This window comes from Sphaerisporangium album (assembly GCF_003323745.1).
GTDB lineage: Bacteria > Actinomycetota > Actinomycetes > Streptosporangiales > Streptosporangiaceae > Sphaerisporangium > Sphaerisporangium album.
In genome coordinates, this window is the sequence record NZ_QOIL01000005.1 from 56,820 (window position 1) to 479,021 (window position 422,202).

The window sequence follows — 422,202 nt, forward strand, 5'->3', positions numbered from 1 at the left end:
GCTTCAACGATCTGCTCGCCATCGGGGCCCTGCGGGCGGCGGCCGACCGCGGCGTGCGCGTCCCGGAGGACCTGGCGATCGTCGGGTTCGACAACACCGAGGAGAGCGCCTACAGCATCCCGTCGCTGACCACGATCGCCCCCGACAAGAAGGCGATCGCCGAGACCGCCGTCTCCCTCATCCACGGCAGAAGCACCGACGCCGCCGAGAACGCCACCCCCTTCGACCTCCAGGACATCCAGACCCCGTTCGCCCTGGAGATCCGGGAGAGCACCATCGGCCGGACGCGGGCCCCCGCCTGAAGGCCCTGCCAGGCATTTGCCGCTCCTGAGCCGTTCATTAACGCCGGGTGAGAATGCCTCCCGCCGAAGCCGGTGGACGTGAACCGCCTGTTCAAAGCAGTTCTTATGCCACTGTGAGGCGGTTCTCATCTGGCAGAGCCAGTTTGGTCGGCATGGGACACATCATCCGTTCGGGAGCCGGATGATCTCGCAGCGGGCCCGGCGGTGGGGGCGCACCGCCGGGCCGGTGTGGTGCGTTACTGGACGGCGAAGCGCTGTGCGGCGCTGCCGTTGCAGTCGTAGATCTGCAGGCGCGTGCCGTTCGCGGTGTTGCCACCGGGAGCGTCGACGCACCGGCCGGACTGCGGGTTCTGGATCGACCCGTTGGACAGTTGCACCCAGTTCTGCGCGCCGCTGTTGTTGCAGTCGTAGAGCTGCAACAGGGTGCCGTTCGCGGTGCCGCCCGACTGCACGTCCAGGCAGCGGCCGAGGGTGCGCAGCGTCTGCCCGCTCCAGGTCCAGAACTGGTCCTTCGCCGAGGACTGGCAGTCCCACAGCTGCACCGGGGTGTTGTTGCCGCCGGTGTCGTCGCCCGCGACGTCGACGCACTTGCCGCCGGGGCCGGCGATGTTGGCTCCGCCGGGGAACGACCAGCGTTGCGCGGGGCCGCCGTTGCAGTCCCAGATCTGCAACCGTGTGCCGTTGCCGGTGGCGCCGCCGGGGGAGTCGAGGCACCGGCCGGAGCCGGCGTTCTTGATGGACCCGTCGGACTGCAGCAGCCACTGCTGGTTACCCGCGCCGAAGCAGTCCCAGATCTGCACCTTCGACCCGTTCGCGGTGGCATTGTCCACGACGTCGAGGCACTTGCCGCCGTTGAACGTGCGCAGGGTGTTCCCGACCATCGTGTAGCGCTGGTCGACGGCGTTGGCCTGGCAGTCCCACAGCTGGACCGGCGCGCCGTTGCCGCCGGTGTCGTCGCCCGCGACGTCCACGCACTTGCCTCCCGGACCCGTGATCGGCTGGCCGCCGACCGGGCCGGGGCCACCGCCGCCGCCCGTGCCGAAGCTGCCGATCGTCATCCCGGCCGACGACGGGTTCGGCTGGTCGATCACGGGAGCGAAACCGCCCACGTCGTCGTACGAGAAGCCGTACGCCAGGCCGTTCAGCGAGTAGTCGTGGATCGTCTTGCTGAAGAGGTTCGACGCGGACTGCCCGTAGAACCTCGCCGGGTCCGTCGTCGGCTGAGTGTCGAACATGACCCGGCCCGCCGTCGACAGCGTCGCCCGGTTCAGCGCCGCGCACACGCGCGCGCCGACCGCGAGGATCGCCGTCTGATTCGGCTGGTTCGGCGGCTGCGTGCCACCGGCGCACGCGAAGACGTCGCTCGTCGTCGGCTTCGTGAGCGTGCCGATGACGTTGCCGGACCCGTCCCTGAACGCCCAGTTCGCGCCGCTGGTCGTGCCGGTGAAGTTGCCCAGCGACGTCTGCACGGTCAACGTGTGCGTCGCGTAGTACGACCACACGGCGTTCACGTAGGAGTCGAGGTACGTCCCGGGGAACGCCCCCTTCGCGATGGCGTGCACGGGCGCGAGCACGCGCAGCGGGAGGCCGTCGGAGGCGCGCGTCGTGGTCAGGCCCGACCACGGTGACCCGAGCGCGCCGAACGCGTTCAGGATGCCGGTGCGGTTACCGGCGATGCCCTGCGTCTGCGTCCTGTTGGAGGTGTCGGTGACGCTGACGGTCAGCGGGATGCTGAACATGTCGACCGTCGTGGAGTTGATGAAGATGCCCGTGCCGCCGCTGCTCGCCCGCGCGAACTCCGTCCAGTCGTACAGGATGTTCGCGTTCGGGTCGCTCGCGACCCAGGGCGCGGGCTCGACGAGGCCGTTCGTCGTCAGCAGGAACTGCAGCTTCGCCCCCATCGACAGGTAGACGCGGCCGCCCGACAGGCTCGGCGGCAACGAGACGGTCTTGCTGGCGCCGTTGCCGGGGCCGGGAATCGAGACGTCCGGCGCCGGCACCGGTCCGTTGGGAGTGGACGGGGGGAAGTTGTACGCGCGCCAGGTGCCGGAGGCGTCCACGTACCCCTGCTGGCCGGCCGAGTTGCGCGCGATGACGTAGATGTACGTCGCGTCGCCGCGACCGGAGTTGTTCGTGACGGTGAAGGGCAACTGCGCGACGGCGGCGCTCGCCGCCTGCTGACCGGAGGCGATGAGGACCGCCTGGGCCAGCAACACGATGGCGACCAGACCTCGTCGCCATCGCCGGGACAACACGTGCATACCTCGACTCCTCTGGGGACCTGCGCGCCCTGCCGGCGTCCTCGGCGTCCTCGCCGTGTGAGGCGACGGGACGACGGCGGGGCATCGGGTGGGGGGGTGTGGGGAGCGGGCACGGCCGGCCGGCTTCACCGGCCGTGCCGTCAAGCGGTCAGCCTCGGCGCCACTTCTGGTTGGCGCCGCCGTGGCACTCCCACTGGATCAGGCGGGCGCCGTTGTTCGCGTTCCAGGCGTCGATGTCGACACACTTGTTGGACTGAGGATTGACCAGGTCGCCCGCGCCCGACAGGACGAACTGCTGGGCGGCGTTGCCGCTGCAGGTCGCGATCTGGATCACGGCGCCGTTGTCCCGCGAGCCCCAGGCCACGTCCATGCACTTGTTGTTCTGCGTGCGGAGCGTGCCACCGGTGAACGTCCACCGCTGTGCGTTGGTGCCGTTACAGGTGTACATCTGCAACGGCACGCCGTCGCTGAAGTTCGAGTTGGGCACGTCGATGCACTTGTTGTTCAGGTTGCTGATCAGCGAACTGGTGTCGCCGCCGCCGGTGGTCGTCAGGCTGAGGCCGTACGCGCCGAGGATCTCGTTGACCGGCTGGTAGAAGGTGGTTCCGCCGCTGGAGCAGTTGCCGGCGGCGCCGGAGGTGACGCCCTGGGCCTGGTCCCCGGAGATGTAGGCGCCGCCCGAGTCGCCGCCTTCGGCGCAGGCCGAGGTCTGGGTCAGCTCGTAGACGAGCTGCCCGGAGTAGTTGACGGTCACGTTCTTGGCCTGGACGACGCCGCAGCGCCAGCCGGTGGTGCGCCCGGAACGGCAGATCGACGCGCCGACGGGAGCTTCCTGCGAGCCCGCCACCGAGACGACGCCGCCGCCGTAGTTGTTGACCCAGGGGCGCGGCGTCCAGTCGCCGTTCGTCCGCACCCAGGCGTAGTCGTTGCCGGGGAACGACGAACCGGCGAAGGTGCCCTGGTTGACGTTGTTGTAGCCCAGGGTGGGGCTCCCGGCGCCGCCGCAGTGGCCTGCGGTGACGAAGCCGCCGTTGTTCACCGAGAACCCGACGGAGCACAGCGTGTTGCCGTTGATGACGTACTGGTCGCCGCCCCGGAGGTCGTACACGGGCCGGGGGGCCTGGCCGATGGAGATCCGCACCGCGCCGGCGTCGAGGTTCCCGGCCTTGACCAGGCGCTCGGCGGCGGCGGTGTCGGCCGCCGACACCACGACACTGTTGGCCGCCGGGTCGACGTACCAGCCGTAGACGTCCGCGCCGGCCGCGCCCGCGGCCCGGTCGAGCGCCGTCTTGGCCGCGACCAGTTGTTTCTCGCTGCGTTGTACCGTCACGGGGAGCGCGCCGGCCGCCCTGACGAGGTCGGCATCGCGGGCGTCCAGCACGCCCGCCCTGAGCTGCTGCTGGGCCGCGTCGTACCAGGCGCCGGCGAACCGGTCGGCCAGGCGCGTGCGGAGCCCCTTCTCGACGACGGCCGCGGCCGCCTCATGGGTCTGGCGGATGCGCGCCTGCGTGGGGGTGAGTCGGAGATCGCGCTGCAGCGCCTGCTGCATGGTGGCCGCCGAGGCGGCCGGGTCCGGAGGGGGAGCGGGGGAGGGGGCCGCCTGGGCTTGGGACGGGAGGAGGAGCGCGACGGCGAACACCGCCGCGCCGGTCAGCACGGTGAGTCTCACGTTGATCCTTCGGGGGGTGGGATTTAACGTGAGAGCGCTCTCTGAAAAGAAACTTTACAGTTCTCCGGCGGCGCGTCAACCCCCCAACTATCCGTAGAGATGCCGTCATGAGCTGCCGGTTCCCCCGTCCGCAGGGGAACCGGCAGGTCGGAGACGCGGCTCCCCTTACCGGACAGAGAAAACCGGAGTCACGCAAATCGATTGCGCCATGACAGCGCTCCTGACTCGAACGCTGTTTCCGGTGTCCTGAGCGGCTGGGCGCCAGGAGACCGCGATCCGGCACTTCGTCAAAGAGTCCTGATGCGGCGGCCCGTGACGCGCACCGGGATCACCCGGACATAGTGGTCACGGTCGCCTCCCGCCCACGGCTCCACGCCGGTGCCGGCGACGGCGGCCACTTCGTCCTCGGGGACATGGTGGGCCGCACCCTGGATCAGCACGCTCCAGCCCTCGTGCCGGGTCTCGTCGATACGGTCCACCTGAAATGCGATCTTGAGGTCCAGCCCTCTGAGGCCCGAACGCAGGTCCTGGTCTATGGCGCCGCCCGCGCGGGTGCGGAACACGACGGTGCCGTCGAGGACCCGGTAGTTCACCGGCAGCACGGTCGGCCCCGGCGCGCCGCAGAACGCCACCCGGCCGACACCCCCGGGGGAGACGAGCCTCAGACATTCTTCCTGGTCGAGCTCCTTGAGCGCGGTGTCGGGCACCTTCTGGGACATGGCTCATCCTTTCCTGTCGTTCTTCGAGTCGTTCGTCAGCGGAGCCGGCGGGTGTACGGGGACGGCGAAGGAGTGGCGGGGGCCAGGCGGACGCGGGCGTCCACGGTGACGGCGCCCTCGGGGGTGACGATCACGGGGTTGAGGTCGAGTTCGGCCACCTCGGGCAGGGCGTCGAGCAGGCGGCCGATGTGGGTGATCTGGGCGGCGAGCGCCGCGGTGTCCGCCTTGGGGCCGCCGCGGTAGCCGTACAGCAGAGGGGAGCAGTGCAGGTCCGCGATCATCTCGGCGGCGGTGTCCGTGCTGATCGGCGGGACGCGGAAGGCGCGGTCGGCCAGCAGGTCCGCCGTGACGCCGCCCATGCCCGCCATGACCAGCGGGCCGAACGCCGGGTAGTTGACGCCTCCCACGATGATCTCGACGCCCTGGGGCACCATGCGCTGCACGATCGCGCCGGTCATCGCGGAACCGATGGCCGCCTTCATCTCGCGGTAGGCCCGCCGCACCGCCTCCGGCGAGGTCAGGCCGGTACGGACTCCGCCGACGTCGCTCTTGTGCACGGGGCCGGTCGCCTTGAGCACGACGGGCGGTCCCAGCACGGCGGCCGCCTCGGCGGCGCCCTCGGGGTCCGTCACGCCGATCGACTCGGCGACGGTCACGCCGTAGCAGCGCAGGAGCCGTTCGGTGGTGGCCGGGTCCAGCCAGCCGCCGTCCGGCCGGGCGGCGAGTTCGGAGCGCACGATGTCCCGGGCGGCGGGCTCGTCGTCCCCGGGGGCGGGCTCGGCGCGGTCCACCGGCGTCCGCAGCCATTCGGCGTACGCCGCGGCGCGGGCCAGGGCCTGCACGGCCTGCTCGGGGAAGGCGTACACGGGGATGCGGCCCTCGATCGTCCCGTCGTGGCCCATCACGCACGCCACCACGGGCTTTCCCGCCGTCCGCGTCGCCTCGGCGATCGCCTTCTCGGTCGCCTCCAGGCCCGATCCGAACGGCGGGGTGTAGACGACCAGCACGGCGTCCACGTCCGGTTCGGCCAGGATGACTTCGATGGCTGTGCCGATCTCCTCGGCGGAGGCGTCGGCGGTCAGGTCCACCGGGTCGCCGAGCGCCGCGGCGGCCGGCACCCGTCCGGCGAGGGCCGGCAGGGTCAGCTCCGGGACGATCAGCCGGTTGCGCTCGCAGGCGTCCGCGGTCATCGCCTCCGGGCCTCCGGAGTTGCCGACGATGGCCACCCTGCGGCCGGCGGGCAGCGGCTGGGTGGCGAGCAGCCTGGCGGTGTCGAGCATGTCGCGCACGGTGTCCAGGCGGATCACCCCGGCCGCGCGGACCAGGGCGTCCACGGCGACGTCGGGGGTGGCGGCGGCCGCGGTGTGCGATCGCACCGCCCGCTCACCCGCCCCGGACCTGCCGCTCTTGACGAGCAGGACCGGCTTGCGGCGGCCGACCCGGGCAGCGATCCTGGCGAACTTGCGCGGGTTTCCGAACGATTCCAGGTAGAGCGCGACCACGCGCGTGGCCTCGTCGTCCTCCCAGTATTCGAGCAGGTCGTTGCCGCTCACGTCGGCCTTGTTGCCCACCGAAACGAACGAGGAGACGGGCAGCCGCTCCAGCAGGGCCGCCCCGACCGCGCCCGACTGCGACAGGACCGCGATGTGCCCCTTGGCCATGGCTCGGGGGAGGAAGCTGGCGTTCATCTGGATCGACGTGTTGACGATCCCCAGGCAGTTGGGGCCGATCAGGCGCATGCCGGCCGACCTGCATATCGCCACGAGCTCCCGCTCGGCGTCGCGTCCCCCGTTCTCGGCGAACCCGGCCGTCAGGACCACGAGCCCTTTCACGCCGGCCGCGGCGCACGCCCGGGCCACGCCGAGGACGGCCGGCGCGGGTACGGCCACCACGGCCAGGTCGACCGGTCCGGGCACCGCGCCCAGGTCCGGGTACGCCTGGATCCCCGCGATGTGGGTCGCTTTCGGATTCACCGGGTAGACAGGGCCGGGGAAGCCTCCGCTGATCAGGTTGCGCAGCACCTTGTGCCCGGTGGCCGACGGGTCGCGGCCCGCGCCCACGACGGCGATGGAGCCGGGCGCCAGCACGCGCGCCAGCGACGCCCGCTCGGCCTCGTGATCGCGGATCGCGACGCTTTGGAGCAACCGGTCACCGGGGGCCAGGCTGACGCGCAGACGCACCAGCGCGCCGTCGTAGTTGAGCTCCAGCGGGAGCCCGAAATCGTGAAGAACCCCGAGCATCGCGTAGTTCTCGGCGAGCACCTCGCCGGCCAGCTTCCGCACGCCGGCCGCGGCGGCCCGGACGGCCAGGTGCTCCAGCAGCAGCGTGCCGAGCCCCACCCCCTGGACGGCGTCGTCGACGAGGACCGCCATCTCCGCGACCGCCGGGTCGGCTGTGGGCGTGTACTCGGCCACGGCGACCGGCCGGTCGTGGACGGTAGCGACCAGCACGAGGCCCTCGTGACCCGGACGGGTGATCCGGTCCACGTGGGCGTGCGCCGTTCCCCGGCCCCCGGTGAAGAAACGGAGGTACGCCGACCGCTCCGACGCGCGGTCGGCGAGCTCGTGCAGGGAGGCGCGGTCGCCCGGCGCGAGCGGGCGCACGTGGGCGATGCCGCCGTCACGCAGCAGGACGTCGCATTCCTCGGACATGGCAGCTCTCCAATTCGACGGCAGGACGACGAGGCGACCACGGGAGGGCCGGGCTCGACCCTGAGGCGGTCATCACGTCTCCTTCGGAAGTCCACCGCCACGGTCTCGTCCGCGGCCTGTGGATGGCAGTGCCGGAGGGCCCGCACGAGCGGGACTTTGGTCCGCCGGCGGCCACGGCGAATCGGCGTCGCCCCGCCCGAGCTGCTGGTGTCGCGCCGTCCGGGCCGCGGAAGGACGAAAGTCCCGGCGACGAAGGGACCTCCGCGCCGCCGGCGTGAGCCGTACAGCACTCGGAGCAGGGCCCGGGAAACGTTGTGCTGGCGCATACCGAACCGTCGCATCGGCAACATCGACAGCATGGAAAGGGGCCGACGAAGGCCACCACCGAAGGACGACGGCACTCCGCTCCCATTTCCCCCGTCATGGACGCCGGCTCCTCGCGGGCGGTCACCGGTCCCGTCGATCACGTCTGGGCCGTGGCGCGGATCGCCCTGGGCTGGATCTTCCTGTGGGCCGGCCTCGACAAGCTCTTCGGCTGGGGCTTCGCCACCCCCGCCGACCGTGCCTGGATCCACGGCGGCAGCCCGACGACCGGCTTCCTCACGGGCACCGGCGACCACGCCCTCGGCGGGTTCTTCTCGGGCCTGGCCGGGCAGCCGTGGGTCGACTGGCTGTTCATGATCGGACTGTTCGGCATCGGCCTCGCGCTGGTCGCGGGCGCCGGGCTGCGGATCGCCGCGGCGACCGGCGGACTGCTGCTGGTCCTGATGTGGGCCGCCGAACTGCCGCTGACCACCAACCCCTTCCTCGACGAGCACCTCGTCTACGCCGTCGTGCTGGCCGGCCTGGCCCTGGTCTCGGCCGGCGACACCTGGGGCATCGGCAGGTGGTGGGGCGACACCCCCATCGTGCGCAGACACCTCATCCTGAAGTAGGCAGACTCCCCGCAGTGCCCATCCGGCACCGGATGGGCGCTGCGCCGGAGAACCTCAGATGGTCAACGAGCTGGGCGATCCGGGCATCGGTAGTGCCGCCGGCGGCGCGGCACAGGGTGCGATGTCGTGGGGTCCGGCGGCGGCGGTGCCGCTGGGCGCGGCCGGTCCGGTGCGCGGGGTCATCTGGGTTTCACGCCCGGACCGAGGATGGAGGGACGGCTCGACAAAAGACGTGCCGGCCCCGGCGGCCGACCACCTGCCAGCCGGCCCGAACCGGTCGGCGGCGTCTGGGAGGAGGGGTTTCGTCGCGTGGGGGCCTCGCGCGGCCACCGAGACGAACCTCGATCATTTATCACGCGGCTGGCCGGGGGGAAGCGTGCGACGAACCGCGCCCCAGACGGGCTGTCTTCGAGGGTGAGGGTACCGCCATGATCTTCGGCGATCTGCCGGGCGATCGGCAGGACCAGGCCGCTGCCGCCGGTGTCCTTGGCGCACGCGTCTTGCAGGCGGGCGTAGCGCTCGAAGATGATCTCCCGCTGCTCGCGCGGCACCCCGCTCCCGTCGTCGTAGACCTCCAGCACCGCCGCGTCACCCCGGTGCTCGACGGTGACCATGACCACGGAGCGGGCGTGGCGTTCGGCATTGTCCATGAGGTTGTGCAGCAGCCGGGTGAGACCGATCCGCTCTCCGTAGACCATCACGCCGCTACTGAACCTCCTGACCGCCCCTATCTTGCTTTGCCGATGGTCGAGCTCGCCGTCCACCAGCACGGCGAGGTTGAGGAGGTCGTGCCGGCCGATGACACCCGCCTCAAGCCGGGAGATCTCCCGCAGGTTGGTCACCAAGTCCTGCAGCCGGGCAGGGTGCAGGCTCTTCCCGAGTACGGGCCACGACCCGAATGAGGTCGTTCTCGTCCGCCACATCCTCGATGACCAGGTCAGACAACCCTGAGAACACCGCGCCCACCAGGTCGTTGATCTTCAGCACGCCTCAGGCTGGCAGGTGATCACTGACCGCTACCACCGATTACGGGACAGAGCCGTTCGCTGGACAGACCCCTGCCGCGTGCCTGGCAGATGTCTGACTTTCGGATCAGGCGAGGGGAAGCTGTTGGAGGCGCCTATGTGCTCCGACCAGCGCTGACACTGAGCAGCCGTCCCCCTCAACTGGTGGCGACGATGCCCCCCAAACCGGCTAGACGTAGGGCCAGATTCCGGGGTGAGTCGATCAGCTTGTGGCGACCCTTGGTGGACTCAAGCGCGGCCACGACGGGACTCGACAAGAACGCGATCAGCTCGTCCACTTCCTGCCGGGACGGGCGGGGAGTGAACTCCTTCCGTAGGGCATAGATGATGTTCTCAACGCTGATGTACCCGTCATCGACGGGGTCCTCGTCCACGGCTTCCTGGAAGGCCAGGTCGATGATCCTACGCATCAGTAGTGAGCGCCGCTCCAGCGCCTGGTACCGCTCGGCCAGGTCGTCGCTGAACGTGTCGATGCGGGAGAAGGCATCCCGCAGTTCGGTAAGGGGCATGGGGTTTCGCGAGTGTTGGTCGAGCAGCGTGGCAAGGTCCTCGATGCGTAGAAGAATGACCTCGTTCTCCGCCGCCCAGTTCTTGAGCCGTGGAGCGAAGTCCGGCCCGACGACGACCACGTGATCCGCCTTGTGTTTGCGCTTGTGGTCACGCAGCGCATCGAATTTGACGTCGGACTCGGCGACTTGGCCGCTCCCTGAGCTCTTCGCGTCAACGATGATCCGGTAGCGATCCTTCGTGGCCAGCTGCGCGATGCCCAGGACGTCCGTGCGGCCGGAGCCGCCGAGGTGCTCGGCCTGGAAGCCGAGGAAGGCAAAGGCTTGAGCGACGGCCTCCTCGAAATCCCGACTGTCCGTGCCGACATTGCCGTACTGCCGCAGCTGAGCAATAACCGCCGCGGGTACCGAGGCAGGGGGCGCGCTCTGCGGTCCTGCGGGATCGATACCCTCCAGCTCTGCTCCGACGGGCAGCTGAAGTGTCAGGTTCTTGGTGAAACTCCGGCCGGCTGCAGTGACACGGAACCGTTGCCAGTCGACCCGCTCGACGAGACCCGCGTCCTGGAGGAAGGAGAGCCGGAGACGGACCTCTCCATTCGACGCCTGGGTGTAGCCGTACACATCCTTTGCCACAGCCACCAGCGTCGAGGTGGTCGCAGACTTACCCAAGTGGCACAGGATCTCACCGAAGAACAGATACCGCGCATGCAGATGCGCAGCGAGCAATCGCTCGTTCCCCTCGTCGACGAGTCGGTGCGCGTCCTCACTCGGTGCAAAGTGGTTGAACGACGTCTGCTCGACGAGTCCGGTGTGTCGCAGGGCGTGCATCATCGAGGTGAAAGACGCCTTGCTGATGCCGAACTCGCTGCTGCACTGCTCGCCGAACTCCTCGAGCCCGGTACCGTCGGCCAACAGGGCCACCAGCCTGCGCAGGGCGGCGGTCGCAGTCAGAGTCGAGTCCCCGTCGCGGTTGTCGGAAGCGTTCCCTCGGGGGATATAGCCGATCAGAGCGCGACGGTTCCTCAGATCGACCTGCTCCAACTGTAGGGAGTCGTCGAAGAACGCTAGCTGCCCCTCTTCGTCACCGTCCGATTCGGCGGCCTCCTCTTCTCCTCGGGCGCTTTCGGGTGGGCAGAGCGGAAGAACCCCCAACAGGGCGTCCCCCCGCTCGGTCCTCACGACCCTCTGGCCCCACAGCTCGACCATTCCCAGGCTTCTGAGCCATCCCGTGCGGTCCCGCACGGGTGACAGGCTTGCCCAGTTCAGCCCGTAGGTCTTCGTTGCCACCTCTAACAAGTCCGCGTGTTTCGTCTGATTTCCGATCGCCAGGAGGAGCTCGCCGATGAACTTCACGTTAGCGTGCAGGTGAGCGGCCAGGAAGGAGTTGTCCTTGTTCTCCAGCCATTGCTGCGCGTAGGCGCTCGGCTGCCACTGGCCTCCGCCCAACCGCTCGGCGAGGCCCGGATTGGAGAGCACCCGCCGGCACAGATCCTCGCAGCGGGCGCTGATGCGCTTCCCCTCCGATGTCTGCCACTCCAGCAATTCCGCGCCGTCGCACGGCAGCTGAACAAGCACCTGTCGGAGTAGGTCCGCCTGGACTTCCGTACCGCCTTGGATGTAGCCAAGTGAGTTGCTGCGATTACGCCACTGCTTGGCGGGTACGGGCTGACGCATCGGCTCCCCTTCACTGCGGTGCTCGTGTTTCTTTCTGAGAGTAGAGGGAGCTGCTGACAATAACGACACAGCGTCGCTCTACTGAGCGACCTGCTTCGATCTTCGCGCCTGGACCTCCACTATGCCTCGGTGGAGGAAGGACAACGATCCCGAGACTTCGCCACGTGGCGCCCTACTCTATTTTGGCTGGACGAAAGACTATTAATTGTCTAACCGAAATTGACATCGTTGCGATCGCGTTACGATATGTCCCGCACATCGCTAAACAAACGCCAAGTGACGTAATGTCCACTTCTCTCACCATCTGTGATGTTGCGAGTCCATACGGTGAGCCTGGACCGCTCTAACGGTACGAGCACGGGAGATTGATTTGGGAACTCGACTAGCGCTTGTTGCGGGAATCAGTGCCTACTCTGGCAGGTGGACTGCGCTTAGCAGCTGCGTCAACGATGCTGACCAGGTGGCCGAAGCGCTTACTTTGCCGGAGTACGAGTATCAAGTGACCCGCCTCACTGATGAAGAAGTGACAAAGGCGGAGATTCTTAGATGGCTGATCGAAGCAAGGACATCGGGCGCCGAACAGATTCTCTTCTATTTCGCGGGGCATGGCGCTGCTACACAGCTAGGCACATACCTTGTCACGTACGACAATAGTGAGTTCGATGAAGGCGTACTTCTATCCGACTTAATAAGGATTGCGGATCCCGATGCTGGCTCTAGAACTCAGGTCTTGTTCCTGCTGGACTGCTGTCACTCTGGTGGCGCTGTCTCGGGGACCTCATCTGCAATTCTTAGAATACGTAGCCTTAATAACGCAGATGTAAGTCAGGTAGTGCAACGCATGGATCCTTCCATTGCCGTTATAGCAGCCTGCGCCGAGGATCAGCGAGCTTGGGAGGTCAGCAACCTGGGACACGGTGTCTTCACATATTACCTCCTCTCAGCACTACTAGGGGATGCTGCAGATCATACAGGCTCAGTTACCGCACACAGCATTTATGACGTGATTTCTCGAGAGATGGACTCGAGAGATGGACATGAACAAGTTCCAATCTTCGGCGGTAGGATCCAGGGACGAATGGTACTGGGCCAGCGCCTGACTCCTTCTCTGTCTCCCCCGCGCCCGGAAGAGGAATATGCTCGCTACGAAAGAGAGGCGCAAAGTTTCCTGGACGGCTACAACAGCTTCAAAGCGCAGTTCAACCTAGAGTCCTGGCGCACCGATGGATATTTCTCCGCTTGTAGAAAACTAGAGGACATCAGTAGATGGTTCGAGAAGAAAGATCAGATCGAAGGAATGTCCACCCGTAATCTCTATAAGAGATCAAGGGAAACGCTAGTCAGATACCAAGCCGAGCTGGGCATGGTCGAAACTGGTACGCGATTGAGGTGGGGAATTCTGGACGAACAAATAGGTGCTGGCGGCTTTGGCAAGGTATGGAAGGTGGCGTCCGGAGGCGGGAATCTTTTAGCATATAAGCTCTACCATGCATACGAATTACATGACAAGGAGAAAGTTAGGCGCTTCAGAAATGGGTATGATGCCATGCGTATGCTGTCTGATCCGCGCATTGTGCAAGTTTATGACTATAGCGATTGCCCTCCTGGCTTCACAATGGACTATATTGATGGCAGCAATCTCCGTGAACTCAGCTTAGCAAACTTCATGGACCCGGTTGATATCTTCGCCATCTTGCATCAATCTGGAGAGGCCATCGAGCATGCCCATCGCCATGAGGTGATACATCGTGACATCAAGCCAGAAAATATCATTTGCAGCCTCGAAGAAGGGGGCGACTATCGCCCATACCTGACCGATTTTGATCTTGCGTGGTTCAGCACGCAGACGCAGAAGGCGACGAAGACTGCCATGGGGGTCGTCTACTACGCAGCGCCAGAGCAGTACATTGCTTTCGATCCAAAGATCGCGCGTAGTAAGAATCCGACTCTGGATGTCTTCTCTTTTGGGCAGCTCATGTACTTTTGTTTGACAGGAAGAGACCCGGATCCGCTCAACATCGAGAGCAACAGTAACTATCTTGGACAAATACTAGCACGTCGGTGCCCCACCAAAACCGCAGCTATGGCTATCGCCCTATACAAGGAGTGCACTCAATTCGACTCCTCCAAGCGCGTTCAGAACTTTTCTCATATAGTGGGAAGCATAGGGGAGATAACTCAAGAACTCACCCACAGCAGCACAGAAACATCTATCAGCAGGGAAGAGTACAGTGCAGAACTTGCATTCCAGATGACACGAAGCCTCCGATCGGGCGAGCCCTCAACAACTTTCGTCAATGCGTCGGGCGGCTGGCAGGTTTCAATGGAATGGAAGGAGCGAGCGCATAAGCGGAGTTCCGTTCCCGTGCTTTCAATGCATATCAAACCAACGCGCCGTATGTCTCTTGAGAACGTCGCCAATGAGCGCATGAGAACTATCCTTAACCGTCGAATCGACAGCGCGATCAGTTCTTATGCGGCGCGCGCCCAACGGCATCCAGGGAGAAGGGGCGACTTTGAATTCTTCCTTGAATGGCGCCTAGACAAAATAACCAGGGCTGACGCGTTGGTGCTGAGCGATATTCTGCGATCGATATTCAGTTCTCTAGACGCCTGACATCTCCAGATGTATGGCGCTCTACAGAAGAGGCGCAAGCGGGTCTGAGGCTTTTGTGTCCTGATTAGTGGAATCTGAAGGACGAAGTTGGCCCAAGACGAGGCCACTTGAGTGAGATGCCGCTGCTGCATCGGCCTGTTGATTCGATGGCAAGGCCCGACGAAGGAGGGCTGCGGCAGCCGATCACCAGCCCTATGTTGCGAGTACCGGAGTGAGCGATCCCTACCTTCTTTCTGGGGCGTCCGAACCGGTCGTAGGGTTCTGACACGCCAAGGGTGTCGGGCGTGGCTGTGAGCGATCTGCCGTCCGTGGCTCGTGACGATTGGCCACCTGGCACCTACGACGACTCGGCCGCTGATTGAGAATTGCGAGCTCATCGCTGTGTAGGGATGCGCCGGCGAGGTCGTCCACGGGACCGCCAACAACGACCGGAGGAGACGACGTTGCAGCGGGTGTGGGCCGGAGTGGACATCGGCAAGAACCACCACCACGCGGTGGTGATCGATGCGGAGGGAAAGCGACTGCTGTCGCGGCGGGTAGCCAACGACGAAGCTGCCCTGAGCGGGCTGTTGACCGAGGTCAGCGCGCTGGCCGATGGTGATCTGGGCCGTTGACATCATGACCGGCGGGGCGGCACTGCTGCTGGCGGTGCTGCTTGGCCATGGCCAGCAGGTGCTGTACATCTCCAGCACCATGGTCAACCGCGCCGCCGACGGCTACAGGGGAGCGGGCAAGACCGACGCTAAAGGCGCCGCGATCATCGCCGACCAGGCCCGGATCCGGCGGGATCTGGTCACGCTGCGTCCCGAGGGCGAACTGATCACCGAGTTGCGGATGCTGGTGGCCCGCCGCCAAGACCTGGTGGCCGATCGCACGCGCGCGGTCAACCGGCTGCGCGACCAGCTCCTGGCCATCTGCCCGGCGCTGGAACGCGCGCTGGATATGACCAACAAGGGACCATTGGTCCTGCTCACCGGCTATCAGACTCCTGCGGCCATTCGCCAGGCGGGCCAGGCAGGCCTGGAGGCGTGGCTGCGCCGCGGTGCGAGCGAGCTGGCCGCGCGAGCGTTCCAGGCGGCATCTGCCCAGACCATCACGGTGCCGGGAGAGCTGGCGGCTGCACTGCTGGTGGCCCAACTTGCCACCGAGCTCATCAGGCTCAATGAGCTGATTGACGACGTGGACACGCTCATTCAGGACCGGTTCCACCGCCATGATCTTGCCGAGTTCATCATCAGCATGCCCGGCATCGGTGTCCTGCTGGGCGCCGAGTTCCTGGCCGCTACCGGCGGCGACATGAGCGCCTTCGCCTCGCCGGACCGCCTGGCCGGCTATGCATGACTCGCCCCCGTTCCCCGCGACTCTGGGCGGATCAGCGGCAATCTGCACCAGCCCCGCCGCTACAACCGCACCCTGAACCGCGTCTTCTACACCTCGGCCCTGGTCAGCATCCGCCATCACCCCGCGTCCCGCGCCTTCTATGAGCGCAAACGCTCCGAAGGCAAGGTCCACACCCGGGCCGTACTAGCCCTGGCCAGACGACGGGTCAACGTGCTGTGGGCACTCATCCGCGACCGGCGATGCTACGAGGCAACCCCACCGCTTCCTCAGGCCGCATAGCTTGATCGCCTTGACAACCTCATTGAGAATCGTCACCGGGGTGTTCGCCCCGAGGTGTGGACACCGGCTGTAAAGCAGCTCACCCCTTCGCCTTCATCCCCCGGAGGGGGCTTCCAGTCATCCATGATTGCGGCGTCTCGATAGGAGGAGCAGGCGGGACCGCGTCGGTGGGTGCGGGCGGGACTGCGCCGGCGGGCCAGGGGCGGGCGTTCAGGGCCTCGAGGGCCTGGCGGGCCATGGCTAGCTTCTCGTAGACGAACAGGACCGGGTGGCCGGCGGCCATCGTGACCGCGATGCGCAGGGCGGCCTGCGGTCCTTCGGCGGTGGCGAGGCCGATGCCGGGCCGGGCCCGGCGCATGGCCGCGGTGATCAGGCCGGTCATCTCACCGGGCCGGCGGCCGCGCTTGTCGGCGTCCTCGTAGACGACGACCCGGCCGAACCACGCGGCGACGGCCTCGGCCGAGCGGGCCACCAGGTCGTCGCGGCGGTCGCCGGGCAGCGTGATCGCGGCCACGGGCTCGCCGCCCCAGACATCGCTGATCATGCGGCCGGTCGCGTCGAGCGCTACGGCGTTGTGGCCGTAGTCCACGATCACCGGGCCGCCGCCGGCCAGGTAGACGTGGCCGCGCCCCGGGTTCGACTCGCCCGGCGTGAACGTGCCCAGCGCGCGCCGGATGTCCTTGGCGCTGACCCCGAGCCCGCGGCAGGCCGCCACCGCGGCCAGCGCGTTCGCGATCACGTGCGGGGCGAGCCCGCCGAACGCGCCGGGCACCTCGACCACGCTGAGCAGCGCCCGCTCCCGGTCCGCATCGAACTCGACCAGCTCGCCGTTGCGAAGCTCGTAGGCCAGGCCGCCCGCCTGCCGGTGCCGCTCGATGACCGGGTTGCCGTTCACCAGGCTGAAATACCTGATCACGGACGCGTGCCTGCGCACCCGCGGCCGGTCGGCGAGCGCGGCGACCACCGGGTCGTCGGCGTTCAGCACCACGGTCCCGCCCTCGCGAACCTCCTCGGCGACCAGCGCCTTTACCTCGACCAGCTCGTCGAGATCTTCCACGCCGTCCGCGCCCAGGTGGTCGGCGGTGATGTTGGTGACCACGGCCACGTCGGCCTGGTCGTAGCCGAGCCCACCGCGGATGATCCCGCCGCGCGCCGTCTCCAGCACCGCGGCGTCGATGCTGGTGTCGTCGAGCACCATGTCCGCGGACCGCGGACCCGAGGCGTCGGCGTCGTAGACCAGCCGGCCGCCGGAGTAGACCCCGTCCGTGGTGGACATCCCCACCCGCATCCCGGCCTTGCTCAGGATGTGGCCGATCATGCGGACCGTCGTGGTCTTCCCGTTGGTCCCGGTGACCGCGACGACCGGGACCCGAGATGGGGCGCCGGGCGGGTACAGGCTGTCGATCACCGCGCCGGCCACGTCCCGCGGCGCCCCCTCGGCCGGGGACAGGTGCATCCGCAGCCCCGGGCACGCGTTGATCTCGATCACGGCCCCGGGCTCAGCCCCGCCGTGACCGGCCCCGCCGCACCGCATCGGTGCCGCGATGTCGGCCAGCCGCACGTCGATGCCGCAGACGTCCAGGCCGACCACGGCCGCGGCCCGGCGGCACACGTCGGCCACGTCCTCGTGCACCAGGTCGGTCACGTCGCGGCTGGTTCCGCCGGTGGACAGGTTCGCGTTCCGGCGCAGGGTCACGAGCCGGCCGCGGGCCGGGACCGACGCCGGGCCCAGGCCCTGGGCCTCCAGGTGCGCGAGCGCGCGCTCGTCCAGTTTGATCTTGGTCAGCTCTCGGGAGTGGCCCTCACCCCGGCGCGGGTCGGCATTCACCACGTCGACGAGCTGGGTGATGTCGGAGGCGCCATCGCCGGTCACCGAGGCCGGCCGCAGCTCGGCTGCGGCCACCACCTGGCCGTCGACCACCAGCACCCGGTAGTCGGTGCCGGGCACGAACTTCTCCACGATCGCGCCCTCGCCGCCGGCCGCCGCCTGGGCGTAGGCCGCGGCCGCGGCCGCGGCGGTGGTCACGCCGACGGTAACGTTGGCACCGTGGCTGCCGTGGAGCGGCTTGATCACGACCGGCCCGCCGAGCCGGCCCAGCGCCCCGGCGGCGTCGGCCGCGCTCCAGGCCACCACCCCATCGGGCACCGGGATGCCCGCGTCGGTCAGCAGCTGTTTGGCCAGCATCTTGTCGGCCGCGATGTCCACACCGATCACGGACGTCTGCTCGGTCAGCGCGGCGCACACCAGCCGGCGACAGCGCCCGTAGCCGAGCCGCAGCATGCTCAGCCGGCCGACCCGGCGGACCGGTATCCCCCGGCGGCGGGCCGCGCCCGCGAGCGCGGCCGTGCTCACGCCGAGGCGCTCCCGCTCCACGACCCGAGCGATCCTGGCCAGTTCGAGCGGCAGGTCGGGGATGCGTTGAAGAAGAATGTGCTCGACCGTGGTGATGGCCAGTTCCAGCAGCTCGGCCGGCACCGAGGACTGCGCGGGCTCGTCCTGCGGGCATTCGGTCATCACGTCGTAGCGGCCGTCGGCGCCGGCCCACATGGTCCGGCCCAGGTACACGTCGCGGCCCACCAGACTGGACAGCTCCAGCGCCACGTGCTCGGTGACGTGGCCGAAGTAGGTGCCCCGGGCCATCGCCTCCAGGAACCCGCCCGGGCGCCCGGCCGCGCAGTGGTGCTCGGCCAGCCCGGGCAGGGCCGCGGTCAGCCGGCCGGCGAAGCCCGGGTACTCGGTGGTCTTCCGGCCGGTCAGCTCCTCGAGCTCGAGCCGCGCGACGGTGACCGGCCGGGTGCTGAATGAGTTGGGTCCGCTCAGGTGACGCAGGTCGTCGAGACGCACGTGACACTCCCCAAGGGTTGGGCGGATGGGCGGGCTGGCGGTGATCAGTACCGGTCGTGCGCGGGCCCGATGGTGGCCTCGCGGGTCGCGATGTCGAAGACGCACCCGGCGGGCAGCAGGTGCAGCCGGACGCCGAACAGGGTGATCGGGTCTTCGTCCCCGGCGGCGTGGATGACCGTGGCGTTCCGCCCGTCAGCCACCGTGGCCACGCCGGTGCCGAGCACCTCGAAGCGGGTGCCGTCGACCAGGATCCCGGTGTTCTCGCCGATGCCGACGCCCAGGTACTCCAGGTCGAGCGCCATGGCGCTGAGCAGCCGGGGGAGCCGGCCGCGCTCGCTGAAGTGCATGTCGATGATGAGCGCCTTCGGGAGCAGGCCGAGCCCGGGGCCGGTGCGGACCGTGGCGGCGGACACGCCGGGGCCTTCGCCGCCGAGGATCATCGTGCGGCCCATGGCGGTGGCGCCGGCGCTGGTCCCGGCGATGACCGCGCCGCCTGCGCGCAGCCGGTCGCGCAGGATCTCGTTGGCCCGCGAGCCGACCAGGGCGCGCAGCCGCGACTGGTCGCCGCCGGAGAAGAACACGCCCGTGGCGTCGTCGAGGAGCTTGGCCGCGTTGTCGCCGTCGGCGTCGGAGCGCCCGCGCAGCCGCAGTTCCCTGGTGTGGTCCACGCCGAGCTTGCGGAACACCCGCTCGTAGTCGGCGTGCACCTCCTCGGGCGCCCCGGTGGCCGTAGTGACCAGCACGATCCGGGCCGCCTCCCCGCCAGACAGCTCCACGAACCGCTCGAGCAGGCCGGAACCGCGGCACTCGGCGCCCCCGATGATAAGCAGGCGGCCCGGATCACCAGGTTTATCCCCTTCGTCCGCGTCCATGCTCCCTCCTCGACCAGTTGTTACCCTTAGGCGTCGAATATCATCCGAGAGCAACCAGTTCGGCCCGTATAGGCCGGTTTGGGAGCGCGGGTGCTCGCGTTACTCGGAGCGCAGGGCGCCGCGGACGTGCCGGCCGTGCCCCGGGCCCGGAGCGCTGCCTGGACAGCTCCTCGGGCAGCTACCGCGCACCCTGCCCGCACCACCACCAACCCCAGCGCGCACGCGTCATTGAAAGAGAAGACGTCATTGAAAGAGAAGACAAAGGTTCTCAAGCGGCTCGGAAAAGAGACCGCTTAGTGGGTTGATGTACCCCGTTGGTGTAAAACCCCGAACCAAATCATGGTTCGGAGTTTTCGCTGGTCAGAACGTGGTCAGGGGCGGGGTCGAACCGCCGACCTTCCGCTTTCAGGCGGAACGATCACCCTGCTCCCGCGGCCCCGATGCCAGCGGTGCTGCTCGGATGTGGACGCGCGCTCACGGTGGCTGATGTTGTCGTCAGCGTTGTCGTCACATCAGCCGAGGTTCTCGAGAATCTCGATGGCTTGCAGTACGTCGGTAACCACGTGGTCGGCCTGGTGGTCGACACCGGACCAGGCGCCTCTGTCGATCCAGATCGTTCGGAGACCGGCGGCGCGTCCGCCGGCTATGTCAGCGGTCAGGTTGTCACCGATCACCCATCCGCCCTCGACGAGAGTGACGCCGCAACGCTTGGCCGCGATCTCGAATAGACCGGCCTCGGGCTTTCGCATGCCCTCGGCCCCCGACAACGCGTAAGCGTCTACAGCTTCGGCCAACCCGGTCTGCTGGATCTTCCCGAGCTGATTGTCCGCCGTACCGTTGGTGACGATCGCGACGCGCCACCCGGATGCGCGCAGCCGAGTTAGGCCCTCCAGTACTTCGGGCCGACAGTGCACGAGGTAGGGCATCTGCCTCCGGTAACGGACCCAGAGCTCCTCAACCGTCTCCGACAGAGCGAAGTGCTCCCGGACCATGCTGAAGAACGCCTCACGGTGAGGGTGGCCAGCCTGGTCGAGCACGATCAGCCAGTCAACCGCCTCGGGACCCAAGCCGTACGCTTCGGCGAACTCCTCGACCCAGACCCGAAACGCCGCGTCGAGGTCTATGAGGGTGTTGTCCAGGTCGAAGAGGGCAAGCCGCTGCACGACCGCATTTTAGCCCGCGTGCGCCCGCCTGCCGACGCCGAATGCCGACGTCAGCGGCAGGTTCCCGCCGGGCGCGGCGGATGATAGCCGCACGATAAGGAAGCGATGGTCTCCCGGCCTAACGTTCCAGGCAAGCCGACGACGGACTGGAACCCGAGGTGAGAATCAGGAGGCGCAGGTGAGGAAGCCGAAGCCGCGTGTCCGCGGCGGCGGTTTCCGGTACTGGCTCGACCCTCGGACACCGTTCTGGCGGGCATGGCGTCCGTGGCCGTCAACCGGCGGGTGGAGGCCACGCTCGCCCTGGCCGAGGTCCTCACCTGCGGCCCGTGCGAGGAGAGCCTGAACGCCGTGGAACGCATCCTGGAACACTCCCATCTCGACGAGATGTCGATGGACACCGTGGAGAACGCCCTGCTCGCTCTCACCTACGCGGGCCGCTTCGACTGCGCGGTCCCATGGTGCGACAAGTTCAGCGCCGAGGCGATGTCCAGGCAGGCCCCCAGCAGTCAGGCAAGGCTCGCGGCGATCCGCGCCGAGATCGCGTTCCGGCAGGGCGACATGCCCGCCGCCGCCCACCACGCCCGCATCGCGCTCGACACCATCCCGATGAGCAGCTGGGGCGTCGCCGTCGGCGGGCCGCTGAGCAGCCTCATCATCGCGCTGACGGCGATGGGCAAGTACGACGCCGTGCGCCAATACCTGGACCGGCCGGTGCCCGAGACCATGTTCCAGACCCGGTACGGCCTGCACTACCTGTACGCCCGCGGGCGCTACAACATGGCCAACGAGTACTTCGCGCCGGCGCTGCGCGACTTCCAGCGCTGCGGCGAGCTGATGGTCACCTGGAACCTCGACACGCCCGGCCTGATCCCGTGGCGCGCCGACGCGGGCGAGGCCTGCCTGCGCATGGGGCACGTCGAGGAGGCCAGAGAGCTCATCGAGGCCCAGCTCGGCCTCTGCGGCGCCGGCGCCCGCAGGGGAAGGGGCATCGCCCTGCGGCTGCAGGCCGCCGTCTCCGAGCCCGCGCGCCGCCCGGCGCTGCTCCGGCAGGCGACCGAGTACCTGCAGATGGCCGGTGACAGGTACGAGCTGGCCAGGGCGCTGTTCGACCTAGTCGAGGCGTACGACGCGCTCGGCGAGTACCGCCGCGCCCGCACGATCGCGGGCCGCGCCCAGGCCGCGGCGCGCGAGTGCCGGGCGGAGCCGATGATCAGCGCGCTGAGCCGGGCCGACGACCCGAGCGTCGTGCCGGCTCCGCTGCCGAGCGAGCTGATCGGCGTGCTGAGCGACGCCGAGCGGCGGGTGGCCGCCCTGGCGGCGGCAGGCTACGCCAACCGGGAGATCGCGGCCCGGCTCTACATCACGCTCAGCACGGTCGAGCAGCACCTCACCCGCACCTACCGGAAGCTGAACCTCAGCCGGCGCGTCGACCTGCCCCTGGTCGTGGAGTTCGAAAACCAGGTCGAGCGCTGAGGCGGCCTGCCGACAGGCAGGGCAGCCACGGAGTCGCGTGCGCTCGCCCGCCGGATCCACGGTCGGAAGCGGGAGATGCGCCATGGAACTGACCGTGGTCCGCAGGGGTCCGGGCGCGACCCGCGGGTGGTGAGCTGCTCACCGCTTGCGGATCGTCGTGTACGCGATCAGCTCCCGTGGCCGTTCGCCGACGACAGCAGGTCGCGCAGGTCGAGCAGGACCGGCGGGTCGAGCGAGCTCATGGGCTTGAGCTGGATGTCCGCGTGCTGCACCCCGCCGTCGGAGCCGACCACGATCGGCCCGGACCGCGCGATGCACAGTGCGTCGTCGCCGCGCGGCGGATGGTGGATGGCGTCCTCGCGGCCGGCGGCCACGGACTGCGCGATCAGGTGCCAGCGGCCCTCGGGAACGTTCTCCAGCAGGTAGGGTCCCGGGCCGCTGATCACGGTGTAGCTGACCGGCCGCCCTTCGAGGATCTGGTCGGGGAACAGGCCGGTGAAGACCGGCTGGTCCTCCAGCGGAGAGGTGACGGTGCCGCTGAGGGTCATCGTCGTGGTGGCCGGCGGCGCGTCCCGCCCGGCCTGGAGTGCCTGCGCCGTGATGCTCATGTGCTGGCGGTACTTGCTGGGCGGCAGGCCCACGCTGTGCGTGAAGCGCGAGCTGAATGTGCCGACGCTGGAGTAGCCCACCTGGTGGCTGATGTTCATGATGCTCAACGACGTCGTGGCGAGCAACCGCTTGGCCTCGCGTAACCGCACCGCCGACAGGAACCGGCCCGGCGACAGCCCCGTGACCCGCTGGAAGACGCGGGAGAAGTGGAACTTGCTGAACATGGCTGTGCGGGCCATGTCGTTGATCGTGAGCTGCTCGCCGAGGTTCTCCTGCATGCTCACGATCACCCGCATGACCGCTCGCTCGATGACGTCGTCCATTTGTCCTCCCGGGTTGAGGAGGGGGTCGGGCAATCCCGGGTAAGATCGCCCCCGTTTGGCGGCCGAATTCTTCTCCTAGATTGTGACGTTTCCTCGATCACCCCTGGTGCGCATTCTGGGCATTCGCGATCGAATGGATTTCGACTGCCTACTGCTACACGCGGCGGAGGTGGTGGAATGCTGCATGGGGACGTCGATTCATTCGAAAGAGATTTCAGGTGGCCATATGGTCGCTGTGGGTAGGTTACTGGCGGTCATCGAGCTGTTTACTGCGCGAGTTTACGTTCGCGCCGTCCGGCCAGACGGTCGTACGCAGGGGAAATAGGGGTACGGCCCCCGCACAATAGGGGTGCCGTTGTGAAGTGGCCGTCGGAATGCGAAGCCGTGCACGTCGCAGGAGCGTCGGCCGCGGCTCTCGAGGCGGGGGCGCGAGAGCCGAACCTGTCGCCGCCGACCGTGATGCCCTGCAACCGCGTTCGCCGGCAAGCGGACACGGTATTACCGGCACTCACCCGATCGCCATCGCCTGATTATGGAATCTCTGTTGCTCCGGGCGAGGAAAGAGGGGTCGCGGGAAGGCGAATATGGATTGGGTGGTGAATAAGGGCACAGGGGTTGGTAGGGGTTGTGACGCGCGATGCTATCTCTATTGCTCCGGGCGAGGAAAGAGGGGTCGCGGGAAGGCGAATATGGGTTGGGTGGTGAATACGGGCACAGGGGCTCGTAGGGGTTGTGACGCGCGTATGCGGAGGCCAATTCTGGGGGGAGCTGGCAAACATTTCGAATGCGGCAATGCCGATGCGCCCGCGGGACGGGCCGGATCGGCGTCCTTGGAGTGTGGACAATGGCTGAAGCGCGAGAGGACGGGGATTTCGCGGGTTTCGTCCGAAGAACCAGACCGGCGCTGCGGCGCACCGCCTTCCAGCTGTCACAGGACTGGTACGAGGCCGACGACCTGGTCCAGCGCACGCTGATCGCGCTCCACAGGCACTAGGGCACCCTCGAAGGGCACGACAGGATCGGCGCCTACGCGCGGCGGGTCATGCGGCGGCTGTTCATCAGCGACCGCAGAACGTTGCGCTGGTCGCGCGAAATCCTCAGCGGAGCGGTGCCCGAGACCGCCTCCACCGCCGACCCGTACTTCCTGGTGAGCGAGCGCATGGCGCTGATAGACGCGCTCGCCGGGCTCGGCCCACGGCAGCGGGCCACCCTCGTCCTCCGCTTCCGGGAGGACCGCAGCGTCGAGGACGTCGGCCCGCGTCATGGGCAACGAGTCCTCCACGGTCCGCAGCCAGACCGCCCGCGCGGCTTCTTGGGGATTGCTGGATGGCGGGCCGAGCGTTGACGCCCCGGCCGACCTGCGACTGTACTGGGCATGGGTCAGCATCCCGATGCTGGCCGGTGGGGAAGCTCGGCCCGTGGTCCGCCCATCACCGGACCCCCTCCGTATCCGCCGGCGCGAGGCGGCCGCGGTGCCGATCATCCCCACGCCGGGCCTGCCCCGGCCGGGGACGAGCGCGGAGGAGACACGATGGGATCCACGCCTGCGGGCTCGCGGCCGGCCACAGCGGTGCCGGGGGTGGTGGCGGAGCTGGCCGACTGCCTCGGGGGCACCGTTCACCTGGCGTACGCGCAGGCTTCCGGACTGGAAGCCGTCGTCGCCGGTTTCTCCCGTTACGAGGCGCAGACCAGGGCTCTCACCCGGGCGACCGCACTCGACCAGTTGCACCGGCTGCCGTACGACTCGCCCGCCCGGCCGGACGCCCCGCGCGGCAGGGAGCTGCGGCTGGCCGACTTCGTGCCCGACCCCCCGGAGGCGGTGGGGCTCTTCGTTCCCGGCACCGGTCTGGTGAGCGGGAACCGCTACCGGCTCCCTGCGGAGGTCGTTTGGCTGGGCGAACGTGAGACCCAGGTGGAGCCCGTCATGACCGGCGTCGTGGACCTCGGGGTCGCCGAGGCCATCGCCGAGATCATCGCCCACGACGTGGTCTCGCGCTGGTGGGCGAGTCCGCGCCGGCAGCCGCTCCTGAGGGTCTCGGCCCAGCTCGACCGCCTGCTCCCCGCCGGTGTGATGGCCGCGGCCTCCGGGCTGGGGTTGCGGGTGTCGGCGTTCGCGCTCACCGGGCCCGACGTCACGATCGCCATGGTGATGGTCGGCGGCGAGGGCGACACGCTGGAGGTCGCGGCCGGCCGGACGGTCAGGAGCGCGGTCGGTGAGGCGTTCCTGCGGGCGATGGCGGCGAAGGCGCAGCCATGGACGGCGCTCGCGCTGACCGACGCCCTGCGCCGCTTCGCGGTCTGGCACCGTGAGGGCGACTACGCCGCGCACCTGGAGCGCCTGGGCGTGGACGCCGAGCCGTGGCTCGTCGGTGAGCCGGGTGACCTGCGGCGGTCGAGCTGGCCGGAGATCGCCGCCCGCCGGTTCGGTCACGAGCCCGTGGCGGTCGAGTCCGGCGGCACCGGCGTGATCGGCAAGGTCGTGTGCCCGGGAGCCGCGTGCTACCGCGCCGCCCCCGCCAGGCTGCCGTGCCCCATTCCCTAGTGGCGGCAACCGCGTTATTGCTCAGTTGGGCCGCGGACGCCACAGCGCACGACACAAGAGGTTCCGCGCCCGCCGAATGCAGATAATTGCCAATATGCGGGCTGAAGTCGGACAAAAGATCGCAGCTTTCGCGGGAAGACATGCCGACTGCCGGGAGGTGGGCCATGGACCTTACAGTCATCGGTATCACTCCCGAACTGGAGGAGATCTACCGCTACTTCCTCCGGCACCGGGGTGAAGGCGTCGGCTCACTGCCCGAAAGCCTGTCCATGGACCCCGACACCGTCGAAGCAGCCGTGGAGACGCTGGGCAAGCTCTCCATGCTCGACCTCACCGACGGGCACCGCGTCGTGGCCATCGAGCCGCGAGTCGCCATCGAGCGGCTCGTGGAGAAGCGCCTCGACGAGCTCAACGCCGAGATCCGCCGGGTCTTCGCCGCACGGGACGCCATCGTCGGCTTCCTCGAGGACATGCAGGAGGGCGAGCGCACCGGTGCGGCGCTGGACATCGAGCGCGTGGAGAACGGCGCGCGGGTCCGCCAGCGCCTGGACGACCTCGCCTTCTTCTCGTACAAGGAGACGCTCTGCCTGCACCCCGGCGGCCCGTTCACCAAAGTGATGATCGAGTCGGCGCTGCCGCTCGACACCCGCTCGCTGCGCCGGGGGCTCGCGATGAAGGAGATCTTCCACCCCTCGGCGCTCGATGACCCGCATATGCTCTCCTACCTCCGCGAGCTGATCAGCCTCGGAGCGGAGATTCGCATCACCGAGCAGCCGATGGACCGCATGCTGATGTACGACCGCAGCGTCGCCGTCGTCCCGATCGATCCCAAGCAGAACTCCAAGGGCGCCCTGCTCGTACGGGAGCCCGGCCTGGTCTCCCAGCTCTACATCTACTTCGATGGCCTGTGGAACTCGGCCGTGGACCTGCGCACCTACATCGAGCCGCCGGGCGAGCAGCCGGTGCTGACGGAGATGGAGCAGCGCGTCCTGGAAGCGATGGCCACGGCGGACAAGGACGAGATCGCCGCCCGCGAACTCGACGTCTCGGTGCGCACCTACCGGCGCTACGTCGCCGACCTCATGGCCCGGCTGGGAGCCGTCAACCGCTTCCAGGCCGCGCTGCGAGCCAAGGAGGAGAACTGGATCTGATCGCTTTCTTCGCTGTCCGCGCACAGCGTGAACCCCGCGACCGGTGGTCGCGGGCTTTTTGGTTTCGGTCCTCGTCTCTGTTGCTCCTTTCCTGGGTGGTGTTCGATTGATTGAGATGCCGGTCGCGGTCACCTCCTTTTCTGTGTTCAATTTCCGCAAATCGGGGAGGCAAGCGGCGTCAGGCGCTCGCGGGCTTCGCCCAGGTGTTGCTGGGGTTCACAACCGGCCAGGTGTTGCCGTCGGCCACCGCGGGCCAGGTGTTGCCGTCAGCGACCGGCGCGGGCCAGGTGTTGCCATAGGCCACAGGGGCAGGCCAGGTGTTGCCGTCGGCCACCGCCCCGTTCCCGGTCAAGTTGCCCACTGCCTGGACGGCGGCGGCGCCCGAGGTGAGCACTGCGGCGACGGCGACAATTGCGACGGACCACTCGGCAACGTTGTTGAAAATCGTCGGGGTAATCGTCTTGTTCGCCATCGCACTGCCTCTTTCTTCAGGAGCGAGTTTTTGCGTTCCCTTCGCACCTCCAACTTTGCTAGGCGGCAAGGGCTCGAACCAGGCTTTTCGCAGGCAGCAAGCTGCACATCGGTTTCCTCTTCCTGCCACGGCCCCCGTGTCCCCCCCGCACAGCAGGAGGTGACAGGAAACGGCCAATGACCATTGACTGGAGGCACTGAAGAGGGATCCGAGGGAGGGAAATCATGAGCATCTCGGAACTCGACATCGCCGCGATGCCGGCCGTGGAAGCCCGTGATGAGGCGGTCCAGTCGCCGCCCCCGTCCATGACCCGACTGCGTGAGGAGCGCGAGCGCCTGCGCGAGGCGGTCGCGCAGGGACGCCCGCAGGCCGTGGCCCGGCAGCGCTCGCTCGGCAAGCGCACCGCGCGCGAGCGGCTGGAGCTGCTGCTCGACGAGGGGTCTTTCCTCGAGCTCGACATGCTCCGCCGGCACCGGGCGCAGGGGCTCGGCATGGAACGGCAGCGTCCCTACACGGACGGGGTGATCGCCGGATCGGGCACGATCGACGGCCGCCGGGTGTTCGTCTACGCGCAGGACTTCACCGTCTTCGGCGGCTCGCTCGGCGAGGCGCACGCGTTGAAGATCCAGAAGGTGATGGATCTGGCGCTGTCCACCGGTTCCCCGTTCATCGGGCTGAACGACAGCGGCGGCGCCAGGATCCAGGAAGGGGTGATGTCGCTCAACGGGTACGGGGGCATCTTCCAGCGCCACGTCGAGGCATCCGGAGTGATCCCCCAGATCAGCGTCGTGCTCGGCCCGTGCGCCGGAGGGGCGGCCTATTCGGCGGCCCTGACCGACTTCACGTTCATGGTGCGGGACACCGCGCAGCTCTACCTGACGGGGCCGGACGTGGTGGAGGCGGTCACCGGCGAGCAGGTCTCCCATGCCCAGCTCGGCGGCGCTCAGGTGCACGGCGCCCGTTCCGGGCTGGCCTCGTTCGTGCACGACGACGAGGAGAGCTGCCTGGCCGACGTCCGCTACCTCGTCTCGATGCTGCCGAGCAACAACATGAGCCGCCCGCCGGCCCTGCCGTCGCGCGGCGCCGTCAACGACCTGCGGCCCAGGCTGGCGGAGATCGTCCCCGTCGAGCCGAACAAGCCCTACGACATGCGCCAGGTGCTGGCCGAGCTCGTGGACGACGGCGACTACCTGGAGGTGCACAGCGCCTGGGCGCCGAACGTGATCTGCGCGTTGGCCAGAATCGACGGCGAGGTCGTCGGCGTCGTCGGCAACCAGCCCATGGTGCTCGCGGGCGTGCTGGACGTGGCCGCCTCGCAAAAGGCCGCACGCTTCGTCAGGATGTGCGATGCCTTCGGCATCCTGTTGCTGACGCTCGTGGACGTGCCCGGCTTCCTGCCCGGCACCGACCAGGAGCACGCCGGGGCCATCAGGCACGGGGCCAAGCTGCTGTACGCCTACTGCGAGGCGACGGTCCCGCGCATCCAGGTCATCGTCAGGAAGGCGTACGGGGGGGCGTACATCGTGATGGACTCCCGCTCCATCGGCGCGGACCTGTCATTGGCGTGGCCCACCAACGAGATCGCCGTGATGGGCGCGGAGGGCGCGGTGAACGTCATCTACCGCAGAGAGCTGGCCGCCGCGAGCGATCCCGACGTGCTCCGCGCGGACCTCGTGGCCCATTACACCAGCGAACTGGTCAACCCCACGTACGCGGCCGAGCGCGGGCTGGTCGACGACGTGATCGACCCCGTGGAGACGCGCTCGGCCGTCGCCCGCGGGCTGGCCATGCTGCGCGACAAGCGCAAGTACGCGACCCCGCGCAAGCACGGGAACGTGCCCTTGTAGAACACCGGCGACGCCACTCGGAGAGCCCTGCGGGCCGCGCCCGCGGGGCTTTCGCAGTGCGCCCGGCATGGGGATCGCTTGGGGGTGGAAGTCCCCTGGAGGAAGAGGTGGTGCTGACTCCGAGCCGGAGGCAAGGGCGTCACCGTGAGGTGGGGTCTGGAGGAAGCCCGAGGCGAAACTCTGCACCGAGGAACACGAACCGCGTAGAAGGCGGGTCGGTCTGGGTGAGACCGCCATGGAAGGCTAAGCCCGTGATCGGTGCGTAGACGCGGCGGGCGTGTGAGAGGAGGGTGAGGTGACCTCACCCTCCTACTCGATCCGGGTGGCGTTGACAGCATGCGGCCGTCGGGGCGGCGTTGACAGCATGCGGCTGTCCACGTGCAGCTTCCTGACTCGCCGAGCTATGGTTCGCCTGCCGCGCGGATCGCACAGTGGGAAGTGCGACAAACGGAGACCATTGCTAGGAGGTGGAACACCAACAGCATGGCCGACGACGCGGAACCCGCGCTTATCGGCACGTTCGCCAAGGGGAGCGCGGGGGAGCCCGCGAGGACGGAGACCCCCGAATCATGCTGATCCAGCTGACGATGCGCAAGGCCCACGGCCTCCCCATGCCCGGCTCGCCGGTCGACGGGATCCGCATCATGGCCCTACTGCCGAGCCGCTGGCACAAGGACCTCACCCAGGCCACCGGAGACATCGTCATCCGGGTGCGCACGGACGAGTCCACGACGACCGCACAGGTACGCGCCGTGGTCACGGAGATCCTCACCAACCCCGAGGTCGACAACTGGGAGCTGGTCACCTGCCGCACGCTGCTCGCGAAAAATCACGAAGAGGACGCCGCTGAAGGAGGAAATCAATGATCCCTTCCCTGCTGGCCCCCGGAGAATGCCGTGTCTGGTGGGCCACACCTGGAGACCGGACCGTGGAGACGCTGTCCGCGGTGCTCAGCGACCCGGAGCTCGAGCGGGCCGCCAGGTTCCGGCGCGACCCCGACCGCCGCCGCTTCCTCACCGGAGCCTGGCTGCTGCGCACTGCAGCCGCCACCCAGCTAGGGGTGCGGCCGGAGGACGTGGTGGTCGATCGGAGCTGCTCGGACTGCAACCGGCATCACGGCAAGCCGTACATCAGGACGTCCGGCCGCCGGCTGCACGTCTCGGTCTCCCACTCGGGGGACCGGGTCGCGGTCGCCATGACGAGCGTGGGAGCGCTGGGCGTGGACGTCGAGGCCGTTCCCTCGACGCCCGTGGATGATCTGGCCAGGTGTGCCCTGACACCGGGTGAGTTGCGGGCCATGGACGCGCTGCCGCCGATGGAGAGACATGAGGCGTTCGCCAAGTTTTGGACGCGCAAGGAGGCGGCGCTCAAGGCCACCGGGCACGGCTTGCGCGTCTCGCCGGACAAGCTGGAGGTCAGCCGCCCGGAGGAGGCTCCCAGGCTGCTCAGCTGGCCGCTGGAGATCCCGCCGGGTAACCTCCGTTTCGTCGACCTGGACCCCGGCGAGGGGTACGTGGCCGTGGTGGCGCTGATCGCCGGCGCCCAGCGCGTCAATGTCGTGGAATCCCAGGTGACCGACTGGCAGCCGACCCCCTTCTTGCCGCAGCCCGCGCGCTCGTGCGTGCCGCAAGCCGTCTGAACATGTGGACCTGAACCTGTGGACACCGTGGAAAAGCCTCGATGAGATGAGAGGGAAGGGAGGTGACCGTCGGTGAAGAGAGGGCTCGTCCTGATCCCGGGCCCCTGGATGGGGGCCTGGGTCTGGGAGCCGGTCGCGCGGTGGCTGCGAGCGCACGGGCACGACGCCCGCGCGGTCACCCTGCGGGGCCTGGCCGCCGGCGAGGACGACGTGTCGGACGTCGGCCTGGAGACGCATGTCAACGACGTGCTGGCGCTGCTGGAAGCGGACGACCTGCGCGACGTCGTGCTCGTCGGGCACAGCTACTCCGGTCTCGTGGCAGGGCAGGTGGCCGACCGGGCGCGCGACCGGGTCGCGCACACGGTGTTCGTCGAGGGGTTCCTGCCGCACCACGGCAGGTCGATGTTGCACGCGTTCCCCGAGCGCCAGCGGACCCAGGAGTTGCGGCTCATCGCCGACAACAAGGGCCGCTGGCCCGCCCCCGACGTGACGGTCGTGGGCGAGGGACAGGGGCTGACCCGCACGCAGGCGCGGTGGCTCGCCCAGCGCCTCGTAGGGCACCCTGGGCGCACCATCGCCGAGCCGGCCACGCTGACCCGGCCGCTCGAGCGGCAGCGGGCCAGCTACGTCGTCTGCACCCTGGACCACTTCGCCGGGCGGCTGGCGGCCGACGTGTCCGCCATGCGGGCCGTGCCGACCTGGGACTTCCACACGCTGGAGACGGGGCACTGGCCGATGGTCTCCGCCCCGGGCCCGCTCGCCGCCCTCCTGGCCCGTATCGCAGGCCAGGACTCCTGAACCGGGGATCAGGACCTTGGGACGAGCTCCCGCCGGCCGGTAGTGCGGCGCAGCGCACCGCCGTACTGCCAGAGGAGGATCCCCAGCCCGATCGCGAGCATGAGAGCCGTGAACACCCACTCGTTCGACCCGCCGGGCCCGTAGACCCGGCCGGCGAGGCCGATGTCCACCGCCCGCGTACCCTCCCCGGCCCGGTACGAGTGCCGGTCGCTGCCGTACATCTCGACGCCGGACCTGCCGATGGAGCCGTCGTCGGACCGGAACTCGCCGACCCAGACGCACGACTCGTGACCGGGATGTTGCAAGCACGTCAGCTCCCGCGCGATGAACACTCCAGGCGCGCCGTCGGCCCGTGCCGCGCGAACGGCCGTGCCGATGTTCGGCACGGCCAGATAGAGCAGGAACGCCGCGATGAGGGTCAGTACGGCGGTGAAGGCGGGAGAACGCCGGGCCATCACTAAGCGGGGGCCGCGGCACAGGCGCACCGCATGGCGGCGCGCTCGCGGGGCCGTGGGTTGCGGTGCAGGAGCATCGCGACCACCATGGGGGCGAAGACGATCGCGTTGTAGAACAGGTGCAACTCGACGCGCGGCACGAGGAGCTGGACGAGGCTGGTCGGCACCGGGCGGCCGAGCAGGTTGTTCCCGGTGATCGCCTGCAGGAGCAGAAGCAGATGCTCCAGGTGGTGCCAGACCTGGATCCCCAGCGAGATGTTCCACCACACGCGGGACCGGCCGGTGAAGCCGCTCCGCAGCATGAGCAGCCCGGCCAGCATGAGCAGCGCGTAGCCGTAGTGCATCCATTCGGAGGTGACCAGCCAGGGGAAGGGCACGCCGAGCACGCCGCGCGCCTCCTTCAGCGGCCAGCCCAGCACGTAGATCTGGACGGCCTGTGCCACGTGCTCTGCCCAGTGGGCCAGGACCACGACGAGATAGGCGGTCAGAGCCGCCTTGTGATACCGGGTGTTCAGCTGATGCAGCGGCCCGGCGGATGCGGCTTGCGTGACCATGAGCGGGACCTCGATTCTCCAAGCGTTCGGCTCGGTTCGCGGTACCGAGCTTCGATCGGGAGACCGGCGCGGTGCACCTCCTGGATTGCGGACTTCTCCACGAGCGCAATCCAGGAGATGCGGGCAGCCGCCGCACACGGTCGAGTATGGGGCCGTGAAAGCACGCTGACCCACTGGTCGCCGGGGCCTCCGCGCTTGCGGGAGCGCGGAGGGCCCACCCAGGGACCGGGTCCGCCGGTGACCACGCCCACACCAAGGTGGGGGTCATCGGGCACGACCTGGGCGTTCTCATCGCTTACCCGTACGCGCGGGACTTCCCCGCCGAGGTGAGCGGGCGCCGACGCCGAGAACAACAAGGCCAACGCCGGCAGGAGGCCGGCCATGCCGGTGGCGGCGATGGGCGGCCAGTACTCCTTCGGCCCCGGCGTCGCGGCCTCGTTCAACCAGGTCGCCGACGACGTGCGGACCGTGGTCGGGCCCGACTCGGGGCACTTCGTCCCCGCCGGGCTGCTTGGTGTACGCGACGGGGATGCCCGTGGCCGCACATCGCTCGCGTAACTCCTCCGCGTTCCTGATGAGATCCGTCACCGGGGCCTCGCCTCTGGGAAAGGCATTCAGGAAGAAATTCTGCATATCGTGCAGCAGGAGCACGGCCCGGTCCGAGTCGAGGATCCATTGCGCCGTGTTCTCGGGGGGTTCGCCGGAGTCCGGCATCGGATATGGCGTTATAGGGGGAATCCGTGTTGTTCTTGCCTCAATCTCAATGTGTGAAAACGAAAGTTCGGATGCCTAATGTGGCGCCGCCGTCCACCGTGAGGTGCTGTAGCGTGATGTGATTCGCCTTGCTGGAAAGCAGGAACGCGACGGCCTCCGCGATATCGGCGGGCCTGGCGACCTTACCGAGCGGGATGCCGGTGCGATACACGCCGGGGCTGCCCTCGATCGACGCCTGGAGCGCCCGCTCGTGGTCGCTCCACAGCGCCGAGAGCATCGGGGTGTCGGTCGAGCCCGGGGTCAGCACGTTGCAGCGGATCCCGTACGCGGCCACCTCGAGCCCCAGCGTCTTGGTGAACACCGTCGCCGCGGCCTTGGGCGCGCCCTTTTCCGCGCGCCCAGCCTTGTGCCCGGTGCGCCGGATTGCCGATTCCAGTGATTTCTTCTTATTGCCAGGAGTGCGGTCGCCGATTGCCCGGAACAAGGCGGGATGTGGCGGCAAGTTGTCCCCGGCCCGCTGCTTCCTGCCAGCTCAAGGCAACGCAGCACGTCAAGAGATGCCGCGCGCGGCGGCCCGACCTGACGATGTCGTGGTGAGGAAGTCCGGTGTTAAGAGAGCGGCGACCTCGTGGCTGCAGGACCAGGCGTGGTTTCTGCAGAAACTGGTCCCGGATTCACCCGCGTACACAATGTTTCGCGCCTACCGAACGACCGGCGAGCTCGACGTGGCCGCGCTGCGGGCCGCGTGGCGGAGTGTCGTGCTCCGCCACGAGATCCTGCGGACCACCCTCGTGGAGGTTGGCGGGCTGCCCGTGCAGGAGATCGCCGCCGACTGCCATCCGAACGCCTTCACGGAGGCCCGCGCCACCGGCTCATCGGCCGAGCAGCTCTGCGCCGACCTCGCGCGTACCCCGCTCGACCTGGAAGAGGGGCCGCTCGCCCGCCTCACCGTGGCGCGGCTGGGCGCCGGCGACCACCTTCTCGTGCTGCGGCTGCACGAGGCCGTTGCAGACGAGTGGACCGTCGCGACCTTGCTGGACGAGCTCTCCGACTCCTACAACGCCCAGGAGGCCGAGGAGGCGCCGGCGCCGAACGGGCTCCACTACACCTCCTACGCCCGCTGGCAGCGCGACCAGGCGCACACCCCCGAGTTCCACCGCCTGCTCGACTATTGGACCAGGACGCTGAGCCCGCCGCCCGCGTCACCGGCGCCACCCGCCGACCGGCCCCGGCCCCAAGGGCCGTCGTTCCACGGTGGGGTCGTCCGGTTCGAGTGGGCGTCCGCGCTGGCACACGCGCTCGCCGGGCTGGCACGCGAGGAGCGGGTCACCCGCTCGGTGGTCATGCTGGCCGCGTTCCTCTGCCTGCTGCGCAGGCACAGCGGGGAGGACCGGGTCGCGGTCGGTACTTCGGTGAACGCGCGGCCCAGTGTCCGGGGCGGCGCTCTCGTCGGCCCGTACCGCAACCACCTGGTGCTCTGCGCCGACCTCTCCGGCGGGATCACCTTCAGACAGGCCGTCCGCCGGGTGGCGCGGGTGGCGAACGAGGCGTACCGGCACCGCGGCCTGCCCTTCGATCGCCTGGTGCAGGCGCTGCGGCTGGACCGGGATCCGCGCCAGATCCCGCTGTGCGACGTGATGTTCGACTACCGCGACGAGGCCGAGCCCGTGCCCCTGCTGGGCGCGGCCGAGGTCCGGCCCGAGCGGCCGCGCTCCGTCGCGGCCAGGACCGACCTCTCCCTCGCGGTGGAGCACGTCGGGTCCACGCTGGCCGGTTCGCTCACCTACCGCCACAGCCTGTACGAGGAGGAGTCGGCCGAGCTCCTCCTCGACCAGCTCCGCACGTTCCTGGCCATCGCCCTGCGCGCACCGGACCTGCCCGCCGACCAGATCCCGCTGGAGGACCACGCGCGCACGCGCAGGAGGGTGCGCGAGGCGGACCAGACGGCGGTGCTGGACCCCCTCCTGCCCTCCGCGCCCGAGTTGGTGCGCGCCTGGGCCGGGCGGGCGCCGGGCGCGGTGGCGCTGGACTGGCAGGGCGGCAGCCTGACCTACCGCGAGCTGGACGGGCGCGCCGCCGCGGTCACCGCCGCCCTGCGCGCGATCGGCCGGGTCGAGGGCGCCTCCGTGGTCGTCCGGATGCCGTCGGGACCGGCCCAGGTCACCGCCACGCTGGGCGTGCTCGGCGCCGGGGCGCGGCTGACCTGCCTCGGCATCGGCGACGTGGGCGAGCGCGGCAAGGCCGTGCTGGCCGAGCTGCGGCCCGCCTGCCTGCTGGTGGAAGGCCCCGCGGACGGGGACGGCCTGGTCAGGTGGTACGAGGAGGAGCTGGCCGGCACGGTCATCGACGTCGCCGCCCTGGACCCGCCGGGCCAGGCGGTCGCCCCCGTCTTCCCGACGACCACCGCGCCCGCCTACATCGCCTACACCTCGGGCTCGACCGGCAAGCCCAAGGGAATCGTCCAGTCGCACGGCAGCCTGGCGCAGTTCGCCACCTGGCTGGCCGCCGAGTTCCGGATGCGGCCGGGCGCCAGAGTGGCCCAGTGGGCCGCGCCCGGCTACGACGCCGCGTTGTGCGAGACGTTCGCCGCGCTGGTCGGCGGCGCGACGCTGTGCCCGGTGCCCGAGCGGATCAGGGCCAACCCCGAGAAGATGGTCCGCTGGCTCGCGGACGAACGGATCACCCTGCTCCAGACCGTCCCGAGCTTCGCGCGCAAGCTCCTCGACGCGGTCAGGGCCGAGGGCGCCACGGAGCGGCTCGCGCTCAACTGCCTGCTGCTCGCGGGGGAGCCGCTGTCCGGCGAGCTGGTCAACGACCTGCGCGCGTACCTGCCCGCCGTGCGGCTGGCGAACCTGTACGGCGCCACGGAGACGATCCTGGCGACCTGGCACGAGGTCTCCGGCCCGGTGCACGGCATGACCCCCATCGGCCGGTCCATCCCCGGCCGGCAGGTCGTGGTGCTGGACGACTGGGACCGGCCCTGCCCACCGGGCGTGACCGGGCACATCGTGGTCAGGAGCCCGTACGTCGCGCTGGGATACACCGGCGACGGCGAGGACACGCGGGTCTTCGAACCGGTGCACCACCTCCAGGCGTGCGGGACCGGCGACGGCCGCTTCTACCGCACGGGCGACCTGGGCCGCATGCGGTGGGACGGCCAGCTGGAGTTCCGCGGCCGCGGCGACTCCCAGATCAAGTTCCACGGCACCCGCGTCGAGCTGGCCGAGGTCGAGGCCGCGCTGAGCCGGCACGAGACGGTCGCCGAGTGCGCGCTCGTCCCGGTGAACGGCCCCGACGGCTGGGTCGCCCGCCTGGTGGCCTACGTCGTGCCGCGGCGCACGCAGGCGGGCGAGGCGGAGGTGCGGGTCGCCGACCTGCGGGCCGCACTGCGCGCCCGGTTCGGGAAGAGCGCCCTGCCGCTGTCGGTCAGGACGGTGAGCTCCTTGCCGCGGAACGTGGGCGGCAAGATCGACCGGCGCGGGCTGTCGGCGCTCGTGACCGACGGGCCGCGCGGCGCCGTCCGCACCCCGATGGAGCTGGAAGTGGCCGCCATCTGGTCAGACGTTCTGGGGACCGAGCCGGACAGCGACGGCGCCCCCTTCTTCGAAGCCGGCGGGCACTCGCTGATGGTGCCCCGTCTGCTCGACCGCGTCCGCGAGAGGTTCGGCGTCGAAGTGCCGCTCTGGGAGTTCTTCGCCAACCCGACTCCTGGCGGCCTGGCCGCCCAGGTCAACGCGCACGCGCTTTCCACCGATGCAGTCAACCAATCTACAGCGGGTGAGTGATGTGACACTGGTTGAGACCTCAACGTCAGTCGACTTCGATGGGGAGAGCCTGGATGTCCCGACAGTACGGCTGATCGCCGAGAACGAGGTCACTTGCGGCGTCGCCCCCTCCGCCCTGGCCAAGGTGGCGGCGAACAGGCGGCAGTTCGAGGACATCATCGCGCGCGGCATCCCCGTCTACGGCGTGACCACGGGCTACGGCGAGATGATCTACATGCTCGTCGACACCTCCAACGAGGTGCAGCTCCAGACCAACCTGGTCCGCAGCCACAGCGCCGGCGTCGGCCCGATCTTCGCCGAGGACGAGGCGCGGGCGGTCCTCGCCGCCCGGCTCAACGCCCTGTCCAAGGGCTACTCGGCGGTGCGGCCGGAACTGCTCGAACGCCTGGCGCTCTACCTCAACCTGGGCATCACGCCCGCCATCCCCGAGATCGGGTCGCTGGGTGCCAGCGGCGACCTGGCGCCGCTGGCGCACGTCGCGTCGACGCTGATCGGCGAAGGGTACGTGTTGCGGGACGGCAAGCGGGTGGAGACCGGGCGGGTGCTGCGCGAGTTCGGCATCGAGCCGCTGCAACTGCGGTTCAAAGAGGGGCTCGCGCTGATCAACGGCACCTCGGCGATGACCGGCCTCGGCTGCCTGCTCGTCACGCGGGCCCTGGACCAGGTGCGGCAGGCCGAGATCGTGACCGCGCTGATCTGCGAGGTGCTGCAGGGCTCGACCAGCCCGTTCGTGGCCGACGGGCACGACATCGCCCGCCCGCACCAGGGGCAGATCGACGTCGCCGCCAACATGCGGGCCCTGCTGAACGGCAGTGGCCTGGCCGTTGAACACAGCGAGCTGCGCCAGGAGCTCAGCGCCGACCCGTTGCGCCAGTCGGCACTGAAGGACAAAGAGCCGCCGCGCCGCCGGCGCAAGGACGAGGACGAATCCGCGCAGCACGGTGTCCACCGGACCGAGGTCTACCTGCAGAAGGCGTACACGCTGCGCGCCATCCCGCAGGTCGTCGGCGCCGTCAGGGACACCGTCTACCACGCCGCGACCACGCTGCACATCGAGCTCAACTCCTCCAACGACAATCCCCTCGTCTTCGAGGGCAAGGAGGTCTTCCACGGCGCGAACTTCCACGGCCAGCCGGTCGCCTTCGTCATGGACTACCTCACCATCGCGCTCACCCAGCTCGGCGTCTTCTCCGAGCGGCGGACCAACCGGCTGCTGAACCGCCATCTCAGCAACGGCCTGCCCGAGTTTCTCGTCGCCGGCGATCCCGGGCTGAACAGCGGGTTCGCCGGAGCGCAATACCCCGCCACCGCCCTGGTCGCGGAGAACAGGACGATCGGGCCCGCCAGCACGCAGAGCGTCCCGTCCAACGGCGACAACCAGGACGTCGTCAGCATGGGCCTGATCGCCGCCCGCAACGCGCGCAGGGTGCTGCAGAACAACACCAAGATCCTCGCGGTGGAGTTCCTCGCCGCGGCCCAGGCCGTGGACCTGTCGGGCCGCAAGGACCAGCTCAGCCCGGCCGGGCTGGCCACGTACGAGAGGGTGCGCTCCCTCGTGCCGGTCGTGGACGAGGACCGTTACATGTCCGACGACATCGAGCTGGTGGCCGCCGCGATCTCCCGCGGGGAGTTCCTGGCCGCCGTCGAGCAGGCTGACGTCACCCTCCGCTGATTCTCCGGCCATACGAGAGCGCCCCCGGGAACACGACCCGGGGGCGCTCTCGTATGAAGGTAAGGCCAGGGCACGCGCCTTCCTGCGGCGGCAAGGCCGGGGTGCATTCCTGCGGCGGCAAGGCCGGGGTGGCCCGCTGCGACAACAGAGAAGGCGCTGGGAGGGCGAGCCTCCCAGCGCCTTCCCGCGGCGGCGGGTCAGAAGTCCTGCAGCCCTGCCCTGGCCTGCCGCAGATGCTCGAACGAGGACAGGTCGGGGACCGTCCAGCCGTCGAGGTCGTACTCGCTCAGGCACTTGTCGACGAACGCCTTGTACCCGTCCACCTGGCCGCTCGCCATCTGCGCGAACAGCAGCTCCACGCGCGTGTTCTCGTGGTTGCCCGCGTAGTTGCGCTCGTACAGCTCGTGCCGCCCGCCGAACTCGGTGCCCACGGCGTCCCACAGCAGCTTCATCACCTTGATCCGCTCGACCGAGTCGATGCCGCCGGAGCCCCGCAGGTACTTGTCCAGGTACGGCCGCACCTCGGGGTTCTTGAAGTCCTCGGCGCTGGAGTTGATGTAGATCAGGCCGCTGGCGATGTCCTGCTCGATGATCTCCTTGACCCGCGGGTAGCCGATCTGCATGAACCAGCGGTAGGCCAGGCCGTATTCGGGGTTGGGCAGCACCGCGCCGTTCGTCCAGGGCACAGGGTTGCGCGCGGCCGCGTCCGACAGCCCCCAGAACAGGTTCCGCCAGGCCAGCACCTCGCCGATGCGGCTCTGCACGCCGCGGAAGTCCTTGGTGCCGGTGATCTCCACCGCCTTGGCCAGCAGGCCGGCGATGAACTCCAGCTTCACGGCCAGGCGTGTGCACCCGTGGAAGGTGAAGCGCTCGGGGAAGCCGGAGCGGCCGGTGAAGAGCTGGACCTTGCCGAGGTGGCCGTAGATGAAGACGTTCTCCCAGGGGATGAGCACCTTGTCCAGGACGAGGATGGTGTCGTTCTCGTCCAGCCGGGAGGACAGCGGGTAGTCGAACGGGCTGCCCATGACGGTCGCCGCGGCCGTGTAGGACGGGCGGCAGATCAGCTTCAGCCCGGGGGCGTGCATCGGCACGGTCGCCACCAGGGCGAACTTCCTGTCCTTGATCGGCAGGCCGTAGTGGGCGATGAAGTTGTAGTGGGTCAGCGCCGAGCCCGTCGCCACCACCTTCGCGCCGCTCACCACCAGGCCCGCGTCGGTCTCCTTCTCCACGTGCACGAAGACGTCGGCGACCTCGTCCGGCGGCAGGTTGCGGTCCACGGGCGGGTGCACGATCGCGTGGTTCCAGAACAGGACCTTCTCCTGCGACTCCCGGTACCAGCGCCGCGCGTTGTCGGCGAACGGCTCGTAGAACTCGGCGTTGGCGCCGAGCGTGCCGAGGAAGGCCGCCTTGTAGTCGGGGCTGCGGCCCATCCAGCCGTAGCTCATCCGCGCCCATGCGGCGATGGCCCGCTGGTTGGCCACCAGGTCCTCGGCGCTGCGGGGCGTGGTGAAGAAGCTGTGTGTGTAGCCGTCGCTGCCGGTGTCGGTGGGCACGACGATCGCGTCCCGCTGGTCCGGGTCGTGCAGCGAGTCGTAGAGCCTGGCGGTCATCCTGATCGGGTTGTGGAACGCCGGGTGCGCGGTCACGTCCTTGACGCGGTCGCCGTACAGGTAGATGGCCCGGTCGTCGCGCAGGCTCTCGATGTACTCCGCGCCGGTCATCGGGCGGGTCTTCGGCCGGGCGTGCTCGACGGGCGGTGCGTCCTGAAGGTCGGTCATCGGATTCCTTCCGCTATTCGAGCCCGAACCGGGCCTTGGCCAGATCGCGCTTGGCGATCTTCGCGAGGTAGGTGGACACCCCGGCGTGCGTGACGAACATCGACATGTCCCGCCACACCCGCTCGATGCGCTCGCCGCCGCGCACGGCGCTCGAACCCGCAGTGGGGAACAGGTACGACTCGACCGCCCGCCAGCACAGCGCGACCGCCTCGCTGCAGATCCCGGCCAGGCCGAGCTCGTGCTCCTTGGTGACGGCTGACGCGCCGCGGGCGCTCGCCTCGCGCCACTGCCGGACCACGTCCATGGTCGCCGCCTCCGCCGTGGCGATCAGGCCGGCGGCCTTGCCGTACGTGAGCTGGAAATCCGGGTCCTCGCTACGTGTCACGATGGGCGGGAAAGGCGTCGTCCGCGTGCGCATGAGGTCCTCGTACGCGTCGAGCGCGCCCTTGGCCATGCCGACGGCGAGCAGCGCGTCCTCCATGACCATGAAGCTGAGCTGCCCGCCCCCGTACTCGGGGCCGTGGAGCGAGCGCCCCGGGGTCCCCCCGGTGACGTCGATCTGGCTCATGTGGCCCTTGATGGTGTAGCGGTCGGGGACGCGGCCGTTCACGATGCGGATGCTGTGCGACCCGCTGCCCTTCAGCCCCAGAGCCTGCCCCCAGTCGTCCAGGCGGGTCCACTGGCTGCGCGGGGCGATGAACAGCATGGGCTCGGGCGGCCCCCCGTCCTCGGGGGAGACCATCGCGTGTCCCATGAAGTGCGAGGCGTACGGCGAGCCGGAGCAGTAGCCCCAGGTGCCGTTGATCAGCCAGTCCCCGTCGGCCGTGCGCTCGGCCGTCCCGCCGGGCACGACGGTCGCGGGGCAGATGAACTCGCCGGAGGCGAAGATCTCCTCCTGCGTGAGCTCATCGAAGATCGTGGCGGCGGCCAGCGCGTGCGCGGCTCCCAGGCAGAACATCCACCCCGCCGACGGGCAGCCCCTGGTGAGGTTGATCGCCACGCGGACGAAAGTGTCGATCCCGAACTCGTAGCCGCCGTATCGGCGGGGCACCAGGATCCGGTAGAAGCCGGCCTCGGAGAAGCGTTCGTGGACGTCCTCGCCGTAGTACGTGCGCTGCTCGGTCTCGCCCTGGCGCTCGACCAGTTCGGGGATCATCGCCTCGGCCCTGGCGACCACGTCTTCGGGGGTGAGGCCAGGCTCCGGCGGGTCGGCGAGACGGCGCTCGAAAATGGTGGTGTCGACACCCATCGCTATGCGAGTCCTCACGGTTTCGTGGACCAATTGGGCATGTCGTCAGCGTCACATCCACGAATTTCCGGCGCATCTTTAGGTGTGCTGTATTTCCCGAGGGGTTCGCGCCGGCAGGAAGCGGAAAACGGCCTGCAGTCCACTGCCTGTCAAAAGCCTGGTCCGCGCCATTGCCGCGCAGAGTCGGGGTGTCAGGAAAACCGAGGGCTGCCACCCTGACAAGGGTGACACCATCCTCGCTTACGCTGACCTCGATCGGCTCGCCTCTGGCACCGATGCACGAGGTAAGACGACTTTCACGACTACGACGGGCTCGGCCGCAAGACCGGGACACGTGAAGGCTCCGTCACCGGGCGCCTGACACCCCCAACCCGGGGCAAAGGCCTGCTCGCCGTCTCCACCGGCACGGCACGAAGGGTGATCACACCAATCAGATTTCCAGCCATGACATGCTCGGGCGGCCCGAGAATCGCGCGGGAAAATGGTCGCGCGCTCGCCGCTCCCAGCCAAATGTACGTCGAATTAAAGGCCCGATGAATGCTTTTTGGCAACACTCGCGGAGTGCGCACGCAAAGAGAAGGGAATTACCAGCCTGATTTGATCGTGTCCGCTATATGCGCGCGATCGGCCTCGGAAAGCCACCAGCCGACGGGGATGTGGACTATGCGGTCGTGCACGGCGTCCAGGCCGGGCAGCGCCGGATCCGCGACGTCCCGCACGGCGCCGTGCGTGTCGTTGCGCCGGACCAGCATGCTCACCATGATCCCCGCGTCGTTCATCTTCCGCATGAACGAGGGCCGGTCCTCGGCCTTGACCGGGTACAGCCAGCAGGACGACTCCCGGTCCGGCTCCCGCGCGGTCAGTTCCAGTCCCGGTACGCCGGCCAGCTCCGCGTCGTAGAACGCGGCGTTTCGGCGGTGCTGTTCCACCCGCTCGTCGACCGTCTCCAGGTTCGCCAGCCCGATGGAGGCGCTGATCTGGTCCATGTAGAAGTTGTAGCCCCACTCGGGCACGTCGTAGTTGCCGTTGACCCGGTCGGCCCGCCGGTCGATGCCGAAGAAGCGGAGCCTGCGGGCGCGCTCGTACGACCGCTCGTCGGGCAGGGTGAGCATGCCCCCGCAGCCGGTGCCGAGGTGCTTGGTCGCGTGGAAGCTGAACACGCAGATGTTCTCGCCGTCACCGCCCACCGGACGGCCGCGAAGGGTGCTCCCCCAGGCGTGCGCGCAGTCCTCGACGACCACCGGCCGGTAGCCGTGCGCGGCCTCGGCCGCGTCGAGGATCTCCCGCAGCCGGTCCAGGTCCACCGGATACCCGGCCCAGTGGACGATGACGATGGCGCGGGTGGCCGGTGAGATCTTCTTCGCGAGATCGTCGAGGTCGAGGTTGAGCGTGGCCGGGTCCACGTCGACCCAGCGCAGGCGCAGCCCGTTGGCCAGCACGGCCCAGTTGGTGGCCTCGAAGGTCAGCGGCGTGCTCAGCACCTCGTCCCGGGCGGCGTCCAGTCCGGCCTCCCGTCCGTCGCCGGTGCCGGACGTGCCCGCCAGCCGCAGCGCGAGATGCAGGCCCGAGGTGCCGTTGTTGACCGTGGCCACGTACGGGTTCCCGAGGCGCGCGCCCAGCGCCGCCTCGAACTCCTCGACCACCGGCCCGTGCCCGATCATGCCGGTGCGCAGCACGTCGGCGATCCGTTCCAGGGTGTCCGGCCCGATCGCGGCCTTGAGCAGCGGGATCATCGGTGGTGCGCTCCGTCCGGTCCGTTCAGTGCCGGACGCCGACGAAGAGCCCACGGCCGTCCCCGATGTCCCCGCTGTCGATGTACTCGACGTCGCAGCCCGCGCGCCGGAACGCGGCCGTGTATTCGGCGGGCTCGAACAGGGTGAAGATCTGGACCTGGTCGAAGTGGCGTACGCCTGCCGCGTCCGCCACGGACCAGTGCGACTCCTGCCGGACGGTGGAGCCCGTGGTCCGCGCCATCCGCCCTACCCGCGCCACCGTACGGTCCGCGCCGCGTACGAAGTCGCCGGCGATGTGGCCGTCGATGAACCTGGCGGGGAAGTACCACGGCTCGACGATCAGCACCCCCCCGGTCGGCAGATGAGCGGCCATGCGGCCCACCGCCGCCTCCAGCTCCGCCGTGTTGGTCATGTAGCCGACCGTGCCGAAGAGGCTGCACACCGCGTCATAGGTCCGGCCGGTGTCGAACCGCCGGATGTCCCCGTCGTGGATCGCCACGCCGGGCACCTTCCCCCTGGCCGCCGCGCGCATCGTCGGGGACAGCTCGACGCCCTCGACCTCGTCGAACATGAGCTTGAACGTCCGCAGGTGCTCTCCCGTCCCGCAGGCCACGTCCAGCAGCGAGGCCGCCCCGGGGCGGCGGGCGCGCACCAGCTCGGTGACGACGGCGGACTCGTGCGCGTAGTTCTTGCCCCGCCCCTTGTAGACGAGGTCGTAGACCTCGCTCACCTCGGCGCTGTAGACGTTGGCCTTCCGGGCGCCCTCGGCGTCCCGGGTGGCCATGACCTCCGACATGTCCGTGGTCATCGGCCCTCCGCAGTGGATTCGATCACCCGGCAAGTCTCACATCCGCCGCGTTCGCCGGGCATCTTCCCGATTGCGCAGCGGCGCCTCCGGCGCCGTGAACTGCGCAATCTTCGAGATGTTCCCTGCGAGGGCCCGCGGCTAGCCTCGGCTCATGTCGAATGGTATCTGTAGGATTTGCGGCGGTACGGTAAAGGAAACCGTCAACCTGGGGCGGCAGCCGTCGGGCAACGGATTTCCGTTGCCTCATGAGATCGAGCATGAGAGGTCTTTCCCGCTCAGCGCGGGGACCTGCGACTCCTGCACGATGTTCCAGCTGCTCGACGATGTTCCCTCAGAGGCGAAATACCGCGACGAATATCCGTATCACGCGTCGGGTTCTGCGGTGCACCGCGCGCATTTCGAGGCGAACGCCCGCCGTTTCCTGGAGACCGAGCTGACCGGACCGGACGCGTTCATCGTCGAGATCGGCAGCAATGACGGCGTCATGCTCGCCACGATCGCGCAGGCCGGCGTCCGGCACCTGGGCGTCGAGCCGTGCCGGGAGGTCGCCGACGTCGCGCGGGGGCGGGGGATCCAGGTGCTCGGCGAGTTCTTCAACGAGAACACCGCGGCCGCCATCCGCGCGGAGCACGGCCCCGCGAACATGGTGTTCGGGGCCAACTGCATCGCCCACATCGTCGATCTCCGGCGGCTGCTCCAGGGCATCGACACGCTCCTGACGCCCGACGGGGTGTTCATCTTCGAGGAGCCCTACCTCGGGTCGGTCATCGCGCAGAACGCCTTCGACATGATCTACGACGAGCACGTCCACATCTTCTCGGTGCGGTCGATCAAGGCCATGGCGGAACTCGCCGGGTTCGAGCTCGTCAACGCCGAGCCCGTGCCGCTGCACGGCGGCACGATGCGCTACACGATCGCGCGGCCGTCCCGGCGCGCCGTGGCTCCCGCGGTGGCGGAGTTCCTGGCCCAGGAACGAGAGCAGCGGCTGGCGGAGCACGGCACGATCGAGAAGTTCGCCGCCGCGGTCCGGAAGATCCGGGAGGACCTCACCGGGCTGCTGGGCGACCTCCGCGCGCAGGGCAAGCGGGTGGTCGGCTACGGCGCGCCCGCCAAGGTCACGACGGTGACGAACTACTGCGGCATCGGGACCGAACTGATCCCGTTCGTGGTCGACTCGACCCCGTCCAAGCAGGGACGGCTGGTCGCGGGCTCGCACATTCCGGTGCTGGAGCCCGGGGCGTTCTCCGCGGACCACCCCGACTACGCGGTGCTGTTCGCGTGGAACCACGCCGAGGAGATCATGGCGAAGGAGCAGGCGTTCCGCGAACGGGGTGGACGCTGGATCCTCTACGTGCCCGACGTGCACATCGTGTGAGACGCCCCGGCCCGCCGCCGGGCCGCCACGCCGTGCCACCGTGCCGCCGCATGCCACCATGCGGCGGCACGGTGCGTTGCGTGGTCAACATCCCGGTGGGCTGGTGGCCGTCGGACGACGAGCGCGCGCACATCGCGCGGACCATCGGATCCGGCTGGTAGAGCCGCCTCCTGCGGAGGACCGCCCCGGCCCTCACCCGCCGCGCGGGATCGGGCCGGAGCCGCGTGTGTACCAGGTCAGGCGGTGACCTTCGAGACCGTCACGGGGACCGCGTTGAAGACGGCGTTGCCCGACACCGGGTCGATGACCGTCTCGTCGGTCAGGGCGTTGGCGTTGACCCCGGCGTGCTGCACCGCCACCGGCTGGTCCCCGCCCGCATGACCCCACCCGTGCGGCAGGCTGACCACGCCCGGCATGATCGACTCGGTGGGCTCGACGGGCACGACGACCTCCCCGGCCGCCGAGCGGACGAGCGCGGTCTCACCCAGCCCGAGCCCGGCCACGTCGTCGGGGTGCACGTGCAGTGTGCACCGGTTGGCGCCGCCGACCAGCACGGGCACGTTGTGCAGCCAGCTGTTGTTGGAGCGCAGCTGACGCCGCCCGATCAGCAGGAGCTGCGAGTCGGGCGCGGCGGGCCGCGCGCGCAGCCGGCGCACTTCCTCGACCATCGCCTCCGGCGCCAGCGCCACCCGCCCTGAGGGCGTGCACACCAGCTCGCCGAGCCGCGGCTCCAGCGGGCCCAGGTCGACGCCGTGCGGCTGGGCGATCAGCTCCTTCAGCGACAGCTCGTACGCGCCGAGCCGCAGGAGGGCGTCGAGCATCAGCTCCGGCCCGCTGTCGCCGGACAGCTCGGCCCGCAGGCCGCTCGCCTCGCCGAGCACCTGCCCGACGATCATCTCGTCGAGCGCCGCCGGGTCGGCCTGCGCGCCCTGGCCCGCGGCGATGAGCGTGAGCCTGGCCAGGATCTCCGCCTCCGACCGCTGGTCGGGGCCGAGCGGGAGGATGGCGGGCGAGAACCTGGCGTAGTTCCGCACGGTCACGGTGGACAGCAGGAAGTCGTAGTGCGGCATCTGCAACATCCGCGGCGGCGGCAGGATCACGTCGGCGTGCCTGGTCGTCTCGTTGAGGTACGGGTCCACGCACACCATGAAGTCCACGCCGGCCAGCGCCCGGTCCAGGCGCGGCCCGTTCGGCGCCGACAGCACGAGGTTGCCCGCCACCGTCACCATGGCCCTGATCTGGCCCTCGCCCGGCGTCTCCAGCTCGTCGGCGAGCGTGGCGACCGGCAGCTCGCCCATCACCTCCGGCAGGTCCCGCACCCGGCTGCGCCAGTTGCCCGTGGTGAACGGCTCGCGCGGCCGGAAGATCTCCGCGATGGCGGGCCGGGTGAACATGACGCCGCCGGGCCGGTCGAAGTTGCCGGTCAGCACGTTCACCACGTCCACGAGCCACTGCGTGAGCGTGCCGAACTCCGAGGTGCAGGTGCCGACCCTGGTGTAGACGGCCGCCGAGGGCGCCGCCGCCAGCTCGCGGGCCAGCGCGGTGATGCGGTCGGCCGGAACGCGGCAGATCTGCGCGGCGGCCTCCGGCGTGTGCGGGGCGACCGCCTCGCGCAGCTCGTCCAGCCCGTCGACCTCGATGTCGATCGAGGTCAGCTCCTCGGACAGCAGCGTGTGCACGATGGCCAACAGCAGGTGGGGGTCGGTGCCCGGGCGGACGAACAGGTGCTCGTCGGCCATGGCGGCGGTCCTGGTGCGCCGCGGGTCGGCCACGACGAGCCTGCCGCCGCGCCGGCGCAGCGCCTTGAGCCTGCCGGGGAAGTCGGGGGCCGCGCACAGCGAGCCGTGCGACTCGGCCGGGTTGGCCCCGATGACCAGCAGGAAGTCGGTGCGGTCGAGGTCGGGCACGGCGATCGCGAAGGGGTCGCCGAGCATCAGCCCGCACGCCACCTGCTTGGGGGCCTGGTCGATGGTGCTGGCGGAGTAGACGTTGCGGGTGCCGAGCGACTGCGTGAGCGGCATCCGGTACATGAACCCGGCCATGGTGTGGAAGGTCGGGTTGCCGAAGTAGACGGCGACCGCGTCCCGTCCGTGCTCGGAGATCACCCGTCCCAGGCCGCGCTCGACCGCCTCGAAGGCCTCCTCCCACGACGACTCGCGCAGCTCGCCGTCCACGCGGACGAGAGGGTGACGCAGGCGGGAGGGGTCCTCGTCGAGCGCGCCGAGGCTGGCGCCCTTGGGGCAGACGTAGCCCCGCGAGAACGGGTCGTCGGGGTCCCCCCTGACCGAGAGGACGTGACCCGTGTCGTCCAGCTGGAGGCGCAGGCCGCAGACGGCGTCGCAAATGGGACAGGTTCTGTGCGCGATGGTCATGGAAACTCCCGATGCTGAGGGATCACACGTCGAAGTCGATACGCACCCGGGCGGTCAGCGGCACCGCCTGGCACGTCAGGATGTTGCCCGCCGCCCGGTCCTCCTCGCTGAGCGCCCAGGTGCGCGCCATGCGCACCTCGCCCTCGACGACGCGGGCGCGGCAGGTGCCGCAGACGCCGGTCTGGCAGGAGTACGGCACGTCGGGGCGGGCGGCCATGACCGCGTCGAGCACCGTGAGCCCCGGTTCCAGGGGCACGTTCGTGACCCGGCCGTCCATGACGACGCTCACCTCGGCGGCCGCCCCGGGGGCCGTGCCCGTGGGGGACGCCGGACGGATCTCGCCGGCGGGCACGCCCGGGTGGAACAGCTCCGTGTGGATCGCGGCGGGGTCCACGTCGTGCCCGGCCAGGGCCGCGAGCGTCTCGTCCACCATGCCGGCGGGCCCGCACACGAACCACTCGTCCACCTCGGCGGGCCGCAGCAGCCGGGCGAAGAGCGCGTCGAGCGTCGCCCGGTCCAGCCGCCCACGGGGCAGGCCGACGCGCGGCTGCTCGCGGGAGAACAGGTGCACCAGGTGCAGCCGGCCGGGGTGGCGGTCCTTCAGGTCGCCGAGCTCGTCGGCGAACATCGTCGAGCCGGCCGCGCGGTTGCCGTACAGGACCGTGAAGCGGCTGCCCGGCTCGGTGTCCAGCGCCGTGGCGACGAGCGACAGCACGGGCGTGATGCCCGAGCCGGCGGCCACGGCGGCGTAGCGGCGGCAGCGGGCGGGGTCGAACCGCGCGCCGAACGTCCCGACGGGCGACAGTAGTTCGAGCTGGTCGCCCGGCGCGAGCTCCCTGGCCGCGTAGGTGGAGAAGGCCCCGCCGGGCACCACCCGCACGCCCAGGCGGAGCCTGCCCCGGCCGGCCAGCTCGCACGGGGTGGAGCAGAGCGAGTACGACCGGCGGACCTGGCGCCCGTCCACCGGCAGCCGCACCGTGACGTGCTGGCCGGCGGTGAAGGAGAAGGCGCCGGTCAGCTCGTCCGGGACCAGGCAGGTCACCTCGACCGCGCTGCCGTCCGCGGCGACCGGCGTGACCGACTCGACGCGGACGCGGTGGAAGCGCGGTCTGGCCATCAGTGCGCCTTCAGATGCTCGAAGGGCTCGCGGCAGCTCGGGCAGAGCCGCAGCGCCATGCAGGCGGCGGCGCCGGAGCTGGCCAGCTCCGTGGTGTCGGGGAACGCGCAGCGGGGGCATCCGGGCTGCAGCAGCGGCAGCGACAGCCGTCCCGGCGGCGCGATGCCCGCGTCGGCGAGCTTGGCGCGCGCGGTCTCGCTCAGCCAGTCGGTCGTCCACGGCGGCGACATGGAGACCACCACCTCCACGTCGGCCGCGCCCGCCGCCCGCGCCGCCGCGGCGATGTCCGCCTTGATCAGCTCCAGAGCGGGGCAGCCCAGGTAGGTGGGGGTGACGACGACGACGGCGTTGCCGTCGTCGTCCACGCTCACCTCGCGCAGCATGCCCAGCTCACCGATGGACAGGACCTGCAGCTCGGGGTCGGGCACCGCCCCCACCGCCGCCTCCACTTCGGCCCTCACCATCGTGCCCCCACGTGCGCGCGGTGGACGTACTGCATCTCGGCCAGCAGCGGGCCGAACCACTCCGTGTGCCGGCCCTCCCGGCCGCCCGTCGCCGCCCAGCCGTCCCGCGGCCTGGCCAGCGTCGCCTCGCCGAGGACGCGGTCGACGACCTCCAGCCACGGCCCGCGCAACGCCGCCGGGTCGAGACCCGCCTCGGGCGCCGCCCACGGCTCGAACAGCTCGTGCGTGTACGGCCACACCTCCTCGACCGCGTCGCGCATCCGCCGGTGCGACAGTGGCGTCCCGTCGCCCAGCCGGACCGTCCAGACGGAGGCGTAGCTCACGTGGAACGCGCTCTCCTTGGCCGCCTTGGCGGCGATGCCGGCCAGCTGGGGCTCGGCCGCGCGCGACAGCCGGGTGTAGAGCAGGTTCTGGTACGCGGACAGGAGCAACGTCTTGGCCACGGTCGTCGCGAAGTCCCCGTTGGGCAGCTCGACGAGCTGGACGTTGCGGAACTCGTGCTCGTCGCGCAGGAACGCCAGCGCGTCCTCGTCCCTGCCGGCCCCTTCGAGCTCGCCGGCGTAGGTCAGGAACGCGCGGGCCTGTCCGAGCTGGTCCAGCGCGATGTTGGCCAGCGCGACCTCCTCCTCCAGCTGCGGCGCCCGCGCGCACCACTCGGCGGTGCGCTGCGCGGCCACGAGCGCGTCGTCGCCGAGGCCGAGCAGGTAGTCGAACAGGGCGGTCACAGGCCCTCAACCCCTTCGGGCGGCGGGAAGAAGGAGGCGTGGCGGTACTGCTTGTCCGCGGCGGGGGCGAAGTAGGCGTCCTTGTGCTCGGGGTCCGAGGAGGTCATCGACCGCGACGGCACCACCCACAGGGACACGCCCTCCTCTCTGCGCGTGTAGAGGTCGCGGGCGCTGTGCAGCGCGAGGGCGGCGTCGGGGGCGCGCAGGCTGCCCGCGTGGGTGTGGCCGACGCCGCGGCGCGGGCGCACGAACACCTCCCACAGCGGCCACTCCTCCTCGACCGCGTCGACCTCCTGAGCGATGGCCTCCTGCGCGTCGATCTCCCGCGCGGCGGCCTGCTTCGCCGCCTCCTTCGCGGCGTGGGCGGCGGCGGCCTCGCGCACCCAGGCGCCCTCCTCGTGCGCGCGCCTGCGGTGTGCCAGCCGCTGCTTGTTGCGCGGCCCGTGCCCGGCCACCACCCGCATCAGCTCGTCGTAGTCGGGCGGGGTGAAGTCGTGGTGCCCCCGCTCGGGGTTCCAGCGCAGCGCCGGATCGGGCAGCCGGACGCCCAGGGCCTCGGCCTGGGGCACGCACAGGTCCACGAACCGCTGCCGCAGCTCGTCGTTGGTCGCCCGCTTGATCCGCCACGCCATGGAGGAGGCGGAGTGGGTCGAGAGCGAGTCCGGCGGCCCGAACATCGCCAGCGCCGGCTGCCACCAGCGCTCCACCGCCTCCTGCAGCGACCGCCGCTGCGCGGGCGTGCCCTGCGACAGCGTGTACAGCAGGTCGAAGCCCTGCCGATGGTGGAAGGATTCCTCCCGGCAGATGCGCACCAGCGCCCTGGCGTACGGCCCGTACGAGGTACGGCAGAGCGAGACCTGGTTGACCACCGCGGCCCCGTCGGTCAGCCACGCCAGCGCGCCGACGTCGGCCCAGGTGAGCGTCGGGTAGTTGATGAACGACAGGTACTTCTGCCGGCCCTCGTGGAGCGCGTCGAGCAGGTCCTCCCTGCGCGCGCCCAGCGTCTCGGCGACCGCGTACAAGTACAGCCCGTGCCCGGCCTCGTCCTGCACCTTGGCGATGAGGACGGCCTTGCGCGCCAGGCTCGGCGCGCGGCTGATCCAGGCGGCCTCGGGCTGCATGCCCATGATCTCCGAGTGCGCGTGCTGCGCGATCTGCCTGATCAGGCTCTCGCGGTAGCCGTCAGGCATCCAGTCCTTGTACTCGATCTTCTGGTCCCCCGCGATCAGGGCATCGAACGCGCTGATGCTCACGACCCACCTCCTCCGCAGATCGTCTTCAGCGTCGTTCGCGGGCCCCGCGCCGCGCATCTTCATGCTTGCGGCAATCTGCGAGATGGTACGCCGGGGCGGGACCCCCGAGCATGGGCGGCATGACGATACGCGCGAGGGACCTGCCGAGGACGTTCAACATCGCCACCCACTTCCTCGACGGCAACGATCCCGGCAGGACCGCGCTGCTCACCTCGGCGGGCCCGGTGACCTACGGCCGGATCCAGGCGCTGGCCGGTCAGGTGGGGCACGTGCTGCGCGGGCTGGGCGTGCGCCGCGGCGACCGGGTGCTGCTGGCGCTCGGCGACGGCGTGGAGTCGGTCGCCACCTGGTACGGCGTGCAGAAGATCGGCGCGGTCACCGCCGAGGTCTACACCTACCTGCAGCCGGAGGAGTACCGCTTCTTCGCCGAGTACGCCCGCCCCGCCGTGGTCGTCGCCGACGCGTTCACCCTCGACCGGCTCCGCGCCGCCGGCATCCGGGACCTGCTGGTGGTCGGCGTGCCCGAGGAGGAGTTGCGCGCGGGCGAGCACCACTTCGCCTCGCTCACCGCCGCCGCGCCCACGGAGCTGGAGGCCGCGCCCACCACGCCCGACGACGTCGCCATATGGCGCTTCACCACGGGCAGCACGGGCAAGCCGAAGGCCTGCGTGCTGGCCGCCCGCAGCGCCGCGCTGAGCATGGAGTGGTTCGCCAGGGGAGTGCTCGACCTCGGGCCCGACGACATCGTGCTGCCCGTGCCCAAGCTCTTCTTCGGCTACGCCAACAACATCACCGCGCTGTTCCCCTTCCGCGTGGGCGCGAAGGGCATCGTCTTCCCCGAGCGCAGCACGCCCGAGCGCATCTTCGAGCTGATCGCCGAGCACCGCCCGACGATCCTGGTCAACGTGCCGACCATGATGGCCGCCATGCTCGCCCACCCCGACGCCGCCCGCCAGGACCTCAGCAGCCTGCGCGTGTGCATCTCGGCCGGCGAGGCGCTCCCGCTCGAACTGCACCGCCGGTGGCTGGCGACGTTCGGGGTCGAGGTGATGGACGGCATCGGCTCGTCCGAGATGTTTCACGGGTACGTGTGCAACCGGCTGGGCCGGGCCAGGATGGGCACGCTCGGCCAGGCCGTCCCCGGCTACGACGTGCGGGTGGTGGACGAGCACGGCGTGCCGCTGCCCGACGGCGAGGTGGGCCTGCTGGAGATCACGGGGGAGACTGCGGCGCTGGAGTACTGGCAGGACCCGGTGAAGACGGCCGCCACCTTCGTGGCCCCGGACACGGTGCGCTCGGCCGACCTGTTCTCCCGTGACGAGGACGGCTACTTCACCTTCAGGGGCAGGGCGGACGACCTGCTCAAGGTGGGCGGGAAATGGATCGCGCCCAGCGAGATCGAGAACTGCCTGATCACTCACCCCGCCGTGGCGGCGTGCGCGGTCGTCGGGTACGAGCACGACGGGCTCACGCTGCTGCGCGCGTACGTGGTGACGAGCGGCGCGGCGACCGCGCAGGAGCTGCGCGACCACGTGCGCTCGCTGCTGTCGCCGCACAAGTGCCCCAAGGACGTGCGCCTGGTGGACGCGCTGCCCGAGACCGCGTCCGGCAAGATCAACCGCCGCGCACTCAGCACGAGCTGACGGCGGGCGCGCGGTGAGGGCCGGCACGCGCTAACGGGTGACGGGCGGCAGGTCCGACAGCTCGACGCCGAAGCGGGAGCGGTAGGTCTCCCGTAGCTCGTCCTCGTCCTCGATCACCACGGTGCTCTTGCCGCCGTTCTCCCTGACGGTCAGCGTCGTCCCGCTGAGGGTGACCCGCCCGCCGTCCCGCGTCGGGATCGTGCAGTACAGGTGCCGCAGATGCGGGGAGTCGGGCGCGTGCTGGTACCACCACCACATGGCCTCGAAGTCGGCCACCAGCCGCGGCCGGTCCTCCAGCCGGTACTGCAGCCGGCCGTCACGCAGCACGTCCGTGTCGCCGTGCGGCGCGCGGGCCAGCTCGAAGGCCCCGTGCGGGTCCTGCTGCGGCAGGCCAGGCACCCAGCGCAGCGGATGGCGCGCGCCCCGGCCGAACCCGACGTCCACGAGCCACGGGTCGGGGGAGTCCGTCGTGTGCACGCGCAGCGCCATGTGGCCGATGATCGGGCCGAGCGCGCCGTCGTCGGCCACCCGGCCCGCCAGCACCTCCGCCCGGAATCCGAGCGCGCGCAGCAGCTCGAAGAACGCGCCGTTCAGCTCGTAGCAGGTGCCACCGCGCCGCCTGGCGATGATCTTGTCGAGAGCGGCCGCGCCGATGCCCATCGGCTCGCGCAGGTGGAAGTCCACGTTCTCGAACGGCACCGTCATGACGTGACGGTCGTGCAGGTCGCGCAGCGCGGCCGAGGTCGGCTCGCCGGGCCGCTCGGCGCCGATGCGCCGCAAATAGGCGGCCACCGTCCGGTCGTCGAGTAAAGGCCCGTGGGTCAGCGTCATAGTGCGGCTCCGCATTCTCACAGAAATGGCGGTACCAGGACCATGCCATTCTGGGGCCGCCCATACATCTTTTCCGTTGCGCAGATCTCTGGCAATTCATGAGATGTGAAAAGCGCGTGCGCCCGGACACCATGAGGAGAGTAAACGTAGCCCCGGGAGGCAGAATTGACCGGCTCGAGCTCCGCGACGGCGACTCGCCCGTTCGCCGTCGTTTCCGCGGGAGTGCGTTGGTGGGCGCAGGTGCAGCCGGACCAGCACGCCGTGGTCAGCGGTGGCGAGGTGCTGACCTATTCCGATCTCTACGGACGTTCCTCCCGGCTGGCGGGTGTGCTGCGGGCGCGCGGTGTGGGCAAGGGTGACCTGGTGGTCCTGGCGCTCGAACGCTCGCCTGACCTGGTCGTGGCGGCGCTGGCCGTGCTGCTGGCGGGCGGCGCGTACGTGGGCGTGGACGTCGAGGACCCTGACGCGCGGCTGTCGGCCGTCATCGCCGACTCCGGCGCCCGCCTGGTGATCGCGCGGGAGGCCGACGCCCCGCGCTTCGCGGCCGGCGGGACGTGGGACGGCGACGCCCTGCCCGCCGAGCGGGCGTGGCGCGGCGACGTGCTGCCCATCGAGCGGGCCTGGGAGAGCGACGCGCCCGCCCTGGGCGAGGGCCCCGAGGTCACGCCGGACGACCTGTGCTACGTCCTGTACACCTCCGGCTCGACGGGCGTGCCGAAGGGCGTGCTCGTGCCGCACGGGGGCATCGCCAACCTGGCCGCCTGGCACCAGGACACCTTCGACGTGCGGCCCGGCGACCGCGTCAGCCAGATCGCCCGGCCCTCCTTCGACGCCTGGGCGCTGGAGGTCTGGCCGTGCCTGACGGCCGGCGCCACGCTGCACCTGATGGAGGGCCGGCTGCCCGGCTCGTCCGACGCGCTGGCCCGCTGGATCTCCACGCAGGGCATCACGGTCTGCTTCCTGACCACCGTGCTCGCCGTCGACCTGCTCGACGAGCCGGTGGGCGGGTCGCTGCGGGTGCTGCTGACCGGTGGGGAGAAGCTGCACAGGAGGCCGCCGTCCGGGCTGTCGTACCGGCTGTACAACCTGTACGGGCCGACCGAGACCAGCGTGGTCGCCACCTACGCCGAGGTGGGGCCCGAGGGCGGGACGCCGCCCATCGGGCACCCGCTGCCCGGCATGCGGGCGTACCTGCTGGACGAGGAGCGCCGCCCGGTGCCGCCCGGCTCCGTCGGCGAGCTGTACATCGGCGGTACCGGCGTGGCCCACGGCTACCTCAACCGGCCCGAGCTGACCGCGCAGCGGTTCATGCCCGACCTGGTCGATCTCGGCGCCCGCATGTACGCCACCGGCGACCGGGCGCGCGAGCTGCCCGAGGGCGGGCTGGCCTTCGCCGGCCGGGTGGACGACCAGGTCAAGGTGCGCGGCTTCCGCGTCGAGCCCGGCGAGGTCGAGTCGGCGCTGCTGCGGCTCGACGGGGTGCGCGAGGCCGTGGTGGTCAAGAGCGAGCAGGCCGACCAGCTCGTCGCGGCCGTGGTGCCCGACGACCCGGCGGACCTGCCCGACCCCGTGGGCCTGCGCCGCGAGCTGGCCCGCGACCTGCCCGACTACATGGTCCCCGCCGTGGTCACGCTGCTCGACGCGCTGCCGCTGACCTCGCACGGCAAGGTCGACAGGAAGGCCCTGGCCAAGCGCCAGGAGCCGGCCGTGCGGGAGGAGGAGAGCGGCGGCTTGCGGACCGACACCGAGCGCATGCTGGCCGAGCTGTGGTGCGAGGTGCTCCAGGTCGGCTCCGTCAGCAGGGAGGACAGCTTCTTCGAGAGCGGCGGCGACTCGCTGCTCGCCATCCGCCTGGCCTCGCGGGCCAGGCAGCGCGGGCTGCAGATGGTCGCCGACGACCTGTTCGAGTACGACGTGCTGCACGAGCTGGCGGCCTTCGTCAGCACCGCGAGCCCGGGAACGTGAGAGTGATGAAGACCTGCCTGGTCGAGCTGACGGTCTATCCCAACACACTGCCGCTGGCCTCGGGCTACCTGCAGGCCTACGCGCAGCAGGACCCCGACGTGGCCCGCGACTTCGACTTCGCCATTCACGCGGTCGAGGTGAACACGCCGCTGGAGACGCTCGTGTCCGACCTGCTCGCGCAGGAGGCCGACGTCTACGGGCTGAGCTGCTACCTGTGGAACATGCGCCGCATGAAGGAGCTGTGCGACGAGCTCGTCAGGCTGAGGCCCGACGCCTACGTCGTCCTCGGCGGGCCGCAGGTCATGCACCACGCCGCGGAGTACGTGCCGCCGTCGGCCCGCAACGTGCTGGTGTGCAACGGCGAGGGGGAGAAGCCGTTCACCGCGTTACTGCGCGAGGTGGCGGGCGAGCGCAACTTCCACGAGGTGCCGGGCGTCAGCTTCTGGGACGACGACGGCGAGCTCGTCACCACCCCGCAGCCCGACCGCATCAAGGACCTGGACGAGATCCCCTCGCCGTTCGCGGCCGGCGTCTTCGACGGGGGCGAGTACACCTTCGCCGTCGTCGAGACCAACCGGGGCTGCCCGTACCGGTGCTCGTACTGCTACTGGGGCGCGGCCACCAACGACAAGGTGCACCGGTGGGAGCTGGACCGCGTCAAGTCCGACCTGTCGTGGATCAGCGAGCACGGCGTGGAGAGCATCTTCGTCGCCGACGCCAACTGGGGCGCGCTGCCGCGCGACGTCGAGCTGACCCGCCACCTGGTGGAGTGCAAGCAGCGCAACGGCTACCCGTCGATGGTGGCGATCCAGGCGGCCAAGAACCGTCCCGACCGCGTCACGGAGATCACCGAGATCCTGGTCGAGGGCGGCATGCTCACGAGCCAGCCCGTCTCCCTGCAGACCACCAGCCCGCAGGCGCTGGAGCTGGTGCAGCGCGCCAACATCAAGGAATCCACGTACGTCGAGCTGCAGGTCAAGCTCCGCGAGAAGAAGATCAGCTCCTATACCGAGCTGATCTGGCCGCTGCCGGGCGAGACCCTGGCCTCCTACCAGGAGGGCATCGGCAAGCTCTGTGCGTCCGGCGCCGACGCCGTCGTCTCCTATCCGCAGCTCCTGCTGCGTAACACGCCCATGTACCGGCAGCAGGAGGAGCTCGGCATCGTCACCGTGCGGGTGGACGACCCCGTCGCCGAGGCCGACGTGGTGGTCGGCACGAAGTGGGTGACCCGCGAGGACTTCCAGGAGGGCGCCTGGTTCTACTACGCGGTCATCAGCATCTACAACGCGCGGGCGGGCTTCTACGTCGCGCGCCTGCTCGACCGCCAAGGCGTGTGCTCCTACACCGACTTCCTGCGGGCGGCCGCCCACTACTTCAAGACCAGGACCGACACCGAGATCTGCCGGTTCTTCGCCGACTCCGTGGCCACGCTCGGCAACTACGACATCAACAACATCGGCAAGGTGCTGCACTACGTCCTGCATTCCCACCGGGGCGAGATGGACGAGTTGCTGGAGGGGTTCCTGCGCGAGCGCGGCTGGCTGGACCTGCCCGGCGTGCGGGCGGCCTTCGAGCTGGACCTGCTGGCCAGGCCGTACGTCTACCGGGAGTCGGTGGTCGCGCCGAGCGTGCCGCTCACGCACATCCGGCTGGTCGAGCAGGACCGCTACACCTTCGTCGCCGAGCTGCCCCCGGAGGCCGCCGCGCTGCTGGAGCTGCCCGACCTGCCCGAGGGCGCGGACCTGGGCGTGGTGCGGCTGCGCGTCGACCACGTCGGCCGGCGCAAGATGCCCTATCCGAAGCACCGCAGCCTCGACTACAACGCGGGCTACTGCCAGGTCATGATGAACCGGATGCGGGACATCGTCCCGTCGTGGACGGTGCTGCCGGCGGTGCACCATGCGGCGTGAGCTGTTCACCGCCGACCACGACGCCTTCCGCGAGCTGGTGCGCACGTTCGTCGCCAAGGAGATCGAGCCGAACTACCGCGAGTGGGAGGAGCGGGGCACGACCGGCAGGGACGTCTGGCGCAAGGCGGGCGAGCTCGGCCTGCTCGGCATGGACGTGCCCGCCGAGTACGGCGGGGGCGGTGACCCCGACTACCTGCACCACGTGATCGTCTCCGAGGAGCTGGGCCGGGCCGGCGTGCACGCGCCCGCGCTGTCCCTGCACAACGAGATCGCCGGGCTGTACCTGCGCACGCTCACCACGCCCGAGCAGCGCGCGCGCTGGCTGCCCGGCTTCTGCAGCGGGGAACTGGTCACCGCCGTGGCCATCACCGAGCCCGACGCCGGCAGTGACGTGGCGCGGCTGCGGTGCCGCGCCGTCCGGCGCGGTGACGGCTACGTGATCAACGGGCAGAAGACGTTCATCACCCACGGGGCCGTGGCCGACCTGCTGCTCGTGGCCGTCCGCACGGGTGAAGGCGCGGGCGGCGGGCTCAGCGTGATCGCCGTCGAGTCCGACCGGCCAGGGCTGTCGCGCGGGCAGTCGCTCGACAAGATCGGCATGCGCGCCATGGACACCGTCGAGCTCTTCTTCGACGACGTCGAGGTTCCCGCCGCCAACCTGCTGGGCCGCGAGGGCAAGGGCGTGGCCTACCTCATGCGCACGCTGCGCAGGGAACGCATGATGATCGCGGTCTCCGCGCTGGCCACCGCCGAACGGGTGCTGGAGTACACGATCGAGCACTGCCGCACCCGCCAGGTGTTCGGCCTGCCCGTCGGCGCGCACCAGCACAACCGCTTCGTCCTGGCCGAGCTGGCCACCGCCGTGGCCGTGGCCCGCTCCTTCACCGACCGGTGCGTGGCCGAGGAGGCGGCGGGCCGGCTGGAGGCGGAGGAGGCGGCGATGGCCAAGTGGTGGAACACCGAGCTGTGCCAGAAGGTCGTGGATCGCTGCCTGCAACTGCACGGCGGCTACGGCGTGGTGCGCGACTTCCCGGTGGCGCGGGCGTACGTGGACACGAGGGCGCAGACCATCTACGGCGGCACCACCGAGATCATGAAAGAGCTGATCGGGCACGTGCTGATATGAGAACACCTCCGTGGTACCTGGCTTTCGAGCCGAGGCCGTCGGCCAGGCTGCACCTCTATGCCCTGCCCTGCGCGGGCGGCGGCCCCTCGGCCTTCCGCCCCTGGACGCGGCACCTGCCGTCGTGGATCGAGCTGCGCGCCGTCACCCTGCCGGGCCGCCCCGGGCGGCACCGCGAGCCCGCGCACACCGACTGCGACACCGCCGCCCGCGCCCTGGCCGCCGAGCTGGCCGCCGAGTTAGAGGGCCAGAGCGTGCCGTACGCGCTGTTCGGCCACAGCATGGGCGCCATGCTCGGCTACCGCATGGTGCGTGAGCTGCAGTCGGCCGGCGGGCGCCTGCCCGAGCTGCTGGCGGTCGCGGCCTGGCCGGTGCGCGGCGCGCTCACGCAACCCGACCCGCGCGACGGGGACGAGCGGTTCATCGCCTCGCTGCGCGCCCTCGGCGGGCTGCCCGACGAGCTGGCCGGCGACCCCGCCCTGCTGGCGCGGACGCTGCCCGTGGCCAGGGCCGACTTCACGCTGTGCGCGTCGTACGCCTACCGGGCCGAGCCGCCGCTGCCCGTGCCCGTCGCCGCCTTCTGCGGCACCCGCGACCCGGTCGCGCCGGAGCGCGGCATGGCCGAGTGGCGCGCGCACACCACCGATTTCCGCGGGCTGCGAGTTTTCGACGGCGACCACTTCTTCGTGCGCGACCGCGCCGCCGAGCTGGTCAGCGCGATAACAGCAATTCTGAAGATGCGCGGCCCCGCCGCGCGGCGCGAAGCTGGGAGGGCTGTTCAACTCCGAGGAGCGTCCCTATGACAGCTGATATCGGCGGCGATTCCCGGCCACCACGTGAAACCAGAGGACAGTATTTTCCTGAGCTGCAGGGAATACGCGCACTCGCGGTGCTGGCCGTCATCACCATCCACTCCGCCTTCGCCTCCGGGCAGATCGGCTACGGCGACCAGCCCGGCAACGGCTGGCTCGCTGTCGTGATCGAGCGGTTCACCCGCGAGTCACTGCCGATCCTCTTCGCCCTGTCCGGTTTCTTGCTCTACCTGCCCTTCGCGCGCAGGACCATCGAGGGCACTCCGCAGGAGTACAACCTGGGCTCCTACGCGTGGCGGCGCGCGCTGCGCATCTTTCCCGCGTACTGGCTGCTGGCCCTGGTGGCGCTGTTCACGCCGCTGTTCCTGATGGGCCAGGAGCAGGTCGGCCACGGCTTCTGGTACATCGTGCGGGTGCTTTCCATGCAGCACGTCTACGAGGCCGGCGGCATCCCGGGCGGCATGGAGTCGACCTGGAGCATGGCGACGGAGATCGCGTTCTACATCCTGCTGCCCGTGTTCGCCTGGCTGTTCCACCGGCTCGCCGCCGGCGCGGCGACGCCGCAGGCCAAGGCGCGCCGCATCATGGTGCCGATCTTCGTCATCGTGCTCATCGGCTACGCCTTCAACGCCTGGAGCCACCACCCCTCGCTCGGCCCGTACCCGGTGCAGGGCAACTGGCCCATCGGCTGGTTCGGCTACCTGGCCATCGGCATGGCCCTGGCCACGCTCTCGGCCGCGGCCCAGAGCGGCGGCTGGCTGGCGCCGTACCGGCTGATCGCCCGGTACCCCGGCCGCACCTGGCTGGTCGCGCTCGGCGTCATCATCCTGTACTGCTTCTCGCCCATGGGCGACCAGGGCACCTCCAACTTCCCGCCCACCGAGATCGTGTTGTTCAACCAACCGATCGACCTGCTGATCGTGTTCCTGCTGCTGGCGCCGCTGACCGTGCCCGACCTGCGCTCGCGCTTCCTCACCGGCGTGCTGACCCTCAGACCGTTGCAGTACATCGGACGGGTGTCGTACGCGATGTTCCTGTGGCACATCCCCTCCATCTACATCTGGAACCTGTGGGGCTCCACGAACTTCCCGCTCGCGCTCCTGCTCGTGCACGGCACCGCGTTCGTCGCGGCCGTGATCAGCTACTACGCGGTCGAGAAGCCGGCACTGCGGCTGCGCAACAAGCTCGGCAAGGGCTCCGTCAAGCCCAGCACGCCGGTGATCGTGGGCTGACCCCCCGACGGACCTCCGCGAGCGCTCCGTCGAAAGTCGATCCGAAGAAAGGTGATGATCGTGGCGAGTCTGACTCGAGTCAGGTCCGACGCCGATCTCGACGACGTGGTCGCCGTCCTGGAGAGGGACGGGGCCGTGATCGTCGAAGACTTCCTGGACACTGAGACGCTCGCGGGGCTGTGGGCGGACCTGGAGCCGACGCTGCAGGCCCAGTCCTACAGCGACAACTGGTACGACGGGCTGCGCACGCGGCGGGTGTCGTCGCTGTTCGCCCGCACCACGAGGCTGACCCCCGTGGTCACGCACCGCCTGTTCCTGGGCGCGGCCCGGGCCATCATGCAAAAGCCCATCCCCATGTGGATCGGCAAGTCGCGCCAGGACATGGTGCCGAGCATCCAGATCAGCGCCACCCAGCTGGTGCAGATCCACAAGGGGCAGGGCAAGCAGCCGCTGCACCGCGACGACGCCCTGCACCTGCGCCCGCACCCGGGCCCCACCAGCAGGGTCATGGTCATGCTGGCGATGAGCGAGTTCACCGCCGACAACGGCGGCACCCTGGTGATCCCCGGGAGCCACCACTGGGACGACGAGCGGGCGCCGGCCACCGAGGAGGCCATCCCCACCGAGATGCCGCCGGGCGGCGGGCTGATCTGGCTCGGCGGCGTCTACCACGGCGGCGGGCGCAACGTCACCGACTCGCCCCGCACCGGCATGACCATCGCCTACGACCTGGGCAACCTCCGCCAGGAGGAGAACCAGTACCTCGCGGTGCCGCGCGAGCGGGTGCTGGAGTACCCCGAGGAGGTGCGCAGGCTCCTCGGCTACGACCGGTGCCCGCCCGGCGTGGGCTGGCTGGAGATGAACGACCCCTACATCTGGTTGGAGTCGGAGGAGGTCAGGCACGCCGCTCTCGGTCACCTGGTTTCCTGACTCCCCAAGTGAGCATTCCTGAATAAGATCGGGACAGCCCGGTCGGACACAATGACGATCCGGCTCACACGAAAGGATGACGCGATGAGCAAGATCGATATTACCCGCGTGCTCGATGCCCCGCGCGACCTGGTCTACGCGGCCTGGACCCAGCCGGAGCACTTCACCCACTGGTGGGGCGCGCCCCTGGACACCATCTCCATGGACGTCCGCCCCGGCGGCGAGTGGAAGGCCACGATCGTGGTCGACGAGCAGACCCAGGTCCCCTTCGCCGGCGTCTACCAGGAAGTCGTCCCGAACGAGCGTCTGGTCTACACGCTGGCCGACCTCAGCGGCAAGGAGCCCACCCCGGAGCAGGCCGCCGCCGGCCCGGAGACCGTGACCGTCACGTTCTCCGACGCCGACAACGGCACCAACATGGTCTTCGTGCAGGAGGGCAACCTCCCCGAGGAGGAGCTCCCCCGCACCGTGGAGGGGTGGGGTTTCTTCTTCGACGCCCTCAGCGAGTACGTCACGAAGATCAAGTAATGTGACGACGGGGGAGATCCCCGGTGACCGCCGGCAACGGACGACGTGGGGTCCGCCGGCCCGGTCCGATCTCCTCCACCTGCGGGATGTCCGGCCGCGCCGAGGGGCGGAGCCGTAACCGGCGACGATGGCGAGGCGCCGGGCGCGACCTGCCTGGAGTGGCCGGACATCGGACGGCCGCCGGTGGCGGGGGAGCACACCGCGCGATCGGGGTGGGGCGTGGCCGATGCCGCGCCCCTGTCGCATGACCGGACTCGTTCGCGCGCGGGAATTCCGCAAACGGCGATAAGCGAATCAACGCCCCGCGATGTTAGCGTCGATTCATGGAGACTTCCTGCCGCATCTGCTCTGGGCCGGTGAAAGGTTCGATAGACCTCGGTGTCCAGCCACGCGGAAATGCCTTCCCCAAGCCTGACCAATTGGCTGGGGAATTCTTTTACCCGCTGATCGTCGGGATGTGTGACTCGTGCGCGATGGTGCAATTGATGGCCGAGATCCCGCAGGAAGTCAGATATCACGACGAGTACCCGTACCGGGCCTCCAACTCCACCGTGCACAGCGAGCACTTCGCCGGCGTCGCGCGCCGGCTGCTGCGCACCGAGCTGACCGGCCACGACCCGTTCATCGTCGAGATCGGCTGCAATGACGGCGTCATGCTCGCCACGGTCGCCGACGCCGGTGTCCGGCACCTGGGCGTCGAGCCGTCCCAGGAGGTGGCCGCCCTGGCCCGGTCGAAAGGCGTGCGGGTGCTGCCGCGCTTCTTCGACGAGGAGACCGCGGGGGAGATCCGCGCCGGGCACGGCCCCGCCGACGTCATCTTCGGCGCCAACGTCATCGCGCACATCTCCCACCTCGACTCCGTGCTCAAGGGCGCCGTGACGCTGCTCGGCCCCAACGGGGTGTTCGTCTTCGAGGAGCCCTACCTCGGCGCCGTCGTCGAGCAGACCGCCTTCGACCTGTTCTACGACGAGCACTCCTTCGTCTTCTCCGTCAGCTCCATCCGCGCCGCCGCCCGTCTCTTCGGGCTCGATCTGGTGGACGCCGAGCCGCTGGCCATCCACGGCGGCTCCATGCGCTACACGCTCGCCAAGCGCGGCGCCCGCCTTCCCACCGCGGCCGTCGGCGAGCTGCTGGCCTCTGAGCGGGCGCGGCGCCTCGACCGGCCCGCCACGCTCGTGGAGCTCAACCGCCGGGCCGAACGCGTCCGCGACGAGCTGACCGCGCTGCTCACCTCGCTGCGGGCGGACGGCAAGCGGGTGGCCGGCTACGGGGCGCCCGCCAAGATCACCACGGTCACCAACTACTGCGGGATCGGGACCGAGCTGATCCCGTACGTGTGCGACTCGACGCCGTCCAAGCAGGACCGGGTGGTCGCCGGATCCCACATCCCGGTGGTGGCGCCGTCGGTGTTCCGAGAGGACCGGCCGGACTACGCGGTGCTGTTCGCGTGGAACCACGCCAAGGAGATCATGGCGAAGGAGAGCGACTTCGCCGGCCGCTGGATCCTCTACATCCCCGAGGTCCACATTCTCTGACCCGTCACGGCCGTCCCATCACGCGAGCGGCCCGCCACGACATCGTGGCGGGCCGCTGCGGCGTCCGGGCTACCTTCGGGTGGCGCCCGGCATGATGTCGTCGCGGAACAGGCCGTCCGGGTCCACGCGGGCGCGCACCGCGTCCACGGCGGCCACCGTGGCCCCGTCCAGGTGTCCCTGGGGCTGGTCGAAGCGCTCCACGAACGTGGGCGCGGTCGTGCCGGCGTCCCAGGGGGTGAGGGCGGACCTGACCACGGGGAGCCGGGCGAGAATGTCCTCCCGCGTGCCCGACAGCCCGGGGACGCCGCCGCCCGAGTAGCCGTAGCGGGCCGTCAGGTGGTTCAGGGCGCCGCCGGTGGGGTCGGGGTCGGCGTAGGCGCCCCCGAGCTGGCGCAGGCCCGCGGCGATCAGCGGGGAGCGCGAGCCCGCGCCGATGACCTCCAGCAGCGCGTCGATGCCCGCCTCCCCGAGCTCGTTCAGCAGCAGGTGGTCGCCGATGACCTCGACGGGGTCGGACGGGTCCATGTGCGTGTCCAGGAGCCCCGCGGGACCGGTCGTCTGCCACGTGTCGAGCACCGGCGGCGCGATGCCGCGCAGTGGGCCCAGGAGCTCGCCGGCCTGCGCCTGGGCGGCCGCCACGTCGTCGTCCGTCCCGGCCAGCACGGCGCCGTCCACGAACAGGACGGGGCCCGCCGACAGCATGGGCGGCACGTCAGGCAGGTCGGGCAGGTTGAGGACGCGCACGCTGGTCGTCGCCTCGCGCGGCGCGGTCAGCGTCCACTCGCGCCAGGCCCGCAACAGCTCGGGCGCGTGGACGGCGGGCCAGCACGCCGCCCCGGTGACCACCTTCGCCACCGGGAACAGGGCGACCTCCACAGCGGTGACGACGCCGAAGCCGCCCCCGCCGCCGCGCAGCGCCCACAGCAGCTCGCCGTCCCCGCCGGCCCCGGTGTCCGCGCCGAAGACCGCGCCCGTGCCCGACGCCCTGCGGAGCTCGCCGTCCGCCGTGACGAGTTCCACCGCGCGCACGCTGTTGGCCGCGAGCCCGGTGCGCCGGCCGTAGAAGCTGAGCCCGCCCCCGAGGAGGTACCCGACCACGCCGACCGTCGGCGAAGAGCCGTGCGCGACCGACAGGCCGTGTTCGGCGGCGGCCTTGACCACCGCGCCCCAGCGGGTCCCCGCGGGCACGCGGGCCACCCGCCGTTCGGGGTCGATCTCGACGGGACCGCTCATCTCCGTCCGCAGCAGCAGCCCGCCGCGCACGGGACGGGCCGCCTCGGCCCAGTGGCCGGTGGTGTGCACCCGGACGGGCAGGCCCGAGCGGCGCGCGAAGCCGACGGCCTCCCGCACCTGCTCGACCGTGCGCACCACGGCGGCGGCGGCCGGCTTCGGCACCGCGCCCAGCGCGAACACCGCGGTCGCCGCCTCGTAGCCGGGCTGCCCCGGCCCGGCGATGAGCAGGGACCGCCCCGGCCCGGCGACGGGCGTGCCGGCCCCTTCCGGCCTGGGCAGGAGCACGCCGGGCTCTCCCGACTCCGTGACGGGCATTCAGCTCACCCGCCGCGCGGTGATGAAGGCGAACGACTCGGGGCCCGAGCTCTCCAGCACCACCATGCCCGCGTCGGCGAGCCAGCGGTCCAGCTCCTCCCGCTCGAACAGCAGCATCCCGGCCGGCCGGCTCGGGAAGTAGTGCGCGGCCTGGAAGTGGCGGCAGACGGGGTCCTCGTCCCACACGAACGTCATCAGCGTGAACGTGCCGCCCGGCCTCAGCACGCGCCCCACCTCGGCGATGGCGGTGGCCGCCTCGTCGGGGAAGGCCTGCAGCGCGTTCCAGCAGACCACGGCGCCCATGCTGGCGTCGGCCAGCGGGATGTCCAGCGCGCTCGCGCGCACCGCGGGCACGTCGGGCACACGGCGGCGCAGCACGTTGAGCATGGGCAGGCCCAGGTCGAGGGCCAGCAGCCGGTCGCTGCCGACGGTCGCGGCGACGACGGAGGTCCAGCGGCCGGCGCCCGCCCCGAGGTCGAGCACGGGGCCGTCCACGGGGCGCACGCTGCGCGCGATGTAGGCGTCCTCGTCGGCGAGCGTGACCGCGCCGCCCCAGTTGCCGCCCGCCACGCGCAGGAATTCGGGACGCAGCAGCGCCTCGTAGTACAGGCCCATGCTGGGCATCTCGGCCAGGCTCTTGAGCAGGTCGGCGGTGGCCTCGTCGGCGTCGTCCCGCACGGCCCTGGTGAGGTCGAGGATGCCGCGGGAGGCCGGGTAGGCGACCGCGCAGGCCGGGCAGCGCACGGCGGCGCCGCTGTTGTCGAGCGGGCCCCGGCAGGACGGGCAGACCAGCGCGGACAGGTGCCGCGCGAACAGGCCGAGGCGCGGGTCGGCGCCCGTCGCGTCCGACTCGGGCGGCGCCTGCGGGCCGGGCACGTCGACCACCGGGCCGCGCCGGATCGACCAGTACGCCTTCAGCCCCATGTAGCCCCACACGGTCCGGCTGTCGTTGCGCCAGTTGACCTCGGCCTGCTCCTGGCTGAGCGCGCCGATCCACGCCTGGTCGAAGGCGCGCTCCTCGTCGGTGAGCCGCCAGATCTCGGGGGCGGGCCAGACCCGGCCGAGGCCGGTCCGCCGCTCGTCCATGAGGGTCAGGCAGCGGTCGAGCCGGGACCGGTCGCCGGAGTCCAGGCCGAGCCGGCCGGCGACGCCGAGCACCCTGTCGCGGTCGTGCGGGAAATGCGCGAGCAGGTAGGCCAGGGCCTGGCCGAGCTCGGGGCCGGCGCCGTCGGCCAGGGCCAGGTAGCGGTCGAGGCCGGCGCGCACGGCCTCGGTCTGCCCCGCTTCGGCGATCAGGCCCAGCAGGATCAGCAGCCGGCCGGCGCGCGCGTCGTCGAGCCCGTCCAGCGCGCGGATGAGCTCGGGGATCGCCGACGGCGCGCGCTCGGTGAGCGTGCCGCCGTCCCACAGCGTCTGGTCCTGCGCGGTGCCGGGCGACCAGAGCGCGCCGACGAGCCGCGCGTAGGCCGCGTCGAGCCCGTCGGGCGATGCGCCCGTGAACTCCTCGAGAAGCATTGCTGGCGCGTACGTGGTGTCAACGCTCATGTTAATTCCCTTCGCGCGAAACGCTTCTCAGCATCACACCGGCCCGGCCGCCCGGTCACCTCCGTGCGTGCGGGAAAAACGCAGCGCAATAGCGGAGATGCGGCGGGAAAAAGACGGATAAACCATGGGTTCATGAAGAACAGGATTCCGATCGAAGTATGGGTCCCCGACCTGACGTTTCCCGGCTGGATGGATCGGTGGTATCAGCAGGCCGCCGATTTCGAGAGACTGCACCCCGAGTACCAGGTGGTGGTGCACGGCAAGGATTTCTGGCAGCTTCCCAGGCAGGTCGCGGAGGCCGCCGCGGAAGGGCACGTCCCGGCTCTGTCGGAGTACTACTTCTACATGACGCAGGTGGCGCGCGACTCGCGTCGGCAGGACGGCCGCCCGCTGTTCACCTCGGTGGAGAAGGCCATCGGCGGGCGCACCGAGGTGCTGGGCGAGCCGGTCGTGCTCGACGACATCATCGCTCCGCTGCGCGACTACTACACCCTCGACGGCGACCTGACGTGCATGCCGACCGTGGGCACCACGAGCCTGCTGTACGGCAACACCGACCTGCTGCGGCGCGCGGGCGTGGAGAGCATGCCGCGCACCTGGCAGGAGGTGGAGGAGGTGTGCGCCAGGGTGGCGGCGCTGCGTGACGGCCCCTCCCACGCCATCACGTGGTCCAACCACGGCACGTTCACCCAGCAGGCGCTGGCCACGCAGGGCGGCCTGCTCGTGAACGAGCACAACGGCCGGCTGGGGCGGGCCACGGTCGCCGACCTGGCCTCGCCGGAGATGATGCGCTGGGTGGAGTGGTGGCGCGGGCTGCACAGGAACGGCCACTACCACTACACCGGCAAGATCCCCGACTGGGCGGGCACGCTGAAGACCTTCGCCGACCAGGACGTGGCGATCCGGATCTCCTCCTCCAACGACGTCAACTACATGTTCAGAGCCGCGGAGGACAACGGCTTCGACGTCGAGGTGGGCATCTTCCCCTACGACGCGAACGTGCCGTACGTCGGCAACGCCATCGCCGGCACCGCGCTCTGGATGGCCGAGGGGCTGGACGAGGCGACGCAGGAGGGCGCGCTGGCGTTCCTCATGTACCTGCACAGCCCGCGCATGGCGGCCGAGCGCCACAAGGCCAACAGCTTCCTGCCGCTCACCCACTCCGCGCACGACCTGCTGGAGGAGGAGGGCTGGTACGCCGCCAACCCGCACCACCGGCTGGCCTACGACCACGTCATGCGCTTCCCGACGGGCCAGAGCGGCGTCCCGGCCTCCGAGGGCGCGCTGTTCGGCGACTTCGCCGGCAACCAGGACGTGATGACCAGGGCGATCGGCGACGTGCTCAATGGCGCCGACCCGGCCGAGCGCATGGCGTTCGCCACCGTGGAGGCGCAGGAGCTCCTCGACGCCTACAACGCCTACGCGCTGTCGTCCGGGTGCCGCGACCCGCGGAACAGCCCGCCGACCAGCCTCAGCGTGGAGGCCTTCAAAGAGATGCGGGCCGGGCGCGACTACTCGGCCGCCGACATGGAGGCCGTGGTCAAGCTCCACCGCTGACACCCGCCGGAGCAGCGCGAAGGGGCCGCGGACCTGATGAAGGTCCGCGGCCCCTTGTCGATGCGGCTGCAGGCGCGGCCTGGTCAGCGGTGCATCGCGGTGAGCTTCTCCAAGGTGGGCACGATGTCGGCGGGGCCCGGCCGGTCCAGCCACTCCTGGTGCACGGCGGCGGCGCCGTCGCGGTAGCGGGGGTCCTCCAGCGCCGTGACGATCGCGGCCCTGATCTCCTCGACCGACTGCTTCTGGTGGTCGAGGCGGAGCCCGGCGTCGCGCGACTCCAGGTAGGCGATCGCGAGCTTGGACAGGATGTTCCGCTCGGCCATCTTGCTGTTCTCTCCGTCGACCACGATGACGCGCTGCGGCTCGTCCGTGTCGCCGACGAGCTGCGGCACCCCGGCGGCGACCGAGGCCCAGAACGTGCCGCTGGAGCCGTGGTTGATGCTGGCCGAGCAGGTCGGCAGCAGCTGCAGCAGCGGGACGTAGTCCACGGTGCGGACGTTGGAGGGGATCGAGGAGATGCCTTCGAGCTGGTCGGCGTTGAGCGTGGCGACCAGCTCGACATCCAGGTCGGCGACCGCCTCGAAGATCTTCGGCGCGCGCCACTCGCCCTTGTGGTACGCCCTGGTGGACAGCCCGACCGAAAGGGCCACGCGCGGGCGGCGCGGCTTGTCGTACAGCCAGGAGGGCTTGACGCCGCCGCCGTTGTACGGGCTCCAGCGCACGGGCACCGCGGCCAGGTCGCGCGACAGGCGCATCTCGCGCGGCATCGGGTCGATGGTGAACTGGCCGACAAGCAGCTCGCTGTCCACTTCGACGCCGTAGTGCTCGGCCAGCGGGCGTACCGCCCTCGCCAGCGGGTCCACGGGCGGCGTGGCCTGCCTGGCGTACAGCTCGACGGCCCAGCCGCTGTAGTCGGGCGCCATCAGGACCCGGCCGTGTGCGGCGCCTGCCACTTTGGCCGCCACGGCGCCGGCGGGGAACCACGGGTCCCACAGCACAAGGTCGGGCCGCCACGTGCGGGCGAACTCGACCAGCGCCTTGTTCTGCGCGCTCGGCACGCGCGGGAGCTGGAACCTGACCCCCATGAGGTAGTACTGGAAGAACACGTCCCAGGTGTCGCGCTCGTCCTGCGTCACCTGCAGGGCCGTGGCCAGGCGCTCCATCTCCTCCGGGTCGGGCGGCAGGTCGTCGCGGACCCACCCGCTGGTGTCGGGCTCGCCGCACGTGACGGCCGTCAGGCCCGCCGCCACGATGTCGTCGGCCGCGCCGGGCGGACAGGCCACGACGACCTCGTGCCCGGCGAGCTGCAGCGCCTGCGCGTACGGCACGGCGGGGTAGAGGTGGCACGTCTGTGGCCACACAGTGAGCATGATTCGCATCTAGCGCTCCCTCGCGAACTCCTCGATGGAGTGGAATTCCCCTAACCAGTATCAGTCTCCGGAATTGGCGATGCATCTCCTGACGTGCCGGTTTCCGGCAATGCAGGAGATGCGGGACGGCGGCGGAACGAGTTGTTCTTTTGTTTATCCATGCCATTTCTCAGAGGGAGAGTCTCATGCGTTTTTCCGCCGACCATTCGAGGATGCTCTGACATGGCGGGCGCACGCGCGGTCGTGACCGGCGGCTCCGGCTTCATCGGCAGGCATCTGGTGCGGGCGCTGCTCGCCCGCGGCGACGAGGTGACGGTCTTCGACCGCGAGCCTGACCCGCTGGTGCGCACGGTCGTCGGCGACATCCGCGACGAGGCGCGGCTGGCCGAGGCCATCGGCCCGGGGGCGGACGTCGTCTACCACCTGGCCGCCGAGGTCGGGGTGGACCGCTACCTGGACCGCCCCCTCGATGTGATCGACGTCAACTTCCAGGGCACCAGGAACGTGCTGGAGCGGGCCGTCGCGGCCGGCGCGCGCGTGGTGGTCGCCAGCACCAGCGAGGTGTTCGGCAAGAACCCCGCCGTGCCGTGGGCGGAGGACGCCGACCGGGTGCTCGGCTCCACCGCCGCCGACCGCTGGACCTACTCCTCGGCCAAGGCGATGTCCGAGCACCTCACGCTGGCGTTCTGCCGGCAACACGGGCTGGACGCGGCGATCGTGCGCTACTTCAACGCCTACGGCCCCGGCCAGCGGCCCGCCTTCGTCATGAGCCGCACCGTGCACCGGGCGCTCAACGGGCAGCCGCTCGCGGTCTACGACGGCGGCCGGCAGACCCGGTGCTTCACGTACGTGGCGGACGCGGTGGCCGGCACGCTGCTGGTCGCCGACAGGGGCGGCGCCGGCGAGGTGTTCAACCTGGGCAGCATGACCGAGAGCACCGTGCGCGAGGCGATCACCACGGTCGCGGCGCTGACCGGGGCCAGGACCGTCGAGGTGGACGCGCGCGCCGCCCTGGGCCCCGCCTACGAGGACGTGCCACGGCGCGTGCCCGACAGCACCAAGGCGCGCAGGCTGCTCGGGTGGGAGGCGACGACCCCGCTGGCAGAGGGCGTCGCACGGACCATTGAGTGGGCCAGGGCGAACCCGTGGTGGCTGGCCGTCCCCGACTCCGGCGTCCCCGTGGCCGCCGCGAGCTGACCGCATCACGCCGACCGCATGACAGAGCCTCCGCACCCGGATGGTGCGGAGGCTCTGTCATGTGTCTAGGAGACCGTCGCGGGAACCGGGGCGTTGAGGCGCACGGGAAGCGCCCGGTGCCCGTTCATGATGAACGTCGGCAGCGGCGCCAGGTCCTGCTTGTCCACCGCCAGGCTGAGGTTGGGGAACCGCTCGAACAGCGACGACAGCCCGATCGCGGCGACCGCCCTGGCGATGGAGACGCCGAGGCAGTAGTGCGGGCCGTACCCGAACGAGAGGTGCTCCTTGTTCGGCCGGGTGATGTCGAAGGTGCCCGCGTCCTCGCCGTGCAGGGCCGGGTCGCGGCCCACCGCGGCGTAGTTGATCAGGATCGGGTCGCCCTGGGGGATGGTGACGCCGTCGAGGTGGATGTCCGTGACGGCGTACCGCAGCGGCAGGTGCGCCAGCGGTGACTCCACCCGCAGGACCTCGTCGATCACGTCGTCCCAGGTGGACTGGCCCGACTTGACCAGCTCGAGCTGCTCGGGGTTGGAGAGCAGAGCGGTGATCGCGTTGTCGAAGAAGTTGATCGTGGTCTCCGAGCCCGCACCGAGGATCGCGAAGATCGTGTCGGTGAGCTCGACCTCCGACAGCCGCGAACCGTCGGTGTCGCGCGCGGTCACCAGGTCGGTGGTGATGTCCTCGCCCGGGTTCTGCCGCTTCTCCGCGATCAGCTCGGCCATGGCGCCGCGCCAGCCGGACAGGATCGCCTGCGCCTGCTCCGGCGTGACCGTGGTGTCCACCATCATGTCGATGACCTTGGCGGTGGCCGCCCGCGCCTCCTCCGACATGCCGATCAGGTCCGCGACCAGCATGGCCGGCAGCGGATAGGCGAACCGCTCCCGCAGGTCGACCACCTCGCCGGGCTCCGTCGCCGCCAGCGCGTCCAGGAGCTGGTTCGTCAGCGCCGTGATGCGCGGTTTGATCGCCTCGGTCCTGCGCGGCGTGAAGGCCTTGCCGACAATCCGGCGCAGCCGGACGTGGTCCTTGCCGTACGCGGTGACCATGTTGTCCATGGCGATCCAGCTGATCATCTCCCAGTCGGGCGGGATCTCGCCGTTGATGAACGCGGGCCAGTGGTTGCGCGCGCTCTTGGTGACGTTGGGCTCGGCGAGCAACTGCCTGACCGCCTCGTGGGTGTTGACCGACCAGGCGAGCACCCCACCGGGGAGCTCCACCTGGACGGCGTGGCCCTGAGCGCGCAGGAAGTCGGTTTCCGCATGGATGTCACGGCCGGTGGTGTCGAGAACGGGGCAGCGTCTTTCCACGGTGGTCTCCCATAGAACTCAGCGATTCGGATGGTGTTAGGTCTTGGCCGACGCGGGCTCCTCGGCGGCGTCCGCGGAAGGCTCCTCGGAAGGCTCCTCCATGGCCTGCTCGGAAGCCGGCGGCACCTTCCTGAGCGTGATCAGTGCGACGGCGGCCAGGCACAGGGCCAGCACCGCGCTGACGCCGGTGGCGGCGTTGACCGCCGAGGTGAAGGCCTCACGTCCGGCGGCGAGCAGCTCGGCGGCCACGGGCGCGGCCACCTGCTGGGCCGCGTTGATCGCGCCCGTGATGCCCTCGCTCGCGGTGTCCGCGAGGGCGGGCGGCACGGACGGGGGCAGCGTGCCGGCGATCTGCACGCTGTAGACGGCGGTGCCGACGCTGCCCAGCGCGGCCACGCCGAGCGCGATGCCCAGCTCGCCGCCCGTCTCGGAGACCGCGGAGGCCGAGCCCGCCCGCTCGGGCGGGACGGAGCCGAAGATCAACGAGTTGCCGAGCGCGCCCATCGGCCCCGCGCCGAGCGAGCCGATGATCATGCCGGTCAGCACGATGCCCACGCCGGAGGTGACGTCGATCTGGCTCAGCACGAAGTAGCCGGCCGCCACGACGACCAGGCCCGCCGCGATGACGTACCCGGGGCGCAGCTTGCGCGCGATCACGGGGGCCAGCAGCACGCCGGCGATGGTGGCCGCGGTCGAGGGCAGCACCCACAGGCCCGTCTGCAGCGGCGACAGGCCGACCACGGTCTGCAGGAACATGCTGACCAGGAAGAAGCTGCCGTTGACGATGCCGCCGAGAACCATGATCGACACCGCGGCCCGGAAGATCGGCAGCTTGAACAGCTTCAGGTCCAGCAGCGGCGAGTCCAGCCTGCGCTGCCGCCGCACGAACGCCACGCCGAAGGCGAGGCCCACCACGATGGCGACGGCGTACCAGGGCTGCCAGCCGTGCTTGGCGAACTCCTTCAGCCCGTAGACGAAGGGCAGGATGGCCGCCAGCGACAGCGCGACGCTGGGCAGGTCGAGCCGGCCGCCCTCGGGGTCGCGGTGCTCGGGCAGCAGCGCGGGCCCGGTCGCGAGCAGCAGCGCCATGACCGGCACGGCCAGCAGGAACACCGAGCCCCACCAGAAGTTCTCCAGCATCACGCCGCCGACCACGGGGCCGAGCGCGACGCCGCCCATGAAGCAGGCCATCCAGACCGAGATGGCGGTGCCCATCTGCGCGGGGTCCTTGAAGATGGTGGCGATCAGCGACATCGTCGACGGCATGATCGTCGCGCCCGCGACGCCGAGCAGGGCGCGGGAGATGATGAGCATCTCGGCGCTGGAGGAGTAGGCGGCCAGCACCGACGCGGCGGTGAAGGCGGCCGCGCCGATGAGCAGCAGCTTGCGCCGCCCGATCAGGTCACCGAGCCGGCCCATGGTGACCAGGAGGCCGCCGATGACGAAGCCGTAGATGTCGGTGATCCAGAGCTGCTGGGTCAGCGAGGCCCCCAGGTCCGAGCTGAGGTGGGGGAGCGCCAGGTAGAGCACGCTCATGTCGATCGAGAGCAGCAGCGTCGGCAGGGCCAGGATGGCCAGCGCCAGCCAGTCGCGGGTGCCGGCCTTCGCCGGTGCGTTCATGTCCATCTAGGTCCCCTCTCTCAGTTGGACAGCGCGCCGGCGGGCGCCTGCTCGGCGGGCCCCGGCTGGACCGGAGGCTTGCGGGATCTGCTCCAGTACTTCATGGCCGGGCGCTCCACCAGCGTGTGGAGCAGCCAGCCCGTCACGACGGTGACGCCGGCGAGCGCGATTATGAGCAGCGTGCCGCCCACGGGCCCGTACTCCGCCTTGCCGAGCACCGCCTCGCGCAGCCAGTACAGGACGATGGCCTGGGTCAGGTAGAAGCCGAAGGAGATCTGTCCCAGCCAGACCATCGGCCTGGTGCCGAAGAAGGTCTTCCTGCCCTCCAGGTTGGCCTTGGCGAAGGTGCCGATGGCCAGCGCGAAGGGGATGGCTGTCACCAGGGAGACGCTGTAGGGCCAGGGGATGTACAGCGTGGCCGCGTACGCGATCACCATCAGCGCCATCACGGGGAGCACCCCGATGCGCGGCCACCTGCCCGCGGCGACGATCCTGGCCAGGATCATGCCGAGCACGAACTCGAACAGCCGCACGGGCGGGAACAGGTAGATGAACCAGAACTGCGGCAGCGACAGCGCCTCGCCCGGGTACTTGGGCGCGTCGGGCAGCAGCGTCAGCGTGACCAGGCATACGAGTGCCATGCCGACGAAGGCCAGCCCCGCCCACAGCCACAGCCGGTTGTCGGCGATCTTCCTGATCGGGATGATGAGCGCGGGGAAGAGCAGGTAGAACAGCATCTCCGCGCTCAGCGACCAGGCCGGCATGTTCGCGCCGCCCCAGATGGCGTTGTCGTTGACGAAGACGTTGAGCAGCAGCAGGTTCGGCAGGCCCCACAGAAGCGTGTACGAGCCGGCGAACAGCAGCATGGCAAGCGCCCACGTCACCACGTGGTTCGGCATGATCTTCACGACGCGGCGCCGGTAGTAGGCGCTGATCCGGTCACCGGGCTTGGCCGCCCACGTGATCACGAAGCCGCTCAGAATGAAGAAGAACGACACTCCGATGGAACCGCCGGGATACAGCAGCCACATCAGCTGCTGGGTGATGCCGTCGTCCGCGTACGGAGTGGCCATATTCTGGTTCCCCTGTGTGAAGGGGAAGATGACGTGACTCAGGAAGACCAGTAACGCGGCGATGATGCGCATTCCCGTTAGTGCGGGCAGATCTCCGCGCACGGCAGGGGGGGTGGAGGTCACGATGGGCTCCTTTCTCTCAGAATGCCCTGCTCCAACTTTTGTGCGGCCATCTGCCCGCCGCAACTCGCCACGTGCGGACTTCGAATGAGCAGGCCGCCGGATCAGAGAGGCACGGAGGTGGTGAGCCCGCCGTCCACCCGGAGCTCCTGGCCGGTGATGTACGACGAGCGCGGCGAGAGCAGGAACGCCGCCGCGTCCGCCACGTCCTCGGCGGTGCCGAGCCGCCCGAGCGCCACCTGCGCCCGGCAGGCCTCCTGCGCGTCGGGGGTGTTGGCGATGCCCTCGAACATCTCGGTGACGATGTAGCCGGGGCTGATGGCGTTGATCCGGATGCCGCTGGGCGCCAGGTCGGCCGCCAGCGTCCGGACCAGGTTGATCACGCCGGCCTTGCTGGCCGCGTACACAGAGGTGAAGGCCAGCCCGCGGTGGGTCAGCCAGGAGCCGTTGACGACGACGGAGCCGCCGCCGGTCATCAGCCGCACCGCCTGCTGGATGGTGAAGTAGACGCCCTTGAGGTTGGTGGCGACGATGTCGTCGAAGGCCTCCTCGGTGACGTCGCCGCTGCGCGAGAAGCCGGCCACGCCCGCGTTGGCGAACACGCCGTCGAGCCTGCCGAAGCCCTCCTCGACGCGCGAGACCAGCGCGCCGACCTCGGCAGGGCGCGACACGTCGGTGGGCACGGCGAGCACGCGGTCGCCCGCGTCGAGCTCGCGCACCGCCTTGTCCAGGCGCTCGGGGCTGCGTCCCGCGAGCACGACCCGCGCGCCCTCGGAAAGGAGCCGCTGTGCGGTGGCCAGCCCCATGCCGCTGCCGCCGCCGGTGATGAGAACCGCTTTGTCGGAAAACTCGTTCATGGGATCAGAATCACATGCCGCCCCGCGCGGAATTTCTGAAGAATTGCGCTGTCGCGCGCGGCCAGCAATTCAGAAGATGTTACGCATCATCGCCGATGTGACCCTGTGGTGAACGCTAAAGCGCGCAGGAGGCGATCCAATGGGTGATGAGTCAAAGACCCGTGCGGTGGTGCTCGGCGGCAGTCTCGCGGGGCTCTTCGCCGCCAGAGTGCTCTCCGACGCCTACGACGAGGTGGTCATCGTCGACCGAGACGAGCTGATCGGTGTGCAAGGCCCGCGGCGCGGATGCCCGCAGAGCCGGCACATCAACGGCCTGCTGGCCCGGGGCCAGCAGGCCATGGAGGAAATGTACCCGGGGATCACCGAGGGCTTGTTCGCCGACGGCGTGCCGACCGGCGACCTGGCCGGTGACGTGCGCTGGTACTTCAACGGCAAGCCGCTCCAGCGCCAGCACGCAGGCCTGGTCTGCGTGGCGGCCAGCCGCCCCAAGCTGGAGCACCACATCAGAGAGAGAACCAGGGTCCTGCCGGGCGTGGTCTTCGCCGAACGCCACGACATCCTCGGCCTGGAGTTCACCCCTGACGGGAGCCGGGTCATCGGCGCCAAGGTGCAGCCGCTCGACGGCGACGGCGGTGCGCAGGTCATCGAAGCCGACCTGGTGGTCGACGCCACGGGACGCGGCTCCCGCACGCCGATCTGGCTGGAGGCCCAGGGCTATCCGCGGGTCGAGGAGGAGCGGACGAAGATCGGCCTGGGGTACGTCACGCAGCACTACAGGCTGACCGCCGACCCCTACCACGGCGACCTGTCGATCAACCCGGTCGCCAACAAGGACCTGCCGCGCGGCGCCATCTTCACCAAGACGGACGGCGACCGCGTCGAGCTGACCACCTACGGCATCCTCGGCGACCATCCGCCCACCGACCAGGAAGGGCTGTACGCGTGGCTGAAGTCGCTCGCCGTCCCTGACATCTACGACGCGGTCCAGGACGCGGAGCCGTTGGACGAGCCTGTCGCCTTCCGCTTCCCGACGACGCTGCGGCGCCGCTACGAGAAGCTGACACGCTTCCCCGACGGCCTGCTGGTGACCGGCGACGCGTTGTGCTGCTTCAACCCGGTCTACGCGCAGGGCATGACCGTGGCCGCGCTCGCCGCCCTGGTCATCCGCCAGCACCTGCACACCGGCGCGCTGCCGGACCCCATCCAGTATTTCGGCGATGTGGCGCGCAACGTCATCGACCAGCCGTGGGAGATGACGCACACGGTCGACATGGGCTTCCCGGGCGTGGAGGGCGAGCGCAGCACCAAGGTCCGCGTGGCCCAGACCTTCCTCGGTCTGGTGCAGCAGGCGGCCACCAAGGACCCCGAGGTGGCCGGGGCCTACATGCGCGGCGCGGGGCTCGTCGACGGGCCGGAGGCGCTCATGCGGCCGCGCATGCTCGCCCGCATCCTGTGGAACGCCCTGCCATGGGTCGGCACGCCCGCGGAGTCGCCGCGGCGCGCGGCCCAGCCCAGGGCCCTGACGAGGAGTGAGAGATAGTGAGCGTCACAGAGTTGCTTCCACTCTCGTGGAACCAGGGGTTCCTGCGCGCCTTCGACCAGGGCGACGAGGCGGGTCCGTTCGGTCCCCGCTACATCATCGTCTGCGGCTGGCGCCTGACCGGGCCCGTCGACCCCGCCGTCCTGCAGGAGGCGCTGGACGAGGTGGTGGCGCGGCACGAGGCGCTGCGCACCGAGGTCGTCCGGAGCGGCGACGGCCACCAGGTCGTCCATCCGCCGTGCCCGGTCCGGCTGACCGTGCACGAGCTGCCGGGCGATGACCGGGACAGGCGCGCGGAGGAGCTGCTCAACGACGCGGAGGCGGAGCCGTTCCCCACCAAGGAACTGCCGCTGATCCGCGCGGTGCTCGGCCGCTTCGACGACGACGACGCGGTCCTGGGCCTGGTCGCCCACCACACCGCCGCCGACGAGTGGTCGATGCAGCTGATCATGCGGGATCTCGCGTACGGGTACGCCGTGCGCACCGGGCACCGGCCCTCGCCCCTGCCGGAGGTGCTTCAGTACCGCGACTACGTGGACTGGGAACGCGCGGGCGCCGGCCAGGACGACGGCGAGCGGTCGCTGGCCTATTGGCGTGACAACCTGCGTGGCGCGCAGTTCGCCGGCACCAGGACCGATCACCTGCGGTCCGCGGGCGTGCCCAAGACCACGGCGTGGCGGCGGTTCACCTTCCCCAATACGGTGACCGTGGCCGTCAAGGACATCGTGAAGGAGACGCGGAGCTCGCCCTTCATGGTGCTGCTGGCCGCGTACGTGGTCTATGTGGGCCGGCGTGAGGGGACCCGCGACGTCGTCGTGCCGAGCTTCTCCTCGGGTCGTGGTCCGGCCCGATTCCACGACACCGTCGGGTCGTTCTTCAACTTCCTGCCCTTCCGCGTCAATCTGGAGGACTGCCGTTCCTTCAAAGACGTGATCGCGTCCACGCGGCAGGCCTGCGTCGGGGCCTACGCGCACGACCTGCCGTTCGCGCAGATCCTGGGCGTGGCGCCGGAGCTGATGAGCTCTGTGACCCGTGACGACCACGCCGTGGTCGCCTTCCAGGTCTTCAAGTCACCGCTCGGCGGCGACCGCGGGAGCGCGGGCGCGTTCGAGTACTCGGTGTTCCGCAGGAGGCAGGTGTCCCAGTGGGACGGCGGCGATGTGCCTGACGGCGCCATGTGGCACCTGGAGATCGACTCCAGCGGGGACATAGTCGGCTCGTTCGCCTTCAACACCAACCTGTACGGCCAGCAGACGGTCGGCGGGATGGTCGGGGACTTCGGCGAGCTGTTGAAGCGGCTGACCGCCGACCTCCACGGCCCGCTGGAGCTCTGAGGCTCACCCCAGGCGGTCCAGCCAGCGAAAAGCCGGGGAAACACCTGCCTGGCCGCCTGGTCGGTGAGCATTCCGTGGCCCTCTCCCGCCAGTTCCACCCACTCGGAGTCCGGGTGCAGGCGCGGGAGATGGGCCCGGACGGCGTCCACGGGGATGCGGGGGTCCCTGTCGCCGTGCGCTACGAAGAGCGGAACCGCCGCGAGCGTGTCATCGGGGGCGAACCTCGCCGTCCTCATAAAGGCCCTGACGGCGGCGTGTTCGGCCTCGTGCAGGTCCGCCGAGCGCAGCACCATCACCGCGTCGTCCACGTCCTCGGCGCCGTACCGCTCGGGCAGCGGCGCGGACACCGCAGGGCCGATGCGCCTGCTGCCGCGCGGGTTGGGCCGCACCACGCGCCGGCGCTGAGCGCGAGCTCCTCGGGGGGAGCGACACGGACGTCGGGGCTTGTTCTATGGCGGCCCGCCCCGTTGACGTCCCGTTCTGCTGTCCCGGCCGCCCGGGGACGACGCCGGTTAGTACGACTTCGTCATCAGCACGACGAACTCATCGGCGCTGTCGTCGACCTCACCCAGGTCCCAGGTGATCTCCATGTGCGTCCACTTCCTCTCGGCCGTTGATCCATCGTCGGCCGAAAGCAGGGGCCGGCACATTTCGACGTTGCCCGGCTGGATCAGTCGCGGAAGTAGGCGGCCAGAGGGGGCGCCAGCGCCTCAGGGGCGATGTCGTGGCCGTGGCCGTCCAGCACGGTGAACTCCGCATTGGGTACCGTCTGCGCCACCGCCTTGCCCGCCGACTGCATCCAGGCGCCGCTGTTGCCGCCGGCCAGGGCCAGGGTCGGCGCCTTGACCTTCTCCAGGTCCTCGACCGGCAGCCGGTTGCCCGGCCCGCACACCGCCGCCTCGTACACCAGCGTGTGCGCCACCGCCTTCATCCCATCCCAGAACGGGGACTCCTGCATCTGCCCGACCATCTCGGCGGGCACCTCGGCCGCCTCGACCATGAACCGCTCGACGACCTCGCCCCGCTTGCCCTCCGCCACCAGCGTGGCCAGCTGCTCGCGGAAGTCCTCGGCGATCGGCGCCCTGCTGTCGTCGACGATGAACGGCGGCTCATACACCGCCAGCTTGGTGATCGGCAGCCCCGCTGCGGCCGCCCGCAGCGCCAGCGCCCCGCCCGACGACCCCCCGAACACCGCCGCCGAGCCCCCGGCCGCCTCGATCACCGCTGCCAGGTCTTCGATCTCGCGCTCCACCTCGTACGACTCGCTGTCGCCGCTGTCGCCGCGCCCCCGCCGGTCGTAGTTGTAGACCGTGAACTCCTCCGACAGCGCGGCTGCCAGCCCTGCCCAGATCGGGTGCGTTCGATCGCTGAATCCGCCCTGGACCAGTACCACCGCCGGACCGGAACCGGTCTTGTCGTAGGCGACGGTGGTGCCGTCTGCCGATGTCACATGCATGTGAGTCTCTCCGCTCTTCTGTTGACTGAAGGCGTGTCGCCTGGGCACAGGTGTCCCTCCAAGATGCCGCAAGATCGGTCACCGGTCTTCTCCGAGAGTGCTTTTCGAGGGGTGCGCGTCATCGCACGGCACAAGACGCCGCGGGCGCCGCGTCGGCCTCCACCTCCCAGACAGGGCCGGAGCGTTCTCGGCGCGTTCGCACCCCTGCTGAGAAGCCAGGATCTGGCCGACATGGTCATCACCGCCGATGCCCTCCATACCCAGCACGACCACGCCCGGCAGATCGTCGCCGCCGGCGGCCACTCGGTCTCACCACATGAGAGCGCTTCGGCCCTGACTTCCCAGAAGCGCCCGGCGTTTTCAGAATCGCCGCGGATATTTTTTCGTGACCTGCGAACGGTGCGCAATTCAGGAGGTGAAGCACGGGAGACGGCCACGCGACCATACGAAGGGCATCGAAAATCCGGAGGCTTTGGTCATGGCTGTGGCTGTCCAGAACGACGAAGTGACGATCGAGGTTCCAACCCATGAGGATTGGGAGGACATTTATGCGATGTTCTCCGGGGGCATCAACATCGACGGCGACCCGCAGAGCCTCGAGGCAGAGCGCCCGCTCTTCGAGCCGAGCCGCTCGCTGATCGTACGCGCCGGCGGCCGCGTCGTCGGCACGCTCGGCGCGAACACCCGCCAGATCGCCGTCCCAGGCGCGGTAGTGCCCGCCGCGCACGGCTGCAGGGGCGCGGTGTCGGCCACCATGCGACGCCAGGGCATCCTCACGCGCCTGATGCGCAGGCATTTCGAGGACGCGCGGGCGCTCGGCGAGCCCATCACGCTCTGCTGGGCCAGCGAGGGCCGCATCTACCACCGCTTCGGCTATGGCCTGTCGGTGCGCAGGCTCGGGCTCAACGTCAACGCCCGCGAGGTCACCGTGCCGAAGGGCGAGGAGCCCGGCAGGATCGTCGAGGGGACGGTCGCCGACCTGCGCGACGCGCTGGTCAAGGTCTACGACCAGGTGTATGCCGACCGCCCCGGCTGGTCAGAGCGCACCGCCGCTCACTGGGACTACCGGCTGGCCGACACGATGGCGATGCGCCAGGGCGCCTCCGCGCTGCGCGTCGCGGTCCACGAGGGCGATGACGGCATCGACGGCTACGCCTTGTGGCGGGTCAGGAGCAACTGGACCGCCAACGGCCCCATCAGCGACGTCGTCGTGATCGAGCAGGTCTCGACCACCCCTGAGGCGTACCGTGCGCTGTGGCGATTCCTGCTGTCCGTCGACCTCACTCGCTCGGCCTCGACCTGGGCGGTCAGCGTCGACGAGCCGCTGTTCTACTGGGTCGGCGAGCCGCGCCAGCTCGACGCGCACCTGTGTGACGCGCTGTGGATCCGCGTCGTGGACGTGCCCAAGGCGCTGGCCGCCAGGAGGTACGCGACGCCGATCGACGTCGTGATCGAGGTCACCGACGACTTCATGCCGGAGAACTCGGGCACCTGGCGGCTGACCGGCTCGCCGGAGGCGGCCACCTGTACGCCCACCTCTGAGCAGCCCGAGCTGTGGTTCGACGTCCGCGCGCTGGGGGCGGCCTACATGGGAGGCACCTCGCTGTCGGCGCTGGTCGAGGTGGGCCTGGTCAAGGAGGTGCGGCACGGGGCGCTCGCCGCGGCCTCGACGGCGTTCAGATGGCACAAGTCGCCCTACGCCTTCGAACTCTTCTGACCACCGGTACCCAGAGCGTGAACCTGCACGCGCTGTACGGCAGGGGTTCATCGCACATTGGGGATCAATTCTGTGGAAGGAAGTTGACGGGATCCCGTTCGATCAGCTGATCGGACGGGATTTCGCGTTTCCGGTTCATGCCCGGCCACCAGCACCTTCCTGCCAGCGGCAGCCATGGGCGGCGGCCCCGGGCAGCCGTAGGCTCGCGCCATGCCTTACAACGAGCTGCTGTCACGCCACGTCAGAACGCCCGACCGTGTCATCCGCTACGGACCCCACCCCGAACAGGTCATCGACGTTCTGAAGGGAGGGGAACGCGGGGTCGTCATCCTCGTGCACGGCGGGTTCTGGCGAGCCGAGTACGACCGCCTCCACACGCGCCCCATGGCCGACGCCTTGGCCGCCGACGGCTACACCGTCTGCTCTCCGGAGTACCGCCGGATCGGACACGAAGGCGGCGGCTATCCCGGCACGTTCGACGACATCACCGCCGCCGTCGCCACGATCCTGGCCGAGGTGCCCGCCCGCGGCCCCGTCGTCATGGCCGGCCACTCGGCCGGTGGGCACCTCGCGCTCTGGCATGGCTGCTCGGGCGGGAAGATCAGCGGCGTCGTGGCCTTGGCTGCCCTGTCGGACGTGGGCCGGACGGCGGCCGACGGCCTCGGCGGGGGAGCGGGTATCGCGCTGGTCGGCGGCCGTACCGACCTGTTACGCCATGTCGACACCATGCGAATTCCGTGGCGGAACGAGGGCAGGCTGGTGCTGGTGCACGGCGCCAAGGACCGCGTCGTACCCGTGGAGATGAGCCGCCACTACGCCGCGCGAAATCCCGCCGCCAGGCTGGTCGAACTGCCTGACGTCGGCCACTTCAAACTCATCGACCCGCTCTCCCACGCCTGGCCCGTGGTCTCGGCCGCCATCGGCGAGCACGACATGCGCCCGGCACGCATCAGTCTTTAGGCACAGCGGGGTTCAAGGCCGCGGTCGGCATCTCGGCAGGCCCTCGCGCCCACCCCCAATCCCGCATTCGGCGATAAATTGGCACGAACCTGTCAGCGAGCCCCATCTTCCTGCCCGCTCCACACCTCCCTTCGCCACGGACCGCCAGGCACCGTGAGAAGCGAAGGAGGTGCCCATGAATTCCCTGAACATCGCGGCGCGGTTCCTCGACAGGAACGACGGCGACAGGACCGCGCTCATCACCCCATCGGGCCGGCTCAGCTACGCGGAGCTGCGGTCGCTGGCCGCCAGGACCGGCAACGCGCTGCGCGCCCTGGGGGTTCGCCGCGGCGACCGCGTGCTGATCTGTCTCAGCGACGGCCCGGAGTTCGTCGCCACGTGGTACGGCGCGCAACTCATCGGCGCGGTCACCGCCGAGATCTACACCTATCTCCAGCCCAAGGACTACCGCTACTTCCTCGACTACGCCGAGCCCCGTGTCGTCGTCACGGACGCCGCCGCGCTCGACGGGCTGCGCGCGGCTGGGGCGCGCGGCCTCCTGGTGGACGGCGTGGCGGAACACGAACTCCTGCCCGGCGAGCGCCACTTCGGCTCGATGGTGGGCGCGCAGGACGACCTGCTGGACCCGGTCCCTGTGGCGCCTGACGACGTGGCCCTGTGGAAGTTCACGACGGGCAGCACAGGCGCGCCACGTGCGTGCGTACTGCCCGCCAGGAGCCCGCACGTGAGCTTCGAGGGGTACGGCAGGGGAGTGCTCGGCCTGCGCCAGGACGACGTGGTGCTGCCGGTGCCGAAGCTGTTCTTCGGCTACGCGCGTGACCTTGCGGCGCTGTTCCCCTTCGGCGTGGGTGCGGCGGGGATCGTCTTTCCCGAGCGGAGCACGGCAGGGCGGATCTTCGAGCTGATCGCCGAGCACCGGCCCACGATCCTGGTCAACGTGCCCACCATGATGAGCGCCATGCTGGCCCACCCGGACGCGGCACGCCAGGACCTCAGCTGCGTGCGCGTGTGCGTCTCGGCGGGCGAGGCTCTTCCGCTCGAGCTGCACCGCAGGTGGCTGGAGACCTTCGGCGTCGAGGTGGCCGACGGGCTGGGCTCCTCCGAGGCGTACCACATCTATCTGTCCAACCGCCCGGGCGGCAGCCGTGCCGGCACCCTCGGCACCGCGGTGCCCGGCTACCGTCTGCGGGTCGTGGACGAGCATGGCGGGCCGGTGCTGGATGGGGAGGTGGGCCGCCTGGAGATCACGGGTGAGACGGTGGCGCTGGAGTATTGGCAGGACCCGGTCAAGTCGGCGGCCACGTTCGTGGCCCCGCAGACCGTGCGCTCGGGCGACCTGGTGAGCAGGGACGCCGACGGTTTCTTTGTCTATCACGGCCGCGTTGACGACCTGCTGAAGGTGGGTGGCGTGTGGGTGGCGCCCGCCGAGATCGAGAACTGCCTGCGCGGCCATCCGGCGGTGGCCGACTGCGCGGTGGTGGGCTACCGCGCGGATGGGCTGGTCCTGCCCCGTGCCTACGTGGTGGCCGGAGCACCACTGACGGCGCAGGAGGTGAAGGACTACGTGCGGGCGCGGCTGGCGCCGCACAAGTATCCGAGGGATGTGATGTTCGTGGACGCGTTGCCGCAGACCGCCTCCGGAAAGGTGGACAGGCGAGTCCTGGAGGCGGCGGTATGAACGGCGCCGCGCTGGCTCAGGAAACACGCCTGACCTACGCCTCCTACCTCGAGCTCGGCCTGTTGCTCGACATCCAGCGGCCGCGCTCGCGCGCGCACGACGAGACGATGTTCATCATCGTGCACCAGGTCTACGAACTGTGGTTCAAGCTGCTGCTACACGAGCTGACCTACCTGCAGGAGCGCCTCGAGGCCGGCGACAGCGACTCCGCGCTGCACACGCTGCGTCGTTGCGTGGCCGTGCTTCAGGTGGCCGTCGACCAGTTGGACGTCATCGACACGCTGACGCCCGCGCAGTTCGCCGGTTTCCGCGACAGCCTGGGCTCCGCGAGCGGCGCGCAGTCCGCGCAGTTCCGCGAGCTGGAGGCAGTGCTGGGAGCGCGTGACCGCATCGTGCTCGAGAACTACGAGGAGGGCTGCGCCGAACGGCTGCGCATCGAGGCCGCCATGAACAGGCCGTCCGTGCTCGACTCGTTCCTCTGCTACGTGTCGCTGCAGGGCTACCCCGTTCCCGCCGAGGTGCTGCGCAGGAATCCCGCCCTGCCCTTCGAGGCCACCCAGCCGGTGCGTGAGGTGCTCGCGCGGGTCAACCACGACGACCTGGTGCCTGCCCAGGTCGCGGAGGGCCTGCTCGACCTGGACCGGCTGCTGCAGGAATGGCGCCACCGGCACATCAAGATAGTGCAGCGCATGATCGGGGCCAGTCGCGGCACCGGCGGCACCTCCGGCGCCGACCACCTGCGCGCCACCTGCGCCACCCCGGCCTTCCCCGTGTTGTGGGAGGTGCGTGGCGCATGACGGGCGACCTGGCCGCGTATCTCGCGCCGCACTACACGATGTTCCGCGTCTCAGAACGCCTGCTGCTCACCGGCCATTCGCACCAGGCCTGGCCAGACGTCGCGCTCGACGGTCAGCTGGAGGCGTTCCATGACGCCGCGCTCGGCGTGGACGCCAAGTGGGGTCGGGCCATGGACAAGGCGGAGGAGGTGCGGGCAGGCTTCCGGCGCGTGCTCGACGACCCCGCCGCCGATCTGGCCCTGGGCTCCAGCACCCACGAGCTGGTGATCCGCTTCCTGTCCTCGCTGCCGCTCGGCGACCGGCCCAGGCTGGTGACCTCCGACGGCGAGTTCCACACGCTCCGCCGCCAGCTCGACCGGCTGGCGGAGGAAGGGCTGGAGGTGGTGCGCGTGCCCGCGGAGCCTGCCGGCTCCCTGTCCGCACGGCTGGCGGAGGCGGTCGACGACAGGACCGCCGCCGTGCTGGTCTCCGCGGTGATGTACGAGACCGCCGCGATCGTGCCGGAGCTCGAAGCGCTGGCGGACGCGTGTGACCGCAGGGGCGCGCAGCTGCTCGTCGACGCCTACCACGCGCTCGGCGTCGTCCCCTTCTCCGCCGCGGCGATCCCCTCCGCGTGGGTCGTCGGCGGCGGGTACAAGTACCTCCAGCTCGGCGAGGGAAACTGCTTCCTGCGGGTCCCGCCGCACGCCGCGCGGTTCCGCCCGGTGATCACCGGCTGGTTCGCCGAGTTCGCCGACCTGGCCGCGGAGACGGGGCCGGACGCGGTGGCCTATCCGCCGGGTGCGCAGGCCTTCTCCGGGGCCACCTACGACCCGACCAGCCACTACCGCGCGGCACGCGTGTTCGGCTTCTTCGCCGAGCACGGCCTGACGCCCGACCTGCTGCGCCTGGTCTCCCAGCGCCAGCTCGCCAGGCTGTGCGCGCGTTTCGACGCCATGGACACCGGCGGACTGATCAGCAGGGACACCGGCACGCCGCTGGCGGGCGTCGCGGGTTTCCTCGCGCTTCGATCACCGCACGCGGCGCGGCTGCGTGATGGGCTGACCGCGCGGGGCGTGCTTGCCGACAGCCGCGGCCACATGCTGCGGCTCGGCCCCGCGCCGTACCTGTCGGACGATCAGCTCGACGCCGCGATGGACGCGCTGGAGGCCGAGCTGGCCGCCATGCGCGCGAACCGGCCCATCCCCCGGATCAGCGGTGCAGCCTGAGCGGGGCCACCTTCTCCAGATCGGCGGCCGCGTAGTCGCGGCCCGCCGAGGCCGCGCTGAGCGACTCCACGGCCAGACTGTGGTCGGGGCTGCCGCCCGGGTCGCGGAAGCCCGTGCCGATCGCGTACGCGTTGTACTCGTCCAGCAGCTTCTGCGCCTCGGCGGCCGCCTCGGTGAAGCGCGCCACCGGATCGGCGCCGCGCGCCGGCACGTCTTCCATGGCGCGCGTCATGACGTCGCTCGGCGAAGGCCCGGAAGGTGTCGGCCCAGTCGGGGATCTTGCCGGTGTACAGGTAGTGGCCGCGGGCGTGCAGCCGCCGCCACCACTCCGCCCAGGCGAGCATCTCGTCCGAGGCCAGGTAGGCGATGCCGGCCCGACCTGCCGTAGCCGTTGTCCACCAGGAGCCCGCCCTGTGCCGCCGGCGCCTGCTGGAAGATCCCGTGGTTGGCCCAGGTGATGGGGTAGGCGGGGGCGTTGCGGCAGCCGGCGGTCTGCTCGCGGACGGAGTCCACTTCGGCCCACGGCTGCGGCGGCTCCGGCACGCCGGCGGCCCGCAGCATGCCCTTGTCGGCCAACAGCAGGCTGGTCGCGCCGCCGGACGGCATCGACGTGAGGTCGCCGTCGCAGGGGTAGTACTCGCGGAAGGCCGGGAGGAGGTCGTCGATCACCACCGGCTCGCCGAGGATCTCCTGACGATCGCCGATCGCCTGCTGGAGCGAGGTGAACACCGGCGTCCCGTCGGGCCCGACGAGGTCGCGGGCGGCCTGGCCTATGGAGAAGTGGTACTCGGCCACCATGGGCGGCTGCCTGCTGGCCGCCGCCCGTGCGACCTGGAGGGGAAGGTCCAGAAGTCCTTGCCCTGGATGTTCACCTCGTAGTCGGGGTGGGCCTGTTCGAAGTCCCTGCCCTGCTCCCGCCACCGGTCCGTCCGGCCGGAGAGGGGCAGGTCCGGCACCCAGACATCGAGAACGATCTTTTTCTCATGTGAGCCCGGACCTCCCCACACCGTGTACTCGCGCTACCGCGCCACGGACGGCGGCTCGGCGGGGTGGCCGCGCGGCAGCGGCAGTGCCGTCGGGCTGTAGGCGCCGGCCTCCACCTCGTCTACCAGCTCGCTTGCGCGCGGAATATCCGTGATGATCTCTACGGATCTATTCTGGATCGCTGTCTCTCAACGCCCGACGCCCAGGTAGGCATAGCCCAGGCGACGCAACTCGGCGATCTTCTCCTTGCTGTAATAGGCCCGCCCGTCCAGCACCAGGCACGAGTCCGCCACCGGCAGCGCGGCGAAGTCGATGGACGCGAACTCCTCGTGCAGGGCCATGACGGCGACGCAGTCGGCGCCGTGGACGGCCTCCTCCAGGGTCTCGGCCGGGGTGATGCCGAACAGTGCCTCGGCCTGGAAGGGATCCACCAGCGGGTCGTGCAGCCGCACCGTGGCCCCGGCCTTCTCCAAGGCTGTGACGACGCCCTCGACCGGGGTGGCGCGCAGGTCGCCGGTGTTGTTCTTGAACGCCGCCCCCAGCACCGCGACCGTGCACCGCGCCGGGTCCTTGCCCTGGCGCGCCAGCGCGTCGATGATCAGCTGGGCGGTGTGCTCGGGCATGCCGAGATTGACCTTGCGGCCGATCGCGGGCGTGAACAGCTCCACGCCGCGCTCGCGGGCCGAGCGCCACACCATCCACGGGTCCTTGACCAGACAAGAGCCACCGACGCCCACGCTGGGCAGCAGGATGTTCACCTTGCCGTTGCCCTTGCTGATCGTGTTGGCGGCCCCGATCACGTCGAGGACGTCCACGTCGAACGCGGCACAGAACTTGGCCAGTTCGTTGGCCAGCGCGATGTTGAGGTCGATCCACCAGTTGTCGGCCAGTTTGATGATCTCCGCGGCCTCGGGAGAGTCCACCTTGATCACCTCCACGCCGAGTGCCTGCCGCCAGAACAGTGCCGCGTCCTGCGTGCTGTCGGCGTCCATGCCGCCGACCACGATGGGCAGCGACCGCAGCTCGCGCAGCGCCGTCCCCTCGGCGAACCGCTCCGGTGTGAAGGCCAGGCCGAAGTCCGCGCCGCAGACGAGTCCGCCGCGCTCCAGCAGCGGACGTACGAAGTCGCGCGTCGTGCCCGGCGGCACGGTGCTCTTGACCAGTACGAGCTGCCCGGCGCGCAGGTGGCGGCTAAGCTCCCCGCAGGCCTGGGCGAGCTGGGTCTCCACCACGGAACCGTCGCTCCTGATCGGGGTGCCGACCGCGAGCAGCACGACGTCGGCTGCCTGGATCTGGGAGTAGTCAGTGGTCAGCCGGAGCCGCCCGTCCACGATGCCGGCCTGGAGCAGGGGCGCCAGCCCGTCCTCCTGATAGCGGCAGTGGCCCTCCGTCAGCTCTTCGATCAGTTGAGCGTTCGTGTCGACCCCCGTCACGTCCCAGCCGCGCTCCGCGATGACGGCCGCGTAACAGGAGCCCACATAGCCTAGGCCGATGACCGCGACTTTTGGGCGCTTATTTTCCTGCAGGCATCGCATAAATGCTCCCCAACGACGTGCGTCCACAACCTGGTCGATTCCCTGGTTGCCAGCACAGCGCAGTTCCCGGCGGGCCGCATCTTTCGCGTTGCGCGGCAGGGCCGCATCTTTCGCCGTGCGCGGCCGGGCCGCAATACAGGAGATGCATCTGAAACGGCGGTGCCCGATCCTGTGGAGTGGTGCATCGACGAAGGGGCCGGAGATGAATGTACACAAGGCGTTGATCCTCGACGAGGTGCGCAAGTACCATGACGACGTCGCGCCCACCGGCGAGTTCGAGCCGGGCGTCACCGAGATCTGGCCGACCGGGGCGGTGCATGACGTCGAGGACCGGCTGGCACTGGTCGAGGCGGCTCTCGAACTACGCGTCGCGGGCGGGACCAGGGCCAGGAAATTCGAGTCGGTCTTCGCCCGCAAGATGAAGCGGCGCAAGGCGCTGCTCACGAACTCGGGCTCGTCGGCCAACCTGCTCGCCCTTTCGGCGCTGACGTCGCACCGCCTCGAGGACGCCCGGCTGCGGCCGGGGGACGAGGTGGTCACGGTGGCGGCGGCCTTCCCGACGACGGTGAACCCGATCCTGCAGAACGGCCTGGTGCCGGTCTTCGTGGACGTGGAGCTCGGCACCTACAACCCCACTGTGGACATGGTCGCTCAGGCGATCGGGCCGAAGACCAAGGCCATCATGATCGCCCACACGGTCGGCAACCCGTTCCCGGTGGCCGAGATGGCCGAGCTGGCGGCCGAGCACGAGCTGTTCCTCATCGAGGACAGCTGCGACGCCGTCGGGTCCACCTATGACGGCGAGCCGGTCGGCACCTTCGGTGACCTCACCACCGTGAGCTTCTACCCTGCCCACCACATGACAATGGGCGAGGGCGGCTGCGTGCTGACCTCGAACCTGCTGCTGGCACGCATCGTCGAGTCGCTGCGCGACTGGGGCCGGGACTGCTGGTGCGAGCCAGGGGAGAGCAACACCTGCCTCAAGCGCTTCAGCTACCAGATGGGCACGCTGCCGCACGGCTACGACCACAAGTACATCTACTCGCACGTCGGCTACAACCTCAAGATCACAGAGCTGCAGGCGGCGCTCGGCCTCAGTCAGCTCGACAAGCTCGACGGCTTCTGCGCCGCCCGGCGGCACAACTGGCGCCGGCTGCGCGAAGGGCTCGACGGCGTGCCCCACCTGCTCCTCCCCGAGGCCACCCCGCGCAGCGACCCGAGCTGGTACGGCTTCGTCGTCACGGTGGATCCGCAGGCGCCGTTCAGCTCCAAGGAACTGGTGGAATTCCTGGAAGACAGGAAGATCGGCACCCGCCGGCTGTTCGGGGGCAACCTGCTTCGGCACCCTGCGTACGCCGACCAGAATCACCGGGTCGTCGGCGAGCTGACCAACACCGACATCATCACCACCCAGACGTTCCACATCGGCGTTTATCCGGGCCTGTCCGACCAGATGATCGACTACGTCGTGGCGTCCTTCAAGGAATTCGTCGGCGCTCGCGGCTGATCCCGTCCCGACAGCCGGGCCGCAAGGCCCGGCGACCGTTGTGAGATTGGAGCGTTCCGGGTCGCCGCGGGAAATTCCCGGCCTTCACGGCAAAAACCGAGAAGGCGTTCTCCCCATGGGCCGGACAATCGAATTATGAAGGCACTGGTATTGTCCGGCGGGTCCGGCACCCGGCTGCGGCCCTTTAGCTATTCGATGCCGAAACAGCTCATCCCCATCGCCAACCGGCCGGTGCTCGAGCACGTGCTGATGAACATCCGCGACCTGGGCGTGACCGAGATCGGCGTCATCGTCGGGTCCTGGGCGGCGGAGATAGCCGCGGTGATCGGGGACGGCTCGTCGCTGGGGGTGCGCGTCACGTACATCCAGCAGGGCGCTCCCTTGGGGCTGGCGCACGCCGTGCGGCTCGCGCGCGGGTTCCTGGGCGAGGATGACTTCGTGATGTACCTCGGCGACATCATGTTGCCCGACGGGGTCGCCGAGATCGCCGCGGACTTCCGCGCCAGGCGGCCGGCCGCGCACGTGGTGGCGCAGCGGGTGCCGGATCCGCGGGCGTTCGGCGTCGTGGAGCTCGGGGTGGACGGGGCCGTTCGGCGGCTGGTCGAGAAGCCCCGGTGGCCGCGCAGCGATCTCGCCATGGTGGGCGTTTACTTCTTCACCGCCGCCGTCCACGAGGCCGTGGCCGCCATCGCGCCGAGCCGGCGCGGCGAGCTGGAGATCACCGACGCCGTCCAGTGGCTGGTCTCCCGCGGGCGGCCGGTCAGGGCCACCGAGTACCGGGGGTTCTGGAAGGACACCGGCAGGCCCGACGACGTGCTCGAATGCAACCGGCGGCTGCTCGGCGAGCTCGGCGGCCGGGTCGAACTCGGCCCCATGACACGCCTCGTGCGGTCGCGGATCGACGGGCCCGTGATCGTCGGTGCGAACACGCTGATCGAGGACTGCATCATCGGGCCCAACGTGTCCATCGGGCGCGACTGCGTGCTGCGCGGGACGCGGCTGAGCGACTCCATCGTGCTGGACGGGGCGTCGATCCTGGAAGTTCCCGGAATGTCTGGCTCGATCGTCGGGCGCTCGGCCGTCATCGAGCCGGCCGGCTCGGAGGCGGCTCGTTACCGGCTGCTGGTCGGTGACAACACGCGAGTGGAGATCGCGCCCGCGGCCCGGTAGCCGGCCTGGCCGGCACGCCACGGCGAACCGGCGTGCCGGCAGGACGACGCCGCGCGCTTCGCTGCGGCGGCGGACAGGCGCCTGAAACGCGACAACCGACCGGCGGCGGCCGGTCGGTTGTCGCGTCGAGGCTTAGGACGTCGGGTGCCGTCTCACGCTCCGATGGGCGTGTTCTGGTAGGCGGTGACGAGCCACTGGCCGTCCTGCTTCGCCAGCACCCACGTGGCGCGAATGGCCCGCTCCGGCGAGACCTCGGTCTCCTCGCCCGTGAGCACCCCGCCCTTGGTGGTCAGCACCGCGGCCTCCGGCCCCAGGAACTTGGCCGAAAGCGGCTCGCCGAACACCCGCGTGCCCTTGTAAGGGCCGGAGTAGGCGGCGTCCATGAACGCGCGGATGCTCTCGCGGCCCGTGACATAGATATCACCGGGCAGGATCATGGTGGCGTCCTCGGTGAATATGCTGGCGAATGCTTCGCCGTCGTTCTTCGCCCAGGCGGCGATCATGCGCCGCGGCACCTCGCGAACGGCCGTCGTGTCGTCGACGGTGGTCGATGTAGCGCTCATTTACCCGTCCTCTACTCTACGAGATCTTCGGTGGCCAGGCGCGGCCGCCTCCAATCGTGACCCTCCGCGACCTTAACTCCGTCCGGACTATGGGTTTTCTCCTGTCGTGCCTAATCGGTCGCCTTATTTCCAGCATTTTCAAAGATGTACGAGGACTCGCGACTTGTGACGATATATCAGCAAGAACCGGTATTCAGGGCGGGTATCCGTTCGCGGGTCGACACGCCTTTGATTGGGATTTCGGGAATGGAGGACACCGGATGACTGACAATCGGGCAAACGAGCTGAGTTTCTCCCTGATCGAGGAGAAGGTCGGAGAGATCTGGCGGAACGTGCTCGATGTGCCGGACGAGATGGCTGATGCCACGTTCTTCGATCTGGAGGGCGAGTCGATCTCCGCGATCCGCATCGTCTCGCGTATCGAGGACGAGCTGGGCGTCGAGATCGAGGTGGGCGACCTCTTCGAGGAGGACCCCAACCTCGGAGCGCTGGTGCTCAGGGTCGCCGCCGCGGCGAAGGTCTCGTCCCTCGCCTGAACGCGTCCGCGCGACGCGAGCCTGTTCGACCGCTGGGATGCCGGACACGCGGCCTCAGCGTCCCGTCCGAGGGACCACGAGAGCGTCCCATACCAGAAACACTAGGAGGAAACAGTGGTGACGACCGAGGTTCCGGCACGGGAGGAACTCGTGCGACGGGTGTCCGCCCTCGCGCCGGCCCTGCAGTCAAAGGCGGCCTGGGCTGAGCAGAACCGGCGCCTCCATGAGGAGTCGATCGAGGCCCTGGCCGACGCAGGCGTCTTCAAGATGAGGGTCCCCGCGCGCTTCGGCGGTTACGAGTGCGACACGCGCACCCTCGTCGCCGTGGGCGCCGAGCTGGGTCAGGCCGACGGCTCCACAGGGTGGACGGCGTCGGTCTACTGGATCCCCACGTGGATGGTGTGCCTGTTCCCCGACGACGTCCAGGCGGAGGTGTTCTCGACGCCGGACGTACGGGTGTGCGGGACGCTCAGTCCCAGCGCGATGGCCGCCCCGGTCAAGGGCGGCGTCGTGGTCAACGGCAAGTGGGGATTCGTCAGCGGCGCCTGGCACAGCCACTGGCAGGAGATCGTGGCCATCCAGGTGGGGCCCGACCAGGAGCCCATGCCGATCATGGCGCTGGTCCCCATGTCCGACCTGCAGATCATCGACGACTGGCACACGACCGGGCTCCAGGGCACCGGCAGCGTCAGCACCGTCGCCCAGGACGTGTTCGTACCGGCCGAGCGGATCATCCCGCTGCCCGCGGTGCTCCAGGAGCAGTACGCCTCTCGCCTGAACGCGGACATCCCGATCTACCGGGCCCCGCTGCTGCCCGTCGCCTCCGCCTCCTCGGTCGGTACCTTCCTGGGCCTGGCCCAGGCGGCCAAGACGGCGTTCCTGGACCGCCTGCCCGGCCGCAAGATCACGTACACCGGGTACGACCAGCAGAGCGAGGCGCCCATCACCCACCTGCAGGTCGCCGCGGCCGTGCTCAAGATCGACCAGGCGCAGTTCCACGCCGAGCGGCTGGCCGGGACCGTGGACGGCAAGAGCGAGCGCGGCGAGCAGTGGACGCTGGAGGAGCGGGCCAGGGTCCGCGCCGACATGGGTGCGGTGTGCGCGCTGACCAAGGAGGCCGTGGACATCCTCGCCACCGCGAGCGGCGGCTCCTCCCTCTACTCCGACGTGCCGATCCAGCGCATCCTGCGCGACGTGCAGAGCGCCAACCTGCACGCGCTCATGCACCCCAACACCAACGCCGAGCTCTACGGCAGGGTCCTCTGCGGCCTTCCGCCCAACACCCTCTACATCTGACGAACACCCTCCACTCCATCCGCCTTCCGCCGGCTGGAGGTGCCCCGCGGCCGTCGGCCGCGGGGCACTGGCGTGTCAGGCCGTCTCCATGCTTCCCGTCGGCACTCTCTCCTGGAGCAGTTGGTGCTCCTTGCCGTCCGTCCCGTAGGCGTCGACGATGAGCTCCCGGCCGAGGTTCCCCCGTATCAGCAGATCGGCCACCACACCCCAGCTCGTGCTCCCATCCGGTTCCCTCAGCGCCGCCGCGACCGCGGTCAGATCGTCCACCACCTCCTCCAGCATGTCCGCGACGGCGCCGGCGTTGTGATCGAGGATGTCGATCCACTGCTCCGGAGGGCTCCCGGCGACCCGGGTCACGTCGTACAACCCCCTGCCGACGAGGGACAGCGCGTCCGGTCCCGCACCCGCGTACGCGAATCTGGCGGCGAGCGCCGCCGACAACACCAGCGGCGCGTGCGACACCGCCGCGGCGGCCCTGTCGTGCGTGTACGGCGAGAGCAGCGCCACCTGCGCCCCGCAGGCCGTCACCAGCTCCATCACGGTCCGCACCGCGTACAGCGCCGTGGCCGGACCCGGGCACAACGCCCACTTCCGGCCGGCGAACAGGTCCGCGACGGCGGCGCCCGGACCCGATATCTCGCGCCCCGCCATCGGGTGCCCGGGAACGTACGTCCTCAGATCGCAGCCGGCGAGCTCGGCGCTCGACAGGATCCGCGCCTTGGTGCTGGCCACGTCCGTGTACACGGCGCCCAGCCCCCGGCCCTGTGCGTCACGCAACACCTCGGCCACGGTGGACGGCGGGGTCGCGATGACCACCACGTCCGCCGGTGGCTCGTCCGCGTCCAGCTCGACACCCGCCTCCATGCGCACGGCCTCCACCAGCGAACGCGGGTCCTGGTCGGCCAGCGTCACGCGGGCTCCGTCGGCCCGTAGCGCGAGTGCCACGGAGGTGCCGATCAAACCGCATCCGATCACGGTGACGTGGCGGATCGCGGGTGCGGACCGGGTGGTCCGGTTGGTCGTGGACGTCAAGATGGCCATGGCCATGGTGATCGGTCCTTCCTCAGTTCCTGGCGCGGTCCTCACAGCCATGGTGCGCCGCACCCGGCCCGAAAAGGGAGAAGAGGCCCGTCCGCTTACTGCCGATCGCCAACACGTTCCTGCCAAGCCGCAAAACGCGACAGCCGCTCCTCCACGAGGGAGAAGCGGCTGCCTGCGCCGGCCGTCCAGAGGAGCTCGGAAGGGCTCATGACCAGGGGGCGACGGGACACCAAGGGATGATCTCCCGCCTGGCGAGCAGTCCGACGTCCCAGTAGAGGAACGTGAAGACCCCCGCGACGATGAGCGCCGCCGAGCACCGCGGCGCCCGAGAAGAAGACCCGCCCCACCAGGACCGCCGACTCGAAGCCAACCGCTAGCGCGAGCGGGATCTACTGGCTTGTCAGGAAGAATGTCAACCGGCTGCGCGTCTACCTGGCCGACGTGCGCCCGGCGATCCGCGACCACCGCCGCGACCCGCGCGACGACCTCATTTCGCACCTGATCTCCCGGGGCTGCACGGCCGCCGAGATTCTCGGCGAGTGCCTCGGCGGCGGCGCCGCGAGCGCTGCGGCGTTGTCTTTCGGCGGCGGCCCGCACCGGTGTCCCGGAGCGGGCATCGCGATCCTGGAGACCGACGTCCTCCCCAGCCGCCTCTTCGCCATCGATGGCGTCCGGACGGCGCCGCCCCGCGTGACCTTCAACAACGACATCGGCGGGTACGAGATCCGCGGGCTGCGGATCAGCCTGGCATGACGGACGCGGCGTCCACAGGCCCACCTGCCCTTACCAGGGCACTGCCCATGAAGAAAAGCGGCCGGCGCCGCTCGGGGCGAAACCGAGCAGTGCCGGCCCTGGCACCGATCACCCGTTCGGTTCCCCCGGTCAGCGTGAGCGGCTGGCCCGCCGTGGCATCGGACGGTGCCGTCAGTGTGAGCGTGGGTGCCGGGAGAGTCATGTGCGGCATCGACCTTCGGCTCATTCCGCAAAGCGAGCGAGACGTTTACATTCTCGCGTGGCAGGTGACACCGAAAGGCCACTTCCCGAACCCGGGAAGTGGCCTTTGAGCTGCGGTGGATCCTATGAACGTGAACTCAGATCAGACGAAGGAAATCTGCTTGCTGCCGAGGAAGACGGTCTGGTTTCCAGCGCTGACGTAGCAGGCCGTCGTGGCACAGTTCACCGCGCCTACTACGGCGCCCTCCGGGGTCACACCTTGGAAGCTCTTGCGGACGATGAACGGCGAGCTGATCGAACCACTGGCATTCGCGGTGACCGTCTTGGCCGTCTCCTGGTTACACGCCAGCTGGTCGTTGACGGTCGCGCACTGGACCACGCTGAACTGCTCGCTCGCTCCCGCGCCGCTGATCGCCACCGTGACGGTGCTACCGTCCGACAGGCCCGTGGACGGCGTCACGGAGAAGCTGGGAGCCGCGGCGGCGAAGGCGGAAGGCTGTGCCGCGAGGGTCAGGCCACCAGCCACGACCGCAGTGGCAATACCGAGCTTGGCGATAAGGCCGGTCTTCTTCTGCATGCTCGCTCCTTTGCTCTGGCGATTGACTCGCTCTGACACTGATGAGTCTGGATCATGCGGATCGGCCGAATCAGAGAAACGGATGACAGCAAACTGACTCATGATTTCCACTTCCTGTCAACCGTCGAGTTGTCTCGCCGGTCCGGAGTAGGAACGCGCGCCCTCAGGCGCCGCGCCGATTCTCGACCTGGCTCAACGCGGGTTCCAGCGACGCGCCTCCGGACGCGCTTGCGGACAGCATGTGGGGGAGGGGGACCGGATCGCGCTGGGTGGCCGTCCGGCCTGGGACGGCGCGAACTCACCGTCGTGTGCCGGCGCCTCGCAGGGCCGGTATCCGTACTCGCATCGCGTGCGGCCACGGTTGGCCCCGGCGACGTACGGGATGAGCGTCACGGGCGTCGCCTCGCGGTCGCGGCCGGCTCGTCGTACCGGCGGTAGGGCGTGGTGGTTTCGCCGGCGACCACCAAGCCCTCGGTGCGCAGCACGGTCACCCCGTCGAGCCGCGTCTCCAGGGATTCGTCGCTTGGCGTCGGCTCCCCGTCGACCGCTCGGCCGGTAAGCACGATGGAAAATTTCTGACGGGCTTCACCGTCGCTGGTGTAGAGGATGACGTGCTTGGGGTCGGTGTACGTTCCGACAAGGCCGGTGATCACAGACCTGACCCCAGTCTCTTCCAGAGTCTCGCGGATCGCCGCCTCGGGCAGAGACTCGCCGAGGTCTATCGCACCACCGGGGACGGCCCAGTTACCCGACTACCGAGAAGACGGCAACGACTTCTACGCCCGCCACGCCCAGCACCTGGCCGTCCGTCATCAAAAGACCCTGGAACGCCATTACCGATCCTCCTCACAATTAAGGATCGGGCGTGCGGCGTGGCTTTAGGGCTGGCTGAAGGCTTTCGCCTGCTTGATGGACGGGCCCACCCTCTGTGTCAAGATGATCACTGCGTCATCCACTCCGGCGGTTCAGTTGAGGTCGCCTTGCGCCACGTCTCCGCGACCTCCGAAGGGTTCTGCTGATAGAGGTTGCGAAAGAGCATTATTGCCGCGCGGAGTAGATCGGGGAGATCCCGCTCTACAGCGGTCTAAAGGCCTTCCCACAACTAATGCAAGGCCCTCCTCAAGTTGTTCTGATTCATTTGGCAACTGGCCATTGACAACGCAGCTGGTGGCCAAGTCCACCGAGTGGACCTCAGGGTTGGCACGAGCAAGCGTGCGCCTGACGTCCTTCGAACGCCGCCTGCCGGTGACCGGGCTCGCGCTCGACGTGCGGCTGGGGTCTGTCTCCCCTTGCGGCAAGCGGCGTAACCCGTTGCCGCGGTGCCCATCACCGTGGCCGCGACCGTCGACGGCCCACGCCGGTGTCGAGATGAACCGTCGATTCGACATACTCGAATGCCCGGTGAGGAATCCGTCGATCAGCGAGGAAGTCCACGAATCGAAACCCTTGACAAGGTGTCTCGCATTTATCAAGGCTGTGATCAGGTACCAAATCGAAGAGGATTCGAGTTATTCGAATGGTGACGACAGGAATGCCAACGACGAGGAAGTCGTCGAGTACGACCAAGGCGTTCGAGCTGCTGGAGACGGTGGCGTCCGCAGGCACAGCGGGTGCGAGCCTGTACGATCTGGCAGCCGCGTCCCATGTGGCGGTCAGCACGGCCCACCGCTACGCCGCATCCCTGCTTGAGCTCGGCCTCTTGGAGAAGGACGGCGGCGGCCGGTACCGGCTCGTCGACATCACGATGACCAAGAAGGACACGATCGGCCACCCCGACCGGCTCAGCCGATTCGCGTACGGGGCCACGCAGATCGAAGCCGAGGTCCCTTACACGGTGTTCAAGGACAGCCCCTCTGTGGACATGTCCGTGGCGCTGCACAACCCGACGAACACGGCGAAGAGCTACGGGTACTGGACCTGCACCACGCTTGCACCGGGCGAGGAGTCGACCTGGGGTTCGCCGACGATGGACATCGTCACGAATGTCGACACCATCCGGTACGACTCGGCCTACCGCTGGATGGCCGACGTCGAGCAGCCGGCTCACCCGCAGACGCCGACCGACCGGTATCTCGTGCTCGACAAGATCAAGAAGATGAGCGAGTGGCGTAGCGACGGCATCGCCTACGGTCAGGATCTGGCCACCACCCCGCAGAACAACTTCTGGGGCGTGGTGAACCACGAGAACCCTGAAGGCGTCGTCCGCGTCGGGGACAACACCATCACGCCCGGCATGAAGTTCTGGGAGTGGGGACAGAACGGCTCCTTCGGCACGAACATATTCCGGCGCGGGTCGTCCGAACGGCCATACATCGAGCTCTGGGCGGGTACGTCCGACAGGTTCTTCTCCTCGGCGGTCCTCCAGCCGCACCAGATGGGCTCGTGGACGGAGTCCTTGGCGCCGGCGCTTGGGCTCGCCGACGTCACCAACGCCACCCGACGGCGCCGCGCACGTCGGGTTCGCCCACGACGACGAAGGTGTGTCGGTCACGGCCAACGTGTTCACAATCCTCATCGGCCAGGACGTGTCGGCCGCCCTGGTCGACGACTCGACCGGAAGCACGCTGACGAGTGCGACTCACGGGTGACGCGTACGTCTCGCACGAACTCTCGGCACCTGTCGAGTCCGGTGCGACCGCGACGCTCGTGCTCACCGATGGTGACGGGAAGGAGTTACTGCGCGCGAGCGCGACCGACGAGTGAACCGAACCAGTGCACATCGGCACCCGTGACGGGGGCCGCGCCTCACGCGCGGCCCCGAGGCCCGGAGCGGCACGAACGGACGCCTTGCTCAACGAAGAAGGAAGCGCAATGAGAGCAACAACTCGCAATCGCGGACGTCGCTCGGCCGTGGCGGCCCTGAGCGTGGTCACCCTGGGGGCATCTCTGGTCCTCGCCGCGACGCCGGTCGCCGCGGGCGGGCCCAGCGCCTCGATCATCTTAGGCGAGGTCAACGAGGAGAACGGTCTCCGCCAGATCGAGCAGGGTGACGGCACGACCGCACCCGTGACGGTTGGCGGGCTGAGCGCACGCGCGACCGTGCAGACCTCGGCACCGGCGGAACACATGTATTTCCAGGTTGACGACGCGATCGCCTTCGATGGCGCGTTCGTCGCGTGCCTGCAGGTCGAGTACTTCGACGAGGGCGGGGCCACATTCCGCGTCCAGTACGACTCGACCAGCAGCGCGTACGGCTCGACGGGTTCGGTGAACCGCACCGGGTCGAACACGTGGAAGACGGCGGGCTTCGAGCTGATGGACGCCCGGTTCGCCAACCGCGAGAACGGCGGCGCCGACTTCCGCGTCGAGGCGGGCACGGCCGGGGTGACCTTGCACAGCGTGAAGTTGACGATCATCCAGAACGACGACGGCGTGACCCCGCCGTGCGCGGCCGCCTCGCCTGAGCCGGAACCCGTCACCCCGGACTGGCAGCTCAAGTATGTCGAGCAGTTCGGGAAGCCGATCCGCACTGAGGCCAGCCCGTGGGTGCTCGACAACTACAGCGAGCCGGTCGACGACTTCAACGACGACAACGGCGACCTCTACCGCCTTCAGCTCGGTCCCGAGTTCGACGCGGCGATGGCGACCATGCGGACCTACCGGCAGGAGACCAAGTTCGGCCGGGACGGCTGGCTCACGGCGTCCCTCTCCGCGCGCGAGAGCGGCGGGCGGGTCGACGACAGCTACACCGACCCTGCCGAACGTCCGTCGATCGTGACGGAGTCGCTGAAGAACGCGGGCTCCGTCGCCAAGATCACCGTGCCCAACCACACAGGTGGCGCGATCATCCGCAACACCGAGCCGCTGCCGAAGTACTACCGCATCGAGTACGACCTCAAGACGCTCGACTTCGGCGGCTTGCGTAACGGCTCGCTGTTCTACGACGGCAAGTACAACGGGTACGCCCTCGGGGAGTGCAAGACGTTCTACCCCTGGGTCGGCGACCCGAACGACATCGAACCGGCCGACCCCTGCGCCACACACTCCGTGCGGGAGGACAGCAACGAGGCGTACAACGCGTTCCACTTCATGTCGATCCTGGACTTCCCGGCGATGCCCCGGAACCTGGCGATGTACCACTGGCACCGCAAGGTGCTAATGGACCAGTTCAGCCCGGCCCCGTCCCGGAACACGAACGGCTACGACGTCTGCAACTCGCGGACCGGTGAGAAGTACCCCTGGGACGAGAGCAACCGCACCACGGTGAACATGCTCTACTTCACGGGTTCGCTCGGCCAGTCGCAGACGTTCGTGACGAGCTGCGACCGTCGGCCGGTTTCCGGCGTGCAGAAGTCGGCCGTGGAGCTGCAGCCCGAGCTGATGCCCAAGCAGGACTACACGTTCGCCATCGAGCGCACCGAGGCGGGTTACACGCTCGAGGTCAGCGGCAACTTCAAGAACGTCGGCAAACAGACCTACCGGTTCACCCGGGGCTTCATCGACGACGACGCCGGCGTGGTCGGGGCGAACGTCCCGATCTTCCACTACAACGTGGACGCCGAGGAGTACGACGGCCAGTTCAACACGTCGCACACCGCGCGGGGCGCATTTGGCTCCAAGACGTGGGACAACCAGTGGCCGGCCGGCTCGGCCTACCCCGACTACTTCGTCATCGGTGAGCCGTACACGAACGTCGGTGAGGGCCAGGCCCGCATCGATAACATCCGGCTGTACGTGCCGAAGAAGTAGGCACGGGAAGGTTACGGTCGAACTGACGCAGCCGCGCCCCTGGGACCTCAGACAGCACCAGGGGCGCGGCCTGCGCTCCGAATTCACGCGATCCTTCATTTCGAGGTCTTCGATTAGTTCGAATCATCGTCAACCAAAGTTGCGTTGACAGTCTGACCAAAGAGCGGCCCCCTTGTTGGTGAAGGTCCGCAACGACAAGACGAAGTGATCGTCCCAGACGCCCACCGACGACACCGTCACCGGTTGGTACTCCCTCGTACACACTATGAGCACCGGAGGTTTGATCTTTTGCAGATCACCGGATACCGGTCGCAGAAGCGCACACGCCTCCTGCGTTCGCGGGTGTGTTCCCCCTCCACGCGGTGAACACTGCAAAACCACAGACCGCGATGGCGGCACCAGAACCGGACCTTGACCGACCACCAGTACCAACGCCCTGGCCTGTGGCGTCGGCACGTCCGACGTAGCAGCAGAGCCACTTGGCGGCGGCTCAGTGCTGAACCGGCATTCGCGGCCGGCAAACCGAATCCGGCTGCCGCAACAGAGCCCGCAACCAGACAGGCCACTCGCACTAAAAAACGTCCCACCTGCATCCCCCCGATCGTGCGATGTCCAACTGCCCCAAGCTTGACGCGCAGCGACCTCCAGGAAAAGCAGCAACACCGCGCGCAATTCTTTGCAGCTCTTAAAGATCGTTTTGGCTTCGCCTCGGGCAGATCCGTGATCGCGCGGCCTCAAAGATCGGTCGTGCACGGTCGCGCGCCGGTTGACCGGAGGGCCGGCCGGACTGACGAGAACTTCGTCGAGCCTCCAGCCGGCGGCGCACCTCGATGTCGGCGTTCATGAAAGGAAGCCCATGGCGACAAGAGGTCTCACAAGCGTCATCCGCAGGCTCACCTCACCATCCCGGCTGGTACGCGCCCTGGCTCTGGCCTGTGCGACCAGTGTCCTGATCGGTGTGGCCGGGTCCGCCAGCGCGAGCGCGGCCACGCCGCCGCCCGTACCACTGGGTGCTGCCGCCAACTTCACGGTTCTCGCCGGGTCGACGGTCACCAATACCGGCCCCACCACGATCAATGGCGATCTCGGGCTGAGTCCGGGTACCTCGGTGACCGGCTTTCCTCCTGGGCATGTCAGCGGAGCCGCACACGTGGCCGACGCTGTCGCGTTGCAGGCCAAGAACGACCTTGCCACCGCATACGATGACGCCGCAGCACGCGCGACCACCGCCACCGTCCCGGTGGAACTCGGCGACACCACCAAGACACCCGGCGTGTACGACTCTCCTGCGGGCACTTTTGGGATCACCGGAACGCTGACCCTCGACGCCCAGGGCGACCCGAACGCCGTATTCATCTTCAAAGCCGCATCCACGCTGATCACGGCGTCGGCGAGCAGTGTGAACCTCGTCAACGGTGCCCAGGCTTGCAACGTGTTCTGGTTGGTCGGGAGCTCCGCGACGCTCGGAACCAATTCCACCCTGCGAGGGAACATCATGGCGCAGGCCTCGATCACCGTCACGACGGGCGTAATCGTGGACGGCCGGGTGCTGGCACGCAGCGCCGCAGTCACACTGGACACCGACACGATCACCCGCCCGAGCTGTGGCGAATCAGCCACCAGCACCACCACTACGCTGACATCTTCGGCAAATCCCATGCCAGTGGGCCAACGCGTCAGTTTCATCGCCACAGTGAAAGCCACCACTGGTACGGCCATCCCAACGGGCCAGGTGGTGTTCACCGACGGCCAGACGGTCATCCTCGGAGCCGTCGCTCTCGACAGCACGGGGCACGCGGTACTGACCACCTCCGCGCTTCCCGCCGGGATCCATCGGATCAAAGCCGTCTATATCGGCACAACCGCGTTCGTCGGCAGCACTTCACCGAGAATCGTGGAGTACGTTCTACCTGGCTGACCACTGTCAGCCTCGATGAATCTGCAGTGATGGAGACCGCGAACGCCACCAACGCTGGGGCCGCCCGCACGCTCAGCCGCCTTACCCATCGGTGAACGTTGGTGGCCACCGCGCTAGACACGCACTAAAGGTGTGTCCCTTGGATCATGGATTTCGGGTGCGGAGCTAGATGAACCGCTCCGACTTTCTTGGAGACCCTGAAGCCAGCATGATCGTGCTGGCGGAAGGGAGAAACACACGCGATGCCAGCCCCCAGGAAGTACCCGCAGGAACTGCGCGAGCGCGCGGTGCGGATGGTCTTTGAGGTCCGCGAGCAGACCGGTAACGCACCGGGCGCCATCGCCCGGGTGGCGCAGCAGCTCGGCGTGCATCGCGAAGCGTTACGCGGCTGGATCCGGCAGGCAGAAGTCGATGAAGGGCAGCGGCCGGGCACCTCGACGACCGACGCGCAGCGGATCGCCGCGCTCGAGCGGGAAGTCCGTGAGCTGCGCCGGGCCAACGAGATCTTGAAGTCGGCGGCTGCTTTTTCGCCCGGGAACTCGACCCCCGGCCGCCCAGATAGTGGCCTTCATCGACGCTCACCGCGAGGAGTTCGGCGTCGAGCCGATCTGCCAGGCGCTCGATTTCGCGCCTGCGACGTACTACGCGGCCAGGAACCGGCCACCCTCGGCCCGCGAGCGGCGAGATGAGCAGCTGTCGGCCGAAATCGTCCAGCTGTGGAATGACAACTTCGAGGTGTACGGGGTGCGCAAGATGTGGAAGGCGCTCAACCGCCAGGGCGTGGCCGTGGCGCGCTGCACGGTTGCCCGGCTGATGCGCCGGCTCGGGTTGTCCGGCGCGGTTCGTGGTGATCACAAGCGCCGCACCACCATCGCCGAGCCGCTATGCCCGCGGCCGGCCGATCTGGTTGAGCGGGACTTCGCCGCATCGGCGCCGAACCGGCTGTGGGTGGCCGATCTGACCTACATCCACACCTGGGCCGATTCGTCTATGCCGCGTTCATCATCGATGTGTTCTCCCGGATGATCGTCGGTTGGCGGCTGACCGATCATCTGTGTACCGACCTGCCGCTGGACGCGCTGGAGATGGCGCTCTGGCGCCGCGGCGGCCAGGCCGACGCGCTGGACGGGCTGGTGCATCACTCCGACCGCGGCTGTCAGTACCTGTCCATTCGCTACACCGACCGGCTCGCCGACGCCGGTGCGGTCAGCTCGGTCGGCTCGCGCGGGGACAGCTATGACAATGCCCTGGCCGAGAGCACCATCGGGCTGTACAAGACCGAACTGATCCACCGCCGCGGCCCGTGGAAGGGCCTGGACGACGTCGAACTAGCCACCATGGAGTGGGTCGACTGGTACAACAACCGCCGCCTCCACAGCGCCTGCCAGGACCTTCCACCCACCGAATACGAAGCCCTCTACCGCGCAGAGATCAACCCAGCTACTCTCACCCCAGCCACGTAACTCGGTCTCCAACAAACCCGGCGCGGTTCATACCGACGATCGGCCGGACCCGTGGCAAGCGCCTGCATGGCATGTTCGCCTGCATGTACTACGCCGCTCTCCGTCCCGAGGAAGCAGCGGGCCTACGGCGCCAGAACTGCCAACTTCCGGAAGAAGGATGGGGCCTGCTCACCGTGGAGAAGGCGCGCCCACAGGCCAACAAGAGATGGACCAACTCGGGCGAGACCCACGATTCCCGGGGCCTGAAACACCGGGCCAAGGACGACACTCGCGAGATCCCCATCCCGCCCGTCCTGGTGGCCATCCTCCGGGCGCACATCCAGCGGTACGGCGTCGCCGATGACGCCCGACTGTTCCGCACCTCCAAAGGCAAGCCTTTCTCCTCCTCGGCCTACGCAGGCGTCTGGCAGCAGGCAAGGCGGCTGGCCTTCACACCGGAACAGATGGCATCGCCCCTGGCGGCCCGGCCGTACGATCTGCGGCATGCCGCAGTCTCGCTGTGGCTCAACGCCGGCGTGCCGGCAACCGAGGTTGCCGAACGAGCGGGCCATAGTGTCGACGTGCTCCTGAAGGTGTACGCCAAGTGCATGGAAGGTCAGCAAGATCGCGCTAACGGAAAAATTGATGAGGCCCTAAGCGAATGATCTAGCTACCCTGGACAGGCCCTGGTTCCTCGCAGGGCCAGTTCCGCCTTAGGGGCGATTGGGATACGCCGGAGGATGTTGTGGAGCTCCCCGAGCTGCCAGACGTGTCGCGTAATGAACTCATGGCAGTGCAGCTTGAGGAGGCTGGTCGCCTGATCGAGCGCGGTACCGCTGCCCATGCTCGCCTCGCGTTCATTCTGCTCGACAACGCTGCCGAACTCTTGATGGCCCGGAAGATCGAGCATGACTTGATGTTTAATCCGTTCTACGAGCGGATCCTTATGCGCTGGGATGAAATCCTTCAACACACGAATGATGCGGACGCGCGGGTAAGACGCGACGAGATTAAGGCGGCCATAATCCCCAAGGCCAAGGTCAAAGAGTTGCACCGCCTCTTTGATTCCAAGGTCGACTTTCTCGTCGAGAAAGATCACATTGCCATAGTCGAGGGGCGGGTGCTCAAGAAGCTCCACCGCTATCGCAATGAGTTGTATCATCGGGACCGCATCCGTGCTGCCACGGTCCGGTCAGTCAGCTTGCTGTACTTCGAGCTAGCCTGTTCGCTCGTTGAACGAGGTGATCACTGGCCTCTTGGAGAAGCAGTCAATAGGACCTCGCCTGAGCTCGATCGTTTCAACCCGTCCGGTAACAAAGCTTGGATGCCCACAGCCAGCATGATCGTCAGCCACCTTCGATCAGGCCTTGGCTTGGACCCGGCGGGGCTGAAGGACGTGCTCCTGATGCACCTCAGTAGCCGGTTGGATGAACTGGAAGCTGACGTAGCCTGGGCGAGCGAGATGCTTCCGGGCTTCTGGCCTGACGCAGTAATCCGTTTGGCCCAGGTCCACGAGGATGGGTTTCCCGACTCTCTTCAGCAACTGATCGATGCCAACTTGAAGTACGGTGCGCCAGACGTGCAGGGGTGGCGGCAAGCTGTCGAGGACATTAGGAGACATGACGATGTACTCGAACTTTTCACAGCGTTCGCTGATCTTGAAGATGAGTTCGAGCCGCTTGAGGTCCACGTAAGCGGGCTCGTTGCTCGTCTCGACGGGGAACTTCAAACGCAGATCGACCTTGCGCGAGGGAAGTAGGACGAACACCCTCGCGGGCTTCCCCTGGAAGCGGCTCTCGCCACATCCTGAACCTCTGTACGTTCTGCGCTGAGCTGGGAAAATAGCATCAAGATCGTATCGCACATGTATCGCGATCACTGACCTACGGCTGCACACCGTGGCTCACGGCTGCTCTTGATCGACTAGTGGCGATCAAGGAAAGCCCTGGTCAGAGGGCAAATGGCTGGTCAGAGGTGTGCCCCCGGCAGGATTCGAACCTGCGGCACCCGCTTTAGGAGAGCGGTGCTCTATCCCCTGAGCTACGGAGGCGGGGTCTGGTGTAAGGGTACCGAAAGCGGAGGGGGTTGTGTGCGAGGACGGGCTTGGCTTTGGGGGGCGTATCCCATGTGTGTGCTGAGCTGGGGTAAAGGGGTGACATGCCGGGGACGTCTCGTCGCTGTGCGTGACTATCGTCGCGCAGCGTGATCGATCAATGGTGTGGGCGGGTGCGGAAGCGGCGTGGGTGTGAGCCGCCTCGTGGGTTTGGGCGAACTCGCGGGTTTGGGCGGAGGCCTGTTCTGGCTGAGCGGAAGCGCCCTGGGGCTGGGCGTTGGGGGCTTGTGGTGGCGATGGTCGCGCCTGTGATTCTGGGGGGCGGGCTTCTTGCCGCTGAACTGACCGGCTATGAGGAGCGGGTGCGGGATGAGGCGCCGGGGGTGGTGAAGGTCCGGGCGGCTCCGGTGCGAGAGGAGCGGCCAGGGGCGCTGGTCCTGGCGGTTCAGCCTGTGGTGCCGCCACTGCGGCATCGCTACTGGGGGGATCATCGCTACCTAGGGTTCATACCGGGTGGAGCCGGAGGGCCGGTCGGCGAAGGACGCCTGAATCTGGGGCTGGTGGCCGCTGGCGCGACGCGCGAGGGGGCGGCGTCGGCGGGGGGCGTGGATGACGCGCGCCGGGCGGATCAGGGAGATCGCGCTGAGCGCGGCGGTCGGGCGAGTCAGGCTTTCGAGGGATTGGTGGACGCGGGGTCTGCGGGGGTCGGGGCCGGCGGGGACGGGCGTGAGGGGCCTGGTGCTGCGGGAGAAGTGTTCAAGGGAGCGGGGACGGTGGGGAGCCTTGGGGCTGTGGTTGGGGCTGGCGCTGAGGTGGGGGCAGGAGTGCCGGTCGGTGAGGCCTTGGGGGTTGTAGGCGAGGGGGCGGTCGTCGGCTGGGCTCCTGGAGGTTTGACCGGTAAGGGCGCGGAATCGCCGGTCCGGGGAGTCCCTGCCGGGGGTGGTTCGTGGGTCTGGGGAGTCTCTGCTGGGGCTGGTTCGTTGCTTTGGTCTCGGTGCGGGGAGCGGGCGGGATCTGTGCGGGACGAGGTTCGGGTCGCCGCCGGGCAACACGGGCCACAGGTCGCCCGGGGGACGGGGTTTGGGATGCGGGGGAAGTCACGTCGGACCGGGCGGGAGGAGTTCGACGACGGCAAGACTGTGCCATCGCTTTTGCCCGGGAGTGATCTCGGGGAGCATCCGTATGCGGGGGGGCACCCAGTGGTGGAGCGTCTGTGCTTCTAGCGGTGCCGCTGGTCTTGGCGGTGCTGTAGGCCGGATCGTCAAGTGGCATGGCCGTGGGTCGTGGGCGTCTGGTGGGATGCGGCTGGCAGTGCGAGGAGGTCCGGGTAGATGTGCGCGTAGGTGGCGCCACTGCCTGACGTTCCCCGCGCGAGCCCGGCGACAGGAGACCCCACCCGGTCCGAGGCGTGCGAACCTGGCCCCGCCGCCCCGCCGCCCCGCCGCCCCGCGCCCCTTCTCCTGCTCGTTGGTGCCGCCACCACGAACGTTCACCGGGTTGTCCACCGTACGGCGGCGCCGGATTCGCCGTCCGCCTTCCCACCGGCGCGGCGCCGTGGAAAGCCGCGCAGTGAGCGCATGGAAAGGCAACGTAGCGGCAACGGAAAAGGGGCACCCGGCGAAGGTAAGTGGTCACCGCACCAGGCGCTCGCTCACTCTGGACCAGGCACTGCGCGTGGCCTGGTGGCCGGATCCGGCTGCAGTGGTCGGGGCACCGCTGGAGGTTCGGGGGCGGTGGGGTTACAGGGGTGGGTGGTGCAGTTCAGGAGACTGGGTCAAGTTGGCGGTGCGGAGCAGGTATAAATGCCATGATCCGCACATAACGGCTCTTGCGACTCGTGCCCGGTGCTCGTCTTGCTGTAGTAACGTGCGTGCCGGGCTTAGGTCACAAGTTCGCAAACGGAGGGGTCTAACGTGCCATCTCCTCGATCGGCGAGCCTGGTCGCGGTCCTCATGGCGGTGGTTTCGGTGCTCACCCTGTCGTCTTCGGGTGAGGCGCAGGCGCGGCCGGTCACGCTGGAGGCCGTGAGTCAGGACTCGGCTCCGGGGAACCTGACGGATCTGCGTCGCGAGGCCGAGAGGTCGTCCCAGGCGCTGGCGGAGGCGACGAAGGCTCTGGAGCAACGTCAGGCGACGCTCGCGAAGGCGGACTCGGAGCTGAAGAAGAAGCTCGACCAGTTCCGTACGGCGACCGCGGAGTTGTCCAAGGTGCGCAAGCCTCTCGCTGATCTTGTGCAGTCGCTGTACCAGACTCCTCAGGGGGGCGACATGGCCCCTTTCCTCTCGGGTGCGAGCGACACCTCCAGTCTGCGGGCCCTCAGCGACATGACGTACCTCGTGTCCGGGCGCGATGAGATCTTGGCCGATGTGGGCCGGCTCTACCAGGAGCAGCAGAGGCTCGCGGCCGAGGCGCAGGATCTTCGGGCGACCAAGTTGCTGGTGGAGGCGCAGCTCAACCTCGAGATCGACACGTTGCGGAAGCGTTCGGCGGCGGTCGTCAAGTCGCTGTCCCAGGCGCTGGTCAAGCTGGGAGTGCGGGTCAACCAGGGCGGACGCTCGGGTGCGGCGTGCGATCCGACGCGGGTCGGTTCGGCCGCGCAGTATCCGAACGGGCTGCTCCCGAAGAGCGTTCTGTGCCCGTTGCAGCAGCCGGGGCGTGAGCTGCGGGCGGACGCGGCGATCGCGTTCGTCGCGATGAACGAGGCGTACAGGAAGCGCTTCGGCAAGCCGATGTGCGTGACCGACAGCTATCGCAGCCTGGCGCAGCAGCAGTCGATCTTCTATCGCCGGCCAGGGTTCGCCGCCGTGCCGGGGCGCAGTAATCACGGGCTTGGGCTGGCCGTGGATCTGTGTGGTGGTGTGGACGTCTTCCGGTCGCTGCAGTTCAACTGGGTTGAGGCGAATGGCAAGCAGTTTGGGTGGATACATCCGGACTGGGCCTATCACAGTCCTTTTGAGCCCTGGCATTGGGAGTACGACCCGGAGCTCGGGTCCCTGCTATAGCACTCTGCCGCGTTGTCCACATGCTGTGGACGAATTTGTGGGTACGCGATTTCTTCTGTGTGTCTGTAGGGCGTCGAGGGTCGATCGACGTCCGAGGTTGGTTGGCATGGCTGTGCACGGAGAGTCATTGATTAGGGGCGTGTCGGCCTCGTAACGTTCTGTAACGTCAGGTTTTGCTGGTCATGGGCGGCCGTGGATGGTGATGGACAGGCGTGAGGCTGTGGCCGCCTGAGCGAGTCGCTGAGCCTGGTCGGGGGTGGTGGCCAGGACGACGAGGGCGCCGGTATCGCCCATCGAGTCCGTGGGGTCGGCGGAACGGGTGGAAACCGGTGGGGCTATGACGGTGACAGACTGCGCCACCGTGGCCGTCGCCGGGCTGACGGCGTCGTCCCACCTCGGGGCGGAGGCGATGACGTCGATGACGTCGCCCGCGCGGAGCAGGCGGGCGGACGAGGCGTCTGTGATGCGTACAGGGGTGGCGAGCAGGCCGGAACCGTAGGCGTCGACCAGGGAAGGGCCCAGCAGGCGAACGTTGGTCAGCGGTTCGCCGCGTCGGGCGGGGGATGTCAGGACTTGGCCGGTGACGCGTGTGCCGGGACGTAGCGCGCCGTCGGGCACGGTGTCCTCGGATAGGCGCACCACGGTCAGGTCGGACGCGGACAGCGGGCCTCCGGCGAGGTCGCGTGCGGCGGCGAGGACCTCCGTGGTCGGCGCGGGACGTACGGAGAGGCCAAGGCAGATGGTCGCCATCGCCGCGAGCGCGGCTGCCAGGATTCGCCGTCGCCGGTTGAGAATCTTGACGACGCGCGGGATCGCGGTTCGCATGGGCGTCTCCGAGGGGGGTGAGGTTGGGGGAGTTCGCCCGCCGCGTGGCGTTCGCGCCGGGCTCGCTCGCCGTATCAGGGCGCCGGCATCACCAACGTCCCTTCCCGCCGATGCGGCGCCGGTTAGGGGAGGCCGGTTAGGGGAGGTCGTGTCGTCGGACTCGTCAGAACTGCAGGGCGGGTGGGGGTTAGGGGAGGGGGAAGGGGAGTTTTATGCCGTCGAGGGTGTGGGGGCAGTGGCAGGGGCGGTCGGTGGGGAGGGCGGCGGCGACTGAGGCGACCAGGGTGCGCATGCGTTCGCTGTTGGCGGCGAAGAAGGCGAAGACCTCCTCCTGGGTGACGCCCTCGCCGACGTCCACCCCGGCGTCGTGGTCGGTCACCAGGGCCAGCGTGGTGTAGCAGAGGGCGAGTTCGCGGGCGAGGGCCGCCTCGGGGTAGCCGGTCATGCCGACGATCGTCCAGCCGTTGCCGGCGAACCAGCGGGACTCGGCTCTGGAGGAGAAGCGGGGCCCTTCGATGACGACGAGGGTGCCGCCGTCGGCGACGTCCCAGCCCTCGGCGCTCGCCGTCGCGTAGGCGAGAGACCTGCCGGTCGGGCAGTAGGGATCGGCGAACGGGACGTGGATCGCGCCGCCCTCGTCGTAATAGGTGTGCGAGCGGCTGGTGGTGCGGTCGACCAGTTGGTCGGGGATCACCAGCGTGCCGGGGCCGTACTCGGCGCGCAGCGAACCCACCGCGCTCGGGGCGAGCACCTGGCGGACGCCGAGCGAGCGCAGGGCCCACAGGTTCGCCCGGTACGGGATGCGATGAGGAGGGAAGCGGTGGTCGCGGCCGTGACGGGGCACGAACGCGACCGTGCGGGAGCCGATGCGCCCTATGGTGATGGGGTCGCTCGGTGGCCCGTACGGCGTGGTGACCTCGACCTCCTCGGCGTCGTCGAGGAGGGAGTAGAAGCCTGAGCCGCCGATGACTCCGATGTCCGCTCTGGTGACCATGGCGATGACATTAGCGCGCCGGCCGGGGGCGATCGGCGTGAAGTCGCCCCCTGTGGATAACTCCGGCTTATGCACAGGGGGAGAGGCCGGGCCTGCCGGTGGCGGAGGCGGGGTCCCTTAGGGGAGAGGGCGCCGTCCGCGCCGGGGTGACGAGGTGATCTGCGGACGCTGGTGGAAGGGTTGTACGGCGTCGGGGTGGCCGTACAAGCCGTACAACCCGCGACGTCGTCAGCTGGACGAGCTGGTGCTGGTGGAGGCGCTGGCCGACGCGGGCTCCTTCTTCGCGGAGCCGGAGTCGCCGGCGGTGCTGGAGCCGCTGTCGGAGCCGGAGCTCGACGAGCCGGTCGAGCTGGTCGACGTGGCGGACGACGAGGTCGAGGCGCCGGAGGAACTGGACGACCGATTGTCCGTCCGGTAGAAGCCGGACCCCTTGAACACGATGCCGACCGCGGAGAACACCTTGCGCAGCTGGCCCTGGCAGCTGGGGCACGTGGTCAGCGGGTCGTCGGTGAACCGCTGGACCGCCTCGAGCCCTTCACCGCAAGCGGTACAGGCGTACTGGTATGTGGGCACGCACTCCTCCTCGTATGGCTCAGTATGCTCACGCAGATTGGCACTCTACCGATGCGACTGCTAATGGTACGCAGCCGATTAGGCTAAACGCCACCCGGCCGGCTTCTAATCCCGGGCGGGAGGTCCCCCCGGAGCGGCCGCGGAGGGGTCTGGCCTGCGCCTTGTCGTGATACGCAGTGACCGGCGGCCGTGGTCGTGCGGCCGGAGTCCGTCATCTCGGCCGTGGAGGGTCTGGGGTGATCGGGGTGATGTGCTGGGGTCCTGTGAGGGGCCCGGCGTCGCCCGGCACGAATCCCCGGCGTCGCCCGGCACGAACCCCCGGTGACGCCCCAGGTACGAACCCCGGTGGCCGCCAAGGGCCTACTCGCCGCTCTCTCCGTACCAACCGGCCAGCTTGCCGCGCCGGCTCACCGCGCGCAGGCGGCGCTCCACCCGCTCCCGGCAGGCCGCCGTCGTGACGACGAGGAGCTGGTCGTCGGAGCGGAGCCGGGTCGAGTCCTGGGGCACGAACGAGTGTCCTTCCCGGACGACCATGGTGACGGCGGCGTCCGACGGCAGCCGCAGCTCGAAGATCTCGACCCCGTGCAGCCCGGACCCTGGCGGGATGGTGACCTGGAGCAGGTCGGCGTTGAGTTCTTCGAGCGGGGCGGCCTCGACGCCGAGGTCCAGGGCCTCGTCGGGGGCGCCGACCCGCAGGACGCGCGCCAGGTACGGCAGCGTGGGCCCCTGCACGAACGTGAAGACGATCACGATGACGAAGACCTCGTTGAACAGGCCTTTGGCGCCGACGATCCCGGCGGCCCACGGGATGGTGGCGAGCACGATGGGCACGGCGCCGCGCAGCCCGGCCCAGGACAGGAACACCTGCTCGCGCCAGGACAGCCGGTCGAGGCGCGCGATCCGTACGAGCAGGGCGGAGACCACTACGGACGCGGGGCGGGCGAGCAGCAGCAGCGCCAGGCCCGCGATGAGCCCGGGGACGATGGTGGCGGGCAGTTCGGAGGGGCTCGCGAGGATGCCGAGCATGACGAACAGCCCGATCTGGGCGAGCCAGGCGGCCCCTTCGGCGAACCCGCGGGTGGCCGGCCGGTGGGGGAGGCGCGTGTTGCCGAGGACCAGTGTGGCGATGTAGACGGCGAGGAAGCCGCTGCCGTGCAGCAGGGCGGCGCCGCTGTAGGCGACGAACGCGAGGGCGAGTACGGCGATCGGGTACAGGCCGGAGGACGGCAGCGCGACGCGGCGCAGGGCGTACGCTCCGAGCGGCCCGACGGCGAGGCCGACCGCGCAGCCGACGGTCAGCTCGAAGGCCGCCTCGAACATCACCTGGCCGAGGCCGGGCAGAGGGGTGTTCAGCCGGCTGAGCAGCATGACGACGATGACGGTGGGCGCGTCGTTGAAGCCGGACTCGGCCTCCAGGATGCCGGAGAGCCGTTGTGGCAGGGGCAGTCGGCGCAGGACGGAGAACACGGCCGCCGCGTCGGTGGAGGCGAGGATCGCCCCGAGCAGCAGCGCCGTGCGCCAGTCCATGTTCAGCAGCCAGTGCGTGGCGGACGCGAGCACGACGATGCTCACCCCCACGCCGATCGTGGCGAGGACGAGCGCGGTCGGCACGGCCCGCCGCACGTGCGGCCAGTACGTGGTGAGACCGCCCTCGGCGAGGATCACGGCGAGCGCGGCGAGGCCGATCTGCTGCGCGAGGTGCGCGTTCTCGAACTGGACGCCGAGCCCCGCCTCGCCGATCAGCAGGCCGAGCCCCAGGTAGATGAGCAGGGTGGGCAGCCCGGTACGGTGCGCGACCCGTACGGAGGCGATGGCGGCGATCACGACGACGGACGCGAGGAGTAGCCAGATATTAAGGTTCACCGGCTCTCCTCCTCATGTTTTTCCGCCCATTGTGGCGTATTGGTGTAGTCCTCTACCACGATGAACTACTTTGAGCTACCGTCACACGCGACACGGATGCTAGATCAACGGAATCATGGGTGGGACGGCAGTGACGGACGACGCTTCCCCGGTCCTGGAGAGCCCCGCGGTTCTCGACGGGCTGAGGAAGGACGCCGCCGGCGAGGGTGACGACGTGCCCGAGGCGCCCCCGAAGAAGCGGCGGCTCTTACGCCGTGTGGTGATCGTGACCGTGCTCGTCCTCGCCATGGTGGTGGCGGCGGCGTTCGCGCTGGTGATGGAGCGTCAGATCACGCTGAACGGCAACATCGAGCGTATCCCTGGAGCGTTCCCCGAGGAGGCCGGACGCCCGGCGAAGGCCGTGGGCGACGCGCAGAACTGGCTGCTCATCGGGTCGGACAAGCGTCCGGGCGAGGCCGGCAACCAGCGGGCCGACACAATCATGATCGTCCATGTCCCGGCCGCCCGGGATCGGCTCACGCTCATCGGCATCCCCCGCGACTCTTATGTCCGGATCCCCGGGCACGGAAACAACAAGATCAACGCCGCGTACGCCTTCGGTGGCCCGAAGCTGCTGATCAAGACCATCGAGGACTTCACCAAGGTCCGCATCGACCATTTCGCCGCGCTGGACTTCCAGGGGTTCGTCCAGATGAGCAAGGTCGTGGGGGGCGTGGACGTGTACGTGTCGCGCAAGGTGTACGACCCGGCGAACAAGGTGACCTGGCCGCAGGGCATGGTGCACCTGGAAGGCGAGAAGGCGCTGCTGTTCGTCCGCCAGCGCTACGGCCTGCCGGGCGGGGACTTCGACCGGATCAAGCGGCAGCAGGCGTTCGTCGGGGCGATGGGTCACAAGATCATAAGCAAGGATCTGCTGACGAACCCGTTCAAGCTGAACGACTTCCTGGAGGCGCTCACCCGCGCGGTCAGCGTGGACTCCGGTGTGACGTTGAGCACACTGCGCGATCTCGCCCTCGAACTGCGCGACATCCGGCCCGACACGGTCGACTCCGCCACGATTCCGACCCTGGGCACGGCCACCGTGAAGGGCGCCAGCATCGTCCGCCTCGACAAGAAGGAGGGCGCGCGTTTCTACGAGGCGGTCCGCAACGACTCGCTGGGTGAATACTTCAAGGACAATGGCGGTCTCGACGACCTCCAAATCGTTTCGTGACGAGAATCACAGCTGTACGCGCACGGCGATTCCCCTGACCACCTGGATCACAACGGCGCGGCGCGGTCACATCCGTCCGACGCCGACGATGCCGGACGGCAGGGCCGCCATCGACACGGCCCGGTCATGCGGCTCGGCGGGAATTCCCTCGATCAACTCGCCCTCGTGCAGCAACGCCACCGTGGGCACATTGGGCCCCACCCGCGCGAGCGCGCGATCGTACGAGCCGCCGCCGCGCCCGAGCCGCACGCCGGTGGACGGGTCGACGGCCAGGGCGGGCACGATGACCAGCGCGGCCGTGCGGATGGTGTCCACGCCCCGCCGCGTGTCCACGGGCTCCATCACGCCGCGCGGGCCGGGGGCCATCGACTCCGGCCCGTCGTAAACGGCCCAATCGAGATCATTGTCCGGGCGCAGGACGGGAAGGATCACCGTCGCGCCGTGCTTCCAGAGCGCGAAAATCAGGCCGTGCGTCGAAGGCTCGGAGCCCATCGACCAATAACAGGCGACCAGCCCGGCCATTTGCACCCAGGGCTGGTCGAGTAGCGTTTCCCTGATCGCGGTCGCCGAGCCGCGCGGATCGGCGAGCCCTGCGCGCGCGGCCACGATCCTCCGGCGCAGCTCCGCTTTGTCCACTCGGCCCTCCATTAAGGTGCATCCATGGCTGACTACGATCCAGTGACGAAAGTCGTCATTCCCGCCGCCGGTCTCGGGACGCGCTTCCTGCCGGCGACCAAGGCGACCCCGAAAGAGATGCTGCCGATCGTCGACAAGCCGGCCATCCAGTATGTCGTCGAAGAGGCGGTCTCGGTCGGGCTGCTCGACCTCCTCATGGTGACAGGCCGGAACAAGCGCTCCATCGAGGACCACTTCGACCGCGCGTACGAGCTGGAGGAGGTGCTGGCGGCCAAGGGCGACTCCGAGCGTCTCTCACAGGTGCTCGAACCGGTCGAGATCGCCACCTTCCACTACGTACGCCAGGGTGAGCCCAAGGGGCTCGGCCACGCCGTGCTGTGCGCCAAGCAGCACGTCGGCAACCACCCGTTCGCCTGCCTGCTGGGCGACGACATGATCGACCACCGCGACCGCCTGCTGAAGCGCATGATCGAGGTGCGCGACACCTACGGTGGCAGCGTCGTGGCGCTCATGGAGGTGCCGAGAGAGCAGGTCTCGCTGTACGGCTGCGCCGAGATCCAGCCCACCGACGAGGACGACGTGGTCCGGGTGACCGGCCTGGTCGAGAAGCCCCCGGCCGACGAGGCCCCGTCGAACTGGGCGGTCATCGGCCGGTACGTCATCGACCCCGCCATCTTCGAGGTGCTGGAGAACACCCCGCCGGGGCGCGGCGGCGAGATCCAGCTCACCGACGCGCTGCTGGAGCTCGCCGGGCGTTCCACCGAGGAGGGCGGCCCCGTCCACGGCGTGCTGTTCCGCGGCCGCCGGTACGACACCGGCAACAAGCTCGACTACCTGCGCACGGTCGTGCAGTTCGCCGCCGAGCGTCCCGACCTGGCCCCGGAGTTCATCCCTTGGCTGCGCGAGTTCCTCGACGAGCATTCCGGGTGAGAATCAGATCATGATGGTGATGAAATCGGTTGACGCGCACCTGGCCGAGATCCTCGCCACCGTACGCCCGATCGACCCCGTCGGCATCGGCCTGGACTCCGCGCTCGGCGCCGTCCTGGCCGAGGACGTACGGTCGCCCGTCGCGTTGCCGCCGTTCGACAACTCCGCCATGGACGGGTACGCCGTGCGGGCCGGGGACGTCGCGGCGGCGACCGAGGCGGACCCCGTCGTGCTGCCGGTCACGGTCGACGTCGCGGCGGGCGACACCGCGCCGCGGGCGGTCGGGCCGGGGCACGTCACGCGCATCATGACCGGCGCGCCGGTGCCCGCGGGCGCCGACGCGGTGGTGCCCGTCGAGTGGACCGACGGCGGCACGGACCGCGTCGCGATCCGCAGGCCCGCGCGGGTGGGCAACGCCATCCGCCGGTCCGGCGAGGACGTCCGCGCGGGCGACGTCGTGCTCGGCGCCGGCACCACGATCGGGCCCGCCCAGCTCGGCATTCTCGCCGGGGTGGGCAGGCACGCCGTGCTCGCCCGTTCCCGTCCCCGGGTGGTGGTGCTCTCCACCGGCGCCGAGCTGGTCGAGCCGGGCTCTCCGCTCGGCCCGGGGCAGATCTGGGAGTCCAACAGCTTCACGCTCGTCGCCGCCGTCCGCCAGGCGGGCGGTGAGGCGACGCGGCGGCGCGCCGTGGGCGACGATCCCGCGGAGTTCCTGGAGACCCTGGAAGGGCTGCTCGGCGCCGCCGACGCCGTGATCACCTCGGGCGGCATCTCCATGGGCGCGTACGAGCCCGTCAAGGAGGCGCTGTCGCCGCTCGAAACCGTCCGGTTCGAGAAGATCGCCATGCAGCCGGGGATGCCGCAGGGGTTCGGAGTGCTCGGCGAGCGGCAGGTCCCGATCTTCACGCTGCCGGGCAACCCCGTCTCGTCGTACGTCTCTTTCGTGCTTTTCGTGAAGCCCGCGCTGGCCAAGATGCGCGGACTGCCCGACGGCCCCCCGGCCACCGTCACCGCGGCGCTCACGGCGGGGGCGCGGTCTCCTGCGGGCAGGCGGTCCTTCCTGCGCGGGGTGCTCGACGCGAAGGGCTCGGTGACGCCCGTGCACCGGCAGGGTTCCCACCAGCTCGCCGCCCTCGCAGGAGCGAACGCGCTGATCGTGGTCCCGGAGGACGTCACCGAGCTGCCCGAGGGCGCGACCGTGGAGGTGATCCCGCTGTGAGCGAGCTGAGCCACATCGACGAGTCCGGCGCCGCGCGCATGGTCGACGTCTCGGCCAAGGACGTCGGCGTCCGCACGGCGCGCGCCACCGGCCGGGTGCTGCTGTCGCCCGAGGCCGTGGCGATCCTGCGGTCGGGGGACGTGCCCAAGGGGGACGCGATCGGCGTCGCGCGCATCGCCGGCATCATGGGGGCCAAGCGGACGCCCGACCTGGTCCCGCTGTGCCATCCGATCGCGCTGCACGGCGTGGAGGTCGAGCTGACCGTCGTCGACTCGGGGGTGGAGATCATCGCCCGGGTGCGGACGGCCGACCGGACGGGTGTCGAGATGGAGGCGCTGACGGCGGTCTCGGTGGCGGGGCTGGCCATGGTCGACATGATCAAGGCGGTGGATCCCGCGGCGGTGATCAGCGACGTCCGGGTCGAGCAGAAGACCGGCGGGAAGACCGGCGTCTGGAACCGGCCGTGAGGGCGCTCGTCGTGACGGCCTCCAACCGGGCCGCTGCGGGCATTTATCCCGATAAATCCGGGCAACTGCTGGCCGAGCTCCTCGCCGAGGCCGGATGCGAGCAGGTGGACGGCCCGCGCGTCGTCCCGGACGGCGAGCCCGTCGAGGCGGCCCTGCGCGACGGCGTCCGCGCCGGATACGACGTGATCGTCACCACCGGAGGCACCGGGCTCACCCCCACGGACCTCACCCCCGAGATGACCCGCCGCGTCATCGACCGCGAGATCCCCGGCATCGCCGAGGCCGTGCGCCAGGTCAACCGCGGCAAGGTGCCCACCTCGATCCTCTCGCGCGGGCTCGCCGGCCAGGCCGGGACGACCCTCGTCGTCAACCTGCCCGGCTCGTCCGGGGGAGTGCGCGACGGCATGGCCGTCCTCGCCCCCGTCCTGCGGCACGTCGTCGACCAGATCAGAGGGGGCGACCATCCCGCTCCTTGAGGGTCAGGAGGCCGCCATGGCGGATTCACGCTCCGGCAGGGGATGATTGACCCGTGGATCGACTTCGCGGCTGGCCGGCCACCCTCAGAGAGGGGCCGGTGGGACTCCGGCCGCTGCGTCTGCGCGATGTGGGCGTCTGGCGGGAGACGCGTCTGCGCAACGCCGACTGGCTCCGGCCCTGGGAACCCAGCAACCCTGAGACGCCGCTGTTCCGCACCGGCCTCGGCCCGTACATCTCCATGGTCGGCACGTTGCGCCGCGAGGCACGGCAGGGGCTCGCGCTGCCCTGGGTGGTCACCTGGCGCGGGGCGTTCGCCGGCCAGCTCACGGTCGGCGCCATCGTCTGGGGCTCCGCGCGCTCGGCCCAGGTCGGGTACTGGGTGAGCGGCGCGCTCGCCGGGCGCGGAATCATCCCCACGGCGCTCGCCATGGCCGTCGACCACTGCTTCTTCACCGTGGGCCTGCACCGCCTGGAGGCCAACATCCGGCCGGAGAACCACGCGAGCCGCCGGGTGGTCGAGAAGCTGGGTTTCCGCGAGGAGGGCATCCGCCGCAAACAGCTCCACATCGACGGCGCCTGGCGCGACCACATCTGCTACGCCCTCACGCTGGAGGACGTCCCGCGCGGGCTGCTGTCCCAGTGGAGGCAGACCTGGGAGAAGACGGCGCACGACGGCCCGGCCTAGGGGCCATGGATACCTTTGGCGTATCCGTGGGGATAAACGGGTTGACGATCTGGCGACACACCGCACCGAATGCTCGTCAACCAGTGACACGCGGTCCTACGGTGCGTGACGTGAACACATTTGCGACGGCGACGGTCCCGTGCTGTGTTCACGCTGCCCGCATACGGGCGATTTCACGCCGTCGTGAAATGGGTGGCTTCGCGCCGTCCCGGGCGCATATCTTCGCGCTGCCGGGGAAGGGCGCCTTCCCAGGGGTCGGTGGCGGCTCGTGTCGCGGGGAGGTGGGCGGGTGAGCAGCGCCTTCCTCTACCTCGGCATCGTGCTGATGTGGCTGTGCGTCCTCGTGCCCATGTGGCTGCGCCGCGACCGGCACTCCATCGACATCTCGGAGCTGTACACCGACGGGTCCGCGGAGGGCGACGCCTCCGGGCACGCCCACGAGTCCGACGGCGACACGCTCACGGACGTCCCGGTGTCCGGCCTCCCGGCCTCCGGGACGGACGCCTCCGACGACGAGATCACCATCGAACTCGACGCCCCGTCGTCACCCAAGCCCACCTCCGCCCGAGGCACGGCGGCCTCGTCGTCCCGGTCCTTCGCCGGGCCGCGACTCGGTCCGACGCCGGGCTCCGTCCCTTCCTCTGACGCGTCTGACGACTCGCCCGCTGAAGAGGTCGCCGAGACCGCTGAGGCCGCTCAGGACGAGCGCCGCCGCCGGGCCCGCATCGTCGCCCGCAGGCGGCGCTGGCTGCTCTGCATCGTCCTGCTCAACCTCGCCTCCGGGGTGACGGCGGCCGTCGGTGTCGCCCCCTGGTGGAGCGCCGCTCCCTCGGCCGTGCTGCTCGTCGCGTACGCCGTCGTGCTGCGCGCCGCCGTCATCGCTGACCGTGAGCAGCGCCTCGCCGCCGCCAAGGCCCGCGCGGAGCACGAGCGAAGGGAGCGCGAGCGCCGCCACGCCGAGGAACTCGCCGCGCAGCAGGCCGAGGCCGAGATCATCCAGTTCCGCAAGCCCGCCGAACCCTTCGACCAGTACGCCGACCGCACCCGCCGCGCCGTCGGAGACTGACACCCCGGCCGCGGCAGGGCCCACGGGTGAAGGCCGGCGGCCATCTGACCGCGGGGCGAGCCCCAGGGAGGTCGGTGTCGAAGTGCCGAACGCCAGTGACCGGCCGGACCCGTAGGTCCGGCCGGTCCTTGAGTGTCGGGCTCACCCCCGGGCTCTGGCGTCCCGGCGGCCCCTACTGGTCTTTCCGGCCGGAGTCCCGCTGAGCGCTGGGCGCTTCACGCTCGTCGCGTACGGCATCGTGGCCCCTGTGGCCATGGTGGTGGTGGACCTTCACCGGTCTCTGACGGAGCCAGTGGTTCGCGTCCCGGGTGAGCGCCTCGAGGGCCTCGTGATAGTTGTGGTACCTGCGCGCCTGCCGCGTGACGTAGATGTCGTCGGCGAAATGGCCGTTGTGGTGGTGGCCGTGATGCCCCCCGTGGTGCCGGTGGCCTCCGCCTCCGCCTCCCCCGTGCGGGGACTCGACAGAGACCTTGACCTGCTCTCGCGGGTACGGTTTGTGGACGAAATGGTGGTAGTGCTTGCGCGGACGTTGGGCGATGTGGCGTATAGGCCGGTGTTTCGGGACTTCCTTTCTGGGCTTCTTCACCTCTTCTTCGCCGCCCCCGCCGCCTCCGCCGTCGGGTGCCGATGGGAACGCGAGGCGGAGGTGGGCGCCGTTGGTCGCGGTGCCGGCGTGAGAGTCGGCCTGCGCGGGAAGCGGCAGCGCCATGAGCGCTCCGGCCGTCACCGCAGCGCCGATGTAAGCGAACAGGGATCGGTCGTTGATCATTCGCGTCAGAGACTGCCTGCCTCTAGGTGGATGAATCACCTAAATACCCCCCGTTGGTAAATGAAGAGAATCGAGCGCCGTATCGCCATAATGGCGGCACATAGGTGAACTACCCCTTATTCAGGCCGCAACACAGATGATTAATCCGGCAAGTGTGTCGACTGCCGTTAATGCGGCAAATAGGATATGACCCCGACGGGTCACTTGTGCGGTATATCGGATGAAGCGCTCTATATCCTCTTAACTGGGATGATCTCCCTGAGGCGGCCAGGCGTACGCACCCCTCGCTAAGCGGTCACATCCACCCAAGAAAGGGCGAATCCCGCCCGATCAAGCCGACCGGACGGGATCTCGTCAACCGGACTCAAGCCCTGGTTGGGGGTGTTCACGAGTGCTGTCGAGCTGAGGGGAGACCGTCCGCGTGGAGACCGGGGCCGTCCCTCACGGTTGCCGGCCACGTCGTCACCCAGATTGCAGTAGTCACGCTCAGGCCGTTCTCACCGTGGTTCTGCGGCGGCCTCACGAAGACGCGTGGCCGTCTTTTCCGGTGACAGACCGGTGTATTTTCCGGCGAAGGCAAGGATGTCCGTGGTCAGGGCGCGTTCCTTGCTGCCGGGGAAGGCGGCGTGGGCGGTGTCGGGTTCTCGGCGCATGAGGATCGGCCGGTCACCGCTGGTGGCGTGTTGCAGGGCCGCGCACACCTTGGTGACGTGGGCCTCTCCGGTCTGCAAATCGCTTACCGCGCCGGTGAGGAGGAATGCGGGATAGGGGACTCCGGGCGTGATGTTGTGGTACGGGGAGTATGCGAGCAGCCATTGGAGTTGTTCGGGGTGGGAGGCGGTGCCGAATTCGTCGGTCCATGTGCATCCCAGGCCGAAGTGCTCGTAGCGCACCATGTCACACAGCGGGCCTTCGGCGATGACCGCGGCGTACAGGTCTGGTCGCTGTGTGGCGGCGGCGGTGACCAGCAGTCCGCCGGCGGATTGGCCGTAGATCGCCAGCTGGTCGCGGGTGGTTCGACCGGTGTCGATGAGCCAGGTCGCGGCGTCGTTGAAGTCGCTGATCGCGCGGTGCTTGTGTGGTCCGCGGCCGGCGTCGTGCCAGCGTTGGCCTTCTTCGCCGCCCCCGCGGACGCAGGCGACCGCGTAGGTGCCGCCGGCGCCGACCCATGCGGCCGCCAGGGGGAAGAACCATGGGCGCATCGGCATGCCGAAGCTACCGTAGCCGTAGAGCAGCGTGGGGCGGGGGCCCTCATGTTCTTCGGCCGGGGTGAACAGGAACAGCGTGATCTCGGTGCCGTCGCCGGCCAGATAGCGAACGCTGCGGCTGCGGAGCCCTGGAGCATGTCCGGCTGTCGTGGCGCCGGCTTCCCGGTCCGTCTGCCCGGTGGTGGCGTCGTAGCGATAGATGGTGGGGGGTGTGGTCGCGTCGCAGTAGCTGAACCATGCGTGACGCCCGTGTGGGATCTCGGTGCGCAAGGATGACACCACGCCCGCGCCGGGAAGGGGCAGATCGCCGAGCGGCCGGCCACTGGCCAGATCGTGCAGCGTCACGGTGGAGGTGCCATGGCGGGAGCGTGCCACCAGCAGGAGGGGGCGCGGTATCGCCGGGTCGTCCAGGACCAGACACTCGTCCAAGGGGGCCTCGGGATCTTCGGCTACCAGTGTGCGCCATGCGGCCGGGTCGCCGTCGTGCCGGTGCGCCGTGCAGATGCGGCCACACGGGGCCTGGTGGTCGGTGACCAGCAGCAGATCGTCGTCCGCGAGGAATCGTGGGAGAACGCGGGAGCGTATGGCGGCTCCGTCAACGACCTTGATGAAACGCGGGGCTTCCGGATCGACGAGCTCGGCCACGTGCACATCGTTCTGTGAGGCGGGCCCGGCCGTCGCAGTGATCGCCAGGTAACGGCCGTCGGCGCTGACCGTGAGCCCGTAATAGTGGTCCGGGGCATCGTCGCCGCCGAACACCACCGCGTCGGTCTGCCAGGGCGAACCGATCCGATGCAACCGCACCCGCCGCTGCAAACGCATGTCGCCGGGGGCCAGGTCCTCATCAGGCACACGGCTGACGTAGTAGAACGCCTCCCCTCCCGGCAGCCAGGCGAGCGAGGTGTTACGGGCGCGCGGCAAGGGACCATCCACCACATCGCCGGTACGCACGTCCAGCACCATGATGTCGCTGCCGGGCTGCTCGGCGACCTCCATCTGGACGGCCACACGTTCGCCCTCGCGCGATGGCCACCAGGCGTACAGCCCGGTATGGCCGGACGGATCGATCGCTACCGGATCGACCAGCACCCGCCTGTTCTGCTCGGCGTCGACGACGAGCAGGCGCCGTTGCTCGTCCCCGCGTAACTGCTCGGCGACGAACATGACCGAACCACGCGCCATCGGAGGCTCCGACACGCCGAAGGATGACACCTGGTCCACCAAGGACGCCCACGATGGCCTTTCACGCCATCCGGCGCGATACGCCCGGAAGAGGCGATCCTGGGCCGCGGCCCACTCGCGCGCGCGCGCATCATCGCCGTCTTCGAGCCACCGGTAGGGATCGGAAACCGGGAAACCGAACAGATTTTCCACCACATCGCTGCGCCAAGCGGCAGGGTAGAACAATCGCGCCACGAACGCCCCCCGAATGCATCGCCCCGCCTGCCGTGGAGAGGCACTGCGGCCTTGACGCGCCGCAGTACCTCGACTCACTCAGCTACGACTGGCCGCGCAGAATGTCGGCCCGCCAGCCGCGTGCGCCCCCAATACGGGCGGCCGGAGTGCTATCGCGATACGGTAGGTATCCGTTCATGTGACCCTCCCGGATCCGTCGTTTCGCCCGGAAATGGGCGACTACGCGGACAGCCATCCCCGCGCCCTCGATCGATAAACACAGGCGTCGCTCTCGGCGCCGAGCGTCAATCCTCCTGAATCCCCTGTACGTGCGGGCCGGAGAACCGGCCGACCGTATCGGCCTTCCTGCCAAAATTTCGTGCAAGAGAATCAGGCATAATGGAATGCCGCGTGGAGATCGATGTCGCGTGAAAGTAATTCGGAGCCTTTCGAGATAGATCCTAGGGCTGACGGAGGTCTCGCATCGTGAGGCCCAGGGCAATCGACCGGTTGGCGAAGTCAGCGCGGGCCCCTCGGCGAGGTCGTTGAAGTCCGGCGGCCGCAGCGCGCCGATCGCGAAGCCCGCGCATGCCACTGGAGCATCTGGCGCATCTTCCGCACTGGTCACAGCCGGGCTGTCGCCGTCAGGGTGACAGCGGTCAGCGCGGCGAGCAGGGCCCAGGCGGGCGCGAAACTGCCGGTCAGGTCCGTGAGCAGGCCGAGCATGGGTGGCGCCAGGATGACCGCCACCTGGTTGACGGCCATGGCCAGGCCGAGGGCGAATCCGGTGTGGTCCGGCGGCGCCGATTCGGCGGCGTAGGCAACCCAGGGGCCGTACCAGCCGATTCCGAAGAAGCCGAGCCAGATGAAGAGCAGGCAGGCCGCGACGGGGGATCGGCTGATGGGGGTCGTCAACAGCGTCATCCCGATGATCACGGCGGCCAGGCATGTCAGGACGCCGGTGTAGCGGCCGGATCTGTGGCGGTCGCTCCATGCCGCTAGGCAGATACGGCCGAGCGCGCCCGCGCACTGGACCGCGACGTAGACCAAGGCCGCCGAGGCGGAGTCCATGGACGTCACCTCGTGCAGGTACAGCACGGTGAGGACGCCCACGCCGCTGTGCACCGACACCATACTCGTACCGGACAAGATGATCTTCTTCATGTACGGTTCGCGAAGCAGTTCCAGCCGCACGCGGGACGTGGTCGGCATTGGGCGTTGGTCCGGTGGGCGGCGGTAGAAGGCCATGAAGGCGACGGCGCCTGACAGTGCGACGAGCGCGCCGGCCACGAGCGTCGACCGCCAGCCGAAGGCCGTTGCCAGTGAGGGAAGTGCGAAGGCGGCGAGGACGCCCCCGAGCGGGAGCCCCGCCTGGCGGATACCCATGGCCAAGCCACGCTGCGAGGCGTCGAACCAGGACGCCACCGATTTACTGCCGCCCGGCTGAATGGTGCTGTACCCTGCACCGACGATCAGCAGGACGACGAGCAAGGAGACGTACCCCGAGGCCGCGCTGCCAGCGGCCAGCGCGACGGCGACCACAAGAGCGCCGATCCCGACGACCCAGCGTTCGTCGTGGCGGTCCAGCAGTCGTCCCGCCACGAGTAGTCCGGCTAGAGGAAGTAGCTGAGCCGCCGACAGCAGCAGGCCCAGTTGGGTCGTGTTCAGCTCCAGGTCTCGTTGCAGGTGGACACTCATCGCGCCGATGCCCTGCACGAAGAACGCGGCCGCGGCCTGAGTGAAAGTCGCGACACCCAGGATGACCCAGCGGTATTGCGATGTCTTCACTGCTTCCAGCACAGCAGGGGATCGGGGTGGTCGGAGAAGCCGAGCTGCCGGTAGAGCGGTTCCGCCTCGTGGGAGGCGGTGAGGTCGACCCGTACGGCGTTGCGGTCGCGGAACCAATCGAGCAGACCGAGCATGATCGCCCGGCCGTGCCCGCGCCGCCGGTACGACGGGTCGGTGACCATGCCGATGACGTGGCCGATCCTCCCGTTGCGGGAGTGGGGGCCGGGGAACCACTGTTCGATCGTGCCGATGCCGCAGGCGGCCAGGCCGGTGTCGCCGTCCACGACCAGGATCTGGCAGTCGGGTTCGGTCAGCTTCTGCTCGAAAACCCGTGCGAGCGCGTCGCGCCAGTCGTCACCGGCGTTCGCGGGGTTGAAGAAGTCGCCTCCGAGGTCCTCGAAGAGCAGTGCCCGGAGGCGAACGAGTTCCGGAATATCCTGCTCTGTTGCTGTTCGCGTCATGACGTACAGGCTGATGTAATGAGCTTGTGCACCTCAACCCTTACGGCGCGGACGTGGTGAACTTCGCCGCGGAACTGGCGAACCGCCCACCGGCGAGCGCCGATGAACTCGCCGACCGCTGCCGCACGGCCGGTCTGGTACTGGAACGCCCCGTCGAACCGTCGGATCTCGACCAGACCCTCGCCGTCATCGACGCCTGGACGAACGTCGTCGACGCCACGGGCGAGCGCGCGAAGGCCGAGTTGGTCAACGAGATGCTGGCCCGGTCCGCCGCCTATCCCCGGCTGACCGACCACGCTCATGGTTGGCACCTGCACTATCGCGACGACCTGCAGCCGCTCGGCGCGGTGCTGTTCGCGCTGATCTCCGTGGGCACGGCGATGCACCTCGTCAGCCGGGGCATGGACCGGCTCGGACGGTGTGCCGCCGCCGGTTGCGGGACGATCTTCGCGGACACCTCACGCACCGCACGGCAGCGTTACTGCTCCCAGCCGTGCGCCAACCGGGATGCGGTACGCCGCCATCGCGCCCGTCAGTCCACGCCCCCCACCTGACTGGCCGGCAGGCGACGGTAGCCGGCGTCGACGGCCGGCAGCTCGTCGTGGGTTCCGGTGGCGATCGTGCGGCCGTCGTGGCGCATGGCCACGGGTCGGCGGATGGCAGACAGGCGGTGGGCGATGACCAGGGTGGTTCGGTCTTCCCTGACCTGCGGGCGGCGAAATGGATCTTGCAGGTCGGTGGCGAAGTGCTCCTGCCGGTGAGGGTGTTGAGCTGCTTATAGGGGTTCGAGGTGCGGTCGGCTGTTGCAGCTACGTCTATTCCGTGTGCCGGCGTGCCTGTCTTAGTTTGCGGTCGATTGCCCAGGCGTCCGCTACTGGGCCCACGTGCCCGAGCTTGTCGGGGTTGATCACCGAGCGGATCGTCTGGATCTGCCCGTCCAGTACATCGAGCGCCATGGTGTGGAGCACCTTGCCGTCCCGGTCGCGGAAGATCGCGCCCGGCTGGCCGTTGACCTCATGCGACTCGAACGTCACGTCGATCCGGGCCATCCGGGGGAAGACGGACGCCAGCAGCCGGGCCACGTTCTCTGCGCCGATGATGGTCTTGGCCAGCTGCGGGGCCTTGCCGCCGCTGTCGCCGACCATCGATGCGTCGGCGGCGAGCAGTTTCTGCAGCCCGGCGACGTTGCCTTCGCGGAGAGCGTCGAAGAACCGCGACGCCAGTTCCTCCCGCTCTTTGCGGACCGCTTCGAAGCGCGGCCGCCCGTCCTCCATATGCCGCCGAGCCCGCACCAGCAGCTGCCGGCACGCCGCCTCCGACCGCCCCACCGCCGCGGCGACCTCGTCGAACCGGAAGCCGAACACCTCTCGCAGCACGAAGACCGCCCGCTCGAGCGGGCTGAGCCGCTCGAGTAACAACAGGGCCGCCATCGACACCGAGTCGGCCAGCTCCGCCGACCGCTCCGGGTCCTCATATGGGTCGGCGAGCAGCGGCTCGGGCAACCACGGCCCGACGTACTCCTCCCGCCGGACGCGGGCCGAGCGCAGCACGTCGATCGAGGTCCGGGTCACCGCAGCCGAGAGGAATGCCTTGGCCGACCTGGGTTGTGTCGGGGAGGCCTCGAAGCGCAGCCAGGTCTCCTGGACCGCGTCCTCGGCCTCGCTCACGCTGCCCAGTATCCGGTAGGCGATCGAGAACAGCAGCGGCCGCAGCTCCTCGAACTCCTCGACCTTGCTCACGCCGAAACCCTCCCCTTGAAGCCCTGCCACCCGGCCTTACTCGCCGGCGCAGGCGTCTTTTGATGATCATCCGGGCGCTGGCAGGCCAGAGCAACGCCCCCGAGCCCGGGGACCCGGAGCCGGACCTCGAGCCAGTTGCTGGTGTCGTTCAGTGGAACTGCCCGGGCTCGTAGTTGCCGGCCGGCTGCCTGGTGATGACGTTCAGCCGGTTCACCGTGTTCATGAAGGAGACCAGGATCACCAGGGCGGCGAGCTGCTCCTCGTCGTAGTGCTTGGCGGCGTACGCCCACACCTCCTCGCTGACCCCGCCGGCCGCATCCGCGACCCGGGTCCCCTGCTCCGCCAGTTCCAGCGCGGCACGCTCGGCCTCGGTGAAGACCGTAGCCTCCCGCCACGCCGCGACCAGGTTCAGCCGCACCGAGGTCTCGCCGGCAGCGGCGGCCTCTTTGGTGTGCATGTCGATGCAGACGGCGCAGCCGTTGATCTGACTCACGCGAAGCGCCACCAGCTCCTGCGTGGCGTTCGGCAGCGGCGAGTCCTTGAGCGCCTTGCCCGCCGACATGAGGTGCTTGAGGGCCTTGCTGGCGGTCGGGTCGGCGAGGTAGTTCAGTCGCGCGTTCACGGTGTGGTCCTCCGTGGTCCTGAGTGGTCGTGAATGGCTACACTCCTGAGACGAGGTAGCCTGCCCGCCTGTGACAGCGACGAATGTGACCTACGTCTCCCGGCCGTCGGCGCAGGTCAGCCGACGAATTCGGCGTCACCCGCCCCACCGTCTGGCGACACCTCGACAAAACCCTGCCCCAGCAGGCACCAAGCCGTGACAGCATGACCGCAAGCCACTGATGGGTTACTCGCCCCCTGGTGTCTGAACTGCGACTCCCAGCCAAGAAGGCACGCGGCAGTGTTCGCGCTGTTCCGGTTCTCCACGACCTGCAAGCCGCTGTGGATCTCCCGGTGCAGGTCGGGACCGGCCAGTTAGTAGCAGGCGAAGATCGTGCGTACAGCTCAAACGCCCTTCAGAACACGATCAAGTGCCGCCCGGCCTGCAGGTCCCCAGTTCGGCTTGCCACCGGGAAGGCCCCGATCTCCGTTCTGCCCCATCAGCATCAGGAAGAGGCTCTTCATAGCGGCCAGCCCGCGGGCGCGCCGGATCGCCGCCTCGTCTGCATGCGCGTACATGTCGAAGAACCGTGAGGCCGTGCCCGCGGGTAGCAGCACCCATGCGGCGGCGAGGTCCCACGCCGGATCGCCGGCGAACATGTCACCGAAGTCGACGATGCCCGAGAGCGTTCCGTCCGAGACGACGACGTTCGCGGGATGGAGGTCGCCGTGCACCCACACCGGCGGGCCCTCCCACGCGTGGGCCGCAACGGCGTCGTCCCAGACGGCCCGGACGTCGGCAGCGATGTCGTCGGGGGCAACGGCCTGGAAGAAGTTCTCGAAACCGTCCGTGCAGTTCCTGGGATGGGCACCGCGGTCCGTAGTGATCGGCGCCTCGGCGGGCGCCTCCACATGGAGCGCCTGGAGGAAGCCCGCCAGCGTGTCGGCCGCGTGGGCGCCGCGGCTGATCGAGCCGTGGTCCAGCGGTTCGCCGGGAACCCACGTCATCACGGTCCAGTGCTTGGGGAAGCGCTCGGACGGTTCGCCGAACCGCACCGGGGTCGGCACCGGGAGCGGCAGGCGCGGGGCCAGCACGGGTAGCCACCGCCGCTCCTTGAGCTGGAGCTCCGGGGTGGGGTCCATGCGCTGCATGCGCACGGCCAACTCGTCCCCGAGGCGCCACATTTGGTTGCCCCAGCCGCCCGCCACCTCGCGGATGGCCAGCCCTGCAAGGTCTGGATGTTGCTCCTGCAGCAGGTCGCGGACCAGGTCTGCGGTGATCTCGATCTCGGCGTCGGTCATGCGAAGTCACAGTACTGAGGCGGCAGGCGGAGCGGCTCTCGCTCTCCGGAACATCTCGCTGTGATTCCTCTGGCATCACCGATTCGGTTTCAGAGAGCTGCAGACCAGAGGCTTTGGTGCGGACCGGCCCCAAAGTCCTCGGGACGAGGCGAGATTCCCTGCCCGGCGCCATGAATCCGCGCCCGGCGCCACATGAACTCGCCGACGCCGAGCACCACTCGAACCCCGTGTCCCCACCCGTGATCACCACAGACCCACCCCGGATGGCGCGGACGGCCACCAAAGTTTGCTAATCTGGTCCAGTCCTTGGGGCTGTAGCGCAGTCCGGTAGCGCACTTCGTTCGCATCGAAGGGGTCAGGGGTTCGAATCCCCTCAGCTCCACCCAGGGCCGTTCATGAAACGGCTGGACTGTAGTTGACGGGATCCCGTCTGATCATCGAGATCAGGCGGGATCTTGTCGTTTCAGGGGTTTCCGAATCGGGTTCGTCCTGGTTTGGAGCCGCGGAGCCGTGTCCGGGAAGGCCCGGGTGATGTCAGGCCGCTGGTGGAGGTCCCGGTTCGCGTCGCTGGGCATGGCGATGCCGGCTCCGGGCTGGGTGTTGCGACAAGGTGATCTGAATTGCGGGTTATGGGACGGGTGGTGGCCTGCTCCGGCCCGTGAGCGGCGTGCTGCCGGTGCGCTCTGCTGGGATCTCGAGGATGTCGGCGGATGTGTCGGGCTCGTCTGGGGGCTGGTGGGTGTGGCGCCAGGCGTCGAGGAAGTGGTCGTTGGCGACGGTGACGAGCAGCGCGACCAGGATGGTCTGGGCGACGCGGCCGTGGGCGAGCCGGTTCTTCGGGTCACTCAGGTCGAGGTCGTGGCCTTTGAGGCGGCCGTTCAGTCCTTCCGTCATGGCTCTGGCAGTGGAGTACGTCCCTCGCCAGGAGGGGCTGAGGTAGGGCAGATCCTGGCGGAACTTGTCGAGGTGGCCGAGGTCGCCGGGGTGCAGGGTGATGGTGTGCTGGTGGCAGATCTTGGGCAGTTCGCCGGTCTTGTGGTCAGGGGTCGGGGGCAGGACGCGGCCCGCGCCTACAACGAGTTCAACTTCCGGATCGTCGACGACCCGGCGAAGCCGTGCCGGTGCTCCGGCCTCGGCCAGGGCCGGCCGTGCTACCACGGCACGGTGTGCGGCGGGGACGTGATCGACGAGAACGGCGCGGTCCGAGGCACCTGTCACCGGGCTGACCGGCGTCGACTCCAACCTGGCATCCGCCCGCGTCCGCGCGGGAGGTAAACCCGCCCGGCGCCGCCGGCACCCTGAACCGGTTCCGCGGTCCGATCTTCTGCGGGAAGGCGCGCAGATCACCGGCTATGCCAACGCCATGGCCGGCCTCGTCGCCGACGGCCAGCTCACCAGGCTTCTGCTCCGCCGCGATCCAAAATCCAGCCGTTGACAGCTGCGGTGAACATGCCGCGTAGCTTGGCAGACGTGATCGACGTTGTAGCGGGAAGGCGGCGGCCCACTCCCCGGCAAGAAGCTCAGCGCGGCGACGGCAGGACGGACAGTTCGCAGGCGTAGGAGTCAGCCGGCGCGCTCAGCGCCCAGACGATCATCGCCGCCAGCGTTTGCGGCCGGATGCACAGCTCGGGATCATATGGGCGCCCGAAGGCGCTCCTGACCTCTCCCAGCCGGTCGGTCGCCGTCGCTGCGGGATAGACCGTGGTGACACGTATCCCATGGGCTGCCTCCTCCTCACGCAGAGAATCGGCCAACTCCCGCAGTGCCGCCTTGCTGCCCACGAACGCCGACCAGCGGGGGACACCGGTCATTCCGGGCGAGGCGTTGACGAAGATCACATGCCCCCTGGACCGCCGCAACGCGGGCAACGTCAGCCGCACCAACTCGGCGGCGGAGGCCACGTTCACCGCCAGCGTCCGCCGCCACGTCTCGGGGACGGCCTCGGCAACGGCTTCGACGGCAGAGATTCCCGCGCAATGCACCAGCGCTTGCACGTCCTGCAGTTCTCCCGCATCCTCCAGCGCTCCCACGGCGGCGGCCAGCGTCCCGGGTTCGGCCAGATCCGCCTCGATCCCGGGTACATCCAGCCGCCCGATATCGCGCCCCACGGCGATCACCCGATGCCCCGCCTCCACGAGCGCGCTGACCAGCGCCGTCCCAATCCCTCCGGTGGCCCCAGTCACCAGCACATTTCCCATGAGGCTCCCTTTCTCCGCGGTGCAGTACCTGATCATCGCCCGCCGGGGAAGCGGCACACAACCTCGTGTACTACCGTCCGGTCCATACCTGGCTCTGAACCTGAACTCGTGCGCGGACACACGCAGACCCGCGCCCCCCGGACTGCCCCTTCTGCTCGCTGATGTCCTGAAGGGGAACAGGCACCTGCCGAGCGAACCGCTCGCGTTGGACGTGGAAGTCCACCCGAAAGCGCTGGGAAACGATCAGCCTGCATGTGGGAAGCGATCTTCAAACGCGCCTATTCCGCCAGGTCATCCGCTTTCGTGAACGCCCCACCCAGGGCCGTTCTTAAGACGGCTGGGCTGATGTTGACGGGATCCCGTCTGATCATCGAGATCAGGCGGGATCTCGTCGTCTCAGGAGTTTCCGAATCGGGTTCGTCCTGGTTTGGGAGCCGCGGAGCGGGTGTCCGAGAAGGCCCGGGTGATGTCAGGGCGCCGGTGGAGGTCCAAGTTCGCGTCGCTGGGCGTGCTGACGTCGGCTCCGGGCTGGGTGTTGCGACAATGTGATCTGAAGTGCGGGTTGTGGGACGGGTGGTGGCCTGCTCCGGCCCATGAGCGGCGTGTATGGACGCGAGCCTGGTCAGACGCGCCGGTCGCCGACCGCGGGGAGCAACTGGAGTTTGTGGTAGCTCTCGCTGCCCGGCACGGCGGTGAAGACCTCGAGCAGCTGTGACTGGTCGGGGTCGACGAGGACCTGGCCATGCAGCTCGAGCACGCCCAGCTCCGGATGCCGGATCCGTTTGGGTCCGCAGTACGGGCCCATGATGGGGTGCTCGCGCCAGATCGCGGCGAACGTCGGGCTGGCCGCCAGCAGCGCCTCGACGATCTCGCCCGCGCGCGAGTCCTTGCCGTCGCGGGCGTACGCGTCGTGCAGGTGCGCCACGATACGGCGGTCGTGTCGGGGGTGGTCCTCCTCGGGATAGATCAGCCGCGCGGCCGGGTCGGTGAACCACCGGTAGTGCCTGCTGCGCGCCAGTCCGGTGTAGGCGGTCTCGTCGCCCATCAACGCGACCGCCAGCCGGGTCTGTTTGAGCGTTTCACCGAGGTGGCTCACCACCTGCGCGGGGGTGTCCTCGAGCCGGTCGAAGATGCGCATCATGCCGGGGTTGATGTGGTCGTCACGGCGGACCCGGCGCGGGGTGGCGTGGCCCGCGAGGCGGAAGACGTGGTCCCGCTCGTCGAGGGACAGGTGGAGTCCGCGGGCGATCGCGGCGAGCATCTGCTCGGACGGGTGGGGGCCGCGCTGCTGCTCGATCCGGCTGTAGTAGTCGGTCGACATGCCGGACAGGGCGGCGACCTCCTCGCGACGCAGTCCGCCGGTGCGCCGTCGCGCACCGCGGGGCAAGCCGACGTCCTCGGGTTGCAGAGCTTCCCTTCGGCTACGCAGGAAGTCGGCGAGTCTGGCACGGTCCATACCGTGAGTGTCCCTCTGATTGCTCTCACGCATTGAACTCGACCCCGGCAAGCCGTTCGGACACGTCCCAGAGCCGGGCCGCGTCAGCCTCGTTGCGTGCCGGCTGGTACGCGGCCAGTTCGGTCGGCGCCCCGGCGAGCTGGCCGAAACCGTCCGGGCCGTAGAGGCTGCCGCCCCGTGCCTGCGGGCTGGTGGCCGCGTACAGGCCGGGCAGCATGCCCGCGACGACGGTCTGCACGAGCACGCCCCAGCTGGAGAGCCAGCTGAAGATCGGCTGCCAGAGGGGCGGCCGCTTGCGACCCATATTGGGGCCGGACGGGAGCAGGTTCGTCAAGGTCGCACCGGGGTGTTCGATGTTGCGGACAATGCCCATCCGCCGGCCTGGCTGCGCCGGTCGAGCTCGAGTCCGAACATCACGTTGGCCAGCTTCGATAGCCCGTACGAGCGTGACCGTGAGTAACTCCGCTCGCCCTGCAGGTTGTCCCAGTCGATCGTGGCGTCCAAGCCCGGACCGATCCCGTCGCTCGCGCCGTTCACGATGGCGAGTTTCCCGGGCAGATCGGGCACCGACACGTCCATTGCGACAGCTCCCCGTTCAGCGAATTCTTCGTCCGAATCCATTGTTGCAACGTCAGCAGCGGCGCAACCATGTCCTGTTCATCCACGGATCAACTGTCCGTGGCTGTCGCCGCCGGTCGCCTCGGTGGAATTGACAGAGCCGCGACGACGACGAGAACCGAGGCAACGGCGCAGATCGCGAACAGTACCCGGTAACCGGTCAGCGACGGGAATGCGATGCCGCCGACGGTTACGGTGATCGCCGCCAGCAGGCTGCCGCCGATCGCGCTGGACAGCGAGCTGCCGAGGAAGCGGGCCAGCGAGTTGACCCCGTTGGTCGAGGCGAGCTCGTTCGGCGGGGTGTTGGCGTTGATCAAGGATGGCAACGAGGAGTAGGAGACGCCACTGCCCGCGCCGATGATCGCCGTGCCCACGATGACCTGCCAGAGCGAATCGGTGAAAAGGATTCGGAACAGCAGTCCGAGAGTGATCACCGCGGCAGCGGCGGCCAGGGTGCGATGCGCTCCCCATCTGGCGATACTCTGCGCCGCCACCGGTGCCAGCAGCAGCATCAGCACACCCATCGGCAGCAGGCACAACCCTGCCACGAGGATCGACGAGCCGAATCCGTATCCGGTCGTCGTGGGCGCCTGTACGTACGACGACGTTCCGACGAAGCTGGAGAACAGCGCGAATCCGATCAGCAGGGACGACAGGTTCGTCAGGACGATCGGACGGCGGGCGAGCCTGTCCAGGTCCAGCAGCGGGTTGTCAGAACGACGCTCGACCATGACCAGCGCGACGACAAGGATCGCAGCCAGCACGAACAACCCGATGGTCCCGACCGAAGCCCAGCCCCAGCTGCTGCCTTTGGACAGCGGCAGCATCAACGCCGTGACACCGGCGCACAACAGCACGGTGCCGGACCAGTCGAGACGGCCCCCGGCGTCGGTCGCCGGTTCGGGCACCAAACCGATGATCGCGACAAAGCTCGCCACGGCGCCGCCTGCGATGATCCAGAACAGGACGTGGTAGTCGGCGCTGTCGGCGATGACCCCGGCCAGCGGCAGGCCGAGTGCGCTGCCGATTCCGAGCATGGCGCTGATCAGTGCGACGGCCGAGCCGGTGCGTTCCCGCGGGAGGACCGCGGTCAGCAGGCTGATCCCCAGCGGGATGGCCGCCGAAGCGACGCCGGACAACGCCCTGCCGACGATCATCAGCGCCAGGTTGCTGGTCAGCGCGTCCAGCAGCGACCCGGCGGCCAGTATGCCGAGACAGCACAGCAGCAGCAGTCGCCGCCCGAACATGTCGGCGAGCCGGCCGATGATCGGCACCGACACGGCGGCGACCAGCAAAGTGGAGGTGAGCAGCCACTGCGCTGCGCCTGCTGTGGTGTGCAGTTCGACGGCCAGCTTGGGCAGCACCGGGACCACCAGGGTCTGGGTCAGCGCGGACATCAGCGCCCCGAGACCGATCGCCGCTACCTGAACCCGCACGCGCGCCGGCGACGCCCTCGACCGGGTGGTCGCGGTGGCGTCGTCCGGACGCCGCCGTTCCGTCGTGGCTTTACGCATGGCCGCTCCCGGCAGGTAGATGGATGCGGTGTCGGCTTCGAGGAGCTGACCGAGAACAGCGTCGCAACTGTTGCCGGGGCGGAGCCATGTCGTACTCGTCCCCGGATGTTTCGGCCCTGGATGCACCCGGACGGCGGTGTCACGGTGAAGTCATGACAACACGTACTCTCACCGCACCCGCCCACTGGATCGGCGGCGAATCCGTCGCCGGGGGCGCCGACACCATCGATGTCGTGAACCCGGCCACCGGCGAGGTCATCGCCGCGGTGCCCGCCGGTACCGCGGCCGAAGTCGACAAGGCGGTCGCCGCAGCGACCGCCGCCCTCCCCGGGTGGGCGGGCACCGACGTAGCCGAGCGCGCCGCGATCGTGCAGCGCATCTCCGACGGTCTGCAGACCCGCACCGGCGAGATCGCGGACACGATCACCGCCGAGATGGGGGCGCCGATCACCCTGTCCCGCAGGGCACAGGCCGGTCTTCCGGTCGCGGTGACCGCCTCCCTCGCCGGACTTGCCGCGGACTTCCCGTGGACCGAGGAGATCGGGAACGCATTGATCGTGCGCGAGCCGATCGGGGTCGTCGGGGCGATCACGCCGTGGAACTTCCCGCTGCAACAGATCGTCACGAAGGTGGTGCCCGCCATGCTGGCCGGCAACACCGTCGTCCTCAAGCCGTCGGAGATCGCGCCACTGAACGCCCGGATCCTCGCCGAGGCCGCCGAGGAAGCGGGGCTGCCGGCGGGGGTGTTCAACATCGTGTACGGCACGGGGCCGGTCGTGGGCGAGGCGATCACGGCGCACCCCGGCATCGACATGGTGTCCTTCACCGGTTCCACCCAGGCGGGCAAGCGGATCTCGGTCGCCGCGTCGGACACGGTCAAACGGGTCGCGCTGGAGCTGGGGGGCAAGTCCGCCAACGTGATCCTCGACGACGCCGACCTCGCCCAAGCCGTCGTGCTCGGCGTGTCCAGCGCCTGGATAAACGGCGGTCAGGTCTGCGGCGCGTGGACCCGAATGCTGGTTCCCGCGGCCAAGCACGACGAGGCGATCGAACTGGCGATCGCGGCAGCCGAGAAGTACACCGTCGGCGACCCCACGGACGAAACCACCCGGATCGGGCCGCTGGCCTCCGAGGCACAGCGCCAGCGTGTCACCGGCTACATCGAACGTGGGATCGCCGACGGCGCAACGGTCGCGATCGGCGGACCCGGTAGGCCTGACGGGCTCGCGACCGGCGCCTACGTGCGGCCGACGATCTTCGCGAACGTCGACCCGAACGCCGTGATCGCGCAAGAGGAGATCTTCGGTCCGGTGCTGTCGGTGATCCCCTACACCGACGAGGACCAAGCCGTCGAGATCGCCAACAGCACCGTGTACGGGCTCAGCGGCGCGGTGTTCGGCGAGGCCGAACACGCGCTCGCCATCGCCAAGCGGCTTCGCACGGGCAAGGTTGACATCAACGGACCCGAGATGAACCTGCTCGCTCCGTTCGGCGGGTACAAGCAGTCGGGCAACGGCCGCGAAATGGGCCGCTTCGGCCTCGAGGAGTTCCTCGAAGTCAAGTCGATCGGACGCTGACACGCGAGAGTTCCCCGCGCCCGGAGTCGGCCCGACCGCGGGCCTGGGCATCTCGGCGATCACCGCCCATGCAGTTCACGCCTGTGGGTGCCGAGGACTCGGCTACCTACGCGACCGCGGCGCTGCTGGCCAACGCAGCGCGCTGGCACGTCCGAACACGCGTGCGCCTCCGGCCGCGACGGCGACCGTCCCGCTGAGTGTTCTGATCGAGTCCGGTTCCTATCCGAGAAGGGTTCAGTGTGTGGATGCGGCTGCCGAGGTGACAGGCAGGATCAGCCGCGTACTGCCGTGATGAAGGGTGTGGACAGACGCCTTCAGACCCGCACCGGTGGCCACCGGCTCCCCAGTGCCGAGGTTGCGGGCGTACTGCGGATGGGAGCCGCCGGAGATCTGCAGCCTGAGACGGTGCCCCGCCAGCAGCCGGTGGGCGCAGGGGTTCAGGCGCACGGTCACGTGGTGGAGCTCGCCGGGGCCGACGGTGGGATCGAGCCGGATCAGGACGTCGGTGAGGTTGCGTGAGCGGCCCTTCGCGTCGAGGTCGCAGAGGCGCACGAAGAGGTCGGCGTGCGGGTTGTCCACGCTCAGGAACGCCTCAAGGACGGGGAAGCCCTCGAACTCGAGACTTGCGGCCAACGCCGGGGTAGTGAACGTCAGCACGTCCGAGCGTGCCTCCAGCTCCCGGTTGTCCTGCACACCGCTGTCGGAGCTTAGGCGCCGTCCGCCCGTCGACGGTGTCGGGTCGCTCGGGTCGTAGCGGAAACTCGAGTGGCCCCCTGCCGGTGCACTCCCCACCAGCGCACCGTCAGCGGTCGGATACCACGCGGTCTCGACGCTCTCCGGCGGCCACACCGGTGCGGCATGCCAGGTGTCGGCGCCGGTGACGAAGGTGCGCACGGGCTGGGGGCGGCGTCGCGCGGCCGGGTGCCCGAGGTGTGAGTCGAGCCAGTCCAGGGCCTCATTGTCGATGACCGCAGAGCCCTTCAAGAGATGAGCGAAATGCGTCCACGGGCCGAGCGTCATAGCGACATCGATCCCACGCGACCGCAGCGCCTCGTACTGGGCGACCGTCTGCCCGATGAACACGTCCTGCCAGCCGCCCACCAGCAGGGTCGGTGTCTGGATCCGCCGCAGGGCTTCCGTGTGGTTGTAGGGCTGCCAGTAAGGGTCGGCCAGGTCAGGGTGGTCGAGCCATTCCTGGACCCACGGCGCTCTGCCCTCCAAGAGGGCCTGGGCCGCCTGCGCCAAGGGCAGGCCCGTGAAGGCCTCCTTGTGGCGTTCGCCCGAGCGCCGGCGACCGAGGAGTTGCCCGATCGGGCCCGGCTGCTGGTCGAAGGGGACGCTGTTGCGTTCGCTCCAGCCCAGGAAGGTTTCCAGTGCGAAGGCGCCATCTTCCCAGATGGCGCTACTGAAGTCGTGCGGGCCCGCGATCATTACGCTGGCACGCAACTCCGGCGGCGGATCGATCAGCAGCGCCCACTGGGTGAACGCCACGTACGACATGCCCATCGTCGCCAGGTTCCCGTTGAACCAGGGCTGCTGTCGCAGCCAGGCGACGGTGTCCTGGGCGTCTTCGGCTTCCTGCGCCATGGGCCGGAAGGTCCCGGTGGACCCGAACGTGCCGCGCACGCTCTGCAGGAGCACGTGGTAGCCGCGCGCGGCGAAGGTGCGGCCCCACAACGCGTCGACCGGCATTCCTCGGCCGTACGGGGTGCGGATCAGAATCGTGGCGGTGTCGGCGTCCGGGTCCGCCGGGGAGTAGAGGTCGCTCAGCAGCACGGAGCCGCCCCTGGTGGGCGTGCGCACAGTGCGTTCGACCACGTAATTGTTGCGCGGAGCAGGCAATTTCCGAAGCCGCCGCAGAATTTGGTCAACTGCGCGGGCGCCGAGCCCGGGGGCTGCCTTCACGATGACTACCTCGATGTGCTGGGAACACTGGCCGTCCGGCGACCAGTCGGCTGTGGAAAAGGGGACGCGGTGATGCGCGGGCTACTGCGCCAGGACAATCCCGGCCCTGTAGTACACCTCGCGGCAGACGGACTTGAGCATCCAGGTCGCGGAGTCGGCTCGGGAGATCCTGTGCCTCATGCCGAGCTTCTCGGTCGGCGGGACCTCCCTCACGCGGCCGGCCCCGGGGCGGTCCGTCAGGGTCGACACGTAGGCGATGGTCCAGTCCAGGTCGCTGTTCTCGAGCAGCATCTCGCTGGCGGTCTTGTCGTCGATGGCCATCTTCATGCCCAGACTGGAGGCAAGCCGCAGGCCCGGCCGCAGCCGGTCTCTGAGAACTACGTACGCTGACATGAGCACGAAGCGCTTGACGCCCGTTGACTCGCTGGCAGCTATCACAGCCTTCACCGCCGGGGTCATCAGTGGTACTTTCAGCGATCCCAGGGCCGAGATGATCGCGTCGGTGCCATGGGAGGCTTGCACGACGACGGCCGGGTCGGTGACGTCGCCGACGAAGACCTCAAGGCCGGGGCGTGGCGGCAGCGAGTCGGCCCGGCGCACGACGGCGTGGACCGAGTGGCCCGCCTCGAGGATCTGCCTGACCACCTCCACGCCCGTCTTGCCGTTCGCACCGAGAACGGTGACGATCATCGCTCTTCCTCCTGCCTGTCCACGCTGCGCCAGGATCGGCCGCGCAGCACTGTCGCCGGACGCGAAAAGCCGTCCACGATTAATCTGACCCAACGGTCATGTTAAAACGTACCACAAACATGACCAAGCAGTCATTTTCAGCTATGCTGAGGTCGTGAGGACAGACGACGCCGCGGCGAGCCCGTCGGCCGGGCGCACCCCCCGTACCGACGCCCTGCGCAATCGGCAACTGCTGCTGACCGTCGCGGCACGGGCATTCGCCGAGCAGGGCACTGGGGTTTCCACCGCCGAGATCGCCCAACGCGCAGGCATCGCCAAAGGCACGGTTTTCCGGCACTTCCCCACAAAAGAAGACCTGATAGCGGCGATCATGGGCGAGATCATCGACGATCTCGTCGCCGCCGCGTCCAGGCTCTCGCAGGCCGCGGACCCGGCGGCCGCCGTGCTCGAGTTCATGACATACGGGATCGAACGGCTGGCCTCAAACCGCGGGCTGTGCGAAGTGGTGGGGCGCCCGTCGCTGCAACAGGCCAGTGTCCGGGCCGGCATCGAGCACCTGTGCGAGGTTGTGGAGGCGCTGGCCGACCGAGCCCGGCTTCAGGGCGCCGTCCGCGAGGACATCACCGGCGTGGACATCGTGCTGCTGCTCGCCGGAGTGCACCAAACGGCCGCACCCGTCGCGCAGGCGCGACCGGAGTTGTGGCGCCGCTACCTGGCGTTGGTGTTCGACGGCATCCGGGCGCGCGATGCCCTGCCGCTGCCGTGCCCGCTGGAGCGCCTCGACTTCACTGGCGCCGGACAGGTGTCCACCGGTGGCAACGACCCCCATTAGCGCGCCTCTTCGCAACAATCCACGCATATGCCGCCTGGTGTTATCCGAGACATATGGAGCGGTTCCCTCGGCCCCATCGGCCAAAGTCCCCCAGTGCCGTCCTGACGGGCCTTTTCGCTGCTCGGGAGCCGCTCGGCGGCGGGTCAGAAGAGGGTGGGCGTGGGGTCGGGGTCGGGGTGTTTGGGGTCGGTGGGGGCCACGACGTGGATCACGCCGTACTCGCCGTCGTAGCCGGGGTCCTTGGTCACCTGGCCCTGGCGTAGGCGGTTGACGGCCTCGGCGAGGCGCGGGGAGCGGGCGGCGATGTCGCCGACCGGGACCTCTTCGAGAATGGCCAGCTCGGGGCCCATCGCGGAGACCAGCCGGTCGACCTCGGCGCGGACCTTCTTGCTCTTCGGGCCCACGCCGAACAGCTCGCCCACGACCTCCGGCAGGGGGACAAGGTTCTGGAAGCCCGCCGCGCCGGCGGGGCGGGAGCCGGGCGGCCGGTCGGCGAGGTCATCGACCCGGCTGAGGACGCCGACCGTGAGTTTCCTGCCGCACGCCGGGCAGACGCCGCCGTGGCGTCGCGTCTCACCCGGGTCCATCCGGATGCCGCACTTACGGTGGCCGTCGTGGTGGTACTTGCCCTCCTCCGGATAGAACTCGACCGTCCCGGCGTGCCCGGCGCCGGTGCGCAGCGCGTCGAGGACGGCGTAGTAGTCGAGCCCGGTCTCGAAGACGGTGGTCTCGCGGCCGACGATGGGCGGTGAGTGCGCGTCGGAGTAGCTGACCAGCCGGTAGCGGTCGAGGGCGGAGACCCGCCAGTTCATGCCCGGGTCGCTGGACAGCCCGGTCTCCAGGGCGAAGATGTGGCCGGTCAGGTCGCCGTAGGCCTCTTCGAGGGTGTCGAAGCCGGACTTGGAGCCGAACACGCCGAACCAGGGCGTCCAGACGTGGGCGGGTACCAGGTAGGCGCCCTCGCCGCTGTCGAGGGTGGCCTCCAGCAGCTCGCGCGAGTCCAGGGCGACGATGGGACGGCCGTCGGAGTTCAGGTCGGCGGTGCGTCCGAGCCGGCGGTTGAACGCCTCGGCGGCCTCGAAGTCCGGCATGTGGACCAGGTGGTGGATCTTGCGGGAACGGTCGCCCTGGGCGTAGATCGTGGAGACCTCCACGGAGAGCATGAACCGGACGGGTGCGCCGCAGACGGAGGCGGGGAGGGTCTCGGAGACGTTCCGGTCCAGGTCCTCGCGTAGCCGGAACAGGCCGGGCTCTGCGGGGACGAGTTTCTCGCGCAGCTCGCCGAACCACGCCGGATGCGTGAAGTCGCCCGTCCCCAATAACGTGACGCCTTTTCGCCGGGCCCACCAGGTCACATGCTCAAGGTCGCTGTCCTTGCTGCAGGCCCGGGAGTACTTGGAATGCATATGCAGGTCGGCATGGAAACGCATCGCGACGTTCTTCCACAGGGGTGAGCGCTGAAACCTCGCGATGAAATCCGTTGAGGTGCGCGGGTGCGTCCTCGGTGTATTTTCGAGTGATTTGTCGGAGAGACGGGAAAAGTCCGGATCACCTGCGGTGGGATGGGATGTCCAGACTGCCAGGTCGTCATCGGGTGCCCGCCGAAGAAGCGGAGCTCTCGGCCCTGACGGCCACGACGGGGCCCCGCATCCCCTCCCCGGATGCAGAGCCCCGCGCCGTCGGACAGGTGGGACCACGACCGGGGTGTGGAAGTCCGACATCATCAGGACGTTCCAAACCCGGGCGCGGATGACGTGGTTGGCGCACTCGATCCTGGAAAATGCGGTTTTTTCCGGAAGAGAGGCCGGAGGGCTCGGTCAGGAGTCGCAGGACTCGCAGTCGCAGCAGCAATCGTCCTCGTCGGAGGCGGTGTTCCCGGCCTGGGGCGCTCCCGTGGAGGCGGATTTCCTGGCGGTGTGCTTCTTGGCCGTTTCGGGCGGCGCCATGATGACGTTCAGGGTGATGTTGCAGACCTTGGCGTGCCGGCACAGCGCGTTCAGGATGCTGGTGGAGCCGCTGATGGTCTCGGCCTGGGTGTGCTGGAAGCCTTTGTTCGTAGTGGGGCTTTTGACGCTGAGAAGACTGTTGTTCCCCGACCCGTTGCCGATTTTGGTTACATGTACTGACTTGCCGCCCTTTTGCTCGGAGCCGTTGTCGGCATCCTTGTCGTCCCCGCCCTTCGCGTCGGAGTCGCGATCGTCGTCCCTGTGGACGGCGCGGTGGACGACGCGGTGGGCGGCCCGATGGGAACGGTCGGTGTCGCGGTCGTGGGACGGGCGGTCGTGGCGGGGGCGGCTGGGGGCCGCGTTCGCCGGTGGGGGCGCGACGGCGCAGAGCAGCAGGCCCAGAGCCGTCAGGGTGAGCCCGGCGAGCGTTGTGCCCTTAATGAAGGTGGTGGACGGAGGGACGGTGGCGAACACTCGGACGGCGAGCGGTTTCCGTTCGTCCGCCCCGCTGGAATGGTGACTTTTCATTCTTCGTCGCCTTTGCCGTATCGGACGCGACCAACCACGACGTCCTTCGATCCGATTCCCGTATCGACAGCGTAGCGTCATGAAGGATGTTGATCACGTTTCCGGTGATCCCGGCGCAGGGTGTTTCGTTATGCCGTCCCCATGGTCGGCGACCACGGCCGGTTGAAAGGCGAAATCATTCACCTCTCCCGGATATGTGTAGCCTGTGCCGTATCTTGCAGATGCGCTGGCGCTTCTTGCATATCGACGCCTGCATGGTGTTCGTGCTGCTCACGCTGGAGTTGACCATCTGCTGCACGCCATGGGTGTTCGTAGGGCTGTTGATGGCGCTGTAGGACCGGTTGTTCCGGCCGTTCCCGCTGTACAGCGTGATGGACCCGTGGTCGTCGCCCCGTGACCGGACGGGGGCCGCCGCCGCGCTCGCCGCGGGCCAGGTGGCCGACGCGACGACCGTGGCGAGCAGTACCTGTACCAGCCACTTCAGCTTCGTGATCGTTCCGGGTCGCGAGGACTCGGTATGGTGACCGTTCATTCCGTTGCGCACCTGCACCTTCATGCGATGGGCGTCAGATTGCATTTTTGCCGACATGTCCGATGTCAGCCTGCATACCCGCAATCGCATACGGACTCCGCCGTAGGAGTCCCCGTTCCGGGGATGATTACCCATTCTTTGTCCATACAGGCATTCGCCGCCCCAGGTGTTTCCCTATATGAGCTCGGCAACTCCACGTGCCGTGCCACAGTGGTCGTCCCGGCGCGGCCGGGGGCGATATCCGCAGGGGTTCAGGCAGGCGTTCGGTCCGTCGGGGGGCTGGTGACGGTGGTCGAGGACGACGGGAAGGCATCGCGGAGGCTCCGCGTCGTGGCGGCGGTCCTGGTCGGCGCCGCCGTACTGCTCATCCTCTCGGCGGTCGGCCACTCCGCCTCGGCGCCGCCGGCCGTCGCGCCGGCGCCTTCGCCCGGGCCGGGGAGCGGTTGTGAGCGGCTGCCGTACCGGGCGGCCGTGCGTCAGGTCGGCGCGGCGATCGTGTTCCCCGAGGTCTCGTACGCGATCGACCGCACGGGCGACCGGCCGCGCATCGACCTGTCCGGAAGCTACCGGGGCGACCTGCCCGAGGAGCGGCGGATCGCCGTCATCACGCGCCCGGACCCGGCGTCGTACGACTCCTCGCCGGGCCACCGCCCCGGAGACGGGCACTACTACTACCAGCGCGAGCTCCGGGTCGACCGGGAGGCCCGGTGCTGGTCGGCGGTGTCGTTCGGGGGCGTCTACAGCGGGTCGGCGGGCCTGGCGTGGCAGGTCTACTTCGCTCTGGTCCCGGCTGATTTCGGCGTCACGTCGGTCTCCGCGCGAAACCACGTGGACGAGGGAGTGTTGGCGTCGCTGGAGATCCTCGCCTCGTTCACGGTGCAGACGTAGCCACGTTTTTCCCGAAAAATAGGTACATGGCGTTGCGGTTTACCGGACAGCGCCCCATGTATATAGCAATGCCCCGAGTCTCCTTATCCGGGCTTATCCGTACCAATCACGATGAAGGGTAGGAATGTAGCGTCGAGTCGCTGCTTCAAGGGGGGCACATGATCAGGACACTCCACAGAATGGGCATCCGCTCCGGCATGATGTACGGCGCCGGGGTGGCATCCGTCGGCGCGTCGTTCATCTCGTGGCTCATGTCCAAGGAGTACGAGGGCGACCTCGCCCGCGCCGACCGCTGGGGACTGTTCGTCGGCGAGTGGGCGCCCACCTTCTTCGCGATCGGTGTCGCCCTCAGGATCGAGGAGACCCGCGAGGAGATGCTCACGGGCGGCCCCGGCATGGAGGACCGCCGTGAGCAGGAGCGCCTGAGCCGCCGCTACGGCGGTCACGTCCCGGCAGGGATCTAGGCCGACCGGCCCGCGGCCGGCCGTGTGCCCGGCAGAGGCACGCGACCGGCCACGACCACGTGTCCGGGCGCCCCGGGCGCACGGTCGCTCCCAGGCGGACGGCCGCGCCGGGACAGGGCTCAGGCCGGGGTGCCCCGGCTCAGGCTGACGTACTGACGAGGGCGCAGGGCCTGGGCCCGGAGGGCGGTGAGGGCGGCGGCGCGGCCGGTCGGCGTCAGCGCCGCGGGAGTCGGGTCGGCCGCCACATGATCGGCGGGGGAGCCGGACGACTCCTGCACGGACGCGACGTGCGCGGGAGACTGCCTGGTCGCGGGGGAGACGCACAGGTCGAACGCCTCCAGGCGGTGGCGCAGCTCGGCCAGGGGCCTGGCCACCTCGGCCGGGGTGGCCGTACGCCAGCCCTCGCCCACCACGACCTCGGTGACCCGCTCGGTGAGCTTGCCACAGGCGAGCTCCCTGCCCTCGCTGAGGAGCATCAGCCCGACCTCGCGCACCGACACCTCCATCTCCCGCTGGCCCGACACGGGGGTCAGCAGGGACGCGGTCGCGGCCTGCCACATGGCGGCGGGGTCGGTGAGGAGCCGGCGGCCCTTGGTGGTGATCACCAGACGCCTGCCGGCGCGGCGCACGGCCTGCATCTCATGCTCGGCGATCCGGCGCAGGGTGCGTAATGCGGTGACGCCGTTCTCGCTACGCGTGCCCGCGATCGGCCAGCCGAACCGCTCGGCGGCCTCGACGACGTACGCGCGGGCGATGTTGTGCCGTTGGGTGAGGGGCACGCCGCCCGGCCGGTCGGCGGCCTCCAGGAGCCAGCGCAGCGCCTGGAGGTGGGGGCCGTCGGGGGCGGGGATCGGCGCGTGCAGGCGTACCTCGAAGGGCTGCGCCAGCTCGCGGCGGGCGGCTCCGCGGCCGAGCACCCACCGGTTGAGGCGCTCGCCGTGCACGCGGTTGAGCCAGTTGTCGCCGCCGAGTTCGGCGCGGGGCTCGGTCAGCCAGCGGCGGGTGAGCGCCTCGGCGTCCACCTTGGCGGCGCTCGCGTTGAGGTCGAGGCGGCCGCAGACGATGGCGAGTTCCAGCGCGGCCGAGCAGGCGAGGTGGGCGCCGAGTTCCTCGGGCCCCATGAGCGAGCTCCAGCGCAGCTCGGGGACGTCGGGAGGGAGCACGCCGGTGGCGTTCAGGGCACGCTGGTACGCGGACGTCCCGGCCTCGTCGCCCTCGCGGGCGTAGGTGCGCAGGACCTGGGCCGTGGTGGGCGAGGCGCACAGGGCGGCGTAGCGGTCCATGCCGCCGAGGCGCAGCAGGCGTCCGAGGGCGCGGGCGATGGCGCCGCGGTCGCCGGTGACCTCCAAGGGCAGCGTGTACCAGAGGAACTCGCACACGTTCAATTGGGTGATCGTTTCCAGGGGCTCCCCGCCGGTCAGCCACTCGACGGCGACCCTGGCGTCGTCGGCGATGTCCGGGTCCGAGCGCTCCAGCTCTGTGAGGAGGGCGGCGACGTCGGGTGCAGGCATGCTTCGCAGTCTGCCGTATATGCCTGGACCCTGACGACGACCACCGCCGCGGACGATTTCCACGTCACCTACCTGTAAGACCGGAACGAGCAGAAGGGCTGGGCTTTCGGGGTTCTGGGGCTCATGGCCATGTCATGTCAGTACACATCCCGGTCAGATCCAACGGTCGAACAGCATGCGCCGGTGCCAATCGTCGTAGGGGATGATCTCGGCGGAGATAACGGGGTACAGCCACCAGAAGTTAATCAGGGCCACGAGCACGAAGGCACCGGAAACCGCGGCTCCCACGAGGCGGCGGCCGGGACGGGCGCCGGCCGGCCCGATGAGCAGTCCCGCCGCCAGGGCGAGGGCCAGGGCCATGAAGGGGAGCATGGGGGCGGTGTAGAACAGGAACATGGTGCGCTTGTCTGCGATGGCGTAGTAGAACCAGGGCAGCCAGCCGACGCCGTAGGCGAGCAGGACCGCTCCGGCGCGCCAGTCACGGGTGGCCACGTACCAGGCGACCAGCGCGATCAGGGCGACCAGCGCGCCGTACCAGATGACCGGGGTGCCCACCCCGAGCACCGCCTGTGCGCACTTGGACGGCCCGCAGCCGTCCGGGCTCTCGTAGAAGAACGCGACCGGGCGCAGCAGGAGGGGCCACTGCCAGGGCTGCGACTGGTACGGGTGCGTGGAGTCGAGGCCGGTGTGGAAGCCGAGCACCATCGACTGGTAGTTCCACCAGGAGTGCAGCGAGTCCCGGACGAAGAACACCGGCCCGCTGCCGGTGGCCTGGGCCCAGTTGCGTCCGTACCCGTACGGGGTGGTGAACCAGCCGGTCCAGCTCGCCATGTACGCCACGATCGGGACCAGCCCCAGACCGGCCAAAGCGGTCGGCAGGTCTCGGCGCAGTGCTCCGGAGAACGGACGGCGCAACCCGATCGCCCGCCGCGCCCCCGCGTCCCACACCAGGCTCATCACCGCGAACGCCACCAGGAAGAACATCCCACTCCACTTGGTGGCACACGCCGCACCCAGGCACACCCCCGCCGCGATCCGCCACGGACGCACCCCCAGCCACGGACCCGTCCCGCTCAGCCGCGACCCCTCGTACCACCCCGCCAGCCGCTCCCGGGCCCGGTCACGATCGACCACCAGGCACCCGAACCCCGCCAGCACCCAGAACATCAGGAACACGTCCAGCAACGCCGTACGCGACAGCACGAAATGCAGCCCGTCCACCGCCAGCAGCAACCCCGCCAGACACCCCAGCAGCGTCGAACGGGTCATCCGCCGCGCGATCCGCGCGACCATCAACACCGACAACGCACCCACCAGCGCCGCCGCGAACCGCCACCCGAACGGGTTCGCCCCGAACAGCCACTCACCCACCCCGATCATCCACTTCCCCAGCGGAGGATGGACGACGTAGGAGGCGCACGGGCCGAGGTCGGTGGGGGCGCAGTTCTGCCAGATGTCGGTCTTGCCGGAGAGCAGGAGCTTGTCGGCGTCCTTGACCGCGACGCGCTCGACGCCGAACCGGATCAGGGACAGCGCGTCCTTGGCGTAGTAGGTCTCGTCGAACACCACGGCCTTGGGGGTGCCGAGGCGGTCGAAGCGGAGGAAGGCCCCGAAGACCGCCACGACCAGCGGGCCCAGCCAGCCCCACAGCGGGTTTCCCCGGAACGGCGGAACGAGCCGGTCGCGTACGGAACCCGGTGGTTCGGGCACGTCACGCGGCTCCGGCTTCTCGAAGTCCTGGTTAGGGAAGTCCGTCAGGGCCATCCGGACATCGTACGGGGCGGCTATTACGTACAACCTAAGAAACACTCCTTGTGTACCCAATTGGGAGGGTCCTGCCTGAAGGTGCAGCCCGCCGATGACCACCGCGTGCATGGGAGAGGATGGACATGTGAACGACACGGGCACGCTGGTCCTCGCGGGAGCTCCCATCGGCCGCGCCGAGGACGCCTCCCCCCGCCTGCGCGACGCGCTGTCGGCCGCCGACATCGTCGCCGCCGAGGACACGCGCCGGCTGCGCAGGCTCGCCTCCGACCTCGGGGTCACGCTCGCCGGGCGGGTGGTGTCCTACTACGACGGCAACGAGGCCGCGCGGGCCGCCGAGCTCTTGGAGGCCCTCCGCGACGGCGACACCGTGCTGGTGATCACGGACGCCGGCATGCCCGGGGTGTCCGATCCCGGCTACCGGCTGACCCACCTCGCCGTGGAGGCGGGCATCCCCGTGACGGCGCTGCCGGGGCCGTCCGCGGTCACCACCGCCCTGGCGATCTCGGGGCTGCCGAGCGACCGGTTCTGCTTCGAGGGCTTCCCTCCGCGCAAGCCCGGCGAACGCGCCCGCCGGCTCACGGCCTTGGCCGCCGAGCAGCGCACGATGGTGTTCTTCGAGGCCCCGCACCGCGTCCGGGCGAGCCTCACCGCGATGGCCGAGGCGTTCGGGCCCGACCGCCAGGCGGCGCTGTGCCGCGAGCTGACCAAGACCTACGAGGAGGTCCGGCGGGGCACCCTCGGCGAGCTGGCCGCGTGGGCGGCCGGCGAGGTGCGGGGCGAGATCACGCTGGTCGTCGCCGGTCACGCGCCGGGCGACGCCGTGCCCGAGATCGGCGAGCTGGTGGAGGAGGTCGCCCGCATGGAGGCGGCCGGGGTGCCGCGCAAGCAGGCCATCGTGGACGTCGCGAGGGCGGCGGGGGTGCCGAAACGGGAGGTGTACGACGCCGTCCACCGGGGGTGAACGCCCGGCGCGGGGGCCGTGCCTGCGATGTCACGCTGCGCGATGAATGATTCCCGGTTCTTGATCCTCTGGATACGGGCAGCCCGCGCCCCATAAAGTGCCCGCGTGGCTGTGCGCGCCTTCCCCCTGAGATTCTTCGGAAAGACACGCTTTTCCGGGAGAGCTCCGGTTCCCTCGGCCGAGCGGCCGGACGCGGCATCCTCCGTCCGCGACCGGCTGGTTCCGCCGTTCCACGGAAGCCCGCTGTGGGGGTGGCTGGGCCCGCTGCTGGTGGCGTTCTTCGGGGCGCTGCTGCGCTTCGACCGCCTCGGCACCCCCAAAGCGATCATGTTCGACGAGACGTACTACGCCAAGGACGCCCTGTCCCTGCTCAGGTACGGCGTCGAACGCACCTTCCTCGGTACGAACGAGAACCCGATCGCCGACCCACGGCTGCTCGCCGGGCGTGAGGACCTCTGGGTCACCTGCACGCCCGAGGACCTCGGCCCCTGTGCCCTCTATGTGGCCCATCCTCCGCTGGGGAAGTGGATGATCGGGGTGGGTGAGTGGCTGTTCGGGGCGAACCCGTTCGGGTGGCGGTTCGCGGCGGCGCTGGTGGGTGCGTTGTCGGTGTTGATGGTGGCGCGGATCGCGCGGCGGATGACCCGTTCGACGCTGCTGGGGTGTCTGGCGGGGTTGCTGCTGGCGGTGGACGGGCTGCATTTCGTGCTGTCGCGTACGGCGTTGCTGGATGTGTTCCTGATGTTCTGGGTGCTGGCGGGGTTCGGGTGCCTGGTGGTGGATCGTGATCGGGCCCGGGAGCGGCTGGCGGGGTGGTACGAGGGGTCGCGGCTGAGCGGGACGGGTCCGTGGCTGGGGGCGCGTCCGTGGCGGATCGCGGCGGGGGTGTGCCTGGGTGCGGCGTGTGCCACCAAGTGGAGTGGGATGTTCTTCCTGGTGGCGTTCGCGGTGATGAGCCTGGTGTGGGACGCGGGGGCGCGGCGGGCGATCGGGTTGCGCCGTCCGTTCTCCGGAGCACTGCGCCGAGACCTGCCGACGGCGTTCGCCGGGTTCGGGCTGGTATCGGCGGTGGTGTACGTGGCGAGCTGGACCGGCTGGTTCACGACCCGGTACGGATGGGGGCGTAACTGGGAGCAGGCGACGAGCAGCGGGTGGGCCTACTGGGTGTTCAGCTCGATCCGCTCGTGGGTCGACTACCAGACCCAGGTGCTCGGCTTCCACACCGGCCTGACCACGCCCCACACCTACCAGTCCTGGCCCTGGCAGTGGCCGCTGCTGATCCGCCCGGTCGCCTTCTACTACCCCGGGAACGTGAAGGGCTGCGGGGCCCCTAGTTGCGCGCAGGCGGTGCTGGGGGTCGGCACCCCGGTCATCTGGTACGGCGGGCTCATCGCGCTCATCGCGCTGATCGCCTGGTACGTGGCCACCCGCGACTGGCGCGCCGGAGCGGTCCTGCTCGTCTACGGCGTCGGCTGGCTGCCCTGGTTCTACTACGCGATATCCGACAAGCGCACCATGTTCCTGTTCTACACCGCCCCCATACTCCCCTTCATGGTCCTGGCGATCGCCCTGGGAGCGGGGCTGCTCATCGGCCCCGCCAACGCCGGGACGAACCGAAGAGCCGTCGGCGCGGCCGTCGTCGGGGCGTTCACGCTGCTGGCGCTGATCAACTTCTGGTGGCTGCACCCCGTCCTCACGGCCGAGACCATCACGCACGACGACTGGTACCGGCGCATGCTCTTCCCGAGCTGGATCTAGGCGCCGGAGCCGGATCAGGCGGGCCCGGACGCGGGCTCAGGCCGGTTCGGACGCGGGTTCGGCCGCCGCGCGCCGCGGCGGCCGTACCCCCTGGTGGAGGGCGATGGCGGCGGACAGGAACGCCAGCGGCAGCGCGGGCAGCAGGTAGCGGTAGTCGAACTCGGCCGTGGCCGCCGGCGCGACCACCAGGGCGGCCGACGCCACCCACGGCAGCAGCTCGGGCCCGCCGAGTTTCCGCCACCGCGCGATCGCCCCGGCCGCGCCCACGAGCAGCGCCAGCCCCAGCACCAGGCCCGGCATGTAGACCACCCGCTGATAGCGCTCCATGATCGTCGCCCACGGCCAGTACGCGTGGGTGCTCGCCCGCCCCTGCTCGTACGCCACCAGGTCGCGGTCGACCGTCCCCAGGTAGCTCTTCCACGTCGGCGGGGACTTCTGCAGAAGGTGCGAATCCTTGGCGCTGACGCCCTTGCTGTCGAACTGGTACTGCGCGTAGGTCAGCGCGTCGGGGAAGACCGGGCGGTCCCACCGGAAGCTGCGCAGCAGGTCGCCCGCGACGGCGGCGAGGTAGTCGCCCGGCTGGGCGAGGATGGCCCGCTTGGCGAACGTGCCGGCCGCGTCGTTGAGCGCCCGGTCGAACTTGTCGCCGCCCCAGCGGTGCAGCACCTCGCCCTCGCCGTTGTACCAGAGGTAGAGCTGCGAGAACTGGCTGCGGGCGATGGCCGGGTTGATGCACAGCGGGATCAGCTCCTGCTCGCGCTGCAGGTCCGGCTTGATCTTCTTGCAGTCGGCGAACTTGGCCGTGCGCATGTAGAGGATCAGCCCGTCGCTCTGGGTCAGCGCGAACTGCCCCTGCGCGGAGGCGAACCAGCCCATGTACGCGATCACCGGCACCGCGCAGGCCGTGACCATCGCCAGGATCGTCCGCCAGCCGGTGCGCTTGATCAGCAGGAACACCACGACGACGGCGAGGATGGGCAGGCCGATGCTGCGCGTCAGCGCGGTCAGCGCCAGCAGCAGCCCCACCGCGACACCCACCCGCCACGACATGCGGCGATGCCACAGGACCAGCGTCACCAGGCCCACGATCAGCAGCGTGAACATGGTGTCGGACATGATCAGCGACTCGAGCTGGATCTGGTAGGCGTCGAACAGCACCGGCACGGCGGCGAGCGTCGCGCCCCAGTCGGGCAGGCCAAATTTGCGTCTGAGAAGCACATAGATCAGCACCGCCGTGGCCAGGCCCATGAGGTGCTGGGTAAAGACCACCAGCGCGAAACTGTGGAAAGGCTTGAGCACCAGCAGCCAGAACCCGTACCCGTCCGGGCGGATCGGATGCGGGCGGGGGTGCAGCGCGACCGAGACGTACTCGTAGGAGTCGTTGAACCACATCGCCGGTCGGTAGCCCAGCATGGCGATGATCCGCAGCGCCGCGCCCAGCGTGAAGGCGATCACGAAAAGGCGGCGCGACCTGAGGAACGCCCACAGGCGCGCGCGCTTGCTCCGCGACGGCGCTTCGGCCTGCGCCGGTTCGGCTACGGTCACCATGGTTTACAGGATGCCAGCCCTTTCGCGGACTTGACCCGAGCACCTGGGGGCAGAGGGCATCATGGTTGAACTACGCACGGATGATCGAGGCGCGGAACGAGGGGTTTCGACGTGGAACTGACCGTGGTCATGCCATGCCTGAACGAGGCGGAGACCGTCGAAACGTGTGTCCGCAAGGCACTGGCATGCATGGCCGAGCACGGCATCGAGGGCGAGGTGGTGATCGCCGACAACGGCAGCACCGACGGCTCTCAGCAGCTCGCCCGTGACGCGGGCGCCCGGGTCGTCCACGTCGACGAGAAGGGGTACGGCAACGCCCTGATGGGCGGCATCCGCGCCGCGCGCGGCCGCTACGTGATCATGGGCGACGCGGACGACTCCTACGACTTCACCGCGCTGATGCCCTTCGTCGAAGAGCTGCGCGCCGGCGCCGACCTGGTGATGGGCAACCGCTTCCGCGGCGGCATCGCGCCCGGCGCCATGCCGCCGTTGCACCGCTACCTCGGCAACCCGGTGCTGTCGTTCATCGGGCGGCTGTTCTTCCCGAGCGCCATCCGCGACTTCCACTGCGGCCTGCGCGGGTTCCGCCGCGACAGCATCCTCACGCTCGGCCTCCAGACCGGGGGCATGGAGTTCGCCAGCGAGATGGTCGTCAAGGCGACGATCCAGGGCCTGGACGTCCGCGAGGTGCCCACCACCCTCAGCCCCGACGGCCGGTCCCGTCCGCCCCACCTGCGCTCCTGGCGGGACGGCTGGCGCCACCTGCGGTTCCTGCTGCTCTACAGCCCCCGCTGGCTGTTCCTGATCCCCGGCATGGTCCTGATGGTCCTCGGTCTGGCCGCGGGCACCGCGCTGACCTTCGGCCCGGTCTACATCGGCAAGCTGGCCTTCGACGTCGACACCCTCGTCGGCGCCTCGGCGATGGTCGTGATCGGCTTCCAGGCCGTGCTGTTCGCCCTGTTCACCAAGGTGTACGCCGCCGAGGAGGGCTTCCTGCCGGAGGACCGCCGCATCCGGCGCCTGGTCGACATCGTCACTTTGGAACGGGGCCTGATCGCCGGCGGCCTGCTGGCCCTCGCGGGCCTCGCGGGCATGGTCGCCTCGCTCGCCCACTGGCAGACGCGCGACTTCGGCGAGCTGATCCCGGCCGAGTCGCTCCGCCTGGTCGTCCCGTCCGCGACCGCCCTCATCATCAGCTTCCAGACCATCTTCGCGGCCCTGTTCATCAGCATCCTCGGCATCCGCAGGACCAAGGAGACCCCGGCCGACGTGGCCGCCTCCGCGGCCGAGGAAGCGGCCGAAGCCGTGCTCCTGGCGCAGCCGGCGGACGCGCGGCGTGAGGGCGCCCTTTAGCCGTACCTGTGACGCGCCCCTGGGCCGCGCGGCGTGAGGGCGCGCCACCTGTGCGGGACGGCGCCATAGGAACCCCTGGGGGCCTTTAGGCTTGGGGCATGTCCCAGCACATCTTGACCGCCGTCGCCTGGCCCTACGCCAACGGCCCCCGGCACATCGGGCACGTCTCCGGGTTCGGCGTGCCGTCCGACGTCTTCAGCCGCTATCAGCGGATGGCGGGCAACAAGGTGCTGATGGTGAGCGGCACCGACGAGCACGGCACGCCCATCCAGGTGCAGGCCGACCGCGAGGGCGTGAGCGCCCGCGAGCTCGCCGACCGCTACAACCGGGTGATCGCCGAGGACCTGACCGCCCTCGGCCTGTCGTACGACCTGTTCACCCGCACCACGACGGCCAACCACTACGCCGTCGCGCAGGAGATCTTCAAGGGCCTGTACGAGAACGGCTACATCTTCCCGAAGACCACGATGGGTGCGGTCTCGCCGTCCACGGGCCGTACCCTGCCGGATCGGTACATCGAGGGCACCTGCCCCATCTGCGGGTACGACGGCGCGCGCGGCGACCAGTGTGACAACTGCGGCAACCAGCTCGACCCGATCGATCTGATCAACCCCAAGAGCCGCATCAACGGCGAGACGCCCAAGTTCATCGAGACCGAGCACTTCATGCTCGACCTCCCGGCGTTCTCCGAGGCGCTCGGCGGCTGGCTGCAGTCCAAGCAGGGCGAGTGGCGGCCGAACGTCCTGAAGTTCTCGCTCAACCTGCTCGGCGACCTGCAGCCGCGCGCGATCAGCCGCGACCTCGACTGGGGCGTGCCGATCCCGCTGGACGGCTGGCGTGACCGCGGGGACAAGCGGCTCTACGTCTGGTTCGACGCGGTCATCGGCTACCTCAGCGCCTCGATCGAGTGGGCCCGCCGGTCGGGCGACCCGGACGCCTGGCGGCAGTGGTGGCAGAACCCCGACGCCCGCGGCTACTACTTCATGGGCAAGGACAACATCGTCTTCCACTCCGAGATCTGGCCCGCGATGCTGCTCGGCTACAACGGCGAGGGCGCCCGCGGCGGCACGCCGGGCTCGCTGGGCAAGCTCGCGCTGCCGTCGGAGGTCGTGTCCAGCGAGTTCCTGACCATGGAGGGCCGCAAGTTCTCCTCCAGCCGCCAGGTCGTGATCTACGTCCGCGACTTCCTGTCCCGCTACGACGCCGACGCCCTGCGGTACTACATCGCGGTCGCCGGCCCCGAGAACCAGGACACCGACTTCACCTGGTCGGAGTTCGTCAACCGCAACAACGGCGAGCTGGTCGCCGCGTGGGGCAACCTGGTGAACCGCTCGATCTCCATGGCGGCCAAGAACTTCGGCCAGGTCCCCGAGGCCGGCGATCTGACGGACGCCGACCGCGTGCTGCTGGAGCGCAGCCGGGCGGCGTTCCCGGCCGTCGGGGCCGAGCTCGGCAGGTCGCGGTTCAAGAACGCGGTCACCGAGGCGTTCGACGTCGTCCGCGACGCCAACCGCTACCTCGCCGAGCAGGAGCCCTGGAAGCTCAAGGACGACCCTGAGCGGGTGAAGTCGATCCTGCACGTCGCGCTCCAGGTGGTCGACGACGCCAAGACGCTGCTCACCCCGTTCCTGCCGGGGTCGTCGAACAAGGTGTTCTCCATGCTCGGCGGCGAGGGCGTCTGGTCGGGGATGCCGCGGATGCAGGAGGTCGAGGAGGACGGCCGGGGCTCGTACCCGGTGATCACCGGCGAGTACGACGGCCAGGCCACGTGGCGGTCCACGCCGATCCGGCCGGGCACGCCGCTGGCCCCGCCGACCCCGCTGTTCGCCAAGCTCGACCCCAAGGTGGTCGACGAGGAACTCGCCCGCCTCGGCGAGTGACCGCCCCGGCTCGCACGACGGAGGCCATGACGTGACGACCTCTCCATCCCTCCCGGCGGCTCCCGAGCCGCTGGGCACGGAGGTTTTCGACAGCCACTGCCACCTGGACATCATGGTGGGCGAGCGCAAGGCGTCCTCGGGCGACCAGGTGGCGCTCGCGGCGCAGGCGGCGGGCACGGGCGTCGGGAAGATCCTCGCCGAGGCGCGGGCGGTGGGCGTCACCAGGCTGGTCACCATCGGGTACGACCTGCGCTCGTCCCGGTGGGGCGCCGAGGTCGCGCGCGAGCACGAGGACGTGTACGCGGGCGTGGCGATCCACCCCAACGAGGCGCACGCGGCCACGCCCGAGACGCTGGCCGAGATCGAGCGCCTCGCGCGCGAGCCGCGGGTGCGGGCCGTGGGCGAGACCGGGCTGGACCACTTCCGCGACTGGGCGTCGCACGAGGACCAGGAGGCCTCGTTCCGCGCGCACATCGAGATCGCGAAACGGACGGGCAGGGCGCTGGTCATCCACGACCGCGACGCCCACGATGAGGTGCTGCGCGTGCTGGCCGACGCGGGCGCGCCGGACGTGGTGGTCTTCCACAGCTACTCCGGGGACGCGGCGATGGCACGACGGTGCGTCGAGGCCGGATATTTCATGTCCTTCTCCGGCCCGGTCACCTACAAGAACGCCGGTTACCTGCGCGAGGCCGCCCGGGTCGCCCCGCCGGAGCTCATGCTCGTCGAGACGGACGCCCCCTACCTGCCGCCCACCCCGCACCGCGGCAGGCCCAACGCCCCCTACCTCATCCCGCTGACGCTGCGCTGCCTGGCCGAGGTCAGGGGCATGGACGCCGACGACCTGGCCCGCGTGATCAACGAGAACGGCGAGCGCGTCTTCGGCGCCTGGTAAGAGCCGCGAGGCCCTCGCGCCGGGCCGTGGAAGGGGTCCCGGGCGGCGGGATCGGTGACTCCAAGCGACGACAATGTCACGGACCGGTTTCGGTGATCCGGTTGAGGGCCTCCGAGTGCGGCGCTAGCGTCGGCAGCCGGTCTACACGAAGGACGCGCTGTGCATCCACCACCGGCCCCGGCGCCGGCCTCCCGGCGTGCGGGGTCACGCCGCGCCCCGCGCCGCCGCTCCCGTCCGCGTGCCCGCCTCATCGCGGCCGCCCGCTCCCCGTGGACGGCGCTGCTCTGCGCCACGGCGGCGGGCGTCTCGGCCGGGCTGCTCACCGGCGACGTGCTCGCCAAGGAGGTCAGGCTCGAGGTCGACGGCGGTGAGACGACGGTCCTCAGCTTCGGCGGCACCGTCCGGGACGTCCTCGGCGGCCTGAAGATCCGGACCGGCCCGCACGACCGCGTGGAGCCCGCTCCCGGGCGTGAGGTCCGCGACGGCACGTCGATCGTCGTCAGGCACGCCCGGCCGCTGGTGCTCACCGTGGACGGCCGCAGGAGCACGCACACGGTCACCGCGCTCAACGTGGGCGAGGCGCTGGAGCAGCTCGACCTCGACGACCGCCCGGCGATGCTCTCGGCGTCGCGCATGCGGCAGATCCCGGTGACCGGCTTCGCGCTGAGCGTCCGCACCCAGCGGCGGGTCACCGTCGTGCGGGGCGGCGTGCGGACAGACGCGGTCACGACCGGGCGCACGGTGCGGGCCGTGCTGGCGCAGGAGAAGATCACCCTGGCACGGGGCGAGCGGGTGCGCCCGCCGCTGGGCGCGTTCCCCGAGGACAGCCAGGTGATCCGCATCATCCCCGCCCCGCCGCCGCCCCCCGTGCACGCCTCGCCGGTCAGCTCGTCGGTGACCTCGCTGAACTGGACCGCGCTGGCGCGCTGCGAGACCTACGCGAACCCGAAGTCGTTCAACCCCCGCGGGCCGTACTACGGCATGTACCAGTTCAGCCTGCCGATGTGGCGGGCCGTCGGCGGCACGCGGACGCCGCTGGACTGGCCGGCGGGCGAGCAGACCTACCGGGCCCAGCTTCTCTACCAGCGGGTGTCCGGCCGGTGGCATGGCCAGTGGCCCGCCTGCGGGGCGCGCCTGTTCAGCCGCTGACCGCCGTCGGAGTCGTACGCCGATGATCGTACGGGCGCGGCGGTTCGGCACCGGGACGGTCCATCGGGGCCTCCTCGGTGACGGTTACGGGGCTCATGCCGCGTCGCTCCCGGCTGGAGATCGCATGAGGCTTCTGTCGCCTTCCGCCGTGCACTTCTTCGGTGCGGGACACTGGATGGATGGGGAGCTCGATTGTGGACCTGCTCGGCCCGGCAGAAATACGTCATTTGGCGGACAAGCTCGATCTGCGTCCGACGAAGCGGCTCGGGCAGAACTTCGTCATCGACGGCGGAACGGTCCGGCGCATCGCCCGGGTCGCCGGGCTGACTGCCGACGACGTCGTGATCGAGGTCGGGCCCGGCCTCGGCTCGCTCACCCTCGCCCTGCTCCCGGAGGCGTCGCGGCTGGTGGCCGTCGAGATCGACCCGGTGCTCGCCGGGCAGCTCCCGCTGACGGTCGCCGAGCGGGCCCCGTCCCTGGCCGGTCGGCTCACGGTCGTCCAGGCGGACGCGATGCGCGTGCGCCCCGAGCAGCTCGGGGCCGAGCCGACGGCGCTGGTCGCGAACCTTCCGTACAACGTGGCGGTCCCGGTCGTGCTGCACCTGCTGGAGGTGCTGCCCTCGCTGCGCCGCGGGCTGGTCATGGTGCAGTCCGAGGTGGCCGACCGCATGGCCGCGGGGCCGGGGTCCAAGGTGTACGGCGTGCCGTCCGTCAAGGCCGCCTGGTACGCGGACGTGCGCCGCGCCGGGCCGGTGGGGCGCACGGTGTTCTGGCCGGTGCCGAACGTCGACTCCGGGCTCGTCGCGCTGAGCCGCCGTGAGCCGCCGCCCACCAGCGCCTCCCGCGAGGAGGTCTTCGCGGTCGTGGACGGGGCGTTCGCCCAGCGGCGCAAGACGCTCAGGGCCGCGCTGGCGTCCTGGGCGGGCACGCCCGCCGCAGCCGAGATTGCCTTGCGCGCGGCGGGCGTCGACCCGTCGCTGCGGGGCGAGCAACTCGCCGTCGAGGATTTCGCGAGGATCGCCGAGAACCGCCCCGGGCGCCCGTGACGAGGGCGGTCGTTTGCGGGGTGGCGACGGAGCGTTACGATCGGGTTCCGTGACTTCCGTGACGGTCCGCGTGCCCGCCAAGGTGAACCTGCAGCTCTCCGTGGGGCCGAGGCGCGACGACGGCTACCACGACCTGGTCAACGTCTTCCACGCCGTGTCCCTCTTCGACGAGGTCACCGCCTGGGACGCCCCACGTCAGGACACCGCCGGGCCAGGGGTCACGGCATCCGGGGAGGCCGGCTCCGTGGACGGCTCCCCGGACGGCTCCGTGAGCGTCGCCGTCGAGGGCGAGTCCGCGGCGCGCGTGCCGCTGGACGGCGGCAACCTCGCGGTGAAGGCCGCCGTGGCGCTCGCCGCGCGGGCGGGGCGGCGGCCGGACGTCCGGCTGCGCATCCGCAAGTCGATCCCCGTCGCGGGGGGCATGGCCGGGGGCAGCGCCGACGCCGCCGCCGCGCTGGTGGCCTGCGACGCGCTGTGGGGCCTCGGGTCGCCCCGCGAGGAGCTCATGGAGATCGCCGCCGAGCTCGGGAGCGACGTGCCCTTCGCCCTGTTCGGAGGGACGGCCGTCGGCACCGGGCGGGGGGAGAAGCTGACCCGCGTGCCGGTCGCCGGCCGCTTCCACTGGGTCTTCGCGCTCGCCGAGGGCGGCCTGTCCACCGCCGAGGTCTACGGCGAGTGCGACCGGCTGCGCGAGGCGACCGGCGAGCAGGTCGGCTGGCCCAGCGCGTCCGACGACCTCATGGCCGCGCTCGCGATCGGGGACGCCAAGGCGCTCGGCGCCGTCCTGTCCAACGACCTGCAGCCCGCCGCGCTGCTGCTGTGCCGCCCCCTGGCCCGCACGCTCGCGGCCGGCCGCGAGCACGGAGCGCTCGGCGCCCTGGTCTCCGGCTCCGGCCCCACCTGCGCCTTCCTCGCCGAGTCGGAGGACCACGCCACCACCCTGGCCACGGCCCTGGAAGCCGCGGGCGTCTGCAGGACGGCCGTCACCGCCTCCGGCCCCGTCCCCGGCGCCGAGATCGTCTAGGAACCCGCCCAAGGACCACCCCGAATCCTGGACGTTCGATCGTCCGGCTTTGTTTTTGGTGTCCTGGCGCCAGATGGTCTATATGCCGCGGCCTCGCCTGATAGCGGTCCAGCCGTAAATCCGTATTCGGTGGGCTCCGGCGATCTGTTCGATGTCCGGCGCGGGCGCCGATTCATCGATGGGGGCTGACCTGCCTTTTCTCGGTGACAGGTATGGATGCGCGGAACAATGTGTTGCTACCTATCTGTTATGTAATGCCGGTACATTGGAGGGGGATGTCTGCATTGTGGTAGCCGATGTGCCGTCGCGACGAATGGCTTTCTCCAAACGGACGGCGTTGCCGAAGTGCGGCCCGGGCGGGGCACGCAGGAGAGACAGATGAGAGCATCCAGGGGGCCGGTGGCGAACAAACCGAAGACGGAACCGCTTGGTGACCCGGGCGGCCGTCGTACAGGCACGTGGCCGTGGTTCATCGCTGGCTGTGCGGCGACGGGCGTCATGGGCATCCTGCTGCTCACCATGGGTACCAAGGGGGCCGAGATCTCTCAGACGCTCTCCCTGATGGTCGGCGTCGTCGGCTGCCTCCTCACCTTTTACTTCAGGCAATCGGAAACGGGGACCATTACGCTCCGGCCGAGGCGGCGATGGATCCTGTCGGCGGTGCCGCTGGTCATCCTGGGCATGGCGGCAGGTTGGTGGTTCTTCATCCACAAGCCCGACATCAACGTCACCGACCTCGTCGCGGTCACCGGCGGTAATGGGATGCACGACAAATCCGAGGCCTGGGTGGCCCTGCCCACCGAGGGGGACATCACCGTGGCGAATTCCGGGCGAGACCGGCTCGCCCTCATTCTGAGGCTGGTGAACCCGGCGAAAGTCGGTAACTGCGTCGGTCCGGCCACGCTGAATGTGGCGCCGATCGTCGACGGCAAGTGGGGGATCCCGGTGACGGTGTCCTCCGGCGAGGAGGCTCGGCTGTCGCTGGCCGGAGTCGAACGCCGGGCGGGCGCACGGGTGATCGTCAACATGACCGACTTGGCGTGCGTGGTCGACCTGACCGTCGCCGAAGCGATCCTCTACAATTAGCAAGGGAGCACGCCGGTGGTCCGAGCCCGCCTGAGAGCCGCACTGACCGCTTTCCTTCTGCTCGCCCCCGCATGTGGGCCCGAGCCGGTCCCGACGCCCACCCCCTTGCCGAAGGTGCTCTACATCGGTGTGACCACCGACCATCCCGGCTGGTCCACCCACGAGGCGGGGACCAACCGGCGCACCGGCTTCGACATCGCCCTGGCGGATTGGCTGCGGAGCCGGTTGGCCAGGGACGTGACGTTCGTGGACCTGAGGCTGGAGGAGCGGATCGAGGCCCTGGAAGACCACAAGGTCCACATGGTGATCTCCACTTTCTCCATCACCGACGAGCGGCGGAAGGTCATCGATTTCGCCGGGCCGTACATGATCACACGCCAGGGGGTGCTGGTCAGGAAGGACGACCACCGCATCAAGAACTACGACGACCTCACGCGAAAGAACAGGAACATCTGCGTCGCGAGTGGCACGACCTCCCAGGAACAGCTTCAGCCGTTCAACGGGAAGGGCCTGGCGCTCACCGTGGAACCGGCACTTCAGGGGTGTTTCGAGAGGCTGGTGAACAAGCAGGTCGATGCGTTCTCCACCGACCAGCTCGTGCTGCACGGCTTCGCCAAGAGCCGGCTCGAGACCCGCGTCCTCGACGATCTGACCTTCGGCGCCCAGGAGCAGTACGGCATCGGCCTTCCCAATCACGACAAGTCCACCTGCGATCTCCTCGCCGGGCATCTGAAGACGTTCCTCTACGAGGGGAAATGGGAGGAGTTCCTGGAGCGCAACCTGCATCCCGCGAACCTGGCCGCGTACAAGCCCCTGGATCTCGACCCTTGTGAGGACGGCACCACCTGACGGGCCTCACGCAGCGCGAACGAAGAGAGCGCCGTGAGCACAGTAGGCTGGGCGGGCGATGAATCTGGTCAACCTCGAATCGGTGTCCCACGCCTACGGCCCGAAGCCGCTGCTCGACAAGGTCTCCCTGGGCGTCGAGGCCGCTGATCGCATCGGCGTCGTGGGGCGTAACGGCGACGGCAAGACGACGCTCATCTCGGTGATCGCCGGCACGCTCAAACCCGATGGCGGCCGGGTGACGCACAACCGCGGCCTCCGCATCGGCGTCCTGTCCCAGCGCGACGATCTCGACCCCGCGCTGGAGGTGCGGCGCGTCGTCCTCGGCGACCGTGCCGAGCACGAATGGGCGGCCGACCAGGCGGTCAGGGAGATCCTGGCCAACCTGCTCGGCGACATCGAGCTCTCGGCCAAGGTGGGGGAGCTGTCCGGTGGCGAGCGGCGGCGCACCGCGCTGGCCCGTCTGCTGATCGACGAGCACGACCTGGTCATCCTCGACGAGCCGACGAACCACCTGGACATCGAGGCCATCGCCTGGCTGGCCGGCCATCTGTCGGCGCGCAGGTCCGCGCTGCTGGTCGTCACGCACGACCGGTGGTTCCTGGACGCGGTCTCCACCCGCACGTGGGAGGTCGTGGACGGCACGGTCCAGCGGTACGAGGGCGGGTACGCCGCGTACGTCCTCGCCAAGGCCGAGCGGGCGCGCATCGCGCGGGCGACCGAGGAGCGCCGGCAGAACCTGATGCGCAAGGAGATCGCGTGGCTGCGCCGGGGCCCGCCCGCGCGCACGTCCAAGCCGAAGTTCCGCGTCGAGGCGGCGCAGGCGCTGATCGCCGACGAGCCGCCCGCGCGCAACACGGTGGAGCTGGTGAAGTTCGCCTCGGCGCGGCTCGGGAGGACCGTCTACGACCTCGAGGACGTCACCCTGCACGCCGGCGGCCCCGGCGAAGGCCCGCTGGTGCTGGACCGCTGCACCTGGCAGTTCGGCCCCGGCGACCGCATCGGGCTGATCGGGGTGAACGGCTCGGGCAAGTCGTCGGTGCTGCGTCTGCTGGCCGACTGGGTGCGTCCGGATTCGGGCAGGATCGTCCGGGGCAAGACGGTGCGCCTGGCGTACCTCTCGCAGGAGATCGCCGAGCTGGACCCGGCGCGGCGCGTGCTGGAGACGGTCGAGGAGATCCGCAAGTTCGTGCAGGTCGGCAAGCGCGAGTGGACGGCCTCGCAGTTGCTGGAGCGCCTCGGGTTCCGGGGCGACGCGCAGTGGAAGGTGGTCGGCGACCTGTCGGGCGGCGAGCGGCGGCGGCTCCAACTGCTGCGCCTGCTGATGGACGACCCGAACGTCCTGCTGCTGGACGAGCCGACCAACGACCTGGACATCGAGACGCTGAACGAGCTGGAGGACCTGCTCGACGGCTGGCCGGGCACGCTGATCCTCGTCAGCCACGACCGCTACTTCCTGGAGCGCGTGACCGACCGTTCGGTGGCGTTGCTGGGCGACGGGCGGCTGTCGCTGCTGCCCGGCGGCGTGGACGAGTACCTCCAGCGCCGGTCCGCGGGCGCGGCCGTGACCGCGCGGGCGGGGTCCGCCCCGCAGGACGCCGGCGGTGAGCCGGTCGCCGAGGCGCCCGCCGGGCTCTCGGCCAAGGAGGAGCGCGAGCTGCGCAAGGAGCTGTCCCGGCTGGAGCGACAGCTCGACAAGTTCGGCGAGCGTGAGGCCGCGCTGCACGCCCAGATGGCCGACGCCGCCGCCGACTACGGCAGGCTGGCGACCCTGGACGCCGAGCTCAAGGACCTCCGGGGCCGCAAGGAGTCGGTCGAGCTCGAATGGCTGGAGGTCGCCGACAAGCTGGGCGAGTGACCGAGCCCGCCAAAAGAGGCCGAGCCCGCCAAAAGAGGCCGGCGCCGCCCAAAGAGGCCGGGGTCGTCAGGAGGCGTTCTCGGCGTCGAACGGGACGAGGATCGTCCGCAGCAGGCCGGCCAGGGCGTGCTGGGCGTCGGGGTCGAGGCCCGCGAGCAGGGCGCGCTCGCGGCGCAGCAGGTCGGCGAAGGCCTCGTCCACCCGCTCGCGGCCCTGTTCGGTGAGCGAGACGAGGACGCCGCGCCTGTCCTCGGGGTCGGGGCGCCGGCGCACCAGGCGGGCGGCGGCCAGGCGGTCGATGCGGTTGGTCATCGTGCCGGACGTGACGAGCGTCGCGCGCAGCAGCGCCCCGGGGCTGAGCTCGTACGGCTCGCCGGCCCGGCGCAGCGTGGTGAGGACGTCGAACTCCCAGGGCTCCAGGCCGTGCTCGGCGAAGGACGCCCGGCGGGCGCGGTCGAGGTGGCGGGCGAGGCGGGAGACGCGGCTGAGCACCTGCAGCGGGGAGACGTCGAGATCTGGACGTTCCTGGCGCCAGGACGCGACAAGCTGATCGACCTCGTCCCGGGCGTTGTCCTCGGAGCCGCCCGCGGCGGGGGGCCGGGACTCCACGACATCCTGCGTGCCTTCGGACATTTCGGCGACCCCGTCGCTGTGGCGCGTCGTCATGGGCCCGAGTCTATCTCTCTTGACATCGAGACATCTCTGCCGATATGAACTATCTTGATGTCAAGAGATATGTGGGACCCCGCCGTGTACAGCCGGTACGCCGACGAGCGTGCCCGCCCGTTCTTCGAGCTCCTCTCCCGGGTCCGCGCCGAGCGTCCGCGCCTGGTGGTCGACCTCGGCTGCGGCTCCGGGGAGCTGACCGCCGAGCTCGGCCGCCGCTGGCCCGAGGCTGACGTCCACGGCGTCGACTCCTCGCCCGCGATGATCGCCAAGGCGCCGCCGGGGCCGTCCTTCAGCGTGGGCGACGTCCGCGACTGGCGTCCGGACCGCCCCGTTGACGTGATCTTCTCCAACGCCCTGCTCCAGTGGGTGCCCGAGCACCGCGAGCTGCTGGCACGCTGGGTGGACGAGCACCTCGCGCCGGGCGGGTGGCTGGCGTTCCAGGTACCGGGCAACTTCGACGCCCCGAGCCACGCGGCCGTCCGGCCGATCTGCGCGTCGTCCGCGTGGAGCGACCGTCTCGGCGACCTCGTCCGCCCCGACTCCGTGGACGGCCCCGAGGGGTACCTCACCCTGCTCGCCGGGCTGGGCCTGGAGGTCGACGCCTGGGAGACGACCTACGTCCACGTCCTTTCCGGCGAGAACGCGGTGCTCACGTGGATCTCCGGGACGGCCCTGCGCCCGATGCTCGACCGGCTCGCGGGCGACGAGCCGGCGCGCGAGGCCTTCCTCGCCGACTGCGCCCGCGTCCTTGACAAGGCCTACCCCTCGCGCCCGTACGGGACGCCCTTCCCTTTCCGCCGCGTCTTCGTCGTCGCCCGCAAGCCCGCGGGGGTGTCGGCATGATCGTGGGGCTGCACCACGTCCAGCTCGCCGCGCCGCCGGGCAGCGAGCCGCGTCTGCGCGCGTTCTACGCGGCGGTGCTGGGGCTGACCGAGGTGCCGAAGCCCGCCCGGCTGGCCGCGCGGGGAGGGGTGTGGTTCCGGGGGCCGGGCGTCGAGCTGCACCTCGGGATCGAGGAGGACTTCCGCCCGGCGCGCCGGGCCCATCCCGGCCTGCTGGTGGATGATCTGCCCGGTTTGGTGGCGAGGCTGGGCGCGGCCGGCATCGAGGCGCGCCCGGACGGGCTGCTGCCCGGCTTCCGGCGGTGCTACGTCGACGATCCAGTGGGCAATCGCATCGAATTTCTCGAACCGGCGGCCCCGTTTGACGAGGGTCGTTAAAGGCTTCGCCGGGAAACTCTTTCGACGGTGGAAGTATAAGTCGAGCACTGATCGCCGATTGTTAACCTAAAGGTGGCATTATGGCCGAGATTCGGCTACCTAGGGGTGGGTTATGGCGATCGAGATCGAGGACAAGTTCGACGTGCCGGCGGACTTCGCGGTGCCCGACTTCGCCGGCGTCCCGGGGTGCGAGGAAGCCGTGGATCTGGTGAGCCACCGGCTCGTCGCCGTCTACTTCGACACGCCGGACCTGCGCCTGGCGGCCCACGGCATCACCCTGCGCCGGCGACGCGGAGGCGAGGACGCGGGCTGGCACCTGAAGCTGCCGAAGGCCAAGGGGGTGCGTCACGAGATCACCCGGCCGCTGACCCGCAGCGCCAAGATCGTGCCTCCGGAACTCGCCGAACTGGTGACGGCCCAGACCCGGGGCGAGAAGCTCGTCCAGGTCGCCGAGCTGGAGACGCTGCGCAAGGTCACCAGCCTGCGCGGCCCCGACGGCACGCGGCTGCTGGAGATCGCCGACGACCACGTCAAGGGCACGGTGCTCGGCGAGGACCGGCACGTCGAGCGCTGGCGCGAGGTCGAGGCCGAGCTGATCGACGGCGACGAGGGCGTGCTGAAGAAGGTCGGCAAGCGCCTGCGCAAGGCCGGCGCCACCCCGGCGGGCACCGAGAGCAAGCTGGCCCGCCTCCTCGGCGACCGCGTCCCCGTCCAGGCCCCCGCCGCCCTGGACCCGGACTCGGCGGGCGGAGTGGTCGTGGCCTACGTGGCCTCGCAGGTGGCGGCGCTGACGGCCCAGGACCCGCAGGTCCGCAGGTCAGAGGAGGACGCCGTCCACCAGATGCGGGTGGCGGGCCGCCGCCTGCGCAGCGCGCTGAAGTCGTTCTCCGACGTGATCACCGAGACGACCGGCATCCAGGACGAGCTGCGGTGGATCTCCAACGTGCTCGGCGAGGTCCGCGACCTGGAGGTGATCCGCGAGCGCTTCGCCGCCCACCTGGACGAGCTGGAGCCCGAGGTCGTGTTCGGCCCCGTCCGCACCCGGCTCGGCGACGACCTCGCCGAGCGCGAGCGCGAAGCGATGGGACGCGTGAACGAGGCGATGAGCGGCGAGCGGTACTTCGCCCTGCTCGACCGGCTGGACGCGCTGGTCGTGAACCCTCCGCTCACCCCCCTCGCCGTCAAGAAGGCCGACGTCACGCTCGCCAAGGTCGCGGACAAGAGCTGGAAGCGCGTGGTCAGGCGGTACGAGACGGCGCAGGCCATCGAGGACGCCGAGCAGCGCGAGATCGCCATGCACGACGTGCGCAAGGCGGCCAAGCGCGCCCGGTACACCGCCGAGGCGCTGCGTCCCCTGCTCGGCGACGAGGCGGACGAACTGGCCAAGCGCGCCAAGTCCGTGCAGACCGTCCTCGGGCTGCACCAGGACGGCGTGGTCGCCCAGAAGATCCTCCTGGAGGAGGCCGAGCGGGCGCGCCAGGCCGGCGAGGACACCTTCACTTACGGCCTGCTCGCCGGGGTGGAGCGCGCCACCGCCCAGCGCTCGTACGAGGAGTTCCCCTCTGTGTGGGCCGAGGTGACCGGCACGTCCTGACGGCGGGGCCGGCGACGTGACCTCCTGACCGCCGGGCCGGGGTCAGGTGCGGTAGCGCTCCGACGCCACGATCCGCCCGTCCACGTGGTGCAGCACCGCGAGCCCGCCCTTGCGCAGGTGCGTGTCGCCCGGGTGCGGGCCCGAGCGTTGTTCGACCAGCCGCTCGATCAGCTCGGGCAGCACCTTGCCGTGGCTGCACACCAGGGCGGGCTCGCCCGCGTCGACCAGCTTCGACGTGAGCGCGAGCGTCGCGGGCGGGTCGTAGTCGGTCTCGGTCAGCAGCCGGTCGGTGCCGATCTTCAGCAGCTCCCTGGCCGCGTACGGCACCAGCGTCTGCACGCACCGCTTGCTCGGCGAGCTGAGCAGCGTGGCGGGACGGTAGCCGTACAGCACCTCGGCCAGGGCGCGGGACTGCTCCTCCCCCTCCTTGTCGATCGGCCGCAGGTCGTCGTCGCCGGTCCACTCCTCGCGCTCGCCCGCGCTGGCGTGCCTGACCAGCACCAGCGGCGTGGTCTCCAGCGGCGCGTCCAGCATGCCGGCCAGCATGCCGGCGTCCACCTCGTACGACATGCGGGCCCGCGCCTCGGCGAGCGGCAGCCACTCCAGCCCGTCCACCTCGTCGGAGGGCAGCTCGGCGACCTGCGCGACGGCGCGCGCCGCCCAGTAGTCGACCCGCTTGGGGCGCCCGTCCTTCATGTAGTGGACGGTCGGCAGGCGGCGGCCGAGCACGATGCCGAGCCCCGTCTCCTCGGCCACCTCGCGCAGCGCCGCCGCGATCATGTGCTCGCCGGGCAGCAGCTTGCCCTTGGGCAGCGACCAGTCGTCGCGCCGCGGCCGGTGGATGACGGCGATCTCGGGATCGTCGCCCGCCCCGCGCCACACCACCGCCCCGGCGGCCCGGATCAGCATGTCGGGGTCAGTCATCGATGCTCCTCCACCGCCTGCTACCTATCAGGTGGGACTGCAGATCAAGGAGAGGCTCGCCGTTCTCGCCCGTGTGATGCCGCACCCAGGTGCCGTCGCCGTCCAGCCACCAGCTGCTCGTGGTGTCGGCCATGGCGAGGTCGAGCATCTCCGACAGGTACGCGCGCTGCCGGGCGCTGCTCACCTTGACCAGCGCCTCCACCCGGCGCTCGAAGTTGCGGCGCATCAGGTCGGCGCTGCCGATCCAGATCTCGGGCCTGCGGCCGCCGCCGAACTCGAAGATGCGCGAGTGCTCCAGGAAGCGCCCGAGGATGCTGCGCACGCGGATGTTCTCCGACAGCCCGGGGACGCCTGGCCGCAGCGTGCACACGCCCCGGACGATCAGGTCCACGGGGACGCCCGCGTTCGACGCCTTGTACAGGGCGTCGATCAGCGGCTCGTCCACCAGCGAGTTGGCCTTGATCCGGATGTGCGCCGGGCGGCCGGCCCGGTGGTGGGCGATCTCCCGGTCGATGCGGGTGAGCAGGCCGTCGCGCAGGGCGTGCGGCGCGACCAGCAGCCGCCGGTAGGCCGAGTGGAGGCTGTAGCCGGTGAGGTGGATGAACAGGTCGGTGAGGTCCTCGCCGAGGAGGGGGTCGGCCGTGAGCAGGCCGAAGTCCTCGTACTGGCGCGCGGTCTTGGGGTTGTAGTTGCCCGTGCCGATGTGGCAGTACTGGCGCAGCTCGCCGGAGGCCTCCTGCCGGACGACCAGCGCGAGCTTGGCGTGCGTCTTCAGCCCGAGCACGCCGTAGACCACGTGGCAGCCCGCCTTCTCCAGCTTGCGGGCCCACTTGATGTTGGCGTGCTCGTCGAACCGCGCCTTGATCTCCACGACGACCACGACCTGCTTGCCGGCCTCGGCCGCGTCGATCAGCGCGTCCACGATGGGGGAGTCGCCGCTGGTGCGGTACAGCGTCTGCTTGATGGCGATGACGTTCGGGTCGGCCGCCGCGTCCTCGATGAAGCGCTGGACGCTGGTGGCGAACGAGTCGTAGGGGTGGTGCAGCAGGATGTCGCGCTCGCGGAGCGTCGCGAACAGGTCGTCCTCGGCGTGCACGGTCTCGGCGGGGACGAACGGAGGGAAGCTCAGCTCGCCGCGCTCCAGATCGGCGATGGCGTGCAGCCCGGACAGGTCGAGCGGGCCGGGAAGCCGGTAGATCTCGAAGTCGGACACGTCGAGCTCGTCGACCAGGAGCTCCAGCACCTCGGGGGTGATCGTGTCCTCGACCTCCAGGCGGACGGGGAGGCCGAAGCGGCGCTTGAGCAGCTCCTTCTCCAGCGCCTTCATGAGGTTCTCGGTGACGTCCTCGTCGACTTCGAGGTCCTCGTTGCGGGTCACCCGGAAGACGTGGTGCTCGACGATCTCCATGCCCTTGAAGAGCTGGCCGAGATGGGCCGAGATCACGTCCTCCATCGGGACGAAGCGGTCCTTGGCGACCGCGACGAAGCGGGGGAGCTGCGAGGGGACCTTGACCCGGGCGAACACGGTGTTGCCCGTGGTCGGGTTGCGCACGGTGACGGCGAGGTTGAGCGACAGGCCGGAGATGTACGGGAAGGGGTGGGCGGGGTCGACCGCGAGGGGGGTGAGCACGGGCCGGATGCGCTCGCGGAAGAGCTTGCGCATCGCGGTGCGCTCGTCTCTGCTGAGGTCGTCCCAGCGCACGATGTCGATGCCCACGCCGGTGAGCTGCGGGCAGATCTGCTTGTGGTAGATCGCCGCGTGGCGCCGCGCGAGGTCGGCCGCGATCTCGGCGATCTTGGCGAGCTCCTCGCGGGGCTTCATCCCGCTCTTCGTGCGCAGCAGCAGGCCCGTGGCCATCCGCCGTTTGAGCCCCGCGACGCGCACCCGAAAGAACTCGTCCAGGTTGCTGGCGAAAATGGCGAGGAAACGGACCCGTTCCAGGAGGGGAACGTCAGGGTCTTCGGCCAGCTCCAGCACTCGCTCGTTGAAGTGGAGCCAGCTCTCCTCTCGGTTGAGGAAACGGTCCTGAGGGAGGGGCAGGTCGTGACCTTCAGGGATGGGCGGCACGATCTCGACGGACATATGTCCAAAATGCCCTATATAATTGAACGACACGTTAACTTTTCAGCAACGACGGTTTTACTTGCCGTCGAATTCGATCACGGCCGCTCGTCCTCGCCGGGCTCGCCCGCCGGGCCGAGCTCGGGGCGCCGGTCGATCGGCACCCGCTCGACCAGCTCTACCCGCTCGACGAGTTCCACACGTTCGCCGTGGTCGGCCGCGACCCGGGGAGTCCGGGTGGTGTCCCGATCGGCCTGCTTGGCCTCCTGGACGCGCTGTTTCTCGCGCTCGCGCAGCAGCTTCTCGTGCTCGCGCTGCTCGCGGGCCCGCAGCCGCTCCTGCTCGCGCCGCTCCCGCGCCCGGACCTTCTCCTGCTCGCGCAGCAGCTTCTCCTGTTCGCGCTGCTCGCGCGCGCGGACCTTCTCCTGCTCCTTGGCCTCGCGGTCGCGCGCCCGCTCCTGCTCCTTGAGATCTTTCTCAAGCGCGCGTTCGAGCTCCTTGAGGTCCTTCTCGCGGGCCTTCTCCAGCCCCTTGAGCTCCTTGCCGGTGGGCGAGGAGGCGCCCTGGAGCTCGAGGGCGGCCTGCGGGACGGACCGGGCGCGCGTGGAGGCGGCGGTCAGCCGGGGCCGCGGCTCCAGCCCGGTGAGACCGTTCCAGGCGAGGTTCACCAGATGCGCGGCGACCTCCTCCCGGTCGGGCCTGCGGGCGTCCAGCCACCACTGGCCGGTGAGCGCCACCATGCCGACGAGCATCTGCGCGTACATCGGGGCGAGCGTCGGCAGGTACCCGCGGTCGGCGAACTCGTCGGCCAGGACGTCCTCGACCTGGCTGGCGATGTCGCTGATGAGGCTCGCGAACGTGCCGGTGCCCGAGGCGGCGTGGGAGTCCCGCACGAGGATGCGGAACCCTTCGCTGGACTCCTCGACGTACTGCAGAAGCGCGAGCGCGGCACGTTCCAGCCGGATCTTCGGGTGGCCGGCGTTCAGCGCCACGGCCGTGAGGCTGAGAAGCCGCTGCATCTCGCGGTCCACGACGACGGCGTAGATGCCCTCTTTGCCGCCGAAGTGCTCGTAGACGACCGGTTTGGACACCTGGGCGCTGGCCGCGATCTCCTCGATGGACGTGCCGTCGAAGCCCTTCTCCGCGAAGAGGGTGCGACTGACCCGGATGAGTTGCTCCCTGCGCTCCTTACCCGTCATACGGACGCGTCCGCGGGGTCTGGAGGACTCGGTCATGGGTCTAATAATGCTGGGCCCTGTGGGTCCGGCAACCGCAATAGTGGTGGTTTGAGGGGTTATACCGGAATCTGAGGGGCGGACCCGAAGACTGCCGGACGTTCGGGCCGCCAGGGGGCGGCCCGACCGAGAGGGCAGGTCAGACACGCCGTTTGGCCGCCAGACGCTCGGGAGTGGGCCACCGGACGTCGGTCGCCCAGCCTGCCTGCTCGAACCAGCGGATCACGCGGGCGCTGGGGTCGATCTGCCCCTTGAGCGCGCCGTGACGGGCGGAGGTCGGGTCGCAGTGGTGCAGGTTGTGCCAGGACTCCCCGAAGGACGGAATCGCGAGCCACCAGACGTTACGGGACTTGTCACGCACCTCGAACGCCTCGTCGCCGAAGACGTGGCAGACCGAGTTGATCGACCAGGTGACGTGGTGGAGCAGGGCGATGCGCACCAGGCTGCCCCAGAAGAAGGCCGTGAGCGCCCCCGTGACGGACCAGGTCACCAGGCCGCCGATGACCCCGGGCAGGATCAGCGAGGCGGCGACGAGCCACGGGAACAGCTTGTGGATGCGGTTGACGTCCTTGTCGCTGATGAGGTCCTTGGCGAAGCGCTCCTGGTTGGTGCGCTCGGAGGAGAACATCCAGCCGATGTGGGCGAACAGCAGCCCCTTGGTCAGGGCCTTCCAGTCGTTGCCGAAGCGCCACGGCGAGTGCGGGTCGCCCTCCTTGTCGGAGTACTTGTGGTGACGGCGGTGGGTGGCCACCCAGTCGATGACGCCCATCTCCAGCGAGAGACTGCCGGCGAGGGCGAGCGCGATCTTGAGGGGCCGGTTGGCCTTGAACGAGCCGTGCGTGAAGTAGCGGTGGAAGCCGACGGTGACGCCCAGCCCGCTGATCATGTAGAACACCGCGGTGATGGCGACGTCCGTCCAGCTCAGGAAGCTTCCCCAGGCCAGCGGGATCGCGGCCAGGAGCGCGAGGAAGGGCACCGAGACGAAGACGACGAGCAGGACGCGCTCGAAGTTCGACTTCGGCTCCGGTTCGAGATCGGGACGCGGCGGAGGGGTCGCGCGGTCTGCGACAACGGTCATGGGCTACCTCACGTGTTCGGAGAAGCGGACGATCTGGAGCTACGTAACCGTAACCTACGGCATCGTAAGTTAGGAATCCCTAAGCCCGGAATGTGGGGAAGATGAAGGTTCCTCCGCCATCCGGTGGCGGATCCACGTCTTGCGCAATCATCCCCAAACCTGGTAAAGGGACCCATCCGTATATATCAATGACCTGGCCCGGGTTCCCGGCGGACGCGCCCCGCGCGAAGACGGCGGATTCCACGAACTTTCACTCCCTCGGTGCCTGCGCCTCCACGCTCTGCTGCCCCGGAGCCGGGCGGCAATGCGTTGGGCGGCAAGGGCGTTGGATGGGTATCCTTGTCACCGCGGTTTGGGAAGGTCGCGAATCGGTCCGGCGTAGGGTAATTGGCAGCCCACCTGCCTTTGGAGCAGGGTTGTCCTGGTTCGAGTCCAGGCGCCGGAACTTTTCCTCTCATCCGTCGCGGGCGTGTCGCGGCAACGTCCTCGGCCGGGCCGGGCACCTCACGGAGGGGCCCGCGCCCCGCCCGGCGGGCGGCGGGTAAGCTCGCGGTGTCAGGTGGGTGGCGATGCGGTGCCCGGGGGGTTACCGCGCGTCGTCCCGCTCTGGCGTGTCTCAGCCGCGACGCCGAGGGAGCCTCAGTCCGTGAGTGTGCCGCGCCCGGCCGCCGTCATCGTCCTCGCCGCGGGCGAGGGCACGCGCATGAAGTCCTCCACCCCCAAAGTCCTGCACGAGCTGTGCGGTCGCGCCCTGGTCGACCACGTGCTCGCCGCCGCACGAGGACTCTCCCCCGAGCGCCTCATCGTCGTGGTCGGCCACGCCCGCGGGCAGGTCCAGGCCCACCTCGCCGCCTCCGGGCCCGACGCCCGCGCCGTCGTCCAGGCCGAGCAGAACGGCACGGGTCACGCCGTGCGCACCGTCCTGGAAGCGGTCGGCACCATCAACGGAACGGTCCTGGTCACCTACGGCGACACGCCGCTGCTGCGCACCGACACCATGGCCGAACTGCTGGTCACCCACGCCACCGACGGCAACGCCGTCACCGTCCTGACCGCCGAGGTCCCCGACCCCACCGGCTACGGCCGCGTCATCCGCGACGCGACCGGCGCCGTGCTGGAGATCGTCGAGGAGCGCGACGCCACCCCCGAGCAGCGGGTCATCCGCGAGATGAACTCCGGTGTCTACGCCTTCGACGGCCTGCTGCTGGCCGACGCCGTCAAACGCGTCTCCACGGCCAACTCCCAGGGCGAGGAATACCTCACCGACGTGCTGTCGATCCTCCGCGAGGACGGACACCGCGTCGGCGCGTACGTCGCGGCCGACCACATCGAGGTCGAGGGCGTCAACGACCGCGTCCAGCTCGCCTTCGCCCGCGGGGTGCTCAACACCCGCGTCCTCCACGCCCACATGCGCGCCGGCGTCACGGTCATCGACCCCGCCTCCACCTGGGTGGACGTGGACGTCGTGATGGAGCCGGACGTCGTCGTCCACCCCGGCACCCAGCTCCACGGCCGCACGGCCATCGCCTCCGGCGCCGAGGTCGGGCCCGCCACCACCCTCACCGACACCACCGTCGGCGCGGGCGCCGTCGTGCGCAACGCCGTCTGCGAGGGCGCTGAGATCGGGCCCGGCGCGTCGGTCGGCCCGTACGCCTACCTGCGGCCCGGCACCGTCCTCGGCCGGGGCGCCAAGGCCGGCACCTACGTGGAGATGAAGAACGCCCGCGTCGGCGAGGGCTCCAAGGTTCCGCACCTCACGTACGTCGGCGACGCGACCATCGGCGAGGGCTCCAACATCGGCGCCTCCAGCGTCTTCGTGAACTACGACGGCGTGCGGAAGCACCACACGACCGTGGGCGACCACGTCCGGGTCGGCAGCGACAACATGCTCGTCGCCCCGGTCACCATCGGCGACGGCGCGTACACCGCGGCCGGCTCCGTCATCACCAACGACGTTCCGCCGGGGGCGATGGCCGTGGGCCGGGCGCGTCAGCGCACCATCGAAGGGTGGGTCGCGCGCAGGCGCGCCGGCACGGCCTCGGCCGAGGCGGCACACCGGGCGCTGGACGGCTCGGCCACACGACCGGCCGACGCCACTCACCCGGCAGGCGATCAAGACGGGCCGGCCGGGGAACAACATCAGGAGAGCACCAAATGAAACAACGCGGCGAGCGAGCCGAGAACTGCGGCGTCGCGTCGCGGACACGTCCGGTGGGCCGCAAGGAGAGGAGGGCAGCGTGAGCGGCAAGAAGACGACCGGTGAGAAGCACTTGATGTTCTTCTCCGGCCGGGCCTACCCGGAGCTGGCGCAGGAGGTCGCGAAGCACCTCGCCATCGACGTCACCCCGACCAAGCTCCACGATTTCGCCAACGGCGAGATCTACGCCCGCTACCTCGAATCCGTGCGGGGCAGCGACGCGTTCGTCATCCAGAGTCACACCGAGCCCATCAACAAGTGGGTCATGGAGCAGCTGATCATGGTGGACGCCCTCAAGCGGGCGTCGGCCAAGCGCATCACCGTGGTCCTGCCCTTCTTCGGCTACTCCCGCCAGGACAAGAAGGGCCGGGGGCGCGAGCCGATCACGGCCCGGCTCATGGCCGACCTGTTCAAGACCGCGGGCGCCGACCGCCTCATGTCGGTCGACCTGCACACCCCGCAGATCCAGGGCTTCTTCGACGGCCCGGTCGACCACCTGTTCGCCATGCCCGTGCTCCACCGCTACCTCAGCGACAAGCTCGACCCCGCGAGCACGACCATCGTCTCGCCCGACACCGGCCGCGTCCGCCTCGCCGAGCGCTGGGCCGACCAGCTCGGCACCGCCGTAGCGTTCATCCACAAGCGGCGCGATCTTGACGTCGCCAACGAGGTGAAGGTCCACGAGGTCGTCGGCCAGGTCAAGGACCGCACCTGTGTGCTGATCGACGACATGATCGACACGGGCGGCTCGATCACCAAGGCGGCCGACGCCCTGTACGAGCAGGGCGCCACCAACGTCATCGTCGCCGCCACCCACGCGATCTTCTCCAGCCCGGCCGTCGACCGGCTGAAGAACTCGCGCATCTCCGAGGTCGTCGTCACCAACACGCTGCCGATCCCCGAGGAAAAGCGCTTCGACAAGCTGACCGTCCTGTCGATCGCCCCGCTGATCGCCCGCGCCATCAGCGAGGTCTTCAACGACGGTTCGGTGACCAGCCTCTTCGAGGGCGACGCCTGATCGGGTTTCCGGCCGAGCCGGAGGAGACCCTGGGCACTGTTCGGGGCCGACTCCCAGGCGCCCCGGACCGCCGTGCCGTGAAGCCTGTTCGGGGCGCCGACTCCAAGGCGCCCCGAACCGCCGAGCGGAGCGAAGCCATAGGCACAGTCGGATAGGCTTTGAGAGTTGTCCGCGCTCGTAACGCCTTCCGCTAGGGCGGGTGAGGGTGAGCGCCTTCCACATTCCAGAACTCCCTAGGAGACACCGTGTCCGAGGTACGTATCGTCGCCGAGCCGCGCACCGAGTTCGGCAAGGGCGCCGCGCGCAAGATCCGCCGCGCCGACAAGGTCCCCGCCGTCCTGTACGGACACGGCATCGAGCCCAAGCACTTCACCCTGCCCGGCCACGAGCTCCTGCTCGCCCTGCGCACGCCCAACGTGCTGATCCGCCTCCAGGGCGAGGGCGTCAACGAGATCGCCCTGCCGAAGGGCGTCCAGCGCGACCCGATCAAGGGATTCCTGGAGCACGTCGACCTGCTGCTCGTGAAGCGCGGCGAGAAGGTCACCGTCGAGATCCCGGTCACCACCACCGGCGACATCGCCCCGGGCGGCCTGTTCGACCAGCAGCTTCTCAGCATCGCCGTCGAGGCCGAGGCCACGCACATCCCCACGGGCATCGAGGTCGACATCGAGGGCCTGGAGGTCGGCGCCGTCGTCACGGCCGGCGACCTGAACCTCCCGCAGGGCACCTCCCTCGTCGCCGAGCCGGAGACCGTCGTGCTCCAGGTCATCAGCCAGCCGACGGCCGCCGCGACCGAGGAGGCCGCCGAGGGCGAGGCCGAGGGCGCGCCCGCCGAGGCCGCCGCGGAGTAATCTCCCGTATCGTCGTCAGGGCAGCCACGCGCCGGTCTCCGGGCCCGCGGGCTGCCCTGTTCGATGTCCGCGGCCATTCGCCGGGCGCAGAGAGTGAACGGAGAGAGATCTCGTGGACCGCTGGTTGATCGTCGGCCTGGGCAATCCCGGCCCCGAGTACGCCGGTAACCGGCACAACGCCGGGTTCATGGTGCTGGACGAGCTCGCCGCGCGCGTCGGCGGCCGCTTCAAGACGCACAAGGCGCACGCCGAGGTCGTCGAGGGGCGTCTCGCGGGGGCGTCCGTCGTGCTGGCCAAGCCGCGGTCGTACATGAACCTCTCGGGCGGGCCGGTGAAGTCGCTGGCCGACTTCTTCAAGGTCCTGCCCGCGAACATCATCGTCGTCCACGACGAGCTGGACATCCCGTACGGCGCGCTGCGCGTCAAGCTCGGCGGCGGCGACAACGGCCACAACGGCCTGCGCTCGATCACCAAGTCCCTCGCCACCAAGGACTACCTGCGCGTCCGCTTCGGCGTGGGCCGCCCGCCCGGCCGCATGGACGCCGCCGACTACGTGCTGCGCGACTTCGCCACCGCCGAGCGCAAGGACCTCCCCTTCCTGGTCGACCGCGCCGCCGACGTCGCCGAGTCGCTGATCACCAGCGGCCTGGAGGCCACGCAGAACGCCTTCCACCCGAGCGACCTGAAGCCGGCCAAGCCCCCACGCTGACCGCGGCGCCGCCTGAGCGGCCCGCGGGCGCCTCCTCCAGCCCGCGCGGAGCGGCGGCAATGCCGTCACAACGCCGCCACAAGGTCGGCGGGATAAACCGGTGCTGCTCCGGTCGCGGCCGGCGCGTGTGATGTCAGCGCATCCTGCCACCCCCCCATGGAGGACCAGTGAAACGCAGCCGATGGGCAGCCGCTCTGCTAGCTCTTCTCGTATCGGTGCTTCTAGGACAGGTAGCGGTCAGCGCGCCGGCCTCGGCCGACGGGTATTCGAACTGCATCCCGATCTGGAGGAACGGAAGGATCGTCGACTGCGTCCCGATTCCGATCCTGGTGGAGACCTGGTGCCCGACGTGCCCGCCCGACTACGCGCTCGACTTCCGTGAGTACACGGTCCTTCCCGAGACGCTGAAGATCCAGTACGTCACGGCGCTGAACAGGGGGCTGAGGTCCCTCGACCAGGCGGCGCTGACCACCAACCCCGCGGCCCGGCAGCAGCTCCGTGCGGAGGCGCTGAACTCGTTCACCTCCGCCGCGCAGACGCTCGGGAGGAACACGACCGTGTCTGTGGCGCAGGTCGGGTACATCGATCGGTACGCCGGTGTCCTCAGGCCGGCTTCCATTCCGTGGCTGAGCGCCGCCGGTGTCGACATCGCCGACGGGCTGACCGCGCTGCAGAAGGCCAACGGCGGCGGCCTGCCGGACCCCTGGCGGGACCTGGCGGTGGCGGAGTTCGACGAGGCGTACGGAGAACTCAAGCACCAGGTCGTCATCGGCCCCTGAGACCCGCGCGGCGGGCCCCGGCGACGTCGATGCCGTTGTGGCGGCGGGCATCGCGACGCCGGGGCCCGCCTCCTGCGCCCGGCGGATCGCTCAGGCGCCGCGCGTCCCCTGATGATGGTCACGCTGGTCGAAGTACCTCCGCAGAGCGAGGACGAACCTCGGATCGGTGTCGCCGGACTGCCGCGCGGACACCCACGACATCGCCGCGCGCAGGTTGTCGTGTTCGCCGGCGAGCCGGTCGAACCGGTCCTGGTCTTCGGGGTCGTCCTCACGCCGATCCCCCGCCCGCACGAGACGGAGGAAGTATTCGGCGTGGGCGTCGCGGGCTTCGGCCTCCTCTCCCGAGACGGTGCGGGCGAGCCGCTCCGCGGCATAGGCCCGTACCGTCTCCAGAAGGCGGTAGCGGGAGCCGGAGCCGTACTGCTCCGTCATGACCACCGACTTGTCCACCAGGGCGCCGAGCACCGTGAGGGTCTCCTCCGGCCACAGCGCCTGGGCGGCGTCGAGGGTGAAGCCTCCTGCGAAGACGGCCAGGCGGCGCAACAGCGCCTGTTCGGAGGCGCTGAGCAGCTCGTAGCTCCAATCCAGTGTCGCGTTTAGACTGCGATGGCTGGGCATGGTGGCCCTGTCGCTGAACACGTGCAGGCGGTCGCCCAGCCGGTCGGCGATCTCCGACATGGTGAGCATGGGTTTCGTCGCGGCGGCGAGTTCGAGGGCGAGGGGCAGGCCGTCCAGCTCGACGCAGACGCGCGCCAGTGCCCGGGCGTCCGCTTCGGCGATCCGCGCCCCTGTCCGCTCCCACACGCGGGCCTGGAACAGTTGCGCGGACGGGAAGGCCATCACCTCCGCCAGGGTGCCGTGCCGGCAGGGGTCGGGAACCGGCAGCGGCGGAACGTGCCGCACGAGCTCGCCGGGAACGGCCAGCCGGATGCGCGTGGTGGCGAGCACGCGGACCCGGGGACACGCGCTCAACAGCCGTCTCACCAGCGAGCGGCACCCGTCCCTCACATGTTCGCAGTTGTCCAGGACCAGCAGCAGTTCGCAGTCGCGAAGACCGGCGATGAGCGTCCGCTCGGGATCCGAGCCCGGCCGCACTCGCAGCCCCAGCGAGGCGACGACCGTGGCGGCGACCATATGCGATTCCTCTATGGGTGACTCTATGGGTGCCTCAATGGGTGAAAGGTCGGCGAAACAGGCGCCGTCCGCGAAGTCGCCGGCCACGTGGGACGCCACGGCGATGCCCAGGCGGGTCTTTCCGCATCCGCCCGCACCGGTCAGTGTGATCAGCCGGTGCGAACGGAGGAGGGCGATGACGGCGTCGAGCTCCGAATCCCGGCCGATCAACTCGGTGAGCGGGACGGGCAGGCCGGACGCCACATGGGGGCGGCGCGGAACGTCCAGCGCGACCTGGGGGCCCACGTCCTTGGCGTTGTCGGCGAGGATCGCGGCGTGCAGGCGGCGCATCGCCGTCCCCGGTTCGACCCCCAGTGCTGCCGCGAGCACGGCGCGCGCCCGCTGGTAGACGGCGAGCGCCTCGCCCGGCCGTCCGGTCAGGTGCAACGCCGCCATCAGCAGCTCCCACAGCCGTTCCCGCAGTGGATGGGCGCCGACCAGACGCTCCAGCTCGCCGATCGCCTCGACCGGGCCGGCCGAACGAAGACCCGCCGCCCAGCGATCCTCGGTCGCCGACAGGCGCAGCTCGCGCAGCCGTGCGGCCTCCCCGTCCGCCCACCCCCACACCTGACAGTCCACGAGTACGTCGGCCCGCCACAGGTCCAGGCCCCTGCTCAGCTCCTCGGCCACGCGCGCGGGCTCCTCACGGGCCGATTCACGTCTCGCCGCGCTGACATGCCACTCGAAACGCCAGGCGTCCACGGACCCCGGGTCGAGGTCGAGCGAATACCCCCGGCCTCTGGTGGCGAGCACTTCCGGTAAGTCGGCGTCGGCCAGTGCCCGTCGCACGCGGGCGACATGGCTGCGAAGGCTGGCCATCGCCGTCACGGGCGGATCCTCCCCCCACAGGCCGTCCACCAGCCGCTCGTAGGTCACGATCTCGCCGACCCGCAACGCCAGCAGCGCGACCAGCGTGCGCTGCCGCACGCCGACCAGGTGGACGCGGCCCGCCGGGCCGAGCACCTCCAGCAGGCCGAGAAGTCGCACCACGGCCCTCGGCGGGCGGGAAGCAGGACTCCTCGCGCGCATGGAGTCCGACGTAGGGTCGGTCATCTGATGATCTCCATCGGTCAGTGACTCGATTTCTTGACACAGTGATATGTCGCGCGATTTGACGAATCCTTACGGCATGCTTGCAAGCGGAACGGCCCGGTCGGGCGACGGTCGCCGGCACCGAAACCGATCAAGGATGAGATCCCGGGCGAACCGAGACCGGCCAGGCCCCCACGCCGACGGTCAGCCGATTTCCAGGAACGAGTCAAGATTGTCCTAGGCTCCCGCTAGCATCCTCACGGAAAGTGTCCGGACGGTAGCGGGGAGGCACGAGTGGGCGTCGCCGAGAGGCCTGAGGTCTCGGTGCGGAGGTCGGCGCGCGGGCCCGCGGCGCCGTTCGAGGGCTTCGCGGGGCCGTACGGGCGGCCGTGGCCGCCTCGGTGGGTCCGGCGCTACCGCCTCCTCGCCGTGGCGATCGACCTCGCGTGCGGGCTACTCGCCGGGGCGGCCGCCGTCAACGTCCGGTTCGGCCAGGTAACCCCCTACGTCACGCCCTACCTTGTGCTCAGCCTCGTGCTGCCGGTCCTGTGGGTGTGCCTGCTCGGCCTGAACCGCGCGTACGAGTCGCGGCTGGTCGGGGTCGGGTCCGAGGAGTTCCGGCGCATCTCGCAGTGCGGCTTCCTCCTCACCGCAGGCGTCGCGATCTCCGCCTACGTCACCAAGACCGACCTGGCCCGCGGGTACGTCGTGCTGGCGCTCCCGCTCATGACATTCCTCACTCTGTGCTGCCGGTACGGGCTTCGCCGCAGGCTCCACGCGAGGCGGGCCCGGGGGCGGTGCATGCGGCGCGTGGTCGCCGTGGGCCATCGCGCCGCGCTCGCCGACCTGATCCGCCGCTTCCGCGCCGAGCCCTACCACGGCATGGACGTCGTGGGCGTGTGCCTGCCGCGCGAGGACGCGCCGGGCGAGGTCGAGGGCGTCCCGGTCCTCGGCGACTTCACGGACGTGCCCCTGGCGGTCTGCCAGGCCGGGGCCGACACCGTCGCCGTCCTGGCGTGTCCGGAGCTCGACGGCACCGCCCTGCGGCGTCTCGCCTGGCGGCTGGAGAAGACCCGCACCGACCTCGTCGTGGCCCCCGCGCTCATGGAGGTCGCCGGGCCGCGCACGACGATCCGGCCGGTGGCCGGGCTGCCGCTGCTGCACGTCGAGCATCCGGAGCTGGCCGGCACCCGCAGGCTCCTCAAGAACCTTTTCGACCGCACGGTCGCGGCCGTCGCCCTCGCCGTCCTCTGCCCGCTGCTGGCCGCGCTCGCGGTCGCCGTGCGGGCCACGAGCCCCGGCCCGGCCCTGTTCCGGCAGACGCGGGTGGGCAGGGACGGCGCCGAGTTCACGATCCTCAAGCTGCGCACGATGGGCACGGACGCCGAGCACCGCAAGATCGACCTCGTCAGCGACCATGAGGGCCTGCTGTTCAAGATCAGGAACGACCCCAGGGTCACCCCGCTCGGCGCCTGGTTACGCCGCCACTCGCTGGACGAGCTGCCGCAGCTCGTAAACGTGCTGGTGGGGCACATGTCGCTGGTCGGGCCCCGGCCGCCGCTGCCCGAGGAGGTCGCCGGGTACGGGGACGACGTGCGGCGGCGGCTGGTCGTCCGCCCCGGCATGACCGGTCTGTGGCAGGTGAACGGCAGGTCCGACCTCTCGTGGGAGGAATCGGTACGGTTGGACCTGCGTTATGTCGAGAACTGGTCTCTCACGTTGGATCTTCAGATCCTGTGGAAGACCTGGTCCGCCGTGGCGCGCGGCTCGGGTGCGTACTAGCCCGGGGCGGGCAAGCGGCCCGGGTGCGCACGCCCCGTGGCCTGGGAACTCGGGGCGGCATGCATCAGGAAGGGCATCGTGACGATACGCGACGACCACGCGCTCGCGAGAGATCTCGCCGCCGAGGCGGGGGAGCGGCTTCTGGCGCTGCGCGCCGGGCAGGGCTTCGGCGACCCGACGGCGCTGCGCCAGGCGGGTGACCGTGAGTCCCACGTCCACCTCATGGAATCGCTGTCGCGGCTGCGGCCGAGCGACTACGTCCTGTCCGAGGAGGGCACCCGCGAGGAGCGGCTGAGCCCGCGCCGCCGGGTCGCCGACCGCGTGTGGATCATCGACCCGCTCGACGGCACGCGGGAGTTCGGCGAGGCCGGGCGCGCCGACTGGGCCGTCCACGTCGCCCTGTGGCAGCGGGGGGCCGCCCAGAGCGCGGGAGCGCAGGGCGAGCTCGTGGCCGGGGCCGTCGCGCTGCCCGCCCAGGGCGTGACGCTCAGCACGGCCGAGCCGTCCGAGCTGCCCAGGTCCCGTCCGGGCAGAATCCGCATCGCCGTCAGCCGCACGCGGCCCCCCGAGTTCGTCAAGAAGCTGGCCTATCTCGTGGGTGCCGATCTCGTACCCATGGGCTCGGCCGGCGCGAAGATCGTCGCGGTGGTCACCGGCGAGGTCGAGGCGTACGTCCACTCGGGCGGCCAGTACGAATGGGATTCGGCCGCCCCGGTGGCGGTCGCCCGCGCCGCGGGAGCCCATACGAGCCGCATCGACGGGAGCCCCTTGGTCTACAACCAAGAGAACCCCTCGCTGCCGGATATTCTGGTCTCCCTACCGGATCTGGCGCCAACGTTGCTCGCCGGCATCCGCGACGCGCACCGTCAGGGCTAGCCCGGAGGAAGAGCAGATGCTTGCAAGGGACTACACGACGTCGCAGCTCGACGTCCTCGAGGCTGAGGCGATCCACATCATGCGTGAGGTCGCGGCCGAGTTCGAGCGCCCGTGTCTGCTCTTCTCCGGCGGCAAGGACTCCATCGTCATGCTGCGGATCGCCGAGAAGGCCTTCTGGCCCGCTCCCATCCCGTTCCCCCTCATGCACGTCGACACCGGGCACAACTTCCCCGAGGTGATCGAGTTCCGTGACCGGCGGGCCGCCGAGCTGGGCGCCCGCCTCGTCGTCGCGTCCGTCCAGGCGTCGATCGACGCGGGGCGGGTCGTCGAGGAGACCGGGCGGCGGGCCAGCCGCAACCGGCTGCAGACCACGACGCTGCTCGACGCGATCGAGGAGCACGAGTTCGACGCCGTCTTCGGCGGGGCGCGCCGCGATGAGGAGAAGGCCCGCGCCAAGGAGCGCGTGTTCTCCTTCCGTGACGACTTCGGGCAGTGGGATCCGAAGAACCAGCGGCCCGAGCTGTGGAACCTGTACAACGCGCGCATCCGCAAGGGCGAGCACATCCGCGTCTTCCCCCTGTCCAACTGGACAGAGCTCGACATCTGGGACTACATCCGGCGCGAGGACATCGAGATCCCGTCGATCTACTTCTCCCACACCCGTACGGTCTTCGAGCGCGACGGCATGCTGCTCGCCGACTCGGAGGTCGTGAACCGCGGCGAGGACGAGCCGACGTTCGAGGCCGTCGTGCGCTACCGGACGGTCGGCGACATGACCTGCACCGGCGCCGTCCAGTCCGCCGCCGGCACGGTCGAGCAGATCATCGCCGAGATCGCCGCCACCCGCATCACCGAGCGCGGTGCGACGCGGGCCGACGACCGCGCCTCCGAGGCCGCCATGGAGGACCGCAAGAAGGAGGGCTACTTCTGATGCCCCCTTCCCCCATCGCCGGTCTCAACGGCGGGTCCCTCCCCTCCCGCCGCGCCTTCGCGTTCTCCCGCGGGGCACGTGCCGCGCGCCCGGCCGCCGGTCCGCTGCGGACCCACGCCCTCGCCGCCTCCCGTCACGACCTTCCTCGCCTCGCCGCTACCGATGGAGATCAGCTCTGATGGACATCCTTCGTTTCGCCACGGCGGGTTCCGTCGACGACGGCAAGTCCACGCTCATCGGGCGTCTGCTCTTCGACTCCAAGGCGATCTTCGAGGACCAGCTGGAGGCCGTCGAGCGCACCAGCCGTGACCGGGGCACCGAGTACACCGACCTGTCGCTGCTGACCGACGGCCTGCGGGCCGAGCGCGAGCAGGGCATCACGATCGACGTGGCCTACCGCTACTTCGCCACGCCGAAGCGGAAGTTCATCATCGCCGACACCCCCGGCCACATCCAGTACACGCGGAACATGGTCACCGGCGCGTCCACGGCCGACCTGGCGATCGTGCTCATCGACGCGCGCAAGGGCGTGGTCGAGCAGTCCCGCCGCCACGCGTTCCTCACCACGCTGCTGCGGGTGCCCCACCTCGTGCTCGCCGTCAACAAGATGGACCTGGTCGACTACTCCCGCGACCGCTTCGAGGAGATCCGCGAGGAGTTCACGGCGTTCGCGGCGAAGCTCAACGTCGGCGACCTGACCTTCATCCCGATCTCGGCGCTGCACGGCGACAACGTGGTGTCCCGGTCCGAGAACATGCCGTGGTACCAGGGCACCTCCCTTCTCCACCACCTGGAGAACCTGCACATCGCCTCCGACCGCAACCTGGTCGACGTGCGGTTCCCCGTCCAGTACGTCATCCGTCCCCAGCGGGCCAACGACCATGACTTCCACGACTACCGCGGGTACGCCGGGCAGGTCGCGGGCGGCGTGCTGAAGCCCGGCGACGAGGTCATGCACCTGCCCTCTGGCCTGACCACCCGCGTGGCCGCCATCGACACCTTCGACGGGCCCCGGGACGAGGCGTTCGCGCCGATGTCGGTCACCCTCCGCCTGGAGGACGACATCGACATCTCGCGCGGCGACATGATCTGCCGTCCCAACAACCGGCCGCAGGTCGCCCAGGACATCCAGGCCATGGTCTGCTGGATGTCCGACGGGCTCAAGCTCGCCCCGCGCTCCAAGCTCGTCATCAAGCACACCACCCGCACGGCCCGCGCGCTGGTGCGCGACCTGCACTACCGCCTGGACGTCAACACCCTGCACCGTGACGAGTCCGCGACGTCCCTCGGCCTCAACGAGATCGGCCGTGTCTCCCTGCGCGTCACCCAGCCGTTGTTCGTCGACGACTACGCCAGAAACCGCCTGACCGGCGGTTTCATCCTGATAGACGAAACCACCAACGGCACCGTAGGCGCCGGCATGATCGTCGACGCCCGCTGACCGCAGCCTTCTCGTCCGGCTTGCCGACATTGCGGCGACCGGCCAGGATGCCCCTCACCGGCGTCCTGGCCCGACCGCCGGTCGTTCGTGACAGAGCCTTCTCAGGGCAGAAGGGTCATCGCCGCAGCGTGACGTGGACGCACGACTGGTCGCATTCAGAAAGAATCTGATCGCTATCAGTGACGGGCCCCGACCTCGCCGAACTTCGCGGCGAGGTCGTTCTCCGGGCTGCGGATCGAGCCGCGGGTGCGCCGCTTTCGGCGGACTGGCGCGCTCCCGCCGCGAGTAACAGGCGGCAGGCGTCGCTGATCAAGGGGTCCTCGATGGCCTCGCGCGACCAGTCCCAGACCATCAGGCTCCAACGCTCGGCCGCGCGCGGGGCGCGTGCGTCGAGGTCGTCCAATTGTGGTGAAGTGATCATTGGGTGAAGAACCGTTCCAGGACGGGGGCGAGGGCCTTCGGGTCGACCACGTGGGTCTGGCCTTCTAAGGTCAGGCGTTCCGCGTGGGGGAGGGCGGCGGCGATGGCGTCCGCGGCCTTGGCGAAGAAGTCGCCACCCCCTTTGAGGAACCACTCCGGGCTGGCTCCGCCGGTCGCCACCAGGACCGGTTGGGTGATCTTCGCCAGGCGCTCGACGGGCGGACTGCCGTCGCCCAGGCAGGCCGCGTCGTACGCCAGCGTGTGCGCGATGGCCTCGCAGCCGGGCCACATGGGGGAGTTCTTCGCCGCCTCGATCGACTCCTCGGGCGAGCCGACCGTGCGCATGAAGAGCTCGAACATCTCGCCGCGACGGTTCCCGGCGAGCAGCGCGTCGAGCTTCGCGACGTACTCCCGCTGACGCCGCGGCGTGTCCTCGCCCAGGTCGTACGGCACCTCGTACACCGCGAGCCGCCCGGCGGACACCCCCGCCGCCGCGGCCTCCAGGACCAGAGCACCTCCTGACGAGACGCCGTAGAGGTGCGCCGAGCCCCCGGCCTCGGCGATGAGCGCCTCGACGTCCTCGAACTCGCGCTCCAGCGCGTACGGAAGGGTGTCCGAACTGTCCCCCCGCCCGCGCCGGTCGTAGTTGTACACGGTGAAGTGCCGCGCCAGCTCCGGCACGAGCGGCGCGTTCTCGGATCGATCGACCGCGCCCCCACCCACCAGGATGACGGCCGGCCCGTCCCCGGCACGGTCGTACACGATCGACGTACCGTCCTTCGAGGTCACCTGAGGCATGTGATCACTCCGTGAGGTGTGTGAGCAGGGTGGAGACACGCGGAGACGGCAGGCTCGGAGCACCCGACGTCTCACCGGATAGCCGCGGCCCTCGCGCATCGTGCCCTCAGCATCGCAGCCTGGTACGACATTTTCCGGGCCCCCGATCCCGCCAGAGGAGCCCCGCACCTCAGAACCGTGGCGAAGACGTACCGTCGAGCACCCTCCCCTTGCGTGCCATGACCTCCGGGATCCTGCTGAACCTGCGGAGACACCGAGCCGCCTCAGTCGAGATGCATGCCAACACGTTCAGCAGATTCTGGAAGTCCTTCACGAGGTGCCGGTGGTGAACAGGTTCGCAGTGAGCCACTCGATTACGGAGCCGACATAGATGATCAAGATCGTTGTGAAGGGCAGCGGGTCTATGGTGCGGGTAGCCGGGAAATTCGTGTCTCAGTGCCGGCCACCACAGCTGCGTGTAGTAGTCGCTCCGGCGAGACAGCAGCGAAACCCAGAAACCGAATGGCAGTTCGGTCATGACGTCATCCGGTGTGAATGTCGCACGACGTCGACCGGCGGTTTCCGCCTTGTCGATGGCACCGCGCGCGTACGTGGCCAGGGTCAGGCGGGGGACGTTCCACCAATCACGTCGGCCATGGTGTGAGGCGAGTCGGCTGTCCATGGCGTTGCGCAGCACGACTTCCAAGTACTGCAACGCTCCGGCGAAGGCACAGCTGATCTCCAGATTCCACGCGTAAAGGCGGAGTGCGGCCTCCCGATCGCCGTTGGCCGCGAGGAGGTAGGGGGCCATCCGGGGGCGGGAGATCAGGTCCACGACCCGCTTGGCCTCGTCGTGATCTATCGGGCACCTCCCGATGTGGCTGGGGATCGGTTAAGCTGACTCATGTACGCCCCGGGTATCGCCACTGCTGTGCACGCGACCCGGGGCAAGCTGTTTTTCGACGCAGGGAACGTTTCTCCCTTTTACGGCCTCCCGCGGGCATGATTCGATCACGACGGCTCCATTCTCGTCATCTCCTCATCGGAGTGGGCCGCCTTCCTCGCCGAGGTGAAGAGTTCCGCCATATGACTGACAAGGTGAGTGCAGGGGTGGACGGTCTCGCCCGGGAATTGAGCGAGGTCAGGTGGCGCAAGTTTTCGTTCTCGGGGAGTGACGGGAGTAACTGTGTCGAGGTGGGCACTTGTCCGGTGGGCGCCGGGGTGTGCGGGACAGCAAGGAGCGTCACCGTCCCGCTCTCGTCGTCGGCTCGGACGAGTGGAGTGTCTTTCTGGAGAACGTGAAGGCGTTCGCGGATCAGGGGCGGGCGCCGCGGAATCCGAGGCTGCCGCTGTAGGTGCGGGTGGGATCTGTGATCGTGTAGGTGAGGGTGAAGGTCGTCACGCGATCGTCGGTGACGGTGGCGGCCCGCAGCATCCAGGCGCGGTGCCCGGCGGAGCCGCGGAAGGTCCCGTCCCGGAGGCGGGCGAGGGTGACGGGCGGTCCGTCCGCGAAGCCGGTCAGGCGTACCGCGCAGGCCGGTCGGGCGCACGCCGCTTCGAGGTCGATCGAACGTTCCCCCAGATAGCGGCCCGCCGTGTTGGTGATGTCCTGCTGCAGGGGGAACGTCTGCCTCGGTGCCTCCCGGCGGAAGGCGGCCTTGGTCGCGCCGTCGTCGAGCACCAGGGTGTAGCGGCCCGCGAACCCGGCGGCCGTCGCCGGGACGGCCGGCGGGGCGGACGGCCCGGACGAGACGACCGGGAGCGGCGTGTGGAAGTCCTTCGCGGAGGGGAACACGGGCGCGACGGCGGGCCGATGGTCGCAGACCTCCCGGAAGCCCTCACCCGGCGCGTATCGCCGCCACTCCTCGCGCGTCATGGCCCGGCCCGCCGTCGCGCACACCGCGCCGAGGAGATCGGGGGGTTCCCCGACACGCCACAGGTCGAGCGTCCCGGTGTCCTCCACGGAGGCCAGCGTCCCCCTTCCCGGCAGGAACGCCAGGCTCCGCGTGGACTCGAACGGCCCGGTGAGCGGTACGCCGAGCTGCCTGCGCGTGGCGGTGTCCCACAGCCGGACCGTCCCGTCCAGGGCGCCGGAGGCGAGCGTGCGGTCGTCCTCGCTGAAAGCGACGGTGACGACGTCGCCGGTGTGGCCGGTCAGCGGTTCGCCGACAGGACTCCGGGTCGTGGTGTCCCACAGCCGCACGGTGTCGTCCGAACCGGCCGTGGCGACGAGGCGGCCGTCGTGGCTGAACGCCATATCGTTGACCAGGCCGGTGTGCCCGGCCATCGGCCCGCCCAGCGGACGCCCGTCGGCGAGGTCCCAAAGCCGTATCGACTGCCCGTCCTGGACCGCGGCCAGCAGGCGCAGGTCGGGGCTGAGTTCCAGACGGCCGAGCGACCGCATGTCCTCACCCGGCGCGACCTTCGGAGTGAGCGTCCGCAGTGCGCGCCCGCTCCTCACGTCCCACCATCGCACCGTGAATCCCGCCTCGCCGGACGCCACGACCAGAGACCGCCCGTCGGCCGAGTAGGCGAGCGCGTTCACCGGTCCGGCGTCGGCGAGGATGCCGCGTGTCTCGCCGGTGGCCACATCCCAGATCTCGACCCTGTCGTCGGCCGCGGCCGCCAGCGCGCCGCCGTCGGGGCTGAAGGCCAGGGCGCCGGTCCAGTCGCCCTGCCCCCTGAGCGCGGTGTTCCTCCCGGTGGTCAGATCCCACACCCGGACCTGCCGGTCCCCGTTGCCGGACGCTCCGGTCGCCAGGAACCTCCCTGTCCGGTCGGCCGCGACCGGACCGTTCCGGTCACCGAGAAAGGCCGGCACCGGATCGCGCACGTCCCACAGCCGGACGTTCTCTCCGGCGGCGCTGACCATGGTCGTCTCGTCCGGGGTGAACGAGACCGCGGTGACGGCGCCGCCGTGACCGTCCAGAGGGCCGCCGAGAAGCGGGCGGCCGCTGGTGGTCCACAGGTTCAGCGACCCGTCGTCGCAGCCGACGGCGATCGTGCCGGCGCCGTTGAACGCGGTGAGTCGCGGGGAACCGCCCGAAGCGCAGCCCGGCCGCTCGCCCAGCGTCCGGCGGCCGGCCACGTCCCACAGCTCCAGGCGCGCGGCACCTGTGGAGGTGAGCAGGAACGCCCCGTCGGGGCTGAAGGCCAGCGGCCCGGTCGCGCCGGTGAATGCCGGGCCGATCTGGCGGGCGATGGCGGTGTCCCACAGCCGGACGTTCCGTTCGAGGTCGGCCGTGGCCATGATCCGGCCGTCGGGGCTGAAGGCGACGCTGCTCGTCGCGGTCTCCAGCGGCTCGCCGAGGGGCCTGCGCGAGCCGAGGTCCCACAGGCGCGTCCCAGTGAAGAAGGTCGCGCCGCCCGGGCCGAGGACGATCGGGCCGGTGTCGCCGACCGCGATCGGGGCGGTGCGCCGCCTGCCCTCGATGTCCCAGAGCTGAACGGTGCGGTCCTCGCCCGCGCTGACCAGAGTCCGGCCGTCCGTGCCGAAGGCCACCGATGTCACGGTGCCGGCGTGACCGGCGAGCGGCCGGCCGATCGGGCGGCGTGTGGACATGTCCCAGAGCCTGATCAGGCTGTCGCTGCCACCGGTGGCCATCATCCGGCCGTCGCGGCTGAGGGCGACGGCCCTGACCTCGCCGAGGTGGGCCGTCAACGTGCCGCGGTGGCGGCCCGCCAGGACGGCGCGCAGGCTGTACCGGGCCTCGTCGGTGGGCGCGACACGCCAGGCTGCGGCCGCCAGGAGCGCGGCGGCGACCGGATCCGCCTCCTTCGCGCTGCTCGCGGCCAGCTTCCGGGACAGCTCGCCCGCATGCTCGGCCTCCGACCTGCTGTTCACCCGCACCAGCCAGACGCCGGCGACCACTGCGATGGTCGCCAGCGCCGCGATCGACACGAGTACGGCGCGCCACACGCGCCGCCTTTTGTCCTCCGCGGCGACGGAGGCGTCCAGGAACTCCCTGTGCCGCCTCTCCAGGGCGGGGTACCGGCCCGGATCCGTGAGCCACCGTTGCTCGGCCGACCTGATCGTCTGCAGTTGCCGTCCCTGGTAGAGGAATGACGGGTCGGGGCCGGGCCTGCCGCTCGCCCACTGCGCGGCTACATCGGCGAGACGCCCGTACAGCTTCCAATCCTCGATGTCCTCTTTGAGCCAGTCCTTCAGGCGGGGCCAGGCCTTCAGCAGCACTTGGTGAGCGGGCTCCGCCCCGCCGTTTCCGATCACGACCAGCCGCTTGTCGGCGAACTTCTCGAGGATGGGCCGCGACTCCACGGGCAGGTCCTTCAAGGCGACCCTGCGGCACGCCGGACGCCCGTCCCGGCCCACGAACATCAGCCGGCGCAGCGCGTCCTGGGCGACGGGCCGTTCCTCGGGGGTCAGCTTCGCGTAGACCTCCTCGGCGCTCTGCTCGACGGCTCTGCGCACGCCACCCGACAACTCGTAGGCGCGGTCGGTGAGACGGTCGCCCTCACGGTTCTCCCAGGTGAGCAGCATCGCCTGGGCCACGAGGGGAAGGGTTCCGGTCTCGAAGTCCGCCAGCTCCGGTGAACGCAGGTCCAGAAGGATCCTCTGCACGAGCTTTTCCTCGATGCGCAGGCCCGCGGCCTCCGCCTGGTCGACGATGGCCCGCCGCAGATCCGGCTCCTCCATCGGGCCCAGCACGAACTGGTTGTCCTGCTGCGCCTGCCGGAGCACGGGGTGGCGCGCGCAGTTGTCGATCTGATCACCGCGTACCGCGATCACCACCAGGGCCGGGACTCCGGCGTCCGACAGGGGGACGGCGGCGGCGTGCAGGGCGCCGACGAACGCGCGCGTCTTCTCCTCGCCGGGCCCGTTCGAGCCGAACAGCTGCTCGAACTGGTCGACGACCAGGACGAGCCGCCTGTCGTCGCCCGCGACGCGGTCCGCCCGGCTGCGCCGGCCTTCGGCGAGCACCGCCTCCCGGACGAGGAACCCGGCACTCTCCGGCTCGGCGGTCAGCTGCTCGCGTAACGCCCGCTGGTTGCGCTTCTCCGCCAGTGCCGCCAAATGCAGGGCGAGCCCGGGCAAGGGCGAGCCGTATTCCATGGGGGTCATCACGATCCGGGGCCAGTACGCCGCCTCCGCGGGCAGCGGTCCGGTCGCCTGCCCTGGCCGCCTCCCCGCCGTCGCCAGCGCGGGCAACAGCCCGGCCCGCAGCAGCGAGGATTTCCCGACTCCGGACGCGCCGGTCACCATCACGATGTGCGGACCGCCACGTTCGATGGTCCTGGCCACGATCCTGAGGAGCTCCTCTGTGGCCCCGGCTCGGCCGTGGAACAGCGCGGCGTCGCCCTGCTGGAACGCCGAGATCCCTCGGTACGGACGGTCCCCGCTCCACTGGGGGAACGGCGAACTCGGTCGTTCGCCCAGCGGCGGCCGTCCCCGGGCCGTGATCTCCCTCTGGAAGAGGTCCGTCTGGAGCGTCTGCCGGTGCATCAGGTCGGCCATCTGCTGGTGCTGCGCGCTGTGCAGGTCGGCACTGCTCCGCAGGGATTCCAGGGCGGTGGGGACGTCGCGGAGCAGGAACCGGAACTCCGCGAACTCCTCGCCGAGTGAGGCCAGGCCCGTCATGACCTGCCGCCGCGCTTCTTCCTGATCGCCCAGCGCCTCGCGGAGGAGGTCGCCGAGGTCTCCCATCTCGCGCAGGACCGGGGCGATGTCGGCCCGCAACGCCGCGGCCCGGTCGCCGTCCCCGGCCAGCACCTCCTCGATCCGCCGTTGGATCGCCTCCTCGGTCTCCTCGCCGGAGGCGCCGGGGCGGAGGCGCTGGACGGCCGATTTGAGTACATCGGTGAGGACGTTGCCGCCGACGCCGGCGAGCACGTCGAACAACTCTCCGTCGCCCAGCAGGTTGCCGAACGCCCCGGCCGCCAGGACCGCGATGAGCGTGCCCGGTGTCGCGCGGCGTACCCGGGTCCCGGACGCACGTGCCCAGCGGCGGACCCTGTCGCGCGCCCCGGCCCGCATGAGCCGTTTCCGCTCGTCCGGGCCGCCGCTCTCCCGGTCGCCGGCCGTGTGCCCGGACGCCTGCCCGTCCGGCTCGCACCCGGCTTCCTCGCTCACCTGATCAGCTCAGCGGCTCGTCCGGGCGCGCCGCCGTATGCGGGCCGGGGGTGAAGCCGGGCGGAACGGTCGCCGGCAACCGCGCGTAGCCCTGCTCCACCCACGGGCACTCGACGGCGGAGCTGAACTGGTTCTCGTCCAGGCACAACACCGTCCCTGTCGTCACGGTGACCGTGCAGGTCGCCGTCCGGGTCGCCTCGGACCACGATCCGTTGCGGCAGAGGCTGAGCCTGACGGATTCGTTCTCCCCGACCAGGACGGGATGCAGCTTGCGGACCTTGGCGGTGAGGTGGACGACCATGCCGCGCGGAACGACGAACCTGCAGGACACGGTGGTCTGCGGCGGGGCCTTGCCGCGTTCCCGGACATCGGGGCAGAAGGTCTGGCCCGGGATGTCGGAGCCAATTCCGGAGCTCCACGCGGTCGGCATGAGCACCACCAGGGGCACGTCCCGGGAGGCCGTGGCCGTAGATGTGGACGCAGACGTGGAGGGCGGCAGGGTGGGATCGTCGCGGGCCTCGTTCGCCCCGCAGGCGGCGACGGCGAGCACGCACCCCGCGGCGGCGACGCGTCTCGCCAGGCGGCCGATCACGGGGTTCCCGCCCTGCGGTAGGGGAGGCATTCGCGCGCCAGTTTCTCCTCCACCGGGTCGCCGGAGGACACGCAGACGGTGGTGGCGGCCGGCGCGCCGAAGACGACGCACGTGATCGCGTCCGCGTGCCCCATGCCGCTGTTACAGCCCTCATAGGTCACGTAGTGGAAATCCCAGGCGCGGCCGGCCTGTGGATAGGGGTCGGCGGCGGCCTTCTCGAATTGGGCGCGCAGATAATAGATCTTGCCGGGTTTGATCGCGATCTCGCACCTCTTTCCCAGGGCACCGCCGTTCGCGCAGGGCTCGTCGAAGTTTCCGGACAGTTCGATCTTCCATTTTGTCCTGAAAACGACGGAGAGCTTGCCCGGCGCCTCGGCGACCGGTGTGCCGGGTCTGGTTCCGCACGCGTTCCGTGCCACGTCGGCGGGGCCGGTGGTCGTCACGCAGATCGTCGTGTCGCGATCCGGGCGAACCGTGCAGGTGGCCGCTCCCGGCCCCTCGCCGCACCCCCAGTAGGCGAGTCGCACGCCCTCCGGCAGCGCGGTCTGAGGCGTCGCGCCGATGGACCTCGTCGTGTCGCCTTTGTCGACGCGCAGAATGGTGCGGCACACCCGCGTGCCGCATGATCCCGACGGCTCGCCGGGCAATGTAAGGGCCACCACCTGCGTGTCGGCCACGAGATTCAGCCGGACGGATTCAGAGGGCCTCAGCAGGAAATACGCCGCTCCGGCCGCCAAGATCAACATAGCGAGCGCGGCGCCCGTCACCCTGATGGCAAGACGCTTCATCCCATGCCGCCCCAGAAAGCGATGATGCTGCGAGTAGCAGTCTAGATTTCGGCCATACGACTCGACAGGCCGTGGACGGGATCGTCACTTCCGGTTATCCGATCGATATGTTAATCCAGTCCTGTGGCGTCACTCGTGCTTTCTCGACCGTTTAATCCGCCTCATCGCTATTCGCCCGATTTATAGCCTGAAACGCCCACTCGGCGACCTTCTCCTACTCTCCGTGGGGCCGGTGTGCGAGGGCATGATCTGCCCCGATCCCTCCGGAATCCGGACGGGTCGTGGTGGAACACCATCGCGTCGTGCCCGTTAGGTGTGTAGATCCTTTACTGTTTTCGCACCTGGTGATTACTCTCCGCGCTAGCGTCAGCACGTTCCGTGTTGGTGTTTCCTTGGGGGTCCGGGCCGGTGGGTGTTCGAGTGATCTTCATAGGTGGGCTGGGGCGCAGTGGCACCACGCTGCTGGAGCGGCTGCTGGGCGAGGTGCCGGGGGTGGCGCCGCTCGGGGAGGTGGTCCATCTCTGGGAACGCGGTGTCATCGGCAAGGAGCCGTGCGGCTGCGGCGAGCCTTTCACCACGTGTCCCTTCTGGCGCAGGGTCGGCATCCGCGCGTTCGGCGGCTGGTCGACGGGCCTGGCCGATCGCATTCTCACGCTGAGGCGGCGCGTCGACCGCACCAGGCACATCCCCGCCCTCGCGGCCCGCCGGTGCCGGGTCGGGCTCAGCGGTTACACGCGGGCGTACTCGCGGGTGTACGAGGCGGCGGCGCAGGTCGCGGGCGGTCGTGTGGTCGTCGACTCCAGCAAGCACGCCTCCCTCGCGTTCTGCCTGCGTACGTCCCCGGTGGTCGATATGAGCGTGGTCCACGTGGTGCGTGACCCGCGCGCGGTGGCGTACTCCTGGCGCAAGCAGATCACCCGGCCCGAGGACGGCACGCCCATGACGCGCTGGCCGTCGGCGTGGACGGCCGTCCACTGGCTCGTGCAGAACCTCGCGTTCGAGCTGCTGGCCAGGCGCGGCGGCACCGTCATCCGCGTCCGGTACGAGGACCTGCTGGCCGACCCGCCCGCCGTGATGCAGGCCTTGCTCACCCGGCTCGGGCTCGGCGGCGTGGCGGTGACCTTCCTGCGGCAGGGGGTGGCCGAGCTGTCGGTCGCCCACACGTGCGCGGGCAACCCCATGCGCTTCGCGGCCGGGCCGCTGGATCTGTCCAGGGACGACAACTGGTGCGACCGCCAGCCCCGCCTGCACCGCTGGCTCGTGACCGCGCTGACCTGGCCGTTGATGCTCCAGTACGGCTACCGCCCGCGCGACCGCCGCACGCCCGAGGGCGCCGTCGCTCCGTGGCTCACGGCGGGGGTCGCCGCCCAGGAGTGCCGATGAACCCGGCCGAGTTCGCGGTGCCGATGTCCTTGGACTACCGCGGGGCGCCGATGTCGGGGGACCACTGCCGGACGCCAATGTCCTCCGACTACTGCGGGGCGCCGATGCCCTGGGATGAGGGCGGGCCGTCGGCGACCCCGGTCGTCGGGGTGGTCGTTCCGACGCGGGGAGATCGTCCCCAGCAGCTTCGGGCCGCGCTGCACGCCGCGCTCGCGCAGGAGTGCCCGGGAGGTGTGGACGCCGTCGTGGTCGTCGACCGCGGGGACGTCGCGGCGGTGACCGCGCACGTGGCCGAGGTCGCCGCGCGGTGGCCCGGCCGGGTGCGCGTCCTGGCGAACCGGCTGACCCCCGGGCTGCCCGGCGCGCGCAACACCGGCATCGCCGCCCTCGGCACGCCGATGGTCGCCTTCTGCGACGACGATGACGTGTGGCTGCCCGGCAAGCTGAGCGCCCAGCTCGACGCCCTCGCGGCCGACCCGGACGCCGAGTTCGCCGCCTGCGCCATCGAGGTCGAGTACGGCGCCCATCGCGTCACGCGCCTCGCGGGCACCGGGCGCGTCACCGCCGCGCATCTCACCCGGTCCCGCATGATGATGGTCCACTCCTCGACGTTCCTGTTCAGGCGCGGCTCCATCTGGCCGGACGAGAGCGCGCCCGGCGGGCAGAACGAGGACTGGGATCTCGCGCTGCGCGCCGCCGCGCGCCATCCGATCGTCCATGTCGACCGGCCGCTCGTCCGCGTCCGGTGGGGCGGCTCCGCGTACGTCAGCCGCTGGGCCGACCGCATCGCCGGGCTCGAATGGATGCTCGCCCGGCACCGCGGCCTCGCCGCCGACCGGCGCGGCGCCGCGCGGATCTACGGCCAGCTCGCCTTCTGCAACGCGGCACTGGGGCGTCGCCGCGAGGCCGGTCGGTGGGCCCTGCGCGCGTTCGCCGCCCGCTGGGGCGAGCCGCGCGTGCCGATCGCGCTGGCGGTGGCGCTCGGTCTCGTCCCGGCGCGTTCCGTGCTGAGCGCGCTGCACACCCGGGGGCACGGAATCTGATGACTTCTCATGCTTTGATCGGCAGGTCCCGCGTCGTGGTGGCGGGCCTCGCAATGGACGCGCTCACCGAGGACGAGGTGGTGCGCCACGTCGTCGCGGCGGTGCGGCGGGGGGAGGGCGGCCATGTCGTCACCCCCAACGTCGACATCTGCCGCGCCTGCGCCCGGGACCCGGAGGTACGGGCCATCGTGGCGGGGGCCGACCTCGCCGTCCCCGACGGCATGCCGCTGGTATGGGCGTCGAGGCTGCTGGGGACGCCCGTTCCCGCGCGCATCACCGGCGCCGACCTGATCTGGTCGCTGTCGGAGGCCGCCGCGGCCAACGGCCTGTCGATCTACCTGCTGGGCGGGCCGCCCGGAATCCCGTGCAAGGCCGCCGAGGCGCTGCGCGCCCGCTTCCCGGGGCTGCGCGTCGCGGGCGGCGCCGCCCCGCCGTACGGCTTCGAGAAGTCGGCGGAGGGGCTCGCGGCGGTGCGGCAGGCGCTCGTCCACGCCGACCCGGACGTGGTGTTCGTGGGGCTCGGCTTCCCCAAGCAGGACCGGCTGATCGGGGTGCTGCGCGCCGAGCTGCCGGGGGCCTGGTTCGTCGGCTGTGGTGGTGCCATCTCGTTCGCGGCGGGTGTGGTGCGGCGGGCGCCTCGGTGGATGCAGCGGGCGGGGCTGGAGTGGCTGTTCCGCCTGTGCGCCGAGCCTGGCCGCCTCGCACGCCGGTACCTCGTGGACGATCTTCCGTTCGCGTTGGGCCTGCTCGCGATGTGCCTGGTGAAGCGACTGCTCAGACGGTGGCGTAGCTCCCGGCGCGGTGTCCACTGACGTTCGCCGGGGGGCTCCTTTCCCGCTCGCTAGTGGATGGATTCGCGCCACGTCCGGGTCAGTTCGCCGATTCGGGCGGTCTCTTCGGGGGTGAGCCGGTCGCGGTGGCCGGCGAGGGCCCGGCTCGGGTCCATGGGCCGGTACGCGGTGCGGGACAGGCCGTTCCAGGCGAAACCCCGCGCCGGGGCCGCTTTCGTGGCGGTGTGCGCGGTCGGTGCCTGTCGCAGGCTTCCGGGGACGGTACCCGGAGTGTTCGGATCGTTTGAGGTGTCCGATTGGTCTGAGGTGTCCCTGTTCGCGGTTTTCGGGCGGCCGGTGTCGGGTGCGGAGGCCCGTCTGATCGCTCTTTCCGCCCGAGCCGACCAGGTGAGGCCGCACCACGTGTACAGGTCGCGGTAGTGGCCCACCGGGTCGGTCACGAGGTCCTCGTACGGGACGACGCGGACGCCGGGGTGGCGTCCGGACAGGTTCTCGGCGGCGGCCCGGGCGACGCTCCACAGCGCGCAGGTCGTCGCGAGGTGGTCCTCCGAACCTGCCAGAGGACGCAGCGCCCGCGCGTACGGGTGGTCGCGGACCAGCAGCGGTTGCCCGAGCAGCTCGCCCGGGTCCACACGCCAGCCGAGACGCCGCCAGCTCGCCACCAGGGACACCGGGTCGCGGACCATCAGGACCACGCGGCACCCGAGCCGTTCGGCGAACCATCCCGCCGAGAACAGGGCGAACGGGTCGTCCAGCAGGGCCCGGCGGCCGCGGATCCGGCCGAGGGTGAAGGCGGAGGCGTTCTTCGCCAGGCGCGCGAGGTCGCGGGGACGGCGGTTGCGGCGCAGTTCGGCGGCGTAGCGGTAGCGCAGGGCCACGGTGTCGGCGAACGCGCGCAGCCACGGGTCCTCGTCGTCGGGGCAGATGTACTGGAACCTGTGGCGCACGGTCGCGTTCAGCACGCCGGGAGAGCGGCCCGGGGGGCGCTGGGGGTTGAGCGGTTCGTTGACGTACACCGCCTCGCCGCCCGCCGTGAGCATCTTCCCGGCCCAGCTCGTCCCGCTCCTCGGCAGCCCGGTCACCAGAATGGGCGCCCGGCCCACAGGGGCCGACTGCCGCCGACGCGTCCGGTCGGCGGTGGTGCTCGTCCGGTACGCGGGGTCGTCGCTCATGAAGTCGTCTCGGCTTCTCGTGGGACAGGTGTCGTGGCGGAGGTGGGGGGAGTCGAGGTGCTGTGCACGAGCAGAAGGTGCCGTGCGTGCGTGGTGTTCTGGGGACGAGGTGGCGGCCCACCGCGCCACAGGCGGAGAGACGGCATGGTGTGGGGGCCGAAGGGGCGCAGGCCGTAGGCCCGGGAGATCTGGAACAAGGGAAGGAGGTTCTTGGCGAGGACCCCGGCCGACCAGCCGAGTGCGGCGCCGAGCGCTCCGTGCGAGGGGACGAGGACGATGTCCAGGGCGATGGTCACCATGATCGCGGTGAGCATGTTGGCCATGCTGGAGGCGGTGTGCCCGGCGGCGGTCAGGACGACGTCCACCATGCCGCAGGCCGTCGCCACCATCATCGTCACGCCGAGGACGGCCGCCACCATGGCCCCGCCGTCGTAGCCGTCCCCGAACGCCCGCAGCAGCCACGGCGCGAGCAGGGCGTATCCCAGCCAGATCGGCCAGGTGAGTACGACCAGCCAGATCGTGGCCGTCTGGTACAGCCTGCGCGCCACGGGCAGGTCGCCGTCCGCCATGGCGAGGATCAGGCGTGGCTGGGCGGCCTGGGCCAGGCCCTGGTTGACGAGCTGGCCGACCACCTTGAAGCGGGTGGCGGCGGTGTAGACGGCGGCCTCCGCCGGGCCGGCGAGGAGGGCCACGAGGACGACGTCGAGCCGCTGGAACACGGCCTGCACGGCCCCGCCGAACGCGCGGGGACCTGTGTACCGCCAGAACTCGGCGGCGGCGCCGCGGGCCCGGGTGGCGTCGTCCTGGGAGGGCGGTGCGGTGCCGAGGTGGAAGGTGCCGCGGTCCTTGGCGGGAGGGTCGGTGCCATGGAGGGGCGTGACGACGTCATGGAGGCCGGTTGTGCCGGCTTGGAGATCCGGCGTCGATCGCCTTCGGTGCTTGCCCCTGGTTCCTGAGGCGTGCCGTGTCGGGCGGCGTAACCAGAGGGCGGCGAGGAGCAGGACCGGGAGCGCCGGGGCGGACCAGGCGGCCGGGATCGCCCAGGCCCGCCCGGCCGCCGCGCCGGTCATGACCAAGGTCCCGACGAGGAGGAGCTGTGCCGCGGGGTGCAGCATTCCGGTGAGCAGCGTCGTCGGCCGCATCGTCCCGAGGCCGCGCGTCGCCGCGACCAGCAGGTCGGCGCAGACGATGACCGGGAGCGCGAGGGCGAGCGTGCGCAGGATCGTCGCGGTCGTCTCCGGGGAGGGGCCGGTGAGCGCGACGGCTCCAAATGTTCCGGATGGCCTGGGAGGTTCCGTCGGTCCCGATATCAGGGCGGCGAGGGGGTCCGCGCCGAGATACACGAGAACGGACGCGACGAGGGACAGGACCACCACCGGGGTCAGGGCCGGCCGAAGGAATCGGGAAATTTCGCGGTACTGCTCCGCGCGTGTCCGGGCGATGAAGTAGATCAACCCGTTCCCGGCGTCCAGGCGCAGGATCCCGGCGACCATCAGGCACAGCGACGTCGTCGTGAACACCACGCCCGCCGACGCGGCGTCCAGCCCCCGGGCGAGCACGACCATGAGCAGCATCTGCGCCCCGGCACTGACCACCGCTCCGGCCAGCCCCGCGAGACCTCCCTTCGCCAGGGAAGCCACACCGCCGTCCCTTGATGGCGCACGGCCGGGGTCTAGCGGCGCCATGACGGGGTGTCTCCGAGCCAGTCGCGGAGTTTGTGGTCCCACGGGAGGAAGTGGTCGGACAGGGTTCTTCTTAGCGAGTGGGGCATCGTGGTGGGGCGTGGGCGGGCGTTGTGGCGTTCGAAGACGGGGTCGCCCAGGCGCGGCAGTCCCAGGAACTCCAGGACCTGGTCGTACACGGGCTCGGGCGTGGTGAAGAAGCGTCCGCTGTCGATCACGAGGATGCGGCGGCGGCCCATCACGGACTCCAGCCGCGCGAGCTGTTCGGCGTACTGGCCTCGGGTGACGTACGCGTGGTGGCGGTGGGCGGTGCTCCGCGCGTAGGGCTCCGCGCACAGCCGCTCGATCTCCCCTTCCAGCCGCGCCGGCTCCAACTCGACGGCGCGCTCGAACGACGGCTCCGTCTCGAACCCGCGCGCGAGCTCGTGGGCGTGGGCGGAGTACGCCCGCTCGACCGGGTCGCGGACGAGCACGATCATCTTCGCCCCGGGCAGGTCGCGCGCCATGCGGTACGGGGACAGCGGGTGGAACAGGTAGTAGGGAGACGACTCGAAGGCGAGCGGCCGCGTGCCGTACCTGCGCTCCAGCCGGTAGGCGGTGGTTTTGAGGGGGAAATGCGCGCGGTACCAGGAAAGCCCCTTCTCGTATGCGATGTCGAAGTAGTGGACGCCCTTGCGCAGCACCGGTTTCAGGACGAGCGGGTGCTGGGCCAGTGCTCGGTACAGGGAGGTGGTGCCGCAGCGCTGCGCCCCGACGATCAGGAAACACGGCAGGAGCCGTCCGCCCACGGTGAGCCGGCCGGCGGTGTGGGAGACGGCGTGCGCGGAGCGTTTGACCGCGGGGTTCATGTCAGGACCTCCAGGGGGTCGACGAGGGGGGACAGCCACCGTGAGGGCGGGCCGAGGGGGTGGTGGCCGTCCCGTTCGTGACGGTCGGCCAGGGTGATCAGGTAGTGGACGGCCGTCTCGCGGGCCTGGGCCGCCGAGAGGCCGTACGGCGCGAGCGTGGGCAGGGCGTGGGCGAGGCATGCGGCGGCGGCGATATCGGGGGGCATGCGCCGCAACGCACGCTGGAAGAAGTGGTGAAGCGCGTCGAACCCCAGCGGCACCCCGCCGCCGAACCGCTCCCAGTCCCACACGAGCAGCCGCCCGTCCGGGGAAGGCGCGATGTTCCACGGTGAGAAGTCCCCGTGCCAGCAGTGGCCGCCAAGCGGTCCGGGCCGTGTCGTCGCGGTGTCGAGCGGTTCTGGCCCGGCGGTCGCCGTGCCGGGGGGTCCGGGGGAGGGGGGCGTGGTGCCGGAAGGGCCGGACCGGGCGGTGGCGGCGGGGGGCTCTGGGCGGACGGTGATCGTGTCGAGCGGGTCTGAGCAGGCGGCCGGTGTGCCGAGAGAGGGGTGGAGGCCGAGGGTGGCGATCTCTACGACGGCCTGGGTGAACAGGGTGTGGGGGACGCGGCGGAGGCGCCGGATCGGGAGGGGGGAGAGGGCCAGGACCTCCAGGTCGTTCCAGGTGCCGTGGTGAAGGATCGTGGGGACGACCACCGTCTTCAACGGGGTGACCGCCAGCAGGGCGAGGGTCATGGCCTCGTGGCGGACGAGGGCGCGGGCGCGGTCGGTGTCCCCCATCTTGACGAAGGCGAGGCGCTCGCCCGTGGCCGCGCGGACCTCCAGGACGGGCTTGCGGTTCGCGCGCCGGGCCGGGCGTACGTGCAGGGTGATCCCCACGTGCTGCCCGAAGACCTCGCTCAGGTGGCCCTCGATCGTGCCGGAACCGCCGGGCAGGCGGCGGCGTCCGGGCAGCCACCGGGACCGGGGGACGAGGCGCCGCGGCAGGAACCGGCTCGGCGTCAGCGCGTACGCGGTAGTGGGCTCACCGGTGGCGCGGAGGCGGTCCGAGGGGTCGGTGTCTTCGTACGGGCCAGGTGTCCGGGGGACGGCGTTCACGGGCGGGTAGAGCAGGGTGATCACCTCGTCGAGGTAGCTCAGACGGGCGCGGCGGTCCCTCATCGGTTCGCCGCCGGGGCCCGCATGGGGATGGTCGGCCGTGCGGTCATCGGCACCGTCGCCGGCGTGCCGTCCCCGCGGACGGGTCTGCCGTCCCGGGGGATTGGTGTCCCGTTCCCAGGGGCTGGTGTGCCGTCCCAGGGGGCCGGTCTGCCGGGGTCATGGGGGATCGCCGGTGGCGGCGGCCGGTGGCCGTTGCGCCAGAGGAGGGCGTAGGAGATCAGGTAGAGGCCGAGGGCCGTGACCAGGCCGTCGTAGATGAACATGTAGAGCAGCACGAGGATCATGACCAGCGTCCCCGCCTGCCCGATCGGTGTGCGGTCGTGCCGGAAGCGGCGGATGGCGCCCGCGAAGAACCCGATGTACAGCGCCGCGCCCGTGAAGCCCTGCGTGATCAGCAGCAGCCACAGTTGCCCGTCGCTGCCGAGCGGCGGGTGCCCGCACTCGGCGCACCAGTCGGTCTTGCCGGTGGTGATGGTCTGGTAGCTGCCGAACGCGTTGCGCGTGTTGCCGTACCCGATGAACGGCGAGTGGGTGGCCGCCTCCAGCGTGGTGGTGACGGTGAACGCGCGGATGCGGTTGCTGTGCGGTTTGTCCAGGCGCTGGGCGACGATGTCGGTCAGCGGCCCGGCGGCCAGCACGAGCGCCCCGCAGGCGAGGCCCGCGCCGACGAGGAACCCCCGGCGCGGGCGCACGCGCACCAGCACGTACGCCGCCGAGACGGCGAGCCCCGCCCACAGCCCCCGGTTGAGCGAGTACACGATCGGGATCGCCGACAGCGCGACGACCGCCACGCACACCGCCCGCCGCGCGGGCCCGCCCCACGTCCACCAGCCCACCACGAACCAGATCAGCAGCACCGACAGGTTGCCGCCCCAGGCGTTGGCCCACTCGAACGGGGCCTCGGGACGCGGCGCCGCGTGCCCGAGTACGTGCTGGATCTGCGCCGCCGTGGGGTGGATCAGATTGCGCACGTAGGAGTTGCCGCTGATCCAGGACGGCAGGATCGACTCGACGGGCGAGGTGAACTCCAGGCGCGGCGCGAAGACGCCGAGCAGCCCGCCCGCCACGGTGGTGAGGAAGAGCACGCCGAGCATGCCCACCAGCGCCCGCTGGGGCAGCTCGCGCTCGGTGAGGTTGCCCAGGTAGAGCACCATGATCATCAGGGCGAGGTACAGCGCGAGCCGCATGGTGTACCCGAGGACGCGGCCGGTGCCGAGCTCCCCGTACGTGCCGGGGGGCGTCTCGTCGAGCATCACGGCGCTCACCAGGTATCCGGCGATGAGCAGCATCCACAGCCCCATGCCCTTGGGGACGGTGATCGGACGGCGCCGCCAGAGGACGACGGCCATCGGGCAGGCGACGACGATGATCGACAGCCCGCCGAACCCGAGCGCCCACCAGACGGGGTAGCCGACGAGGAACGCCGCGATGGGCCAGGCGGCGGGCGAGGGCATCCGGACGGGGCCCGTGCGCCGGGGGGGAGGCGGTGTCACGCCGGGCTCACGAGGCCCGGGCGGGGGAGTCGGGCGGGTTGCGGCGGCCGAGCCCGGGACGGGTGTCGCCGGGCGCGGCGGTGGCCGACAGCAGGATCACCCCGAGCGGCGAGATCTCGGTGCGCCGTAACTGGCGGACGGCCTGCGCGAGCTGCTTGGAGCGGGCCGCGCGGCTCTCGACGACGAGCAGGGCGGCGTCCGCGTGGGCGGCGTGGTCGGTGCGCACCCAGATGGGGGCGAGGCCGGTGAGCGCGAGGCGCAGGTCGTCGGCGATGGGCTCGGGGTCCACGCCGGGGGTCACGCCGCGTACGAGCAGCTCGCCGCCGTCGCGCAGGTGCCGCGCGACGGCCACGGCCAGCTCGCGCAGCTCACGGGCGTTCCCGGCCTTGGCGAGGACGGGCAGGCCGGTGAGCCGTTCGATGTCGGCGGCCGTCCTCAGCCGGGTGTCGAGGCGGTCGCGCAGCATGGCGGCCCCGGTGCCGGCGAGCAGGCCGAGGAACAGCCCGCTGCCGAGGTAGAGCGGCGGGCGCGGCTGGGTGGGGGAGGCGGGCGGGCGGGCGTCGCTGATGACGTTGCCGGGGGTGACGGCGACGGTCTTGAGCGCGTCGTACTTGAGCGTGAGGGCGTAGACCTGCCTGCTCAGGACGTTCTGCCGCTGGGCGGCGATGGTGCGCGCGGCCGAGCCGGGCGTCGTGCGGGGCAGCCCGGCGACGGTGGCGGCGAGCGCGGAGTCGACCTGGCGGAGCTTGCCGGCCAGGGCCTTGAGCTGGGCGTCGATGGCGTGCTTGGCCGTCGACTCCCGGTTGGCGAGGTAGCCCTTGGCGAACGCCTGCGCCCCGGCGGCGGCGTTGACCGGGTCCCCGGCCGTGTACGAGACCTCCAGCACCGCCGAGTTCGGCGGGACGGTGACGGTGACGCGCTCGCGGAGCGTCTCGGGGTCGCCGGCCTTGAGCGTGCGCGCGGCCCGCGCGGCGACGACGGCGGACCGGGCGATCTGCGCCTCGGTGTCGAGGTTGAGCGGCTCGCGCTGGCGCTGGGTGGTCTGGTTGGTCTGGTCCTGCACGCCGGTCGGGGAGACGAGGATCTCGGCGGTGGCGGTGTAGGACGCGGGGGACAGCGCGAGCGCGAGGCCGCCGAGGCACAGGCCGGCGAGCAGGAACCCGGCGAGCGTGACGCGTCGCCGCAGCAGCATCGCCCGGAAGTCGGCGAACTCGCGCCCGGTCGCCGGGCCGGGGACGCCATGGACTGAGGACGCCGGGTGACTCATGGAAGCGGCAGGCCTCTCGGTGCGGGGCTGTTCATACGTGTTCGGTGGCATTGGGCGTTTTTCGCGGGTTTCGGAGGCCGGGGAAAAGTGCCGCCCGTCCGGGAACAGATCCAGAGCACTATAGGCACAACCCAAGATTTCTCGGATCGCATACGAGCGTTTTCGTGGACGGCGGCCGGGCGTACAGACCCCGATATCGGGATATGTCGCTCCGGGCGATGGCGCAGCTCAGAGGAGAGGGGCGAGTTTCCGGCCGATCGGTCGCCTTTAGTGGGAAGGTGAATACCGGCCTTCTAAGGAAACGATTAAAGGGAGGTTTGGTCGTCTTGCGTAGAGTGGCGGGAATATGGTTTTTCGGCATCGGGCTCGCCGCCGGATGCGGCTTGATCGTCTACGCCGTGGCGTCGGTGAAACCATCGGAGCGGACCGTCGCGAGTGACCGGCTCCCCGGCACCGAGATGCCCGCCCCGACCGGCGCCCCCGGCTGCGTCGCCACGGCCAAGCTGATCCCGAGCTGCGGCGCGTGGTGGGGCGTCGCGCCCGACGTCTTCAGCGGCAGGCCGCCCACCGAGGCCATCGCCGCCGCCGAGCAGCGCATGGGACGCAGGGCCGACATCGTCCACGTGTACCACCGGGGCTGGGACCCGTTCCCCACTCCCGAGGAGCTCCGCCTCGCCAGGAAACGGCTGCTGCTGATCAACTGGAAGCCCTCTGTGCGGCGCACCTGGGCCGAGATCGCCTCCGGGGCGATCGACGACCGCATCGACCGCATCGCCGCGACGATCCGGCACAGGCTTCCCCGCCGCTTCTTCCTGACCATCCACCACGAGCCCGAGAACGACGTACGCGAGCAGCCCGGGTCGGGCATGACCGCCGAGGACTACGCCGCGATGTACCGCCACGTCGTGCTGCGCCTGCGCGACCAGGGCGTGCGCAACGCCGTCACGGTCATGACCTACATGGGCGCGCCCAACTGGGCCGCCAAGCCGTGGTTCGAGCGGCTCTACCCCGGTGACGACGTGGTCGACTGGATCGGCCTGGACCCCTACGCCGACCACCGCGTGAACGACTTCGCCAACCTCGTCGACAAGAGGCGGGACGACCACGCCGACTGGCCCGGCTTCTACCGCTGGACGCAGCAGCGCTTCCCCGGCAAACCGATCATGATGGCCGAGTGGGGCGCGTTCGAGCGGCATGGCGACCCGGGGTTCAAGGTGTCGTTCTTCAACTCGGTCCGCCGGCAGATCCGCGGGTACCCGCAGATCAAGGCCCTGGTGTACTTCGACTCGCCGATCGCGCCGCGGGGGGACACCCGCTTCGACTCCACCGTCGCCGCCGGGCGCGCCTTCGCCGAGCTGGCCCGAGCCCCCTACTTCAGCTCGACTCCGGTCCCGGACCACTGACCCCCCGGGAGGTCAGCGCACCCAGCCGCCGGAGGTGAGCAGGCCCAGCACCGAGTCCACGGCGCGGTCGACGGACATGCCGGTGGTGTCGAGCGTCAGGTCGGCGTCGTCGGGCTCCTCGTAGGGGTCCGAGATGCCGGTGAACGCCGGGATGATGCCCGCCCGCGCCTTGGCGTACAGCCCCTTGCGGTCGCGCCGCTCGCACTCGGCGAGCGGCGTGGCCACGTGGACCAGGACGAAGTCCGCGCCGACCGCCTCCACCATGTGGCGCACCTCGTCGCGGGTCGCCGCGTACGGGGCGATCGGCGCGCAGATGGCCAGGCCGCCGTGCCGGGCGACCTCGGAGGCGACGAAGCCGATCCTGCGGATGTTGAGGTCGCGGTCCTCCTTGGAGAAGGTCAGCCCCGCCGACAGCAGCCGCCGCACGACGTCGCCGTCCAGGTAGGTGACCGTACGGCCGCCGCGTTCGAGCAGGGCGTCGTGCAGGCCCCGGGCGATCGTGGACTTGCCCGACCCCGACAGGCCCGTGAAGAGGACGACGACGCCGCGCCGGTGCGGGGGGCCGGGCAGCGTGACGGGCTCGGGGCCGGCCATGTGCTCGTGGGCGCCGAACGCGGCGGCGACGTGCTCGCGCAGCTCCAGGTCGATCTCGGGCTCGCGCGGCGCGAGGGGGACGACGGCGACGGCGGTGCCCTTCGGCAGGGCGTCGCGGGCCTTCAGCGCCGCCCGCACCACGGCCGGGCCGCCCTCGCCGAAGGCCAGCGGCAGCAGCAGGATCGCCGCGTCCAGCTCTCGGGCCGTCGCGGTGATCTCGCCCAGGTCGTCCAGCGGGCCGCGCATCGTCACGGCCAGCACGGGACGCTCGCCCAGCTCGGCGCGGACCTCGGCCGGGGAGCGGCGCAGGCGGGCGAAGGGGCCGTGCTCGGGCGCGCCCAGCGAGGTGACGGGACCCGCCACGAGGCCGTCGGCGGTGCGCTCGGTCACCTTCACCACGGCGACGGCGGCGCCCTCGGGGTCGCGCAGCGTGAGTTCCTGGCCGGCCGAGACAGGGTGGCCGGGCGGCACGGTGAGCGTGACCGCGTCGGGCCAGGGGGTGCCGTCGGCGAGCCGCCCGTTCTCGACGACCGACGCGAGGTCGGCCGAGCCGAGGAAGCCGGTCAGCGGGGCGAAGGCCCCGGACAGCAGCAACTCCAGGTCGGCGAGCTCGTGGGCGTCCGGCACCCACTCCAGGACCGGTTCGGCGTCGGCCGTCGTCTGCTCCGCGTTTGCCACAGGGGTCAGGATATTGGCGTGTCGCCCCCGTCACGGCCACGGGGCGCGAGGTACGGCGCGGGCGCCCGGGACGTGGCCGGAGGTACGGCGCGGGCGCTCGGGGACATGGACCGCGATACGGCGCGGGTGTCCGGAAGGCGGAAGGCATAGCGCGGCCGCCCCCGGCGCGTCCAAGGGCCGACGACGACATCCGGAGGTGATCGTGGACGTTGCCGAGGAGCGACGCTTCCGCGAGTTCGCCCGCGCTGATGCGGTTCGGCTTCCTGCTCACCGGCGGGGACCAGCACGCGGCCGAGGACCTGCTGCAGACCGTCCTGGCCAGGACGGCGTCCCGGTGGAGCGGCATCGACGACCCCGAGCCGTACGTGCGGCGTGCCATGTACCGCCAGCAGGTGAGCTGGTGGCGCCTCGCCTCGCACCGGCGCGAGACCACGGTCGCGGACACCCCCGACGCGCCGGACCCCTCCGGGCGCGACCACGCGGACACGGCCGAGGTGAAGCTCGTGCTGCGCCGCGCGCTGGCCCGGCTGACCTCCCGCCAGCGCGCCGCCCTGGTCCTGCGGTACTTCGAGGACCTGCCAGAGGCCGACGTGGCGCAGATCATGGGCTGCTCGGTCGGCACCGTGCGCAGCACCGTCCACCGCTCGCTCGCCCGCCTGCGCGCCGCCGCGCCGGAGCTGGCCGATCTGCGCGCCCCGCGCGACTCGTTCGAGGAGGTCACCCCGTGACACCCGAGTCCCTGCCGTCCGAGACGCTGCCCGAGATGTTGCGCGAGTGGTCCGCGGAGGCCCGGGTGCCCCACGACCTGGCCGACCGCGCCCTGCGGCGGCGCGCTCGTCGCCGCACCGCCTCGTTCGCGCTGGCCGCCGGGGTGGCGGCCGTCGTGGTCGCCACCGGCGTCCTGGTGCCGAAGATCCTGGAGGACGGACGCCGGCGCATCGATCTCGCCGTCGCGAGCGGCACGCCGACCGCGTCCGCGTCGTCCGTCGCCTCCCCCGAGCCCGCCCCGGCGTCCTCCGCCCCGTTCCCGGTCGATCCCCCGCCCACGGAGCCGGCGCCGGAGCCGGCCTCCGTCGAGCCCGGCGCGATGCCCGACTCCCTCGCGGTGCGTGCCGATCCGGGGAACGCCCCGCCGAAGAGCCTGATCGCCGCGGGCGGGGTCGCCGTCTCGGCGTACTACGTGTGGGAGTACGAGAAGATCGGCGCGAGGTCCGACCGCCGCAAGGACGCCTGGTTCCTGTACGACCCGCGGACCGGCGGATACGAGCGGACCGATTGGACGGAGGTCACCGTGGCCCCCGGCATGAAGTACGCCGCCGTGCTGGAGGGAGCCCTGCCCGCCCGCAGGATCGGCCTCCTCGACATGGCCACGCGCACCGTCAGGTGGATCGACCTCGACCACTCGGTGGCGCGGATCTCCTGGTCGCCCGACGGCGCCAGGGTGCTCGCCACGACCTACGAGAAGGACCCGACCGTCCGCATCAAGCTGTCCGCCGACGGCAGAAGCTGGCAGACGCCGGACCCCGTACGCGGTGGCTTTCAGATCGTCGACGTGGCGTCGGGGCGGGCGTCGTACCACGCCGTGCCGCACGAGGACGGGTTCCCGGGGCCGCCGGACACCCAGTTCCTGTGGTCCGACGACGGCACGCTGGTCTGGCAGCCCAACAACGGGCGGATGCGCGACAGCGACCCGCAGCGGCTCTACTACGACCTGGAGGGCCGGCCGCACGACGCGCCCCGGGAACAGCTCGCGACCTCCGAGGCGGCCGGCCTCTCGCCGGACGGAAGGTTGTACGCCGACCGCCGCCACCCGCCCCGGGTGGGGAAGCCCCTGAGCCCCTCGGAGGCGGAGAAGCTCCTGGAGGCGGAGCCGAAGGGCCCGGAGACGGTCGTCAGGGACGTCGCGACCGGGAAGATCACCGGGCGGCAGAAGATGCTCCAGCTCCTGGCGTGGGCGGACGACACCCATCTGATCGCGCTGCAGTGCCTCGACCGGTGCCAGGATGAGTTCGACGCCTACCTGGCGCTGGTCACCGTCGACGGACGGCAGAGCGTCCGGCTCTCGGGCGACAGGAGGAACAGCCAGCGGGAGGGAAGCTGGCACCCCGTGCTGACCAAGCGCTGAGGACCGTGCCCGCCGGGCCCGCCATGGCCCGGACGCTCAGATGAGGCGGGCGAAGTGGTTCTGCGGCTTGCGGATCACCAGCGTGATCTCGTCCCGCGTGGCGGGCAGGCGGTCGCCGGACAGGCGGGCGACCATCTTGCACGCCACGCGGGCCAGCCTGGCGTGCGGGCCACGTAGCGCGGGCCCCGACGTCCCGGAGTAGTCCTCGGCGATCATCAGGCCGCGCATCAGGCAGTAGGAGTGGATGCCCTCGCGGGAGGCGACCTGCTCGTAGATCGCCGGCAGCGGGCCGACCGCGCCCGCCGGGGCGAACCTGCGCCACAGCAACCTGCGGATCCAGCCCGGCAGGGCGCGGTCGCAGAAGCCGTACGCCGAGGCGCGGTCGCGCATCCTGATCAGCAGCAGGCCGCCGGGGCGCAGCGCGTTGACCATGCGGTCGAGCACGAGCTCGGTGTGCCGCACGCGCTCCAGCAGGAAGGCGGCGTGGACGACGTCGAACGTGCGGGGCAGCAGGGGCGTGGCGCGCAGGTCGCCGAGGAACCGCGCGTCCAGGTCGGAGCGGCGCTCCGTCGAGGCGCGCAGCACGGGGAGGTCTTCGTCGATGCCGGTGATCCGGGTCTCGACGCGCTCCAGATCGATGCCGCCGCCCCGGCCGCACCCGGCGATCAGGATGTCCAGCCGCCGGCCGAGCTGCTCGTTCCTCAGCTCGCGGATCCGGAGGCTGAACACGTCGCCTTGGGTGGCGGGCCACCATCGAACCTCTGACATGTGACTCAGGGTAGTCACCTAAACCCGAGCTGTAGTGCATTTACTTGACGAAGGGGCCACCCCGGGTCAGGGAAGGCCGGGCGCGCGCGGGGCCGTAACCGTCCGGATCCCCGCCGGACCACCACGGGCAAGATCACCTTTATCGGACGGACGGGCGGTTCCCGGCATGACGGCGCCCGCGGGGAAGTAGCCTTGAGGTTGACCCCGGCGACTGAACCGGGGTCGCGCGCGTCGTCGTATAGTGCGCAGGGCGCCCGGGTGGGTCGTCATGGGCGCGGCCTGCGGCGACGCGGTGCGCGAGGTGGGTCGCCGTGTGGGGTGTGTTCGAGTTGAGCAGGCCGTCCCCGGGCGAACGAGTAGGCGGGCCTGACCACGTGGGGGCATTTCTGATGAGTCTTTCCGGACTGCTCGACCTTGTCATCGCCGAACCTCAGCTCGCCGGGGCGCTGGACCGCTCCGGCGAGGACGTCAATCTGATCGCTCCACCGGCCCTGCGTCCCTTCGCGGTGGCCGCGCTGGCCCGGCGGCGTCCCGTGCTCGCCGTCACGGCCACCGGGCGCGAGGCCGAAGACCTCGCCGCCGCCCTGACCGGTCTGGTGGGGGACGACGCCGTCGCGGTCTTCCCCGCGTGGGAGACGCTGCCGCACGAGCGGCTGTCTCCCCGCAGCGACACCGTGGGCCAGCGCCTGGCCGTGCTGCGCAGGCTCGCCCACCCCGTGCCCGGCGACCCGGCCGCGGGCCCGCTGAGCGTGGTCGTGGCGCCGATCCGCGCCCTGCTCCAGCCGCTGGTCACCGGCCTCGGCGACCTGACGCCCGTCCGCCTGCGCTCCGGCGATGACGCCGAGCTGGACGAGGTCGTCGATCGGCTGGTCGCCAACGGCTACCACCGGGTGGACATGGTGGAGAAGCGCGGCGAGGTCGCGGTGCGCGGCGGCCTGCTGGACGTGTTCCCGCCCACCGAGGAACACCCGCTGCGCCTGGAGTTCTGGGGCGACACGATCGAGGAGATCCGCTGGTTCAAGGTCGCCGACCAGCGGTCGCTCGAGGTCGCCGAGGGCGGCCTGTTCGCCGCGCCCTGCCGTGAGCTGCTGCTCACCGAGGAGGTCCGCGAGCGGGCCCGCGAGCTGGGCGAGCTGCACCCGGCGCTGAAGGAGATCCTCGACCAGCTCGCCGAGGGCATCCCCGTCGAGGGCATGGAGGCGTTCGCCCCCGTCCTGGTCGACGGCATGGACCTGCTGCTCGACCACCTGCCCGCCCGCGCGTCCGTATTCGTCTGCGACCCCGAGCGCATCCGCGGCCGCGCGGTCGAGCTGGTCCACACCAGCCAGGAGTTCCTGGAGGCGTCGTGGATCAACGCCGCCGCCGGGGGCGAGGCCCCGATCGACCTCGGCGCCGCGGCGTTCCGCGACCTGGCCGAGGTGCGCGCCCACGCCCGCGAGCTCGGCCAGTCGTGGTGGACGCTCGCGCCGTTCGCCACCACCGACCAGGGCGGCACGCCCGGGCAGGAGCCCCGCCCGTCCCCGGCCGACCCGGGCGACGAGCTGTACGGCGGCAGCGAGGTCATCGAGCTGTCCGCCCGCGAGGCCGAGTCCTACCGCGGCGACACCCAGCGGGCGCTCGCCGACATCAAGGGCTGGCTCGGGGACGGGCGCGCGGTCGTGCTGCTCAGCGAGGGCCACGGCCCGGCAGAGCGCATCGTCGAGCTGCTGAAGGGCGTGGACGTCGCCGCCCGGCTCGTCCCGGAGCTGGACTCCGCCCCCGGCAAGGACGTCGTGCACGTCACCACCGGCCGCGTCGAGCACGGCTTCGTCGGCGACTCGGTAGCCGTACTCACCCACCTGGACCTGGTCGGGCAGAAGGCCTCCACCAAGGACATGCGCCGCCTGCCGTCCCGCCGCAGGAACATGGTCGACCCGCTCCAGCTCAAGGTCGGCGACCACGTCGTGCACGCCCAGCACGGCGTGGGCCGGTACGTCGAGATGGTGCAGCGCTCGGTGCAGGGCGCCACCCGCGAGTACCTGGTGATCGAGTACGCCAAGGGCGACCGGCTGTACGTGCCCACCGACCAGCTCGACGAGGTGACCCGGTACGTCGGCGGCGAGTCCCCCACGCTCAACCGCATGGGCGGCGCCGACTGGGCAAAGGCCAAGTCCCGGGCGCGCAAGGCCGTCAAGGAGATCGCCGGCGAGCTGATCCGCCTCTACAGCGCCCGCATGGCCTCGCCCGGCCACGCCTTCGCCTCCGACACCCCGTGGCAGCGCGAGATGGAGGACGCCTTCCCCTACGCCGAGACCGGCGACCAGCTCGAAGCCATCGACGAGGTCAAGCGCGACATGGAGCGCGCCGTCCCCATGGACCGGCTGATCTGCGGCGACGTCGGCTACGGCAAGACCGAGATCGCGGTGCGGGCGGCGTTCAAGGCCGTGCAGGACGGCAAGCAGGTCGCCGTGCTCGTGCCGACCACGCTGCTCGTCCAGCAGCACCTGTCCACCTTCGGCGAGCGGTTCGCGAGCTTCCCCGTCGTGGTCAAGCCGGTGTCGCGCTTCCAGAGCGACGGCGAGATCAAGGCGACGCTGGACGGGGTCAAGGACGGCACGGTCGACATCGTGATCGGCACCCACCGGCTGCTCAACCCCGACATCCGGTTCAAGCAGCTCGGCCTGATCATCATCGACGAGGAGCAGCGCTTCGGCGTCGAGCACAAAGAGGCCATGAAGCACATGCGCACACAGGTCGACGTGCTCGCCATGTCGGCGACGCCGATCCCGCGCACGCTGGAGATGGGCCTCACCGGCATCCGCGAGATGTCCACCATCCTCACCCCGCCGGAGGAACGGCACCCGATCCTCACCTTCGTCGGCCCCTACGACGAGAAGCAGATCGCGGCGGCCGTGCGGCGCGAGCTGATGCGCGACGGCCAGGTGTTCTTCGTCCACAACCGCGTGTCGTCCATCAACCGGGTGGCCGGGCGGCTGCGCGAGCTGGTCCCCGAGGCCAGGGTCGCGGTGGCGCACGGGCAGATGAACGAGCAGCAGCTGGAGAAGATCATGGTGGGCTTCTGGGAGCGCGAGTTCGACGTGCTCGTCAGCACCACGATCGTCGAGTCCGGCCTGGACATCCCCAACGCCAACACCTTGCTCGTCGACCGCGCCGACAACTACGGCCTCTCCCAGCTCCACCAGCTCCGCGGCCGGGTCGGGCGCGGGCGCGAGCGCGGGTACGCCTACTTCCTGTACCCGCCCGAGGCGCCGCTCACCGAGACCGCCCACGAGCGCCTGGCCACCATCGCCCAGCACACCGAGATGGGCGCCGGCATGTACGTCGCGATGAAGGACCTGGAGATCCGCGGCGCCGGCAACATCCTCGGGGCCGAGCAGTCCGGGCACATCGCCGGGGTGGGTTTCGACCTGTACGTCCGCATGATGGCCGAGGCCGTTCAGGAGCAGAAGGCCAAGCTGTCCGGCGAGGAGGTCACCGAGGAGCGCGCCGACGTCAAGGTCGAGGTGCCGGTCAACGCGCACATCCCGCACGACTACGTCACCTCCGAGCGGCTGCGGCTGGAGGCCTACAAGCGGCTCGCCGCGGTCGCCTCCGAGGAGGACATCGCCGCCGTCCGCGAGGAGCTCGTCGACCGGTACGGCCGCCCTCCGCAGGAGGTGGACAACCTGCTGGAGGTCGCCCGCTTCCGCGTCCACGCGCGCAGGGCCGGGCTGACCGACGTCGCCCTCCAGGGCCAGCACATCCGGTTCGCCCCGGTCAGGTTGAAGGAGTCGCAGCAGGTCCGTCTCGACCGGCTCTACCCCAAGTCCATCTACAAGGTGGCCGCCGAGACGCTGCTGGTGCCCGTGCCGAAGACCAAGCCGATGGGCGGCCGGCCACTGCGCGACCTCGAACTGCTCACCTGGTGCACCGACCTGGTCGAGGCCATGTTCCTGGAGCCCGCCAGGGCGGCGGCCGCCGGCGGGCGATAGACAGGCATGGACAGGCGCGGCTCGGTGACGAGACGGTCGCCTGGTTTGAGTAGAGTAGCCCCGCGTCTGCTGAAGGGACCGCTAGTGAAGTCGATTCGTGTGCGCGCGCTGCTGGCCGTAGCGGCCGCCGTGCTGGCCTGCGTCGCGCTGACCGCCTGCTCCTCGCCGGTGAGCCTCGGCTCGGCGGCCACCGTCGGCGACCAGCGCATCAGCTCCAGCGAGCTGAACGCCGAGATCGAGGAGTACCAGGCGGCGCTGAAGAAGGCCAAGATCTCCGAGGCGCAGCTTCAGATCCCCTCGGTGCCGCGCGCGATCCTCCTCCAGCTGATCTACTTCCGTCAGTTCGAGCAGTTCGCCCGGCGCAACGGCGTCGTCGTCACCGAGGGCGACGTCGACAAGTTCATCACCGAGCAGGGCGGCATGCAGCAGATCGGCCCGGCGGCGCTCAGCAAGGGCGTCCCGCCGTCCGAGACCCGCGCGTGGATCCGCGCCGCGATCATCTATCAAAAGGGCCTGGAGCGCTTCGGCGCCAACCTGACCGACCAGGCGTCGGTGCAGGCCGCCCAGATGAAGCTGTTCGGGCAGATGGACGCCGTCCCGGTCAAGATCTCCCCGCGCTACGGCACCTGGGACACCCAGCGGGGCCTGGTCGAGGAGGCCCGGTTCGGCAAGCCCGCCGCCGGCACCGACGCCGCCACCCCGCAGGACCCCTCCCAGCAGCAGGACCCGAACCAGTCGGACCCCGCGGCCGGCCAGTGACCCTCGTCGTCGTCACGACCTCGCCCCGGGTGGCGCCGGGGCTGCTGAGCGGGCGGGCGTGGGCGGTCCTCGGGTCGGGGCGCGTGCTCACCGGCTCCGGCGACCACCCGCTGCTGCCCTACCTCGCCGAGGAGGACATCCCGGTCGAGGTCGTGACGCCCGACCCGGTCGCGCTCGCGCGTGAGAGTCTCGACACGACGATCGTCTGGCTCGCCGCCCAGGACGGCGACGAGCCGTTCATGCGCGCCGTCGGCCGCGCCGCGCTCGACATGCCAGAGCCGCCGGTCATCGAGCTCGTCCCCGGCTCCTACGACCTGCCGGGCGCCCGGTTCGTCGACATGGTCGCCGTCATGGACCGCCTGCGGCGCGACTGCCCGTGGGACGCCCGGCAGACCCACGAGTCGCTGGTGCCGTACCTGCTGGAGGAGGCCTACGAGGTCCTGGAGACCATCGAGGAGGGCGACCACGCCGCCCTGCGCGAGGAGCTCGGCGACCTGCTCTTCCAGGTGGTCTTCCATGCGCGCCTCGCGCAGGAGCGCTCCGAGGAGGACGGCGGCTTCGACGTCGACGACGTCGTGCAGGAGCTCGTGGACAAGCTGGTGCGACGCCATCCGCACGTGTTCGCCGGGACCGTCGTGGACGGCGCCGAGGAGGTCAACGCCAACTGGGACGCGATCAAGGCCGCCGAGCGCGCGGCGAAGGGCCGCGAGTCGTCGCTCGACGGCGTGCCCATGGGCCAGCCCGCGCTGTCCCTGGTCCTCGGGCTGCAGAGCCGGGCCGAGCGGGCGGGCGCCCCCGACACCCTCTCGCGTGCCGTCGGGCAGGGCATCGGCCGCGAGCTGTTCGATCTCGTCCGCCGCGCCCGCGCCGCCGGCCTCGACCCGGAGGCCGAGCTGCGCGCCGCCGCCCGCGACTACCGCGACCGCGTCCGCACCTGGGAGCAGTCCGCCAAGCCCGGCGACAACGCCTGACCCTTACCGCCGCACGCAGCCAGGCCCTCAGCACCGCCGCGCCGGAGGCGCTGCCATCAACAGAGTTCGGGGCGCGGCCACCAACACAACCCCGGCGGCGTGCGGGCGTCCGGACCCCCGATAGGCTCGGGTGGCAAACCGTCCGCCACCGCATCGCGCAACGACGGCGCGGTGAAGGGTTTCCGGGGGCCCGACCCCGGGCTGACAGATCTAGGAGCGCTTCGTGGCTGCCATCGAGGCCATCACCGCCCGTGAGATTCTCGACTCCCGGGGCAACCCGACGGTCGAGGTCGAGATCCTGCTCGACGACTACAGCACCGGCCGCGCCGCGGTCCCGAGTGGTGCGTCCACCGGCCAGTTCGAGGCCGTGGAGCTGCGGGACGGCGACGAGCGCTACGGCGGCAAGGGGGTCGAGAAGGCCGTCCTGAACGTCACCGACGAGATCGCCGAAGAGCTCATCGGCTACGACGCGGAAGAGCAGCGCCTCGTCGACCAGGCCATGATCGACCTCGACGGCACTCCCAACAAGGGCCGTCTCGGCGCCAACGCCATCCTCGGCGTCTCCCTCGCCCTGGCCAAGGCCGCCGCCGACAGCGCCGACCTCCCGCTGTTCCGCTACGTCGGCGGTCCGAACGCCCACGTGCTGCCCGTGCCGATGATGAACATCCTCAACGGCGGCGCGCACGCCGACAGCAACGTCGACATCCAGGAGTTCATGATCGCGCCGATCGGCGCCTCTACGTTCTCCGAGGCCCTGCGCGTCGGCACCGAGACCTACCACGCGCTCAAGAGCGTGCTCAAGCAGAAGGGCTACTCCACCGGCCTCGGCGACGAGGGCGGCTTCGCCCCCAACCTGCCGAGCAACCGCGACGCCCTCGACCTCATCCTCGTCGCCATCGAGAAGGCCGGGTACACCCCGGGCGAGGACATCGGGCTCGCCCTCGACGTCGCGGCCACCGAGTTCCACTCCGGCGGCGTGTACACCCTGGACGGCAAGGGCCACTCCTCCGACGAGCTGATCGCCTTCTACGAGGACCTCGTCCGCTCCTACCCGCTGGTCTCCATCGAGGACCCGCTGGACGAGGAGGACTGGGAGGGCTGGAAGGCCATCACCACCGCCCTCGGCGGCAAGGTGCAGCTCGTCGGCGACGACCTGTTCGTCACCAACCCCGAGCGCCTGGAGCGCGGCATCCGCGAGGGCGCCGCCAACGCGCTGCTGGTCAAGGTCAACCAGATCGGCACCCTGTCCGAGACGCTGGACGCGGTCGACCTCGCCCACCGCAACGGCTACCGCTGCATGATGAGCCACCGCTCCGGCGAGACCGAGGACACCACGATCGCCGACCTCGCCGTCGCCACCAACTGCGGCCAGATCAAGACCGGCGCCCCGGCCCGCTCCGACCGCGTCGCCAAGTACAACCAGCTCCTGCGCATCGAGGAACTGCTGGACGATGTCGCCCGCTACGCGGGTCGCGGAGCTTTTCCGCGCTTCCAGAGCTAGTTTTCTCCGTACGGCTTGCGCGGATTTGCGCGCAAGCCGTACGGACCTGGGAGGAGCATGAGGAAACGACCGCAGCTGACGGGACGGGCCGCGATCCTCGCGGTCGTGGTGTGCGCGATCGCCATGAGCCTCGCGTATCCCGTGCGCGAGTACGTCGCCCAGCGGCGCCAGATCGCCCAGCTGGAGCGGCAGCAGGCCCAGGCCCTGAAGGACCTTCAGGAGCTCGGCGAGCGCGGCAAGATGCTCGCCGACCCCGCGTACATCGCGCGGCAGGCCAAGGCCCGGCTGCACTTCTGCGAGGAGGGCGAGAAGTGCATCGTCCTGCGCGACACCTCCAAGAAGGCCCAGCCTCCCAAGCCCGGTGCGGCCCCCGCCGCCACGCCTCCCTGGTACCAGACCCTGTGGGAATCGGTGGAGGCCGCCGACCGAGGCACGGGGCGCCGCGCCGAGCCCTCGCGCACCCCTGCCCAGTAGGCGCCCGTACCGCCCCGGGCCACGTATCGTCACAGGGGAGCCAGGCGCCCGGCGGGCCGGGTGAACGTCCGTGAATACCGCGCCCGAAGAGATTCCGGGCCGGGGAAATTCTGGGGAGCAGCCGACGATGGTGGATCCGGCCGACGTGGCCGTGGTGGAGCAGCAGCTCGGCAGGCCGCCGAGGGGCGTGCGGGCCGTGGCGCACCGCTGCCCGTGCGGGCTGCCGGACGTCGTGGAGACCACTCCCCGGCTGCCCGACGGCTCGCCCTTCCCGACCCTCTACTACCTGACCTGCCCGAAGGCGGCCTCGGCCATCGGCACGCTGGAGTCGTCCGGCCTGATGAAGCGCATGCAGGCCCGGCTCGCCGAGGACCCCGCCCTCGCCGAGGCGTACGCGCGCGCCCACGCGGGGTACGTCGAGCGGCGCGACAAGGCGGCCTCCGAGGACGGCGTCGAGCCCCTGCCCCGCGGCATGCAGAGCGCGGGCGGCATGCCCGACCGCGTGAAGTGCCTGCACGCCCTGGTGGGCCACGAGCTGGCCATGCCGGGCTCCAACCCGTTCGGCCGCGAGGCCCTCGACGCCCTGCCCGAGTGGTGGTGCGACGGCCCCTGCGTCCGGTCCCCAGAGCCCACAGCCACGTCGGCGGAGGGCGAGAACCCGGCTTCCCCGCCGGCAATCGAAGAGGCGTCCTCAGCAGCCCCAGCGGTATCCAGCTCTCCATCGGCCCCGCAGGCATCACCAGACCCAACGGCATCTCCAGAAGGCCGTTCCACGGGCCCGACAGCCCCCCAGGAGGACGTATGACGCGCGTCGCGGCCATCGACTGCGGGACCAACTCCGTACGTCTCCTGATCGCGGACATCCACGACGACGGCGCGCTGGTGGACGTCGAGCGCCGCATGGAGATCGTCCGCCTCGGCGAGGGCGTCGACCGGACGGGACGTCTGGCCCCCGAGGCGCTGGAGCGCACGTTCACCGCCATGCGCGGCTACGCCAAGCTGATCGAGGACCACGGCGCCGCGCGGGTGCGCGTGGTCGCCACCAGCGCCACCCGCGACGCCGCGAACCGCGACGACTTCACGACCGGAGTCCACGACATCTTCGGCGTCGACCCCGAGGTCGTCACCGGCGCGGAGGAGGCCCACCTGTCCTTCCTCGGCGCCACCACCGGCCTCACCGGCGTCGAACACCCCGTGCTCGTGGTCGACATCGGCGGCGGCTCGACCGAGTTCGTCCTGGGTTCGTCGGACGTCGACAGCGCCCTGTCGGTCGACATCGGCTGCGTCCGCATGACCGAACGCCACCTCTCCCTCGGCGCGGCCTCCGGGGGCGTGCCTTCCTCCGAGGCCGTGGCGGCGGCCGTCGCGGACATCGAGGCGGCTCTGGACCGCGTCGCGGAGGCGGTCCCCGTGGACCGCGCCCGCACCCTGATCGGCCTCGCCGGTTCCGTCACCACCGTCGCGGGCATCGCCCTCGGCCTGCCTGCCTACGACCCGGCCCGCATCCACGGCGCCAGGATCGCGGCCGACCGCGTCCACGAGGTCTCCCGGCGCCTGCTCACCATGACCCACGACGAGCGCGCCGCGATCCCCGTCATGCACCCCGGCCGCGTCGACGTCATCGCCGCCGGCGCCCTGATCCTGGACCGCATCCTCACCCGCCAAGGCTTCCCAGACGTCCTCGTCAGCGAACACGACATCCTCGACGGCATCGCCCGCAGCCTCACCTGACCCTGCCCGAGGAGCCGGTGCCAGGTACGCACCGCGCGAAATCGCCACCTCACCGCTCCAGCGCGTCCGTCCCGACAAGATGGAGCTCCGGGTTTGGCGGGACAACGGTGGTCCTTCGGGGAGTGCCTTCGTCCGACGCATGGGCGTGGAGCTGGCACGATCGGACGTATGAGTTACGTTCCCCCTGGTAGTGGATGGCCTGATGACCCGGCCGGGCCGGAGACGCCCGTGGCCGGTGGGGCCGACGATGTGCGCGAGCTCGCGCGGGAGAGCCGGGATCTTGGGGAGCTGACCGCCAGGCAGTCGGTGTGCCGGGCGTGTCCGCGGCTGGTGGAGTGGCGGGAGGAGGTCGCGGACGTCAAGCGGCGGGCGTTCATCGGCGAGACGTACTGGGGCAGGCCCATCGCGGGGTGGGGGGAGGAGAAGCCGCGGGTCCTCATCGTCGGGCTGGCCCCGGCGGCGCACGGCGGCAACCGCACCGGGCGGGTGTTCACCGGGGACCGCAGCGGCGACTGGCTGTTCGCGTCTCTCTACCGCACGGGCCTGGCGGCCCAGCCGACCAGCACGTACGCGGGGGACGGGCAGCGTCTGATCGGCGCGCGCATGGTCGCGGCCGTCCGTTGCGCCCCGCCGGCCAACAAGCCGACCATCGAGGAGCGCGCGACGTGCTTCCCGTGGCTGGTCCGCGAGCTGGAGCTGGTCGCCGACCCGCTCCGCGTGATCGTCGCGCTGGGCGGTTACGCCTGGCAGGCCGTCTGGCCCGCCCTGAAGGCGGCCGGCTACACGCTTCCCCGCAGCCGGCCCCCCTTCGGCCACGGCGCTGAGGTCGAGATCGCCCACGAGGGGACGCCGATCCGCCTCCTCGGCTGCTACCACCCGAGCCAGCAGAACACGTTCACCGGCCGCGTCACCGAACAGATGCTGGACGCGATCTTCACCAGAGCCGCCGAGCTGGGCGGGTAGGCGGGGCCCGCGCCACCCTGCCGTTGAGGTGGTGGGAGCCCGCGCCGCCCGGCTGTGCAGTGCCCGGGAGCCCGCGCCGCCCGGTCGTGAAGTACGTCACTAGAGGAAAGTTTCGCGGAACTTCACGGCGGAAGTCCGCTCGATGTGCACCGGCGGGGAAAAATCTTGGTTCTGCGCAATTATCCGGTTGGCGCTGAGACCTCCTCGTGACGTAAGATTGTGAATGGTTTCACAAGCGACCATGCCACGAAGGGGCACTCACGTGGACCGCAAGGCGAAGCACATACTCATCGTCGGTGGAGGGTACGTCGGTCTCTACACGGGCCTGCGGCTCCAGCGCAGCCTGCGCAAGGAGCTCGCGTCCGGCAGCGTCCGCATCACGGTCATCGACCCGCAGTCCTACATGACCTACCAGCCCTTCCTTCCGGAGGCCGCGGCGGGCAACCTGTCCCCCCGCCACGTCGTCACGCCGCTGCGCCGGGTCCTGCCGAAGGTCCGAATTCTCAACGGCAAGGTCACCAAGGTCCATCACGAGAACAAGACCGCGACGTTCGTCCCCAATTCGGGGCCGAGCCAGGAGATCGCCTACGACGTCATCGTCATGGCGGCAGGGTCGATCTCGCGCACGCTGCCCATCCCGGGCCTGGCGGACGCCGCGATCGGCTTCAAGACGGTGGGCGAGGCCATCGCGCTGCGCAACCGCGTCCTGGCCCTGTTCGACCGGGCCGACTCGACCGAGGACGAGCAGGTGCGCCGCCGCGCGCTGACGTTCGTCGTCGTCGGCGCCGGGTTCGCGGGCGTGGAGGCGCTGGCGGAGCTGGAGGACATGGGCAGGGACGCGGTGAAGTACTACGACTCGCTCAGTGAGAAGGATCTGCGCTGGGTTCTCGTCGAGGCGAGCGACCGCATCCTGCCCGAGGTCGGCCCCGAGATGGGCCGGTGGACGCTGGACGAGCTGCGCGAGCGCGGCATCGAGGTCAAGATGGAGACGCTGCTGAAGTCCTGCGTGGGCGGAAACGTGGTGCTCAGCGACGGCGAGGAGTTCGAGTCGGCCACGATCGTCTGGACGGCCGGCGTCAAGCCGAGCCCGGTGGTGAACGCCGGCGACCTGCCGTTGGACGAGCGCGGGCGCGTCAAGACCACGACCCGGCTGACCGTCGTGGGCGTCAAGGACGCCTTCGCGGCCGGCGACGTCGCGGGGGTGCCCGACATGACCAACCCCGGCCAGTACTGCGCGCCCAACGCGCAGCACGCCGTGCGGCAGGCCAAGGTGCTGGCCGACAACATCGTTCGCTCGCTCCGGGGGCTTCCGCTCAAGGACTACCGGCACAAGTACGCGGGGTCGGTCGCGGGGCTGGGCCTGCACAAGGGCGTCGCGAACGTCTACGGGGTCAAGCTTCATGGATTGCCTGCGTGGTTCATGCACCGGACCTACCATCTGTCCCGGGTGCCTACGTTGAACCGCAAGGTCCGCGTGGTCGCCGACTGGACGCTCGCCCTCTTCTTCAAGCGGGAGACCGTCTCGCTGGGCGAGATCGAGTCGCCTCGCGAGCAGTTCAAGGCGGCCGCCGCCACAGGCTAGCGACCTGGCGGTTCCGGTACGGCTCGCGCCTGGGCGACTCAGGTGCGGGCCGTACTGTTCTGTGGAGGGATAACGAAGGTGACGAGGTGAATTCTGGCGAGTTGAGCGGTCTGTTGTTCATTGCCCGAGTCACGAGGGTGCGGGGCGTATACCGTTATCTTGCGCAAGACGGAAGGAAGAGCAGAGACGTGGGCTCTGACCCGTTACGCAAGTGTGGTCCGTTACGTATGATTTACGGCGCCCCCGTAGCCCAATGGCAGAGGCAAACCCCTTAAAAGGGTTCCAGTGTGGGTTCGAGTCCCACCGGGGGCACCCCTGCCGACTATATGAAACACCCCTGATGGCAGTAACGCTCCCGAAGAGCTATATCCTTGACGGTTTGGCACTCGCCACGGGACATTCTGGGTAAGCCCCGAAACCCCTCAAGAGGCGGACCGCTTCCCCTCCGCCGTGAATCGTTACCATTCCGTGCCGTCGCGTCGTTATCGGCTCCCGGCACCCGCCGAGCCGCCCTCAGGCCCGAGGTTCCCGCTCAGGAACGCCGCCGTCCGGTCGTCCGCCGGAAGGAACGCCTCCAGCTTCAGCTCGGCCACCGTCACGTCCACGGCGGTGGCGAAGGTCGTGACGGTCGTGATCAGCCGCAGCTCGCCGCCCTCGGAGCGCAGGCGCAGCGGCACCGCGAACCCCAGGTGGCCCGCGGACGGCAGCGACCGCGGCACGTACGACGCCAGCTCCTCGCGCAGGCCGGCCAGGCGCTCGTCAGGGTGGCGCAGCGTCTCCTGGTTCAGCCTCTCCAGGATGTGCACGGCCCACTCGGCGAAGTTGAGGATGCGCGGCGCGATGCCGCGCGGGTGCAGCGCCAGGCGGTAGACGTTCGCCGGCGGCGCGAGCAGCTCGGGGTCCACGTCCCCGAACAGCGCGGTGAAGGCCGTGTTGGAGGCCACCAGGTCGCCGTGCCGGTCCACGACCACCGCCGGGTAGGGCAGGTGGCCGGTGAGGATGTGGTCCAGCGCGGTGCGGATCGCGGCGAGCGCGGGGTCGCCGAGGTCGGTCTCCGGGTAGACCGGGGCGTACCCCGCCGACAACAGCAGGCCGTTGCGCTCACGTAACGGCAGCTCCAGCGACTCGGCCAGCCGGACGACCATGCTCCGGCCGGGCGCCGACCGCCCGCTCTCCATGAAGCTGATGTGCCGCTGGGTCGTGCCCGCCCGGATCGCGAGGTCGAGCTGGCTGAGCCGGCTGCGCGTCCTTCGCTCACGGAGCGCCTGCGAGAACTCCACGCTCCCCGTTCTATCGCCGCGGGCTTCCGCCTGGCGATTCCCCGCGGGGAATCGCCGCCATTCGCCCGGGTGGGGGTCGACGACCCGTTCCCCCCGCCCCCGTGCGTCAGGGGCTGGGATGCCGCTGAATCACGGCGGCCTGCTCGAAAGGCCGCATGGCCCCGCCCGGAGGCTCCGCGACGCCTGCGAGCGGAAAGTCGGGCGGCTCGGGCCGGCGGGGACATGGGTATAGGTATGCAATTTTCCGGGCGGACGATCGCGGGGGTACGGACTGGAATGAACTCTCTGGCCGTATAGCCCGAAAGAAGCGGTTTACCGAAGAACGTAACGCAACACGCCTCCTTATGCCCGCGAATCGCGCCGTGGGCGCATCGTGCCCGTACCATCCCGCCCCGGCGCGAACCCCACGGCCGGACACCCCGGGCGGCCGCCCCACCTCGCCGTCACGGCAGGCGGACGCTGGTCACCGGTGATCGAAACGCAACGTTCGAGGCGGAACTCGGGTGCCGGGCCGGTCGTTGAACCCGTTGCCGCTGGAGGTCGGTGTGTGCCGGAGTCCAGAGGTGATTTGCGGCAGGGGCTCTCCTGCCGCCATGACGGATGTAAAGCTATGCGCTACAGGCGGCACTCCCTGTGAGGCTCGACCGAACAGGCTGATCGCAGGTCGCAGTGGAGGCAGTGATGCAGAGCAGGAACCCGGTTCTCAGCAAACTGGGCCGAAACAACCGCCAGTCCGGTGCAGGCTACGGCGTGAGCCCGCAGTACCTGCAGGACATGTACAACGCCCCCGCGTACGCGCCGCCCACCGCGGCGCGGCCGATGACGATCGACGACGTCGTCGTCCGCGGGTTCATCACCCTCGGCACGCTGGTGGTGGCCGCCGCCGCGGCCTGGTACCTCAACCTCGGCTGGGGCATCGCGGCCCCCGCCGCGATCGTGGGCCTGATCCTCGGCCTGATCGTCTCGTTCCGCCAGAGCACGAACCCCGCGCTGATCCTCGGGTACTCCGTCGCCTACGGCATCGCCATCGGCGTGATCAGCAAGATGTACAACTACCTGTACGAAGGCATCGTGTTCCAGGCGGTGCTCGGCACGATGGTGGCCTTCGCGGGCGTCCTCGCGGTGTACGCGCTCAAGGTCTTCCGGCCCACCCCCAAGTTCACGAAGTTCGTCGTCGCGGCGGGCTTCGCCGCCGTCGGCCTGATGCTGCTCAACTGGATCGTCAGCATCTTCACCCACGGCGACCTCGGCCTGCGCAGCGACAGCCCCATCGGCTGGATCTTCAGCGTCGCGATGATCCTGCTCGGCTGCTTCTTCCTGCTCCTCGACTTCGACTCGATCGAGCAGGGCGTCCGCGCCGGCGTCCCCGAGAAGTACTCCTGGCTGATGGCCTTCGGTCTCACGGTCAGCCTCGTCTGGCTGTACCTGGAGATCCTCCGCTTCATCAGCTATTTCTTCAACAACGACTAAAGGTTTTCGGTCGGCACGCTCCGCCGCCGGGCGGCGGAGCGTCGATCGTCAGGCATGCGCACCTGAGCTTTGGGTAAGCCCGCAGAACGCCACTAACGATCTACCTCGTGTAAGAGAAGGCTGGCCATTAGGGTCTTGCCATCGCGGGGCTGGTGATGCAGTGTCTAGCAAAAGAGGCTTCACTCATGGAGGTGCCCATGTCGTTGAACCACTCACCGGAGACGCAGAACAAGCTGATTGCCAGGGTTCCGGACATCACCGGACGCGCACTCCCAGAGTGGTTCCAAGCCATCGACAACGGCCCGTCGTTCCTTCGCTGTGACGAGCGGGCCAACTGGCTCGCCGACGAGCACGGGCTGACGCATGGCTACGCGGCCGCGATCGTCATCGAGCACGAGCGGCAGCGCCGTTCGCGTATGGGCTACATGTAAGCCCCTACGCCCACCTCTGTGCGCTCACGTCATGACATGGCGTGGGCGCACATGCCGTGAAGGCCGGGTCATCATGAAGACATGGATCTCGACAAGGCCCGTGACTTCATCCGGAACAACCACCGCGCGGTGATACAGACCTGGCGCGCCGACCCGCTCCAGGCCGCACACCTTCAGCGGGACCCGGGCGATCAGCTGAGCCGCTCCAGCACCATGGCCATGCCCTGGCCGCCCCCCACGCACATCGTCTCCAGGCCGATCGACCTGTCGTGGAAACGCAGGCTGTTGATCAGCGTGGAGGTGATCCGGGCGCCCGTCATGCCGAACGGGTGCCCGACGGCGATGGCGCCTCCGTTGACGTTGAGCCGGTCCAGGTCGATCCCGAGCTCCTGGTAGGACGGGATGACCTGCGCGGCGAAGGCCTCGTTGATCTCGACCAGATCGACGTCGCCGATCGCCATCCCGGCCCGTCCGAGCGCCTGCCGGCTCGCCTCGACGGGCCCGAGGCCCATGATCTCGGGCGAGAGGCCGGTCACGCCGGTCGACACGATGCGCGCCAGGGGCGTGATGCCCAGCTCGGCGGCCTTCACGTCGCTCATCACGATCACCGCGGCGGCGCCGTCGTTCAGCGGGCAGCAGTTGCCCGCCGTGACGGTGCCGTCGGGCCGGAAGACCGGCTTGAGCTGCGAGACGGCCTCGTAGGTGGTGCCGGGCCTCGGCCCGTCGTCCTTGCCGACGACCGTTCCGTCGGGAAGCGTGACAGGGGTGATGTCCTGCTCCCAGAACCCGTTGGCGAGTGCCTTCTCGGCGAGGTTCTGCGACCGGACGCCGAACTCGTCCTGCTCCTGCCGGCTGACGCCCTTCAGCTCGGCGACGTTCTCGGCGGTCTGCCCCATGGCGATGTAGACGTCGGGCAGCAGGCCCTTCTGGCGCGGGTCCTGCCATTCGGGGCCGCCGCCCTCGGCCCGCCTGTCGGTGCGCCCCTTGGCGTCCAGGAACAGCGGGTTGGTGGTCTCGGGCAGGGAGTCGGCGCTGCCCTTGGCGAAGCGCGACACCGTCTCGACGCCCGCCGAGATGAAGATGTCCCCTTCGCCCGCCTTGATGGCGTGGAAGGCCATGCGCGTGGTCTGCAGGGACGACGAGCAGTAGCGCGTGACCGTCGTGCCCGGGACGCCGTCGAGGCCGAGCAGCACCGACACCACACGGGCCATGTTGAAGCCCTGCTCGCCGCCCGGCAGGCCGCAGCCCAGCATCAGGTCGTCGACGTCATTGGGGTCGAGCTGGGGCACCTTGTCGAGCGCGGCCTTGATCATCTGAACGGTCAGGTCGTCGGGACGGATCTCCTTCAGCGAACCCTTGAAGGCTCGGCCGATGGGCGAACGTGCGGTCGCGACGATGACTGCCTCGGGCATGTGGCTCTCCTGAGTTCGTGGCCGGGCGGGGCTCCCACTGCGGAGGTTACCGCGCGGTAGGGCGGATGCCACGTCCCGGGGGCCAAGAAACAGAACTATGTACGGCAAAAGCCCGAGGGCCCCGGAATCCGCCGCGGGGCCCTCGGCGCGGCACGTGACCCGAGGTCAGCCGTACATGCCGGGAGCGGTGGCCTTCGCGTCCTCCACGGCGTTCACCGCGCCCTTCTCGTCCCGCCACAGACGCCAGCCGTCCTGGCTGCCGGTGAACCACACGGGCGGCGCCCCGGACCCGGACACCCGCCTGCCCGTCGATAGGTCGAACTCGCACAGCGACGCCACCGAGTAGAAGCCGCCGGGCGCGCCCGCGAGCGGCAGCGGCTTGGGGTCGGTGACGCAGAACGACCAGCCGCGCCGGCCGCTCACGGGGGTGGGCTTGCCCGAGGGCAGCTCGAACGCGGCCCCGGACGCGCCGGGCTTGAGGAAGTCGACCCGCGCCATGTCGCCGGGGAAGGCGAGCCACCAGCCCGTGCCGGGCACCTGGTCGGCCGTGATCTGGCCGAGCACGCGGCCGGACGCCGGGTCGAGCCGGGCGAAGCCGCCGTACTGCCCCCGCTCGTCCACCGGGCGGACCACGGGGGCGTAACCGGGGCTGCCGCTCGGGTACACGCGGACCACCGACGGCCGGAGCCAGTTGACCGTGCCGTCCGCGAGGGCGACGGAGAACAGGCCGAAGGAGGACGTCTTCTTCTTGCCGGGAGGGGTGTACGGCGCGACGTACCCGACGAGGTCGCCGCCCGACGCGCCGAAGGCCCAGCCGCCCGACAGGTCGACGCCGGGGCTGAGCGCCTGCTCGACGGGGAGCTGCCAGGCGGGCCTGCCGGTCTTCAGGTCGCGCGAGGCGAGGACGGGATGCGTGGCGAGGTGGAGCATGACGACCTTGGAGGAGTCAGACCATTCCACCTCGGCGATGCCGGGCGCCTTCCACAGCACCGCGCCGGTGAGCGGGTCGAGCACGACCATGCGCGCGGAGGCCAGCGCGGTGTTCTCCGACAGGCACAGGTAGCCGCCGCAGCGCTGCGGGCCGAAGGTCGAGTGCACCGGGCGGCTCCACAGCTGCCGCCCCGTGCGCGCGTCACGGGCGACGAGCGCGGCGTTCCACTTGCGGCCCGCGCCGGGCTTACCCGCCGGGGCGACCGCGGCGACGACCGCCTGGCCGGGGGCGGTCGGGACGGCGGCGGGCGGCTGCACGCCCATGCCCGGCAGCCGTCCCGCGATGGCCGCCGGGTGCGTCCACAGCTTCTTCCCGCTGGTCAGGTCGAGGGCCGCGGTCTCCAGCGAGCCGTCCGGCCTCATGGAGGTGAGGGTGGCCACGCCGGCGGCCACGGCGGCTCGGCTGACGGCGTTCACCTCGGCGTTGCGCCAGGTGCGGTGAGTCTCCTCGGTGGCCGCCGTGCTGGTGGAGCAGCCGGTGAGGGCGAGCACCCCGGCGAGCGCCAAGGCCGGTTTCGTGAGGGGCCGGAACACGGGCATTGCACTCCAATGTGGGCAGAGTGACGACTCTGCCGCGGAGGGTGACCGTCATCAGGCGCTACGAGGCATGGCCCCCGGCCGACGGCGAAGGATCGCGGCCCATCTTCCCTGGGGGCCGGTCGCGCGGCCGGCGACGCGGGTCGCGGTGACCTCGGTGCCGGGCTCCTCCGCGGCGATGGCCGCCGCGAGGTAAATCGATTGGGATGCCTCGCCGCGCTCGGATTCAGGCTCGGGCCACAACCCCAACGCAGCGCATACAGACGGTAGCACTACGTTAGCGGACTGTTGATAACCTCGCACAGATGGGTGGTATCGATCGGGTCCGAACATCTCGCCCGGGTATGTATCGAATTCCGGCCCGAGGACGTCGGCGAACGCCACCGTGCGCCCGCCCTCCTCGATGACGGCCACCGTCTGCGCCGCCGCGAGCTGGCGGCTCCACCGCCGCGTCACCCACCGGAGCGGCTGCCCGATCGGGCGAACCGTGCCGAGGTCTGGACATGTACCGACCACGACCTCCGCGCCCTCCTCGCGAAGCCTGCGCACCGCCGTCTTCAGGTGCCCCACGGCCAGGGCGGGCTTGGTCTGGGTCGTCACGTCGTTCGCGCCGACGAAGATGACCGCGATGTCGGGCTTGGTGCGCAGGGCCCGGTCCACCTGGAAGGGCAGGTCGGCCGAGACCGCCCCGGAACGCCCGAACACGTGCAGCCGCACGGGCCGCTCGGCCACCGCCGCCAGGCCCCCGGCCAGCAGCACGGCGGGCGTCGTGTTCGGGTCGGTCATGCCCAGGCCCACCGACGTCGAGTCCCCGAGCATGACCATGTCGATCGGCTGGGCCGGCCCGTCACAGGCCCAGGTGCCGTAGAGGCCGTCGGCGGCCGGCCCGTCCATTCCGTGCGGGCGTCCGACCGTCTTGCGCGCGAGTTGCGCCTCCGCGAGGAGCAGACCGTAGACGGCCACCCCCAGCGCGGTCACGCCACCGCCCCCGAGCGCGGCTGCGGTCGCGATCCGGCGGGCCGCCCGAGCGGTCCCCGGCGTCCAGATCACCATCCCCGGTGTCCCCTTCCTTGGTCGTTATTTACGCCGTTGCTTGGTTCCGTCCTGGTTTAGGGGTGCAGTGACCTCGGCTTACGTGGTTCCTGGCTGGTTTTCTGGGTTGTGGCCTGTCTTGAGCACTATGATCGCGGCCGCACCGGTACGCGTGGGGCGTGGCTCGCGGCCGCCTGTCCCTTGAGGCGGTAGTCGTGACGGTACGGTGTGAGTTGAACACGCTGGACGACCACCTGACCCCTCGGAACTCCGGCATCGGTAAGCTGACAAAGCTTCGTTAAATGAGGTGTTATTCCCGGTGCGCGTACACGATTCGCTGATCGAGCTGATGGGCAACACCCCGCTCGTCCGGCTGCGCAAGGTCACCGCCGGCGTGCCGGGCCAGATTCTGGCCAAGGTGGAATATTTCAACCCCGGCGGCTCCGTGAAGGACCGCATCGCGCTGCGCATGGTCGAGGCGGCGGAGCGCTCGGGCGCGCTGCGCCCGGGCGGCACGATCGTGGAGCCCACCTCGGGGAACACGGGCGTCGGTCTGGCCATCGTCGCCCAGGACAGAGGTTACCGATGCCTGTTCGTGGTGCCGGACAAGGTCGCCCAGGACAAGATCGCGGTGCTGCGGGCGTACGGCGCCGAGGTGGTCGTCTGCCCGACGGCGGTGTCGCCAGACCACCCCGAGTCCTACTACTCGGTCTCCGACCGGCTGGCCCGTGAGGTGCCCAACGCCTGGAAGCCCGACCAGTACTCCAACCCGGAGAACCCGGCGAGCCACTACCACTCGACGGGCCCGGAGATCTGGGAGCAGACCGAGGGGCGCATCACCCACTTCGTCGCCGGCGTCGGCACGGGCGGCACGATCAGCGGCACCGGGCGCTACCTCAAGGAGGTCTCCGGCGGGCGCGTGCAGGTCATCGGCGCCGACCCGGAGGGCTCGGTCTACTCCGGCGGGTCCGGGCGTCCGTACCTGGTCGAGGGGGTGGGCGAGGACATCTGGCCCGCCACCTACGACACGACGGTGGCCGACCGGGTGATCGCGGTTTCCGACAAGGATTCGTTCGGCATGACCCGCCGCCTGGCCCGCGAGGAGGCGCTGCTCGTCGGCGGCTCGTGCGGCATGGCGGTCGTGGCGGCGCTCCGGGTGGCCGCCGAGGCCGGTCCCGACGCCGTCATCGTCGTCCTCCTGCCGGACGGCGGGCGCGGCTACCTGTCCAAGATCTTCAACGACGACTGGATGGCCGACTACGGCTTCCTGACCACTCCGAGCGAGGAGGGGCTGGTCCGCGACGTGCTCGGCCGCAAGGGGCCCGGCCTGCCCGAGTTCGTCCACGCGCACCCGCACGAGTCGGTCAGCACGGCCATCGCCATCATGCGCGAGTACAGCGTGTCCCAGCTGCCGGTCATGAAGGAGGAGCCGCCGGTCATGGCGGCCGAGGTGGTCGGCTCGATCGTCGAGCGCGACCTGCTGGAGGGCCTCTACCGGGGCAAGGTCTCGGGCGAGGACCCGATCCAGGACCACATGTCGGCGCCGCTGCCGATGATCGGCGCCGGCGAGCCGCTCTCGGTGGCGATCGAGGCCCTGGAGAAGGCCGACGCCACGGTCGTCCTCGACGACGGCAAGCCCGCCGGCCTGGTCACCCGCCAGGACCTGCTCGCCTACCTCGCCAGCGGCGCCTGAGGGACGCCGCGAACACGCCGGGGGCGGAGGCTAGGCGTTAGGCGCGGGGAACCAGGCACGTACCTCCCAGGCGCCGTCCGGGGTGGGGCCGGCGAACATCCGGCCGCCTACGGCGGTGACCCGCTCGTTCATGCCCACCAGGCCGAACCCGCCGCCGAGCCGCGAGACGCGCGGGTCCGAGCCCGACCGGTGGTTGCGCACGCGCAGCACGGCCCCGCCCTCGGCGTGCCGGAGGTCGGCCTGCACCCAGCCGGTGCCCGGGGCGTGCCTGCGGATGTTGGTCAGTGACTCCTGCAGCACGCGGTGCAGGGTGGTGAGCACCTCCGGGGCCATGGACGCCTCGCTGACGCCCTGGGCGATGTCGAAGGCGACCGGCGGGCCTCCGGTGGCGAAGCGCTCGACCAGCAGGCGCAGGTCGTGGAACGTCACTCCGGGATTGCGCGCCGCGTCGTCCTCGGCGCGCAGTACGCCGACCAGCCGGCGCATGGACGTCAGGGCCTCCGACCCGGCTCCGGCGATCGCGTCCAGGGCGGGCACGACGGTGTCGGGCCGCTGGGCGGCGACGGTCCTGGCCGCCTGCGCCTGGACGACGATGCCGGTGATGTGGTGCGCGACCAGATCGTGCAGTTCCCTGGCCAGCTCCAGGCGTTCGGCCCTGCGAACGGCGTGCACGGTCTGCTCGCGGCGTTCGAGCTGGTAGCGCAGGTAGCTGCCGACGCCCATCGCGATGGCCCAGAGGACGAACAGCATGAAACCCCACACGACGGCCACGTTGTCGGGGGTGCGCAGGCCGCTGTTCAGCTCCAGGGTGAGCATCGACAGCAGCGTGAGGATGACGGCGGTCCGCAGCGGGCGCACCCAGCGCAGCACGCCGACGGTCAGCAGCAGCAGGGCCCCGCTCTCGGCGAAGCCGGGCAAGCCGCGCCACCGGAACGCGAACGCGATGACGGAGACGGTCACCGATACCGCCATCAGCAGCACGACGCCCTGGACGCGGAACCGCCGCCGCAGCAGGTAGGCCCCGATACCGAGCAGCCCGATGAGCGGGACGGCGAGCTGCCCGTAGCGCATGGAGGCGGCCAGCGCGACGTCGCCGAGCAGGAGCACCCCGAGCAAGCAGACCAGCGCGATCTCGCTGAGCCGCTGGATCCACCAGACGATTCGGGGGGCGTCCCTCACAGACATCGAGCGTAAACCGGACGGCGCACTGCAGGATCGGCCATTCGGACGACCGGCTCGTGGTCATATCAATCTTCCTGGCGAGGCGCGGCCGGGGTCCCTCTGGCGATGCTGGATGGCGAATGGAGGGGAAATGACCATCTTCAGCGTGATCCTGCTCATCCTCGGCGTGTGCTCGTTCGCCCTTCTGGCCCTGGCCGACCCCGTGCTGCTCTCGCGGGTAGGCCGCGGGGGCCCGCGCGAGGACGTTTAGCGCCTCCCGGCCAGGCCCCCCGCGTCCACGGGCTCCGGAGAGGGTGCCGCCCCCGGGCTCAGGGCGCCCGGGGCGGTGTCCGGCCACCACGCCCGCCCGCCGAGCGTCGCGGCCAGCCCGGGGACGATGACCAGCGCCAGCCCCGCGCCCCCGGCCACCAGGCACAGCCCCGACAGCACGTCGTAGGCGCCCGCGACCAGCGTCCCCGCGGCCAGCAGGGCGGCGAGGGCGGACGGGCCCGCGTACTTGACCGCGAGCGCCGAGCCGGTCCTCGGGTCGCTGCCGGTGCGGGCGGCGGCGCGCACCCTGGCCAGGACCAGCACCGCCGACGAGACGCTCATGACCAGCGCGAACATGAACACGGCGATCTGCCGGCCCGGCCCGGCAGCGGCCGTCCCCGAGGCCCACGCGACCAGCAGCCCGCCGGTGGTCAGGTAGACCGGGGCGATCAGACTCCGCAGCACGAGCGCGAGCACCAGCGCGACCAGCACCCCGGCGACCGCCATCACCGTGAAGGGCAGCGGCTCGGGCACCAGCACCGGCCCGGTCGCCCCCATCGCGACGATCAGCGCCGCCGTCACGGCCGTCCACGCGCCCGGCCGGGCGGCGACGGCCCGTCCCAGCCGCGCGAGGGCGGACGGCGGCCCCGTACGGCGCCGCCCCCCGGGCCATGCCAGGGAGCCGCCCAGCGCCGCCAGCACGGCGGGCACGAGGGTGAGGACGACCAGCATCTGGACCGCCGCCGTGAGCGCCAGGGACGGGCCGAGGCCGCGAGGGAGAGCGCCGCGAGGGAGGGCGCCGAGGGGGAGGGCGGCGCAGGCGGCCATCCAGGCGGCTCCCGAGGTGGCGACGACCGCCCCCACCTGCTCCAGGGCGGTGACGACGGCCCGCGCGGGCGGCTCGGCCGCGTGCAGGCGTTCCCGGACGCGGTGGGCCAGCATCGTGGCGGCCCCGGCGGCGGCGCCGTAGGCGAACACCTCGGGGGCCGGGGACAGGCCGAGGCCGGCGAGCAGCCCGGCGGACAGGCCGTGGGCGGCGACCGCCGCCAGCACGACGGCGAGCGCCGCGGAGGGGGATCTGAGCACGGCGAGCAGGACCAGGGCCGCGACGATCGTCCCCGCCGCTCCGATCGGGCCGGCGGGCAGGGGGCCGTAGCCGCCGGGACGGGCCTCGGGCCAGGCGACCAGGGCGGCGGCGAGCACCACGAGCCAGGCCGCGAGCACCCAGCCGGCGTGGCGGGTGGTGAGCCTGCCGATGACGTCGAGCATCGTCTTGGTCCCGTCGTCAGCCGTCGCGGGCGGAAGCCGCCTCCGTGTGGTCGTGACGTCTCCGCCGCGCGGCGATCATGTCCGTTTCATGACCGGTACGTTCACCACGATGACTCCACACTAAGTACGTTTCGCCCTCCTGCCATCGGACGATCGGCCGATCCCGGGCTCGTCCTTGCGCCGTAGGGGAGAGAGCAGGGGCTCGTCCTCCGGAAGGGGCGATAGCGTGGGTGCATGATTGAAGGTTTCGAGACATTGGCCGTTCACGCAGGCCAGGAGGCCGACCCGCACACCGGCGCGGTGGTGCCCCCTATCTACGCCGTGTCCACCTACAAGCAGGACGGCGTCGGCGGGCTGCGGGCGGGTTACGAGTACAGCCGCTCGGCGAACCCGACCAGGACCGCGCTGGAGGAATGCCTGGCCGCCATCGAGGGCGGCACGCGCGGCCTCGCGTTCGCCTCTGGGCTCGCCGCCGAGGACACCCTGCTGCGCGCGGTCTGCGCGCCCGGCGACCACGTCATCATCCCGGGCGACGCCTACGGCGGCACCTACAGGCTCTTCGCGCAGGTGCTCGCCCGCTGGGGCCTGCTCTTCGACCCGGTCCCGCTGCACGACCTGGACGCGGTGCGCGCGGCCGTCCGTCCCGAAACCAAGGTCATCTGGGTCGAGACGCCCACCAACCCGCTGCTCGGCATCGCCGACATCGAGGCGCTGGCCTCCATCGCCCAGCAGGCCGGCGCGCTGCTGGTCGTGGACAACACCTTCGCGTCCCCCTACCTCCAGCAGCCGCTGGCGCTCGGCGCCGACGTCGTCGTCCACTCGACCACCAAGTACGTCGGGGGGCACTCCGACGTCGTGGGCGGAGCCCTGGTGGCTCGCGACAGGGACCTCGGCGACCGGCTCGCCTACCACCAGAACGCGATGGGAGCCGTGGCCGGGCCGTTCGACGCCTGGCTGACGCTGCGGGGCGTCAAGACGCTGGCCCTGCGCATGGAGCGCCACTGCGACAACGCCGAGCGCGTCGTCGACCTGCTGCTGTCGCACCCGCGGGTCACCGAGGTGCTCTACCCGGGCCTGCCGAACCACCCGGGCCACGAGGTCGCGGCCAAGCAGATGCGGCGCTTCGGCGGCATGGTGTCGTTCCGGGTCGCCGGCGGCGAGGACGAGGCCGTGCGGGTGTGCGACCGCACCAAGCTGTTCACGCTCGGCGAGTCGCTCGGCGGCGTCGAGTCGCTGATCGAGCACCCAGGGCGCATGACGCACGCCTCGGTGGCGGGCTCGGCGCTGGAGGTGCCGTCCGACCTGGTGCGCCTGTCGGTGGGCATCGAGACGATCGGCGACCTGCTGGCCGACCTCACCGAGGCACTGCGCGCCTAGGACAGGGGCGCCCGGCCCGCCGCCGCGTCCCGGCTCAGGGGTTGAACCAGACCATGAGCACGAGGATCACCAGCCAGATCAGGGCCATGATCGACGAGAGCATGGCGATCCTGCCGGTCTGCACCTTGGCGTCGTCTTCGGGGATCTCGTTCGACAGCACGCGTACGGCGGTGCTCTGGTCGCGTTCGATCATGACCAGGAGCACCGCCGCCACGATGAACAGCGTCATCGAGATGGACAGATAGGGCTTGGACAAGGCGGCGCGGCCCAGGGCGATCCCGAAGAGGAACACCGCGAGCGTCAGCACGCCGAAGATGCGCGTGGTGCGGTGCAGGTGCCGCAGCACGCCGACGTCCCGGGCCCGGATGTAGCGCGGTGTGAAACTGGTGGCGACGGTCACCGGGCCGATCGCGAAGATGGCGAAGCCGATGTGCAGCCAGAGCAGAAACTTGTCCAGGAACGACATGCCGCCGAGGCTATCGCCTGGGTGATCAGCCAGGGAACGGTCTCGGCTCAACCGCAGGCAATCTCACGACCTGGGGACGTCGGGCGCGCCCAAGGCGGACTCGGTGATCTCGCCCGCCTCGTCCCTCTCGCGAGGGGCGTGGAAGCGGTTGTTCACGGAGAGCTCGAACATCGTGACGGTGAGGACCATCACGAAGAGGAGAGCGACCGCCGCGATCATGGCACCCTCCTTTCACGACAGGCGAAACGGTGGAACCGTCTCAGGGGGGCCGTCGTCGGCATACTGCCAATGAATATCCTCGGCGCTTGCATTTGAATAGGCAACCGATTAACACGGTCGGCGGGGCGCCTCGGTAATGCAGGTGATTCCATCGTTCCCGGCACGCCGCAACGATAAGGGTGATTGTCCGCAAATCCGGCGTTGAGCAGGGCGGGGGCAGGGCGGGGGCAGTGCGGGGGCAGGGCGGCGGCGTCAGCGGGCGCGGCGGGACCGCAGGAAGTCGCTGACGACGTACTCGCCGAGCCGGTCGGCGCTCGGCGAGAAGACGCGCCCGCCGTTGCGCCGGGCGACCTCGTCCACGAACTCCTTCAGGCGCTCGTCGGTGGCCAGCATGAAGACGTTGATCGTGGCCCGGCGCCGGGTCATCTTGTCGACCTCGGAGAGGGTCAGCTCCAGCGTCTCGCGGGACGGCGGCCACTCGAACCAGTAGCGGCCGTTGCGGGTCAGGTGGGCGGTCGGCTCGCCGTCGGTGACGACGATCACCACGGGCTCGAAGTCCGGGTGCCGGTCCAGGTGGCGGCCGGCGATCAACAGGGCGTGGTGCAGGTTGGTGCCCTGGACCATGTCCCATTCGAGGCTCGCCAGCTCCTCCGGCTGGAGCACCCGGGCGTAGTTGGAGAAGCCGATGATCTGCACGGCGTCCCCGGGGAACTTCGAGGCCACCAGCGCCTGGAGCGCCAGCGCGGTCTGCTTGGCGGGCGCCCACGTCTGGCGCAGCGCCATCGAGTACGACAGGTCGACCAGCAGGCACACCGCCGCCGCCGTGCGGCGCTCGGTCTCGGCCACCTCGAAGTCGTCCACCGACAGCGACACCCGGCCGCCCGTCCCGCCGCGCCGCACGCCGTTGACCAGGGTGCGGACGACGTCGATGGGCTGCTCGTCGCCGAAGCGCCACGGGCGCGAGGAGCCGGTCAGCTCGCCGGCCGCGCCCGCGTCCCGCTGGTCGTGGTCGCCCCTGCGCCCGGCGTCCAGGGAGTCGAAGACCCGCCGCAGGGCTGTCTCGCCGAGCCGCCGTACGGCCTTGGGGGTGAGCTCCAGCTTGCCGCGCTGGCGGCGCAGGTAGCCCTGGCGCTCCAGCTCGCGCTCGATCTGCTTGAGAGCCTCCAGGTCGTCCACGGCCGACCGGCCGAGGGCGCGGCGGATCGCGGCCTCGTCCACGTCGTCCAGCCGGGCGCCGGGGTAGTCCTGCTGGAGGGCGGCCTCCAGGTCGTTCAGGTCGGCGAGCTCCTCCAGGGCGGTCACGGCGTCGCCCATGCCGAGGCCCTGTTCGCCGTCCATGCGCTCGGAGGAGTCCCAGTTGAGGTCGGGGCGGCGGGCGTACAGGGACTGGCCGAGGCGGGCCATCTGCTCGGCTAGGCCCGCGTCCTGGAGGGTCTGGTCGATCAGCGCCTGCAGCTCGGCGCGTTGCTCGGGGGTCATGGAGGCGAGCATCCGCTGGGCGGCGGCGGCGCGGCGGGCCAGGATGTCGACGAGTTCGTCGAGGTTGCGGGGATTCTCCGGAAAGAAATCCCGATATTTCTCCATAAACTGGTCAAAGTCGCTTTGGGTGTGCTCACCGCGCGCGTCCCGGTCCAGCATGTCGTTCAAATCCGACATCATCTGCCGAACCCGGTTCATCATTTCCGGGTCTGGATTCGCCAGCGCCTCCCGCATGCCGCGGAACCGGCTGTCGAGCACCTCCCGGCGCAGCAGGTCGCGCAGCTCCTCGAACGTCTCGCGCGCCGCCGCCGAGCGCCACTCGTACGAGCCGAGCCGCTGGACGGCGCTCGCCGTGTCGGACGGCACCGAGTCCAGCTCGGTCTCGCGCAGCCGCGCCTCGTCGGAGGGGTCGGGGAACAGCTCGGCGCGCTCCTGCCCGATGGCCTTGTCGAGCAGCGCGCGGGCGCGCTCCAGCGTGCCGGAGAGATTGCCGCGCTCGCTCAGCTCACGGCGGCGCCTGCGCACCTCGCGCAGCAGCTCGTCCAGCCCGCGCCGGTCCGGGGCGCCGGGAAGGCCGCGCCGGAGCAGGTCGCGGAGGGAGTCGAGGGGGGTGGAGCCCTGCAGGATCGCGTCGCCCATCTCGTCGAGCGCGGCGCGCACGTCGTACGGCGGTGCCAGCGGATCGGGTCCGTCGTGGTACTCGCCGTATCGGTATCCGCTCATCTCTTGGCAGCCTAATCGTCAGATGTCCGATGTGCGATGAAGTGACCGATCCGGGGACGCCTCGCGGGGCGGCGCGCCGGAGTCCGGTGCGCCGCCCGCCGGAAACGCGTCTCAGGTGCGGTAGACGGCCCCGCCGTCCACCTCGTCCTTGGACAGGCGCCGCATCAGGTAGAGGCCTTCCAGGGCGAACTCCAGCGCCGCGGCGGCGTGCCCCGGCGACTCGTCGCCCTCGCCCATGCCCACGGCGGACATGATCTTGGCGAGCCCGTTGATCTGGCCGATCCGCTGGAGCAGGTCGGTGGCGGTGGTCATCTCGCCGGTCTCGATCTGGACGCCTTCGCTGAACTTGTCCAGCAGCGCGGACAGGTCCATGCCCCCGAGCGTGCCCCGGAACGTCTCGGCGACGGCCCGGCGCAGCAGGTGGGAGAGCACCTCGACCTCGCGGCCCTCCTCGCTGACCTCGAACTCGACCTTGCCGCGCAGCGTCGGGACGACTGCGGGAAGGTCGGCCACCCGGGTCACCGGACGCTCCTCGCCGGTGATCGCGGCCCGCCGCACGGCCGAGGCCGCGGCCGTCTCGGCGGCGGCGATGGCGAAGCGCGCCGAGACGCCCGAGCGCGAGTCCACCGCCGTGGACTCCCGGACCAGGCGGGTGAAGCGGGCGATGACCTCCACGATGTGGTCGGGGAGCTCGGCGCTCAGGCCCCCCCCGTCCTCGGTGAGGACCGGCTGCCCGTTCTGGAACTTCCAGTTGAGGACCGCCTCCTGGCGGATGAGGCCGAGTTCGTCCTCCAGCGTCAGCGGGTAGTGGGTGCGGATCTCGGCCCCGAAGCGGTCCTTGAGCGGGGTGATGATGCGCCCGCGGTTGGTGTAGTCCTCGGGGTTGGCGCTGGCGATCAGCAGCACGTCCAGGGGCAGCCGCAGGTTGTAGCCGCGCACCTGGATGTCGCGCTCCTCCAGCACGTTGAGCAGGGAGACCTGGATGCGTTCGGCCAGGTCGGGCAGCTCGTTGACCGAGAAGACGCCCCGGTTGGTGCGCGGCACGAGGCCGTAGTGCACCGTCTCGGGGTCGCCGAGCGTGCGGCCCTCCGCGATCTTGATCGGGTCGACGTCGCCGATCAGGTCGCCGACGGAGGTGTCCGGCGTGGCGAGCTTCTCGCCGTACCGGTCATCGCGGTGCTTCCAGGTGATCTCCAGATCCTCGCCCCGCCCGGCCGCGAGCTTGACGCAGCGGACGCACGCCGGCGCGTACGGGTGGTCGTTGATCTCACACCCCTCGATCACCGGCGTCCACTCGTCGAGCAGGCCGGTGATCGTGCGGATCAGGCGCGTCTTGCCCTGGCCGCGCTCGCCGAGCAGCACCAGGTCGTGTCCCGCCAGCAGGGCCCGCTCCAGATGGGGAAGCACGGTCTCGTCGAATCCGACGATGCCCGGGAATCTGGGCTCGCCTGCGCGTAACCTGGCGAGCAGGTTCTCGCGGATCTCCGCCTTGACCGTGCGATAGGTGTGTCCACTTTCGCGCAGGTCACGCAGAGTGCGGGCCTGCGGGGTCTCACTTCGCGGTGTGGGCGATTCATGCACGGCATCGAGACTACGTCGCGGGGGAAGCTTGTGGCAGCTTATACACATTTCGGATCTTGACCATTGTGTGACGCTACGCGCGCGTTGTTACTCCCGTAGTGGGGAGAATCCGGCCAAGAGGGTCAAAACCCAGCGACACACAACGACTCGCGCGGAAGGGGAGGCGAGGCGTGTGGCAGTGCTGACGAGCCGGTTCGCGGACGGTCTCGCCGTGGGCTCCGACCTGGAGGCCGCCGCCGAGCAGGCGGTGCGCCAGGCGCTCTCCGGCCTGTCGGGACCACCGGACCTCGTGTGCTTCTTCATCTGCGGCGAGGATCCAGAGGAGGTGTCCCGCGCCGGGCTGCGGGCCATGCGCATGGCGCCCGGGGCCCAGGTCATCGGGTGCAGCGCCACCGGCGTCATCGGCGACAGCCAGGGCGTCGAGCACACCTCGGCGGTCAGCGCCTGGGCGGCCAGCCTCGACGGTGCCCGCGTGACGACGTTCGTCCTGGAGACCCTGCGCATGGAGGACCGCTTCGTGATCATCGGTCTTCCCGACCGTGATCCCGACGACCGGGTGGCCATCCTGCTCGCCGACCCGTACAGCTTCCCCACCGACGCCTTCGTCGAGCACTCCTCCGACGTCCTCGGCGACCTTCCCCTGGTCGGAGGGCTCGCCAACGGCATGCGCGGCCAGGGCTCGGTCCGCCTGTTCGCCGGCGGCGAGATGTACGCCGAAGGGGCGATCGGCGTCATGCTGAGCGGCCCCCTCAACGTGAGCACCGTCGTCAGCCAGGGCTGCCGCCCGATCGGCCCCACCATGGTCGTCACCCGCTCCGAGGACAACCTGCTGCTCGAACTCGCCGGGCAGCCCGCGCTCGCCCGCCTGGAGGACATCGTCAGCGGCCTGGACGAGGACGACAGGGAGCTGGTGGCCTCCGGTCTCCAGATCGGCATCGCCATGGACGAGTACGCCGAGATCCACGAGCGGGGCGACTTCCTGATCCGCGGCATCCTCGGCATCGATCCCGAACGCGAGGCCGTGGCCGTGGGCGACGTGCTCGACATCGGCCAGAGCGTCCGCTTCCAGGTCCGCGACGCCGCCGCGGCGGACGAGGACCTGTACGAGCTCCTCGACGCGCACGTCGAGGAGCGCGGGCGCATCGACGGGGCGCTGCTCTTCTCCTGCAACGGCCGGGGCTCGGCCATGTTCGGCAGCCCCGACCACGACGCGCTCGCGCTGCGCGACACCCTGGGCCCGATCGGCATGGCCGGGTTCTTCGCGGCGGGCGAGGTCGGCCCGGTCGGCGGACACAACCACGTCCACGGCTTCTCGGCCTCCATCCTGGTCTTCTCCAGCGGCCAGAACAGCCCCAGCGGCGGCGAGCGAGCCGCCCGCCACGCCTGACGCCCTCGTCCCTGACGTCGTGGCGCCGTGGTCCCTGAGGCTCTGGGCTCCGACGTCCTGACGCTTCGCCCCTGATTCGCCCTGCCCGCCACCCCAGCCACCGCAGCCACTCCCGGGCACGCGAGCCACCCCAGCCACCTAGCCACCCAGCCATGTCCGCCACGCCAGCCACCCAGCCACGCAGCCACGCAGCCACGCGAGTCATGCCAGCCACGTCAGCCACGTCAGCACGCCTGCCAGGCCGCCGAGCTCGCCGCGCCCCGCCACATCCACGTCCGCCCGGCGTCTGACGCCCGCCCCGCCCGGCCGGCGTGTGATCCTGGTACATCGCGGGCACGTGGGTCCCGCGACGGAGTGGTGCGGTCTCCACTTACGATCGCCGGGTGCCCTCCTCTCCCGCTCGCTACGGTGCTCTTGTCCGGCGCCGGGTCGGTGAGGAGTGGCACCGCGAATCCGGCTCCGCCGTACGGTGGGTCACCCGGAGAACGTTCGTGGACAGCGCACAGCAGATCTTCCTGCACCGGGACGTCTGGGAGGCGGGGCTCAGGTGACATACGACGCGAGGCGGGACACGGCACACGGCACGGGACTCGACGCGGCGCCCACGACGGCGGGGGGCGCCGGCGCGGTCCTGGCGGTCGACATCGGCGGCACCAAGTTCGCCGCCGCCGTCGTCGGCGCCACGGGGGAGATCATCGTGGCCGACCGCGTCGCGACCCCACCCGGCGGCGACGCGGAAACCCTCTGGAAGTCCCTGGCCGCGCTGGTGGACTCCGTCGTCCAGCGCGTGCCGGGCCTTGACGTTCTCGGCGTGGGAATCGGCTGTGGCGGCCCGATGAGCTGGCCCGACGGTCATGTTTCGCCGCTCAACATGCCCGGATGGCGCGGTTTCCCCCTGCGGGACCGGCTCGCCGAGCGCTTTCCCGGCGTGCCGGTGCGCATCCACAACGACGCGATCTGCGTGGCCGCCGCCGAGCACTGGCGCGGCGCGGGCCGGGGCAGCGACAACATGCTCGGCATGGTCGTCTCGACGGGCGTCGGCGGCGGCCTCATCCTCGGCGGCCGCCTGATCGACGGAGGAACGGGCAACGCCGGGCACATCGGCCACGTCGTGGTCGACCCCGACGGCCCGGACTGCGAGTGCGGCGGCCGCGGCTGCCTGGAGGCCATCAGCCGCGGCCCCGGCCTCGCCTCCTGGGCACTCACCCAGGGCTGGGTCCCCGGCTCCGCGCATCGCGACCCGGCGGCCGGAGGGCTGTACGTCGAAGCCGCGGGGGCCAGCGGCCGTCAGCTCGCCCTCGACGCCGCCGCGGGCGACCCGATCGCCCGCAGCGCCTTCACCCGGGCCGGCCGCGCGCTCGGCATCGCGATCGCCTCGGCCACCCACATGTGCGACCTGGACCTCGTCACCATCGGAGGCGGCCTGTCCCAGGCGGGCCCGCTGCTGTTCGAGCCCCTGGAGCGGACTCTGCACGCGCACGTCCGCATGGAGTTCGCGGCCCGCGTCCGCGTCGTCCCCGCCGCCCTCGGCCAGGACGCCGGCCTGATCGGCGCCGCCGCCCTGGTCCTCGCCGAGGACCACTACTGGACCGGCCCCGCCTGAGAAAGCCGCTCACGAGGCCCACCGGCGCAAGCTGAGTCACAGCCGACCGGCGGAAGCTGAGACACAAAGGAACCATGCCCGCTGGAGAACGTGGGGCGCCCGGCTGATCCGTCGCAACCGATGATCACTGCCGGACCCGTCCCGCCTCACGAGTCGTCCGCCGGGCCGATCCTGGGCGCGGCGCCTTATCACGGGGACGAACGGGGTGGAACAGCCCGTATGCGCGGGTCATCCTAATTCGACCGATTAATACCTTGATGCTGCGAAAAGTTCACCGTAGCTTTGGCGATCTTTGCCTATATCTGACCCGATTTGAAAGGGGATCCTGACGGGTGTCGTAACACCCCCACAAGGAGGCTTCGTGCACACCCTGCAACGCCCCCGGCTCGCCTGGCCCGCGCGACTCACCGTCCTGCTCGCCACCCTCATGTCCCTGACCTTCGTGGCCGGCGTCACCCCCGCCGACGCGGCGGTCTACAGCTCCTGCACCCAGTCCCGCTGCGCCGACGCGCGCTACGCCAGGAGCGTCTGGTCCGGCAAGGGCTTCCCGACCAGCGCCGGCTGGTACACCTGGCCCGACGGCCGGTACAACTACACTGGCGGTCAGTTCTACAACCGCGAGGGTCAGCTTCCCAGCGGCGCCACCTACTACGAGTACGACGTCTACTCGCGGGCGCGCGGCGCGGCCCGTGACGCGTACCGCATCGTTGTGAACCGCAGCACCGGCGCCACCTGGTTCTCCCCCAACCACTACACCGACTTCTACCGGATCTAGGACTCTCCATGACATCCGCCGCACGTCCACTGCCGCACTGGCTGACGGTGTCCACCACCCTGGCGCCCGCCGCCGGGGATCACGGTGATGTCGTGGACGGGCGCGCTTGTCGCACCCGCGCCGCCTTCTTCGAGGAGGCGGCGCGGGCTCTGCGCCTGCCCGCCTACTTCGGCCGCAACTGGGACGCCCTGGCCGACTCGCTGCGCGACCTGACCGCCGCCGGGAAGGCGACCTTGGCCATCGACCACGCCGAAGCCCTCCTCGCCGACGAACCCCCTACACAGTTGGCCGCCCTGCTGGCCATCCTCGCCGAGGCCGCTGAGGCCGGCCTCACCGTAACCCTCCACACGACCCCCGAGGCCGAACCGACCCTCCACACCCGCCTCACCGCCGCCCTCAACTGAGGGCATCCCGATCGCGCAGGCCAGTGGCCTCTGGCGGCCCCGCCTACTGATTCGTCGCCTGGGTGCTCGTCGGCGCTTGTAACGGTTTGCGGGCCTTCGTCCAAGCAGATGTGTAAGTAAGCGGACGACGAAGGGAGTGAGGCCGGTGCGCCTGAAACAGGCTGGGCCGGGTGGGATGGCCGGAGATCCGGAGGCTTTCGAGGCCTTCTACCGGCGGCACTTCGACGAGGTGACCCGATTCCTGGCCCGCCGCGTCGACGACCCCCACACGGTCGCGGACCTCGTGGCCGAGGTCTTTCTCGCCGTGATCGACTCCGCGCACACCTACCGTCCCGCGCTGGGGAGCGAGACGGCCTGGTTGTACGGCGTGACGCGCAACACCCTGCTCGCCGAACGACGGCGGGCCGCGCGGGAGCTCCAGGCCGGCCGGCGCATCGCGGGCCGGCGGCTGCTGGAGCCGGACGACGTCGCGCGCCTGGAGGAACGGATCGACGCGGAGGCCACCGCGCGTGAGGCGCTCCACGCCATGGGCGAGCTGCCAGAGGGCGAGCGAGCGCTGCTGGAGCTCGTCGTGGTCGACCAGCTCACCCTCACGGAGGCCGCCTCCGCTCTTGGCATCCGCCAGGGCACCGCCCGCGTGCGCCTTCACCGGGCCAGGCGGTGGCTGCGGCGGGCTCCCGGTGTCGTGCCGCCCCTCGTGATGGAAGGACTCAGATGAACGGCACTTTCGAGGACAAACTGCTTAGCGAGCTCAAGGCGCAGATGGCCGTACGGCCGTCCGGGGAGCACATCCCCGCTCGGCGTAGGACCGGACGCAGGCTGCTGATGGCGGCGGGCGTCGTCGGAGTGGCCGCGGCGGCGGTGGTCGCCGTGCCGTGGGCCACCGGTTCCGGATCCCCCGCCTACGCGGTGACGAAGAACGCCGACGGCTCGGTGACCCTCACCCTTCGCGAGTTCCGCGCCCCGGAGACGGTGGAGAGGGATCTGGCCGCCACGGGGGTGCGTGCCGACATCGCGTACATGCCCCTGGGCAAGCGCTGCGACGTGAGCCGGTACCGGCCCCTGGCCGAAGACCAGGCGAACATGCCGACCAAGGAGGAAATGGAGAGCGACGACCCCGCCAAACGGGCCACGGTCCTCCAGAAGTTGGAGAACAGGCCGTCCGGGAAGGCCGTGCGGCTGCGGGACGACATCACGATCTACCCCCGCCGCATCGCGCCCGGGTGGACATTGGTGATCGACATCGCGGAGAACCCGAGGACGCCGACCGCCGACGATCCGGGCGTCGCCTGGCAGTTCAGTGCCGGGCTCACCGACGGCCCGGTCCGGCCGTGCCGGCTGGTCGACGATCCGTCGGCGTTCCGCATCGGCGACGCGACGCCCCCGCCGGGAAGCTGACCCGAGTGCCGTCGTGCCGTGCGGCGTCCGGAAGGCGTACGGCACGACAGGGGCGGGCAAGTCCTCTCACGGGGTGACATATGAGGGTGGCCCGGTGGCGGTGGTGAATGATGGGGAGTGGGAGACTTCGGGCATGGCGCGCCCTGAGGTGACCTACGAGGACGTGGTCGCCGCACGTGAGTTGCTGGACGGCGTGATCGTCCAGACGCCGATGTTGCATTCCCGGCTTCTGTCGGAGATGGTCGGCGGGCCCGTCTACCTCAAGTGCGAGAATCTCCAGCGGGCGGGGTCGTTCAAGGTGCGCGGCGCCTACGTCCGGATCGCCCGGCTCAGCGAGGAGGAGCGGTCGCGCGGGGTCGTGGCCGCGAGCGCGGGCAACCACGCGCAGGGGGTCGCGCTGGCGTCCGGGCTGCTCGGGTGCAAGGCGATGGTGTTCATGCCGCACGGCGCGCCGCTGCCCAAGGTCGAGGCCACCCGCGCGTACGGCGCCGACGTGATCTTCGCCGGGTCCACGGTGGACGAGGCGCTGGCCGCCGCGCGGCAGCACGCCGAGGAGACGGGCGCCGTCTTCATCCACCCCTTCGACCACCCGGACATCGTGGCGGGGCAGGGCACGGTCGGGCTGGAGATCCTGGAGCAGCTCCCCGAGGTCGGCACGATCACGGCGGCCGTGGGCGGCGGCGGGCTCGCGGCCGGGGTCGCGCTCGCGGTGAAGTCGATGCGTCCGGGGGTGAGGATCGTCGGTGTGCAGGCCGAGCGGGCCGCCGCGTACCCGGCCTCGCTCGCCGCCGGGCACCCGGTGCTCGTGGAGCCGGCCTCGACCATGGCGGACGGCATCGCGGTCGGCCGTCCCGGTGACACGACCTTCGAGATGATCCACTACCTGGTCGACAGCGTGGTCACCGTCTCGGAGGAGTCGCTGTCGCGGGCCCTGCTGCTCTGCCTGGAGCGGACGAAGCTCGTGGTCGAGCCCGCCGGCGTGGCCGGGGTCGCGGCCCTGCTGGACCTGCCGCGCGCCTTCGAACCGCCCGTGGTCGTGGTGCTCTCCGGGGGCAACATCGACCCGCTGCTGCTGTCGAAGGTGCTGCGCCACGGCCTGTCGGTGGCCGGCCGCTACCTCGCCTTCAGAATTCGCCTGCCCGACCGCCCCGGCGCCCTGGCCACCCTGCTCACGCGCCTCGCCGACCTCGGCGCGAACGTCCTGGACGTCGGCCACGAGCGGGTGAACCCCCGCCTGCACCTGGACGAGGCCGAGGTCCTGCTCCACCTGGAGACCCGCGGCCCCGTCCACTGCGACGAAGTCCTCGCGGGTCTCCGCCGCTTCGGCTACAAGCTGATCTTCAGCTAAGTGGGATTCAGGGGCAGACCTGCTGGAACTTCTCGCCGGGGACGTAGAGGTTCCATTCTTCCTGGGTGAGAGAACGCGGGGAGATGGCGCAGGCGGTGGCGTACGGGTCCGTGGGCAGGGCCACGTGCCACAGCCACACCGTCGAGCCGAAGGTTCCAAAGGCCATGGTCTTGCCGTCAGGGCTGAAGACCACCGAGGTGACGGCCTCGTCGTAGCCGGCGGTCGGGGTCCCGATAGGGCGGTGGGTGGCCGTGTCCCACAGGCGCACGGTCTCGTCAACGCTTCCGGTGGCCAGCAGCGAGCCATCCGGGCTGAACGCCACCGAGCGGACTCCGGCGGCGTGGCCGGTCAGAGGTGCGCCGCGTTGACGGCCGGTGCCCACGTCCCACAAGCGAACCGAGCCGCCCGCGCTGGCCAGGATTTTCCCATCCGGGCTGAACGCCATCGACTCGACCTGGCTGGCGTGACCGGTCAGGGGTGTGCCCCGCTGACGGTGGGTGGCCACGTCCCAGAGGCGTACGGTCTTGTCGCCACCGGCGGTGGCCAGGGTCTTGCCGTCGGGGCTGAAGGCCAAGGAGTACACGTACCCGTCGTGGCCGGTGAACGGGGGCCCGATCGGACGCTGGGTTGCCACGTTCCAGAGCCGTACCCTTCTGTCGTCACCGGCGGTGGCCACGGTCCTGCCGTCGGGGCTGAAGGCCACGGACATGATCTGCTGGTCGCGGTCGGCGATCAGGGTTCCGAGCGGTTGCCGGGTGGCCACGTTCCAGAGCCGCACCGTGTTCTGTCCGAGGCCGGCGATGGCCACGGTGTTGCGGTCAGGGCTGAAGGCCACGGAACTGCCCACTTCGTGGGCGAGCGGGGTTCCGACCGGGCGGTGCGTGGCCACATCCCATCGCCGTAGGGCACTGAGACTCTCGCCTGACCGTGCGGTGGTGAAAATCTCGGCGAACAGGATCTTGCCGTCGGGGCTGAAGGCCACGGTGTCGTCGACGTCGCCGTCCATATCAAGGGGCTCCAGCTCGCCACGGACACCCATATCCCAGAGCCGTACGGTGTCGTCGAGGCTGCCGCTCGCCAGGGTCCTGCCGTCACGGCTGAAGGCCAGCGAGGTGACCCCCCCGTCGTGGCCGATGAGCGGGGTTCCGAGAGGGTGGTGGGTGGCAACGTCCCAGAGCCGTATGGGGGTGCCGCCGCCGCTGGCCAGGGTCTTGCCGTCGGGGTTGAAGGCCACTGAGCTGACGGTGTCGTCGTGGCCGGTGAGCGGGGTTCCGATCGGGCGGTGGGTGGCCACGTCCCACAGTCGTACCGTTTTGTCCCAGCTGCCGCTGGCCAGGGTCTTGCCGTCGGGGTTGAAGGCCACTGAGCTGACGGTGTCATCGTGGCCGGTGAGCGGGGTTCCGATCGGGCGGTGGGTGGCCACGTCCCACAGTCGTACCGTTTTGTCCCAGCTGCCGCTGGCCAGGGTCTTGCCGTCGGGGTTGAAGGCCACCGAGCTGACGGCGTCGTCGTGGCCGGTGAGCGGGGTTCCGATCGGGCGGTGGGTGGCCACGTCCCACAGTCGTACCGTCTTGTCCCAGCTGCCGCTGGCCAGGGTCTTGCCGTCGGGGTTGAAGGCCACCGAGCTGACGGCGTCGTCGTGGCCGGTGAGCGGGGTTCCGATCGGGCGGTGGGTGGCCACGTCCCAGAGCCGTATCGTCCTATCCTCACCGGCGCTGGCCAGGGTCTTGCCGTCGCGGCTGAAGGCCACGGCCCGGACGCCCTGGTCGTGGCCGGTGAGCGGGGCTCCGATCGGACGCTGCGTGGCCATGTCCCACAGCCGTACCGTCTTGTCCCAGCCCGCGCTTGCCAGGGTCCTGCCGTCGGAGTTGATGGCCACGGATGTGATGTCCTGGGTGTGGTCGGCGAGGACTCCGCGGCCGGGTCTGCCGATCGCCGTGAGCAGGCTGACGCGGGCGTCGGCCGTGGGGGCGATGCGCCAGGCCGCCACCGCCAGAAGGGTGGAGGCGACCGGGTCGGCCGTGCTGAGGGTTTCGCTCTGTGCCGCCAACTGGCGGGACAGCGCCAGAGTGCGCTGGTGGTGGGCGTCGTTGGCGGAATTGACCGCGCCGGCCGCGGCGATGATCGCGATGATGAGCGAGACGACCAAGGCCATGATCCCGAATCTGCGCAGGCGCGCGCTGCGGTGCGCCGCGTGCGTGCCCGCCTTGAGAAAGTCGTGGGTGACCGCGTCGAGGGGACGATACCCGCCGGGATCGGCGTCCCACTTCTGCCTGGCCTCCTGGGCGGCGGCCAGCCGGGTGCCCTGGTAGAGGAACGCCGGATCGCGGCCATGGCGCAGCCACTGCGCCGCGTCCTCGGTGAGCTGCTGACGGACTAGAAGACCGGCGCCGTCGGCGTCGATCCAGCCGCGAAGCTGTGGCCAGGCCCGGATCAGCGCCTCGTGGGTGAGCTGGACGGCATCGTGGTCGACGGTGACCAGCCGGGCGCGTACCAGCTGGTCGAGCACGTGCCGGACGGTGCCGTGCTCCGGGGTCGTGGGCGGGGGGAGCAGTTCGAGGACGGGGACGCGCTGCCGGGTGTCGTTGGTGGCCTGGCCCAATCTCACCAGGCGCAGCAACAGGGCGCGCGCCCGGTGACGGCCGTCCAGATCCAGGCTGTCGAGAGCGGCGTCGGCGGTGCGTTGCAGGGCACCGGCCACACCTCCGGCGGCGCGGTAGCCCGCCAGGGTCAACCGGCGGCCCTCGCGGTGCTGCCAGGTGACGAACAAGGCGTGCGACAGCAACGGCAGCACGCCCTCGGTATCGGAGCGGTGCGGGTGGGAGTCATCGCCCAGGCCGTCCACCAGCAGGTCTTCCAGCACCTGGTCGGCCAGGCCCTCTTGCAGCATGAGACCGGCCAGACCGGCCGGGCCTTCAATGGCCAGCCGCAATTGGGAGGCGGTCATCGGACCTACGACCAGGGGGTGTTCCAGCGCAGCGAGCAGCTGGGGGTAGGCGGTGCAGTGGCCGAAGAAGTCGGCGCGCATCCCCAGGACGACCACGGCGGGGGCGTCGCCGGAGGGGCTCGCGCACAAGGCGTCCAGCGCCTGGACGAACGATCGGCGCCGCTGCTCGTCGGGGCACAGGGTGAACAGTTCCTCGAACTGGTCGACGATGACCACCGCCCGGGCCTGGCGTGGCGAGCCGGCGATGCCCGGCGTCCGGCCGAGTACGTCCCGCAGGTGCCCGGGGTCGGCATGGACGCGTTCCGCCAGGTCGTCCGGAGACGTCTCCGCTGTGAGGGCGGCGACGTGTCCGGTCAGTTCGGTCAGCGGGTCGGCCCCGGGGGTGAACAGCAGGACCGGAACGCCCGTGTGGTCGGGGTCCGGCGGTGGATCGCGGTTGTTGAGCGCGGGGATCAGCCCGGCGCGCAGCAGGGAGGACTTTCCCGATCCTGACGGGCCGGTCACCATCAGCGGCCCGGGGGAGGCTCGTTTCTCGGCGACCCGGTCCAGCAGGCTGCCGGTCAGCTGCCTGCGCCCGAAGAAGAACCGGGCGTCGCCGGGACCGAAGGCCTCCAGCCCTCGATACGGGCTGACCTCGTCGGGCTCATCGGGCTCGTCACGGGGATCGGCGGCCGGCGGTTCGCCCGCCGACCGGAGTCGTCTGACCGCCTCGGTGGCCGCCCGGTTGGTGCTGCGCACCCCGGCCATGCGCAGCAGCAGCTCGCGGTAGGCCGCGTCCCACGCCTGGCGGTCCCCCAGATCGCCGGGCAACGGCCGGCCGGATTCCCCGGCGACGCGCACGCAGGTGTCGACGAGGACCTCGAAATGCTCCTGCTCCGGGAGCACCGGCCGGGTCCTGCTGATCATCCCGGCGATGGTGCTGCGCTTCAGCCGCAACGGCTCCTGGCCGTCGCGTCGCCGTGGCGTACGGACGCTGGCGATCTCCAGGTCGCGGACCGAGACACCGGCGGCGTCCTTCAAGGCCCGTAACCGCTCGGCGAACCTCAGCCGTGGATCCGATTCCTCGCTCATCCGCGCGCCCCGTCCGACCCCCGCTCGCGGGTGTCCGGCGGCGCCGGACACCCCGTTGAGCGGAAGTATAGGACGCTACTTGCGGATTCAAGGGTCTCTGATCCGATCCGTCCGCCTTTATCGCCGGACATGTGCTCAAGCCGCGAACGTGATGGAGGCAAGCGCTCCTCTCCCTGGTGGCCGGCACCTCCAGGCGGCCGGCGGTGCTTTCCAGGGCCTCACGCATCACCGACGCGTCAGGCCCGGAGATGTCTCGCCACCAAGTCCCACCCGATCACCGAGCGGCAGCTTCGAAGGAAGGAAAGCGTCATGAAAAGGATCCGCAGGATCATAGGTGTGGCCGCGACCCTGGGTGCCCTCACCCTCGGCCTGGCCCTCCCGGCCACCGGGACGGCCAACGCGACCGCCTACAAGAAGTACACCTGGAACAGTTGGATGTCGGCGGGCGACTGCTACCTCTACCCCGGCGCGAGTTGGACCATCTATCCGAACGGCACGGCGCAGCTCGACGCCACGGTCAGCAGCTCCGACGGCGACGACGCCTGGCTGATGTGGGCGCACCTCAAGGACGCGAACTTCGCCGTGCTCGCCGACATCCGGGTGTACGGCAGCACCAGCACCAAGTTCGTCAAGGGCCTGCCCGTCGCCAACCGGAGGTACCGGTGGTTCGCCGAGGGCCGGTTCGACCCCGCCCTGTACCCCCTGATCAAGCACATGTCGCTGAACAAGCACTGCTGACTCGGACCTGAGCGGGCGTCCAGCGGACGCCCGCTCCCTGAGGGACACTTCCTCCACAGAGCGACTCGACCAACACGCCCCCGGCCGGTGCCACCCCGCACCGGCGGGGGGCGTTCGTCTTCTCCCCCGTCAGCGGTCTACCCGCTGCCGCGGCCCGTCAACTGAGGTCATCCCTCCGCCGGGGAGAGCCGCGGCCAGGCAGCGCGCATCGGCGCCGTCTGTCACCGCAGGGTGGGGCGTTCGGGTTTGAAGAGCCAGGCGTTGAAGAGGTCGGTCAGGTTGCGGCCCGACATCGACTCGGCGAGCTTGATGAACTCGTCGGTCGTGGCGTTGCCGTACTTGTGCTTGGACGTCCAGGTGCGAAGCAGGTCGAAGAACTTCTGGTCGCCGATACGCTCGCGCAGAACCTGCAAGGTCATCGCGCCGCGGATGTAGACCGAGTTGTTGAACAGGTCCTGCCTCTGGGCGATGCCCGGGGGGTACCGCCACATCGGGGCCTGCTTGGCGGCGTAGTAGTCCTCGAAGGTCTTGGCGGCGCTCAGGCCGCCGATGTGCTCGGACCACAGCCATTCGGCGTACGTCGCGAAGCCCTCGTTCAGCCAGAGGTCCTTCCAGCGGGTGATGCTGACGCTGTCGCCGAACCACTGGTGGGCCAGCTCGTGGGCGATGATGCTCTGGTCGGGGTCGAAGCCGCCGTACATCGGCTTGGTCTGGTTCTCCAGGGCGTAGCCGGAGGAGAAGTCGTCGATCACGCCGCCGGTGGAAGAGAAGGGGTAAGGCCCGAAGACCTTCGACCAGTAGTCGGTGACCTTGGCGGAGGTCGTGTAGAGGAAGTCGAGCTGCCGCCGGAACGCCGGGTCGGTCGCCGCGTACACCGGGATGCCGCCCGGCGACCTGCCCGTCTTCACGTCGAACCTCCCGAGCGTGATCGTCGCGAGGTAGGTGGCCATCGGGTGGGACTCGCGCCAGGAGAACGTGGTGGTGGTCCCGCCGTTCACGGGCTTGCCGCGCAGCTCGCCGTTGGCGATGACGGTCGTGCCGGCCGGGACGGTGATGTCGAAGTCGAAGGTCGCCTTGTCGGCGGGGTGGTCGTTGGACGGGAACCAGGTCTTGGCGCCGTTGGGCTCGCTGGTGACGAACGCGCCGTCCTTGGTGGGGATGAACCCGTACGTGCCGAGGTTGGATGAGTTGCGCACAGGGTCCGGCTTGCCGGCGTAGTCGACGGCGACCTCGAACGACGACCCCTTGGCGATCGTCGTGGCCGGGCTCACGGTCAGCTCGTCTCCCTCACGGGCGAAGGTCGCGGGCCTGCCGTCGACGGTCACCCTGCGGACGGTGAAGCCGTGCAGGTCGAGGTTGAACCGCGAGAGGTTCTGGACGGCCTTCGCCGAGACGCTCGTCACGCCGGAAAGGTTCTTGGTCGGCGGGTCGTAGGCCAGTTTGAGCCCGTAGTGGGCGACGTCATAGCCGCCGTTGCCGTCCGTCGGGAAGTCCGGGTCGCCGATGCCCGCCGCGCCGATCGAGCCGTCGGCGCCGGACACTTGGGTGCCGTTGGGCGCGGAGGCCGCCGAAGGGGGCATCGTCGCGCCGTTCGAGGGGGCGCAGGCACCGGTTCCGAGGAGGGTGGCCGACAGGACGGCCGTCGTCAGCCGCTTGGGCCGCAAGAGCTGCATGTCCCGCAGCCTACGCGAGAAAGCGCAGGTCATCAGGCATCTACGACGATGGTAGAGGCGGCTTTGTCATGCAAAGCCTGCTTCTTTCCGTCGAAGAGAATCCACAAAACGTCCAGCAGACCGAGGCAACACACCACGCTGAAGATGCCGTACAGGGCCTCTCGGACAGCCGCCTGCCCGGCCGTCACCGGCTCCTGGGTCGGGTCCTGCACGACCCGCAGCCGCATCAGCTTCTTGCCGACCGTCTGGCCGCGCCAGAAGGCGGTCAGCAGCCAGTAGTAGAGGAACCAGACCAGCCCCAGCAGGAACCCGTTGCCCGTGTGGACGGCGGTCAGGTCCCCGCCGGGTCCGCGTTCCAGCGCCGTGACCGAGAACGGCGAGGTGAGCACCCCCACGATGACCAGGTCGATCACGCCCGCGACCAGGCGCCTCACCCGGCCGCCGAGCGGCGCCGCCCGGCGTCCGTACGGTGGGTCGTCGGCACCGTAGCCGTACGGCGGGGTGTGGCCGCCGTACGGGGACTCGCCAGGTGGTGGCCCTCCGTACGGCGGCCCGGTCCCGGGTGATCCCATGAGCGGTTGATCACCAGGCGGCGCTCACCGCAAAGCCGGGGTCGCGCAAAGAACGATCACAGGTTGCGGCGCGGTCTCCAGCGGTCAGGCGTCGCCGCGGCGGGCGTGCCAGCCGGATGGTCACAGGTTGCCGCGGCGCTCCTGCTCCCGCTCGATCGCCTCGAACAACGCCTTGAAGTTGCCCTTGCCGAAGCCGAGGGAGCCGTGTCGCTCGATGAGCTCGAAGAACACCGTCGGGCGGTCCTGCACCGGCTTGGTGAAGATCTGCAGCAGGTAGCCGTCCTCGTCGCGGTCCACCAGGATGCGGTGCCGCTTGAGCTCCTCGACCGGGGCCCGGACCTCGCCGATGCGGGCGCGCAGCTCGGGGTCGTCGTAGTAGGAGTCCGGCGTGTCCAGGAACTCGACGCCGGCCGCCCGCATGCGCTCGACCGTCCGGATGATGTCGTTGGTGGCGAGGGCGATGTGCTGGACGCCCGGGCCGCCGTAGAACTCCAGGTACTCGTCGATCTGGGACTTCTTGCGGCTGATCGCCGGCTCGTTGAGCGGGAACTTCACCTTGCGGGTGCCGTTGGCGACCACCTTGGACATCAGTGCCGAGTACTCGGTCGCGATGTCGTCGCCGACGAACTCGGCCATGTTGGTGAACCCCATGACGTTCCTGTAGAAGTTCACCCACTCGTCCATCTTGCCGAGCTCGACGTTGCCCACGCAGTGGTCGATCGCCTGGAAGAGCCGCTTGTCCGGCGGCGCGACGATGGGCTCGGCGGCCACGTAGCCGGGCAGGTACGGGCCGCTGTAGTTCGCGCGGTCGACCAGCGTGTGGCGGGTCTCTCCGTAGGTGGCGATGGCCGCCGTCACGACCTTGCCGTACTCGTCCTCGAGGACGTGGGGCTCGGCCAGACCCCGCGCGCCCGCCTTCACCGCGTGCGCGTAGGCGGCCTCGACGTCGGGGACGTCCAGGGCGAGGTCGACGACGCCGTCGCCGTGCCGCGCCACGTGGGAGGCGATCTCGGTGTCCGGTCGCAGGGAGCCGCGCAGGACGAAACGGGCGCTGCCCGAGGTCAGCACGTAGGCCGCCTCGTCGCGGCTCCCCGTCTCCTGGCCCTTGTAGGCCACCAGCCGCATGCCGAAGGACGTGGAGTAGTAGTGGGCCGCCTGTTTGGCGTTGCCCACCGCGAAGACCACTGCATCCATGCCATGTACGGGAAATGCATCGCTCATGAGGCCAACTCTCAGATGTTGTGGCCATTGTGTGCAAGTGTTACTGAATTCGGTGGACAGGTTGCCTAGCCATACGAGGTCCGGGCCGGTAATCCTGTACAGCATGACGATCGACGGGCTGGACGTGCGCCTGATCTCGCTGCTCGCCGCCGAGCCGCGCGTCGGAATCCTGGAGGCGTCGCGCAGGCTCGGCGTGGCGCGGGGGACCGTCCAGGCGCGGCTCGACCGCCTGGTCGAGAACGGCGTGATCACCGGGTTCGGGCCGGACATCGACCCGGCCGCTCTGGGGTACCACGTGACCGCGTTCGTCACGCTGCAGATCCGGCAGATCGCCGGGCACGACCCCGTGACCGGGCTGCTCGCCGCGATCCCCGAGGTCCTGGAGGTCCACACGATCACCGGCGGGGACGACATGCTGTGCCGGGTGGTCGCGCGCAGCAACGCCGACCTGCAACGCGTCATCGACCGGATCGTGGACGTCGAGGGCGTGATGCGCACGTCCTCGGTCATCGCGCTCGACACCCCGGTCGCCTACCGCGTGCTGCCGCTGGTGGCCGACACGCCCCGCCACAACGCTCCGTAGTCCGGGGGCGCCGGCGTCCGCCACAGGTTTCCGAGGCCCGACGTTTCGGACGAAGTCGTGGCAATCAGCATGCGCCGCCCGTACCGATGCCGGGTAACCAGGAGCGTCTCCCATGCATCCACCTGGAAATCTGCGAGCCTGTTCATACAGAGATCGACCGGTCACTCGACGCGCCGGACATCGGTGTTTATGGTTTATCGTGGACGATCCGCCCAGCTCACGGGGGTAGCTGAGCCGCAGATCGGGGGGAACGCCGTGCGGGACGCAGAGAAGAAGCGCCGGCCGAGGCGCCGTCTTCTCCACCGATTTCTCGTTGTGGGTGGCGTGGCCATCCTCGGAGTCGTCGGGCTGCTCGCGCTCGCGTGGTTCCTCACGCCGATTCCGGACACGACCCAGAAGCTGGCCACCGCTCAGGGGTCGCTGTACTACTACCGCGACGGTAAGACGGTGCTGGCCCGGGAGGGCGTCAACCGCAAGAACGTTCCGCTCGACAAGGTGCCCGTCGCGGTGCGTGACGCGGTCATATCCATTGAGAACCGGACTTTTTACCAGGACCGGGGCGTCTCCCTCCAAGGGACGGCGCGGGCCATGTGGTCGACGTTCACCGGCGGTCAGGTCCAGGGCGGCTCGACGATCACCCAGCAGCTCGTCCGCAACTACTACAGCGGGCTGGGCCAGGAGCGGTCGGCGGTCCGCAAGCTCAAAGAGATCATGATCTCCCTGAAGGTCGACCAGTCCAAGTCCAAGTCCTGGGTCCTGGAGCAGTACCTCAACACGATCTATTTCGGCCGCGGCGCCTACGGCATCCAGGCGGCCGCGCAGGCGTACTTCGGCAGGGACGTCGACAAGCTGACCCCGTCCCAGGGCGCCTACCTCGCCGCCGTGATCCAGCAGCCGTCGCGGTTCGCCAACCCCAAGGGCGCCGACCTGGACGCGGTCAGGGCGCGCTGGCGGACCGTCGTGGACGCGATGGTGCGGACCCGGGCGATCACCCCCGCGCAGGCCGCCGACATGGCCTTCCCCACGCTCGCCAAGCAGAGGAACCTGCTGTCGGTCACCGGGCAGAAGGGCTACATCCTCGCCCAGGTGCAGGCCGAGCTGAACCGCCGGGGCTACTCCGACGAGGACATCCAGCAGGGCGGCCTGAAGATCACCACGACGTTCGACAAGAGGCTCATGGGGATCGCCGCGCGGGCCGTCACCGACACCCTGCCCGACGGCACCTCCGGCAAGGTGCGCACCGGCCTCGCCGCCGTCGACCCGAACACGGGCGAGGTCGTCGCCTTCTACGGCGGCAGGGACCCGTCCAACCAGTACGACAACGCGTTCTCGGCGAAGGTCCAGGCCGGGTCCACCTTCAAGCCGTACACGCTCGCCGCGGCGCTGGAGAACGGCTTCGACCTCAACACCCTGGTCGAGGGCAACTCGCCGATCCGCGTCGCCTCCGCCAGGGACCCGATCCCGAACTCGGGCGGCGCGTCCTACGGCTCGGCCATCGACCTCGTCGAGGCCACCCGCGACTCGGTGAACACCGCCTTCGTCGACCTCGCCCAGAAGGTCGGGCTGAAGAAGGTCGCCCAGGCCGCCGAGGCGGCGGGCATCCCGGCGGCGCAGATCGCCAAGCAGAAGGACTACCCCACCTTCCCGCTCGGCACGGCGTCGGTCAGCGCCGTCCAGCAGGCGTCCGGGTTCGGCACGTTCGCGGCCGGTGGGCTGCACCGCGACGCGCACGTCATCCGCTCGGTGACCGACGCCCAGGGGCACACCAGCAAGTTCACCGCCAAGGGCGAGCGCGCCTACAGCGAGAGCACCGCCGCCGACGCGACGTACGCCCTGCGGCAGGTGGTCGAGGGCGGCACGGGCACCGCCGCGCGGCTGTACGACCGTCCCGTCGCGGGCAAGACCGGCACCAGCGATTCCTCCAGCTCGGTCTGGTTCGTCGGGTACACCCCGCAGCTCGCCACCGCGGTGAACATGTTCCGCGACGACAACAAGACCGTCAGCGTTCCCGGGTACGGCGCGTTGTTCGGGGGGTCGCTGCCGACGCAGGTCTGGCGGGCCTTCATGTCCGAGGCCATGGTAGGCAAGCCGGTGAAGGACTTCCCGGCGTCGTCCTACGAGCAGCAGTACAACGACTGGTACGGCGGCTGGGCCGACAACGGCAACGGCTGGGGGAGCAACAACGGCGACGCCGGGTTCAAGAACCGCCGCCCCGACAAGGCGCCGCGCGACGGCCGGCCCACCACGGCCCCCGACGACTCCCCGACGACCGACCCGGGCCCGTCCTCGCCCCCCGACGACCACGGCGGCGGCCCCACCGCCCCCGGCCCCGGCCCCGACGACCCGGACGGGCAGATCCCGCCCCCGGACCAGCCGCCCCCGGTGGAAACCCCGCCCCCACCCGGCTAGGGGGCCGCCGAGGCGCGGAGCTCGCGGGTCAGGTCGGACGGGGTCGTCACGGGGAGGCGGCAGGTGAAGGCGCGGCAGACGTAGGCCGCGGGTTCGCCGCCGACCAGGCCGCGCCCGCGCATCAGGGGCACGTCGCCGTCGCCGAGGGCGACCACAGTGCCCGGGACGCCCGCCATGAGCGCGGCCCGCTGCAGCGCGGCCGTCCGGGGATCGTCCACGGGACCGCTGATCGCGACCTCCGGCGGCCCCGACAGCACGGCCTCGGCCACCGCCAGGCCCCACCCGGCGAACCGGGCGTGCCGCTCTGCCAGCACCGACACCGCGCCGATGGCGGCCTCCGCGGCCTCGCGGTGCCGCGCCGAGCCGGTCAGCGCGGCGTACGACAACAGCGCCCCCGCCGCCGCGAACTGCCCGGACGGGGTGGCGTTGTCGGTCGGGTCCGCGGGACGCTGGAACAGCCGCTCGCCGTCGTCCGCGGTGTCGAAGAAGCCTCCCGAGCCGTCGGGGAACCGCTCCAGCACGGTGTCCAGCAGGGCGCCGGCCCGCTCGAACCAGCGCGCCTCGCCCGTGACGCCGTACAACGTGAGGAACCCCTCGGCGACGTCGGCGTAGTCCTCCAGAACCCCGGCGTTGGGGCCCACGCGGCCGTCCCGCGAGGTGCGCGCCAGGCGCGCCCCGTCGATGTGCACGCGGTCGAGCAGCTCGGCGGCCTCACGGGCCGCGCCCACCAGGTCGGGACGGCCGAACAGCGCCCCCGCCTCGGCCAGTGCGGCGACGGCGAGCCCGTTCCAGGCCGCCACCACCTTGTCGTCCCTGCCGGGACGGACGCGGGCGGCGCGGGCGGTCAGCAGCTCGGCGCGCACGTCGTCGAACGCCGCGCGGTCGCCGGGGTCGGCCGGCAGTCGCAGCACCGACGTGCCGTGCTCGAAGGTGCCCTCGGCGGTCACGCCGAACATCGACGCCGCCCACGCCCCGCGCTCCTCGCCGAGGACCTCGGCGAGCTGGGCGGGCGTCCAGACGTAGAACCGGCCCTCCTCGCCCTCGCTGTCGGCGTCGAGCGCGGAGGCGAAGCCGCCCTCGGGGGTGCGCATCTCGCGCAGAAGCCACTCGGCCGTCTCCAGCGCCACGCGCCGCGCCAGGGGAGACCCGCCGGCCCGCCACCAGTGCGCGTAGACCCGCAGCAGCAGCGCGTTGTCGTACAGCATCTTCTCGAAGTGGGGGACGACCCACGCGGCGTCCACGCTGTAACGGGCGAAACCACCGCCGAGCTGGTCGTAGATGCCGCCCCTGGCCATCGCCTCCAGCGTCCGGCCCGCCATGTCCACGGCCTCGGGAGTGCCGTGGCGAAGCAGGAACTCCAGCACCATGGACGGCGGGAACTTGGGCGCCGCCCCGAACCCGCCGCGCGCGGCGTCGAAGCCGCGGGCCAGGTCGCGCACGGCCTCCTCGGTGACGCGCCGCGTGGGCGCGGGGCCCGGGGGCAGCGCGGAGACCTGGGCGAGCGCCTCGACGACCTGGGCCCCCTGCGCCAGCACGGCGTCACGCTCGCGGGCCCACGCCTGGGACACGCCCGTCAGCAGCCGCTGGAACTGCTGCCGGGGGAAGTAGGTGCCCGCGTAGAACGGGTGGCCCGCCGGGGTCGCGAACACCGTCATCGGCCAGCCGCCTTGGCCGGTCATGGCCGTGGTGGCGCTCATGTAGACCGCGTCCACATCGGGACGTTCCTCGCGGTCGATCTTGACGTTGACGAACAGCTCGTTCATCAGGCGCGCCGTCGCGGCGTCCTCGAAAGACTCGTGGGCCATGACATGGCACCAGTGGCACGCGGAGTAGCCGACCGAGACCAGCAGCGGCACGTCCCGGCGCCGCGCCTCGGCGAAGGCCTCCTCGCCCCACGGGAACCAGTCGACCGGGTTGCCGGCGTGCTGGAGCAGGTAGGGGCTCGTCGCGTCCTTCAAGCGGTTCATCAGACCTCCCCCGCGTACGCGCCCGCGTACGCCCGGATGACCGGCGGCGCGCCCGTCACGCGCCGTGCCCGCACCGTCGTTCCAACCCTAGCCGGGGCCCCCGACGGAAAATCCCGAGCGACTCAGGCGCTTCTCAGGCACCGGCCCTCCGGAACCGGCTCAGGCACGGGCTCTCCGGTACCGGCTCAGGCACGGGTTCTCAGGCACGGGCTCTCCCGCACCGGCCGGGCCGGGCCCGCGCGTGGATGGCCGGACGAGGCCGTGACACTTCCCGGATCGTTGATCACGGATTACCTTCCAGGGAGTAATCCCTCGGGGTACCTCATATCGCTGGTTTCTAGGAGAAGCTTGATGCGAAACACCCTCCGCAGAGGGCTCGGCGTCGCCACCGCGACCACGGCCCTCGTGCTCCCCCTGGTGTGGGCCGGTCCGGCCGACGCCGGATCAGATCCCGACATCGCCGGATTAGCCCGTACGATCTCCGCGCCCGGGGTCGAGAAGCACATGCGGAAACTGCAAGAGATCGCCAACGCCAACGGCGGCACCCGCGCCGCCGGGACGCCCGGTCACGTCGCGTCCCGCGATTACGTGGCGGCGCAGCTCAAGAAGGCCGGCTACAAGGTGACACTGCAGTCGTTCCCCTTCGACTTCTTCGAGGAGAAGTCGACCGCCACACTCCAGCGGATCTCCCCGGATCCGAAGGTCTACACCCCGACCCCGCCCGACAACGGCTCCCTCGGCGACTTCGCCACCATGACCTACTCGGGTTCCGGAGACGTCACCGCACCCCTGCAGAAGGTCGACCTGGTGCTCCCGCCCGCGCCGACGCCCAGCTCCACGTCCGGATGCGAGGCGGGCGACTTCGCCGGGTTCACCCCGGGCAACATCGCCCTGCTCCAGCGCGGCACCTGCACCTTCCAGGTGAAGGCGGCGAACGCCCAGGCCGCGGGCGCCAGGGGCGTCATCATCTTCAACGAGGGACAGCCGGGGCGGACCGAGACCAACCAGGGCACGCTGGGCGACTCCAGCGTCACGATCCCGGTGGTGAGCGCGAGCTTCGCCGTCGGTGAGGAACTGGCCGCGCCCGCCTCGTCCGTCGTCCGGCTCAAGACGGACACGATCAGCGAGCGGCGCACCACGCAGAACGTGATCGCCGACTCACGGTGGGGCGACCCGAACAAGGTGGTCCAGCTCGGGGCGCACCTGGACAGCGTCCTGGCCGGGCCCGGCATCAACGACAACGGGTCGGGCAGCGCGGCGATCCTGGAGATCGCCTCCAAGATCGGCTTCCTGCCGACCAAGAACAAGCTGCGGTTCTCGTTCTGGAGCGCCGAGGAGCTCGGCCTGCTCGGGTCGGAGTACTACGTCGCCAACCTGTCCGCCGCGGACAAGGCCAAGACGAAGCTCTACCTCAACTTCGACATGGTCGCCTCGCCGAACTATGCGCTGAAGATCTACGACGGCGACGACTCCGACGCCACCGGCTCGCCCGCGGGCCCGGCCGGATCCGACGAGATCGAGAAACTCTTCGAGAAGTACTTCGACACCCTGCGCCAGGGCCACGTGGGCACCGACTTCGACGGCCGCTCCGACTACGGCCCGTTCATCGACGCCGGCATCCCCGCCGGAGGCCTGTTCACCGGAGCCGAGGGCATCAAGACGCCGGCCGAGCAGGCGCTGTTCGGCGGCACCGCCGGGGTCGCGTACGACTCCTGCTACCACCAGTCCTGCGACACCATCGCCAACGTCAACAGCAAGGCCCTGGCGCTGAACACCGGCGCCATCGCCACCGCCGCGCTGGTGTACGCGTTCAGCTCCGACCTGCCCGGCCCCGACACCAGGCCGGCCACCGCGGCGCGCACCGCCGCGCCTCCCGCCCACGTGCACGCGCACGGCGGATCGGCCGGCTAAGTCGGCTGGGCAGGACCTGCCCGGGTGGGCCGTGTGGCCGGGCGCTCTCACGTCGAGCGCCCGGCCACACCGGTTCTCCGGACGGATCGTTCTCAGGCTTCAGATGATCGGGCAGCGCTCGCCGGGGACCGTGAGCGAGGCCCTGGCATGGAAGACGGCGCCCGCTCCATGGCGGCGCGCCGTCCTCAGAAGGTCTCGGGATCGCGGGGGCGGTCAGCCGGCGGTGACCATGAGGGCGATGCCGATCAACACGACGATGGGGATCAGCCACATGACGGCCTCGATCGCGAACTCTTTGTACATCCTGGCACTACTCCCTTGCGATGATCTGTCAGGCCGCGAATGGCTCTATGCAGCTTAACGGCATGACACCGATGCCAAGGAAGGGCTGGTCAGCGCCGCCCGGCCGCCACGACCGTCCGATCCCCCACCTGAAACAGCCGCCAAGGCCGGGCGTGAGGACCGTCTGGCGCCGCAGGCCAGGTCACTTCTTGAAGAGGTGGGCGTTCACCTCGCGGGCGGCCGCTGTCAGCTCGGGGAACCGGGTGACCCGGACGCCTGCCGCTTCGAGGGTTTCGGTGCCGGTGCAGTCGGCGAAGAGGGTGGGTTCCTGCCAGGCGAAGACGACGCGGGGGATGCCCGCGGCGAGGATCAGGGTGGTGCAGGTTCGGGGGCGGGACGCGCGGGTGGTGCAGGGCTCCAGGGAGGTGTAGATCGTGGCCGTGGCGAGGCGGGGGTCGCCGGGGGAGAGCTTGGCCAGGGCGGCTTCCTCGGCGTGGTCGTGGGGGGTGGTCTCCCGCGAGTAGCCGGTGGCGAGGACGTCGCCGTCCGCGCTCACGATGAGCGAGCCTACGGCGTACGCGGTGAACGATCTCGGGCAGCGGCGGGAGAGTTCTATGCACTCGTTCAGCCACCGGAGGTCGGCCTCGGTGTCGGCCTCGGTGTCGGGCTCGGTGTCGGGCTCGGTGTCGGGCTTGGGGTGCTTCGCGGGGACCGGTTCGTTCGTCATCGGGGCTCGTCCGGGAGGTGAGGTGGCTCCGACGGTATCGAGGGCGCGGTGGGGAGGTAGCGGAGGAGGACGACGTCGCCGATGGGGCGGGTTTCTGCGAGGCGCAGGGGGTTGGCCGGGTTGTGTGGGAACGCGCCGTCGGTGATGAAGCGGGCGGCCCGGGAGTCGCCGACGAAGAAGGGGGCGATGACGAGGTGAAGTTCGTCGACCAGGCCCGAGGTGAGGAAGAGGGTGTGGACGGCCTGGCCGCCTTCGACCATGAGGCGGGTCACGCCACGGGCCGAGAGATCGGAGAGCACGGCGGGGAGGTCCAGGGGGTCGCCGGCGTCGACGATGGTGGCGACGCCGGACAGGCGGTCGCGGGCCTTGTCGGCGCAGGGGCTGGTGGCGTACACGATCTTCTCGACGTCGCCGAGGGAGAAGAAGCGGCGGCCCGGGTCCAGGTCGGCGTCGCGGGTGATGGTGACCTTGAGGGGTGTCTCGGTGAGCCCTCGGAGGACGCGGTCCGCCCGCCGGGACGGGGAGCGTACGAGCAGCCGGGGGTCGTCCGCCCGGATCGTCCCGGCGCCCACGAGGATGGCGTCACAGCCGGCCCGGACCTCGTCGACGCGGTCGAAGTCGGCCTCGTTGGACAGCGCGAGCGGCGTGTCCGAGGCGTCGTCGATGTAGCCGTCGATCGACATCGCGACGGACAGCAGGACGTATGGGCGCTTCGCCAACCGAGGACCTCCATGACGGATGCCTTCCATCATGGACCGTTCGGGGGCCGGCGGAACATCTGACCCGCTGTGCCCCTGGCTGTTGATCTTTGGGCGCGCGCCGGATCAGTGCGGCGTCCCGAACGTACGCCCGGGCGGTCGCCGTAGTGGGCGCCGGTTTCGCCGTCGTGCCTTCTCGCCGCCGCGGCGCCTGGTTAAGGCTGGTGCGGGGCGGGCGGGGGTGGCGAGTTGAAGGCGTGGGGGGGCTCCGCCGGTGTCCTTTCTCGGGGTTGCGGCGCCTGATTGGGGCCGGAGCGGGTGAGGGGGTAGCGGCCGAGGGCGAGGGGGTGGGCTATCGGCCGAGGTGGCGGTGTGGGCCGTTGGCCGAGGACACGGATGTGGCTGTCGGCCACGGTCTGGGCCATGGGGCGGGGTGTGGGGCATTGGCCGAGAGCACGGGTGTGGCTCTCGGCCAGGGTGTGGGCCATGGGGGGGTGTGGGTGGTTGGCCGAGAGCACGGGGGTGGCTTTCGGCCAGGGTGTGGGCCGTCGGCCTGGGTGGGTCAGGCGGCTTGGGGGGAGGTGGTGGCTTTGTCGATCCAGGTTTGGACGAGGCGGACTACCAGGGCCTCTACCAGCAGTACGGCCGCCTTGGCGAGGATGGTGGCAAGGAAGTTGTACACGGGAACCTCACAGGGATTTTGGACTGCTTCATACATGATGCGGGATGTATGCAGTGATTTGTCCCGTTTGAGGTGACTGTTTGGTGAACGTCTGGTGACGCCGGGTCAGGCGGCCCCGGGCGAGCCCAGCAGGCGCGTCGCCACGCCCGCCGCCGCCCCGCTGGCAAGCCCGATTCCCCAGCCCACAGGCCCCACCGGACGGCAGCCGAACATGTGGCTGAGGCCCGGCACGGAGACCACCACGAACAGGGACGCCAGCGACACCGACGCCGCCAGCATCACCGTGCGGTCCTTGCCCCCGGCGGCCAGCGTCTGCGCGAGCTGGGCGGACACCAGGCCGATCAGCCCGACCGTGTCGGCGCGCGCCGCCGTGCCCGTGGAGCGGGCGAAGATCCACGCCGCCGAGGCCGCCGCCGCGGTGGTCGCCGCCCGCGCGTAGATGTCCCGGTTGAGCGCGTCTCCGAGGGACGCCTCCGGCCCCTCGGACAAAAGCGTCTCGGGGCTCGTCGCGCTCGGCGGGCGTACGGCGACGGCGAGCGCGGGCAGCATGTCGGTCAGCAGGTTGACGAGCAGCAACTGGCGGGCGTTCAGGGTGTTGCGGCCGGCGACCAGGTTGGACCCGACGGTGAAGACGATCTCGCCGAGGTTGCCGCCGAGCAGGATGCCGAGCGCGTCGCGGACCGAGCTCCACATCGCCCGCCCCTCGACGATCGCCTCCACGATCGTCTCGATGCGGTCGTCGGTGACGACGACGTCCGCCGAGGCGCGCGCGGCCGGGGTGGCGCGGGACCCCAGGGCGACGCCGACGTCGGCGAGCCGGATGGCCGGAGCGTCGTTGGCGCCGTCCCCCGTCACGGCGACGACCTTGCCCGCCCGCTGGAGGCCCGCGACGATGCGCGCCTTGTGCGCGGGGGTGACCCGGGCGAAGACCGAGACCTCCGGCAGCAGCGCGGCCAGCGCGGCGTCGTCCACCCGGTCGAGCTGGGGTCCGGTCATCACGCGCAGGCCGCCCTGGAGGTCCAGCTCGGCGGCGATGGCCTCGGCCGTGCTCGGGTGGTCTCCGGTGATCATGACGACGCGGACGCCCGCGCGGGCGAGCCGTTCGACGCTGCGCGCCGCGGTGGGCCGCACCGGGTCGGCGAGCCCGAGGAAGCCGAGGAAGCACAGCCCGTCGATGCGCGACTCGTCCAGGTCGCGACGGCTGGACGCGGGCCGCTCGGCGACGGCGAGCACGCGGTAGCCCTGCTGGGCGAGCCGGTCGACCTCCTTGGCCAGGGACGTGGCGGCCTCGTCGTCCAGGGGCGCCACCTGGCCGTCGCTGAGCATGGTCGTGCAGCGCGTGACCACGACCTCGGGCGCGCCCTTCACGCTGAGCACGTGCGGCTGCCGCGGACGCGAGGACCGCCGCGTACGGGCCGCAGGCGGATCGCCGGGCTCCGCCGTCCCCAGCACGGCGTGGTAGCCCCGGGCGGACTCGAACGGCAGCTCGGCGATCCGGTGCCAGCCGGGGAGCCCCTCGGTCGGGCCGACCCCGAGCTTCTCGGCCCCGTTGACGACCGCCCGGTCGGTGAGGTGCGGGACGACGCGCTCGCCGTCGAGCTTCGGCCCCGCGCGCAGCGCCGCCGCCAGGATGCGCCGGAACTCGGCGGGCAGGTTCTCGGCGGGCAGCTCCACGCGGCCGTCGGAGATGCTGCGCAGGCTGATGTGCCCCTGCGTGAGGGTGCCCGTCTTGTCGAAGCACAGCACGTCGACCCGTCCGAGCGCCTCGATGGTGGAGGGGTTGCGGACGAGCGTCTCGTGCGCCGACAGCCGTTTGGCGGCGGCGAGCTCGGCCACGGTGGCGATGAACGGCAGCCCTTCGGGGACGGCGGCGACGGCGAGGTTGACCGCCGGGGCGAGCGCTCCGGCGAGAGGGGAGCGGCGCAGCAGGTTGGTGGCCATCAGCAGCACGCCGGACCCGATGGCCACCGGCATGATCTGCCTGCTCAGCGCGCGCAGCCGCAGTTCGACGCCGGTCGGCGGCGGCTGGGCGGCCTCGAAGTCGGTGGCGCGCCGCGCCTCGGTCGCCGTCCCGGTCGCGACGACCACGGCCAGGCAGTACCCCGCCGCCACGGTCGTCCCCTGGTAGACCATCGAGCAGCGGTCGGCCACAGCCAGGGCCGCGGTGGGCAGGACGGACTTGGCCACGAGCTGCGACTCGCCGGTGAGCGGCGCCTCGTCGACCTCCAGGCCGCGTGCCTTGAGCACCCGGCAGTCGGCGGGGACGGCGTCCCCCGAGCGCAGTTCGATGACGTCGCCGGGCACCAGGTCGTCGGCCGTGGCGGCCACCGTCCCGGACGGGCGGCGCACGCGCACGGGGATCGCGGTGGCGCCGGTCAGGCGGTGCAGCGCGCGGTCGGCGTTGTTGCGCTGCGCGCCGCCGATGAGCCCGTTGACGGCCAGCACGCCGGTGATGAGCACGGCGTCCAGGGCGGATCCCACCGACGCCGACACCCCGGCCGCGGCGGCCAGCACGGGGGTGAGCGGGTTGGCGAGCTCCTCGGCGGTCGCGCGGAGCAGGGACGGGGGCCCGGCCTTCCGCGGGGGCCGGGAGCCGTTCCTGCGCCGGGTGGCCTCCTCCTCGGTGAGCCCGTGGGTGGTGGAGGACAGGCGTTCCAGCACGTCGGCGGTGGGCAGGGCGTGCCAGGGGGTGCGGTCGGGGTGCTGGGGCAGCCCGACGCCCCCGAGGTCGCGGGCCGACCACGCGCCCGTCCCCAGCGCGACCAGAGACGCGCAGTCGCCGGCGAGCTGCACCCGGCGCACCGAGCCGGCGGCCGGTCCGAGCAGGGTGAGCCCGGCGCCGAGCGCGGCCCCGGCGGCGGAGACCTTCATGCCGCGGCGGCTCGCGGTCCTGGCGGGGGCGAGTGCCCGCAGCAGCAGGTAGGCGACGTCGGGCCCGCCCACCACGTGCGCGTCCCACGGCGGCCGCCCGGACTCGGTCAGCACGCCGATGCCGAGGTCGGCCTCGCGCAGCCCGCGACGCGAGCGGCGGGCCACGACCGCGACGCCGTGCCCGTCCCTCTGCAGGGCGCGCACCGAGGAGGCGAGCCGGTCGCCGCCCTCGGCGAACGACTCCAGGCCGAGCCGCCAGGGGAGGCTCGGGTCGCCGCCCGCCAGTACCACCCTGCACGTGCCGCGCGCCGCGCCGACCAGTGCCTCGGCGTACGGACGCACCTCGGGGACGACCCCGACATAGGCCATGTTCCGGCCATCGAAGATGATGGCCACGGGCCGGACGCCCTTGTCGCTCCAGTGCGGCGCGCCCTCCGGGACCGCGGAGAGCGGCTCGGCGGCCCAGCCGTCCCGTTCGTGCCGCACGGTCGCGTCCGCGCCTTCGAGCATGGCGTAGATGCGGGCGTGCAGCTCGTCCACGTCCACGCCGGAGTCCAGGGTGATGACCTCGTGGACGGTCCAGGTGCCGGCCGTCAGCACGTCGGCGTCGAAGACCACCGTGTCGACGCGGTCCATGCCGCGCAGCGCGTCGCGGTCCAGCACCAGGGCGTCGCGCGTCGCGGCGGCGCGGCCCACGGTGCTGACGAACGCCTCCCGGCCGAGCCTGGCGGCCCGGGGCGTCGCCGATACCAGCATCGCGAGCGCGCGTTCCCGGTCGGCGCCGAGGACGGCGGTGATGCCGTAGGACGCCAGCGCGCCGACGCTGAGCGAGTCGGCGTACCGCTCGATCGGCCCGGACGGCAGGGGGGCCGGGCGCGCGGGGGCGGCGGTCCTGATGTGGCGGTACGAGCCCTTCCTGGCGGCGAACCTGTCCTCCATGGCCGTCCACGCCCGCAGGCCCGCGCGCGCCTCGGCGAGGCGTCCGGCGGCGGCCAGGGAGTCGATGACCAGGCCGAACGGCCGCAGCGCGAGCGTCTGGGCCGTGAAGCGGGTGGTGGCGAACATCAGGTTCGCGGTGGGACGCCCGACGCGGCGCTCCAGCTCGTGCCGGACGCGCGGGGTGGCCTCGGCGAGCTGGAGGAGGGCGGGGAGGGTGGCGGGGACCTTGGCCACGCGCGTCACCCGGCCGACGACGGTCATCCCCACGCCGACGATGCCCGCGCCGAGCTCGACGAGCGCGCGGGCCTGCTGGTCGGCCGCGTGACGGGCCGTACGCCCCGCGCCGCCGTCCTGCTCCGGGACGTCCAGCTCGTCGACGATCGCCAGGAGCTTCCCGGCGTCGACGTTCCGCGGGTCGCACGCGACGAAGACGAAGCCCAGCGCCCCGTTGACCTCCGCGCGCTCGGCCCCGCCGATCTCGCACAGCCGCTCTTCGAGGGCGCGGGCCGTGGCGGCGCCTCCCGGGCCGCCCACGTGGCGCAGCTCGACGCGCAGGCCGCCCGCGCAGTCGTGGACCCGCAGGGTGCCGGGCAGCAGCCCCCGGACCGGTTCGGGCAGCAGAGAGGCCAGGGCTGCGGCCGGACCCCTGAGTTCACGCAGCAGGAACACGACGCCTCCAGGAGCCCGGTGCCGACACGCCGATCAGACCGCGTCGGGCGCGCGGTCTGATCGTTCGATCATAAGTCTGCCCAGGTCAGGCGCTTGGACGCCTCTCCGGCGAAGTGTCGGATTTCTGCGTGGCGGCGGCGCCGCGCGAGGCCGCGGTGCCGGTCGCGCCACGCGAGGACGTGCCCCCGGTGGCGCGCGACCGGGACGTGGTCCCCGTCGACCTGCCGGACGTGGTGCCGCTCGTACGTGAGGCGGCGGTCCGCGTCCCCGTGCGGGTGCCCGCGCGGGAGGTGGTCCCCGACGCGCGCGTGGTGGTGCGCGGCGTCCTGGTCGTGGTGGTGCGCGCGCCGGTGGTCGTGGACGGGCGCGCCGCCTCGGCCGTCCGGCCCTCGGCCCCCTTGCCCGCGGCGGCGCACGCGCGCTGCGCGATCAGCGTGCCGGCCCCGATGGCGGCGGCCACGGGCCACTCCATCAGGCCGATGGCGGCGAGCAGGCCCAGCCCGCCGTAGTAGACGATGCGCTCTGGCGGCGGGAGGAAGGTCCTGGCCGTCTCCATGGCCCGGTTCATCTCCTGGCCGCGGCGCCGTGTCCCGCCCATCAAGCGCGGCATGCTCGGCATGTGGGGCCGGTGGACGCTCACGCTGACGACCGGTGTGTCCACGCTGAACAGGTCGCCATCGTGTTCGGCCGCCGACGGCGTGCCTGTTCGACCGGTGCGTGACGTCTGGGTCACGGTCATAGCCCCCTCCTCAAGGTGCGAGGCCTACAAATGCCTCATTTCCCCTCTTGCCCAGCTCAAGGGCCATCACCAGGGCCTTTCATCCCGTCCTTTCAAATTCTTGGTCAAGCGGGAAGACCGCCAGAGAGACGCGCGCCGTGCCAACCGGGGGCGCGGCGCTGTCGCGTTCGCCGCCATGCGCGTAATCTCGGAGGGCGTGAGGCTGGATCTGGACTTCGTCTGCGAGCACGCGGGCCGCCCCCCGGGCCGCCTGACCAGGCGGGACATCGCGCGGGCACTGCTCGCCGTCCCCACCGGCCAGGCGCTGGTCGCCCTGCCCGACCTCCGCCGGGCGATGCTCGCGGCGGGCAACCCCCTGTCGGCGCGGTTCTGGGACTCGGCGAAGGCGACGCTCGCGTCCATCGAGATGGGCGTGGCCACGGTCGGGGACGTCCAGCGGTGGCTGGAGGCGACCGGCACCGAGCCGATTCTGATCACCCGCGCCTACTTCGTCTGGCCGGAGGAGGGCGAGCGCGGGCCGGTGGCCTCTGAACTGCACGACCGGCTCGTGGCCCACCTGGAGGACCAGGTCGCCGACGGGCGCATCGACCCCGACCGGCTCGCGTCCGGCGACACCGAGGCCCGCGAGGTGTACGAGGACATCCAGGATCGCTGGCTGATCTCGCCCCTGCCCGACGGCCGGGTGCCCGGCCCGGCGGTCAACGACGAGCTGGAGGAAGGGCTGTTCGCCACCTGGGACGAGGAGGAGGCGTTCGCGCTCAGCGAGCTGCGGAGGGTGCTCGCCGACCTGCCCGAGCCGGACCTGCCGTCCGCCGACCTGGAGGCCGCCGCACGGCGGCTGCGCGCCCTGCTCGACGAGCCCGGCTACCCCGGCTCGGTGCTGAGGGCCTGCGCCGGCATCGACGGCGAGCGGCTGCCCGAGGACGACACCGAGCTGTGGCTGACGGTGGCGGCCGGCATCGCCAGCCCGGTCTCCGACCTCCAGGACGAGGACGCCCACCAGTTCTGGAACCTGGACGCCGAGCTCAGCGAGGAGGACGCCGCGCTGGCCGCGCTGTGCACGATCCACCACGCCGACTGGCTCGCCGCCGTGACGGCGCTCGCCCGGCGCGGCCCCGGCGTCCTGGCCTCCCCGGAGCGGATCGCCCGGTTCGTCGCCGAGTCCGAGGACATCGACGTCGAGATGGACGACCCCGAGGACCTGCGGACCACCGAGGAGCTGTTCACCTCGGTGATGCCGCTGTGGATCCGGCTCGGCATCGTGGACGAGCGGCAGATCCTCACCCCGCTCGGCTGGTGGGGCCTGCCGAAGGCGCTGGAGCTGGCCTGGTCGCCGAGCTGAGCGCGGCCCGCGCCCGGCGGTGACAGGGGCGAACGGGCCGCGCCGTGCATCGGGGGGGACGGCCCGCCGGGGTGGGGACGGACGGCCGTCAGCGGGCCGTCTCGGCGCCCTCGGCGTCCGGCCCGGCGGCGAGCAGGTCCTGGTACTCCGGGTGCCGTTCGATGAAGCGGGCCACGAAGGGACAGCGCGGCACGACGCTCAGGCCGGTGTCGCGCGCGCCGTCGAGCGCCACGCGGATCAGGCGGCTGCCGAGCCCCTGGCCCTCGTACTCGTCGCCGATCTCCGTGTGCGTGAAGATCATTCGGTCGGCGCGCAGACGGTAGTCGGCGAACCCGGCCAGCTTTCCGTCGACCCGGATCTCGTACCGCTTGGCCTCGGCGTTGTCGGCCACTTCGACCGCATGCTCCATGAACGGCTCCCTCTCAGGTAGGACGGCCTCGGGGGTGGGACGACGCCTCAGTGGGTGCCGTTGTCGCCGCGCCCGGCCCCGGACTCCCCGGACGTGGACGCGGACTCGGGCCCCGGCGCCCGCTCGGACGCCTCGCGCTTGGCGAGGTCTTCCTCGTGCGGAACCTCGATCTTGGAGATCTGGCGGTTCATCGACTTCACCAGGAAGTACAGCGCGACGCCGATGGCCGCGACCACCAGGAAGCCGATGAGCCCGGGCCCGACCGGCGCGGCCGGCGCGGCGGCGGCCGCGAGTGCGGTGAAATCAGTCACCCGTCAAGTCTGCCACCCGATGCCCGAGCTCCCGCCGGTACCTCCGCCGGTTACCCCCGTCAGTGGCGGGCCCGGGTGACCTCGTCGGTGTGGATGCCCGCGAACAGGTCCTTCTCGGGCAGCTCGGTGTCGACCAGCGACCGGGCCAGGTGGTAGTCCTCGGTGGGCCAGACCTCCCGCTGCAGGTCGCGCGGGCACACGAACCACGTGCCGTCCGGGTCGACCTGGGTGGCGTGGGCGAGCAGCGCCAGGTCGCGCACCTCGAAGAAGTCGCCGCAGTGGACCCGGGTGGTGACCTCCCACTTCTGCGGGCGGTCCTCCCAGCGGGAGATCCAGTCGGCGTACGGGGAGCCGATGCCGCGGTCGGTCATGGCCGTGTGCAGGGCCTCGAACCGCGCCCGGGTGAAGCCCATGTGGTAGTAGAGCTTCAGCGGCTGCCACGGGTCGCCCAGGTCCGGGTAGCGGTCCGGGTCGCCCGCGGCCTCGAAGGCCTCGACCGAGATCTTGTTCGTCATGATGTGGTCGGGGTGCGGGTAGCCGCCGTCGTCGTCGTAGGTGAGGATCACCTGCGGCTTGAAGTCACGGATGGCCGCCACCAGCGGCGCCGCCGCGACCTCGACCGGTTGCAGCGCGAAGCACCCCTCGGGCAGCGGCTCGTTCTCGTCCTCGGGCAGGCCGGAGTCGACGAAGCCGAGGAAGGTCTGCCGGACGCCGAGGATCTCGCGCGCCTTCTCCATCTCCTGCCGCCGCACCTCGGTGATGTTGTCGAGGATGTCGGGGCGGTCCATCTTGGGGTTGAGGATGGAGCCGCGTTCACCACCGGTACACGTGACGACCAGCACGTCGATGCCCTCGGCGGCGTAGCGGGCCATCGTCGCGGCCCCCTTGCTCGACTCGTCGTCTGGGTGCGCGTGTACAGCCAGCAACCTCAGGGGTGCAACCACGGCTCGGTCTCCTCAAGTGTCCAGGACAGCTCTCAAGAGAGGTTATTTTCTCTTGGGGCGGCGCGGAGGGCGGTCGCCCCGCGGGGGACAATTGTCTCGTGCAACGTCCGGAGACCGCTGGGAGATTCCGCCATGGCCGAAAGAGGTGTCGGTTCGCGTGCGGAGGGGCCGGTTCCGGGCACTACTGAGCCCGTCCTGGGCACTCCCGGCTCGTTCGGGGAGCGTCCCGGACGAGGGCGGCGCGCCGGGCGATCCGTGCTGTTCGCGGTCATCGCCGTCATCGTGGTCGCGGCCATGGGCGGCTGGGGCTATGTCATGATGTCCGCCAAGGGGAACCCCGAGGTGCTGACCGAGGTGATCGCCTTCGAGGTCCAGGGGCCCGGGTCGGTGACGGTCACCTTCCAGGCGCACAAGCCCGCCGACCGCGAGGCGGTGTGCCAGTTGCGGGCGACCGACACCGAGCACGTCGAGGTGGGCACCAGAAGCGTCACCCTGCCCCGCGGGGAGTCCGATGTCCGGCTGACCGAGCGCGTGCAGACCAGCGCGCGCGCCACTTCTGGCGACGTGCAGTACTGCTATCTCGTACAATGAGACTTTTGGGAAAGCGTTCGGGCGGGTTAATTTGTTAGTCTCCCCCAATTCGAACGCCAGCAACTCTCACGAGTACGCAAGGAGAACCCGTGGTCGACTCCCGCGAAGAGAACGTCACCTGGCTGACGCAGGAGGCGTACGACCGTCTGAAGTCGGAGTTTGAGTACCTCTCGGGGCCCGGGCGTGTCGACATCGCCAAGAAGATCGAAGCCGCCCGCGAAGAGGGCGACCTCAAGGAGAACGGCGGCTACCACGCGGCCAAGGAGGAGCAGGGCAAGATGGAGGGCCGCATCCTCCAGCTCCGCCAGCTTCTCGACCAGGCGAGGGTGGGCGAGGCCCCCAGGACCGAGGGCGTCGTCGGCCCCGGCATGACCGTGACGATCCGCTTCGCCGGTGACGACGACGAGGTGACGTTCCTGCTCGCCTCCCGCGAGGAGAGCGGCGCGCCGATCGACGTCTACTCGCCGAAGTCGCCGCTCGGGTCCGCGATCAACGGCAAGAAGATCGGCGAGAAGGCCACGTACACCATGCCCAACGGCAGGACGAACACCGTCGAGATCCTCGAGGCCGTCCCGTACATCGGCGGCTGAGCGCGAGGGGCGCCGTTTCTCGCGGAGTTCCGTGGCCTCCCATGAGCTGCCCCGGACCCCGGTCCGGGAACTTGGTCCGCCGGAGCATGGCTCCGGCGGACCAAGACTGTTTAGGGTGAACTCCGGACATCAGTGACGGAGTCCGCAAGAATCAGTCATTGACCGGTTATGTAGGAAATAAGGCCGTATGGGGGGAACGTGCTCGATCGGCGACCGCGCGGCTCGACCGTCGTCCGAGAGAGCCTCGTCCGCGGGCTGAGCGGTGTCCGCGACCAGCTCGGCGGCGCGCTCGCGGAGGTCCGCGAGGATCTGCGCTTCCACCCCGGCCTCCAGCCCACGCCTCCCCGGCCGCCGTCCCGGCTGCTGCGCCGCACGGTGCCGCTGATCGCGGCCGGGCTGGTCACCGTCCTCGCGGCCGACCTGATGGTCATGGGGGAGCTGTCCGCGCGGCAGCCCACCGTGGTGGCCGCGTCGGCCCCCCGCGACTCGGTGCCCCGGCGTGAGGGGTACGTCGCCGCGGCCGGCGAGCTTCCCGTCGCGCCGACGCGGCCGACGGTCGCGCCGCTGGCCGAGATGCACGCGCCCCACCTGTTCGTGGTCTCGCGCCGCACGCTGCCGGCCGCCGCCGTCCGCGCGGTCAACGACTACAAGGGCGTGAAGTCCGTCGAGGTCACCGACGCCGCCGACGTCATGATGGGCGGCAAGCGCGTGCAGACCATGGGCGTTAACCCCTCGACGTTCCGCGCATACACCCCGCGCTCCACGGCCAGGTCGGACGCGCTGTGGAACAGCGTGGCGGCCGGGGACGTCGCGGTGTCCTTCGTGCTCGGCAGCGACGGCGGCGTGGTGCTCGGGTCGACGCTCGACGCGGGCGGCACGAAGATGCGCGTCGGCGCGTACGCGACGATGGGCATGGGCCTGATCAACGCCGTGGTCTCCCAGCAGACCGCGCGCGCCCTCGGCATCCCCGAGGGCAACGCGATGGTCGTGAGCGCGCCCGGGGTCGACCTGGAGAAGCTGCGGTCGGCGATCCTCAAGGCCCTGCCCAAGGGCACCCAGGTCGCCCTGATCAACCCGGTGCTCGCCCGTCCCGCCCAGGCCCGCACCACCTGGCCGACCAGCGCGTTCATGTCGCCCGACCAGATACGCGCCGCGCTCACCGCCGCCGTGGGCAAGCTCGGCCGGCCGTACGTCTGGGGCGCGGAGGGGCCGGACACCTTCGACTGCTCCGGGCTCGTGCAGTGGGCGTTCGCGCAGGCGGGGGTGCGGATGCCGCGGGTCACCCACCAGCAGTGGGTGACCGGCCCGCAGATCCCGCTGGCCCAGGCCCAGCCCGGCGACCTGCTGTTCTGGCGCAGCGACCCCACCAACCCGGGGTACATCTCGCACGTCGCGATCTACTGGGGCGACGGCAAGATGCTGCAGGCGCCGCGCACCGGCGACGTCGTGAAGATCTCGCCCGTCTCGACCAGGAACCTCGCCGGGGTCGTGCGGGTGAGCCCCTGGGTGGCCGCCCGCGTCCGCTGACGGACACGCCCCGGCGGTTCACCGATCGCAGCCGGGGAGCACGTCCTCAGGGCTGGAGCGGCATGCCCCGGCCCAGGAAGACCAGCACCTCGTCCATCAGCGCGGCGAGGGGCGTGGCGCCCTCCAGCTCGATCCAGCGCTCGACGGCGACGATCCAGGCGCCCACGACCGCGCCCGCGAACACCCGCACCTCCAGGTCGTCGGCGGAGCGGCCGGTGCGCTCGGCCGTGACGGCCGTCAGCATCGCCATGCCGGCCATCCGGCCCTCCACCTGGCGGGAGCGCAGGGCCGGGATCGACCAGATGAGCTGGATGCGCCGCAGGATCGTCTGCTCGTCCTCGGCGAAGATCTCGGCGAAGACCTCGCTCATCGCCCGCCTCACCGCCTCCAGCGGGGAGAGGGACGCGGGCTGCCGCAGGTACGCCTCGGCGATCATGGGGTCGTAGTCGTCCTGGATGACGACGTCTTCCTTGGTGGGGAAGTAGCGGAAGAACGTGCTGGGCGAGACCTCCGCGGCCTCGGCGATCTGCTCGATCGTCGTGGCGTCGTAGCCCTGTTCGGCGAACAGCCGCATGGCGTGCTCCTGGATCGTCCGCCGGGTCCTGGCCTTCTTGCGCTCGCGGAGGCCGAAGGGCTGTCCGGTGTGCGGCGGTGAGCTCATCTCCCAATTGTGGCGTGATCGGAGGCGGCGCTGATCCCGTCGTCCCCGGCGTCCGGTTCGGCCCGCCCGTCCCCTTGATGGCCGGACGTAGAGGTGTAATCTCGATTACATGGATACAGATGAATCAGTGATCATGTCATGGTTCACAGGGCGGCTGCCCGAGCAGTGGTTCGGCGGGAAGCACGAGTTCGTCATCGACCGTGAGGAGATCGCGGTCGTCGGCGCCCTGCCGGTGCCGGCCGCGGCCGAGGAGGCCACCGGGGCCGAGCGGGCGGCGCTGCTCGACGGTCACGTCCAGCGCTTCCGGGAGGAGACCCGCGAGCGGCGCATCGAGATCGCGCGGGAGGCCGAGCACCGCTTCCGCCGCAAGGTCTCCTGGGGGGTCTCCTGCGACGACGCGACAGTGATGTTCACCACCCTTTCCATCCCCGTCATGACCCGCCTGCGCCAGCAGGAGCGGCGCGTGCTCGACACGCTCGTCGCGGCGGGGGTCGCGCGCAGCCGCAGCGACGCGCTGGCGTGGTGCGTGCGCCTGGTGGGCAGCCACACCGACACATGGCTCGCTGACCTGCGCGATGCCCTTCAGCACGTCGACCGCGTGCGTTCCGAGGGCCCCGATCTGAATGCGTGAATTGGACTGAACCAATGCGCCGAGTGGATTAGACCACTCGAATTGGCCTATACCAATGCGGGCCCCGCACCCGGTGGGCAGTGCCCCCGGCGGCCGGGGCCCTCGCTTTTATATTGGTAAAGCCTGGGTAGACTGCCCGGCATCATCACAGCCTCTGCCTGCTACGACGCATGATCGGCGTGGTCGGTGGAGAACCACGGCGCGTCCCCTGAATTAATCCGGCCGAAACGAAAGTGAAATGCGCGGAACCGATCTCCCTGATTTTAGGGACCCTTGGGCCTCCGTTTCACCGACTGGTCTACGCCAATTGGATTCGGGGCGATTCTTCGTTAATGATGTTTGGCCTGAGAGTAAGGAGCCGGCCCAGTGGCAGTTTCCATTGATTCCATCGAGACGACCGCTCCGACGTCCTGCGCCGAGCTGGTCGCGTGGGTGCGGGAGATCGCCGAACTGACCCGTCCGGACCGCGTCGAGTGGTGCGACGGCTCGGAGGCCGAATGGACGCGGCTGACGAACCTGCTCGTCGAGCAGGGCACCTTCACCCGCCTCGCCAAGCGCCCGAACAGCTTCTACGCCGCCTCCGACCCCTCCGACGTCGCCCGCGTCGAGGACCGCACCTTCATCTGCTCGGAGGACCCCGAGGACGCCGGGCCGACGAACAACTGGATCTCGCCCAAGGAGATGCGCGCGACCTTCGACGAGCTGTTCAGCGGCTGCATGCGCGGGCGCACGATGTACGTCGTGCCGTTCTGCATGGGCCCGCTCGGCGGGGAGATCTCGCAGCTCGGCGTCGAGATCACCGACTCGCCGTACGTCGCCGTCTCCATGCGGGTCATGACCCGCATGGGCGAGGCGGCCCTGCGCCTGATCGAGGAGCGCGGGGACTTCGTGCGCGCCGTCCACTCCGTCGGTGCGCCGCTCGCGCCCGGCCAGGAGGACGTGCCGTGGCCGTGCAGCTCCACCAAGTACATCAGCCACTTCCCCGAGACCCGGGAGATCTGGTCGTACGGCTCGGGGTACGGCGGCAACGCGCTGCTCGGCAAGAAGTGCTACGCCCTGCGCATCGCGAGCGTGATGGCGCGCGACGAGGGCTGGCTGGCCGAGCACATGCTCATCCTCAAGCTCACCCCGCCCTCCGGGCGGGCGCGGTACGTCGCCGCGGCCTTCCCGTCCGCCTGCGGCAAGACCAACCTCGCCATGCTGCGCCCGACCATCCCGGGCTGGAAGGTCGAGACGATCGGCGACGACATCGCGTGGATGCGCTTCGGCGAGGACGGCCGCCTGTACGCCATCAACCCGGAGGCCGGCTTCTTCGGCGTGGCGCCGGGCACCGGCGAGACGACCAACGCCAACGCCGTCGCGACGCTGTGGGGCAACAGCATCTTCACCAACGTCGCGCTGACCGACGACGGCGACGTGTGGTGGGAGGGCCTCACCGACGAGCCGCCGGCGCACCTCACCGACTGGCGCGGGCGCGACTGGACGCCGGACTCGCCCGAGCCGGCCGCGCATCCGAACGCCCGCTTCACCACCCCGGCGTCCCAGGCCCCGACGATCGCCCCCGAGTGGCGCGACCCCAAGGGCGTGCCGATCTCGGCGATCCTTTTCGGCGGGCGGCGCGCGACGGCCGTCCCGCTGGTGACCGAGTCCTTCGACTGGCGGCACGGCGTGTTCCTCGGGGCCAACATCGCCTCGGAGAAGACTGCCGCCGCCGAGGGCACCGTGGGCGAGCTGCGCCGCGACCCGTTCGCGATGCTGCCGTTCTGCGGCTACAACATGGGCGACTACTTCGGTCACTGGATGAAGGTCGGCACGATGACCTCGCCGGAGAAGCTGCCGCGCCTCTACTACGTCAACTGGTTCCGCAAGGACGCCTCCGGCCGCTTCCTGTGGCCCGGCTTCGGCGAGAACATCCGGGTGCTGAAGTGGATCGTCGAGCGCCTGAACGGCGAGGCGGACGCCGTGGAGACGCCGATCGGGCTGCTTCCGGCCGAGGGCGCGCTCGACGTCCAGGGCCTCGGCCTCGGGGAGGAGGAGCTCGGGACGCTGCTGTCGGTGGACCGCGAGGTGTGGCGGCAGGAGGCGGCGCTGATCCCGGACTTCTTCGAGACGTTCGGCGCCCACCTGCCCGGTGAGCTCTGGGAGGAACACCGCTCCCTGGTCGCCCGGCTGGGCTGAGTTCGGGGGAGGTTTGGGGTTTTATGTCCGAGATGGCGCGGTTAGGGTAATGGTTGTGCCTTACCGCGTAGGTCTTGATTGACCGTGCCCGCACGAGCCTCGCGTCCCGCCCGCGCCTCCGCGCGCCGTCCTCGCGCGCAGGTGGCAGTGCGCCGTACGGACCGGCTCCTCGCCTTCCTGGTGCGACCTTTGTGGCGGCGATGTGAAGACATCGTGAAGACGCCTTCCCGGTGCGGGCCTGTGGCGGAAGCTGGGGACGGGCAGGCGCCCGGGCACGTGATAATGGCGTGTTGTCAAGGTCCGGAAGCGGACGGGCGGCGAAGGGGAGGCTTCCATGGACGTGCGCGACCTCGTGTACCGGCTGTACGAGCGCCGGCTCGAGTCGAAGCTGTCCGGCGGTCAGATACCCCGCCACGTGGGCGTCATCGTCGACGGCAATCGCCGCTGGGCCCGGGCCATGGGCCTGCGCGACGTCAGCCACGGCCACCAGAAGGGCGCGGACAAGATCTCCGAGCTGCTGGAGTGGTGCCGCGAGGCGGGCGTCGAGATCGTCACGGTGTGGCTGCTGTCGAGCGACAACCTCTCCCGCCCCAAGGAAGAGCTCGACCAGCTCGTCGAGATCATCGAGGACACCGTCCAGGAGTGGGTGGCCCAGGGCTGGCACATCAACCCAGTGGGCGCTTTGGACCTCTTGCCCGACAGTACGGCGAGAATCCTCAAAGATGCGAAAGAAGTGACATCGCGCCGTCCAGGCCTGATTGTGAACGTTGCAGTTGGGTATGGAGGAAGACGTGAGATCGCTGATGCGGTGCGCTCCCTCCTCCAGGAGCACGCCAGCAAGGGCGCGAGCATCGAGGAGCTTGCCGAGGTCCTCGACGTCGAGCACATCGCGGAGCATCTCTACACGCGCGGCCTCCCCGATCCGGATCTCCTCATCCGCACCTCGGGAGAGCAGCGGCTCTCTGGCTTCATGCTCTGGCAGAGCGCCCACTCCGAGTTCTACTTCTGCGAGGCCTACTGGCCTGATTTCCGCAGGGTCGACTTCTTGCGGGCGCTTCGCTCGTATGCCGCGCGGCACCGACGGTACGGCAATTGAAACACGCGGTGAAATACATCTATCTCAGCCGTTCACGCTGTTGGGCCGGAGAACTTCACGACGTACCGTAGACGGTAGGCAGTTCCATACCGCCTACTTCGGGAGAGGGTCCGCCTTGCGTCGCCACACGACGAGGGGGGCCGGTATCCGGCGTCGCCTCGCGGGTGCGCACGACCGGGCCCGGTCCGTTCACCACCTCATCTGGCAGGGCGCTCAATCCTGGCGCCCGGGGGAGAGCGCGTGGCAGTGTCCTCGAGCAACCCGTCCACCGAGTCCGGTGCGTCGTCCAGGCGCACCTACATTGTGGACACCTCTGTCCTCCTGTCCGACCCGGCGGCGATGAGCCGCTTCGCCGAGCACGAAGTCGTCCTACCGATCGTCGTCATCACCGAGCTGGAGGCCAAGCGCCATCACCCGGAGCTGGGGTACTTCGCCCGCAAGGCCCTCCGTTTCCTCGACGATCTGCGGGTGGAGCACGGCAGGCTGGACGAGCCCATGCCGATCGGCGAGGGCGGCACCATCAGGGTAGAGCTCAACCACAGCGACCCCGCGATCCTCCCGGCCGGGTTCCGGCTCGGGGACAACGACACGCGCATCCTGACCGTCGCCCGGTCCCTCGCCGCCGAGGGCAGCGACGTCGTGCTCGTCTCCAAGGACCTCCCCATGCGGGTCAAGGCCGCCTCGATCGGCCTCAGCGCGGAGGAATACCGCGCCGACCTGGTCGTGGAGTCCGGCTGGACCGGTATGCACGAGCTCCAGGTGACCACCGAGGACATCGAGGGGCTGTTCGAGAACGGCAACCTCGACCACGAAGAGGCGCGCGAGCTGCCCACGCACACCGGCCTGCGCCTGCTGTCGGCCCGCGGCTCCGCGCTCGGGCGCGTCCTGCCCGACAAGTCCGTGCGGCTGGTGCGCGGCGACCGCGAGGTGTTCGGCCTGCACGGACGCTCGGCCGAGCAGCGCATCGCCCTCGACCTTCTCATGGACCCCGAGGTCGGCATCGTCTCCCTCGGCGGGCGCGCGGGCACCGGCAAGTCGGCCCTGGCCCTGTGCGCCGGCCTGGAGGCCGTCCTGGAGCGCCGCCAGCACCGCAAGGTCATCGTCTTCCGCCCCCTGTACGCGGTCGGCGGCCAGGAGCTCGGCTACCTCCCGGGCACCGAGAACGAGAAGATGGGCCCCTGGGCGCAGGCGGTGTACGACACGCTCGGCGCCGTCACCACGCCCGAGGTGATCGAGGAGGTCCTCGACCGGGGCATGCTGGAGGTCCTGCCGCTCACGCACATCCGGGGCCGCTCGCTGCACGACGCGTTCGTCATCGTGGACGAGGCCCAGTCGCTGGAGCGCGGCGTCCTGCTCACCGTGCTGTCGCGCATCGGCGCCAACTCGCGCGTCGTGCTCACCCACGACATCGCCCAGCGCGACAACCTCCGCGTGGGACGGCACGACGGCGTGGTGGCCGTGGTCGAGAAGCTCAAGGGACACCCCCTGTTCGCCCACGTCACGCTGACCCGCTCCGAGCGCTCGCCGATCGCCGCCCTGGTGACCGAGATGCTGGAGGACATCACCCCCTGACCCGGCGCCTCACGGCGGGAGGTTCACGCTGGGGGCCGCCAGCCGGTGGTACTCCTTGCAGGTGTGCTCCCCGAGCGCCATCGGCCCCTTGGGGGTCGTCTGGGTGATCTTCACGGCCCAGATCTCCTCGCGCAGCCGCGCTGTGCAGGTGATCTGGGCCAGCGCCGTCCTGCCGAGCCGTCCCGGCCCGTTGACGATCACGTGCAGGCGCAGGCCCACGGGGTTCTCCGGGTCGTTGCGCACGCCGCTGTCCACCCCGTACCGGCCGACGACGCTCTGCTCCAGCCGGAAACCCCGCAGCGCCGTCCCCAGGCCGTCCCCCGGCCGCCTGCCCACCTCGAACAGGGCCGTGATCAGGTCCTCGACGGCCGACGACGTGGTGGTCACGTTCTTCGGCGCGAGGCGTCCGTCCCGCAGCAGGTAGATCGTGGCCGCCGCGCCCCGGGCGCTGATCACCGGGGCGGGTCCGGCGTCGTCCACCCGCGTCGGGTCCACTCCGCAGGCCGCCGCCCCGGCCAGGGTCAGCGCCGCCACGGCGCACGTCACGACTCCGCGGGCGCTCATGGGTGGGGGATCCAGACGGTGAAGCGGGTCCCGGGGTCGCACAGCTCCACCCGGATCGTGCCGCCGTGCAGCTCGGCGTTGGCCTTGGCGATCGACAGGCCGAGCCCGCTGCCGTCACTGCGCGCCCGGCCCGCGCCCACCTTGTAGAAGCGCTCGAAGACGTGGGGGAGCGCCTCGCGCGGGATGCCCTGGCCCCGGTCGCGCACCCGGACCTCCAGCCCGCTGCGCAGGGCGCGCGCGGTGACGCCGACCGGCGGCGCGCCGTGGCTCAGGGCGTTGCCGACCAGGTTGGCAACGATCACGTCGAAGCGGCGCGGGTCCAGGGAGAACGAGAGCCCGCGCGCGACCTCCAGCCGCACCCGGCCGGTCCAGCCGCGGATCTCCAGGCAGTCGGCCAGCGCCACGCCCACGTCCACGTTCTCCCTGATCAGCACGGCCGTGCCCGAGTCGAGCCTGCTCGCCTCGATGAGGTGCTCGACGAGGATCCGCAGCCGGTTGATCTCGCGCACCACGATGTCCACGGCCTTGCCGGCGTCCGGGGGCAGGCGCTGCGCCTCCTCGGTGAGCATGTCGGTCACGGCCGTCATCGCGGTGAGCGGCGTGCGCAGCTCGTGCGAGACGTCGGCCACGAAGCGCCGCGACATCGCCTCCAGCGCGCGCAGCTCCGAGACCGTCTGCTCCAGCGCGGAGGCCGTGTCGTTGAACGTCGCGGTCAGCCCGGCCAGCTCGTCGCGGCCGTGGACGGGCAGGCGCGTGTCCAGGCGTCCGGCGCCGAGGGCCCGCGCGGCGTCGCCGAGCCTGCGCACGGGCAGCAGGACGCTGCGCGCCGACACCAGCGCGACGGTCAGCGCGATGGCCAGGGTGATGCCCGACGACTGGGCGAGCGCGGTGCGCAGCCGCGCGAGGACGCCGTCCTCCTCCTTGAGCGAGACGAAGACGAACACGGTCATCCCCGTCGGCCGCACCGCGCCCGTCTTGGTCAGCCGGTGGACCTGCGTGCCGATCAGCAGCCACGGCTCGTCGCGGATCAGCAGCCGCTGGTGGACCAGGCGGGAGGCGGCCTTCAGGCGCAGCTCGCCCGGCACGTCGTCCAGGCCGAGTGTGGTGCCGCTGCTGAGCCGCTCGCGGTCGCCGTACCTGAGGATCACCTGCCGGTCCGGGCCGTCCAGCGACTCGGCCAGCGCGTCCAGGTCGTTCTCCGACACCGCCGAGTCGGCCGGCCACAGCAGGTCGCTGGTGCCGATGGGGATCGCGATGCGCTGCAGAACGTCCCGCACGTCCGAGATGGCGCCGTTCTCGGCACGTTCCAGGAGCGCGCGGCGGACGAGCTGGTACCCGATGCCCGCGACCAGCGCCGAGGCGGTCACCGCCACCAGGATGAAGGTGATGACCAGCCGCGCGCGCAGTCCCGTGCGGTGGCGGCGGCCGACGTTCACGGCGGGCTGAAGCGGTACCCGAACCCGCGGACGGTGTGGATGTACACCGGCTCGGCCGGGACGGGCTCGATCTTGGCCCGGATGCGCTGGACGCAGGCGTCCACGAGCCGCGAGTCGGCCACGTGGTTGTGGTCCCAGACCGCGCGCAGGAGGTACCGGCGGTTGAGCACCTGGCCCGGGTGCCGGACCAGTTCGAGCAGCAGCCGCAGCTCGGTCGGCGTGAGGTGCACCTCGCGGCCGGACAGGGTGACCTTCAGCGCGCCGCGGTCGACGACCAGGTCGCCGAAGCTGATGCGGTCGGCGGAGGCGGACTCGAGGCGGCGCAGGACGGCGCGGATGCGGGCGTCCAGCACGCGGGGCTCCACCGGCTTGACCACGTAGTCGTCCGCGCCCGCCTCCAGGCCGACCACCATGTCCAGGTCGTCGCCGCGGGCGGTGAGCAGGATGATGGGCAGCGAGTCGAGCCTGCGGATGCGGCGGCAGACCTCCACGCCGTCGATGCCCGGCAGCATGACGTCCAGGATGACGATCTCGGGGCGGCGGGCGCGCACGTGGTCCAGAGCCTCTTCCCCGGTCGCGTAGGCCGTGACGGAGTGACCCTGCCGCGTGAGGGCCAGCTCCAGGCCCGTGCGGACGGAGGGGTCGTCTTCAACGAGGAGGATGCCGGCCACCCGCACATTATTGCCGAAAGTCCGTTATCCCCTTCTCTGTCACGGAACTGTGACGCGGTGCCGACGCGACCCCGACACCGGTCCTGCACGCTGAGCCCCGAGCGCCCCGTCGTTGCGCCGCCCTCCGGTGCGGGGATCCGGAGGGCGGGCGACGGGGTCGTGTGAGGTAAGTCACATTATTCGCGAAAGCGCACGTTACCGGCCGGTCAGGTCATGTAACGGTCAAATAACTTCCACGTTCCGGTTGCGAAGTACCCCCCAGGTCACGGCAAGCTCATAGGCCGTGAGCTCAGGCCAGCAGTTGCGCGACAAACGAGGCGGGCGGGACGACGACGTCCGTCCTCCCCGCGGCCGCGCCCGCCCGAAGTCGGCGCGCGGGTCCTGGATTACCCCCAAGCGCGTCGCGGGCATCGGGCTGACCCTCGCGGTCGTCGCGGCGCTCGGCGTCTTCACGGTCAAGACCATGAAGGAGAACGAGGCGGCCGCCACCGACCCGCTCTCGCTCGACGACCTCACGCGCATGGTCAACGACCCCTTCGCGCCCGACGCCAAGACCGACGCCCTCAAGGCCTCCGCCGCGCAGGCCCAGCGGGCGCGGGCCATCAAGGACGCCCGCGAGCAGGACGGTCCCGACTGGGACTCGGTGAAGATCGTCAAGGAGGCCCCCGGAGGCGGCGGCTTCACCCCGCAGGCGTTCCCGCCCGGCTCCAAGCCCGACCCCGGCAGCAACAAGGCCATCGGCCAGAAGATGGCCGCCGCCAAGGGCTGGTCGGGCGAGTGGGGCTGCCTGGAGAAGCTCTGGGACAAAGAGAGCCACTGGAACGAGCGCGCCATGAACCGCAGCAGCGGCGCGTACGGCATCCCGCAGGCCCTTCCGGGCAGCAAGATGGCGAGCGCCGGTGGCGACTGGCAGGTCAACCCGGTCACGCAGATCGCGTGGGGGCTCGGGTACATCGCGGCCCGCTACAAGTCGCCCTGCGGCGCCTGGGCGCACTCGCAGTCCACCGGCTGGTACTGACACCCTCCGGGGTGAGGCCGGCGGGGCCGTCCGCCGCTCCGCTCCGCCGGTCGGATCAGGGGCGCTGATCCGACCGGTCCGATCGGCGCTTCTGATCGACCGCGTCTCATCGACCGCGTCTGATCCACCGGCCCTGATCCACCGGTCCGGTCGGAGGTCCCGATCCGCCGGCGCCCTCGCCGTGCGATCACCCGGGCGTCCTGATCAGCGCGAAACTCTTGGTCAGAGTTGTTCGAGGTTTCGGCAAGCCGGGCCATCTCCCCTCGGCGCGCGGCGCACGCTTGCCCACATGGGTGTCAAGGTCAGCGTGGTCGTACCGGTATCGGAGCCGGGTCCGGACGACGACGCGTTCGACGCGTGCGTGCGCTCGCTCCTGGAGCAGACCATGCCGTCGGACGAGTACGAGGTGATCTTCGCGGACGACCGGTCCGGAGACGGCACGCGCGAGCGCCTCGACGCGGTCGCCGCCGTCCGGCCCAACGTGCGCGTCCTGCACCTGGAACACACCGGGACGCCGGCGCGGGGCCGCAACGTGGGCCTCGCCGTGGCGCGCGGCGAGTACGTCTACCTGCTCGGGCAGCGCGACCGGCTCGAACGCGTCGCGCTGGAGATGATGTACCGCGCGGCCGTCGAGGCCGACGCCGACATCCTCATCGGCCGCCTCGTCCGCGGGGACAACCCGCCGCAGCGGGCCTTCAGCCGCAACCGCGAGCGCGCCGACCTGCTGCGTGACCGGCTGCTCGCGCTGCCCACCGCGCAAAAGCTGTTCCGCCGCGCCTTCCTGGAGGCGCGCGAGATCCGCTTCCCCGACATCGAGCCCGAGCTCTCGGAGCAGGCGTTCGTCGTCGAGGCGTACCTCACGGCGAAGGTCATCGCGATCCTGGCCGACCAGATCTGCTGCCACCTCGGCCCGCCGTCCGAGCGACCGCCCGACCCGGCCGCGTACGCCGCGGGACTGCGGGCGATCCTCGACATCGTCGACGCGCACAGCGACCCCGGCGACCAGCGCGAGCGGTTGTACGCGCACTGGTTCCGCGCGGGCGTGCTGCGCCTGCTCGGGGGGCGTCACCTGCTGTCGGCCCGCTCCGACCAGCGCGCGGCGATCTTCGGCGAACTGCGCGCGCTGACCGCCGAGCGGTTCCCCGAAGAGCTGGACCGCCATCTCCCGGTCCATCTCCGCGCCCGGGCGGTTCTGGTCAGATCCGGCGAACTGGGGCGTCTGGTGGCCCTCAGCGACGCGTCCAGGGGCATCTCCGTCCGTGCCGAGCTGCGCGAGGTGCGCTGGGACGAGGACGCCCTGATCATGGACCTCGCGGTCGAGCTCCTCGGCCCCGACGGCTCGCCCATCACCTTCAGGGCCGACGGCGACCGCCTGTACTGGACGCCGCCCCTGGCCGGGTTCGACCTCCCCGCGCCGCTGGCCGACGTCACCGACGCGGTCGCCCGCGCCCGCATGGAGGTCTACATCCGCGACCAGGACCACGGGATGATCTTCTTCATTCCCGTCCACGGTGAGGTGTGCCGCGCGCAGGAGGGCGGCCGGGTGCGCGTCTGGGCCGTCGGACGCGCCCGGCTCGACGTCGGCACCGCCGCGCTCGGCCGTCCGCTGCGCTCGGGCGAGTGGGAGGTGCACGTCCGCATGCACGGCGGCGCCCAGCAGGCCCGCACCCGCGTCGCCGGCCGCCGCGGGGCCCAGCTGAGCTGCGTCGGCGTCCTCGCCGGACGGCCGCGCAGGCTGGTCATCCCCTGCTGGTCGGAGCAACGGGAGCTCAGCGTGTGCGTGGAGCCCCGCTCGTTCGCCGAGTCCATCGTCCTGGTCTCGCCCGGCGCCTCGGTCACCCACCGCGAGGGCAACGTCTTCCTCGTCCTGCCCGTCCCGTACGTCCCCCCGAGCGGCGGGCCGCCCGCGGAGCTGGTGCTCCGGCAGCTCGCCGGCCGCGGACGGGTCATCACCGTGCCCGCCCTGGTCGAACCGGGCGTCCCGGGACGCTTCCCCGGCCAGCTCGTCGCCAAGGTACCCGTCCGCCGCCTCCCCGGCGAGGGCCACCTCGGCAACGGCCTGTGGACTCCCCACCTGCGCGTCGACGGCAGGGAGGCATCCCTGCGCTTCGCCCTGGAAATGACCCGCGGCCGAGCCCGGATCCAGGCGGCCGGCGAACCCGGCACCCTCGCCGTCCGCCGCTCCCCCCTCGGCAAGCTCCTGTCCCACCTACCCGGCGGCAAATACGCCCTCCGCCTCGCCCAAGCCCTCCAACGCCGCTACCTCCCGTCCCCGCCCCCGGACTGAGTTCACCAGGATCAGGGGCAGGATCGGCCGGTCACGGGACAGATGTCCAGGGTGTATTCGGACGTCGGCAGCGCGTTCCGCAGCGCCTCCTCGCCAGGTGACCGCTGATTGTTCCGAACACGACGGGCGATGGTGACGATCGTCACCTCGGCGGCTCCGGACATCAGAACGGTCGCGGCGGCGGACTGGGCGTGACCACCCTGCACCCAGGTGTCCTCGAAGATCACCACATGGTGGCCGGCCACCTGTTGGGTCGGGTGAAGGAGGAAGTGGCCTGCCCGGACCTGACGTCGTTGCGCTTCGGGAATCCCGCTCACGCCCCGCAACTCAACGCGTTGCCAGTGGCGTGGAAGAACGTCACTGACGGACAGGAGAGGGTGGCGACCTGGTCGCCCGCTCAGCGAAGGCACGACGGACACGCAGCTCACGGGACGGACCGACACGCGGTCGATGCACGAGGCGTGGACCATCGCGAAGCCGAGAGCTAACAGAAGAACGCGCTGATAGGAGGGGGTTCGAAGCCTTTGCGGCTCGGGCATCGGATCCTTGTAGCGGTGCATGTCGATATTCGACTGCTCGCCGTACAGCGCATAGGTGAGCGGAACGATTCGGCGTGCGATGGGAACGCCGAGCCCGTGGCCGGGCGCCGCTTGCGAACCACGAACATCTTCGTTGCAGCGGTAGCAGAGCGTGTACTGCCGTGTGATCGGCACTGTGCACATCGCACAAGTGACGTACGGTAGCCGGATCGGGTTACGCATGATGGCACCCAGACGCGTGCGAACGATGTCGCGCAGGCCCGGGATCGGCTCGGGCGCGCTCATGGATTAAGGGCGGACAGCAGACGCTCGATCTGGTTGGGGCGATCCACCACGTCATCGACGACGGACATAGCCTGGTCGGCGTCCCCTGCGACGTGGACATCAGGCTGGCGGGCGGCGGTTCTGCCCCACTCCGTTCGGTCGACCACCGATCGCATCAGGATCACGGGCCGACCGTGCTCGACGGCTTTGCGGGCCTGAATACGAGTCCCGCTCCGCTCGCTCGCCTCGACGATGATGGTCGCCAGCGCGTAACCGGACATGGTGCCGTTTCGCTGCGGGAAGGTGTACTTGTCCGGCCCTTTGTCGGGCCAGAATTGCGAAAGTACGGCACCGTGCTCGGCGACCTCTCGATGAAGATCACGGTTTTCGGGGGGATAGCTGTGCCGTATTCCTGTACCGATCACCGCGAGCGTGCGGCCTCCCGCCTCGATGGCGCCTCGGTGTGCCGCGGCATCGACACCGGCCGCCAGCCCCGACACCACCGTGAGGCCTCGCTCGACCAGGCGTCCGGCGAGGTCGATGGCCAGCCGGCGCCCAGGGTCGGACACCGACCGGGAGCCGACGACGGCGATTCCCTGGTCGTCCGCGATCAGCGTGCCGCGAGCGAACAACAGCGGAGGCCGATCGAAGACGTCGCGCAGACGCTGCGGATAGCAGGGGTCGCCCATGGTCAGGACTGCGATGCCTTCCCGCTCCCAGGAAGCGATCTCGCTCTCGGCTTCGCGCATCGCGGTCTCGAATGGGCTGTCGAAGAGGCCATCAGGGCCAAGGGATTCGCGGAGCAATGTCAGCGGCGAGGCTCCTTCGGCGACCCGTTGCACCAGGTCGCGCTGGCCCTTCTCGGTAGGGGTGCGCCGGAGCAGCGCCACCCATGCGGCGTCGGCCGTCCTGTCCCAGAGCCCCATGCCGCCAGCGTAGTGCCTGCTCATCACATTGTCACCGATGGTTCTTCGAACTGGTGTGCCAGATAATATCCTGTGCTCGCGGGCGGTCAGTCGTCGGAGGGTTTTGGTGGCTCGGGTGGGGTGGTCATGGAGAGGACGTCCAGGAGGGCGTCCAGTTGGGGTTCGGTGAGCTTGCCGGACTCGACGTGGCCGCGTTCGATGACGACCTGCTTGATGGTCTTGCGCTCCTTGAGGGCCTGCTTGGCGATGGCGGCGGCCTCCTCGTAGCCCACGTGGCGGTTGAGCGGCGTGACGATGGACGGGGAGGACTCGGCGTACTCGCGCAGGCGCTCGGTGTTGGCGGTGAGCCGGTGGACGCACTTGTCGGCCAGCAGCCGGGACACCCCGGCGAGCAGCCGCGTCGACTCCAGCACGTTGCGGGCGATGACCGGCATCATCACGTTGAGCTCGAACGTGCCGGACGCGCCCGCGAACGTTACGGCCGCATCGTTGCCGATGACCTGGGCCGCCACCATGCACACGGCCTCGGGAATCACCGGGTTCACCTTGCCTGGCATGATCGAGGAGCCGGGCTGGAGGTCGGGCAGGTTCAGCTCGCCGAGACCGGCCCTCGGGCCCGAGCCCATCCACCGCAGGTCGTTGGCGATCTTGTTGAGGGACACCGCGATCACGCGGAGCTGCCCGGACAACTCGACCAGCGCGTCCCGGGCGCCCTGGGCCTCGAAGTGGTCCCTGGCCTCGGTGAACGGCAGCTCGGTGGCCTCGCGGAGCTTCTCGATCACCTTCCGCGCGAAGCCGGGCGGCGTGTTGATGCCCGTCCCGACCGCCGTCCCGCCCAGCGGCAGCTCCGCCAGCCGCGGCAGGGTCGACCGAAGCCGGGCGATGCCGTTCTCGACCTGGGTCGCGTAGCCGCCGAACTCCTGGCCGAGCGTCACCGGCGTCGCGTCCATGAGGTGCGTGCGCCCGGCCTTGACCGTCTTGCCGAACACGTCCGCCTTCTGGCGCAGCGAGACGGCCAGATGTTCCAGCGCCGGGACCAGCTCGTAGAACACGTCCACCATCGCGGCCACGTGGATCGACGTCGGGAACACGTCGTTGGAGGACTGGGAGGCGTTGACGTGGTCGTTCGGATGGACCGGCCGGCCGAGACGCTTCTCGGCGAGCGTGGCGATCACCTCGTTGGCGTTCATGTTGGACGAGGTGCCCGAGCCGGTCTGGAAGACGTCGACGGGGAACTCGTCGTTCCATTCGCCCTCGGCGACGTCGGTGGCGGCCTCGGAGATGGCCTCGGCCAGCCCGGGATCCAGCACGCCCAGCTCGCCGTTGACCTCGGCCGCGACCGCCTTGATCAACCCGAGGGCCGCGATGTGGGCGGGTTCGAGACCGCGCCCCGATATCGGGAAGTTCTCCACGGCCCGCTGCGTCTGCGCCCGCCACTTGGCCGCCGCCGGGACGTGTACGTCACCCATTGAGTCATGTTCGATCCGGAAATCCTCCATGCCCCCAGTCTTGCCCTAAGAACCTCCGGGCGCGTCGGCCCGGGCGGGGCGGAAGGACGACAGGACGGTCGCGAGCTGCGGCCGGTGCGCGTCCCAGCGGGACTGCGGGGTGGACCAATAGATCGCGTACGTCGGGCCGCCGGGCACCGCGACCCAGCGCGACAGCACGTGGACGGGGCCCGCGGTGGCGGTGTAGGTGAACTCCCAGTCGGCCACGTCCGTCCCCGGGTACGGTGTCGGGCGGGTCATGATCAGCCGCAGTCGCTTGTACCCCGGGTACGTGCCCGCCTTGAGCGCGCGCGCCTCCGCCGCCTTGGCCGTGTTCAGGATGTCGGCGCTGGTCTCCGGCGACCGGCTGACCCGCGCCGCGCGGACGTCGCCGTCGGCGCCGAAGCCGACGCTGCGGCCCTTGGGGGTGCTCTGGAGTCGCTCGGGCAGGTCGATGGCGTAGCCGCTCACGTCCTCGTAGCGGCGGAACCCGGGGGCGGGGGCCGTGCTCGGGGCCGCCTCGGCGCCGGGGACGGAGACGTTGACCGACTCGGCCTCGCCCGGCGTCCTGGAACCCGTGGCGGAGGTGGAGCCGTTCTCGCGGGAGGTCCCGGACGGGCCTGAGCCCTTGACGCTGCCGGTGTCGGAGAGAGCGGCGGCGGCGAGCATGACGATGGCCGCCAGGCCGAGCAGGGCCACGGCGATGAGGACGATCATTCCGGCCGGGCTGTTGCTCCGGGGGGAGGCCGTCCCCTGGAAGGCGAACAGGTCGGTGCCGAGCCCACTCTCCTGGTGGACCTTCTCACCCTCGGAGCCCTCGCCGGGCACGCCGGGGTTGTAGCGAGAAGCCGGCGTCTCGGGCGCACCCGGCCCTGACGGCGTACCCGGCGCTGAAGGCGCACCCGGCCGGAAGGGCGTACCGGGCCCGGATGGCGTACCAGGCGGGGAGGGCGTACCAGTGCGAGAGGGCGCGCCCGGCCCGGACGGCGTACCCGGCCCGGACGAGGGACCCGGGCCTGACGCGCCCGGCCCGGCCGGGAGGGGGGATCCAGGTGCCGATCTGGGCTTGGGCGGTGCCCCGGGCGCGGGGTGCGTTCCGGTCCCGGACTCGACGGCCGGCTCCACGGGGGCGGCGAAGCCTTCGGGCGGTGTGGCGTCCGGCGGCGCGGCTTCCTCGGGCGCGGGGAATCGCCTGGATGGCGCGGTGGCCCGCGCGGGCGACGGCGGGCGTGTGGGCCCATCGGAGGCGGACGCCGCCGTACGCCGGTCGGGTCCCGGCCCACCGGAAGACCCCGCCGGACGTCCGGCCGGGGTGCCGGCGGTTCGGGACGGGGGCCCGGCGGGCCTCGGTGGAGACGACGGCCCGGCCGCGCGTGACGCCGGGCCGTCCCCCGGGATCGGAGGGAGAAGACCCACCATGGTGGCCTGGTCGTCCTCGCCCGGGTCCTCGTCGTCGGCACCGTCGCGGCCACCGGCCGTGCGATCGACGACGGCGGGCGTGGGAGGGATGGGACCGCTGGAGGCTTTGCCGGTCGGCGCCTTGCGGGAGGTGCTGCCGGGGGAGGTGCCCGCGGTCGGGCGGTCCGGGGGCGTCGTCTGGGGGTTCACGCCGGGAATGCGCAGCCCGCCCTTGGGGCGGATGACCACCATCGTCTGGTTGGGGTCCGGCTCCGCCTCCGCGTCGGTCGTGTCGCGCGGCTCCCCCGCGGCCCCGCTCTCCGCGTCCACGGACGCTTTCACCGCCGGCCTGCCACCACCAGTAGAGCTCGCTACGGCGTCGGCCGACGACTTTCCCCCGCCTCCTGCGGGCGGCGTTGTCCGTGAACCCGCCGAGTGCGCGCCTGCGGACTGGTGAGCCGGCCCTTGGCCGGCGGTGGGGTTCTGACCGGGAGCGGGAGCGGCGGTACCCGGGGTTGGGGAAGGGGCGGCGGGGGTTCCGGCAGTGCTGCCGGAAGTTGAGGTAGGGGCCGCTGGGGTTTTGGGAGCGGTGCTGGGGTTTGAGGGAGGAGTGCCAGGGGTTCTGGGAGGGGGGTTCGAGGATTTGGGAGGTGTGTCGGGGGTTGAGGAAGTGGGGTGGGGGGTTTCGGATGGGGTGTTGGGGGTTGTCGAGGGGAGGTTCGGCGTTTTGGCGGGGGTGCGCGGGGGGTTGGGGGTGGGGGTGGCGGGGGTTCTGGCGACGGCGCGGAGCATGGTGGTGGCGCGGTCGCGGGTCAGGCGCTTGGTGTGGTCCTTCTCCAGCAGGGCTTCGAGGACGGGGCGCAGCGGCCCCGCCTGGGTCGCCGGGTCGGCCTGTTCGGTCATGAGCGCGGCTAGCGTCTCGCCGACCGTGCGCCGCTCGTACGCGGGCCGTCCCTCGACGGCGAAGTACAGCGTGGCGCCGAGCGACCACAGGTCGGACTCGGGGCCTGTGTGGTCGCCCCGGGCGCGCTCGGGCGCCGTGTAGCCGGGGGAGCCGATCACCATGCCGGTCTCGGTGATGTTGCTGTCGCCCTCGGCCTTGGCGATGCCGAAGTCCGTGAGCACCACCCGCCCGGTCTCGGTGAGCAGGACGTTGGCGGGCTTGACGTCGCGGTGCAGGATGCCCTGCTCGTGGGCGGCGCCGAGCGCTCCGAGCAGGTCGAGACCGATCTCGGCGACGAGCCGGGGCGGCAGCGGGCCCTCCTCGTCGATCACCTGGTCGAGGGATCTCGCCTCGACGAGCTCCATGACGATCCAGGGGCTGCCGTCGACGACGATGGCGTCGTGGACGGTCGCCACGGAGGGGTGGGCGATCTTCGCGGCGGCCCGGCCCTCGCGGATCATGCGTTCCCGCAGCTCGTCGCGCTGCGACTTGCTGAGCCCCGGATCGTGGCGGATCTCCTTGACGGCGACGTCGCGGCCGAGGAGGCGGTCGTGAGCGCGCCAGACGGTGCCCATCGTCCCCCGGCCGAGGGGAGCGATCAGCTCGTACCTGGAGGCGAGCAACCGCGTCTGCTGTTCCGGCATGAGTAAGAAGATAGCGATTCCGTCTTGAGAATTGCTTTCGCCTCACTTACGCATATTTTTTGGCCAGAGGCGACGCGGAAGCAGAATCTTCATGATCGCGGACAATTGCCGCAGCATCGGGCTCGTCTCCGAGCTCGCCGGAGCGCGGCGGCGGCCCGGCGCGGGGTCGGACGGCTTGCGGTGGGAGCCCTCGGACGACCGGCGCGGCGTGCGCGGCGGCGGCACCGGCCCCGCGTAGGGCGTGGGCGGCGTCGGCAAGGAGACCGGGCGCTCAGGCCGGTGGTCGGCGCGGTGCTGCCCGCGATGGGAGGTCTTGCGGGGCGGCGTGGCGCCGAGCGCGGGGCGCGACCCGTTGGAGGACGAGGAGGCCGGCGGTGCGCCGCTGCCCGTCACGGCCGTCTGCCGGCGGGTGGACGTGCGGTGGGCCGGGCCGCCCAGAGGCTCCTCGGCCGAGCCGCCCGCCGCGACGCGCGCGAGCATGAGCGAGGCCCGCGCGGCGTCCAGCCGGGCCTCGGGGTCGATCTGCAGCAGCCCGCGCAGGATCGGCGCCAGCGGCCCCGCCAGCTCCATGGGGATCGGCTCGCCGCTGGTGAGCGCGGCCAGCGCCGCCGCGGCCGTACGGCGCCCGTGCAGGCCCCGGCCCTCGACGGCGGTGTACAGCGTGGCGCCGAGCGACCACAGGTCGGCCGCCGGGCTCGCGCGGTCGCCGAGCACGCGCTCGGGCGCGATGTACCCGGCCGAGCCGAGGACGATGCCGGCCTGCGTGATGGACGCGTCGCCTTCCAGCGCGGCCAGGCCGAAGTCGGTGAGCACCACGCGGTCTTCGGTGACGAGCACGTTGCTCGGCTTCACGTCGCGGTGCAGGATGCCCTTGGCGTGGACGGCGCGCAGCGCGCCGAGCACCTGGCGGCCGATCTCGGCCACCCGGCGCGGGGGCAGCGGCCCCTCCTGTTTGACGAGCTCCTCCAGCGAGCGGGCGTGCAGGAGCTCCATGACGATCCACGGCCGGTCGTCCTCGGTGATGACGTCGAAGACCGTGATGACCGAGGGATGGGTCACCATGGCGGTGGCCCTGCCCTCGCGTTCGGTCCGCGCGCACAGCTCGGCGCGCAGGTCTTCGTCCAGGACGAGCGGGAGCCGGACCTCTTTGACAGCGACGTCACGGTCGAGCAGCTCGTCGTGGGCGCGCCACACCGTGCCCATGCCGCCCCGCCCCACGGGCTCGAGAAGCCGGTATCGCGAGGCTAGCTCGTATCCGGACGGGGCGCGCATGGGTGGCAGCTTACCGATTCGTTTATCGCCGCCTGTAGAGGCCATGCCGATTCTCTGTTGAGATCTTCTGTCAAAAGCAGTCAGATCCTGCGACCGATGGTGAGCACGGGGCCGGTGGTGTCCTGGAAGAAGTCGCCGCCCTTGTCGTCCACGACGATGAACGCCGGGAAGTCCTCGACCTCGATCTTCCAGACGGCCTCCATGCCCAGCTCCGGATATTCCAGGACTTCGACCTTCTTGATGCAGTCCTGGGCGAGCCGGGCCGCGGGGCCGCCGATGGAGCCGAGGTAGAAGCCCCCGTACGTCCTGCACGCGTCGGTGACCTGCTTGGAGCGGTTGCCCTTGGCCAGCATGACCAGCGAGCCGCCCGCGGCCTGGAAGCGCTCGACGTAGGAGTCCATGCGGCCGGCGGTCGTCGGGCCGAAGGACCCGGACGCGTACCCCTCGGGCGTCTTGGCCGGACCGGCGTAGTAGACGGCGTGGTCCTTGAGGTAGTCGGGCATCGGCTCGCCCGCGTCGAGGCGCTCGGCGATCTTCGCGTGCGCGATGTCGCGGGCGACGACCAGCGGGCCGGTCAGCGAGAGCCGGGTCTTGACCGGGTAGCGGGTCAGCTCGGCGAGGATCTCGCTCATGGGCCGGTTGAGGTCGATGGAGACGACGTCGTCCGACAGGTGCTCGTCGGTCGTCTCGGGCAGGAAGCGGGCCGGGTCGGTCTCCATCCTCTCCAGGAAGACGCCCTCGGGCGTGATCTTGGCGAGGGCCTGCCGGTCGGCGCTGCACGAGACCGCGATGGCCACGGGGCACGAGGCGCCGTGCCGGGGCAGGCGGATCACCCGCACGTCGTGGCAGAAGTACTTGCCGCCGAACTGCGCGCCGATGCCGAGCCCCTGCGTCAGCTCGAAGACCTTCTTCTCCAGCTCGAGGTCGCGGAAGCCGTGCCCGGACGCCGACCCCTCGGTGGGGATCGTGTCGAGGTAGCGGGCCGAGGCGTACTTGGCGGTCTTGAGCGCGAACTCGGCGCTGGTGCCGCCGACGACCACGGCCAGGTGGTACGGCGGGCAGGCGGCCGTGCCGAGCGAGCGGATCTTCTCCTCCAGGAAGGCCAGCATGCGCTTCTCGTTCAGGACCGCCTTGGTCTCCTGGTAGAGGAACGACTTGTTGGCGCTGCCGCCGCCCTTGGCCATGAACAGGAGCTTGTACTCGTCGGGGTGGCCGTGCGGGTCCTCGGCGTACAGCTCGATCTGGGCGGGGAGGTTGTCGCCGGTGTTCTTCTCGTCCCACATGGTCAGCGGCGCCATCTGCGAGTAGCGCAGGTTCAGCCTGGTGTAGGCGTCGTACACGCCCCGCGAGATGTGCTCGGCGTCGGCGCCGTCGGTGAGCACGTGGCGTCCGCGCTTGCCCATGACGATGGCGGTGCCGGTGTCCTGGCACATGGGCAGCACGCCGCCGGCCGAGATGCTCGCGTTCTTGAGCAGGTCGAGGGCCACGAAGCGGTCGTTGCCGCTCGCCTCCGGATCGTCGATGATCTTGCGGAGCTGCGCGAGGTGTGACGCCCGCAGGTAGTGGGAGATGTCGTGGATCGCGGTCTCGGTGAGCAGCCGGAGCGCCTCCGGGTCCACTTCGAGGAACGTACGGCCCGCCGCCTCGACCTGCCGCACTCCCTCGGCCGTGATCAGACGGTATTCCGTCTCGTCGTGGCCCAGCGGAAGCAGGTCGGTGTAGTCGAATCCGGGCATCTCGCCTGTACTCCTTCGTACTCCTGGACTCGTGGACGCCATGGGCTTCTCGGCCGCGATCGCCGCCGCCCAGTGCAGAGTACGGCCATCGGCGGAGTCTTCCTTACCCGGGGCGGCCCGCTCTTGGGGAAATCGTGGCGTGCCGCTTGCGTCTTCCGACCGCCCGGGGGCGAATACCCAAATATGCGCGTTCGATAATGAAAGTACGCGCGACATCCAAGATCGGGGGAATCATGGATCCGGGCTACATCGTCGTGGTCATCTTCGGGGTCGTCGTGGTGGCCGCGGCCCTGGGGGTGGCGCTCGTCACCATCGTCCTTTCCGGCATCAAAGGCGAGCACGCGCAGTGGCCGGTGCGCCCCGAGCGCGCCGCGCCGTCCGAACCCGAGCTCACCGGCCAGGCCCGGAGGGCGGAGATCCGCGCGGACGAGGGCGGCGAGCATCCGGAGTGGACCGGCCGCGAGCTGGCGGGCGACGACCTCAGACCGGTGGGCACACACGAGCGGAGGCGGGCCGTCCCCGGGCGGGCGCGCTGGTGGTGAGAGCGGGGCCCGGACGCCTTCCGCCGGGACCCGGGCGTCCGAGCCCTTCCCCTCGATCCCACGCGGTGAGGTGGCCAAGACCACAGTTCATCTGAATGTCAGGACAAACTATTGACTCCGCGCACTCTGGTTACTTAGAACTGGGGACGGGTCGCAAGAGCTGATCGAGCCGCGGAGGCAGTATGCGTGTGGGTCTGTTGGGTCTCGGCCGCATCGGGGCGTTCCACGCCGCGACGCTCGCCGCCCACCCGGAGGTCACCGAGTTGGTGGTGTCCGACGCGTACGGGGAGCGGGCCGCCGAGGTGGCCGCGCGGGTGGGCGCGGTCGCGGGCGACGCCTTCGACGCCGACGCCATCGTGGTGGCCACCCCCACCTCGACCCACGCCGAGCTGATCCTGAAGGCCTGCGCGGCCGGGATCCCGGTGTTCTGCGAGAAGCCCGTCGCCCCGACCCTGGAGGAGACCGCCCGCGTGGTCGAGGCGGCGAAGGACGGCGGCACGCTCGTCCACATCGGCTTCCAGCGGCGCTTCGACGCCGGGTACACCGCCGCCCGCGCGGCCCTGCGCTCGGGCGAGGTCGGCGACCTGCACCGCGTCCACATGCTGACCGCCGACCCGCGCCCCCCGGCGGCCGAGTACATCCCGCTCTCTGGCGGCATCTTCCGCGACTGCCACATCCACGACTTCGACATCCTGCGCTGGGTGACCGGCCGCGAGGTCGAGTCGGTGTTCGCCACGGGCGCCAACCGGGGGGCCGCGTTCTTCGCCGAGGCCGGCGACGTGGACACCAGCGCCGCTCTGCTCACCCTCGACGACGGCACCTTGGTCACGATGCAGGGCTCGCGGTACAACGGCGCGGGGTACGACGTGCGCATGGAACTCGCGGGAACCCGCTGCACGATGGCCGTCGGCCTGGACGAGCGCGTGCCCCTGACCTCGGCCGAGGCCGCCGTCGACTTCCCCAAGGGCGAGCCCTGGCCCGACTTCGGCGCCCGCTTCGAGGCCGCGTACATCGCGGAGATCGGCGCCTTCCTCGCCGCCGTGCGCGACCGCGGCCCGAGCCCCTGCACCGCCGAGGACGCCCTCGCCGCCCTGCGGATCGCCGAGGCAGCCGAGCTGTCCCGCCGCACCGGCAGGCCCGCGCGCGTCGCGGAGGTGACCGCGTGACTCTCAAGATCGCCGCCGCTCCCATCTCCTGGGGCGTGTGCGAGGTGCCCGGCTGGGGCTACCAGCTCGACCGGGAGCGCGTGCTCGGCGAGATGCGCGCGCTCGGGCTCTCGGCCACCGAGCTCGGTCCCGACGGCTTCCTGCCGCCGTCCCCCGAGCACCGCCGCACGCTGCTGGACTCCTACGGACTGCGCGGCATCGGCGGTTTCGTCCCGGTCGTCCTGCACAACCCCGAATACGACCCGATCCCGGAGGCGCGGGCCACGCTGCGCGCGTTCGCCGAGGGGGACGTCGAGACGGTCGTGCTCGCCGCGGCGACCGGCGCCGACGGCTACGACGCGCGCCCGGTGCTGGACGGCGAGGGCTGGAAGACCCTGCTCGGCAACCTCGGGCGGCTCCTGGCCGAGGCCGGGGACTTCGGGCGGGCCGTCACCCTGCACCCGCACGTCGGGACGATGATCGAGAACCGGGAGGAGGTCGACCGCGTGCTCGACGGGTCGGACATGCCACTCTGCCTGGACACCGGGCACCTTCTCATCGGGGGCACCGACCCGCTCGACCTGGTGTCCAGGGCAGCAGCCAGAGTCGCACACGTTCACCTCAAAGACGTGGACGCCACGCTCGCCGCCCAGGTGCGCGCCGGACGGCTCAGCTACACCCAGGCCGTGCGCGCCGGCGTGTACCGTCCCCTCGGGCGTGGCGACGTGGACGTCGCGGGCATCGTGTCCGGACTCACCGCCGCGGGCTACGACGGCTGGTACGTCATGGAGCAGGACCTGATCCTCGACGGCGAGCCCCCGGCGGGCGAGGGCCCCGAGGCCGAGGTCCGCGCGAGCCTGGCGTACCTGGCCTCGCTGCCGGAGGGGCGCGCATGACCGAGGTGCTCACGATCGGCAGGGTGGGCGTGGACATCTACCCCCTGCAGATCGGCGTCTCGCTGCGTGAGGTAGAGACCTTCGGCAAGTACCTCGGCGGCAGCCCGACCAACGTGGCCGTCGCCGCCGCCCGGCTCGGGCGCGACGCCGCCGTGATCACCCGCACGGGCGCCGACCCGTTCGGGGCGTTCGTCCACGACGCGCTGCGCTCCTACGGCGTGGACGACCGGTACGTGACCGAGGTGCCCGGGTTGCCGACGCCGGTGACGTTCTGCGAGATCCACCCGCCCGAGCACTTCCCGCTGTACTTCTACCGCCACCCCAAGGCCCCCGACCTGGAGATCCACACCCGCGAGCTGGACCTGGCCGCGATCAGCCGCGCGGACCTGTTCTGGGCGACGGTCACCGGCCTGTCCGAGGAGCCCTCGCGCGGCGCCCACCTCGCCGCCTGGGAGGCGCGCGGACGGGCGCCGCTCACCGTCCTCGACCTCGACTACCGCCCCATGTTCTGGTCCTCGCCGGACGCGGCGCGACAATGGGTGCGCGAGGCTCTGCGGCACGTCACCGTGGCCGTGGGCAACCTGGAGGAGTGCGAGGTCGCCACCGGAACGCGCGACCCGTACGACGCGGCCAGGGCGCTGCTGGACCTGGGCGTCGAGCTGGCGGTCGTCAAACAGGGCTCCGCCGGCGTGCTCGGCATGACCGCCGGCGAGACCGTCGCGGTCCCGCCCGTGCCGGTCGAGGTGGTCAACGGCCTCGGCGCCGGCGACGCGTTCGGCGGCGCGCTGTGCGACGGCCTGCTCGCCGGGCGCGGCCTGGAGGAGGCGCTGCGGTTCGCCAACGCCGCCGGCGCGATCGTCGCCGGGCGGCTGGCCTGCGCCCCCGCCATGCCCACGGCCAAGGAGGTCGAAGCCGTGCTGGAGCGGCTCGCCGCCGGGGAATCCGATGCGTGACGAGGCCCGGGTCTCCCGGCCTTCGAGGGGGATCGATGCGTGACGAGGACCGCAGGAAGCTCTCCGAGTACCGTGCCCGGTACCCGGAGAAGATCGCGCAGGCCGCCGCCGAGCGCCGGCGAAGGCCGCTGCTGGCCGGGCGCGACCAGCTCCTGATCATCGCGGCCGACCACGCCGCCCGGGGCGCGCTCGCCGTGCGCGGGCGTCCCATGGCGATGGCGAGCCGCTTCGACCTGCTCGACCGGCTGTGCGCCGCCCTGGCCAGGCCCGGCGTCGACGGCCTGCTCGCCACCCCCGACATCATCGAGGACCTGCTGCTACTCGGCGCCCTGGACGACAAGGTGGTGGTCGGGTCGATGAACCGCGGCGGCGTCCACGGCACGGCGTTCGAGTTCGACGACCGCTTCACCGCCTACGACACCGACACGATCGTCCGCATGGGCCTCGACGGCGGCAAGATGCTGTGCCGCGTCGGCCTCGACTCGGCCGAGACGGTCCGCACCCTGGAGGCGTGCGCCGGGGCCGTGACAAGCCTCGCCCGGCAGGGGCTCGTCGCCATGGTCGAGCCGTTCTGGTCCCGCCGCGACGAGGGCGGCGTCCGGCACGACCTGTCCCCGGAGGGCGTGATCCACTCCATCCACGTCGGGCAGGCGCTCGGCGCGACCTCCGCGCACACCTGGCTGAAGATCCCCGTGATCGACGAGATGGAACGGGTCATGGAGGCCACCACCCTGCCCACCCTGCTGCTCGGCGGCGACCCGACCGTCGCGCCCGACCAGGTGTACTCCTCCTGGAGCAAGGCGCTGCGGCTTCCCGGCGTGCGGGGGCTCGTCGTGGGGCGCGCGCTGCTCTACCCTCCAGACGACGATGTGGCCGCGGCCGTCGACATCGCCGCCGGTCTATTGGAGGTGTCCTGATGTCGTACATCCCCGCGGGCTCCACGGCGGCGGCTCCCTGGGCGTTGTGGGTCTCACCCGCGAGCGCCGGCTGGACGTACGCCGGGCTGCGCGCGCTCAACCTCTCCGGCGAGACGGTCGAGTTCGAGACCGGCGACGAAGAGATGCTGGTCGTCCCGCTGTCCGGCTCGTGCGTCGTCGAGTGCGACGGCGAACGCCTGGAGCTCCAGGGGCGCGAGTCGGTCTTCGCCGGCGTCACGGACTTCGCGTACCTGCCCATCGGGGCGACCGCGCGCGTCACCGGCCGGGGCCGCTTCGGCCTGCCCACCGCGCGCGCCACCCGCCGCCTGCCCGTACGGTACGGCGCGGCGGCGGACGTCCCGGTGGAGGTGCGCGGGGCCGGGCAGGCCAGCCGGCAGGTCAACAACTTCTGCGCGCCCGAGGCGTTCGAGTGCGACAAGCTCATGGCCGTCGAGGTGCTGACCCCCGGAGGCAACTGGTCCTCCTACCCGCCGCACAAGCACGACACCCCCGGCGAGGGCGAGGCCGTGCTGGAGGAGATCTACTACTTCGAGGGCGGCCCCGGGTACCAGCGGGTGTACGGCGCGCCGGGCCGGCCGATCGACGTGCTCGCCGAGGTCGGCTGCGGGGACGTCGTCCTCGTCCCGCACGGCTACCACGGGCCCTCCATGGCGGCCCCCGGCTACGACCTGTACTACCTCAACGTCCTCGCCGGCCCTGACGAGAAGCGCTCCATGGCCTTCTGCGACGACCCCCGCCACGCCTGGATCCGCTCCACCTGGCAGGACCAGCCCGTGGACCCCCGCGTCCCCATGACCGCCAAGCCCGATGGGGAGGTGACGGCGTGAAGACCGTCAGGCTGACCGTGGCGCAGGCGCTCGTGCGGTTCCTCGCCGAGCAGTGGAGCGAGCGCGACGGCATCGAGCAACGTCTCATCGCCGGATGTTTCGGCATCTTCGGGCACGGCAACGTGGCCGGCATCGGCCAGGCGCTGGCCGAGCGCGGCGCGGGACTCGGCGACCCACTGCCGTACTACCTGGCCAGGAACGAGCAGGCCATGGTCCACACCGCCGTCGGCTACGCCAAGACGCGCAACCGGCTCTCCACCTACGCCTGTACGACGTCCATCGGCCCCGGCGCCACCAACATGGTGACCGGCGCGGCGCTCGCGACGATCAACCGGATCCCGGTGCTGCTGCTCCCCGGAGACATCTTCGCCACCCGCGCCGCCGGAGCCGTCCTCCAGGAACTGGAGGACCCGCGCTCGTACGACGTCAGCGTCAACGACTGCCTGCGCCCGGTCTCCCGCTTCTTCGACCGGATCAACCGGCCAGAGCAGCTCCCGTCCGCCCTGATGGCGGCGATGCGCGTGCTCACCGACCCCGCCGAGACCGGCGCGGTGACGCTGGCCCTGCCGCAGGACGTCCAGGCCGAGGCGCACGACTGGCCCGTCGAGCTGTTCGAACGGCGGGTCTGGCACGTCGCCAGGCCGATCCCCGACGCCGCCGCCGTCGAGCGCGCCGTCGAGGTCATCAAGTCGTCCAGGCGCCCCCTCATCGTCGCGGGCGGCGGGGTCATCTACAGCGAGGCGTGGGGCGAGCTGACCGCGTTCGCCGAGGAGCACGGGGTGCCCGTCGGCGAGACGCAGGCCGGCAAGGGCGCGCTGCCGGACGAGCACCCGTGCGCGCTCGGCGCCATCGGGCACACCGGCACCGCCGCCGCCAACACCATCGCCCGCGAGGCCGACCTCGTGATCGGCGTCGGCACCCGGTACACCGACTTCACCACCGCCTCGCGCACCCTCTTCGGCGACGCCCGCTTCGTGAACCTCAACGTCACGGCGTTCGACGCCGCCAAGCACGCCGGGGTCATGCTCGTCGGCGACGCCCGCGAGGCGCTCGCGCTGCTCGACCTCGGCGGCTGGCGGGCCGATCCCTCGTGGACGGTGCGTGCCACCGGGCTGAGCCGCGACTGGCGGTCCAGGGTCGCCGAGCTCCAGGCCGGGGAGGCGCTGACGCAGCCGGTCATGCTGGGCGTGCTCAACGAGGTCGCGGGGACGGACGGCGTGGTCGTCAACGCCGCCGGGTCCATGCCCGGCGACCTGCACAAGCTGTGGCGCGCCTCCGACCCGAAGGCGTACCACGTCGAGTACGGCTACTCCTGCATGGGGTACGAGATCGCCGGCGGCCTCGGCGTCAAGCTCGCCGCCCCGGAGCGCGAGGTGTTCGTGCTGGTCGGCGACGGGTCGTACCTGATGATGGCCCAGGAGATCGCCACCGCCGTCCAGGAGGGGCTCAAGCTGGTCGTCGTGATCGTGGACAACCACGGCTTCGCCTCGATCGGCGGGCTGTCGGAGTCGGTCGGCGCGCGGCGGCTCGGCACCTCCTACCGCATGCGCTCCACGGACGGCCACCTGGAGGGCGCCTACCTGCCGGTCGACCTCGCCGCCAACGCGGCCAGCCTCGGCGCCGACGTCCTCCGCGCCACCGACCCCGAAAGCTTCCGCGTAGCCCTCCTCAAGGCCCGCGACGCCAAGACCACGACGGTCGTCCACGTGGAGACCGTCCCCGGCCCGACCCCGGAGACCACAGCCTGGTGGGACGTCCCCATAGCCGAAACCTCCACCACTCTCCGCGAAACCTACGAAGACCACAAACGCTCCCAACACCCCTACCTGTAACGCCCGCGCTCGCGCTGCCTCCCTCCGCCGACGCTCGCATTGGCCGGCGGTGACGTGGTCTTCTCCGGAGCCGATGCGGTGGGAGTAGGACGGGGATTCGGCCACCGCCTCGGTCATCCCCGAGGCCATTGACCGGTTGAAGGCGTGACCGTACCCTGGCCGAACTTGAACCAGCCTCATGTTCCAGTGGAGGCCGCAGTGCCAACCCCCCGTGACCGGCGCGCGCGCCTCGCCACCTTCGCCATCTTCTTCGTGCAGGGGCTGACGTTCGCCACCCTGCTCACCCAGGTCGCCGCGCTCCAGAGGAAACACGGGCTCAGCGACCGCGAACTGTCCATTCTGCTGCTGGTGGTGCCGGTGATCGCGGGCGTCGGCAGCGTTCTGGCCGGGGAGATCGCCAAGCGGCACGGCAGCCGGGTGGTGCTGCGAATCGCACAGCCACTCGCCGGGCTGGCCGTCGTCCTCGCCGGACTCGCGGGGAACGTCCCCCAGCTCGTCGGCGCCAACGTCCTGTTCGGGCTGTGCCTCGGCGCGGTGGACGCGGGCATGAACATGCAGGCCGTGACGGTCGAGCGCCGGTACGGCCGGCCGGTCCTGACCGGGTTCCACGCGCTGTGGAGCGCCGCCGCCGTCATCGGTGCGGCGTGGGCCTCTGCGGCGGGCGGGATCGGGCTCGGCCTTCCCGCGACCTTCGCCGTCGCGATGGTGGCGGGTGTCGCGATCGCCGTGGTCGCGGGGCCGACGCTGTGCGCTCCCGAGGAGGAGCATGTGGAGCCGGTCGCGGACGCGCTCGCTCCGGGTTCGCCGGGGACGCGCTTCCCCTCGAGGCCGATCCTGCCGCTGTGCCTGGCGATGGCTTTCCTGTACGTGGGGGACGCGTCCATCTCGAACTTCGGCTCCGTCTACATGGACAAGATCATGCATGCGTCGGCGGCCGTCATCCCCCTGGCGCTCGGTGCGTACCAGGCGACGACGTTCGTGGTCAGGGTCGGTGGTGACCTGGCCGTACGCCGGTACGGGCCCGCGGCGATCGTCCGCATCGGCGGGGCGCTGGCGGCGCTGGGCTTCGCAGGGATCGTCGCGGCGCCGAACGAGCCCCTGGCGATCGTCGCGTTCGGGGTCGCGGGGGTCGGCCTGTCGGTGGTGGCCCCGCAGTCGTTCTCGGCCGCCGGACGGCTCGACCCCGCGGGTACGGGCGTCGCCATCGCGCGCGTCAACATGTTCAACTACGTCGGCTTCATCGTCGGAGCGGCCCTGGTGGGCGGCATCGCGGACGCGGCGGACTACCAGGTGGCGTTCGCCGCCCCGCTCGTCCTTGCAGCGGCCATAGTCGCCCTCGCCTCCGGCTTCCAGGCGAACCGGCCCCTCCACGTCCCCTCGTCTTGAGGTGCTGCCGCGGAGCAGGCGGTAGTCGTAATGCGGGTCCAGAGGTGTCAGCGTTCCGTCATCGACGTTGTCCTGCTGGGGACGACGCCGCCTCAGGGCCAGACGCGGTCGCGTGCGGGAACTTCGGGTGACGGGGAGATCTGGACGGCCCGGGTCTCCTGCACGGTGAACTCGTCCACCACGTGGCGGTTGTGGAGGAGAAAGCCGATCAGCCCGGCGACGGCCTGCGCGCCGCGCGCGGCACGCGCCTGTCCGGTCAGCAGGTAGATCTGGGGAGCGGAGAGCTTGTCCAGGTTGAAACGGTTGCCGTGCCGATGGACGTCCTGCAACGCCTTGACCGGGATCGGCCGGCGGGAGTTGAACCACACGGCGACGTCCCAGGTGATCGAGTCCGGGTCGGGATCGGCCGACTCCTCGAAGCAGGAAACGCAGCCGTCGCGGGCGTCGTACCCGTGCGGGCACGCCCAGTAGGCGGCATCGTCCTGGTGGATCACGCGGTGGGCTCCTTAAAGCGCGGGTCGGTGATCGGGCGCCCGCCGTCGAGCGGGGCCGCCGGATCGACCGAGGTCATACAATTCTGGCTGATCTTCCGTCCTGATGTGCTGACCTGGCGGTTTTCGACGGATAGCGTGGCGGGGGGTACGCCTTGGGCGTGTCGCCGGTTAGTGTCGAGACGTGGAAGCCGAGCGCGGAGCGCGCCATGATCGCTGGGGCGCCCGATGGAACCAGCAGGGCGCTCCGATCCTGCGGCAGTTCCTGGCGGGCGTGCTCAGCAGCACGCAGACCGGCCAGGGGCCGGCGCCGTCCGAGCTGCGGGCGTCCGACGACGATCGTGAGCGCGTGGTGACGGTACTGCGCGAGGCGGTGGTGGACGGACGCCTGACCCAGCTTGAGCACGAGGAGCGCGTCGAGCGCGTGTACAGCGCCCGCACGCTGGGCGAACTGGTCGTGCTGACCGCCGACCTGCTGCCCGAGGACCTCCAGCCCCTGCGCGCCGACGGCCGGCCGGTGATGGCGCTGTTCCAGAAAGAGCAGCGGGCGGGCCGCTGGGTCGTCCCCTCGCGGTACTCGGTGACGGCCGTCGGCACCGGCGTGACCCTGGACCTGCGCGAGGCGCTGCTCCAGAGCGCCCACATCACCGTGCAGGCCACGGTGGTGGGCGCGACGCTGACGCTGATCGTCCCCGAGGACGTTCACGTGGTCATCCCCGCCTCGGCCGTGCTGGCCGGGAAGAAGAACCACGTGCCCAGGTCGCCGACGCCCGGCGCGCCCGTCATCGAGATCACCGGCGTGATCATGATGGGAAATGTCGTGGCGAAATCCCCCAAGCCTCCCCGGCGGGGCTGGGGCCGCCGCCGAGACTGACGATACCGAGGACGCCTTTGCCCAAGACCCGAGAGAAGACCCGCGGTCGAGGGTGTGGGGACCAGGCCGCGCACCGAGGAAGCCCGGGCGGAAGATCAGGTGGCGGTGTCGAAGTTGATGGCGCTGTAGGCGCGCAGCTTCCAGAGCTGGTGCTCGCTCTCGACCTTGCGCACGGTGCCGGAGCGGCCGCGCATGACCAGCGAGTGCGTGACGGCGACCCCCGACCGGTACCGCACCCCGGCCATCAGCTCGCCGTCGGTGATGCCGGAGGCCGCGAAGAAGACGTCCTCCGAGGTCACCAGGTCGTCGGTGGTGAGGACACGGTCCAGGTCGTGCCCGGCTTCGAGCGCACGGCGGTGCTCGTCGTCGTCGCGCGGCCACAGCTTGCCCTGGATCACGCCGCCCAGGCACTTCAGCGCGCAGGCGGCGATGATGCCCTCGGGAGTACCGCCGATGCCCATCATCAGGTCGATGCCCGTGTCGCGCCGCGCCGCCATGATCGCCCCGGCGACGTCGCCGTCGGTGATGAACTTGATGCGCGCCCCCGTCTCGCGGATCTCCTTGACGAGCCGCTCGTGGCGGGGCCGGTCGAGCACCACCACCATGACGTCGGACGGCGAGCAGTCCTTGGCGCGGGCCACCGCCTCGATGTTGGCGGCGACGGGGGCGTTGATGTCCACCGCGTCCGCGGCCTCGGGGCCGGTCACCAGTTTGTCCATGTAGAAGACCGCCGACGGGTCGTACATCGACCCGCGCGGGCTGACCGCGATCACCGAGATGGCGTTCGGCATGCCGAGAGCGGTCAGGCGGGTGCCGTCGATCGGGTCCACGGCGACGTCGCACGCGGCGCCGCTGCCGTCGCCCACGCGCTCGCCGTTGTACAGCATGGGCGCGTTGTCCTTCTCCCCCTCGCCGATCACCACGGTGCCGTCCATGGAGACCGTATTGATCAACTGGCGCATGGCGTTCACCGCCGCGCCGTCCGCGCCGTTCTTGTCGCCGCGGCCCACCCAGCGCGCCGCGGCCATCGCCGCCGCCTCGGTGACGCGGACCAGTTCCAGTGCCAGGTTGCGGTCGGGAGCGCGCTCGCCCGTGGCGAGTGCGGGAGGTACGGACGTCTGTGCCGACATGGCGAAAAGCCCCTCTTATCCACACGAACGTCGATCGGGACGCCCTTCACAGGACCTACCAGGTTCCCTGCTTTCTAATCCAGCCGACGTCAACGATGGTAGTTGTCTCACTTCGGCGGCCGACGGGGGGATACTGTCGCCCTCATGAGCAGTGACACGGAACGACCGGTGGCAGTGCGCACCTCGGAACGCGGCGCCGCCACGCGGGTCGCGCTGCTGGACGCCGCCCGGGAGATATTCGTCACACGGGGCTTCGCCGAGGCCGGAGTCACCGACGTCGTTTCCCGTGCGGGGGCCAGCGTGGGCTCCCTGTATCACCACTTCTCCGGCAAGGCCGACCTGTACCTCACGCTCTTCGAGGAATTCCAGGTCCGCCAGACACAGCGCACCAAACACGCCGTGCAGGCGGCGCGCACCGAGGGCGAGACCGACCCGATGCGGCTGTTCATCGCCGGAGCCCGCGCCTACCTCGAAGGGTGCTTCGACGAGCGCGAGCTCGCGGCCCTGTTCCTGCGCGGGGACGGCCCGCCCGGGTTCGAGGTGATCATGCGCGACCGCATGCGCCAGTGGGCGCGGCGCAACGCCGCCCTGTTCGAGGACGACGAGGGCGCGCTGGTCGTGGTGGTCACGGGGGCGCTGGCGGCGGCCGTCTCGGAGGTCGCGCTGTCGCAGGACGTCACGGCCTCCCGCGCGCTGGCCGAGAACGTCCTGACGATCATCAGCCAGGTGCACCGCCCGTAGCCGGCCGCCGGGACGCCCAGCGGTGACGCGCGTTCCGGACCGCCGGGCGCGGCCGGTAATCTTGCTGGTTGTGGGCCGTTTCACGCAAGGTTTCTACGGGTACGCGTTCGCCCTGCTGTTCTGTCTGGCGCTCGTCGGCATCTTCCTGCTGATCACGCCGCAGAGCCGCACTCCGCACATCCCGAGGGTCGACTACTCGCTGACCGTCAGCAACCTCCGGCGCGCGGCTCCGTACGAGGTCAGGGCGCCCGAGCCGGTCCCCGCCGGATGGACGCCCAACAGCTCCGAGGTCGACCAGGACAAGTACGTCACCTGGCGGCTCGGCTTCGCGACCGCCAAGGGCTCCCACGCCCTGCTCGCCCAGAGCGACGAGCCCGGCCAGGAGTTCGCGAACCGGCTCGCCAACAGCGACAAGGTCATCGGCAGCAGGCAGATCGGCGGGCAGACCTGGCAGCAGCGCTTCCGGCAGGACAAGAACCAGCGCACGCTGGTCAGCCTCCAGCCGGGCGTCACTGTCGTGGTCACGGGGCTGGCCGACTGGGACGAGCTCACGCAGCTCGCGAGCTCGCTCAAGGCCCAGCCCAGGCTCACCACGACCCCGGCGCCGCCCGGAGGCGCCACGCCGTCCCCGATTCCGTCCTGACGGCACGCCGCCAGGATCGGGGCAGCCAGATCAGGCCGCCAGGATCAGGGCCGCCACCCAGGGCACGGCACCGCCTGGTCAGAGCGCCGGAGATCAGAGCCGCCAGGGATCAGAAAGGCGCTTCCTCGGCGTCGTCGCCCGGCTCCTCGCGGCGGGCCATCGCGGCCGCCAGCCGGACGCGCGCCCCCTGGAGCCACTCCTCGCAGATCGCGGCGAGCCGCTCGCCGCGTTCCCACAGCTCGATCGACTGCTCCAGCGTGAGCCCGCCCGCCTCCAGGCGGCGCACCACGTCCGTCAGCTCTTCGCGGGCCCGCTCGTACGACGGGGTCTCAGCTTTCTGCTCGGCCACGACCCCACCCTACGGGCATCATGAGCCGGGCTCGTCGAAGCCGGGCTTGGACACCGTGACGCCCACCCTGCCGTCGGAGAACCGCAGGCTGAGCTCCTCACCGCCGCTCACGTCCGCCGCCTGCCGCACGACCTCACCGGACGGGAACTGCACGATCGCGTAGCCGCGGTCGAGGGTGGCCGCGGGGGAGAGGGCGACCAGGCGGGCGCGCAGGTGTTCCAGGGAGTCCTCGGCGCGGTCCAGGGACGAGCCCAGGCAGCGGCGGGCGCGGTCGCGCAGGCCGTCGACCTGCTCGGCGCGGCGCTCGATCTCGCGGACCGGGTCGGCCAGCGACGGGCGCGAGCGCACCGCCGCCAGCCAGGTCGCCTCGCGGTCCAGCCCGCCCACCACCACGCGCCGCCCCCGGTCGCGCAACTGCCGGATCAGGGCCATCTGCTCGCCGACGTCGGGGACGATCTTCTTCGCCGCGTCGGTGGGCGTCGAGGCGCGCAGGTCGGCCACGAGGTCCAGCAGCGGGTTGTCCTGCTCGTGGCCGATCGCGCTGACGACGGGCGTACGGCACGCCGAGACGGCCCGGACGAGCGACTCGTCGGAGAAGGGCAACAGGTCTTCCAGCGACCCGCCGCCCCGGGCGATGACGATCACGTCGACCTCGCGGTCCGCGTCCAGCTTGTGCAGGGCCTCGGTGACCTCGGCGACGGCGTACGGCCCCTGGACCGCGACGGCCTCCACCTTGAAGCGCACGGCCGGCCAGCGGCGGCGGGCGTTCTCCAGCACGTCGCGCTCGGCCGCCGAGTCGCGGCCGCAGATCAGCCCGATCGTGCCGGGCAGGAACGGCAGGCGGCGCTTGCGGTCGGCGTTGGCGAGGCCCTCGGCCACGATGATCTGCCGCAGCCGCTCCAGCCTGGCCAGGAGCTCGCCGATGCCCACCGGGCGGATCTCCAGCGCGGTGAAGGCGAACGAGCCCCTGTTCACCCAGAAGTCCGGCTTGACCAGCACGACCACCCGGGCGCCGTCCACCGGCCTGGGGACGGCCGTCTCGTAGACGTTGCGGGGGCAGGTCACCCGGGCGGACACGTTGGCCACGGGGTCGCGCAGCGTCAGGAACACCGTGCCGCCCCGGGAGGACAGCTCGGTGATCTGCCCCTCGGCCCAGACGGTGCCGAGCTTGCCGATCCACTGCGCCACCATCTGCAACACCGAGCGGATGGGCAGCGGTTGCTCCGGTGAACTCTTCGCGGCCATGCGGGCAGCCTACAAACGATCCCGGTTACTCTCCCGCTTCCAGCTTGGCGAGGCGCTTGGCGTACATCTGGACGATGTCGTCCCGCGCGGAGGTCCTCTGCTCGTACTCCAGCAGCTCGCGGATCTGCTCGACGGACTTGCCGCGCAGGCGGGCGCGCAGGGAGGCCATGGTGAGCGCGGAGTAGCCGGGCAGGGGCTCGGCCAGGGTGGACGTGGTGCCCGCCTCCGAAGTGGGCACCGAAGTAGGCACAGAGGCGGCGGCCGTGGGCGCCGTGACCGTCGCGGGCGTCTCGGGGGTCGCCGTGGACGTCGCCGGGCCGGTCGTGGTGGCGGTGGCCTCGGCGAGCTTGCCGGCGTCCGCCTTGGGCTCGCGCGTGCGCGCCGGCTTCGGGGCCTCGGCCTGCGCGGCCTTCGCCTCGGTGGCGGCCTCGGTGGCCGGCTCGGTGGCCGGTTCGGCGGCGGGCTTGGCGGCGGGCTTGGAGGTCGTCCTGCCCGCGGGCTTCGCGGCCGGCTTGGCTGCGACCTTGGGCGCGGTGGTGGCGCGCGGCTTGCGGGTCCGCGTCGCCGGCTTCGCCGCCTCGGACGCCGCCTCCGTGGTCGTGGCCTCGCTCGCGGTCGCGGCCTTCGCCGTGTCCTCGGCTCCGGCGTCGGCGGCCACGGGCTCGGCCGCGGCCTCGGCCCGCGGCTTCACGGGGGCCGTCTCGGTGGCGGCCGGCCCGCCCGCGCTCTCGGCGGCGGGCTTGGCGGCAGGCTCGGTGGCGGGTTCCGCGACGACCGCCGCGGCGCGCTCGGCGGCCTCCGTAACCGGCTCGGCGGGCTCGGGGGCGGGCTTGACGGCCTCAGGGGCCGGCTTGGCCGCAGCCTCGGACGCCGGCTTCATCGCGGGCGCGGGCGGCGCCGGCGGAGGCGTCACGGTGGTCTCGGCCTTGGGCGCGGACCCGTTGGCGCTCTCCTCCACCGGGGCGGCGGCGCGCGGGGCGAAGATGACCGGCTCGCGCCGGGCGGGCTTGCGCACCTCCTCCTCTTCCTCCTCGTCCGGGAACAGGGACTCCACGGGCTCGGGCGCGGCCTTGGTCTCCTGCCGGGTCCGCTCGTCGTCGTTCGTGAGCAGCCGCTTGATGCCCGACCGGATGCGGTCGCTGATCATCAGCGCCTGACCGACGCCGGTGAGGGCGGTCTGCAGCACGTTGAGGGGAAGGTCCTTGGCCTTCTCCTTGAGCTCGCCGGGGTTGGTGACGGTTTGCCGGACGTTCTTGGCCATGGTGCGGACGATGTCGCTCAGTGACATGCCGGCTCCTACAAGATCTGAAAATGGACGGCCAGTCTGTCCTGAACTGTGCCGATTGAGTGCAAGGGGCGGACGGACACTGCCGTCGCACACCCCCTCAAGCATAGGAAAGCAGATAAACGGTGCGTGCCCACGTAGCACAAGCTCATGGCCTCCCGGGAATCATTGAGCACGTAGCATGAGCACATGACTTCGGAGACGCCTGCGACCCGTCGTGTCCTGGTGGCCAAGCCGCGCGGCTACTGCGCGGGGGTCGACCGCGCAGTCCAGACCGTCGAGAAGGCCCTTGAGCTGTACGGCGCGCCGATCTACGTCCGTAAGCAGATCGTCCACAACACGCACGTGGTCAAGACCCTCGAAGATCGTGGCGCGATCTTCGTCGAAGAGACCGAAGAGGTCCCCGAGGGCGCGATCGTCGTCTTCTCCGCCCACGGCGTCGCCCCGGTCGTCCACGAGGAGGCCGCGCGGCGGTCGCTGAAGACGATCGACGCGACGTGCCCGCTCGTCACCAAGGTCCACAACGAGGCCAAGCGCTTCGCCGCCGCCGACTACGACATCCTTCTGATCGGCCACGAGGGCCACGAGGAGGTCGAGGGCACGGCGGGGGAGGCTCCGGCGCACATCCAGCTCGTCGACGGGCTGGACGGCGTCCGGGGCGTGCAGGTGCGTGACCCCGAGCGGGTCGTGTGGCTGTCCCAGACCACGCTGTCGGTGGACGAGACCACCGAAACCGTCACCCGGCTGCGTGAGCGCTTCCCCAACCTGATCGACCCGCCGAGCGACGACATCTGCTACGCCACGCAGAACCGCCAGGTCGCGGTGAAGGAGATCGCCCAGGAGGCGCAGCTCGTCATCGTCGTCGGCTCCACCAACTCGTCCAACTCCAAGCGCCTGGTCGAGGTCGCCCTGGACGCCGGGGCGGACGCGTCCTACCTGGTGGACAACGCCTCCTACATCCAGGACGAGTGGCTGGAGGGCGTCACCACGGTCGGCGTGACCAGCGGCGCCTCCGTGCCCGAGGAGCTGGTGGACGGCGTGCTGGCTCGCCTCGCCGGCCACGGCTTCGCGGACGTCCAGGAGGTCGAGTCGGTGCCCGAAAGCGTCCGCTTCGCCCTCCCGCACGAACTCCGCCGCGGCCTCCGCGCCAACGCCCGCTGACCCCCGCCGTCCCCGACCCCGCCGATTGTCGCCGTCCCGAACCTGGCACTCCCGTCGGGTTCGAGGGACGACAACCCGAGGTGACTTTCCCGACTTTCCGGACTCGTAGCTGACCCGCGTCACGTCGTGTCGACGATCACGTCCGCGCGGTCGCGTACGCGGTCGGCGGTGAAGTACGCCTCCTCCTGCCGCGCCCACCGATCCCAGTGCGGGGCGTACGCCGCGCCGTCCTCGGGCCGGCCGAGCGCCCGCGCCTTCCTGATCGCGAGCGGCGCCTCCACCCAGATCAGGGCCGACACGTACGGCCGCGTGGCCAGCGCCCCGGCCCCCACACCCTCCACGACCACGACCGGCGACGGCGGCAGCTCGCGCCACTCCGCGTACGCCTCCAGCGCCCAGTCGTAGCGCCGCCAGCGCGCGGCCTCACCGGCCGCGAGGGGGCGCAGCACCCACTCCACGAGGCGGTTCACGCCGCCCAGCAGGCCGTCCCAGCCGGGATAGAGCGCGTCCATGTGGACCAGACCGGCGTCCAGCTCGGCGGCCAGCGCCCGGCCCAGCGTCGTCTTCCCCGCCCCGGACGGCCCGTCCAGGGCCACCACCCACGCCGGGCACGCCCTCTCGTCCGGGACCCGCCCCGCCCGCGCCCCCGCCCGGCCCACCTCGGCCTGTGTACGGCACGCCCTGGCCCGCGCACGCTCGGCGCGCAGCCCGGCACCCAGCTCTGCGGCCAGGCGGGCGGCGGCGATCGCTCCAGGCCCACGGTCACGCTCCGGCCCACGCTCTGGCTCACGCTCACGCGAGGAGCCGCCGGACACCCCCGCGTCGGACCCTTGCCAGCCTTGCCGGACCTTCGACAGACCTCGTCAGTCCTTGGATTCCCTCGGCGAGCCGTACACGCGCGGCTCGAAATAGCCCTCCGGCTCGGGCGCGTAGACCGGCACGTCCCCGGGCTCGGCGGCCTGCCGTCCCCGGGCCCTCGTCCCCTTACCGGCGGGGACTCCGGAGGGCTGCCTACCGGCCGGGCCGGTGGAGGCGGGCGCGGCCCGGTTCGCCCGAAGCTCGGCGCGCAGCTCGACCACGTTGTCCGCCAGGCCGCGGAACCAGGCCACCCCGAGCACCAGCACCGAGCCCGCGAACAGCCAGGGAGCACCCGCCGAAAGATCGGTGAAGAGGCCGACCCCGAGGGCCTGGATCAGCGAGGGCGCTCCGAACGTGCCGATCACGGCGCTGATCAGGGTGGCGACGAAGAACACCAGCGGCGGGGTGACGACCAGGGACAGCAGCTCGCGCGGCTGCACGAGCAGCACCGCCCCCAGGCACCCCAGGCAGAAGACCAGCCCGACGACCATCGAGGACCCGGCAGCCTCGGCGACCAGCGTGCTCACGAATATGAGCGCGATCGCTCCCCGGGCGGTCAGCCTGACGCCCGGCCGCGCTCGCTCCTGTGTCACCACTGTCGCCCCTCCCGGCCTGGTCGGCGGCATCACGGCCGGCGGGTCGGCCCTACGACGAGTCTCGCGCCAACTTACCGTTCACACGAGGGCCCGGGTACGCCCTTGCCGTCTCTTCACCAGCCGGTGGCGGGCTCTCTGCCTCCCCGCGTACCTCCCTGGCGTCTTCGACGTACGCGGTGCGCCCGGCGCCGTCGGCATGCCGGCCGTACCCGGTGTGCTCGGCGTGATCGGGGTTCACCGGTTCGCCGTCCGCCGCCGCGGCCTCCTCACGGCCCTCCTGCCCCACCTCCTCCTGGTCTTCACCGACCAGTTCCGGCATGGCGGGCTGTCTCGGCATGTCCTCGACGAGCTCCGGCGCGGGCAGCGGACCGTCCACGACACCCAGGTCGCTCAGCTTGCGGGCGCTCACCAGCACGCGGCCCTCCAGCGACCCGACGCTCTTGTTGTACGCCACCACGGCCCGGCTCAGCGCCTTGCCCACCGCGTCCACGTTGCGCCCGAGGACGCCCAGCCGCTCGTACAGCTCCTTGCCGAGATCGAACACCGCGCGCGCGTTCTCGCTCAGCGCCTGCTGCTGCCACGCGTACTGCGCCGTGCGCAGCATGGTGATCAACGTGGTGGGGGTGGCGATGTGGACGCGCCGCGCCATGGCGTGCTCCAGCAGCCCCGGGTCCCGTTCGAGGGCGGGCGACAGGAACGCCTCGCCCGGGATGAACAGGACCACGAACTCCGGAGCCGGGCTGAACGCCTGCCAGTACGCCTTGGACGCCAGCCGGTCCACGTGGTCGCGCAGGTGGCGGGCGTGGGCGTCCAGGCGCGCGTCCTGCATCTCGCTCTCGCCCGCCTCGGCGGCCTCCAGGTAGGCGGCGAGCGACACCTTGGAGTCCACGATGATGTTCTTGCCCCCCGCGAGCCGGACGACCATGTCCGGCCGTACGACGCCGTCGGCGGTGGTGGCGCTCGCCTGCTCGTCGAAGTCGCAGAACCGGGCCATCCCGGCGATCTCGGCGACCCTGCGCAATTGCAGTTCTCCCCACCGGCCCCGCGCCTCCGGCCGCCGCAGTGCCCGCACCAGGGCCGACGTCTGCGTCCTGAGCTGTTCGGAGCTCTGCCGGACGAACTCCATCTGCTTGCCCAGCTCGGCGCGGGCGACCCGGTGGCCCGTCTCGCTCTCGCGGAGCTGCTCCTGCACCTTGGCCAGGGTCTCGCGCAGGGGCGTGACGAGGTTCTCGACCGCCTGCCTGCGCTGCTCCAGATCGCCGGCCGCGTCGGCCCGAGAGGCGGCCAGGCGGCTCTCGGCCAGCTCCAGGAACCGCAGGTTGTTGACGTCCAGCGCCCGGTTCGACAGCGTCTGGAAGCGCTGGGTCATCTGCTCCTCGACGTAGGCGACCTTCTCCTCGGCGGCGACGGCCCGCGCCTCGGCGAGCGCGGCCTTCGCCTCGGCCTGCGACGCTCGCGCGCCCGCGTGCGCCCGGCCCACGACGAAGCCGATGACCAGCCCGGCCGCCAGTCCCACGGCCAGTTGGAAGGCGAGTGCCATGACGTCCATCCTCCGCATGATTCCAGTCCGCGCCCCGGCGCGTGTCCGCGCAGGGGCCGGGGCACCGTAAACTCGGCGAACGTGAGCCTGAGCATCGGCATCGTCGGCCTGCCCAACGTCGGCAAGTCCACGCTTTTCAACGCGCTGACCAAGAGCGGCAACGCGCTCGCGGCGAACTACCCGTTCGCCACGATCGAGCCCAACGTGGGCATCGTCGGCGTGCCCGACGCCCGCCTGGCGAAGCTGGCCGAGGTCTACGATTCGGCGCGCATCCTGCCGGCGAAGGTCGAGTTCGTCGACATCGCGGGCCTGGTCAAGGGTGCTTCCGAGGGGCAGGGGCGGGGCAACCAGTTCCTCGCCAACATCCGCGAGACGGACGCGATCTGCCAGGTCATCCGCGTCTTCAGCGACCCGGACGTCACGCACGTCGACGGCGAGATCTCGCCCCGGCGCGACATCGAGACGATCAACACCGAGCTGATCCTCGCCGACCTGCAGACGATCGAGAAGGCGCTGCCCCGGCTCGCCAAAGAGGCGAAGACCAACAAGGACCGCAAGGGGACGCTGGAGGCCGCCGAGGCCGCGTCCAAGGTCCTCGACACCGGCACCACGCTCTACGCCTCCGGCCTCGACCTCACCGACCTGCGCGAGCTCCACCTGCTGACGGCCAAGCCGTTCCTGTACGTCTTCAACCTCGACGCCGACGAGCTGATCGACGAGGGCCTGCGCGCCCGCCTGTCGGAGCTGGTCGCCCCGGCCGAGGCCGTCTTCCTGGACGCCAAGATCGAGTCCGAGCTGGTCGAGCTGCCGGACGACGAGGCGCTTGAGCTCCTGCAGTCGGTCGGCCAGCAGGAGTCGGGCCTGACCCAGCTCGCCCGCGTCGGCTTCGACACCCTGGGCCTCCAGACCTACCTGACGGCCGGCCCGAAGGAGACCCGGGCCTGGACGATCCGCAAGGGCGCCACCGCCCCCGAGGCCGCCGGCGTCATCCACACCGACTTCCAGCGCGGCTTCATCAAGGCCGAGGTCATCTCCTTCGACGACCTGATCGCCGCAGGCTCCATGACGGCCGCCCGCGCGGCGGGCAAGGCCCGCATCGAAGGCAAGGACTACGTGATGCGCGACGGCGACGTAGTGGAGTTCCGCTTCAACGTCTAGCACCCGTGTGGGGGTGACGGTCCTTGCGCTCATCGCGGCGGAGTCGGGGCTCCGCGGTCTCAGCCGGGGCTCATCCTCCTGCGGAGTTTTCGACCCTGGGACCGGCCGGCTTCCGAATCTGAGCCTTCGGGCTCCGCTCGCCGGTCCTGGTCGTTTCCCGGGAGGTAGGCCGCGAGTTCCTCCCTTCCATGGGTTGTCGTCGAGAGGTGGCTTGATTACCGGTCGATGCTGCCGGGACCAGGGCAGGCCGACCGTTCCGGGGCAGGAAGCGGTTCGGTCTGGACTTCCTGCTGGAGTGCGGCCTCAACAGCGGTGCGCAGGTCCGAGAAGCGGTGTAGGTGCTCTCGTACCGTGATCGGGCTTCTGCCGAGCCGTTCTGCCGCCTGAGGGATGGAAAGGCCGGAGGCCAGAAGTCCGGGCAACAGGCAATGCCAGGAGGTGTCAGCGGCCGGACCGTGCAGCCCGCGAAGGCGTAGCCGTCTGGCCTGGACACGGAAGGTGGGGTCGGCGCGGAAGTGCTGGCTGAGGGTGGCGCGGCTCACGCCCAGGACGCCGACCGCGGACTTGAACGTCATTCCGCCCTTCACCAGGACCAGGAACTTCCCGTGCCAGGTGGTGTCGCGGCGTCGGGCCATCATCGGGCACGTCCGAGGAGGAGTTGTTCCCACAGGTCGGCTATCTGCGCGTACCGCAGGCGAGGGCTCTGGACGGCCGTGTGGCCGGGGTCCGTGCGCTCGATGTAGCCCCGGCCGCCCGCCGTGATCAGGTAGTACACCACCGGCCTGCACTCACAGGTCCAGCGCAGCACCCGCCGCCGATCCTCGGCCTGCGTCGCGGGTTGCCAGTCGATCGGCGCGCAGCCGGGGTCCGGCTCCATCACATGGAACCCGTGCCCGGCGGCGCCGTCGGTCGGTTTGAGCGGCGTCACGATGCTTGGTCCCGGTTCGCGCGGCCGGTGACCACCTCGGCGCAGTCCTGGCACATCCGCACGCCCGGCATCCAGATGACGCGCGACCTGGCTATGTCCGCGACGGTCGCGAGGATGCCGCACGCGGCGGCGGCCTCGGCCCGAGGGACGGCGCCGGGCCACGGCACGGCATGCTCGGCGAAGGAGCCGGTGACCAGCGCCACGGCGTACAACTGCCCGGCGCGGGACCGGCCGGCGTCCGGCCGAGCGGTGCGCGCTGGGTCGCTGTGCGCTGCGTCGGTGTTCGGCCGGCCGGTCTGCGCTCGGTGGGCCTGCGGCCGGTCGGTGAGCGCTTGGTCGGTGAGCGCTCGATGGGGGTGCGGCCGGTCACTGTTCGCCCGGTCACTGTTCGGCCGGTCATCGTATGGCCGGTCGAGGTCGAGCGCGTCGCCCACGCCTTGCGGCCGCTCCCGCGTGCGTTGCCCGGTGGTGGGCGGGAAGTAACCGCCCACCGAGATCCACGCACCCGGCCCGAAGCCGTACGGATCACCGATATCAGGACCAAGGGACTCTGCGGCCTTGGCCGGTTCGGTGGTGTTCTGGTCCGGGGTCGTCATGCCACCCACGCCCATGCCCGGTCCAGCCCGGCCAGTGGACCCAACTCGGCCTCGCGCATCAGATCGCGGAGTTCCTCCACCGTGGCGGCTTCGACCCGCAAGGGCGACGGCGCGTTCCAGACGGCGATGGCGACGAATCTGCGGATGCCGACTCCGTACATGACGAACCAGGCGGGTTCCATCTGGTCGACCTGGCAGGCCGCCGCCTGCTTGGCCAGATCCCAGCGCCGAGGCTCCACCCGGACGACCGGCCCCCCGATACGGTGCCGCCCCGCTTCCCGGCTCACGCCGCAGCCCCAGACCGGTACGCCGGGGTGCCGTACGGCTCGCGCCGATACGGCCCACGCGGGTCGGGCGTGACCCGGTCGGGGGAGCGGCGCCCACCGGACGAAGTCGTGACCGGCAGGGGGCGCGCGTGCCTGCCGGGGCGAGGTGCCACAGGTGGCTGGAGCTTCAGCGGACGTACGGGGGCCGCCGCTGGGAGCGACGCGCCCAGCCCCAGGCGACGCCGAGCGTCGAGCCGGGCGCGCATCTGCGCCGGGGTCGGCTGCTCCCACTGGTGGTGGCGGCGGTGGGGCAGGCTGGAGGCGTCGTGCGCGTATGGCGGGTGCCCGCACCAACGACACCCGAGCGGCAACGGCGGGGCATCGGCCCCCCAGCGGATCCTAGTCTTAGGCATGGGTCAGGACCTCGATTCCTGATCAAGGCCCCGGAGCCTCGGTGTTACCGCACCGGGCCGGGGCCGCCAAGCGGTTTGCATGACGTGGCTGCCATGCAAACAGGCGGCCGGTTACCGTGGCAGAGTTGACCTGTTGCTCTCCGTGGCGAGTCAACATGGTCAACACCCGTCGACTCCCCAGGACAGGCCATGACGATGACCTTCGGTGAGCGGATGCGAGCCCTTATGGGTGAGCGCGGGATGTCGCTGCGCGGGCTCGCCAGGACGATCCATTACGACGTCGGTTACCTGTCAAAGGTCGCCAATGACCGTAAGCGCCCGTCACTTCAGGCGGCCCAGAGGATCGACGGCGCGTTGGAGGCGGGCGGCGAGTTGGTCGCGCTCGAGCGGTCCGGTGTTTCGTCCGGTATGTGGGACGGGGACTTCGCCTTCGATGACGAGATCAATGCTCTGGAGTTCGCGGAGCGCGTCGCCGCGAGCGATGTCGGTAATGAGACGCTGACCAGGCTGGAACTGGCCATTGACGATCTGGCGACGGCTTATCCGAGTACGCCACCGGGAGAACTCCTCGAACGCGTGCGCCGATACTTGTCCTACGTCGTGCGACTGATCGATGCACGCAAAACGCTTTCCGAGCATCGACGACTGCTCGTCGTCGGTGGCTGGCTCTCTCTGCTCGCGTCGACATGCCACATCGACTTGCGTCAGTTCCCCGCCGCCACAGCCCGTCTTCGAACGGCTGCTCAGATGGCCAGGGAAACCGAGCACGCGGAGATCGCGGCTTGGTGCCTGGAGACCGAGGCGTGGCAGGCGGTCACGAATGGCGACTACCGCCGGGCCCTGAGCCTGACCCAGGGCGCGCAGACGGTCGCACCGCGAGGAGGCTCGGCGTACATCCAGGCGACCGCCCAAGAGGCCAGAGTGTGGGCGCGCCTGGGTGCGGGGCCGGAGACCCGTGATGCGCTGGACCGCGTCGCCGCTCTGGTCTCCCCGCTGCCGATGCCAGACCGCCCCGAGCACCACTACCGGTACGACCCCGCGAAAAGCGATGCCTATATCGCGACGACCCTGTCGTGGCTCGGTGATCGGGCGGCCGAGCCGTACGCGCGGCAGGTGATCGCGCGCATGGAATCCACCAAGGATGGCTCACCGCGTCCACGCAGAGCGGTGAGTGCGCGTCTTGACCTGGCCCTGGCCCTCCTCGCCTCCGAGCAATTCGATGAGGCAGGGCAGCTCACGCTGATGGCCGTCACCAGTGGCCTGCTTGTGCCTTCGAACTACTGGCGAGCCCGCGAGGTGATCACGACCATCGAAGCACACCGCATGCCCGCATCCGTCGAGCTACGCGAGGCATTCCGGGAACTGTATGCGCCCACTCGTTCAGACCAGGGGTGACATCTGACGCCGACAGAACCCGTCCGTGATGGGTCCCCGGCAACGCCGCTCACCCACGGATCGGCGCAGACCTGAGGGATTGTCCTTGCGCAGCCCCTGGGAACGCAGCCCGAGCCGGAGCGCCTCCAAGGCGCGGAGGCGAGGACCCTGTTGTTCGGTCAGGGGGTGGGGAGGCCGGTCGTTGGGGTTAGCAGGGTGGTGAAGACGTCGCCGTTGCCCGGGGCGGGGGCGCCGGGGGTCGTGCCGTAGGTGAGGCCGGTGACGAGGATCTTGCCGTTCGGGGCGGGGGCGGCGAACAGGTTGGGTTCGGCGAACGGGTCCACGCCGTCGTCGCGCGCCGTGCCGAACTGCGCCGCCGCCACCTGCTTGCCCTGGCCGGACAGGCGCACGGTCAGGATGTCGGCCTGTCCCGCCATCACGCCGACCCGGCCACGGGTGTACCCGACGACCTCGGCCTCGCCGCCGGGCAGCGGCACTACGCCCGCCCCCGCGTCCGTGGCGGGCGTCGCGAGGGTGGTGGTCCACTTCTGCTTGCCGGCGGTGGTGTAGGCGACGGCGAGCAGGTCGCCGCCGACGGCGCCGGTCGCGAGCACCAGTCCGCCGGTCGTGACCGTCACGGCGTTCAGGCGGTCGTCGCCGGCGCCGCCCGCCGTGGTCGTCCAGCGCCTGGTCCCGTCGGCGTCGTACCGGGCGATCCAGCCGTCCTGGCCGCCGAGCGCCGTGGTGCCCGGGAGCCCCGCCGGTCCGCCGCCGACCACGTACGCGCCGGTGGCGTCGGCGGCCACGCCGTACGCCTTGTCCTCGCCGGGGCCGCCGAGCTGGCGGACCCAGGCGACCTGCCCGCCGGGCGTGACACGGGCGAGGATGGCGTCCTTGTCGCCGCTGTTCGCGCCGGACAGCGCGCCCTTGGTGTACCCGGCGAGGTACGCCCCTCCGTCGGAGGTGGCCGCCAGGCCGTAGACCCGGTCCGCCGTGCCGGGCGCGCCGAACTGGGTCAGCCACCGCACGTCGCCGTCCGCGTCCAGGCGGACGGCGAAGGCGTCGTCCGTGGTGCTGCCCGGATGGTGACCGTCCAGGTCGCCCTTGGTGTACCCGGCGGCGATGACGCCGCCGTCGGGCAGCGCGGCCACGCCGTACAGGCGCTCGTCGGCGGCCGTGCCGAGCTGCCGGGTCCACCGGGCCGCGCTGTCGGGGCCGAGGCGGGACAGCACGACGTCAAGCCCGCCCGCGTGGCTCTGGCCGTTCACCGCGCCGCTAGCCGCGTACCCGAGCGTGGTGGAGCCGTCGGCGTGGGAAGCGGCGCCGCCCGCCCAGTCGGTGCCGGGGGTGCCATGCAGCGGAGCGGGCAGTCCCGCCGGGGGGACGACGCTCAGCACGGGACCGAGATCGGCCATGCCCTGCTCGAAGGCCGCTCCCCACACGCTCCAGTCGTGTCCGCCGTCGAGGATGCGCATCTGGGCCGAGACGCCCGGCACCCGGCGCGCGGCGTTGTAGAGGGCCTCGGACTCGAAGTCGAGGTCGTGCCGGGCGTCGGCGGGGTCGGGGTTGGCGTACTCGTCGTCGCCCACCGCGATGAACAGCCGCACGGGCAGGTCGGGGTCGACCTCGGTCAGGAGCCGCGGGTAGTTGAGACGCTGGTACACCTCGTCGTCGAACTTCTCGCCGCCCAGCCCGAACGCGCCGTAGTCGCGGGTCGACGAGTCGCCGGGCGGCAGCGGGGTGTAGGCGGCGGGGCTCAGCACCAGGGCGCCTGAGAACAGGTCCTGGTGGGCCAGCGCGTACCGCAGCGCGCCCGCGCCGCCCATGGAGTAGCCGCCGACGATCCGCGCGGTGCGGATCGCCGCGGTGCGGTAGGTGGCGTCCACGTGCTTCACCAGGTCGCGGGTGAGCGCGGTTTCCACCGGCCTGCCGGGTACGTCGCTTCCGGTGTACCGCGAGTCCACGTACCAGCTGCCGCGTTCGCTCCACGGGGCGTCGGGCATCACCGCGATGAGCGGGGGGATCCGTTTGGCCTGGATCATCTCGTCCAGGGTCTGCTTGGCCTGGGTCCAGGACTGCAGCGAGTCGCCTCTGCCGTGCAGCAGGTACAGCACCGGGTAGCGCTGGTCACCCCGTGCGTAACCGGCGGGCAGGTACACGTTGTAGGCGATCGGCTCGCCGAGCGCGGCGGAGTGCGCCGAGGAGGCGGTGATCGTGCCGGTCTTCGCCCTGCCTCCCCGCGCCTCGGCGGGCATCACCGTGTACGCCGTGCATACCGTGAGCACCAGGGCCGCCAGGACACCGAGCACCCGCCATCGCGAAACGACCATCTGGTCACTCCTTCACCGGGGCCGGAGGGGCCCGGTCCGAGGGCTGGCGCGGCTACTGTAAACGTTTACAGTCACGCTCCGGCCCGACACGTCTTGGGTTAAGAGGTTTCCGGTGAGTTTCGCGGGCCGTTTCGGCCGTGTCAATAGGGCAATTCAGTCACGGCACCTGAAACCACACCCGTCGATATCCGCCGAGCCCATGCTCGGTGACGCGGCAGCCCTTCGGGCGAGGGCGAGGGCGAGGGGACGGGAACCCCGGCGGACACTGCCCGAGCCGGGAAGGGCGCCGAGGGCCGGAGGGGAGGGCCGTCCGTCGTGCGACACTCGCCTCCGCGGCCGTGGCCGGCCGTGCGCGGCGCGTCTGGTACCGGGTGTGAGCTGCGGTGATACCTGTGCCGATATCAGTCTGAACTTGATGAGGATATTAATCATCTATAGGTATGTTCATGTTTCCTCATGTCTCTGAGGGACGACGGCTAGGAAGAGGAAGAAGCTGTGTTGGGGGATCGGTCGGGCGCCGGGGCGAAGATCGGGCGGCTTGTCGCCATCGGGGCGGCGGCGGGGGTGCTGGTCGCGGGGATCGCGTTGCCGGCGATCGGAGGTGCGGGGTTCGGGCTGATGTCGGCGGCCAACGAGGTCAACCTGAAACCGGAGGACCTCCACGAGCCGCCGCCCGCCGAGGTCTCGATCGTCCAGGACGCCAAGGGCAACGAGATCGCGCGGTTCTACGAGCAGTACCGCGAGGTCGTCGGCCTGGACGCCATCGCCCCGATCATGCGGACCGCGATCGTCTCGATCGAGGACTACCGCTTCTACCAGCACGGCGCGATCGACCTTGAGGGCACGATGCGCGCGCTGGCCACGAACCTGCGGTCCGGAGGGGTGAGCCAGGGCGGGTCGAGCATCACGCAGCAGTACGTCAAGCAGGTGCTGCTCAACGCGGCCGGCACCGAGAAGGAGAAGAACCAGGCGCTGGAGGCGAGCTACGCGCGCAAGCTCAAGGAGCTGCGCTACGCGATGGGCGTCGAGCAGAAGTACACCAAGGACGAGATCCTCGCCAAGTACCTCAACATCGCGTATTTCGGCGCGGGCGCCTACGGGGTCGAGGCGGCCGCCAAGCGGTTCTTCGGTGTCAGCGCGAAGGAACTCACCCTGCCGCAGGCGGCGACGCTGGCGGGCGCCGTCCAGGACCCCAACGCCACCGACCCCAATCTGGGCAAGAAGCAGCGTGAGCGGCTGCTGAACCGGCGCAACGTCGTCCTGAACCGGATGGCCGAGCTGGGCGAGATCACCACGGCCGAGGCGGCGCAGGCGAAGGGCACCAAACTCGGCTACAAGGGTACGAAGCTCCCCGGAGGCTGCGAGGCCAGCAAATATCCGTACTTCTGCATCTATGTGCGTAACGAAATCCTGAGCAACCCCGACTTCGGCGCGACCACGAAGGCGCGCGTGGACTTCCTCAACCGGGGCGGGCTGACGATCAAGACGACGATCGACCCGGCCATGCAGGCCGCCGCGGACAAGGCGATCAAGAAGTGGGTCAACCCGTCGGACAACCCCGTCGCGGCCGAGGCCCTGGTCCAGCCGGGCACCGGCGCGATCAAGGCCATGGCCGCCAGCAGGAAGTACGGCCGGAGCAAGGCCCGCAACGAGATGTCCTACAACCTCGTCGCGGACGCGGCGCACGGCGGCGGCATCGGCTTCCAGGCGGGATCGACCTTCAAGACGTTCACCCTGCTCACGGCCCTGGAGAAGGGCTACAAGATCGACGACGGCATCAGCGCGGGGGCCGGCTTCCGCGCGTCGGGGTACTCGGCGTTCAAGGACTGCAAGGGCCAGAACATCGGCGACCCGACTCACACGGTCACGAACGACGAGGGCTCGCCCGGCTGGAAGACCCTGCAGACCGGCACCTGGCAGTCGGTGAACACGTTCTTCATGGAGCTGGAGCAGCGCGTCGGGCTCTGTGACACGGTCAAGACCGCACAGTCGCTGGGCATCCACCGCTCCGACGGCGGCAAGCTCCAGCAGTACGAGACGTTCACGCTCGGCATCAACGAGATGGACCCGGTCACCGTGGCCACCGCGTACGCCGCGATCGGCGCCCGCGGCCGGTACTGCGCGCCCATGGCGATCAGCCAGATCACCGACCGGGACGGGAAGGTCAGCACGTACAGGCCCAAGTGCAAGCAGGCCCTCGACCCCGAGGTCGCCGACGCGGCGGCCGACGTGCTGTCGGGCGTGTTCACCAAGGGCACGATGCGGGCCGTGGGCGGAATCGGCCGCGACGCGGCGGGCAAGACCGGCACGACCGACGGGTACGCCAGCGCGTGGTTCGCCGGGTTCACCCCGGATCTCGCGGGCGCGGTGAGCATCGGCGACCCGCGTGGCTCGCAGCAGCACAAGCTGATCGGCGTCACGATCGGCGGCCGTTACTACGGCTCGGTGTTCGGCGCGAGCATCCCGGGTCCGATCTGGAAGGACACGATGCTGGCGGCACTGAAGAACGTCGAGCCGACGCCGTTCACCCCCATCAACGCGGACCGGTTCGGCGGCTGCGGCCAGAGCTGCCGTCCCGCGCCGCCCGCCGCCGACCCCACCACCGAGGGCAACGACCCCAACGTCTTCAACGTCCCCAACGGCCCTGACGGCGGCGCCGGCGCGGGCCTCCTGGGCACCCCGAACACGAGAGGGTGAGGCAGGGCCGGCCGCGCGGTCGCGCCCTGCTCGGGGTCACCGCGAGTGCCGGGGTCGACGCCGCCGCGCCGATCGGCGCGGCGGCCCGGCGGCTGGAGGAACTCACCCGGCAGCCGGAGCCTGACCTGCGGATTCGAGCGGGTAGTAAGGCGTGGCCGTCAGGTAATCCAGGTGGGCTCGCCTGGACGCGTACTCTCCTTTGTTTGGGTCGGTTGTGTGCCTCTGCGGGGGTCGGCGGCCGCGGGTGTGGCCGCCAGGCGTCGTGCGCGCGTGGGCGGCCTTGCGGAAGGGAGGTCGGTGCGTGCGGACGTGTCGCAGTCTCGCGACCGGTCCCGGCGCCCTCGTTCCCGCACAGAGTGTTCTCGTCCACACGCGGAGCACGGAGAACTTGGTACGGATCGACTCGCGCGGTGCGATTAGATGGTTGAGCAGGAGTTATGCCTCTGTCGCATGCCGCGTTCATGGCGTTCTTGTGTCTGGTGCGAGCTTTGTCCCTAATGCGAACTTTGTCGCGGAGGTCGATGGTGGCTCGCGTACGGACGCAGGCCTCGCGTGCTGCGTGAACTGGGCGGTCGCGTTCCCGAAACCGGAGGAAGACCGACTTGGTCTGCTACGGCGATGCCTGCAGCATGGGCGTGGCTTTCCTGGAACAATTGGTGAGACGGCTAAAGTGAATACTTCACCATGGATAACAGGATCGATAGTAAGACGAGAGCGCGCCAGCCGGGGGGATCGGCGCGAGCGGAGGCGTGATGGCTCGCAGGTCAAACGTCCAGAACGGTCCGCGGACCGCTGGCGAAAGCGAGCATTCGACGTACCCTCCCTCGCCCTACGACCCGGACCCTGAGCGCGTGCCGGCACGTGGCAGGAGCGCGGTTCGCCGCGGTGGCTGGTCCGGCGGGGGCGGGCGGTGGCTCGTCTGGACGGGCAGGATCGTCCTGTGGGCCCTGATCGTCGTGATCGTGGTCAACGGCGTGCGCGCGCCCATCGACCGGCTGACCCAGTCGGACACGCCCGCCGGCACGGCGGCGACCCCGACGGGCTCCGGCTTCCCGGAGAAGGAGGCGGAGGCGTTCGTCAGCCAGTTCGCGAACGCCTATCTCAACTTCGACGGGGCGAAGCCGGACGACCGCGCTGAGCGGTTGAAGCCGTTTCTTCCCGATGGGGCGGCCGATCGCCAATTGGGGTGGAATGGTTTTGGCAGAATGTCCGCCGGCACTTTTCAGCTGGCGGACATAGAGGTCCAGGACGCACAAAATGCGGTCGTGACGGTTTACGCCCAATCGGGACCGCAGCGCTGGAAGCTTTCCGTCCCGGTTTACACCTCGGGCGGCAGTTTCGTGGTCTCCGGTGAGCCCGCCCTGCTGCCGGCCGGCGGTCCCGCCGGGCTTCCCCAGGTGGCCGAGCCCGAACACGACGAAACCGCCGAAGCCGAGCTGCGCCCGCAACTCGAGGGCTTCTTCAAGGCGTACGCCCTCGGGGATGCCACCCAATTGCAGCGATATGTCGTTCAGGGTGTGACGCTGGAAGGCTTCGGCAACAAGCTCACCCTGGTCGAGCTGAAGAGCGTCACCGCTCCGCCGGGGGGCACCAGCCGCGAGATCACCGCCGTCGTCACGTGGGGCATGCCGACGACGGCCACCGCCTCGCCGGCCGCGACCGCCGATCCCAGCGGGCAGTCCGCCGGCCTGGAGCAGGCGTACCGGCTCACCGTCGAGAAGCAAGGCGACAACTGGTACATCAAGGACATCCGCGGCGCCACCCGGTCTACAGGATGAGGCCGGGAGCCGCCATGACGAGCGAGGGAGCAGAAAAGGTAACGCGACGACGCGGGACCGCCTCGCGGACCGCCCGGCGCGACCACAAGCAGGAGGACGGAAGTTGATTCTTAAAGTCATCATTGAGAACGCGCTTGAGGCCATCGCGCCGACGGCGCCGTCAGCGCCACCGCCGACCGGCGGGGTCAACACCGCGGGCCTCGCGGACTTCCTGCGAAAGTTCTTCGCCCCGCTGTTCCTCGTCGTGGTGTCCGTCGTGGCGATTTTCTTCCTCTTCACGCGGGAGATCACCAGATTCGTCCAGTTCATCATTCTGGCGGTGGCGATCGGAGTGATCTTCTACGTGCCCAACGTCATCGAGGTGACGGCCAAGGCCATCGCGGGGGCGCTCGGCATCAAGTAAGCGTGGTCGTGTGGCTGTGACTGGGAGAGGAGGATCGGGTGGACCTGCCTACCTATACCAATATCTGGCGAATTGAGAAGCGGCTCTACAAGCTGTACGACCTCCGGCTGCCGATGCCGCTTCCGATCGTCTGGATCGGTGTTTTCCTGGGAGTGCTGGTCCCGTGGTCGGTCCTCCTGGCGCTCGTCGGGGTTCCCTTCGAGGCGCCATGGCACGTCGTGTACCTCGTGCCACCGGGAATCGTGACCTGGCTGTCGACACGGCCGGTCATCGAGAGCAAGCGGCTCAACGAGCTGCTCCAGTCGCAGTTGCGCTACCTCGGCGAGCCGAAGACCTGGTGCCGCCTGGCGCCGGCCGAGGAGCCCGACGAGATCACCTTCACCGCCAAGGTGTGGCGGACGGCGCCGGGGGCCGCGCGGGCCGTCGCCGCCGCGAGCGTGAAGTCCGCGTCCACGGCGGGGGCCAGGTCTGGGTCCAAGTCGCGGCGTGGCACCCGGGCGAAGCCCAAGCACACGGCTCCTCGTCGCCGTCCCCTGGAGGCGTTCGGCTCGGCGCGGCAGCTCCCGTCCGTCAAGCGGGGGGACGCGCTCGTGCCCGGCGAGGCGCGTCCGGTTCCCGGCGAGGTGCGCCCGGCGGTGGCCGCGGCGGCCGCCGCGGTCACCACCCTGCCTGTGGCCGAGGCGCCGGCGCTCATGCCGGGCGTCCGTGGGCGGGCGTCCGAGAGCACGCGCGTGACCTGGAGCGGCACGGCCGTCCAACCCGACGCCGCGATCCCCGCCCTTCCGCCGAGCCCCGGCCGCGGGAGGCCGGCACCCGAGGTGCCCAAGCCCGCCACGCGCCTTTCCGGTGCGGCGCCCGAGGTGCTCCAGCCGGTCACCGGTCTTTCCGGTGCGGCGCCCGAGGTCGTGAAGCCGGCCACCGGCCTGTCCAGGTCGGTGACCGACGTGCCCAAGCCGGTCACCGAGCCGGTCCGCCGGACCGAGCCTGAGACGCCCTCGGCTCCGGCCGCATCGTCGCGGACGGTCGTTCCTCCGGCGCGCCCGGGACTTCCCCCGGCGCCGATCACCCTTCCCCCGCTGCCCGCGGGTGGTTCTCCTGTTTCCCCTGCTTCTCCCGCATCGTCTGGTGTGTCCGCTGGGGTTGGGGCGGAGGCGGGCTCCGGTACGGACGCCGCCTCGTCGGCCCCCGCGCCGATCGGTACCGAGGCCCTTCGCCGCCTGCGCAGGCTCGCGGCGTCCGCCGAGAACAGGGAGGGCGCCGCCGGCCGCAGGTCCGCGGGCGCGGGTGCCGGCGCGTCCGAGCGCATGGCCTCACACGAGTGGCCGACCCTGGGCACCGACCGCCCGGCCTCCCCTGAAGCCGGTGAGCCGGTCTCCGACCGGCGAGCGAGTAATCAGCCAGTTGCCGGGGTTCAAGCGACCCGCCAGCCGGATATCGAGGTTCGGTCCGGCGATGAGTCGGGTGGCGAGGTCCGGTCGGAGGTGCGGCCGGATGTCGAGGTTGGGGTGACTGAGCGGCCGGATGTCGAGGTTGGGGTGACTGAGCGGCCGGATGTCCGGGTTGGGCCGGGCGATGAGTCCGGTGCCCAGGTCCGGTCGGACGTGCGGCCGGATGTCGAGGTTCGCGCGACGCGTTCGCCGGATGTCGAGGTTCGGGCGAACGTCCAACCCGATGTCGAGGGCAGGTCGGAGGTGCGGCCGGATGTCGAGGTTCGGGTGAAGTCCTCGGACGTGGACGTTCGCGTCGAGAGCGTCGGCGAACAGGGGCCCGCAGAGACTCTGGGCCGTCCCGGAACTCTCAGGCCTCCTGTGAGTCTTGGCCGTCCGGAGACCCTGGGGCGTCGCGAGACCTTGGGAGACGTTCCCGACGAGGCCACGCCCCGGCGTCGTACCGGTGGCCTCGCGGGCGACGGTCGTGAGCAGCACCGCAAGGGTCAGCCGCCGCGCGCCGCGACTCCGAACGAGGGAAGTCAGGGGCTCGCCGCCTCTCGACCCGCCCCTCCTGAGGTCGCACCGCCGGCGCACAGCGCACCCGCCCGCCGGCGTCCCGAGATCGCGCCGGCGGCGCGGAGCGTGCCCGTACCCGAGGCGAGGCCGGCCGAGCCCGACAAGCGTCACCCGAGTACCTCCCAGCCCAGTACGCCTGAGCCCGGTACGCCTGAGCCCAGTGCGCCAGAGTCCAGGATCGCCGGGCCTCGGGTGCCTGTGCGTGGTGGTGGGCGGGAGCATGTGGCGCCGCCGTTGTCCATTCGGGCCGTGCCGGGGACGGGGGATCCGGCGGTGCCGTCGGTGCCTGTTTCTGGGCCTCGGACCGGGGACGAGCCGCGGGTGCGGCGGGTCGAGTCCGTTGTGGGGCGTGACCAGTCCGGTGGCTGGCGGCGGCTGGCGCAGGTGGTGGTCGGTGGCGGGGCGCCGAGCCGTAACGACGGCATCGAGGCCGACGAGGCGCGGGCGCGCACGGTGCTCAACGGCAGCCGCCGCGTCGTCGTGCTCGGGTGCACCGGCGGCGCGGGCCAGACCACGACCACGCTGATGCTGGGCCACACCCTGGCCCGCTACCGCGAGGACCGCGTCCTGGCGGTGGACGCCAACACCGGCGACAACACCCTGACCGGCCGCATCCACACCGACTCGCCGGAGACGCTGACCTCGCTGATGGCGGGCCTGGACGGCGTGAGCGGCTACCTGAGCATGCGGGCGTACACGACCCGCTGCGAGTCCGGCCTCGAGGTCGTCGGCTCCGACGCGGACGTGGGCGCGGCGCGCAGGCTGGCCGACCGCAGGCTGTTCTCGGACGAGCGGCTGGCCCAGGCCGTGCGGGTGCTGGACCGGCACTACCGCCTGATCCTGGTGGACCCCGCGGCGGCGGTGGCGGCGCGCATGCTGGCGTACGCCGACCAGCTCATCCTGGTGGCCCCGGCCAGCGAGGACGCCCCGGACGCGGTGGCGATGACCTTCGACTGGCTGGACGGGCAGACCTCCGCCGACCTGCGGCGGCGGTCCGTCATGGTGATCAACGGGGTCAGCCGCCGCAGCATGGCGGGCGTGGAGCAGGCGGAGGCGGTCGCCCGCGGCCGTTGCCGCGCGATCGTCCGCATCCCGTGGGAGGACGAGCTGGCCCCCGGGCGTCCCGGGCCGGCGCAGCCGTCCCAGTTGCGGGCGGGTGGGCGCAGGGCGTACGTCGCCCTCGCGGGTGTCGTGGCAAGCGGGCTGGCGGCGGCGAGCCGCCCGAGCGAGGAGGAAGTGGCGCAGTGATCGTGCAGCGAACCGGGGAACGGGCGGCCTGATGGGCCGGTCGTCGCGGTCGAGGAGCAGGCTGGCCGTACGCTACTTCGACGATCGGATCCTTCTCACCGACTCGTCCGCATGGACGTATTTCCGGCTTCCGACGGTGAGCTACGAGTTCGTCACCGCCGAGGAGCGCGAGGCCCTCGCCACGAACATCACGATCGCGCTGGCCGCGATCCGCATGCCCGACGCCGAGGTGCACCTGCGGGTGGCGCACCGGGCCTACCCGGCCGCCGAGTGGGCGATGGCGCTGAACGCCACCTCCGACGAGGGGGAGGGCTGGCGCGACTACCTGGAGGAGATGTACCGGCACGTCTGGGCGAAGGACTTCTGGACCAAGGAGGTCTACGTCGGCGTGCGGCTCGGCCCGCGCGGCGCCCAGCTCGGCACGGGCGTGCTCGGCCAGCTGTTCGGCTTCTACCAGCGCGGTGAGGCGGCGCTCGGGCTGGAGGACGACCAGGTCCCCGCGAACGAGATCGCCAAGTGGACCGACCAGGCCGAGCGCCTCGGCCGGGCCCTCGGCTCCAGCGCCCTGTACGCGCGCCACGCGTCCTCCGGCGAGCTCGCGTGGCTGTTCCGGCACGCCGCGTCCGGCTCGCTCGGCGACCCGCCGTCGTCGGCGACGCCGTCCAGGAGGTGGGGGAAGGGCGAGGTCGAGTCGCTGGTCGAGGGGCAGATCCACAACGGCCGCTCGTTCCTGCGCATCGAGCAGCCGGGCGGCGACTCCTACGTCGCGCACCTGTCGTTCGCCCGGTTCCCGGACCTGATGCCGTTCCCGGACGGCGAGCCGTGGCTGCACTTCATCGACCAGTTACCGTTTCCGGTCGAGGTCAGCTCGCGGATGCGCCTCATCCCGCCGGTCAAGGCCAGCAAGGACGTCGCGCGCAAGCTGGCCCACGCGCGGGACATGGACATCCACATCCGCGAGGCGGGAGCCGAGGCGCCGATCGCGCTCGCCGAGCAGATCGACGCCGCCCGCATGCTGGAGCACGGCATCACCAAGGAGCGCCTGCCGTTCGTGTACGGCTGGCACCGGCTGATCGTGGCCGCGCCGACCGAGGAGATGTGCCTGCAACGGGTCGAGGCGGTGGTGGAGCACTACCGCGACATGGGCATCGACATCGTCAACTCGACGGGCGACCAGTTCTCGCTGTTCTGCGAGGCGCTGCCCGGCGAGCGGGTGCGTGTCAACGCGTACGCCCAGCGGCAGCCGCTGCGCACGATCGCGGGCGGCATGGCGACGGCGACCGTCGACCTCGGCGACCGCATCGACGAGAGCGGGGCCGGGTGGGCGGGGCCGTACATCGGTGAGACGCTGGGCCGTGCCCGGTCGATCGTCCACTTCGACCCGCTGGTCGCGGCGACGCGCAACCGTCCGACAGCCATCGCGATCACCGGCGAGCCGGGCGGCGGCAAGACGACGCTCGCGCTGCTGCTGATCTACCAGATGGCGCTGCGCGGGGTGACGGTCGCGGTGATCGACCCCAAGGGCGACGCCGAGTCGCTGGTGCAGCTGCTGCAGAAGCGCGGCAGGAAGGCGCGCATCATCCCGCTGGGCTCGGCGGCCCCCGGCCTGCTGGACCCGTTCTCCTTCGGCGACGACATCGCCGCCAAGAAGACCATGGCGACCGAGACGCTGCGCCTGCTGCTGCCGCGCATGTCGGAGGAGCGCGAGTCGGCGATGATCCAGGCCGTGGCCACGGTCTCCAATGGGGTGGACCCCTCGCTGGGCAAGGTGGTCGACCACCTGGAGCAGGCCGAGGACCCCGCGTCCAGGAACCTCGGCGCGGTGCTGCGGTCGATGGCCGAGATGCACCTGGCGCGGCTGTGCTTCGACCCCTCCGGCGGCGACCAGATCGACACCGAGGGCTGGACGACGGTGTTCACCCTCGGCGGGCTGACGCTGCCCGACGTCACGACCGCGCGGGACGACTACTCCTACGAGCAGCGGCTCTCGGTGGCGCTGCTGTACCTGGTGTCGCAGTTCGCCCGGCGGCTGATGAACGGGCTGGACCGCCGCGCGCCGAAGGCGATCTTCCTGGACGAGGCGTGGGCGATCACCTCCACGCCCGAGGGTGCCAAGCTGGTGCCCGAGGTCTCGCGCATGGGCCGGTCGAGGAACACGGCGCTGGTGCTGGTCTCGCAGAACGCGGGTGACCTGCTGAACGAGCAGGTCACCAACTGTCTGTCCTCGGTGTTCGCCTTCCGGTCCACCGAGCGCACCGAGGTCGACAGCGTGATGGCGCTGCTCGGCGTGGAACCGTCCGAGGAGCACAAGGGAGCGCTGCGGGCGCTCGGCAACGGCGAGTGCATCTTCCGTGACCTGGACGGACGGGCCGGGCGCATCGGCGTCGATCTCATCTCCGAGGAGTTGCTTCGGTGGCTGGACACGAATCCGACCCACGACAAACCCGGCGAGAGCGTGCATGATCCTCGTGGGCGAGCGAGCAGGTCGGCGGCTGCGCAGGAGGTGCGGTCATGAGACATCGTGGGCGGAGTGAGGGGCGGGCCGGCGTCGGCGAGGGGCGTCGGGTGACCAGCGGGACGGCTCTGGCGGGCCGGATGATCCGGGCGATCCAGGACCGGATCGAACGGACGGCCGGGCGGATCGACGCGGCGCGGTCGGCACGGGCCGCAGGGCTGGCCAAGCCGGTCGTCATGACCGGACCGGCGAGGCGAGCGGGTAAGCAGAGGAGCCGTGGCGCGCGGCTGCGGCGCAGGGCGCTCGTCGTGCTGGCGATCATCGTCGGCGTGGTCGTGGTGCCGATCGCGTTCTCGCCGACCGTGGCGGGGGCGGCGGCGCCGTGCGACCTGTCCCCGGACCTGTCCCCGGAGATCGTGGGCGGGGGCATGGACGGGCTCGTCAAGCCGCCGCCGCCGGAGATCCCTGGCGTCACGACGGGCGTGCCCTCCACCGAGACGCTGCCGCCGGGCGCGGCGACGGGCACGACGTCCCAGGCCGCGCTGAACCCGGCGACCAACTACGAGCGGTACGGCATGGCCGGGCAGTTCTGGCACACCTACGAGCTCGGGTGCAGCGACGTGGCCGCCCTCTTCGGCAACGCGTGGGCGAACACGGTCTTCCTGTGGGCCAAGGCCATCGACCGGATGACCATCACGACCTACCAGGCGGCGGCCACCGAGGGACCGCTCCAGTCCATCAAGGACGTCGTCGACGACATCGTCACCAACCTCGCCAACGCCATGTACTGGCCGTACCTGCGGGTCATCATCCTGCTCGGCGCGGTCTGGCTGGCCTGGTACGGGCTGATCCGCAAGCGCGCCAGCACCACCGCCGAGGGCGTCATCTGGATGATCCTCGCGGTGACCGTCGCCGTGTGGTTCTTCAGCCGTCCCGGCGACTTCACCGGCCTCGGCAAGACCGTGACCGACAAGACCGCTGAGATCGTGAACTCGGCGTTCAGCGGGCTGCCCGGGGCGGGCGGCGCCTCGTGCCTGCCGGTCAAGGGCCAGGCCAACCCCAAGGCGGGGCCGGGCGGCTACGGCCAGAACGGCACCCCGGGCGTCGACCAGAACGCGGACGCGCTGTGGTCCACGCTGGTCTGCAAGCCGTGGCTGATGGGCGAGTTCGGCACCGCCGACGCCAAGTCCCCGGTCGTGGCGAGCATGGGCGCGAAGCTGCTGGACATCCAGGCCACGGACGTACAGGAGCAGAACTCCGGCCAGAAGCCGACGAACAGCGCACACCAGGCGCGCTACGAGCAGGAGATCGCCAAGCCGCTGGAGAGCACACCGCTGTTCTTCCTCTTCCAGGGCAAGGACTGGACGAGCCGGCTCGGCATCGCGATCGGCGCGCTGATGGCGGCCATGGTCGCGGGCGTGCTGATCTTCCTGGTCGCCGTCTCGCTGATCGCGCTCAAGATCGGCTTCCTGCTGCTGCTGATCCTCGGCCCCGTGTTCCTGCTGATCGGCGTGCACCCCGGCTCGGGGCGCATCATCGCCATGCGCTGGGTGGAGATGCTCATCGGCACGCTGCTGCGCCAGGCGGTCCTCGCCCTGGTCCTGGGCGTGCTGGTGTACGGGTACGCGTTGATCATCTCGACGGCCCTGCCATGGGGCATGCAGATCATGTTCATCGCGTTGCTGACGATCGCCGTGTTCTTCTACCGGCGTCCCTTCCAGCACCTGTTCGCCAGCATGGACGGGCACACGCTCACCACGAGGATGCTCGGCGAGGCGGCGTCCGCGCCAACCCTGTCGCGGGCCGCGAACGCGCTGCCCCCGGTGGCGGCGGCGCGCATGGGCCGCTGGGGCCTGCGCAAGGCGGAGCCGATCGTCAACGCGGCCGCCATGGCCGCGGGCGCGGGAGCGGGGGCGGCCGCGGCCGCGTCGGTCTCCCAGGCCCGCGTCCGGGACCAGGAGGTCACGCCGGGCGCCACGCAGCAGACCGGCACCCGCGTGCCCGTGGGCGCCCAGCCGGCACCACTGGACGCCGACGCGCAGGCAGGGGTGCGCCGCAAGGCCACCGGCCGCGGCGCCGCCGTCCCGCGTCCCGGCGCGGCCCCGCCCCTCAACCTCAACGGGCGTGGCGGCGGGACGCCGGCCGGGTCCGGGCGTCCGGGCGGCGGGAGCGTCCCCGGCTCTCGCCCGGCCACGCGGACGAGCACCGGTTCGGGCGGCTCCGGTTCGGCGGGGAGTTGGTTCGGGGGCGGGTCCGGCGGCGGCTGGGCCTCGCGGTCCGGCTCCTCTGGCTCGGGAGGCTCCTCAGGCGGGTCGTCGGGCGGCTCGTCGGGCGGTACGCGCCGGTCGGAGGGCTCGGCGCCGCGGGCTCCGCGCTCCACGGCGGGAGGCCCTCGCGGCATCCTCGGCGGTGGCGGTGGCGGCGGGTCGTCCTCCAACCGCGGCTCGGGCGGGTCCTCGCGGGGCTCCTCGGGCGGGTCGTCGCGCGGATCGTCCGGCGGCGGGTCGTCGCGTTCGGGCAGCAGCATCTTCGGCTCGTCGGGCAACGGCAACGGCAACGGCGGGAACCGCGGGTCCGGCTGGCTCTCGGGCGGGCGCTCGGGGTCGGACGAGGCCCCGCCGCTGTGGCTGCCGCCGCGCTCGGACGGCGGGCGCGGTGAGGACGCGCCGTTCTGGCTGCAACCGGCAGACGGCGACAAGGACTGACGATGGCGCAGGTCAACGACCGGCGGAAGCTCGTTTTCGCCGGCGTCGTCGTCGCACTCGCGGCCGTCGGCATCTATCTGTCCATGCGGCCGGCCGGCGGCTCCGGCGAGGCCGACCCACCTCCCGGGGCCGTGTCCACCACGGCCCCGGCCACGCCCGTCGCCCAAGCCAGCGCGCCTCCGGTCAAGTCCGGAAATTTCGATATCTACTCCTACCTGCCGCTGTCGAAGGACCAGATCGCGCAGGCGGCGGACGCGGCGCAGCGGTTCGCGGTCTCCTACGCCACGTACCGCTGGGACGAGGACCCGGCCTCGTACGCCGAGCGCCTCAAGGGCTACACCACGCCGGACCTCGGGGTCATCCTCACCAGGGACGTGACCTCGCCCGCCACGGTCGAGCAGAACCGCGCCGACCAGGTGGTCTCCGACGGCTCGGCGCGGCTGAAGTCGATCCGTGACATCGCGAGCGGGTCGGTCGTCTTCGTGGTGACCGCCGTCCAGCGCATCACGGCCAAGAGCGGCACGCGCGAGAGCGGCGCCGACTACGCGATCACGCTCACCCAGGTGGGCGACCAGTGGCGCGTCTTCGACATGCAGCCCGCCGACGCGGGACAGGACGGCGACCCCGGCGGGGGGACGACAGAGTGAGCTCCCGCGCACGCGTCGCCCTGATGGTCGGGCTGGCCGGGGTGGTGCTGATCACCCTGGTCATGGCGCCCATGCTGATGAGCACGTTCCCGTCCTTCCTCGGGCCGGGCCGCGGGGCGCAGGACTGCGAAGACGACACGATCAAGGTGACGAACGTCTCGGACACCGCGCAGTCGGACATCCCAGGCGACTACCTGGAGCTCTACAAGAAGTGGGGCAAGAAGACCGGCGTGCAGTGGACCGTCCTGGCCGCCGTCGGCAAGCGGGAGACCGACCACGGGCGCTCGAACCTGCCCGGGGTGAAGAGCGGGACGAACTACGCGGGCGCCGCCGGGCCGATGCAGTTCCTGATCAGCACGTGGGGCGGCAAGTCCAAGATCAAGATCCCGTCGAAGTTCAACGGGTACGCCTCCGACGGCGACGAGGACGGCTGGGCCGACGTCTACAACCCCGCGGACGCGATCCTCGGCGCGGCCAAGATGCTCAAGCGCAACGGGGCCCCCGGCGACCTGACCCGCGCCCTGTTCGTCTACAACCACGCCATGTGGTACGTCGAGCAGGTGCTCCAGATCGCCCGGCGGTACGCCACGGACGGCACGCTGGAGGTCCCGCCGGAGGCCGACCCCCAGTGCGACCCGCCGCTGGTGGACGCGGCGCCGACGGACGTCGTCCGCAAGATCATGGAGTACGCTCTGGCGCAGCGCGGCAAGCCGTACGTCTGGGGCGGCACGGGGCCGCACGGCTACGACTGCTCGGGCATCATCTACATGGCCTACCGCGCGGCCGGGCTGTCGATCCCCCGGACGACCTTCGGCCAGTGGCCCTTCGGCGTGAAGATCGCCAAGGGGTCGGAGCAGGCCGGCGACCTGGTGTTCTTCAACGCCGGGCCCGGCACCTCGTCCAACAACCCCGGCCACGTCGGCATGGTGGTGTCGCCGGGCAAGATGATCGAGGCCAGGTGCACGCTCTGCGGGCCGATCAAGGTCTCGACCTACCGCGACCGGCCGAACATCGTCGGCTACACCCGCCCGCTGGACAACCCGACCGTCATAGAACAGCTCAAGCGCCTCGGCCTTACGTAGATCGGTCATTCCGGTCGGCTGCCGCAATGCCGGGGCGTCCGGCCGCAGAGATGGACGGAGGACTCCTTAGTCTTTACCCGCATGGAGAAGATTGTTGTGGCGGCGATCATCGTCGAGGGAGACAGGGTTCTCGCGGCCCAGCGGGCCCGGCCACCGGCCACCGCGGGGGGCTGGGAGTTCCCCGGGGGCAAGGTGGACCCCGGCGAGACCGACGAGGAGGCGCTGATCCGCGAGTGCCGCGAGGAACTGGGCGTCGAGATCGCCGTCGGGGAGAAGGTCGGCGGCGACTGGCCGCTCAGCCCGGGGTACGTGCTGCGCGCCTGGTTCGCCCGCCTGGTCTCCGGCGTCCCGCACCCCCATGAGCACTTGGCCTTGCGCTGGATGGCCCGTGACGAGCTCTTCGACATCCCGTGGCTGCCCGCCGACCTCCCCATCGTCCAAGCTGTACAAGATCTGATCCCCGAGGGTTGAAGCCCGGCGCGATGTGAGATAACAGCTACACAGCGTGACGAGTTTGTCGCGTACCGTATCGGGGAACGGGGGGCTGTAGTGGCCGGTTGGTGGCAACGTGCCCGGGTGGTGTCCATGGTCGGCACCGGAGCGCTGATCCTGGGCGGGGGTGGATCCGCCGTGACGGCGGCCGCGGCCGAGCAGGGTCCGGAGGGTCCACCGGATTCCGGCGGAGCCAAGCTCAGCGTGCGGCTGGTGGCGGCAACCCAGAACGGGCGGCAGACGACGATCCACGCGGGCGATGTCCTGCACTTCCGGGTCAGGTTCGACGGCCCGGCCCCGCGCACCCGCCTGGCGGTGGCCACGACCCCGGCGAACGCGCCGACCCTCATGAGCTGCGAGGACCGCGAGGCGACGCCCGCCAAGCCGTCCCCGCGCCTGCGCGTCTGCGAGTTCGACCGGGTGACGGACGGCAAGACCGTCGACGTGGCGATGCGGGTGCCCCGGGAGGCCCAGGAGGTCGGCATCAGCGCGGTCGCCCACATGCACGACCCGGGCGGCGTGCAGTGGATCCGGCGCACGGCCGACGTGAAGCTCCGCGTCGAGAAGGCGGCCGGCGATCCCGATGCGGACGGGCAGAAGGCGGGCGTCCAGTCGGCCGGCACCTTGGCCCACACCGTGACGACGCCGCGCGGGACCACCGGCGACGACATCACGGGCACCACGGACGACACCGACACCGGCAACGCCGCGACCGCCAGCGCGGGCGGGGGCGTGGTGGCGGGCCCAGGTCCCGTGGCCACCACGGGGGACGACACCACCGGCACCGGCGACACCGGCACGGACGACGCCGGTACGGACGACGCTGACGAGGTCACGGACACGACCGACGACGGCGACACCGGGACGGGCATCGACTCGCTCTTCAACTCCGCGCTCAAGGGCGGCCTCGGACGGGACGCCCGCGCGGACGGGGGCGCGTCCGCCGAGCGGCCGGTCCCGACGGGGGGACCCGTCCCGGCCGAGGGCGGCACCAAGAACGCGGGCGGCACCAGGGGCGTGGCCGCGATCGGCGACGTCCCGCGCAGCCCCCACCCGAGCGGCGCGGACGACCTCACCGTGGACGTGGGGGCCGTGAAGACCCCGCCGCCGGCGAATCCGGACCAGTTCGGGGTGACGGCGCCGGCCAAGGCGGTCAAGGAGGGCGGCGAGGTCAAGGCCGTCAAGCCCGTCCCGGCCGCGGCCGTCAAGCCCCTGCCGGCCACGGCGGTCGTCCCGCTCCAGAAGCCGGCCGACGCTGTTGCGGCCGGGCCCGTCATCCCGGGCCAGAGGCCGGCCGACGTTCTTCCGGCCGGGCCTGTCGTCCCGATGCAGAAGCCGGTCGGCGCTCTTGCGGCCGAGCCCGTCGTCCCGGACGAGAAGCCGGCCGACGCTCTTGCGGCCGAGCCCGCCGCCCCGGACGAGAAGCCGGCCGACGCTCTTCCCACCGAGCCTGTCGTCCCGGACGAGAAGCCGGGCGTCGACGCTCTGCCGGTCGTCCCCGTCATGCCGGGGGAGAAGCCGATGGGCGCCGGGCGGAAGCCGGTGGCCGGTGCCCCGGCGAAGCCGGGAGCCGCCACGCCGGTCCCGGCCGCGCCGCGCGGCCCCGTGGTCTCCGGCAAGCAGACGAAGGCCGCCAAGGCGAAGCGGCCTGCCAAGAACGGAGCCAAGAGCAGGAACGGCGCGGTCCCGCACCCGGCGCCCGGCGTGCCCGCCAAGCCCGCGGGAGCGCCCGCGCCGGCTGCCGCCGCCGTTCCGATGCCGATGCCGATGCCGATGCCCGTCCCTGCGCCCGCCCCGGTCCCGCCGGCGGCGCCTCCGGTCACGGCGCAGTTGCCCGCCGCGCTGCCGCAGGCTCCGGCGGGGCCCGCGATCACTCCGGCTCCCGGACAGGCTCAGCCGCCCGCCAACGTGCTCGCGCCCGGCGCCGTCCCCGGCCGGCCGGCCCCGTCCGTCCAGGCGGCGGCGAGGCCTCCGGTCCCCGGACAGGCGGGCGTAGCGCCGGGGCAGCTGCCCGGGGCCGGCGTGCCGGCGGCCGAGATCCCGGCTCCCGGGCAGGCCCAGGCGGCGGCTCCGCTCGGCGTGCCGCTGCCGCAGGAGATCCGCCCGGCCAAGCAGGACCTGGTGGCGAGCTCGGACCACGAGGGCTTCGAGATGGTCCGCGGCCTGCCCGCCGCCCTGGCCGCGGTGGCGTTGCTGCTGCTCGCGCTGGCCCTGCAGATGCGGCTGCGGCACCGCAGGGCGCGCAGGTCGCACGTCCTGTAGTCGCGAAGATCGGATACCGCGTAGGAAGAGTGTCGCCAAACGCCCGTTACTGTTACTTTTGCCAAACTAGGATTGCTCTTGGTAGGGCATGGTCCAGGCAGGCGGAGGGCAAGCGGTGAATGGACGCGTGCGAGTGACGACCGTCTCCGCGGTCGTCGCCTCGCTGGGGTTGACGGGCGCCGTGCTACTGGCCGCGGCGCCCTTGACCTCCAACCGGGCCAACGCCGCGCAGCTCGCACTGGCCGAGCCCACGCAGGTGGTCGAGCCGACCGACCCGACGATCACCGACCTGCCGGATCCGTCGAGCCCCGAGCCCGAGCCGACCGTGACGGTGACGATCACGGAGAGCCCGGACCCGACGGTGACCAAGACGCGCACGGTCACCCCCAAGCCGACCAAGTCCCCGACGAAGCCCCCCAAGGCCACCCCGTCGGCGAGCAAGACCTCCCCGATCGCGCCGCCTCCGACGACGGAGACGCTGCCCAGCGCGCCGACGATCCCGACCAACCCGCCGCTGCTTGAGACGACCCCGCCGCCCGTGGAGACGCCCGCGCCCGATCCCCAGGTGTCGCTGAGCCTGGTCTCGCCGCCTCCCCCGACGGCGTCCCCGACGGACACGACCAACCTGGCGTTCGAGGACCCGACCCCCGACTCGGTGCCCATCGAGATCCGCAACGCCTCCCCCGAGTACGACCAGCTGACGCTGAGCAGGAAGCTCGCGATCCCGGGCGTGCTGCTCGCCGTCCTGGTGATGCTGGGCGTGCTGATCTTCGAGGGCCGCATCCGCAGGATGGCGCACGCCGCGGCGATCCGCAGGGCCGGGCCCCGCGCGCCGGGCCGTCACCGCGGCGGCGACTTCTTCGGCTACCCGGTGCCGCCCTACCCCATCTACCACGGGGGCACGACGTACGCGCCGGTCGTCAGCTTCGTGCCGGTGCACGGCTACCCGAGCTCGCCGCTTCCCGGCTACGAGGACCCGTACGGCGTCTACGGGCAGGGCGACCCGATGGCCCCCGGCCAGACGGCGCCGCAGGCGGGCCCGTCCGTGGCGTGGCCGCCCGTCCAGGACGTCCCCGCCGCTCCCCAGCCGGGCGCCGGCGACGCGACGGTCACGATGCCCGCTCCGGGCGGCCAGATGCCTCCCACGGCGTCCGCGCCCCGCTCGGGGGTCGTCCTTCCCGGGCAGTTCCCCGGCGAGGAGAAGCGGACGCTTCAGGGGCCGCTGCCGGACGGCAAGCAGGGCCGCGGCCTCCTCGGCCGATTCTGGCGCGGCCGCTCCTGACCTGTTCGGGGCGCCCCGAACCGGCCTCCGCCCGATCGGGACGGGCGCCCGTGGCCTCCCCCGCCGGAGCCGGCCGCGGCGTGCTCGGCCGGCCTCGGAGGGGTTCGTCCTGACGCCTACTGCGCGGCCAGGGCGACCGTCGGCGACAGGCGGGCGGCACGCATGGCCGGGTAGATGCCGGCGATGGTACCGATGACGAGCGTGGCCGCGCTCGCCCCGCCGAACGCCCACGAGGGCACGACGGGCGGCCAGTCACGCGAGAGCGCGTACGCGGTGGTGGCCAGCGCGCCGAGCACCGAACCGACGAGACCGCCCAGCGCCGACAGGAGCAGCGATTCCGCCAGGAACTGGATACGCACCTGTCCACGGGTGGCGCCCAGGGAACGGCGCAGCCCGATCTCCCTGCGCCGCTCCAGCACGGAGATCACCATCGTGTTCGCCACCCCGACGCCGCCCACCAGCAGCGCGACCGCGCCGAGGCCGAGCAGCAGGTTCGTGAACGCGCTAGCGGCGGCGGCCCTGGCGGCCAGCGCGTCGGACGGCCTGCTCACCTCCACCTCGTTCGGGTTCTCCGGGTTGACCGTGCGCGGCAGCACCGCCCGTACGGCCTCCACGGCTTCCTCCCTCGACCGCTCGTAGATCGTCGTGGGATGCCCGCCGAAGCCGAGGAGCTTCTCGGCGACCGGGAACCCCACGAGGGCCGAGCGTTCGATCTCGGGGGCCAGCGGCATCGGCTCCAGGATGCCGATGACGGTGAACCACCGGCCGCCCATCCACACCCGCACGCCGACCCTGGTGATGCCGAGCCGGGTGGCGGCCTCCGAGCCGAGGACGACGGCGGCCTGCCGTTCGGTGGCGGCGTTCAGCCAGGTTCCCTTCGCCACACGGCCCTCCAGAGTGGTCAGCAGCTCGGTGGTCGCGGCCTGGACGGAGATGCCGCCGGTCACGGCCTCGGGGATCCGGTCGGTGCGCCGGACGCCGGTGTCGGCGGTGCCGGTGGCCGAGGCCGTGTGAATCGGGCCGATGCGTTTCACCATGTCGAGCGCGATGGCTGGAAGCTCGGCCTGCTCGCCGAACAGGGTTCGGCCCGGGGACACGGTCAGCAGGTTGGTGCCGAGCCGGTCGAGCTGGCGCAACAGCTGCTCGCGCGAGGAGGACGAGATGCCGATCACCGCGACCATGGTGGCGATCCCGATGGCGATGCCGAGCGCGGAAAGGATCACCCGGGTCGGCCGGGCCCGCAGGCCGGCCGCGCCCACCCGCAGCACGTCGGAGGGCCCGAGACGGGAGGGCCTCAGCCGTTGGTCGCGGGTCATGCCCTGCCCCCTTTCGTCGTGATCTCGGTACGCCCGTCGGGCCGGGCCTCCTCGGTGATCTCCGCCGGCGGGCCGCTCCCGGTGCCCTTCGTGATCTCCGCCGGCCGGCCGGCGCCGTCGCCGTGGTCGGCCACGATCCGGCCGTCGCGGACCCTGACCTGGCGCGGGCACCAGTCGGCGATCTCCACGTCATGGGTGATGATCGCGATGGTCGTGCCCGAGGCGTGCAGGTCACGCAGCACCCCCAGCACCTCGGCGCCCGCGCCCGAGTCCAGGTTTCCCGTGGGCTCGTCGGCGAGCAGCAGCGGCGGGTCGCCGGCCACCGCGCGGGCCACCGCGACCCGCTGCTGCTCGCCGCCCGACAGCTGGTGGGGCCTGTGCGCCAGCCGGTGACCGAGGCCGACCCGCTCCAGCGCCGCCGCGGCCCGCTCGCGCCTCTCCCGCCGGGGGATGCCCGTGTACAGGAGGCCCTCGGCGACGTTGTCCAGCGCGCTCACGCCGGGGGCCAGGTGGAACTGCTGGAAGACGAACCCCAGGGTGCGGCCCCGCAGCGCCGACAGCTCGCGGTCGGACAGCTCGGCGATGTCGTATCCGTCGATGCGCACCGTGCCGCTGGTGGGCCGGTCCAAGGTGCCGATCATGTGCAGCATGGTGGACTTGCCGGAACCGGACGGGCCGACGATGGCCAGCAGCTCCCCGCCGGCCACCGTCAGGTCCACACCGCGAAGGGCATGCACCTGACCGGCGTAGACCTTCGTCACCGCGTGGAGCGCCACGACGTACGGCGCGTTCATTTCGCGGGCACCCCGACCTTCATGCCCTCCGACAGCCCGGAGCCGCTGATCTCCACCAGGCCACCGCCGAACGCGCCGGTCTCCACCGTCACGATGCGCGTGGTGCTACCCTCGACCACCTCGACGCCGAACCCGCCCTCGCGCAGGGCGAGCAGCGCCTCCACCGGCACGGCGAGCACGTTCTCGTGCCGCTCGCTCTCCATCTCCACGTCCACGGGGGCCTGGTCCAGCTTCGACCTGGGCGTCTTGTTCAGGGTGATGTCGACGTCGATGGTGGTGCGGCCGTCCTGCCCCTGGTCGGAGCCGCTGCTCTTGGCCACCGCGCCCACCGAGCTGATCCGCCCTTTGACACGCTCGCCGCCGGGCATCTCGACGGTCACCTCGGCGCCCTCGCGGGCCATCGCCTGGTCGTCGGTGTCGAGATCCACGTGCACCAGACGCCGGACGCCGCTGACCGTGAGGACCTGCCCGCCGGGGCCGACCTTGTCGCCGACCTCGACCTTGGCCTCGGTGACCCGGACCACCCCGGGCAGGAACACCACCTGCGCGCCGTTCACCCGGCCGGTCCGCGGCAGCCCCCGGTCGTCCTGCCACGCCTTGACGGCCAGGGACGTGGCGTAGCTGAAGTGGTCGTCTACGGTCAGGTACTCGCCGTATCCGAGCGCCTTGAGGTTGCGCTCGAGCTGCTCCACGTCCGGCCCGTCCGAGACGCCCGCGCCCAGCTCCCGGTAGAGCGGCAGCTTGCCGTACATGAGGCAGAGCGGCCTGCGGTCGACCTTGAGCAGCGGGCGGCCGCGGCGGACGACCGCGCCCTCGGCGGCCACCCAGGTCACCGTGCCGGAGGCGTCGGTGCCGAGACGCCGCTCACCCGAGTAGGTGAGCGAGCCGTCGACGGTCTTGGTGTCCACCAGGTCCTGCCGGGTGATCGCCGCGGTGGCGGGGACGGCGGCCTTGGAGGGCGCCGCCGCGCCTGTGCCGCCGTCGCCGAGCGCGACCAGCGCGGTCCACGCGGCGGCGACGGTGAGCAGGCCCACGCCGGCGAGGGTGAGGCCCTTCCTCATGAAGGGCCCCCGCCCGGTTCGAACTCCTTGCACGCCGCGTGGGCGGCCTTGACCTTCTCCTCCGGTGTGCCCGGCGGGATGTTGATCATGACCCTGCCGTCAGGGCCGGGGTCCTCCATGGGGATGCCGTGCTCGCGCATGCACTGGGCGAACTTGAGCATCCGGTCGAGCTGCTTCTGGTCGGGCTTCCCCAGCTTGTCGCCGATCGCGGCGTCCATGAAGTGCTTGCACGCCTGCTGCGCCTTGGCGATCTTGTCCTCCTCGCCCTTGCGCCCCTCGATCCTGATCCCGCCGTTGGGTTCCGGGTCCTTCATGGCGACGCCGTGCTCGCGCATGCACTGGGCGAACTTGAGCTGGGCCTCCCTCGGGTCGGTGGGAGCCGAGGCCGAGGCCGAGGCGGTGGGTGCGGCCGTACCGCTGCTCACGCTCGCCACACCGTCGTCCCCCGCGGGCGCGCCGCACGCGGCCAGCGCCAGCACCAGTGGGGCGGCGGCCAGCATCGGTCGTAGGTTCATGACTGTCGCTCCTCGGCGCCGCGGGTCGTTCGCCCGGGGCGCGAAGCACACTTCAGCGGTTCCGGTGCTAAACGTGGATAAGCCGCGATGGTCTTATCCAGGGTTAACACCTGATCCGGCACTCTCGACGCAGAACGGGAGGGGGCCGGGGATGCGAGTGCTCGTCGTAGAGGACGAGGAGGAGCTGGCCGACGTCATCGCGCGGGGGCTACGGCTGCACGCGATCGCCGTCGACGTCGCCTACGACGGCCAGGAGGCGCTGGAGATGTCCGCGTACGTCCACTATGACGTCGTCGTCCTGGACCGGGACCTGCCCGAGGTGCACGGGGACGACGTCTGCCGCGAGCTGAGGGCGGGGGGCGAGACCGGACGGGTCCTCATGCTGACGGCGGCGGGGCAGGTCCGGGACCGGGTCGGCGGGCTGTCCCTGGGCGCGGACGACTATCTGACCAAACCGTTCGCGTTCGCCGAGCTCGTGGCCCGGATCCGGGCGCTTTCCCGCCGCTCGCCGCGGGTGACGCGGTCCACGCTGGAGCGGGCCGGGATCAAGCTTGATCCCGGACGCCGCACGGTCGCCCGCGACGGGCGGGAGATCGCGCTGAACCGCAAGGAGTTCGACGTGCTCGCCGAGCTGATGCGCGCCGGCGGGCGCCTGGTGACCTCGGCGGAGCTGCGCAGGAGCGTGTGGGATGAGCACGCCGTCGCGGACACCGGCGTGCTCCGAGTCACCATCACCTCACTTCGCAAGAAGCTGGGCGGCCCGGCCGTGATCGAGAACGTTCCCGGCAAGGGGTACCGGCTTTGAGGCTTCGCGGCCCGGCGCTCCTCCCGGCGGCCCGCCTCTGGTGGGACGGGCGGAGGCTGCGCCTGAGGCTCACGTTGCTGTACGGCGTGCTGTTCTTCGTGGCCGGGTCCGTTCTGCTCTGGCTCACCTACCTGATGACGGCGCGGGCGCTGGACCAGCAGTTCAACATCAAGTTCCTCCGTAAGGACGGCGCCGCGCCGCTCGGCGGCCTCCCCGTCCCCACTGGTCCGATCGTGGACGCCGTGCAGCTGGACGTCGACCATAGGACCAGCAGCGTGCTGAGCGAGATGGTGCGCTCGTCCCTGACCGTCATGATCTTGATCGGGATCATCGCGCTGCTGCTGGGATACCTGGTGGCCGACCGGGCGCTGCGGCCTCTCGACCGGGTCACCGACACGGCGCAACGGCTGTCGGAGAGCACCCTGCACGAACGCATCGCGCTGGGCGGCCCGCAGGACGAGGTGAAGCGGCTGGCCGACACCTTCGACATGATGCTCGACCGGCTGAACCGGGCCTTCGACGTCCAGCGGCGGTTCATCGCCAACGCCGCTCACGAGCTGCGCACGCCCCTGGCCATCAACCGCACGGTGCTGGAGGTGTCGCTGGAGGAGCCGGACGCCTCCCACGACCTGAAGGCGATGGCCAGGGCACTGCTCGGCACCAGCGCCCGCTACGAGCGGCTCATCGAGGGGCTGCTGCTGCTGGCGCAGTCGGAACAAGAGCTCACCTACCGCAGGACGGTGGACGTGCGGCAGGTCGTGCGCATCGTGCTGGAGCAGCTCGACCTGCAGCCGCGCAAGCGGCACGTCGCCGTCCACCACGACCTGAGCCCCGCGTTAGCCCAGGGCGACCCGCTCTTCCTGGAGCGCTGCGTGTTCAACCTGCTGGAGAACGCGATCAAGTACAACGTACGGGACGGCGAGGTGTGGGTGAGGCTGCGCCAGGACGACGGCGTCACGCTCACCGTGGAGAACACCGGCAGGCCGGTCCCTCCGTACGAGGTGGACGAGCTGTTCGAGCCGTTCAGGAGGCAGCAGGGTGAGCGAATCGGCTCCTCGCGCGGCGCGGGCCTCGGGCTGTCGATCGTGGCCGCCATCGTCAAGGCGCACGGCGGCTCGATCGAGGCCCGCGCCCGCCTCCAGGGAGGCCTGGAGGTCACCGTACGCCTACCGGCGTGAAGCCCGGCCCGGTTGGCTCGGAAACCGTGGGCTGGGAAACTGCACGCACCGCGGCGACCGCGTCTCCGTACGACGCGGCCCTACGCGCACGGTCACCCCCAAGCCGACCAAGTCCCCGACGAAGACCCCCAAGGCCACCCCCGTCGGCGAGCAAGACCTCCCCGATCACGTCGCCTCCGACGACGGAGACGCTGCCCAACGCGCCGACGATCCCCTGTGCGGCATCTGACAGCCATCGCTCGCGACGGCTGAGAACCCCCGTTGTCAGCCTGTGTCTATATCTGCTTCGCCTACGAGACTCGCGTCGCTCGATAGTCCGAAACTTGCCATGAAGTCCCGTTCGCGTTCGGCAAGCTCGGTCCTTCGTGCCTCGATGAAGCCCTCATCGTCGCCGGCCGCCAGCAGGCCCATTGCGCGAGCCGGGATCGCGTGGCTCTCGAGCACGTCGCTCCGAACGTCTTCCGGGAGATTCAGAAGCGCGTTCTTGACCGACACACGAGGCGCCGTCGGCATGATCAGCCGGTTGGCGGGGCTGGATGCGGCCGCCACTCCCGGCCTGGTGATCACATGCCGATATGCAGAGGTGGCACCTCGGGCCAGCAGGTCCGCAGGCGAAATTCCCTCGCCGTGCGGAGACAGGCGCTCTGGCAACTCCTGAAGTTCCCAGATGATGAACGCGCGGACGCGGGCGCTGCGCAAGTCGAACCGGTTGGGGAAGGGGCGGGGGCGTTCATCGGAGATAGACAGCTCGCCGTGCCCGCGCGCGAAAGCCCGCATCTCGGCCAGCGACTGCCTGATCTGGGTGGTGTTGGCCCCTGCGAAGTGGCCCGACCACGACGTCACCCAGAACCATCTGATCAAAACCTGTATCTGTTGTGGGGTCGGTTTCGGGCGGTCATGGAAGAAGGTCGTCAGCAACATCAGTTGCGCGTCATAGGGGATTAGTCGCGCGAGCGGCACCCCTACCACGTCGCGGAGGAAGTTCACGGCACGGGTCAAGGCCTCTTCGGTCGCGTCGACCGCCTTTTGGACGTTGTCCTTGACCCGCCTCGCGAGAACGTCCCACCTGGCCTCCTGAACGTTCTCCTCGCCGCTCACCGCGAGGACGGACCGGAAGACGGCATCAGGGGAAACCTCGCCGAAGCCGGTGTCCGCGATCAGCTCGATCATCTCGTCGAGGCGGTCCGCCAGGCTCTGTTGTCCACTGGTGTGGTAGGTCAGCGCGGAGACCATCTGCGCGGGACGCATCGGCTGGCCGGTGCTGTTGACCCGGGAGAAGACCTCCACGGCGTCTTCCAGGGAACCTCCCACCAAACGCACCACGGCGAGTTTGTACGACTTGATTCGCTGGGCGACGAGTTCCGCCTCACCGGTGAGCTGGTCGACATCCATGTCATCGCCCGCGCGCTTGGCGAGCTCTCGCGCGTAAGCAAGGAAGTCGATCGTGCGGAGTACCGACCGCAGAGGCAGATAGTTGGCGGGAGGCGCCTCGGGCCGCTTCCAATGACGGTAACGATTGACGCCGTCGCCGGCTTCGCCGAGAATGCGGTACGGCCACCACATCCAGTCGCTCTGCGCGGTGGACCTCCGGGCGTCGGCCGGCCTGCGCAGCGTGGCGAAGAGTGCTGACAGCCGTTGGTGACCATCCAGGACGTATGCCACCGATCGTCCCTCGCGCGGAGGCGGCACAGGTAGATCACCGATGCGATCGAGACTGGCGAGCGGTTCCGACGTCTCCCAGAACAGCAGGCTCCCGATGGGGTAGCCGCGCTCGATGCTGTCGAACAGGTCGAGGATCTGCTCAGGACGCCAGACGAACGGCCGCTGGAACTTGGGAATACGGAGCTCGCCGTCGGCAAGGGGAGCCAGGACCTGCTCCATGAGCATGATCTCGGGCTTGACGTCGATGTCATAATCTTCAGCGGTCATCAACCCATCACCTAAACGATCTGCCGCAGTAGTGTGAGGATACTGCGCAGCTCAGTTGCCGCGTCAGAGCCCAGGTCGCGATCGAAGTCCGCCTCTGTGATCCGATGCGCGGCCACGTCCTGGAAGAGCTTGATGACGTCTGCACCGAAGCCCTGCTTTAGCCCACTGACGACCTTGTCAGGAAGACCGTCGAACAACGACTTCTGGTTTTCGGGGACCTCGCCGCTCTTGCCGAACCCGAGCTTCATGTCGAAGTGCCCACGCTGCTCCTTGGTGAGCTTTTTGAAGAACTTCAGTCGTTGAGAGGCTTCGCGGTACGGTTTCTTTGCCTGGAGCAGCCTGTTGGGAATATAGTTCTCTGCCTCCCGTAGTTCGAGAACATGGACCTTCACTCCGAGACGGCGGAGCTGTTCGATGCGTCTCGAGGACTTCACGGGTGCGTCAGGCGTCAGCTTGTCGCTGTCCACCACCAGTGCGACACGTTGGAGTCGCCGGAATCTACGATGCTCCTCCTCGGCACGCCGATACGTGTCACCGCCACCGCCGCCGTGTTCGATGATCAGCCAATTCCGATCGATGGCGACCAGGAGATCCTCATGCCCGAATATGCGTGCGACTGCCTTGAGAAACCCTCCGTCCGAGGCGTTGTTCTCGACGAGGACCACGGCGGGCAGAGATAGGTCTGCGACATGATCTTCCACGTCGTCCGGAAAGATCCTGGCGACGGGGGGTCCGCCCGGCACGGAGTAGGCGGTGTACTGTACGGAGCTTCGTTCCGCCAGCTCTCTGAATGTTTCCGCAACGCGTGGCCAATGGCGATGCAGATAGGATTCGATCTCCGGAACGGCAGCCGGGTTCACCGCCCAGGAATGGCGGCCATCGGCGAAATGGCATATCAGCACGTAAACATGTCGCGCCTGATCGTCTCTGGCGAACAGAGCGGTGCCGAGCTCAACGCGCATCGGTGTCCTGGCGACCGAGTTGCGCGGCTGCGAGGGCCCGGGTCTCCTCGAAATCCTCCGCGAATATTCCTTGTGGCCAGTAGTCGACGTTCCCCAGGTCGTCCACGTTGATTCGTCGCACCGTCGCCGACACGCCGGTGTGCTCTACGAAGTAGAGCGCGATCATGTCCGGGTCGACTTTACCCTCGGCCACCCGGCGGCGCAGTCGCAACAGGAACGTTTCGCTGTGCGTCTCTATCAGGAAGCGGACCGGTGTCCTCTGCGTCGCCGTCACGTACAGGTCCGCCAGCGCGGCCTGGCCTGAAGGGTGGAGGTGGAGCTCCGGCTCTTCGACGATCTCGAGAATGGAATGGACGGGCGGGTCGAGTTCGTCCCGGGCGCGCCGGACCAGGATCGGCAGCACCTGCGCGACTCCCGTGCCGGTGTCGGTCGCCGGAACCCAGAGCCCTGCCGTCGCCTTCGATTTGAGTCCCACAGAGTAGGCGTCGTACCTGGGCACGACCTCCAACTCCCACCCTGGGATGTGTTCGCCGAGGTACTCGTTGATTTTGGTGATCAGCCGGCCGCCGCGCCGGACATGGTCGTAGATGAGGATCGGGACGGTGTCCGTTCCTGAGTCGTCATCCTGGCTCGGGAGCCTCGCTGTCAGGCGTCCGACCCGGTTGGGACGCGTACGAAAAGGCCCGAGGTGGCGAATTCGATCCAATCCCGCCCTCACCAACCACCCTCTGCCATCCGGAAATGGAGACCGTGTTAGATCATCCGGCATGGCTCGAGAACGGTTGGCAGGGAGCAGGCCCTTGAATGCCACCGATGAGACATGAGACAAGAGATCGTTGCCGGTGACCGAGTAGGGGTGTGAATCCTCCTCGCCCGCCTCATCCTCCGGAATCCACTCAAGGGAAGTCGTGCCCTCCGGCGAGCGGAGAGTCCACCGGCTCACCACCTGGCTATGCCACTCGGCGACGTTCTGGATGGTGACGTCAATCCCGATGGTCAGAGGAAAGGTCATGCCATGGCTACCTGCGGAATCGGGATCAAAGCTCTTCCCGATGGCCTGCTCAGGCACTTCTACTTCAAGCCCGAAGCTGACACTGCCATGCTCGACCCGATTGTGGATAAGATCGACGAAGTCCGGAGCGTGTTCCCCGAGTTGTTCGAGATCCAGGGGTAGGCTCGAGTCGGAATCAAAACCCGTGCTCAGCACCAGGGGTGCCCTTACGAGGGCGCTTTTTCCCGAGTTGTTCTTGCCCAGAACCACCGTGATGGGGCGCAACTCCAGATTCTGGCGTTTGGAGAAGCATCGGTAGTTTTCAAACGAGAGTCGGACCAGGGGCATGCCGTTAGCTTAGTACCGCAAACCGCTGCGGACTCGTGGCTCGCGGTGATGTGGCACAGACAGGGCCTGTATGGCGGTGCCGGACCGGCCACAGTTGAGAGTACGCCGATCCGACGACGGTGTCCGGCGTGCGGGAGGGGACAGACCGCGTGCGCCCATACTCCGTCAGTTCGAGGCAGCCATGCGGGCGCCGGAGTGAAGCCCCGGCGCCCGCGGACGATCTGGTCCGCACGGCCCAAGCGCGACGTTGTCGAGATCTTACTTGGAGGCCGACGAGCCCGGCCGCTTGAAGATCTTGTTGCCGAGCCAGACCAGCGGGTCGTACTTGCGGTCGACGACGCGCTCCTTCATCGGGATCAGCGCGTTGTCAGTGATCTTGATGTGCTCGGGGCACACCTCGGTGCAGCACTTGGTGATGTTGCAGTAGCCGAGGCCGTGCTCCTCCTGCGCTGAGTCCTTGCGGTCGGCCACGTCGTACGGGTGCATGTCCAGCTCGGCGATCCGCATGAGGAAGCGCGGCCCGGCGAAGGCCGGCTTGTTCTCCTCGTGGTCGCGGATCACGTGGCAGACGTTGTTGCACATGAAGCACTCGATGCACTTGCGGAACTCCTGGGACCGCTCGACGTCGATCTGCTGCATGCGGTACTCGCCGGGCTTGACGTTGTCCGGCGGGGTGAACGAGGGGATCTCGCGCGCCTTCTGGTAGTTGAACGACACGTCCGTCACCAGGTCCTTGATGACGGGGAACGTCCGCATCGGCGTGACGGTGATCGTCTCGTCCTCGCTGAACGTCGACATGCGCGTCATGCAGCCGAGGCGCGGCTTGCCGTTGATCTCCATCGAGCACGACCCGCACTTGCCCGCCTTGCAGTTCCAGCGGACCGCGAGGTCGGGCGCCTGCGTGGCCTGCAGGCGGTGGATGACGTCGAGCACGACCTCGCCCTCGTTGACCTCGACGACGAAGTCCTCGAGCCCGCCTTCGCCGCCCTCGCCACGCCAGACGCGGAACTTGGCCTTGTAACCCATCAGGACTCCTTCACCAGGGCGTCGTAGTCCGCCAGCTCGTCGGCGGTGACGTACTTGCTGATCTCCGCCCGGTCGAACAACGTGAGCAGGTCGGGCCGCATGGGAGGCTGGTCCCGCTCCTCGATGGTGACCTCGCCGCCGGAGCCGAGCCCGCACAGCAGCAGCTTGCGCCGCCATTCGGCCGACATCGCCGGATAGTCGTCGCGGGTGTGCCCGCCGCGGCTCTCCTGGCGGAGCAGCGCGGCGCGGGCGACGCACTCGGAGACCAGCAGCATGTTGCGCAGGTCGATCGCGAGGTGCCAGCCGGGGTTGTAGATGCGGCCGCCCGGGGCGCCGGTGTTGGCCGCGCGCTCCTTGAGCTTCTCGACGACCTCCAGCGCCTCCTTGACCTCCTCGGCCTTGCGGATGATGCCCACGAGGTCGTTCATGGTGCGCTGGAGCTCGTGGTGCACCTCGTACGGGTTCTCCCCGCCGGTCCGCGAGAGCGGGGCCACGGCCTCGTCCTCGGCGTCGCGCAGCGTCTCCTCCGGCGTGACCGGACGCGCCGCGAGCCCGTCGACGTACTCCGCCGCGCCCGCGCCGGCCCGGCGGCCGAACACCAGCAGGTCGGACAGGGAGTTGCCGCCGAGGCGGTTGGAGCCGTGCATGCCGCCCGACACCTCGCCGGCCGCGAACAGGCCCGGCACCGAGGACGCGGCGGTGTCGGCGTCGACCTCCACGCCGCCCATGATGTAGTGGCAGGTCGGGCCGACCTCCATGGGCTCGGCGGTGATGTCGACGTCGGCCAGTTCCTTGAACTGGTGGTGCATCGACGGCAGCCGCCTGACGATCTCGGCGGCGGGCAGGCGGCTCGACACGTCCAGGAACACACCACCGTGCGGGGAGTTGCGCCCGGCCTTCACCTCGGAGTTGATCGCGCGGGCGACCTCGTCACGGGGCAGCAGCTCCGGAGGACGGCGGTTGTTGGCCTGGTCGTCGTACCAGCGGTCCGCTTCCTCCTCGGTGGTGGCGTACTTGTCCTTGAACACCTCGGGGATGTAGTCGAACATGAACCGCTTGCCCTCGGAGTTGCGCAGCACCCCGCCGTCGCCGCGGACGGACTCGGTGACGAGGATGCCGCGCACCGACGGCGGCCAGACCATGCCGGTCGGGTGGAACTGGATGAACTCCATGTTGATCAGCTTGGCCCCGGCCAGCAGCGCCAGCGCGTGCCCGTCCCCGGTGTACTCCCAGGAGTTGGAGGTCACGACGTAGGACTTGCCGATGCCGCCGGTGGCCAGCACGACCGCGGGCGCGTCGAAGCAGATCAGGCGGCCGGTCTCGCGCCAGTAGCCGAACGCGCCGCTGATCGCGGCGTCCTCGGCGGGGCCCTCCTTGAGCAGCTTGGTGATCGTGCACTCGGCGAAGACCCGGATGTAGGCCTCGGGGTCGCCGTGCAGCTTCTCGTCCTCCTGCTGGAGGGCGACCACGCGCTGCTGGAGCGTGCGGATCAGCTCCAGGCCGGTGCGGTCGCCGACGTGGGCCAGGCGCGGGTACTCGTGACCGCCGAAGTTGCGCTGGCTGATCTTGCCGTCCTTGGTGCGGTCGAACAGCGCGCCCCAGGCCTCCAGCTCCCAGACGCGGTCCGGGGCCTCCTTGGCGTGCAGCTCGGCCATGCGCCAGTTGTTGAGGAACTTGCCGCCGCGCATGGTGTCACGGAAGTGCACCATCCAGTTGTCGGCGGGGTTGACGTTGCCCATGGCGGCGGCGGCTCCGCCCTCGGCCATGACCGTGTGGGCCTTGCCGAACAGCGACTTGCAGACGATCGCCGTGCGCTTGCCCTGCTGGCGGGCCTCGATCGCCGCCCGGAGCCCCGCGCCGCCGGCTCCGATGACGACGACGTCGTATTCGTGACGCTCGATTTCCACTGGATGATCCTTAAGCGAGCGGGAAGTTGATGATGCCCTTGGCGACCAGCCGCACGTACAGGTCGGCCAGCATGACCGAGTACATGGACAGCCAGGCGAGCAGCATGTGGCGGCGGTTGAGCTTGGAGACGAAGGTCCACATCTTGTAGCGCAGGGGGTGCTTGGAGAAGTGGTTCAGCCGCCCGGCCGTGATGTGACGGCAGGAGTGGCAGCTCAGGGTGTACGACCAGATCAGCACCACGTTGATCCAGAGGATGAGCGTGCCGAGCCCGAAATGACCCCACGCGCCGTGCTCGTCCCGCAGGGCCAGCACCGCGTCCCACGTCAGCACCAGGGCGATCAGCACCGCGCCGTAGAAGAAGTAGCGGTGGATGTTCTGGATGATCAGCGGCAGCCGCGTCTCACCGGTGTACTTCTTGTGCGGCTCGGCCACCGCGCAGGCGGGCGGCGAGAGCCAGAACGCACGATAGTAACCCTTGCGGTAGTAGTAACAGGTGAGACGGAAACCGGCCGGCAGGCCGAGGATCAGAATGCCGGGCGGTAGCGTCCACCAGTCGCCGAAGGGGGCGAGGCCGAGGAAGCGCGCGCCTTCCGGACACGACGTCGCCAGGCAGGGCGACGAGAAGGGGGCGATGTAGGGTTCGACGAAGTAGCTCTTGTCGAAGATCGCCCAGAGTCCGTAGACGAGGAACGACGCCAACGCCGCGAATGTGATGGCGGGGGCCAGCCACCATCGATCCGTGCGCAGGGTGCGGGCCGTGATCTGCGCCCGTTGCTTCCTTTGCGCCGGTTCGCCGGTCGGCCGACCGGCCGTTGTCTGGGTCATGGGAGAACTCTCCACCTTCCCCGGCCTTTGCCGCCTCAGGGGCGAGGGTCCGGGCTTTCACGTTTGGCTGGGGTGCCGCGCGCGTGTGCTCCGCGCCGGTCGCAGCCGCGCGCGTGGCCGGTGCGGGCTACGTTACGACGGCTGGCACCCCGGGGGTGGACAGGGTCACTCACTTTTTCGACTGACCTCGTGTGATTCCTGTCACGTCGCTGTCAGGCTCAGGAACGCTGTCCACCTCTTGGCAGTTTAACGACTGTCACGAAGAAGTCGTCGATCTGGCGTACCACCCGAATGAACTGGTCGAAGTCGACCGGCTTGGCGACGTAGGCGTTCGCGTGGAGGCGGTAGCTGCGCAGGATGTCCTCCTCGGCCTCCGAGGTCGTGAGCACGACCACGGGGATGCTGCGCAGCCCGGCGTCGGCCTTGATGTCCTCCAGCACCTCCCTGCCGTCCTTGCGGGGCAGGTTGAGGTCCAGAAGGATCAGGTCCGGCCGGGGCGCGTCGGCGTAGGGGCCCTCGCGGCGCAGGAACGCCAGGGCCTGCTCGCCGTCACTCACCACGTGCAGCTTGTTCTGCACCTTGTTGTGCTCGAACGCCTCACGGGTCAGCAGCACGTCGCCGGGGTCGTCCTCGACGAGCAGGACGTCGATCCAGCGAAGCTCATTCATGCGCGTCTCCAGGAATCGCGGGCAAGGTCCAGCGGAAGGTGGTGCCCCTGCTACCCGGGACCGGTTCTTCGAGCCAGATCTTGCCGCCGTGATACTCGACGATCTTTCTGCACAGCGCCAGGCCGATGCCCGTTCCTGGATACACGTCCCGCGGGTGCAAGCGCTGAAATATCAGAAAGATTCGATCAGCGTACTTGCTCTCCACGCCGATGCCGTTGTCCGCGCACGCGAACTCCCACATGTCCTCCTTGCGCTCGGCGGAGATGTGGACGCGGGGCGCATCCTCGGAGCGGAACTTGATCGCGTTGCCGACGAGGTTCTGGAAGAGCTGGGTGAGCAGCACCTGGACGCCGAAGACCTCCGGCAGCTCGTCGTGCGTGACCTCCGCGCCGGTGTCCTCGATCTGGGCGGCCAGGTTCCCGACGGCGTAGTCCAGCGCCTTCTCGGCCTTGACCGGCGCCTTCTCGCCGCCCACGCGGCCCACCCGGGACAGATCGAGCAGGTCGTTGATCAGGAGCTGCATGCGCTTGGCGCCGTCCACGGCGAAGGCGACGTACTGCTTGGCGCGGTCGTCGAGCTGGTCGCCGTACCGCTGCTCCAGCATCTGCGTGAAGCTCGCGACCTTGCGCAGCGGCTCCTGGAGGTCGTGGCTGGCGACGTAGGCGAACTGCTCCAGTTCGGCGTTGGACCGGCGAAGCTCGTCCGTCTGGTCGGAGAGCTGCTGGCGGGCCTTGGCGGAGTGGCGCCACTCCCGCAGGATGCGCCTGCGCATGGCGTCGACGCGGCCGGACAGCTCGGCGAGCTCGGCGGGGCGGTCGACGTGCAGCTCGCGGTCGAAGTCGCCGATGGCGACCGCCCGCACCTGCTCGGTGAGCTTGGAGATCGGCCGCAGCACGACGTACCGGACGAGGAGCGTGAAGATCACGAAGGCGGCCACGACGACCAGCGCCATGATGATCATCAGAGCGTAGAACGCCCCCCAGCCGGCCTCCAGACGGGCGCTGCCCTCGTCGTGCAGGCGGCCGAGCGTCGCCTGCTGCGCCGCCAGGGCCTGGCGCACGGCGGAGAAGCGCTGGGTGTTCACCGCGGCGTAGGTCGTGGAGGTCTGCTTGCCGAGCTGCGGAACCTTGGCGATCACGACGTCGGCGTAGTCGTGGTGCCAGGCGGCGGCGGCCTCCCTCAGCCGCGCGAGGTCGGCCCGGGGGGCGGGGTCGCCGATGCGCGTCACCAGCCCGGACAGCTTCGCGGCCGCCTCGTCCTCCGCCTGGAGCGCGGTGCGGTAGTCCTGGAGGTACTGCTCCTCGTTGGTGCGCCCGTAGGTGCGGACGGAGTTCTCGGCGGCCGACAGGGCCGTGGCGATCTCCAGGGTGTGCAGGACGGCGGGGTCGATCACGTCCACCACGGCCTCGCGGGCGACGCGCGTCGTGTTGATCGTCGCGGTGGTCAGGCCCGCGCCGACGACGAAGGCCAGCATGACCAGCAGCCCGGTGATGAGGAACCATCGGCCTAGGGGCAGACGGCCGAAGCCTTTCGGGGGCGCGGGCGGCGGCAGGGGGGCGAGGTCGGTCACGGGGGCCTCCGGATCGGGGATACGGCGGCCGCGGGCGCCAGGGCGGATGCCGCCTCTCACGGTAGTCCTCCGGGTGGGGTGGCGGCGCCAGTGAGGCGACCGCTCATCTGGCCCTCCGGCCGATGAGCACGGCGGCCAGGTCGTCGCTGAGCTCGTCCCTGTGCATCTCCTGGACCGCGGTGATGATGCGGTCCAGGTCGATCTCGCCCTGCTCGCGGATGAGGCGGATCAGCCCCTCGGTGCCGAGCAGGTCGGGGCCGCCGCCGATCGTGGCCTCGATCAGCCCGTCGGTGTAGAGGAGCAGCGTCCAGTCGTCGCCCAGCGGGAGCCGGATCGTCGTCCAATCGACGCCGTTGAAGATGCCGAGCGGCGGCCCCGACGGCGTGTCCGGCACGACGTCCAGCACACCCTGGTGGACGTCGCCGCGCAGGAACAGCGGCGGCGGATGCCCGACGACGTGCAGGTCGGCGTGGCGCAGGCCCGGCTCGATCGTCATCGTGCACAGGGTGGTGAAGATCTCCGGCGACTTGCGCTCGTTGCGCAGCACCGTCTCCAGCGTGGCCAGCAGGTCGTTGCCGGTGTGGCCGGCCAGCACGAGCGTGCGCCAGGCGATGCGCAGGGCGACGCCCAGGGCCGCCTCGTCGGGGCCGTGGCCGCACACGTCGCCGATCACGACGTGCACCGCGCCGTCGGGCGTCTGCACCGTGTCCCAGAAGTCGCCCGCGAGCAGGGCCTGCCGTCGGCCGGGCAGGTAGCGCGCGTGGTGCTGGAGCCCGTGGGCCTCCTTGAGGAGGGGGACGGGCAGCAGGCCGTGTTCCAGGCGAGAGTTCTCGCGGCTGAAGTGCTGGGCGTCCGCGAGCTTGCGCTGGACGAGGTCGGCGCGCTTGCGCTCGATCGCGTAGCTGATCGCCCGGGCCAGCAGGCGCTCGTCGACGTCCTGCTTCACCAGGTAGTCCTGCGCGCCGGCCGCGACCGCCGCGACGCCGACGTGCGCGTCGTCCAGGCCGGTGAGCACCAGCACGGCCGTGTCGGGGGCCATGGCGAGGACCTGCCGCAGCGCCTCAAGGCCGGTGGCGTCCGGGAGGGAGAGGTCCACCACCACGCACTGGACCTGGTCCGTCAGCCGGTCACGGCTTTCGGCGAGGCTGCGCGCCCAAATGATCTTCGGGGGCGTGGGGGTGGTGGCGAGCAGCTCTTCGACCAGGAACGCGTCGCCCGCGTCGTCCTCGATGAGGAGGATCGTCTGCATCTCGGTCGGCGCCGCCGGCGTGCCGGGCGAGAGCGCGGTCACTGGTGCCTCTTGGGAAGTGTATGAAGTATGGGTTGACCTTGCCTGCTGCCCTGCACCTTATAGCGAAAGCCGTCCTGACGCATGAATGTACGAAACCGTGACTTGGGGGTATGAAGCATTTCAAATCGACTTTCGCAGCTGACCCCGCGTCACGCGTCCGCGGGAGGCCTGGCCAGCTCGACACCCTGGGGCAACGATCCCTCCTCGGCCGCCTCGGACAGATAGGACAGCAGCGTAGCGCGGAAGGCGTGCGCCGCCCGGGTGGGCTCCACGTCCTTGCGCCGAGCGAGCGCGATCGCGCGGCGTAGCCCCGGCGGGGCGAGTGGCGTGCCCGCCAGCCCCGGCCGCCCGTCGAGCACCATCGAGGGCACCACCGCCACCCCCAGCCCCGCCTCCACGAACCGCAGCACCGCGTCCATCTCGCCGCCCTCGACGGCGAAGCGCGGCTCGAACCCGGCCTGGCGGCAGGCGTTCAGCGTCGCCTCGCGCAGGTCGTACCCCCGGCGGAACATCACCATCGGCCGTCCCCGCAACTCCTCGATCCGGACGTACGGCCTGCGCCCGCGCGCCTCCGTGGGAGAGGCCACCACGAGGTTCTCCCGCAGGATCTCCTGGGTGACCAGGGACGGGTCGTTGCTCTGCAGGGGCAGGATGATCAGCGCCAGGTCCAGCCGGCCGCGCGCCAGGTCCTTGACCAGGTCGCGCGAGCCGCTCTCCTCCACCAGCAGGTCGATCCCCGGGTAGTCCGCGTGGAAGCGGGCCAGCGCCTCGGCCAGCAGCCCGGCGCACAGCGAAGGGGTCGCGCCCAGCCGCACCCGGCCCCGCCGCAGGCCGGCCAGCTCGGCCACCTCGCGGCGGGCGGTGTCGGCGTCGGCCAGCATGCGCCGGGCCAGGGGGAGCAGCGCCTCGCCCGCCGGGGTCAGCGTCACGTTGCCCCGGGCGCGGCTGAACAGCGGCGCGCCGAGCTCGGTCTCCAGCGCCTTGATCTGCTTGCTCAGGGACGGCTGGGCCACCCGCATGCGCTCGGCGGCGTGCGTGAAGTGTGCGGTCTCCGCCACAGCGACGAACGAGGCGAGTTGCTGGAGCTGCACGATTCACAGCGTACGGTGACCGTTTCCGCCGACCTCCTCCGGCCTCGCCGGTGCCCGCATTGTGAGATTGCTCGCACGGGCGGTCCCCCGTCGCGCCTCCGTGCGGTAAGGGCCACGGTGGATAGCCTCCGGCTATCGAAACAAGGCCCGCGATGACTTGGACGGCATATGCGCTCCTTACCTACCGTCGGCAAACGTGACATCGACGATCGAACGAGGCGCGGCGACCGCCGAGGTGCGCCGCGTACCCCCGACCTCCAAGAAGCCGGCCCCTGACAGGCCGGCGCGCGGACGGCGCCCGGGACTGCTCGGGACGTCCAACGGCAGGAAGGCCGTCATGGCGGTCACCGGCGCCGTGCTGGTGCTCTTCCTCATCGGTCACATGCTGGGCAACCTCAAGATCTTCCTCGGCGCGGAGTCCTTCAACTCCTACGCCGAGTGGTTGCGCACCGTCGGCGAGCCCGCCGTGCCCGGCCGCGCGCTCCTGACCATCACCGAGATCGGCCTGGTCGCCGCCGTCGTGCTGCACATGTGGTCCGCCGTCTCGCTGGCCCGCCGCGCGCGCAGGGCCCGGCCCGTCAAGTACGCGGCCCGGCGCAGGTCGCAGGCCGGCGGCTACGTCGTCCACACCATGCGGTACGGCGGGGTCGTGATCCTGCTCTTCGTCATCTGGCACCTGCTGGACCTCACCTTCGGGACCGTCAACCCCAAGGGCTTCCACGCCACCCCGTACGACCGCGTGGTCGCCGGATTCGACCCCTCCCGCTGGTGGGTCACGGCCTTCTACATCGCCGCCCTCGTCATGGTGGGCCTCCACCTGCGCCACGGCATGTGGAGCGCCTTCCAGACCCTCGGGCTGGCGAACGGCCGCAGGCGCCACCTGCTGCGCGGCTTCGCCGCCGGCTTCGCGGCCGTGCTGGTCCTCGGCTTCCTGTCCGTCCCCATCGCCGTGATGATCGGAGTTGTGAAGTGAACTACACGACCGGCGAGCCGATCCGCGACACCAAGGCCCCGGACGGGCCCATCGAGGAGCGCTGGGACCAGCGCCGATTCTCGGCCAAGCTGGTCAACCCGGCCAACAAGCGCAAGCTGACCGTCATCGTCGTCGGCACCGGCCTGGCGGGCGGGTCGGCCGCGGCGACCCTCGGCGAGCTGGGGTACAAGGTCAAATCGTTCTGCTACCAGGACTCGCCCCGCCGGGCGCACTCGATCGCGGCGCAGGGCGGCATCAACGCGGCCAAGAACTACCGCGGCGACGGCGACTCGATCCACCGCCTGTTCTACGACACCGTCAAGGGCGGCGACTTCCGGGCCCGCGAGTCCAACGTGTACCGGCTCGCGCAGGTCAGCGTGAACATCATCGACCAGGCCGTGGCCCAGGGCGTGCCGTTCGCCCGCGAGTACGGCGGGCTGCTCGACACCCGGTCCTTCGGCGGCGCCCAGGTCTCCAGGACGTTCTACGCGCGCGGGCAGACGGGACAGCAGCTGCTGCTCGGCGCGTACCAGGCCCTGGAGCGCCAGATCGCGGCCGGGACCGTCGAGATGCACACCCGGCACGAGATGCTCGACCTCGTCGTCAGCGGCGGGCGGGCGCGCGGCGTGATCGTCCGCGACCTGGTCAGCGGCGAGATCGAGACGCACCTGGCGGACGCCGTCGTGCTCGCGACCGGCGGGTACGGCAACGTGTTCTTCCTGTCGACCAACGCCAAGGGGTGCAACACCACGGCGATCTGGCGGGCGCACCGGCGGGGGGCGTACTTCGGGAACCCGTGCTACACGCAGATCCACCCCACCTGCATCCCGGTGAGCGGGGAGTACCAGTCGAAGCTGACGCTGATGTCGGAGTCGCTGCGCAACGACGGGCGCGTGTGGGTGCCCGTGACGGCGGGGGACTCGCGGGCGCCGGGGGACATCCCGGAGGCCGAGCGCGACTACTACCTTGAGCGGATTTATCCGGCCTTCGGCAACCTGGTGCCGCGTGACATCGCGTCCCGCGCCGCCAAGAACGTCTGCGACGAGGGCCGCGGCGTCGGACCGGGCGGCCTCGGCGTGTACCTGGACTTCGCCGACGCCATCGCGCGCCTCGGCAAGGACGCCGTCGAGAAGAAGTACGGCAACCTCTTCGAGATGTACGAGCGCATCACCGGCGAGGACCCCTACACCCGGCCCATGCGCATCTACCCGGCCGTCCACTACACGATGGGCGGGCTGTGGGTGGACTACGACCTCCAGTCGACCATCCCCGGCCTGTTCGTCATCGGCGAGGCCAACTTCTCCGACCACGGCGCCAACCGCCTCGGCGCGTCCGCCCTGATGCAGGGCCTCGCCGACGGCTACTTCGTGCTGCCCACCACCATCGGCGACTACCTCGCCGGCGGTTCCTTCGGCGAGGTCGCGCAGGAGGACGTGGACGAGGCCATCGGCCAGGTCACCGGCAAGATCGGACGGCTGCTCTCCGTCGGCGGCACCCGTACCGCCGACTCCTACCACCGCGAGCTCGGCAAGCTCATGTGGGACCACTGCGGCATGGAGCGCACCGAGGAGGGACTGCGCAAGGCCCTCGACCGCATCCCCGAGCTGCGCGAGGAGTTCTGGAACAACGTCAAGGTGCCCGGCGAGGAGGAGGGCCTCAACCAGGCCCTGGAGCGGGCCGGGCGGGTCGCCGACTTCTTCGACCTCGCCGAGCTGATGTGCCTGGACGCCCTGCACCGCACCGAGTCCTGCGGCGGGCACTTCCGCGCCGAGTCCCAGACCGAGGAGGGCGAGGCGCTGCGCGACGACGAGAACTTCGCCTACGTCGCCGCCTGGGAGCACGACCCCGGCGGCGAGCCGGTGCTGCACAAGGAAGAACTCCGGTACGAGTACGTCAAGATGACCCAGCGGAGCTACAAGTGAACCTGACCCTCAAGGTCTGGCGGCAGAACGGCCCCGCCGACAGCGGGCGCATGGTGACTTATCAGGTCACGGACGTGTCGCCGGACATGTCGTTCCTGGAGATGCTCGACGTCCTCAACGAGCGGCTCATCCTCGAAGGCGACGACCCCGTCGCGTTCGACCACGACTGCCGCGAGGGCATCTGCGGCATGTGCGGCATGGTGATCAACGGCGTCGCGCACGGCGAGCAGCGGGCCACCACGACGTGCCAGCTCCACATGCGCCACTTCGAGGACGGCGCCACCATCACGATCGAGCCGTGGCGGGCCGCGCCGTTCCCCGTCGTCAAGGACCTCGTCGTCGACCGGAGCTCCTTCGACCGCATCATCCAGGCCGGCGGCTTCATCTCCGTCCCCGCCGGCTCGGCGCCCGACGCGCACAGCGTCCCGGTGAAGAAGGAGGACGCCGACGACGCGTTCGACGCCGCCACCTGCATCGGCTGCGGCGCCTGCGTGGCCGCCTGCCCCAACGGCTCGGCGTCCCTGTTCACCGCCGCCAAGATCACCCACCTGGGCCTCCTGCCCCAGGGCCAGCCCGAACGCGACTCCCGCGCCGTGGCGATGGTGGAGCAGATGGACCTGGAAGGCTTCGGCGGCTGCACCAACACCGGCGAATGCACCGCCGTCTGCCCCAAGGGCATCAGCCTCGACGTAATAACCCAAATGAACCGCGACTACCTGAAAGCCGCCAAGTAGGTGATCTGCCGCCGGGCCCTACGAAAGGTCCCTCGCTCCGCTCGGGGCAGCCGTCGTGCGGCGCGCCACCCGGCCGGTGTGACCGTTCGCCGGTTTGGGGGCCGGCGGACGGTCACGTGAGGCGGTCTTGGGTGGTGGTTCGGGGGTCAGGCGCGGCTGCCGGCTGCCTCGTAGCCGCCGCCGGGCCAGTGCCAGGCGCCCACGTAGGAATTGCCGTCCTCGGTGAACGTGCCCTTGTAGTAGGCGGGGGAGCCGGGGGTGTCGTACCAGATCGTGAGGGTGCCGTCCTTGACCTGCCAGGTGTAGGGGAGGAGGTCGCCCGTGGTGCTGAAGACGTGCGAGCGCAGGGTGTCGGTCTCCTCGTCGTAGCCGATGTACTCCACGCCCCGCACCCGGCCGAGGTCGAAGCGTTGGATCAGGAAGAAGCCGCCCTCCATCCATTCGAAGCTGACCTGGCCGTCGCTCGCGCCCTGGCCTCCGTCGGAGGTGGTGACGTTCCACGTGCCGACCAGGATGTCGAGTTGCCGCAACGCCGGGTTCGGTGTCTTGTCGCGAAGGTCGGGGGTGTTGTCGCTCGGGTTCGTTGTGGTGTCGCTCATGGGGCGCCCCTCTCGTCAGTGGTCGTCTGTTGAGACGGGCGCCCTGGGGAAAAGGAATCGGCGCTGCCCGAAGTGAGCGTCTCCGGCAGGGCGAAGATGGGGAAGAAGCCAGGGCCGAAGGTGGTGATCTCCAGCACCTGGCCCCCTACGATCCGTAGTACGTCGAGGGACTGGGCGCGGTACGTCGTCTCGTCCGGGCGCCGGTTGTACTTGGCGGTGGCGGGCTGGCGGTTCGCGTGGACGGGGACGAGTCGCCAGTCGCCGTGGTACGCGGAGGACCCGGGGGTGAACACCTCGGCGGCGAAGGCGGTGATCGCGTCGCGTCCCGCGAACCACATCGGGAGCGGCGGCATCGTCAGGCGCACGTCCTCGCTCAGCAGCCCGGCCAGGGCGTGGGCGTCCGCGCTCTCCATCGCCGCCATGTACCGGTGCAGCAGCGCGCGTTCGTCCTGGGTCGGCTCCGAGGAGATCGCCCAATCCAGCCGCCGTCCGGGCAGCCGCTCCCGAAGCGCCGGCCGGGCCCGCTGGAGCGCGCTCTTCACCGCGGCGACGCTCATCTCCAAGGCGGTCGCCACCTGTTCGGCGGGCCAGCCGAGCACGTCGCGCAAGATCAGCACCGCCCGCTGCCTCGGCGGCAGGTGCTGGATGGCGGCCAGGAAGGCCAGTTCGATCGTCTCCCTGGCGACGACCACGGCGTCGGGTTCGCCCTGGCGCGGCGCCACCGGCTCCAGCAGCGCGTCCGGGTACGGCTGCAACCAGGGAATCTCGGACGGCCGCTCCGCCGGATACGTACCGGAATGTGAGGGTGACTGGTACGGCCGCGGCCTGCGGGGGTTGCGGTCGAGGAAGTCCAGGCACGCGTTCGTGGCGATCCGGTACAGCCAGGCCCGGAACGTGGAACGGCCCACGAAGGTCTCGCGCCCGCGCCAGGCGCGCAGGAACGCCTCCTGCGTCAGGTCCTCGGCGTCCTCGAAGGAGGCCAGCATCCGGTAGCAGTGCACCTGCAGTTCGCGCCGGTACTTCGCGGCGAGTCCGGCGAATGCCGATTCGTCCCCCGCACGGGCGGCGGCCACCGCCGCGTCGTCATCCACGAGATCCACCACAGCACGATAGCCACACCTACCGGCCCTGCCAGGCTGACGTGGCAGGGCCGGTGCGTCGGATCATCGGGTGGGGTGCCTGCGGCTCAGCTCAGGTCGCGGAGTCTGGTCCTGGGTGTGGTGGCGGTGACGCTGGAAGTGGGGCCCACCGGGTGACGGCGGGCGGTCGAAGCTGAGGCGGGCGGCGCGGCGGATCTCGCCGCGGCGAGTGCCGGGTTCGCGGGCAGCAGGAACACGTTGGCGGGCAGATCGGCCTGGGGGATGTCGGTGTTCAGGGCGATGATCTGGGACAACGTCTTGCGCGAGTCGATGCCGTACTGCTGGCGCAGGAAGCTCTGCAGGGGGTCGTTCTGGTAGTAGAAGCGGTCGCCGTCGCGCGCCGCGCCGAACTGGTCCCGCCAGATCGCGAGCTGCAACTCGCCCAGTTCCGAGCCGGTGACGTGCTTCTCGGCGAGCATGCCGGTGAAGGCGTCCACGTTGTTCACCGAGCCGTAGATCGCCTTGAGGCGCGCGGCCAGCGTCGTACGGCGGACGACGCGGGTCGCGTTGTCGGCGGCGACGGTCGTCGGGTTGCCGTTGATGTCGAAGAGCTGGACGACGTCCAGGCTGTTGAGGTCGTTGATCTCGTTGCCGGGGGTGAGCAGCGGGTCCGACGGGAAGGCTTCCGTCGTCTCGCCGGTGATGGCGGTGAACGACGTCTTGGACGGCAGGCCGTAGGCGTTGCGGAGCTGGTTGTAGGTGGGGATGCCGTGGTCGCGCCCGCGCTGCAGGTCGACGGCGCCGAGGTCGACCACGCCGCGGAAGCACTGGGGCAGGGTGGGCCCGTCCAGGCAGCCTGGGTTGCCGGGGACGGGGACCTGGAACAGGACGCTGCGGAGCTGGTTGTCGATCGTCTCGTCGTTGCGGTACTCCGACTCCCCGCCGATGCCCTTGAGTACGGGCCCCAACTGGATCTGCGTGAGGAGGTCGGGATTGAAGAACGCCACGTTGAGCGGGACGGCGAGCGCGACGTCGGCGCCGGTGACGGTCACCTCGACTCCCTGTGCCTCAAGGGCGTCGAGCGTGGCCTGGGAGTAGCGGCCGGCGTTGGTGTGGAACTCCATCTCGCCGTGGATCTGGCTGTGGGCGCGGTAGCCGACGGTGGCGAACTCGTTGGCCACGCTCGGGTCGATGCCCGGGTCGTAGCCCTGGTAGGAGGGCAGCGAGACGCCCATAGCGGGAAGGAACTCGTTGTAGGTGATGTACTGCTGCTCGGCGATCACCACCGCGCGGGCGATCTGGAACTTGTCCTCCTGGGACATCGAGGCCGGGAGCAGCGAGACGATCCGGTTGTGCTCGCGGGCGAACAGCGTCTGCGTCGCGGTCAGCGCCATGTTCTCGTTGGCGCGCACGTCCCCGGCGACGACGGCGTTGCCCGGGTTGGCGAGCAGGCGTCCGTCCACCTGCATCGTGGGCGCGGTCGACGCGTTGCCCCGGCTGGTACGCCGGGGCAGGTATCCGCCGGACAGCAGCAGCTTCGCGTTGTTGTTGGCGGGGTTGCCGTCCACCGTGCCTTCGCGCATCCAGTCCAGCCGGGCGTCGGTGCCGCCGTAGACGGCCCACGCGTCGACGTAGGAGCTGACGGTGTTGACCTGCTGGCGGGGGTTGCTCACCCCGGTCCCCGGCGCGGCGACCGTACGGGTGAACGGCACGACGCCGAGGTCGTTGGTGAACGACTCCATCGTGTCCGTCCGGTTGAACGGGATGTCGGCCTGGGTTCCGCCTTCCTGCCGCAGGCCGATCGTGTGGTCGATGAACTGCCCCCACACGTTGCCCCACTGGCTTACACCGCGCTCGGAGAAGACGTTGATGTTCACGTCGTTGAACACGCGGTTGGAGACGTACCGCCCGTTCGGAGTGGTGGTCATCTGGCTCTTGCCGTCGACGTACCGTGAGGGGGCGATGCGTAAGTAGTTCGTGCCGGAGCTGCCGACGGACGATCCGTAGGGGTTGTTGCCGGTGCCGTTGAGGCTCTGGACCTCCCACGTGCCGAGGATCGGGGCGGCCGCGACGCCGTTGACCGCCGAGGTGGCCGGGGTGCCGGCGGCCACGACCAGGCCGAGCGGCAGCGCGAGCACGGCCAGGGCGGCGGGGACGCGGCGGGGACGAAGGACGTGGGCGGCGGGCCGGGGACGGCGGCTCGTCAAGGGAAGGAACGGTCGCATGGACGAACTCCCTGCTCAAGATGGGAATGACGCGCGCCGCGCCGGTCAGCCCGCCGCGAACTCGATGAGCGGTGAGGTCGCAGGCGCCGTGTGAGGGCATGGCCGGACGCGAACGCGCCGATGCGCACGGCCACGACCGGCGCTGTGCCGTGACAGCGTCGACCGTGCCGGCTTTGGGGTTACGGGACGAGGGCGCTGAACTCCGCGGTCAGGGCGCTCTCACGGGCGTGGCCCGGCGGGCACCCCGGGGACGTCGCCGGCGGCGTCGAGCGCCGGCGGGTCTTGGAGGCGTGGTCCGGCGTACGGGCGGACTCGTCCGCCGAGTTCACCGCGAAGACCTTGGTAGAAGTAGATCGGCGTCGGGCTGAGCCCGGTGTCGCGCGACGTGGTGGCGGGCGCGTTCACCGTCGCGATCGGCGTGTCGCTTCGCCCCACCTCGCTGGATCGTGTAGCTGCTCGCGCGGGGGCCGTGCCTCCCCTTCGATCAAGATGGACGCGTCGCCGGGCGACGTGCGTCGTCATGGCTCCCCGTAGCCGTACGCGGCCGCCCGCCGGGTGGGCGTCAGGTGCGGAGCACCCGCCGTCGGAGGTGGCGAGATCCTCGATCCCGCCGGTGGCAATGGTGGACACCCATCCCCGTCGCGCCGATCGCCGGGGACCAGGTGGAGATGGCGGCCTCGAACCTGCGTGATGCCATGGTCCTCCCTCATCAGATGACCGATCGTCGGGCATCGCCGGGGGGTCGGGTCCGCCAAGAAGGAAGTTCTCCTGCTCACTATCACCAGCCCGAACTGATTAGTCAAGACTTTGGCAATGTAGCAAACAAACGTCCGTCAAAACCCTGAGAAACGCGGAAGACCGGTCTACCCGTCACCATTAGTAGCGGTGATTTCTTTCGGGTCACGAGACCGAAGTGCCCGGCCATGACCGCCCGGGGGCACCGGTGCGTCACCAGCCCGACACTGGCGGGGGAGCAGGGGTTCGGCGGCGCGCCCGCGCCGGTGGGCGCGCCGCCGTCCGTCCCGATCGCATCTCGCCGGACGCCTCAGCACAAATGAACCGCGAATACCTGAAGGCCCGTCGAGTGGGCTTTCGTATCTGGGCTTTACCAAGCCGCCACGGGCCCCGGGATGGTCTCTCGCGTCGCCCGGGGCCGTGTTTCCGCCTACCGGCCACCCCGTAATTCCGTAATCACATACCGCCCGGCTTCCGGCAGGCCGGGATTTCCTATGTCCAGCACATGGCAGGCGCCGATCCGACCGGTGCCGGGCCTGCTTCTCCGGGCGGCCGGGCTCTCCCCGGACGGACCCGGAGGTAAGCGAACTGAAAGGCGGTGCTTCCTAGAGTCCGGCTGACACGGAGGGCTCTGCTCGGGAGGGATTGTTGGATTCGTTGAGTGGATGGGTGGTCCGGCACCGGGTGGTGGTCGGGCTCGTATGGCTGGCGATCACCGTGGTGGGGTTGGTCCTGGCCCCGTCGGTGTCGGGCCGGTTGAAGAGCGGAATCCTTCTCGACAGTGCCGCGTACACGGCCAACGAGCGGATCGCGGCGCAGTACGGCGGTAGCGCGTCGGACCCGGGCGTCGTGGTGATCGACCTGCCGGACGGCTTGACGGTCACGTCGGACGGGGTGGCGGCCAAGCTGCGCGCCCTGGACGCGCGGATCGCGAAGGGGATGCCCGGGCTCCGGGAGATCTCCTTTGCCTCGACCGGTGACCAGGCGCTGCTCGGCAACGGAGGGCGGAGCACGATCCTGCTCGTCTACCCGCCCCAGGCGGGACGCGACGTACCGGCCGCGGTGCTCGACCAGTTGACCTCGGCGGCCAGAACCGCCCTGCCGGAGGCCACGGTGCACAGCACCGGTTTGAACGCGCTCGCGTCCGGTAGCGCCTCCAGCGGCCACTCCAGTGTGATGACGGAGCTGTTGATCGGCGCGCTGGGCGCGTTGATCGTGCTGGCCTGGGTGTTCGGGTCGGTCCTCGCGCTCCTGCCGTTGGTCATGGCGCTGATCTCGGTGCTGACGATGCAGCTGTTCATCTACGCCCTGACGTTCGTGGTGCCCTCGGCGACGGTGCCGTTCAACCCGGCCGTGCAGTACATCGTCGCGCTGCTCGGGCTGGGCCTGTCGATCGACTACTCGCTGCTGATCGTCAACCGGTGGCGTGAGGAGCGCGCCGCGGGCAGGTCGAACGCGGAGGCGGTGCAGGCGGCCATGCGGCGGGCCGGGCACGCGGTCATGTTCAGCGGTGTCACCGCGTCCCTCGGGCTGTTCGCGCTGATCGTGGTTCCGGTGTCGCTCGTGCGTGGTGTCGGCATCTCCGGGCTGTTCATCCCCTCGACGGCCACGCTGGTCGCCTTGACACTGCTCCCGGCCGTGCTGTCGAAGCTGGGTCCGCGCCTGGACTGGCCGCGACGCCGGTCCAGCGGGAAGGTGAGCCGGTTCTGGACGTGGTGGTCGCACACGGTGATCCGCCACCGGGTCCTGGCCGCCGTGTTCGGCTTGGCGATCCTGTCCGGGCTGACCGGGGTCGCGGCGACCATGAACATCGCGCAGCCGACCGGGTCCGCGCTGGTCGGCACCGATGCCTACGCCGACGGGCTGCGCGCCCTGGAAGCCGGCGGGTTCCCCAGCGGCACCCTCACCACCATCCCGATATGGGTGCCTTCGTCCGGGCAGGCGCAGGCGGTCGCGGCGTCGTTGGACGGCCTGTCGAGCGTGCACGGCGCGGTGGCCCCGACCGGCGCGTCCTGGCAGCGAGGAGGAAGTGGGCTGGTGGTCGTGCTGCCCGAGCGCGAGGTCGGCACCTCGGACGCGGGCACCTCGCTGGACGACGTGCGGCGCACGGTGCCGCACGGGGTGCTGGTCGGAGGCCACGCCGCGCAGCAGATCGACGAGGCCGACGCCACCTATGGCGCGTTCCCCCTGATGTTCGGCCTGGTGGCCCTCGTGACGTTCCTGCTCCTCGCCCGCGGGCTGAGGTCGATCATGCTTCCGGCCAAGGCGGTGCTGCTCAACGCGGTGTCGGTGGCGGCGACCTACGGTGTAGTCGTCATTGTCTGGCAGCACGGGATCGGGACCGAGGCGTTGTGGGGCGTGCCGGGCACTGGATCGGTCGACACCTTCGTGCCGATGCTGTTGTTCGGGTTCCTGTTCGGCATTTCCATGGACTACGAGGTGTTCATCCTCGCCCGGGTGCGGGAGGGCTACGAGCGCACCGGCTCCACCCACGAGGGGATCGTCGAAGGCATCTCGCGGACCGGGCGGCTGGTGACCAGCGCGGCTTTGATCCTGTTCTTCTCGCTCGCGTCTCTGGCCTCCGCGAACGACATCACCGTCCGTGAGCTCGCCTCCGGGATGGCCGCGGGTGTCGTGCTCGACGCCGTCGTCGTACGGATGCTGCTACTGCCGGCGCTGGTGTCCCTGTTCGGCAAGGTCAACTGGTGGATGCCCGGCTGGGCCGCCCGGCTGTTGCGGCTGCCCCCGGCGAGCACGCCCGAGCCGCCCGCACGGGGCCGGGCAGCGCTGAACGTGGGTGATGCTTGAACCATGAAAGTGCTGGTGGTCGAGGACGAGCCGGACATGGCCGAGTCCCTGAGGTGGGGGCTGGAGGCGGAGGGCTACGTCGTGGACGTGGCCGACAACGGTGAGGACGGCCTGTGGAAGGCCGGTGAGACCGGTCACGACGTGATCATCCTCGATGTCATGCTGCCCGGCCTGGACGGCTTCCAGGTCTGTGGCCGGCTGCGCGCCCAGGGCGTGTGGACGCCGATCCTGATGCTGACGGCGATGGACGACGACCTGGATCTCGCCGAAGGGCTCGACGCCGGCGCGGACGACTACCTGCCCAAGCCGTTCTCCTACACGGTCCTGCTGGCCCGGCTGCGGGCGCTGACCCGGCGCGGGCTCGGGGAACGGCCCGCGGTGATCGCCGCCGGGGGTCTCACCCTCGACCCTGCCAGGCGCAAGGTGTGGCGCGACGGGGCGGAACTGGACCTGTCCAGCCGGGAGGTGGCGGTGCTGGAGTACCTGATGCGGCGTCAGGGCCGCGTCGTATCGAAGACCGAGCTGCTCGACCACTGCTGGGATTCGGCCTACGACGGCGGCCCGGCAGTGGTCGAGGTCCACATCCACCGGCTGCGCCGCAAGATCGATCCGCCGGACGGCGCGCCGACCATCGTCACCCTGCGCGGCCAGGGCTACCTCATAGAAGCCGGCCCTGGAGAAGCCGACGCCAGAGAAGCCGGCCATGCCCCCTGAACCGGGTCCGCGGGCTCGGTCACGCCGCAGGCGGTCGCTGCGGACCCGTGTCACCATCTCCGCCAGCCTGATCACCGCCGCCGCCATCACGGGCGGCGTCGTGCTGCTCTACCTCCTGCAGATGCACGCGGTGCGGCAGACCGTCGACGGCCAGCTACGCACCTACGCCGCCCAGATCGCCCAGGCGTCGCCCACCGGAAACTGGCCCCGTCCGCTGCCCCGCTCGTCGCTGGATCCCGCCGCCGAGGCCCAGGTGATCGCCGCCGACGGCACCGTCCTCACCTCCACCCGCGGCCTGGCCGGGGTCCCCGCCACGTTCGCGCTTCCCGCCGGGTCGACCAGGCCGGTCCGGCTCAAGGGCGCCGACGGCGTGATACCCGACGACGTCGGGGTCTTCGCGCTCCGCGAGATCGTCAACGGGCAGCCCGTCACGATCGTCGCCGGCACCCCCACTGGGCTCCTCAGGTCGATCAACACCGAGTTCACCTACCGGCTGATCGCAGGGTTTCCGATCACCCTCGCGCTCGCCGCCGCCGCCGTGTGGACCCTGGTCGGGCGCGCGCTCGCCCCGGTGGAGCAGATCCGGCGCGCCGTCACCGACATCACCTCCGCCGACCTGTCCCGCCGCGTGCCCGAACCGGGCACGATCGACGAGATCGGGCACCTGGCCGAGACGATGAACGAGATGCTCGCCCGGCTGGAGGACTCCGCGCTGCGCCAGCGCCGGTTCGTCGCCGACGCCTCCCATGAACTGCGCAGCCCGCTCGCCACCCTCCGCACCACCCTCGACGTGGCACTGGCCCACCCCGATCGGGCGCCGTGGCCCGCCGTGGCGACCCGCGCGGCCGGCCAGACCGCGCGCCTGGAGCGGCTCATCCAGGACCTCCTGCGCCTGGCCAAGGCGGACGAACACCCCCAGGTCGGCCACCGTCAGACCCTTGACGCCGCCGACCTCCTCCGTGACGTCGTCGGCGCCACCCCGGCTCGCGGGCTCACCGTCGACCTCCACCTCGCCGACGGGGTGTTCCTCCACGGCGACCGCGCCGATCTCGGCCGGCTGGTGCGCAACCTGCTCGACAACGCCGTCCGCTACGCCGCTTCCACGGTCACGGTCACGCTCGCCGCCACGCCGGGCACTGCTCGTATCCACGTCCTCGACGACGGACCGGGTGTCCCCGCCGCGGATCGGGAGCGCGTCTTCGACCGTTTCGTCCGGCTCGACGCCAGCCGTGATCGGGCCAGTGGCAACAGCGGTCTCGGCCTGGCGATAGCCCGCGAGATCGCGTCGGCGCACCAAGGCTGGGTCTGGGCCGCGGATCCTCCGAAATCGGGCGCCCACTTGATCATCGAACTACCGCGCCTGACCGGTCACTGACCCGCGTCCCCGAAGCCCGCGGAGGCGCGCCGTCGCGATCATGCTGGTCGGCATCCTGCACCACCTGCACGACGACGAGAACCCGCAGGCCATCGTCGCAAGGGAAACCCGCCGTGCCGGAGGGAGCCCGGCGCGGCGGGTTCGGGGTGTCGGGTCAGGAGGTGTGGGCGCGGGTCAGGGTCTGCGGGTTCGCCTTGGTCGTGGTGGGGGTTTGGGAGGTCGCGGCAGGGGTGGTGGGGAGGAGGAAGACGTTGGCCGGGAGTTCCGACTGGGGGATGTCGGTGTTCAGGGCGATGATCTGGGACAACGTTCTGCGGTGGTCGATGCCGTACTGCTGGCGGACGTAGGTCAGCAGGGGGTCGTTCTGGTAGTGGAAGCGGTCGCCGTCGCGGAGGGCGGTGAACTGGGCCTTCCAGATGGCGAGCTGGAGTTCGCCGAACTCGGAGCCGGCGACGTGCTTCTCGGCGAGCATTCCGGTGAAGGCGTCCAGGCTGCCGACCGAGCCGTAGATCGCCTTGAGCCGGGCGGCCAGGGTGGTGCGGCGGACGACGCGGGTGGCGTTGTCGGCGGCGACGGTCGTCGGGTTGCCGTTGATGTCGAAGAGCTGGACGACGTCGATGCTGTTCGGGTCGTTGATCTCGTTGCCGGGGGTGAGCAGCGGGTCGGACGGGAAGCTTTCCGTCGTCTCGCCGGTGATCGAGGTGAACGACGTCTTGGAGGGCAGGCCGTAGGCGTTGCGGAGCTGGTTGTAGCTCGGCATGCCGTGGTCGCGCCCGCGCAGCAGGTCGACGGCGCCGAGGTCGACCACGCCGCGGAAGCACTGCGGCAGGGTGGGTCCATCGAGGCAGCCGGGGTTGCCGGCGACGGGGACCTGGAACAGGACGCTGCGGAGCTGGTTGTCGATCGTCTCGTCGTTGCGGTACTCCGACTCGCCGCCGATGCCCTTCAGCATGGGGCCGAGCCCGATCCGGGACACCAGGTCGGGGTTGAAGAACGCCACGTTCAGCGGGACGGCGAGCGCGACGTCGGCGCCGGTGACGGTCACCTCGACGCCCTGCGCCTCAAGGGCGTCGAGGGTCGCCTGGGAGTAGCGGCCGGCGTTGGTGTGGAACTCCATCTCGCCGTGGATCTGGCTGTGGGCGCGGTAGCCCACGGTGGCGAACTCGTTGGTGACGGACGCGTCGGCGCCGTCGTCGTACCCCTGGTAGGCGGGCAGCGTGACGCCCATGGCGGGGAGGAACTCGTTGTAGGTGATGTACTGCTGCTCGGCGATCACCACCGCGCGGGCGATCTGGAACTTGTCCTGCTGCGACAGCGAGGCGGGCAGCAGCGAGACGATCCGGTTGTGCTCGCGGGCGAACAGCGTCTGCGTCGCGGTGAGGGCGATGTTCTCGTTGGCGCGCACGTCTCCGGTGACGACGGCGCTCGCGGGCGCGGCGAGCAGGCGTCCGTCCACCTGCATCCGCGGCGCGGCCGACGCGTTGCCGCGGCTGTCGCGGCGGGGCAGGTAGCCGCCGGGCAGCATCAGGGTGGCGTTGTTGTTGGCGGGGTCGCCGTCCACCGAGCCGTCGCGCAGCCAGTCGAGGCGGGCGTCGGTGCCGCCGTAGACGGCCCACGCGTCGATGTAGGAGCTGACGGTGTTGACCTGCTGGCGGGCGTTGGACACGCCGGTGCCCGGCGCGGCGGCCGTGCGCGTGAACGGGACGACGCCGAGGTCGTTGGTGAAGATCTCCATCGGGTCGGTGCGGTCGAACGGTATGTCGGCCTGAGTGCCGTCGTCCTGGCGCAGGCCGATGGTGTGGTCGATGAACTGGCCCCACACGTTTCCCCACTGCGTGACCCCACGCTCGGAGAAGACGTTCACGTTGGTGTCGTTGAACACGCGGTTGGAGACGTAACGCGGGTTGGGGCCGGCGGCCATCTGGCTCTTGCCGTCGGTGTACCGCACCGGGCCGACCCGGGAGTACAGGGTGTCGGCGTTGCCCCGCGCCGGGGCGAAGGGGTTGTTGCCCGCGCCGTCGAGGCTCTCGGTCTCCCAGGAGCCGAGGATCGGCGCGGCGGCCACGCCGCGGACCTCCAGTCCCCACAGTGAGTAGCCGTACGCCGTGTGCCGCGCGGTGCCGTAGACGCGGACGTAACGCCCGGCGCCCGAGACGGCGAGCGTCTGGAGCCCCCCGGTGCCGGTGGCGGTCGAGTAGATCGTCGTCCAGGTGGACGCGTTGTCGGATACCTGGATCTGGAAGGCGGTGGCGTAGGAGTTCTGCCAGTTCAGCACCACCTGGCAGACGCGCCGCGACACGCCAAGGTCCACCTGGATCCACTGCGGGTCGCTGAACGCGCTGGACCAGCGGGTGCCGGCGTCCCCGTCGACCGCGGCCGGGGCGGACAGTCCGGCGTTCTCGACGGACGACGCGGTCGCGGGGCGGTTCAGCGCCAGGTCGGCCGCGCCGCAGGCGGTCCGGACGAACGAGCCGTAGACCTGGAACTCCCACAGCGAGTAGCCGTAGACCGTGTGCCGGGTCGTGCCGTACATCCGCACGTAGCGGCCGGTGCCGGTCACGTCCAGGGTCTGGGTGCCGCCGGGTCCGTTGGCGGTCGAGTACAGGTTCGTCCAGGTGACGGCGTTGTCGGAGGTCTGGAGCTGGAAGGCCACGGCGTAGGACGTGTGCCAGGTGAGCGCGACCCGGCTGATCGCGGCCTTCGTCCCGAGGTCGATCTGGATCCACTGGGGGTCGCTGAAGGCGCTGGACCAGCGGCTGGTGGTGCTGCCGTCGACCGCCGCGGAGGCCGGGGTGCCGACGGCCTCGATGGACGACGCCGTGACCGGCTTGCCCTTGGACAGCAGGGCGGGGGCGGCCTCGGCGGGGGCGCCGACGGCGACGATCAGCCCGATGAGCAGCATGAGGACGGACAAGGCGGCGGGAACGGCGCGAACGGCCGGACGGCGAAGGGCGCGGACGGCGGGCCGTGGGCGGCGGCCCTCCGAGGGGGGAACGGATCGCATGGACGAACTCCCTGCTTGCGCGGGTGACGGGGCGCGCCGCGCCGGTCTGCCCGCCCTGATGGAGGGGGCGGGGAATCCGCACGTGCCGACGTGCGGGCCTGACCGGACGCGACGCGCCGTTGTGCGGCCACCGCCGGCGCTCTGCCGCGCGGGCGTCGGCGGTGGAGGCCTTGAAGGGCACGGGAGGGGCCGTGTCCAGAAGGGGTGCTACTGCGCGAGGGCGCTGACCTCCGCGGTCCGCGCGCTCTCACCCGCCCCGTTCACGGCGGTGAACTGGTAGTAGTACCGCTGCCCGGAGGTGACCGCCTTGTCCACGTACGTCGGCGAGGTGACTCGCACATACGGCGTCGAGCCCTCGCCGCCGGGGGTGGTGGACCGGTAGACGTTCCAGGTCACGTTCGCCTGGTAACCCCACTGGAGCAGGATGTCGCCCGCCCGCGGGGTGATCACGATGCCGAACGGGACGCCGGGCGCGCCGGGCGGGGGCGAGACCGTGCCGGTCGGCGTCGGGGTGGGCGTCACCGTGGGGGTCGCCGTGGGCGTCGGGCCGGTGCCGGGGACGGCCGAGACCTCGTTGGAGTTCGGCGAGCCGCCCACCGCGTTGGCCGCGGAGACGAAGTAGTAGTACGTCTTGCCGTTGCTCAGCCCGGTGTCGGTGAACGTGGTGGTGGTGCCGCCGACCGTGCCGACGGGCGTGTTGGCCTCACCGTCGGACTTGGTGCCCCGGTAGATCCGGTACGACGTCGGCGCACCGCTGGCGCTGGCCGTCCACGTCAGCGTGACCGAGCCCGCGCCCGGGGTGGCGGTCAGGTTGGTCGGACCGGCGGGTGAGGACGCCGTCGCCGGGGTGACGATCATCTGGTCCACCCGGGACAGCCCGTGGTCGCTCACCGCGAACTGGGTGATCGAGTTGACGCCTGCGTTCAGGCGCACCTGTAGCGCGGAGAGCTGGTAGGTGTCGAAGCTGCCGGTGATCGGGAAGCTCTGCGTGCTGGTGATGACGGTGCCGTTGACCTTGAGCCCCATCTGGCGGTTGTTGACCCCGGGGAACAGGCCGCCCTGGAACGCGTACCGCCAGGCGACCGTGTAGAGGCCGGTGGTGGGGACGACGACGTTGTTGAACGTCATGGTCCCCTCGTGGGCGTAGGCCATGTCGACGACCTTCTTGTCCGGGGAGGTGGACCCGGACGAGCCCAGCACGGAGGGGAACCACCCCGTCAGCGTCTGGAACCAGGCGAAGCCGCCGAGAAGGGCGTCCTTGCAGTAGTAGACCTTGCTGTTGCCCACGGTGACGCCGGGGACGTCGCCGCCGGTGCCGATCGGGGGCGGGGTCTTGGAGGCGTCCTCCTTCGTGCGCGGCGACTCACCCGAGGCGTTCACCGCGCTGACCTGGTAGAAGTAGGTCAGCGTCGAGCTGAGCGGCCCTCTGTCGAGGAAGGTGTCGGCCGGCGCGTTCACCGTCGCGTACGGCGTGTTTCCTTCGCCGCCGGCGGTCGTACCTCGGTAGATCCGGTAGCTGGTCGCGCCGGGGACGGCCTCCCATTCCACCAGGATGGACGAGTCGCTGCCGGCCTCCAGCTCGATGAAGCCGGGGGCGGCCGGGACGGCGGCGGCGTTCGCGGTGAAGCCGCCGCTCACGGCGACGCCGACGCCGAGGGCGATGCTCAGGGCGATCGAGGTCAGCACGGATATCAGGGTCCGTGCCAGGGGTGGTTTGCGCATGACAACTCCCAGGGGCGGGGGGTGGCCCGGGACGCTGGGCACGGACCGGCTTCCGGCATGCAGAGAGCGCTCTCTGGTGCTGTCGCGCGAAGCGGGCCGGGGCGTGGGCGTCCGGGGCTGGGACGGGGGTTGTGCGACGCGGGCCGGGGTGGTCGCGCCCGCGTTGACGGTGCCTTGCGTGGCTCCGGTAAGCGCTTACCCAACGCCTGCCGGTCAGGTGGGGTGGCGCCTGTCAGAGAAGGGAACGGCGATGCTCACACCACCGGTGACGGCGGTGGACGCTCACCTCCGTCGCAACGGCCGCCCAGGGGCGGGCGGCGGCGCGAGGACTGTGTGGTGCCATGGTTCTCCCTCGGTGGAGGACCGACGGGCGGCCGAGCCGCCGGGGCGGCTCGGCCAAGGAGAGCGCTCTATTTCGGGAGGCTACCACCGACATGGGGGCATGAGTCAAGGCTTGAAGAAAGTATCGAAGTAACTCCCGCGACATCACCCGGCGACCTCTCGCAAGGGGGAACCGGTCGATTTCCAGGGAGGGCCGGGAAGGGGGCGCGGCCTGGTGTGGGTGGCCCGGACTCCCCGCGAGAACACCGCGCCTCCAGAGGCCCCGGCCGCTGGTCACGCTCGACATCCGCGGGTGGTCCGGGGGAGGGCTTAGAACTCCCGCCTGGGTGTCATGGTTGTCGGACGGCCCGCGCGCCCCCGTGGCGCCGGCGCGGTCCGTGGAGGAGGGTCAGCCCAGTTCGGTGCGCACGTCCTGGCGCAGGACCTCGAAGTCGAGCCCGGCGTCGGCGAGGACGCGGGCGGCGAGGCCCTGCCCTTCGCGCATCAGGCCGAGGAGGATGTGGCCGTCGCTGATGTAGCCGTGCTTCAGGGACAGGGCCTCGCGCAGCGAGAGCTCCAGCACCTTCTTGGCCCGCGCCGTGAAGGGAATGTGCCCGCCGAAGCGCCAGGGGCGCTCGCGACGGGGGCGGGGGCCGCGGTCCAGGGCGCCGGGGCCGAAGGCCGCCTCGACCTTCTCGCGGACCGCGCCGAGGTCGATGCCGATCGTCTCCAGGGCCTTCGCGTCCAGCGCGTCCTGGCCCGTGCCGGCCAGCAGTCGCGCGATCATGTCGCCCGCCGCGTCATGGTCGAGCCCGTGCCGGACGAGGATCCGGCCGCCCACCGAGGAGGTCCGCCGGAGGAGGGCGAGCAGGAGGTGCTCGGTGCCGATGTAGTCGTGGCCGAAGGTCCGGGCCTCCTCCTGGGCCTGGACGACCGTCTGGCGGGCGTCCTCGTTGAACCGCTCGAACATGCTCATTTCTCCCGTCTGAGTAGACCGCGGCCGCCCGCGTATTTCTTGTGAACCGCCTGCCTGCTCACGCCGAGCAGAACCGCGATCTCCTGCCAGGACCAGCCCTGTTCGCGGGCGTTGTCCACCTGGAGTGCCTCCAGACGCTCGACCAGCGTCCGCAGCGCCCGGACCGCGCGAAGGCCGACGGCGGGATCGCGGCTGCCGGCGTCGGAGGCCAGTTGTGCCGTATCGCTCATGCCTGTCAATATAGGTTGACACGGCGAGAGTGTCAACCATGGTTGACGCATGCCCGCCGGGCGACCGCCCTGCACGGCGCGGACACGGCCGGCCGCCCCCCGGAGGCGCCCGCAGCGCTGGTGGTGCCGGTCGTACGCGCCGACTTCGAGGCCCGCTGCGCGGACTGCCCGCGCCTGTGGCGGCCCGACCGCAGGCCGTTATGTCCTCCCTGGTGGGAGGCCGTGCGCGGCGGAAAATCGATTGCCGTCCCGCCCGCCCGGCTGCGAGCCTGGAAGGGCTATGCGCTCCCTGCCCCACGCCGATCCCGGCGTTCCGGATGCCCGCGGCCCGATCCGATACCTCTGGTGGACGGCCCGCGGGCAGGCGACGCCTTTGCTCATCGGCATCGGGTACGCGGTGCTGTGGTGGCTCGCGCAGGCGCTCGTCCCCTTCGCGCTCGGCCGCGCCATCGACAGCCTGATGGCGGGCGACAGCCAAGCGCTCGTCCGCTGGTCGGCCATCATGCTCGGCCTCGGTGTCACGACGGCCTTCGGCGGCGTGATGCGCCACCGCATGGCCGTCTACAACTGGCTGTCCGCCGCCTACCGCACCGTGCAGGTCACCGCCCGCCAGGCCACCCGGCTCGGCGCGACGCTGCCGAAGCGGCTGTCCACCGGCGAGGTCATCAGCGTGGGCAACTCCGACATCTCCCATATCGGCAACTCCATGGACATCCTGCTGCGCGGCACCGGCGCGCTGGTCGCCATCGTGGCGGTTACGGTGATCCTGCTCACCACCTCGCCGCAGCTCGGCCTGATCGTCCTGATCGGCGTCCCCCTGATGGCCCTGGCCGTCGTCCCGCTGCTGCGCCCGCTGCACCGCCGCCAGCACGCCCAGCGCGACCTGCAGGGCGACCTCGCCACCCGGGCCTCCGACATCGTCGCCGGCCTTCGCGTGCTGCGCGGCATCGGCGGAGAGCAGGTGTTCGCCGACCGCTACCGCGAGGAGTCCCAGCGCGTCCGGGGCGCGGGCGTGCGCGTGGCCTCCGTGGACGCCACCCTGGAGGGCGCGCAGCTCCTGCTGCCCGGCCTGCTCATCGCCTTCGTCACCTGGCGCGGCGCCCACCTCGCCCTGGAGCACGCGATCTCGCCCGGCGCGCTGGTCTCCTTCTACGCGTACGCGCTGTTCCTGGTCGGCCCGCTGCGCACGCTCACCGAGATGGCCGACAAGCTCACCAAGGGCCACGTCGCGGCGCGCAGGGTGGTCCGCATCCTGTCCCTGGACCCCGAGGTCAGCGGCAGCGGCACGGCCCCCGGCGCGCCGGGAGGCGACCTCGCCGACGCCGCGTCGGGCGTCACCGTGCGGCGGGGCACGTTCACGGCGCTGGCGAGCGCGGTGCCCGAGGACGCCATCGCGGTCGCCGACCGCCTGGGCCTGTACGTGCCCTCCGCCGACGTCAGCTTCGGCGGCGTGCCGCTGGCCGACCTGCCGCTGGAGGAGGCGCGGCGGCGGGTCCTCGTCGCCGACAACGCCGCCCGGCTGTTCAGCGGGCGGCTGCGCGACCAGCTCGACGTCACCGGCACGGCCTCCGACGACGACCTGCGGCGGGCGCTGCGGGCCGCCTGCGCCGAGGACATCGTCGAGGCGCTGCCGGAGGGCCTGGACGCGCACGTCGCCGAGGCCGGCCGCGAGTTCTCCGGCGGCCAGCAGCAGCGTCTTCGGCTCACCCGGGCGCTGGTCGCCGATCCGGAGGTGCTGATCCTCGTCGAGCCCACCAGCGCCGTGGACGCCCACACCGAGGCACGCGTCGCCGAGCGGCTCGGCGAGGCGCGGAAGGGCCGGACGACGCTGGTGTGCACCACCAGCCCGCTCATGCTCGACCGGGCCGACCACGTGATCTTCATGGAGGACGGAGTGACGCGCGCCGAGGGGGGACACCGCGCCCTGCTCGCCACCCGCCCCGACTACGCCCGAACCGTGACCCGGTCCGAGTGATGACCTCCAGCGCTCGCCCCACCCGTTCGGGGCGCCGACTCACAGGCGCCCCGAACCCGCCGCGCCGGAGGCGCGGCCATAGGCACAGAGGAACGGCATGAGCACCGACCGCAGTAAACGTATCCTGCCGGTCGCCGACCGGCGGCAGGTGCGCGCGTACGCCCAGCGGCTGGCGCTGAAGTACCCCCGGCAGCTCTCTCTGGCCCTCGGCCTGCACGGGCTGGCCGCCGCCACCGGCCTCGTCGCGCCTCGCATGCTCGGCGAGCTGGTAGAGCACGTGCGCGCCGGCACGGGCGTCTCCGTCGACACCGTCGCCCTGACCATCGCCGCCTTCATCGTCGCGCAGGCCGTGCTGATCCGCTCGGCGGTGTACGCCTCGGCCAAGCTCGGCGAGAAGGTGCTGGCCGAGCTGCGGGAGGACTTCGTCGACCGCGTCCTCGCCCTGCCGCTCTCGACCGTCGAGCGCGCCGGGTCCGGCGACCTGGTCACCCGCACCTCGCGCGACGTCGACGCCCTGTCGCGCACCGTGCGGCACGCCGTCCCCGAGACGCTGATCGCCGTGGTCGCGGGGGCCTTCGTGCTCGGCGCGCTGGCCCTGACCGGCCCGTTGCTGCTGCTTCCCTCGCTCATCGCCGTCCCGCTGCTGTGGGTGTCCACGCGGTGGTACCTGAAGCGGGCCAGGGACGGCTACCTGCGGGAGAACGCCGCCTACGCCGAGATGACCGAGGGCCTGGCCGAGACCGTCGAGGGCGCGCGGACCGTCGAGGCGTTCGGCCTGCAACGCCGCCGCCACGCGCGCACCGACGGCGACATCGCGCGGTCGTGGGCGGCCGAGCGGTACACCCTGCGCCTGCGCACCGTGTGGTTCCCGGCGGTCGAGATGGGCTACGTCATCCCGGTCGTCGCGACGGTCCTGATCGGCGGCCTGTTCTACATCAACGGCCTGGTAGGGCTGGCCCAGGTCGCCACGGCCACCCTGTACGCCCAGCAGCTCGTCGACCCGCTCGACCGGCTGCTGTCCTGGGTGGACGAGCTGCAGGTCGGCGCCGCGTCGATGGCCCGGCTGCTCGGCGTGGCCAACGTCCCCGACGACCGCAGCGCGGGCACCGAGCGTCCCGAGGGCGAGGAGATGGTCGCCGACGGTGTCCGCTACGCCTACCGCGAGGGCCACGACGTCCTGCACGGCGTCTCGCTGCGGGTCGCGCCGGGCGAGCGGCTGGCGATGGTCGGCCCGTCGGGCGCGGGAAAGTCGACGCTCGGCCGGCTGCTCGCGGGCATCCACGGCCCGCGCACCGGCGCGGTGACCGTCGGCGGCGTCCCACTCGTCGAGCTGCCGCTGGACGAGCTGCGCGGGCACGTCGCGCTCGTCACCCAGGAGCACCACGTCTTCCGGGGCACGCTGCGCGACAACGTGCTGATCGGCCGTCCCGACGCCGGCGACAGCGAGGTCAAGGAGGCGCTCGCGGCCGTCGACGCCTGGGAGTGGGTGGAGGCGCTGCCCGGCGGCCTGGACACGACGGTCGGCTCGGGCGGGCTGGCCGTCTCGCCCGCGCAGGCCCAGCAGGTCGCCCTGGCCAGGCTCGTGCTCGCCGACCCGCACACGCTGGTGCTGGACGAGGCCACCTCGCTGATCGACCCGCGCGCCGCGCGCCACCTGGAGCGGTCGCTCGCGGCCGTGCTGGACGGGCGCACGGTGATCGCCATCGCCCATCGGCTCTACACCGCGCACGACGCCGACCGGGTGGCCGTCGTCGAGGACGGGCGGATCAGCGAGCTGGGCGCGCACGACGAGCTGGTCGCCGCGGGCGGGGCCTACGCCGCGCTGTGGGACAGCTGGCACGGCACCCCGCGCTAGAGCCGACCAGACAAGCGGGCACGGCACCTCACGCCAGAAGCCGACCGGCGTGCGGCGCCGGCCCCGGCGCCGCACGCCACGACTCAGGCGTCCAGCGACCTGCGCAGGAACTCGACCTGGAGCAGCAGCAGGTTCTCGGCGACGACCTCCTGAGGCGTCATGTGGGTGACCCCCGACAGGGGCAGGACGGTGTGCGGCCGGCCCGCCGCGACCAGGGCCGAGGACAGGCGCAGCGTGTGCGCGGCCACCACGTTGTCATCGGCGAGGCCGTGGATCAGCAGCAGCGGGCGCTCCAGCTTCTCGGCGTCGGCCATCAGCGAGGACCGGTCGTAGACCTCGGGGCGCTCGTCGGGGTGGCCGAGGTAACGCTCGGTGTACCCGGTGTCGTAGAGCCGCCAGTCGGTGACCGGCGCCCCGGCGATGGCGGCGTGGAACACGTCGGGCCTGCGCAGGACGGCGAGGGCCGCGAGGAACCCGCCGAACGACCAGCCCTTGACGGCCACGCGCGACAGGTCGATGTCGTCGGGGTGGAGCTGCGCGACGGCCCGCAGCGCGTCGACCTGGTCGTCCAGGACGGGGGTCGCCAGGTCGTGCAGCACCTCGCGCTCGAAGGCGGGACCGCGCCCCGGGGTGCCCCGGCCGTCGGCGATGATCACCGCGAACCCCTGGTCGGCGAACCACTGGGGCTCCAGGTAGGCGCGGGCGGCCGACAGCACGCGCTGCGCGTGCGGACCGCCGTAGGGGTCCATGAGGACGGGCAGGCGGCGCGAGCCGGGCACGTGGCCGGTCGGGAAGAGCACGGCCGTGCGCAGGTCGCGCTCGCCCGCGCGGATCAGCGACACCCGGGGCTCCAGCTTGGGGCGTTCGGCGACGGAGGCGACGAAGAGGCGCCGGTCGCCGGACGTGACCCGCACGGTGGTGCCCGGCGCGGCGAGGGTCTGGCTCGCGACCAGCAGGGCGCCGCCGGAGAGCAGGCCGGTGTGGACGCCGGGCTCGTCGGTCAGCGGGGAGATCACCCCGGCCGACCACGTCCACAGGTGGACCTCGGTGGGCTCGGCGCTCGCCCGGAACAGCACGGTGTCGCCGTCCAGGCCGATCACGTCGCGGACCTGCAACGACGGCGGGGTGACCGGCTCGCCGCCGATGAACAGGCGACGGCCGCCTTCCGCGTCGGCCGTCCAGACCAGCGTGCCGTCGGACAGGCGCGCCGGAACGCCGGTCACGACGTCCACCCACGCGTCGTCGGAGTCCTCGCGCAGCAGGGTCTTCGCGCCCGTCCCGGCGTCGACGGAGAACACCCGCAGGGTCTTCTGGTCGCGGGGCATGGTGACGATCATCGGGCCGTGCCGGTCCCAGCTCGCGGTCACCAGGTACTCGTCCTCGAACGGGACCTCCACCCGTGAGCCGTCCAGCCCGAGGATCACCAGCTCGACCACGGCGTTGGCCGTGCCGGCGGCGGGATAGCCCACAGGGACGGGCGGGCGGGACGGGTTGGCGGGGTCGGCGATGTGCCACCGCTGCACGGGCGAGTCGTCGGCCCGCTCGGCGAGCAGCGCGGTGCCGTCCGGAGACCACCAGTGGCCGCGCATCCGGTCGAGCTCTTCGGCGGCGATGAACTCGGCCAGGCCGTACGTCACCCCGTCGGCCTCGGGGGTGGCGAGCGCGCGGTCGTCACCGGTGGCGACGTCGCGCACGCGCAGCGCGCCGCCGCTGACGTACGCCACGTGGGCGCCGTCGGGGGAGAGGCGCGGGTCGATCACCGCGCCCTCGGTGTCGAGCCGGCGCACCGCGCCCGAGGCCAGATCGGCGAGGTAGAGGCCCCCGGAGAGCGCGAAGACGGCGGAGGAGAGGGCGGAGTCGGTGGCGTACGCGACCACGCCGCCGGCCTGCTCACGGGCGCGCTCGCGTCGGGCGCGCTCCTCGGCGGGGAGGTCTTCGTCCGCCGCGCCGAGATCGGCCGGATCGACCACCAGGCGCTCGGCGCCCGAGGAGATGTCGAGCTCCCACAGGCACGTCACCGGATCGGTGCCGGAGCGGCTGCGCAGGAAGACGACGCGGCCACCGTCGGGCGCGATCGTGAAGCCCCGGGGAACACCCAGGCTGAACCGGCGGGTCCTCGCGTAAAGGCGCGGGAAGCTCTCACTCATGCCCTTCATCCTGCCAGGCGGTGCGGAAACCGAGATGACCCGCGCTTTGACCTGTGGATAACCTCGGGACATGACCGATCGTCGTTTGATGTTGGTACACGCGCACCCCGACGATGAGAGCAGTGGCACGGGGGCCACGATGGCTAAATATGCGGCCGAAGGGGCCAGGGTCACGCTCGTGACCTGCACTTTGGGAGAAGAAGGCGAGATCGTGGTGCCCGACCTGGCCCACCTCGCCTCCGATCAGGAGGACCGGCTCGGCGAGCACCGCATCGGCGAGCTGGAGGCCGCCTGCAAGGCGCTCGGCGTCGAAGACCACCGCTTCCTCGGCGGCCCCGGGCGCTGGCGCGACTCGGGCATGATGGACACGCCCACGAACGAGAACCCCCGGTGCTTCTGGCGCGCCGACCTGGACGAGGCCGCCGGCGAGCTTGTCAAGATCATCCGTGAGGTCCGTCCCCAGGTGCTGGTCACCTACGACGACAACGGCTTCTACGGCCACCCCGACCACATCCAGGCGTACCGGGTCGCCTGGCGGGCCTTCGAGCTCGCGGCCGACCCCTCCCACGGCGACGGCGAGCCCTGGAAGATCGCGAAGTTCTACTTCACCACCATGCCGAAGTCGTCGATGCGGCGCCTCGCCGAGGCCATGCGCGACACCGACTTCGACTTCTTCACCGAGGAGAACATCGACGAGCTGCCGTTCGGCGCCCCCGACGAGGTGATCACGACCGAGATCGACGCCCGTGCCCACGCGGGGGCCAAGCTGGACGCCCTGCGCGCCCACCGCTCGCAGGTCGACCTCGGCGACCCGTGGTTCAAGATCTCCGAGAGCATGGGCCAGGAGTCGATGGGCGTCGAGTACTACATCCTCGCGGCGGGGGAGCGCGGGCCGGCCGGGCGCGGGATCCCCAAGGAGGACGGGGGACTCGACGCGACCCACGACCGCGAGGACGATCTCTTCGCGGGCATCGGCTAGCCTTGCCAACCATGGAGGAAGAGCAGGTCGAGGCGGGGACGCGGCCCGCGAGCGGGGCGCTGTCCGGGCTCGTGACGGGCGTCGTCTACGGCCTGCTCTTCGTGTTCGGCGTCGTCTACGGGGTGGTGGCCGGCCTGGAGCACTCCTGGCCGCTCGGCGACGTGGTGGCGCCCATCCCGATCGTCCTGGCCCTGGCGCTCTTCGGCCTGTTGTACGGCGCCGGGCGGCTCATGAGCTCCAAGCTGGGCGCCTTCGTGCCCGGCATGGGGTGGATGTTCGCCGCCCTGGTGTTCTCGATGAAGCGACCCGAGGGCGATCTGGTCATCGCGGCGAACGCCCCCGGCTACTACTACCTCGTGTCCGGGGCCGTGGCGCTGGTGACGGCCGTCCTTCTCATCCCCTCGTCGGGGTCGTGGCTGCTGCGTCAGGGTCCGTATGGCAAGGCCGGGCACGTAAATGTTTCGGGTGGAATGTCCGCATAGATAGTGGGACGTCCCCTCGCCCGCCGGGGTACCGCCCGCCGCGACCCCGGGTGACAATCGAGACATGCGGGCACGTCACAGGGCCAGGCAGGTGCTCAACTACGTCAACCTGTCCACGCCACTGGGGTTGCTGATCGCGCTGGCCGGACGGGCCGGCGTGCGCCGCGGCGAGCACGGCCTGCTGTACGCCCACGACTACCGCATCCCCTTCCCCGTCGCCGGGGCCTTCACGGTGGGGAACGTCATCCTCACGGCCCGCGGGGAGGGGTACCTCACCGGCGCGCTGCTGCGCCACGAGGCCCGGCACGCGACCCAGTACGCCTTCTGCGCGGGCCTGCCCCTGCTGCCCCTGTACGTCCTCGCCGTGGCGGTCTCGTTCGCCCTGTGCGGCCACCCGGCCTCGTGGAACCCGTTCGAACGCCTTGCCGATCTGGAGGAGGGGGGCTACCCGCGACGGTCCTCGCGCTGGCGCAGAGGGCACCCTTGAATAGGGGCCCCCAGTATGCGGGCCCCGGTATGGAGAGCGGAGCCGCTCACCATGGACGCTTGCGGGCGGGAGCATGGAGCGGCCGGAAACGGAGACGACGACGCAGGACCGGCATCCCCGACCCAGAAATGGCCACCGGCTACGCATCTGGGAGGAAGTGACGATACCCCGCTGGACTGAGGCATGAATCTCGCCCAAGGGGGATCATCACGTCAGAGTGGTTAAAGATCTCATTGGGGATCGAACGCACCTCCCACTCGGCGATGAACAGGAGGGTCGAATGTCGCAAACCATCAGCCCTGAGATCACCCCGGCCACCCCGCCCCGCCAGCGGACCTGGCCCTCCAGCTTCAAGGACCGCCTGACCTGCCCATTGCCCGATTTCCGCGAGGTCGTGAGCGTCGCCTGGTACGGCGGGTTCCGCGCCGACACCGGTGACGCGGACCAGATTCCCGTGCTGCGCGCCGGGCTGCCTCCCGTGGGACCGAAGGACGCCGGAGTGACCTGGGTAGGCCATGCGACGTACGTGCTGCGCATCGGCGGCCTGACGGTGCTGACCGACCCGGTCTGGTCGCGCAAGATCCCGGGGGTGCGGCAGCGGCTGACCCCGCCGGGCGTGGCGTGGAGCGACCTGCCGCCGGTGGACGCCGTCGTCATCAGCCACAACCACTACGACCATCTTGACCTGCCGACCCTGCGCCGCCTGCCGAAGCACACTCCGATGTTCGTTCCCGCCAACCTCGGCGGCTGGTTCGCCAAGAGAGGGTTCACCAACGTCACCGAGCTGGACTGGTGGGAGAGCGCCCGCATCGGCGAGGTCTCCTTCGACTTCGTGCCCGCCCACCACTGGAGCCGCAGGACCCTGTTCGACACGTGCAAGACCCTGTGGGGCGGCTGGGTGCTGACCTCGCCGAACCAGCGGATCTACTTCGCCGGGGACACCGCCTACGGCGACCGCTTCAAGCTCATCGGCAAGCGTTACCCGGGCATCGACCTGGCGCTCATGCCCGTCGGCGCGTACGAGCCGCGCTGGTTCATGCACGTCTCGCACGTCGACCCCTCCGAGGCCGTGCAGGCCTGTACGGACGTCGGCGCGCAGCGCATGGCGACCATGCACTGGGGGACGTTCGTGCTGTCGGGCGAGCCCCCGATGGCGCCCGTCCAGGAGGCGCGCGCGGCCTGGATCGCCTCCGGCCGCGACCGCGCGGACCTGTGGGACCTCGCCGTGGGGGAGACCCGCACCCTCACCGGCCTGCCGGGCTGAACCGCCACACACGGCTCGCGTCCCCACGACGCGAGCCGTCGCCGTGTCATGTCTCTCGCATGGTCATCCTGTTTCTCGTTTCCGGGGCCGACGGCTGATCGTTCGCAGGAAATATCCGATCGTATATGTCATGGCATCCGCCGGGACGCTGAACTCCCGTAGAATATTCGATCACTCATCGGTCATGTTATTTGCCCGCGATGTTCCGCCATGTCCAAAAGCGGACGCCGTGAGATCTCGATCTCATGCCATGGATCCGGGCGGGGTAAAAGGCCTTGCCCTGGTAGATGGGCGATATTTCCGATCATTCGCTATATTTTGCGAACCCGCATGTGGTCCACAACTAGGCCGCTTTACCAACATCTACAACATAAGTCAAGGCATTGATTGCACGTTAAATGCATGGAATACCGGATGCATCCCCGCAGGAAAGGCATAGAGGAGCATTCGGTGAAAACCCCCCCGAGCACCCAAAGAGCACCACGCACCACCCGTCGCCTGGCGGTCACACTGGCCGTCGCCCTCGTCGCGATCGGAATGGGCGCCACCCAGGTCTCCGCGGCCCCCACCCCGGTCAAGGACACCACGGCCCGCGCCATCGAGCCGGCCGGCAAGGTCCCCGGCGGTTTCGCGTCCTGGAAGGACCTGCTGGCCACCCAGGAGAAGCTGGTCAAGGCCGCCGACCGCGTCACCGCCGCCGCGAAGGCGCAGGGCGGCGGCGGGTTCGCCGGCGTCATCGCCGCCCCGGAGAACCACGAGCTGCGCGTGTACTGGAAGGGCGACACCCCCAAGCGCGTCGGCGACCTGGTCGGCGAGCTGCGCAAGGACGTCCCCGTCAGCGTCCTTCCCGCGGCGTACTCGGCCAGTGAACTGCGGCAGGAGATGTCCCGGCTGCTCCGCAAGTCCGCGAACGTGATCACCTCGATCGCTCCCAAGGCCGACGGCTCCGGCTTGGCCGTGTCCGGCGCGGACTACAACGCGACGCGCTCCGGCGTCGCCGACTCCACCGTGGCGATCACCGTGGAGACCGGCGTCAAGCCCGCGCTGGCCAGCCGCTGGGACGACTCGCCGCCCTGGTGGGGCGGCGGCGCCTGGCGCAACGCGAGCAACGGCGGCGGCTGCTCGACCGGCTTCGCCGTCACCTACGGCGGGGCGAGCAAGATCCTCACCGCCGGCCACTGCGGTGACGTCGGGCAGACCGCGACCGACCCCACCGGCGAGGTGATCGGCTCGTTCACGCAGGACAACAACTCCTACGACGTTGCGCTGATCGGCACGTCGGCGGGGGGCCGCGTCTTCAACAACAACCCCGGCTCCATCTCGCCGGAGTTCAACAACCCGGTGATCGGCACCTTCAGCTCCTACGTGGGCCTGTGGGTGTGCACCTCCGGCGCGTACTCGGGCACCAACTGCAGCATCCAGGTGCAGCAGGTCGGCGTCACGATCAACGTCGGCTACCTGATCTACAACACGGTCCGGGCCGAGCAGTCCGCGCACACCAACGCGGTCGGCCAGGGTGACAGCGGCGGCTCGGTCGAGGTCATCAACGCCTCCAACACCAGCCAGGTGTACGCGGCGGGCGTCAACACCGCCATCGACACCTCCACCGCCGTGCCGTGCACCGGCTACGTGACCAGCGGCCGCACCTGCGCCTGGCGGATGTACTACGCGCCGTGGGCCAACGCGACCACCGCGTTCCCGGGAATCGCGATCACTCTCGGCTGATGACTCACGTGGATTCGATCGACGGCGCCTGACAGGACGGTCAGGATCCTGACCTGATCGGATCGCGTGGGATAGAGAAAGAGGGGCCGGTGTTGACTCACCGGCCCCGTTTCCCATTTCACCGGCCGCCACAAAAGGCAGTGATCCCTCCGGATAATGCGTTATGTGACGCTAAACCCGGTCTGCCAGCCGATCATCGGGAAGGAATTCCGATCAACGGCCGGCCACGCGAATCGGGTCACGGTGAGCGCGCCAGGGCTCTTTCCGTCGTATGTTGCGTAGTGAGCGGACGTCCCGGCGGCTCAGGAGGACTCATCATGAACGCGGACCATCGCATGGCCCTGCTCGGCGCGGCACTTCTCGGCTTCGTCGTGATCGGCGTGATGGCCTGCGCCGCGCCGGTCCCGTCCGGGGGCGACGCTCCCCGGCCCGCCGGAACCCCGGACGCCCCACAGCCTCCCGGCGGGGAAACCACCGATCCCTCCACCGGCGCGGCCACGGCGCCGACCGGTCCGCAGGAGCTCGGCTCCCTCGCGAGCGCGATCGAGACCTTACTGAGCCACCGGTTCCCCGACCTCTACGCGGGGGTGGCCCTCGACCAGGCGGGGAACCAGGTGATCGTCTACCGGCGTCCCTCGGCCGAACTCGACGCGGCGCTACGCGAGCGATTCGGCACGGCGGCGATCAAGCTGCGCGACGCCCCGCACTCCGCGCGCGAGCTCCAGGCGATCGCCCGGCGCGTCACCGACGACGTCGCCTACTGGGCACGGCACGGCATCCCGATCACCACGGTCGCCGCGCGCTTCGACGGCACTGCGGTGGAGGTCGGCACGACCGAGGTCGCCAAGGCGGCCAGGGACCTGCCGAAGCGCTACGGCAAGGCGCCCCTGCGCATCGTGAAGGAGGAGCCCCCCACGCTGCTCACGCCCTCGGCCGGCTGACGCCCCACCCGTGCGCGGGCGCTCAGGACCAGGTCTGGCCCTCGGGGGTGTCGGTGACCTTCACGCCGAGCGCGGCGAGCTCGTCGCGCAGGCGGTCGGAGGCCGCCCAGTCCTTGGCCTCGCGGGCCTTGGCGCGCGCCTCCAGCAGCTCGGCCCCGCCGGGTGGCAGGACGGGCGCGACCCGCGGCTTGCCGATGTCGATCGACAGATCGAGGCCCAGCACGTGGTCCAGGTGCAGGAACGTCTCGAACCGCGAGCCGGGCGGCAGCGACTCGTCGCGCTCCAGCTCGCGCAGGACGCGCAGCGTGGTGGGCGTGTCCAGGTCGTCGTCCAGGGCGGCCTGCGCGCGGTCGCGGTACTCGGCCGCGATCGGCCGGCTCGGCGACTCCGCCCACTCGGCGACCCGCTGGCGCCACCGCCGCAGCGTGCGGTCGGCCGCCTGGAGGGTGTCCCAGGTCAGGTTCATCTGCTGGCGGTACCGATGTTCGAGCAGCGCCAGCCGCACGGCCAGCGGGTCCAGCCCGGCGGCCTCGACGTCGGAGAGCAGCACGACGTTGCCCGTGGACTTGGCCATCTTGCGACCGTCGAACAGCAGGTGCTCGCCGTGCACCCAGTGCTTGACGACGTCGTGGCCCACGGAGGCGTTGGACTGGGCGCGCTCGTCCTCGTGGTGGGGGAAGCGCAGGTCCTTGCCGCCGGTGTGGATGTCGATGTGCTCGCCGAGGAAGCGCAGCGACATGGCCGAGCACTCGATGTGCCAGCCCGGGAAGCCGCGTCCCCACGGCGTCTCCCACGTCATGTCGCGGTCGGACGCCTTCCACAGGGCCCAGTCGGCGTGGAACCGCTTGCGCGGGTCGACGCCCTCCAGACGGTGGGCGGGCTTCAGCGCGTCCAGCCGATTCCCCGAAATCTCGCCGTACGTCGGGAAACTCCGCGCGTCGAAGTACACCGACCCGTCGTCCAGCGCGTATGCGTGCCCCTTCTCGATGAGCCCGGCGATCATCTCGATCATGAGATCGATCGTCTCGGTGGCCCGCGGGGTGTGCTCGGGCGGGCGCATGTTCAGGGCGTTCGTGTCACGGCGGAACGCGTCCTCGTAGAACCGCGCGATCTCCAGCGCCGACCGCCCCTCACGGCGCGCCTGCTGGAGCACCTTGTCCTCGCCCGAGGCGTCGATCTCGTCGTCATCGACGAGGTGCCCGACGTCGGTGATGTTCTGACAGAGGACCGTCCCCACCCGGTGCCGCTCGAGCACCCGCCGGATCAGATCGGGCAACAGATACGACCGCAGGTTCCCCACGTGGGCGTACCGGTAGACCGTCGGCCCACAGGTGTACACGCGCACAACCCGCGCCCCCGGGGCGACGACGGTTTCGAGCTGCCTGGACCGGGTGTCATACAGCCGCAACATGCCACCGAGCCTAGGTCATGGACGTCGAGCGGCACAGATCTAGCGGGGCCGACCCCGTGATCGCGACCTACATCGTGACGGGCGACGGAACATCCCCGCGCGGGGATGGTCCGCGTGATGGATAGGGAGATGGATTGGGCAGAGGGTCGGCCCCGCGCCCGCGGGGATGGTCCGGCCCGGCGGGCGGGCGTTTGCCGCCGCCGTCCGTCGGCCCCGCGCCCGCGGGGATGGTCCTCGTGGTGATCTTGGCCTAGTAGATGTAGGCCAGTCGGCCCCGCGCCCGCGGGGATGGTCCCTGGTATGCGAGCGATTCAGCAATGGTCGACTTGTCGGCCCCGCGCCCGCGGGGATGGTCCGTAGCGCTCCAGTCCGAGCATCTCGCACGCGTAGTCGGCCCCGCGCCCGCGGGGATGGTCCGTCGTCGCGCGCGTCGGCGAGCTTGTACCCCTTGTCGGCCCCGCGCCCGCGGGGATGGTCCGACGACCAGCGCCGTATGGCTAGCGCACGCCTTGTCGGCCCCGCGCCCGCGGGGATGTTCCTGGAACCTGAGCAGGATAGCCCACAGGAGAATCGTCGGCCCCGCGCCCGCGGGGATGTTCCGACAGTCGGGCGGCGTCGGTTCGGATGGCGGTCGTCGGCCCCGCGCCCGCGGGGATGTTCCGCTCGCATCGTGGGACACGTACCTAACCGGCGTGTCGGCCCCGCGCCCGCGGGGATGTTCCTTCGGCATCATGACGCGCTCGCCTGGCTCGGTGGTCGGCCCCGCGCCCGCGGGGATGTTCCGTCACCTTTGATCCGAGCTGTCTGCGGCCGTCCGTCGGCCCCGCGCCCGCGGGGATGTTCCCGCCGCCCGTAAGTTCGCATCGGGCGCGTGGGAGTCGGCCCCGCGCCCGCGGGGATGTTCCGACGTGCCGGCCGTTCAGGATGATCTGCCGGACGTCGGCCCCGCGCCCGCGGGGATGTTCCCTGCAAGCGGTGGACGACGGCATCATCGACCCGGTCGGCCCCGCGTCCGCGGGGATGTTTCTCTCTTGAGGATCACGGCGCGGACGGTAGGCGTGTCGGCCTTGCGGTCGCGAAGATGTCCCTGGTTCCCCTCTCATGCTGGGGCCGCCTTACGGGGCCTCGGGGTCGAGGAAGGCGAGGATGTCTCGGTCGCCGCGGTCGCGGAGGCGGGTGAGGACCTCGTCGCGGGAGGCGCCGTCGGGGAGGCCGATGCGGGCGCCGATCAGGCGGAGGGCCTCGGCCTCGGAGGCTACGGGGGCGGTGTAGCCGATGAGGTGCAGGGCCATGTTGATGGGGGGCAGGCCGGGGGCGGCCTGGGGGAGGTAGCGGGTCAGCAGCTCGCCGCCGTCGGAGACGGTGAGGAAGATCGAGTCGCCCTCACCCGCGTTGTAGTCGGCGAGGACGGTCCTGATGGAGCCCATCGTGGGCTGGTTGTGCCAGCTGATCACGACGTCCCCGGACGGGGTCGAGGTGGTGAGCGAGCCGCCGGGGGCCATGCCGAGGTGGGCGGCGAAGCCGGTCGGCAGCGGGGAGCCCGAGCCGCGCAGGTGCTCGGCGTTCACGTCCACGCGGTGCCACCAGCGGCCGTCCCTGCTGCGGAACGAGCGGCGGGTCATCGACACGTCGCGGCGCGGGTGGTAGGGCTCGGCCTGCTCGGGGGCGGCGACGCGGATCCACCCCCGCTGGGTGCGCTCGAACCCCGGGCCGCCCGCGTAGGCGCGCACGGAGCTCTCGCTGACCTCGTAGCGCGTGGTCAGGTTGGCGACGATGCTGTTCACCGAGGCCTCGCCGCCCGCGCGCTCGATCTCGCGCACGATCATCTCGCGGATCCCGATGTACTCCTCGCCGCCCCAGCGCGACAGCCCGTACCGGTTCCTGTCGACGCGCAGGAAGCGGTCGTCGGCGGTGAGCTGGTTGCGGATGCCGACCAGGCTGTAGTCCTCGCCGATGCGGGTCTGGATCTCCTCGGGGCTGAGCGGCGCCTCGGCGACGGCCAGCACGGCCTCGGCCTTCTCGTTGACGCTGCGCGGCCAGGGGACGACGTGGCCCTCCAGGACGCGCAGCTGCGGCACGGAGGCGAGCCACCGCTCGGCGACGTCCTCGCGTATGCCGAGCTGGGCGACCATCGAGACCGCCTCGGGCAGCTTCACCGGGCCGTCGGTGAAGAGCTGGCGCGTCTTCTCCTTGAGCTCGTCGGCGCCGCCGGCGACCAGCCAGCCGTCCACCTGGTCGTATCCGGTGAGCAGGGTGCGGATGAAGCGCCAGGCGGGGACGCCGAGCGTGGCGATGTCCGTGCGGTGCCAGGGCGCCGCCGCCGCGAGGTCGTCGGCGGGGACGGCCGAGCCGAGACGGCCGCGCAGCCAGGCCAGGTGGGCGGCCAGCGGGGTGGCCTCGGGCGTGGCCAGGCGGGTCTGGACGTGGTCGCGCAGGTCGCGCTCGATCTGGCGGATGCGCTCGCGGGTCACCGAGAAGCGCTGCGCCAGCTCGTCCAGCGTGGCGCGGCGCTCGGCGTAGACGCGGTCGCGGGCGATGGCGCGCTGCCGGTCGTCGAGCACGGCGAAGATCTCGTCGATCAGCTCGGGGATCGGCCGGTCGCCCTTGGCGGGCGCGGCGTCGCGCCCGCCCGAGGCGTTCTCGGAGGCCAGCAGGCGCTCCAGCACGCCGGTGAACAGGGTGAGCGCCAGCTCGCGGTCGTCGGCGACGCGCAACCCCTTCTCGGGGTCGGTCATGCGGACGAGAGGCAGGATGTCACCGAGCCGCAGGTGTCCCCAGCAGGCCGTGGCGAGGTCGGCGAGCCGGGCCGCCACCTGGGCGGTTCCGATGACCAGGCAGGCCCGGTCGATCGGGAGCGCCTGCCACCACGCCTCCGGTAGGCGGGGGTCGCTCGCGATCGGCTCGACCTGGCCAGGTGCGGTCCAGCGCAGGGGCGGCACGATGTCGCTAAGGCTCAAGTTCATTGGGGTCCAACCGGAACGGGGCTTGGGCGGGACGAGACGGAGTCTTATCCGCGGTTCAGGTTATTGGGTCATGGTGGCAGAAAGGGACTTGCTCGGCCCGAATAGGACAGGTAAAGCCTCTCGGTGGCCCGCATGCAGGCCATGTAGAGCAGCCCGCGTTCGCGCTGCACGTCGTGGGCGCGGGCCGTCGGGTCCTCGCTCGCCGGGGTCAGGGTTTCGGGCGCCGGGACCACGCCCTCGGCGATGCCGACCAGCGCGACCCGGCGGAACTCCAGCCCCTTCAGCCCGTGCAGCGTGCTCACCCGCACGGCGAGCCGGGCCTCGGCGAGCGCCGCCTTGGCGCCCCGCACGATCTCGCCCGTGCGCGCCGCGACGGCGATCTCCTCGGCGGGGACGCCGTCGTTGATCCACTCGCGCAGGTGGTTGACCAGGCCGGCCAGCTCTGCCTCGGGCGAGGCGTACTCGCGTACGGCCGGGCGCGCGCCCGGGTGGGTGGAGCGGAAACCGAACAGGTGCACCACCCCGTCGACCAGGCCGTCCGCCGCGTTGCCGCCGCGCAGCCTGATGCCCCAGGACAGGATCTCCTGCGGCAGCCGATGCGAGATGGTGAGGTGATGGGTCTCCGCCTTGATGCCGAGCGTGCTGAGCGCCACGCGGGTGTCGAACACGCGCTGGTGGGGGTCGCCGACGATGAACAGGTCGTTGCCCGCGGGCGGCACGGCGGCGCGCAGCAGCCGCCACTGCGCCGGGTGCAGGTCCTGCGCCTCGTCCACCACGATGTGCCGGTACGGCTCGCGGGCGGGGCCCTCGTCGTCCAGGAGGTCCCCGGTGGTCCTGCCGAGCAGCGTGGACGCCTCGGCGGCGAGCTGGAGCAGCGTGCGCCTGCCCGAGGCGCGCAGGCGCTCGGTGACGTACTCGATGGCCTTCCACACGGCGGTGCGCTGCTCGTGGTCCAGTTCGACGCTGCGGCCGTTGCGCGCCGCCGCCAGGTACTCCTGCACGGTGCACAGGTTCTGCGCCAGGATGACCTGCTCCCACTCGCGCAGCAGGAACGCCGGGCTGTGCTCGTCGCCCGTGATGTGCGCCGCCTCCTGCCACAGCGCGGCCAGGTCCGGCCCGCCGACCAGCAGCGGGGGACGGCCCTCGGCCTCGGCGACGATGCGGTGGGCCAGGCGGTCGACGTTGCCGACCTCGATGCGCGCGCGGACCTCGGGGTCGTCCACCAGCACGTCCAGCTTCGCGGAGGCGTCCCCGGCGACGTTCTGGGAGAAGGTGAGGAACAGGACGCGTCCGGCGCCGCCGTGGGCGAGGTGCCGGGCGCGGTGCAGGGCCACCAGGGTCTTGCCGGTCCCCGCGCCGCCCGTGACCAGCACAGGGCTCTCGTAGAGCTCCCGGTGGGCGAGCCGGTGCTGGGTCGGGTACAGGAACGTGGCCCAGTGCGGGGTGGCGAGGATGCGGTCCAGCGTCCCGGGGTCGGGCACGAACACGGCCCGGTCGGGGGTGCGCTCCAGGGCGGCGGGCAGGTCGGTGACGTCCACGGAGGTCACGGGCACGGCGACGCGCGTGTCGAGCGCCCGCCAGGCTTCGGCGACCGAGCCGCCTTGGCCGAGGACGAGCAGCGGGGCGTACTGGCTCTCGGGGAGCAGGGGCTCCAGGGCTTCGAGGTTCGCGTCCGTCGTGATCAGCCGGACCAGCGGGACGAGCCGCGCGTCGATGCCGAGCCCGAGCAGGTCGCTGTCGCAGACGTGGGCGAACAGCCGCGCCCCGGTCGAGCCGGCGGAGCGGCGCAGGGCGGGCTCCACCCGGTCCAGCGCCTCGGCGTCCCAGACCTCGGCCACGCCGATCGCCGTGTTGACGGTGAAGCGGTGCCGCTGGGCGAACGACCACGCCTCGGCGTCGGGGAGCGCCGTGAGCAGCCAGTACACGTCGCGCTGGCGCACGACCACCCCGCGCAGCCGGTCTGCCAGCCTCAGCGTCGCCACGCGCGGGTCGCGGGTGTTGCGGACGCGCTCGGGGTGCGGGGCGGAGGCGGTGTTCAGCAGGAACCGGCGCAGCGCGACGATCGCGTCCCGGCGCGCGGACCGGTCCAGGGCGTCGAGATCCCGGGGGACGTCGGGGGCGATCGCCAGCCGGGGCACCGGTGTTCCCGTCAGACCATCAGGGACAGCAGGTCGCGGTCCCCGCGCTCGCGCAGCCGGTTCATCAGGTCGGGCAGCCCCACCGGTCCCGTCATGCCGATGCGGGTGGCGAGGACGCGGATCGTCTCCTCCAGCGACTCGGGCGCGCCGGTGACGGTGTACCCGGCCAGCCGCAGTGCCTGCGTGTTCTTGTCGGCGTCCGCGGGCGGCGGCGGGACGAGACCGGCCCGCAGGACTTGGTCCTCCTCGGCGATCGTGACGAACAGGCAGGACCCGGGCTCGGCCTCCAGTTCGTCGAGCAGCGGGCCGAGCGAGTCGATGACCGGGCGGGCCTGCCAGCTCAGGGTGACCTCGCCCGCCGCGCTCATGACCGTGTGGCTGTCGCCGGGGGACATCCCCAGATAGGCCGCGAATCCGCTCGGAAGCGGGCATTCGCCGCCGCTGAGCTGTTCGGGGCCGATGTCGATGCGCAGCCACCACAGGCCGTCCGGGTGCCGGAAGCATTTGCGGGTCATCGACACGTCCTTGAGCTGCCCGCTGGGGGGCGGCCCCTCCTGTTCGGGGGCGGCGGGGGCGGCCTCGGCGGGGGGCTGCTGCTCGGGGGTGCCGGACTCCGGCTTCTTCGCGCTCTGGATGCGGAGCTGGGGGACGTTCTCCAGCCACTCCTTGGCGACCTCGGGATGGATGCCCAGCGTCGAGACCAGCTCCAGCGCCCGCGCCACCGTCGGCGGCCGTTCGGCGTTGAGGATCAGCGTGCACGTGCGTTCGCGCAGGTCCGCGATGTCCCCGGCGACCAGCCATTCGTCCTGCACGGTGTAGCCCGGGAGCGTCGCCATCACGAACTGCCACGCCGGGATGTCCAGCGACCGCAGCTCCCGGGTGTGCCACGCGGCGGCGCCCACCAGGCGCGACTTCGGGGCGGCGATGCCGAGCGCGCCGGGCAGCTTCTCCAGGTACTGGGTGTACGGGGCCGCGGCCGGGCTGTCCAGCCAGGCGGCGAGCCGGTCGCGCAGGTCCTTCTCGCGCTCCACGATGTCGTCGGCGGTGACGGCGAACAGCTTGGCGAGCTCCTCGGGGGCCGCCGGCTCGTCGGTGAAGACCTGGATCTGCGCCACCGTCCACGTCTGGTCGTCCAGATCGGCGAACACCGAGTCGATCAGCGAGATCATGTCCGCCTCCGCGGCGGCGAGCTCGTCGGTGCCCGTCCCGGCCCGGGCCTGCGGCGGCGCGGCGTCGCCCTCCGGCGTCCCGGCCGCTTCGGCCGCCTCGTCGGGGTGCGCCGCCTCGTCCTCGGCCGGGTCCCCCTGCGCGGGGGGCGCGTCCGCCTCGTGCGACGCCTCCGAGCCGGCCTCGGGGGATTCGGCGGGCTCCTCGGCCCCGGCGACCTCGGGGGTCGGCTCCGTTCCCGGCTGTGTGCCCTGCTGGGCTCCCGGTTGTGGTCCCGCCGGCGCCGGCTGCGGGCCGAACGGTCCCGGGTCGAACGGCTCGGGCTCGGGCACGAACGGGCGCGGCGCCGGGCTGTACCCGGCCTCCTCGCCGCCGAACCCGCCGAGGGGCTCGGGGCCGTACGCGGGCGGCGGCTCGAAGGCGGGGAGCGGCGGCGGCTCGAACCCCGGCACGGGGAGGGGCGGCGGTGGCTCGAACCCGGGCGCGGGGAGGGGCGGCGGTGGCTCCACGCCGAAACCGGGGCCGATGGGCGGGGGAGGCGCCGGACGCTCGGTGCGCGGGGGCGGCGTGAACATCGAGGCGCCCGCCCGCGCCCCGCCCGCGTGCTGCTCCAGCGCGGCCTCGGCCATGCGCGCCGCGGCGAGGCCGAGCGGGTCGCTGCTTTTGGACGCCGCGGGCTGCCGCTTGGGAAGCTTGGGCAGCGCAGGCGCGGCCGGCGGCTCGGCGTGCCGCGCCGGCGGACGCTCGCCCAGGCCGGCCTGCGGGGTCTGAACCCGGGGGCTCTGGAGTTGGGGGCCCGGGGTCTGGCCGTTCGCCGCAGGGGCGCCCTGGGGAAGCGACGGCGTCTGGTCGCCGGTGACGGCGTCCGGCCGGTCGGCGGAGGTCAGCCGCGCGAACACGGCGGTGAACAGGGCGGCCAGCACCGGGCGGGCCCGGATGAACGGCTGGTCGGCCAGTTCGCGGCCGGTCAGCGCCAGCAGGCCGAACCAGGAGCCGACGCGGTCGAGCGCGATCGAGACCTGCGGGTCGTCGGGCTCGTCGGGGTCCATGACGTGCAGGGCGGGCAGGACGTCCCCGACGGCGGCGGCCGGCCAGTGCTCCAGGGCCAGCTCGGTGAGCAGGTCGCCGAGCGCCTCGGGGCCGAGCACGACGAACACCCGGCTCATGGGGACCGAGCGCCACCACGCGTCCGGCAGGCCCGGCTGGTCGCGAAGCTGAGGGAACCCCGTCGCGTCGCTCCAGCGCAGCGGAGGCACGAGATCACTCAGACAGAAGTTCATCCCGTTTCCTCTCCGGTGCTTCCGTTGACGAGACCATAGTCTGGCAAATCGCTCGGGCTTGGACGGCGCTTAGGCCCGGACGGCGGCGAATCGCAGCCTCACGTAGTCGGCCATCCAGCCCGATTCGCGGCGCAGCGCGGGCGCGGCCAGCTCGTTCACCCTTGTCAGCAAGGGTTCCACCGTCGCTGGCGGCACTCCGTCCAGCAGCGACCCGGCGAACATGCGCACCCAGTCGGCGGCGCCGCCCGGGCACTCGTCGAGCGGGGTGGGGCGGTCGAAGTACTCCAGCAGCCGCACGGTGAACCCGCCATGCTCCAGGCGGACGGCGTACTCGGCGGGGGTGGGGAAGTACCAGGGAAGGTCGGGCTCGGGCAGCCCGTACTCCCGCCAGGCGGTGAGCATCGCCGAGGTCAGCGCCGCGCAGTTCCCGGCGCCGCCCATCTCGGCGACGAACCGGCCGCCCGGGGTGAGCGCCATGCGGACGCAGCGGATCACCGCGTCCGGGTCGCGGCCCATCCAGTGCAGGGCGGCGTTGGAGAACACCGCGTCGTAGGCCTCGCCGACGCGGAAGTTCGCGCCGTCCCCGACCACGAAGTCGAGGCCCGGGTGCTGGAGCGTGGCGACCTCGATCATCGAGGAGGAGCCGTCCATGCCGAGGACGCGGGTGCCGCGGGCGGCGATGTCGGCGGTGAGCACTCCGGTGCCGCACCCGAGGTCGAGGATGCTCTCACCGGGCTGGGGGTCCAGCAGTTCGATGAGCGGCGCGCCGTGCGCCGAGACGTAGCCGAAGGAGCTGTCATAGGCGCGTGCGTTCCACCGCATCAAGCTCGGTGTGTCGTATCGCAAGGCCGATCAGCTCGCATTCTCCGCCATCGCTTCCCGTGTCGGTAAGTAAAGACACTTTAGAGCCTTGTTGTGCTGGGGACACATCTGTCCGGAAGCTTCTCCGCACTCCCACACGTACAGGCCCTGGGATCGCCGGCGGGCGAGCCGCTCACTTCATGGTCCTGGCCCAGTTCTCCTTCAGGAACGTCTTCGCCTCGTCCGCCTGCGGGACGGTGAGCAGGACCGGGGCGCCGGGCACCAGGGGCAGCCTGGCGGCGGCCTGCCTGTCCAGCTTGCCCTTCATCTCCAGCGCCTCCATGCGCGCCGGGCGGGCGAACCCCTTGAGGAACAGGTTCTGGACCTCGTCGGTGTACAGGAACTCCTGCCAGAGCCGCGCGGCCGCCGGGTGCGGCGCCCTCTTGTTGATCGCCTGGACGTAGTACGAGGCGAGCACCGCGCCGGAGGGGATGACGACCTTCCAGGCCGGCTTGTCGTCGCCCGCGGTCTCCGCCGCCTTGGCCGCGTTCACGTAGTCCCAGTCGACCAGCGTGTTGGCCTGGGAGGGGAGGCGGAAGCCGCCGCCCTGCTTGAGCTTGCCGAAGAATTCCAGCCCCCGCTTGGCCTCGGGCCTGCCCCCCTGCAGCGATGCGGCCATGACGCCGTTGAACGCCGCCGCCGTCCGCAGCGGGTCGCCGGGCAGCGCCACGGCGTACCCGGGCCTGAGCAGGTCGGCGAAGGTCTTCGGGGCGGGGACCTTGCGCGGGTCGTACCCGATCGACATGTAGCCGCCGTACCCGGCGTACCAGTGGCCCTTGAGGTCCTTGACGGTGTCGGGGATGTCCTGCCAGGCGGTCACCTTGTACGGGGCGAACCGCTGGGCGTTGGCGATGGCGACGTCCATGCCGAGGTCGAACACGTCGGGGGCCTGCCCGGCCGGCGCGGCCTTGGAGACGTCGATCTCGCGCTGGCTGCTCGCGCCGGGCTCCACGACGGTGACGCGCACGCCGTACTCGCCGGAGAAGCGGTCGATGACGGCGCCGTAGTTGACCCAGTCGCGCGGGACGCCGACGAGGGTGAGCGCCCCCTCCTTGCGCGCCGCCTCGACGAGCCTGTCCATGGTGCCGAAGCCCTCGGCCAGGCTCGCGGCCCTGGGGTTGACCGGGGGAAGCTTCTTCTCGGGGGCGGTCCCGGAGGAGCACCCGGCGACGGCGGTGGCGAGGAGCGCTACGGCGGCGGTACGACGTGGAGTCACGAATCGCATACTCGGCGTGAGATCGGCTCGCGTCGAGGAGGCACGCGGGTGTTTGGCCCGGCATTGGGGGTGCATTGGGCGGGACGGGTGTTACGGCCCCTGCGGGCCCGTGCCCGCTTCCGCCCGCTCGGCCCGCTTCCTGCTCGGCCTTCCCGCTCGGCCGCCGTCCGTCAGGCGGGGCGGCCGGGGACGACCTTGGCGGCGACGACCAGGCGCTCGGGGATCTCGACCAGCGTGCCGTCCCGTTTGCGCACCCGGAGTACCCCCTCGGCCCAGGATTCGAGCACCCCTACGGTGTCCCGGAACCCTTCGGGATCGCGGCGGCGGACGGTGATCCTGTGACCGACGTCCGAGGGAGATATCGAGATGACCAGCCTGCCGCCGAAACCGGACGTCACGCGGTTTGCCCCCCTCCCGTTTCAGCCAAGTGCCGGACACGGCAATACTAGGTTCTGCAACCCGCGGTCGAGTCGTGCGAAGGCGCGGAGAAGAAGGAGTCCAAGGTGACCTACGTCATCGCGCAGCCTTGCGTGGATGTCCTGGACAAGGCGTGCATAGAAGAGTGCCCCGTCGATTGCATCTACGAGGGCAACCGCATGCTCTACATTCACCCAGACGAGTGTGTGGACTGCGGCGCGTGCGAGCCTGTCTGCCCGGTCGAGGCGATTTTCTATGAGGACGACACGCCCGACCAGTGGAAGGATTTCTACAAGGCGAACGTCGAGTTCTTCGAGGACCTGGGCTCGCCCGGCGGCGCGTCCAAGGTCGGCAAGATCAACAAGGATCACCCGATCGTGGCGGCGCTCCCGCCCCAGGCCGAGGAACACTGACCCGGTCGGTCCGTGATCACGAGGTGCCGCTGGGTACCGTGACTTTCGGTCGCGGTACCAGCCGGTGTCGTGAGTTCGTCGTGTTCGAAAGGCCGGGGGTGATTCGGTGATCGCGCTGCCCGATTTTCCGTGGGACAGGCTGGCGCCGTACAAGGAACTGGCGCTCGCCCATCCGGGCGGCATCGTCGACCTGTCGGTGGGCACGCCCGTGGACCCGGTCCCGGCCGTGGCCCGGGAGGCGCTCGCGGGCGCGTCCGACAGCCCCGGTTACCCGCTCACCCACGGCACCGACGCGCTGCGCCGTGCCGCCGCCGATTGGCTGGCGCGCCGTCACGGCGTGACCGTCGCCCCCGGGGACGTGCTGCCGACGATCGGCTCCAAGGAACTGGTCGCCTGGCTGCCCACCCTGCTCGGCGTGGGCGCGGGGGACCGCGTGGTCATCCCGGCGCTGGCCTATCCGACCTACGACGTCGGCGCGCGCCTCGCGGGCGCCGAGCCGTACGCCACCGACGGCCTGCTGGGGCTCGGGCCCGAGCGGGTGCCGCTGGTGTGGGTGAACTCCCCGTCGAACCCCACGGGCCGCGTGCTGCCCGCCGAGCACCTGCGCAAGGTCGTGGCCTGGGCGCGCGAGCGCGGCGCGGTGGTGGCCTCCGACGAGTGCTACATCGAGCTGGGCTGGGAGGAACGGCCGGTCTCGATCCTGCACCCGGACGTCTGCGACGGCTTCCACGAGGGGCTGCTCGCGGTGCACTCGCTGTCGAAGCGCTCGAACCTCGCCGGGTACCGCGCGGGGTTCGTCACCGGCGACCCCGCGCTGGTGAAGCGGCTGCTGGAGGTCCGCAAGCACGCCGGCATGATGATGCCCGCGCCCGTCCAGGCGGCCACGGCGGCCGTCCTGGCCGACGACCGGCACGCCGACGAGCAGCGGGAGCGGTACGCGGCGCGGCGCGCCCTGCTGCGTCCGGCGCTGGAGAAGGCGGGGTGGCGGGTCGAGCACTCCACGGCGGGGCTCTATCTGTGGGCGACCGATGATCGCGGGTGCTGGGAGCAGGTCCGGTCCCTCGCCGAGATGGGCATATTGGTCGCGCCGGGCGACTTTTACGGACAGGCCGGTTCCTCGCATATCCGAATCGCCATGACGGCAAGTGACGAGCGGGTCAATGCGGCGCTGCTTCGCCTCCAGTAGTATCCCGCGGCATGACCGTTGTGGTCGTGCTCGCAGTGGGCGCAGCCATCTTCGTCGTCGTACTGGGCGTCTCCCTCGGTACGCGACGACCCGAAAGGAAGGCTCGTCCGGCTCCCAGACCTCCTGAGCCGGCACCCGAGTCCATGTCGTCGCACCCGGCGCTCGCCCGCCCGGTCGTCATCGACCCGGACTACCTCGACCCGCGCACCATCAAGGTGGGCGACACGGTCGACCGGCAGGGGGTGCGGGCCCGCGTCATCGGCGCCCTCCACCTGTCGTGGCAGGGCGACCAGTGGACCGAATACCTCCTGGAGGAGGGCGTGCGCGTCTACCAGTGGCTCTCGGTCGAGGAACACGAGGGCGCGACGCCCGAGGAGCCGCCGCACCTGGAGGTCTACCTCTGGACGCCGGTGCCCACCCAGGGCATGGTGCCCGCCAAGAGCATGCTGATCATGGAAGGCGTCGAGTTCTACCCGATCGAGCGCGGGACGGCCGCCTTCCGCTCCGAGGGCACCACCGGCTACCCCGAGCGCGGGCTGGTCGACTTCGCCGACTACCGGGCCGGCGACGGGCGCCTGCTGAGCTTCAACCGGGTGCAGGGCCAGTCCTGGACGGCCGCGTACGCGCAGCCGCTGGCGCCGGGGTCCCTCCACGTGGAGCGCATGCTGTAAGCCGCCAGGAGGCCTTCTCGGAAAGCCTCCGGCAGCACCCCTCCGTGTCATGGCCACGAGTCCCGACGGCACCCCTCGTGTCATGGCCGCCGCCGTTGGCCGCCGGGCCCGGCCTCTCAGGCCAGGTCGACCCTGCCCGCGACCGCCTTGCCGTCCGCGAGCCAGCCGTCGTGGCCCGAATCCGACTTCCACGTGACCCCCGCGTAGCTCACCTGCCGCAGGGAGTACCGGCGGGCGTTGGCGACCGACCAGGCGGCGATCAGCCAGCCCCGCCGCTCCGAGCTCGCGTCGATCCGCGTCCCGTCCCCGGAGGCCGCGCCGAGGTCGCCGAGCGCCCGTACCAGCTCCTTGCGGGCCTTGGCGGGCTGCGGGGCGGGCGGCTGGTCGGCGATCGGGTACCAGCAGTGGACGCCCTTGGGCACCCGTCCGGTGAACGCGGCCGCGAGGATCTTGGCGTCCTCCTCGTGCGCGGCGTACGCCGAGCCGTCGGCGGAGCGCTGCACCGCCTGGGCGGCCTCGTGCAGCGGCAGCTTCTGGTAACGCTTGACCTTCACCAGGGCCGCGAAGAACTTCTGCGTGGCGTACACCGGGTCCTGGAGCTGCTTGACGGTGCCCCAGCCCTGCGAGGGCCGCTGCTGGAAGACGCCCACCGAGTCGCGGTCGCCGTACGGCAGGTTCAGGAGCTTGGACTCCTGGATCGCGGTCACGTAGGCGATCTCGACCGCGCGGTCGGGCAGCTTGCGGCGCGTGGCGACGGCGGCGATCGTGGCCGCGATCTGCGCCTGCTCGATCTCCAGGTTGAGGACGCCGGACGGCCCCTTCACCTGGCAGAACTCGCCGAGCGGCTTCGCCTTGTTCAGCAGGTGATAAACGCCGTAGAACAGGGCGGCTATGAGCACGACGACGATGACGATGATCGTCAGGACCGCTTTGGAGAATCGCCGTGCCACGGTGAGAACCTACCGGTCCAGCCGACGTCGCGTTGCGGCACTAAGCTCGCAGACCATGAGCGAGACCTTCGAAAGCCCGTTGCCCGCCGCCGTGGACGAGTTGTGGGAGAGGCGCGCCGAGCTGTCGCCCGAGGACGTCGAGGCGCGCGGCGTGATCGTCGGCGCGGTGGACATGCTGGACACCGGCAAGGCCCGGGTCGCCTTCGTGGACCACACCTCCGGCGACGTGATCGTGGACGAGCGCGCCAAGCGGGCCATCCTGCTGAGCTTCCGCGTGCTCGGCATGGTGAGGAGCCAGGTCGGTGATTTCCATCACAACGACCGCATCCCGCTGAAGACCTCCCTGGAAGGCGTGCGCGTGGTCCCGGGCGCCATCGCCCGCTGGGGGGCCTACCTGGCCTCCGGCGTGGTCCTGATGCCGTCGTACACCAACATCGGCGCCTACGTCGACAGCGGCACCATGGTGGACACGTGGGCCACGGTCGGCTCCTGCGCCCAGATCGGCGCCAACGTGCACCTGTCGGGCGGCGTCGGCATCGGCGGCGTCCTGGAGCCCCCGAACGCCGTGCCGGTCGTGATCGAGGACGACGCGCTGATCGGCAGCCGCTCGATGATCGTCGAGGGCGCGCGGGTCGGCAAGGGCGCCGTGGTCGGCGCCGGCACGATCCTTTCGGCCTCCATGCCGGTCATCGACGTCGAGACCGGTGAGGAGATCAGCCGGGGACGCATCCCGGACTGGTGCGTCGCCGTCGGCGGCACGCGCGCCAAGGAGTTCCCCGGCGGCACCTTCGGGCTTCCCTGCGTGCTCGTCCTCAAGCGCCTCGCCCCCGGGCAGCGCCACGACAAGGCCGAGCTGAACGACGTGCTGCGGCAGCACGGCGTCAACGCCTGAGCCGGGGGGACGAACGGTGACGCGGGCGAGGCCGCTCGACCTCACGGGTGACGTCCGGGCGCTGACGGCCGCGCTCGTGGACGTCGAGTCGGTCAGCGGCGACGAGAAGGTCCTGGCCGACGCGATCGAGGCGGCCCTCAGGCCCCTCGCGCACCTCACCGTCGTCCGCGACGGCGAGGCGGTCGTCGCGCGCACCGAGCTCGGCCTGGCCGAGCGCGTGGTCGTCGCGGGGCACATCGACACCGTGCCCCTCGCGGGCAACCTCCCGTCCCGCGTCGAGGGCGACCTGCTGTACGGCTGCGGCACCACGGACATGAAGAGCGGCGTGGCCGTCGCGCTCAAGCTGGCCGCCGCCGTGCCGAGCCCCGTCAGGGACGTCACGTACGTCTTCTACGACTGCGAGGAGGTCGAGGCGGTCCGCAACGGGCTGGGCCGTCTCGCCCGCACCCGGCCCGAGCTGCTCGCCGCCGACTTCGCCGTGCTCATGGAGCCCACCGACGGCGAGATCGAGGGCGGCTGCCAGGGCACGCTGCGCGCGCAGATCCTCACCCGGGGCAAACGGGCCCACAGCGCCCGTTCCTGGTACGGCGTGAACGCCGTCCACGCCGCGGCGCCCATCCTGGACCGTCTGAACGCCTACCAGGCGCGCGAGCCGGTCGTGGACGGCCTGGCGTACCACGAGGGCCTGAACGCGGTGGGCATCGCGGGCGGGGTGGCGGGCAACGTGATCCCGGACGAGTGCGTGGTCACCGTCAACTACCGCTTCGCCCCCGACCGCTCGCTGGAGGAGGCGCGGGAGCACGTCAGCGAGGTGTTCGGCGGGTACGAGGTGCGCTTCACCGACGGCGCGCCCGGCGCCCGTCCCGGGCTGACCCACCCGGTGGCCGCCGCGTTCGCGCGGGCCGTCGGCGGCGCCCCGCGCGCCAAGCTCGGCTGGACGGACGTCTCGCTGTTCGCGGGCCTCGGCGTGCCGGCCGTGAACTACGGCCCTGGCGACCCGGCCCTCGCCCACCAGCAGGGGGAGTACGTCTCGCTCGGCAAGATCGTCGAGTGTGAGCGCCGGATGCTGGACTGGCTGGGCACGGCCTGATCCGGCCCTTGGACGCGGTCCCATGATCCGCGGCACGCCCACCCGGCTCACGGCACAAAAGAAAGTGGCTTTCCTCGCCGGCCATTTGGCGGGGAAAGCCACTTTCAGTCCCGAGCAGCACCCTCGTCTCTTAGACGGGGGCTTCCGAAGAAACGGTTCCGCTGCTCCGGACAGATTTTCCAAGATTCTTTACGCCCTGCCGGGACCGTCCCGATCGGGGAGGGCATGTGTGGTCTCGCGGGCGGTTAGCGTGTCCGGATGGACAGAAACTCACGCGAGGAGCGCCGCCAGGGCCCCTCCCTGGTCCGGGGCAGGATGGTGCCCGACTCCACCTACGACGAGCGGCTCCTCGACCACCGGGACCCGGCCGACTGGCTGCACCAGGACCCCTGGCGCGTGCTGCGCATCCAGGCCGAGTTCGTGGAGGGTTTCGGGCAGCTCGCTGAACTGCCGCCCGCCGTCACGGTCTTCGGCTCGGCCCGCACCTCCGTCGGCGCCCCCGAGTACGCGCTCGGCGAGCACCTCGGCAAGGCCCTGGCCCAGGCCGGGTACGCGGTGATCACCGGCGGCGGCCCCGGCTGCATGGAGGCCGCCAACAAGGGCGCCCGCGAGGCCGGGGGCGTCTCGGTGGGGCTCGGCATCGAGCTTCCCTTCGAGCAGAAGCTGAACGACTACGTCGACCTCGGCATCGAGTTCCGCTACTTCTTCGTCCGCAAGACGATGTTCGTCAAGTACTCCCAGGCGTTCGTGGTCCTCCCCGGCGGGTTCGGCACCCTGGACGAGCTGTTCGAGGCCGTCACGCTGGTGCAGACGGGCAAGATCACCATGTTCCCGATCGTCCTGCTGGGAACGGCGTACTGGCAGCCCCTGCTCGACTGGATCAACCAAACCCTGCTGGCCAACGGCATGATCTCCCCGGACGACCCCAAGCTCCTCCACCTCACCGATGACCCCGACGAGGCGGTCCGCCACATCGTCACCAGCCATCAGCAGGCGGCCGTCGAGTCCCGTGTCCGGGCCGCCACCGCAGAGGCCGAGGAGGCGTGATTCTACGGTTCGCTTCTCCCATGCTCTAACAATGTTAGCAAGAATGTTAGAAACCCGGGAGAGATGGAGACCCTGTGCAGGCTGGTCGGGACACGTGGAGCGTGATCGATTCGGGTCAGTCCGTGCGTAGCGGTCGGCAGTGCATGAGGCCTTGTGGACCAAGCCTTCGGCCTGTTCGTGATCGCAGCCGAAGGCCTCGGGCGCGACCGTGAGTACGGGGCTTGGTCTCCAGCCTGCTGGCCCCGGCGACAGCAGGCGCTGAGTGGCTCTCGGTTCGCCTCAGGGCGACGCCGACGATTTCCTCTGCCCATAGTCGCTGGCGATGACCACGCGGCCTCAGGCGGCGATACAGAGATGGACGTAGGGCTGGACGCCAAGGACGAAACTCGTGTGCTCATCGTGATCGGCCAGATCGTGTCCGGCACGCGCTCTTTGTCGGTGGCCACCCGAAGCCCGATCATCGACAGCTCGGGTAACTCCTCGATCACTTTCCGCCGTTCTGTGTGCCGATGGCGGCACGCTTGAAGGGTGAAGGAACCGGCACCGCCGCCTGCGAGCGGCGTTCGGTTCCACGGGTGGCGCCGGGTGGCAGTGGTCGAGCTGGCAGTGGTCGCGACGTTGATCCTGGGGACAGGACTGATCGGTTCTTCGTCGATCCACTGAGGCTGCCAAACGAGCTTGTGGGGGTTCTGGATGAGCGGGCCAGCGTAGTCAGCATGTTCATCGGCACCGTCGCCCTGGTGGTCTAGCGCCGAGCCCGTCAGTGCTGCTCGTGCTCTTCGGGGCGGCGGCGCTCGGCCCGCACATGGTTCGGCGTCGCCCTCCCGGCCGGGGCCTACGGCCTGGCCGCCACCCTCACGGCAACCGCACTGCTGCTCGTCAAGCTGACCGTCCCGTTCGACCGCCTGGCGGCGGCCCAGAAGTGGTGGAAGGCGCGCCTCGCCCAGCTCGTCCCTGTCGGCACGGCGACCATGGTTGTGCGCGACCCGCGCACGGGTACTGCGGCAGTCACTGTCAGATGTAGAGGCAAAATCGTTTGATCGTTCTTGCGCTTGTACGCTCATCTGGCGATGTTTGGTCGTTACCTATATTGCCGCTTCGGAACCTGGAGTGCTCATGCGACACGCCAGGCGTTCCGAAGGAGGTATCGCCCTGTATGTTCCTTGATAAGTAAATTGAGCAACGGTATTCGCCGGCTCTGCTCAGGAGTATGGGCTGTTCAGATGCCGTGGCGGGCGCCCCTCCGGGCGGCTGAGGATCGCAACTTGAACGGCCCCGCCAACTCGTTCTTCAACGGGCTGGTGGCGGGCGCCCCTCCGGGCGGCTGAGGATCGCAACGACGGCAAGCTGGGCCAGGAGCTCCGGGACGGGTGTGGCGGGCGCCCCTCCGGGCGGCTGAGGATCGCAACGCATCGGTGGCCGGAGGGATTCAAACCCTCACCGGGTGGCGGGCGCCCCTCCGGGCGGCTGAGGATCGCAACACGCCCGTGCGACCGGGTCAGCTCCGGGGGCTAGGTGGCGGGCGCCCCTCCGGGCGGCTGAGGATCGCAACCGCGTGGTCAACCCGTCCTGGGCCGACTACCTGCGGTGGCGGGCGCCCCTCCGGGCGGCTGAGGATCGCAACGCCGCGGCCGAGTCCGAGAAGCACCTGGCCGAGCTCGTGGCGGGCGCCCCTCCGGGCGGCTGAGGATCGCAACATTGAGTACTGGGAGCCTGACGAAGTCATCCAGATCGGTGGCGGGCGCCCCTCCGGGCGGCTGAGGATCGCAACACGTTGGGGTGGTGGCTCCGATCGCTGGGCAGCACCGGTGGCGGGCGCCCCTCCGGGCGGCTGAGGATCGCAACACCTACACCCCGGCCCCGGGCGCCAAGGGCACCCCGGTGGCGGGCGCCCCTCCGGGCGGCTGAGGATCGCAACGTTCACACACGCGGATCTTCAACCATGCTCCGGCCGGGTGGCGGGCGCCCCTCCGGGCGGCTGAGGATCGCAACACGCCCCCACCTCCGGCAGGTCTCCGGGAGTGCCGGTGGCGGGCGCCCCTCCGGGCGGCTGAGGATCGCAACTTGCCGTACACGGCGACGGTGGCCGGCTGGTACGGCAGTGGCGGGCGCCCCTCCGGGCGGCTGAGGATCGCAACAAGCTCCTATACGGTGACCGGCCCCCGATCCACAGGCGTGGCGGGCGCCCCTCCGGGCGGCTGAGGATCGCAACTGCCTAGGAAGTGGGGCACACGGAGAGATCCACAAGTGGCGGCCGCCCCTCCGGGCGGCTGAGGATCGCAACACCAGCGCGGCGTGTTCGTCCGCCGGGCCGCGCTGTGTGGCGGCCGCCCCTCCGGGCGGCTGAGGATCGCAACTGGACGTCGAGCTGCGCGGCGGACGCCGGGCCAGGTGGCGGCCGCCCCTCCGGGCGGCTGAGGATCGCAACGCCTGCAAAGTGCTCGGGCTCACACGCATGATGGGTGGCGGCCGCCCCTCCGGGCGGCTGAGGATCGCAACTGGACGTCGAGCTGCGCGGCGGACGCCGGGCCAGGTGGCGGCCGCCCCTCCGGGCGGCTGAGGATCGCAACGCCTGCAAAGTGCTCGGGCTCACACGCATGATGGGTGGCGGCCGCCCCTCCGGGCGGCTGAGGATCGCAACGCCTGCAAAGTGCTCGGGCTCACACGCATGATGGGTGGCGGCCGCCCCTCCGGGCGGCTGAGGATCGCAACCACTTCCGGATGGGCCGGGCACGCGAGCGTCGTCGTCGTGGCGGCCGCCCCTCCGGGCGGCTGAGGATCGCAACACCAAGCACGGCGCATTTCAGGTCAAGGAGTATCAGTGGCGGCCGCCCCTCCGGGCGGCTGAGGATCGCAACCGCCGGGGCAAGCCCACCATGGTCACCGAGACCTGGTGGCGGCCGCCCCTCCGGGCGGCTGAGGATCGCAACATCTATGGCGGGGACGTCTGGCAGATCATCGCCAGTGGCGGCCGCCCCTCCGGGCGGCTGAGGATCGCAACGCCCCCGCAACGGTAGAGCCGACCTGCGCGACGTGTGGCGGCCGCCCCTCCGGGCGGCTGAGGATCGCAACATGCGCCGAAGCGGCTGGAGAACGATCCTTCGGTTCAGGTGGCGGCCGCCCCTCCGGGCGGCTGAGGATCGCAACAGTGAGGTCAACGCCGCCGGACGCGAGGTCTACGACGTGTGGCGGCCGCCCCTCCGGGCGGCTGAGGATCGCAACGGTCAGGGCATGGTCGTAACCGTGCTGTGGGCTGTCGTGGCGGCCGCCCCTCCGGGCGGCTGAGGATCGCAACATGGTGTGCCTTTCCGGTCGCAGGGCGGCCCGTCTGGTGGCGGCCGCCCCTCCGGGCGGCTAAGGATCGCAACAACCAAAGGGAGAAAGACATGTTTCGCAAGATTGCTGTGGCGGCCGCCCCTCCGGGCGGCTGAGGATCGCAACGATTCCGCCCAGGATCGGGCCGGCGTCGGGCACGCGTGGCGGCCGCCCCTCCGGGCGGCTGAGGATCGCAACATGGTGTGCCTTTCCGGTCGCAGGGCGGCCCGTCTGGTGGCGGCCGCCCCTCCGGGCGGCTAAGGATCGCAACAACCAAAGGGAGAAAGACATGTTTCGCAAGATTGCTGTGGCGGCCGCCCCTCCGGGCGGCTGAGGATCGCAACGATTCCGCCCAGGATCGGGCCGGCGTCGGGCACGCGTGGCGGCCGCCCCTCCGGGCGGCTGAGGATCGCAACCACCTGTTCGCCCGCGATGGCTACCACGCCGTCGGTGGCGGCCGCCCCTCCGGGCGGCTGAGGATCGCAACACGACTGGGACACCAAGGCACGCGGCATCGTCGGGCGTGGCGGCCGCCCCTCCGGGCAGCTGAGGATCGCAACCACGCCCGCCGCGCCGCCCGCGTCCACGGCATCGAGTGGCGGCCCCCCCTCCGGGCGGCTGAGGATCGCAACCACGGTGCCGGACGCGGTCACGGCCCACACCGGGCGTGGCGGCTGCCCCTCCGGGCGGCTGAGGATCGCAACGCGTGCGTCACCAACATCATCGAAGGGAACACGGGTGGCGGCCGCCCCTCCGGGCGGCTGCGGGTCGCAACGCCTTTCCCCACCCACTACACGGTCAACGCCCGGCTGGCAGTGGCGATCGCCCCCTCGGGTGATCGAGGGGTGGACACCTCGAGCAGGCGGACTCGTTCACAACGAGGGCCTCGGTGCGGTCGCTCCTCCAGGGGATCAGCACTCGCAGGGGTGCATTTGGCGGACCGACCTGCCGTAACGCGGAGTGATCGAATCTGTTCGGTAACTTTGTGTGTTGATCTCACGGAAATTGTCGGTGCGGTCTCCTACAGTCACCTCTTGCTGGATCGCCACAAGGGAGTGGGATGGCCGAGCATCTGTTGGCGCATAGTGCGCGTGATGGTGATGGGCTGCGCCATGGGCTTGCCGATCACCTGCGGGGTACGGCGTGGCGGGCGGGGGCGTTCGGGGAGATCTTCGGTGCTGGGCCGTTGGCGGCGCACTGTGGCTTGGTGCACGACGTGGGCAAGGGCTCGTGTGAGTGGCAGCGCGGTCTCATTCGGGCGGAGAGCAGTGGTGGCCCGGTGGGGGTGCCGCACAAGCATGCGGGGACCTGGTTGCTGGACCAGCAGGGTCTGGGGATCCTGGCCGCTGTCGTGTTCGGTCACCACGGTGGCCTTCCGAGCCGGGCACGGTTGAGGGCGGAGTTGCAGTTCGCTGATGATCACCCGTTGGTGGCTGAGGCGATCCAGCGGGTAGGCGAGATAGTCCCGGAGATCCATCTGCCAGGGCCGATTGCCCTGCCCGGTTGGTTGACCGAGCCGGAGGCGGTTGCTGCGGATCCGTATGCGCTGGACCTTCTGGTGCGCATGGTCTACAGCACGGTGGTGGACGCCGATTTCCTGGACACCGAGGCACATTTCGCTGCTGCCGCGCGAGCGGTTCATCCGCTCAGCGCCGCCGATCTGGTTGATCGTTACGAGCGGCGGCGCGCGGAGCTGTTGTCCGATGCGAACCCTTCTCCGGTCGATGGGCTGCGCCAGGAGGTGTACGAGCAGGCCGTTGCCGCTGCCGGCGGACCTCGGGGGATCTATCGCCTGCCCGCGCCGACAGGGTCGGGTAAGACGCTGGCCGCGGGGGGTTTCGCGGTGCACCACGCGCGTGCTCGTGGGTTGCGGCGTGTGGTGGTGGCGGTGCCATTCATGTCGATCACTGAGCAGAACGCCGATGTCTACCGGCAGTTGCTCGATCGCGACGACGAAGAGCCGGTCGTGCTGGAACACCACAGCGGCATCGATTTGGACGGTGGGGACGCCAACGCGCGCTGGCAGCGACTGGCGGCGGAGAACTGGGATGCCCCGTTCGTGGTCACCACGACGATCCGGTTGTTTGAGTCGCTTTTCAGCAACAAGCCGGCGGCGATGCGGCGGGTACACCGGCTGGCAGGCGCGGTGATCGTGCTGGATGAGGTCCAGGCGTTGCCCGATCGCCTGCTGGTCCCGATCACCTCTGCCTTGCGGACGCTGACCGAACGGTTCGGCTCGACGGTGTTGCTGGCGTCGGCCACCCAACCCCCTTTCGAGGTCCTGACTCCGCTGCAGGCGACACCGATCCACGAGGTGGTCGCCGAACCCAAGCCGCTCTACAAGGCGCTCAACCGGGTGCGTTATGAGTGGCGGCTTGACCCCAAGCCGACATTGGCGCAGATAGCGCACGGGGTCGCGGAGCAACCGCAGGCGCTGGCCGTGGTCAACACGACCAAGGACGCCAACCGGCTGCATCAGCTGGTCGAGCAGCATCGATCGGCGTTGCATCTGTCCACGAGGATGGCGGCGGCGCACCGCCGCGCCGCTTTGGTGGAGATCAAGCGGCTGCTGAAGGAGTTGGAGCCGGTTTTGGTCGTGAGTACCCAGTTGGTGGAAGCCGGGGTTGATCTTGATTTTCCGGTGGGGTTTCGGGCGGTTGCTCCTGCGGATTCGATGCAGCAAGCCGCAGGGCGGGTGAACCGTGGTGGCCGCCTGCCCTATGGGCGGGTCATCGTCTTTGACCCCGAGGACGGCAATAAGGGCGTCCAGTCCTTGTACGGCGCGGCGTTGGAAGCTACCCGTGACCGGTTCGGCCCGCACTGCGCGCCAGATGACCTGGATGCGTTGGAGGGCTATTACCGGGCGCGGTTCGATTTCCACAACGTGGAGCAAGCTGGCCAGGAGATCCAAACGGAGCGCCAGGCCCATGACTTTCCCCGGGTGGCCGAGCTGTTCCGCATGATCGACGAGTGGACCGTTCCCGTAGCGGTGCCCTACGGGGATGTCGAAGAGCTGCAGCGCATTCTGGTCCATCTGCGCTCGGGCTACCCCGGCGCCGGCGCGCAACTTCGCGCTCTGCGCCCATACCTGGCCACGTTGCCTCGAGGGGCAGCCGCCCGGGCCGTTGCCGAGGGGTTGGCCGCGCCGATCGTAGGCGACCTCATCGAGTGGCTGGGCGACTACCACCCCCAACGAGGCATCGAGATCACATCCCCCGACCCCCAGGAGCTGGTGTTTTGACCACCCGTCGTGCTCACCACCCACCCCCGCCGCTTGTGGTGGAGGTGCAGGCCCCCTATGCCTGCTTCACCCGCCCGGAATTCAAGACCGAACGGCTGAGCTATCCGGTGATGACGCCCTCAGCCGCCAAGGGCGTCCTGGAGGCGATCTTCTGGAAGCCCGAATTCTCCTACCGAATCGAGCAGATCGAGGTACTCCAGCCGATCCGGTGGATGTCGATTCGCCGCAATGAGGTGTCCTCGATGCTGACGGTCGGCTGGATCCGCGAGGCCATGTCCGACCCTTCGTTGCGCTTTGACGCCGAAGCGGACCGTGACCAGCGCAACATGGTGTGCCTGCGCGATGTGGCCTACCGCATCCACGCCCAGGTACGGCTGCGCCCGCACGCTACCGACCCCGACGCCAAGTACCGCGACCAATTCCGTCGCCGGGTCGAACGTGGCTCCAGCTACTCCCAGCCCTTCCTCGGGGTACGCGAGTTCTCCGCCTCCTTCCACCCACCCACGCCCCGCAGCCCGATCCCGCATGACGAGCAGCTTGGCGTGATGCTGCACAGCATCCGCTACGACGACATGGGCGAAAGCTACCGCTGGTTTCACGCCAAACTCCGGCAAGGCGTCCTCACCGTGCCCAAGCACGGGGTGGAGCTGCCGACCGGGCAGTCCACCACTCAAGCCGTGCGTACAGGCGGGCGGAGCTAGAGCGTGCTGATCAAGCAACTGGTGGAACATGCCCGCGACCGCACCGACCTGCCCCCGCCCTACTACCGCAACCGCAGCGTCCGCTGGGCCATCGACCTGGATCCCCAAGGCCGGCCACGTGGCAACCGCCTTATCGACCTGAGCACGGCCGAGGCCAAGGCCGGCCAGATCCTGGCCACGCCCTATGTGCAGCGCTCCGGGACCGGGTCACTGCCCTTCCTGCTCACCGACACCTTGCAATACGCGCTCGCCGTCGCCAAGGACGACAGCGGCAAACAGATCAACGATGCTCAGCGGCGCAACGCCGACTTCATCGACCTGATCGACCGGTGGGCCAAGGACGAACCTCGGGCAGCCCCTATCGCCACCTTCTTCCACAGCGGCGCCCACGCGCGGCTGGCCATCCCGGAGGAGGCCACCGTCTCCGACGTCGTGGCGATCAGGACCGATGACGGCTGGGTGCACGCTCTGCCGTCCGCGGTGGGCGTCTGGGGCAGCATCGTCCGTGCGCGGAAAAGCTCCGGAAACGGGAACGGCATCTGTCTGGCCTGCGGCGAGCCAGGGCCGCTGCTGGACACCATTCCCGAGCCGGTCAAGTCCGGTGCCATCCCCGTACCTGGTGGCCGGGGACGAGATGCCCAACTAGTCTCGATCAACAAAACCGCCCAAGGACGTGGCGGCACCATCCAGCTGGCCAACACCCCCATCTGCGACACCTGCGGCGGCCGCGCCATGTCGGCGCTCAACGCCTTGCTGGCCGACCCCCATCACCACCATCGCGGCAACGACAACGTCATGACGTGGTGGTTGCGCCGACCGGCGCCCATCGCGCCGCTGGCCTCTGTCCGCGATGCCAACCCCGAGCAGGTCAACGCCATCATCGAGCAGGTGCGCCTGTCACCGGCTCGCCGAGCCGCCTGGCTCGACGGCAACGCCTTTTATGCGATCACGCTGTCGGCCAACCAAAGCCGTGTGGTGATCCGTGACTGGATCGACATACCGCTGATCGCGCTGTGCCAGAACATCGACTCCTGGTTCGCCGACCACGCGATGACCGACCTGTGGGCCGATGGCCCGCAAAAAGTCCCGGTCTGGCGCATGGCCGCCGCGCTCGGCCGGCACGGCAAGCATGGGTACGTCAAAGACAGCGCCCCATCAGGCGCCGAACGTGACCTCATGGCCGCCGCCCTGCATCGCACAGCCCTGCCGGTCAAGTTGCTGGCACGCCTCATCCAGCGCATCCGCGCCGATGGTCACGTCGACCTTGCCCGGGCCGCCCTATTGCGCCTGCTGCTCATCCGCGCCAACCCCGCACTGAAGGAGACACTGGTGGACGGCCTCAACCGCGACAGCACCGACCCCGGCTACGTCAGCGGACGCCTGTTCGCCGTACTGGAGGACATCCAGCGCACCGCACTGGACAACATCAACACCACCATCGCCGACAAATACTTCGGCGCGGCCATGGGCCGTCCGCTGGCGGTATTGACGATGCTGCGCAAGAACGCCACCGGCCACCTGCGCCGCCTGCGCGGCAACCGACGCGCGGCCGGCATCGCCCTGGACAAACGCCTGGACGAGGTGCTGGAGAAACTCCACCACGAACCGCCCGCCACGTTGGACCTTGCCGGCCAAGGCCAATTCGTCCTGGGCTACCACCACCAGCGCGCCGCCGACCGCGCCGCCGCCCGGGCGGCCGCCGCCAGCAAGTCCGCCGCGACCGAATCCGCCTAACCCAGTAGACCCACCCCCTTCGAAAGGACCACGAATGTCAGCTCACCTGGATCCCGCCCGTAAGCACGACTTCGTCTACCTGTTCGACGTTCGCGACGGTAACCCCAACGGCGACCCCGACGCCGGAGGCATGCCCCGCACCGACCCGGAAACCGGTCAAGGCCTGGTCACCGACGTCGCCATCAAACGAAAGATCCGCAACACCGTCGCGCTCCTCCAGGAAGGCGTGGCCGGCTATGACATCTACGTCGAAGCCGGAGTAGCACTGAACGCCCAGCACGAACGCGCTTACGCCGCCTTGAACCTCGACCCCAAACAACGGCGCAAGTCCGAAGCCGAAGCACAGCAATGGATGTGCCAGACCTTCTATGACGTGCGCATGTTCGGTGCGGTCATGAGCACCGGCACCAAGCCCTGCGGACGCGTCCAAGGCCCGATGCAGCTCACCTTCTCCCGCTCCATCCACTCCGTTCTCCCGCAAGAACACGGCATCACCCGCGTCACCCAGACCCGCCAGGACGACATCGACAAGGGCGAGTCAACCGAAATGGGCAACAAGCACATGATCCCCTACGGCCTCTATCTCGGATACGGCCACTTCAGCGCCCCACTGGCGCGCCGTACCGGCGTAGACGGCCAGGACCTGGACACCTTCTGGCGTGCCCTGACCTTGATGTTCGAGCATGACCGTGCCTCCACCCGTGGGGAGATGGCGCTCCGCGGGTTGTATGTCTTCAGTCACGACGACTCCTTCGGCCGCGCCCCCGCCCACACCCTGTTCGACCGTATCCAGGTGTCCACCGACAAGACCGCGCCGCGCTCGTTCAGCGACTACACCGCACCGTCGCCGACGACCTGCCCGACGGCGTCACCCTCACGCGACTGGTCGGATGAGCCTGTCCGCGGAGCGGGCTGACCTCACTGGCGGCCCGCTGGTGCAGGTCACCTTGTCAGCACTGGAACACCATGCTTACTGCCCTCGCCAAGCTGGGCTCATCCTGCTGGAAGACGGGTATGCCGACGACGCGGCCACCATCCGTGGCACCCTGATGCACCAGCGGGTACACGAGCCCGGGATCGAAACCCGCGGCGCGATCCGTACCCTACGGGCCCTCCCCGTCTGGCACGACGACCTAGGACTCATCGGCGTGTGCGACGTCGTCGAAATCCACCACGACGGCCGCATCCTCCCTATCGAACACAAGTCCGGTACCTATACGACCGGAGGACCGGCCGATGTCCAGGTAGCCGGCCAGGCCATGTGCCTGGAGGCCATGTTCAACAAACCTGTCCCTCAGGGGCTGATCTATTCGGGGACAGACCGGCGACGACACACCGTCAACATCGACCAAACCCTACGCGAGCGGGTCATCACCCTGGCGCACGCCGTCAGGCAAACCATGACCAGCATGACGCTGCCTACCGCTCCCGCAGACCAACGATGCCGCCGATGCTCGATGCGCGACATGTGCATGCCTCGTGTCCTGGCACGCACCAAGGCCTACACCGACACGGCCTCCACTTTGTTTATCTCCCGACCAGAGGCGGCATGGGATGACTGAACTTCTCAACACCCTCTACGTCCAAACTCAAGGTGCCAGCCTCCATCTCGATCACGACAGCCTCAAAGTCGTCGTTCCAGAGCTCCCCAAACGCACCTTGCCCCTACGCCGTCTGGACGGCATCGTCGTCTACGGCCACGTGGCACTATCGGCGGAACTTCTCACACGCTGCGCCGACGACGGCCGATCAGTCGTATGGATGAGCCTGTCAGGACGTTTCCTGGGCCGCGTTGATGGTCCCACGCGTGGCAATATCCTTCTGCGCCACGCCCAGCATCTCGCCCATGCCAACGCAGCCGCCCGCCTGCAGATCGCTCGTTGCTGCGTCGCCGGAAAGCTCCACAATTCCCGACAGGTTTTGCTGCGAGGAGCCCGCGACGCCACCGGCAATCTTCAAATCTCGCTGCGAGCTATCACCGAGGACCTCGATAACCTGCTGACGCGCGCACGCGACGCGACCAACCTCGATGAATTACTGGGAATCGAAGGCCAAGCCGCCCGCCTGTACTTCGAAGGGCTCACCGGCATGCTGCGTACCCCGCCCGACATGGCACCCTTCACCAGTCGCACTCGACGGCCGCCAACCGATCCGGTCAACGCACTGCTGTCCTTCCTCTACGGCCTGACCCGAACCCTCGTCCACGGCGCCACCGAACAAGTCGGCCTCGACCCCTATCTGGGGTTCCTCCACGGCCTACGCCCAGGCAAGCCTGCTTTGGCGCTGGACTTGATGGAAGAGTTCCGGCCGATCTACGCCGACCGACTCGCTCTCAACCTGCTCAATCGCAAACAAGTCCGTGCCGAACACTTTGAAACTCTCCCCGGAGGAGCCGTCCAACTCACCGAAGACGGCCGACGACTTCTTCTAACCGAATGGCAAAGCTGGAAGACCAAAGAATGGCCACACAAGCTGCTCGGCCGCAAGGTGACTTCCTCATTACTACCCGTCGTCCAAGCGCGCCTCCTCGCTCGGCACATTCGAGGTGAGCTGCCCTCCTACGTGCCCTGGACGCTTAGCTAATGCAACTCCTGCTGACCTATGACGTGGCCACCACCACACCCGAAGGACGCCGCCGCCTCCGCCAGATGGCCAAGCTCTGCGAAGGTTACGGACACCGAGTTCAAAAATCCGTATTCGAAATCACCTGTACCGACGCCGAACTCCTCACACTCCTCGACGGCGCCCAAAGAATCATCGAGCCCCGCGATGACTCGGTGCGTATATACCGCCTGCCCCGCGACGGATTCACCACTGTGCACCGACTGGGGATAGCCGAGCCCATACCCCACCACGAACCCCTCATCCTCTAGTTCGGAACCTGAAGCACTCACGCGACACGCCAGGCCTACCCAATGAGGTATGGCCCGATATGTTCCTTGATAAGCGAATTGAACAACCATAGTCTTCGGCGCTGTCCAGGCATATTTCCTGCTCAGATGCCGTGGCGGTCGCCTCCGCGGGCGACCGAGGGTCGCAACCCACCCCTGGAGCGCCGCCCGCTCGGCGGGGGCGGTGGCGGTCGCCTCCGCGGGCGACCGAGGGTCGCAACCTCACGGGCCCGCTCGTAGTCGCACGGCCCGCCCATGTGGCGGTCGCCTCCGCGGGCGACCGAGGGTGTTGAACGACTTTGAAGATGCCGATGTAGTGGGCGGAATGCGGCATCCTGTCTGCCGACAAGATCGGATGCATGTTCCGGGTGACCGGGGAGTTCGTCGGCGGCGGCACCTCGCCGACGAAGGGCA

At 70.4% G+C, this 422,202-nt stretch carries 338 protein-coding genes, 4 tRNA genes, 9 pseudogenes and 2 CRISPR repeat arrays (1 of these 353 cut by a window edge); of the genes and pseudogenes, 185 read left to right on the forward strand and 166 right to left on the reverse strand.

Going from position 1 to position 422,202, the window contains the following annotated elements:
- Window positions 1–302, forward strand: partial view of a LacI family DNA-binding transcriptional regulator gene (locus tag DQ384_RS10340; RefSeq protein ID WP_114028519.1) — the final stretch only. Its footprint begins 733 nt before the window's first position; only the last 302 of its 1,035 coding nucleotides appear in the window; its start codon lies beyond the left edge, outside the window; the stop codon is at window positions 300–302.
- A gap of 236 nt (window positions 303–538) precedes the next feature.
- Here the strand turns inward: DQ384_RS10340 and DQ384_RS41180 are convergent, their stop codons facing one another.
- From DQ384_RS41180 to DQ384_RS10360, 4 genes are all read right to left on the reverse strand, one after another.
- Entirely contained in the window at window positions 539–2,563 is a 2,025-nt protein-coding gene (locus DQ384_RS41180) for a beta-1,3-glucanase family protein (RefSeq protein ID WP_181871131.1), read from the reverse strand.
- A 148-nt stretch (window positions 2,564–2,711) separates the two neighbouring features.
- A complete protein-coding gene (locus DQ384_RS10350) occupies window positions 2,712–4,232 on the reverse strand; it encodes a ricin-type beta-trefoil lectin domain protein (protein ID WP_245966358.1) in 1,521 nt (506 codons plus the stop codon).
- 287 nt (window positions 4,233–4,519) lie between these two features.
- Window positions 4,520–4,951: a pyridoxamine 5'-phosphate oxidase family protein gene (locus DQ384_RS10355; protein WP_114028520.1), complete on the reverse strand. Its 432-nt coding sequence runs from the start codon at window positions 4,949–4,951 to the stop codon at window positions 4,520–4,522.
- A gap of 35 nt (window positions 4,952–4,986) precedes the next feature.
- Window positions 4,987–7,602 (reverse strand): bifunctional acetate--CoA ligase family protein/GNAT family N-acetyltransferase, encoded by a 2,616-nt coding sequence (locus DQ384_RS10360; RefSeq protein ID WP_114028521.1) that lies wholly within the window; start codon window positions 7,600–7,602, stop codon window positions 4,987–4,989.
- Between the two features lie 422 nt (window positions 7,603–8,024).
- Here DQ384_RS10360 and DQ384_RS10365 point away from each other — a divergent pair, with 422 nt between their 5' ends.
- Window positions 8,025–8,537, forward strand: a complete 513-nt coding sequence (locus DQ384_RS10365) for a hypothetical protein (protein WP_114028522.1) — start codon at window positions 8,025–8,027, stop codon at window positions 8,535–8,537.
- Window positions 8,538–8,716: 179 nt separating this feature from the next.
- Here DQ384_RS10365 and DQ384_RS10370 read toward each other — a convergent pair whose 3' ends face one another.
- Both DQ384_RS10370 and DQ384_RS10375 read right to left on the reverse strand, forming a co-directional pair.
- Window positions 8,717–9,379: a sensor histidine kinase gene (locus DQ384_RS10370; RefSeq protein ID WP_181871132.1), complete on the reverse strand. Its 663-nt coding sequence runs from the start codon at window positions 9,377–9,379 to the stop codon at window positions 8,717–8,719.
- Window positions 9,380–9,699: 320 nt separating this feature from the next.
- Window positions 9,700–11,742, reverse strand: a complete 2,043-nt coding sequence (locus DQ384_RS10375; protein WP_181871133.1) for a restriction endonuclease — start codon at window positions 11,740–11,742, stop codon at window positions 9,700–9,702.
- Between the two features lie 370 nt (window positions 11,743–12,112).
- On the opposite strand from DQ384_RS10375, the gene DQ384_RS10380 reads away from it, so the two are divergent.
- Window positions 12,113–14,359, forward strand: a complete 2,247-nt coding sequence (locus DQ384_RS10380; RefSeq protein WP_114028525.1) for a protein kinase domain-containing protein — start codon at window positions 12,113–12,115, stop codon at window positions 14,357–14,359.
- 389 nt (window positions 14,360–14,748) lie between these two features.
- Window positions 14,749–15,979 (forward strand): annotated as a pseudogene (locus DQ384_RS10385) (IS110 family RNA-guided transposase).
- Window positions 15,980–16,058: 79 nt separating this feature from the next.
- On the opposite strand, the gene cphA reads toward DQ384_RS10385, so the two are convergent.
- The 3 genes from cphA to DQ384_RS10400 form a co-directional block, all read right to left on the reverse strand.
- Window positions 16,059–18,824 carry a cyanophycin synthetase gene (cphA, locus tag DQ384_RS10390; protein WP_181871134.1) on the reverse strand — a complete coding sequence of 922 codons (2,766 nt, stop codon included), beginning with the start codon at window positions 18,822–18,824 and terminating at the stop codon, window positions 16,059–16,061.
- Window positions 18,825–18,868: 44 nt separating this feature from the next.
- Complete coding sequence (locus DQ384_RS10395; RefSeq protein ID WP_114028527.1) at window positions 18,869–19,696, reverse strand: cyanophycinase; 828 nt, start codon at window positions 19,694–19,696, stop codon at window positions 18,869–18,871.
- Between the two features lie 512 nt (window positions 19,697–20,208).
- Complete coding sequence (locus DQ384_RS10400; protein WP_114028528.1) at window positions 20,209–20,859, reverse strand: HAD family hydrolase; 651 nt, start codon at window positions 20,857–20,859, stop codon at window positions 20,209–20,211.
- A gap of 255 nt (window positions 20,860–21,114) precedes the next feature.
- Between DQ384_RS10400 and DQ384_RS10405 the strand changes: the two genes are divergently transcribed.
- Window positions 21,115–22,332: a helix-turn-helix transcriptional regulator gene (locus DQ384_RS10405; RefSeq protein WP_114028529.1), complete on the forward strand. Its 1,218-nt coding sequence runs from the start codon at window positions 21,115–21,117 to the stop codon at window positions 22,330–22,332.
- A gap of 167 nt (window positions 22,333–22,499) precedes the next feature.
- Here the strand turns inward: DQ384_RS10405 and DQ384_RS10410 are convergent, their stop codons facing one another.
- Entirely contained in the window at window positions 22,500–23,264 is a 765-nt protein-coding gene (locus DQ384_RS10410) for a helix-turn-helix domain-containing protein (RefSeq protein ID WP_114028530.1), read from the reverse strand.
- 844 nt (window positions 23,265–24,108) lie between these two features.
- Here DQ384_RS10410 and DQ384_RS42795 point away from each other — a divergent pair.
- The 4 genes from DQ384_RS42795 (at window position 24,109) to DQ384_RS10420 (ending at window position 26,957) form a co-directional block, all read left to right on the forward strand.
- The gene (locus DQ384_RS42795; protein WP_245966359.1) at window positions 24,109–24,258 is read left to right on the forward strand and encodes a sigma factor; all 150 of its coding nucleotides are present in this window, start codon (window positions 24,109–24,111) and stop codon (window positions 24,256–24,258) included.
- A 48-nt stretch (window positions 24,259–24,306) separates the two neighbouring features.
- Complete coding sequence (locus DQ384_RS42800; RefSeq protein ID WP_245966360.1) at window positions 24,307–24,609, forward strand: SigE family RNA polymerase sigma factor; 303 nt, start codon at window positions 24,307–24,309, stop codon at window positions 24,607–24,609.
- Between the two features lie 186 nt (window positions 24,610–24,795).
- The gene (locus tag DQ384_RS42805; protein ID WP_245966361.1) at window positions 24,796–25,806 is read left to right on the forward strand and encodes a hypothetical protein; all 1,011 of its coding nucleotides are present in this window, start codon (window positions 24,796–24,798) and stop codon (window positions 25,804–25,806) included.
- A 164-nt stretch (window positions 25,807–25,970) separates the two neighbouring features.
- Window positions 25,971–26,957: a helix-turn-helix transcriptional regulator gene (locus DQ384_RS10420; protein WP_114028531.1), complete on the forward strand. Its 987-nt coding sequence runs from the start codon at window positions 25,971–25,973 to the stop codon at window positions 26,955–26,957.
- A gap of 178 nt (window positions 26,958–27,135) precedes the next feature.
- On the opposite strand, the gene DQ384_RS10425 is transcribed toward DQ384_RS10420, so the two are convergent.
- Window positions 27,136–27,429, reverse strand: a complete 294-nt coding sequence (locus DQ384_RS10425) for a hypothetical protein (RefSeq protein WP_114028532.1) — start codon at window positions 27,427–27,429, stop codon at window positions 27,136–27,138.
- Window positions 27,430–27,734: 305 nt separating this feature from the next.
- Here DQ384_RS10425 and DQ384_RS10430 point away from each other — a divergent pair, with 305 nt between their 5' ends.
- The 4 genes from DQ384_RS10430 to DQ384_RS10445 all read left to right on the forward strand — a co-directional run bounded on the left by DQ384_RS10430 (window position 27,735) and on the right by DQ384_RS10445 (window position 31,713).
- On the forward strand, window positions 27,735–29,276 hold the full coding sequence (locus tag DQ384_RS10430) for an acyl-CoA carboxylase subunit beta (RefSeq protein WP_181871164.1): 1,542 nt from the start codon (window positions 27,735–27,737) through the stop codon (window positions 29,274–29,276).
- A gap of 569 nt (window positions 29,277–29,845) precedes the next feature.
- Window positions 29,846–30,142, forward strand: coding sequence for a hypothetical protein (locus tag DQ384_RS10435; protein ID WP_114028534.1), 297 nt, complete (start codon window positions 29,846–29,848; stop codon window positions 30,140–30,142).
- A complete protein-coding gene (locus DQ384_RS10440) occupies window positions 30,139–30,915 on the forward strand; it encodes a 4'-phosphopantetheinyl transferase family protein (RefSeq protein ID WP_114028535.1) in 777 nt (258 codons plus the stop codon). Before DQ384_RS10435 ends, DQ384_RS10440 begins: the two co-directional genes overlap by 4 nt.
- 72 nt (window positions 30,916–30,987) lie before the next feature.
- The gene (locus tag DQ384_RS10445; protein ID WP_114028536.1) at window positions 30,988–31,713 is read left to right on the forward strand and encodes an alpha/beta fold hydrolase; all 726 of its coding nucleotides are present in this window, start codon (window positions 30,988–30,990) and stop codon (window positions 31,711–31,713) included.
- A gap of 8 nt (window positions 31,714–31,721) precedes the next feature.
- On the opposite strand, the gene DQ384_RS10450 is transcribed toward DQ384_RS10445, so the two are convergent.
- On the reverse strand, window positions 31,722–32,168 hold the full coding sequence (locus DQ384_RS10450; protein ID WP_114028537.1) for a hypothetical protein: 447 nt from the start codon (window positions 32,166–32,168) through the stop codon (window positions 31,722–31,724).
- A 2-nt stretch (window positions 32,169–32,170) separates the two neighbouring features.
- Entirely contained in the window at window positions 32,171–32,722 is a 552-nt protein-coding gene (locus DQ384_RS10455) for a hypothetical protein (RefSeq protein ID WP_114028538.1), read from the reverse strand.
- Window positions 32,723–33,103: 381 nt separating this feature from the next.
- Between DQ384_RS10455 and DQ384_RS42810 the strand changes: the two genes are divergently transcribed.
- Window positions 33,104–33,280 carry a hypothetical protein gene (locus tag DQ384_RS42810; protein ID WP_245966362.1) on the forward strand — a complete coding sequence of 59 codons (177 nt, stop codon included), beginning with the start codon at window positions 33,104–33,106 and terminating at the stop codon, window positions 33,278–33,280.
- Here DQ384_RS42810 and DQ384_RS44130 read toward each other — a convergent pair.
- Both DQ384_RS44130 and DQ384_RS10465 read right to left on the reverse strand, forming a co-directional pair.
- Window positions 33,281–33,436: pseudogene (locus tag DQ384_RS44130) on the reverse strand (isochorismatase); the annotation flags it as partial. It abuts the gene before it with no gap.
- 46 nt (window positions 33,437–33,482) lie between these two features.
- Window positions 33,483–33,920, reverse strand: a complete 438-nt coding sequence (locus tag DQ384_RS10465) for an SDR family oxidoreductase (protein WP_245966363.1) — start codon at window positions 33,918–33,920, stop codon at window positions 33,483–33,485.
- A 73-nt stretch (window positions 33,921–33,993) separates the two neighbouring features.
- Between DQ384_RS10465 and DQ384_RS10470 the strand changes: the two genes are divergently transcribed.
- Window positions 33,994–37,221 carry a non-ribosomal peptide synthetase gene (locus DQ384_RS10470; protein WP_114028541.1) on the forward strand — a complete coding sequence of 1,076 codons (3,228 nt, stop codon included), beginning with the start codon at window positions 33,994–33,996 and terminating at the stop codon, window positions 37,219–37,221.
- Window positions 37,214–38,893, forward strand: a complete 1,680-nt coding sequence (gene cmdF / locus DQ384_RS10475) for a tyrosine 2,3-aminomutase (RefSeq protein ID WP_220182884.1) — start codon at window positions 37,214–37,216, stop codon at window positions 38,891–38,893. Before DQ384_RS10470 ends, cmdF begins: the two co-directional genes overlap by 8 nt.
- Window positions 38,894–39,090: 197 nt before the next feature.
- Here the strand turns inward: cmdF and DQ384_RS10480 are convergent, their stop codons facing one another.
- The 4 genes from DQ384_RS10480 to DQ384_RS10495 form a co-directional block, all read right to left on the reverse strand.
- Window positions 39,091–40,671: a 4-hydroxyphenylacetate 3-hydroxylase family protein gene (locus tag DQ384_RS10480; protein WP_181871136.1), complete on the reverse strand. Its 1,581-nt coding sequence runs from the start codon at window positions 40,669–40,671 to the stop codon at window positions 39,091–39,093.
- 13 nt (window positions 40,672–40,684) lie between these two features.
- On the reverse strand, window positions 40,685–41,920 hold the full coding sequence (locus tag DQ384_RS10485) for an acyl-CoA dehydrogenase family protein (RefSeq protein WP_114028543.1): 1,236 nt from the start codon (window positions 41,918–41,920) through the stop codon (window positions 40,685–40,687).
- Window positions 41,921–42,504: 584 nt separating this feature from the next.
- A complete protein-coding gene (locus DQ384_RS10490; protein WP_114028544.1) occupies window positions 42,505–43,653 on the reverse strand; it encodes a DegT/DnrJ/EryC1/StrS family aminotransferase in 1,149 nt (382 codons plus the stop codon).
- 25 nt (window positions 43,654–43,678) lie between these two features.
- The gene (locus DQ384_RS10495; protein WP_245966364.1) at window positions 43,679–44,461 is read right to left on the reverse strand and encodes a class I SAM-dependent methyltransferase; all 783 of its coding nucleotides are present in this window, start codon (window positions 44,459–44,461) and stop codon (window positions 43,679–43,681) included.
- A gap of 151 nt (window positions 44,462–44,612) precedes the next feature.
- Here DQ384_RS10495 and DQ384_RS10500 point away from each other — a divergent pair, with 151 nt between their 5' ends.
- A complete protein-coding gene (locus DQ384_RS10500) occupies window positions 44,613–45,836 on the forward strand; it encodes a class I SAM-dependent methyltransferase (RefSeq protein WP_114028545.1) in 1,224 nt (407 codons plus the stop codon).
- A gap of 236 nt (window positions 45,837–46,072) precedes the next feature.
- On the opposite strand, the gene DQ384_RS10505 is transcribed toward DQ384_RS10500, so the two are convergent.
- The 6 genes and pseudogenes from DQ384_RS10505 to paaA form a co-directional block, all read right to left on the reverse strand.
- On the reverse strand, window positions 46,073–48,208 hold the full coding sequence (locus DQ384_RS10505; protein ID WP_114028546.1) for a molybdopterin-dependent oxidoreductase: 2,136 nt from the start codon (window positions 48,206–48,208) through the stop codon (window positions 46,073–46,075).
- 22 nt (window positions 48,209–48,230) lie between these two features.
- Window positions 48,231–49,325, reverse strand: coding sequence for a 2Fe-2S iron-sulfur cluster-binding protein (locus tag DQ384_RS10510; protein ID WP_114028547.1), 1,095 nt, complete (start codon window positions 49,323–49,325; stop codon window positions 48,231–48,233).
- Window positions 49,325–49,789, reverse strand: a complete 465-nt coding sequence (paaD, locus tag DQ384_RS10515; RefSeq protein WP_114028548.1) for a 1,2-phenylacetyl-CoA epoxidase subunit PaaD — start codon at window positions 49,787–49,789, stop codon at window positions 49,325–49,327. The genes DQ384_RS10510 and paaD overlap by 1 nt, the downstream gene beginning before the upstream one ends.
- Complete coding sequence (paaC, locus tag DQ384_RS10520) at window positions 49,783–50,514, reverse strand: 1,2-phenylacetyl-CoA epoxidase subunit PaaC (RefSeq protein ID WP_114028549.1); 732 nt, start codon at window positions 50,512–50,514, stop codon at window positions 49,783–49,785. The genes paaD and paaC overlap by 7 nt, the downstream gene beginning before the upstream one ends.
- Window positions 50,511–50,816 carry a 1,2-phenylacetyl-CoA epoxidase subunit PaaB gene (gene paaB / locus DQ384_RS42135; RefSeq protein ID WP_220182899.1) on the reverse strand — a complete coding sequence of 102 codons (306 nt, stop codon included), beginning with the start codon at window positions 50,814–50,816 and terminating at the stop codon, window positions 50,511–50,513. The genes paaC and paaB overlap by 4 nt, the downstream gene beginning before the upstream one ends.
- 24 nt (window positions 50,817–50,840) lie before the next feature.
- Window positions 50,841–51,824 (reverse strand): annotated as a pseudogene (gene paaA / locus DQ384_RS10525) (1,2-phenylacetyl-CoA epoxidase subunit PaaA); the annotation flags it as partial.
- A 62-nt stretch (window positions 51,825–51,886) separates the two neighbouring features.
- Here paaA and DQ384_RS10530 point away from each other — a divergent pair.
- Complete coding sequence (locus DQ384_RS10530; protein WP_114028825.1) at window positions 51,887–53,410, forward strand: benzoate-CoA ligase family protein; 1,524 nt, start codon at window positions 51,887–51,889, stop codon at window positions 53,408–53,410.
- A gap of 30 nt (window positions 53,411–53,440) precedes the next feature.
- Here DQ384_RS10530 and DQ384_RS10535 read toward each other — a convergent pair whose 3' ends face one another.
- Window positions 53,441–54,241 carry an arylamine N-acetyltransferase family protein gene (locus tag DQ384_RS10535; protein WP_114028551.1) on the reverse strand — a complete coding sequence of 267 codons (801 nt, stop codon included), beginning with the start codon at window positions 54,239–54,241 and terminating at the stop codon, window positions 53,441–53,443.
- A gap of 222 nt (window positions 54,242–54,463) precedes the next feature.
- Here DQ384_RS10535 and DQ384_RS10540 point away from each other — a divergent pair, with 222 nt between their 5' ends.
- The 8 genes from DQ384_RS10540 (at window position 54,464) to DQ384_RS10575 (ending at window position 64,276) form a co-directional block, all read left to right on the forward strand.
- Window positions 54,464–56,206: a non-ribosomal peptide synthetase gene (locus DQ384_RS10540; RefSeq protein WP_281274036.1), complete on the forward strand. Its 1,743-nt coding sequence runs from the start codon at window positions 54,464–54,466 to the stop codon at window positions 56,204–56,206.
- 5 nt (window positions 56,207–56,211) lie between these two features.
- Entirely contained in the window at window positions 56,212–58,116 is a 1,905-nt protein-coding gene (locus tag DQ384_RS10545; RefSeq protein WP_147268728.1) for a B12-binding domain-containing radical SAM protein, read from the forward strand.
- A complete protein-coding gene (locus tag DQ384_RS10550) occupies window positions 58,106–59,242 on the forward strand; it encodes an acyl-CoA dehydrogenase family protein (RefSeq protein ID WP_114028554.1) in 1,137 nt (378 codons plus the stop codon). Before DQ384_RS10545 ends, DQ384_RS10550 begins: the two co-directional genes overlap by 11 nt.
- Window positions 59,239–60,042, forward strand: a complete 804-nt coding sequence (locus DQ384_RS10555) for a thioesterase II family protein (protein ID WP_114028555.1) — start codon at window positions 59,239–59,241, stop codon at window positions 60,040–60,042. Before DQ384_RS10550 ends, DQ384_RS10555 begins: the two co-directional genes overlap by 4 nt.
- A complete protein-coding gene (locus tag DQ384_RS10560; RefSeq protein WP_114028556.1) occupies window positions 60,039–61,283 on the forward strand; it encodes an acyltransferase family protein in 1,245 nt (414 codons plus the stop codon). Before DQ384_RS10555 ends, DQ384_RS10560 begins: the two co-directional genes overlap by 4 nt.
- A gap of 60 nt (window positions 61,284–61,343) precedes the next feature.
- The gene (locus DQ384_RS10565) at window positions 61,344–62,213 is read left to right on the forward strand and encodes a phytanoyl-CoA dioxygenase family protein (RefSeq protein WP_425451439.1); all 870 of its coding nucleotides are present in this window, start codon (window positions 61,344–61,346) and stop codon (window positions 62,211–62,213) included.
- Window positions 62,214–62,297: 84 nt separating this feature from the next.
- Complete coding sequence (locus tag DQ384_RS10570) at window positions 62,298–62,741, forward strand: SRPBCC family protein (protein ID WP_114028558.1); 444 nt, start codon at window positions 62,298–62,300, stop codon at window positions 62,739–62,741.
- 323 nt (window positions 62,742–63,064) lie between these two features.
- Complete coding sequence (locus DQ384_RS10575; RefSeq protein WP_114028559.1) at window positions 63,065–64,276, forward strand: class I SAM-dependent methyltransferase; 1,212 nt, start codon at window positions 63,065–63,067, stop codon at window positions 64,274–64,276.
- A gap of 69 nt (window positions 64,277–64,345) precedes the next feature.
- On the opposite strand, the gene DQ384_RS10580 is transcribed toward DQ384_RS10575, so the two are convergent.
- Window positions 64,346–65,824, reverse strand: a complete 1,479-nt coding sequence (locus tag DQ384_RS10580; protein ID WP_114028560.1) for an FAD-binding oxidoreductase — start codon at window positions 65,822–65,824, stop codon at window positions 64,346–64,348.
- Window positions 65,825–67,369 carry a methyltransferase domain-containing protein gene (locus tag DQ384_RS10585; RefSeq protein WP_114028561.1) on the reverse strand — a complete coding sequence of 515 codons (1,545 nt, stop codon included), beginning with the start codon at window positions 67,367–67,369 and terminating at the stop codon, window positions 65,825–65,827. It abuts the gene before it with no gap.
- Window positions 67,370–67,501: 132 nt separating this feature from the next.
- On the opposite strand from DQ384_RS10585, the gene DQ384_RS10590 reads away from it, so the two are divergent.
- The gene (locus DQ384_RS10590; protein ID WP_114028562.1) at window positions 67,502–68,926 is read left to right on the forward strand and encodes an extracellular solute-binding protein; all 1,425 of its coding nucleotides are present in this window, start codon (window positions 67,502–67,504) and stop codon (window positions 68,924–68,926) included.
- Between the two features lie 83 nt (window positions 68,927–69,009).
- On the opposite strand, the gene DQ384_RS10595 is transcribed toward DQ384_RS10590, so the two are convergent.
- The gene (locus tag DQ384_RS10595; protein ID WP_114028563.1) at window positions 69,010–70,305 is read right to left on the reverse strand and encodes a glycosyltransferase; all 1,296 of its coding nucleotides are present in this window, start codon (window positions 70,303–70,305) and stop codon (window positions 69,010–69,012) included.
- A gap of 213 nt (window positions 70,306–70,518) precedes the next feature.
- Between DQ384_RS10595 and DQ384_RS10600 the strand changes: the two genes are divergently transcribed.
- Window positions 70,519–71,493, forward strand: a complete 975-nt coding sequence (locus tag DQ384_RS10600; RefSeq protein WP_114028564.1) for an NAD-dependent epimerase/dehydratase family protein — start codon at window positions 70,519–70,521, stop codon at window positions 71,491–71,493.
- Window positions 71,494–71,558: 65 nt separating this feature from the next.
- Here DQ384_RS10600 and DQ384_RS10605 read toward each other — a convergent pair whose 3' ends face one another.
- The 4 genes from DQ384_RS10605 to DQ384_RS10620 all read right to left on the reverse strand — a co-directional run bounded on the left by DQ384_RS10605 (window position 71,559) and on the right by DQ384_RS10620 (window position 76,470).
- A complete protein-coding gene (locus DQ384_RS10605; protein ID WP_114028565.1) occupies window positions 71,559–72,800 on the reverse strand; it encodes a cytochrome P450 family protein in 1,242 nt (413 codons plus the stop codon).
- Window positions 72,801–72,836: 36 nt separating this feature from the next.
- A complete protein-coding gene (locus tag DQ384_RS10610) occupies window positions 72,837–74,426 on the reverse strand; it encodes an MFS transporter (RefSeq protein WP_114028566.1) in 1,590 nt (529 codons plus the stop codon).
- Window positions 74,427–74,440: 14 nt separating this feature from the next.
- Entirely contained in the window at window positions 74,441–75,616 is a 1,176-nt protein-coding gene (locus DQ384_RS10615; protein WP_147268729.1) for an acyltransferase family protein, read from the reverse strand.
- A 101-nt stretch (window positions 75,617–75,717) separates the two neighbouring features.
- A complete protein-coding gene (locus DQ384_RS10620; protein ID WP_114028568.1) occupies window positions 75,718–76,470 on the reverse strand; it encodes an SDR family NAD(P)-dependent oxidoreductase in 753 nt (250 codons plus the stop codon).
- Between the two features lie 139 nt (window positions 76,471–76,609).
- On the opposite strand from DQ384_RS10620, the gene DQ384_RS10625 reads away from it, so the two are divergent.
- The 3 genes from DQ384_RS10625 (at window position 76,610) to DQ384_RS10635 (ending at window position 79,749) form a co-directional block, all read left to right on the forward strand.
- Window positions 76,610–78,010: an FAD-dependent oxidoreductase gene (locus DQ384_RS10625; protein ID WP_181871139.1), complete on the forward strand. Its 1,401-nt coding sequence runs from the start codon at window positions 76,610–76,612 to the stop codon at window positions 78,008–78,010.
- Complete coding sequence (locus DQ384_RS10630) at window positions 78,010–79,344, forward strand: condensation domain-containing protein (RefSeq protein WP_220182886.1); 1,335 nt, start codon at window positions 78,010–78,012, stop codon at window positions 79,342–79,344. Before DQ384_RS10625 ends, DQ384_RS10630 begins: the two co-directional genes overlap by 1 nt.
- Window positions 79,345–79,548: 204 nt before the next feature.
- On the forward strand, window positions 79,549–79,749 hold the full coding sequence (locus DQ384_RS10635) for a hypothetical protein (protein WP_147268730.1): 201 nt from the start codon (window positions 79,549–79,551) through the stop codon (window positions 79,747–79,749).
- A gap of 265 nt (window positions 79,750–80,014) precedes the next feature.
- On the opposite strand, the gene DQ384_RS10640 is transcribed toward DQ384_RS10635, so the two are convergent.
- Window positions 80,015–80,800, reverse strand: a complete 786-nt coding sequence (locus DQ384_RS10640; RefSeq protein WP_114028571.1) for an alpha/beta fold hydrolase — start codon at window positions 80,798–80,800, stop codon at window positions 80,015–80,017.
- 478 nt (window positions 80,801–81,278) lie between these two features.
- On the opposite strand from DQ384_RS10640, the gene DQ384_RS10645 reads away from it, so the two are divergent.
- The 5 genes from DQ384_RS10645 to DQ384_RS10665 all read left to right on the forward strand — a co-directional run bounded on the left by DQ384_RS10645 (window position 81,279) and on the right by DQ384_RS10665 (window position 87,160).
- Window positions 81,279–82,517, forward strand: coding sequence for a GNAT family N-acetyltransferase (locus tag DQ384_RS10645; RefSeq protein WP_114028572.1), 1,239 nt, complete (start codon window positions 81,279–81,281; stop codon window positions 82,515–82,517).
- A gap of 210 nt (window positions 82,518–82,727) precedes the next feature.
- Window positions 82,728–83,477 (forward strand): alpha/beta hydrolase family protein, encoded by a 750-nt coding sequence (locus tag DQ384_RS10650; protein WP_114028573.1) that lies wholly within the window; start codon window positions 82,728–82,730, stop codon window positions 83,475–83,477.
- Window positions 83,478–83,652: 175 nt separating this feature from the next.
- The gene (locus tag DQ384_RS10655; RefSeq protein WP_114028574.1) at window positions 83,653–85,155 is read left to right on the forward strand and encodes a benzoate-CoA ligase family protein; all 1,503 of its coding nucleotides are present in this window, start codon (window positions 83,653–83,655) and stop codon (window positions 85,153–85,155) included.
- On the forward strand, window positions 85,152–85,952 hold the full coding sequence (locus DQ384_RS10660) for a tryptophan 2,3-dioxygenase (RefSeq protein WP_114028575.1): 801 nt from the start codon (window positions 85,152–85,154) through the stop codon (window positions 85,950–85,952). The genes DQ384_RS10655 and DQ384_RS10660 overlap by 4 nt, the downstream gene beginning before the upstream one ends.
- The gene (locus DQ384_RS10665) at window positions 85,949–87,160 is read left to right on the forward strand and encodes an aminotransferase class V-fold PLP-dependent enzyme (RefSeq protein WP_114028576.1); all 1,212 of its coding nucleotides are present in this window, start codon (window positions 85,949–85,951) and stop codon (window positions 87,158–87,160) included. The genes DQ384_RS10660 and DQ384_RS10665 overlap by 4 nt, the downstream gene beginning before the upstream one ends.
- Here DQ384_RS10665 and DQ384_RS10670 read toward each other — a convergent pair.
- The 3 genes from DQ384_RS10670 to DQ384_RS10680 all read right to left on the reverse strand — a co-directional run bounded on the left by DQ384_RS10670 (window position 87,144) and on the right by DQ384_RS10680 (window position 89,679).
- A complete protein-coding gene (locus tag DQ384_RS10670) occupies window positions 87,144–87,380 on the reverse strand; it encodes a hypothetical protein (protein WP_114028577.1) in 237 nt (78 codons plus the stop codon). The two genes, DQ384_RS10665 and DQ384_RS10670, sit on opposite strands and share 17 nt — an antisense overlap.
- An 8-nt stretch (window positions 87,381–87,388) precedes the next feature.
- Window positions 87,389–87,958 carry a hypothetical protein gene (locus DQ384_RS10675; RefSeq protein ID WP_114028578.1) on the reverse strand — a complete coding sequence of 190 codons (570 nt, stop codon included), beginning with the start codon at window positions 87,956–87,958 and terminating at the stop codon, window positions 87,389–87,391.
- 374 nt (window positions 87,959–88,332) lie between these two features.
- Window positions 88,333–89,679: a nucleotide sugar dehydrogenase gene (locus DQ384_RS10680; RefSeq protein WP_114028579.1), complete on the reverse strand. Its 1,347-nt coding sequence runs from the start codon at window positions 89,677–89,679 to the stop codon at window positions 88,333–88,335.
- A gap of 202 nt (window positions 89,680–89,881) precedes the next feature.
- Here DQ384_RS10680 and rfbH point away from each other — a divergent pair, with 202 nt between their 5' ends.
- A complete protein-coding gene (rfbH, locus tag DQ384_RS10685; protein ID WP_114028580.1) occupies window positions 89,882–91,186 on the forward strand; it encodes a lipopolysaccharide biosynthesis protein RfbH in 1,305 nt (434 codons plus the stop codon).
- 135 nt (window positions 91,187–91,321) lie between these two features.
- On the forward strand, window positions 91,322–92,356 hold the full coding sequence (locus tag DQ384_RS10690; RefSeq protein WP_114028581.1) for a glucose-1-phosphate thymidylyltransferase: 1,035 nt from the start codon (window positions 91,322–91,324) through the stop codon (window positions 92,354–92,356).
- 152 nt (window positions 92,357–92,508) lie between these two features.
- Here the strand turns inward: DQ384_RS10690 and DQ384_RS10695 are convergent, their stop codons facing one another.
- Window positions 92,509–92,919, reverse strand: a complete 411-nt coding sequence (locus tag DQ384_RS10695) for an SgcJ/EcaC family oxidoreductase (RefSeq protein ID WP_114028582.1) — start codon at window positions 92,917–92,919, stop codon at window positions 92,509–92,511.
- 260 nt (window positions 92,920–93,179) lie between these two features.
- On the opposite strand from DQ384_RS10695, the gene DQ384_RS10700 reads away from it, so the two are divergent.
- The gene (locus DQ384_RS10700) at window positions 93,180–93,455 is read left to right on the forward strand and encodes a phosphopantetheine-binding protein (RefSeq protein WP_114028583.1); all 276 of its coding nucleotides are present in this window, start codon (window positions 93,180–93,182) and stop codon (window positions 93,453–93,455) included.
- Window positions 93,456–93,572: 117 nt separating this feature from the next.
- Entirely contained in the window at window positions 93,573–94,751 is a 1,179-nt protein-coding gene (locus DQ384_RS10705) for an acyl-CoA dehydrogenase family protein (RefSeq protein ID WP_181871140.1), read from the forward strand.
- A 75-nt stretch (window positions 94,752–94,826) separates the two neighbouring features.
- Here the strand turns inward: DQ384_RS10705 and DQ384_RS10710 are convergent, their stop codons facing one another.
- Window positions 94,827–95,798 carry a prephenate dehydrogenase gene (locus DQ384_RS10710; RefSeq protein ID WP_181871141.1) on the reverse strand — a complete coding sequence of 324 codons (972 nt, stop codon included), beginning with the start codon at window positions 95,796–95,798 and terminating at the stop codon, window positions 94,827–94,829.
- Between the two features lie 435 nt (window positions 95,799–96,233).
- On the opposite strand from DQ384_RS10710, the gene DQ384_RS10715 reads away from it, so the two are divergent.
- Window positions 96,234–96,545 (forward strand): hypothetical protein, encoded by a 312-nt coding sequence (locus tag DQ384_RS10715; RefSeq protein ID WP_114028586.1) that lies wholly within the window; start codon window positions 96,234–96,236, stop codon window positions 96,543–96,545.
- 343 nt (window positions 96,546–96,888) lie between these two features.
- On the opposite strand, the gene DQ384_RS10720 is transcribed toward DQ384_RS10715, so the two are convergent.
- On the reverse strand, window positions 96,889–97,323 hold the full coding sequence (locus DQ384_RS10720; RefSeq protein WP_181871142.1) for an enediyne antibiotic chromoprotein: 435 nt from the start codon (window positions 97,321–97,323) through the stop codon (window positions 96,889–96,891).
- Window positions 97,324–97,712: 389 nt separating this feature from the next.
- Window positions 97,713–98,075: pseudogene (locus tag DQ384_RS42815) on the reverse strand (NUDIX hydrolase); the annotation flags it as partial.
- A gap of 764 nt (window positions 98,076–98,839) precedes the next feature.
- Here DQ384_RS42815 and DQ384_RS10730 point away from each other — a divergent pair.
- The gene (locus tag DQ384_RS10730) at window positions 98,840–100,138 is read left to right on the forward strand and encodes a helix-turn-helix domain-containing protein (protein WP_114028589.1); all 1,299 of its coding nucleotides are present in this window, start codon (window positions 98,840–98,842) and stop codon (window positions 100,136–100,138) included.
- Window positions 100,135–102,012, forward strand: coding sequence for a mucin-5B (locus DQ384_RS10735; RefSeq protein ID WP_147268732.1), 1,878 nt, complete (start codon window positions 100,135–100,137; stop codon window positions 102,010–102,012). The genes DQ384_RS10730 and DQ384_RS10735 overlap by 4 nt, the downstream gene beginning before the upstream one ends.
- 129 nt (window positions 102,013–102,141) lie before the next feature.
- Here DQ384_RS10735 and DQ384_RS44135 read toward each other — a convergent pair whose 3' ends face one another.
- Window positions 102,142–102,765: an SSI family serine proteinase inhibitor gene (locus DQ384_RS44135; protein WP_114028591.1), complete on the reverse strand. Its 624-nt coding sequence runs from the start codon at window positions 102,763–102,765 to the stop codon at window positions 102,142–102,144.
- A 103-nt stretch (window positions 102,766–102,868) separates the two neighbouring features.
- On the opposite strand from DQ384_RS44135, the gene DQ384_RS10745 reads away from it, so the two are divergent.
- The 4 genes and pseudogenes from DQ384_RS10745 (at window position 102,869) to DQ384_RS10760 (ending at window position 107,131) form a co-directional block, all read left to right on the forward strand.
- Window positions 102,869–103,930 (forward strand): ice-binding family protein, encoded by a 1,062-nt coding sequence (locus tag DQ384_RS10745; RefSeq protein ID WP_114028592.1) that lies wholly within the window; start codon window positions 102,869–102,871, stop codon window positions 103,928–103,930.
- A 242-nt stretch (window positions 103,931–104,172) separates the two neighbouring features.
- A pseudogene (locus tag DQ384_RS10750) lies at window positions 104,173–105,393 on the forward strand (IS3 family transposase).
- A 62-nt stretch (window positions 105,394–105,455) separates the two neighbouring features.
- Window positions 105,456–106,037 (forward strand): tyrosine-type recombinase/integrase, encoded by a 582-nt coding sequence (locus DQ384_RS10755; protein WP_281274037.1) that lies wholly within the window; start codon window positions 105,456–105,458, stop codon window positions 106,035–106,037.
- A gap of 80 nt (window positions 106,038–106,117) precedes the next feature.
- Window positions 106,118–107,131, forward strand: a complete 1,014-nt coding sequence (locus DQ384_RS10760) for a hypothetical protein (RefSeq protein WP_114028594.1) — start codon at window positions 106,118–106,120, stop codon at window positions 107,129–107,131.
- Window positions 107,132–107,349: 218 nt separating this feature from the next.
- On the opposite strand, the gene DQ384_RS10765 is transcribed toward DQ384_RS10760, so the two are convergent.
- Window positions 107,350–107,422, reverse strand: a tRNA-Arg gene (locus DQ384_RS10765).
- Window positions 107,423–109,338: 1,916 nt separating this feature from the next.
- Between DQ384_RS10765 and DQ384_RS10770 the strand changes: the two genes are divergently transcribed.
- Entirely contained in the window at window positions 109,339–110,427 is a 1,089-nt protein-coding gene (locus DQ384_RS10770) for a D-alanyl-D-alanine carboxypeptidase family protein (RefSeq protein WP_245966366.1), read from the forward strand.
- Window positions 110,428–110,607: 180 nt separating this feature from the next.
- Here the strand turns inward: DQ384_RS10770 and cpaB are convergent, their stop codons facing one another.
- Together cpaB and DQ384_RS10780 are read right to left on the reverse strand one after the other, a co-directional pair.
- On the reverse strand, window positions 110,608–111,252 hold the full coding sequence (cpaB, locus tag DQ384_RS10775) for a Flp pilus assembly protein CpaB (protein ID WP_114028596.1): 645 nt from the start codon (window positions 111,250–111,252) through the stop codon (window positions 110,608–110,610).
- 187 nt (window positions 111,253–111,439) lie between these two features.
- A complete protein-coding gene (locus DQ384_RS10780; protein ID WP_114028597.1) occupies window positions 111,440–112,246 on the reverse strand; it encodes an S-methyl-5'-thioadenosine phosphorylase in 807 nt (268 codons plus the stop codon).
- A gap of 154 nt (window positions 112,247–112,400) precedes the next feature.
- Between DQ384_RS10780 and DQ384_RS43945 the strand changes: the two genes are divergently transcribed.
- The gene (locus DQ384_RS43945) at window positions 112,401–112,664 is read left to right on the forward strand and encodes a hypothetical protein (RefSeq protein WP_342769394.1); all 264 of its coding nucleotides are present in this window, start codon (window positions 112,401–112,403) and stop codon (window positions 112,662–112,664) included.
- A gap of 62 nt (window positions 112,665–112,726) precedes the next feature.
- Here DQ384_RS43945 and DQ384_RS43950 read toward each other — a convergent pair.
- Both DQ384_RS43950 and DQ384_RS10790 read right to left on the reverse strand, forming a co-directional pair.
- Window positions 112,727–112,819: pseudogene (locus DQ384_RS43950) on the reverse strand (FmdB family zinc ribbon protein); the annotation flags it as partial.
- A 360-nt stretch (window positions 112,820–113,179) separates the two neighbouring features.
- A complete protein-coding gene (locus DQ384_RS10790) occupies window positions 113,180–114,682 on the reverse strand; it encodes a potassium/proton antiporter (RefSeq protein ID WP_114028599.1) in 1,503 nt (500 codons plus the stop codon).
- Window positions 114,683–114,812: 130 nt separating this feature from the next.
- Here DQ384_RS10790 and DQ384_RS10795 point away from each other — a divergent pair, with 130 nt between their 5' ends.
- On the forward strand, window positions 114,813–115,895 hold the full coding sequence (locus DQ384_RS10795) for an LCP family protein (protein WP_181871145.1): 1,083 nt from the start codon (window positions 114,813–114,815) through the stop codon (window positions 115,893–115,895).
- A 66-nt stretch (window positions 115,896–115,961) separates the two neighbouring features.
- Here DQ384_RS10795 and DQ384_RS10800 read toward each other — a convergent pair whose 3' ends face one another.
- Window positions 115,962–116,543 (reverse strand): 5-formyltetrahydrofolate cyclo-ligase, encoded by a 582-nt coding sequence (locus DQ384_RS10800; RefSeq protein ID WP_114028601.1) that lies wholly within the window; start codon window positions 116,541–116,543, stop codon window positions 115,962–115,964.
- Between the two features lie 12 nt (window positions 116,544–116,555).
- Between DQ384_RS10800 and galU the strand changes: the two genes are divergently transcribed.
- From galU to sepX, 6 genes are all read left to right on the forward strand, one after another.
- The gene (gene galU / locus DQ384_RS10805; RefSeq protein ID WP_114028602.1) at window positions 116,556–117,461 is read left to right on the forward strand and encodes a UTP--glucose-1-phosphate uridylyltransferase GalU; all 906 of its coding nucleotides are present in this window, start codon (window positions 116,556–116,558) and stop codon (window positions 117,459–117,461) included.
- A 19-nt stretch (window positions 117,462–117,480) separates the two neighbouring features.
- Entirely contained in the window at window positions 117,481–118,680 is a 1,200-nt protein-coding gene (gene glp / locus DQ384_RS10810) for a molybdotransferase-like divisome protein Glp (protein ID WP_114028826.1), read from the forward strand.
- A gap of 38 nt (window positions 118,681–118,718) precedes the next feature.
- Entirely contained in the window at window positions 118,719–119,147 is a 429-nt protein-coding gene (gene moaC, locus DQ384_RS10815) for a cyclic pyranopterin monophosphate synthase MoaC (RefSeq protein ID WP_245966401.1), read from the forward strand.
- The gene (locus tag DQ384_RS10820; protein ID WP_114028604.1) at window positions 119,144–119,623 is read left to right on the forward strand and encodes a MogA/MoaB family molybdenum cofactor biosynthesis protein; all 480 of its coding nucleotides are present in this window, start codon (window positions 119,144–119,146) and stop codon (window positions 119,621–119,623) included. The genes moaC and DQ384_RS10820 overlap by 4 nt, the downstream gene beginning before the upstream one ends.
- 53 nt (window positions 119,624–119,676) lie before the next feature.
- Entirely contained in the window at window positions 119,677–120,309 is a 633-nt protein-coding gene (locus tag DQ384_RS10825; RefSeq protein ID WP_114028605.1) for a GNAT family N-acetyltransferase, read from the forward strand.
- Window positions 120,310–120,598: 289 nt separating this feature from the next.
- Complete coding sequence (gene sepX / locus DQ384_RS10830) at window positions 120,599–121,375, forward strand: divisome protein SepX/GlpR (protein WP_114028606.1); 777 nt, start codon at window positions 120,599–120,601, stop codon at window positions 121,373–121,375.
- 172 nt (window positions 121,376–121,547) lie between these two features.
- On the opposite strand, the gene DQ384_RS10835 is transcribed toward sepX, so the two are convergent.
- The 4 genes from DQ384_RS10835 to DQ384_RS10850 all read right to left on the reverse strand — a co-directional run bounded on the left by DQ384_RS10835 (window position 121,548) and on the right by DQ384_RS10850 (window position 126,996).
- A complete protein-coding gene (locus DQ384_RS10835) occupies window positions 121,548–122,144 on the reverse strand; it encodes a hypothetical protein (protein ID WP_114028607.1) in 597 nt (198 codons plus the stop codon).
- 497 nt (window positions 122,145–122,641) lie between these two features.
- Window positions 122,642–124,768 (reverse strand): prolyl oligopeptidase family serine peptidase, encoded by a 2,127-nt coding sequence (locus DQ384_RS10840; RefSeq protein WP_181871146.1) that lies wholly within the window; start codon window positions 124,766–124,768, stop codon window positions 122,642–122,644.
- Window positions 124,769–125,371: 603 nt separating this feature from the next.
- Window positions 125,372–126,535 (reverse strand): MFS transporter, encoded by a 1,164-nt coding sequence (locus tag DQ384_RS10845; RefSeq protein ID WP_245966368.1) that lies wholly within the window; start codon window positions 126,533–126,535, stop codon window positions 125,372–125,374.
- Entirely contained in the window at window positions 126,532–126,996 is a 465-nt protein-coding gene (locus DQ384_RS10850) for a GNAT family N-acetyltransferase (protein WP_114028609.1), read from the reverse strand. Before DQ384_RS10850 ends, DQ384_RS10845 begins: the two co-directional genes overlap by 4 nt.
- Window positions 126,997–127,049: 53 nt before the next feature.
- Here DQ384_RS10850 and DQ384_RS10855 point away from each other — a divergent pair, with 53 nt between their 5' ends.
- Window positions 127,050–127,550, forward strand: coding sequence for a CGNR zinc finger domain-containing protein (locus DQ384_RS10855; RefSeq protein WP_342769391.1), 501 nt, complete (start codon window positions 127,050–127,052; stop codon window positions 127,548–127,550).
- 261 nt (window positions 127,551–127,811) lie between these two features.
- Here the strand turns inward: DQ384_RS10855 and DQ384_RS10860 are convergent, their stop codons facing one another.
- The 3 genes from DQ384_RS10860 to DQ384_RS10870 all read right to left on the reverse strand — a co-directional run bounded on the left by DQ384_RS10860 (window position 127,812) and on the right by DQ384_RS10870 (window position 130,637).
- Complete coding sequence (locus tag DQ384_RS10860) at window positions 127,812–128,735, reverse strand: RNA polymerase sigma-70 factor (protein WP_114028611.1); 924 nt, start codon at window positions 128,733–128,735, stop codon at window positions 127,812–127,814.
- Between the two features lie 148 nt (window positions 128,736–128,883).
- The gene (locus DQ384_RS10865) at window positions 128,884–129,357 is read right to left on the reverse strand and encodes a carboxymuconolactone decarboxylase family protein (RefSeq protein WP_114028612.1); all 474 of its coding nucleotides are present in this window, start codon (window positions 129,355–129,357) and stop codon (window positions 128,884–128,886) included.
- A gap of 383 nt (window positions 129,358–129,740) precedes the next feature.
- Window positions 129,741–130,637 (reverse strand): aminoglycoside phosphotransferase family protein, encoded by an 897-nt coding sequence (locus DQ384_RS10870; RefSeq protein ID WP_114028613.1) that lies wholly within the window; start codon window positions 130,635–130,637, stop codon window positions 129,741–129,743.
- A gap of 308 nt (window positions 130,638–130,945) precedes the next feature.
- Between DQ384_RS10870 and DQ384_RS10875 the strand changes: the two genes are divergently transcribed.
- A tRNA-Ala gene (locus DQ384_RS10875) sits at window positions 130,946–131,019 on the forward strand.
- A 245-nt stretch (window positions 131,020–131,264) separates the two neighbouring features.
- On the opposite strand, the gene DQ384_RS10880 is transcribed toward DQ384_RS10875, so the two are convergent.
- The 6 genes from DQ384_RS10880 to DQ384_RS10905 form a co-directional block, all read right to left on the reverse strand.
- Entirely contained in the window at window positions 131,265–131,795 is a 531-nt protein-coding gene (locus DQ384_RS10880) for a hypothetical protein (RefSeq protein ID WP_181871147.1), read from the reverse strand.
- Between the two features lie 362 nt (window positions 131,796–132,157).
- Window positions 132,158–132,835: an SDR family NAD(P)-dependent oxidoreductase gene (locus DQ384_RS10885; RefSeq protein ID WP_114028828.1), complete on the reverse strand. Its 678-nt coding sequence runs from the start codon at window positions 132,833–132,835 to the stop codon at window positions 132,158–132,160.
- Between the two features lie 622 nt (window positions 132,836–133,457).
- Window positions 133,458–134,291 (reverse strand): helix-turn-helix transcriptional regulator, encoded by an 834-nt coding sequence (locus DQ384_RS10890; protein WP_114028615.1) that lies wholly within the window; start codon window positions 134,289–134,291, stop codon window positions 133,458–133,460.
- Window positions 134,292–134,316: 25 nt separating this feature from the next.
- Complete coding sequence (locus DQ384_RS10895; protein WP_114028616.1) at window positions 134,317–134,595, reverse strand: Rossmann-fold NAD(P)-binding domain-containing protein; 279 nt, start codon at window positions 134,593–134,595, stop codon at window positions 134,317–134,319.
- 26 nt (window positions 134,596–134,621) lie between these two features.
- Window positions 134,622–134,870 (reverse strand): hypothetical protein, encoded by a 249-nt coding sequence (locus tag DQ384_RS10900; protein ID WP_114028617.1) that lies wholly within the window; start codon window positions 134,868–134,870, stop codon window positions 134,622–134,624.
- 89 nt (window positions 134,871–134,959) lie between these two features.
- Complete coding sequence (locus tag DQ384_RS10905) at window positions 134,960–136,423, reverse strand: MFS transporter (RefSeq protein WP_114028618.1); 1,464 nt, start codon at window positions 136,421–136,423, stop codon at window positions 134,960–134,962.
- Between the two features lie 152 nt (window positions 136,424–136,575).
- Here DQ384_RS10905 and DQ384_RS10910 point away from each other — a divergent pair, with 152 nt between their 5' ends.
- Window positions 136,576–138,000, forward strand: a complete 1,425-nt coding sequence (locus DQ384_RS10910; protein ID WP_114028619.1) for an aldehyde dehydrogenase family protein — start codon at window positions 136,576–136,578, stop codon at window positions 137,998–138,000.
- 234 nt (window positions 138,001–138,234) lie between these two features.
- On the opposite strand, the gene DQ384_RS10915 is transcribed toward DQ384_RS10910, so the two are convergent.
- Window positions 138,235–139,905: a CocE/NonD family hydrolase gene (locus DQ384_RS10915; protein ID WP_220182887.1), complete on the reverse strand. Its 1,671-nt coding sequence runs from the start codon at window positions 139,903–139,905 to the stop codon at window positions 138,235–138,237.
- An 81-nt stretch (window positions 139,906–139,986) separates the two neighbouring features.
- Complete coding sequence (locus DQ384_RS10920) at window positions 139,987–140,595, reverse strand: NAD(P)-dependent oxidoreductase (protein WP_114028621.1); 609 nt, start codon at window positions 140,593–140,595, stop codon at window positions 139,987–139,989.
- A gap of 154 nt (window positions 140,596–140,749) precedes the next feature.
- Between DQ384_RS10920 and DQ384_RS10925 the strand changes: the two genes are divergently transcribed.
- Window positions 140,750–141,427: a TetR/AcrR family transcriptional regulator gene (locus tag DQ384_RS10925; protein WP_220182888.1), complete on the forward strand. Its 678-nt coding sequence runs from the start codon at window positions 140,750–140,752 to the stop codon at window positions 141,425–141,427.
- Window positions 141,428–141,570: 143 nt separating this feature from the next.
- Here the strand turns inward: DQ384_RS10925 and DQ384_RS10930 are convergent, their stop codons facing one another.
- From DQ384_RS10930 to DQ384_RS40370, 3 genes are all read right to left on the reverse strand, one after another.
- On the reverse strand, window positions 141,571–142,857 hold the full coding sequence (locus DQ384_RS10930) for an endonuclease Q family protein (protein ID WP_245966369.1): 1,287 nt from the start codon (window positions 142,855–142,857) through the stop codon (window positions 141,571–141,573).
- Between the two features lie 387 nt (window positions 142,858–143,244).
- Window positions 143,245–143,901, reverse strand: coding sequence for a hypothetical protein (locus DQ384_RS10935; protein WP_147268734.1), 657 nt, complete (start codon window positions 143,899–143,901; stop codon window positions 143,245–143,247).
- A 175-nt stretch (window positions 143,902–144,076) separates the two neighbouring features.
- Complete coding sequence (locus DQ384_RS40370; RefSeq protein ID WP_147268735.1) at window positions 144,077–144,457, reverse strand: hypothetical protein; 381 nt, start codon at window positions 144,455–144,457, stop codon at window positions 144,077–144,079.
- Window positions 144,458–144,715: 258 nt separating this feature from the next.
- Here DQ384_RS40370 and DQ384_RS10945 point away from each other — a divergent pair, with 258 nt between their 5' ends.
- Both DQ384_RS10945 and DQ384_RS10950 read left to right on the forward strand, forming a co-directional pair.
- Window positions 144,716–145,321, forward strand: a complete 606-nt coding sequence (locus tag DQ384_RS10945; protein WP_114028624.1) for a hypothetical protein — start codon at window positions 144,716–144,718, stop codon at window positions 145,319–145,321.
- Between the two features lie 158 nt (window positions 145,322–145,479).
- Window positions 145,480–145,785, forward strand: a complete 306-nt coding sequence (locus tag DQ384_RS10950; protein WP_245966370.1) for a hypothetical protein — start codon at window positions 145,480–145,482, stop codon at window positions 145,783–145,785.
- Window positions 145,786–145,904: 119 nt separating this feature from the next.
- On the opposite strand, the gene DQ384_RS10955 is transcribed toward DQ384_RS10950, so the two are convergent.
- Complete coding sequence (locus DQ384_RS10955) at window positions 145,905–147,296, reverse strand: hypothetical protein (protein WP_114028625.1); 1,392 nt, start codon at window positions 147,294–147,296, stop codon at window positions 145,905–145,907.
- A gap of 153 nt (window positions 147,297–147,449) precedes the next feature.
- A complete protein-coding gene (locus tag DQ384_RS10960; RefSeq protein WP_114028626.1) occupies window positions 147,450–149,060 on the reverse strand; it encodes a dolichyl-phosphate-mannose--protein mannosyltransferase in 1,611 nt (536 codons plus the stop codon).
- A 109-nt stretch (window positions 149,061–149,169) separates the two neighbouring features.
- Between DQ384_RS10960 and rsmI the strand changes: the two genes are divergently transcribed.
- Both rsmI and DQ384_RS10970 read left to right on the forward strand, forming a co-directional pair.
- Window positions 149,170–150,024, forward strand: coding sequence for a 16S rRNA (cytidine(1402)-2'-O)-methyltransferase (gene rsmI, locus DQ384_RS10965; protein ID WP_114028830.1), 855 nt, complete (start codon window positions 149,170–149,172; stop codon window positions 150,022–150,024).
- Window positions 150,025–150,129: 105 nt separating this feature from the next.
- Window positions 150,130–151,782, forward strand: a complete 1,653-nt coding sequence (locus DQ384_RS10970; RefSeq protein ID WP_245966371.1) for a dolichyl-phosphate-mannose--protein mannosyltransferase — start codon at window positions 150,130–150,132, stop codon at window positions 151,780–151,782.
- 36 nt (window positions 151,783–151,818) lie between these two features.
- Here the strand turns inward: DQ384_RS10970 and DQ384_RS10975 are convergent, their stop codons facing one another.
- Entirely contained in the window at window positions 151,819–153,330 is a 1,512-nt protein-coding gene (locus tag DQ384_RS10975; protein ID WP_114028627.1) for a hypothetical protein, read from the reverse strand.
- Between the two features lie 111 nt (window positions 153,331–153,441).
- Between DQ384_RS10975 and DQ384_RS10980 the strand changes: the two genes are divergently transcribed.
- From DQ384_RS10980 to DQ384_RS11020, 9 genes are all read left to right on the forward strand, one after another.
- On the forward strand, window positions 153,442–154,683 hold the full coding sequence (locus DQ384_RS10980) for a glycosyltransferase (protein WP_181871148.1): 1,242 nt from the start codon (window positions 153,442–153,444) through the stop codon (window positions 154,681–154,683).
- A 98-nt stretch (window positions 154,684–154,781) separates the two neighbouring features.
- Entirely contained in the window at window positions 154,782–156,563 is a 1,782-nt protein-coding gene (metG, locus tag DQ384_RS10985; RefSeq protein WP_114028628.1) for a methionine--tRNA ligase, read from the forward strand.
- Window positions 156,564–156,594: 31 nt separating this feature from the next.
- Window positions 156,595–157,458: a TatD family hydrolase gene (locus tag DQ384_RS10990; RefSeq protein WP_114028629.1), complete on the forward strand. Its 864-nt coding sequence runs from the start codon at window positions 156,595–156,597 to the stop codon at window positions 157,456–157,458.
- Between the two features lie 159 nt (window positions 157,459–157,617).
- Window positions 157,618–158,607: a resuscitation-promoting factor gene (locus tag DQ384_RS10995; protein WP_114028630.1), complete on the forward strand. Its 990-nt coding sequence runs from the start codon at window positions 157,618–157,620 to the stop codon at window positions 158,605–158,607.
- Between the two features lie 179 nt (window positions 158,608–158,786).
- Window positions 158,787–159,653 carry a 16S rRNA (adenine(1518)-N(6)/adenine(1519)-N(6))-dimethyltransferase RsmA gene (gene rsmA, locus DQ384_RS11000; RefSeq protein WP_114028631.1) on the forward strand — a complete coding sequence of 289 codons (867 nt, stop codon included), beginning with the start codon at window positions 158,787–158,789 and terminating at the stop codon, window positions 159,651–159,653.
- A gap of 58 nt (window positions 159,654–159,711) precedes the next feature.
- A complete protein-coding gene (locus tag DQ384_RS11005; protein ID WP_220182902.1) occupies window positions 159,712–160,677 on the forward strand; it encodes a 4-(cytidine 5'-diphospho)-2-C-methyl-D-erythritol kinase in 966 nt (321 codons plus the stop codon).
- A 399-nt stretch (window positions 160,678–161,076) separates the two neighbouring features.
- Window positions 161,077–161,763, forward strand: a complete 687-nt coding sequence (locus tag DQ384_RS11010; protein ID WP_147268736.1) for a hypothetical protein — start codon at window positions 161,077–161,079, stop codon at window positions 161,761–161,763.
- Window positions 161,764–161,892: 129 nt separating this feature from the next.
- Window positions 161,893–162,612: a transporter substrate-binding domain-containing protein gene (locus tag DQ384_RS11015; RefSeq protein WP_181871149.1), complete on the forward strand. Its 720-nt coding sequence runs from the start codon at window positions 161,893–161,895 to the stop codon at window positions 162,610–162,612.
- 58 nt (window positions 162,613–162,670) lie between these two features.
- Window positions 162,671–164,467 carry an ABC-F family ATP-binding cassette domain-containing protein gene (locus DQ384_RS11020; RefSeq protein WP_114028635.1) on the forward strand — a complete coding sequence of 599 codons (1,797 nt, stop codon included), beginning with the start codon at window positions 162,671–162,673 and terminating at the stop codon, window positions 164,465–164,467.
- Between the two features lie 66 nt (window positions 164,468–164,533).
- Here DQ384_RS11020 and DQ384_RS11025 read toward each other — a convergent pair whose 3' ends face one another.
- Window positions 164,534–165,133: a MarR family winged helix-turn-helix transcriptional regulator gene (locus tag DQ384_RS11025; RefSeq protein WP_245966372.1), complete on the reverse strand. Its 600-nt coding sequence runs from the start codon at window positions 165,131–165,133 to the stop codon at window positions 164,534–164,536.
- 57 nt (window positions 165,134–165,190) lie between these two features.
- Between DQ384_RS11025 and DQ384_RS11030 the strand changes: the two genes are divergently transcribed.
- The 3 genes from DQ384_RS11030 (at window position 165,191) to DQ384_RS11040 (ending at window position 167,950) form a co-directional block, all read left to right on the forward strand.
- Window positions 165,191–165,979, forward strand: a complete 789-nt coding sequence (locus DQ384_RS11030) for a trans-aconitate 2-methyltransferase (protein WP_245966373.1) — start codon at window positions 165,191–165,193, stop codon at window positions 165,977–165,979.
- Window positions 165,976–166,356: a VOC family protein gene (locus tag DQ384_RS11035; protein WP_114028637.1), complete on the forward strand. Its 381-nt coding sequence runs from the start codon at window positions 165,976–165,978 to the stop codon at window positions 166,354–166,356. The genes DQ384_RS11030 and DQ384_RS11035 overlap by 4 nt, the downstream gene beginning before the upstream one ends.
- 112 nt (window positions 166,357–166,468) lie before the next feature.
- Entirely contained in the window at window positions 166,469–167,950 is a 1,482-nt protein-coding gene (locus tag DQ384_RS11040) for a CYTH and CHAD domain-containing protein (protein ID WP_114028638.1), read from the forward strand.
- Between the two features lie 42 nt (window positions 167,951–167,992).
- On the opposite strand, the gene DQ384_RS11045 is transcribed toward DQ384_RS11040, so the two are convergent.
- The 4 genes from DQ384_RS11045 to DQ384_RS11060 all read right to left on the reverse strand — a co-directional run bounded on the left by DQ384_RS11045 (window position 167,993) and on the right by DQ384_RS11060 (window position 173,249).
- The gene (locus tag DQ384_RS11045) at window positions 167,993–168,874 is read right to left on the reverse strand and encodes an NUDIX hydrolase (protein ID WP_114028639.1); all 882 of its coding nucleotides are present in this window, start codon (window positions 168,872–168,874) and stop codon (window positions 167,993–167,995) included.
- The gene (locus DQ384_RS11050) at window positions 168,867–170,957 is read right to left on the reverse strand and encodes an RNA degradosome polyphosphate kinase (protein ID WP_114028640.1); all 2,091 of its coding nucleotides are present in this window, start codon (window positions 170,955–170,957) and stop codon (window positions 168,867–168,869) included. The genes DQ384_RS11045 and DQ384_RS11050 overlap by 8 nt, the downstream gene beginning before the upstream one ends.
- A 77-nt stretch (window positions 170,958–171,034) precedes the next feature.
- Window positions 171,035–172,135 (reverse strand): TetR/AcrR family transcriptional regulator, encoded by a 1,101-nt coding sequence (locus tag DQ384_RS11055; RefSeq protein WP_114028641.1) that lies wholly within the window; start codon window positions 172,133–172,135, stop codon window positions 171,035–171,037.
- A 175-nt stretch (window positions 172,136–172,310) separates the two neighbouring features.
- Entirely contained in the window at window positions 172,311–173,249 is a 939-nt protein-coding gene (locus DQ384_RS11060) for an acyl-CoA desaturase (RefSeq protein ID WP_114028642.1), read from the reverse strand.
- Between the two features lie 372 nt (window positions 173,250–173,621).
- Here DQ384_RS11060 and DQ384_RS11065 point away from each other — a divergent pair.
- The 6 genes from DQ384_RS11065 to DQ384_RS11090 all read left to right on the forward strand — a co-directional run bounded on the left by DQ384_RS11065 (window position 173,622) and on the right by DQ384_RS11090 (window position 178,803).
- Window positions 173,622–173,694, forward strand: a tRNA-Gln gene (locus DQ384_RS11065).
- A gap of 201 nt (window positions 173,695–173,895) precedes the next feature.
- Window positions 173,896–175,407 carry a bifunctional UDP-N-acetylglucosamine diphosphorylase/glucosamine-1-phosphate N-acetyltransferase GlmU gene (gene glmU / locus DQ384_RS11070; protein WP_114028643.1) on the forward strand — a complete coding sequence of 504 codons (1,512 nt, stop codon included), beginning with the start codon at window positions 173,896–173,898 and terminating at the stop codon, window positions 175,405–175,407.
- Between the two features lie 79 nt (window positions 175,408–175,486).
- Window positions 175,487–176,464 (forward strand): ribose-phosphate diphosphokinase, encoded by a 978-nt coding sequence (locus tag DQ384_RS11075; protein WP_114028644.1) that lies wholly within the window; start codon window positions 175,487–175,489, stop codon window positions 176,462–176,464.
- 245 nt (window positions 176,465–176,709) lie between these two features.
- Complete coding sequence (locus DQ384_RS11080) at window positions 176,710–177,315, forward strand: 50S ribosomal protein L25/general stress protein Ctc (protein WP_114028645.1); 606 nt, start codon at window positions 176,710–176,712, stop codon at window positions 177,313–177,315.
- Between the two features lie 112 nt (window positions 177,316–177,427).
- Complete coding sequence (gene pth / locus DQ384_RS11085; protein WP_114028646.1) at window positions 177,428–178,024, forward strand: aminoacyl-tRNA hydrolase; 597 nt, start codon at window positions 177,428–177,430, stop codon at window positions 178,022–178,024.
- A gap of 215 nt (window positions 178,025–178,239) precedes the next feature.
- Window positions 178,240–178,803: a hypothetical protein gene (locus tag DQ384_RS11090; RefSeq protein ID WP_147268737.1), complete on the forward strand. Its 564-nt coding sequence runs from the start codon at window positions 178,240–178,242 to the stop codon at window positions 178,801–178,803.
- A gap of 90 nt (window positions 178,804–178,893) precedes the next feature.
- Here DQ384_RS11090 and DQ384_RS11095 read toward each other — a convergent pair whose 3' ends face one another.
- Window positions 178,894–181,029: an AfsR/SARP family transcriptional regulator gene (locus DQ384_RS11095; protein WP_114028648.1), complete on the reverse strand. Its 2,136-nt coding sequence runs from the start codon at window positions 181,027–181,029 to the stop codon at window positions 178,894–178,896.
- 273 nt (window positions 181,030–181,302) lie between these two features.
- On the opposite strand from DQ384_RS11095, the gene DQ384_RS11100 reads away from it, so the two are divergent.
- From DQ384_RS11100 to cysN, 5 genes are all read left to right on the forward strand, one after another.
- On the forward strand, window positions 181,303–182,790 hold the full coding sequence (locus tag DQ384_RS11100) for a sugar transferase (protein ID WP_114028649.1): 1,488 nt from the start codon (window positions 181,303–181,305) through the stop codon (window positions 182,788–182,790).
- A 75-nt stretch (window positions 182,791–182,865) separates the two neighbouring features.
- Window positions 182,866–183,666: a 3'(2'),5'-bisphosphate nucleotidase CysQ gene (locus DQ384_RS11105; protein WP_114028834.1), complete on the forward strand. Its 801-nt coding sequence runs from the start codon at window positions 182,866–182,868 to the stop codon at window positions 183,664–183,666.
- Window positions 183,667–183,682: 16 nt separating this feature from the next.
- A complete protein-coding gene (gene cysD, locus DQ384_RS11110) occupies window positions 183,683–184,597 on the forward strand; it encodes a sulfate adenylyltransferase subunit CysD (RefSeq protein WP_114028650.1) in 915 nt (304 codons plus the stop codon).
- Window positions 184,597–184,776 (forward strand): hypothetical protein, encoded by a 180-nt coding sequence (locus DQ384_RS40375; protein ID WP_147268738.1) that lies wholly within the window; start codon window positions 184,597–184,599, stop codon window positions 184,774–184,776. Before cysD ends, DQ384_RS40375 begins: the two co-directional genes overlap by 1 nt.
- Window positions 184,776–186,038 (forward strand): sulfate adenylyltransferase subunit CysN, encoded by a 1,263-nt coding sequence (gene cysN / locus DQ384_RS11115; protein ID WP_114028651.1) that lies wholly within the window; start codon window positions 184,776–184,778, stop codon window positions 186,036–186,038. The genes DQ384_RS40375 and cysN overlap by 1 nt, the downstream gene beginning before the upstream one ends.
- Window positions 186,039–186,455: 417 nt before the next feature.
- On the opposite strand, the gene DQ384_RS11120 is transcribed toward cysN, so the two are convergent.
- Both DQ384_RS11120 and DQ384_RS40380 read right to left on the reverse strand, forming a co-directional pair.
- The gene (locus DQ384_RS11120; RefSeq protein WP_114028652.1) at window positions 186,456–187,256 is read right to left on the reverse strand and encodes an alpha/beta fold hydrolase; all 801 of its coding nucleotides are present in this window, start codon (window positions 187,254–187,256) and stop codon (window positions 186,456–186,458) included.
- Between the two features lie 169 nt (window positions 187,257–187,425).
- Window positions 187,426–188,070, reverse strand: coding sequence for a hypothetical protein (locus tag DQ384_RS40380; RefSeq protein ID WP_147268739.1), 645 nt, complete (start codon window positions 188,068–188,070; stop codon window positions 187,426–187,428).
- 388 nt (window positions 188,071–188,458) lie between these two features.
- On the opposite strand from DQ384_RS40380, the gene DQ384_RS44140 reads away from it, so the two are divergent.
- Window positions 188,459–188,590, forward strand: coding sequence for a DUF397 domain-containing protein (locus DQ384_RS44140; RefSeq protein WP_425451443.1), 132 nt, complete (start codon window positions 188,459–188,461; stop codon window positions 188,588–188,590).
- Here the strand turns inward: DQ384_RS44140 and DQ384_RS11135 are convergent.
- From DQ384_RS11135 to DQ384_RS11145, 3 genes are read right to left on the reverse strand one after another with little or no spacing between them, the layout of a single operon-like run.
- Window positions 188,551–193,323, reverse strand: a complete 4,773-nt coding sequence (locus DQ384_RS11135; protein ID WP_114028653.1) for an nSTAND1 domain-containing NTPase — start codon at window positions 193,321–193,323, stop codon at window positions 188,551–188,553. The two genes, DQ384_RS44140 and DQ384_RS11135, sit on opposite strands and share 40 nt — an antisense overlap.
- Window positions 193,324–193,327: 4 nt before the next feature.
- Complete coding sequence (locus tag DQ384_RS11140) at window positions 193,328–193,945, reverse strand: hypothetical protein (protein WP_147268740.1); 618 nt, start codon at window positions 193,943–193,945, stop codon at window positions 193,328–193,330.
- The gene (locus DQ384_RS11145; protein WP_147268741.1) at window positions 193,912–194,703 is read right to left on the reverse strand and encodes a hypothetical protein; all 792 of its coding nucleotides are present in this window, start codon (window positions 194,701–194,703) and stop codon (window positions 193,912–193,914) included. Before DQ384_RS11145 ends, DQ384_RS11140 begins: the two co-directional genes overlap by 34 nt.
- 420 nt (window positions 194,704–195,123) lie before the next feature.
- Here DQ384_RS11145 and DQ384_RS11150 point away from each other — a divergent pair, with 420 nt between their 5' ends.
- The 3 genes from DQ384_RS11150 to DQ384_RS11160 are packed head-to-tail and all read left to right on the forward strand — an operon-like array spanning window position 195,124 to window position 197,941.
- Complete coding sequence (locus DQ384_RS11150) at window positions 195,124–196,086, forward strand: sulfotransferase family protein (RefSeq protein WP_245966374.1); 963 nt, start codon at window positions 195,124–195,126, stop codon at window positions 196,084–196,086.
- Window positions 196,083–197,129, forward strand: coding sequence for a glycosyltransferase family 2 protein (locus DQ384_RS11155; RefSeq protein ID WP_245966375.1), 1,047 nt, complete (start codon window positions 196,083–196,085; stop codon window positions 197,127–197,129). Before DQ384_RS11150 ends, DQ384_RS11155 begins: the two co-directional genes overlap by 4 nt.
- Window positions 197,129–197,941, forward strand: a complete 813-nt coding sequence (locus DQ384_RS11160; RefSeq protein WP_114028656.1) for a WecB/TagA/CpsF family glycosyltransferase — start codon at window positions 197,129–197,131, stop codon at window positions 197,939–197,941. The genes DQ384_RS11155 and DQ384_RS11160 overlap by 1 nt, the downstream gene beginning before the upstream one ends.
- Window positions 197,942–197,970: 29 nt before the next feature.
- Here DQ384_RS11160 and DQ384_RS11165 read toward each other — a convergent pair whose 3' ends face one another.
- The 6 genes from DQ384_RS11165 to DQ384_RS11190 are packed head-to-tail and all read right to left on the reverse strand — an operon-like array spanning window position 197,971 to window position 205,539.
- Complete coding sequence (locus tag DQ384_RS11165) at window positions 197,971–199,092, reverse strand: sulfotransferase (protein WP_245966376.1); 1,122 nt, start codon at window positions 199,090–199,092, stop codon at window positions 197,971–197,973.
- Complete coding sequence (locus DQ384_RS11170) at window positions 199,089–200,732, reverse strand: lipopolysaccharide biosynthesis protein (protein WP_245966377.1); 1,644 nt, start codon at window positions 200,730–200,732, stop codon at window positions 199,089–199,091. The genes DQ384_RS11165 and DQ384_RS11170 overlap by 4 nt, the downstream gene beginning before the upstream one ends.
- Before the next feature lie 32 nt (window positions 200,733–200,764).
- A complete protein-coding gene (locus DQ384_RS11175; protein ID WP_114028657.1) occupies window positions 200,765–201,622 on the reverse strand; it encodes a sulfotransferase domain-containing protein in 858 nt (285 codons plus the stop codon).
- Window positions 201,619–202,779, reverse strand: coding sequence for a hypothetical protein (locus DQ384_RS41190; RefSeq protein ID WP_181871150.1), 1,161 nt, complete (start codon window positions 202,777–202,779; stop codon window positions 201,619–201,621). The genes DQ384_RS11175 and DQ384_RS41190 overlap by 4 nt, the downstream gene beginning before the upstream one ends.
- The gene (locus tag DQ384_RS11185) at window positions 202,776–204,272 is read right to left on the reverse strand and encodes an O-antigen ligase family protein (RefSeq protein WP_181871151.1); all 1,497 of its coding nucleotides are present in this window, start codon (window positions 204,270–204,272) and stop codon (window positions 202,776–202,778) included. The genes DQ384_RS41190 and DQ384_RS11185 overlap by 4 nt, the downstream gene beginning before the upstream one ends.
- Before the next feature lie 7 nt (window positions 204,273–204,279).
- The gene (locus DQ384_RS11190) at window positions 204,280–205,539 is read right to left on the reverse strand and encodes a YveK family protein (RefSeq protein WP_181871152.1); all 1,260 of its coding nucleotides are present in this window, start codon (window positions 205,537–205,539) and stop codon (window positions 204,280–204,282) included.
- 383 nt (window positions 205,540–205,922) lie between these two features.
- Between DQ384_RS11190 and DQ384_RS11195 the strand changes: the two genes are divergently transcribed.
- A complete protein-coding gene (locus DQ384_RS11195; RefSeq protein WP_245966378.1) occupies window positions 205,923–206,942 on the forward strand; it encodes a glycoside hydrolase family 26 protein in 1,020 nt (339 codons plus the stop codon).
- Window positions 206,943–206,954: 12 nt separating this feature from the next.
- On the opposite strand, the gene cysC is transcribed toward DQ384_RS11195, so the two are convergent.
- Complete coding sequence (gene cysC, locus DQ384_RS11200; RefSeq protein WP_114028659.1) at window positions 206,955–208,214, reverse strand: adenylyl-sulfate kinase; 1,260 nt, start codon at window positions 208,212–208,214, stop codon at window positions 206,955–206,957.
- Between the two features lie 209 nt (window positions 208,215–208,423).
- Here cysC and DQ384_RS11205 point away from each other — a divergent pair, with 209 nt between their 5' ends.
- Both DQ384_RS11205 and DQ384_RS11210 read left to right on the forward strand, forming a co-directional pair.
- Window positions 208,424–208,942, forward strand: coding sequence for a SigE family RNA polymerase sigma factor (locus tag DQ384_RS11205; RefSeq protein WP_245966379.1), 519 nt, complete (start codon window positions 208,424–208,426; stop codon window positions 208,940–208,942).
- Entirely contained in the window at window positions 208,939–210,339 is a 1,401-nt protein-coding gene (locus tag DQ384_RS11210; protein WP_114028661.1) for a WD40 repeat domain-containing protein, read from the forward strand. The genes DQ384_RS11205 and DQ384_RS11210 overlap by 4 nt, the downstream gene beginning before the upstream one ends.
- Before the next feature lie 36 nt (window positions 210,340–210,375).
- Here DQ384_RS11210 and DQ384_RS11215 read toward each other — a convergent pair whose 3' ends face one another.
- On the reverse strand, window positions 210,376–211,107 hold the full coding sequence (locus tag DQ384_RS11215; protein ID WP_114028662.1) for a class I SAM-dependent methyltransferase: 732 nt from the start codon (window positions 211,105–211,107) through the stop codon (window positions 210,376–210,378).
- A gap of 389 nt (window positions 211,108–211,496) precedes the next feature.
- Between DQ384_RS11215 and mfd the strand changes: the two genes are divergently transcribed.
- The 10 genes and pseudogenes from mfd (at window position 211,497) to DQ384_RS11265 (ending at window position 223,371) form a co-directional block, all read left to right on the forward strand.
- Entirely contained in the window at window positions 211,497–215,078 is a 3,582-nt protein-coding gene (gene mfd / locus DQ384_RS11220) for a transcription-repair coupling factor (protein ID WP_114028663.1), read from the forward strand.
- Between the two features lie 84 nt (window positions 215,079–215,162).
- Window positions 215,163–215,837: a SurA N-terminal domain-containing protein gene (locus DQ384_RS11225; RefSeq protein ID WP_181871153.1), complete on the forward strand. Its 675-nt coding sequence runs from the start codon at window positions 215,163–215,165 to the stop codon at window positions 215,835–215,837.
- Window positions 215,834–216,808, forward strand: a complete 975-nt coding sequence (locus DQ384_RS11230; protein WP_114028665.1) for a nucleoside triphosphate pyrophosphohydrolase — start codon at window positions 215,834–215,836, stop codon at window positions 216,806–216,808. Before DQ384_RS11225 ends, DQ384_RS11230 begins: the two co-directional genes overlap by 4 nt.
- Window positions 216,809–217,031: 223 nt before the next feature.
- Entirely contained in the window at window positions 217,032–218,309 is a 1,278-nt protein-coding gene (gene eno, locus DQ384_RS11235) for a phosphopyruvate hydratase (protein ID WP_114028666.1), read from the forward strand.
- A 57-nt stretch (window positions 218,310–218,366) separates the two neighbouring features.
- A complete protein-coding gene (locus tag DQ384_RS11240; protein WP_114028667.1) occupies window positions 218,367–218,783 on the forward strand; it encodes an FtsB family cell division protein in 417 nt (138 codons plus the stop codon).
- 127 nt (window positions 218,784–218,910) lie between these two features.
- Window positions 218,911–219,435: pseudogene (locus DQ384_RS11245) on the forward strand (DUF501 domain-containing protein); the annotation flags it as partial.
- 149 nt (window positions 219,436–219,584) lie between these two features.
- The gene (locus DQ384_RS11250; protein WP_114028669.1) at window positions 219,585–220,514 is read left to right on the forward strand and encodes a Ppx/GppA phosphatase family protein; all 930 of its coding nucleotides are present in this window, start codon (window positions 219,585–219,587) and stop codon (window positions 220,512–220,514) included.
- Between the two features lie 168 nt (window positions 220,515–220,682).
- Window positions 220,683–221,477 (forward strand): uracil-DNA glycosylase, encoded by a 795-nt coding sequence (locus DQ384_RS11255; RefSeq protein ID WP_114028670.1) that lies wholly within the window; start codon window positions 220,683–220,685, stop codon window positions 221,475–221,477.
- A 223-nt stretch (window positions 221,478–221,700) separates the two neighbouring features.
- Window positions 221,701–223,059 carry an NAD(P)/FAD-dependent oxidoreductase gene (locus DQ384_RS11260; protein WP_114028671.1) on the forward strand — a complete coding sequence of 453 codons (1,359 nt, stop codon included), beginning with the start codon at window positions 221,701–221,703 and terminating at the stop codon, window positions 223,057–223,059.
- Window positions 223,060–223,298: 239 nt separating this feature from the next.
- Window positions 223,299–223,371, forward strand: a tRNA-Leu gene (locus DQ384_RS11265).
- A 170-nt stretch (window positions 223,372–223,541) separates the two neighbouring features.
- Here the strand turns inward: DQ384_RS11265 and DQ384_RS11270 are convergent.
- Window positions 223,542–224,339, reverse strand: coding sequence for a helix-turn-helix domain-containing protein (locus DQ384_RS11270; protein ID WP_114028672.1), 798 nt, complete (start codon window positions 224,337–224,339; stop codon window positions 223,542–223,544).
- Window positions 224,340–225,020: 681 nt separating this feature from the next.
- Between DQ384_RS11270 and DQ384_RS11275 the strand changes: the two genes are divergently transcribed.
- Both DQ384_RS11275 and DQ384_RS11280 read left to right on the forward strand, forming a co-directional pair.
- Window positions 225,021–225,809, forward strand: coding sequence for a Bax inhibitor-1/YccA family protein (locus tag DQ384_RS11275; protein ID WP_114028673.1), 789 nt, complete (start codon window positions 225,021–225,023; stop codon window positions 225,807–225,809).
- A gap of 197 nt (window positions 225,810–226,006) precedes the next feature.
- Window positions 226,007–226,240 carry a DUF4287 domain-containing protein gene (locus DQ384_RS11280; RefSeq protein ID WP_114028840.1) on the forward strand — a complete coding sequence of 78 codons (234 nt, stop codon included), beginning with the start codon at window positions 226,007–226,009 and terminating at the stop codon, window positions 226,238–226,240.
- A gap of 191 nt (window positions 226,241–226,431) precedes the next feature.
- Here the strand turns inward: DQ384_RS11280 and DQ384_RS11285 are convergent, their stop codons facing one another.
- The 3 genes from DQ384_RS11285 to DQ384_RS11295 form a co-directional block, all read right to left on the reverse strand.
- A complete protein-coding gene (locus DQ384_RS11285) occupies window positions 226,432–227,652 on the reverse strand; it encodes an acetyl-CoA C-acetyltransferase (protein WP_114028674.1) in 1,221 nt (406 codons plus the stop codon).
- 165 nt (window positions 227,653–227,817) lie between these two features.
- The gene (locus tag DQ384_RS11290) at window positions 227,818–229,182 is read right to left on the reverse strand and encodes an outer membrane protein assembly factor BamB family protein (protein WP_114028675.1); all 1,365 of its coding nucleotides are present in this window, start codon (window positions 229,180–229,182) and stop codon (window positions 227,818–227,820) included.
- 51 nt (window positions 229,183–229,233) lie between these two features.
- Complete coding sequence (locus DQ384_RS11295) at window positions 229,234–230,232, reverse strand: SGNH/GDSL hydrolase family protein (RefSeq protein ID WP_114028676.1); 999 nt, start codon at window positions 230,230–230,232, stop codon at window positions 229,234–229,236.
- A gap of 298 nt (window positions 230,233–230,530) precedes the next feature.
- Here DQ384_RS11295 and DQ384_RS11300 point away from each other — a divergent pair, with 298 nt between their 5' ends.
- Entirely contained in the window at window positions 230,531–231,904 is a 1,374-nt protein-coding gene (locus tag DQ384_RS11300) for a cystathionine beta-synthase (protein WP_114028677.1), read from the forward strand.
- A 30-nt stretch (window positions 231,905–231,934) separates the two neighbouring features.
- On the opposite strand, the gene DQ384_RS11305 is transcribed toward DQ384_RS11300, so the two are convergent.
- A complete protein-coding gene (locus tag DQ384_RS11305) occupies window positions 231,935–233,083 on the reverse strand; it encodes a sensor histidine kinase (protein ID WP_114028678.1) in 1,149 nt (382 codons plus the stop codon).
- Between the two features lie 249 nt (window positions 233,084–233,332).
- Window positions 233,333–234,604: an MMPL family transporter gene (locus DQ384_RS11310; RefSeq protein ID WP_114028679.1), complete on the reverse strand. Its 1,272-nt coding sequence runs from the start codon at window positions 234,602–234,604 to the stop codon at window positions 233,333–233,335.
- Window positions 234,605–234,838: 234 nt separating this feature from the next.
- On the opposite strand from DQ384_RS11310, the gene DQ384_RS11315 reads away from it, so the two are divergent.
- Window positions 234,839–235,981: a cystathionine gamma-synthase gene (locus DQ384_RS11315; protein ID WP_114028680.1), complete on the forward strand. Its 1,143-nt coding sequence runs from the start codon at window positions 234,839–234,841 to the stop codon at window positions 235,979–235,981.
- A gap of 34 nt (window positions 235,982–236,015) precedes the next feature.
- Here DQ384_RS11315 and DQ384_RS11320 read toward each other — a convergent pair whose 3' ends face one another.
- The 4 genes from DQ384_RS11320 to DQ384_RS11330 all read right to left on the reverse strand — a co-directional run bounded on the left by DQ384_RS11320 (window position 236,016) and on the right by DQ384_RS11330 (window position 240,497).
- A complete protein-coding gene (locus tag DQ384_RS11320; protein WP_114028681.1) occupies window positions 236,016–236,447 on the reverse strand; it encodes a hypothetical protein in 432 nt (143 codons plus the stop codon).
- Window positions 236,448–236,510: 63 nt separating this feature from the next.
- Complete coding sequence (locus DQ384_RS41195; RefSeq protein ID WP_181871154.1) at window positions 236,511–236,666, reverse strand: hypothetical protein; 156 nt, start codon at window positions 236,664–236,666, stop codon at window positions 236,511–236,513.
- A gap of 252 nt (window positions 236,667–236,918) precedes the next feature.
- Window positions 236,919–238,868 carry a vWA domain-containing protein gene (locus DQ384_RS11325; RefSeq protein ID WP_114028682.1) on the reverse strand — a complete coding sequence of 650 codons (1,950 nt, stop codon included), beginning with the start codon at window positions 238,866–238,868 and terminating at the stop codon, window positions 236,919–236,921.
- A gap of 111 nt (window positions 238,869–238,979) precedes the next feature.
- Window positions 238,980–240,497, reverse strand: a complete 1,518-nt coding sequence (locus DQ384_RS11330) for a sigma 54-interacting transcriptional regulator (protein WP_114028683.1) — start codon at window positions 240,495–240,497, stop codon at window positions 238,980–238,982.
- A 124-nt stretch (window positions 240,498–240,621) separates the two neighbouring features.
- Between DQ384_RS11330 and DQ384_RS11335 the strand changes: the two genes are divergently transcribed.
- From DQ384_RS11335 to ilvA, 7 genes are all read left to right on the forward strand, one after another.
- A complete protein-coding gene (locus DQ384_RS11335; protein WP_245966380.1) occupies window positions 240,622–241,836 on the forward strand; it encodes an FIST signal transduction protein in 1,215 nt (404 codons plus the stop codon).
- A 547-nt stretch (window positions 241,837–242,383) separates the two neighbouring features.
- Complete coding sequence (locus DQ384_RS11340) at window positions 242,384–243,439, forward strand: ROK family protein (RefSeq protein WP_114028684.1); 1,056 nt, start codon at window positions 242,384–242,386, stop codon at window positions 243,437–243,439.
- Window positions 243,440–243,800: 361 nt separating this feature from the next.
- Window positions 243,801–244,214 carry a ribonuclease domain-containing protein gene (locus tag DQ384_RS11345; RefSeq protein WP_220182890.1) on the forward strand — a complete coding sequence of 138 codons (414 nt, stop codon included), beginning with the start codon at window positions 243,801–243,803 and terminating at the stop codon, window positions 244,212–244,214.
- An 8-nt stretch (window positions 244,215–244,222) separates the two neighbouring features.
- On the forward strand, window positions 244,223–244,618 hold the full coding sequence (locus tag DQ384_RS42140; protein ID WP_220182891.1) for a barstar family protein: 396 nt from the start codon (window positions 244,223–244,225) through the stop codon (window positions 244,616–244,618).
- 145 nt (window positions 244,619–244,763) lie between these two features.
- Window positions 244,764–245,336: an RNA polymerase sigma factor gene (locus DQ384_RS11355; protein ID WP_245966381.1), complete on the forward strand. Its 573-nt coding sequence runs from the start codon at window positions 244,764–244,766 to the stop codon at window positions 245,334–245,336.
- Entirely contained in the window at window positions 245,333–246,016 is a 684-nt protein-coding gene (locus tag DQ384_RS11360) for a hypothetical protein (RefSeq protein WP_114028686.1), read from the forward strand. The genes DQ384_RS11355 and DQ384_RS11360 overlap by 4 nt, the downstream gene beginning before the upstream one ends.
- A gap of 133 nt (window positions 246,017–246,149) precedes the next feature.
- Complete coding sequence (gene ilvA, locus DQ384_RS11365; RefSeq protein WP_114028687.1) at window positions 246,150–247,364, forward strand: threonine ammonia-lyase; 1,215 nt, start codon at window positions 246,150–246,152, stop codon at window positions 247,362–247,364.
- 7 nt (window positions 247,365–247,371) lie between these two features.
- Here the strand turns inward: ilvA and DQ384_RS11370 are convergent, their stop codons facing one another.
- Window positions 247,372–251,382: a WD40 repeat domain-containing protein gene (locus DQ384_RS11370; protein WP_114028688.1), complete on the reverse strand. Its 4,011-nt coding sequence runs from the start codon at window positions 251,380–251,382 to the stop codon at window positions 247,372–247,374.
- 336 nt (window positions 251,383–251,718) lie between these two features.
- Between DQ384_RS11370 and DQ384_RS11375 the strand changes: the two genes are divergently transcribed.
- Window positions 251,719–252,120: a DUF6294 family protein gene (locus DQ384_RS11375; RefSeq protein ID WP_114028689.1), complete on the forward strand. Its 402-nt coding sequence runs from the start codon at window positions 251,719–251,721 to the stop codon at window positions 252,118–252,120.
- A gap of 221 nt (window positions 252,121–252,341) precedes the next feature.
- Here DQ384_RS11375 and DQ384_RS11380 read toward each other — a convergent pair whose 3' ends face one another.
- The 3 genes from DQ384_RS11380 to hppD all read right to left on the reverse strand — a co-directional run bounded on the left by DQ384_RS11380 (window position 252,342) and on the right by hppD (window position 255,559).
- Window positions 252,342–253,793: a M1 family metallopeptidase gene (locus DQ384_RS11380; RefSeq protein WP_114028843.1), complete on the reverse strand. Its 1,452-nt coding sequence runs from the start codon at window positions 253,791–253,793 to the stop codon at window positions 252,342–252,344.
- 32 nt (window positions 253,794–253,825) lie between these two features.
- Window positions 253,826–254,365, reverse strand: coding sequence for an RDD family protein (locus tag DQ384_RS11385; protein WP_114028690.1), 540 nt, complete (start codon window positions 254,363–254,365; stop codon window positions 253,826–253,828).
- A 120-nt stretch (window positions 254,366–254,485) separates the two neighbouring features.
- A complete protein-coding gene (gene hppD, locus DQ384_RS11390) occupies window positions 254,486–255,559 on the reverse strand; it encodes a 4-hydroxyphenylpyruvate dioxygenase (RefSeq protein WP_245966382.1) in 1,074 nt (357 codons plus the stop codon).
- Window positions 255,560–255,689: 130 nt separating this feature from the next.
- Between hppD and DQ384_RS11395 the strand changes: the two genes are divergently transcribed.
- Together DQ384_RS11395 and DQ384_RS11400 are read left to right on the forward strand one after the other, a co-directional pair.
- Window positions 255,690–256,169 (forward strand): Lrp/AsnC family transcriptional regulator, encoded by a 480-nt coding sequence (locus DQ384_RS11395; RefSeq protein ID WP_114028692.1) that lies wholly within the window; start codon window positions 255,690–255,692, stop codon window positions 256,167–256,169.
- A 324-nt stretch (window positions 256,170–256,493) separates the two neighbouring features.
- Window positions 256,494–258,578, forward strand: coding sequence for a transglycosylase domain-containing protein (locus DQ384_RS11400; protein WP_245966383.1), 2,085 nt, complete (start codon window positions 256,494–256,496; stop codon window positions 258,576–258,578).
- Here DQ384_RS11400 and DQ384_RS11405 read toward each other — a convergent pair.
- Window positions 258,575–260,545 carry a thioredoxin domain-containing protein gene (locus DQ384_RS11405; protein WP_181871155.1) on the reverse strand — a complete coding sequence of 657 codons (1,971 nt, stop codon included), beginning with the start codon at window positions 260,543–260,545 and terminating at the stop codon, window positions 258,575–258,577. The two genes, DQ384_RS11400 and DQ384_RS11405, sit on opposite strands and share 4 nt — an antisense overlap.
- A gap of 351 nt (window positions 260,546–260,896) precedes the next feature.
- On the opposite strand from DQ384_RS11405, the gene DQ384_RS11410 reads away from it, so the two are divergent.
- Window positions 260,897–262,456, forward strand: coding sequence for a M28 family metallopeptidase (locus DQ384_RS11410; protein ID WP_114028695.1), 1,560 nt, complete (start codon window positions 260,897–260,899; stop codon window positions 262,454–262,456).
- Window positions 262,457–262,940: 484 nt separating this feature from the next.
- Here DQ384_RS11410 and DQ384_RS11415 read toward each other — a convergent pair whose 3' ends face one another.
- The 4 genes from DQ384_RS11415 to DQ384_RS11430 all read right to left on the reverse strand — a co-directional run bounded on the left by DQ384_RS11415 (window position 262,941) and on the right by DQ384_RS11430 (window position 270,063).
- Window positions 262,941–263,465 (reverse strand): cytidine/deoxycytidylate deaminase family protein, encoded by a 525-nt coding sequence (locus DQ384_RS11415; RefSeq protein WP_114028696.1) that lies wholly within the window; start codon window positions 263,463–263,465, stop codon window positions 262,941–262,943.
- A complete protein-coding gene (locus DQ384_RS11420) occupies window positions 263,462–264,184 on the reverse strand; it encodes a RibD family protein (protein WP_114028697.1) in 723 nt (240 codons plus the stop codon). Before DQ384_RS11420 ends, DQ384_RS11415 begins: the two co-directional genes overlap by 4 nt.
- A gap of 766 nt (window positions 264,185–264,950) precedes the next feature.
- A complete protein-coding gene (locus tag DQ384_RS11425; RefSeq protein ID WP_114028698.1) occupies window positions 264,951–269,324 on the reverse strand; it encodes a cation-translocating P-type ATPase in 4,374 nt (1,457 codons plus the stop codon).
- A gap of 85 nt (window positions 269,325–269,409) precedes the next feature.
- Complete coding sequence (locus DQ384_RS11430; RefSeq protein WP_114028699.1) at window positions 269,410–270,063, reverse strand: hypothetical protein; 654 nt, start codon at window positions 270,061–270,063, stop codon at window positions 269,410–269,412.
- Between the two features lie 196 nt (window positions 270,064–270,259).
- Here DQ384_RS11430 and DQ384_RS11435 point away from each other — a divergent pair, with 196 nt between their 5' ends.
- Complete coding sequence (locus DQ384_RS11435) at window positions 270,260–271,405, forward strand: hypothetical protein (protein WP_245966384.1); 1,146 nt, start codon at window positions 270,260–270,262, stop codon at window positions 271,403–271,405.
- 88 nt (window positions 271,406–271,493) lie between these two features.
- Here the strand turns inward: DQ384_RS11435 and DQ384_RS11440 are convergent, their stop codons facing one another.
- The 3 genes from DQ384_RS11440 to mca are packed head-to-tail and all read right to left on the reverse strand — an operon-like array spanning window position 271,494 to window position 273,069.
- On the reverse strand, window positions 271,494–271,814 hold the full coding sequence (locus tag DQ384_RS11440; protein ID WP_114028701.1) for a GNAT family N-acetyltransferase: 321 nt from the start codon (window positions 271,812–271,814) through the stop codon (window positions 271,494–271,496).
- A 47-nt stretch (window positions 271,815–271,861) separates the two neighbouring features.
- Window positions 271,862–272,125, reverse strand: coding sequence for a hypothetical protein (locus tag DQ384_RS11445; RefSeq protein ID WP_114028702.1), 264 nt, complete (start codon window positions 272,123–272,125; stop codon window positions 271,862–271,864).
- Between the two features lie 59 nt (window positions 272,126–272,184).
- Window positions 272,185–273,069, reverse strand: a complete 885-nt coding sequence (gene mca / locus DQ384_RS11450; RefSeq protein ID WP_114028703.1) for a mycothiol conjugate amidase Mca — start codon at window positions 273,067–273,069, stop codon at window positions 272,185–272,187.
- Between the two features lie 132 nt (window positions 273,070–273,201).
- On the opposite strand from mca, the gene DQ384_RS11455 reads away from it, so the two are divergent.
- The 3 genes from DQ384_RS11455 (at window position 273,202) to DQ384_RS11465 (ending at window position 275,777) form a co-directional block, all read left to right on the forward strand.
- Window positions 273,202–273,660 (forward strand): DUF4307 domain-containing protein, encoded by a 459-nt coding sequence (locus DQ384_RS11455; RefSeq protein ID WP_114028704.1) that lies wholly within the window; start codon window positions 273,202–273,204, stop codon window positions 273,658–273,660.
- Between the two features lie 89 nt (window positions 273,661–273,749).
- Window positions 273,750–274,250 carry a transcription elongation factor GreA gene (greA, locus tag DQ384_RS11460; protein ID WP_114028705.1) on the forward strand — a complete coding sequence of 167 codons (501 nt, stop codon included), beginning with the start codon at window positions 273,750–273,752 and terminating at the stop codon, window positions 274,248–274,250.
- A 198-nt stretch (window positions 274,251–274,448) separates the two neighbouring features.
- Window positions 274,449–275,777, forward strand: coding sequence for a C40 family peptidase (locus tag DQ384_RS11465; protein WP_245966385.1), 1,329 nt, complete (start codon window positions 274,449–274,451; stop codon window positions 275,775–275,777).
- A gap of 46 nt (window positions 275,778–275,823) precedes the next feature.
- On the opposite strand, the gene DQ384_RS11470 is transcribed toward DQ384_RS11465, so the two are convergent.
- The gene (locus DQ384_RS11470) at window positions 275,824–276,438 is read right to left on the reverse strand and encodes an acyl-CoA-like ligand-binding transcription factor (protein ID WP_114028706.1); all 615 of its coding nucleotides are present in this window, start codon (window positions 276,436–276,438) and stop codon (window positions 275,824–275,826) included.
- A gap of 133 nt (window positions 276,439–276,571) precedes the next feature.
- Between DQ384_RS11470 and DQ384_RS11475 the strand changes: the two genes are divergently transcribed.
- From DQ384_RS11475 to phoH2, 4 genes are all read left to right on the forward strand, one after another.
- The gene (locus tag DQ384_RS11475) at window positions 276,572–277,069 is read left to right on the forward strand and encodes a hypothetical protein (protein ID WP_245966386.1); all 498 of its coding nucleotides are present in this window, start codon (window positions 276,572–276,574) and stop codon (window positions 277,067–277,069) included.
- A 366-nt stretch (window positions 277,070–277,435) separates the two neighbouring features.
- Window positions 277,436–279,247 (forward strand): phosphoenolpyruvate carboxykinase (GTP), encoded by a 1,812-nt coding sequence (locus tag DQ384_RS11480; RefSeq protein ID WP_114028708.1) that lies wholly within the window; start codon window positions 277,436–277,438, stop codon window positions 279,245–279,247.
- Window positions 279,248–279,581: 334 nt separating this feature from the next.
- A complete protein-coding gene (locus DQ384_RS11485; protein ID WP_114028709.1) occupies window positions 279,582–280,343 on the forward strand; it encodes an isoprenyl transferase in 762 nt (253 codons plus the stop codon).
- 300 nt (window positions 280,344–280,643) lie between these two features.
- Window positions 280,644–281,915: an RNA 5'-3' helicase PhoH2 gene (phoH2, locus tag DQ384_RS11490; RefSeq protein ID WP_114028845.1), complete on the forward strand. Its 1,272-nt coding sequence runs from the start codon at window positions 280,644–280,646 to the stop codon at window positions 281,913–281,915.
- A gap of 9 nt (window positions 281,916–281,924) precedes the next feature.
- Here phoH2 and DQ384_RS11495 read toward each other — a convergent pair whose 3' ends face one another.
- The 3 genes from DQ384_RS11495 to DQ384_RS11505 are packed head-to-tail and all read right to left on the reverse strand — an operon-like array spanning window position 281,925 to window position 284,586.
- Window positions 281,925–282,479, reverse strand: coding sequence for a hypothetical protein (locus DQ384_RS11495; protein WP_114028710.1), 555 nt, complete (start codon window positions 282,477–282,479; stop codon window positions 281,925–281,927).
- Window positions 282,476–283,915: a sensor histidine kinase gene (locus DQ384_RS11500; protein WP_114028711.1), complete on the reverse strand. Its 1,440-nt coding sequence runs from the start codon at window positions 283,913–283,915 to the stop codon at window positions 282,476–282,478. Before DQ384_RS11500 ends, DQ384_RS11495 begins: the two co-directional genes overlap by 4 nt.
- Window positions 283,912–284,586, reverse strand: coding sequence for a response regulator transcription factor (locus tag DQ384_RS11505; protein ID WP_114028846.1), 675 nt, complete (start codon window positions 284,584–284,586; stop codon window positions 283,912–283,914). The genes DQ384_RS11500 and DQ384_RS11505 overlap by 4 nt, the downstream gene beginning before the upstream one ends.
- 283 nt (window positions 284,587–284,869) lie before the next feature.
- Between DQ384_RS11505 and DQ384_RS11510 the strand changes: the two genes are divergently transcribed.
- Window positions 284,870–285,604: an aggregation-promoting factor C-terminal-like domain-containing protein gene (locus tag DQ384_RS11510; protein ID WP_245966388.1), complete on the forward strand. Its 735-nt coding sequence runs from the start codon at window positions 284,870–284,872 to the stop codon at window positions 285,602–285,604.
- A 289-nt stretch (window positions 285,605–285,893) separates the two neighbouring features.
- Window positions 285,894–287,891, forward strand: coding sequence for a glycosyltransferase family 2 protein (locus DQ384_RS11515; RefSeq protein WP_114028713.1), 1,998 nt, complete (start codon window positions 285,894–285,896; stop codon window positions 287,889–287,891).
- A gap of 11 nt (window positions 287,892–287,902) precedes the next feature.
- Here the strand turns inward: DQ384_RS11515 and DQ384_RS40385 are convergent, their stop codons facing one another.
- From DQ384_RS40385 to DQ384_RS11545, 6 genes are all read right to left on the reverse strand, one after another.
- The gene (locus DQ384_RS40385; RefSeq protein ID WP_147268742.1) at window positions 287,903–288,715 is read right to left on the reverse strand and encodes a hypothetical protein; all 813 of its coding nucleotides are present in this window, start codon (window positions 288,713–288,715) and stop codon (window positions 287,903–287,905) included.
- On the reverse strand, window positions 288,712–289,620 hold the full coding sequence (locus tag DQ384_RS11525) for a DNA-processing protein DprA (RefSeq protein ID WP_181871156.1): 909 nt from the start codon (window positions 289,618–289,620) through the stop codon (window positions 288,712–288,714). The genes DQ384_RS40385 and DQ384_RS11525 overlap by 4 nt, the downstream gene beginning before the upstream one ends.
- An 86-nt stretch (window positions 289,621–289,706) precedes the next feature.
- Window positions 289,707–291,119, reverse strand: coding sequence for a class II fumarate hydratase (locus tag DQ384_RS11530; protein WP_114028716.1), 1,413 nt, complete (start codon window positions 291,117–291,119; stop codon window positions 289,707–289,709).
- 15 nt (window positions 291,120–291,134) lie between these two features.
- Window positions 291,135–294,092 carry a serine/threonine-protein kinase gene (locus DQ384_RS42145; RefSeq protein WP_220182892.1) on the reverse strand — a complete coding sequence of 986 codons (2,958 nt, stop codon included), beginning with the start codon at window positions 294,090–294,092 and terminating at the stop codon, window positions 291,135–291,137.
- Between the two features lie 42 nt (window positions 294,093–294,134).
- Window positions 294,135–295,364, reverse strand: a complete 1,230-nt coding sequence (locus DQ384_RS11540) for a serine/threonine-protein kinase (protein ID WP_114028717.1) — start codon at window positions 295,362–295,364, stop codon at window positions 294,135–294,137.
- An 80-nt stretch (window positions 295,365–295,444) separates the two neighbouring features.
- Entirely contained in the window at window positions 295,445–297,100 is a 1,656-nt protein-coding gene (locus DQ384_RS11545) for a fumarate hydratase (protein ID WP_181871157.1), read from the reverse strand.
- 233 nt (window positions 297,101–297,333) lie between these two features.
- Between DQ384_RS11545 and DQ384_RS11550 the strand changes: the two genes are divergently transcribed.
- The 8 genes from DQ384_RS11550 to DQ384_RS11585 all read left to right on the forward strand — a co-directional run bounded on the left by DQ384_RS11550 (window position 297,334) and on the right by DQ384_RS11585 (window position 305,619).
- Window positions 297,334–297,642, forward strand: coding sequence for a hypothetical protein (locus tag DQ384_RS11550; RefSeq protein ID WP_114028719.1), 309 nt, complete (start codon window positions 297,334–297,336; stop codon window positions 297,640–297,642).
- Window positions 297,643–297,824: 182 nt separating this feature from the next.
- Window positions 297,825–298,808 (forward strand): Gfo/Idh/MocA family protein, encoded by a 984-nt coding sequence (locus DQ384_RS11555; RefSeq protein ID WP_114028720.1) that lies wholly within the window; start codon window positions 297,825–297,827, stop codon window positions 298,806–298,808.
- On the forward strand, window positions 298,805–299,683 hold the full coding sequence (locus tag DQ384_RS11560) for a TIM barrel protein (protein ID WP_245966389.1): 879 nt from the start codon (window positions 298,805–298,807) through the stop codon (window positions 299,681–299,683). Before DQ384_RS11555 ends, DQ384_RS11560 begins: the two co-directional genes overlap by 4 nt.
- Window positions 299,680–300,636 carry a 5-dehydro-2-deoxygluconokinase gene (iolC, locus tag DQ384_RS11565; protein WP_114028721.1) on the forward strand — a complete coding sequence of 319 codons (957 nt, stop codon included), beginning with the start codon at window positions 299,680–299,682 and terminating at the stop codon, window positions 300,634–300,636. The genes DQ384_RS11560 and iolC overlap by 4 nt, the downstream gene beginning before the upstream one ends.
- Before the next feature lie 35 nt (window positions 300,637–300,671).
- Window positions 300,672–301,553: a class I fructose-bisphosphate aldolase gene (locus DQ384_RS11570; protein ID WP_114028722.1), complete on the forward strand. Its 882-nt coding sequence runs from the start codon at window positions 300,672–300,674 to the stop codon at window positions 301,551–301,553.
- On the forward strand, window positions 301,553–302,401 hold the full coding sequence (gene iolB / locus DQ384_RS11575; RefSeq protein ID WP_114028723.1) for a 5-deoxy-glucuronate isomerase: 849 nt from the start codon (window positions 301,553–301,555) through the stop codon (window positions 302,399–302,401). The genes DQ384_RS11570 and iolB overlap by 1 nt, the downstream gene beginning before the upstream one ends.
- On the forward strand, window positions 302,398–304,233 hold the full coding sequence (gene iolD, locus DQ384_RS11580; protein ID WP_114028724.1) for a 3D-(3,5/4)-trihydroxycyclohexane-1,2-dione acylhydrolase (decyclizing): 1,836 nt from the start codon (window positions 302,398–302,400) through the stop codon (window positions 304,231–304,233). The genes iolB and iolD overlap by 4 nt, the downstream gene beginning before the upstream one ends.
- Before the next feature lie 198 nt (window positions 304,234–304,431).
- The gene (locus tag DQ384_RS11585; RefSeq protein WP_114028725.1) at window positions 304,432–305,619 is read left to right on the forward strand and encodes an MFS transporter; all 1,188 of its coding nucleotides are present in this window, start codon (window positions 304,432–304,434) and stop codon (window positions 305,617–305,619) included.
- A gap of 92 nt (window positions 305,620–305,711) precedes the next feature.
- On the opposite strand, the gene DQ384_RS11590 is transcribed toward DQ384_RS11585, so the two are convergent.
- On the reverse strand, window positions 305,712–306,113 hold the full coding sequence (locus DQ384_RS11590) for a hypothetical protein (protein ID WP_114028726.1): 402 nt from the start codon (window positions 306,111–306,113) through the stop codon (window positions 305,712–305,714).
- Between the two features lie 181 nt (window positions 306,114–306,294).
- Here DQ384_RS11590 and DQ384_RS11595 point away from each other — a divergent pair, with 181 nt between their 5' ends.
- Window positions 306,295–306,984 (forward strand): DUF1707 SHOCT-like domain-containing protein, encoded by a 690-nt coding sequence (locus tag DQ384_RS11595; protein ID WP_245966390.1) that lies wholly within the window; start codon window positions 306,295–306,297, stop codon window positions 306,982–306,984.
- A gap of 95 nt (window positions 306,985–307,079) precedes the next feature.
- On the opposite strand, the gene glpX is transcribed toward DQ384_RS11595, so the two are convergent.
- Window positions 307,080–308,114, reverse strand: a complete 1,035-nt coding sequence (gene glpX, locus DQ384_RS11600) for a class II fructose-bisphosphatase (RefSeq protein WP_114028727.1) — start codon at window positions 308,112–308,114, stop codon at window positions 307,080–307,082.
- A 144-nt stretch (window positions 308,115–308,258) separates the two neighbouring features.
- On the opposite strand from glpX, the gene DQ384_RS11605 reads away from it, so the two are divergent.
- Entirely contained in the window at window positions 308,259–308,855 is a 597-nt protein-coding gene (locus DQ384_RS11605; RefSeq protein ID WP_114028728.1) for a TetR/AcrR family transcriptional regulator, read from the forward strand.
- Between the two features lie 70 nt (window positions 308,856–308,925).
- Window positions 308,926–309,498, forward strand: coding sequence for a DUF4245 domain-containing protein (locus DQ384_RS11610; protein WP_114028729.1), 573 nt, complete (start codon window positions 308,926–308,928; stop codon window positions 309,496–309,498).
- Between the two features lie 109 nt (window positions 309,499–309,607).
- Here DQ384_RS11610 and DQ384_RS11615 read toward each other — a convergent pair whose 3' ends face one another.
- The 3 genes from DQ384_RS11615 to DQ384_RS11625 are packed head-to-tail and all read right to left on the reverse strand — an operon-like array spanning window position 309,608 to window position 312,380.
- Window positions 309,608–309,847 carry an exodeoxyribonuclease VII small subunit gene (locus DQ384_RS11615; protein WP_114028730.1) on the reverse strand — a complete coding sequence of 80 codons (240 nt, stop codon included), beginning with the start codon at window positions 309,845–309,847 and terminating at the stop codon, window positions 309,608–309,610.
- Window positions 309,848–309,865: 18 nt separating this feature from the next.
- Window positions 309,866–311,092 carry an exodeoxyribonuclease VII large subunit gene (xseA, locus tag DQ384_RS11620; protein WP_114028731.1) on the reverse strand — a complete coding sequence of 409 codons (1,227 nt, stop codon included), beginning with the start codon at window positions 311,090–311,092 and terminating at the stop codon, window positions 309,866–309,868.
- Between the two features lie 25 nt (window positions 311,093–311,117).
- On the reverse strand, window positions 311,118–312,380 hold the full coding sequence (locus DQ384_RS11625; RefSeq protein WP_114028732.1) for a hypothetical protein: 1,263 nt from the start codon (window positions 312,378–312,380) through the stop codon (window positions 311,118–311,120).
- Between the two features lie 186 nt (window positions 312,381–312,566).
- Here DQ384_RS11625 and DQ384_RS11630 point away from each other — a divergent pair, with 186 nt between their 5' ends.
- A complete protein-coding gene (locus tag DQ384_RS11630; protein WP_114028733.1) occupies window positions 312,567–313,538 on the forward strand; it encodes a 4-hydroxy-3-methylbut-2-enyl diphosphate reductase in 972 nt (323 codons plus the stop codon).
- 119 nt (window positions 313,539–313,657) lie between these two features.
- On the opposite strand, the gene DQ384_RS11635 is transcribed toward DQ384_RS11630, so the two are convergent.
- Genes DQ384_RS11635 through DQ384_RS11645 form a run of 3 tightly spaced genes read right to left on the reverse strand, consistent with a single transcriptional unit; the run spans window position 313,658 to window position 316,541 of the window.
- Window positions 313,658–314,353 (reverse strand): nucleoside/nucleotide kinase family protein, encoded by a 696-nt coding sequence (locus DQ384_RS11635; RefSeq protein WP_245966391.1) that lies wholly within the window; start codon window positions 314,351–314,353, stop codon window positions 313,658–313,660.
- A gap of 48 nt (window positions 314,354–314,401) precedes the next feature.
- Complete coding sequence (locus DQ384_RS11640; RefSeq protein WP_181871158.1) at window positions 314,402–314,989, reverse strand: DUF6542 domain-containing protein; 588 nt, start codon at window positions 314,987–314,989, stop codon at window positions 314,402–314,404.
- Window positions 314,990–315,041: 52 nt separating this feature from the next.
- The gene (locus DQ384_RS11645; protein ID WP_114028735.1) at window positions 315,042–316,541 is read right to left on the reverse strand and encodes a DNA recombination protein RmuC; all 1,500 of its coding nucleotides are present in this window, start codon (window positions 316,539–316,541) and stop codon (window positions 315,042–315,044) included.
- Between the two features lie 72 nt (window positions 316,542–316,613).
- Here DQ384_RS11645 and ychF point away from each other — a divergent pair, with 72 nt between their 5' ends.
- On the forward strand, window positions 316,614–317,690 hold the full coding sequence (gene ychF, locus DQ384_RS11650; protein WP_114028736.1) for a redox-regulated ATPase YchF: 1,077 nt from the start codon (window positions 316,614–316,616) through the stop codon (window positions 317,688–317,690).
- Between the two features lie 215 nt (window positions 317,691–317,905).
- Here the strand turns inward: ychF and DQ384_RS11655 are convergent, their stop codons facing one another.
- From DQ384_RS11655 to DQ384_RS11670, 4 genes are read right to left on the reverse strand one after another with little or no spacing between them, the layout of a single operon-like run.
- Complete coding sequence (locus DQ384_RS11655; protein WP_114028737.1) at window positions 317,906–318,328, reverse strand: helix-turn-helix domain-containing protein; 423 nt, start codon at window positions 318,326–318,328, stop codon at window positions 317,906–317,908.
- Window positions 318,325–318,618, reverse strand: a complete 294-nt coding sequence (locus DQ384_RS11660; protein ID WP_114028738.1) for a hypothetical protein — start codon at window positions 318,616–318,618, stop codon at window positions 318,325–318,327. Before DQ384_RS11660 ends, DQ384_RS11655 begins: the two co-directional genes overlap by 4 nt.
- Entirely contained in the window at window positions 318,615–319,214 is a 600-nt protein-coding gene (locus tag DQ384_RS11665) for a hypothetical protein (protein ID WP_147268743.1), read from the reverse strand. Before DQ384_RS11665 ends, DQ384_RS11660 begins: the two co-directional genes overlap by 4 nt.
- Window positions 319,211–319,501, reverse strand: a complete 291-nt coding sequence (locus DQ384_RS11670; RefSeq protein WP_147268744.1) for a hypothetical protein — start codon at window positions 319,499–319,501, stop codon at window positions 319,211–319,213. Before DQ384_RS11670 ends, DQ384_RS11665 begins: the two co-directional genes overlap by 4 nt.
- Before the next feature lie 581 nt (window positions 319,502–320,082).
- Here DQ384_RS11670 and DQ384_RS11680 point away from each other — a divergent pair.
- Entirely contained in the window at window positions 320,083–321,288 is a 1,206-nt protein-coding gene (locus DQ384_RS11680; RefSeq protein ID WP_114028742.1) for a helix-turn-helix domain-containing protein, read from the forward strand.
- 158 nt (window positions 321,289–321,446) lie between these two features.
- Here DQ384_RS11680 and DQ384_RS11685 read toward each other — a convergent pair whose 3' ends face one another.
- Window positions 321,447–323,597 carry an alpha/beta hydrolase-fold protein gene (locus DQ384_RS11685; protein WP_114028743.1) on the reverse strand — a complete coding sequence of 717 codons (2,151 nt, stop codon included), beginning with the start codon at window positions 323,595–323,597 and terminating at the stop codon, window positions 321,447–321,449.
- Window positions 323,598–324,215: 618 nt separating this feature from the next.
- Between DQ384_RS11685 and DQ384_RS11690 the strand changes: the two genes are divergently transcribed.
- The 4 genes and pseudogenes from DQ384_RS11690 to DQ384_RS42820 form a co-directional block, all read left to right on the forward strand.
- A complete protein-coding gene (locus DQ384_RS11690; protein WP_245966407.1) occupies window positions 324,216–326,294 on the forward strand; it encodes a transglycosylase domain-containing protein in 2,079 nt (692 codons plus the stop codon).
- A 956-nt stretch (window positions 326,295–327,250) separates the two neighbouring features.
- Entirely contained in the window at window positions 327,251–328,072 is an 822-nt protein-coding gene (locus DQ384_RS11695) for a conjugal transfer protein (protein ID WP_245966392.1), read from the forward strand.
- Between the two features lie 142 nt (window positions 328,073–328,214).
- Entirely contained in the window at window positions 328,215–328,475 is a 261-nt protein-coding gene (locus DQ384_RS11700; RefSeq protein ID WP_245966408.1) for a hypothetical protein, read from the forward strand.
- A gap of 38 nt (window positions 328,476–328,513) precedes the next feature.
- Window positions 328,514–328,759 (forward strand): annotated as a pseudogene (locus tag DQ384_RS42820) (conjugal transfer protein); the annotation flags it as partial.
- 29 nt (window positions 328,760–328,788) lie between these two features.
- On the opposite strand, the gene DQ384_RS42825 reads toward DQ384_RS42820, so the two are convergent.
- Both DQ384_RS42825 and DQ384_RS42830 read right to left on the reverse strand, forming a co-directional pair.
- Window positions 328,789–329,436: a hypothetical protein gene (locus DQ384_RS42825; RefSeq protein ID WP_245966411.1), complete on the reverse strand. Its 648-nt coding sequence runs from the start codon at window positions 329,434–329,436 to the stop codon at window positions 328,789–328,791.
- A 349-nt stretch (window positions 329,437–329,785) separates the two neighbouring features.
- Window positions 329,786–330,400, reverse strand: a complete 615-nt coding sequence (locus DQ384_RS42830) for a hypothetical protein (protein WP_245966412.1) — start codon at window positions 330,398–330,400, stop codon at window positions 329,786–329,788.
- A 402-nt stretch (window positions 330,401–330,802) separates the two neighbouring features.
- Between DQ384_RS42830 and DQ384_RS42835 the strand changes: the two genes are divergently transcribed.
- The 8 genes from DQ384_RS42835 to DQ384_RS11740 all read left to right on the forward strand — a co-directional run bounded on the left by DQ384_RS42835 (window position 330,803) and on the right by DQ384_RS11740 (window position 342,654).
- Window positions 330,803–331,729 (forward strand): MinD/ParA family ATP-binding protein, encoded by a 927-nt coding sequence (locus DQ384_RS42835; protein ID WP_245966409.1) that lies wholly within the window; start codon window positions 330,803–330,805, stop codon window positions 331,727–331,729.
- Window positions 331,730–331,760: 31 nt separating this feature from the next.
- Window positions 331,761–334,244: an ATP-binding protein gene (locus DQ384_RS11710; protein ID WP_114028748.1), complete on the forward strand. Its 2,484-nt coding sequence runs from the start codon at window positions 331,761–331,763 to the stop codon at window positions 334,242–334,244.
- A 50-nt stretch (window positions 334,245–334,294) separates the two neighbouring features.
- The gene (locus DQ384_RS11715) at window positions 334,295–336,889 is read left to right on the forward strand and encodes a type IV secretion system protein (protein WP_245966393.1); all 2,595 of its coding nucleotides are present in this window, start codon (window positions 334,295–334,297) and stop codon (window positions 336,887–336,889) included.
- A gap of 2 nt (window positions 336,890–336,891) precedes the next feature.
- Window positions 336,892–337,536 (forward strand): hypothetical protein, encoded by a 645-nt coding sequence (locus DQ384_RS11720; RefSeq protein ID WP_114028749.1) that lies wholly within the window; start codon window positions 336,892–336,894, stop codon window positions 337,534–337,536.
- Window positions 337,533–338,618, forward strand: coding sequence for a C40 family peptidase (locus DQ384_RS11725; RefSeq protein ID WP_245966394.1), 1,086 nt, complete (start codon window positions 337,533–337,535; stop codon window positions 338,616–338,618). The genes DQ384_RS11720 and DQ384_RS11725 overlap by 4 nt, the downstream gene beginning before the upstream one ends.
- A gap of 81 nt (window positions 338,619–338,699) precedes the next feature.
- Window positions 338,700–339,089 carry a (deoxy)nucleoside triphosphate pyrophosphohydrolase gene (locus DQ384_RS11730; protein WP_114028750.1) on the forward strand — a complete coding sequence of 130 codons (390 nt, stop codon included), beginning with the start codon at window positions 338,700–338,702 and terminating at the stop codon, window positions 339,087–339,089.
- Window positions 339,090–339,203: 114 nt separating this feature from the next.
- Window positions 339,204–341,372 (forward strand): hypothetical protein, encoded by a 2,169-nt coding sequence (locus DQ384_RS11735; RefSeq protein WP_147268745.1) that lies wholly within the window; start codon window positions 339,204–339,206, stop codon window positions 341,370–341,372.
- A gap of 133 nt (window positions 341,373–341,505) precedes the next feature.
- Window positions 341,506–342,654, forward strand: a complete 1,149-nt coding sequence (locus DQ384_RS11740; protein ID WP_114028752.1) for a hypothetical protein — start codon at window positions 341,506–341,508, stop codon at window positions 342,652–342,654.
- Window positions 342,655–342,770: 116 nt separating this feature from the next.
- Here the strand turns inward: DQ384_RS11740 and DQ384_RS11745 are convergent, their stop codons facing one another.
- The 4 genes from DQ384_RS11745 to DQ384_RS11760 are packed head-to-tail and all read right to left on the reverse strand — an operon-like array spanning window position 342,771 to window position 346,340.
- Window positions 342,771–343,970, reverse strand: a complete 1,200-nt coding sequence (locus tag DQ384_RS11745; RefSeq protein ID WP_114028753.1) for an ABC transporter permease — start codon at window positions 343,968–343,970, stop codon at window positions 342,771–342,773.
- Complete coding sequence (locus DQ384_RS11750) at window positions 343,967–344,764, reverse strand: ABC transporter ATP-binding protein (RefSeq protein ID WP_114028754.1); 798 nt, start codon at window positions 344,762–344,764, stop codon at window positions 343,967–343,969. Before DQ384_RS11750 ends, DQ384_RS11745 begins: the two co-directional genes overlap by 4 nt.
- Window positions 344,761–345,825: an efflux RND transporter periplasmic adaptor subunit gene (locus DQ384_RS11755; protein ID WP_114028755.1), complete on the reverse strand. Its 1,065-nt coding sequence runs from the start codon at window positions 345,823–345,825 to the stop codon at window positions 344,761–344,763. The genes DQ384_RS11750 and DQ384_RS11755 overlap by 4 nt, the downstream gene beginning before the upstream one ends.
- On the reverse strand, window positions 345,822–346,340 hold the full coding sequence (locus DQ384_RS11760) for a hypothetical protein (RefSeq protein WP_147268746.1): 519 nt from the start codon (window positions 346,338–346,340) through the stop codon (window positions 345,822–345,824). Before DQ384_RS11760 ends, DQ384_RS11755 begins: the two co-directional genes overlap by 4 nt.
- Before the next feature lie 151 nt (window positions 346,341–346,491).
- Here DQ384_RS11760 and DQ384_RS11765 point away from each other — a divergent pair, with 151 nt between their 5' ends.
- On the forward strand, window positions 346,492–347,145 hold the full coding sequence (locus DQ384_RS11765; RefSeq protein WP_114028757.1) for a response regulator transcription factor: 654 nt from the start codon (window positions 346,492–346,494) through the stop codon (window positions 347,143–347,145).
- Window positions 347,142–348,323, forward strand: a complete 1,182-nt coding sequence (locus tag DQ384_RS11770) for a sensor histidine kinase (RefSeq protein WP_114028758.1) — start codon at window positions 347,142–347,144, stop codon at window positions 348,321–348,323. Before DQ384_RS11765 ends, DQ384_RS11770 begins: the two co-directional genes overlap by 4 nt.
- 264 nt (window positions 348,324–348,587) lie before the next feature.
- Here the strand turns inward: DQ384_RS11770 and DQ384_RS11775 are convergent, their stop codons facing one another.
- The 10 genes from DQ384_RS11775 to DQ384_RS11825 form a co-directional block, all read right to left on the reverse strand.
- Entirely contained in the window at window positions 348,588–350,252 is a 1,665-nt protein-coding gene (locus tag DQ384_RS11775) for a DUF262 domain-containing protein (RefSeq protein ID WP_114028759.1), read from the reverse strand.
- An 11-nt stretch (window positions 350,253–350,263) separates the two neighbouring features.
- Window positions 350,264–351,214, reverse strand: coding sequence for a hypothetical protein (locus DQ384_RS40390; protein ID WP_147268747.1), 951 nt, complete (start codon window positions 351,212–351,214; stop codon window positions 350,264–350,266).
- The gene (locus DQ384_RS11790) at window positions 351,204–352,553 is read right to left on the reverse strand and encodes an AAA family ATPase (protein WP_114028762.1); all 1,350 of its coding nucleotides are present in this window, start codon (window positions 352,551–352,553) and stop codon (window positions 351,204–351,206) included. The genes DQ384_RS40390 and DQ384_RS11790 overlap by 11 nt, the downstream gene beginning before the upstream one ends.
- 258 nt (window positions 352,554–352,811) lie before the next feature.
- Entirely contained in the window at window positions 352,812–353,579 is a 768-nt protein-coding gene (locus DQ384_RS11795) for a succinate dehydrogenase/fumarate reductase iron-sulfur subunit (protein WP_114028763.1), read from the reverse strand.
- Window positions 353,579–355,486, reverse strand: coding sequence for a fumarate reductase/succinate dehydrogenase flavoprotein subunit (locus tag DQ384_RS11800; protein WP_114028764.1), 1,908 nt, complete (start codon window positions 355,484–355,486; stop codon window positions 353,579–353,581). The genes DQ384_RS11795 and DQ384_RS11800 overlap by 1 nt, the downstream gene beginning before the upstream one ends.
- A gap of 10 nt (window positions 355,487–355,496) precedes the next feature.
- Window positions 355,497–356,312: a hypothetical protein gene (locus tag DQ384_RS11805; protein ID WP_114028765.1), complete on the reverse strand. Its 816-nt coding sequence runs from the start codon at window positions 356,310–356,312 to the stop codon at window positions 355,497–355,499.
- A 218-nt stretch (window positions 356,313–356,530) separates the two neighbouring features.
- Entirely contained in the window at window positions 356,531–356,980 is a 450-nt protein-coding gene (locus DQ384_RS11810; protein ID WP_114028766.1) for a response regulator, read from the reverse strand.
- On the reverse strand, window positions 356,973–358,550 hold the full coding sequence (locus tag DQ384_RS11815; protein ID WP_114028767.1) for a sensor histidine kinase: 1,578 nt from the start codon (window positions 358,548–358,550) through the stop codon (window positions 356,973–356,975). The genes DQ384_RS11810 and DQ384_RS11815 overlap by 8 nt, the downstream gene beginning before the upstream one ends.
- 103 nt (window positions 358,551–358,653) lie before the next feature.
- Window positions 358,654–359,841, reverse strand: a complete 1,188-nt coding sequence (locus DQ384_RS11820) for a PP2C family protein-serine/threonine phosphatase (protein WP_245966395.1) — start codon at window positions 359,839–359,841, stop codon at window positions 358,654–358,656.
- A 149-nt stretch (window positions 359,842–359,990) separates the two neighbouring features.
- Entirely contained in the window at window positions 359,991–360,932 is a 942-nt protein-coding gene (locus DQ384_RS11825; RefSeq protein WP_114028768.1) for a LysR family transcriptional regulator, read from the reverse strand.
- Window positions 360,933–361,128: 196 nt separating this feature from the next.
- On the opposite strand from DQ384_RS11825, the gene DQ384_RS11830 reads away from it, so the two are divergent.
- From DQ384_RS11830 to DQ384_RS11840, 3 genes are read left to right on the forward strand one after another with little or no spacing between them, the layout of a single operon-like run.
- Window positions 361,129–361,905 (forward strand): succinate dehydrogenase cytochrome b subunit, encoded by a 777-nt coding sequence (locus tag DQ384_RS11830; protein WP_114028769.1) that lies wholly within the window; start codon window positions 361,129–361,131, stop codon window positions 361,903–361,905.
- A complete protein-coding gene (locus DQ384_RS11835; protein ID WP_114028770.1) occupies window positions 361,902–363,827 on the forward strand; it encodes a fumarate reductase/succinate dehydrogenase flavoprotein subunit in 1,926 nt (641 codons plus the stop codon). Before DQ384_RS11830 ends, DQ384_RS11835 begins: the two co-directional genes overlap by 4 nt.
- Window positions 363,824–364,561, forward strand: a complete 738-nt coding sequence (locus DQ384_RS11840) for a succinate dehydrogenase/fumarate reductase iron-sulfur subunit (protein ID WP_114028771.1) — start codon at window positions 363,824–363,826, stop codon at window positions 364,559–364,561. Before DQ384_RS11835 ends, DQ384_RS11840 begins: the two co-directional genes overlap by 4 nt.
- 146 nt (window positions 364,562–364,707) lie before the next feature.
- Here the strand turns inward: DQ384_RS11840 and DQ384_RS11845 are convergent, their stop codons facing one another.
- From DQ384_RS11845 to DQ384_RS11860, 4 genes are all read right to left on the reverse strand, one after another.
- The gene (locus DQ384_RS11845; protein ID WP_114028772.1) at window positions 364,708–365,160 is read right to left on the reverse strand and encodes a hypothetical protein; all 453 of its coding nucleotides are present in this window, start codon (window positions 365,158–365,160) and stop codon (window positions 364,708–364,710) included.
- Window positions 365,157–366,260, reverse strand: coding sequence for a sigma-70 family RNA polymerase sigma factor (locus DQ384_RS11850; RefSeq protein WP_220182893.1), 1,104 nt, complete (start codon window positions 366,258–366,260; stop codon window positions 365,157–365,159). Before DQ384_RS11850 ends, DQ384_RS11845 begins: the two co-directional genes overlap by 4 nt.
- Window positions 366,261–366,346: 86 nt before the next feature.
- Window positions 366,347–368,464 (reverse strand): peroxidase family protein, encoded by a 2,118-nt coding sequence (locus DQ384_RS11855; protein ID WP_114028774.1) that lies wholly within the window; start codon window positions 368,462–368,464, stop codon window positions 366,347–366,349.
- A gap of 219 nt (window positions 368,465–368,683) precedes the next feature.
- Window positions 368,684–368,899, reverse strand: coding sequence for a hypothetical protein (locus DQ384_RS11860; RefSeq protein WP_114028775.1), 216 nt, complete (start codon window positions 368,897–368,899; stop codon window positions 368,684–368,686).
- Between the two features lie 948 nt (window positions 368,900–369,847).
- Here DQ384_RS11860 and DQ384_RS11865 point away from each other — a divergent pair.
- From DQ384_RS11865 to DQ384_RS11875, 3 genes are read left to right on the forward strand one after another with little or no spacing between them, the layout of a single operon-like run.
- Entirely contained in the window at window positions 369,848–372,007 is a 2,160-nt protein-coding gene (locus DQ384_RS11865; protein WP_220182894.1) for an MMPL family transporter, read from the forward strand.
- 3 nt (window positions 372,008–372,010) lie between these two features.
- Window positions 372,011–372,721: a response regulator transcription factor gene (locus DQ384_RS11870; RefSeq protein WP_114028777.1), complete on the forward strand. Its 711-nt coding sequence runs from the start codon at window positions 372,011–372,013 to the stop codon at window positions 372,719–372,721.
- On the forward strand, window positions 372,711–374,096 hold the full coding sequence (locus tag DQ384_RS11875) for a sensor histidine kinase (protein WP_114028778.1): 1,386 nt from the start codon (window positions 372,711–372,713) through the stop codon (window positions 374,094–374,096). The genes DQ384_RS11870 and DQ384_RS11875 overlap by 11 nt, the downstream gene beginning before the upstream one ends.
- A gap of 154 nt (window positions 374,097–374,250) precedes the next feature.
- On the opposite strand, the gene DQ384_RS11880 is transcribed toward DQ384_RS11875, so the two are convergent.
- The 4 genes and pseudogenes from DQ384_RS11880 to DQ384_RS11895 all read right to left on the reverse strand — a co-directional run bounded on the left by DQ384_RS11880 (window position 374,251) and on the right by DQ384_RS11895 (window position 380,349).
- On the reverse strand, window positions 374,251–377,100 hold the full coding sequence (locus DQ384_RS11880) for a peroxidase family protein (protein WP_220182895.1): 2,850 nt from the start codon (window positions 377,098–377,100) through the stop codon (window positions 374,251–374,253).
- A gap of 207 nt (window positions 377,101–377,307) precedes the next feature.
- Window positions 377,308–378,822: a fibronectin type III domain-containing protein gene (locus tag DQ384_RS11885; RefSeq protein ID WP_114028779.1), complete on the reverse strand. Its 1,515-nt coding sequence runs from the start codon at window positions 378,820–378,822 to the stop codon at window positions 377,308–377,310.
- A 748-nt stretch (window positions 378,823–379,570) separates the two neighbouring features.
- A pseudogene (locus DQ384_RS11890) lies at window positions 379,571–380,113 on the reverse strand (Clp protease N-terminal domain-containing protein); the annotation flags it as partial.
- Between the two features lie 2 nt (window positions 380,114–380,115).
- The gene (locus DQ384_RS11895) at window positions 380,116–380,349 is read right to left on the reverse strand and encodes a helix-turn-helix domain-containing protein (RefSeq protein WP_114028781.1); all 234 of its coding nucleotides are present in this window, start codon (window positions 380,347–380,349) and stop codon (window positions 380,116–380,118) included.
- Window positions 380,350–380,629: 280 nt separating this feature from the next.
- Between DQ384_RS11895 and DQ384_RS11900 the strand changes: the two genes are divergently transcribed.
- Entirely contained in the window at window positions 380,630–382,324 is a 1,695-nt protein-coding gene (locus tag DQ384_RS11900) for an ABC transporter ATP-binding protein (protein WP_114028782.1), read from the forward strand.
- Window positions 382,325–382,421: 97 nt separating this feature from the next.
- Entirely contained in the window at window positions 382,422–384,179 is a 1,758-nt protein-coding gene (locus DQ384_RS11905; RefSeq protein ID WP_114028783.1) for an ABC transporter ATP-binding protein, read from the forward strand.
- 83 nt (window positions 384,180–384,262) lie between these two features.
- Here DQ384_RS11905 and DQ384_RS11910 read toward each other — a convergent pair whose 3' ends face one another.
- A complete protein-coding gene (locus DQ384_RS11910) occupies window positions 384,263–386,326 on the reverse strand; it encodes a S9 family peptidase (RefSeq protein WP_114028784.1) in 2,064 nt (687 codons plus the stop codon).
- Between the two features lie 70 nt (window positions 386,327–386,396).
- Here DQ384_RS11910 and mshB point away from each other — a divergent pair, with 70 nt between their 5' ends.
- The 6 genes from mshB to DQ384_RS11940 all read left to right on the forward strand — a co-directional run bounded on the left by mshB (window position 386,397) and on the right by DQ384_RS11940 (window position 392,204).
- Window positions 386,397–387,305, forward strand: coding sequence for an N-acetyl-1-D-myo-inositol-2-amino-2-deoxy-alpha-D-glucopyranoside deacetylase (gene mshB / locus DQ384_RS11915; protein ID WP_114028785.1), 909 nt, complete (start codon window positions 386,397–386,399; stop codon window positions 387,303–387,305).
- An 11-nt stretch (window positions 387,306–387,316) separates the two neighbouring features.
- Window positions 387,317–387,787 (forward strand): DUF6113 family protein, encoded by a 471-nt coding sequence (locus DQ384_RS11920; RefSeq protein ID WP_114028786.1) that lies wholly within the window; start codon window positions 387,317–387,319, stop codon window positions 387,785–387,787.
- Window positions 387,788–387,851: 64 nt separating this feature from the next.
- Window positions 387,852–388,274 carry a hypothetical protein gene (locus tag DQ384_RS11925; RefSeq protein ID WP_114028787.1) on the forward strand — a complete coding sequence of 141 codons (423 nt, stop codon included), beginning with the start codon at window positions 387,852–387,854 and terminating at the stop codon, window positions 388,272–388,274.
- A 280-nt stretch (window positions 388,275–388,554) separates the two neighbouring features.
- Entirely contained in the window at window positions 388,555–389,538 is a 984-nt protein-coding gene (locus DQ384_RS11930; protein WP_114028788.1) for an MBL fold metallo-hydrolase, read from the forward strand.
- 450 nt (window positions 389,539–389,988) lie between these two features.
- Complete coding sequence (locus DQ384_RS11935; RefSeq protein ID WP_147268748.1) at window positions 389,989–391,263, forward strand: chymotrypsin family serine protease; 1,275 nt, start codon at window positions 389,989–389,991, stop codon at window positions 391,261–391,263.
- Window positions 391,264–391,580: 317 nt separating this feature from the next.
- Window positions 391,581–392,204, forward strand: coding sequence for a hypothetical protein (locus tag DQ384_RS11940; protein WP_114028790.1), 624 nt, complete (start codon window positions 391,581–391,583; stop codon window positions 392,202–392,204).
- 22 nt (window positions 392,205–392,226) lie between these two features.
- Here the strand turns inward: DQ384_RS11940 and cysS are convergent, their stop codons facing one another.
- The 7 genes from cysS to DQ384_RS11975 all read right to left on the reverse strand — a co-directional run bounded on the left by cysS (window position 392,227) and on the right by DQ384_RS11975 (window position 403,638).
- Entirely contained in the window at window positions 392,227–393,615 is a 1,389-nt protein-coding gene (gene cysS / locus DQ384_RS11945) for a cysteine--tRNA ligase (protein WP_114028791.1), read from the reverse strand.
- Window positions 393,616–393,760: 145 nt separating this feature from the next.
- Window positions 393,761–394,642: a CRISPR direct-repeat array (repeat unit 28 nt; unit sequence GTCGGCCCCGCGCCCGCGGGGATGTTCC).
- An 88-nt stretch (window positions 394,643–394,730) separates the two neighbouring features.
- Window positions 394,731–396,578, reverse strand: a complete 1,848-nt coding sequence (locus DQ384_RS11950) for a sigma factor-like helix-turn-helix DNA-binding protein (protein ID WP_114028792.1) — start codon at window positions 396,576–396,578, stop codon at window positions 394,731–394,733.
- A 68-nt stretch (window positions 396,579–396,646) separates the two neighbouring features.
- Window positions 396,647–398,716: a UvrD-helicase domain-containing protein gene (locus tag DQ384_RS11955; RefSeq protein WP_114028793.1), complete on the reverse strand. Its 2,070-nt coding sequence runs from the start codon at window positions 398,714–398,716 to the stop codon at window positions 396,647–396,649.
- Window positions 398,717–398,727: 11 nt separating this feature from the next.
- Entirely contained in the window at window positions 398,728–401,163 is a 2,436-nt protein-coding gene (locus DQ384_RS11960; RefSeq protein ID WP_114028794.1) for a hypothetical protein, read from the reverse strand.
- 69 nt (window positions 401,164–401,232) lie between these two features.
- Window positions 401,233–401,985, reverse strand: a complete 753-nt coding sequence (locus tag DQ384_RS11965; RefSeq protein ID WP_181871160.1) for a class I SAM-dependent methyltransferase — start codon at window positions 401,983–401,985, stop codon at window positions 401,233–401,235.
- A gap of 172 nt (window positions 401,986–402,157) precedes the next feature.
- Window positions 402,158–403,240 (reverse strand): ABC transporter substrate-binding protein, encoded by a 1,083-nt coding sequence (locus DQ384_RS11970; RefSeq protein ID WP_245966396.1) that lies wholly within the window; start codon window positions 403,238–403,240, stop codon window positions 402,158–402,160.
- 170 nt (window positions 403,241–403,410) lie between these two features.
- Entirely contained in the window at window positions 403,411–403,638 is a 228-nt protein-coding gene (locus tag DQ384_RS11975) for a putative acetyltransferase (protein ID WP_114028797.1), read from the reverse strand.
- Between the two features lie 105 nt (window positions 403,639–403,743).
- Between DQ384_RS11975 and fdxA the strand changes: the two genes are divergently transcribed.
- The 3 genes from fdxA to DQ384_RS11990 all read left to right on the forward strand — a co-directional run bounded on the left by fdxA (window position 403,744) and on the right by DQ384_RS11990 (window position 405,927).
- A complete protein-coding gene (gene fdxA, locus DQ384_RS11980; protein ID WP_114028798.1) occupies window positions 403,744–404,070 on the forward strand; it encodes a ferredoxin in 327 nt (108 codons plus the stop codon).
- A gap of 106 nt (window positions 404,071–404,176) precedes the next feature.
- Entirely contained in the window at window positions 404,177–405,256 is a 1,080-nt protein-coding gene (gene dapC / locus DQ384_RS11985) for a succinyldiaminopimelate transaminase (protein ID WP_114028799.1), read from the forward strand.
- A gap of 11 nt (window positions 405,257–405,267) precedes the next feature.
- Complete coding sequence (locus tag DQ384_RS11990) at window positions 405,268–405,927, forward strand: DUF4178 domain-containing protein (protein ID WP_114028800.1); 660 nt, start codon at window positions 405,268–405,270, stop codon at window positions 405,925–405,927.
- A 116-nt stretch (window positions 405,928–406,043) separates the two neighbouring features.
- Here the strand turns inward: DQ384_RS11990 and DQ384_RS11995 are convergent, their stop codons facing one another.
- A complete protein-coding gene (locus tag DQ384_RS11995; RefSeq protein ID WP_245966397.1) occupies window positions 406,044–406,877 on the reverse strand; it encodes a hypothetical protein in 834 nt (277 codons plus the stop codon).
- A 55-nt stretch (window positions 406,878–406,932) separates the two neighbouring features.
- Here DQ384_RS11995 and DQ384_RS12000 point away from each other — a divergent pair, with 55 nt between their 5' ends.
- From DQ384_RS12000 to cas2, 11 genes are all read left to right on the forward strand, one after another.
- Window positions 406,933–407,769, forward strand: a complete 837-nt coding sequence (locus DQ384_RS12000) for a 2,3,4,5-tetrahydropyridine-2,6-dicarboxylate N-succinyltransferase (RefSeq protein ID WP_114028801.1) — start codon at window positions 406,933–406,935, stop codon at window positions 407,767–407,769.
- A 16-nt stretch (window positions 407,770–407,785) separates the two neighbouring features.
- Window positions 407,786–408,859, forward strand: a complete 1,074-nt coding sequence (dapE, locus tag DQ384_RS12005; protein ID WP_114028802.1) for a succinyl-diaminopimelate desuccinylase — start codon at window positions 407,786–407,788, stop codon at window positions 408,857–408,859.
- 258 nt (window positions 408,860–409,117) lie between these two features.
- Window positions 409,118–409,906, forward strand: a complete 789-nt coding sequence (locus tag DQ384_RS12010) for an LOG family protein (RefSeq protein ID WP_114028803.1) — start codon at window positions 409,118–409,120, stop codon at window positions 409,904–409,906.
- A 354-nt stretch (window positions 409,907–410,260) separates the two neighbouring features.
- Window positions 410,261–410,431 (forward strand): hypothetical protein, encoded by a 171-nt coding sequence (locus tag DQ384_RS41205; protein ID WP_181871161.1) that lies wholly within the window; start codon window positions 410,261–410,263, stop codon window positions 410,429–410,431.
- Between the two features lie 703 nt (window positions 410,432–411,134).
- Window positions 411,135–413,996: a CRISPR direct-repeat array (repeat unit 37 nt; unit sequence GTGGCGGCCGCCCCTCCGGGCGGCTGAGGATCGCAAC).
- Window positions 413,997–414,281: 285 nt separating this feature from the next.
- Window positions 414,282–416,462: a CRISPR-associated endonuclease Cas3'' gene (locus DQ384_RS12015; RefSeq protein ID WP_114028804.1), complete on the forward strand. Its 2,181-nt coding sequence runs from the start codon at window positions 414,282–414,284 to the stop codon at window positions 416,460–416,462.
- Window positions 416,459–417,163, forward strand: a complete 705-nt coding sequence (gene cas5c, locus DQ384_RS12020; protein ID WP_245966398.1) for a type I-C CRISPR-associated protein Cas5c — start codon at window positions 416,459–416,461, stop codon at window positions 417,161–417,163. Before DQ384_RS12015 ends, cas5c begins: the two co-directional genes overlap by 4 nt.
- A gap of 3 nt (window positions 417,164–417,166) precedes the next feature.
- Window positions 417,167–418,897 carry a type I-C CRISPR-associated protein Cas8c/Csd1 gene (gene cas8c / locus DQ384_RS12025; protein ID WP_114028805.1) on the forward strand — a complete coding sequence of 577 codons (1,731 nt, stop codon included), beginning with the start codon at window positions 417,167–417,169 and terminating at the stop codon, window positions 418,895–418,897.
- Between the two features lie 34 nt (window positions 418,898–418,931).
- Window positions 418,932–419,813 (forward strand): type I-C CRISPR-associated protein Cas7/Csd2, encoded by an 882-nt coding sequence (cas7c, locus tag DQ384_RS12030; protein ID WP_245966399.1) that lies wholly within the window; start codon window positions 418,932–418,934, stop codon window positions 419,811–419,813.
- The gene (gene cas4 / locus DQ384_RS12035) at window positions 419,788–420,459 is read left to right on the forward strand and encodes a CRISPR-associated protein Cas4 (protein ID WP_114028806.1); all 672 of its coding nucleotides are present in this window, start codon (window positions 419,788–419,790) and stop codon (window positions 420,457–420,459) included. Before cas7c ends, cas4 begins: the two co-directional genes overlap by 26 nt.
- A complete protein-coding gene (cas1c, locus tag DQ384_RS12040; protein ID WP_114028807.1) occupies window positions 420,452–421,480 on the forward strand; it encodes a type I-C CRISPR-associated endonuclease Cas1c in 1,029 nt (342 codons plus the stop codon). Before cas4 ends, cas1c begins: the two co-directional genes overlap by 8 nt.
- The gene (gene cas2 / locus DQ384_RS12045; protein ID WP_114028808.1) at window positions 421,480–421,770 is read left to right on the forward strand and encodes a CRISPR-associated endonuclease Cas2; all 291 of its coding nucleotides are present in this window, start codon (window positions 421,480–421,482) and stop codon (window positions 421,768–421,770) included. Before cas1c ends, cas2 begins: the two co-directional genes overlap by 1 nt.
- The last annotated feature ends 432 nt before the right edge of the window (window positions 421,771–422,202 follow it).

Excerpts from the sequence above, each read along its gene's own strand:
- DQ384_RS10610 (WP_114028566.1), bottom strand. The coding sequence starts at position 74,426 with ATGGACATGAACGCACCGGCGAAGGCCGGCACCCGCGACTGGCTGGCG.
- DQ384_RS10420 (WP_114028531.1), top strand. The coding sequence starts at position 25,971 with ATGGACCTTACAGTCATCGGTATCACTCCCGAACTGGAGGAGATCTAC.
- DQ384_RS10930 (WP_245966369.1), bottom strand. The coding sequence starts at position 142,857 with ATGCGTTTCCATGCCGACCTGCATATGCATTCCAAGTACTCCCGGGCC.
- DQ384_RS10555 (WP_114028555.1), top strand. The coding sequence starts at position 59,239 with ATGAGAACACCTCCGTGGTACCTGGCTTTCGAGCCGAGGCCGTCGGCC.
- DQ384_RS11745 (WP_114028753.1), bottom strand. The coding sequence starts at position 343,970 with ATGACCCGCGACCAACGGCTGAGGCCCTCCCGTCTCGGGCCCTCCGAC.
- DQ384_RS11055 (WP_114028641.1), bottom strand. The coding sequence starts at position 172,135 with ATGACGGGTAAGGAGCGCAGGGAGCAACTCATCCGGGTCAGTCGCACC.
- DQ384_RS11470 (WP_114028706.1), bottom strand. The coding sequence starts at position 276,438 with ATGAGCTCACCGCCGCACACCGGACAGCCCTTCGGCCTCCGCGAGCGC.
- DQ384_RS11530 (WP_114028716.1), bottom strand. The coding sequence starts at position 291,119 with ATGGAGGATTTCCGGATCGAACATGACTCAATGGGTGACGTACACGTC.
- DQ384_RS11810 (WP_114028766.1), bottom strand. The coding sequence starts at position 356,980 with ATGAATGAGCTTCGCTGGATCGACGTCCTGCTCGTCGAGGACGACCCC.
- DQ384_RS10680 (WP_114028579.1), bottom strand. The coding sequence starts at position 89,679 with ATGCGATGCCTGCAGGAAAATAAGCGCCCAAAAGTCGCGGTCATCGGC.
- glpX (WP_114028727.1), bottom strand. The coding sequence starts at position 308,114 with ATGTCGGCACAGACGTCCGTACCTCCCGCACTCGCCACGGGCGAGCGC.
- DQ384_RS10910 (WP_114028619.1), top strand. The coding sequence starts at position 136,576 with ATGACAACACGTACTCTCACCGCACCCGCCCACTGGATCGGCGGCGAA.
- DQ384_RS10975 (WP_114028627.1), bottom strand. The coding sequence starts at position 153,330 with ATGGTGACCGTAGCCGAACCGGCGCAGGCCGAAGCGCCGTCGCGGAGC.
- DQ384_RS10425 (WP_114028532.1), bottom strand. The coding sequence starts at position 27,429 with ATGGCGAACAAGACGATTACCCCGACGATTTTCAACAACGTTGCCGAG.
- DQ384_RS11370 (WP_114028688.1), bottom strand. The coding sequence starts at position 251,382 with ATGAGCGAGGAATCGGATCCACGGCTGAGGTTCGCCGAGCGGTTACGG.
- DQ384_RS11750 (WP_114028754.1), bottom strand. The coding sequence starts at position 344,764 with ATGAACGCGCCGTACGTCGTGGCGCTCCACGCGGTGACGAAGGTCTAC.
- DQ384_RS11260 (WP_114028671.1), top strand. The coding sequence starts at position 221,701 with ATGGTTTCACAAGCGACCATGCCACGAAGGGGCACTCACGTGGACCGC.
- DQ384_RS11380 (WP_114028843.1), bottom strand. The coding sequence starts at position 253,793 with ATGCAGCTCTTGCGGCCCAAGCGGCTGACGACGGCCGTCCTGTCGGCC.
- DQ384_RS11050 (WP_114028640.1), bottom strand. The coding sequence starts at position 170,957 with ATGTCCGTCGAGATCGTGCCGCCCATCCCTGAAGGTCACGACCTGCCC.
- DQ384_RS11685 (WP_114028743.1), bottom strand. The coding sequence starts at position 323,597 with ATGGTCGTTTCGCGATGGCGGGTGCTCGGTGTCCTGGCGGCCCTGGTG.
- DQ384_RS11285 (WP_114028674.1), bottom strand. The coding sequence starts at position 227,652 with ATGCCCGAGGCAGTCATCGTCGCGACCGCACGTTCGCCCATCGGCCGA.
- DQ384_RS11755 (WP_114028755.1), bottom strand. The coding sequence starts at position 345,825 with ATGAGGAAGGGCCTCACCCTCGCCGGCGTGGGCCTGCTCACCGTCGCC.
- DQ384_RS11910 (WP_114028784.1), bottom strand. The coding sequence starts at position 386,326 with ATGAGTGAGAGCTTCCCGCGCCTTTACGCGAGGACCCGCCGGTTCAGC.
- cysS (WP_114028791.1), bottom strand. The coding sequence starts at position 393,615 with ATGTTGCGGCTGTATGACACCCGGTCCAGGCAGCTCGAAACCGTCGTC.
- DQ384_RS11680 (WP_114028742.1), top strand. The coding sequence starts at position 320,083 with ATGACGATGACCTTCGGTGAGCGGATGCGAGCCCTTATGGGTGAGCGC.
- DQ384_RS11555 (WP_114028720.1), top strand. The coding sequence starts at position 297,825 with ATGCGTGTGGGTCTGTTGGGTCTCGGCCGCATCGGGGCGTTCCACGCC.
- DQ384_RS11155 (WP_245966375.1), top strand. The coding sequence starts at position 196,083 with ATGAACCCGGCCGAGTTCGCGGTGCCGATGTCCTTGGACTACCGCGGG.
- DQ384_RS11630 (WP_114028733.1), top strand. The coding sequence starts at position 312,567 with ATGACTTCGGAGACGCCTGCGACCCGTCGTGTCCTGGTGGCCAAGCCG.
- DQ384_RS11280 (WP_114028840.1), top strand. The coding sequence starts at position 226,007 with ATGTCGTTGAACCACTCACCGGAGACGCAGAACAAGCTGATTGCCAGG.
- DQ384_RS11455 (WP_114028704.1), top strand. The coding sequence starts at position 273,202 with ATGGCCGAAAGAGGTGTCGGTTCGCGTGCGGAGGGGCCGGTTCCGGGC.
- DQ384_RS10480 (WP_181871136.1), bottom strand. The coding sequence starts at position 40,671 with ATGACCGACCTTCAGGACGCACCGCCCGTCGAGCACGCCCGGCCGAAG.
- DQ384_RS11030 (WP_245966373.1), top strand. The coding sequence starts at position 165,191 with ATGTCAAGAGATATGTGGGACCCCGCCGTGTACAGCCGGTACGCCGAC.
- DQ384_RS10670 (WP_114028577.1), bottom strand. The coding sequence starts at position 87,380 with ATGGAAGACGTGCCGGCGCGCGGCGCCGATCCGGTGGCGCGCTTCACC.
- DQ384_RS10405 (WP_114028529.1), top strand. The coding sequence starts at position 21,115 with ATGGCGTCCGTGGCCGTCAACCGGCGGGTGGAGGCCACGCTCGCCCTG.
- DQ384_RS10470 (WP_114028541.1), top strand. The coding sequence starts at position 33,994 with ATGCCGCGCGCGGCGGCCCGACCTGACGATGTCGTGGTGAGGAAGTCC.
- DQ384_RS11395 (WP_114028692.1), top strand. The coding sequence starts at position 255,690 with ATGACGATCGACGGGCTGGACGTGCGCCTGATCTCGCTGCTCGCCGCC.
- DQ384_RS10895 (WP_114028616.1), bottom strand. The coding sequence starts at position 134,595 with ATGGGTCGCAAGCGGCCGCCCCTCTGGCAGCCGATCTTCAGCTGGCTC.
- DQ384_RS11515 (WP_114028713.1), top strand. The coding sequence starts at position 285,894 with ATGGGTGTCAAGGTCAGCGTGGTCGTACCGGTATCGGAGCCGGGTCCG.
- DQ384_RS11295 (WP_114028676.1), bottom strand. The coding sequence starts at position 230,232 with ATGGTGATCTGGACGCCGGGGACCGCTCGGGCGGCCCGCCGGATCGCG.
- DQ384_RS11735 (WP_147268745.1), top strand. The coding sequence starts at position 339,204 with ATGGTCGGCACCGGAGCGCTGATCCTGGGCGGGGGTGGATCCGCCGTG.
- DQ384_RS42800 (WP_245966360.1), top strand. The coding sequence starts at position 24,307 with ATGCGGCGGCTGTTCATCAGCGACCGCAGAACGTTGCGCTGGTCGCGC.
- DQ384_RS40385 (WP_147268742.1), bottom strand. The coding sequence starts at position 288,715 with ATGAGCGCGCCCGAGCCGATCCCGGGCCTGCGCGACATCGTTCGCACG.
- DQ384_RS11795 (WP_114028763.1), bottom strand. The coding sequence starts at position 353,579 with ATGGGTTACAAGGCCAAGTTCCGCGTCTGGCGTGGCGAGGGCGGCGAA.
- DQ384_RS10375 (WP_181871133.1), bottom strand. The coding sequence starts at position 11,742 with ATGCGTCAGCCCGTACCCGCCAAGCAGTGGCGTAATCGCAGCAACTCA.
- DQ384_RS12015 (WP_114028804.1), top strand. The coding sequence starts at position 414,282 with ATGGCCGAGCATCTGTTGGCGCATAGTGCGCGTGATGGTGATGGGCTG.
- DQ384_RS10410 (WP_114028530.1), bottom strand. The coding sequence starts at position 23,264 with ATGGACGACGTCATCGAGCGAGCGGTCATGCGGGTGATCGTGAGCATG.
- DQ384_RS11790 (WP_114028762.1), bottom strand. The coding sequence starts at position 352,553 with ATGCCCCTGGTCCGACTCTCGTTTGAAAACTACCGATGCTTCTCCAAA.
- DQ384_RS11545 (WP_181871157.1), bottom strand. The coding sequence starts at position 297,100 with ATGCCCGGATTCGACTACACCGACCTGCTTCCGCTGGGCCACGACGAG.
- DQ384_RS10430 (WP_181871164.1), top strand. The coding sequence starts at position 27,735 with ATGACCCGACTGCGTGAGGAGCGCGAGCGCCTGCGCGAGGCGGTCGCG.
- DQ384_RS10485 (WP_114028543.1), bottom strand. The coding sequence starts at position 41,920 with ATGGGTGTCGACACCACCATTTTCGAGCGCCGTCTCGCCGACCCGCCG.
- DQ384_RS11045 (WP_114028639.1), bottom strand. The coding sequence starts at position 168,874 with ATGACTGACCCCGACATGCTGATCCGGGCCGCCGGGGCGGTGGTGTGG.
- metG (WP_114028628.1), top strand. The coding sequence starts at position 154,782 with ATGTCCCAGCACATCTTGACCGCCGTCGCCTGGCCCTACGCCAACGGC.
- DQ384_RS11315 (WP_114028680.1), top strand. The coding sequence starts at position 234,839 with ATGATTGAAGGTTTCGAGACATTGGCCGTTCACGCAGGCCAGGAGGCC.
- iolC (WP_114028721.1), top strand. The coding sequence starts at position 299,680 with ATGACCGAGGTGCTCACGATCGGCAGGGTGGGCGTGGACATCTACCCC.
- DQ384_RS11690 (WP_245966407.1), top strand. The coding sequence starts at position 324,216 with ATGTCGGCGGCCAACGAGGTCAACCTGAAACCGGAGGACCTCCACGAG.
- DQ384_RS10365 (WP_114028522.1), top strand. The coding sequence starts at position 8,025 with ATGGACGCCGGCTCCTCGCGGGCGGTCACCGGTCCCGTCGATCACGTC.
- DQ384_RS11960 (WP_114028794.1), bottom strand. The coding sequence starts at position 401,163 with ATGAACTTCTGTCTGAGTGATCTCGTGCCTCCGCTGCGCTGGAGCGAC.
- DQ384_RS41190 (WP_181871150.1), bottom strand. The coding sequence starts at position 202,779 with ATGAGGGACCGCCGCGCCCGTCTGAGCTACCTCGACGAGGTGATCACC.
- DQ384_RS11140 (WP_147268740.1), bottom strand. The coding sequence starts at position 193,945 with ATGCCTCCCCTACCGCAGGGCGGGAACCCCGTGATCGGCCGCCTGGCG.
- DQ384_RS11035 (WP_114028637.1), top strand. The coding sequence starts at position 165,976 with ATGATCGTGGGGCTGCACCACGTCCAGCTCGCCGCGCCGCCGGGCAGC.
- DQ384_RS11250 (WP_114028669.1), top strand. The coding sequence starts at position 219,585 with ATGACGCGCGTCGCGGCCATCGACTGCGGGACCAACTCCGTACGTCTC.
- DQ384_RS10850 (WP_114028609.1), bottom strand. The coding sequence starts at position 126,996 with ATGACGCGAACAGCAACAGAGCAGGATATTCCGGAACTCGTTCGCCTC.
- DQ384_RS10695 (WP_114028582.1), bottom strand. The coding sequence starts at position 92,919 with ATGAGCGCTACATCGACCACCGTCGACGACACGACGGCCGTTCGCGAG.
- DQ384_RS10595 (WP_114028563.1), bottom strand. The coding sequence starts at position 70,305 with ATGCGAATCATGCTCACTGTGTGGCCACAGACGTGCCACCTCTACCCC.
- DQ384_RS10900 (WP_114028617.1), bottom strand. The coding sequence starts at position 134,870 with ATGGACGTGTCGGTGCCCGATCTGCCCGGGAAACTCGCCATCGTGAAC.
- DQ384_RS10800 (WP_114028601.1), bottom strand. The coding sequence starts at position 116,543 with ATGGAGGGCCGAGTGGACAAAGCGGAGCTGCGCCGGAGGATCGTGGCC.
- DQ384_RS11440 (WP_114028701.1), bottom strand. The coding sequence starts at position 271,814 with ATGGAGCATGCGGTCGAAGTGGCCGACAACGCCGAGGCCAAGCGGTAC.
- DQ384_RS10570 (WP_114028558.1), top strand. The coding sequence starts at position 62,298 with ATGAGCAAGATCGATATTACCCGCGTGCTCGATGCCCCGCGCGACCTG.
- DQ384_RS11965 (WP_181871160.1), bottom strand. The coding sequence starts at position 401,985 with ATGCGGTGGAACGCACGCGCCTATGACAGCTCCTTCGGCTACGTCTCG.
- cpaB (WP_114028596.1), bottom strand. The coding sequence starts at position 111,252 with ATGCGAACCGCGATCCCGCGCGTCGTCAAGATTCTCAACCGGCGACGG.
- ilvA (WP_114028687.1), top strand. The coding sequence starts at position 246,150 with ATGGCGCGCCCTGAGGTGACCTACGAGGACGTGGTCGCCGCACGTGAG.
- DQ384_RS10600 (WP_114028564.1), top strand. The coding sequence starts at position 70,519 with ATGGCGGGCGCACGCGCGGTCGTGACCGGCGGCTCCGGCTTCATCGGC.
- DQ384_RS42140 (WP_220182891.1), top strand. The coding sequence starts at position 244,223 with ATGACATCCGCCGCACGTCCACTGCCGCACTGGCTGACGGTGTCCACC.
- xseA (WP_114028731.1), bottom strand. The coding sequence starts at position 311,092 with ATGGCCGCGAAGAGTTCACCGGAGCAACCGCTGCCCATCCGCTCGGTG.
- DQ384_RS11410 (WP_114028695.1), top strand. The coding sequence starts at position 260,897 with ATGCGAAACACCCTCCGCAGAGGGCTCGGCGTCGCCACCGCGACCACG.
- DQ384_RS10920 (WP_114028621.1), bottom strand. The coding sequence starts at position 140,595 with ATGATCGTCACCGTTCTCGGTGCGAACGGCAAGACGGGCGTGGAGGTG.
- DQ384_RS11120 (WP_114028652.1), bottom strand. The coding sequence starts at position 187,256 with ATGCCTCAGGTGACCTCGAAGGACGGTACGTCGATCGTGTACGACCGT.
- DQ384_RS11175 (WP_114028657.1), bottom strand. The coding sequence starts at position 201,622 with ATGAACCCCGCGGTCAAACGCTCCGCGCACGCCGTCTCCCACACCGCC.
- DQ384_RS11430 (WP_114028699.1), bottom strand. The coding sequence starts at position 270,063 with ATGACCGTGACCCAGACGTCACGCACCGGTCGAACAGGCACGCCGTCG.
- DQ384_RS11760 (WP_147268746.1), bottom strand. The coding sequence starts at position 346,340 with ATGAACCTACGACCGATGCTGGCCGCCGCCCCACTGGTGCTGGCGCTG.
- DQ384_RS10575 (WP_114028559.1), top strand. The coding sequence starts at position 63,065 with ATGGAGACTTCCTGCCGCATCTGCTCTGGGCCGGTGAAAGGTTCGATA.
- DQ384_RS11240 (WP_114028667.1), top strand. The coding sequence starts at position 218,367 with ATGAGGAAACGACCGCAGCTGACGGGACGGGCCGCGATCCTCGCGGTC.
- DQ384_RS11325 (WP_114028682.1), bottom strand. The coding sequence starts at position 238,868 with ATGAGCGGATACCGATACGGCGAGTACCACGACGGACCCGATCCGCTG.
- DQ384_RS11160 (WP_114028656.1), top strand. The coding sequence starts at position 197,129 with ATGACTTCTCATGCTTTGATCGGCAGGTCCCGCGTCGTGGTGGCGGGC.
- iolB (WP_114028723.1), top strand. The coding sequence starts at position 301,553 with ATGTCGTACATCCCCGCGGGCTCCACGGCGGCGGCTCCCTGGGCGTTG.
- DQ384_RS10890 (WP_114028615.1), bottom strand. The coding sequence starts at position 134,291 with ATGGACCGTGCCAGACTCGCCGACTTCCTGCGTAGCCGAAGGGAAGCT.
- DQ384_RS10960 (WP_114028626.1), bottom strand. The coding sequence starts at position 149,060 with ATGGCCCTGACGGACTTCCCTAACCAGGACTTCGAGAAGCCGGAGCCG.
- DQ384_RS40375 (WP_147268738.1), top strand. The coding sequence starts at position 184,597 with ATGCCCCCTTCCCCCATCGCCGGTCTCAACGGCGGGTCCCTCCCCTCC.
- DQ384_RS41195 (WP_181871154.1), bottom strand. The coding sequence starts at position 236,666 with ATGATCGCGGCGGTCGCTCTCCTCTTCGTGATGGTCCTCACCGTCACG.
- DQ384_RS10655 (WP_114028574.1), top strand. The coding sequence starts at position 83,653 with ATGAATTCCCTGAACATCGCGGCGCGGTTCCTCGACAGGAACGACGGC.
- DQ384_RS10360 (WP_114028521.1), bottom strand. The coding sequence starts at position 7,602 with ATGTCCGAGGAATGCGACGTCCTGCTGCGTGACGGCGGCATCGCCCAC.
- DQ384_RS10435 (WP_114028534.1), top strand. The coding sequence starts at position 29,846 with ATGCTGATCCAGCTGACGATGCGCAAGGCCCACGGCCTCCCCATGCCC.
- DQ384_RS42145 (WP_220182892.1), bottom strand. The coding sequence starts at position 294,092 with ATGCCGGAACAGCAGACGCGGTTGCTCGCCTCCAGGTACGAGCTGATC.
- DQ384_RS10395 (WP_114028527.1), bottom strand. The coding sequence starts at position 19,696 with ATGGACGCGGACGAAGGGGATAAACCTGGTGATCCGGGCCGCCTGCTT.
- DQ384_RS10550 (WP_114028554.1), top strand. The coding sequence starts at position 58,106 with ATGCGGCGTGAGCTGTTCACCGCCGACCACGACGCCTTCCGCGAGCTG.
- paaD (WP_114028548.1), bottom strand. The coding sequence starts at position 49,789 with ATGGTGAGGGCCGAAGTGGAGGCGGCGGTGGGGGCGGTGCCCGACCCC.
- DQ384_RS10535 (WP_114028551.1), bottom strand. The coding sequence starts at position 54,241 with ATGACGCTGACCCACGGGCCTTTACTCGACGACCGGACGGTGGCCGCC.
- DQ384_RS10450 (WP_114028537.1), bottom strand. The coding sequence starts at position 32,168 with ATGGCCCGGCGTTCTCCCGCCTTCACCGCCGTACTGACCCTCATCGCG.
- rsmI (WP_114028830.1), top strand. The coding sequence starts at position 149,170 with ATGGGAGAGGATGGACATGTGAACGACACGGGCACGCTGGTCCTCGCG.
- DQ384_RS10935 (WP_147268734.1), bottom strand. The coding sequence starts at position 143,901 with ATGAAAAGTCACCATTCCAGCGGGGCGGACGAACGGAAACCGCTCGCC.
- DQ384_RS11765 (WP_114028757.1), top strand. The coding sequence starts at position 346,492 with ATGCGAGTGCTCGTCGTAGAGGACGAGGAGGAGCTGGCCGACGTCATC.
- DQ384_RS11360 (WP_114028686.1), top strand. The coding sequence starts at position 245,333 with ATGAACGGCACTTTCGAGGACAAACTGCTTAGCGAGCTCAAGGCGCAG.
- DQ384_RS41180 (WP_181871131.1), bottom strand. The coding sequence starts at position 2,563 with ATGCACGTGTTGTCCCGGCGATGGCGACGAGGTCTGGTCGCCATCGTG.
- moaC (WP_245966401.1), top strand. The coding sequence starts at position 118,719 with ATGGTCGACGTCTCGGCCAAGGACGTCGGCGTCCGCACGGCGCGCGCC.
- DQ384_RS11405 (WP_181871155.1), bottom strand. The coding sequence starts at position 260,545 with ATGAACCGCTTGAAGGACGCGACGAGCCCCTACCTGCTCCAGCACGCC.
- DQ384_RS11730 (WP_114028750.1), top strand. The coding sequence starts at position 338,700 with ATGGAGAAGATTGTTGTGGCGGCGATCATCGTCGAGGGAGACAGGGTT.
- DQ384_RS41205 (WP_181871161.1), top strand. The coding sequence starts at position 410,261 with ATGGACGTAGGGCTGGACGCCAAGGACGAAACTCGTGTGCTCATCGTG.
- DQ384_RS10490 (WP_114028544.1), bottom strand. The coding sequence starts at position 43,653 with ATGATCCCGCTGCTCAAGGCCGCGATCGGGCCGGACACCCTGGAACGG.
- DQ384_RS10885 (WP_114028828.1), bottom strand. The coding sequence starts at position 132,835 with ATGGGAAATGTGCTGGTGACTGGGGCCACCGGAGGGATTGGGACGGCG.
- DQ384_RS10495 (WP_245966364.1), bottom strand. The coding sequence starts at position 44,461 with ATGACCACGGACATGTCGGAGGTCATGGCCACCCGGGACGCCGAGGGC.
- rsmA (WP_114028631.1), top strand. The coding sequence starts at position 158,787 with ATGGGGAGCTCGATTGTGGACCTGCTCGGCCCGGCAGAAATACGTCAT.
- DQ384_RS42810 (WP_245966362.1), top strand. The coding sequence starts at position 33,104 with ATGCCGGTGGCGGCGATGGGCGGCCAGTACTCCTTCGGCCCCGGCGTC.
- DQ384_RS11710 (WP_114028748.1), top strand. The coding sequence starts at position 331,761 with ATGGGCCGGTCGTCGCGGTCGAGGAGCAGGCTGGCCGTACGCTACTTC.
- DQ384_RS11855 (WP_114028774.1), bottom strand. The coding sequence starts at position 368,464 with ATGCGACCGTTCCTTCCCTTGACGAGCCGCCGTCCCCGGCCCGCCGCC.
- DQ384_RS11885 (WP_114028779.1), bottom strand. The coding sequence starts at position 378,822 with ATGCGCAAACCACCCCTGGCACGGACCCTGATATCCGTGCTGACCTCG.
- DQ384_RS10730 (WP_114028589.1), top strand. The coding sequence starts at position 98,840 with ATGGTGACGACAGGAATGCCAACGACGAGGAAGTCGTCGAGTACGACC.
- DQ384_RS11895 (WP_114028781.1), bottom strand. The coding sequence starts at position 380,349 with ATGAGCGATACGGCACAACTGGCCTCCGACGCCGGCAGCCGCGATCCC.
- DQ384_RS11625 (WP_114028732.1), bottom strand. The coding sequence starts at position 312,380 with ATGTCACTGAGCGACATCGTCCGCACCATGGCCAAGAACGTCCGGCAA.
- DQ384_RS11665 (WP_147268743.1), bottom strand. The coding sequence starts at position 319,214 with ATGACGACCCCGGACCAGAACACCACCGAACCGGCCAAGGCCGCAGAG.
- DQ384_RS11875 (WP_114028778.1), top strand. The coding sequence starts at position 372,711 with ATGCCCCCTGAACCGGGTCCGCGGGCTCGGTCACGCCGCAGGCGGTCG.
- DQ384_RS10440 (WP_114028535.1), top strand. The coding sequence starts at position 30,139 with ATGATCCCTTCCCTGCTGGCCCCCGGAGAATGCCGTGTCTGGTGGGCC.
- DQ384_RS10560 (WP_114028556.1), top strand. The coding sequence starts at position 60,039 with ATGACAGCTGATATCGGCGGCGATTCCCGGCCACCACGTGAAACCAGA.
- DQ384_RS11645 (WP_114028735.1), bottom strand. The coding sequence starts at position 316,541 with ATGGACGTCATGGCACTCGCCTTCCAACTGGCCGTGGGACTGGCGGCC.
- glp (WP_114028826.1), top strand. The coding sequence starts at position 117,481 with ATGAAATCGGTTGACGCGCACCTGGCCGAGATCCTCGCCACCGTACGC.
- DQ384_RS11385 (WP_114028690.1), bottom strand. The coding sequence starts at position 254,365 with ATGGGATCACCCGGGACCGGGCCGCCGTACGGAGGGCCACCACCTGGC.
- DQ384_RS10950 (WP_245966370.1), top strand. The coding sequence starts at position 145,480 with ATGATCAGGACACTCCACAGAATGGGCATCCGCTCCGGCATGATGTAC.
- DQ384_RS10505 (WP_114028546.1), bottom strand. The coding sequence starts at position 48,208 with ATGACCATCGCGCACAGAACCTGTCCCATTTGCGACGCCGTCTGCGGC.
- DQ384_RS10675 (WP_114028578.1), bottom strand. The coding sequence starts at position 87,958 with ATGGTGGCCGAGTACCACTTCTCCATAGGCCAGGCCGCCCGCGACCTC.
- DQ384_RS10650 (WP_114028573.1), top strand. The coding sequence starts at position 82,728 with ATGCCTTACAACGAGCTGCTGTCACGCCACGTCAGAACGCCCGACCGT.
- DQ384_RS11570 (WP_114028722.1), top strand. The coding sequence starts at position 300,672 with ATGCGTGACGAGGACCGCAGGAAGCTCTCCGAGTACCGTGCCCGGTAC.
- cysN (WP_114028651.1), top strand. The coding sequence starts at position 184,776 with ATGGACATCCTTCGTTTCGCCACGGCGGGTTCCGTCGACGACGGCAAG.
- cas2 (WP_114028808.1), top strand. The coding sequence starts at position 421,480 with ATGCAACTCCTGCTGACCTATGACGTGGCCACCACCACACCCGAAGGA.
- DQ384_RS10590 (WP_114028562.1), top strand. The coding sequence starts at position 67,502 with ATGAAGAACAGGATTCCGATCGAAGTATGGGTCCCCGACCTGACGTTT.
- DQ384_RS10530 (WP_114028825.1), top strand. The coding sequence starts at position 51,887 with ATGACGATACGCGCGAGGGACCTGCCGAGGACGTTCAACATCGCCACC.
- DQ384_RS11550 (WP_114028719.1), top strand. The coding sequence starts at position 297,334 with ATGGATCCGGGCTACATCGTCGTGGTCATCTTCGGGGTCGTCGTGGTG.
- DQ384_RS10905 (WP_114028618.1), bottom strand. The coding sequence starts at position 136,423 with ATGCGTAAAGCCACGACGGAACGGCGGCGTCCGGACGACGCCACCGCG.
- DQ384_RS11485 (WP_114028709.1), top strand. The coding sequence starts at position 279,582 with ATGGACGTGCGCGACCTCGTGTACCGGCTGTACGAGCGCCGGCTCGAG.
- DQ384_RS11920 (WP_114028786.1), top strand. The coding sequence starts at position 387,317 with ATGGAGGAAGAGCAGGTCGAGGCGGGGACGCGGCCCGCGAGCGGGGCG.
- DQ384_RS42805 (WP_245966361.1), top strand. The coding sequence starts at position 24,796 with ATGGGATCCACGCCTGCGGGCTCGCGGCCGGCCACAGCGGTGCCGGGG.
- DQ384_RS11310 (WP_114028679.1), bottom strand. The coding sequence starts at position 234,604 with ATGCTCGACGTCATCGGCAGGCTCACCACCCGCCACGCCGGCTGGGTG.
- DQ384_RS12010 (WP_114028803.1), top strand. The coding sequence starts at position 409,118 with ATGGACAGAAACTCACGCGAGGAGCGCCGCCAGGGCCCCTCCCTGGTC.
- DQ384_RS42795 (WP_245966359.1), top strand. The coding sequence starts at position 24,109 with ATGGCTGAAGCGCGAGAGGACGGGGATTTCGCGGGTTTCGTCCGAAGA.
- DQ384_RS10580 (WP_114028560.1), bottom strand. The coding sequence starts at position 65,824 with ATGCCCGTCACGGAGTCGGGAGAGCCCGGCGTGCTCCTGCCCAGGCCG.
- DQ384_RS11930 (WP_114028788.1), top strand. The coding sequence starts at position 388,555 with ATGTCGCAAACCATCAGCCCTGAGATCACCCCGGCCACCCCGCCCCGC.
- DQ384_RS11940 (WP_114028790.1), top strand. The coding sequence starts at position 391,581 with ATGAACGCGGACCATCGCATGGCCCTGCTCGGCGCGGCACTTCTCGGC.
- DQ384_RS11145 (WP_147268741.1), bottom strand. The coding sequence starts at position 194,703 with ATGAAGCGTCTTGCCATCAGGGTGACGGGCGCCGCGCTCGCTATGTTG.
- DQ384_RS11605 (WP_114028728.1), top strand. The coding sequence starts at position 308,259 with ATGAGCAGTGACACGGAACGACCGGTGGCAGTGCGCACCTCGGAACGC.
- galU (WP_114028602.1), top strand. The coding sequence starts at position 116,556 with ATGGCTGACTACGATCCAGTGACGAAAGTCGTCATTCCCGCCGCCGGT.
- DQ384_RS11215 (WP_114028662.1), bottom strand. The coding sequence starts at position 211,107 with ATGTCAGAGGTTCGATGGTGGCCCGCCACCCAAGGCGACGTGTTCAGC.
- DQ384_RS11950 (WP_114028792.1), bottom strand. The coding sequence starts at position 396,578 with ATGAACTTGAGCCTTAGCGACATCGTGCCGCCCCTGCGCTGGACCGCA.
- DQ384_RS11020 (WP_114028635.1), top strand. The coding sequence starts at position 162,671 with ATGAATCTGGTCAACCTCGAATCGGTGTCCCACGCCTACGGCCCGAAG.
- DQ384_RS11655 (WP_114028737.1), bottom strand. The coding sequence starts at position 318,328 with ATGATGGCCCGACGCCGCGACACCACCTGGCACGGGAAGTTCCTGGTC.
- DQ384_RS10510 (WP_114028547.1), bottom strand. The coding sequence starts at position 49,325 with ATGGCCAGACCGCGCTTCCACCGCGTCCGCGTCGAGTCGGTCACGCCG.
- DQ384_RS11475 (WP_245966386.1), top strand. The coding sequence starts at position 276,572 with ATGTCATGGTTCACAGGGCGGCTGCCCGAGCAGTGGTTCGGCGGGAAG.
- DQ384_RS10500 (WP_114028545.1), top strand. The coding sequence starts at position 44,613 with ATGTCGAATGGTATCTGTAGGATTTGCGGCGGTACGGTAAAGGAAACC.
- DQ384_RS11320 (WP_114028681.1), bottom strand. The coding sequence starts at position 236,447 with ATGTCGTTCCTGGACAAGTTTCTGCTCTGGCTGCACATCGGCTTCGCC.
- DQ384_RS10585 (WP_114028561.1), bottom strand. The coding sequence starts at position 67,369 with ATGAGCGTTGACACCACGTACGCGCCAGCAATGCTTCTCGAGGAGTTC.
- mfd (WP_114028663.1), top strand. The coding sequence starts at position 211,497 with ATGAGTCTTTCCGGACTGCTCGACCTTGTCATCGCCGAACCTCAGCTC.
- DQ384_RS10720 (WP_181871142.1), bottom strand. The coding sequence starts at position 97,323 with ATGCAGAAGAAGACCGGCCTTATCGCCAAGCTCGGTATTGCCACTGCG.
- DQ384_RS11900 (WP_114028782.1), top strand. The coding sequence starts at position 380,630 with ATGCGCTCCCTGCCCCACGCCGATCCCGGCGTTCCGGATGCCCGCGGC.
- cas1c (WP_114028807.1), top strand. The coding sequence starts at position 420,452 with ATGACTGAACTTCTCAACACCCTCTACGTCCAAACTCAAGGTGCCAGC.
- DQ384_RS12000 (WP_114028801.1), top strand. The coding sequence starts at position 406,933 with ATGAGCGAGACCTTCGAAAGCCCGTTGCCCGCCGCCGTGGACGAGTTG.
- DQ384_RS40390 (WP_147268747.1), bottom strand. The coding sequence starts at position 351,214 with ATGCGCGTTGAGCTCGGCACCGCTCTGTTCGCCAGAGACGATCAGGCG.
- DQ384_RS11255 (WP_114028670.1), top strand. The coding sequence starts at position 220,683 with ATGAGTTACGTTCCCCCTGGTAGTGGATGGCCTGATGACCCGGCCGGG.
- DQ384_RS10660 (WP_114028575.1), top strand. The coding sequence starts at position 85,152 with ATGAACGGCGCCGCGCTGGCTCAGGAAACACGCCTGACCTACGCCTCC.
- DQ384_RS10710 (WP_181871141.1), bottom strand. The coding sequence starts at position 95,798 with ATGGCCATGGCCATCTTGACGTCCACGACCAACCGGACCACCCGGTCC.
- rfbH (WP_114028580.1), top strand. The coding sequence starts at position 89,882 with ATGAATGTACACAAGGCGTTGATCCTCGACGAGGTGCGCAAGTACCAT.
- DQ384_RS11905 (WP_114028783.1), top strand. The coding sequence starts at position 382,422 with ATGAGCACCGACCGCAGTAAACGTATCCTGCCGGTCGCCGACCGGCGG.
- DQ384_RS11025 (WP_245966372.1), bottom strand. The coding sequence starts at position 165,133 with ATGACGACGCGCCACAGCGACGGGGTCGCCGAAATGTCCGAAGGCACG.
- DQ384_RS11095 (WP_114028648.1), bottom strand. The coding sequence starts at position 181,029 with ATGACCGACCCTACGTCGGACTCCATGCGCGCGAGGAGTCCTGCTTCC.
- DQ384_RS10455 (WP_114028538.1), bottom strand. The coding sequence starts at position 32,722 with ATGGTCACGCAAGCCGCATCCGCCGGGCCGCTGCATCAGCTGAACACC.
- DQ384_RS11525 (WP_181871156.1), bottom strand. The coding sequence starts at position 289,620 with ATGGGGCTCTGGGACAGGACGGCCGACGCCGCATGGGTGGCGCTGCTC.
- cas4 (WP_114028806.1), top strand. The coding sequence starts at position 419,788 with ATGAGCCTGTCCGCGGAGCGGGCTGACCTCACTGGCGGCCCGCTGGTG.
- mshB (WP_114028785.1), top strand. The coding sequence starts at position 386,397 with ATGACCGATCGTCGTTTGATGTTGGTACACGCGCACCCCGACGATGAG.
- DQ384_RS11165 (WP_245966376.1), bottom strand. The coding sequence starts at position 199,092 with ATGAGCGACGACCCCGCGTACCGGACGAGCACCACCGCCGACCGGACG.
- hppD (WP_245966382.1), bottom strand. The coding sequence starts at position 255,559 with ATGGATGCAGTGGTCTTCGCGGTGGGCAACGCCAAACAGGCGGCCCAC.
- DQ384_RS11040 (WP_114028638.1), top strand. The coding sequence starts at position 166,469 with ATGGCGATCGAGATCGAGGACAAGTTCGACGTGCCGGCGGACTTCGCG.
- DQ384_RS11775 (WP_114028759.1), bottom strand. The coding sequence starts at position 350,252 with ATGACCGCTGAAGATTATGACATCGACGTCAAGCCCGAGATCATGCTC.
- cas7c (WP_245966399.1), top strand. The coding sequence starts at position 418,932 with ATGTCAGCTCACCTGGATCCCGCCCGTAAGCACGACTTCGTCTACCTG.
- DQ384_RS10355 (WP_114028520.1), bottom strand. The coding sequence starts at position 4,951 with ATGTCCCAGAAGGTGCCCGACACCGCGCTCAAGGAGCTCGACCAGGAA.
- DQ384_RS11290 (WP_114028675.1), bottom strand. The coding sequence starts at position 229,182 with ATGCCCGTGTTCCGGCCCCTCACGAAACCGGCCTTGGCGCTCGCCGGG.
- DQ384_RS11190 (WP_181871152.1), bottom strand. The coding sequence starts at position 205,539 with ATGAGTCACCCGGCGTCCTCAGTCCATGGCGTCCCCGGCCCGGCGACC.
- DQ384_RS10780 (WP_114028597.1), bottom strand. The coding sequence starts at position 112,246 with ATGGTCACCAGAGCGGACATCGGAGTCATCGGCGGCTCAGGCTTCTAC.
- DQ384_RS11720 (WP_114028749.1), top strand. The coding sequence starts at position 336,892 with ATGGCGCAGGTCAACGACCGGCGGAAGCTCGTTTTCGCCGGCGTCGTC.
- DQ384_RS10870 (WP_114028613.1), bottom strand. The coding sequence starts at position 130,637 with ATGACCGACGCCGAGATCGAGATCACCGCAGACCTGGTCCGCGACCTG.
- DQ384_RS11870 (WP_114028777.1), top strand. The coding sequence starts at position 372,011 with ATGAAAGTGCTGGTGGTCGAGGACGAGCCGGACATGGCCGAGTCCCTG.
- DQ384_RS10690 (WP_114028581.1), top strand. The coding sequence starts at position 91,322 with ATGAAGGCACTGGTATTGTCCGGCGGGTCCGGCACCCGGCTGCGGCCC.
- cysD (WP_114028650.1), top strand. The coding sequence starts at position 183,683 with ATGCTTGCAAGGGACTACACGACGTCGCAGCTCGACGTCCTCGAGGCT.
- DQ384_RS11880 (WP_220182895.1), bottom strand. The coding sequence starts at position 377,100 with ATGCGATCCGTTCCCCCCTCGGAGGGCCGCCGCCCACGGCCCGCCGTC.
- DQ384_RS10620 (WP_114028568.1), bottom strand. The coding sequence starts at position 76,470 with ATGAACGAGTTTTCCGACAAAGCGGTTCTCATCACCGGCGGCGGCAGC.
- DQ384_RS10625 (WP_181871139.1), top strand. The coding sequence starts at position 76,610 with ATGGGTGATGAGTCAAAGACCCGTGCGGTGGTGCTCGGCGGCAGTCTC.
- DQ384_RS10640 (WP_114028571.1), bottom strand. The coding sequence starts at position 80,800 with ATGCATGTGACATCGGCAGACGGCACCACCGTCGCCTACGACAAGACC.
- DQ384_RS10645 (WP_114028572.1), top strand. The coding sequence starts at position 81,279 with ATGGCTGTGGCTGTCCAGAACGACGAAGTGACGATCGAGGTTCCAACC.
- DQ384_RS11415 (WP_114028696.1), bottom strand. The coding sequence starts at position 263,465 with ATGACGAACGAACCGGTCCCCGCGAAGCACCCCAAGCCCGACACCGAG.
- DQ384_RS11330 (WP_114028683.1), bottom strand. The coding sequence starts at position 240,497 with ATGTGTATAAGCTGCCACAAGCTTCCCCCGCGACGTAGTCTCGATGCC.
- DQ384_RS10545 (WP_147268728.1), top strand. The coding sequence starts at position 56,212 with ATGAAGACCTGCCTGGTCGAGCTGACGGTCTATCCCAACACACTGCCG.
- DQ384_RS10700 (WP_114028583.1), top strand. The coding sequence starts at position 93,180 with ATGACTGACAATCGGGCAAACGAGCTGAGTTTCTCCCTGATCGAGGAG.
- DQ384_RS10835 (WP_114028607.1), bottom strand. The coding sequence starts at position 122,144 with ATGATCAACGACCGATCCCTGTTCGCTTACATCGGCGCTGCGGTGACG.
- DQ384_RS10665 (WP_114028576.1), top strand. The coding sequence starts at position 85,949 with ATGACGGGCGACCTGGCCGCGTATCTCGCGCCGCACTACACGATGTTC.
- DQ384_RS11060 (WP_114028642.1), bottom strand. The coding sequence starts at position 173,249 with ATGACCGTTGTCGCAGACCGCGCGACCCCTCCGCCGCGTCCCGATCTC.
- DQ384_RS40370 (WP_147268735.1), bottom strand. The coding sequence starts at position 144,457 with ATGAAGGTGCAGGTGCGCAACGGAATGAACGGTCACCATACCGAGTCC.
- DQ384_RS11495 (WP_114028710.1), bottom strand. The coding sequence starts at position 282,479 with ATGAGCGCCCGCGGAGTCGTGACGTGCGCCGTGGCGGCGCTGACCCTG.
- DQ384_RS11540 (WP_114028717.1), bottom strand. The coding sequence starts at position 295,364 with ATGCGCGCCCCGTCCGGATACGAGCTAGCCTCGCGATACCGGCTTCTC.
- DQ384_RS10955 (WP_114028625.1), bottom strand. The coding sequence starts at position 147,296 with ATGCCTGCACCCGACGTCGCCGCCCTCCTCACAGAGCTGGAGCGCTCG.
- DQ384_RS10735 (WP_147268732.1), top strand. The coding sequence starts at position 100,135 with ATGAGAGCAACAACTCGCAATCGCGGACGTCGCTCGGCCGTGGCGGCC.
- DQ384_RS11990 (WP_114028800.1), top strand. The coding sequence starts at position 405,268 with ATGACCGTTGTGGTCGTGCTCGCAGTGGGCGCAGCCATCTTCGTCGTC.
- DQ384_RS11275 (WP_114028673.1), top strand. The coding sequence starts at position 225,021 with ATGCAGAGCAGGAACCCGGTTCTCAGCAAACTGGGCCGAAACAACCGC.
- DQ384_RS10745 (WP_114028592.1), top strand. The coding sequence starts at position 102,869 with ATGGCGACAAGAGGTCTCACAAGCGTCATCCGCAGGCTCACCTCACCA.
- DQ384_RS11845 (WP_114028772.1), bottom strand. The coding sequence starts at position 365,160 with ATGAGCGACACCACAACGAACCCGAGCGACAACACCCCCGACCTTCGC.
- DQ384_RS11805 (WP_114028765.1), bottom strand. The coding sequence starts at position 356,312 with ATGACCCAGACAACGGCCGGTCGGCCGACCGGCGAACCGGCGCAAAGG.
- DQ384_RS11925 (WP_114028787.1), top strand. The coding sequence starts at position 387,852 with ATGCGGGCACGTCACAGGGCCAGGCAGGTGCTCAACTACGTCAACCTG.